Raw genomic sequence first — 451,775 nt, forward strand, 5'->3', positions numbered from 1 at the left:
CTCGGGCGCCGAGCGCCATTCCATCAGCGCCTGTTTCTGCAGCCGCGTCTCTATGGGCAGCAGGCGCAGGCAGGGGGGCACGTCCGCGTCGTAACCGAGCTCGGTCGGGCACATGGTGGTGCGGCCGGCGCTTGCCGGCATGATGCGGCGGCCGTAGCCGGCGAAAAAGATCGCATTGATCAGTTCGGACTTGCCGCGCGAGAATTCCGCCACAAAAGCCACCATCACCTTGTCGGAACGCACCTGCGACTCCAGCCGCTGCAGGCGCTCCTCGACGGCAGCGTCGAGCAGGTCATGGTCTTTCATCCACTCAGCAAGCAGCTTCAGGCGAAGCGCAAATTCGCGCCGCCACTGGCCATGCTGGTCAAATTGTTCGTTAAAAGACATCGGTCTTCCGTTAAGTGTGGTCGGTCAATATAGCATCGCAGCCCCGAAAGGCCTATTGGCGCGACTACGGACCCGCTTCAAGGTTTCTGGCAGGTCGCGCAATAAAAAGTGGAACGCTGGCCCTGGCGCATGCTTTTAATGGGCGCCGCGCAGACCCGGCAAGGCTGGCCGGCCCGGTCGTAAACCATGGCCTCCAGCTGGAAATAGCCCGATTCGCCCCAGGCATTCGAGAAGTCCCGCAAGGTGCTGCCGCCCTTTGTAACAGCCTGCGCCAGCACCTGGCGTATGGCCGCGTGGAGCAACGCCGCGCGCGGCTTGCTGATGCGGCTGGCCCGCGTGGTGGGGCGTATGCCCGCCAGGAACAAGGCCTCCGAAGCGTAAATATTGCCGACGCCCACCACCGCCTCCCCGCCCAGCAGCAGCTGTTTGATGGGCGTCTGCCGCAGCTTGAGCGCCTGGTGAAAGCCGGCCGCGTCGAAAGCCTCGCTGAGCGGCTCCACGCCCAGTCGGCCCAGCAGCTTTTGGGCGGCCGGGGAATTTTCATCGCTGGCATAGACCACTGCACCAAAACGGCGCGGATCGTTAAGCCTCAGGGTTCCCAGGCTGGTGACCATCTCGAAGTGGTCGTGCTTGCCCGGCGCGGGAAAGCCGGTGCCAAAACTCACGCTACCAGACATGCCCAGGTGAATCAGCAGCAGGCCGTCGCTCAGGTCCACCAGCAGGTATTTGCCGCGCCGGCGAACCGCCAGCACCTGCCGGCCCACAAGCTGGCGCGGCTGGCAGCCCAGCGGCCAGCGCAGGGGTTTACCCATTTCGATGCGCTCTATGCGCGCGCCCGCAATGCGGTCCGCAAAGCTCAGGCGGGTGACTTCGACTTCCGGCAGTTCAGGCATAGGTTTTGCAGCTGGGGGCGCCGGTCCGCGGGCGCAAGGTCATTGACAGCAACGCGGGGCCGGCACAAAAGCTTTCATGACAGCCGGGTAAAGCGGGAGCGCCGCGCGGGAGCATCAATTATCATGGTTCGATGAAGAAAAAAACTGGCCTTGCCGGCCTTGCCCTCAGCGGCCTGTGGTTTGTCGTCCCCCTGGCGCTGGCGCAGACCGACGAACCTGTGTCCGCGGCCCCCGCCACGCTGGGCGAGGCCAAGGCGGTGCAGGAGGCCGCGCCCTCTTCCCTGCTGGACAGCGCGCTGTTCTACCAGTTGCTGGTCGGCGAGATGACCCTGCAGGACGGCGAGCCCGCCGCGGGCTTTGCCCTCATGCTGGACGCCGCCCGGAAAACCGGCGACGCGCAGCTTTACCAGCGCGCCACCGACATCGCCCTGCAGTCGCGCTCGGGCGACGCGGCCCTGCAATCGGCCCGCGCCTGGAAGCAAGACCAGCCGACCTCGCGCGAGGCCAACCGCTACGTGCTGCAGATCCTGGTGGCGCTCAACCGGATCGCCGACACGGTGGAGCCACTGCAAACCGAAATCAAGCTGGCCCCGGACGTGGAACGGCCCGCCGTCCTGAGCGCGGTGCCGCGCGTCTATGCCCGCGTGGCGGACAAAAAACTGGCCAGCACCGTGGTGGAAGAAGCGCTTGCCGACTACCTCGGCACACCCGCCACCGCCGGCGCCGCATGGACGGCGGTCGGCCGCATGCGCCTGGCCGCCGGCGACACCAAAGGGGCTCTGACGGCCGCCAGGCGCGGCCAGGCAGCCGCGCCGCGTGCCGAAGGCCCGGCCCTGGTGGCGCTCGAGTTGATGGACCCCAAGATGCCCGAAGCCGAAGGCGTGGTGCGCGGCTACTTCGAAGGCAATCCCAAGGCCCTGCCCGAAATCAGGATGGGTTATGCCCGCGCCCTGCTGGATGCCCAGCGTTATGCCGAGGCCTCCGCCCAGTTGCAAATCGTGACGCGCGACAAACCCGACATGCCCGAAGGCTGGCTGGTGCTCGGCTCCCTGCAACTGCAGGACAACCAGCTGGCGCAGGCGCAAAGTTCGCTGGAGCGCTACGTCGGCCTGGCGCAGCAGCAGACGTCCGAGGGCGAACGCAACCGCGGCCTGGCCCAGGCCTATTTGTCGCTCTCGCAACTGGCGGAAAAACGCAAGGATTACGCTGCGGCGGAAAACTGGCTCGCCAAGATTGACAACCCGTCCGACCTGGCGCTGGCGCAGACCCGGCGCGCGTCCATCCTGGCCAGCCAGGGCAAACTCGAGGAAGGCCGCCAGCTGATCCGCAAGCTGCCCGAGCGCAATGCGGCCGAGGCCAGGGTCAAGCTCAATGCCGAAGTGTCCCTGCTGCGCGAATTCAAGCAGTACCAGCTGGCCCATGAGGTGTTGGCGCAGGCCTTGGTCAAGACGCCGGACGAAACCGAGCTGCTCTACGACCAGGCCATGATGGCCGAAAAACTGGGCAAGCTCGACGAAATGGAAAGCCTGCTGCGCAAGGTCATCCAGCTCAAGCCGGACTACCACCACGCCTACAACGCCCTGGGCTATTCGCTCGCCGATCGCAGCGTTCGGCTGCCCGAGGCGCGCGACTTGATCCGCAAGGCGCTGGAATTCGCCCCCTCCGACCCCTTTATCGGCGACAGCCTGGGCTGGGTGGAATTTCGCATGGGCAACAACGCCGAAGCCGTGAAAATCTTCGAGGCGGCCTACAAGGCCAAACCCGATGCCGAGATCGCGGCGCATTTCGGCGAAGTGCTGTGGGCCATGGGCCAGCGCGACCGCGCCATCTCTATCTGGAAGGAAGGCCGGCTGCTCAATCCCGAGAACGAAACACTGCTCGAGACGCTCAAGCGCCTGCGCGTGAAGCTGTAATCCGGAATATCGACTTTGCCGCTCATCTTTCCTACGCGCCTGCTCCGGCTGTTCCTTGTTTTTGCGGGCTTTTTCACCGCACTTTTTCTGACCGGCTGCGCGCAAACGCCCCGGGCCACGGCCCAGGACGGGCTCAAGAACGAATTCTGGACCGGCCGCATCAGCCTGCAGGTGCAGAGCGAGCCGGCGCAGTCTTTCTCAGCCAGTTTCGAGCTCAGGGGCGGGGTCGAACGCGGTGAGCTTTCGCTGGTCAGCCCCCTGGGCAATGTGCTGGGCGTGCTGCGCTGGGCACCCGGCGAGGCGTTGCTGGATTCGGGCAATGGCAAGGTCCAGCGCTTTGCCTCCGTTGACGAGCTGATGGCCAAGGCCACGGGCGCGGCCGTGCCGCTGGGCGCGCTGTTTGCCTGGCTACGGGGCGACAATGCCGCCGCCAGCGGCTGGTCGGCCGATCTCTCGCGTTACCAGGACGGCCGTATTTCGGCCAAACGATCCCAGCCGACGCCGCAGGCCGACCTGCGTGTCGTGCTCGACCAGTAGCCACCACGCCCTTGCACCGGCTTTTGTGTTTTTATGACTTCAAGCGCTTCCATGCCCCCGCTCAAGGCCCTCTATGACGTGCCGGCGCCCGCCAAGCTCAACCTTTTTTTGCACATCACCGGCCGCAGGCCCGACGGCTACCACCTGCTGCAGTCCGTTTTCATGCTGATCGACTGGTGCGACACCCTGCACCTTGAACTGCGCACCGACGGCCGGATCAGCCGCGAGGACTTGGCAACAGACGGCCATGCGGCAGGGGTCCTGCCCGCGGACGACCTGGCGGTGCGCGCCGCCAGGGCGCTGCAAGCCGCCTCGGGCACCTCGCTGGGCGTGCACATTGGCCTGCAAAAGCGGATTCCCTTGCAAGCCGGCATGGGCGGCGGCTCCTCGGACGCGGCCAGCTGCCTGCTGGCGCTGCAGCGGCTGTGGGGCGTGCGCCTGCCGCCCCGGGAACTGCAGGCCCTGGCCCTGTCGCTGGGCGCCGACGTGCCTTTTTTCCTCTCGGGCGGCCATGCCTGGGTGGAGGGCATAGGCGAAAAAATTACCCCGCTGGCCCTGCCGCCAGCCCATTTTCTGGTGCTCAAACCGGCCGCCGGACTGCCCACCCAAGGTATTTTCAGCGCTCCGGAGCTCAAACGCGACACAGAAACTGCTACAATCCAAGGCTTTGCTGCAAATGCTGAAGGCCAGTCGAAATCCTTTGATTTCGGATTCGGCCGCAACGACTTGCAGCCGGTAGCGCAGGAGATGTGCCCGCAGATAGGCCAATCGCTCGATTGGCTCAAAAGCAGACATCTTCAAGGGCGCATGACCGGCTCCGGAAGTGCTGTATTTGCGCAACTGCCGCACGAAGCAGATTTGCCGGATACCTCAGAATTGCCTGAGGGCTGGAAAGTACGCAAATGCGGTAATTTGGAAGCGCATCCCCTGGCCGGTTGGTAAAATAACCGCTCTCGAAATGTGTTTCCAAGCGACCATAAATGAATAAGTTATAGGTCTGTTGTTGGCAACAACAACTGTCCTGTGTAGGGGTGTCGCCAAGCTGGTTAAGGCACCGGATTTTGATTCCGGCATTCGCAGGTTCGAATCCTTCCACCCCTGCCAAATTTAAGACTGTGGGCCACAGCCCCGGTGTTGCGGACCCGCCCGGAGCGGGCCCGCGTGACTCCTGACAGACCCGCATGATGTGTATCGGCGGGTCTGTGTGTTTTTGGAAACACGCCAGGCAAGCGGCGCTCACTGCCAAGCCCCTCTTGCAACGTGTTGTCCCCGTGCGTATTTTGCTTCGATCAGAAATTTCAGCCACGTTCAAGTCCTTGTAGCAGCTGGGCCCCACATGCAAACGCACCACCCCGATTTCATGGTTTTTACCGGCAATGCCAATCCGAGCATGGCCTCCGAGATTGCCCAGAACCTGGGTATTTCGCTGGGCGCGGCCCACGTGGGGCGTTTTTCGGATGGCGAGGTCACCGTCGAGATCCAGCAGAACGTGCGGGCCCGCGATGTGTTCGTGGTGCAGTCGACCTGCGCGCCGACCAACGACAACCTGATGGAATTGCTGATCATGGTCGACGCGCTGAAACGGGCTTCGGCCGAGCGCATCGCCGCGGTGATCCCGTATTTCGGCTACGCGCGGCAAGACCGCCGCCCGCGTTCGGCGCGTGTGCCCATCACGGCCAAGGTGGTGGCCAACATGCTGCAGGCCGTGGGCGTGTCGCGTGTCCTGACGATGGACCTGCATGCCGACCAGATTCAGGGCTTTTTTGACATTCCGGTCGACAATATTTATGCGTCGCCGGTGCTGCTGGGCGATTTGCGGCAGAAAAACTACGCCGACCTGATGGTCGTCTCGCCCGACGTGGGCGGCGTGGTGCGCGCCCGGGCGCTGGCCAAGCAGCTGGGCTGCGACATGGCCATCATCGACAAACGCCGCCCCAAGGCGAACGTGTCGGAAGTGATGCACGTGATCGGCGACATCGAAGGCCGCAACTGCGTGATCATGGACGACATGATCGACACGGCCGGCACGCTGGTCAAGGCGGCCGAGGTGCTCAAGGAGCGCGGCGCCAAGAAGGTTTACGCCTATTGCACGCACCCGATTTTTTCGGGCCCTGCCATAGACCGCATCGCCAAGGGCGACGCGCTCGATGAAGTGGTGATCACCAACACCATTCCGCTGAGCCCGAACGCCGAAGGCTGCAAAAAGATTCGCCAGCTCTCCGTGGCGCCGCTGATCGCTGAAACCATACAGCGCATCGCCAAGGGAGAGTCGGTCATGAGTTTGTTTTCGGACCAGGACAACCTGTTCTGACCTGAAACAAAAAGCGGCTGCCTTACCCGCGAACCCCGAAGTCCAGGGACTTCACCGGTTCATCGGCTCGAGGCAGCTTTTTAAAGCAGAACGAGACTGGTCGCGGTCCGTTCTTTATTGGAGTTGATTATGAAATTCGTCGCTTTTGAGCGCGCAAAGCAGGGCACGGGTGCGAGCCGCCGTCTCCGCATCACGGGCCGCACGCCCGGTATCGTCTATGGTGGCACCGGTGAGCCCACGCTGATCGAAATCGATCACAACGCGCTGTTCCACGCCATCAAGAAAGAAGCATTCCATGCCTCCATCCTCGAGATGGAACTGGCCGGCAAAGAACACAAAGTTCTGCTGCGCGACCTGCAAATGCACCCCTACAAGCAGCAGATCCTGCACATCGATTTCCAGCGCGTGGAAGCCAAGACCAAGATGACCGTCAAAGTGCCCGTGCACTACAGCGGTGAAGAAGAGTCTCCAGCCGTCAAGACTGAGAACTGCCTGGTCAACCACGTGATCACCGAATTGACTGTGTCCTGCTTCCCGGCCGACATCCCCGAATTCATCGCCGTCGACCTGAAGGGCCTGAAGAAGGGTTCGCCGCTGCACATCAAGGACATCACGCTGCCAAAGGGCGTGAAGTTTGTCGCCAAGGGCCAGGACAACCCGGTTCTGGTGTCGGTGTCCGCAGTGTCCGAAGAAGCCGAGGCCGATGCCGCAGCAGCCGCTGCCGCCGCCGCACCGGTGGACCCGAAAGCCGCCAAGGCCGCTGCCGCCAAGGAAGCCAAAGCCGGCGCCAAGGCTGACGCCGCCAAGCCTGCCGCCAAGAAGTAATCCACTTCGCGCGCAGGCCTGAAAAGGCCCACGGCCCTTGTCCTCTTGCGGGACAAGGGCCGTTTTTCTTGGCCCGCCCTCCACAGGCGGCGAGGCACCGCAGGCACGCCCCCTAGAATTGGGCGATGGAAATTTCCGCATGATCAAATTATTTGTCGGCCTGGGCAACCCCGGCCCTGAATACGAGGCCACACGCCACAACGCCGGCTTCTGGTGGATAGACGCCCTCTCGCGCGAGCTCAAGGCGCCGCTCAGCCTGGACAAAAGCTATCACGGGCAGGTGGCCCGCACCACGGTGAACGGCCAGAACGTCTGGCTGCTCAAGCCGCTGACCTTTATGAATGTGTCGGGCAAGTCGGTGGCGGCGCTGGCGCGCTTCTTCAAGGTCGCGCCCGAGGAGGTGCTGGTGGCGCACGACGAGATGGACATCGTGCCCGGCCAGGTCAAGCTCAAGTTCGGCGGCAGCCACGCCGGCCACAACGGCCTGCGCGACATCCATGCGCAGCTGGGCACGCCCGACTACTGGCGCCTGCGCATAGGCGTGGGCCACCCGGGCGTCAAGGCCGAAGTGGTTAACTGGGTGCTGAAAAAGCCCTCGGCCGAACACCGCATCGCCATTGAAGACTGCATCGCGCGCTGCCTCAAGGCCGTGCCGGAGCTGCTCAAGGGCGAGATGGAAAAGGCCACGATGATGATTCACACCAGCACGCCGCCGCGGCCCAAGCCGCCACGCAAACCCGTCGAGCCCGCCGCCGAAGACTGAGGGTCAATCCCCTGCCCTTACCGGCCTAGCGGGCCGTGATGATGGGAATGACGGCCTGCAGGCGCTGGTATTTTTCCCACAGGGTTTCCCGCGTTTCGATGTGCTGCGGGTTGATGGGAATGCAGGCCACGGGGCAGACCTGCACGCACTGCGGCTCGTCGAAATGGCCCACGCATTCGGTGCATTTGTGCGGGTCGATCTCGTAGATTTCCTTGCCCAGGTAAATCGCCTGGTTGGGGCATTCGGGCTCGCAGACGTCACAGTTGATGCATTCGTCGGTGATCATCAAGGCCATGTCAGCCTCCTTTTGCCGATCGGTGCGCCGCCGCCAGGGCCGCCGCCACCGCCGGGCTCACCATCTGCGCGACGTCGCCGCCCAGCTTGCTGATCTCGCGCACCAGCGTGCTGCTGATGCATTGCAGCGGCGCGTCGGGCAGCAAAAACACGGTTTCCACTTCCGGCCGCAGCTTGCGGTTCATGGCCGCCATTTGCGCTTCATAGTCAAAGTCGGTGATGTTGCGTATGCCGCGCACCACGGCCGAGGCCTTTTGCGCCGCGCAAAAATCCATGATCAGGCCGTCAAAGGGCAGCACGCTCACGCCGGCAATGCCTTCAGTCGCGGCCTTCACCTGGGCCACGCGCTGCTCCAGCGAGAACAAGGTCTTTTTGTGGTGGGCCACGGCCACGGCGATGACGAGCTGGTCAAACAGCCCCGCCGCGCGGCGCACCACGTCGTCATGGCCCAACGTAAAGGGGTCAAACGTGCCGGAATAGACAGCGATGCGTGGGGTTGCCATAGGGGGAATTATGCCCGCCCCCGCCCTATCCCCCAGCGTGGACGCCTCTGTAACCACGCGGCAGGCAAGGCTGCGGGATTCAGGCCGCCCCGGCCAGCAAATGGAAATGCACAGCGCCGGCCTTGCCGCTGCGGTGCACCTGCAAGCCCAGGGGCAGCAGTTCCTCGTCGCTCCAGGGCTTGGGCGCCTCCAGGTACACCAGTCCGGTCGGGCCTATGGCCCGCGCGGCGGCCTGCAGCGCGGATTCGAAAAGCGTGGATTCAAAGGGTGGGTCCAGCAGCACCAGTTGCAGGCTGCCCGGCGCCGCGCGCTTGAGCGCGCTGAGCCCATCGCCGCGCTCGATGCGGCACATCCCGGCCTTGAGCCTGGCCTGCACCGCCTTGAGCTGCAGCGCCAGGGCCGGGTCCTGCTCGCACAGCAGCACGTCGGCGGCGCCGCGCGAGGCGGCCTCAAAGCCCAGCGCGCCGGTGCCGGCGAACACGTCCATGCAGCGCCAGCCCGTCAGGTCCTGGCCCAGCCAATTGAACAACGTTTCGCGCACACGATCGGGCGTGGGGCGCAGGCCGGGCTTGCTGGGCACCGGCAGCTTGCTGCGTTTGTACAAGCCGCCGATGATGCGGATTTCGCCGGGGGGCACGGTCTTGCGGCCCACCACCTTGCCGCCCTTTGGTTTTGCCCCGGCGGTTTTGGCGGGGGTGGATGCGGTGTATTTCATGGCGCGGCGCCCAGGACCAAGGTCACCATTTTCTCGGGCTGCAGCTTGCGCGCGAAGGCCGCCTTGATGTCGGACACCGTCACCTTGTCCACCTGCTGCGTCCAGGTGTCCAGGTAATCGAGCGGCAGGCCGTTCCAGGCGATGCTGGCGATGTTGTCCAGCAGCTTGCGGTTGCTGTCTATGCGCAGCGCAAAGCCGCCTACAAGGTTGTCCTTGGCGTCCTTCAGTTCGGCCTCGGTGGGGCCCTTGGCGACGAAGTCCTTGACCACCTCGCGCACCAGCGCCACCGCCTGGTCGGCCTGGTCGGGCCGCGTCTGCAAGCCCACGGTGAAGCTGCCGGCATGCAGGCCGGGCGAGAAATAGCTGTAGACGCCGTAAGTCAGCCCCCGCTTTTCACGCACTTCCCGCGTCAGGCGCGAGGCAAAACCACCGCCTCCCAGGATGTAGTTGCCCACGGTCAGCGCGAAATAATCGGGGTCGTCGCGCTTGAAGCCAGGCTGACCCATGAGCACGTGGGCCTGCGCCGAATCAAAGGGAATGCGTTTTTCCTCGGCCTGGGCCAGCGGTGCCACCTCGGGCACCTGCGGCATGGGCGGCAGGCTGGCGCACGGCACCTGCGGCAGGCGCGACAGCAGGCGCGCCGCGATCGCATCGGCCTGCGCGCGCGTCACCGCGCCCACCATGCTGATGCGCGCGCGGCAGGCCACCACGCCGGCGCTGTAGAAAGCGCGCATGTCGGCGATGCTGATGCGCCCCAGCGTGGCTTCGGTCACCTCATAGCCGTAGGGATGCGCGCCGTACACCGCCTTGGCGTAAGCACGGCCAATCACGCTGCCGGGCCGGGTGTAGGACTCCTTGAGCGATGCCACCATGCGCTCGCGTTCGCGCTGCCAGACGGCGCCGGGAAAGGACGGCTGCGCGATCTGGCGAGCCGCGAGCGCCACGGCTTTGTCGAGCAGATCGGGATCGGTCAGCGAGCGCAGCGAAAAACCCAGGCGCTCCCCGGTGGCGCTGACGCCGAACTGCGCGCCCAGGTCGGCCCAGGCCTCGCTGAGCGCATTCTCGTCCATGGCGGGTTCGCCATTCCTGGCCTCCAGGCCTTTGTCCAGCATGGTCGCGGTCATGCTCGCCAGGCCCGCCTGGACGGTCGGGTCGCGCCGGGTGCCGGCGTCGAAATCGATCTGCACATCCAGCATGGCGATGGCCGGGCTTTCAACCAGGTACACCTGCGCGCCGCCGGGCTGCGTCCATTGCTGGATGGGGATGGCCGCGCCGGCCGTTGCCTGCAGGCACAGGCCAATCAAGCCGGCAGCCCAGAGGGAGAGAGAGCGCTTGGCCCTGTATTTCGTGGCGATTGTCATGGGGATTCGGGTGTCGGGTTCAGGAGCCGTCATGGCGGATGGGAAGCGCCGGCTTGCGGGGTTTGCGCTTGGGGTCCGCGGGCTGCGGCAACAGGGTGACCAGCGTCATCTGGTCGTCGCCGAAGTACTTGGCGGCCACCGCCTGCACTTCGGCGGCCGTCACGCGGCGCAGGCCGGCGATCACACGTTCGCTGCCGTCCAGCGGCAGGCCCTGTATCCAGTTGGAGCCCAGCTCTCGCGCCTGGCTGAACACGGAGTCGAGCTTGTAAGTCTCGCTGGCCACCCACTGGGTCTTGACGCGCTTGAGTTCCGCCTCGCTCACGCCCTCGCGCGCGACCAGGGCGACTTCCCGGCGCAAGGCCTCGGCCACCTGCTGCGTGGTCTTGCCATCCGCGGGAACGCCGTCCAGCACAAACAGCTGCGGCCCGCGCCCCATCAGGCCGTTGGACGCCCCGGCGCCGTCGGACAGCCTGTTGTCGCCCTGCCCCAGGGCGCGCTCCAGGCGCGCGCCGCCATAGCCGTCAAGCACCGCGGCCAGCACGGTCAGGGCCAGCGCATCGCGGCTGCCGGCCGCCGTCGGCGAGGCCGGTGCGCCAGGGGCCGGGTCCATGAGATCGGCCGGCTCCAGCTTGGGCACCTTGAAGGACAGGCTCACATAGGCCTGGCTGGCCGGGGCCTTGTAATCCAGGCGGCGCGGGCCGTCCTGCTCAGGCTCGGTGCGGGGCTTGCGCTCGGGCACAGGCCGCGCGGGGATCCCGCCGTAGTATTTCTCGGCGAGTTTCCTGACCTGGGCGACTTCCACGTCACCCGCCACCACCACGGCCGCGTTCGCCGGCACATACCAGCGCCGGTAGAAATCACGCACGTCGGCCGGCGTCATGGCGTCCAGGTCGCTCATCCAGCCGACGACGGAGCGCCGGTAAGGCGAGGCCAGGAAGGTCACGGCCGTGCCCTGCTCGTGGAGCATGGCGCGCGGCGAATCCTCGGTGCGCAGGCGGCGCTCCTCCTTGACCACCTCGATCTCGCGTTTGAATTCCTCGTCAGGCCACTGCATGTGGGCAAAGCGGTCGGCCTCCAGCCGCATCACCTCCTCCAGCTTGCCGGCCGGAATCTGCTGGTGATAGCCGGTGTAGTCGCGGGTGGTGAAGGCATTGTCGCGTCCGCCCAGCGCGGCCACCCGTTTGGCAAAATCGCCGGGCTTGACCGTGGCTGTGCCCTTGAACATCATGTGCTCCAGCGCATGGGCCACGCCCGAGGTGCCGTCCACCTCGTCCATGGAGCCGACCCGCACCCACAGCATGTGGGCCGCCGTGGGCGCGCGGTGGTCGGGTTTGACAATCACCGTGAGGCCGTTGGCCAGCGTGAACTTCTCCGCCACCGGCGCCGGGGCGGGCGCCTGGGCGAAAGCGGCGGCTCCCAGGCACAAGGCCAGCAGGGCGGCCGGGGCGCGGGGAAGGCGGAAAACGGGGCGCAAAACGGGGCGGGGAAGGGGTACTGGCTGCGTCAAAAGGGCTTGTCTGGGGTGTTTCATAGAATAGATGGGTGGCGCCGCACGTTGCCCCGCAACGGTGCAACAGCCCACTAGGACTCCGCAAGCATACCCAATGTTCAGTTTTTTCAAGAAAAAATCCCCCCCTCCCGCCGCCGTGCCTTCCACGGCATCGCCCGCGCCGGCGGCAGACGCCGTTCCTGCGCCGGCGCCCGCCGGGGGTGGATTGATAGGCAGCGCGCTGGTCACCCCCATCGCCATGCCGGTCCCCGGCGCCGTCCCGCCGGAACGCGAGCGCTGGCTCAGCAAACTCCAGGCCGGCTTGCGCAAAACCGGCTCCAGCATTTCAACGGTGTTCACCGGCAGCCGCATCGACGATGCGCTTTACGAAGACCTTGAAACCGCGCTGCTGATGGCCGACGCCGGCACCAAGGCCACCGAACACCTGCTGGCTGACGTCAAGCGCCGCGTGCGCGAAGGCGGCATGACGCATCCCGTGGCCGTCAAGAACGCGCTGGTGGACGCCATAGCGCAACTGCTCAAGCCGCTGGAGCAGCCGCTGGTGATAGGCCAATACCAGCCCACCGTGATCATGGTCACCGGCGTGAACGGCGTCGGCAAGACCACCTCCATCGGCAAGCTCACGCGCCACCTGGCGAGCGAAGGCGCCTCGGTGCTGCTCGCGGCGGCCGACACCTTTCGCGCGGCGGCGCGCGAGCAGCTCAGCGTCTGGGCCGACCGCAACACCGTCGAAATCGTGAGCCAGGAAGGGGGCGACCCGGCCGCCGTGAGCTTTGACGCCGTGAGCGCCGGCAAGGCGCGCGGCAAGGATGTGGTGCTGGTCGACACCGCCGGCCGCCTGCCCACGCAGCTACACCTCATGGAAGAGCTGCGCAAGATCAAGCGCGTGGTGCAAAAAGCGGAGGCCACAGCCCCACATGAAATAGTGCTGGTGATCGACGGCAACACCGGCCAGAACGCCCTGGCCCAGGTCAAGGCCTTTGACGACACCTTGCAGCTGACCGGCCTCATCGTGACCAAGCTGGACGGCACGGCCAAGGGCGGCGTGCTGGCGGCCATCGCGCTGTGGGCCCGCGAACGCGCGCTGGCCTCACCGGCGCTGCGCCCCGTGTCGGTGTATTTCATCGGCGTGGGCGAGCAGCTCGAAGACCTGGAAACCTTCAACGCGCGCGAATTCGCGCAGGCCCTGCTGGGCTAGGCGCTTTCTTCAGGCCTCAGGCTTTCAGGCACCCAGGCGCAGCAGCAGCACCGCGGCCACCACAAAGGCCACGATAAACACGGTCTCGGTGACCAGCATCGCGACCGGCTTCCAGCCGAGCTTGAGCAGATCCTCAAAGCTGGTCTTGACACCCGCGGCGGCGATGGCGGTGACCAGCATCCAGCGGGAGGCATCGCCGGCCAGCTGAACCAGCGGCGGGCTGATGAGGCCGGCGCTGGCCAGCATCACCAGCACGACAAAGGCCAGCAGAAAGCCGGGCACCAGCGGCACCTCGGTTTCCGGCACCTTCACGGCCGGATGCTTGCGGTACATCACGGCCACCGCCAGCACCACCGGCATCAGCATCATGACGCGGAACAGCTTGACAACCGTCGCCGTGTCGCCGGCCTGCGGCCCCAGCATCATGCCGGCCGCCACCACCTGCGCCACATCATGGATGGAGCCGCCCAGCACGATGCCGGCCTGCCCCGGCAGCAGGCCTATGGCCTGCAGGCTGAAGGGATAGACCACCATGGCCAGCGTCGACAGCACCGTGACGCCCACGACGGCCAACAGCGTGAAGCGCTCGTTCTCTTTGGTTTGCGGCAGCACCGAAGACACCGCCAGCGCCGCCGACGCCCCGCAAATGGCCACGGCGCTGCCCGAGAGCAGGCCTTCATCACGCGAACACTTGAGCCAGCGCGCCAGCAGCACGCCCAGCCCTATCGTGAGCAGCACCGCCAGCACGATGACCGCCGCGGTCCCCAGGCCCAACTGGGCCACCTGCGAAAAAGTGATGCGCGCGCCCAGCAGGGCCACGCCGACACGCAGCACCACACGCCCGCAAAAACCTATGCCCTTGGCCGCCTGCGGATGGCTGCTCAGAAAGTGAAAGGCCAGGCCTATCAGCAGCGCGTACAGCAGCTGCGGCCCGCCGTAATGCTCGGACACAAAAGTGGCTGCCAGTGCGATCACCATGCACACCAGCACACCCGGGAAATACGTGCTCAAGGAAGCCAGCTGCAAGCGCCATGTGTGAATCATCGGAACCCAATAAAAATGTCAGAAAAAATGGTGGGGTGAGGCGTCCGCCTCATGAGCGCTTGTCTTGGGGCTTGAGCACGCCTTCGAGCAGGGCGGCGCCTGCCGGGCTGCCGGCCACCAGCATCCGGCTCTCCAGCAGCGGCAGGCCGTCCATCGCCTGCATCACGGCGCCGGCTTCGCGCAGCAGCACAGCGCCGGCCGCCGCATCCCAGGCGCCCATGCCGCGCTCCCAGAAGGCGTCTACCCTGCCGGCCGCCACATAGGCCAGCTCCAGCGCCATCGCGCCGCTGCGGCGCACCTGGCCGAAGGTCTTCAGCACGCGGCCGAATTCGGCAAGGTAGTCGTCCATGAAGGACGCGCCGGGTTTGGGAAACACCGTGGCGACCAGGCATTGGCCCGGCAGGCGCGGGCCGGCGCAAGCGATGGGCCGCCCGTTCAACCGGGCACCCAGGCCGGTCGCGGCGGTAAAGACTTCATTGCGCGAAGGATCGACGATCACGCCCAGCACCGGCTCGCGGCCCGCGCAGAGGGCGACAGACACCGCGTACTGCGGGTAGCCGCGCGCAAAATTCGCCGTGCCGTCTATCGGGTCCACCAGCCAGGTGGGTTCGTCCGTCAACTCGCCGCCGCCCTCCTCGCCGACAAAGCGGCCCTGCGGCAGCGCATGCTGCAGGGCTTCCTGCAGGTCCTCCTCCACTTCGCGGTCAAAGCGTGTGACCCAGTCGCCGGGTGCTTTCTGGCTCACGTCGGCCGGTTTCAGGCCGGCCTGGGCCTGCTGGATGCGGGCGGCCGCCTCCATGCCGGCCAGCCTGGCCTTCTCCAGTAAAAAAACAAGGTCCATGCTCAAGCTCTCTTGGACAGCACACTGACGTAGTCGTGCGCCTGGGTGTTGATGGTCGACACGCGGTACTCCACCGGTTTGTCGCCGAAGGTCAGCGCCAGCCGGTGCACCTCCATCACCGGCGCGCCGGGCGCCACGCCCAGCACGCGGGCCGTGGTTTTATCGGCCGCCGCCGCGCGCGCGCGCTCCTGCGCGCGAAGCACGGTGATGCCGAAGTCGGTCTGGTACAGCGCGTAAATCGTGCTGGGCCTTTCGACAAAACGCTTTTCGGTGAGGTTGCGAAACAGCGCCGCCGAAATCGCCAGCCTGTCATGCATCACCACGCGGCCGCGCAGCGCGAGCCGGTTCTCGGCCCTGAACACCGGCTCGCCGGCCTTGATGCGCAAGGCGGCGGCCTCGGCTTCCGTCGCCCGCTCGCGCGCGAAGGCGATGCAATCGATTTCGGGATAGTCGCGCTCGCGCGCCTCATCGTCGTCGCCGAAATTCCAGCGCGGCTCCACATGGAAAAACTGGAACAGGAAGCGGGCATCGGTGTGCGGCGCCACAAACGTGCCCTTGCCCTGGCGGCGCAGCAGCACGTGCTCGTGCACCAGTTCGTCCACCGCATGGCGCAAGGTGCCCACACTGACCTGCAGGCCTGTGGCGATTTCAGCCTCGCTGGGCAGGGGTTTACCCGGACCGTAGTGGCCGGCTTCAATGAGTTTTTGCAGCTCCCGCTTGACCTGGCGGTACAGCGGCAGGGTGTCCCCGCCCGCCAGCGGGCGCAGGGATGTGGGTCTGGTTTTCGCATTCACGGCGCCCATTGAAACACCGATGGGCGGGTCGTACAAGTCATATATATGAGTGAATTGACAAGGTGCGGGCCCTCCATAAAACTGGCGGCTCGATTCAACCCAGCCCCTTGATGGAGAACCCATGATTCATTTTGTATTGCATGACGCCAAAGACACCGTGGCCGTCGTGGTGGTGGAAGGTGTAAAGGCCGGAACCGCCATGACCGGCTGGATCATGGACGAGGACCGCATGATCAATGTGCAGGCCCAGCAGGACATCCCCATCGGCCACAAGGTGGCGCTCAAGGACATGGCCGTCGGCGATACGGTGCTCAAGTACGGCATCGACATGGGCAAGGTCGTCGCCAACATCAAGGCGGGCCAGCATGCACATGTCCATAACATCAAAACCAAACGCTGGTGATTGATGGCGCTCCCGGCTACTGCGCGGGCGGGATGCGTCGTTGCAAATCCTCGCCGGGCAGTAGCCCGTCTGTGGTTTGCGCCTAGCCTGCCGCCCGCTCGCTACGCCATCCAAACCATCAACCCAAAAAACTTTTAAAGGACTTCCCATGTCAGTCATTAACAAAGACACCACATTCCTGGGCTACCGCCGCGAGAACGGCCGCGTCGGCGTGCGCAACCACGTCATCATCCTGCCGCTGGACGACCTGTCGAACGCGGCGGCCGAGGCCGTGGCCCACAACATCAAGGGCTGCATGGCGATCCCGCACCCCTACGGCCGGCTGCAGTTCGGCGCCGACCTGGAGCTGCACTTCCGCACGCTGATAGGCGCGGGCTGCAACCCCAACGTCGCGGCCGTGGTGGTGATAGGCATTGAAGACGGCTGGACCAAAAAAGTCGTCGACGGCATCGCCACCACCGGCAAGCCTGTGGTCGGCTTCGGCATCGAGGGCCACGGCGACCACGAGACCATCATGAAGGCCTCCAGGGCGGCGCGCGAGTATGTGCAGTGGGCCAGCGAAAAACAGCGCGAGGTCTGCGGCATCTCCGAACTCTGGGTCTCCACCAAATGCGGCGAGTCCGACACCACCTCGGGTTGCGGCGCCAATCCCACGGTGGGCAATGCTTTCGACAAGCTGCACCCGCTGGGCAACTACCTGTGCTTCGGCGAAACCTCGGAAATCACCGGCGGCGAAAAAATCGTGGCAGACCGCTGCGCCAACGACGCGGTGCGCGACAAGTTCATGTTCATGTTCAACCGCTACCAGGACATGATCAACCGCCACAAAACCAGCGACCTGTCCGACTCGCAGCCGACCAAGGGCAATATCGCCGGGGGCCTGACGACCATCGAGGAAAAAGCCCTGGGCAACATCCAGAAGATAGGCAAGGCCTGCACGGTGGACGGCGTCATCGACAAGGCCGAGATGCCCACGCACCCGGGCCTGTGGTTCATGGATTCGTCCAGCGCCGCCGCCGAGATGGTGACCCTGTGCGCCGCCTCGGGTTATGCGGTGCACTTCTTCCCCACGGGCCAGGGCAATGTGATCGGCAACGCCATCGTCCCGGTGATCAAGATCTGCTCCAACCCGCGCACTGTGCGCCTGATGAGCGAACACATCGACGTGGACACCTCGGGCCTGCTGCAGCGCGAGATCACGCTGGACCAGGCCGGCGACAAGCTGCTGGAGAACATGCTGCGCACGGCCAACGGCCGCCTGACCGCGGCCGAAGCCCTGGGCCACCGCGAGTTTGTGCTGACGCGCCTCTTCGAATCAGCCTAGAGCGGAGGACGCATGGCGCGCATAGTCATCTGCGAGTTCATGGACGAGCGCGCCGTAGCGCGGCTTGCGGCTGTTCACGAGGTGCTCTACGACCCGCAGCTGGTGGGCGATGCGGCCCGCCTGCGGGTCGAGGCGGTAACGGCCGACGTGCTGGTTGTGCGCAACCTGACCCAGGTGCGCGGCGAATTGCTGGCCGCGCTCACGCGCTGCAAGGTGGTGGGCCGGCTGGGCGTGGGCCTGGACAACATCGACGTCCCGGCCTGCGAGGCCCGGGGCATCAAGGTCATCCCGGCCACCGGCGCCAATGCGCTCAGCGTGGCCGAATACGTGATCGCCAGCACCATGCTGCTGCTGCGCGGCGCCTTTGCCTCCAGCGCGGCGGTGGCCGCCGGCCAGTGGCCGCGCGCGGCGCTGGGCAATGGGCGCGAGACCGCCGGGCAAACGCTGGGCATCATAGGCTTCGGCTCCATAGGCCAGACCACGGCGCGCCTGGCGCGGGGCCTGGGCATGCAAGTGATCGCTTACGACGCCATGCTGGCGCCCGATGCGCCGGTCTTCACGCAGGCCGGCGTGCGCTACGCCGCGCTCGACGAACTCATCGCCGGCGCGGACGCCGTCACGCTGCATGTGCCGTTGGTGGACTCCACCCGCGGCCTGTTCAACGCCGAGCGCATCGCCCGGATGAAAAAGGGCGCCGTGCTGGTCAACACCTCGCGCGGCCATATCGTGGACCTGGCGGCCGTAGCCGCCGCCCTCAGGGCCGGCCGGCTGGGCGGCGCGGCCATCGACGTCTTCGACGTGGAGCCCCTGCCCGCGACGGCGTTGCTGCAGGACTGCCCCAACTTGGTGCTGACCCCGCATATTTCGGGCGTCAGCACACAATCGAATGAACGTGTATCGTTCATGGTCGCAGAAAAAGTTCTGGAGAGTCTGAGCTGATGGCCCATTTGACCCTTGAAGAAGCTACCCGCCTCGGCGCGCAGGCCTTGCGCTGCGCGGGCGCGTCCGAAGAAATGGCGCTGAGCACCGCAAAGGCGCTGGTGCGCGCGGACGCGCAAGGCCTGGCCTCGCACGGCCTGAGCCGCGTGCCGCAATACGCCACCCACCTGAGCAACGGCCGCGCCGACGGCCAGGCCGTGCCCGTGGTGGCGCGCAAAAAAGGCGCGACGGTGCTGGTCGATGCCGGCGAAGGCCTGGCATTTCCGGCCTGCGACCTGGCGATTGCCACGGCCATCACCACGGCGCGCGAGATGGGCGTGTGTTTTGTGGGCATCACCAACAGCCACCACTGCGGCGTGTTGATAGACCACCTGCGCGCCGCGGCCGATGCCGGCCTGGTGGGCCTGGGTTTTGCCAACGCGCCGGCGGCCATGCCGGCGGCCGGCGGCAAACACCCGGTGTTCGGAACCAATCCCCTGGCCGCGATTTTTCCGCGCCGCGATGCCGACCCGCTGATGATCGACCTCTCGCTCAGCGAAGTCGCGCGCGGCAAGGTCATGCTGGCCGCCAAGGAAGGCAAGCCGATTCCGCTGGGCTGGGCACTGGACACCGACGGCCGGCCGACCACCGACGCGCAGGCGGCGCTCGAAGGCTCCATGCTGCCGCTGGGCGCGGTGAGCAGCCCCAAGGGCTCCATGCTGGCGCTGGTCGTGGAGCTGCTTGTCACCGCCGTGATAGGCGCGCGCTTCTCTTTTGAGGCATCCTCCTTTTTTGTCGACGAAGGCAACCAGCCGCGCATAGGCCAGGCCTTCATCCTGATAGACCCGGGCGCCCTGGCCGGCGCCGATAGCTACTTTGAGCGCATGGAAACCCTGATCGCCGAAATGCTGCAAGACGACGGCGTGCGCCTGGCCGGCGCGCGGCGCATCGCACTCGAAGCCAAGGCACAGCAGGCGGGGATCACCATCCCCGACGCGCTCAAGTTTCAATTGGATCAGTTAGTCAGTGAGGGATCAGTTGTTTAGTTAAAACTCAAGGAGATTGGCATGAAGCGTCGTGACATCGTATTGGCATCAGCAGGTGCAGCCCTGACGGGCGTTCCGGGCCTGGGGCTGGCCCAGCAGACCTTTCCCAAACCGGGCAGCACCATCAAGTATGTGGTGCCATTTACGCCCGGTGGCCTGACCGACATCATGGCGCGCACGGTCGCCCAGAAGCTCTCCGAAGCGTGGAAGACTTCGGTGATTGTCGAAAACAAGGCCGGCGGAAACGCGCAAATTGGCGCCGAGTTCGTCGCCAAGTCACCACCCGACGGCAACACGCTGCTGGCCATCACCTTGACGCATGCGGCGAACGTATCCCTTTATCCCAACGCACCCTTCAGCTTCACCAAGGACTTGCGTCCGGTCGCCCTGCTGGCCAATTCGCCGATGCTTGTTGTGGTTCCCGCCGCCAGCCCGATCAAGGACTTCAAGGACCTGATAGCGGTATCCAAAACCAAGCAGTTGAGCGCGGGTTCGAGCGGCAACGGCACGCCGGCGCACCTGACCATGGCCTTGTTCTGTGAACTGAACAAGACCAAGATGATCCATGTCCCCTACCGCGGCGGCGCACCGTCGATGGTCGACCTGATCGGCGGCCAGCTGGACGTGATTTTTTCCAACTTTCCGGAATCGATCACCCATGTCAAGAGCGGCAAATTGCGCGCGATCGCTATCTGCAGCCTGGGCCGGCACCCGGGGGTGCCGGACGTGCCGACGGCCTTTGAAGCCGGCATGACCGGACTCTTTGTCGAGAACTGGACAGGGGCCATGCTCCCGGCCAAGACACCGGATGACATTGTGGACAAATTCTCGCGCGAGATGATCAAGATCATGTACAGCGCCGAAGTGGAAGAGCGCGCCAAGCAGCAAGGCTTTCGTGTCTCACAAAAGGGCTCAGACGAGTTCGGCCGCTTCCTGAAAAGCGAAATAGACCGCTGGAGCCGGATTATCAAGACCGCGAAAATCACCCCGACCTGATGTCGCCCGGGCGCCGTGCCCGGCTTTGTAAAACACCGCGGCTGTATTAAAGTGGAAGAAAAAAGGCGCTGACTGCGCCTTTTTTCCCAAAGGAGACAGACATGGACAACACGGCGGACACACACGACACCCCCGACACTGCCGGCGCAGCGGCCCAACCCCGCAAAGTCGACCAGTTGCTCGCGCATTACGGTGAAAGCCACCAGAACCCGCGCAACGAGCTGATCCACTTCATCGCCATTCCCCTCATCATGCTGAGCCTGGTCGGCATGCTGTTTGCACTGCATCCCTATGTGGCCTATGCCTTTGTCGCGGCCAGCATGGTGTACTACGCCCGCCTGTCGGCGGTGTTCTTTATGACCATGGCGGTTTGGTCGGTGCTGTTTCTGGGCCTGGTGTTCGCCATGGGACCGCTGGTATTGCCGCTCAGCATCGCCATTTTTGTGGGTGCCTGGATTCTGCAATTCATAGGCCACAAGATAGAAGGCAAAAAGCCCTCGTTTTTCGAAGACATCCAGTACCTCTGGGTCGGCCCGCTGTTTGTGCTGAGCAAGCTGTTCGGCAAGCTCGGCATACGCTGGTGATGCATCCAGCTTGAAAAAGCGCCTTTCGCCTCCATGTGGGAGGTTTAAACCTTTTCACAGGTGTTTCGCTTGATCAGCAAAATTCTGCGTTTTTTCCTCAAACTGGTGCTGGGCCTGTTTGCGGCGGTGTTTGCCCTCAGCCTGCTGGCGGCCGCGCTGATCGTCGTGGTGCTGAGCCTGCTGAAGTCCCTGGTCACCGGCCGCAAGCCGGCGCCGGCCATGGTGTTCGGCCGCTTCCAGCGCTACTCGCCCCAGGGCATGTGGCCGGGCGGCTCCGGCCGTGAGGCCGGCAATGCCGCGCGCGCCGGCGACGTGGTCGATGTCGAGGTCCGCGAAGTGCGCGACGACAAGCGTCTGCCTTAAATCCCCCTGCCATCAAAGGCGCGCAGGGCGCCAGTCGCGTAGCCGCCCTGCTTCCCCTTCTTTCTTAGTGCTCCACCAGCTCCACGCGGCGCCTCAGGCCGCGACGGGTGAACGGTTTTGCCGCAGCACAGCCAGCGTGTTGTTCGCGGCGGCGACGCCCATGTTGACGTAAGCATCGCTGGTGACGCCGCCTATGTGCGGGCTGAGGATGAAACCGGGCTGGTGGTGGAAGATGTGCGGCGCCGTCATGGGCTCCACCGCAAAACTGTCGAGCGCGGCCATGCCGACCTGGCCCGACTGCACGGCCGCCAGCAGCGCGGGCTCGTCAACCAGCCCGCCGCGCGCGGTGTTCACCACGATCACGCCTTTTTTGCACTGCGCCAAGGTGTTCGCGTTCAGCAACTGCTTGTTGTCGGCCGTCAGCGGGCAGTGCAGGGAAATGGCGTCGGACTCGCGCCAGAGCTTGTCCAGGTCGACGGCTTGAATGTAGGCGGGCAGATTTTTGGCAAAGGGATCAAACCCCAGGACGCGCATGCCCATGGCATCGCACATCTTCGCGAAGCGCAGGCCTATGGCGCCCAGGCCGATCAGGCCTATGCTGCGCCCGCCCAGCTCCATGCTCTTGTGCGTGGCCTTGTCCCAGTGGCCCGCGTGCATGCGGGTGTTGAGCTGGACCACTGACTTGGCGCAAGCCAGCAGCAGGGCCAACGCCTGCTCGGCCACCGCGGCCGCGTTGGCGCCCACGGCGGCGGTGACCGCTATGCCGCGCGCGGCGGCCGCTGCCTTGTCAATGGTGTCCGTGCCGCTGCCATGTTTGGAGATGACTTTCAGGGCCGGCGCGGCATCCATGACCTCGGGCGTGATGCTGCTGTAGCGCACGATGATGGCCACCGGGTTGTGGCGCTGGCACAGGGCCACCAGATCGTCCACCTGCGGCGCCCTGCCGGCGTAGACCACCTCAAAGTCCTCGAGCAAGGCCAGCGCCTGGGGGGCCAGGTCGGCGGCGGTGACCAGGATGGCGGGCTTGGCGCTCACAGGCTTTCCCCTGCTTGCAGCACGCCGGCGGCCACCAATGATTCGTTCAGCCAGGGGGCGCTGGTTTTGCCTTCCTTGATCTGGGCGATGCGTTTGGCCTCGGCCACCACCTTGTGCGCCGCCAGCGGCAGCAGCGATTCAATCTTTTCGCGCTCAACCACAACCACGCCGTCGCCGTCGCCGCCGATGAAGTCGCCGGGATTGACCGTCACGCCGCCCACCGATACCGGATGGCCGATGCGGCCGCCGGCCTGCTTGGTCGGGCCGTTGGGGTTGGTGCCGACCGAGAACACCGGGTAGTCCATCTCGTCGATTTCGAGGCTGTCGCGCACCGCGCCGTCGATCACCACAGCGGCCAGCCCCAGCTGCCGGCATGCCGTCATCATGATGGTGCCCATGAGCGCGCTGGTCTGGTCGCCTTTGCCGTCAACCACCAGCACGTCGCCCGGCCGGGCCAGCGCCATGGCGGCATGGATCATGAGGTTGTCGCCCGGGCGGACCTCGACGGTGAAGGCCGTGCCGGCGAACTTCATGCGCGGGCGCAGGGCCCTGATGCGGCCGTGCAGCGCGCCGCGGCGGCCCGCCACATCGGCCAGGATGGCGGGCTGGTATTGCGCGGCCTGCGCGACGATGTCGGCGGGTACGCGGTCGAAGGTTTTGTTGATGTCTTGCTGGTTCATGAAAATACTCAATAAGGAAGTGTTGAAAAGACAGTGCAGCATGCTCAGTCCAGCTTGGCGCCGGACTCTTTGACGACCGGTGCCCAGCGCGTGATTTCGGCCTTGATCAGCGCGCCCAACTGTTCGGGCGTTCCACCCAGCACGGCGGCGCCCTGGTCGCCGAGTTTTTTCTTGACGTCAGCGGTTTGCAGCGCCTTGTTGAGTTCGGTGTTCAGGCGCAGCACGATGTCCCTGGGCACGGCCGCGGGGGCCACCACGCCGAACCAGGTCACCGCCTCGAAGCCCTTGTAGCCCGACTCGGCCACCGTCGGCACCTGCGGCAGGTCGTCCACGCGCTTGAGAGACGTGACGGCGATGGCCCGCATCTTGCCGTTCTTGATATGGCCCAGCAGCGTAGGCACCGATGACATATACAGCTGCACCTGGCCGCCTATGACGTCGGTTGCCGCCTGGGCCATGCCCTTGTACGGCACGTGGATGAATTTGACCCCGGCCGTCTTCTGCAGCAACTCGCTGGCCAGGTGGGCCACGGTGCCGTTGCCGGGGGACGCGAAGTTGAGGGACCCCGGTTTGGCCTTGCTGGCATTGACCACGTCGGCCAGCGTCTTGTAGGGTGAATCGGCGGCCACCACCAGCACCAGCGGTGCGCTGGCGACCAGGCCGACCGGCGCCAGGTCCTTGACCGGGTCATAGGGCATCTTGCTGTAAAGCGCCGGGTTGATGGCCAGGTTGCTGGTTTGCCCCAGCGCCAGCGTGTAACCGTCGGGAGCCGCCTTGGCTGCGGTATCCACACCCAGGTTGCCGCCGCTGCCGGGCCTGTTGTCGATGACAAAAGTCCAGCCCAGCGTGGTGGACAGCTTTTGGGCCACCTCCCGCGCAATGATGTCCGTGCCCCCGCCCGCCGGGAAAGGCACGACCAGGCGTATCGGCTTGTTGGGGTAGGCCTGCTGGGCCAAAGCGGGAATCGCCAGCATGGCAAGCAAGGCGGCCAGCAGGCCGCGGCGCAGAAAACTCATGAAATGTCTCCGTTGTTATGAACTCGCCCGCAAATTGTCATTCAGCGTTCCGTTTGTTAAAATACAGTTTCACCTGTCGCAACGAACCCCATGGCATGAACCCATCCTCGCCCAGCACCCCCAGGCCGGCGGCCGATGAAGAATCCACGGGTGTCAGCGCGGTTACCCGCGCGCTGCGGCTGCTGGAGGCCTTCGGCACCAGCGATGCCCAGCTGACCCTGGCCGAATTGAGCCGCCGCACCGGCATGCACAAGACCACGGCGCTGCGCATCGCCCGCACGCTGGCGACGGACCATTACCTGGTGCAAAAGGAAGACGGCAGCTGGCGGCTGGGCCGGGCCGCCGGCTGGCTGGGCGCCTGCTACCAGGCCACTTTCAATGTGCATGAAGTGGTGGAACCCGTGCTGCGGGAACTGACCATAGAGACCGGCGAAAGCGCCTCTTTTTACGTGCGGGAAGGCAATCAGCGCACCTGCCTGGCCCGGGTTGACGGGCCGCGCACCATTCGCCACCACGTACGTGTCGGCATCGGGCTGCCGCTGGACCTGGGCGCACCGGGCCGGGTGATCCTGGCTTTTTCGGGCGAGCCTGGCGAGCCCTATGAAACGATCCGCCAGCGCGGCTACCACCTGTCGCTGGGCGAACGCGAGCCGGAGGTGTCCAGCGTGTCGGCGCCGGTGTTCAGCATGGGATGGCGGCTGCTGGGCTCGGTCTGTATTTCAGGACCCACCTCGCGCCTGACGGAGCCGCGCCTGAAAGAGCTGGCCCAAACCGTGATCCGGGCGGCCAACCAGCTGTCCTATGCGCTGGCGGGAAGCCGCAAACCCGGTCCCGGGCCGGCGGGTACACCAGCCGCCTGGCATCCCTAAGACCGGTTTTCCCCTCTGGTAATTGGAAGAATTACCCGCATTTACATCCCGGAAACCAACGGCGCCCGAACCAAACCCGGACGCCGCGCTCATACTGGGGACCAAGGGTTTTTACTTATTAGCCTTGCGCTATCCGAGTCATTGAACCTATTGCTTAGCACTCTCTCTAACAGAGTGCTAATATTTAGCACTAGAGAAAAGGAGTTCTGCAGTGTCATATGCTCTTTCCCCCCAATCGCTGACCGCTGCCGTGGCCGTGCCCCCATCGGGCGCCGTCGCAGCCGTCAACCCTTGGTCGCTGGTTCCCCCACTGGGCAACCTGGACGCCTACATTTCCGCCGTCAACCGCCTGCCCATGCTCACCCTGGAGCAGGAGCAGGAATACGCCAAAAACCTCAAGGAAAACAACGATCTGGACTCGGCCGGTAAGTTGGTGCTCTCTCACTTGCGCCTGGTGGTGTCGATTTCGCGCAAATACCTGGGCTACGGCCTGCCGCACGGCGACCTGATCCAGGAAGGCAATATCGGCCTGATGAAGGCCGTCAAGCGCTTCGACCCGGACCAGAATGTGCGCCTGGTGAGCTATGCCATGCACTGGATCAAAGCCGAGATCCATGAGTACATCCTGAAGAACTGGCGCATGGTCAAGGTCGCCACGACCAAGGCCCAGCGCAAGCTGTTTTTCAACCTGCGCTCCATGAAGCAGGGTTTCAAGGACGACGCCGACGTGGCGACGCACCGCGACACGCTGACCGAAGGCCAGATCGACTCCATGGCCAAGACGCTGAACGTCAAGCGCGAGGAAGTCATAGAGATGGAGCAACGCATGTCGGGCGGCGACGTGCTGCTGGACCCCAGCCCCGGTGATGACGGCGAGGACGCCTTCGGCCCCATCGCCTACCTGGCCGACGCGACGCAGGAACCGACCGCGCTGATGGAATCGCGCCAGCGCGACAACCTGGCTTCGGATGGCATCACGGCCGCGCTGGAGGAGCTGGATCCGCGCGCCCGCCGCATCGTGGAAGAGCGCTGGCTCAAGGTGAACGACGACGGTTCGGGCGGCATGACGCTGCACGACCTGGCCGCCGAGTACAAGGTGAGCGCCGAACGGATTCGCCAGATCGAAGTGGCGGCCATGAAGAAAATGAAGAAGGTGCTGGCCGCTTACGCCTGAAGCGCTTTCACCCACCGCGTTCTTCGCAAAGCCCGCAGCGTCAAAACTGCGGGCTTTTTTGTGGGCGTGTGTTGCCCGAAAACACTTTCGGCGCTCTTAATACGGCCTGTAGCGTGATTTGCTGCACTAAATTGCAGTTGCTCGCACACACCAACGCAAATTTAAAACGCAATTTGTTACGCATAGTCGCACAATGAATTGTGCTGATCCTTAACGCGCTTTCAGGCCTGCCAAGGCGTGTTCAGCGGTTCATGCGCGCCCTCTTCCCTGTTTTCTCCGTGGGTTGTTTCCGGGGGATGTTGGCGGCGTACCTGCTGGGTGCGGCCATGCCGGGATGGGCGCAGCCAGGCGCCGACGCGCGGCTGCCGGTGCTTCAGCTCAACGCGCCCGACGGCCAGATCGAACTGGCCGAACACAGCCAGTTCTGGATTGACGCGACCGGCAAGGCCCTGCTGGAACAGGTGGAAGCCTGGGAGTACGACCTGCCGTTTGCGATGCGCCCGGCCGGCCACACCGCCATGCTGGAGGGCCAGGTGATGTGGGTGCGTTTTAACGCCATGCAGCCCGACCTGTCGCAGCGCTGGGCGCTGGAGGTGAGTAGCGCGGGCGTGGACCGCGTGAGCCTGCATTACCGCGACGTCGCCGGGAACTGGGTCGAACAGAAGGCGGGCGACAAAATCCCGGTGAACCAGTGGCCGCGCCCCGACCGCTTTCCGGTCTTCGACCTGGACAGCGAGCAGACCCGGCCGGTCACTTATTTCATACGCATAGAGCAGGCGCGCAGGCCGTTTTCAGCGCCTCTTTATATCTACAAGCACCCTGCCCTGCTGGCGCAGCGCATGCAGGAGCAGTTCCTGCTGGGCGCCTACTTCGGCCTTGCGCTGCTGATGGCCCTGGTGGCCGCCGCCAATGCCGTGGCCTTCAGGGACAGGAGTTTCGCCGCCTATGCCGTTTACATCGGCGCGCTGGCGGCGGCGCAGGCCGCGTTGCTGGGCATAGGCGGGCAATACCTCTGGCCGGACTGGCCGACCTGGAACGACCTTTCGGCCTTTTTGCTGCCGGTGCTGGCCACCTGCAGCGGCCTCTGGTTTGCCCGTGTGGTGACGCGCCCGCGGCAATTCTCGGCGGTGCTGGACTGGCTGTCACTCAGGCTGATCCCCGTGCTGGCGCTGCTGACGCTGCTGGACACGGCGCTGCCGACACGCGCGGGCTTTATCGCCGTCACGGCCCTGATCGTCGCGGCCTTGCTGCTGATCTGCGTGATGGTGTTCATCGCCTGGCGAGGCGGCGAGCCCACCATGCGCTGGATCGCGCTGGGCTTTGTGCCGGTCGCGGTTGCGGTGCCCTTTCCCATCCTGCGCGACCTGGGCCTGGTGCCGATCAGCTTCTTCACCCAGTACGGCCTCACCCTGGGCGCGGCGCTGGAAACACCGCTGCTGTTTTACGGCCTGCTGCGGCGGGGCGCGCAGCGCCGCGAAGCCCGGGCGCGCGCCGCGGCGCTGGCGCAGACCGAGCCGCTCACGGGCCTGAGCAACCTGCACACCTTCGAGGCGCGGCTGCAGGAGGCCTTGCTGCGCTCCAGCCGCTACGGGCACCGCAGCGCGCTGCTGATGATAGAGCTCTCCAACCACGGCTGGTTCGCCAGGGAGCACGGGCGGCAGATTGCCGACTACGCGCTGGTGCTGGCGGGCTCCTGCCTGCGCAAGCTGGCGCGCGACATCGACATCGCCGCGCGCGTCGGCGACAGCGAGTTTGCCTTGTTGATCGAAGGACCGGTGACTGCCGCGCAGGCCGTGGCCGCGGCCACCCAGCTGGTGGCGCGCGCGCTGCAGCCATCCGATTTACTGCCGGTGGGCTCGCACCTGAAGCTGCACGTCGCGATCGCCATGGTGCCGGACGCGCAGTGCGGCGCGCAGCCGGACGCCGCGCTGCATGTGGCTTATATGCTCAAGTCCCTGCGCGAGATGCCGGCCGACACCCGCAAGTCCATCAAGACGGTGAACTTTTAACCGGGCCGCTCAGGAGTTCTTCAGAAGCAGGCGGATGTCGGACGCCAGCGCTTCCGCGCCGCCGCCGTAGCGGTTGTACAGGCGTACGTGGCCCTTGCCGTCGAAGACATAGCTGCCCGCGGAGTGGTCCATGGTGTAGCTGCCGGGGGTCTTGCCGTCGACCTTCTTGTAATAGACCTTGAAGTCCTTGGCGACTTCCGGCAACTGGGCCATGGTGGGGCGCAGCGCCAGAAAGCCCGGGTCGAAGTTGCCCATATAGGCCTTGAGCAGCTCGGGCGTGTCGCGCTCGGGGTCGACGGTGATGAAGATGGCCTGCAGCTTGTCGCCGTCAGTACCCAGCAGCTTCTTGACCTGGGCCAGCTCGGCCATGGAGGTCGGGCAGACATCGGGACATTGCGTGAAACCGAAGAAGACCACCACCACCTTGCCGGGGAAATCCTTCAGCGTGCGCACCTGGCCGTTGTGGTCGGCCAGCGTGAAGCCCTGCGCATAGTCGGCGCCGGTCAGGTCTATGCTTTTGAATTGCGGCTTGTCAGGCGCGCAGGCCGCCAGCAGGCCGGCCGTGGCCGCGAGCGCGGCAGCGCCGGCCAGGGTTTGAATCGCGCCGCGGCGCGTGGACGGCGAGGTGTTGGGGGTTTTCATGCGGGATTCAGACAAGGTAGTGGTCCAGCAGCAGGGCCGCGAACAGGACCGAAAGGTGGATCAGCGAAAAGCGGAAGGTCTTGCGCGCCAGCGCATCGGAATAGTTGCGCCACAGGCGCCAGCCGTACCAGCTGAAGCCCATGCTCAGCGCCACGGCGGCCACCAGGTAAAGCCAACCGCTCATCTTGAAGATAAAAGGCATCAGGCAGGCCGGAAACAGCACCAGCGTGTACAGAAACACCTGCAGGCGCGTGAAGGCGTTGCCGTGGGTGACGGGCAGCATGGGCAGGCCGGACTTGCGGTAGTCCTCGACGCGGTACAGCGCCAGCGCCCAAAAGTGCGGCGGCGTCCAGAGGAAGATGATCAGGAAGAGGATCAGCGCCTCGGGGCCGACCGAGCCCGTCATCGCGGCCCAGCCCAGCACCGGCGGCATGGCGCCCGAGGCGCCGCCGATCACGATGTTCTGCGGCGTCATGGGCTTGAGGATCACGGTGTAGACCACCGCGTAGCCGATGAAGGTGGCAAAGGTCAGCCACATGGTGAGCGGGTTCACCCACACATACAAAATCCAGGAGCCCAGCGCGCACAGCGCGGCCGAAAACGCCAGCGTGAGCGGGTTGCTGAGCTCGCCCTTGGCCGTGGGGCGCCAGGCGGTGCGGCGCATGCGCGCGTCGATCTGTTGCTCGACCAGGCAGTTAAAGGCCGCGGCGGCCCCGGCGACCAGCCAGATGCCGGCGCAGGCGATGAGCGCGAGCCTGATGTCGGGCCAGCTGGGAACACCGGGGACGGCCAGCACCATGCCGATCAGCGCGCAGAACACGATGAGCTGCACCACGCGTGGCTTGGTCAGCGCATAGAACTGCGCGAACTTCGACGGAACGTGGGATGCGGCGGAAGCCGGGGCGGCGGACGGGGTACTGGGGTTCATGGGGAGTCGCTAGGCATTCAATTTTGACGCATGTGGCGCGGAGGGCCCGCCGCGGCCGGAAAAGACCACGCCGCCGAGCACAATGACCAGGGCGGCGGCGCCGCCGGTGTGCATGACGGCGGCCAGCAAAGGCCAGCCCAGCACGGCGTTGCTGATGCCGGTCACGGCCTGCAGCACGATGAGCCCGGCCAGCCAGCGCGCAGGCGCGCGAAACGCCGGCAAGCGGTGCAAAAAGAAAGCCAGCGCGAGGAACACGGCAAACACCAGGTAGGCCGTAAGGCGGTGCACATAGTGGATGGCCGTGAGCGCCTGGAAGCTGATGTTGGCGCCGTCATGGCCCGCGCCCAGCTCGCGCCACAGCGTGAAACCCTGGCGAAAGTCCATGGCCGGCCACAGCGAGTTCTGGCAGCCCGGAAAGTCGGTGCAGGCCAGCACCGCGTAATTGGTGCTGACCCAGCCGCCCAGGGCGATCTGCAGCCACAGCAAGGCAAACGCGGCCAGCGCGGCCAGGCGCAGGCCCTTGCCCAAACCCTGGGCCGGCGGCGCCTGCAGCCCGGCATAACGCAGCGATTGCGCGCGCAGCAAAGCCAGCAGCACCAGACCGCCCAGCAAATGCAGGGTGACGATGGCGGGGAACAATTTCATGGTGACGGTGAGCGCGCCGAAAGCGCCTTGCAAACACACCCACACCAACGTGACAGTGGGCCACCAGGGCGAGACCGCTATCCGCTTGCGCTCCAGCCAGCTGGTCACCGTGAGCGTGAGGATCAGCACACCGACGCCCGTCGCGAGGTAGCGGTGGACCATCTCGATCCAGGCTTTCGAATGCGTGACCGGCCCGGTCGGCATCGCGGTCTGCGCGGCCTCGATATGCACCTGGGCGCCCACCGGACTCGCGCTGCCGTAGCAGCCGGGCCAGTCGGGGCAACCGAGGCCGGAATCGGTGAGCCGGGTGAAGGCGCCGAAGATCACCAGGTCAAAAGTGAGGAACAGCGTGACCAGCGTCAGCACGCGCAGGCGCTGCGCCACCGGCGCGTTCTTGTTGTGCGCCCAGACCCAGGCCAGCGGCCCGAGCGCAACCACCAGGCCCATGATCATCAGGCGCAGGGCGGGGCTCAGGTCGTAAAGGGCGGTACTGGACATGGTGTGATGTGAGATAGGCGTTAAACCGGTTTCGCCGGTTTAACGACCTTCCTTGTCCCAGCTGCTGGAGGCGCGCAATAGCCGCTCCAGGTCGCGCTTGGCCTTGGCCGCGGCGGCGGTATCCATGTCGGCCGGGAAACGCATCATCAAATTGCCGATCGGGTCGACCAGGTAGAGGTGGTCTTCCAGGCGCTTGCCGGCGGCGGGCTCCAGCCATTGCGCGAGTTCTGCCGGCGCCACGCGCAGCACGGCCGAGGAGGCCAGCGCCGGCAGCAGCGCATCGCGCACGGGTGCGTCGTCGGCGACCAGCCAGACGCGGTCCACGCGCTCCTTTTCCTTGCCCAGCGATTCGCGCAGCTGGCGCTGGAAATACAGGTTCTGCTCGCAGCGCGCATCACAGGCGCCGCCGGCCACGCTGATCAGCAGCCACTGGTTCTTGAGTGCCGTCAGCGTGCCGGTGCGGCCGTCGAGCGCGCGCGTGGCCAGCGGCGGCAGCGGGCGCTGCGGCTCTATCAGCTCGCCGAAGTTGCGGCGGCCTTCAGGCCGGATCACGTAGTAGGTGAAATAGGAGGCGACCACCGGGGCGGCGCAGACCAGCAGCACGGCCAGCATCTTCCAGCGGCCGGCGACGGTGTTCGGCTCACGCGTGCTGGACTGGTCCAGCACGGGCATGGTGTGCACGGTCAGGCCCAGGGGCTGGTCCTGCGAGGCGGGCGCGGCGGCGGGGTTGGGAGAGGTGTCAGGCGTAGGGGTCACGGCAGTTGATCGCGGCTTGTTGGGCGGCGTGAGTGGATACGGGCACGGAAAGGAAGAACCAGCTGAAACCAGCCATAAAGAATGACCACCAGGGCGCACAGGCCGAACCACTGGAAGGCATAACCGTAGTGCTTGTCGACGCCGAGATTGGGGGCGGCCCATTCGCGCAACAGGCCCTCGCTGGCGGCGCCGGTCTGCAGCAGTGAGACCTCCAGCAGCGGCAGGCCGGTTTGCGCCCGGTAGGCCGGCAAGTCGAGATTTTGCCGTATCCGGCCGCTCTCTATGCCCTGGAATTCATAAAGCCTGGAAGGCGAGGCGGCGATACGCCCCTCGACGGTAACCGTGCCGGTGGGCGTTGCCACCTGCGGCAGGCGCGTGCGGTCGGCGAAATCGCGCGGCACCCAGCCGCGCTGGACCACGATGGCCTGGGCGCCGCCTTCCAGCACCAGCGGCGTGAGCACCACAAAACCGGTCTTGCCGGCCATGGGCCGGTTGTCGAGATAGACCGTGTGTTCCGGCCGCCAGCTGCCTTTGAGCACGGCCGGCCTGTGGACCTCGCCCGCCATGTCCGGGTTCGCGAGCAGCGCGCGCGCATCGAGCGCGGGCAGGCGGCCCTTGGATTCGACGGCCGCCTGCAGGGCTTCCTTCTGCGCGGCGCGGCGCAGCTGCCACTGCCCCAGCGAGAAGGTGGTGCCGGCCACCAGCACGGCGGCCGCGGTCAGCAGCCAGAAGCGCGGGGAATGCAAAGCCGGTGTCATGCGCCGATAATCCTGTTCATGAACTACCTCGTTGCACTGGCATTTATCGCCATCCTGGCCAGCCTGGCTTCCGCGCTTTTTTTCATGCTCAGGGGCAGCAGCGGCGACAGCAAGGACGGCAAGCGCAAATCCAGCAATATGGCGCGCGCGCTGGCCTTCCGTATCGGGTTCTCGGTGCTGCTGTTCATCTGCATTCTGATTGCGTGGAAGCTCGGTTACATACAGCCCACCGGTATTCCCGCAGGCAAATAAACGTCACGCCAGGTGGCGAAATAAAGAACAAAGGCCGCATCAAGCGGCCTTTGGTTGAGCGGCCTGGGCCGCCATTGGTTCCTGAGAACAGGTTCTTAGAGCCAGTACACCAGGATGTACAGGCCCAGCCAAACGACGTCCACAAAGTGCCAGTACCAGGCGGCGCCTTCAAAACCGAAGTGCTTTTCAGGCGTGAAATGGCCTTTTTGCAGGCGCAGCGTGATGAACAGCAGCATCAGCATGCCGACGAACACGTGAAAGCCGTGGAAACCCGTGAGCATGAAGAAGGTCGAGCCGTACACGCCGGAGGACAGCTTCAGGTTCATCTCATGGTAGGCATGGAAGTACTCATAGCCCTGCACGAACAGGAAGACCACGCCGAGCAGAACCGTTGCCCACATGAAGGCAATGGTGCGGGCGCGTTTGCCTTCGATCAGCGCATGGTGGGCGATGGTGATGGTGACGCCGGAGCTCAGCAGCAGCGCGGTGTTGACCGTCGGCAGGGAACCCATGATGCTGGCCCAGATGCCGCCGCCAATGGCCAGCGGCTTCATGGCGGTGAAAGGCTCGATGATGTCAGCGGGGGAAGCGGTCACGCCGGCGGCCAGGCTGGGCCAGACGGCCTTGAAATCTGGCCAGAGCAGCGCGTTGTCCAGGCTGCCCAGCGCGGGCAGCGAGTGCGCGCGGGCCCACCACAGGGCGGTGAAGAAGGCGCCGAAGAACATCACTTCCGAGAAAATGAACCAGCTCATGCTCCAGCGGAAGGACATGTCGATCTTGCGGCCGTACATGCCGCCTTCGCTTTCGGCGATGGACTGGCTGAACCAGCGGTACAGCGTCGTCAGCCACCAGATCATGCCGAAGGCGACCGACCATTTGCCCCAGTCGTGGCCGTTGATCCATTGGCTGGCACCGAGAATGACAAAAAACAGGCCGATAGACGCCATCACCGGATGGCTCGATGGGCTGGGAACGAAATAGTGGGGGGTAGACCCGTGGGTTGCTGATGACATCGCTGGACTCCTGTTTTTCTCTCGAATTTCCAATAATCTTTTAATTCACGCCGTGATGTGCCGAAAGCTGCCGCAGCCTCAGCGCGCGACCATCCATTTCGCCAACAGCACCAGGACTGCGACAAATACCACCACGGCGATCAGCCCGACCACAATGATGTGGAGGGGGTTCAAATTTTTCACGTCTTCCTCGTAGTCGCCGCGCGCGCGCAGTCCCACGAAGGACCAGGCCACGGCCTTGACCGTGCGCCAGAAGGAAGGTTTTTTGGCGGGTGCGGCGGCCATGCTGCTCATGCGCCTGCCTGTTTTTCGGGCACCGCGGCGGCCGTCGTCGCCTTGGGCGTGGCCGGTGCGGCCGGCGTCTTGCCGCCGACTTCAAAAAAGGTATAGGACAGCGTGATGGTGCTCACGTCTTTCGACAGCTTCGGGTCGATGACAAAAGCCACCGGCCACTGCTTTTTCTCGCCGGGCGCCAGGGTGTACTGGCTGAAGCAGAAGCATTCCAGCTTGTTGAAATGCGCGCCGGCCTGCGCGGGCGCGTAGCTGGGGATGGCCTGGGCGGACATGGTCCGGTTCTGCACGTTCTGGAATTCGTACATCACCGTGGTCAGCTCGCCGGGATGCACCTGCAGCGTGTTTGTCGCGGGCTTGAATTGCCAGGGGCCGCGCGAATTCGCGTCGAACTCGACGGTGATGGTGCGGCTGAAGTCCACCTGGGTATTGGCCGGCAGGCTGGAAGTCGCGCCGGGAATCTGCCGGTCGGACAGGGCCAGCACGTTGATGCCGGTCATCTCGCAAATCGCCTTGTAAAGCGGCACCAGCGCATAACCGAAGGCGAACATGCCGAGCACGATCACGCCCAGCTTGCCCATCATCTTGAAGTTTTCGCGCTTGAGCCGCATCACAGTGGTATCGGTTTGAGCCTGGAGCCGGACGGACCGGTTCAGTGCGCCAGGAAAATCATCTTGGCCATGAAGCCCAGAAAAAAGACCAGCGCGACCGAGGCCAGTATCAGGGCCAGCCTCAGGTTGCTTTTCTTTTGCTCAGGTGTCGTCATGGCGGTTGACCGATTAGGAGTTTGAATCAGCCGATCACGCGGGTTGCCGAGGCATCCAGCTTGGGCGGGGTTTCATAGGTGTGGAAAGGCGCGGGGGACGGGACTTCCCACTCCAGGCCTTCGGCGCCCTTGCCGCCTTCGTCGACCCAGGGGTTCTGCTTGGCCGGTGCGCCCTTGCCGCGCATCGTGGGCACCACGATGAACAGGAAGAAATAAAGCTGCGCGAAACCGAAGAAGAAAGCGCCCACGCTGGCCACGGCATTGAAGTCGGCGAACTGCATGGGGTAGTCGGCATAGCGGCGCGGCATGCCGGCCAGGCCCAGGAAGTGCATCGGGAAGAAGGTCACGTTGAAGGAAATCAGCGACCACCAGAAGTGGATCTTGCCGCGGGTTTCGTTGTACATGACACCGGTCCATTTGGGCGACCAGTAGTAGTAGCCGGCAAACAGGGCGTAGAGCGAACCGGCCACCAGCACGTAGTGGAAGTGGGCCACCACGTAATAAGTGTCCTGCAGCTGGATGTCGATCGGCGCGACCGACAGAATCACCCCCGTCAGGCCGCCGATGGTGAACACGAAGATGAAGCCCACCGCGAACAGCATGGGGGTTTCAAAGGTCATGGAGCCGCGCCACATGGTGGCGATCCAGTTGAACACCTTCACGCCCGTGGGCACGGCGATCAGCATCGTGGAGTACATGAAGAACAGCTGGCCCGTGACCGGCATGCCGGTGGTGAACATGTGGTGCGCCCACACGACGAAGCTCAGGATGGCGATGGAGCCGGTCGCGTACACCATGGAGGCGTAGCCGAACAGGCGCTTGCGCGAGAAGGCCGGAATGATCTGGCTGATGATGCCGAAGGCCGGCAAGATCATGATGTAAACCTCGGGGTGGCCGAAGAACCAGAAAATGTGCTGGTACATCACCGGGTCGCCGCCGCCGGCGGGGTTGAAGAAGCTGGTGCCGAAGTGGCGGTCGGTCAGCGTCATGGTGATGGCGCCTGCCAGCACGGGCATCACGGCGATCAGCAGGTAGGCGGTGATCAGCCAGGTCCAGCAGAACATCGGCATCTTCATCAGCGTCATGCCGGGAGCGCGCATGTTCAGGATGGTCACGATGATGTTGATCGAGCCCATGATGGACGAGGCGCCCAGGATGTGCATCGCGAAAATACCGGCGTCCATGGACGGGCCCATCTGCAGCGTGAGCGGCGCGTAAAGCGTCCAGCCCGCGGCGGGCGCGCCGCCGGGCATGAAGAAGGAGCCGGCCAGCATGATGCCGGCGGGGATCATCAGCCAGAAGCTGAAGTTGTTCATGCGGGCGAAAGCCATGTCGGCCGCGCCGATCTGCAGCGGAATCATCCAGTTCGCGAAGCCCACGAAGGCCGGCATGATGGCGCCGAACACCATGATCAGGCCGTGCATGGTGGTGAGCTGGTTGAACAGTTCGGGGTTGACCAGTTGCAGGCCGGGCTGGAACAGCTCGGCGCGGATCAGCAAGGCCAGCACGCCGCCGAACATCAACATGAAGAAACTGAACAGCAGGTAGAGCGTTCCGATGTCTTTATGGTTGGTCGCGAAGACCCAACGGCGCCAGCCCGCCGGGGCATGGTCGTGGTGGTCGTCGTGCGCGTGGTCGTGATGGTCTAGAACTGCACTCATCTTGGCTTCCTTTGGTGGCTTTGGCCTGTAGCTTTATCTTGGCGGCCGGCGCACATATGAATATGGCGCCGGCGAATTCTGGTCGTGGGGGGCGGATCGGCTTACTTGCGGGCGGCCTGCACTTCGGCGGGCTGGACGATCTGGCCGGTCTGGTTGGACCAGTTGTTCTTGGTGTAGCTGATAACAGCCGCGAGATCGGTGTCGCTCAAAGCCTTCCACGACGGCATCGCGCCGCCGGCGGCGCCGTTGAGCACAGTGGTAATTTGTTTCTTGTGGTCGGCGTCGAGGACGATGGCCGAGCCGTCCAGCGGCTTGATCGGGCCGGCGCCCTTGCCGTTGGGCTGGTGGCAGGCGGCGCAGTTGGCGGCGTAAACCTTTTCGCCGCGGGCTTTCAGGTCGACCAGGGTCCAGACCTTGGAAGGATCATCGGCCTTGGCGGCGGCTTCCTTGGCCTTGACGGCAACCCAGGCGCTGTAGTCGGCGGCGGAGACGACCTTCACGTGGATGGGCATGTAGGCGTGTTCCTTGCCGCAGAGCTCCTGGCACTGACCGTAGAAGTCGCCGACCTGCTCGGCGCGGAACCAGGTGTCGCGCACAAAACCGGGAATCGCATCCTGCTTGATGCCGAAGGCCGGCACCGCGAAGGCGTGGATCACGTCGCTGGCGGTGGTGATGATGCGGATTTTCTTGTTGACGGGAACAACCAGCGGGTTGTCGACCTTGAGCAGGTAGTTGTCGGGCGCCTCGCCGGCCTTGGGGCCGCCGTTGTCGGACATTTCGCGGTGGGTGTTGTCGAGCGTGGAGACAAAGCCTATGCCTTCGCCTTCGCCCTTGATGTAGTCATAGCCCCATTTCCACTGGATGCCGGTGGCCTTGATGGTCAGGTCGGCGCCGGTGGTGTCCTTCTGGGCGACCAGCACCTTGGTGGCGGGCAACGCCATGCCGATCACGATGAGGAAGGGAACGACGGTCCAGGCGATTTCGACGGCGGTGGACTCGTGGAAGTTGGCCGATTTGTGGCCCACCGACTTGCGGTGCTTCAGGATGGAGTAAAACATCACGCCGAACACCGCCACGAAGATCACGAGGCAGATGGCCATCATGAACCAGTGCAGCCACTGCTGTTCTTCAGCGATCTTGGTCACGGCCGGGTGCAGGTTCAGCTGGTTGACGGCGGGGCCGCCCTTCAGGTCATTGACGGCGTAAGCGGCGGTGCTGACCCAGGCGGCCGCAGATACCAGAATTGCGCCTGCATGCTGCATGCCAAGCCGTGTCATTTTGCTCATGGTGTTGCTTACGTTCATCGTGATCACTTTTTCTGCTTCAATTACCGACCAAATTAACCGGCTGATTATAAAGTTAGCGGCGGGTCCCCCCGCCGCACCTGAACTGACGCGAGACTTTCAGCGCCTCTTCAACCGCCCCGCAACGCCATCCGTATCTCGCGGGCCAGCGCGGGACGCAGCTCGGGCCGCACATGCCGCCCCACTTGCACCGACCGCCCCTGCCCCGACACTTCAATCAGCGAACCATCCCCATCCTTGGGTTCGATACGCACCCATTCGCGGTTGAACTCCGCGCGCTCGGTGCGCCCCGCCGTTTCAAGCTCCACCACCAGCTGCCCACCTTCGAGGACGATTTTTTCACCGTCCCCCGCATGGCGGGCATACACCACAAAGGCCGCGCCCACCGCCAGCAGTTCAGCCCAGGCAAAAGGCATCACCATGGTGGCGCCCTGGGCCCAGAAGAATGCCGCAATCCCCAGCGAAACGCCGCACAGCGACACGTAAAGCCACCCGAGCTGGGCCGGGGTGAGTGAACAGTGACGCTTGAGAAGCCACAGCACAGCACCGTGGCTGTGGGTACCCTGCGCGGGCGAGGTGGCAAAACGAAACGCTGGCGTTGGCTGCAGCATGCGGCAACCCCCCAAAAAAACAGCGGTCCATGCCGGGCACGGGCCGCGCGAGGCTTGGGAACATCCCCAAAATCTGTACTGAATTGTAGCCGGTTTGCCCCGCCGCTCCCCTGAAAAAGCCCCCAAACCAGTGCTCGCGGCAGGCCGGATAGGCGCCCGCGCAACAGCCCCGGCACCCAAGGCCGGCACTCAGGCGCCGGGCCGCCCGCCTTGCAGCATGCTGCGCATGTCGGCCACCGACACCGCGCTGAGCGCGCTGACCTTGACCTTGGGCGGCGCCTTCAGCGCGTGCCCGTAAATGACTTCGAAGGTCAAGGACAAACGCCCATCCTCGCCTCTGACGAGGCGGCGGGCCAGTGCCTCCTCCAGCCTGGCCTTCCAGGCGCGCCCGCGCAAGGCGGGAAACCGCGCGGGATGAAAATTGCGGCCCAATTCGGCCAGGTCCTGCAGCAGGCGGGCGGGCGTCGCATAGGTCAGCGTGATGCGCTCCATGTCCATCACCGGCTCGGCAAAGCCGGTCTGCACCAGCATGTCGCCCCAGTCGTGCATGTCGGTCAGCTCGTGGCCCGCGGGCGGCCAGCCCAGTTGCGCGTAAACCTCGCGCAGTTCCTTCGCGGTGTCCGGGCCCAGGCATGAAAACATCAGGAAGCCGTTGACCTTGAGCGCCTCGCGCCATTGCGCCAGCAAGGCCAGCGGGTCGGCCGATTCATGCAGCGCCATATTGGCCCACAGCATGTCGGCGCTGCCGGGCGGCGGCGCTTCGAAGCGCACGGGGGCGGCCGTCCATCGCCGTGGGTTCCACCAGGGGTCAACGATGTGCTTCATCGCCTCATGCGTACGCTGCGGATTGTTTTCAAGCACAAAGGCCGTGGCGCCCGGGTAGGTCTTGGCCAGTTGCGCATGAGCCTGCAGCCCGCCGCGCAGCGCGCCCCAGTGCACCCAGCTTTGGGGCTGCAGCTTGATCCACTGCAGGCGGTCCATCATGCGGCGCGCCACTTCCTCATGCAGCCAAGGCGAGGCCAGGGGCGCGCTGCGCTCCCAGCGGCTGACGGCGATCGGGTCCAGCGTGGGCGGGCGCTCGGTGGGGGTCATGGAAGAAGGCAAGGCGTCTCGCTCAAAAGGTAGGCGAGTATATTGGCACGGTGTTCACACGCCTGCTTGCGCCCTCCGCATTCCTGCCCCGCTGGAGCGGCTTTGCTCGCGGCTTCAACGTGGGAATCGCCAGCCAGTGCGCGGTCTGCCGCGGCTGGCCCGCGCGCCAGGTGTGCGAGCCCTGCGTGGCCCGCTTCGCGCAAGCACAGGCGCGCTGCAACCGCTGCGCCCTGGCCTTGCCGGCCGACCTTTCCATGGGCTTGCGCGCAGGCCCGCCCTTGTGCGGCGCCTGCGCCGTCGAGCCGCCGCCGCTGGACCGCGCCTTCGCCGGCGTGGATTACGCCTACCCCTGGTCCACGCTGGTCGCCGGCTACAAATTCGGCGAGCGGCACGGCTGGGCCGGCTTTTTTGCGGGCCTGCTGCTGCAGTCGCCCGGCCTGGCACATGTGTTGGCCGAACTGGGGCCCGAGGACTGGCTGCTGCCGATACCGCTGTCGACCGAGCGCCTGCAGGCACGCGGCTTCAACCAGGCCTGGGAGCTGTGCGCGGCACTGGCCCGGCAGGCGCGGACCGCCGCCCGTACCGACGCCCAGCTGCTGCTGCGCGTGCGGCACACCCGCCCGCAAAGCCAGCTCAAGCGCCGGGAGCGGCTGGCCAACGTCAAGGGCGCCTTCCAGGTCGACCCGCTGCGCGCCGCGGAACTGCGGGGCCGGCGCGTGCTGCTGGTCGACGACGTGATGACCAGCGGTGCCTCGATGTACACCGCTGCCCAGGCTTTGCGCGATGCGGGCGCCGCGCACATCACTGCTGCCGTCCTCGCACGAACGGCCGCCTAGAATCCCGGGCTCCGCCTTACCGCTCTCCCGCATGTTCAATATCGTCCTGGTCGAACCCGAAATCCCGCCCAACACCGGCAATGTGATCAGGCTGGCGGCCAACACCGGCTGCCGGCTGCACCTGGTCGAGCCCCTGGGCTTTTCCATGGACGACAAGCACATGCGCCGCGCCGGCCTGGACTACCACGAGTACGCGCAGCTGCTGCGCCATGCGAGCTGGCAGGCCCTGCTCGAAAGTGAGCAACCACCCGCAGACCGCCTGTTCGCCATGACCACCCGGGGCTCGGCCAGCCTGTATGAGATGCGCTTCCTGCCCGGCGACTGGCTGGTGTTTGGCGCGGAAACCCGCGGCCTGGCGCCCGAACTGCGGGAATCCTTCCCGCCCGCCCAGCGCCTGAAACTGCCCATGCGGCCCGGCCAGCGCAGCCTGAACCTGTCCAACAGCGTGGCCGTCACGGTGTTTGAGGCCTGGCGGCAGAACGGTTTTGGCGGGGCGGCGCAAAGCTGACGATCGGCTGACGGTCCGGCGGCAGCCCGTCCGCTGCCGGCCCAAATTCCTTGCCAGAAGCTAGGTGAAAACCCTATTATTCGTCCTCCAAACTAAAGTGCGTGGACGCCGGCACCCGGCGATTCCGGCCTTACCCTTCCCCATCGCCCAGTTCACAAGACTGGCAGGAGTCTTCAGTGAACACGGTTATCCAGCGCATCCTGGGCCTTGCGGCGCCCGCCTTTTCCGACTCGGGGCGGCCGGTCAGCCGCGTGCCGGTGGAACAGATCCGCGAAAGCCTGCTGGCCTTGCTGCACGACTGCCGCGACATGCGCACCCAGCGGCTTATCTACAAAGTCAATGTTGCCAAGACGCCGGCCGATCTGTGGCTGCTGCGCAGCGACCTGCACCAGTGCATCGCCCAGACGCACAGCCAGAGCGAGGCCGCCGAACGCATCAACAGCCTGATCGAGGTATTTGAAGGCTGGCTGCCGGCCGGCCAGTTGCTGCGCATCTAGCCCCGCAGCGTTTCCCGTGCTTCCCGCGGCTCAGGGATAGCGCCGCACCAGCGACTCGGCCACGCACACCGGCTTGGCCAAGCCCTCGCGCTCCACCGTCACTTCCCAAGTCATCTGCATGCCGGCGTTGTCGATCGCCTCGGCCGCCAGCAGCTTCATGCGCGCCCGCAGGCGGCTGCCCACCGGCACCGGCGCCGTGAAGCGCACCTTGTTGAGGCCGTAGTTCACGCCCATGCGCGAGCCGGTGATATCAAAGGAGGACTCAAAAAAGCGCGGCAGCAGCGACAAGGTCAAAAAGCCGTGCGCGATAGGCCCGCCAAAGGGCCCGGCGGCGGCTTTTTCGACATCGACATGAATCCACTGGTGGTCGCCCGTGGCTTCGGCAAACAGGTTGACCTGCTGCTGGGTGATGGTGATCCAGTCGCTGACGGCGACTTCCTGGCCGGTGCAGGCGGCCAGCTCGGCCAGTGTTGCGAAGATTCTCATGCCGCCACTGTAGCGGCATGGCCGCCCGCCCCTTGTCGGCTCAGCGACAAGCGACAGCGGTTCTCAGCGTTCCAGCCACTCGCAGATGCCCTTCCACTGCTCCATGTCTTTTTCGACCCGGCTGGGCGCCACATCGAACAGGGTCAGGCCTCGGGCCGCCAGGTGGATGTAGTTCTGCGTGTCGCGCAAATAGCCCAGCACCGGCAGCCCCAGTCCTTCGACGAAGCCGCGCAGCTTGTCGGCGGCGATGGTGCGCGCATCCACGCGCATGCCGACAATGCCCACCTGCATCTTGCCGGCGTGCTTGTGTTCGGCGAGCTGGTCCAGGAAGGTGCGCGTGGCGAAGATGTCGAAGACGCTGGGCTGCAGCGGCACGATGACCTTGTCGGCCAGCTTGAGCACGTCGTTGAAGCGCCAGCCGTGCAGGCCGCCGGGGGTGTCCAGCACCACATGCGTCGTGCCCCTGGGCGGCTTGACGATCAGGTCGGCGTTGACGTCCCAGGTGGCGATCTGCCGGGCGGCCGGCGGGCGCAGGCCCAGCCACAGCCGTGAAGACTGCTGCCGGTCGGCATCCCCCAGCATGACCGTATGGCCCTGGCTGGCGAAAAATCCGGCAACGTTGGTGGCCAGCGTCGTCTTGCCGACGCCCCCCTTCGGATTGGCGATCACAACCACGGGCATGCGAATCTCCTCGTTATGGAAGCTTGCTTTTCCGCTATGGTAACGGCATGGACAGCCTTATCACAACCACTGACAAACCCACGGGCGGCGCGGCCAACACTGACATTTATGTCATTGCCGCCCATCCGGCCTGGCGCGAATCGCGGGTCAACCGCCCCTTGATGGAGGCCGCGCAGGCCCTGCCGCGGGTGCAGGTGCAAGACCTCTACTCAAGTTATCCCGACTACGCCATCGACGTTCCCAAGGAGCAGGCCGCCCTGGAACGCGCGCAACTGGTGGTGCTGCTGCACCCCATCCAGTGGTATTCCATGCCCCCGCTGCAAAAGCTCTGGCTCGACGAAGTGTTCAGCTACGGCTGGGCTTACGGCGAAGGCGAGGCCGGCGATGAAGGCGGCCGGGGCCGGGCGCTGCAGGGCAAGGACTTGTGGCTGGTCGCCACCACGGGCGGCCCCGAGGACTCCTACCACCCGCAAGGCTACAACCGCTATTTTTTCGATGCCTTCCTGCCGCCCTATGAACAAAGCGCGGCCCTGTGCGGCATGCGCTTTTTGCCGCCGCTGGTGCTGCACGGCGCCCATAGCGTCGGCCGCCAGGCCGTGGCCGAGCACATCGCCACCTTCAGCCAGCGCCTGCAAAGCTACCCCGACTGGCCCGAGCTCGAAGACCTGGAGCAATGCGCCGCCTGCGTCGTGCCCATGAGGGACCGGCTGGTCGAGCACGCAGCCGCGGCCAATGCGGCGGGAGCTGCCTGATGGAGCACGCACCCACCTGGCTGGTCAACAGCTTTATTTATTTAGCGGCTGCCGTCATCTCGGTGCCCCTGGCCAAAAAACTCGGCCTGGGCTCCATCATCGGCTACCTGGCCGCCGGCATCGCCATAGGCCCCTGGGGCCTGGGCCTGGTCACCAATGTGCAGGACATTCTGCATTTCGCCGAGTTCGGCGTGGTGCTGATGCTGTTCCTGATCGGCCTGGAACTGGAGCCCAAGCGCCTGTGGAATTTGCGCCGGCCCATCTTCGGCTGGGGCAGCGCGCAGGTGCTGGGCTGCGCCGCCCTGCTGACCGGCGTGGCCATGGCCTTCGGCGTGGGCTGGCAGACGGCGCTGGTCGCCGGCCTGGGCCTGGCGCTGTCGTCCACCGCGATCGCGCTGCAGGCCATGGGCGAGCGCCACCTGCTGCCGACGTCGAGCGGGCAGGCGGGCTTTTCCATCCTGCTGTTCCAGGACGTGGCGGCCATTCCCATCCTGGCGCTGCTGCCGCTGCTGGGCGCCATGGCCGGCGACAGCGAGGCCGCCAGCCACAGCGGCCGGGCATTTGAAGCGCTCAAGATCGTCGGCGCAATCGCCGCCATCATCCTGGGCGGCCGCCTGCTGCTGCGCCCGCTGCTGCGCTGGATCGCCAACAGCGGCACGCCCGAGATCTTCACCGCGGCCTCGCTGCTGCTGGTGGTCAGCATCGCGGCGCTGATGCAGTTCGTGGGCCTGTCCATGGCGCTGGGCGCCTTCCTCGCCGGCGTGCTGCTGGCGGAAAGCGAATACCGGCGCGAGCTGGAGACCGACATCGAGCCCTTCAAGGGCCTGCTGCTGGGCCTGTTTTTCATCGCCGTGGGCATGAGCATCGATTTCGGCGTGCTGTGGCGCTCGCCCGGCCTGATGGCCGTCATCCTGGTGGGTTTTCTGGGCCTGAAGCTGGGCGTGATCTACGGCCTGGCCAGGCTCATGAAGCTGCCCTTCCAGGAGCGCCCGGTGTTCGCGGTGCTGCTGGCGCAGGGCGGCGAATTCGCCTTTGTGGTGTTCCAGACGGCTGCCGGGGCCCAGGTGTTTTCCGCCGAAACCGCCTCGCTGCTGATAGGCGCGGTGGCGCTGTCCATGCTGCTGAGCCCGCTGCTGCTGGTGGCCGTGGACAAGCTCTGGGTGCCGCGCTACGCCAACTGCAACCTGCCGCAGCTCGAGGAAATCTCCGAGCAGCAGGAAGCGCCCATCATCATCGCCGGCTTCGGCCGCTACGGCCAGATCGTCGGCCGCATGCTGCTGGCCCAGGGCGTCCAGGCCACGGTGCTGGACCACGACGCCGAGATGATAGAAACCGTGCGCGCCTTCGGTTACCGCGTCTTCTACGGCGACGCGACGCGCCTGGACCTGCTGCGCACCGCCGGCGCGGCCACCGCCAAGATCCTGGTGCTGTCAGTGGACGACATGGAGCAGTCGCTCAAGATCGTCGACATCGCGCGCGAGAACTTCCCGCAGATGCAGATCGTGGCCCGCGCGCGCGACGTCACGCACTGGAACGCGCTGCGCGACCGCGGCGTGATGCTGGTCGAGCGCGAGGTTTTCGAGTCCAGCCTGCGCAGCGCGCGCAGCGTGCTGGAACTGCTGGGCCAGCCGCCGCACGAGGCGCGCCAGGCCGCCATGCGTTTTCGCCGGCACAACCTCGAGCTGTTCGAGCGCATGTACCCGCACCGCAAGGACCGCACCAAGGTCATCGCCGTGGCCACGCAGGGCCGGCTGCAGCTTGAGGAGCAACTGGCCCAGGAACGCCAGCAGCAGGCGCAGCGCCGTCCCGCCGGCTGGTACGGCCAGCAGCAATCACCGGACGAAGAATAAATCCGAGGGCGCCCGCCCTTTGCGGCTCAGCGCCTGAGCTGTTCGGCCTCGCGCCGGCGCTGCTCCATCGCGCGGCGCTCCACGCAGACCGGGTGGTTGGTGAAGGCCGGCTTGGCGCACTGCTCACTCATGCAAATCTGGAAACCGATCAGCAGGCGGTCCTCACAGGCCTGGCGCGGACCGCCGGCATTCGCGGACGGCGCCGGTGCCGGGGCATGCTCGGCGGCCGCGGGCGCGGCGGTGCTGCCGCCTGGTTTGGCCTGCGCCGCCTGCTGTTTGGCCAGCCGCTCTTTCTCGAGGGCAGCCTTTTTGGCCGCGATGGCCTGTGCCGCGGCGGCCTTGGAGGCCGGGGACAAGGGCGCGGCCACGGCCGCCGTCGACGCCGCCGCAGCCGGTGCGGGCGCCGTTGCCGCCGCGGGCTGGGCCTGCGCGGCCTGCACCGCCGGCTGGGGAGCGGCCGGTGCCTCGGGCTTCGCCTGGCCGGCATCGGCCGCCACGGCGGCCGGTTGGGCAGCCGCCAGCGCCGGCGCCTTCGGTTTCGACAATTGCCTGACGCCTACGCCCAGAATGACCAAAGCCACCAGGGCGACCCCGCCCCACACCAGGTAAGGAGGAGGAGAGGCTGCGGACGCCTTCGCGGGCGCGCCCGGCTCGGCGCTGCGGCGCTTGCGCGAGGACTCCGGCTTGGCCTCGGGCACGGCGGCGCTTGCGGCGGCGACGGGCGCGGCCTCGGCCTTGGCTTTTGCCTCGGCGGCCTCGAACTGGACCGTCACCGGACCGGCATCGCTGAACACCGTCTCCGGCCATTCAGAAGGCTCGCTCTGCGGCTGCGGCTGCGGCTGCGGCTGCGGCGCGGCCGGTGCCGGTGGCACGGCCATGACCGGTGCGCCCAGTCGCGTGGCATCCGGGTCGTCGGCTGCGGGAGCGGCCGGCAAGGGCGGGGGTACCACCGGCGCCTGCGCCGCGGCTTCCTCGAGCGCCTTCCAGGCCAGGTCGGTCGCCGTGCCGGGATTTGTCACCCCTGGATTTGTCACCCCTGGATTTGTCGCCCCGGGACTGCTCACCCCAGGATTGGTCACAGCGGGACGAGCGATCCCGGGGTTGGTGATTCCGGGGTTGGTCACACCGGAATTGGTCGCCCCCGGATGGGTCGCACCGGCGGCCGTGTCCTGGCCGGCCGGGCGCGGAACGATCAGGGTGCCGGTGCCCAGGCGCCTGCCGATGTCGGAATCCTCCCCACCCGGCACGCCCATTTTCTTGAGGCGGCGGCGGGCCAGGTCGGCATAGATGCCGGACGGGAACCTGGCGAGAAAGCCCTGGATGTCCTCGACGTCCATGGACTCCTTGATCTCTTTCCAGTAAACCAGCTCGAGCTCCTGCGTCACCATGGGGATGTCGGCGCTGGTGCCCGACTGCAGGCCGACCAGGGCTTCGCCGGCCAGCAGCGTGGAGGTCCAGGTCGAGTTGCTGCCCGGCCCCACCGGTATGGCCGGCGGCTGCACCGTGGTATCGGCCGCTTCGCGGGCCGCGGCCTGCAGCGCCGCGAGGAAGTCCTGCGCGCTGGCGTAACGCTGGTCGCGCGACTTGGCCAGGGCCTTGGCCACCACCGCGTCGATCGCGGCGGGCAGCATGGGGTTGAAGCTGCTGGGCGGCACGGGCGTGTGGCCCACGATCTGCTGGATGGTCGCGAAATCGGTGTCGCCGTCAAAAGGCCGCTTGCCCGTGAGCAGCTGGTACAGCACGATGCCGGCGGCGAACAGGTCGGCCCGGGCGTCTATCGGTCGGCCCTGCACCTGCTCGGGCGACATGTATTTGAGCGTGCCCACCATGGAGCCCTGGGTGCGCGTGGCCTCGCCCGAATCCTGGATGCGCGCCACGCCGAAGTCGGTCAGCTTGACCCGGCCGCTGGTCTCTATCAGCAGGTTGGCCGGCTTGATGTCGCGGTGCACGATGCTTTGCCGGTGCGCGTACTCCAGCGCCGACAGCAGGTCGCCCATGATGCCCAGGGTCTGCTCCAGCGTGTAGAGGTTGCCCTTGTCCAGGTGGTGCTTGAGGTCGTCGCCGTCGACGAACTCCATGACCAGGAAGGCGATGTCGCCGTCGCGATCGGAGTCGTAAACGCTCACGATGTGCGGGTGCTGCAGGCGCGCGGCGGAGCGGGCCTCGGTGCGAAAGCGCACCTCGTATTCGGCGGCAGCCTCCTCGGAGAGGTTTTCCACCTTGATGGTCTTGATGGCGACGCGGCGGTCCAGGTTGGGGTCGCGCCCCTCGTACACCAGCCCCATCGCACCCTTGCCGAGGACGTTGATCAGATCGTATCGGCCAAGCTTCTTGAGACTCATGAGGAGGTGGAATTGGGCGAGATGGGCTGAAGAGGCAAAAAAGGCGGGATGGCCTGCGGGCTACCCAGCGGCCCGGCTACGTCTTGAAACAAAAATCGATTCTAGCCTGCATCGCCGGGCGGGCAAGCCTCTGGAAAGCGTAACTTTTCCCGATGCGCCGCGCCTGTTGTGCGGCCCGCACACATCAGCTATCTCAGCTGCGGATGGCAAACGCGACCAGCGGCGCGTTCTCGTCCGTGCGGTCGCAGCCCGGCACGATGTGGCCGCTGCCTACCAGGTAGCACTCGGTGCGGCGCAGCACCACGGCTTCGCTCTGGTTGCCCAGGTAGACCCAGGTGCCGTAGCTGGAGGCGTCGGTCAGCACGAATTGCCCGCCGCGCCACTCCAGCGTGGCATGCATGCGCGAGACCCGCGGGTCATTCAGGTTCAGTGCGGCATCGGCACCCCGGCCCAGCGCCAGCTTGCTGCTTTTGGCGTCCAGCCTCAGGGTCTGCCCGGCAAAACTCAGCTCGAGGAAAGCCTGGCTGGGCGAGGCGAACATGGAGCGGCCCGCCATGGTGGCGTCCTCGTCGCGCCCGGCCATCCACTCGACACGGTAGACATGGCTGGCTTCGGCCCGGCCGCGCAGGTACATGGGCCCCATGCTGCGCAGGGCCGACCTTTGCACCGGCAACAGCGCGGTCCAGACGTTTTCGGTGGTGAGGATTTGCGCGGCGCCGGCCAGGTCGGCCAGGCGGGCGGCGGAATTCACGGTGTCGCCGAAGCAGTCGCCGTCGATCTCGACCACTTCGCCCGATTCGATGCCCATCTGCATCTGCACCGGCGCGCCGCTGCCGCCGGGCTTGATGGGTTTTTCCTGCAGGCGCTTCTGGATGCTGATGCAGGCCGAGAGCGCGTCGCCCTCGTTGGGAAAGACCACGAACAGGCCGTCGCCCAGCAGCTTGACGACCCGGCCCTGGTGCTGCTCGAAGACCTGGCTGAGCACGCCTATGAGCTGCGTCACGAAACGCGACGCGGTCTCATCGCCCAGCCGTTCAAACATGCTGGTGCTGCCCACAAGATCGGCGAAAACAACAGTCGTCATGAAGGGGAGGTCAAACGCAATGTAAGCATATTGTTCTCATCCCCGTGATTCTCACAGAAATTCGCGAAACGCAGGCCGGTAAAACTCCCGGTGCCCGCCCAAAACCCCACGCGGGCCAGGGGCCGTTCTGGACGCGAGTGGCGAATCGCGCTAGGGGCGAGTGCTTAGTGGAAGCCGTCCCAGAGCAACTTGCAGCCTGTCAGCAGCATGCCCAGATAGAGCAAACGGTAAAACAGCACCGGGCTGATGCTGCGCGCCATGCGCACGCCCATCCACACGCCCAGCGGCGCCAGCGGCAGCAGGGCCAGCGAGGTTGCCATGTTGCGCAGGTCCAGCAGGCCCAGCCAGGCGTAGGGAATCCACTTGGACAGGTTGATGACAAAAAAGAAGGCCGCCATGGTGGCGGTGAACTTCACCGGGGAGAGGCGCATGGGGATCACATAGGCGCTCAGTGGCGGCCCGCCGGCATGCGACACAAAGCTGGTAAAACCCGAAGTCACCGTCAGGATCGCGCCCAGCCAGCGCGGCGGCGGCGGGCTGTCGGGCCGGGGCGGGAACAGCAGGCGCTGCGCCAAAAACAACAAGGTGAATATTCCCACCAGGGCCGCGACGACCTTGGCGTCCAGCAGTTTGAACAGCAAGGCCCCCACCAGCGTTCCCAGCAGGCCGAAGGGAACCAGGAACTTCAGGAACCTGAAATCAAAGTCGCGGCGAAAGGCCGCCAGCCCCAGCAGGTCCATCAGCAGCAGCACCGGCATCAGGATCGCGGCGGCCTGCGGCACCGTGACGGCCAGCGCCATCACCGGCACCGCCAGCGAACCAAAACCCGCGCCGAAGCCGCTCTTGCTGACGCCCAGCATCAGCACGGCGGGAATCGCCACGGCGTAGAAAAAAGGGTCGGTGATCAGCGGGAAGCTCACGGCGTGTCTTTCGGTTTACCCAGGCCGTGGCATGCAGGCGCAAGGAAAGAAAGGCGCCATGTTAGCCGCCGGCCGTCAATCCGGCAGCAGCGCCTCACGATGCCGCTCAAACGCGCTCGAGGATGACCGCGATGCCCTGCCCCACGCCTATGCACATGGTGGCCAGCGCATACCGCCCGCCGCTCTTGTGCAGCTGGTTGACCGCCGTGGTGGCCAGCCGCGCGCCCGATGCGCCCAGTGGATGGCCCAGCGCGATGGCTCCGCCATTGGGGTTGACGCGCGGGTCGTCGTCCCGCACGCCCAGCAAACGCAGCACGGCCAGGCCTTGCGCGGCAAAGGCCTCGTTGAGCTCGATCACGTCCATCTGCGCCATCGTGAGGCCGGTGAGCGCCAGCACTTTCTGCGTGGCGGGCGCCGGGCCTATGCCCATGATGCGCGGCGCGACGCCGGCAGTTGCCATGCCGACCACACGCGCCTTCGGCGTGAGGCCATTCTTTGCGGCCGTGGCCTCATCGGCCAGCAGCAGCGCGCAGGCGCCGTCGTTCACGCCGCTGGCATTGCCGGCGGTCACCGTGCCGTCGGGCCGCACCACGCCCTTGAGCTTGGCCAGTGCCTCCAGCGAAGTCTCGCGCGGGTGTTCGTCCTTGCCCACCACGATGGGGTCGCCCTTTTTCTGGGCAATCGTCACCGGCGTGATTTCGGCGTCGAAATAACCGGCCTTTTGCGCGGCCACGGCTTTGAGCTGGCTGGCCAGCGCCATCTTGTCCTGGTCTTCGCGGCTGATCTTGTAGTCAGTCGCCACGTTTTCGGCGGTTTCGGGCATGGCGTCGACGCCGTATTTTTCCTTCATCAGCTTGTTGATGAAGCGCCAGCCAATCGTCGTGTCGTAGACCGCGTTGGCGCGGCTGAAGGCGCTTTCGGCCTTGGGCATCACAAAGGGCGCGCGGCTCATGCTTTCCACGCCGCCGGCGATCATCAAGGTGGCCTCGCCCGACTTGATGGCGCGCGCGGCCGTACCCAGCGCGTCCAGGCCGGAGCCGCACAGGCGGTTGATGGTGGCGCCCGGCACATCCATGGGCAGGCCGGCCAGCAGGGCCGCCATGCGCGCCACGTTGCGGTTGTCCTCGCCGGCCTGGTTGGCGCAGCCGTAGATCACGTCGGTGACGGCCTGCCAGTCGACCTTGGGATTGCGCGCCATCAGCGCCTTGAGCGGGATCGCGCCCAGGTCGTCGGTGCGCACGCTGCTGAGCGCGCCGCCGTAGCGGCCAAAGGGTGTGCGTATCGCATCGCAGATAAAAGCTTGGGTCATGGTGTGTGTTTTCGAAGAGGGTGGATATCAGGCGACGGCAATCGGCAGGCCGACCAGTTTTTCAAGCTCGGCATGCGTGAGGCCGTCGACGGTGTCTATGAGCTTCAGGCCCTGCGGTGTGCATTCGAGTGTCGCCAGGTCTGAATACACGCGCTTGACGCAGCCTATGCCGGTCAGCGGATACGTGCATTGGCTCACCAGCTTGCTGGCGCCCTGTTTGGTCAGCAAGTCCATCATGACCCAGGTCTGCCGCGCGCCTATGGCCAGGTCCATGGCGCCGCCCACGGCCGGAATCGCGCCGGGCTCGCCGGTGCTCCAGTTGGCCAGGTCGCCGGTGGCCGAGACCTGGAAGGCGCCCAGCACGCAGATGTCGAGGTGGCCGCCGCGCATCATCGCGAAGCTGTCGGCGTGATGAAAAAAGGCGCCGCCCTTGAGCAGCGTCACCGGCTGCTTGCCGGCGTTGATCAGGTCGTAGTCTTCCTGGCCCTCGGCGGGCGCCGGGCCCATGCCCAGGATGCCGTTCTCGCTTTGCAGGATGACCTCGCGGCCGGCCGGCAAATGGTTGGCCACCAGCGTGGGCTGGCCTATGCCGAGATTCACGACGGCCCCGTCAAAAATATCCTGCGCGACGCGGGCGGCGAGCTGGTCCTTGCTGCGGCGTTGGTAAGTCATGGTCATGCCGCCTTTTTAAAGCCGCCCGCTTGGGTGGCGGTGCGTTGAATCTTGACGATGTGATGGACAAAGATGCCCGGCGTCACGATGGTCTCGGGGTCGAGCTCGCCAAGCTCGGCGATCTCATGCACGGTGGCAACGGTTTTTTTCGCCGCCGTCGCCATCACCGGGCCGAAGTTGCGCGCCGCCATGCGGTAGGTCAGGTTGCCCCAGCGGTCGCCGCGCTCGGCCTTGATCAGGGCCACGTCGCCGTGTATGGGCATCTCGAGCACATACTGCCGGCCGTTGATTTCGCGGGTTTCCTTGGCGCTGCCGTCGGCATTGCGCGCCAGCTCGGTGCCGTAGCCCGTGGGGCAGAAAAATGCGCCTATGCCGGCGCCCGCCGCGCGAATGCGTTCGGCCAGGTTGCCCTGGGGCACCAGTTCCAGTTCCAGCTTGCCGCTGCGGTACAGGCCGTCAAACACCTGGCTGTCGGCTTGGCGCGGGAAGCTGCAGATGATCTTGCGCACGCGCCCGGCCTTGAGCAGCGCGGCCAGGCCCACTTCGGCATTGCCCGCATTGTTGTTCACCACCGTGAGGTCTTTGGCGCCCTGCGCGATCAGGCCGTCGATCAGCTCATTGGGAATGCCCGCGGTGCCGAAGCCGCCTATCAGCACCGTGGCGCCGTCTTTCACGTCCGCCAGCGCGTCGGCGACGGAAGCGGCAATCTTGTTGATCATTCAATCGTCTCCAGGAACGGCGGCCAGGCCAATGAAGCATCGGCCAGCGCCAAAATATTGTTCGACATTAGAACAAGAGTTCGTATAATGAATTTTAGGAGATTTCGTCCACCATGGCAAACGCCGCATCCACGCCCACCACCGCCCACAAGCCGGGCGACGGCTATGTGCAGTCCTTCGCGCGCGGGCTGGAGGTCATACGCTCCTTCAGCGCCGACGCGCCGCGCCAGACCCTGACCGAAGTCGCCGGGCGCAGCGGCCTGAGCCGCGCGGGCGCGCGCCGCATCTTGCTGACGCTGGAAACGCTGGGGTATGTCAGCAGCGACGGCAAGCTCTTCAGCCTCACGCCGCGCATCCTGGACCTGGGCTTTGCCTATCTGTCATCCATGCCGATCTGGAACCTGGCCGAACCGGTGATGGAAGCGCTGGTCGCCGAGGTCAAGGAATCCTGCTCGGCCGCGGTGCTGGACGGCACGGACATTGTTTATGTGCTGCGCGTGCCCACGCACAAGATCATGAGCATCAGCCTGGGTGTGGGCTCGCGCCTGCCGGCTTATTGCACCTCCATGGGCCGCATGCTGCTGTCGGCCCTGCCCGAGGCCGAACTCATGAAGTGCCTGCAGGCCTCCACCTTGACGGCCCGCACCAAATACACCGTGACCGACGTGAAGGAACTCGCGGCCAAGGTCGCGCAGGCGCGCAAGCAGGGCTGGTCGCTGGTCAACCAGGAACTCGAGGAAGGTTTGGTGTCCATGGCGGCGCCGATTACCAACCGCGCCGGCCAGACCGTGGCCGCCCTCAATATCAGCGGCCAGGCCAACCGTACCAGCGCCAAGGCCATGCAGGAGACCATGCTGCCGCAATTACTCAAGGCGGCCCAGGCGATCTCGCGCTTGCTTAGCGTTCAGCGCAGTTGAGGCGGGTCAGGACTTCTTGAAGCCAACGACCAGGACAACAGCACCCAGAACAATGGCACCCAGGCTCAGCCACTGCGGAATATTGACCGACTCTTTTTCCTTCACCGTCAGCTGGATGGGGCCTATCTTGGCGGCCGTGGTGTCCTTGGTGAAGCTGAAGCCGCCGGTGAAAAAGCCGGCCAGGCCCAAAACAATCAGGACTATGCCTGTGATGCGTGCTGCGTTCATGGTGTTGATCTCCTCGCCGGGCTGTGAATGGTGGGAGTGGCCCCGCCCCGGAACTGCGCCACTGTGTGAGTAGGACTGTAGGCAGGGGCTCCCAAACTGTCTGTAGGACGCAGCCCGCGGCCCCTGTGGCCCAAGCGCTGATAACAGGCACACGCCGGCAGTGGAAAACCCCTGCGTGATACGCTTTCGCCCATGTTCACGCCCTCGCAAGCCGACGTCCGGCGCTTCTTCTGTTCCGTCTATGCCAAGGCCCGCGCCGGCCAGCCCATGGAAGCGATTGAGACCATCGCCAGCCAGTGGATTGAAGAGCACCCCGAATACCACGCGGATTTCGCCGACGCCGACGCCGCACTCGAAAAAATGTACGACGTGGAAGCCGGCAAGACCAACCCGTTCCTGCACCTGTCCATGCACCTGTCCATCAGCGAGCAATGCTCCATAGACCAGCCGCGCGGCATACGCCAGGCCGTGGAACTGCTGACGGCCAGGCGCAACTCCCTGCATGACGCCCACCACGAAACCATGGACTGCCTGGGGCAGATGGTCTGGGAAAGCCAGCGCGCGGGGCGCCCGCCTGACGGTGCGGCCTATATCGACTGCGTCCAGCGAAGAGCCACTAAAGACTAGACAACAAAAAAGCCGCTTGATGAAGCGGCTTTTTTGTTTGAGCGGGAGACTCCGGCTTAGCGGAATTTCTTCTGCGGAATGGTCTTCAGGTCGCCGTCCACAGAGGCCAGGTAGTTGGCCAGCTGCTTGAGTTCGGCATTGGTGTACTGCTTGGCCATGCCGGCCATGATGGCGTTGCCGCGGCCGACCTTGGGGTTGTTCTCGGTCTTGTAGGCCTTGAGCGCCACAAACAGGTAGTCGGCATGCTGGCCGCCGATCTTGGGGTAGGCCGGGTCAATGGGCTTGCTGAAGTTGTCGCCGTGGCAGGAGGCGCAATTGGCCTTGGCCAGCAGGGCCTTGACTTCGGTGCTGGGCTCCTTGGCGGCCTTGGCCGGCTCGCCCGCGCCGTCGGCGCTGTAGTGGGCCGCGAGGTCGGCGATGTCCTGGTCGGTCAGGGAGTCGGCGATGGCGCGCATCGTCGGATGCTTGCGTTCGCCTTTTTTGTATTCATTGAGCGCGGCGGTGATGTATTTGGCGCCCTGGCCGGAAATCATCGGCACCTTGTAGACCTCGGGGAAAGAGGCCTGGTAGCCCTTGATGCCGTGGCAGCCAATGCACATGGCATTCTTGGTTTCGCCGGCCTTGGCGTCGCCCTTGATCTCCTGGGCCAGGCTGGCAGCCGTCGCACAAGAGACAGCAACGGCGAATATCGTGGTGAACAGCTTATTCATTTTGCGCGCACAATCAGGTGGGGATTCATCGTATAAAACAACCTTGGATTATATCTGGGCCCGCCGCGGCCAGGCACCCGTTGCCGGCCAGGCCCCGCAAAAGCCCGCTCCACCTTCACCTCCCTGACCCAAGAACATGAAATTTCAAGGCTCAAAAAACTACGTCGCCACCCAGGACCTGATGCTCGCGGTCAACGCCGCCGCCGCCCTGAAAAAGCCGCTGCTGGTCAAGGGCGAGCCCGGCACCGGCAAGACCATGCTGGCCGAGGAAGTGGCCCAGTCCCTGGGCCTGCCACTGTTGCAATGGCACATCAAGTCCACCACCAAGGCGCAGCAGGGCCTCTATGAATACGACGCGGTGTCGCGCCTGCGCGACTCGCAGCTGTCCACAGTCGACGGCGGGGAAAAGGTCAAGGACATCCACAACTACATCGTCAAGGGCGTGCTCTGGCAGGCCTTCACCTCGGAAACGCCGGTGGCGCTGCTGATCGACGAAATCGACAAGGCCGACATCGAATTCCCCAACGACCTGCTGCGCGAGATCGACCGCATGGAGTTCTATGTGTATGAAACACGCGAACTCATCAAGGCCAGGCACCGCCCGCTGGTGTTCATCACCTCCAACAACGAGAAAGAGCTGCCCGACGCGTTTTTGCGCCGCTGCTTCTTCCACTACATCAAGTTCCCCGACGCCGACACCATGAAGCAGATCGTGGACGTGCACTTCCCCGACCTCAAGAAGGAACTGCTGACGGCCGCGATGAAAACGTTTTACGACGTGCGCAACCTGCCCGGCCTCAAGAAGAAGCCCTCCACCAGCGAGCTGCTGGACTGGCTCAAGCTGCTGGTCGCCGAGGACATCCCCCTGGACGCACTGCAAAGCAAGGACGACAAGGTCGCCGTGCCGCCGCTGGTGGGCGCGCTGCTCAAGAACGAGCAGGACGTGACCCTGTTCGAGAAGCTGGTTTTCATGCAGCGCAACAATCGCTGAAGCACAGGGCCGATTCATGAACCAAAAATCCCTGCTGCTCGAGGGCCTGTCCGACGCTATCGGTTTTGTAGGCGGCGCCTTGCTGGGCTTCTGGGCCGGCCGCCTGCTGGGCCTGGATATTTTTGCGGACGGCTACGGCAATGCCGCCATAGGCGGCATCGTGCTGGTGGGCCTGGGCGGCGGCCTGGGCCTGCAGCTGGCCAGGCGCTGGAGGAAGAGGCAAAAACCCGAAGGAGAAAACTGAGCATGGCTTTTGTCGAACCCGTGACACTGCAGGCGCGCGGCGTGCGCCTGGTGCCCCTTGCGCTGGAACACGAAGCAGGCCTGAAGGCCGCGGCCGCCGACGGCGAGCTCTGGAAGCTGCGCATCACTTCCGTGCCCGAGCCGCATGAAACCCGCGGCTACATCGAAACCGCCCTGGCCACGGCCAACCGCTTCGCCTTCGCGGTGACCGACGCCGCCAGCGGCGAGGTGCTGGGCTCCACGAGTTACCACGACATCGTGCCCAACCTCAAGCGCGTCGAGATCGGCTACACCTGGTACGCCGCACGCTGCCAGCGCACCCATGTCAACACCACCTGCAAGCTCTTGATGCTCACGCATGCCTTCGAGACCCTGGGCTGCAACATCGTGGGCTGGCGCACCGACAACTTCAACCACGCCTCGCAGCGCGCCATCGAACGCCTGGGCGCGCGCAAGGACGGCGTGCTGCGCGGCCATGCGCTGCGCCGCGACGGCACCATACGCGACACCGTGATGTACAGCCTGGCCGCCGGCGAATGGCCAGAGGTCAAGGCACAACTGCTCTATTTACTGGACAAACCTCGAGCCTGAAGCGCACCAGGAGTTCTCCATGCTCATCGATTTTTTCTACACCCTGCGCTCGGCCAAGCTGCCGGTCTCCGTCAAGGAATACCTGATGCTGCTGGAAGCGCTGGAGGCCGGCGTGGTCGGGCCCAACAGCGACAAGCTCGAGGGGCAACAAGGTGAAGGCGCCTGGAAGATAGACGACTTCTATTACCTGAGCCGCACCGTGCTCGTGAAGGACGAAAAAAACTACGACAAGTTCGACCGCGCCTTCGCCGCCTACTTCAAGGGCGTCGAGATGCTGGCCGACTTCACGAAAGACATCCCGCTCGAATGGCTGCGCAAAAACCTCGAACTCGAACTGAGCCCCGAGGAAAAAGCCAAGATCGAAAAAATGGGCTGGGACGAGCTCATGGAAACGCTCAAAAAGCGTTTTGAAGAGCAGAAAGAGCGCCACGAAGGCGGCAGCAAATGGATAGGCACGGGCGGCACCTCGCCCTTCGGCGCCAACGGCTTCAACCCGCAAGGCATACGCATAGGCCAGGAAAAAAGCCGCAACAAGAGCGCGGTGAAAGTCTGGGACCAGCGCGCCTACAAGGACTACGACGACACACAAGAGCTGGGCACGCGCAACATCAAGGTCGCGCTGCGCCGGCTGCGCAAGTTCGCGCGCCAGGGCAATGCCGAGGAGCTGGACCTGGACGACACCATACGCTCCACCGCGGCCAATGCCGGTTGGCTGGACATCAAGATGGTGCCCGAGCGCCACAACAACGTGAAAGTGCTGCTGCTCATGGACGTGGGCGGCACCATGGACGAACACATACACCGCGTCGAGGAAATGTTCTCGGCCGTGAAGGCCGAGTTCAAGCACCTGGAGTTTTATTACTTCCACAACTGCGTCTACGACTTCATGTGGAAGAACAACCGCCGCCGCTTCAGCGAAAAATTCCCGACCTGGGACATCATCCGCAAGTACAACAAGGACTACAAACTCATCTTCGTCGGCGACGCGACCATGAGCCCTTATGAAATTTTGCAGCCCGGCGGCAGCGTGGAATACAACAACGAGGAAGCCGGCGCCGAATGGATGCAGCGCCTGACCAACGCCTTCCCCAAGTTCGCCTGGATCAACCCCGAACCGCAAGGCGTCTGGCAATACCGGCAAAGCATTGGCGTGATCCAGCAGCTGGTCAACCAGCGCATGTACCCGCTGACCATCAAAGGGCTTGAGGAAGCCATGCGCATGCTCTCCAAATAAGAGACCGCCTCCTACGCTTGAGCACGGGAGCGCTCAAGTAAACTGCCCCCGTGACCCCTCCCAGCATCCACAGTAAGCACTGCGCACGGAAGGCCACCCCGGGCGCTGCTTTCGCCCTCTTTGCGATCCTGCTGGCGCCCCTGGCCGGCGCGCAAACAGCTGCGCCCGCGGACAGCACAACACCGCCCTCCGGCGTCACGCAGACCGCGCCCGCCCCGCCGCCCCCGCCTGAAAAAGTCTCGCCCGGGCCCACGCCCGAGGGCGCAACGGGCCCCACCAGCGCCCAGCCCGAAGTCAGCGCCTTTGACATCGCGGTGCGCGCCCCCCAGCCTCTCAAGGACCTGCTCGACAAACACCTGGAGCTGCAGCGCTACCGCGCCGTGACCGACCTTGACGAGGCCGAACTCGCGCGCCTCATCGTGCTGGCCGAGCGCAATGTGCGCAACCTGGCCGGCACGCTGGGCTACTTCAGCCCCAGCATCCACATCACGCGCGAAGGCGCGGCCGGCCAGAAGCCGACCATTGTGGTGGCCGTGGAGCCCGGCCAGGCCACCACCGTGGGCGGGGTCGCCATCGATTTCGCCGGCGACATCGCCAACTCCCCCGACCCGGCCGCCAAAGCCCAGCGCGAGGGAATAGAGCGCGACTGGCGCCTGCCCGCGGGCCAGCGCTTCACCCAGGACGCCTGGGACGGCGCCAAGACGCAAGCCCTGCGCGAGCTGGTGGCACGCCGCTACCCGGCCGGCAAGCTGGCCGGCAGCCTGGCCGACGTGGATGCGCCCACCAACAGCGCGGCGCTCAGCCTCAAGCTGGACTCCGGCCCGCTGTACCGCCTGGGCCCGCTGCAGGTCAGCGGCGTGGAGCGCTACGACCCGGTGCTGGTGCCGCGCCTGGCGCGCCTGACCCCGGGCACGCCTTACGACCAGAACCAGCTCAACGAGGCGCAGCTGCGCCTGGCCTCCAGCGGCTACTTCGATTCGGCCTATATCTTTGTCGACCCCGAAAGCGACCCGAACGCCGCGCCCGTGCAGGTGCAGGTGCGCGAGGCCAGGCTGCAAAAAGTCATCCTGGGCGTGGGCGTGACCACCGACAGCGGCCCGCGCGCCTCGGTCGAGCACACCCACCAGCGCGTGCCGGGCACCAACTGGCGCGCCGTCACCAAGCTGCAGCTCGAAAAGAAGGCGCCTTATGCGCAGACCGAATGGACCTCCATTCCCGACGAATCCAACTGGCGCTGGGTGGCCTTGGCGCGCGCCGAGCGCGTCGATGACGACGACCTGGTCACACGCTCTGGCCGCCTGCGCTTTGGCCGCACCCAGGCCGGCGATCGCATAGACCGCAATATGTATGTGCAGTACGACAGGGCCAGCGTCAGCGGCAGCGGCCAGCTCAACAGCAGCGCCGCCGACATCGGCGACGGCTCGGCCCTGTCGGTCAACTACGTCTGGACCGGCCGCTATTTCGACAGCCTTCCCTTCCCCAACAAGGGCTACGGCCTGGGCTTTGAACTCGGCGGCGGCAGCACCATGGGCACGCAGCACCTGCCCTTCACACGCGCCGTGGGCCGCTGGCTGGGCATTGTGCCGCTGGAGCGCGGCCGCATCGCGATGCGCGCCGAAGGCGGCGCGGTGATCGCCAAGGACTCGGCCCGCATTCCCGGCACCCTGCTGTTTCGCACCGGCGGCGACACCACGGTGCGCGGCTACGGCTACCGCGACATCGGCATCAAGCTGGACAACGGCGTCATAGGACCGGGCCGCTACATGGCCGTGGGCAGCGTCGAATACCAGCGCCCCATATTGCGCGACGGCCGGCCCAGCGAGTGGGAGAACACCTTTTTCATCGACGCGGGCGCCGTGGCCGACAACCCCAAGGACATGAAACCCTCCGTCGGCATAGGCACGGGCGTGCGCTGGCGAAGCCCCATAGGCCCGCTGCAGATGGATGTGGCCTATGGCGTCAAACCCAAGCAGCTGCGCCTGCACGTCAGCGTGGGATTTGTTTTCTGATGGATACCTCCACCACACCCACCTCACCCGAATCGCCCGCTCGCCCGCCGAGGCGCTGGCTGCGCGCCACGGCCTGGGCCGCGGGCAGCGTCGTAGCGCTGGCCGTGGCCGCGACGGGCGGCGCCTGGTGGTGGGCCGGCACCGACGGCTCGCTGGCCACCGCGCTCAGCTGGATCGCGCGCTCGCAGCCGCTGAGCGCCGAAGGTGTCACAGGCTCGCTGCGCGCCGGCGGCCGTATCGAGCAACTGGTCTGGCAACAAAACGGCCTGCGTGTGGACCTGCGCGACCTCACCCTCGCCTGGCAGCCCTGGTCGCTGCTGCAGGGCACACTCAAGGTCAATCGCCTGGCCGCCGCCAGCGTGCGCGTCGACGACCAGCGCCCGCCCTCCACCGAGCCCTCGGTGCCGCCCTCGGCACTCGGCTTGCCGCTGCCGGTGCTGCTCGAAGGTTTTTCCGTCGGGCAATTTCAGTGGCATGGCGGCGCGGAATTTTCCGCATCGGGCCTACGCGGAAACTATTCTTTCAACGGCTTTTCGCACCAGCTTGAACTGCTGGGCGCGCAGGTCGCACAAGGCCGTTACAGCGGCAAGGCCACGCTCGCCGCGCACGGCAAGCTACAGCTTGATGCGAGCCTTAACGGCGCGCTTGACGCGCCTCTTCCCGGGTTTGCTGGCGGCAAGACCAGGGTGCCGCTGGCCTTCAAGGCCACAGCCAAGGGCCCACTCACCGAACTGCTGCTCAAGGCCGAGCTGCAAATGGAAAACGCCCCGGCGCAAAAAAACCAGCCGCGTCCCCAGGCCAGCGCCACGGCCCGCGTCATGCCCTGGGCCGCGCAGCCGCTGCCGCAGGCCGATGCGACCTTCCGCGACCTTGACGTCGCCGCCTTCTGGCCCGACGGCCCGCAAACCCAGCTGACAGGCAGCGCCGGCGTGCGGCCGGCGGACAGCGCTCCGGTGTCATCCGCTTCCGCATGGGGCCTGCAGCTGCAGCTCAGCAACAGCCAGCCCGGCCCCTGGGACCAGCACAAGCTGCCGCTGGAGCGCCTCGAGGCCCAGGGCGAATGGCGCGGCGGCGCGGCCCTGGTGCGCACGCTCAAGGCCAGGCTGGGCGGCGGCGAGCTGCTGGCCAGCGGCGAATGGGCCGATGCGCCTGCCTCGCCCGCCAGCGCCAAAACCCCCGCCTGGAAAATGCAGGCCAGTCTGCAACAGGTCAACCCGGCCCTCTTGCACAGCCAGCTCGCGCCACTGCCGCTGGACGGCAAGGCCCAGGCGCACAGCCAAGGCCCCGCCATTGCGTTTGAGGCCAACCTGCAGGCAGCACGCAACGATGCGGCAAGCGCGAAGAACAACCCCCTGGGCGCGCTGCGCCTGCGCGATGCCAGCGCCACCGGCAGCTGGAATGGCGAACAGGCCGGCGGCACCCTGCTGCTTTCGGCCCTGCGCGTGCGCAGCGACGATGCCGAACTGAACGGCAACCTTGAGGCCCAACCCGCAGCCCAAGGCGGCAAAGGCAAGCTGGTGCTCACCGCGCCCGGACTGGACGCCCAGGTGCAGGGCGAGCTGCGCCCCGCGAGTGGCAAGGGCAAATTGAGCCTGCGCGGCCGCGACATGGCGCAGGCCTTGCGCTGGCTGCAAAAGCTGCCCGGCATGCCAGACGCGCTGAAATCCGCCGCGGCCACCGGCAGCGCCGAGCTGCAGGCGAGCTGGCAAGGCGGCTGGCAGGACCCGGACTTGCAGGCGCGATTGGAGCTGCCATCCCTCGACTGGCGCATGGCCGCGGCGGATACCGAGGCTTTCAAGGTCCGCGCCTTGCAGGCCACACTCTCGGGCCGCCTGAGCCAGGCCCAGCTCAACACCCAGGGCCGCCTGGAAGCCGGCGCGCGCCGCTACACATTACAGCTCGCGGCCCAGGGGGGGCGCGGCGCTGCGGCGCGCAGCACGCCGCTGGCCGAATCGCCCTGGCAAGGCCTGTTGCAGCAACTGAGTCTCGGCGTGCAAGACCCCGCGCTCGGCATAGGCGCCTGGCAGCTCAAGACGCGCAGCGCCGTGCCGCTCAAATGGACACCGGCGCGCAGCGGCGGCGCGTTTGAAAGCGGCGCCGGCGAGGCGCTACTGATCGCGCCGGCCTCCGGCAACACGACACCCTCGCAAGCCACACTCGCCTGGCAGCCGCTGCGCTGGCGGCCGGGCCGCGAACTCGTCACCGCCGGCAAGCTCAGCGGCCTGCCCCTGGCCTGGATAGAACTCTTTGCCGGCCCGCAAATGGCCGGCGCCGGCCTGGGCGGCACCTTGCTGCTGGACGGCGACTGGGACGCCACGCTGGGCGATACCCTGCGCCTCAAAGCCAGCCTCGCGCGCAGCAGCGGCGACATCACGGTGCAGGCCGAAACCGCGCAAGGCACCTCGGCGCGCGTCGCGGCCGGCGTCAAGGAAGCGCGGCTCTCCTTGCAAAGCGAAGGCGAGGCCGTCACCGTGGCGCTGCGCTGGGACAGCGAACGTGCGGGCACGGCCGAGGGCCAGCTGCGCACACGCCTGGCGCGCGCGCCCGCCGCGGCCGGCGGCGGCTGGCTCTGGCCCGCCGATGCACCCCTGGCCGGCCAGCTGCGCGCGCAGCTGCCGCGCATAGGCGTGTGGTCGGTGCTGGCACCGCCGGGCTGGCGGCTGCGCGGCTCGCTGGGTGCCGACGTCGCCATCAGCGGCACACGCGCCGCGCCGCAACTGGCCGGCGATTTGCAGGCCGATGACCTGGCGCTGCGCTCGGTGGTCGATGGGATTGAGTTCGGCAACGGCCGGCTGCGCGCCAAACTCGACGGCACCCGCATGCGCATCAACGAGTTCACGCTGCAGGGCGCGGGCGACAAGGGCACGGGCGGCATTCTCACGGCGCAAGGCGAAGCCGGCTGGGTGGACGGCAAACCGCAGGTTCAGCTCAGCGCGAAGATAGAACGACTGCGCGCCAGCATTCGCACAGACCGGCAGATCACCGTCTCGGGCGAGATACAGGCCGGCCTCAAGGGAATCCAAAGCGAACTCACCGGCAAGCTGCTGGTCGACCAGGCCCGCATCATCCTGCCCGACGAAGGCACGCCCCAGCTCGGCGACGACGTGGTGGTGCGCAGCACACGCGGCGCGGCGGCCGGCCAGAAGGCACCCGCGCAAACCAGCGCCGACACCACAGACCGCGACGCAAGGCCCGTCAAGCTTGCCGTGGAACTGGACCTGGGCCGCGACTTCCGCATCCAGGGCAAGGGCATAGACACGCGCGTGCGCGGCACCCTGGCCTTGAGCGGCGACAACCTGCGCGAGCCGAAACTCAACGGCACCATCAACACCGCAGGCGGCCAGTACCGCGCCTACGGCCAGCGCCTGGACGTGGAGCAAGGCATGCTGCGCTTCACCGGCCCCATCGACAACCCGGCCCTCGACATCCTCGCAATACGCCCCAACCTCACCCAGCGCGTGGGCGTGCAGATCACCGGCACCGCCCTGCTGCCGCGCGTGCGCCTGTATGCCCAGCCCGAACTGCCCGACGCCGAAAAACTCTCCTGGCTGGTGGTGGGCCGCTCCTCCGCATCCGGCGGCGCCGAGGCCGCCATGCTGCAGCAGGCGGCCCTGGCCTTGCTGGGCAGCAAAGGCACAGGCGGCATGTCGGGCGGCCTGGCCGCCTCGCTGGGCCTCGATGAGCTGTCCTACCGCGGCGCCTCGAGCAACACCGACGGCAGCACCACCGAAAGCGCCCTGACCCTGGGCAAGCGCTTTTCGCGCAACTTCTACGCGGCCTACGAGCGCACCATCTCGGGCGCGCTGGGCACCCTGTACGTGTTCTACGACCTGTCGCAACGCTTCACCGTGCGCGCCCAGGCCGGGCAGCAAAGCGCGGTGGATTTGATCTTCACCGTGCCTTACGACTGAGGGCGAAGGTCGATCCCGGCCGCCCCCGCAAAAAGGGCGCCCGCCACCGAATACAATCACGGCTTCTCCCCGAGAAGTGCCGCCATAGTTCAATGGATAGAACGAGTGCCTCCTAAGCGCTAGATACAGGTTCGATTCCTGTTGGTGGTACCAAGCCTCAGCTCGGTCCTCCTCCCCTTGCTCGGGTCAGACTTCAGCGGAATTCAAAACCCGGACCACAACCCTCGCGGCGAAGCCGCTTCCTGTAGTTGTGGGTCCGTGTCGAGCAACCAGTTAAAGCGGTTCATGCGAAACACCCTGTGATGGAGCCAACGGCGCATACCAGCGCAAGAATGGCCCATAGCAAAACTGTCTGACTTAGATCTCCTAGGCCGTAGCGAGAATTCCAATTCTTTCGCCTTTCCTGCTCCTGCAGGGGCACGCCGTCGACACTTTGCCCCAAACCTTTTGCCGTGGCTGAATAGGGCACTTCTGCCGCCGGGACTGCTATTTTCCATGCATCGTAGGCAAGCCATGCGAAGACTAAGGCGGCCGATAGGAGGAGCCAATTCATATGAGCTTTTAACGTTCGACATAAGGGGCGGCCTGCGGTTTGCCGCAGGACGTCCCTTTGATGGAGGGGTTAGGCAACGATTTCTTTGTAGCGGCCGAAGAGGATTCGATCAAAGTGGCCCCCTGTGATTTTGCTTGACTCGCACACTCCTTCAATCAGCTCTGTTTCAAGTGCCTTGTACTTTGGCTTGTTTGCTGCAAGGTCACTCGGCAGCTGCGCACCGAGGTGCTTCAGAACTCCAATCAACCGTGTGTCGAATGCAATGGCGCGCTTGACAATGCCAAGCCCGATAAGAAGATCGCGAGCGCCTTTGTTTTTTACATACGAGAGATCGTCTGCTACCGCAGCGATGCGCCAGGCCTCATGCGGAATGGTTGCGACTTTTTGGAAGTATATTTTTGGCCCCTCATACGAGGCGAGTACCGAGAAGTTGTAGCTGGCAGCTGTGCTCTTCTTGCACTTTGTGATGTCTTCGGCAGCATAACGAACGCCTGCCTCTCGAAGTAATCGGTGTATCTCATGTAGACGCTGCTTTTCCTCCATTGCCACGAGACTTGCATACCAGCCATCTCTATCAGGTAGCGCTGCCTTAACTGCATCACCAGACGCTGCGCTGCCGACCACGGCAATCTGACCGAGTACAGATGCCCAGAGTTCTCCGTCTCCCATGGCTTTCCAATTGTCTGGTATTGGAGCCGGCACAACGTCTTTGTACTTTTCGACGATGGCATTCAGTTTCTTGATGACGGCGGAGGTGAGCATGGGTTTTCGGAGCTGTCTAACGTGAGAATTCACCGGACTGCGCGGCTTTTCGCGCAGGTCCGGTGGAATGAAAGGTGATGCGATTAGCCCGATGCAAACTGCGTTCCTTTTGGCCATTCGCCATTAGCATGAAATTCCTTGAGCACTTTCCATGCAGCCTTTTCAAACCTGTTGCCCGAATCATCGCCGGCCATTGGGAAAAGAAGCTCCGCACCGAGAGTTGACTTGTTGACGCGAAAGAGACCCCGGCATTCGCCAGCGAGCATGTAGCGGCTTTCGTAGCGAGGGTCTTTGCACCACAGATCCGCAACAAAAAAATAGTCGACAAATTGTTCAGTCTCTTTGTCTTTGAATATACCGATGGACTGTGCATCGACTCGTATATCTTCAGCTAGCTTCATATCTTGCGGCATAACGTTGGAGGTAAGCGGACCCGATGCAGGCGACAGCCTGCAGTAGAGGGTCCGCCTTGACTGACCTGTTAGGCAGCATTTTCCAAGGACCGCAGATAGTCAGCAATGGTGGTTTGTCCTCTCTCGATCGCAAACCCAAGGGCATCCATATTAGTCATACGCGAGCCGCTGTACTTGATGCCTTTGTCGATCCCGCGTTCAACAAGGAGTTTCACGATGTCAATGTTCCCGCCATAGATGGCGCTGAACAATGGATTGCGCTCCGGCTCCGACGTATCCAGTATCGCACCAGACTCAAGCAGCTTGACCACTATGTGAATGTGCCCCCCGCCTGCAGCTACGTTGATAGCAGAGCCTCCGAACGTTCCTCCTCTCACATTTGAGTCGAGACCGATCGATAGTAAGTACTCCGTGACTCTCCACGAGCCGGCTGACGCTGAGACGTGAAGCCAGGTGCCAAATGGAGTTTGCATATGGAGCGCCGAAGGCCGCTCTTGAAAAAGTCGCACAACCTGATCCACCGCGTCGACTCGACACGCTGAGAACACCGCATTGTTAAACCGCTGATCTTCGTCCATGCAGCCTAACGTAATGCATACCGCAAGGTCTGCGACATAACATCGCCCCTGCGGTATAACCTGGCCGCTGAAAACCCGGCCAAGTGCTTGTGATTAAAAGACCTATTGTCCATTTTGAGTTTCGCTGAGGTCGATAAAAAGGGGACCAAACCCCGCAAACAAATTCTAGGCGGACAGCGTGGTTGCTGCCTTCTCAATATGACACCAGTCCTGCCGCACACGCGCAAGGATTACCTAGACGCCCTGGGACGGCCTCAACGCAATTCCCCTCGGATCACCACTGCGACCTGGCCCCAAACCGGCCCCGGCCACAGCCCCGATTTCCCGCAATTCACCCGTCTTGCCCGCTGCCTCTCAGGGAAAACCAGGGGGTGAGCAGACACGACATCATGTCGGATTTGAGCAAGTGTGCGTCTGCCGGGCGCAAGTTCGCGCATCTGGGAAATCCAACAATGAGCGCAGATTCATTGGACCTCCCTACAAGCGACTATGCGCGGCCAAAACTACTCTCTCTGGAGCCTGCTCAAGCATGGCTTCAAAAACCACCAGACCTGGGAACCCGCCTGGGAGCGGGTGGCCTTGAAGCCGTCCTACGACGTGGTGATCGTCGGCGGCGGCGGGCATGGCCTGGCCACGGCCTACTACCTGGCCAAAAACCATCCCCAGGTCGGGCGCATCGCGGTGCTGGAAAAAGGCTACCTGGGCGGCGGCAACACCGCGCGCAATACCACCATCGTGCGCTCCAACTACCTGTGGGACGAGTCGGCGGCCATTTATGAGCATTCGCTCAAGCTCTGGGAAGGCCTGACCGAGGACCTGAACTTCAACGTGATGTTCAGCCAGCGCGGCGTGTTCAACCTGGGCCACACCCTGCAGGACATGCGCGACATCGAGCGCCGGGTCAACGCCAATGCGCTGCAAGGCATAGACGCCCATGTGCTGAACGCGCGGGAAGTCAAAGAAAAGATTCCCCAGCTGGACTGCAGCCGCAGCCGCCGCTACCCGGTGCTGGGCGCCAGCTGGCAGCCGCGCGCCGGCATTGCCCACCACGACGCCGTGGCGCGCGGTTTTGCCCGCGCCGCCAGCCGCCTGGGCGTGGACCTGATCGAAGGCTGCGAGGTCACCGGCATGGACATCTCCGGCGGCAGGATACGCGGCCTGCAAACCAACCTGGGCATGGTGAAAACCGAGCGCGTGGGCTGCGTGGCCGCCGGCCATTCATCGGTGCTGGCCAAAATGGCCGGCCTGCGCATGCCACTGGAAAGCCACCCGCTGCAGGCCTTTGTGTCCGAATCCATGCAGCGCGTGATAGACACCGTGATCATGTCCAACGCGGTCCACGGCTACCTCAGCCAGTCCGACAAGGGTGAACTGGTGATAGGCGCCGGCATCGACAGCTACCTGGGCTACGGCCAGCGCGGCAGCCCGCACGTGATCGAACACACGGCCGCCGCCATCATCGAGCTGTTCCCCCAGTTCTCCCGCGTGCGCATGAACCGCCAATGGGGCGGTATTGTGGACGTGACGCCCGACGCCTGCCCGATCATTTCCAAGACGGCAGTCCAAGGCCTGTTCTTCAACTGCGGCTGGGGCACCGGCGGCTTCAAGGCCACGCCGGGTTCGGGCCATGTCTTTGCCGACATGCTGGCCCAGGGCGAGCCCAACGCGCTCGCCAGATCCTTCTCCGTGGACCGCTTCCACACCGGCCACCTCATCGACGAACACGGCGCCGCAGGCGTCGCCCACTGATATGTTTTTATTGCACTGCCCCCACTGCGGCGAAACGCGGGACGAAGAAGAGTTCAGCAATGCCGGTGAAGCCTATATCCCCCGACCGCTGCAGCCCGAAGCTGTGGACGACGCCACCTGGGGCGACTATGTGTTCATGCGCAGGAACACCAAGGGCTGGTTCTGGGAGCAATGGCAGCACACCGCGGCCTGCCGCAAGGTATTTGCCGTGAAACGCAACACCGCCACCTATGAAATCGCCGGCACCTGGACCCTGGCCGAAGGCAAGGCGCTGTTTCTGGCCGACATGGCCAAGGAGCAAACGAAATGAGCGGCACCCGGGTTCCCCAGGCCGGCACGCGCATCGACAGCACGCGCACGGTCAACTTCACTTTTGACGGCCGCAACTACAGCGGCCACCCCGGCGACACGCTGGCCTCCGCCCTGCTGGCCCACGGCGTGCGCCGCATGGCGCGCAGCTTCAAGTACGGCCGTCCCCGCGGCATCATTGGCGCGGGCGCGGAAGAGCCGAACGCGCTGGTGCAGCTGGGCACGGGCGCGCTGACCACGCCCAACGTCAAGGCCACCCAGGCCGAGCTTTACGAGGGCCTGAGCGCCCGCTCCACCTCGGGCTGGCCCTCGCTGGACTTCGACCTGAAGTCGGTGCTGGGCCAGGGCTCGCGCTTTATGCCGGCCGGTTTTTACAGCAAGACCTTCAAGTGGCCGCAAAGGCTCTGGCCGCTGTATGAAACCGTGATCCGCAAGTTCGCCGGCTTCGGCGACGCGCCGGCCGAACCCGATCCCGAGGACTACGACCACCTGCACCACCATGTGGACGTGCTGGTCGTCGGCGGCGGCGCCTGCGGCTTGCTGGCCGCGCTGCAGGCCGGCCGCGCCGGGCTCAAGACCCTGCTGCTGGACGAGCAGAACGAACTCGGCGGCTGGCTGCTGTCCGACCCCAACGCGCAGATCGACGGCCGCAGCAGCGACGCCTACATCCGCTCGGTGCAGGCCGCCCTGGCCGAGATGCCGCATGTGACGGTCCTGGTGCGCACCACGGCCTTCGGCATGTATGAGCAGAACCTGGTGCAGGCCGTGGAGCTGGTGCAGGACCACATCGCGCCCGGGCAGCGCCAGGCCCACCTGCCGCGCCACCGCATGCACAAGATCCGCGCGCACCAGGTGGTATTGGCCACCGGCGCCATCGAGCGCCCGCTGGTATTCGGCAACAACGACCTGCCGGGCGTGATGACGGTTTCCGCCGGCCAGACCTTTTTGCACCGCTACGGCGTGCGTGTCGGCCAGCGCGTGGTGATCTGCGGCACCAGCGACCTGATCCACGACTGCGCCGAAAGCCTGGCCAAGGCCGGTGCCCAGGTCACCGTGGCCGACGTGCGCCACAGCGCGGTGGCGCGCAACAGCAGCTACACGGTGATGGCGGGCCACTGCATTGCCGAAGCCACCGGCGGCGGCGAAGTCAAGGGCGTCAAACTCGTGCCCCTGCACCCCACCCGCGACGAAGCCACCGGCGCCGGCAGCTTCCTGGCCTGCGACGTGGTGCTGAGCTCCGGCGGCCTGTCACCCACGGTGCACCTGTTTTGCCACGACGGCAGCCGCCCACAGTGGGACGAATCCCTCGCGGCCTTTGTGGCGCCGCACACGGGGCGCAAAGGTGTTGCCTGCGCCGGTTCGGTCACGGGCGCTTTCGAGCTGGCCGACGCACTGGCGCAAACCACCCAGGCGATGCAGCAGGTGCTGGCCGCCTGCGGCAAGACCGACACCTTGCCGGTTCCGTCCTGCCCCCAGCCTCGGCGCCTGCAGCCGCGCCCCATGTTCCGCCTGCCCGACGGCAAGGTTGAAGGCGCGGGCGCCAAGGCGTTTGTCGACTACCAGAATGACGTCAGCGCCGCCGACATCGAACTGGCGGTGCGCGAAAACTACCACTCCATCGAACACGTCAAGCGCTACACCGCGCTGGGCTTCGGCACCGACCAGGGCAAGCTGTCCAACGTCAACGGCTTTGTCATCACGGCCCGCGCGCTCAAGCGCCCGGTCAGCGAAGTCGGCACCACCACCTATCGCCCGGCCTACACGCCAGTCAGCCTGGGCGCCCTGGCCGGCACCATGTCCGGCGAGCTGTTCGACCCGAATCGCTACGGCGCCATCCATGCCTCGCATGTGGCGCGCGGCGCGGCGCTGGAGCCGGTCGGCCAATGGCAGCGCCCCTGGTACTTTGCCAAACCCGGCGAAGACCTGCACGCCGCGGTCGCCCGCGAATGCCTGGCCGCCCGCAATGGCGTGGCGGTGATGGACGCCTCCACCCTGGGCAAGATCCAGATCGACGGCCCGGATGCGCGCGAATTCCTGAACCGCATCTACGCCAATGCCTGGACCCAGCTGGCCGTCGGCAAATGCCGCTACGGCCTGATGCTGGACGAAAACGGCATGGTGATGGACGACGGCGTGACCGCCTGCATCGAACAAAACCAGTTCTACATGACCACCACCACCGGCGGCGCGGCCCGGGTGCTCAACTGGCTGGAGCGCTGGCACCAGACCGAATGGCCCGAGCTCAAGGTCTGGATGACCTCGGTGACCGACCATTGGTCCACCATCGCGCTGGTCGGGCCCAAATCACGCGCGGTGCTGGCCAAGCTCTGCGCCGACATCGACCTCTCGCCCGACAGCTTCAAGTTCATGGACTGGCGCGCGGGCACGGTGCACGGCCTGCCCGTGCGTGTGTTCCGCATCAGCTTCTCGGGCGAGCTGTCTTATGAACTCAATGTCGAGTCCGGCTACGGCCGCGCGCTGTGGGAGGCGGTGATGGCAGCCGGCGCCGAGTTCGACATCACGCCTTACGGCACCGAAACCATGCACGTGCTGCGCGCCGAAAAGGGTTTCATCATCGTCGGCCAGGATACCGACGGCTCCATGAGCCCTATGGACCTGGACATGGCCTGGGCCGTCGGCATGAAAAAGCCCTTCAGCTTCCTGGGCAAGCGCTCGCTGTCGCGCAGCGACACGGCCCGCGAAGGCCGCAAGCAGCTGGTGGGGCTGCTGCCCGAAGACCCGGACAGCGTGCTGGTCGAAGGCGCGCAAATCATGGAAAGCCCCACCGCCGGCGCAAGCAACCAGATGCTGGGCCATGTGACCTCCAGCTACCACAGCGCCTTCCTGGGCCGCTCCATCGCCATGGCCGTGGTCGCCGGCGGCCTGCAGCGCAAGGAGCAGACCCTGTATGTGCATGCCCACGGCAAGGTCACGCCCGCCAAGGTCGGCTCCAGCGTATTCGTGGACGTGAAAGGCGACCGCCAAAATGTTTAATCCCCCCAACGTCATGCTCGAATCCCCGCTGCACGCCTTCGGCCTGCCCGCCCGCGCGGCAACGCCCGCCCAAGAAAACCGCGTGGCCATGAGCGAGTTGCCCCACCTGGGCTATATCGTGCTGCGCGGCAAGGCCGACGACACGGCCTTCATGCAAGGCGTGGCCGGCGTGCTGGGCCAAGCCCTGCCGACCCGGCCTATGTCGGTTGTTAGCACCACCGCCGGTGCGGTGTTGTGGGTCTCGCCCGACGAATGGCTGCTGGCCTGCAAGCGCTCGGCCCGCGATGCCCTGCTGGCCGCGCTGACTGCCGCGCTGCAGGACGTGTTCGCCCAGGTGGTGGACAACAGCGGCGGCCTGACGGCGCTGCGCATCAGCGGACCCGACCACCTGCTGCTGCTGCGCCAGCTCGGCCCCTATGACTACGAAAGCCTGGCCGTGGGCCGCTGCGCCAGCACCGTGGCGTCCAAGACCGGCTTCACCGTGGTGCGCACCGACACCGAGGGCGTGGTGCTGGTGTTCCGCCGCAGCTTTGCCGACTACACCTGGCGCCTGCTGGAGCGCACCGCCAAACCTTACCGCCTGTGCATCACCAGCCCGGCGCACTGCGCCGACCCGATATTCACCCCCTTGTTAGAAATCGTTTGAAAGAGCGTCCCCATGCAAACTGAAGCTTTCTTTTCCACAGGCGTGGCCCAGGCCGACCCGGCCGTCAGCCTGGCCATGGACCACGAACTGCAGCGCCAGCGCGAGCAGATCGAGCTGATCGCCTCGGAAAACATCGTCTCCCAGGCCGTGCTGCAAGCCCAGGGCTCGGTGCTGACCAACAAATACGCCGAAGGCTATCCCGGCAAACGCTACTACGGCGGCTGCGAACACGTGGACGTGGTCGAGGCCCTGGCGATTGAACGCCTGTGCAAGCTGTTCGGCTGCGAATTCGCCAATGTGCAGCCCCACTCCGGCGCGCAGGCCAACACCGCGGTGATGCTGGCGCTGGTGCAGCCCGGCGACACGGTGCTGGGCATGTCGCTGTCGGCCGGCGGCCACCTGACGCACGGCGCCAAGCCGGCACTCTCGGGCAAGTGGTTCAAGGCCGTGCAGTACGGCGTGCGCCGCGCCGATTCGCTGATCGACTATGACGAAGTCGAAGCCCTGGCCCTGGAGCACAAGCCCAAACTCATCATCGCGGGCTTTTCCGCCTACCCCCGTACCATCGACTGGGCGCGCTTTCGCGCGATTGCCGACAAGGTCGGCGCCTTCCTGATGGTGGACATGGCCCACGTCGCCGGCCTGGTCGCCACCGGCGTCTACCCCAGCCCGGTGCCGCACGCCCACGTGACGACCTCCACCACCCACAAAACCCTGCGCGGCCCGCGCGGCGGCGTGGTACTGACCAACGACGCGGAGATCGCCAAGAAGATCAACTCCTCCGTCTTCCCCGGCTCGCAAGGCGGGCCGCTGATGCACGTGATCGCCGCCAAGGCCGTGGCTTTCGGCGAAGCGCTGCAACCCGGCTTCAAGGCCTACACACAACAGGTCGTGGCCAATGCCAAGGCCCTGGGCGCGGTGCTCAAGGCCGGCGGCCTGGACCTGGTGACCGGCGGCACCGACAACCACCTGCTGCTGGTCGACCTGCGCCCCCTGGGCCTCAAAGGCAATACCACCGAGGTGGCGCTGGAACGCGCCGGCATCACCTGCAACAAGAACGGCATCCCCTTCGACGACGAGAAACCGACCATCACCTCCGGCATACGTGTCGGCACGGCCGCCGGTACCACACGCGGCTTCGGCGTGGCCGAGTTTGAAGAAGTCGGCCGGCTGATGCTGGAAGTCTTCAACAGCCTGAAGACCCACCCCGCCGGCGACGCCTCCGTAGAAGCCTCGGTCTATGCCCGCGTCAAGGCATTGACCACCCGTTTCCCTCTGTACGCCTAAAGGACAAACGCCATGAGCACGCTGCACCAAGACTCCCTCATCATCGATGGCCTGATCATCTCCAAGTGGAGCCGTGAGGTGTTCGAGGACATGAAAAAAGGCGGCCTCAGCGCCGCCAACTGCACCGTCTCGGTGTGGGACGACTTCAAGAGCACGGTGCACAACATCGCCGAGATGAAGAAGTCCATCCGCGAAAACAGCGACCTGCTGTCGCTGGTGCGCACCACGGCCGACATCGAGCAGGCCAAAAAAGACGGCAAGACCGGCATCATCCTGGGCTTCCAGAACGCCCACGCCTTTGAAGACCAACTCGGCTATGTCGAAGCCTTTGCCGACATGGGTGTGCGCGTGGTCCAGCTTTGCTACAACACGCAGAACCTGATTGGCACCGGCTGCTACGAGCGCGACGGCGGCCTCTCCGGTTACGGCCGCGAAGTCATCGGCGAGATGAACCGCGTCGGCATCATGGTGGACTTGTCACACGTAGGCGCCAAGACGTCGGAAGAAGCCATCCTCGAATCCAAGAAGCCCGTGACCTACAGCCACTGCCTGCCGGCCGGCCTGAAGGAGCACCCGCGCAACAAGAGCGACGAGCAGCTCAAATTCATCGCCGACCGCGGCGGCTTTATCGGCGTGACCATGTTTCCTCCCTTTCTCAAGCGCGGCCCCGAAGCCACGGTGGAGGACTACGTCGAAGCCTTGGACTATGTGATCAACATCGTGGGCGAAGACTGCGTAGGCGTGGGAACCGACCACACCCAGGGTTATGGCAAGGAATTCTTCGACATGCTGACCCACGACAAGGGGCAGTTCCGCCGCCTCACCAATTTCGGCACCGTGCAAAACCCGCTGGGCATACGCACCATCGGCGAAATGCCAAACCTGACAGCCGCCATGGAACGCGCGGGCTGGCCGGTGGCCAAGATCACAAAGGTCATGGGGCGCAACTGGCTCCGTGTTTTTGGTGAGGTGTGGGGCGTGTAGTTCACACTCCCCTCCAGGGTTGTTCTTGCTTTCTTTGCCTTCTTCCCACTAATCAGGAGTGTTCGTACCATGATGAAACCGCAAAAAAATATTTCCCTCGGCCAGCGCCGCAAATTCCTGGCGCAGACACTGGGTGCCTCGGCCCTGGCCGCCACGGGCATGGGCGCCTTTGCCCAGGCCAAACCCACGATCAAGATCGGTTTTGTCGACGGCTGGTCCGACAGCGTGGCCACCACCAACCTCGCCGCGGCCATCATCCGCAGCAAGCTGGGCTACCCGGTTGAGCTGGTGCCGCTGGCGGCGGGCATCATGTGGCAAGGCGTGGCGCGCGGCGACCTGGACATGACGCTGTCGGCCTGGCTGCCGGTGACGCACGAAGCCTACCTGACCAGCTTCAAGGACAAGGTCCAGATCCTGGGCGCCAACTACCCGGGCGCCAAGATCGGCCTGATCGTGCCCGACTACGTCAAGGCCACCAGCCTGACCGACCTCAACAACTTCCGCGCCGATTTCGACAACCGCATTGTGGGCATAGACGCCGGCGCGGGTGTCATGCGCAAGACCGAGGAAGCCATCAAGGCCTACGGCCTGGACATGCGCCTGCTGCCCAGCTCCGGGCCGGCCATGGCCGCCGAACTCGACCGCTCCTACCGCGCGAACAAATCCATCGCCGTCACCGGCTGGATTCCGCACTGGATGTTCGCCAAGTACAAGCTGCGCTTCCTGGCCGACCCGAAAAACATCTACGGCGCTGAAGAGCACGTGGACAGCGTCATCAACCCGGCGCTGAACACCAAGGCGCCGGCTGTCGTGGCTTTCCTGAAGAAATTCTCGTGGAAGCCGGAAGAAATCGGCGCCGTGATGCTGGCCGTCGAAGGCGGCTCCAAGGCGGACGCGGCAGCCGAGAAGTGGATGAACGACAACGCCGCGCGTGTTTCAAGCTGGCTCGGCTAAAGCGCCGCAAACACCGGGCGCAGATAGCGGCCCGGTGGTCCCAGCCGGCCTGGGACCACCGGCCGCCATCGGATCGGGGGTGAAGCCTTCCCCTGCCCCGTGGTTTGACCTTTGCTTTCCGCCAGACACAAACAGGCCGTGTTCCAGGCCGTGTTCCGACATCCATAACGAGACTCCCAAGATGAACCCGCAACTCCCCATTGAAGTCGATGCACAGACCGGTATCTGGACCACCGACGGCCTGCCGATGATTTATGTGCCGCGGCACTTCTTTGTCAACAACCATGTCGAAACCGAGGCTGTGGTGGGGCGGGAGGTCTATGCCCCCGCGCTCTACAAGGCGGGGCATCGCTCGGCCTATTTCTGGTGCCAGAAAGAGGCGGCCACGCACGGGCTGTCCGGCATGGCGGTTTACGAGCACTACCTCAAGCGCCTGTCGCAGCGCGGCTGGGGCCTGTTTTCCTTCATCGAATCGGACGCCGCCACCGGCCGCGCATTGATCAAGCTCGAGCACTCGGTGTTCGTGCTCGCCCAAGGCATTGCCGGCGTGCCGGTCAACCACAGCAAGGTCTGCTACCTCTTCGCCGGCTGGTTCTCGGGCGCCATGGACTGGGTGCTGGAGACCAGCGGCTCGGCCGTGCGCACCACCAGCGTCGAAACCCAGTGCGCGGCCGAGGGCCACAGCCACTGCGTGTTCACCGTCAGCCCCCTCTAGAGATTCGCCATGCGCTACCCGCATTTGTTTGAGCCCATCCGCCTGAACCAGGTCCTGCTGCGCAACCGCATCGTCAGCACCGCGCATGCCGAGGTGTACGCCGAAGGCGGCAACCCGACCGAGCGCTACATCCGGTATTACGAGGAAAAAGCCAAGGGCGGCGTGGGCCTGGCAATTTGCGGCGGCTCCAGCCCGGTGTCGCGCGACAGCCCCTGGTCCTGGTGGAGCTCCGTCAACCTGGCGAAGAACTCGGTCATCGAGCCCCTGGCCAAGCTGGCCGAGACCATGCACAAGCACGGCGCCAAGCTGATGATCCAGGCCACCCACATGGGCAGGCGCAATGCCTGGCACGGCTTCGACTGGCCGCACCTGGTCAGCCCCTCGGGCATACGCGAGCCAGTGCACCGCGGCAACGCCAAGACCATAGAGATCGAAGAGATACGCCGCATCGTGGCCGACTACGGCCGGGCCGCCAAACGCGTGAAGGATGCCGGCCTGGACGGCATCGAAATTTCCGCCGCGCACCAGCAGCTGGTCGACCAGTTCTGGAGCCCGCGCGTGAACCACCGCACCGACGAGTACGGCGGCAGCCTGGAAAACCGCCTGCGCTTCGGCATGGAAGTGCTGCAGGCCGTGCGCGAGCAGGTCGGCGCCGATTTCTGTGTCGGCATGCGCATGTGCGGCGACGAATTCCATGAAGACGGCATCAGCCACGAGATGGCCAAGGAGATTGCCCAGGCCATGTCGGAAAGCGGCCTGATCGACTTCCTGAGCGTGGTCGGCTCCGGCGCGGACACCCACAACACCCTGGTCAACTGCATGCCGCCCATGGCGCTGCCGCCAGAACCCTTTGTGCACCTGGCCGCCGGCATCAAGTCGGTGTCCAAGGTGCCGGTCATGCACGCGCAAAGCATTCGCGACGCCTCGCAGGCCGAACGCATCCTGGCCACCGGCATGGTCGACATGGTGGGCATGACCCGCGCGCAGATCGCCGACCCGCACATGGTCATCAAGATCCGCGACGGCCGGGAAGACCAGATCAAACAATGCGTGGGCGCCAACTACTGCATAGACCGCCAGTACAACGGCCTGGACGTGCTGTGCATCCAGAACGCCGCCACCAGCCGCGAAGAAACCATGCCGCACGTGATCAGCAAGACCACGGGTGCGCGCCGCAAGGTGGTGGTGGTCGGCGCCGGCCCGGCCGGCCTGGAAGCCGCGCGCGTGGCCCGCGAGCGCGGCCACGAGGTCGTGCTGTTCGAGAAGAATACCGTCGTCGGCGGCCAGGTGAACCTCGCCGCCAAGCCGCCCAAACGCGAGCAGATGGCCGGCATCATCCGCTGGTTCGACATGGAAACCCAGCGCCTGGGCGTGCAGCGCCGCCTGGGCGTGGCGGCCACGCAGGAAATGATCCTGGCCGAGCAGCCCGACATCGTGGTGCTGGCCACCGGCGGCACACCGCACATGGGGCAAACGCCCGCCTGGGGCGCGGACCAGGGCTTGTGCGTGAGCAGCTGGGACATCCTGTCGGGCGCGGTCGCGCCCGGCGAAAACGTCCTGGTGTACGACAGCATCAGCACCCATGCGGGCACCGGCGCGGCCGACTTCATCGCCGCGCGCGGCAAGCTGGTGGAGATCGTGACGCCCGACGTCAAGGTCGCCGATGATGTGGGCGGCACCACCTTCCCGATCTTCTACCGCCAGCTGTACGCCAGCGGCGTGATCCAGACGCCCAACTTCTGGCTGGAACGCGTCTACCGCGAAGGCGACAAACTGATCGCCGTGCTGAAGAACGAATACACCGAAGCGCTGGAAGAGCGCGCGGTGGACCAGGTGGTCATCGAAAACGGCATACTGCCCAATGACGGCCTGTACTGGCAGCTCAAGCCGCTGTCGCTCAACAAGGGCCAGACCGACATCGAGGCCCTGTACGACGCGCAGCCGCAGCCCGGCTTGAGCCAGGCCACCGGCAAGGGGGACTTCCTGCTCTACCGCGTCGGCGACTGCGTCTCCATGCACAACATCCACGCGGCGATCTACGACTCGCTGCGCCTGTGCAAGGACTTTTGAGATGATGAGCTCCCCCCCGAAGCGCCTTCGGCGCCTCCCCCTCAAGGGGGCGGCACCTGTGGCCTGGCAAAGCCAGTTCCACGATGCCCCTGGAACAGAGTTGTGCAGTCTGGACCAACCGGCGGCGCCTGACGCCGTGGGAGGCTGAGATGGCCCTGCAACATCTGGTCAGCACCGTTTTCTGGCTTGCCGTCCTGGCCCTGGCCTGGGGCATGGGCAGGCGCGCGCTCATCTGGAAAACCGGCCGGCAGGCCAGTGTGGACCTGCGCGGGCTGTTGCAAATACCCAAGCGCTACTTTGTGGACTTGCACGACGTGGTGGCGCGTGAGCCCTTTGTGGCACGGGCCCATGTCGGCGTGGCTGGCGGCGCCATTCTGGCGCTGGCATTGGTGGCGCTGAACTACGGCCTGGGCCTGTACTTGCGGGTACTGGATGCGGCGCTGCTGCTGGCCGGGCTGATGATGCTGGCCGGCGCCATCGCCATGGCTTCGCGCCGCCGCAACGCACCGGCGCGCCTGTCCAAAGGCCCGTGGAGCCGCCTGCCCTATTCGCTGATGCTGTTCGCGGCCGCCGTGGCCCTGGTCGGTGCAGTGGCCTTTACCGGCACCGCCCTGGCGCCCTGGCTGGCCGGCTTGATCAGCCTGGCCTTTGCCGCCGGCGCGGCGGAACTGGCCTTGGGCGTGGGCTTGGCCGGACCGATGAAACACGCCGTCGCCGGCCTGCTGCATCTGGGCCTGCATCCGCGGCCCGAGCGTTTTGGCAACAAACGCTTCGCCACCGCCCTCAAGCCGTTACGCCTCACCGCGGACGACATGGGCGTGGGCAAGCCCGCCGACTTCGCCTGGAACAAGCTGCTGTCCTTTGATGCCTGCGTGCAGTGCGGTAAATGCGAAGCCGCCTGCCCGGCCTTCGCGGCGGGGCAGCCGCTGAACCCGAAGAAGCTGATCCAGGACCTGGTCGTCGGCATGAGCGCCAGGACCGACGCCGCTTATGCGGGCAGCCCTTACCCGGGCCAGCCCATAGGCCGGCACGCCGGCGCGCCCGGCCTGCCCATCGTCAACGGCCTGATCAACAGCGAGACACTCTGGTCCTGCACCACCTGCCGGGCCTGTGTGCAGGAATGCCCCATGCTGATCGAACATGTGGACGCCATCGTCGACATGCGCCGCCACATGACCCTGGTGGACGGCGTGGTGCCGAACAAGGGCATGGAAGTGCTGGAGCAGCTGCGCGACACCGACACCGCCGGTGGTTTCCCGCTCACGGCACGGCACCACTGGGCGGCCGACCTGAATGTGCCGGTGCTCGATGCCGGCGGCCGGACCGACTGGCTGGTGCTGGTGGGCGAAGGCGGCTTTGACATGCGCTACCAGCGCACCCTGCGCGCCTTCATCAAAACCCTGCAAAAAGCCGGCCTGCAGATCGCCCTGCTGGGCGCGGCGGAAACCGATTGCGGCGACCTGGCGCGCCGCCTGGGCGACGAGCATGGCTTCCAGCGCCTGTCGCGCCAGCTCATCGCCACGCTGAAGGCCCGCCGCTTCCAGCACATCGTGACACCCGACCCGCATATCTTCCATTCGCTGAAAAACGAATACCCGGCCATGGGTGGTGACTTCGACGTCTGGCACCACACCCAGTTGCTGGCCCAGCTGCTGGCCGAGGGCAAGCTCCAGCCCACGCGTGCCGGCAGCGTGGAGGCCGTGACCTACCACGACCCCTGCTACCTGGGCCGCTACGGCCGCGAAGTGGACGCGCCGCGCGCCGTGCTCAAGGGCATAGGCATCAAGGTCGTGGAGATGGAACGCAACCGCGAGCGCGGCCGCTGCTGCGGCGGCGGGGGCGGCGCGCCGTTTACCGACATTCCCGGCACCACCCGCATTCCCGATATCCGCATCGCCGATGCAAAACTTGCCGGCGCAGGCGTGGTGGCCGTGGCCTGCCCCAACTGCACCGCCATGCTCGAAGGCGTGGTGGGGCCGCGGCCCGAAGTACTCGATGTGGCCGAACTGCTGGCCCATGCATTGGAGGTCGCATGAGCACCGCATACGCCCCCCAAGGCCAGCTGCGCCGCGTAGACCCGCGCCGGCCCGCCATCATCACGCCCGCCGGACTGCACCGCATCGTGCTGGGCAGCAGCGAAGGCGAACGCATCAGCGCAAACCGCCTCGATGCGCCGTTGGCCAAGGCCGTGCGCAGCGCCGGCCCCTTCAGCCGCGCCACCATGGTGGTGGCCCGCGCGGAGCGCGGCGCCTTGAGCGATGCTGTGCGCCAGGCGGTCGCCGCGGCCGCGATTCTGGCCTCCGCCGATACCGAAGTCATCCTGGCGGTGCTGGGAGCCTGCCATGACGATGTGGCCGCGCTGGGCGCGGACCGCTTGCTGGTGGCCGAGGATTTTGAGGCGAACCGCTACCAGCCCGCGGCCTGCGTGCAATGGCTGCAAGGCCTGCAGGCCGCCTGGGCGCCCCAACACTGGCTGTTTGCCGACACCGGCTTTGACGGCCAGCTGGGCCGGCGCTTTGCCGTCCAGGGCGGGCTGGGCCTGGCCTGCGGCGTGGTCGAGCTGGGGGCGGACAGCCTGCGCGTGCCCGCCGGTGCCGGCCAGGACTGGCTGCGCCCGCATGCCCAGGTCATGTTGCTGGCCAAGGGCGTGGCCAGCACCAAACTGCCTTTTGTCGGGCTCGGCGTGCGCGAACCCGCGCTGCCTGTGCCGACTGTTTCCGAGCGCGGCATCGAGGACCTCGGTGTGCAGGCCGGGGACCCGAAAACGCTGGCGCTCGAGGAAGCCGATTTCATCCTGGCCGCGGGCAACGGCGTCACCGACCTGCCGCTGTTCCATTCGCTGGCGCTGGAAGTGGGCGCCGCCGTCGGCGCCTCGCGCGTCGCGGTGGACGACGGCCGCTTTGCGCGCGCCCAGCAAATCGGCGCCACGGGGAAAACCGTCTCCGCCTCGGCTTACCTAGCGCTGGGTATCTCGGGCGCGGTGCAGCACCTGCAAGGCATCAAGGATTGCCGCCACGTCATTGCGGTGAACCTCGACGCGTCGGCGCCCATCGCGCGCCGCGCCGACCTGACCGTGGTGGAAGACAGCGCGGCCCTGATGCGGGCGCTGCTGGAATTGGTGCGCCAGCAAAAGGAGGCCGCATGAGCGACATCACCGTACTCGTGGCAGCCCGCCACCATGCGGTCAGCGGCCGGCCCGTGCGCAGCCGCGCCGATGCGGCCGCTGCCGCCCTGGCCTTGGGCATGTCGGGCGCCGTGCGGCTGCTGACGGCAGGCCCGCTGCCGGATGCGGTCGCCCGCGATTACCTGGCCCTGGGCGCGCCGCTGCTGGAAGTCCTGGAATGCGGCGAAGACGCCGACATCGCGGCACGCCTGCTGCCGGCCTTGCGCGATGTGCCCTGGATATTGGCGGGAACCCGCTCCGAAGCCGAACACGGCACCGGCGTTTTGCCGTATACCCTGGCGGCCGCGCTGCAGCGCCCCGTGGTCGCCGATGTGCTGGGCATACAGGCCGAAGGTTCCGCCTGGATCGTGACCCAGGCCCTGCCCAAGGGCGCGCGGCGCCGCCTGCGCGTGCAGGCACCGGCCGTGCTGGTGGTCAGTGCCGCCGCATCACCCACATTGCGCCATTCGCTGGCGGACGCCATGGCGGGCCGCATCGTGCGCAAGCCACTGCAGGCGACCAAGCCCGCATCCACATCCACATCAGCCCCCGTGGGCCAGCGGGTTGCCGGCAGCAAGCGCCGCAAGCTGCTGGAGGCGCGCACCCAGCAAAGCGGCCACGCCCGCATGCTGGGCGCGATCGAATCACCTTCGACGGGCGGCGCCGTGCTGCAAGCAGGCGATCCGCACACCAAGGCGCAGGCGGTACTGGACTACCTGCGCACCCATTCTCTTGTTCATTTTTGACGAAACGCCCACTATGACAAAGACCCTTTCCGCGCAAACCCTGCTGACCCGCGAGTTGCTGGCCCGCCGCCGCCCAGGCTACAGCCTGGAGGCGCCGTTCTACCTCAGCGACACGGTGCTGCAGGCCGACATGGAACACATCTTCGGCAAGCACTGGATCTTCGTCGCCGTCGAGCCGCAGATCGCCGAAGCCGGCGACTACATCACCGTGGACTTCGACAAGAACTCCATCCTGATCGTGCGCGACGACGACATGCAGGTGCGGGCCTTCCACAATGTCTGCCGCCACCGCGGCTCGCGCCTGTGCGCCAGCCGGCAAGGCGTGGTCGGCAACATCGTCTGCCCCTACCACCAATGGACTTACGACCTGACCGGCAAGCTGATCCACGCCAAGCACATGGGCGATGACTTCGACGCCTCGGGCCTGGGCCTCAAGCCGGTGCATGTGCGCAGCCTGGCGGGTTTGATTTTTATCTGCCTGGCGGAAAACCCGCCCGAAGATTTCGAGCAGATGGTGGCGGAGATGACGCCTTACCTGGCGCCCCACCAGCTGAGCCAGTGCAAGGTGGCGGCCCAGGTCGACATCGTGGAAGACTGCAACTGGAAGCTCACCATGGAAAACAACCGGGAGTGCTACCACTGCATGAGCAACCACCCCGAGCTGACCATCTCCCTGTACGAGTACGGATTCGGCTACAAACCGGACGAGCACAACGCCGCCGGGCAGCAACAGTTCCAGGACATCATGGACGCCAGCCACAAACGCTGGGAAGCCATGGGCCTGCCCTCGGCGGAGATCGACACCCTGGACGACAGGGTGACGGGCTTTCGCACCCAGCGCCTGCCGATAGACCGCTCCGGCCAGTCGCAAACCATGAACGCCGAGGTCGCCTCCAAAAAACTGCTGGCCGACTTTGTCGACCCGGCGCTGGGCGGCCTGTCGTTCTGGACGCAGCCCAACTCCTGGCACCACTTCATGAGCGACCACATCGTCAGCTTCTCGGTGCTGCCGATCTCCGCCACCAAAACCCTGGTCCGCACCACCTGGTGCGTGCACAAGGATGCGGTGGAGGGTGTGGACTACACCGTGGAAAACCTGACCGCCGTGTGGAATGCCACCAATGCGCAGGACCGCCGCCTGGTGGAGGAGTCGCAAATCGGCATCGCCACCGGCGCCTACCAGCCCGGGCCGTATTCACCGTACACCGAAGGCCTGGTCGAAAAATTCTGCAACTGGTATGTGAACCGCCTCAGTGCCCTGACCCGGTAGATCCCGGTAGATCCCGGTAAACACCCGACTACATTCCCAGCGTTCTGGCCCATCCCCATGTCCACTTCTCTTCACGCTCCTGACTTCGCGGCGCCCGCCTCCCCGCCCTGGTCTTCCGACCGGGACGAAACCCTGCGCTGCGTCCAGGTGCGCCAGGAAACGCACGACGTCAAAACCTTTGTGCTGGCAGCGCAGGGGCCGCGCAGCTTTCGCTACCTGCCGGGCCAGTTCATCACGCTGGAGCTGGACATCGCGGGCAGCAAAATCAACCGCTGCTACACGCTGTCCAGCACGCCCACCCGCCCCGACCTGGTGAGCATCACCGTCAAGCGCGTGCCGGGCGGGACCGTGTCCAACTGGCTGCACGACAACTTGCGCGCCGGCATGACGCTGGGCGTGATCGGGCCCTCCGGGGAGTTCAGCTGCTTCAAGGCGCCGGCGCAGCGCTACCTGTTCCTGTCCGGCGGCAGCGGCATCACACCCCTGATGTCCATGACCCGCGCGCTGCACGACCTGGGCAGCGATGCCGACATCGTGTTCGCGCATTGCGCGCGCAGCCCCGCGGACGTGCTGTTCCCCGAAGAGCTGACCCTGATGGCGCGCAACATGGCGCAGCTGCGGCTGGCCACGGTGTGCGAGCAGCACACGCCGGGCAGCGCCTATGCCGGGCATATCGGTCGCATGGACGCGGCGCGGCTGGCCCACATCGCGCCCGACTTCCTGCAGCGCGACGTCTACACCTGCGGCCCGGCGCCTTTCATGGCGGCGGTGCGCCAGCTGCTGGCGGCGGCGGGCTACGACATGCGGCACTACCGCGAAGAGAGTTTTTCGTTTGCCGACCAGGCGCAGCCCGAGGCACAAGCGCAGGGCAATGGCAACGGCGACAGCGCCGCCGCCACGCACAGCATCCAGCTGCAGAAGATGGGCCAGTCCTTCCCGTGCCGCGCCGACCAGACCATTTTGCAGGCGGCCACGGCCGCGGGCCTGCGCCTGCCGTCCTCCTGCAGCAGCGGCATTTGCGGCACCTGCAAAACCAAAAAGATCTCCGGCCAGGTCGAGATGAAACACGCCGGCGGCATTCGCCCGCGCGAGATCGACCAGGGCTGGATCCTGCCTTGCTGCAGCAAACCCGTGAGTGATGTCGCACTGGATCGGTGAGCTCAAAAACGTGCATGCACCGAATCAAGAATCGCTTTGAACACGTATTGGAAGTTATGCAAATTTTTTTGGCGTTTAACGGCAGAAATCGAGGTCCTCCATGGACAAACCCTATAGCTTGAAACCCCTGCGCCCGACAAAATCGTGGCACGCTGCTTGCTCATAAAAAGAACCGAAACATGCAGTGAAATTCCCCCGGAGACATACGATGACAAAACCCAAGATCAGCGTCCGAAATCTTTACAAGATTTTCGGAAGCAATATTTCAGAAGCCGTGAAGTTGCTGGGGGAAGGCCTGAGCAAGGACGAAGTGTTTGCCAAGACCGGGCACGTCGTCGGCGTCAACAAAGTCAGCTTCGACGTCATGCCGGGCGAGATTTACGTGCTCATGGGTTTGTCGGGCTCGGGCAAGTCCACCCTGATCCGGCTCATCAACCGCCTGGTCGAGCCGTCTTCAGGCTCCATCAACATCGACGGCGAAGACATCACCGCCCTGCCGCAGTGCGACCTGGTCAAGTGGCGGCGCAAGCGGGTGGCCATGGTGTTCCAGTCCTTCGCGCTCATGCCGCACCGCAATGTGCTGGACAACGCCGCCTTCGGCCTCGAAATGGCGGGCACGCCGCGCAAGGCGCGCGAGGACCGGGCCATGCAAGTGCTGGCCCAGGTGGGCTTGCAGACCTACGCGGCGAAGTACCCTTCGCAGCTGTCGGGCGGCATGCAGCAGCGCGTGGGGCTGGCGCGCGCCCTGGCGGTGGACCCCGACATCCTGCTGATGGATGAAGCTTTCTCGGCGCTGGACCCGCTCAAGCGCGTCGAGATGCAGGGCCTGATGCTGGACTTGCAGCGCGAACAGCAGCGCACGGTGCTGTTCGTCTCGCACGACCTCGAAGAAGCCCTGCGCATAGGCACCCGCATCGCGATCATGGAAGGCGGCAACCTGGTGCAGGAAGGAACGCCCCACCAGATCATCACCCAGCCGGCCAACGACTATGTGCGGCGCTTTTTCGAAGGCGTGGACACCTCGCGCTACCTGACCGCGGCCGACCTGCTGGACCCGGGCCTGAACGGCCACTCCTACAACGGCGGGCCGCGCCTGCCGTCCCACACCACCTTGCCCGAAGCCATGAAGATTGTGCTGGGCATGGACCAACCGGTGGGCGTGTTCGACGCCACCGACCAATTACTGGGCTGCATCTCCGCGCGCAGCCTGCTCGTCCGAATGGCTCAAGAGGCCCGCCATGTCTAATCTGCTTTCTCAAATCACCCAGGCTTCGCACGACGTCCTGCCCCTGGGCAAGTGGGTCAACGCCGGGGTGAAACACCTGCTGGACCATGGCGCCGCCGTCTTCGACTCAGTAGGCGTGGTGGTCGAACAATTCGCCACGTGGGTCGAGATGGGCATGCTGGCCCTGCCCTTCTGGCTGGTCATCCTGGTGGCCACGGCAGTGGGCGTGCGCCGGCTGGGCTGGAAGTTCGGCGCCTTTGTGGCGCTGTCCCTGGCGCTGATCGTGGTCACCGGTTTCTGGCTGCAAACCATGGTCACCCTGGCGCTCACGCTCTCGGCCACCCTGATCAGCCTGTTTTTCGGGATACCGCTGGGCATCTGGTGCGCGCGCGCGCCACGTGTGAATGCCTCGATACGGCCCATGCTGGACTTCATGCAGACCATGCCCGCCTTTGTCTACCTGATCCCCGCGGCCATGCTGTTCGGCCTGGGCCGGGTGCCCGGCATCATCGCCACCGTGATCTTCGCCATGCCGCCCGTGGTGCGCCTGACCAGCCTGGGCATACGCCAGGTGAGCTCAGAACAAGTCGAAGCGGGCAATGCCTTCGGCTGCACCTCCACCCAGCTGCTGTTCAAGGTGCAGCTCCCGATTGCCCTGCCGACCATCATGGCCGGCGTCAACCAGACTATCATGATGGCGCTGTCCATGGTCATCATCGCCTCCATGGTGGGGGCGGGCGGCCTGGGCAACGACGTACTCGCCAGCATCCAGCGACTGGACATCGGCCTGGGGTTCGAGAGCGGGCTGGCGGTGGTTTTGCTGGCCATCATCCTCGACCGCCTCACCGAGAGTTTTGGCGTGGCCCGCGAGAGCAGTGACAGCTAGGAGTACCCATGCCACGCGTTCCGGTTGAACCGCCACCACCGCTGCCAACCGCCGTTGGCGCCGGCGGTGGCCAGCCCCGAAAAGACGGCACCCACGTCGGCTTCATCCTGCTGCACGACTATTCGATGATCGCCTTTGCCAACGCCGTGGAAACGCTGCGCATGGCCAACTACATCAGCCGCCGCCCGCTGTACCGGTGGACCGTGGTGAACCCCGAACAGGCCAGCGCGGTGGCCAGCAACGGCCTGGCGCTGGCGACGACCGGGGAACTGGCCGAGCTGGCCGGCTGCGACATGATTTTTGTCTGCGGCGGCGTCAACATCCGCAGCGTCACGAACGACGGCGTGCGCCAGCTGCTGCGCCGCTGCGCCGCCGGTGGCGCGGTCATGGGCGCGCTGTGCACGGGCTCCTTCGCCCTGGCCAGCGCCGGGCTGCTGGACGGCTACCGCTGCGCCATCCATTGGGAAAACCTGGCGGCCATCAGCGAGGAGTTTCCCAAGGTGCGCTTCGCGCCCGAGGTCTTCATCCTCGACCGCGACCGCATGACCTGCTCCGGCGGCACGGCCCCCCTGCACCTGATGCTGCACCTGATACGCGGCGCCCACGGCGCCAAGCTGGTGATGGACATCTCCGAACAGTTCATCGTGGAGCGGCTGCGCGCCAGCAACGACCGCCAGCGCATCCCGCAGCCCGAATGCATAGGCCCGGGTTACCAGCACCTGACGGAGGCCGCCGAAATCATGGCCGCCAACATTGAAGACCCCCTGCCCCTGGCCGAGCTGGCCGGCGCCGTCGGGCTTTCGCTGCGCCAGCTGGAGCGCCTGTTCCACCGCTACTTCAGCATCAACCCGGCGCAGTACTACATGAACCTGCGGCTGCGTCGCGCCCAGGAGCTGCTCACGCACAGCAGCCACCCCATCATGCAGGTCACCGTGGCCTGCGGCTTCCAGTCGTCCTCGCATTTCTGCAAGGCCTACCGCAGCCTGTTCGGGCATGCGCCCAGCGAGGAGCGCCGCGGCAAGGTGGGCGAGAGCGAAGCGCGCGCCAGGGCCTCGCGCAAGCGCGTGGTGCCCCTCAAACGCGCCGCCTGAAGCGCGCGCCAGCGGCCACGCGCCTGCCGCTGCGGGACAACTCCGCGTCGCTCCCAGCAAAGTTGCGCAGCCTCAACCTGTAAAAGTGCAGTGGTGCCGTAGCACCGCGCGATTTCACTTTGACAAGGAAAGGGGCATGAAGCTGCAAGCAAGGACGCCCTCCTGCCTTTGAGATGCGACGCGCCGGATGCGGCAGCCGGGCAAGCCATTCCATACCAACACAAGGAGACCCAGAATGTCAGCTAATCGCGGTGTCGTCTACCTGCGCCAGGGCCAGGTTGAAGTCCAGTCCATCCCGTTTCCCAAACTGCTCAACCCGCTGGGCGGCAAGGCCGAACACGGCGTGATCCTGAAGGTGCTCACCACCAACATCTGCGGCTCCGACCAGCACATGGTGCGCGGCCGCACCACGGCGCCGGCCGGCCTGGTGCTGGGCCATGAGATTACCGGAGAGGTGCTCGAAGTGGGCCGCGACGTCGAAACACTGCAGCGCGGCGACATCGTGTCCGTTCCCTTCAATGTGGCCTGCGGGCGCTGCCGTACCTGCAAGGAGCAGCACACCGGCGTGTGCCTCAGCGTGAACCCATCCCGCGCGGGCGGGGCCTATGGCTACGTCGACATGGGCGGCTGGATAGGCGGTCAAGCCGAGTACGTCATGGTGCCCTATGCGGACTTCAATTTGCTGAAGTTCCCCGACCGTGCGCAGGCCGTTGAAAAAATCCGCGACCTGACCTGCCTCTCCGACATCCTGCCCACCGGCTACCACGGTGCGGTGACGGCCGGGGTCGGCCCGGGCAGCACGGTGTATGTGGCGGGCGCAGGCCCGGTCGGCCTGGCCGCCGCCGCCTCGGCGCGATTGCTGGGGGCGGCCGTCGTCATCGTCGGCGACATCAACCCGTCTCGCCTCGAACATGCGCGCAAGGTCGGTTTCGAGACCGTCGACCTGTCCAAGGATGCCCCCCTGGGCGAGCAGATCGCGCAGATCCTGGGCACGCCGGAAGTCGACTGCGCCGTGGATGCGGTGGGCTTTGAGGCGCGCGGCCACGGCCACGCGGGCTCGCAGACGGAAGCGCCGGCCGCGGTGCTCAATTCGCTGATGGAAGTCACGCGCGCCGCGGGCAAGATCGGCATCCCGGGCCTGTATGTCACCGAGGATCCCGGTGGCGTCGACAAGGCCGCCAAGACCGGCTCGCTCAGCCTTCGCCTGGGCCTGGGCTGGGCCAAATCGCACAGCTTTTTCACCGGCCAGACGCCCGTCATGAAATACAACCGCGCGCTGATGCAGGCCATTTTGTGGGACCGCATCCAGATCGCCGATGTGGTGGGCGTGCAGGTGATATCGCTGGACGAAGCGCCCTCGGGCTACGCCGCCTTCGATGCCGGTGCGCCGAAAAAATTCGTCATCGACCCGCACCAGCAACTGAAGAAAGCGGCCTGATTTTCACGGCGCCGGGGCAAGGCCCCGGTGCCGTGAATCCCGCCCTTCAGCCATATAGCCAGCCACAAACATCCTCTTGCCAACTTTCCCGCGCCCATGACCCCGGATACCAACACCCATTTCTGCCTGAACCTGGCCTGCGGCAGCGCCCAGGGCCAGGTCGCGGCCATCTCCGCCTTGTTAAACGAGCATGGGGCGTATATCGAGCAGTTTTCGGTGTTTGACGACCACACGACCGAGCGCTTTTTTGTGCGCAGCGTTTTCAGCTTGCGCAGCCCGGTCGAAGTCCTGCGCGGCGCCTTCGCCGAACTGGCAAAGGGTTTCCCGCAAGCGCAGTGGCAGCTGCATGACCTGGCGCAACCCACCCGCGTGCTGGTCATGGTGTCCAAGTTCGACCATTGCCTGCGCGAGCTGATTGCGCAGTGGCGGCGCGGTGAACTGAAGATGGACATTGTGGCCATTGCCTCCAACCATGCCGACCTGGCGCCCCTGGCCGAGGCCGAGGGCCTGCCCTTTCACCACCTGCCGATCAGCGCCGAAACCAAACCCGCGCAGGAAGAAAAGCTGCGCCGGCTGATTGCGGACACCGGCGCCGAATTTGTGGTGCTGGCCCGCTACATGCAGGTCCTGTCGGAGGACTTGTGCCGGCAGCTGCACGGCCGGGTCATCAATATCCACCATTCCTTCCTGCCCGGCTTCAAGGGCGGCAAGCCCTACCAGCAGGCCCACGACCGGGGCGTCAAGCTGATAGGCGCGACCGCCCACTTCGCCACCACCGACCTGGACGAGGGCCCCATCATCGAGCAGTCGGTCGAGCGTGTGGACCACGCCGATACACCGCAACACCTGTCGCAGGCGGGCCGCCTGGTGGAAAGCCTGGTGCTGTCGCGGGCCCTGCGTTTTGTGCTGGAGCGGCGGGTGTTCATCAACGGCATGAAAACCGTGGTGCTGCGTTAGGGCACACTGGCCCCAGCGGACGGGCTGATTCATCCATTCCCTCATTTCTTCCATTTTTTATCCAGGCGCACCGCGCCAGAAGATCCCCCACCATGGCTGTCAGTGTTTTTGATATTTTCAAGATTGGCATAGGCCCGAGCAGCTCGCACACCGTGGGCCCCATGCGGGCTGCCCATCTGTTCACCGAGCGCCTGGCGCACCAGGGCCTGCTGGCCTCCTGCGCGCGCGTGGAGGTCAAGCTCTATGGCTCGCTGGGCTCGACCGGCAAAGGCCACGGCACCGACAAGGCCGTGCTGCTGGGGCTGCAAGGGCATGACCCGGAAAACGTCGACGTGGAAGCCATTCCGGCGATGCTGGAGGCGATACGCAGCACGGGCCAGCTGCAGCTGGGGGGCCGGCACGCGGTGGCCTTCCGCGAGAAAGAGCACCTGGCGTTTTACCGCCGCGAGACCCTGCCCTTTCACCCCAACGGCATGCGCTGCATCGCGTACGACGCCGCGGGGGAGGAGCTGCTCAACCGCTGCTATTACTCGGTGGGCGGCGGTTTTGTGGTCAGCGATGAAGTGGCGGCCGACGGCAGCAAGCAGAAAGTGCTGGCGCCCGACGTCACCGTGCTGCCCTACCCTTTCCACAGCGGCGACGAGCTGATGCAGCAATGCAAAAGCGCCGGCATCTCGATTGCCGAACTCATGCGCCGCAATGAACGCCATTGGCGCAGCGATGCCGAGATCGACGCCGGCCTGCACAGGATCTGGGACGTGATGCAAGCCTGCGTGGAGCGCGGCTGCCGCACCCAGGGCGTCTTGCCCGGCGGCTTCAAGATCAAGCGCCGCGCCGCCGAGCTGCACCAGCGGTTGCGCTCCAACCCGGAGGCTTCGCTGCGCGACCCGCTGCAGGTGCTGGACTGGGTCAACCTCTATGCCCTGGCGGTGAACGAAGAGAACGCCGCGGGCGGCCGCGTCGTCACGGCGCCCACCAACGGCGCGGCGGGCATTGTGCCGGCCGTGCTGCACTACTACACGCGCTTTGTCGCCACGGCCACGCCCGGCGGCGTGATCGACTTCCTGCTGACCGCCGCCGCCATCGGCATGCTGTACAAGGAAAACGCCTCCATCTCGGGCGCCGAAGTCGGTTGCCAAGGCGAGGTCGGCGTGGCCTGCTCCATGGCCGCGGCCGCCTTGTGCGCCGTCATGGGCGGCACACCCGAGCAGGTCGAAAACGCGGCCGAAATCGGCATGGAGCACCACCTGGGGCTGACCTGCGACCCGGTAGGCGGGCTGGTCCAGATCCCCTGCATTGAACGCAACGCCATTGCCTCGGTCAAGGCCATCAACGCGGCCCGCATGGCCTTGCACGGCGACGGCACCCACCATGTGAGCCTGGACAAGGTCATCAAGACCATGCGCGAAACCGGCGCCGACATGATGACCAAGTACAAGGAGACCGCGCGCGGCGGGCTGGCGGTCAATATTGTTGAATGCTAGTGTTTGAAAAAAGCATGGGTGAACCGTCCATGGCGCCGCGCTCCCGATGGACGGCCCGTGTCGAGTCGCTGGAGACCCGGCTGCGCGTCGGTGTGTACGCGCATGAGCATGAACTCCAGCCGATTCTGGTGAGCCTGCGCATCAGCGGGCTGGCGGAGGCACATCCCTCCAGCCTGGCGCAATGCTTTGACTACGAGCCGATCTGCCGCTGGATGCTCGACGAGTGGCCGCTGAGCGCGCACACGCCCTTACTCGAAACACGCCTCAACGAATTGGTGAGCCGCGTGTTTGCCGACAGCCGGATCACCGATGTCTGGGTGGGCCTGTACAAGACGCAAGCCATCCCCCAGGCCAGTCTGGTGGGGCTGGAGCGCGACATCACGCGGCTTCAGTTCGAGGAACAGCGGCAGCACCAGCAGGCTATGGCGACCCGGCCTTAGCGTCGCGCGCCTGGTCGAAGCGACAGGCCGTCACAGCGGCCGCCCTTCCCCCTTCACCTTCTTCGCCTTCCCCCTTCCCCTTCCTGCTTCGTGCCGCTGTCGGGTTTGGACAAATTCGCGTCCACCCCGCACCACTGCGCCTGCCAAGGCCGCCGAACAATGGGCTCGGGCTCACAAATTTGTAATCTTTTGTGTTCATTGAGGGTAGAGCCTGAGGAATTTTTATGAATCCTATTTCGTACTCTCTGTTGGCTCGCGCAACCTGGACAGCTTGCGCCCTGACCGCCTTGACCACGCTGAACTGCCACGCGCAGACAAGCTTTGCCACCCCTGGGGCGCCCACCGCCAAAGTGATGCGCCTGGCCACGCTGGAATGGCCGCCCTACAACGGCCAGCTGCTGCCGCAGGACGGGCTCTCGACCCGCGTTGCCACCGTGGTGGCAAAGAGCGCCGGCTACCGCTTGATGAGCGCCTCCTCGGATTGGGCCACCACCGTGGAAAGGGGCGAAAAAGATCCCAATTACGAGGGCTACTTTCCCGTCTACTTCAACACCAAGCGGGAGCAAGCTTGCCACCTGTCCCAATCCATAGGCACCAGCCTGCTGGGCGTGGCGACCTTGAAAGGCGCACCCATCACCTGGAACACCATCTCTGACCTTGAACCCTACAAGCTCGGTGTGGTGGAAGGCTATGTGAACGGCGAAGCCTTCGACAACGCCATCAAGGAAAAACGCCAGGCCGTCGAGGCCGGCACCAGCGACGCGCAAAACGTCAAAAAGCTCAGGGAAGGCAAGATACGCGGCATCGTCATCGACAAAAACGTGCTGAACTACACCCTGTCACGCTTGGGCGGCGCCGACCAGGTGGTGTTCAACCCCAGGCCCATCGCGCAGCTGACACTGCATGTCTGCTTCAAGCGCAGCCCCGCGGGGCTGGAGATACGCGATGCGTTTGACGCGGCGCTCAAGAAGCTGGATCCGGCGCAGCTGGAGGCGGAGTACTTTCGGACTTTTCCGTTGATACGGTAGGTGGGCAAGAAAACATAAGTGGGATGGTTCTTTGTAGCTTTTTCAGTTTGAGGGCTATCAGTGACACATCGATACGTCACACCACGATCACATCCCCTGTATTCAGGTAAATCGAATAAGACTCAAACTCCGCATCGCCGTCCGCTTCAATTGTGATGACGCCCACCTCACCAAATGCAAGCTCGAGGGAGGAACTGCCAACACGAGTCACCGCCGTCACGTCCTGCAGCAACAGGCCGATTAACGGTGCGCACGTGGCGGGATCCGAGAATTTTCGCATCCCAGAAGTCTCTGCGAGCCGGTAAGACAACCCAGCTTCGACACAAAACGAGACCTTGTATGGCGTCGCACCTGGAGCCCTTTGTGGACGGGAGAAATCAAGTTTTGTGATGCTTGGTCCAAAACCAATCATTTCCAGATAACAACCGGAAAGTAGTTGAAGGTCAAAGTCGTCTGGCAATGCATGCATAAAAACTCCTTGTGTCGACGCGGTGGGGGTGTTGAGTTCGGCGGAAGCGGCACACGCGTATCGCCTCGACCTTTTTCAGGCTTCCCTGTCGACCGTTTCATCGCTTGCTTGTTTCCGTGAACCCAACGCCAATACATATCCTCGTATCCTGGCACAGGTGACAGCCTCGGCGGCATAGGCCGGTTGCTGGCAGCTGAGATGGTGTTGGGGTAGCGGGTTCGCTAATGACGACACCGCAAGCCTTGTTGACGGAGTCCAAGAGGCTTGTCTACTCCAGCTATCCCCGTTGCTCTTGGACAAGCCTGGTCAACACTCCAGCGAGTTCTATTGCTTCATGTTCTGCAAGCTCAATGGGGTCTTTAAATTTACCAAAGGTTTTCAAACAGATGGGCCCACCAGGTTCAAGCCAAACGGCAATTTCGCCACTGGCAAGCTCGTACACACGAGGTTCATTTTTTGAATTCATATTGTGTTTCAAGGTTTGATTGGAAAATGTGGATCATTGCCGCTCGAAGGATTTCCTATCTTGTCACCCTAGGGCCGAAAACCATGTGCACTTCACGGCACATGTACCGACTGAACTTCGAACGCGTATTCCGGGCCTTCCTCATAAACACGCACAACCAAAGCCAGGTCACTGCATCCTTCTTCCACCGTGTACAAATCAACCAAGACATCCCAATAACCTCGCATCCACTGACATGCGGACGTCTGCCATGTGCCTTCCGACAATTTCGTCAAACGAGCACCATATGACTTTATATTGGCGGCAATTCTCGCGGCGTTCTCTGCAGATATAGGGCGAACCCCGTGAACTCGACGCACGAGGCCAAAATCTCCATCTTGAAATGCCTCGACGACCGCAGACAAGGTGCTTCTCCATGCCGATGGGATTGGTGTTTGATTTTGCCCATCCTTCAAAACTTTTACTGTGCTGCTCATCGGCTTCTCCCGGAATGAAGGTCGCTGTGACAATCAGTGCAGGACCTCCACGTGGTTTTTCGACCCTGGAAACTGAAAGGCATCAAAAGCAAAAAACACAATACCGGTAACAAGCCCACCGCGATCGGTATCCATGGATTCTCCGACGATCTGAATTTGAGGTTCCATCATTTTTACCTAGCCATTGGATATGCAGTTTCAATCATTCGCGTTTGCGTATTAGTCCACGTCTCTCAAACCTCTCAGCCATTGCAGCATCCATGGGTGTTTAGCTAATTCCGGTGCCATTTCAGCCAACGTGGACATAAACGCCTCCCTTGCTGTCAACAGCATTTCTTCAAGGTCTTCACCAAGAATCCGTTCGACTGCGGGACTAGGTTGCCAGGCCGCTCGACTCCTACATGTAACCCAATACGTCCCATCCGCTGGTTCCAGCGTAAGAGAGCGTTCGATACCTTGTTCGTAGAAATCGATCTCGACCATCGCTCCTTCATGAACCGCGCGAAGTGCTGACGGCAATTGCTCCAAGAAGACCGGCAGATCGGTCTCCACATCCACCGGCCAACTCTCCTGGCCAAAACCAGAAACCACAAATTCACCCTGCGATCCGATTGCTCGACAAACGTCCGTCAAGATGGAGCGCACATCGTCTTCGTAGGGATCGTACGTGCGGATCAGGAAATCCTGCACAGCCTTAATGCGTAGTTCAATCTGCATAGTTCGTATCTTATGATCCATGTCAGGGTAGGCAGTGCGAAGGCCATCCCCCCCTAGGCACACAACCGTCGCCCATTCAGATTTCGACGGAATTCAACAGTATCGAGCACGATGGTGAACTCGCCAACGGCATGCGAGGCCGAGTGGGTGTTTTCCCAAGACCTTGGCGGCGCACAGCCGAGGCACGCTAAGCGCCTTCAAAAAAAAAGGGAAATCCCGGTCCAGTACCGGGATTTCCAGACCAGGAATCACGGCTTCAGGTTTTAAATCGCGGAGGCAAAAGCCCGGCGTCCCCCAAGCTCATCGCCAGGCTAGCCAGCACTCGCGCAATATGGTCGGCTTGTTTTTGCTGCGGCAGCTGCTCCGGTCAGCACCTGTGCGTATGCCTCGCGCGGAAGTGGCTGGCCAGCGCCGTGCTCGCGGGTGGAATGGCGCAAGATCGCGGCAACTCAAGCAGCCGGCCTGCCGCTGAAATTCAGATTTCCCAGCCCCGGCTACTGGCTCTCAATCCGCGTGGAATTGAGCAGCGTGTCCAGCCGGGCGGCACGCTGGGTCAGTTGCTGCAGCGTTGCGCTGAAATCACCGCCATCCTGGGGGCTGCCCATTGCCTTGGTCAGTGCCTGGAACAATGACAGGTCCGCCACGGGCCGCAGCTGGTAGTTCGACGAAGCCTTGAACGCCGACAGGTCATACATATTCTTCAGCGTGGCTTTTTCGGCCTCGTCGCGGCCGTAGGCCAGGAAGAACTTCCGGATGCGTTGCTGCGTTGCCGCCGGGAGATCCTTGCGGTACAGGATGGGGTCGTTGGGAATCAGCGGGGACTCCCAGATCACTTTGACGCGTGCCATCTTGTCCGGGAACTCCACCTTGTAGCGCAGCATGTCCGCGGTGTTGTTGGTCGCCAGGTCCACCTGGCCATCGGCTACCGCGAGAAAATTGTCGCGGTGGCTGCTGCGGTTGATCTTCTTGAAGTGTTTTTCAGGATCGATCTTGTTCTTGGCGAACACATAGTAGTTCGGCGCCAGGAAACCCGAAATCGACTCCTTGTTGCCGGCCCCCAGCGTGTAACTGCCCGGACGGCCTATCACCTCCGCCAGGGTCTGGGGCGCGCTGTCCTTGCGGGCCAGCAACACCGAGCTGTAGCCGCGCGTTCCATCCAGCCCGACCATCTGCGCAAACACCAGCGCCTGGTCGGCCTCCACCAGTTCGATCGCCAGCTTGTTGTTGACCCAGGCTACCTGCACCTGCCCATTCTTCAGGGCACCGGAAATTTCGGCGAAGTCTTTCGACGCCAGAACCTGCACCGGCCGCTGCATCTCTTTGGCCAGCGCGTCGGTGAAAGGCTTCCAGTTCTCCACCATCTTCTCCACGGTATCGCCCGTGACGATGAGCCCCAGCGTCAAAGGCGCCGGGCTGTTGGCCGCGTGAACGGGGAACAGCCCCATACCGGCCACGAAGCTCATGCACAAGGCCGCGCACAGGGCGCGCCGGACCCGGGAGGGCATCCCGGGGCTAAGACGATCAGGGTTCATTGAACACCTCCTGGCGCATGGGCGGACGGGTGGATGGGCGAACGAGTGGATGGGGCCGGCTTACTTGTTGCCGGCAGGCAGCGGATGAATATCTTCCGGCTTGACCACAATCCAGTTCTTGTCGGCCGTGACCGGCAAGCCCAGCTCCTTCTGGCGCGCCGCGTTTTTGGTCCACATATCGGTGATCTGCGTCATGTATTTGGCTTTGCGATTGACCCAGATGCGCACGCCGCCACGATCAATGTCCGTTCCGTGGAACAGCATGTAGCCGTCGCTGGTCGGTGTGTCGCCCGCGACCAGGATGGGTTTTTTCCACTGGTCGATATAGGTCAGGATGGCCGCATACTTGCCCGCCATCCAGGTGTTGGGCGTCCACAGGTAAGGATGCATTTGCAGATCCATGTTTTTGGCGGGATCGTATTTGCCCTTCTGGATTTGCAGGCGGGACGAGGTCAGCTCCTGGGTCTTGCGGTCTTTCAGCATGGTCGCGACGCCGATCACGTTTTGCGGCTTGACGTTGTAGCCGTACCGGGGGTCGGAGGCCACCATGCGCACCAGTTCTTCATGCGCCGCGGTCATGATGTAGACCTCGATGCCGTTTTCCATCAAATGGTTCATCAGTTCGCGCTGGCCTTGGTAGATGCGCGGCGGCTCGATGGCTATGGTCTTGACCACGTCGCCTTCATAGTAGGTCGCCGGAATCGGTTTGCCGTAAGCCATCAACTCATCGACGAGCGCCTTCAACTCCTTGAGCGTGTAGCCTGAAAAGATTTGCGCCACCCAGGGGTAGCAAACCATGTCGTCGATTTCGCAGAGCCGGTAGTAGTAGCTGTTCAGGCTTTCCTTGTTGCCGTTGACATCCTTGAAGGGGATCAGCTTGAGCGAAGGGTCCATGTTCTCGCGCGTCAGCAGGCCTTTCATTTCCATGTAAGGCAGCAGGGACTCTTCCAGGTCGAAGTTGTAGCTCGTGTTGTCCATATCGAACACGGCGTACTCCCCCTTGTTCGCATGGGTTTTGACCAGGGCATTGAGCTTGGCCGCGGCATCGGCGGGCCAGTGTTTCAATTCGACGGCTGAACAACCGAAAGCGACACCGGCCAGCAGCAGGCCGGACAACAGCTTTTTAACCAAATTCATACAAACCTCCAGAGTTTTTTTGACGAGACTTCCAACAACTTCAGACAACTTTCCGATAACTTTCTCTTCGATGGTGATGCGCTCAAAGACCCAGGTGCTTGCTGACCGCCGCCAGCCCATCCTTGCCGTCAAAGGTGCTGACCTCGGCCAGCCACTTCTTGAGCACATCCGGGTTCTTCTTCAACCAATCGCGGGCCGCGTCGTTGGGCTTGACCTTGTTGGTGATGGGCACCATCACCTGGTTTTCCAGGTCGGTCGTGAATTGCAGGTTGCCGATCAGCCTGGCCGCGTTGGGGCAGCGCGCCTGGTAATCGGGGGTGGTCGCGGTGTACACCTTGGCCTCGCCGAAGTTCGGGCCGAACACGGTGTCGCCGCCTTCCAGGTATTTCATCTTCAGCTGCACGTTCATCGGATGCGGCTCCCAGCCCAGGAACACAATCCATTTTTTCAGGCGCGACGCGCGCTGTATTTCGGACAGCATGCCGGCTTCGCTCGACTCGACCAGCTTGAAATCCTTCAGGCCGAATTCGTTCTTGTCGATCATGCGCTGGATCAGCAGGTTGCCGTCATTGCCGGCTTCGATGCCGTAGAGCTTTCCATCGAGCTCTTTGCGAAATTTCGCGATGTCGGCAAAAGTCTTCAAGCCGCCTTCAAAAGCGGGGCCGTTGACGGCCAGCGTGTATTTGGCGCCGGCCAGGTTGGGCTGGTCCAGCACCTTGACCTGGCCCGCCTTGACGAAGGGCTCGATCATGGGCGTCATGCTCGGGTTCCAGTAGCCCAGAAAAACGTCGATCTGCCTGCTCTTGATGCCCGCGAAGGTAATCGGCACCGAAGCCAGCGTCGTCTTCGGCTGGTAACCCAGGCCTTCCAGCACCACCGACGCCAGCCCGGTGGTGGCGGCGATGTCGCTCCAGCCGACGTCGCCAAAACGCACCGTGCGGCAGCTTTCCGCCTCTTTGGTGCCAGCCGGCGATTTGTTTTGTGCGCTTGCGGGGCCGGCGCAAAGGGTGAAGGCAAGAACCGCAAGCGAGCCGAGTATGTGCAGAGACCTCATGTCACGTTTTCCTGGTTGGATAGCGCATTTACAGGGACTGAAACAGGCCTGCCCACCGCATGCTTTTCTTGCCGTTCCCGCCGCAAGGCGAGTGGTGCATGCCGGTAAGCAGTGCTCTTCCGTTGACGAACTATAGGTTTAGGAAAACGGCCGATATTGACGTAATACGACTAACATATGTCGTATTACGTCAACCGGCTAACAGCTGCCCCAAATACCTTATGGGCTGTTTGTCAACGCATGGCGGGTCTCTATGAAGGAAGAAAACCGGGAGCGCACGTCGCCCAAAGCCACACCCGCGGCGCGCCGGGTTGGCTTGCTGCTGATCCCGCAGTTTTCCAACCTGGGCCTGGCCCTGGTGATGGAACCGCTGGTACTGGCCAACTGGCTGATGCAGCGCAAGCTGTTCGAATGGACCACGCTGTCGGTCGACGGTGACCCGGTGATAGGGACGCACGGCATGCAGGTGCCGGTGGACGCGGAGTTGTCCGATGACATGGAGTTCTCCGCGGTTTTTGTGATTGCCAGCTTCGAGGCCAAGAAGTATGCGAAGAACCGCAAGATCAAAAACTGGCTGAGGCGGCAGGCGGCCTTCGGCGCGGAACTCGCGGGCATAGAGACCGGCGCCGAAATCATGGCAGCCGCCGGTTTGCTCGACGGCTATAGCGCGGCGATTCATTGGGACAACCTGGAAGGCTTCCAGGAGCTGTACCCGAGCGTCAATGCAAAGGACCAGTTTTACACCATAGAAAGGCGCCGCCTGACCTGTGCAGGCGCCACGTCAACGCTCGACATGATGCTGCAGTGGATAGGCGAGCGCGAAGGCGCCGACCTGGCGCACGAGGTTTCGCAGCACATGCAGTACACGCAGGTCCGCTACCCGACGGACTCTTTGCTCAGCAGCGCCAACAAGCGCCCCGGCGAAGGCAGCAGGCATGTTCAGGCCGCGATCAATCTGATGCAGGAAACCGTGGGAGAGCCCGTGCCCTGCGACGAGATCGCAACCCGGGTCGGGCTGTCGCGGCGCCAGCTGGAACGCCTGTTCCAGCACTACACCTCGCTGCCGCCCCTGAAGTACTACATCAACCTGCGGCTGGCGCGCGCGCACAAGCTGCTGCAGCAAACCGACATGAGTGTGGCGCAAGTGGCTGTCGGCGCCGGCTATTCGTCGCTGGAACATTTCTCGCGCGTCTACCGGGACAAGTTCGGCTGCCCGCCCAGGGCGGACCGGCTGCAGTCCGTGCAGGCGCCGGTGATGCGGCGGGCCGTTTCACCGGCGCGCAAATGAATGCCCAGCGCTGCACACCACTTGACGGGCTTGATGGAGCCCGGAAATTTGCGCCATCGCGTGGTCGTAATACATCAAGAGCGCAGGGTGCCCTGAACCTATAGTGAGCCGTCAAGGCAATCGGAGGCCATCGAAGGTCATCCACGATTGCACGGCGAAACATCGGAACAAGGTGAGCTCGTGACGACCCCCACACTACGCAACTACATAGGCGGCGCTTACCAAGCCAGCACCGCCTCGGAAACACTGGAAAACCTGAATCCGGCCACGGGCCAGGTCCTGTGCCGCGTCGAACTGGCACTTGCGCCGGAACTCGAGCGTGCGGTCGAGGCGGCGCAAGCCGGGCTGGCCACATGGTCGGCGATGACCGGCGCGGAGCGTGGCCGCATCCTGTACCGGGCGGCGCAATTGCTGCGCGCGCGCAACCGCGAACTGGCCGAGCTGGAGGTGGCCGATTGCGGCAAGCCGATCCAGGAAGCCGAAGTGGTCGATGTTGCCAGCGGCGCCGATTGCATTGAATATTTTGCCGGCCTGGCGCCGACGATTCACGGCCACCATTACGGGCTCAAGAACGCTTTTGCGTACACGCGGCGCGAACCCCTGGGCATTTGCGTGGGCATAGGCGCCTGGAACTATCCCTTGCAGATCGCCTGCTGGAAGTCGGCGCCGGCCCTGGCCTGCGGCAACGCCATGATTTTCAAGCCCTCCGAATTGACGCCGCGCAGCGCCGCCAGGCTCGCGGAAATCTACACCGAGGCCGGTGTGCCGGACGGCGTGTTCAATGTGCTGCAGGGCGACGGCCGCACCGGCAGGTTGCTGATAGCGCACCCGGCGGTGGCCAAGGTGTCGCTCACGGGTTCGGTGGGCACCGGAAAAGCCGTCATGGCGGAAGCCGCCAAAACCCTGAAGCGCGCGACCATGGAGCTGGGCGGAAAATCGGCGCTGCTGGTGTTCCCCGATGCCGACCTGAAGCAGGCGGTGTCCGCCGCGATGCTCGGCAATTTTTATACGCAGGGCGAAGTCTGCACCAACTGCACGCGGGTCTTTGTGCATGAGGACATCCACGATGCGTTTCTGGAACAGCTTGAGGCGCGCACCCGGAAACTGCGCATCGGCGACCCGATGGACCCGGCGACGCAGGTCGGCGCGCTGATTTCGCGCCCGCATATGCAGCGTGTGCTCGGCTACATCGACAAAGGCGTGGCTGAAGGCGCGCGGCTGGTGGCCGGTGGCAAGCAGCTCAAGACCGGCAAACTGGCCGAGGGAAATTTTGTCGAGCCGACCATTTTTGCCGATTGCCGGGACGACATGAGCATCGTGCGTGAAGAGATTTTCGGTCCCGTGATGTCGGTGCTGCGATTCAGTGATGAGGCGGAAGCGGTGGCGCGCGCCAACGATACGCGCTTCGGCCTGGCGGCCGGCGTGTTCACCGGCGACCTGGCGCGCGGGCACCGGGTAGCAGCGCAATTGCAGGCGGGCGTCTGCTGGATCAACAACTACAACATCACGCCCATCGAGATGCCGTTCGGCGGTATCCGTGAATCGGGCATAGGCCATGAAAACAGCATGGTGACGATTGACTACTACACGCAGTTGAAGAGCGTGTACGTCGAGCTGGGTGAAGTGGCTTGCCCTTACGAATAGGAATGCCCGGCGGCAAGCTGGCTCCCGATCAGGAATTCACATGAAACAAGAACAATACGACTACATCATCGTCGGCGCCGGTTCAGCCGGCTGCGTCCTGGCCAACCGCCTGGGCGAGGACGAAGGCGCACGCGTCCTGCTGCTGGAAGCCGGCCCGGCGGACCACAGCATCTTCATCCACATGCCGTCGGCCTTCGCTTATCCACTGGCCAACGACAAGTACAACTGGTTCTACGACACCGAGCCGGAACCCTTCATGAACAATCGCCGTATGCACTGCCCGCGCGGCCGCGTGCTCGGCGGCTCGTCGTCGATCAACGGCATGGTCTATATCCGCGGACATGCGTTCGACTATGACGCCTGGGCCGGCATGCCTGGACTGGCGCAATGGTCTTACGCGCACTGCCTGCCCTACTTCAAGAAATCCGAAACTCGCCTGAAAGGCGGCGACGACTACCGCGGCAAGGACGGCCCTTTGTATGTCTCCACCGCGGCCTGCAAGAACCCGCTCTACCGCGCTTTCATCGAGGCGGGGCAACAAGCCGGCTACCCCTACACCGAGGACATGAACGGCTACCAGCAGGAAGGCCTGGGGCCTATGGACATGACGGTCTACAAGGGCCGCCGCTGGAGCACGGCGCAGGCCTACCTGCGCCCGGCGGCCAGGCGCGGCAACCTGCGTGTGGTGACGCGCGCGCGCGTCACGCGGGTCCTGTTCGAGGGCACGCGCGCGACCGGTGTCGAATACGCGCAAGGTTCGCGCCTGCATCAGGCAGCTGCGGCGCGCGAGGTGATCCTGTCCGGCGGCGCGATCAATTCGCCACAGCTCCTGATGCTGTCCGGGATCGGCAAGGCGGAGGAACTGCGCGCCTTGGGCATCCAGCCGCGCGTCGACCTTCCGGGTGTCGGCCAAAACCTGCAAGACCATCTCGAGGTCTACGTGCAGTACGCCAGCAAGCAGCCGATTACCCTGTACAGCGCGATGAACCCCCTGGCCAAACTGAAAATCGGTGTGCAATGGCTGTTCGCCGGAAAAGGCCTGGGCGCGACCAATCATTTCGAATCCGGCGGCTTTATCCGCAGCGCGGCGGGGGTGGCGCATCCGGACCTGCAATACCATTTTTTGCCGATGGCGGTCAGCTACGACGGCAGCGCACCGGCCACGCAGCACGGCTTTCAGGCACATGTCGGGCCGATGCGCGCGACCAGCCGCGGCCATATCACGTTGCGCTCGGCAGATCCCAAAGCGCATCCGCGCATCCTGTTCAACTATATGCAGACCGAGCAGGACCGCAAGGAAATGCGCGCGGGTGTGCGCCTGACGCGCGAGATATTTTCCCAAGCGGCCTTCGAGCCTTTCCGCAATGGCGAAATCTCGCCCGGCGCCAAGGTCCAGACCGATGCCGAAATCGACGCCTTCATCCGCGACAAGGCGGAAAGCGCTTTTCATCCGTCCTGCAGTTGCCGCATGGGGACCGATCCGATGGCGGTGGTGGACGGCGCAGGCCGCGTGCACGGCATCCAGAACCTGCGCGTGGTGGACGCCTCCATCATGCCCAATGTCGTCAGCGGCAACCTGAATGCGCCGACCATCATGATCGCGGAAAAAATCGCGGACCTGATTCGGGGCCGGTCACCGTTGCCGGCGCAGGCGGCGCCGGTCTATGTGGCGGCAAACCACGCGACCCACCAGCGTTGATCACGCCATCCAACAGCGCGTCGGCTTTGGCGCCATGGGCTTGGGTGGCGCGCAGGATGAGCGGCTCAACCGTCCCGAGCACAGTCACGGCTTCAGGTCTTCAATCGCGGAGGCAAAAACTGGAGTGATCCCCATTGGATGAACTCCACGGCCATAGATTTAAGCCGTGCCTGCTGAGCAAGGCAAGCTCGAATCCTGCTTCGAGCGGCGGCCCGAGATGGCATTGAGGTAGCTGGTTCCGCTGATGACCTTGGCCGTTCGGTTGCCGGGGGCGGTCTCTTCGGGTAATCCGTGATCATCCCCACGCGCAAGAAGAAAAGCAACCCATTGACACCGCCAGCCCTTTGACGACATCCGGAAGGCTTGGCTTGCCTGCCCAGCTATCCCCGTTGCTCCTGGACAAGCTTGGTCAACACTTCAGCGAGTTCTATTGCTTCATGTTCAGCAAGCTCAATGGGGTCTTTAAATTTACTAAGGGTTTTCAAACAGATGGGTCCACCGGGTTCAAGCCAAACGGCAATTTCGCCACTGGCAAGCTCGTACACATGAGGTTCATTTTTTCCATTCATGTTGTGTTTCAAGTTTTGATTGGAAAGTGTGAGTCATTGCCGTTCGAAGGGTTGCCTCCCCTGGCGGCGCCTGGAGCATATGCACAAAGTCACCTCGATTGCACCAGCTCGTTTGCCCTCAGTGCTTACGCACGAAGTCCCCTTTTGCCTCTGACGTCGGAGCGCCAAGCTCCTTCAGGAAGCTATCTCTGATCTTCTGCAGAGACTCAGCCGCGTCGCTCGAATACTTCAACTCCAAGGCCCTGGAAACGTGTCTGGCCACGTCGGCGAGGATAGTTCCCCACGCCTTTTCTTCGGAAACGTTCGTCGTTTCACGATACATACCGACCTTCATCGAGCAGTGCAATCCTTTCTCTGCAATCCAGACGCGCAGCATCTCGACCGCATCTTCGTCACGCAACGCGGCTTCGGGTATCGGCCGCTGATTCAATTTGATCTGTTCATCGCTCATGATGGGGCAATTCGATCTTTCACCGGGAAGTGTTGGATTTCACGTTGATTTGTCCCGACTTTTCGCGGTTAGTTAGCCCTATCAGGCCCCTGAAATGTGAGCGCCAATTCTGCGAAAAGGGGTGTCATCAATGGCTCAGCGTTTGATGAAAAAATGGATCAATCACGCACGAAAATCCACACTTATCTCGTGCTGATGGACCCAGCCAGCCCAAGGGGTTCACTCCAATCGGATCAGACTTCAGTGGAAGTCAACACCTTCTTGCGACGTCACACTATTCGAACGGACTCGCGAAAATATCCAACTCATTCTCATCAACTTTGAAGCCAGCGGCAACAATCGGGAATCGCTTCCCAGATGAGGCAAGAATGATGACCGAGGATGCAGCCAGTTGCATTTCGAGCGTTTGCTCCAACCGACGTAACTCCTCAGATGTAGGCGACATGATCTCCACACCGGATAGGAGTGTCGGTACGGCAAGGTACTCCACTCCAGAGCAGATGAGGTCTACATTTGTTCTTGCATTGGGGCCTTGCGGGCTCCGAATCAACAACGAACCGTGGCTAACACGGTACTCCCACAGCTGGAACGTGCGGTTAGAAAAAAGTTGAGTTGTCATAGCTAAGTCTCACTTAAACGGATTGGGAACTGGTTTCCCATTCTTCCAGAACTGAAGACTGTCCCAGAATTGAGGATTTTGCTTAATCTGCAGAAGCTCCCAGTCCGTAGCTGTTGAGTTCCACGTCGCTTTGATCCACTTTTTCCACAGCAGGTTGACCCTATCCCAATCCTGAAATTTGGATACCCCCGCCTTGTACAAAGAGCGTCATCAATGGCTCAGCGCTCGATGGAAAGATGGATCAAATAAGCACGAAAATCCACACGCTAGGAGGTTTTCAGATCTTCTTGGTAGCCTGAAAGAATTTTCTCATCAAGATACTGCAATCGAGCACGCAAGCGCTCAGCGTTGCTTTTTGTCGGTTCAACATTGACCGGGATAAGCCCGCTCGTCAATTCTCCCTTACTGGCGGCGTCAACCCATTCCTCCATGGCTCCTATATATGAGTCCAGAGCAGTTGCAGGATTGGGGCTATCTTCACATGTGATGTATGCCGGAGGTAAATCCCCCGTGATAACCCATACCCACTCATCAATATTTTGTTTTGCGGGCTGGATCTTAAACAAGAAGACTCCAACTATTCCGGGGTAAACAAAGCCCACATACTCTTCGAGTACCTCACCACACCAGTTGAAATATTCAATATACGAACGCGCCTCCGCATGCATTTGCGCGATAGCCTTTGCATCCTCATCCTTCGACCCTGCTCGTTCGAAATATTTCGTCCAATCTAGGACTTTAGAAAACTCTAGCATCATCTTTATCTCCTTCTTCCCCACCTAGAATAATCACCGGCATCACGATGACGATCTTGATGCTCACTTCCAGGACGAGGTTTTACATTCGAAACGTGATCAGGACCACCATCGGCAAGGGGTATCTCGTGTGAAACATCATGATTTCGCCCATTCTCGTCCTTTGGCCATCCAATACCCGTTTGCCTCTCCCAGTCCTCTCGCAGTCCAGGATTCGATTGATGACGACCTCGATGCCACCAGCTAAAAGGACCGTCCGGCGCATCGGAAACGTCACCAGCCCCCCGCACCGATTTGACACATGCGTCTGCTATTGCTACAGACAGTAGAAGCATTGTCCTCGGTATTTGCATTGGCAGAAACGGTGACGTTTGCAGATCAGGGAGTCTCACGCTGGGAGGGACCCCCATGTTGGGAACCTCTCCCACGTTGGGCGGGGCTCCCGCTCCATTCGGCGCCACTGCTATTGGAAAAGGGACGCAGAATGGTCCAGCAATGGTCATCATCGGAGCACATCCCTGCAAACCCATCGAATCGATCGAACTCAGCGGGTCACCCTCCACATAAGCAAAGGTATTAACTCCGCCTCTGAGTCCAATCGGGTCGGACTGCATATAGCGGCCAACGCGCGGGTTGTACTCCCGGTTCCAGTTCTGGAACAGGCCGCTCTCTGCATCAAACACCTGGCCGGGGAATCGCTGGTTAAAGCTGAAGGTTCCAAGACTGCTCGGGTTCTGGTCCGGCGCCGTCGCGCCAAATACCTCAGTCGAATCCCAGCGCCAGACAATAGCTTCGTCACTCTGGCGGGTAATCATCCTGGGTGCGCCGAGCTGGTCGGTTGAAACGTTGTACAGGCTGATGGCGATATCGCTTGCGGCCGCCGTGCCCGTCTGCTTGATCACCCCGACCGGTATGCCCATGTAGATGGTTTCATGGACCGGAACTCCATTGGCGTCGTATTCGCCGAGGAGTTTGCCCTCCTCGTCATAGACATAGTAGGCGGCACCAGTCGGAACCAGTGCCACCGGGCCCGTCTTGCTCATGCGCAGCTCCAGGGCGCTGTAGCTGTAGTTCACCGTGCCGCCGGCGTTGGTCATGGTGGCCAGCCTGCCGCGGTCGCTGTAGCTATAGGTGTTGGTGCCGTCACTCGTGATGTTGCCGGCCGCATCGTGCTGTACCGCGGCTGTACCGATGGTGTCCTGGGTCTGGTCCAGCCGGTTGCTGGTGGCGGAGATGGTGTTGGGGTAGCTGGTTCCGCTGATGACCTTGGCCGTACGGTTGCCGGTGGCGTCGTAGCCGTACTGGACCGTACTGCCGACCGGGGCGGCACTGGTCAGGCGGTTCAGGTTGTCATAGCCAAAGTTTTGGTCCAAAGCAGGAACAGGTGTTCCGTTGCTGGTGTGCGTGTAACCGGTGATACGCCCTGCGCTGTCGCGAATGACGGTGCGGCGGACAAGGCTTGCCAACTTCGAATGGCATCAGTAATCCAAACCTCCTCATTTAGGACCAAGCCGATGTGCGAACAACCATACATATCCCCCCAAGGGGTTAATCAAGTGCATGCGCTGGGCTTGTGATTGGCGCCCCCTACAAACGGGGGAGACGCTGTCGTTTTGGCGCACCTCGTATGAAGCATGCGGCCAACGGAGAAGCTAATTCACCAGGGAATCTTTGAAAATCAATCACCCTTACCCGTCAAAGCGCACGTCGCGATCTGCGCAGCGTGACGCCGCGCGTTCTCAATACGCCGCCAGCACATTCAAAAACCACCTGCGCCCCGATAAGACAGATCTGTCAAGTCATCTGAATACTGGATGATTTACAGTCCACGCCCACTTTGACGCCCTTGCTGAGGTAACGGCAGATGCCCAGCAGTGCGCCGGCTTTGGCGTCCTGGGCTTCGGTGGCGCGCAGGATCAGCAGGCCAGCCAGCGCAACCAGCACTCGCGTAATATGGACAAGACACGCGTCCCTGGATCTCAAGAGATAGCCATGAACCCCCTTTCCCAACCCGGCGTACTGGCCACCCTCCTCGCCGCAACCCTGTTCGGCGCAGGCACGCCGCTGGCCAAGCTCTTGCTGGCGCAGGCCAGTCCCTGGCTGCTGGCGGCTTTGCTGTACCTGGGTTCGGGCATTGGGCTGTTTTTGCTGCGGCGGCTGCGCCGGTCGGCGCCTGTGCGCATGCCTCGCGGGGAATGGAAGTGGCTGGCCGGCGCCGTGATTGCGGGCGGCATGGTGGGCCCAGTCTTGCTGATGCTGGGTCTCTCGGGTATGCCGGCTTCGGGCGCTTCGCTGCTGTTGAATGCGGAGGGCGTGTTGACGGCCCTGATCGCCTGGTTTGTTTTCAAGGAGAACTTTGACCGCCGCATCGCGCTGGGCATGCTGGCGATTGTGGCGGGCGGTGTGATTCTTTCCTGGCCCGGTGAGGCGCGGTTCGGTGAATTCTGGCCGGCCCTGGCCGTGGTGGGTGCCTGCCTGGCCTGGGGTGTGGACAACAACCTGACCCGCAAGGTGTCCTTGTCCGATGCTTCGTTTATCGCCATGGTCAAGGGCCTGGCGGCCGGCGCCACCAACCTGGTGCTGGCGCTGTCTCTGGGCGCCGCGTGGCCCGCGCTACCTGTTGTGCTGGCGGCCGGGCTGCTGGGTTTTGCGAGCTATGGCGCGAGCCTCGCGCTGTTTGTGCTCGGCTTGCGGCACCTTGGGACGGCGCGCACGGGTGCGTATTTTTCGATCGCGCCGTTTGTGGGTGCGGCCCTGGCGATTGCCGTCCTCGGTGAGCCCGTCACGCTGCCCCTGCTTTTCGCGGCGGCGCTGATGGCCTGGGGCGTCTGGCTGCACCTGACCGAAAGCCACCAGCATTCACACACCCATGAGCCGCTTGAGCACAGCCATGAACATGCGCACGGCCTGGGTGACGAGCACCACGACCATGCGCACGAAGCGCACGGCACGACGGTGGCGCCCGGCACGCGCCACACGCATGCGCACAAACACCTGCCGATCTCCCACAGCCATGCGCATTTCCCCGATGCCCATCACCGGCATTCGCATTAAGCGGCCTTGCGGACGCCAACGGCCGTGTTGAAATTCCAGCTCACAAGCCTGGATCGCCTGATTGCCGCCAAAGCGATACGGGGATTCGGCGACGGTTTTGTGAGCCTGTTGCTGCCGGTCTATTTGCTCAGCCTTGGCTTGACGCCCTTCCAGGTCGGGCTGATCGCGACCACGACCTTGCTGGGCTCCGGCATCCTGACCCTGCTGGTCGGCACGCATGCGGCGCACTACGACCACCGGCCCTTGCTGCTGGCCGCTTCGGCCTTGATGGTTTTCACGGGCCTGGGCGTGGCGTCGCTCAGCAGCTTCTGGCCGCTGATGCTGGTGGCCCTGGTGGGCACGCTGAATCCCTCGGGCGGCGATGTCAGCGTGTTTATGCCGGTGGAGCATGCGATGCTCGCGAACCATGTGGACGGCCCGTCCCGCACGGCGGTCTTTGCGCGCTACAGCCTGACGGGGACTTTGTGCGCGGCCTTCGGCTCGCTGGCGGCGGCCCTGCCCGCGCTGCTGGCGCCCACGGCGGGCATCACCCCACAAACCGCCATCCAGGGCATGTTCATCCTTTATGCCTTGCTGGCGCTGCTGATGGCCGCGCTGTACCGCGGCCTGCCGGCGCGGCCCGCAGCAGAGGCCCCGGCGCCCAAGTCCGCCCTGGGCCCTTCGAAAAAGCGGGTCTACCTGCTGGCCACGCTGTTCAGCCTGGATGCCTTTGGCGGCGGCTTTGTGGTGCAGTCGCTGGTGGCGCTGTGGCTGTACCAGCGCTTCGGCCTGTCGGTTGAGGTGGCCGGGACCATCTTCTTCTGGGCCGGCCTGCTGACCGCGTTTTCTTACCTTGTGGCGGCGCATATCGCCAGCCGCATCGGGCTGGTGAAGACCATGGTCTACACCCACCTGCCGTCCAGCCTGTGCCTGATCGCCATTCCTTTTTGCACGGAGCTCAGCCATGCCGTCGTCCTGTTGCTGGTCAGGAGCGCGCTGTCGCAGATGGATGTGCCCACGCGCAGCTCTTATGTGATGGCCATCGTGACGCCGCAGGAGCGGGCCGCCGCGGCCAGCGTGACCTCTGTGCCGCGCAGCCTGGCCGCGGCTGCCAGCCCCGCGTTGGCCGGCTACCTGCTGGGGGTCTCCACCTTCGGCTGGCCGCTGATGGTGGGCGGCGCATTAAAGATCATTTACGACATCCTGCTCCTGGCCATGTTCAGCCGGGTGCGGCCGCCCGAGGAAGTTTCCGGCGAGGAGCGCCGCTGAGCGTTCGCGGCCAAGGAGCCCGGGCGAAGCGGCGGCTCAAGCCATCAAGGCGCCTGCCAGACCCACAGGCCCCAGGCGGCGCCCATCCAGACAAGGACTACCAATCCAGCGCCCCATAGGCTGCGCGGCCTGGCGCCTTCATTGGCCAGCCAGGCCTCGGCTTGCCGCCGGCAGTCGGCGATGACCCCGGCAGGCGTCAAGGAGATGGCCAGCCAGATCAGGCCCGGCAGCAGGAGCAGGTCGTCCAGGTAGCCCAGCACCGGAATGAAGTCCGGGATCAGGTCTATGGGGCTCAGGGCATACGCCACGACAAAAAGACCCAGCGCCTTGGCATACCAGGGTGTGCGGGGATGTTGGCAGGCAAACCACAGCGTGACCCCGTCGCGCTTGAGCTTTCCGGCCCAGGCTCGCAAGGATTCCGACCATCTCATACGGGTCCTTCAAAAAATGCCTGGCCTGAGGCCGGGACCCCAGTATGCGGGATGGGCTATGGCCAGGGCGTCGACGACCATCGGGTGCGGCCCCACCCTCGCTCCGGGCACCGCACAGCTCCATCAAGCCAATCACGCCGCATTTTGGAAAAAGATCGTTAAATCAACCATTAACTGAATAAAGCTTGATTTATCGAGCATAAGTTGACTGTGAATTTGTAGGCATATAAAATGTTCGTTAAATCGATCTTTATAGTGATATTGAATGATTTAACGAACATGAAAGTACAACAATCCGCGATCCTCAGCCCAAAGCTCGCGCAAGAGACGGCCCAGCTCGGGCATCTTCTCGCGCGCTTACGCCAGGCGCGCAAGGTCAAACAGGCCGATGCGGCGCTGCGCGCGGGCTTCTCGCGCAACACCGCCTACCGCCTGGAGAAAGGAGACCCTGGCCTGGCGATCGGGCAGGTGCTTCGCTACCTCGATGCCATCGCACCGGGCACCACGCTGGCAGGCTTATTGACGCAGGCCGACCCCGCACTGGCGGCCCTGCAAGCGCGCGAATCGACAAAGCGCGTTCGCGACCTGAGCGCGGCCGAGCTCGACGCCTTGAACTTCTGAACTCAAGCCCCCACCGGCAGCGCCTTTCACCTTTATATCTAGAGCGGAATTTTTATGGCGGCCAAAGACCTGAAGCTGATGACCTTCGCCTACCTGGGCGAAGCCTGGGCGCCTTGCGGGCAGCTCACGATGACCGAGCAGGGTTCCGATCTCCTGGCATCGCGCTTTGCCTACGGCCTGAAATATCTGGCCCGCGGCGATGCCCTGGAGGTAGACCCGGTCAGCCTGGCCATCCGCGGGCCGGAGCCCGTCGCAGGCAAGCTGCTGCTGCCGGTCAACACCCTGACGAGCTTCGGCGGCATACGTGACGCCGCGCCGGATTCCTGGGGGCGCCGGGTGATCGAGGCCAAGCTCAAGGTGCCCGCGAACAGCCTGGCCGAGTCGCAGTACCTGCTGCATGCGGGCAGCGAGCGGGTAGGCGCGCTGGACATCCGCTCCGGCATGGCTGATGGGCCCACGGGCGCCGCCGGTGGCGTTCACGCGCTCAGCTACTTGATGGAGGCCGCGGAGCGCATCGAGGCGGGAGAGGACGTTCCCGCCAGGCTTGAACACATTTTTGAAGCCGGGACGGCACTCGGCGGTGCCCGGCCCAAAGCGTCTGTGCGTGATGAGGGCGGCGCCCTTTGGCTCGCGAAGTTCCAAAGCAAACATGACGCCTTCGACATCCCCGCGGTCGAATGTGCTTCGCTGGTGCTCGCGCGGGAGGCCGGCTTGGACGTGCCGCCCGTGGCCACGCGCCTTCTGGGCGGCCGCCGCATCATGATGATCCGGCGTTTCGACCGCTACTGGCTGGCACACGGAACACTGCCCACCGCCGCAACGGACTTGCTGCTGCCACCCGCCGACGGCCTGACCGAGCGCCGCATGGGTTTTGTGAGCGGCCTGACCCTGGTCGGATGTGACGAGACCGAGTCGCGAACAAAGTCCTACGCCGACCTGGCCGCCGCCGTGCGCCGGTATTGCCATCCGGACGTGATCCGCGCGGACAACGAAGAACTCTTCAAGCGCATGGTGTTCAACATCCTCGCCAGCAACGACGACGACCACCTGCGCAACCACGGCTTCCTGTGGGATCCCCGCCTGCCCGGCTGGCGGCTCAGTCCCCTGTACGACGTGCTGCCCCGGCCGAGCCACGCGACCGAGCGCCTTCTTCACCTGGGAGTCGGGCCCCAGGGTCGCCTCGCGACACTCGACAACGCGCTGGGCGGGCATCCGGCGTTCTCCTTGAGCCAGGCCCGCGCTTGCGACTTGATCGATGAGGTCTGGCGCGTCGTGCGGGAGTGGAAGGTGTCGTTCGAACGCTCAGGCGTTCCGGCAGACGACATGGCCAGGATCGCACCCGCGTTCAGGCACCTGGACGACATCAGCACGGCGGACACACGCAAGCTATTGCCTTGAGGCGCCGCCCCACCCTCAATACGCCGCCAGCACATTCAAGAACCAGCCACGGCTGCGGTAAGACAAGTCAGTCAGGTCGTCCGAGTACTTGGTGAAGTTGTAGCCCACGCCCACTTTGACGCCCTTGCCGAGGTGGCGGTACACAGCCAGCAGCGCGCCGGCTTTGGCGTCTTGCGCCTCGGTGGCGCGCAGGTTTCGCAGCTCTATCATTGCGTCCCACTCCTTGACCAGGTGCAGGTCGGCGCGCAGGATCAGCAGGTCGGCGCGGCTGGAGAACCATTCGCCGCCGGCCACAGGTGATTTGAGTTCGCCGATGCGGAAGGCGTATTTGGCGCCTACCGACAGCCATGGCTTCACGTCGTAAATCGTGTCGACCGAGAAGACCTGGCTGCGCTGCGCGTAGTCGGCGGCCTGGCCCGAAGGCGTGAGCTGGCCGGCGGTGGGCACGTTGTTGAGGTTGGTGTACTTGAACAAGGTGTTCCAGCGGTCGTTGTCGACGGGGCGATACGCGCTGCCGAGCACAAACTCATGGTAGTTGCCGTCCACAAACGCGCCCTGGCTGTTGCTGGAGCGCGAGACGTTGAGCTTGCCGAGCAGGCGCCACGCCGGGTCCACCTGCAGGCCCACGGTGTTGCGCATCAGCCAGGTCGTGCGTTCGCCCGAGAGATTGCCTTTGTCGTGGCGCCACTCGATGTTGCCGCCGTATTTGAGGCCGTCTTTTTTGTAGCCGACCGAGCCGCCCAAAACGCGGCGCTTGAGGTCGCCGGCCAGCGGGTCGGACACGGTGCCGAACTCGACCTTGGCGCCAAAGTTCCAGCGGTCGTTGGGCGACCAGTCGGTGCCGAAGGCTTGCGTGAGGCTTTGCGGACCCGCGCCGTTGACGGAGCGGCCTTCGCCGAAGACGCGCAGCTGGTCGGAGACGCGGGTGCTGGCGCCGGAGACCAGCGTGCCCTGGCGGCCGCGCCAGGCAACGTCGGGGCTTTCGGTTTCGACGGTGTAGGCCAGGTAGGCATTGCTGCGGTCGGAGATGCGGTAGTCGGCGCCGAGCTTGCCGCCCGCGCCCATGCTGCCATTGGAGGCTTCGCCGCTGAGCTTGACGCGCTCGCTGACCTGCAGCGCGCCGCCCAGGCCGACGCGGTTGTTGGGGTCGCGCGTGTCGTCGCGCTCCAGCGTGCCCTGCACATAACCGTAGGCTTCCCAGTTTTCTTTTTCGCCGGGCTTGCCGCCTTCGCGGTCCGGCCGGTAGTCGGCGCGCAGCTGCGCATCGGTGCGCGAGCCGGTTTGCGAGAGCAAGGTGCTGGCATTGGGCGTGACCTTGGAGCGGTCGTCGGCGCGCACGCCGGCCGCGACTTCCCATTCGCTGCTGAGCGTCTGGCGCACGGCGAGCTCGGCGTTCTGGCTGTCCTGCAAATCGCCCTCGCGCCTGTCGGCCTTGAGCAGCACGCGTGTGCCGGCGGCGATTTCCACATCGGCCGAGGCACCGGCCTGCTTGACGGCCTCGCCGCTGATGCCGATCTGCCCGGGGGCGGAGTAGCCGCGGTCGCGGTTCTGCGCGTAGGCGGTGACCTTGCCCTTCATGCTGTCGGTCACCTCGGCCAGGTCCACCGAAGCTTCCAGGCGCTCAGCGCCGGCCGACTGGATGCCGCCGTTGTTCAGGGTGTTAAAGCCGAAGCCGCCGTCAATCGAGGTCTGCGCGCCGTTGCCCGGGCCCTTGGAACGGGCCGCTTCGAACTTGAGCCAGGTGCCGGGCTTGTAGCGCAGCGTGCCGTCCACGCCCTTGAGCGTCTGGCTGGAGCCGGTTTCGCCCTGGTGGTAGGTGCTGGCGCCCAGCTGGAAGTGGTCGTTCAACCACTGGCTCGCGCGCAGGCCAGTCGAGAGGTTGCTGATGGCGGTGACGCCGGGCGCAAATTCATACGTCGTGACCAGGTAGGCCGGCTGGCCGCCGACCGCCGAGGTCATGATCAGGCCCGCGCCACCGCCGGTGGCGGACAGCGGCGACTGCAGCAGGATGCGGCCCTGCAGGTAGTTGATCTCGTAGTCCTGCGTGGGCGCGAGCTCGCGGCGCTCTATCACCATGCCGGAGTCCTTGTCGCGCACTTCGATCCAGACGCGCTCCGAGCCCTGGGTGATGTCCAGGTGGCGCAGGTAATAAATCGAGCCGCCGGTGCCGCGGAACTCCTCGCGCGAAGCCAGGGTGCCGGGGTCGGCCGCGAAGGCGTCGATCTGGGTTTGTTTCTCGCCGTAGGCCGTGGCCTCTTCCGAGCGGTAGCGCAGCTGCGCGCCATAGAGGCCGCGCGAGTACTGCATGAGCTCGGTGCCGCTCCAGGAGGTCTGGAAGTTGCCCCACATGATGTGCGAATCGCCTTTTTGCAGCTTGACAAAAAACTTGCCCTGCGTGGGCGCGTCGTCCACCGTGGTGCTGTCGTCGCCGTAGACCGGGTAGTACAGGTTGGGGTCTATGCTGCGCAGCAAATACTTGGGGTCCTTGCTCGAGAAGTTGGAGAACAAGTCCTCGATGGGGCCTTCGCGCGTGTCGGCCGAGGCCGTGAGCAGCCACTCGCCCTTGATCTTGCCCTTGAGGTAAAACGCGGCGCGGCCGTCGACGTAGACCTTGTCTTCGTAATGGCTCAGGTCGCCGGTCACGAGCTTGGCGGGGCCCGAGACATTGTTCTTGCCGACCGTCAGGTCGCCGAGCGCCAGGTAAAACCAGTCATCGGCCGCGATATTGAGGTTGCGGCGGAAGGTGCTGGCGCGGCCGTCGGCCTCCTTGAGCGTCACTTCCACCGACTGCGGGCCGGCCGGCATGATCTGCTTCATCGCGAACTTGCCTTGCGCGTCTATGGGCAGCTCCAGGCCCAGGGCTTCTATGCGCTGGCCGGGTTTCAGGTTTGTGCCGTTGACCGTGACCGTGCCGCCGCTGACCGGGATGTTGCGCAGGGCCAGGCTGTTCTCGCCATAACCCGTGAGGCGTTCGCGCTCCAGCTTGTCCTGGTCTTCATTGGCCGGCATGGCGCGTGCCAGCAGGTTCAGCTGCTTGAGGCTGGTTTCGTCAAAGCGGCCCTGCGCGTCATAGACACGCAGCAGGTAAAACACCTGGTCGCCCGCGGTGTTGGCGGGCACCGTCCAGCGGCTGGCGCCCGACCAGCTTATGGGCAGGATCTCGAACGGCTGCTCCTGGGTTTTCTGGCCGGGGCGGAAGAGCCGCAGCTCGGCCTTCTTGATCCAGGGGATGTAGTTGGACCAGGCGCGGAACTCCACGGCCTCGCCCTTGACGGCCGTGGAGGGCGTGGCCCAGGCGTTCATCAGCGGCACGGCGGCCAGGCTGTCGTAGCGCACCTGGATGTCGGCCCGCTCCAGCGCGACGTCGGCGCAGCGCTGGCCGTCGGCCTCGTTGGGGATCTCGGCGGTGTTGATGGGCTCGCCGTCTATGGTGATGCGGAAAGGCACGGTCGACTGGCCGACCGATTGCGGCGTGCAGGGTGCCAGCGGAGCGGGCACGGCCACAGGCGCCGCTGCCGGCGCCGCGGGCTGGAACCACACACGCAGCTCCACGCGGCGGTTGCGGCTCATGCCTTCGGGGGTCGCGTTGGACGCCAGCGGTTTGTTCTCGCCCTCGCCCTGTATGGAATAGCTGATGGCGGGGTTGTTCAGCAGCTGCTTCAAGTAGGCGGCCACGGCCAGCGCGCGCGCTTCAGACAGGCCCTGGTTGTCCTTGAAGAGGCGTTTGGTGTCGGGCGCCAGGCGCTGGTTGTCGGTATGGCCGACCACGGCAATGCGCATGCCGGCGGAGGCCGCGCCCTTGCTGCGGATTTCGGCGGCCAGCGATTCAATCGCGGCTTTGGCCGAAGGCGTGAGCTCGGCCTTGCCCGAGACAAACAGGCTGAGGCCGCCGGCTTCCTGGAGTGCCTTGTCGACTGAGGCAACCGCCTTGGGCGTCTGCGCCGCGCGGGCCTTCATGCCGGCCGCTTCCTCGCGCGTCACGCCCGAGGGCATGGGGTAGGCGATGTCGGGCTGCACTTCCGCCGGTGGCGGCACGCTGAACAGGTCGATACGGCCGTTGTCGATTCGTTTGCCGCTGACTTCGGTCGCGGTCCAGGCCGGGGAGCCGGCGCAAAGCAGGCCGGCGGCGACGGCTATCGCATGTGTACGGAAGTTCATTTCGCCGTCTCCAGCTCGGTTTCAATCATCAAGGGGTGCAGGGGTTCGCTGTCGCCGGCTTCATTCCCGTCGCTCTTCTTGGGCCTGGCCTTCCACAAGGCCTGTATTCGCTCGCTGATGGCGGCCACGCGTTTTTCGGCGAGGCCGGCCGCCTCGGCGCCGCGGCGGTAGGCGATGCGCAGCACGGAAGGCCGCGCGGCGAGCTGCTCGGGAAGTTTTTCCAGGGTGGCGAGGTAGGCGGGCTGCAGCTCGGTGCCGTCGCCCTTGCCGGTGAAGGCCTCGCCCGAGAGCTCAAGCCGGACCACGCGGTGCACGGTGGCGCCGAAGTTGAGCTTGACCATCTTGCCGCGCGTCACGCGCACGTCGCGCGGGTTCTCGGTGGTCAGGCGGTAGCCGGAAGGCAGGGTGCGCTCGTCCACCTTCATCACGAAGTTGGAGCCGCGGTCGGCATTCGGGATGGCCGCGCAGGCGACGTGGAACCGCCCGTCGTGGTCGCTGGTGACCAGCAGGCCGCGCGCCGTGGCGATGCGCACGTTGGCGATGCCGGGCTCGTCCTGGTCCTGGTAGCCGTTGGCGTTCTTGTCGTCGAAGACCTTGCCGATGATGTCGGAGCAGTCAAAGGTCGGGTCGGGCACCACACGCACGGCGGCCGTGGCGATGTTGGAGACCTGCGCATTGACCAGGCTGTTGCGGGCCGCGACCTGGTTGATGTAAGTGCCTTCGGACACACCGGTGCCGACCACCAGCAGCATGCGCCAGGTCTTGCGTTCACCGGCGGCGAACACCTGGTTGGCCCAGGTCAGGTTGCGGCCGCTGATGGTGGGCTCCAGCGCCGCGCCGTTGAGCGAGGCCGAGCCGGTGCGGTAACGGAAGCCCGCGGGGATCAGGTCCACCACGCTGATGTTGGCGAGCACGGCGTTCAGCGTGTTGGTGGCCGTGATGGTGTAGGGCACCAGGTCGCCGCGCACCACGTTGACCAGCGGCGTGCTTTTGGTCATCACGATGGCGCCGCCCAGAATCGGGTCCAGCGGGATGTGGTTGTTCAGCACATTGGCCGAGCCGGGAATCGCGGCAAAGGTGAACGTGAAGAAGTACTGCGTGGTGGCCGCGCCGCCCGCCAGGGCCAGCGTGTTGTTGGGGCAGGCCGCGGGGTTGTGCAGCGGCACGCCGGTGCCGGGGGCGAAGTTGCTGTTCTGCACCAGGGCCGGGTCCGGGCTGGGCGGGGCCAGGCCCACACCCAGGGTAGACGTGCAGGCCGGGATCATGGCCGAGGGGCCCGGCAGGTAACCGGCCGGCGAGGTCACGGTCAGCGTGTACAGCGTGCCGCCCACCGGCGCGCCGCCCAGCAGCAGGAACTGGTAGGCGCCGTCCGCGCCGGTGGTCTGCGTGAGGCTGCCGCCGATCACGTCGGCCGCCGTGAGGCCGGGAGCGGACAGCGTCACCACGGCGCCCGGCACGGGTTGCCGCGTCACGGCGTCGTAGACCACACCGCTGGGGTCCAGCGGCAGGCTTTGCGCCAGCGTGGTGGTGCCGGCCACCAGGGTCAGGCCCTGCAGCGTGCCGTCGGTGTTGTTGGCGCCGGCGGGGTTCGAGTTCGCATTGACCGCGCCGTTGGTATAGGGCAAGCCCACTTCATTCGGGACCGGGCGGCCGTAGATGCGCCCGCTGGTCGGTTCGCGGAAACGGATCTGGTAGCCCGAGCCGGGCGCCACGCTCGGGAAGGCATAGGCGCCGCTCGCGTCGGAGGTGGTGGTGCCGACGACAACGCCGCCCAGCGTGAGTTCCACGATCCAGCCGGGCACCAGCGGCTCGCCGGGGTCCTTGATGCGGTCGTGGTTGAGGTCGCGCCACACCGTGCCGCGCACCGCGGCCACGTCGGAGATCACCGTGGGGTCGGTGGCGGTGTTGTTGCCGTTGAAGCCGGCGGGTTCATTGCCGCCGGAGACCACGGCCGTGTTCACCAGCACCTGGCCGGACAGGCCGGCGGCCACCGCCACGCGCACCGTGAAGACCGGCGCCGTGCCGCCCGCGGCGATCACGCTGTTGGTGGTGCAAGTCACCGTGGTGACGGCGCTGCTGCAGGACCAGGTGGCACCGCCGGCGACGGCGGCCACCGTCATGCCCGCGGGCAAGGTGTCGACCACCGTGATGGTGCCGGAGGTCGCGACCGTGCCGACGTTGGAGACGGTGATGGTGTAGAAGCCGGTGCTCGAGCCCTGCGCGAAGCTGACCGGCGAATGGCTCTTGGCAATCGCCAGGTCGGGCGCGGCGCCGGGGATCTCGGCGAAATTGTTGTCGGCCGACACGGCGTTGGCGCTGGCCAGCGGAATCGCCGAGATGGACGAGACCGGGTTGGCCGGCAGGGTCGCCACGCCGCCGGTGCTGCCGGGGATGGTCTGGCCGTTGGTCGTGCCCGTTGCCTGCGGCAGCGGCTGCGTGACGGTGTAGTTGCCCTGGGCCAGGCCGGTGAAGCTGTAGCGCCCGTCGGCCGCCGTGGTGGTGGTCTTGGAGACGGCCAGGCCGTTGATGTCGGTGCCGGTCAGGTTGATGGTCTGCCCGCCTATGCCGTGGTCGCTGCCGTTGACCGCGCCGTTGTTGTCGTAGTCCAGGAAGACCCGGCCGGAAATCGTTCCGCCGTTGGGCACTTCGGCGAAGTTGTTGCCGCTGGAGCTCGTGTTGGGCGGCAGCACGATGCTGCTGATGCGGCTCGGTGTGACGGCCGGCGTGGTGGCCGTGCCCGGCGTGCCGCCGTTGGGCACCGCGCCCGGGGTGGTGATGCCGTTGGAGGTGCCGGCAGGCTGGGTGGGTTCCACCACGGTGTAGCTGCCGGGCAGCAGACCGGCGAAGCTGTAGCCGCCCGCGGCGTCGGTGACCGTGGTTGCCATCAGCGCATTGGTGCCGGCATCGCGCAGCTCAACGGTCACGCCGGACAGCGGGTCGTCCGCGCCGTCCTGCACACCGTTGTTGTTGACGTCCTTGAAGACCTTGCCGCTGATGGACGAAGGCACGACTTCCGCGAAGTTGTTGCCGGCCGAGCCCGAGATCTCGCCGCCCGCACCGTTGCCGTTGAGCGTGATGTTGGTGATCTGGCTGCTGCTGATGGTCGGGTTGGAGGCGGTGCCGGCCGTGCCGGTGCTGCCGTTGATGCCGCTGATGGTGCCGGCCGTGGTGATGCCGTTGGTGGTGCCCGAGGGCTGCGTGGGCTGGCATACCGAGTAGTTGCCGGCCGCCAGGGACGAGAACAGGTAGTTGCCCAGCGCGTCGGTCGTGCCGGTCGTCACCAGGGCGCCGCTGCAGTTCGCGCCGCTGCGCAGTTCAATGTTCACGCCGGCAATCGGCGTGTCGGTGCCGTTCTGGAAGGTGCCGTTGGGCGTGGGGTTGTTGTCCTTGAAGACCTTGCCCGAGATATAGCCCAGGGTGCTGATGGTCAGCGGCGCGTTGGCGGGCGACTGGTTGCTGCCCAGGTTGGTCTGCAGCGCGCCGGCCGGAATGTTGTTGGTGTGCACGCCGGCGGTCAGGCCGGTCACATTGACGTCAATCGTGCAGCCGCCCGCGGGAACGGTGCCCCCGCTGTTCAGGCGCACGCTGGTGGCATTGGCCGCGGCCACCACGGTGCCGCCGCAGGTGGTCGCCATGGCGGGCGTGGCGGTCAGCTGGATCTGGCCGGGCGCGGTGGGCAGCACGTCGTCGAAGTTCGCGCTCAGCGTCATCGCGCTGCTGTTGCTGTTGCCCAGGACGATGCTCAGGCGCGACACGCCGCCCGGCGGGATCACGGCCGGCGTGAACTGCTTGCCGACGGTGGGCGGGGTGGAGACGATCAGCTGCGCGCTGGTGGGCTCCTCGTTGCTCACGCCTTCATTGGTGGTGATGCTGGCGGTGGGAACGGTGTTGGTGTAAACGCCCGAGATGTTGCTGAGCACGTTGACCGTGACCGTGCAGGAGCCCGCGGCCGCCAGCGTCGCGCCGGTCAGGCGCACGCTGGTCGCCGAGGCGGCCGCGACGACGGTGCCGCCCGCGCAGGTGGTGGCCGCCGCCGGCGTGGGCGCGACCACCAGGCCCGCGGGCAAGGTGTCGGTCAGCACCAGGCCGGTCAGGGCCGTGTTGTTGGGGTTGTCAAAACGCAGGGTCAGCACGGCCGGCGCGCCGGGTGCCTTGCTGTCGGAGCCGGTGGTGAAGCCGACCGGGTTGCCCGCGTCCAGCGTGCGGGCGCTGAAGGCCTTGTGCACGACGACCGGCGATTTGGCGCGCAGCGTGTCGCTGGTGGGCTGGGTGTTGGACAGCGGGTTGCCGCCGGCGCTGGCGGTCAGCGCGTTGGTGGGAATGGTGTTGACGTAGTCGCCCTGGGCCGCGGCCAGCACGTCGATCTCAGCCTGGCAGCTCGCCGGCACGTTGCCGGACGCGGCGGGGATGGTGCCGCCGGACACCTGCACGCTGTTGACGGTCGAGGACACGGTCGCGCCCTGGCAGGTCGTCGTCGGGTTGGCGCCGCTGGGCACGGTCACGCCGGCCGGCAGGGTGTCGGTCACGGCCAGCGCGCTCACGGGCTGCGACAGCGGGTTGTAAAAGGTGATGCGCAGGCGCGAACGCTGGCCGGGCTTGACCACATTGGGCGTGAACTGCTTGACCAGGCCGATGTTGGTGCTGATGGCCAGGCTGGTGGTGGCCGGGTTGTTGTTGCTGAGGTTCTGGTCGGTCGTGATGGCGCCGGCCGGAATGGTGTTGGTGTTGCCGCCGGTCACGGTGGAGGTCACGTTGACGCTGAGCTGGCAGCTGGCGTTGGCCGCGAGCGCGGCGCCGGCCAGGCTGACCTGGCGGGTGTTCGCCACCGCGGTCACCACGCCGCCTGGGCAGGTGGTGCTGGGCGCGGGGTTGGGTGTGAGCACCCAGCCGTTGTTGGTGCCGCCTGCCGTGCCGCCCACGGTGAAGTAGTCGGTGAAGCTCAGGTTGCTGACAGCCTGCGAGCCGTTGGCGATGTTGATGGTCAGGCGGCTGACTTCGCCCGGAAAGGTCAGCGAGCTGATGGAGGTGGCCTTGCTGATGGCGATGCCGGTGGGCGGCGTGAACAGCAGGGTGGCGCTGACCGGGGCGACGTTGCGCACACCGCCATCGGCCAGGATGGAGTCGGGCGGGATGGTGTTGACCCAGTTGGCCGCGCCGGTGGCGACCACGTCGAACAGCAAGGCGCAGTTGCCGCTGCCGGCAACGCTGGCGCCCGTCATGGAAATGCTGCTCGCGCCGGCAGCGCCCGTGATGGAGGTCGCGCCGGCGCAAGTGGTATGCGCATTGGTCGGGCTGGCCAGCACCATGCCGGCCGGCAGCGGGTCGGTCACGCTGACATTGGTCAGGGCCAGCGCGCTGGTGTTGAGCAGCTGCACCGTGACGGTGGAGCGGCCTCCCGTGGACACGCTGGCCGGGTTGAAGCTCTTGCTCGCGCTCAGGGCCGAGGTGTAGGTCAGCGTCGCCGTGTTGGTGGTCACGGGGGTGAGCGTTTGGGTCGTGCCGTTGCCGAAGGTCTGCGTGCCGCCCACGGTGGCCGTGTTGGGGTAGACGCCGGCCGGGCCGACCACGTCGACCTGCAGCACGCAGCTGCCGTCGGCGCCCAGGCCGTTGCCGGCGCGCGCGGGCACGGTGCCGCCGTTCAGGCCCACCGAGGTGGCGCCGGCGACTGCGGTGATGACCGGGCTGCCGCAGGTGCTGGCCGCGTTCGCCGGGTTGGCGATACGCAGCTGCCCGCCGCCGCTGTTGGCCAGCTGCAGCGTGTCGGAGATCGACACGTTGGTCAGCGGGTTCGCCGACTTGTTCGTCAGCGTGATGGTCATGCGAACGATGGTGCCTTCGGCGAAGGTGCTGACGCCGGGGGACGATTGTGCAAAGGCCTTGCTGGCCGCCATCACGGCGGCGTTGGTCGTCACGCTGGTCGAGTTGGAAGCGCCGCCGTTGCAGGTCGCGCCGGCGTTGTAGCAGACGCCGCCCGCTGCGATGGTGTTGGCAGAGGAACCCACCGCCGTGCTGGAGGCCATGGCCCACATCGTGATCACGCAGGCGCCGGGCACGCTGGGGCTGGCGCGGGCCGGCAGGGTGTCGACCGTGAGCACCGCCGCGCTGCTGCCGACGGCGCTCGCGGAATTGACGTTGCCGCAGGCCGCGGTGACGGTCGGCGTGTAGTTGATGCCGCCAATGGTGCCGGTCAGAAAGGTCTGGCCGTTGGTGAAGTTGTCGGTGACCGTGACGTTGTTGATCGCGGCCGCGCCGTAGTTCTGCACCGTGACCTGGTACTGGATGGGATTGCCGGGTGCGACCGGGCTGGCGGGCAGCGCCGACTTGAGCACGCGCAGGTCGTCGGCCACCAGGATGGTGGCCGAGGCGCTCTGGCTCTTGATGGCCGCGTTGCCGACATCGACCGCGCCTTGCGGGATGTTGTTGGTGTAGGTCACCGGAACGCCGGAGGCCTGCACAAAGCCGTCGTAGTTGACGGTGACCGTGCAGCTGCCGTTGGCGGGAATGGTGCCGCCGGTGAGTCGAACGCCCTTGTTGCTGTTGATGGCGGCGGCCGCGCCGCCGGCGCAGCTGGTGGAGGCCGAAGTCACGTTCAGGCCGGTCGCCGGGTTGACGCCGCCCAGGCCGTCGATGGGGCTGTCGTCAAAGGTTGTGACGGTGAGCGGCGTGTTGCCGCTGTTGGTCAGCGTGATGGTCAGGCTGCCCGAGGAGCCGCTGGACAGCGAGCTGCCGGAAAAGGCCTTGGCCACGCTGAGCGGCGACCTGACGGTGATGTTGGCCTGCGCATTGGCCTGCGCGGGAATGCCCAGCGAGTTGCTGAAGTCGCTGCTGCGGTTGATCAGGTTGCTCTGGGCGTTGGTGGTGTACTGGCCGTTGGTCTGCGACGCTTCCACCGCGACCACAAAGCTGCAACTGCCGTTGGCGGGAATGTCGCCGGTGCCGGTCACGCTGGTGGCGCCGGCCACCGGGGCCGGGTTGAAGGCGGGCGCGGGCCCGCTGGTGCAGCTGGCGCTGGCGCCCGGCACGGCCGCAACGCTGATGATGGCGCTGCCGCCCAGCTGCGGGAAGTTGTCGGTGATGCTGAAGCCTTCGATGGCCACCGGGTTCGGGTTGGTCAGCGTGATCGTGAGCGAGGTGGTCGCGCCGCCCAGCACCAGGGTGGAACTGCCGAAGGCCTTGGAGATTTGCGGCTGCTGCAGCGCGCGGATGTTGAAGGTCTGCGAAACGTCGCCGCTGTTGCTGCCGGCGCTGCTGGTCACCGCGCCGTTGAGGATCTGGTAGGCGTAGGAGGTCGCGTTGCCGGTCGAGCTGCCGGCGGTGACCGGGATGTCGATCACGCACTGGCCGTCGATGCCGCCGGCGGCGGCCGGAATGCTGCCGCCTGTCAGGTCCAGCGTCTGCGCTCCGAGCGCCGCTGTGAACGCGCCGCCGCAACCATTGGTGGCCGCGCCGGCCACTTTGAGGCCGTTGGGCAAAAGGCCCGGCAGGCTGTTGCTGAAGGCCACGTTGGTGGCGGGAACCGGGTCGCTGTTGGACAGCGCAATGCGCAAAGTGGCGATTTCACCCGGGTAAATACCCTGGGCCGGGATGATGGCCGTCACCGAGGCTGTCAGGGCAAAAGCGGCCACAGGTAACAAACTGAAACAAAGAGCGGACGCCGGACGGACCAGAGAGGCCGGCTTCGGCAGCTTGCATACAAGTTTCGCGCAGCGTCGGAAATGTTCGAGCATAGTTGTGACAGGAGGTAAAAGGTACTAGCGCGGCGGATCATATGGGGCCTCCCGGAAACAAAGGGTAAATCCTTGTTTACACTTACTAATTACCAACAGTCGAGGGGTGCAGGGGGTGGTCAGGCAGTTGTCAGACCACTAAACTCGGTTCGCCGCAGACGGCACAATATGTAACTACAGGTAACAAACCTGTCCGACCCGGTCCCCTGAACCCGTATGCCCCACACTTCCGCCCCCCGAATTGCCTACCTGGAGGACGAGCCCGAAACCGCTGAGGCCGTGTGCGGATGGATCCAGGAAGCCGGCCTGGAGGTGGACCTGTTCAACCGCGGCGCCGACTGCGCGCGGGCCGTGGAGAGGGGGCAGTACGCGGCCTGCCTGCTGGACTGGCTGGTGCCGGACATGTCGGGGCCCGAGGTGCTGGCGCGGCTGCGGCTGCAGCTCAAGGAAGCCTGCCCGCCGGTGATTTTTCTGACGGCGCGCGACAGCGAGGACGACGTGGTGCAGATGCTGTCGGCCGGCGCGGTCGACTACCTGGTCAAGCCGGTGTCCCGGCCCATCCTGCTGGCACGGCTCAATGTGGTGCTGCACCGCTCAGGCCTGAAACAGGAAACCCGGCGCAACGCCTGGGGAGGGCTGGAAGTGGATTTCGCCAACCGGCAGTTCTTTGTGGAAGGCCGGCGTGTGGAACTGACCGAGCTGGAAACCGATTTCGCGCTCTACCTGCTGCAAAACGTGGGACGGCTGCTGACGCGCGCCCATTTGCTGTCGACGGTCTGGGGGCACAACACCGATGTGGAGTCACGCAAGGTGGACGTGCAGGCCAGTGCCCTGCGCAGAAAACTCAAGCTGTCTCCCGAATCGGGCTGGCGCCTGGTCTCGGTCTACGGCCAGGGCTACCGGCTTGAGTGGCTGCATGAGTGACCACTCACCGTTTTCTTGTTCACCCGGGCTGGCGTGGCAAGCCGCCAGGCCTGCACGTTCTGGAAAATCCCCCATGTACAAACGCATAGCCGCCGCCGGCCTCCTGTCGCTGGGCCTCGCCGCGCTGGCCCAGACCCCGAGCGCCGCCGGCCTGCCCGACAAGGCCTCCGCCGTGCCGGCCTGGCTGTACAGCGTGCGCCCCGGGGACACGCTGATCAGCCTGGGCCAGCGCCACCTGATAGACCCGCAGCGCTGGGACGTGGTGCAAAAGCTCAACCGGATTGCCGACCCGCACCGCATCCCGCCTGGCACGGTGCTGCGCATTCCGGCCTCCATGCTGCGCAGCAGCCCCGGCCAGGCCCTGCTGAAAACCGTGCACGGCAGCGTGCGCTGGCGCGAAGCCGAGGGAAGCTGGAAAACCGCCGCCACGGGCCAGACCCTGCCCGTGGGCGCCGAACTCAGGACGGAGGCCCTGGCCAGCGCCACGCTGGAGCTGGCCAACGGCACGCAGCTGCGTGTGCACCCGGGCTCGACGCTGGTGCTGGACACCCTGAGCCTGTATGCCAACGGCCTGATGGCCGACACGCGGGTGCGCCTGCTGCAGGGCCAGACCGAAATCACCGACAACCCGGGACGGCGCACACAGCAAAACCTGCGCGTGCTCACACCCAGCGCCCAGGCGGTGGTGCGCGGCACAGTGTTCCGCGTCGGGGTGGAGGACGGCCAGACGCGCGAGGAAACCCTGGAAGGCTCGGTTGGCGTGGACGCCACCGGCAAAACCGTGCTTGTGGGGCCGGGCTTCGGCACCTTGGCGCGCGCCGGCGAGGCGCCCATGCCGCCGCGTGCCCTGCCCGCCGCGCCCAATGTGTCGGCCCTGCCGGCCCGCCTTGAACAATTGCCGCTGCGCTTTTCATTGCCACCCGCGCGCGCTGAACAAGGCGGCGTGCTTTGGGGCCAGGTGTCGCAGGACAGCAGCTTTGACGCCATCCTCGCGGAAAGGACCTCGCAGTCCGGCGTGCTGAGTTTTGCCGACCTGCCCAACGGCCGCTACATCCTGCGCGTGCGCTCCCTGGACGCGCTGGGCCTGCAGGGCCTGGAAGCGCGCCATAACTTCACCGTGGCGGCGCGCCCCTTCGCGCCGGCACTGCAGGCGCCGGGCCGCTCCGCCACGGTGCGCTCGCCGCGCCCCACCCTGCGCTGGACCCGCGCCGTCGATGCGGCGCGCTACCGGGTGCAAGCCTCCACGTCGGAGAACTTCGCGCAACTGCTGCTGGACCAGCCGGTGGCGCAGACCGAGTGGCTGCCCGCGGACGACCTGCCCGAGGGCAAGCTGCACTGGCGCGTGGCCAGCATCACGGCCCAGGGTGAGCAGGGGCCGTGGTCGGCCGCATCGCCCTTTAGCTACAAGCCCGCGCCTGGCCAGCCCGACCTGGGCCAGGCCGCGCTGCGCTACGAAGCCGACGCGCTGCTGCTGGAGCTGCCCGCGCCGCCGCAAGACCACCACTACCGCGTCTCGGTGTCGGCCACGGCCGGCATGGCGCCCGAGGACCAGCAGCAGGACTCTTCCGACGGCAAGGTCCGCCTGCCCCGCCCCTCGGGCGGCGCGCAGTACCTCGGCGTGCGCCTGGTCGACAACCAGGACGGCACCGCGGGCCCGCCCATGCTGCAGAAGATAGACGTGCCCTCGCGCCATCCCTATATGTGGATGCTGGGCCTGCCCTTGCTGCTGCTCTAGGCCGCCATGCAAGACCAGCGCCCGCCCCGCAGCGCGCACAGCCTGCGTGAATTCCTGGGCATGGGCTTGCTGCTGGCCGCGCTGGCCGTGGGCGCGAGCGCCAGCGGCTGGCTGGCGCGCCTGGACTATTTCCTGTTCGACCTGTCGCAGCGCCTGGGCACGCAGCCCGCGCCCACCGGCGTGGTGATCGCGGCCATAGACCAGGCCAGCTTGCAGGAGCTGGGCCGCTGGCCCTGGCCGCGCCGCGTGCACGCCGATTTGCTGCAGCAGATCTGCCGGGCCTCGCCCAAAGCCGTCGCGGTGGACATTGCCTTCAACGAGATCGGCGACGACCCGGCCGGCAACCAGGCCCTGGCCAAGGCCTTGCGCGCCTGCGGCAATGTGTCGCTGCCCGTGGTGATGGAAAGCGCCCGCCAGGGCGGCCAGTTGCTGGAGTCGCCGCCCATCCCGCTGCTGGCGCGCTCGGCGGCCGGCCTGGGGCGCGTGAGTGTGCGCCTGGACGAGGACGGCGTGGCGCGCGGCGTCGACCTCTGGGAGGGCGTGGGCAGCGCCGACTGGCCCTTGCTGGCGCAGACCGCGCTGCAGATCAGCGGCTGGCAGCCGCCGGAAGGCACGGCCCCGCCGCAGCCCGGCGATACGGCGCGGCTTGTCACCGACGAGGCGCCCACCCTGCTGCGGCGCGAGCCCCGGCTGCTGCGTTTTGCCGGGCCGCCCGGCAGCATCCCCAGCGTCTCGGCGGCCGAGCTCATGCGTAGCGGCGCGCCCGCCCAGGCGCTGCGCGGCAAGATTGTGTTTGTGGGCGCCACGGCGGCCGGCATGGGCGACATCCTGTCCACGCCGGTCACCACCCACGGCGCCGCCATGCCGGGCGTGGAAGTGCTGGCCAATGTGCTGCTGAACCTGCGTGACGATCGTTTTATCGTGCCGCTGGGCCGGGCCTGGACGCTGGCACTGAGCGCCCTGCTGGCGCTGGTGCCGCTGCTGTGGGGGACGCGCTTCATGCCGCTGCCGGGCCTGCTGGCCAACGCGGCCTGGCTGGCCGTGCTGGCCGGGCTGGCCCTGACCCTGCCCCTGGTGTCCGGCATCTGGTTCGCGCCCTCGGGTGCCCTGGTCGCCGCGATCGCGGCCTACCCCTTGTGGAGCTGGCGCCGCCTTGAAGTCGCCAGGCGCTACCTGGACTGGCAGCTCCAGCAACTGACGGGCGCGCCCGCGGACAGCCCGTTTTACCGGCTCAGGTTCGAGCAGCGCATCGACTACGTGAAACAGGCGCAGCAGCGCTTTCACGACCTGCACAAGGAACGCGAGGAGACTTTGGCCTTTCTGTCGCACGACATCCGCGTGCCCCTGGCCGCGGCCGTACAGCAGCTGGGCGGCGGCACGCTGGACGAGACCCACCAGCACCGGCTGTTCCAGCAGCTGCGCCGCGCGCACAAGCTCGCGCAATCGTTTTTGTCGCTGGCCCGCGTGCAAAGCCTGGAACAGAAAGACCTGCGCGAAATCGACCTGGGCAGCGTCGCGCACCAGGCCGTCGATGCGGTCTACGAATCGGCCCAGGGGAAATCAGTGCGCCTGCTGCGCCACATCCCCGACGAGCCGGTGTGGATACGCGGCGACTTCCACCTGCTGGAGCGCGCGCTCGACAACCTGCTGCACAACGCCCTGCGCTTCTCGCCTGCGGGCGGCACCATCACCCTGACACTGACCCTGCAAGGCGGAAAAGCCGAACTCTCGGTGGCCGACCAGGGGCCTGGCGTCAGCGCGGAAATGCTGCCCCACCTGTTTGAACGCTTCAGCACACAGAAAGCCACGCAGCGGCCCGCCCACGGCACCGGCCTGGGCCTGTACTTTGTGCACAACGTGGCGGAGCGCCATGGCGGCCAGGCGGGTTATGAAGCGCTGGCGCCCACGGGCGCGCGCTTGTGGATTCGCCTTCCGCTGCTGTAGCCGCGCGCTTTCGGCTCAGGCCCGCCGGCCCAGCCGCACCGTGGTGACACCCGGGCGCAATTGCCGCAGCGAGGGCATGACCAGCACACAATCGTCATAAGGTGTGAGGACCTTGCGGCCCGCATCGGTGGCAATCACCGTGCCGGCCTTGGCGATCACTTCGCCGCCGCTGTAGCTGCCGCTGAAACGGAAATCCATGGACGCGGCGACCACGCGGTCTGTCACCACCACGGGCGCGGGCGGTTCCCGGTCGGGCAATAACCAGCCCATGGGCGCCTCGCTGCGTGCCAGCGCGCCGGCTTGCAGCAGGAAACGCATCAGCGTGTCGCGCGCGGCGCTGACGGCGCGCGGGTCCCAATGCTGGCCGGCTTCCAGCAGCAGCGCGATGCGCCCGCCTTGCGCATCCGAAAACTCACCGTAGTCGCGCATGCGCACGCCGTCGGCATGGCCGCTGTCGACCACCACCTGCGACGCGGTGCGCAGGGCCTGGGCAAAGGCGATGTTGCGCGCCAGGGTGCCGGTGACCAGCAAGGGCGCGCAAGGCTCGTGCATGGAGTGCAAATCAAGCAAGTGCGAGGCGCGGTCCACAAAGGGCCGCAGCTGGCGCGCACGGTCCAGCTCAGCGCTGCGGCGCGGGCCGTCCAGCACGTCGGCGGCCCAGACGCGGTTGAAGTCCTCATCGACGAAGCGCGAGGCGTCTGGCTGAGCCGCGTCGAAGCGCTCGAAGGCGGCGACATTGCAAAACGCCAGCGTGACCCGGCCGCGCGCCGGCCGCCAGCCGGCGGCCAGCAGCTCGGCCAGCGCGATGGCGCCCGAATATTCATTGCCGTGCACCAGCGCCGTCACCAGGATCTCGGGGCCGGGCGCCGCGCCGCTTCGTTCATGCACATGGTCGACGCCGGTGTTCGAAGCCGACCAGCGCGCCAGATTCGGCGCCAGGGTATGGACCGGATGGTGCATCAGCTCGCCGCCCCGGTGCTGACGGCCTTGTTGACCACCGCGCGCACGCGCTGGGTTTCGGCGCGCACAAAGGCCGTGAGCGCCTGCGGCGTGCCGCCTTCGTTGGAAATGCCGGCCTTCTGCAGTTTTTGCCAGACGGCTTCGTCACGCAGGATCTCGTTGAGTTCGCGGTTGAGCCGCACGACCATGGGCGCGGGCAGCTTGGCCGGGCCGAAGAGGCCGAACCAGACGTTCATGTCATAGCCCTTGAGCCTGGGGTTCTCGGCCAGCGCGGGAATTTGCGGCGCGGCGCGCGAGCGTGTGGGCGTGGTGACGCCCAGCGGAACCATCTTGCCGGACTCGATGTGCGGCAGCGCCGAGGACAGCACCGAGACGCTGAACTCGATGTTGCCGCCCAGCAGGTCCTGCAGCTGCTGGCCCGCGCCGCGGTAGGGCACGTGGCGGAAGGTGGTGCCGGCCATCAGGTTGATGAGCTCGCCCGACACGTGCAGCGGCGTGCCTATGCCCGAGGACGCAAAACTCAGCTGGTTGCGTTCGCGTTTGGACTTGGCGATGGCTTCTTCCATGGTCTTGACGCCGGTCTGGGTGTTGGTCACAAACACCATGGGCGTGACGCCTATCAGCCCCACCGGCGCCAGGTCGGTTTCGCCGTTGTACTTGATGGCGGCGTTGTAAAGCCTGGCGATGGACACCTCGCTGCCCGAGCCCAGCAGCAGCGTGTAGCCGTCGGGATTGGCGCTCACGACTTTCTGCGCGCCTATGGTGCCGCCGGCGCCGCCCACGTTCTCGATGACGACGGGCGTGCCCAGGCGCTTGGCCAGCGGCTCGGCGATGATGCGCGCGACCAGGTCCACGCTGCCGCCGGCGGGGTAGCCCACCACCAGCGAGATCGGCCTGGCCGCGGGCCAGGCCTGGGCCTGCGCGGTGGAAACTGCCGAAAAGGCGAGCAGCGCCAGCAAAGCGGACGCGGCCCCGCGCAGGGCGCGGGCCAGGGGAAATGGAAGGACGGGGGATTGTGTGGGCATGACTGTCTCCTTGTAGGTGGAGGCAGTCTAGGAATCGGCGCCCGGCAAGCGCATGCGCATCACGCATGGGCGCATGCGTATGTATGTTCAGGCGCTGGAGGCCGTCCAGATTTTTTGCACCAGCTCATTGCGCGGGCTGCGGTTGCGGTAAAGGCGTATTTCAAAGCGCACGGCAATCCCCTGCGGGTCGGCGGCCACGAGCCGGCCGCTGCGCAGGTCCTCGCCCACCAGGCCGCGCGGCAGCCAGGCCAGGCCCACGCCCTGCAGGGCCTGCTCATGCAGGGACTCGGCGAAGTCGGACTCGGTCACCGTGTGCAGAAAGAGTTCGCGCGTATCGCGGCTCAGCCCGTCCTGCAGGATCTGGCTCAGCGCCAGCGTGGGCGCGTAGCCGAGCACGCGCGCCGGCTCGCGCGCGTTGCCGGGCAGGGCATGCAGCGCCCGGCCGTCGGGGCGCGGCGCGCTCACGGCCACGAGTTCGTCGGTGCCCAGGGTCAGCCCCTCGAAGGCCTGGCCGTCCAGCAGCATGGGCAGGCGCGGGTGCGTGAAGGACAGCAGGAAGTCGGCAGCGCCCTGCTCCAGCGCGGTCGCGCCTTCGTGGATGGAGCCCGTGAGTATGCGCAGGCGGAACTCGCCGGCGCCGCGCTTGACGCGCGCCAGCCAGCCGGGCACGGCAGTGCGCGACAGGGTGCGGCCGGTGGCCAGCGTGACCCAGTCCAGGCCGCCCTGCGCGTGTTGTATGCGGGCACGCACATCATTGAGACCCATCACGGCGCGGCGCGCCACGGGCAACAGCTCTTCCCCGGCGGCCGTGAGCGCCAGCGGCACGACGGCGCGGTTGACCAGGTCGGCGCCGGCCCAGAGCTCCAGCGCGCGCACGCGGCGCGAGAACTGCGGCTGGGTCACATGGCGCAGCTCGGCCGCGCGCGAAAAGCTGCGCTCGCGTGCCAGGGCAATGAAGTCTTCCAGCCATTTGTGGTCCATGGCAGCACCTTGTTGGGGAGATCAGGCGATGGTATCGCCTGCCGGGACAGCCCCTGCGGGGATTGGCCGTAGCTTTGTCGAATTCGCGTTTTATACGGCCAATAGATCGGCTCAGTCCGTCCACAGCTCGCGCATGGCACGGGCAAAGGCCTGCGCGCGCTCAGGCGAAGGCGCGGCGATGCGCTGGCCGGCCACAAACACCTCGCCAAACGCCGCGCCCGGGCTGGAGAACACCAGCGCGTCCAGCAGGTGGCCGGCCGGCACGCCCAGCAACGCAGGGGATTCGAGGTCCAGCGTGACGAAGTCGGCGCGATGGCCGGGTGCCAGGCCGGCTTGCATCTGGCCTGTGGCCGGCAGGCCCCCTGCAAGCGCGGCTTCAAACAAGCCGGCGGCACTGCTTTCGCTGCCCAGAACGCGCGCGGCGATATTGCGCTGGCGCAGCGTGAGGCGCTGGGAATATTCGAGCAGGCGCAGCTCTTCGGGCCAGCTGCGCGTGACGTGGCTGTCGGAGCCTATGGACCACTTGCCGCCCGCGGCCGCGTAGGCCGGCAGGTCGAACACGCCGTCGCCCAGGTTGGCCTCGGTCGCGGGGCAGATCACGATGGCCGCGCCTGCGCCCTGCACGCCTTGCAGTTCGGCCGCTGTGGCATGGGTGGCGTGCACCAGGTTCCAGCGGGCGTCGACCTCGGCGTTGCTGAGCAGCCATTCAATCGGGCGCTGGCCGGTGTGGGCGATGCAGTCCTCGACCTCCTGGGTCTGCTCGGCGATGTGGATGTGCACCGGCAGGCCGGCTTGCTTCGCGGCGGCCGTGAGCTCCTTCAAGGCGGCCGGCTCGGCGGCGCGCAGCGAGTGCACGGCCACGCCGAGCTTGATGCGCGCATCGCCTTGTGTTTGGCGCCGCACCTGCTCGACCACGCGCATCACGCTCTCGGGCGTGGACGAAAACCGGCGCTGGTCTTCGCGCAGGCCCGCGGCCTTGAAGCCGGAGCGCATGTAGAGCGTGGGCAGCAGGGTCAGGCCTATGCCGGTGCGCTGCGCCGCGCGCACCAGGGCCAGCGACATCTCGGCCGGGTCGGCATAGGCCGCGCCGCTCACATCGTTGTGCAGGTAGTGAAAGTCGCAAACCTCGGTGTAGCCGCCGGCCAGCAGCTCGGCATAGAGCTGGCCGGCAATCGCCTCGAGCTGGTCCGGCGTGATGCGGTTGGCCGCGCTGTACATGCGGTCGCGCCAGCTCCAGAAATCGTCGGACGCATGGGCGCCCGCGCTGCGGCGCTCGGTCAGGCCGGCCATGGCGCGCTGGAAAGCATGGCTGTGCGCATTGACCAGGCCGGGCAGCACCGGGCCGCTCAAGGCTGTGGCGCCTTCCCGCTGCTGCGCCGTGGCGCCGGGCTGCACGCTGTGCCAGCTGCCGTTGGCGCCCACCGTGAGCAAGACATCCTTGGCCCACGCCCCCTGCACCCAGGCCTGGGGCGCGAAAAATGTTTTGGTATCGCTGCGCATGGCGGTTCAGGTGTACAGGTGGAGGGCGGCGTGCAGCGCGCCGGTCACCATCATCTTCAACAAGGGCTGCACCTGCCACGCCAGGGCTTCGTCGTATGCATAGGGCGGCACCTCCTGCATGTACAGGCTCTGGCACATCTCCAGCTGCACGGCATGCACGTCCTCGGCGGGCCGGCCGTAGTGGCGCGTGATGTAGCCGCCCTTGAAGCGGCCGTTGACGGCGGTGCTGATGTGGGGCGCGGCATCGCAGGCTTGCACCACCGCGGCGGTGATGGCCTCATTGGCGCTGGCGCCGTCGGCCGTTCCGATGTTGAGGTCGGGCAGCTTGCCTTCGAACAGCCAGGGAATGTGCGAACGTATGCTGTGCGCGTCCCACAGCAGGGCAAAGCCGTGCTGCGCCTTCAGGCGCGCGAGTTCGGCGGCAAGCGCCGCATGGTAGGGCTGCCAATAAGTTTCGCGCCGCCGCGCGCGCTCTTCGGGCCCGGGCTCATGGCCTGGCTTGTAAAGCGGTGCGCCGCTGAAAAAACGCGTGGGGCACAGCTCGGTGTTGGACGCGCCCGGGTACATGGGCGCATCGTCGGGCGGACGGTTCAGGTCTATCACGTAGCGCGAGTAACGGGGCCGCAAAACGCTGGCGCCCGCAATGGGCAGGCACTTATAGAGCCGGTGCAGGTGCCAGTCGGTGTCTTCGACGCCCAGCGCCTCTTGCGTGTAACCGGCCTTCAGCTCGGCCGGGATCTCCGTGCCTACGTGCGGCATGCTGACCAGCAGCGGCAGCGTGCCGCGCTGGAGGCTGAAAACTTCGCTGTCGTCGCTGAAGTCACTCATGATATTCCCTGAAAAAAGTGGGGCGCGAAAGCCCGGAAGATGGCGGCCCGGTCAGTTGCGGGACAACACGGCCTGGAGGAAGTCACGCGTGCGGGCCTGTGTGGGCCTGGTAAAAATGATATCGGGCGGCCCGGCTTCGATCAAGGCGCCGCCGTCCATCACCACCACGACGTCGGCGACCTCGCGCGCGAAATCCATTTCATGGGTCACGACCATCATGGTCATGCCCTCGCTCGCCAGCAGCTTCATGACCTGCAGCACTTCGCCGACCAGCTCGGGATCCAGCGCGGAAGTGGGTTCGTCAAACAGCATCAGCTGGGGCTGCATGGCCAGCGCGCGGGCAATCGCCACCCGCTGCTTCTGGCCGCCCGAGAGGCTGGCCGGCATGGCATGGGCTTTTTGCCGCAGGCCCACCTTGTCGAGCAGGGCCAGGGCTTCAGCCTCCGTTTGCTGCCGGGACAGGCCGCGCACCTTGCGCGGGCCGACGGTGATGTTGTCGATGACCGACAGGTGCGGAAACAGGTTGAAGGACTGGAACACCATGCCGACGTCTTCGCGCAAGTGGTTCAGCGCCTGGTCGTCCAGCATGCGGCCGGCGTCGGCCAGCAGACGCCCGCAGATCTCGACCCGGCCGCTGTCGGGTTTCTCCAGCCCGTTGCAGCAGCGCAAAAACGTGCTCTTGCCGGAACCGCTGGGGCCTATGACCACCACCACCTGCGAAGGCTGGACGTCAAAGTCAATGCCGTGCAGCACCACGTGCTCGCCGAAGGACTTGCGCAATCCGCGGATGTTGACGATGGGTTTGCCGGCGGCGGGTGTGCCGATGACGGGTTGCGGCATGTTCATTGCACCATGCCTCCGGCGCGCAGCCGCTGCTCGATGCGGCGCAACGCCAGCGTCGTCAGGCCGGTCAACACAAAATACATGACGGCTATCACGAGATAGACCTCCAGTGAACGGTAGGAAACGCTGATGATTTTCTGTCCCTCATGCATCAGCTCATGGATGGTCAGCAGCGACACCAGCGCGGAGTTCTTGATCAGCGCGATGAACTCGTTGCCCAGTGGCGGGATCATGCGCACCAGGGCCTGCGGCAGGATGATGTTGCGCATGGCCGTGCCGTAAGACATGCCGATGGAGCGCGCGGCCTCCATCTGGCCCTTGTCGATGGACTGGATGGCGCCGCGCACGATCTCCGACACATAGGCGCCGGAATAAATGCCCAGGCCGATCACGCCGCAGACAAAGGCCGGCAGCATGATGCCGAACTGCGGCAAGCCGAAAAACAGGATGAAGAGCTGCACCAGCAGCGGCGTACCGCGTATGGCCGCCACGTAGCCGGTGCACAGCGCGTAGACCACGCGCCGGGCCGGGTTGAGGCGCCCTATCCCCACCAGCAAACCCATGATGCAGCCGAGCACCAGGGCCACCGCGGTGATTTCCACGGTCACCAGCGCGCCCGAAAGCAGGCTGCGCCATCCCGCGAAAGCCGGGGAGAAATCGAGTTCCATCCGATGCGCTCCCGGTCTTATTTAGCGGCGGTGGTGTTGCTGAACCACTTCTTCACGATCTGCGCATAGGTGCCGTCGGCCTTGAGCTTGGCCAGTGCGCCGTTGACGGCCTTGGTCAGCTCGGGCGTGTCCTTGCGCAGCGCCATGCCGTACTCTTCGGTGGTGAGCTGCTGCTCCAGCACGCGCTGGCCGCCGCGGGTGCGCACATACTGGAAGGCGGCCGGCTTGCCGGTCACGGCCGCGTCGGCGCGGCCTATGTCGACCAGGTTGAACATCTCCTGGTTTTTCTCGACTTCCACCAGCTGCACCTGCGGGTAGTTGGAGGCCAGGTAGCTCACGGACTTGGTGCCTACCTGCACGGTCACCTTCTTGCCGTTCAGGTCGGCCAGCGTCTTGATGGCGGTATTGCCCTCTTTGACCATGGCCACCAGGCCGCCCGCATAGTAGGAGTCGGTGAAGTCCACGACCTTTTTGCGCTCGTCGGTGATGTAGATGGCCGACACCGCCATGTCAAAGCGCTTGGAGACCAGGCCGGGAATCAGGCCCTTGAAGTCGATATCGACCCATTCGACGCGTTTGTTCAGGGTCTTGGCGACGGCTTCCACCAGTTCGATGTCAAAGCCGGTGCGTTTGCCGCCTTCGACGAATTCCATGGGCGGGAAGGTGGCGTCGGTCCCGACGCGAAGCACGTCCTGCGCGTGCGCGCTCAGGCTAGCCAGTCCGAGGACGGCAAAGCAGGAAGCAAGGAATTGGCGGCGAAAGTTCATGGGGTTTTCTCCAAGGGGTTAAATCAATTCGACGGTTCAAGGACTCGGCTGCCGGGCTGTCAGCGGCTCAAGCTTCGGGAAATGCGGGCGGCGGTCACCACCGCCATCTGGATCAGGGGCGGGTGTTTGCCCTCAATGCGCACGCTGGGCGCCATCAGGGTCAGGGCGCCTACGGCTTGCTGCCCCATGGCGAACAACGGGGCGCTCACGCCCCAGACGCCGGCATCCACCTCGCTGTCACTGACGGCGAAACCGGCTTTGCGGATTTCGGCCAGTTCAGCCAGCAATTCAGGGCTTTGGCGATCGGGGCCGAGCGCGGCGCTCAATGCCGCGGCCGGCATGTGAGCCATCAGGCATTTCGCCGAAGCGCCTTTTTCCAGGGGCACACTGCGGCCTTTTTCAAAAGAGCAGCGCAAGGCCTGCCGGCTCTCGACCATGTCGATACAAACGGCCTGGCCGTTGACCGCGACAACCAGGCCGACACTTTCCTGCGACTGCTGTGCCAGCATCAGCATCTCCTGGCGCGCCTGTTGGGCCAGATGGGAAGCCATGTCATAACCCAGGGCCAGCTGCAGGCTCAGGGGGCCGGGCGCATAACGGCCGTCGGTTTCAAGCACAAAGCCCCAGCGCTTGAGCGAATTGAGCTGGCGGTACAGCGTGCTCTGGCTCAAGCCCGTCCTGCCCAGCAGTTCCACCGCCGTCATGGGGCGGCCCTGCTGCGCCAGTGTGGCCAGCACCACCAGCGCGCGGTCCACGGCGGAAGGGGCGGAAACAGCGGGGGCATCGGGCGACATCGCGTCAGTATCCGGTTCTTGCCTGTACGCGCAAAGCACTATTTCTCATTGGCTGGGAATGCCTGTTTCTTTTTTGGTGTCCGGCAGGCGGGCGCCGCGCCATGGCCGCCCACCCCGGCGAGACAGCTCAGGCGCCGGTACTGTGCACCAGCGCGGCAACATTCATAGCAACCGGCCTTTGAAGACAGTCTGCAGGCGCGGGTTCGCGCCCAGGGCATAACTGAGTTCGGCCGGCCGCTGCACGCCCCACAACACGAAGTCGGCGCGTTTGCCGGCCGCAAGCTGGCCGCGGTCGTGCAGGCCCAGCGCCGCCGCCGCATGGCGCGTGACGCCGGCCAGCGCCTCTTCGGGCGTGAGGCGAAACAGCGTGCAAGCCATGTTGAGCATCAACAGCAAGGAAGTGCAGGGTGAGCTGCCCGGGTTGCAGTCGGTGGAAATCGCCATGGGCACACGCTGCTCGCGCAGCAGGGCCACGGGCGGCAATCTGGTTTCGCGCAAAAAATAGAACGCGCCGGGCAGCAGCACCGCCACCGTGCCGGCCGCTGCCATGGCCTGCGCGCCTTCGGGCGACAGCCACTCAAGGTGGTCGCAGCTGAGCGCGCCATAACGCGCTGCGAGCTTGGCGCCGCCGCTGTCGCTGAGCTGTTCGGCATGCAGTTTGACCGGGATGTTCAGGGCCTTGGCGGCGGCGAAGACACGTTCGGTCTGCGCGGGGCTGAAGGCGATGCGCTCGCAAAAGGCATCGACCGCATCGACCAGGCCTTCGGCGTGTAAAACCGGCAGCATTTCCAGCACGGCATCGACGTAGGCATCGGTGCGGCCGGCGAATTCGGCGGGAACCGCATGCGCACCCAGAAAGGTGGTGCGTATGTCCACCGCATGGGCCTGCCCCAGCGCGCGCGCGACCGAGAGCGTCTTGCGCTCATGCTCGAGCGCCAGGCCGTAGCCGGATTTGATCTCCAGCGTGGTCACGCCTTCGGCGATGAGCTGCTTGAGCCTGGGCGCGCTTTGTGCCTGCAGTTGCTGCGCGCTCGCGGCACGCGTGGCCTTGACGGTGGAGGCGATGCCGCCGCCGGCGCGGGCGATTTCTTCGTAACTGACCCCGTTCAGGCGCAATTCGAATTCATAGGCACGGTCGCCGCCATAGACCAGATGGGTGTGGCAATCGATCAGGCCGGGCGTGATCAGCGCCCCGCCCGCGTCATGCTGCACTGTGCAGCGCGCCAGCAAATCGGCCGGCAGGTCGGCGCGCGGGCCGACCCAGGCAATGTTCTCGCTGTCCACCACAAGGGCGGCATCCTCCACCAGGCCATAGGGCTGGGCGATACCGGCCTGCAGCGTGGCGGCATTGCAGTGTGTCCAGAGTTGCAGGCTCATGCGGGAATCTCCATCCAGAGGGCCTGCCCGGCAACACGCACGGCAGCGCTGGCCGCCACCCTGCGCCAGGCCAGGCTGGCGGGGGCCAGCTGCAGCGTTTCTTCATCAAACAGCACGGTTGCGGCGGACTGGTGCGCATAGACCGCGATGGTGGTGCCCGCATGCAGGGTTTCGGCAAAGCGCCCATCCACACGCCGCATGCGCGAGGGCTTTGGGCCCCTGCGCACCATGAGGTTGAAGTCGCGCGTCTTGCCGCCTATCAACTCACAGCCCGTCGCCGCGCCGCCGTCAAAGAACAAAGGCGCATCGGCGGTGGTCACACGGTGCGGCACACCCGCCACGTCGAGTTGCACACCTGCGCCTTCGAGTACCGCGAACCAGCGCTCTATGCCCTCGAACCTGGAAAAGGGGCCGCTTGCGTCCACGTCAGCCACCGACATGCGCCAGGCCCAGTCGCCGGCGTCGGGCCACATGGCGAGTTCGCGCGTGACGCCGCCGCCATTGCGCCAGGGCGTGGCGGGGATGTCGGCCAACTGCACGATATTCCAGCTCATGAACGAAACCTCCGCGCTGCCGCGCTGCGGTACGAGCCCTTGGGGCGGCCCGGCGGTCTCATGCTTGAAACTTCCCGGCAAAGCTGTAACGCGAACCCGGGTAGACCAGGCGCGCCACACTGGCGATGTTGGCGCCGCTCACGGTGCGCCGCATCATGGCCAGGCAGGCCTCGCCCTGCTTGATTTCCAGGTGTTTGGCTTCCAGCGCGGAGGGCAGGCAGGCTTCTATCGAATAGCTGGCCTCGGTCAGCGGGGCCTCGGCCAGCAGGTGATGCGTGGGCGAGGTTTCGCTGAAATCGGTTTCCAGGTAGCGCGGCGCCGCGGCCGGGTTGACGTAACGGTCCTCGTACTGGATGGGCACGCCGTTCTCCAGATGAATCAGGATGGTGTGGAACACCCGCGCGCCCGGCCTGAGGCCCAGGGTGCGCGCCAGGTCGGCGCTGGCTTTTTCGGATTCGGCCAGCAGCACGCGCGAGGTGTGCACATGGCCGCGCTCCACCACTTCCTCGTGGATGTCACGAATGGTAAGCGTGGAGGAAATACGGTGCAGCTCGGCGACAAAGGTGCCGGATCCCTGGATGCGCGTAACCAGGCCCTCGCCCATGAGTTCGCGCAGCGCGCGGTTCACCGTCATGCGGCTCACGCCGAACTGCTCCATCAGCACGGCTTCACTGGGCACCGGGTCGCCGGGCTTCCAGGTGCCGGCGCTGATGCGTTTTTTGATGAATGCCTTGACTTGGCCGTAGGCGGGCAGGGGTGTGGTGGCCATGGTTCAGTGCAATGTTCGCGGATGTAAGAAAAAAACATTGTCACGCAAAAAGCCGCCGGTCAGGCCTTGCGCGCACAAACCGTAGCTTACGCCAGTTGACACAAGTTGTATAGACAACTACGATTTATACCAGTCGCTTATCCCGCTATTTTTTTGAACACGCCCGAAGTTTTTTGTTTTATTTCCGGAGCCGCCCCATGTCCGACCTTTCCCAGACCCCGTTTCTCGACAGCAAGGCCCGCCCCGTGCGGGCGCCCCGCGGCAGCACGCTGAGCTGCGCCAACTGGCAGATCGAGGCGGCCTACCGCATGATCCAGAACAACCTGGACCCGGAAGTCGCCGAAAACCCCGACGAACTCGTGGTCTACGGCGGCATCGGCAAGGCCGCGCGCAGCTGGCCGGCCTTTGACGCCATCCTCGATTCCCTGCGCAAGCTCAAGGCCGACGAAACCCTGCTGGTGCAGTCGGGCAAGCCGGTGGGCGTGTTCCGCACCCACCCGGGCGCGCCGCGCGTGCTGATCGCCAACTCCAACCTGGTGCCCAAGTGGGCGACCTGGGAGCACTTCAACGAGCTGGACCGCGCCGGTCTCATGATGTACGGCCAGATGACGGCCGGCAGCTGGATCTACATAGGCACCCAGGGCATCGTGCAGGGCACCTATGAAACCTTTGTGGAAGCGGGCCGCCAGCATTACAACGGCGACCTCGCGGGCCGCTGGGTGCTGACCGCCGGCCTGGGCGGCATGGGCGGCGCGCAGCCGCTGGCCGCCACCTTTGCCGGCGCCTGCTCGCTCAACATCGAATGCCAGCAGTCCAGCATCGACTTCCGCCTGCGCACCCGCTACGTCGACAAGCAGGCCAAGGATCTTGACGAGGCGCTGGAGATGATCAAGCACCACACCGCGCGCAAGGAGGCCGTCTCCATCGCGCTGTGCGGCAATGCGGCCGAGATCGTGCCCGAGCTGGCCAAACGCGCCAAGGCCGGCGGCATACGCCCCGACATCGTGACCGACCAGACCTCGGCCCACGACATCATCAACGGCTACCTGCCGGCCGGCTGGACGGTGGCACAGTGGAAGGCCGCGCAAAAAGACCCGGCCCAGCATGCGGCGCTGACGCAGGCGGCGGGTGAGTCCTGCGCGGTGCACGTCAAGGCCATGCTGGCCTTCCATGAGATGGGCATCCCCACGGTGGACTACGGCAACAACCTGCGCCAGGTCGCCAAAGACTTCGGCGTGGCCCAGGCTTTTGACTACCCCGGTTTTGTGCCGGCCTATATCCGCCCGCTGTTCTGCCGCGGCGTCGGCCCCTTCCGCTGGGTCGCGCTTTCGGGTGACCCGGAAGACATCAAAAAGACCGACGCGAAGATGAAAGAGCTCTTCCCGGCCAACAAACACCTGCACCGCTGGCTGGACATGGCCGAAGAGCGCATCGCCTTCCAGGGCCTGCCGGCGCGCATCTGCTGGATAGGCCTGGGCGAGCGCCACCTTGCGGGCCTGGCCTTTAACGAGATGGTCAAGAACGGCGAGCTCAAGGGCCCCATCGTGATCGGCCGCGACCACCTGGACAGCGGCTCCGTCGCCTCGCCGAACCGCGAGACCGAAGCCATGAAGGACGGCAGCGATGCGGTGAGCGACTGGCCGCTGCTCAATGCCCTGCTCAACACCGCCAGCGGCGCGACCTGGGTCAGCCTGCACCATGGCGGCGGCGTGGGCATGGGCTACTCGCAGCATTCGGGCGTGGTCATCGTCTGCGACGGCACGACCGAAGCTTCTGAAAAACTGGGCCGCGTGCTGTTCAACGACCCGGCAACCGGCGTGATGCGCCATGCCGATGCGGGCTACGACATCGCCAAACAGAGCGCCAAAGACAACGGGCTCAACCTGCCCATGATGGGAAGCTGAACCGATATGTCCGACAGCACCGCCGAGATCCATCTCACCTATCTGAACCATCCCGACGTCCAGGCCCTGGCCCTGACCGATGCCGAGATCATCGCCGCCGTCGAGCAGGCCCTGCACGCGCAGGGCAACAAGCAGACGACCATAGAGCCGCGCATGCACCTGGTGCCGGAGAAAGACTACCCCGGCCACTTCAATGTGCTGCGCGGCTATATACGCCCGCTGGGCCTGGCCGGCGTGAAGGTGGTCGGCGACTTCTACAAGAACTACGAAATCGGCCTGCCCTCGGAGTTGGCCGTGCTCAACCTGTTCGACCCCAAGAACGGCTCGCCGATCGCCATCATCGACGCCTCGGACATCACCGACATGCGCACCGGCGCCATCACCGCGCTGGGCGCCAAACACCTGGCGCGCAAGAACTCCAAAATCCTGGGCCACATAGGCGCGCGCGGCACCTCCTACTGGAACGTGCGCCTGCTCGACTCGATTTACAACTTCGACGAGATCCGCGTGCATTCGCGCCGGCCGGAAAGCCGCAATGCCTTTGCCGCCAGACTCGAAAAAGACCTGGGGAAAAAAATCACCGTGACCGAGGACTGGGAGTCCTGCGTGCGCGGCGCCGACATCGTGGTCGAGGCCTCGCGCCTGGAAAAACCCACGCCCATGCTCAAGACCGAGTGGATCAAAAAAGGCGCTTGTGTGATTCCCTACGGCACCATGAGCGCGGTCGAACTTTCGCTGACCGACATCATGGACAAGATGGTGATGGACGACTGGGGCCAGGCCAAGGCCGGTCCGCTGGGCGCGCTGCGCGCCCATGTGGATGCCGGCAAGCTGTCGGAGGCCACGCTGCATGCCGAGCTCGGCCAGATCGTCGCGGGCCTCAAGCCCGGGCGCGAAAGCGATGACGAGACCAATCTGTTCTGGCACCGCGGCCTCTCGCTGTCGGACATCGCACTCGGCGCCTTCATGCTGGAAAAAGCCAAGCGCATGGGCCTGGGGCAAAAGCTGCGTTTCCGCTGAAGGGGCCGGCATGGTGCACGCCGTGAAATCCACGCAGGCGCTGGTCGCCAATGCCCGCATGTACTCGGCCACGCCGGCGGTCAAGGCCGACTGGAAGGCCTTGCTGGCCTGGGTGCTGGCGCGCTCCGGCCTGCCCTGGGACCTCATTGACTACGACGCGCCGGCGCCGCTGTCGGTGCTGTGGGCACGGGGCGACCTGGGCCTGGCCATGATGTGCGGCCTGCCCTTTGCGCAGCGCGGCGAGCGGCCCACGCTGGTGGCCGCGCCCATCCCCTCGCCGGCGCGCTACGGCGGCAGGCCGGTGTACTTCACCGACATCGTGGTGCGCGCCGATGCGCCCTATCGCCAGCTCGAAGACACTTTCGGCGGTGTGATCGGCTACACCCTGGCCGATTCCATGTCGGGCGGCGTGGCGCTGCGCCACCACCTCGCGCCCTATCGCCAGGCGAAGGGCTCGCGCCTCTATCGCAAAGCGGTGGGCGAACTCATCAATGCGCGCGGCGTGATCACCGCGCTGGCCGAGGGCCGCATAGACGCCGGCCCGCTGGACAGCTACTACCACGACCTGCTCAAGGCGCACGACCCGGATTTCGCCGCGCAGGTGCGCACGCTGGCCAGCACGGCGGCGCTGCCGATTCCACCGCTGGTCGCCACCGCCGATCTGCCGGCTGAAACGCTGCAGGCCTTGCGCGCCGCCTTGCAGGCCAGCGCCACGGCGGCCGAGCTCGCACCGCTGATGCAGCGCCTGCTGCTCGCGGGTTTCGCGTTTCCCGACCCTGACGACTACACGCCGCTGGCGGCCATGGACGGCGGGCCCGCGCCCGCATTGGACGATATCTGATGAAGCTGTTCACACGATCCGCATTTCTGGCCTTGCTGGTGGCTGCCGCCTCCTTTGGCGCCGCGGCACAGACTTACCCGTCCAAGCCGCTGCACGTCATCGCACCGTTTCCGCCCGGCGGCCCGGTCGACGCGCTGGGCCGCGTACTGGCGCAAGGCCTCTCGGATGCCATGGGCCAGCCGGCCGTGGTCGAGAACAAGGTGGGCGCGGCCGGCAACATAGGCATGGACCAAGCCGCCAAGGCCACGCCCGACGGCTACACCCTGGCCATCGTCCCTTTGGGCAATATCGCGGTCAACCCGGCGCTCTACCCCAACCTGCCCTACAAGGCCTCCGACCTCGCGCCCGTCACCATGCTGGCCACGGTGGAGAACGTGCTGGTGGTCAACAGCGCCGTGCCGGCACGCTCGCTCAAGGAACTGCTCGCGCTGGCCGCGCAAAAACCCGGCGGCATCAGTTTTGCCTCGCCGGGCGCCGGCAGCCAGGCCCACCTGGCCGGGGAACTGCTGGCATTGAACGGCGGCGTGCAGCTGCTGCATGTGCCCTACAAGGGCATAGGCCCGGCGCTCAATGATTTGCTGGGTGGCCAGGTCAGCATGATGTTCGCGCAGATGTCGTCGGTGCTGCCGCACATCAAGAGCGGCAAGCTGCGCGCGCTGGGCGTGGCCAGCCTCAAGCGATCACCCGTGATGCCCGAGACACCGACGATTGCCGAGCAAGGCCTGCCGCGCTTTGAGGCCGTGTCCTGGTATGCGCTCATGGTGCCGGCCGGCACACCGCGCGCCGTCATCGACAAACTCAATACGGAAACCGGCAAGCTCTTCGCAACGCCCGCACTCAAGGAAAAGCTGGCCGCGCTGGGCATGGATGCCGCGCCCGGCAAGCCCGCCGAGCTGGCCGCCACCATCCAGGCCGACACCCAGCGCTGGACCGAGGTGATACGGCAGAAAAACATCAAGCCCGAATAAGCGCGCCTCCCCCTCTCATTTTTTACCTTGGCAACACCATGACCCTCACCATCCAACCCGGCCGGCTGACCCTGGCCCAGCTGCGCGACATCCACACCCAGACACAGACGCTCGCGATCGACCCTTCCGCCACGGCCGGCATACGTGCCAGCGCGGCCCTGGTGCAAAAGGCCGCCCACGGTGGTGATGCGGTCTACGGCGTGAACACCGGCTTCGGCAAGCTGGCCAACCAGCGCATCGCGCAGGCCGACCTGGAAACCCTGCAGCTCAACCTGCTGCGCTCGCATGCCGTGGGTGTGGGCGAGCCCATGCCGGAGCGCGTGGTGCGCCTGGTGTTGCTGCTCAAGGCCGCGAGCCTGGCGCGCGGCTTCTCCGGTGTGCGTGAGGTCGTCATCGACACGCTGATGGCGCTGTACAACAAAGGCCTCACGCCGGTGATCCCTTGCCAGGGTTCGGTAGGCGCCTCGGGCGACCTCGCACCGCTGGCCCATTTGTGCCTGCCGCTGATCGGCGAAGGCGAAGTGTTCTACCAAGGCAAACGCATCGCCGCGGCTGATGCGCTCAAGCAGGCGGCCATCACGCCGGTGAAGCTCTCGGCCAAGGAAGGCTTGGCGCTGATCAACGGCACGCAGGTCTCGACCGCGCTGGCACTGGACGCGCTGCTCGCCACCGACCGATTGTTCGAAGCCGCCGTGATTTCAGGCGCCGTCACGCTGGATGCCGCGCGCGGCAGCGACGGTCCCTTTGACCCGCGCATCCACGCGGTGCGCGGCCAGCCGGGCCAGATCGATTGCGCCGCCGCTTACCGCGCCATCATGGTGGGCAGCGAAATCCGCCGCTCGCACCTTGAAGGCGACGACCGCGTGCAGGACCCGTATTGCCTGCGCTGCCAGCCGCAAGTCATGGGCGCCTGCCTGGACCAGATGCGTTACGCCACGCTGGTACTGATGCGCGAAGCCAATGCCGTGACCGACAACCCGCTGGTCTTCGCCGACGACGAGACGCTGCTCTCGGGTGGCAATTTCCATGCGGAACCTGTGGCGCTGGCCTGCGATGCACTGGCTGTCGCGATTGCCGAAATCGGTGCCATCACCGAGCGCCGCATCGCCATGCTGGTTGATACCGTGGCTTCGCGCCTGCCGGCTTTCCTGACGCCCGAGCCCGGCCTGAATTCCGGCTTCATGATCGTGCATGTGACCGCCGCCGCGCTGGCCTCTGAAAACAAATCGCTGGCGCATCCGGCCAGCGTGGACAGCCTGCCCACCTCGGCCAACCAGGAGGACCATGTGAGCATGGCCACCTTCGCGGCGCGCCGGCTGCAGCCCATGCTGCGCAACACCGAGTACATCGTGGCGATTGAACTGCTGGCCGCGGCGCAGGGCATTGAATTTTTGCGCCCGCTGAAAAGCTCCGCCGTTCTTGAAGGCGTGCTGCAGCTGGTGCGCCAGGTCTCGCCGGCCATGATGCATGACCGCAGCCTGGCGCCCGACATCGAAAGCGTGCACCAATTGGTGGCAGGCGGGCGCATAGGCCTGGCCGGCGAGGCGCAAATCACCGAGTTAACCGCCTTGCGGCTGGCATGAAGCCTGCATACATTAGCGATACCTATCCCGCTATCCACACAGGAGCACCTTCATGAAGAAACAACTCACCCTCTCCCTGCTGGCCGCAGCATCCGTCCTGGCCATGGGCGCCGCCCACGCGCAGGAGACCAAGGTCGCCGTCGGCATTTCGGGCTGGACGGGTTTTGCCCCGCTGACCCTGGCCAAGGAAGCCGGCATCTTCAAGAAAAACGGGCTCGACGTGTCCATCAAGAAGATTCCGCAAAAAGACCGCCACCTCGCAATTGCCTCGGGTGACGTGCAGTGCGCCGCCACCACGGTGGAAACCTGGGTGGTGTGGAACGCCAACGGCGTGGCCACCACGCAGATCTTCCAGCTCGACAAAAGTTACGGCGCCGACGGCATGGTGGTGAAACCCGGCATCACCAAAATCACCGACCTCAAAGGAAAGACCGTGGCCGCCAGCGCGCCCGGCACCTCACCCTACTTCGCCCTGGCCTGGATGCTCAAGAAAAACGGCATGAGCACCAAGGACGTGAAGGTTGTCAACCTCGAACCGCAGGCCGCCGCCAACGCGATGATCGCGGGCACCGACGGCGTTGATGCCGCGATGACCTACGAACCCTACCTGGGCGCGGTGCGCGCCAAACCGGAAGCCGGCAAGATCATCGCCACCACGCTGGACTACCCCATGGTGATGGACACCTTCGGCTGCACGCCCAAGTTCCTGTCCGAAAACCCCAAGGCCGCCAAGGCCCTGGCCGACAGCTACTTCGAGGCCGTCGAGATGATCCAGAAAGAGCCCAAGAAAAGCTTCGAGATCATGGGCGCCGACGTGAAGCAGAGCGGCGAAGCCTTTGAAGCCTCGTCCAAATACCTGCGCTGGCAAGACCGTGCCGCCAACCTGAAATTTTTCACCGGCGAACACGCCGCCTTCAGCAAGGAAGCCGCCGAGCTGCTGATGGAAGCGGGCATCATCAAGTCGCTGCCCGACATGAGCAAGCTGGCCGACACGCGATTCTTGAAGTAAGCCAGAAAACGCATGCGGCCCCTGCAACCCGTCTCGCCTGGCGCGCGCATCGCGCTGGGTGTGGGCTTCTTTGTTCTGTTCTTTGTCGTGTGGGCCATCTTCACGCTGGGCGGCTATGTCTCCAAGACCTTTCTGGCCGACCCCATCACCATGGTGAGGTCGGGCTACGACCTGCTGGCCCACCAGGGCTTTATCAAGGACATAGGCATGACGGTCTGGCGCGTGCTGGGCGGCTTTGCGATTGCCGCATTGCTGGCCGTTCCGCTGGGCGTGATGATGGGCGCCTACAAACCGGTCGAGGCTTTTTTTGAACCCTTTGTGAGCTTTGCGCGCTACCTGCCGGCGTCGGCTTTCATTCCGCTGCTGATCTTGTGGGCCGGCATTGGCGAGGCGCAAAAGCTGTCGGTGATTTTTATCGGCTCCTTCTTCCAGCTGGTGCTGATGATTGCCGTGAGTGTGGGCAACACGCGGCGCGACCTGGTGGAGGCGGCCTACACCCTGGGTGCGGCCGACCGCGGCATTGTGGTGCGCGTGCTGCTGCCCAGCGCCGCACCCGAAATCGCCGAGACCCTGCGCATGGTGCTGGGCTGGGCCTGGACTTATGTGATCGTCGCGGAGCTGATTGGCGCATCGAGCGGCATAGGCCACATGATCACCGACAGCCAGGCACTGCTGGCGACCGACCAGATCATCTTCGGCATCATCGTGATCGGCGTCTTCGGCCTGGTCACAGACCTGGCTTTCAAGGCGCTGAATCGCAAACTTTTCCCCTGGGCACAGCTAGGCCGATGACTTCTTCCACCCCCATCCTGAGCGTCACGCAGCTGTCCAAAACCTTCGCGGCCAACAAGGGCCCGGGCACCGTGGCGCTGCAGGCCACCGACTTGAGCGTGGCGGAAAACGACTTCATCACCATCCTGGGCCCCTCGGGTTGCGGCAAGTCCACCCTGCTGCGCATGGTGGCCGGGCTGGACACCCCGACCAGCGGCAGCATTGTGCTGGACGGCAAACCCATCACAGGCCCGGGCGCCGACCGCGGCATGGTGTTTCAGAGCTATACGCTGTTTCCGTGGCTCAGCATTTTGCAGAACGTCTGCTTCGGCCTGCGCGAAAAAGGCCTGGCGCTGGATGCGCAGCTGGACATCGCCCACCAGTTCATCAAAAAGGTGGGGCTTCAGGGTTTTGAAAACCACTTCCCCAAGCAGCTCTCAGGCGGCATGCAGCAGCGCACCGCGCTGGCGCGCGCCCTGGCCAACAACCCGCGCATCCTGCTGATGGACGAGCCCTTTGGCGCGCTGGACCACCAGACACGCGAGCTGATGCAGGAACTGCTGCAGGGCATCTGGGAGGCCGAGCAGAAAACCGTGCTGTTTGTGACGCACGATATCGACGAGGCCATCTTCATGGGCAGCCGCGTGGTGGTGATGAGCGCGCGGCCCGGCCGCATCAAGTGCGACGTCGCCGTGCCGCTGGCGCACCCGCGCCACTACTCGGTCAAGACCACGCCGGTATTTACCGAACTCAAGGCGCGGCTGACCGAAGAGATACGCGTGGAAGTGCACCGCGCGGCGGGGCTGCAGGCGCCGGCCGCCTGAGGCGCAGGCTTACAAGCCGAGCCGTAATGCCATCACCGCGCCCAGCACCAGCGCGGCGATAAAGATCGTCTCGCCCACCAACATGGCCACGGGCTGCCAGCCCAGCTTCATGAGGTCTTCAAAACTGGTCTTGATGCCGGCCGCCGAAATGGCGGTGACCAGCAGCCAGCGCGAGGTGTCGCTGGCGGCCTGGGTCATGGCCGGCGTGAAAGCGCCTATGGTGGCCAGCAGCACCAGCACGATGAAGGCCAGCAGGAAACCAGGGACCAGCGGCACTTCCTCGTCCACCGCCTTGGCGTCGGGGTGCTTGCGGTAGCTGATGGCGATCAGCAGCACGATGGGCATCAGCAGCATCACGCGGAACAGCTTGACCACGGTGGCCGTGTCACCGACCTCGGGGCCCAGCATCATGCCGGCCGCCACCACCTGCGCCACGTCGTGGATGGTGCCGCCCAGGAAGATACCGCCCTGCGCGGGCGCCAGGCCTATGAGCTTCAAGGCAAAGGGGTAAAGAATCATGCTCAGGGTGGAAAGCACCGTGACGCCGACCACGGCCAGCAGGGTAAAACGCTCGTTCTCCTTGGTCTGCGGCAGCACCGAAGAAATCGCCAGCGCGGCGGACGCGCCGCAGATGGCGACGGCGCCGCCCGAGAGCACGCCCTGCTCGCGCGGGCGTTTCAACCATTTCGCGAGCAGCAGGCCGAAGGCGATGGTCAGCGCCACCGCCGCCACGATGACCAGCGCCGTCTCCACGCCCAGCTTGGCCACCTGCGTCAGCGTGATGCGCGCGCCCAGCAGGGCCACGCCGACGCGCAGCAGAGTGCGGCCGCAAAAATCCACGCCGGTCTTGACCTTGGGATTGCTATTGAGGAAGTGGAAGGCCAGGCCTATCAGCAGCGCATACAGCAGCTGGGGCCCGCCGTAATGCTCGGACAGAAAGGTCGCCGCCAGCGCGATGACCACACACACCATGGCGCCAGGCACGCTGGCTTTCAGGAGGGAAACGGAAGGAAGAAAAGACACTGGAGGTAGGGCCGGGGCCTAGACCGGGAATGGGGCAAAAAAAATGCCGGCGGCAGGGCTTCCGGCTGTTGTCTGGCTTATTCGGGAAACGGTTATCACCGGGTGATTTTCCGTCTTGCACGCACTATTTCCATATGCTACTATTATTAGGTTGTATATACAAGTTGAGGTGCTAATGGCACCAAGATGGCGTGCTTTTCAGGCACGGGATGTGCATGCAACAGGCCAGAAGATTCCTTGTTTCAGTTCGCCGCAACCTATCCGGAGACCTCCATGAAGATCAGCAAACTTTTGGCCTTGTCCGCGTTCGCGATGGTCGCCTTCGCGCCGCTCGCCTCCCACGCCCAGCAGGCCGTGCGCGTCGGCTCCAAAAACTTCACCGAGCAGTTCGTGCTGGCCGAAATCTATGCGCAGGCGCTGGACGCCGCGGGCATCAAGACCGAGAAAAAGCTCAACCTGGGCGGCACGCTGATCGCCCAGAAGGCCATGGAAGAAAAGCAGATCGACTTCTACCCTGAATACACCGGCACCATGCTGCTGGCCGTGCTCAAGCAGGAGCCCATGACCGACGCCAAGGCGGTGTACGACAAGGTCAAGGAAGGCTACGCCAAGATGGGTTTTGTGCTGCTCAACCAGTCCAACCTGAACAACGGCTATGTGATGGTGGTGCGCCCGGACACCGCGCAAAAACTCAAGCTTGAAACCCTGTCCGACCTGGCCAAGGCCGCCAAGGACCTGAAGGTCGGCGCCGGCCCCGAGTTCCGCGACCGCAAGGACGGCCTGCCGGGCCTGAAGGCCAAGTACGACATGGTCTTCGGTGAAGACCTGCAAATGGCCATAGGCCTGCGCTACCAGGCCCTGAAGAACGACCAGATCCAGGTCGTCAATGGCTACTCCACCGACGGCATGATCAGCGCGATGAAGCTCAAGCGCCTGCGCGACGACAAGAGCCTGTGGCCGCCGTATTTTGTGGTGCCGGTGATCCGCAAGGAAGTGCTGGACGCCAACCCCAAGATCGGTGAAGTGCTGAACCGCGTGAGCGCCCTGCTCGACGAAGCATCCATGGCCCAGATGAACTACCAGGTTGACGGCGACAAGCTCGAGCCCAAGGACGTGGCCCGCGACTTCCTGAAGTCCAAGGGACTGGTCAAGTAAGCCCTCGTTCTTTGACGCTCCCCGCACCATCATCGTGAAAGTTCGTACGCCATGACAGTCGCGGTCGGGGAACAATGGCTGGGCATCGGCGACCTGGTGCGCGTGGCACGCAGCGGTGAACCCGTTTCGCTGGCACCCCAGGCACGTGAGCGTGTCGTCGCGGCGCGCGAGCTGGTGATGCGCCTGGCCACCTCGGGCCAGGCGATTTACGGCCTCAATTCCGCACTGGGCGCCAATACCGGTGCCGTGCTGGCCGAGGGCGACCTGGAGGACTACCAGCGCCGCGCCGTGCGCGCCCGGGCCGTGGCCGTGGGTCCGGCTTATGACAAAACCTCCGTGCGCGCGATGCAGTTCGCGCGCATCGCCGGCCTCTCACGCGGCGGCTCGGGTGTCTCGCCGGCGGTGCTGGACGCCTGCATCAACCTGCTGAATTTCCAGGTGCATCCGGTGGTGCCGCGCTTCGGCTCCATAGGCGTGGCCGACCTGCCCCAGCTTTCGCACCTGGCCTTGCCGCTGTTCGGCGAAGGCCAGGCCGAAGTGCGCGGTGAAATACTGGACGGCGCCACAGCGCTGGAACGCGCGGGCCTGCAGCCCGTGACCCTGGGCGCCAAGGACGGCCTGGCGCTGATCAGCGCCAACGCGGCGACCACGGCGCGCGCCGCATTGGTACTGCATGACGCCCAGGTGGCGCTGGACGCCTGGCTGGCCGCCGTGGCGCTCGGTTATGAAGGTTTCAGGGCCAACCTGTCGCCGCTGCACCCCGCTGCGGTGGCGGCCCGCCCCGCCGCCGGCCAGGTGGAAGTGGCGCGCCGGCTGCGCGAGCTGCTCAAGGGCAGCGCGCTGCTGGAGCCGGATGCCGCGCGCCGCGTGCAGGACCCGGTGTCCATGCGCGTGGTGCCGCAGGTGCATGGCGCTGCGCGCGACATGGTGGACGCGGCCTGCGCGCAGGTCGAGATCGAACTCAATAGCGCGGCCGACAGCCCGCTGGTGCTCACCGAGCAGGGTGTGATGCTTTCCAACGGCAACTTCCACGTGCCGGCGCTGGCACTGGCGCTGGACGCCTCGGCGATCGCGCTGGCGCAAGCCGCCAGCATGTCGGTCTCGCGCAGCCAGCGTTTTATGTCGCCGGCGCTGACCGGCCTGCCCTTGCAGCTCACGCGCCACGGCCCGGCCCATTCGGGCTTTGCGACGGTGCAAAAAACCCTGACCGCGCTCTGGGCCGAGGTACGCTTGCGCGCCAACCCCGGATCGCTTGATTACCTGCCGGTCTCTGAAGCACTCGAAGACCATGCCTGCATGGCACTGGGCGTGGCCGAAAAACTCGGTGAGCTGGTGGAGCGCCTGCGCTACCTGATCGCCATCGAGCTGCTGGTCGCCGCCCAGGCGGTGGACCTGCGCGAACTCAAGCCCGGCCAGATGGGTGAAGGCACGCGGCGCACCTTGGAGCAGGTGCGCAAGCTGGTTCCCATGCTGGACCAAGACCGCCCACTGGGCCCGGACATAGACCGCATCCAGAGCGCCGTCGCCGCGGGCGTGTTCGGCCCCGAAAGCGCCAGGGCGGCGGGCGCATGAACTGGTTTCTGCGCAACTGGCCCGATGTGCTGCACTCGCTGTGGGAGCACGTCGCGATCTCGCTGACGGCCCTGGCCATTGCTTTTGCCCTCTCGCTGGTGATCGGCATCGTGGCGGCGCGGCGTGAAAAGCTCTATGGCACGGTCATGACCATCTCGGGCTTTTTGTACACGATTCCGACGCTGGCTTTCCTGGCCTTCCTGATTCCCGTGGTGGGACTGGGCCGCGCCAACGCCATCATCACCATGGTGGCCTTTTCGCTGATGATCCTGATCCGCAGCGTGGCCACCGGCATACGCGAGGTGCCGGCCGACATCATCGACGCGGCGCGCGGCATGGGCATGAACAAGGCGCAGATCATGCGGCGCATAGAGCTGCCGCTGGCCCTGCCGCTGATCGTGGCCGGCCTGCGCGTCTCGGCTGTCACCGTGATCAGCGTGACGGTGGTGGCCGCGTATGTGAATGCGGGCGGGCTGGGCACGCTGATCTTCAACGGCATCGCAAGCGACCACCCGGCCAAGATCTGGACCGGCGCGCTGACCGTCTGCCTGCTCTCCGTCATCGTTGACCTGAGCCTGGCCCTGCTTGAGCGGCGGCTGAAAAACCGGCGCGCAGCCTGAACACCAAGAGGCCTCAATGCTTGCCGACGCCTGGAACTATGTCCTGTCCCACCCCGCGCAGTTTTACCGCGCGCTGGGGGTGCACGTCGCGCTGTCGGCCTCTGCGCTGCTGATCGCCGCGCTGATCTGCATTCCAGCCGGCATCGCCGTTGCGCGCAAGAACGGCCTGTCGCTGGCCGTGGTCAACGCCGCCAACGTGGGACGCACCCTGCCCTCGCTGGCCGTGTTGGCGCTGGTGATGCCGATACTGGGAACCGGCTTCGCGCCGGCGCTGTTCGCCCTCACGTTGATCGCCTTGCCGCCCATCGTGACGCACACCATCGTCGGCATGCGCGGCGTGGATGCCGACGCGGTGGACGCCGCCATCGGCATGGGCATGACGCGCGCCGCCCTGCTGTGGCGGGTGGAGCTGCCCATGGCCATGCCGGTGATCTTTGCCGGCCTGCGCACGGCGGCGGTACAAATCATTTCCGGCGCCGTGCTGGCGGCCTTTATTGGCGGCGGCGGGCTGGGCGACTTCATCACCGCCGGCATCGCCATGATGGCCGTTCCCCAGCTGCTGGTGGGCGCCATCCCGGTGGCGCTGCTGGCGCTGGGCACCGACTTTCTTTTTGGCGCGCTGCAGCGCCGCATGACTCCGCAAGGGCTTCGCGCATGATCACACTGGACCGCCTCACCAAGTCCTTCGGCGGCAGCGCCCAGTCGGCCGTCGACGGGCTGTCGCTGACCGTCAACACCGGCGAAATCTGCGTGCTGATTGGCCCCTCCGGTTGCGGCAAGACCACCACCATGCGCATGATCAACCGCATGGTCGAGCCCGACTCGGGCCGCATCGAAGTGGGCGGGCGCGACGTCACCAAGATAGATGCGGTGGAGCTGCGCCGCTCCATAGGCTATGTGATCCAGCAGGTGGGCCTGTTCCCGCACATGACTTTGGCCGAGAACGTTGCCACCGTGCCCAGGATGCTGGGCTGGGATTCCGCCCGCATCGCCAAACGGGTGGACGAGCTACTGGCGCTGGTCCACATGGACCCGGCCATTTACCGCAACCGTTTTCCACGCGAGCTCTCGGGTGGGCAGAAGCAGCGTGTGGGCGTGGCGCGGGCGCTGGCGGCGGACCCGCCGGTGATGCTGATGGACGAGCCCTTCGGCGCCATAGACCCGATCACGCGCGCGCGCCTGCAGGACGAGTTTTTGCGCATACTGCGCGAGCTCGGCAAGACCATTGTGTTTGTCACGCACGACATCGACGAGGCCATACGCATGGGCTCGCGCATCGCCATCCTGCGCAGTGGCAAGGTGGTGCAGTACGACACGCCGGAGCGCATCCTCTCGCACCCGGCCGATGCCTTTGTCGAAGCCTTTGTGGGCGGTGACCGCTCGCTCAAGCGGCTGGCCCTGCTGACGGCCGGGCCTTATGTGGAAAGCGGCACGCCCGCCGCCAATGCACCGCGCCTGCCGGCCGCAACGCCGCTGCGCGATGCCCTGTCGGCCATGCTGGATGCGGGCGCCAATGAGGCCGCGATTGTGGGCGAGCAGGGCCAGCCCCTGGGGCGCGTCACGCTGCAAAGCATCCAGCAGGCTGCCGCGGTCGCGCGCACTTAAACCTGGCGCATCCTGAGGCCGCTGCAAACGCCGGCCAGCACCGCGAAGCCGGCCGCCAGCCACAGCGCCACAAAGGAGCCATGGCCGCCCTGCGGGTCGAACATCGCAAAAATCATCGCCAGCAGGACCGCGCCCAGGGTCTGGCCGGTCAGGCGCGCCGTGCCCAGCATGCCGCTGGCGCCGCCGCTGCGGTGCGGTGGCGCCGAGGTGATGATGGTGTGGTTGTTCGGTGACTGGAACAGGGCGTAGCCCACGCCGCACAGCGCCATGCGCCAGACGATGTCGAGCTGCGACGGATGCGGCGGCAGCACGGCCAGCAGGGCCAAACCCAGCGCCAGCAAGGCCATGCCCAGGCTGCCCAGCAGGCCGCCCGAATAACGCTCTATCAGCCGCCCCACCACCGGCGACGCCACCACAATGGCCAGCGGCCAGGCCGTGAGCAGCAGGCCGGCCTGCAGGTGGCTGAAGCCGTAGTGGCCCAGCAGCAGGAAGGGCAGGCCCACATAGGCCAAGGTCTGCGCGCAGAAAGCGCCAATCGAGGTGCCCATGGACAGCGCGAACACGGGAATGCGCAGCAAATCCAGCGGGAACAGCGGCAGCGGCTGGGCCAGCTGGCGCCGCACATAGATCACGCCGACGACAATGCCGGCGGTCAGCTCGGCCAGCGGCAGCCATAGCGACGCAGCGGGCGCGCCGCCCGGCACGGCCTCGACGCGCACGCCCAGGCCGTCGACGCCGAGGAACACCAGGCCGAACATCAGCGCATTGAGCAGCACGTCGAGCGGGGAAAGGCGCAAGCCCTCGGCCCTGGACGGGTTGTCGGGCAGGGCTTTGCGGCCCAGCCACACCGACAGCAGGCCGAAAGGCACGTTGAGCGCGAACAGCCAGGGCCAGGAAGCCACCGAAAGAATGCCCGCCGCAACCGAGGGCCCGGCCACCGAGGCCGTGGCCACCACCAGCGAGTTGATCGCGATACCGCGGCCCAGCAGGTGCTTGGGATAGATGAGGCGCACCAGCGCCGTGTTCACGCTCATGAGGCCGGCCGCGCCCAGGCCCTGCAGCACGCGGGCCAGCGCCAGCGTGGTCAGCGAATCGGCCATGGCGCAGGCGGCCGAGGCCAGCGTGAACACCGCGAGGCCCACCAGGTAGACGCGGCGGTAGCCGACGATGTCGCCCAGGGTGGCCAGGGGCAGCAGCAAGGCCAGCGTGGCGACCTGGTAGGCGTTGATGACCCAGATGGACTGCGCGGGCGTGGCATTGAGCTCGCGCGTGATGTCGGGCAGCGCCAGGTTGACGATGGTGCCGTCAAGCACCGCCATGACGATGCCGAGAATGATGACCAGCAGCGCAGGCAGCCGCTGGCCCGCGGGCAAACCATCCTGAACAAGCATGAAGGCCTTTGGTAGGGGGCGGGCGGCAAAGGAGTCCCGGCCGCCGCGAAGGGCCTATTCTAGGAGCGCAGCCCAAAGCGGGCCGGGGACGGCGCCCTTGTCCCAGCGCCTTGCTTGGGAAAGCTGCAGGCCGGGGCAACAAGGCGGGCGCGCCATATGCGAAAAATCCCGGCCTGCGGAGCAGGGCCGGGATTTTCCTGTGGGGGCGTGCGCCCTCGAGTGCCGCTGGCGCGGCCCCGGATTACTTCATGCCGTACTTGGCCTTGGCGTCATTCTGGCAGCCGTCCTTGGCCGTGCCGGTCAGCGCGTCGCAGCGCTCCTTGGCGGCCTTGTACTCGGCATCGCGTTTTTCGGAGTTGGCCTCCTTGCGGGTGTCGGCCATTTTTTCGCTCTTGTCCTTGCTGGTGTCGGCCGCGGTCTTCACCACTTTGGCGTCTTCCTTGGCTTTCACATGGGCGGCCTTGGCGTCCTTGATGCAGACGTCCTTGGCGTTGCCCTTCTGGTCGTCACATTTTTCCTTGGCGGTGCCGTAAGCGGCATCGGCCTTGGCGAAGGCGACTTTTTCGGTGTTGCGCGGGCTGGGCTTGTACTGGGCCTCGAGTTCAGCCTTGGCGACCTTCTCAACGCCCTTGGCTTCCGAAATGCAGATGTCCTTGGCGTTGTCCTTCAGCGTGCCGCATTTGTCGCGGCTGGCCTTGTAGTCGGCCGAAATGCGGCCCTCCTGGGCCTTGTACTCTTGCTTGGTCAGCGCCATGGCGTTGCCGGCGAAAGCGCAGGACATCACGGCGGTCAGCATCAACAGTCTGGTCTTCATGGGTAGCTCCTTGGGATGGTGTGAATCGTTATGGTCTTTACGGCCGTCACAGGTGAAGAGAGGCGGCTCAGTAGCGCTCGAAAAAATCCGTCGGGTTGCGGTTTTTCCAGACGGCAACCTGTTTTTCGGCTTCTTCCTTGCTGATGCCGTGGCGCTCCTGGATCTTGCCGAGCAGCTGTTCGCGCTTGCCGGCGATCACCTCAAGGTCGTCATCGGTCAGCTTGCCCCACTGTTCCTTGACCTTGCCCTTGAACTGGCGCCAATTGCCTTGCATGCGTTCCTGGTTCATGGTTTTCTCCTCGAAAGGGTTGACGAATTCGCCCGGAATCCGCAAGCACGCTTGCAGGCAACGGGCGGCATGGATTCACCTTAGGAGTTATCCCGTCCGGCCGCCGTAGGCCCGCGTATTCGATGGGCGTAGGTTCATGCTTACAGCCCTGTTGCGGCCATGGGTTTGCATGTAGTTGCATAGCTAATTAATTTCTGCTACGATGACTCCCATGTTTGACCACTGCCTTTATTTCAATACCACCGCGCTGGCCCGCCTGGTCGACAAGGAGTGGACGCTGGCCTTCAAGCCTTTCGGCGTCACGCCCTCGCAGGGTTTCATGCTGCGCCTGGTGCTCAAGCAGCCCGGCATGCCGCAGCACGAGATCGCCGACGAACTGACGATCTCGCGCCCCACGGCCACGCGCCTGCTCGACGGCCTGCAGGCGCTGGGCCTGGTGGAGCGCAGGAGCCTGGAATCCGACGGCCGCCACTGGGCGGTGTTTCCCACGGCGCAGGCCGAAGCCATGCATGCCGGCATCAACAAGGCCAGCGGCGAGGTGACGCGCCGCATCCAGCAACAGATCGGAAAGGAGAACTTCGATGAAACCGTAGCCCGCGTCAGGAGCGTGTCTTCCGCGCTCAAATAAACCGTCCCCTCATGTTTCCTTTTTTTTACCCAAATAGTTGCATAGCTAACTAATTATCTTTAACCCACCGGAGAAATCACATGCCCATCCTCAACGTCAAAGTCAGCCAGCCCGCCAGCCCTCAACTGACGAACGCCATCGCCGAAACCCTGCTGGAGCTGACCACGCGCATCCTGCGCAAGAAACGCGAACTCACCGCCATCGCGATCGACTTCGTGCCGCCCGAGCACTGGATCGTGGGCGGCAGCACGCTGGCCAGCCAGGGCAAGAACAGTTTTTATTTCGACATCAAGGTGGTGGACGGCACCAACACCAAAGACGAGAAGGCGCAGTACGTGGCCGAGGCCTTTGCCGCCTTCAGCAAGCTGCTGGGCAATGTGCACGAGGAAAGCTACATCTATGTGCACGACGTGCGCGCGGAGGCCTACGGCTTTGGCGGCCTGACGCAGGAATACCGCTACATCAAGGCCAAGGCCTGAGTCTGCTCACTGTTTGGAGCGCAAGGTGCGGCTCAGCAGCGCGACGGGCAGCAGGCCCACCAGCACCAGGGCCAGCGCGGGCAAGGCGGCTTCGCCCAGGCGCTCGTCGCGCGCGAGCTGGTAGGTGACGACGGCCAGGGTGTCGCTGTTGAAGGGCCGCAGCACCAGCGTGGCGGGCAGCTCCTTCATGACGTCGACAAACACCAGCAGGCCGGCCGCCGCGACCGAGCGCTTGAGCAGCGGCCAGTGCACGCGCGCCAGGATGCCCAGGCCGGGCGTGCCCAGCATGCGCGCGCTGTCGTCAAAACTCGCGGGAATGCGCGAATAGCCGCTTTGCAGGCTTTGCAAGGCCACGGCGCTGAAACGCACCAGGTAGGCCCAGACAATGCCCAGCACGGTGGCCGTGACCCAATATCCCACGCCGGTTTGCGGCGCGGCCGCCTGCAGCCAGCCCACGGGCAGCAGCAGGCCTACCACGATGACCGCGCCGGGCACCGCATAACCGAGGCTGGCCAGTTGCAGCGCCGCGCGCGCCAGCACATGCGGCTTGCGGCGCACCGCAAAGGCCAGGCCGAAGGCCAGGGCCGTGGCCAGCAGTGCGCTCAGGCCCGCGAGCCAGACGCTGTTGAGGGCCCAGCCGAAGAATTTGTCCCACAGCAGGTTGTCCCAACCCAGGATGAGCGGGCGCAGCATGAAGAGCACGGGCAGCACAAAACCCAGCGCAATCGGCACGGCGCACACCAGCCAGGCCGACAGGGCGCGCCCGCCCTGCAGTTGCACTGGCGCCGCATCCTGCGCGCCGGCGCGCGCACCGCGGCCGGTGGCAAAACGCATGCGTTTTTGCGCGCCGTGCTCCACCCACAGCAGCAGCGCGACAAAAAACAGCAGCACCGTGGCCAGCTGGGCGGCGGCGATGCGGTTGTCCATGGACAGCCAGGCCTTGTAGATGCCGGCGGTAAAGGTCTGGATGCCGAAATAGCTGGAGACACCGAAGTCGGCCAGGGTTTCCATCAGCGCCAGCGCAACGCCGGCGGCCACGGCCGGCCGCGCCAGCGGCAAGGCCACACCGCGAATGCGGCGCGACAGCGGCGCGCCCAGCAGCCGGGCCGCTTCCATCAGGTGCACGGCGCGCTCGGACAAGGCGGTACGCGCCAGCAGATAGACATAGGGGTAAAGCGCCACGGTGAACACCAGCACCGCGCCACCCAGGCTGCGCACTTCGGGCAGCAGCCGGCCCTGCAGGCCGAAAGACGCGCGCAGCCAGGATTGCAGCGGGCCGGCGTATTGCAGGAAGTCGGTGTACGCGTAGGCCAGCACATAGGCCGGCATGGCGAGCGGCAACAGCAGCGCCCATTCAAACACCTTGCGCCCCGGAAACTCGAACAGCGTCACCGCGCTGGCCGTCGCCATGCCCACCAGCGCCACGCCCAGGGCCACGCTGAGGCACAGCAGCAGGGAGGTGGCGGTGTAGTCGGGCAGCACCGTCTGCAGCATCTGGACCAGGATGGACTGCGCCTGTGCATCGAACTGCAGCCAGGACAGCCCCACGGCCACCACCGGCAGCGTGAGCAGGGCCACCAGCAGGAAAAGCACGGCGGAAGGCACGACGGAAGGAATGGCGGAAAAAAAGCGGCGCAGCATGGGGACCCGGAAAAAGGCCTCTGCAGAAAGAGGCCTGGCCTCCGGCTGCTTGCGCCGTGGTATTGCAGCGGTCACTGCAAATGAGAATTGTAAGCATCCAGGGCCCTACAATCGAGCCCATGTTTCTGGATATCTCCCAGCTGGGCGTGCACTATGCCGGCCGTTCAAAACCCGCGGTCGACGGCGTGTCCTTCAGCCTCCAGGCGGGGGAGATCGGTGTCCTGATCGGCCCCTCGGGCTGCGGCAAAACCACCCTGCTGCGGGCCGTCGCGGGCCTGGAGCGTGCCAATGCCGGCAGCATCACGCTGGCCCGGCAGCTGGTCAGCAGCGCTGGCGTCCATGTGCCGGCCGAATCGCGCCGCATCGGCATGGTGTTCCAGGACTACGCCCTGTTTCCGCACCTTGACACGGCCCACAACGTGGCTTTCGGCCTCACCCACCTGCCGGCCGCCCAGCGCCAGCAGCGCGCCGGCGAGGTGCTGGAGCTCGTCGGCCTGGGCAATGTGCACAAGCGTTACCCGCATGAGCTCTCGGGCGGCCAGCAGCAGCGTGTGGCGCTGGCGCGGGCCCTGGCGCCGCAGCCGCGTTTGCTGCTGCTGGATGAGCCTTTTTCCAACCTGGACGTGGACCTGCGCGAGCGCCTGGCGCACGAGGTGCGCGGCATCCTCAAGGCCGCCGGGGCGACAGCGCTGTTTGTCACGCACGACCAGCTCGAGGCCTTCGCCATCGGCGACCGCATAGGCGTGATGCACCAGGGCAGCCTGCACCAGTGGGACGACGCTTATGCGCTGTACCACCGCCCCGCCACCCGCTTTGTGGCCGACTTCATAGGCCACGGCGTGTTCGCGCAGGCCCATATCGAGCAGCGCGGCGAGGACGTGGTCGTGCACACCGCGCTCGGCGACCTCACGGACATGCTGGAATGCCCCCTGCCGGGCGCTTATGCCGACGGACTGTGCGACGTGCTGCTGCGCGCCGACGACATCGTGCATGACGACAACGCACCGGTCAAAGCGCAGATCCTGCGCAAAGCCTTTCGCGGCTCGGAATTTTTGTACACCCTCAAGCTGCAGACGGGCGAGACGGTGATGGCGCATGTGCCTTCACACCACAACCACGCGATCGGCGAATGGATAGGCATACGCGCCGAGGTCGACCATGTGGTGACCTTTCCGCGGGAAGAAAACGTCTAAGCCTGCTGCCGCAGAAGCTCTATGTCTTCGCGCAAGCTCTGCGCCCAGGCACGCCGGGTCTGCCCCTGCGGCGGCTGCGGTTCGCCGAAAACCACCACCGCCTTGATCGGCGGCGCCGTGAGCGTGCGCCAGATCGAGCCCGCCAGGGTTTCGTCGTCCACATAGCTGGGCGCAAAACTGACGGCGCCGCTGGCCGCGTCGATGAATTTCAGCGCGAGCGGCTGCACCGGCACCGAGGCTTCAATGGCCGCCTGGATCAGGTTGGCATGAAAGTGCTTGAGTGTGATGCCGTCACCCGTCGTGCCTTCGGGAAACACCGCCAGGATGTCGCCTGCCTGCAGGCGCTCGGCCATCTGCGTGACCACCCGGTGCGCGTCCCGGCGCGACTCGCGCTCGATGTACAGGGAACCGGCGCCGTCGGACAGGGTGCGCACAAAGGGCCAGCTGCGCACGTCCGCCTTGGAGACAAACCGGCAGTGGCGCGAGGCATGCATCACCAGGATGTCCAGCCACGAAATATGGTTGGCCACCAGCAGCACCGGACCGCCGGCGGGCGGCTTGCCCTTGACCACCAGTTCGATGCCGACGATGCGCAGCATGGCCCCGGCCCACACCTGCACACGCGCTTCCCGGTCGGCCTGCTCCAGCTTGGGAAACACGGTCTTGATCGTCCAGAAGCCTTGCACCGCGTGCGCAGTGGCGCGCAGCAGCGTCCAGCAGAACCTAAGCCATCTCATGGGCTTGCGCGTGCTTCAGTGTGAGGCTTCATAGGCGAGCTGCCCGCCCACCACCGTCCAGCGCACGCGCACCGGCATCTGGTGGCCGCTAAAGGGCGTGTGTTTGCCCTGGCTGTGCAGCGCGGCCGGCTCGACGGTCCATTCGCCCTTGGGGTCGAACACACAGATGTCGGCCACACCACCCTTGACGAGACGGCCCGAGCTGCCCTGCAAGGTGCCCAGCGCGTCGCCCAGCACGCGCGCGGGCTCGCTGGTCAGTACCGCCAGCGCGCGGACCAGGCCGGCCTGGCTGTCGGTGCCCCATTTGCAGGCCAGGCCCAGCAGCAGCTCCAACCCGGTGGCGCCGGGCTCGGCCTCGGCGAAAGGCAAGGTCTTGGCGTCTTCATCGACCGGCGTGTGGTCGGACACCAGCGCGTCTATGGTGCCGTCGGCCAGGCCCTGGCGTATCGCATCGCGGTCGCGCTGCTGGCGCAGCGGCGGGTCCAGCCGCATGCGGCTGTCGAAGTAGCCGATGTCCACGTCGGTCAGGTGCAGGCTGTTGATGCTGACATCGCAGGTGACAGCCAGTCCTTCGGCCTTGGCCTTGGCGACCAGCGCCACGCCCGCCGCGCTGCTGATGCGGCACAGGTGCACGCGCGCGCCGGTGGCGCGCATCAGTTCAAAAATCGTGTGCAGCGCAATCGTCTCGGCCGCGACGGACACGCCGCTCAGGCCCAGGCGCGTGGCCAGCGCGCCGCTGGCGGCCACGCCCTGGCCCAGGTAGAGCTCTTGCGGGCGCAGCCACACGGTGTAGCCGAAGGTGGCGGCGTATTGCAGCGCGCGCATCATGACCTGGGTGTTGGCCAGCGGCACCTCGGCCTGGCTGAAGCCCACGCAGCCGGCCTCGGTCAGCTCGACCATCTCGGTCAGCGTCTCGCCCTTGAGCGCGCGGGTCAGCGCGCCCAGCGGGAACACGCGCGACTGGTGCAGCTTCTCGGCGCGGAACTTGAGCATCTCCACCAGGCCGGGCTCGTCGAGCACCGGGTCGGTGTCGGGCGGGCAGACGAGGCTGGTCACGCCACCGGCCACGGCCGCGGCCAGTTCGCTTTCGAGCATGCCTTCATGCTCATGGCCGGGCTCGCGCAAACGGGCCGAGAGATCAACCAGGCCGGGCGCCACGATGCACCCCGTGGCGTCAATCGTCTTGTTGGGCGCGAAATCGGCGGGCGTGCTTTTGAGCGAGACGATGCGGCCCGCGGCAATCGCCACGTCGCAGGTTTCGTCGAAGTTCGAGCCTGGGTCTATGACGCGGCCGTTCTTGATCAGTATCTTCATTCTTTTTTTCTCCGCTCAGGCTTCGTTTCCGGCGACTATGCTCATGACCGCCATGCGGACCGCGATGCCGAAGGTCACTTGCGGCAGGATCACGCTCTGCGTGCCGTCGACAACCGCCGAGTCGATCTCCACGCCGCGGTTGATGGGTCCGGGGTGCATCACGATGGCATCGGGCTTGGCCAGCAGCAGCTTCTCGGGGGTCAGGCCGAAGCTCTTGAAGAACTCCTGGCTGCTGGGCAGCAGCGCGCCCGACATGCGTTCGTTCTGCAGGCGCAGCATGATGATCACGTCGGCGCCCTTGATGCCTTCTTCGAGTGTGTTGCAGACGCGCACGCCCATCTGCGCCATGTCGGCCGGCACCAGGGTCTTGGGGCCGACCACACGCACCTCGGGGCAGCCCAGCGTGGTCAGCGCGTGGATGTCGGAGCGCGCCACGCGCGAGTGCAGCACGTCGCCGACGATGGCGACCGTGAGCTTGCTGAAGTCTTTTTTGTAGTGCCTGATGGTGTACATGTCCAGCAGGCCCTGCGTGGGATGCGCGTGGCGGCCGTCGCCGGCGTTGATCACGTGCACATGCGGGGCCACGTGCTGGGCGATCAGGTAGGGCGCGCCCGATTCGCTGTGGCGCACCACGAAGAGGTCGGCCGCCATGGCGCTCAGGTTGGCGATGGTGTCCAGCAGCGACTCGCCCTTGGAGGCCGAGGAGCGCGCGATGTCCAGGTTGATGACGTCGGCCGACAACCGCGTCGCGGCGATCTCGAAGGTGGTGCGGGTGCGCGTGGAGTTTTCAAAGAACAGGTTGAAGACGCTCTTGCCGCGCAGCAGCGGAACCTTTTTGACCTCGCGGTTGTTGACGCTGACGAAGTTGGCGGCGGTGTCGAGGATTTGCGTCAGCGTGGCCTTGGGCAGGCCTTCGATGGACAGCAGGTGGATCAGCTCGCCGTTTTTATTGAGTTGCGGGTTTCGTCGGTACAGCACGGTGTGGACTCCTCTTGTTCTCTTATGGGTCTCGTATTTTTGGATGGCTTTTTGATGGGGCTAGGCCTGGTGGTCCTGCACCTGGAAGCTGAATTTGCCGTCTTCGGCGCGCGCCAGTTCCAGCGACTGCGAGGCCGGCAGGGCCACCCGCGCCACCGCGAGGTCGGGCTGCACCGGCAGCTCGCGCCCGCCGCGATCCACCAGCACCACCAGCTTGACGCTGGCCGGCCGGCCGTAGTCGAACAGCTCGTTGAGCACCGCGCGTATGGTTCGGCCCGTGTAAAGCACGTCGTCGACCACCACCAGGTGGGCGCCGTTGACGTCGAAGGGCAGCAGGGTCTGGCCGCTGGAGGCCAGGCCGCGCTGCGAAAAATCATCGCGGTGCATGGAGGACGACAGGATGCCGGCCTCGCCGGCCAGGCCCAGGTCTTTTTGCAGGCGCTGCGCCAGCCAGGCGCCGCCCGAGGCCACGCCGACCAGCATGGGCGGCTGGGGATAGGATGCCAGCTGCTGGCGCATGCCGCGCAGCAGGTCGCTGTACAGCGCCTCGGCGTCCAATGTCAGGCTGCTCATGGAAGACTCCTTAAAAATTGCTCGAGGATGATGCAGGCCGAAGCCGCGTCGGCGTCATGCGCGCCGCCGGCCAGGGCCTCGGTGGTGCTGTAGCGTTCATCGACCTCAAAGACCTGAAGGCCGAAGCGGCCGCGAAGCTGGCGGGCGAATTTCTGCGCGCGCACGGTATTTTCGTGGCTGGCCCCGTCGGGATGAAAGGGAACGCCGACCACCAGCGCGTCGGGCTGCCATTCCTTGATGCGCGCCTCAACCGCCTTGAGGCGGGCGTCGCTGCCCTCGGCCGCGATGGTCGCCTGCGGCGAGGCGGTGCGCGTGAGCACATTGCCGGTCGCCACGCCGGTACGCTTGAGACCGAAGTCGAAAGCCAGAAAGGTTTGGAGGTCAGGGCCTGTTGCCATAGGAATCACCCCCGCGTGGCCCCCGGAAAAGGTTGCAATCTAGGCGCAAAACGAAGCCGGGGTAGCCCCCCCGGCGAGGCTTTGCAACGACGAGTGCAGCCTTTTCCGGGTGCCACCCGTAGGGCTGGGGCTGCAAGGGGCACCCCGCGTTGTTGCGGCCCTTGACCGGGGGAATACCCCGGCCGGCGGGCCGCGCCTAGCGCTGCACCCCTTGCAGCCCCAGCGCGGGGGTGATTCCTATGGCAACAGGCCCTAACGGCCGGAGGGGAAGGCATGGCCGCCAGGCTCATGCGTGGCCGGCCTCGGGAGAGAGCATCCAGCTCTGCAGGCCCAGCAGCATCAGCGCCTTGTCGTAGCGCTGCTCAACCGGCGTGTCGAAGATCACGCCGACGTCGGCGGCGACGGTGAGCCAGCTGTTGTCGGAGATCTCGGATTCGAGCTGTCCTTCGCCCCAGGCCGAATAACCGAGCGAGACAAACACCCGGCGCGGTCCGGCGCCCRTGGAGAGCGCCTCCAGCACGTCCTTGGAGGTGGTCATTTCAAGGCCGCCGGGAATCGTCATGGTCGAGGCATAGACCGACTCATTGCCGGGCATCATGGATTCGTGGAGCACAAAACCGCGCTCGGTCTGGACCGGGCCGCCCTGGAATACCGGGGCCTGCGTGAGGTCGTCGCGGCGCAGCGGCAGCTCGACCTTGTCGAACAGGTTTTTGAGGTTGATGTCGCTGGGCTTGTTGATGACCAGCCCCAGCGCGCCGCGGTCGCTGTGTTCGCACATGTAAACCACGCTCTTGGCAAACGCTTCGTCGTCCATCCCCGGCATGGCGATGAGGAAGTGGTGCGTGAGGTTGATCGATGCGGAATCCGTGGCCATACGCGGATTTTACGCGCATGGAAGGCCGCGGCGGGTACCTGGGGACGCTTTCGCTACCATCCCATCATGCAAAAGAAATACCGCGCCGGCCTGATGTGGTTCAGGCGCGACCTGCGAGCCCAGGACAACGCCGCGCTGCACCACGCGCTGAAAGCTTGTAAGCAGGTGTTTTGCGTTTTCGTGTTTGACCGGGACATCCTGGACGCCCTGCCCCGTGCCGACCGCCGCGTGGAGTTCATACACGGATCCGTGCTGAGCCTGGACGGCCAGCTGCAGCGGCTGGGGGCGGCACACGGCAAGCCGCGCACAGGCCTCATCGTGGTGCATGGACAGGCCGGCGAGGCCGTGCCGCGGCTGGCCGCCGAACTGGCGGTCGATGCGGTTTTTGCCAGCCATGACGATGAACCCCAGTCCCTGGCGCGCGACGCCGCGGTGCAGGCCGCGCTGGACAGCCGGGACGTGGCCTTTCACAGCTTCAAGGACCATGTCATCTTTGAACGCCAGGAAGTGTTGACGCTGGCGGGCAAGCCCTACACCGTGTTCACGCCCTACAAAAATGCCTGGCTCAGGAAGGTCGACGATTTTTACCTCAAGCCTTACCCGGTGGAGCGCTACGGCACGGCGCTGGCGGCTGTGCCCGATGACAAGCGCACCATCCCTTCGCTGGCCGAACTCGGTTTTGAAAAAACCAACCTGTCCGCACTCAAGATACCCACCGGCAGCGAAGGCGGAGAACGGCTTTTTGAGGCGTTCAAGGGCCGCATGGCGAACTACAAGGCGGCTCGCGACTTCCCGGCCGTCAAAGGCCCCAGCTACCTGGGTGTGCACCTGCGTTTTGGCACGCTGTCCATTCGGCAAATGGCCGCAGCGGCCCTGAGCCCCGAACACAGGGACAGCGAAGGCGCGGCGACCTGGCTCAGCGAATTGATCTGGCGGGATTTTTATGCGCAAATCCTCAGCAACTTCCCGCATGCGGTGCACAGCGCGTTCAAGCCCGAGTACGACGCGATCGAGTGGGAAAGCGGTGCCGCGGCCGACACGCTGTTCCTGGCCTGGTGCGAGGGCCGAACCGGCTACCCGCTGGTCGATGCCGCGATGGCGCAGATCAACCAGACCGGTTATATGCACAACCGCCTGCGCATGGTGACGGCGAGTTTCCTCGTGAAGGACCTGGGAATCGACTGGCGCCGGGGCGAGCGCTACTTCGCCGAAAAGCTCAATGATTTCGACCTCTCGGCCAACAACGGCGGCTGGCAATGGGCGGCCAGCACAGGCTGCGACGCGCAGCCCTATTTCCGGATCTTCAACCCGGTCAGCCAGAGCGAAAAGTTCGATGCCGACGGCAGCTTTATCCGCCGCTATGTGCCGGCGCTGGCCAGGCTGCCCGCCTCCGCCATCCACAGCCCCTGGCTGGCCACACCACTGGAACTGGCCGCCGCTGGCGTGGTGCTGGGCAAGGACTACCCCTGGCCCATCGTGCAACACGATGAGGCCCGGGCGCTGACGCTGCAGCGCTATGCGGTGGTGAAAAAAGCCTGAGGGCGGCTTGCGCGGGTTCCGCCCGGGAGGCCCCGGGCAGAAGCCTGCAGGATCAGGCGGAGATCGCGGTCTCGGCGGCGCAGTAGTGCCGCACCAGGCTCATCAGCTCTTCTTCGGAGAACGGCTTGCCCAGGTAGTGGTCGACGCCGAGTTCCTTGGCGTGTTCGCGGTGCTTTTCAGCGATACGCGAAGTGATCATGATGATGGGCAGGTTGTTCAGGCGCACGTCGCCGCGGATGTTGCGCGCCAGGTCGAAGCCGTCCATGCGCGGCATTTCGATGTCCGACAGCACCACCGCCGGCCGCTCTTCCTGCAGGCGTTCAAGCGCTTGCAGGCCGTCGGCCGCCAGGGTGACGCGGTAGCCTTCACGTTGCAGCAGGCGCTGCGTGACGCGGCGGACCGTGATGGAATCGTCGACCACCAGAATCAGCGGAATCTGCGGTGCGGCAGGCATGGCGGCCGGCGCTTTCGCGACGCTGCCGGTACCGGTGCCCGTGGCGGCGCTTGCCGCCGTGGCGCCCGATCCTTCGAGCATGTGCGGCTCGGCGCGGTCGGTACTCCAGGCGCGGGCCTGCTGGCCGTACACCGAAGCCAGCGCCACCGGGTTGTAGATCAGCACCACCGCGCCGGAGGCCAGCACGGACATGCCGGCCAGGCCGGGCAGGCGCGACAGCTGCGGCCCGAGGTTCTTCACCACAACTTCCTGGTTGCCCAGAACTTCATCGACGTGCAGCGCGATACGCTGCGCGGCGCTTCGGAAAACCACGACGGGCGTGGTCTTGCCCTGGACTTCGCCGCTGTGCTGCGAAGCCTGCAGCAGCGCGCCCGACCAGAAGAAAGGCATGGTCTCGCCGGCGATCTCCAGCGTGCCGGTGTTGTAGGCCTGCTGCAGCTCCTTGGCGGAGGCGCGGCGCACGGTTTCCACCACGTTGGCGGGCACGCCCACCGAGAGGTTGCCGGCGCGGATCATCACCACCTGCGTCACGGCCGTGGTCAGCGGCAGCACCAGCTTGAAGTGGGTGCCTTTGCCGGCCACGGTGGAGGTTTCAATCCGGCCGCCCAGCGCGTTGACTTCGGAGCGGACCACGTCCATGCCGATGCCTCGGCCGGCCAGTTCGGTCACCTGGGCCGCGGTGGAGAAACCGGGCATAAAAATCAGGTTGGCGGCGTCGCTGTCTTCAATGGCCTGGTCCGGCGCGATCATGCCGAGGCTGACGGCTTTTTCGCGGATGCGGTGCAGGTTCAGGCCGGCGCCGTCATCGCTGAAATCGACCGACACGTCATTGCCTTCCTGGCGCAGGTGGACGGTGATCACGCCGACCGGGTCCTTGCCGGCACTGGTGCGAACCTCGGTGCTTTCAATGCCGTGGGCCACGCAGTTGCGCAGCAGGTGTTCGAAGGCGGGCGTCATGCGGTCCAGCATGCCGCGGTCCATCTCGATGGTGCCGCCCAGCAGGTCCAGCTTCACCTGTTTGCCGGTTTCCTTGGAGGCCTGGCGCACCACGCGGTACAGGCGCTCGGAGATGCCTTCAAACTCCACCATGCGCGTGCGCAGCAGGTCGCGCTGCAGTTCGCGGGTCTGGCGAGCCTGGGCAATCAAGTCGTCCTCGGTGGCTTCCACCGTGCGCTGCAAGGTGCGCTGCACGGTTGCCACGTCGTTCACGGATTCAGCCATCATGCGCGTCAGTTCCTGCACGCGCGTGAAACGGTCGAACTCGAGCGGGTCGAACCCGGCCTGGGCCTCTTTGGCCTGCGCCAGGCGCGACTGCATCTGGGTTTCGGCCTGCAATTCGATGTCGCGCAGCTGCTGGCGCAAGCGGTTCAAGTTACCGCTCATGTCGTTCAGCGAACCGCGCAGCTGGCTGAGCTCGGCTTCCAGGCGCGAGCGCGTGATCATGACCTCACCGGCCTGGTTGACCATGCGGTCCAGCAGCTGGGAGCGCACGCGTATCGAGGCGTTGGCCGCTTGCCGCAAGGGCTGCATGGCCATGGCCTGCGGCGCCGGCACGGAGAGCTTGCGGGAACCGCCAGCGGCAGGAGCAGCAGCCGGCGCGGGACTCTCCGCAGCCGCTTCGGGGGCGGCGGGCGCGGCGGCGGCTTGCGCCGGCGCGGAGACGGGCTCGGGCTGCGCGGCGACGAGGGGGGCCAGCTGCACGGGCGCGGCGGCTGCCGCCGCGTCGGCGTTGCGCAGCGCTTCGAACGCGGCTTCCATCGCGTCAAAACGGTTGATCAGGGCGTCGAACTCCGCCGTGGCCGCGGCGTCGGAGCCGAGGAACTCGATTTCGGATTCAATCCGGTGCGCCATTTCACCGAGGCGCAGGGCGCCGGCAAGCCGGGCGCTGCCCTTGAGCGTGTGAAGCGCGCGCAGCACCTCCATGCGCGCACCCTGGTTGTCGGGCCGCGCGGACCACTGCCGCAGCGCGCCGCCCAGCTGGGGCATGAGCTCGGCGCCTTCTTCCTCAAAAATCGGGAACAGGTCGGGGTCGATGGCATCGACGGCGTCGATTTCCTCGTCCTCTTCGTCCTCGAAGTTCTGGGCCGCGGGCGCCGGCGTGGCCAAGCGCACCGGCGGTGCGACGGCCACGGGGGGAGCGGCAAACGCGACGGGCGGCGGCACAGGCGCGGCCTGCACGGGCGCTGGTGCCGGTGCGGGCGCTGGTGCTGGCACCTCGATAAGCGGCGCTTCCTCGACGGCCTGCATCACCACGGGTTCGGGCTCGGGTTCCGGCATCGGCTCGGGCTCCACGGCCGGTTCCTGGGGCAGGACGGATTCGGATTCGAAATCGTACTCAGAGAAGTCGGTGCCTGGCGGCAGGACCGAGTCGGAGAAATCAAGCTGCTTGAGGCGATCAAGAACGCCGGCGTCCGGCTCCTTGAGGAAGCCGGCGGCAAACTGGTGCAGCAGCCGGCGAATATCTTCCGCCGCATCCACAAACACCTGGCCGTACTTGGCGGCGCCGTTGCGGTGGTGCGCGCGGGACTGCTGCAAGGCCTGTTCCAGCGCGCGGGCCATTTCGGACAAGGCATCGAACCCGACCGTGGCGGAGCTGCCGGCCAGGGAATGCGCCAGGGCCACGGTGGAATCGCTGACCGGCTGGTTGCGCTCCAGCGACCATTCGGCCACTTCCGTGACCAGCCGGCGCGACCACTCGTCGGCCTCGTTGAGGTAGACGTTGTAAAGCGGGATGCTGATGCGCAAAGTGCCTATGACCTTGACCTGTTCATCGCCCTCGGCCGACATCGCGCTGTCGGTGGCCTCGACGCGGTCCAGGGCATCAAGCGCCTCGACCTGCGGCAGGCTGGGAGCGGGCTCGCTCACGGCGGCGGCTTGCGGCGGCGTAACCGGGAAATCAAAGTTCAGGTCGTCGGCCAGCTCGGCTTTGGCGGGCTCGGCCGCTTCGGCGTGGAAGTGTTTCTCAAAATCCGCGTCGGACAGCTCGATGTCTTCGACCCCGTTCAGTTCGAGCGCCGGTCCGGCGTCGGCTGCCGCAACGGGCTCCGCGGCGGCGGGGGCTGCCGGAACGCCGGCATCCACGGAAATCGCCGACAAGCTGTCGAAATCGATGCCCGCAATCTCAATCTCGGCCGCAGGCGCGTTTGCCGGTTCAGCGGGCTTGGCCGGCGCGGCGGCATCGCCGAACACCAGGTCAAAGTCCAGGTCACCGGCGGGTGCGGCTGCTTCGGCGGCCGCCGGGCTGGCGGCCTCGGGCGCGCCGGCATCCAGTTCGAAGTCGGGCAGGGAAAATGCTTCGGGGGCAGCCGGTTCAGCAGCGGGGGCAGCGACAGGCGCGGCAACGGCCGCTTTGGCGCCCAGCACCAGCGGCACGTAGCGGCCTTCGGTGCGCATGGCATCGGCGCTGGCGCGGAAGACCGATGCGGACCAGGCACCGTCCTTGTTGGCGGCGATGTCGGCAATCCAGTCGGCGAAGCCATTCATGGCCTCGCTGGACAGGGCCCTGAATTCGTCGGTGGTGGCCTTCTGGTCGGCCAGCCAGGTGTTGAGCATCTGCTCCAGCGACCAGGCGGCTTCACCGAACTCGTTGAGCCCCACCATGCGCGAGCTGCCCTTGAGGGTGTGGAAAGCGCGCCGCAGCACGGTGAGCTGCGAAACGTCGGCCGGATCGGAGGCCAGCGCGGCCAGCGCTTCCCGGCCGTTGCCTATCACTTCACGCGCTTCCTCCAGGAAGATGTCGCGCAGGTCGTCTTCTTCAAAGTCGTCGGACTCGGCCGCCGGTTCAGGCGCGGCCGGTGCCGGCGCCACGGTGAACGCCAGCGTCGTGAGTGCAGTGGCAGCGGCGTCGGCATCGCTGGCGGACACGGCCACGGCGGCTTCGCGGGCGGTTTGCGCCAAGGCCGGCTGTTCGGCCAGTGCCGCATGGGTCGCCAGCGTGTCGAGCTTGATGGTAAGGCTGGCATCAGCTTCGCCCTGGCCGGCGTCCTGCACCACGGCAATGACTTCCTGGGACAGCATGTCGCTGTTGACGGTGACGGCCGCAGCGGCGCTCGCCGCATTCTGCGCACGTCCCATGAGCGGCCGGAGTTCGCCTTTCTGGTCGTCGTAGACAAACAGCTTCTTCGCCAGCGCGGGCTGGTAGTTCAGCATGTCGATCAGAAAGCTCAGGGCGCCCAGGTTGTTGCCCAGGTGCTCAAACGTGCCGGCGGCACGCGCCTGCTGTTCGTCGATTTCGGTGACCAGCATCTGCTCGACGCTGTCGCGCATGCGCAGCACCGCGTGCGAGGCCTGGTCCAGGCCCAGCACGGACAGCACGCCGCGCATCTGCGACAGCTGCCCGGGAACCGCCTGCAGCGTCACCTTGTCCTGCGGATTGCGGAAAAACACGTCCAGCGATTTTTCGAGCTCGCCAAGGGAAACACGCAATTCGCCGACCACGCTGCCCATGGTCTGCTTGTCGCTGACGCGGCGGTACAGCTCTTCCATCCAGCCTTCCAGCGGCTGGGGTTGCCCGCCGGCCCGCACGCCCTCCAGGCGCTCCGCGAGGTTGGCCGTGCGCACCGCCAGTTGCGGGTCGTTGGGATCCAGGTCGTCGAACGCGGCCTCCAGGTACAGCACCGAGGTGGCCACTTCCATGGCCAGTTCGATGCCGGGGGCCTGGCCCGAACGGACCACGGTCTCGACGGCCTTGCTCAGGGCCTGCGCCAGCGGCTCGCTGGGCGGATGGAGCTTGAGCAGGGAATCGGTCACCAGACTGAACTGGTCGCTGACCAACTTGAACTTGTTGGCATCGCCGGCGGACAGCGCCGACCAGGTTTCCTTGGCCGAGGTGATGCGCTTGCGCGCCTGGGCCAGCAGGGCCGGATCGAAGCGCCCGAACTGCACGAGTTCGTAGTCGACAGGCTTGAAGCGGTTCAGGCCGTAGGCCGAGCGCACGGCCGACAGCACCGGCGTATCGCTGGCGCGCGCGGAGACCGCCTGCGAGCAGAAAAACAGCAGGTCCTGCGCCAGGCGATCGGACACGGAGGTGTCGCCTTTGGCCAGCGAGGCGTACTGCATCAGGATGCGCGAAGCGGCACGCTTGACGTACAGGTCCGAGCCGAGCAGGTCGTTGGCGACGGCTTCAAAGTAAGCCGCGGCTATCTTCCAGAAAATGCGGGGCTGGCGGTCGGCCTGCCGGGCCGCGAATCCCAGGCTGAGTTCCTTGAGGCTTTTGGCGGCTTGCGGCGCCTTGCCCTTCATGATCTGCAGCACCGACTGGTCCAGCACGGCGCGCGCGCTGTCGTCGTAGTTGCGCGGCTCGCTGGCGGTCGGCAGTTCGGGCTCCAGCCAGCGCCACTCGAAAGGCCAGAGGTCCGCGGGATGGATGCGGTCAGCGCGCAGCAATTCCTGCACGTCGCGGTATTGGGGGAAAAGGGACACGGCCGAGATCGGCTTGTCGGCCAGCACACCCTCGAGGTATTCGGTCAGGGCAAAGCTGGCCCGTTCGATCTTGCCAGCGGCTTCCTGGTTGCATTGTTCGGGCTGTTGCACGAACTTCTGCACCGCCGCTTCCATCGCACGCAGCACCAGCGCGGGGCCGGCCAGGCCCACCATCTCGAGCGCGCCCACCGCCTGGTGCAGCTGCTGGCGGGCAATCCGCAGCTGGCTGGCGTCCACCGCCGCGAGGTCGGAGCCGCGAGCGGCTTCGGCATCCCGCACGAAACGCTTGAGCGCCTTGGCAGCGCCATCGAGCGACTTGCGAAGTTCGTCAAGCACCCATGCGAGAGGGCCTAGGTCGTTGACGGCAAGATCGAGCTCGGCAGCGGTTGAGTTCGGGACGTTGGATTGCATAAATAGCGGGCCGGTTCTGGAATCGGTGTCAGAGGCTAAGGCGGCGGTCAGCGCATGACGGGCAAACAGGCATCAGCATCAGGCGATCTTGAATCGGGACACCGATTGGCGCAGCTCTTCAGCCATGCGGGAAAGATCGCGCACCTGCTGCGCCGTGGAACGGGTACCTTCTCCGGTTTGCTCCGTCACCGCGAAAATGTGCTGGATATTGCCGGCCACCACGTTGGCCGAAGCGGCTTCGCGGGAGGCGGAGTTGGAAATCTGCTCAATCAGGTCGGCGAGGCGGCGTGACACCTGGTCAATCTCGGTCAGCGCGGTACCCGCGTTATCGGACAGTTTGGCCCCTTCCACCACACCCTGCGTGGAGCGTTCCATAGCGGCCACGGCATCCTGGGTGTCGGTCTGAATGGCTTTCACCAGGGCCGAAATCTGGCGCGTGGCGTCCGCGGAGCGTTCAGCCAGTCGCTGCACTTCTTCCGCAACCACCGAGAAGCCTCGTCCGGCTTCACCGGCTGACGCCGCCTGGATGGCCGCGTTCAGCGCCAGCACGTTGGTCTGTTCGGTAATGTCCGAGATCAGTTCGGTAATTTCACCAATCTCCTGGGACGATTCGCCCAGCCGTTTGATCCGTTTGGAGGTTTCCTGGATCTGGTCACGGATGGAGTTCATACCGCCGATGGCGTTCTGCACGGCCTGCAGGCCGGACTCTGCGGCGGTCAGCGATTGGCGCGCCACCTGGGAAGATTCCTGCGCCTGCGTGGACACTTCATTGATTCGGGACGCCATGTCGAGCACCGACTGGCCGGTTTCGCGAATCTCGCGCAGCTGCTCGGTGGAGGCCGCCAGCAGTTCGGTGGAAGTGCTTTCCACCTGGGCCGTCGTTTGCGCCACGCGTGTTGCCGTGTTCTGCACGTTACCCACCAGCTGCCGCAACTCTTCCACCGTGTAGTTCACCGAGTCGGCGATAGCGCCGGTGATGTCCTCGGTCACGGTGGCTTCCTGCGTCAAATCGCCTTCAGCCACTGTCTGCAACTCATTCATCAAACGCAAAATGGCGGCCTGGTTGGCGTCGTTGACGCGCTTGGCGTCCTGCTCCTGCCCTTTCGCTTCCTGCCGCTGGGTTTCAGCAACGGCCTGGCGCTGCTTGCTGTCCTCCACCTGCAGTTTGGCCAGTCCCGCGGCGCACAGCAGTGCAAAGACGGCGGCGACCACCAGGGTCGTCAGGGCGGTGGCGCCCAGGCCGGTCTGGGAGGACAGTTTGCTCTGCAGGTCTTCCAGGCCCCGGCGCAGCGGCTCGCTGTCGGCAATGATGGAGGATTGCGCTTCACGGGCGGACACCAGGCCCTGCAAGTTGCCCAGAATGGCGCCGGCCTGCACACGCGTCTGCTCGTAGAGCGCCATCAGGGCCTCGAGGCGTTCGCGGGTTTGCGGATCCTTGGAGCCGGCCAGGCGCAGTTCGGGACTGCCTTCCTGCAGGCCCTGGGCGATTTCCTTGAAGGAGTTCAAGTCCTTACCCAACAGGAACACGGCTTCGGGGCTCACACCCTCCATGGTCAGGAACTCATTGGCGGATTTACCGATACGCTGGGTCAACATCACCAGCTGGCCGGAAGCGGAAATTTCGGCGGGCGCCGCATTTTGCTGGAGCTTGAGCGAGGACACGGTTTCGGCGATTTCCAGCAGGTCCGACGACTGGCGGTTAATCGTGCGCAGAGCGTTACCCACCTGGGTCAGGATGTTTTGCTGGCCCATCACGGTTTTGGCGTTCTTTTCGGCGCGCTCCATGAAGGGGGTGACTTTTTCCACGTCGGGCTGCAGGTCTTCGCTCACCGGCGCCAGGCGCAGGCTGTCTTCACCGGCCTTCAGGCCGCGCACGGTTTTAGCCAGCACGTCGGAGCTTTCGCGCACGTCGGGGAAGGCCTGGGCGCTACCCACCAGCGCCTGCGACACCGATTTCGCCAGACGCTGCGACTGCATCAGGGACTGGCCGGTTGCCGCCACCTGCTGAGCCACTTTGTCCGCCTGGTTCAGCGCCAGGAAGGTCACCGTACCCAGCACCGCCACCGACACCGCCAGGAAAAACACCAGAATCCGCTGGTGCTGGCCCATGGTCTTGCGGCCAAGCAGGGGCAGGCTCAGGAGCTCGGGATTGGCGACGGACGCCGATTCCTCGGCGCTCGCGATGCGGCTGGAGCCAAACGCATCATCATTGCCATCCGCCTGCCGCACCGCGGCGGTCTGCAGGGAGGCTTCATCCATAGCGCCGGTCGCCAGGGGGTCCGGCGTGCCGACGGAAGCCATGTCCATGCTGTCCTCGGGCTGGACGGACTTTGTTTTAAACAGCTTCTGGATATTTTCAATTACAGACATGGTGAGCCTTCCGGGGAGAAACAGTGTGCGCTATGCGCCTATCGTCAAAAAATGCGCTTGCTGTGCAAGCAACTGAAGGTTGATTTCCTGCCAGGTCGCGCCGTTAAGGTCGACATACTGGTTGCCAAAGAAATCGGGCGCGTCGGGCGCTTTTTCGGAGAAATCGCTGAAGGCGTCCTGGTTGCGCAGCCCGGAGAGCTTGTCGATCAGCAGCGCGCAGTTGACTTCCAGCGCGCTGTTGAGCGCCACAAGGCGGGAATCGGTGCGCGCGAGTTCATTTTTGGGGGGAGGTGCCTGGCCGCTCACGTAGCTGGCGAGGTCCACCACGCCGAACAGGCCGCCCCGCAGGTTGGCAACGCCGGCGAACCAGTTTTGCGTGTACGGAACAGGCTGCGTGTTGACCCAGGGGAAAATTTCACCGGACTGGCTCAGGGGAAACAGGTATTTTTTTCCGCCCGCTTCCACGGCCAGCCAGGACGCGGCAACGCCTTGCGTACGCGCAATCTGCAACCTGTCGGCCAGCCGGGTTTGTAGTTCTCTAAGGGCTTGTCTGTTCGCCATGCTTTGGTTTTACGCCGTAAATCAGCCGAGGGCCTTGATCTTGGCCATCAGCTCATCCGCATCCACCGGTTTGGTGATGTAGTCGCGGGCGCCCTGGCGCATGCCCCAGACCCGGTCGGTTTCCTGGTTCTTGCTGGTGCACATCATGATGGGGATATCGGAGTACAGCGGATCGCGCGTGATGGCACGCGTGAGCTGGAAGCCGTTCTGGCCCGGCATCACCACATCCATGAGGATCAGCTCGGGTTTGTCTTCTGCGAGGCGCCGGAACGCATCTTCCGCATTTTCAGCAGTTTTGACCGTGAAACCGTTCTTGACCAGCAGATCGGTCAGAAACATCAATTCGGTTTTGGAGTCGTCAACTACCAGTATTTTCTTGATTGCCATCACACTACTCCTTGTTTGGCGCTGCCCAGTTCCTGAACGGTCTGCAGCAGCTGATCTTTGGTAAAAGGCTTGGTCAGGTAGTCTTGAGAGCCCACCATGCGACCGCGCGCCTTGTCGAAAACGCCGTCCTTGGAGGACAGCATCACAATGGGAACGTTGGAAAACTTCACATTGCGCTTGATAATCGCACAGGTTTGATAGCCGTCGAGGCGGGGCATCAAGATGTCGCAGAAAATCAGGTGGGGCTCGTAGTCGTTGACCTTGGAAAGGGCATCAAACCCATCTTCGGCCAACAGCACTTCATGCCCGCCCTGCTTCAGGAATATCTCGGCGCTACGCCGGATGGTGTTGCTGTCATCGATGACCAAAACCTTCAGTCCGGAACTGGGAATGCTCACTGCCTATGCTCCTCATGTTGCAGGCACCGGCGGCTGGCGCCGGTCCGCGATTGTCCAGGCTGGTATCCGGACATTTTTAGATCTGAACCATTTCAAAGTCTTCCTTGCGCGCACCGCATTCGGGGCAGGTCCAGTTCATGGGCACTTGGGCCCATGGCGTCCCGGGAGCAATGCCATGTTCGGGCGCGCCGGCAGCTTCGTCGTAAATCCAGCCACAAATTAAACACATCCACGTCGTTGATTGAGTCACAGCTTAAGTTGCCTTCGAATAGAATGCAACAATTGTATCGAGGCGGCGTTGCTTATTCGCGTACAAGGCAAAATCGCAGCCTATGGCAAACCCCAAAACACCTCAACTGGACAGCCGACAGCTCCAAATCGAGGACACCGACGCATCACCGGCCTGCGTCATGACATTCAATGCCAACGACCCCAGCGGAGCCGGCGGGCTGACGGCGGATATCGCCTCCATCACCTCGGCCGGCGCGCATGCGCTGGCGGTTGTAACAGGCGCTTATGTGCGCGACACGGCCGAAATTTTCGACCACTTCGCCTTCGACGAAGAGGCTGTAACAGACCAGGCCCGCTCGGCGCTGGAAGACATGCCGGTGTCGGCCATCAAGGTCGGCTTTGTCGGCAGCCCCGAAAACATCTCCACCATCGCCGAAATCGCCTCGGATTATGCCGATGTGCCGCTGATCGCCTACATGCCCAACCTTTCCTGGTGGGAAGAAAGCGAGATTGACAGCTATTTGGACGCCTTTCGCGAGCTGATGCTGCCGCAAACCACGGTGTTGGTCGGCAACCACAGCAGCCTGTGGCGCTGGCTGCTGCCCGACTGGCCGGGCGAGCGCAATCCCACGGCCCGCGACATCGCCAAAGCCGCCGCCGACCTCGGCGTGCCCTACACCCTGGTCACCGGCGTTCCCATGCCCGACCAGTTCATCGACAACGTGCTGGCCACGCCGCAGGCGGTGCTTTACAGCGAAAAATTCGAGCGCTTCGAGGCCGTGTTCGCCGGCGCCGGCGACACCCTGTCCGCCGCGCTCTCGGCCCTGCTGGCCAACGGCCACGACCTGCAGGCGGCCACCGCCGAAGCCCTGACCTTCCTGGACCACAGCCTGGACGCCGGTTTTCACCCCGGCATGGGCAATATCGTGCCGGACCGCCTGTTCTGGGCGCAGGCCGATGTTGACCCCGAAGACGACGAATCCGGGGAGGAAGCGGGCGACGCCAATGACGACGTCGAGCTGACGTCCAAACCCTCTCTTGACCTGCCCCCCAATGGAACCACCAAACACTAAGCCCGCAACGCCCCAGGCAGCCTCCCGCAACGACGCCCTCTTTGAACGCGCCAAAAAGCTGATCCCCGGCGGGGTCAATTCCCCGGTCCGGGCCTTCAAGGCCGTAGGCGGCACGCCGCGCTTCGTGCAGCGCGCGCAGGGCGCCTACTTCTGGGATGCCGACGGCAAACGCTATATCGACTACATCGGTTCCTGGGGTCCCATGATCCTGGGCCACGGCCATCCGGCGGTGCTCGAGGCCGTGCAAAAGGCCGCGCTGGAGGGCTTTTCCTACGGTGCGCCCACCGAACGCGAGGTCGAGCTGGCCGAAGAAATCGTGCGGCTGGTACCTTCGCTCGAAATGGTGCGGTTGGTCAGTTCGGGCACGGAAGCGGCCATGAGCGCCATCCGCCTGGCGCGCGGCGCCACCGGGCGCAGCAAGATCATCAAGTTCGAGGGTTGCTACCACGGCCATGCCGACGCCCTGCTGGTCAAGGCCGGTTCGGGCCTGGCCACCTTCGGCAACCCGACCAGCGCCGGCGTGCCGCCCGAAGTGGTGCAGCACACCCTGGTGCTCGAATACAACCACCTGGCCCAGCTCGAAGAAGCCTTTGCCCTGCACGGCAAGGACATCGCCTGCCTGATGATTGAACCCATCGCCGGCAACATGAACTTCGTGCGCGCCAGCCTGCCTTTCATGAAACGCTGCCGCGAACTGTGCACACAGCATGGCGCGCTGCTGGTGTTCGACGAAGTCATGACCGGTTTTCGCGTGGCCCTGGGCGGCGCGCAAAGCGTCTATGCCCGCGGCATTCCCGGCTTCAAGCCCGACATGACGGTCATGGGCAAGGTCATAGGCGGCGGCATGCCGCTGGCGGCCTTTGGCGGCACCCGCGCCGTGATGGAGCAGCTCGCCCCCCTGGGCCCGGTCTACCAGGCCGGCACGCTCTCAGGCAACCCCGTCGCCACCGCCTGCGGCCTGGCGACGCTGCACGAAATCGCCAAACCCGGTTTTTACGAGGCCCTAGGCGAGCGCACCCGCAGCCTGGTCGCCGGCCTCACCCAGGCGGCCGCCAAGGCCGGCGTGCCGTTTTGCGGCGACAGCGAAGGCGGCATGTTCGGCTTTTTCCTGCTGGGGCAGTTGCCGCAGAACTACGCCACGGTGATGACCACCGACGGGCCGTCGTTCAATCGCTTTTTCCATGCGATGCTCGACAGCGGGGTGTATTACGCGCCTGCGCTGTACGAGGCTGGGTTTGTCAGCTCGGCACATACCGCCGCGGATATCGCCGCCACGGTGGATGCGGCGGCGAAGTTTTTCGCCGCGGGTTGAACCGGTTGCGCCGCTCTGGCGGCGAAGCCGAGACCCGGATTGAAAGCCGGGCCTCCTCCAACTCAGTGCCGGAAGTGCCGCACGCCGGTCAACACCATCACCACCTCCCGCTCATTGGCGGCGGCAATGACCTCATCATCCCGCATGCTGCCGCCGGGCTGGATCACGCAGGTCGCGCCGGCGTCCACCACCACGTCCAGGCCGTCGCGGAAGGGGAAAAAGGCGTCGCTTGCGACGGCCGAGCCCTGCAGGGTCAGGCCGCCGTTGGCGGCTTTGATGGAGGCGATGCGGGCCGAATCGATGCGGCTCATCTGCCCAGCACCCACGCCCAGGGTCATGCCGTCGGCGCAGAACACGATGGCGTTGGACTTGACGTATTTCGCGACCTTCCAGGCAAACAGCATGTCGTGCAACTGTTCCTGCGTGGGTTGCAGCTTGCTGACGACCTTGAGGTCGCCTATGGCCAGTTCGTGGTTGTCGGCGGTCTGCATCAGCAGGCCCGAGCCCACGCGTTTGACGTCCATCAGGTTGCGGCCCTGTTTCCAGGCGGTGTCGCCGCCGGGCGGCAGGTCGATCTGCAGGATGCGCACATTGACCTTGCTCTTGAAGACTTCCAGCGCCTCGGGCGTAAAGGCGGGCGCCATCAGCACTTCGACGAACTGCTTTGAAATCTGCTGCGCGGCGCGCTCGTCGAGCGGGCAATTGAGGGCGATGATGCCGCCGAAGGCCGAGGTCGGATCCGTCTTGAAGGCCTTGCTGTAGGCCTCCAGGCCGTCCTTGCCCACGGCCACGCCGCAGGGGTTGGCGTGCTTGACGATCACGCAGGCGGCGCCGTCCTTGATGAGGTCGAAGCTCTTGACGCATTCCCAGGCGGCATCGGCGTCGGCGATGTTGTTGTACGAGAGCTCCTTGCCCTGCAGCTGTTTGGCCGTGACCAGCGAGCCGGGCGCGGGATACAGGTCGCGGTACAGCGCCGCCTGCTGGTGCGAGTTTTCACCGTAGCGCAGGTCCTGCACCTTGATGAAGCGGCCGTTGGCCTGGCCGGGGAACATGCCGTGGCTGCCGTCGGCCTGGATGCCGGAGAGGTAGTCGCTGATGGCGCCGTCGTACTGGCTGATGCGGTTGAAGGCGGCCACCGAGAGGGCGAACTTGGTCTTGTCGCTGAGTTTGCCGCCGGCTTTCAGTTCAGCGAGCACGCCCGCGTACTGCGAGGCGTCGGTCAGCACGCCGACGTCCTTCCAGTTCTTGGCGGCGGAGCGCACCATGGCCGGGCCGCCGATGTCGATGTTCTCGATCGCGTCTTCCAGCGTGCAGCCGGGCTTGACCACGGTGGACTCAAAGGGGTAGAGGTTGACCACCAGCAGGTCTATGGTGTCTATGCCGTGGGTTGCCAGCGCCGCCATGTGTTCGGGCACATCGCGCCGCGCCAGCAGGCCGCCGTGGATCTTGGGGTGCAGGGTCTTGACGCGGCCGTCCAGCATTTCCGGAAAGCCCGTGTGGTCGGCAACTTCTGTCACCGGCAGGCCGGCGTCGGCCAGCAGCTTGGCCGTGCCGCCTGTGGACAGCAGCTTGATGCCCAGGGCGTGCAGCGCCTGCGCGAATTCGAGGATGCCGGTTTTGTCGGAAACGGAAATCAGTGCGTTCATGGTGGTGTTCTCAAAAGGGAGCCGGTTCGAAAGCCCGGAAAGGTCCGGGCGGCGGGGATTGTTATTTGATGAGCTTGTGCTCGACCAGCTTCTTGCGCAGGGTGTTGCGGTTCAGGCCCAGCCATTCGGCGGCGCGCGACTGGTTTTGTTCGGCATGCTGCATGACGACCTCCAGCAGGGGCTTTTCCACCACCTTGACCATCATGTCGTACATGCCGTCGGGCTCGGTGCCGCGCAGGTCCTTGAAATAGCCTTCCAGACTGGTGCGTACGCACTCTTCGATGTGTTTCTTGCTCATGCAGCAGCTTCTTCCTGATTTTTATCTTTGTTCGCCCGTGCCTGCCCTGGCACGCCCTCTTCAACATCTTCGCCGGCCCCGGCAGTAGCGGCCGGGATCCGGTCCATCTGCGTGCCCAGGCCCTCAAAAAAACCACTGACCGCGCGCAGCTGGGCCTCGCAGTCTTCCAGCAAATTCATGCGCGCGCGAAAGGCCTCGCCGCCGGGCAAGGACTTCACGTACCAGCCGATGTGCTTGCGCGCGGTGCGCACGCCGGTGAACTCACCGTACAAATCGTAGTGGTCGCGCAAATGGTCGACCAGCAGGCGCTCCACTTCGGCCACCAAAGGCGGCGCAAGATGCGTGCCTGTGGCCAGGAAATGCGCCACCTCGCGGAAAATCCAGGGCCGGCCCTGGGCCGCGCGGCCAATCATCACGGCGTCGGCGCCGGTGCGGGCCAGCACGTCGCGGGCTTTCTCGGGGCTGTTGATGTCGCCGTTGGCCACCACTGGAATGCGCAGCGCGGCCTTCACGGCGGCGATGGTGTCGTATTCGGCCGCGCCCTTGTAGCCCTGCTCGCGCGTGCGGCCGTGCACGGTGACCATTTGCACACCGGCGTTCTCGGCGGCGCGGGCAATCGCCAGCGCGTTTTTTTCGGCCTGGCACCAACCGGTGCGCATCTTGAGCGTGACCGGCACCCCTTGCGGCGCGCATGCGGCGACCACGGCCTCCACGATCTGCAGCGCCAGGGTTTCGTCCTGCATCAGGGCCGAGCCGGCCCACTTGTTGCAGACCTTTTTGGCCGGGCAACCCATGTTGATGTCGATGATCTGCGCTCCGCGGTCTATGTTGTAGGCGGCGGCTTCGGCCATCATCTGCGCGTCGGTGCCGGCGATCTGCACGGCGATGGGAGCGGCCTCGCCTTCATGGTTGGCGCGGCGCGAGGTCTTCAGGCTGTCCCACAGGTCCTTGCGCGAGGTCACCATCTCGCTGACGGCGTAGCCCGCGCCCAGCTTCTTGCTGAGCTGGCGGAACGGCCGGTCCGTCACGCCGGCCATGGGCGCAACAAACAGGTTGTTTGTCAAAGCGTAGGGGCCGATGTTCATGGGATGAGGGACTGGGGCTTGCTGAAAAAGGAGGCACGATTGTACCTGCCCAAAATTTCAGCAATTGAAATTTCCGCGCGGACTTGTAAGTGTCTTCCCGACAAGCCGGGGCGTTCAGCTCTGCCTATACTCGAATGCATATATGGAAGCCTGGATTCACCGCCTGATAGAAATTTTGGCCTTGCCCGAGTACGGCCTGAGCACGGTCTTCGTGGTGTCTTTCATTTCAGCCACGCTGCTGCCGCTCGGTTCGGAGCCCGTGGTCTTCGGGCTCGTCAAACTCAATCCCGCCATGTTCTGGCCGGCGGTGCTGGTCGCCACCGCGGGCAACACGCTGGGCGGCGCGCTCGACTGGTGGATGGGCTACGGCGCCCACAAGGTGGTGGACAAGTACCAACACTCCTCGCACCACAGCCGCGCGATACGCTGGCTGGAAAAGCTGGGGCCCAAGGCCTGCCTGCTGGCCTGGCTGCCCGTGGTGGGCGACCCGCTGTGCGCGGTCGCGGGCTGGCTCAAATTTCCGTTCTGGCCTTGCCTGGCTTACATGGCGGTTGGAAAATTCGCGCGCTACTTGCTGATGACAGGCAGCCTGATCTGGGCGTTTCCGGGCGTGGTGACCGGATAAATCAGAAGCGCTCGTGCGCCAGCAAATAGCGCCACTGGCCGGGCTGCAGCTGGCTCATCGCCACACGGCCTATGCGCAGCCGCTTCATGCCTTGCACCGTGAGGCCCACGCTTTCGCACATATAGGCGATCTGCCCCGGCACTTCGCCCTTGAGGGCAAAACGCAAACGGGTTTCGCTTTGCCAGCTGACCTTGGCCGGCGGCAGCAGCGCGCCCTTGTAGGTGAAGCCATGGTCCACGCGGTTAAGCCGCTCCAGCCCGCCGGGCTTGATGTCGCCGGCGACATCGACGACGACTTCATGCTCCATCACACGGGCGTCTTCGCGCAGCTTGCGCGTCACGCGCCAGTCCTGCGTCAGCACCACCAGCCCGCTGGCCGGCGTGGCCAGTGGCGTCACCAGCTCCACCGACGAGAAATGTTTTTTGAGCGGGCGAATGCCGGAACTGTCGCCGGGTGATTGCGTGGCGGGCGATAGCAAGGCAGCCAGGGAGGCCGCGCTGCCGTCCTGCCCGGCCTCATAGCCCGCGGGTTTGTGCAGCAGCAAGGTCACGGGTGCCAGCGCCAGCAGGCTGGCATCCTTGGCCAGCACAATCTGCTGGTCGAGCACGCGGAACTGCGGCTCCTCGACGATGACGCCATCGACGCTGACCCAGCCGCCCTCGATGTACTGCTCGGCCTCGCGGCGCGAGCAGGACAGCATTTCGGCCAGGCGCTTGGCGAGGCGAACGGGTTCTGTCATCGCGGCGGGGCCTTTATGGCGTGTGGATGGAGATCAGGCTTGCGCCGCCACCACGCCGATTTCCACGTGGTACTTGGCCGCCGCCAGGCGCGGGCTCATGACCGTGGCGCGCGCCGGCGTGGCGCCCGGCACCACCCAGGCTTCCCAGGCGCGGTTCATGTCGCCGAAGCTGTCCATGTCGGTCAGCCAGATGGTGGCGCTCAGCAGGCGCGACTTGTCGCTGCCGGCGGCCGCCAGCAGGCGATCGATATTGGCCAGGATGCTGCGGGTCTGTTCATAGACGCCGGGGCCGGCGTCGTCGCCGGCCACCTGGCCCGCGAGGTAAACGGTTTTGTTGTGGACGACGGCCTGGGACATGCGGGGGCCGGTTTCGATGCGCTGGATGGACATGGTGTTCTCTTTCAAAGCGAGTGTTTAACGGGGATGGCTTGTTCGGCAAGCCGGTGGCGGCGCCGCCGGGCGCCAGATTTCAAACAGCCCTGGCGCGGGCCGTCTTGTGCATTGTGGCGCGACTTGCATCGCGCCGCCGGCCCTGGGGCCTTGTGCGCTGCCGGTGCACGCCGGCAGCCTCGCCGCTCAGCTACTGAACGGGAAGTGAGCCCGTATGTTGTTGATTAATATAGGACTTGGGAGCATAGAGGAAGGAGTATGCCCCCTTGCATGCCCCCAAGTGAATTTACGGCCTTAGAGCGGGGAGTCGAATATCAGTTTTTCAACGCGCTCGATATCAAGGTAACGAGCGTGGAATTCATCTGCAAACGCCGAGTCGCCTTCCGCGCGGCGCGCTTCAAGCAGTCGCTCAATGGTAACGGAACCAAAGCCCGATTTCAACGGCGACTCAAAGGCAAGTTGCTCTTTGTATTTGGTAACGGCCTCACAAACTTGCAAATTTCGCTCGGGGTGCACCACAACGAACAATCCGACATCGTAGAGGCTATCGGTCAACATCGCTCGACTCAACAGGTGCTCGCGCCAGAACTGCTGCAACGGCATTGATCGAAGACAAGGGCTCCCCCCGTCCTTGAACACACCGCTGCTATCGCTCAATTCTTCGTACCTTTGGCGAAGCGATGCTGGAGGTTCAGTCATGCTTTCTGTGTACTTGACTTCCACTGCGACAAAATAACGACGCCCCTCCGGAGTCATCCCCAAAAATACGACGTCAAACGCGGTGTAGTCTGCCGTGAACCGCACACTGCCGCGCCCCGGCGAGTGCTCGAACAACACGGCGTCAACCGTGCCGACTAAGTCCGGCCAGATGGTTCGCAAGACACGGCTCGCTTTTTCACGGTCAAGTTTCAAGTCGCCAAACAGGCTAAAGGTAAGAGCCTGACTAGAAAGCATATTCGTCCAAAGGCGCTCCTGCTCAATGAGCGCTCCCTGCTCGCAGTAGACGGACTCGTACCGGGCCAGTCGCGCGAGTTCGGTGGACAGGAAGTTCGCACCCCGCTTGGCGTCTACTCGCGTAAGACGACTACCTAAATCCCGAACCGTGCCATCCTCCAATATATGAGGTCCGATCGGAAGCTTATGGTCGGCCCTCCAGAGTGACTGCAACAGACGTGCCGCTGCCCTGAAACGAGTATCGCCCGGTTCGTTGACGGTGTGTTCATTGAGGAGGTCGGCCGGGATGAGCGGCAGTCGTTGTTGATCCATGTAAGTTTTCCTAGTCGCGGGCGGAATTTGCCCATAAGGGCTTCTGCCGAGGTTGACTCGAATAAACCGAACGGATACGGGAAAAGGCAGACTGCCGTTGTGGAAGCTAGCATCGGCGCGGGTTGCGCACAATGTTGGATGTCTAGTGGCGCGGCCAAATCCACAGGCTGCCCCAGCGCTTAGTCCACACAAGGCCCGTCAGCCCGCTAAGATTCAGGGATGAAATACAGCTGAAGCGGGAAAGTCGTGTTAGCAAGGAATGATCTACATTGCCAGCTCGTTAAAGACCGTTGCTCGTACCCTGATCAGCGAGATGGCTGGCCACTGGACGGCCCTGGCAACGCTGAGGCTTGATTGCTTCCTCGTTACTATTGAGATTTGACCCTCTTGCTACTTGGCTTGGTCCGCACGATCACCTGGTGTTTTTCTGAACGATCGGATACAGTCCATTGGGGAGAGCCAATCTGCTTGGCATCAGAAAATATGCTGGAAACAGTGAAAAACGACCCGCTGGTCGAAAGTATCAAGCTTATTCAAGAGGGCCAGAGCGAAGACTTTTGGTCATTTAAGAATGCCGCACGACGGACAGGCGCCCACGCATTAATACATTATCCTGCGATGATGGTTCCCACGTTGCAGGGCAAGCTGCTAGACGCGATAAAAAGTGCAAATCCACATGCCAAGGAAGTATTGGATCCATTTGTTGGCTCCGGAACTATTCTTGTTGAGGCTATGAGCCGCGGGATGAATTTCACCGGCATCGACATCAACCCACTCGCTACGCTTGCCTGTGTAGCAAAGTCGGGCCCTTATTTCATTGATGCCTTCGATGACAAGCGTGCCGAGTTACTTAGTCGCGTTCGTGCTGATAAGGGAATAAAGTTTTATACGACCTTCGAAGGTCAGTCGAAATGGTTCAACGAACCGATTTCTGTTGCTCTTTCCAAGATCGCCCGCAGCATTGACCTTGAGTCGTCACTTTGGGCCAGACGCCTATTCTGGCTAGCGTTGGCAAAGGTCGTTCGGACGAGTTGCAACTCCAGGATGTCGACGTATAAGTTGCACGTTAAGAAGGCTGATGCTCCGGCTCCAGTAGATCCTGTTGATCTGCTAAAGAAGGTCCTTGACGCGTTTGCGGGTCACATACGCAAGCAGCACACGACGTGGAGCGAGGCCGGTCTACTTCATGCGGGCCGCTACACGCGGTCAGTCGAAATACACCTTGGAGATAGTTCTAAGCTCTTGGACGACGAAGCGCTCAAAGGTAAGTTTGACGTCGTAATGACGTCACCGCCGTATGGCGACAACACCACAACTATTCCCTACGGTCAGTACTCCTATCTGCCAATGAAATGGATTGCTACAGAGGACATTTGTCCGCACGTCGATCCTCGCCTGCTGATTAATACACACTCCATTGACACGGCTAGTTTGGGTGGAAGCCGAAAGAATGCAACAGAGCGAGGAGCAGGACTCGCAGAGAAATACGACTCAGCGAAAGCGTTCTCAAAGGGTATGGCCCCCGGGTCCAGCGAGTTTAAGCGGTTCGCTGTTTTCTTTGCCGATCTTGAGGACTGCCTCGACAAGATCTGCGAGGTGACAAAGCAAAGTGGCTACCAGACTTGGACGATTGGGAATCGTCATTTGGGTGGCCGCAAAGTGCCTATGGAAGAAATTCTCGACGAGATGCTGACCACCAGGAGCCATGCGACAGTCGGACGCATTCGACGCTCCATTCACGCGAAAAAGATGGCTACGCGCAACAATGTCTCGGCTACGATGAGCACCGAAACCGTGTTGCTTGCCCGAAAAAACTCAGACAAAAATATCGCATCAGCGCGCCAATCCTGATGCTTTCGACGCCGTCGCTACGCTGAGCGCACGCACCATTCGTAAATTTCAGAAAATTGGACGAGGACGGTTATGGCAACAAACGAGGAGCACGGCACAATTAAGGTGTCGGCGCACGTACTGGTGCAGCTTGGCGAAGAACTGGTAACAGACGTCGAGCAAGCGATTTTAGAGTGCGTGAAAAATGCATACGACGCAGACTCGAACGGATGCGTCATCACCGTGGATACTCAAGCAGAGGGAAGGCTTACATCCACCGATGTAGCAAGCCGACTCGCGCGCTTTGACGTCAACTCCGAGAGCGTCACAGCGTCGATCCTCTCCGCAGATGCAAAACCATACAGGCCTAGAGCTCAGCCTGGGGACCCCATCGTCACGCGGCATCTGGACTGGAAGGGACGTGTCACAGTTGAAGACCGAGGTGTCGGCCTTGACGAGGGGCAGCTCAGAAATTCCTGGCTAGTCATCAGCGGCTCTGGCAAACGATCAACTGTTGGGCAAAAGCAAAAGACCGATGGTGGTCGGACTCCGCTCGGCGACAAGGGCGTTGGGCGGCTCGGGTCGATGAAGCTGGGCGATATCTTACTTATCGAGAGTTCAAAAAGTACGAAGTCGCCCATCAGCACAGCCGCCTTTCGGTGGGCGGACTGCGATGTAGCCGATACTGTCGATGAAATTCCCGTGCGCCTCGCTAGCGAACCAAACATCGCACAGTTCAAGGGCACCAAGGTTTCGGTTCTCGGCCTAAAAGATGTAGAGAAGTGGCAAGGTCACAAACGCGCACTGGCGATCACAAAGAGCCTGGCCAAGCTAATTTCTCCATTCGAGGCCCAATCCCAATTTCCCGTTATCGTCAATGTTGATGGCTACCGTCAGAGCCTTGTTGCAATGACCGAGACCGTGCTATCGCGTGCTGTGGCTCAATTTGAATACGCGTGGCAACGCAACCCAGCCACTAAGCTGATGGAGCTTACTTGTCGGGCTTTGTTCCGTGAACGGCTCTTTAGGCCTACTGGCGGCTCGGCCCGGCAACGAAATAAATCCAGCGTAACGTTTGAGGATGGGGGAGGCGGTTTTCTCAATTGGTTGCTTCAATCCAATAAGTTACGTCGTTTTGAGATAAAAGCTCGGGAGCGGGACGGTTGGTTTCTCGAGGTCTCACAGACCTTCAAGTGGAACGATATTGCTTCGGCAGACGCAACTGCCACTGAGGACCCCGGTGAGTTCAAGGGGGCCTGGTATTACTTCAATCTGCTGGACGTCGGAAGGCAGGACGAGGATAGTGAGGCCGATCTAGACAATGAAGCAGCAGCTGGTTTGGGAATCGACAAGCAGCTCGTCAAAGACATGGCCGGAGTGTCGATCTTGCGCGATGGCTTTCGTGTGCGTTCTCCCGGGGACTGGTTGAATGTCTCTTCTGGGATGACTTCCGGAAGCACGTACGGACTGCGCTTTGACAATACTGTCGGCTACTTCGCGCTGACTGGAGAGCACAATTTCCCACTCGTGGAGAAATCAGACCGAGAAGGGTTTGTAGAAAACTCAGCATTTAGAGGTTTTTTCGAAATCGCTCAAACATGCCGGAAATTTGCAGATGACGCTATGGAAGCGGTTCGCCGGAGTCAAGACGACTTCGTGGCCTCTAGAGAGCGAGAGACAGTAAACGAGGCACCAAAGTCGACTGACCGATCTATCGATTTGGTGCAAAAAACTGTAGATGCAGCATCTCGCATCCAGGCCGAAACTGACTCCTTGCGCGAGGCTTTAGAGTCTGGTCTGGCATCCGTAGCCAAGCAGCTCAAGGCAGAAGGGTTCTCTGAGGACAGGGCAGCGAAGTCGCTGGCCGTATTTAAGACAGCGATTGACCGAACCAAACAAGTCCGGAAGAATCTTGACACACCAGCGCATGCGGCTACCGCAGTTCAGGTTATTCGCAATGAGATTGCTGACAGCAAAGAACGCATGCTGTCGCTGTATGAGAGCGCTGCTGTTGGCTTGAGCGCGCGCGGTATGACACATGACTTACGTACACATATTGTCGAGATTCGAAAAAGGGCCAGTGCTGTCGAAGCTTTGACGAAGAGTGGCAAAGCAACCAGCGATGCCACACTGCCTCACCTGAGAGCGATCCGTGCGTCATGTTCTAGTATCGCTGCGTCAGCTGCGCTGATTGATCCTTTATTACCTCGCACACGCGCCGTCAAGGAGTCAATTGATCTTGCTGCATTCATTACGGAGTACTTTGAGCATCGTTCTAGCAGCCTCGAATTGGAAAATATCGAGTTCAAGCTCAGAAAACATCCCGACTCACCCTCCGTCCGCATGAACCGTGGCCGCTTGCTCGCAGTCCTTGACAACATGGTGCGGAACAGCGTCTATTGGCTTAAGCGCGGAACAACAGTGTTGAAAATCAAGCGGCCAAAGGAGATTCGAATCGCGATCACTTCCGAGGGATTCACGCTTGCTGACACAGGTCCTGGGATTAACCCAGCGTACGAAGATTCGATTTTCGAGATATTCACGACTGCGAAGCCGGCAACGGAACGAGGGCAAGGCTTGGGACTTTTCATTGTGTCTCAGCTGCTGGCCGCTGACGGTAGTAGTGTGTCACTCGGCCCCGAGAGAAATGAAGATGGAAACCGGTTCAGGTTTGTTGTGAATTTGGGATCCGTAGTTGAGGGAGGTCGGAAATGAAACCAATCGAGGCTTTGGCTCTACTTGGTGCTACACGAGTAATTTGGATTGATGATCAGTTCGGCAACGACTCCGTGGAAGCGCTTGCTAAGCTGCTTGCGGAGCACTTGGAAATTAGCCGCCAGCTTGATCTACAGGACCTAGAGCCCATTTTTGAGCGCATTGATTCGGATGATCAGGACGCGCGGACCGATCTAATTGAGATGCTCAAAGAGACCGATTCCGAGAAACGTACTGAGATTTCTCGGCGCTTCCATGCAAAGTCTGTTGAGGCAAATCAAGGGACCGCTGACCTCGACGATGGGCAGATCAAATGCGTGCAGGAGCAGCTAAATATCTTGCCTGCGGACTCTTGGCCGTTCGACCATGCTGAAAAGTTGATGTACGAGCAAGCCATCGGCAATGAGGGTGATAGTCATATCACTTACATCGTTGACCTCCAGGATCAATATGGTGCTCCCAATAACGAACGTGGCTTGGACTTGTTGAGAGTTCTCGGTAAATCGAATTCGAAAGCGACGGCTTTCCTACTGACTCGCAATGCCACAAAGACGTCTGAAGCCACCCTTGAGGACCATTTGCGCTCCAAACTCATGGAGGGCGATGATTCCACGAGTAAGTCTCCTATTTGTGTGATCGCGAAAGAACGCTTGGAGGGAGGCAAACCTATCATCATCGAAGGCCTGATGATCGCCATAAAGCGCGCAGGGTTGCGCCGTGGCGTGCATGAAGTGTTGCTTCGTGCAAGCTCCGAGCTGAACGATGCATTCAATGATGCTCGCACGCGGCTCCTACGAATTCCTCCCGAGCAGCTCGATCACTACGTTGTTGACCGCGCCTACAAGGAAGGCGTCTCGGAGCTTCACGTCGTGGAACGAGCACTGTCGGCCTCTATGTCGGAGAAGTTCCGGACGCTCTTTGCGACGGATGTACAAGCAATAGATGGGGCTGCACGCTTCAGAAAATTGCGGCCTATTTTGCTCGACACTCCAAATGCCCCGTCCGTTGATTTGGAGACCTTTCGACGTATGGAGCTCTGGGAGGACACTCATCTTGTCAACGCCAGTTACTCGTTGCTAGCATGTGGTGACGTATTTGTGCGTTCGACTGGCGCAGAAAACGAGGTAACGCCAGATGAGCGGTTTATCTTGCTTGTCCAGCCTTGTGACGTAATGTTGCGGCCTTCTGGGAAGCGTGACTTTGATACCGGCATCCTTGTTCAAATTGCGCCCCGTGATCCCACGGACAACAACGCTGGTTCTTTGAAAAAGCCGCTTCTGCCTTTCATTCTCGATGGAAAAGAGTGGGTCTGCGAATTCCGCAAGGCTGCAGCGGTGAGCCTTGCAATTCTCGATACGGCGACATGGAGGGCAGATGGCCGAGTTCAATACTCAAACGCTGATGATGCGGCGTTCTCCCCAACGATGCTTCCTGGGCAGCTTAAGAACGCTCAAAAGGCCGCGAAGACATTCGAAAAGGCGCTAACCCAGCAAGCGACTTTCGATTCGAATGATTCGGCGTGGTTTATACCGAGCTGTCAACTCACACTATCCAGCAGCAATGTGTTTTTGGGCTTCGCCTCTCCGACGTTTATTCCAAAGACGATTCCAGGCCTGGGCAAGAAGGATGCGCCAAAAAAGACCGGTAGTTTTTCATGGAACCTGCGGCGTGTTGGACGTGTGAGGATGCCATACGCCGCTGCGTTGCTGAGCACTTACCTCTCAGTGCAAGGGCGGGAGGCGTTTGATCTCGACTACCTCAAAACGGTTGGAGAGACACCTACGTTGGGAGATGAGCAGTGTGCACCAGCTATCCAAGACAGCGAAAGCGGTCAGATTATTTTGCCGCTGGTTTCGGTTCCAGAACCAATGTCGACCCCGAACATCCCGGCGGCGAGGCGGTCGGGGGTATGGGATTGGATTCGAAACGTCTGCGCGCCGAAGTAGAACCTTTTAGGCCGTCAGTTTGTGCTGTGCATGCGCTGGAACGTTATTTTCCTGAGGAGTTCGGTTACTTAGCCGAATAGGTGCTCCTGAATCGCCCCGGGTTTCATGGAGGCCCGCTGGTTTAAGTCAGACCGACATGACGGCCTGACTGGCTAATTGGAAATGGCTTACGCCGCTCCATAATTCCTCCTTCTCTGCAAGCGCTAGGGCACCACTGGACGGCGCATGGATTTGATGATTGCTGGGAAAGTGCAACCGAACCCAGCGTGACGCGTTCGATGTCGACGAGCTTATAAGGGCGGTCTAGTTCTAGAGTGTTACTTCGCTTCGGGATTGACGGAGAGCATCAACCATCGACGCTGAAATTCCGCAAGACCCGCAGCCCCAATTTTTGATCGCTCCTCGAATACCCTTGAGCTGTGCGCGGCTCGCATCCAATCCTCCCAAGCCGACGTGAGTCTTGCAGTTTCACTAGCAAAAACTCTCAGCTTCACAGCCTGTAGCGCGTAGGTGAAGAAAGTGACGTAGGGGTGTTCCCACACTAGGCCTTCTGCCGCAGAAATCTGTCGAGCCCGCTCCAGGGAAGCAATTCCCTCCCAAAATCTGTCGACTGCGACTTGATCCTCGAGCTTCATCGCGAGCTTTAGGCAGACTTTCCCCAATGTGGTGTGGACGAAAGAGTCTCTCCCGTGAATATTCACGGCCTTCTTAGCATACGAGTAGGCCATCAGATCGCGGTCTTCTTCGCTCGCTAGCAGAGCACGCTGCTCCCAGAATCTAGCATTCCATCCGAACGAATTCTCAAGCCTCGCGTACCAGGGTTCCGCTACGTTACCTAAATCGCGGCGGACGTTGTCAGAGTCCATCAAATTCTTGACGATGAGATATGGGATCGTGCGATTGGTAACGCTGAGCGGCACAACCAGGGGGGCAACTCGAAGCGCAATGTTCGTTGACCATTCGAATTTTTCCTCCAGACTGAGGCCACTCCAGGCGAACTTCGCGAACGCACTATTTCTAAGGCGAATTCCCGTGCTGTCTAGATAGGCTATATCCGCTAGCGGGCCATTCTCTTCAACCATCGCATCAATCGACGATCGGCTCGACAGGGCCGATGCAATGAAAAAGGGAAGCGAGTAACCGAAGCGTTGAACGCATGCAGTTGCGGCGAGAAGATTTCGGGCGCCATCGCCGGCCGACCCAGATGAACGCAGAATTTTCAGCAAAGCATCTCTGTAGTCCTTAGCGTTCTCTAGGCTCTCAAGCCACTCAAGAAGACGGGAGCTATAGGTCTGCTTGAAAATCTTCCATCCCTCTTCCTTGGGTTGGCCAGTCGCACTCCCGAGCCGGGCTTTCGCGGAGCGCTTTTCATAGATACGAAAGAAGTCGTTCTTCTCCAATGGCTCCTGAGGGTAGGACCGGACGGCGGCTTTTGCAATGTCGCCGAGAACTGCACGTTTCCTGTTGTTCTCTGAAGCTAACACCACTCGAATGTGTGCATTTTTGTCAATTGCTTGCTGAATCAGGTCATGGATGGAGGAAGAAAAATCTGCCGCATCATCCATGAGAAGCACAGCCGAACTCTTGATTTTGAGGTAATCCAGCACGACGGACGTGTCGAACAACTGTTCTCCCCTGAAAAGCCAAACCTCTTGTCCTCGTGACGCTAGGTTGTGAGCGACCCGTAGCAATGTTGTGGACTTCCCCGATATTGGCCCCCCAGTGATTAAGGCAATTTTTGCTGGTTCCTTTTCTACGCGAGAAATCCAATCGGTAAGGTCCTCAGCCAAAGACAAAGGAGCGTCGAGTTCGCCGCATATATGCCCCCAATTTGCCTCCGCCGAGGCATAAAAATCCAATGCCTTGCGAGTGCTGATCGGCTCCGGTCTCGTTGCTTCAAGTTGTCTGAAGGCACTACGCAGTTCGTTCCGCCCCGCGAGAACCGCTGCGCCCATATACTGAGACGCTCGCAGGTAGTCCTGAACGTCATTTGCAAGTGCCGCGAAAAACTCATCACCCGTAGCCTTCACCGGAGTAAGCCCATAACGCGTCTCCATCCGAGCTTCTTGTCCGGCAGCAAAAGAAGGCAGGACTACTAGCGAAGGTGCACCTCCCCGCTGCTTGGACCGATTCCCAAACTCTAGGACGGAGATCAAGTCAAACTCGTCCTGAAGGCGTGCGCCGCATACGATGAACGGCTTCTGCGAAAATTCAGACCGAAACTCTGCGTGCCAACCCGGCAGGGCCTCGCTCCTTGTTGCGTACTCCTTTAAAGAGAAAATCAGTGACCCTCCACCAGCGGCTAGACGTGAAGCCATGCCGTGAAGATGGACTAGTTGAAGTTCGGATTCGCCCCGATCTCGCGGTTTAAATTCGTCTGTCCAGTTGAAGGGAACTAATCGCTTGGAGGAGCCAAGTGGTCGGGCTCGCTGAATGACATCGTCAATATTCAGACTCCATATTCGCTTCCAGTTCAGCGAATGAAGCACTGATTGCCAGGTCGGTTTGGTGTTGGTAAAGCGTTGCTCCAGGAACTTGTTTAGCCGTGCCGCGCTCGGCGATTGGACTGCATCGCCATACACCAAGCTCAAGTTTTCGCTGTCCGGTGGTTCAAGTCCCAGCGAAAGAACATCGTTAATCTCCTTTGCCAGATGAACGGCGCCCTTCAGCTTGCCWTTGTCCCCACCTTCGACGTCGTAACTCGCGCCCGCTCCTAGCAAAAGGCTATAGGCTCGCCCCGCCACCCCTTCGATGACCGCTTTTGCCACGTCCTCGCTCATCTTGAACTTGTCTACCAACTGCGGCATATCAACTCCTCGTTTGATTCGACTTTATATCAAGTCGAACCAGAATGATTTCCGATAGTCGCATCGTATTCAAGCTGTTGGAATATCGCTGACGAAGCTCGCATATTCGGGCGTCCCGATCTCCTATTTGGCCGTCTCTATTTTTTGGTCTTCTTGCGTGCCCTGCTGTCGACATGGGCAGCGCCCTCGCCTTACCCCCACTAACGGCGTCCAGAGCCACCACAAGGCGCGAGCGTTCACGGCCCGCTTCTGGCTCTAAATTAACTCGTCTTGCCGCACCCAGGTAGGCACTGGATCCAGGAGCATGATCAGATTTTCAAGGCTTCGGGGCCACGGTGGCGGCTGTGGCAACAAGAGCGCTACTCTCGGCGAAGGCAATCATCTTCAAATGGCAGATTGCCACTTGCAGATCCTTTGCCCATGCGGGTTGGCGCGGGACTGAACCGTCTAGAGGAAGCATTCTTTCAACCGCAATCTAGATTGCCCAGAACGCATTACAGACGGGGCATTCGCGTGACTAATTCCACAACTTCAAGGTTTGTTTCGTCCAAACGTGCAGTAAAAGGCCACTCCTTCCTATATCCCATTGTGGTCGCCATTTTCACCCCTGCGTGACCCGCCTGCGGAGCCATTGCCCGAAGTTCGGTGCATAGGCTTGCGTATGAAACCCTCTCCGCATAGTGTGGGAGTTCGGAACAGGGATGTCAGTTTCACAGAGATGCACGAATGAGAGATAGAGATGATCAAGGCTATATTGAGTGCCTTGGCGAGCCTGACCTTGATACAGACGACGACTACGCGCGCCGCTTGTTCGAAACAGGCGACATGGGCGTAGTTCCAGCTCGGCGCTACCCTTGCGTTCTCGGGCCTAGTTTGCGAGCAAAAAGATGGCGCGCCGTCATGGGGTCGGGGGAAGAGGAGCAAGTGCGTGGTCTTGAACGTCAGACACAACTTGAGTATCCCGAGCGGTATATCCAGAAATTCCGGCGGCGACCGCGTACTGCCATGCCTACCCTTAATGAACGACTCATCGGTACGACTCAGTTCCGAGAAGCATACAGTGCGGTGGCATATGCGAACAGTCAGGGGGCGATCCTGAACACGCACATCACTTTGACTTGGTCGCTTCTCGGCTATGAAAGTGATGCAGACGCGAGTGCAGCCTTGCAAAGCGGTTACATAAAGCATATGCGCGAGTGGTTCCGGCACAAGCAAGACCCTTTGTCGCGTCCCTTCGTTTGGATTTACGCGCACGAGCGGAGTGTGTCTGCGGGGCTTCATACCCACCTTCTAGTCTCCATCCCCCTTGAATGGCAAGCGGACTTTAGAGCATGGAACGACGCGAGAATAGTTCGTCTGACAAAGCGGCTCCCTCTGCCAAAAGAGGCGGTATTTATCTCTGCCGTTGGCTCAGACCAATTGACGGTGCACCAGTGGCGGCAATTTGGGTACTTGATGAAGAGCATAGATCCGCGAGCGACACTGCCCGTCTACCCTGGGGGTGTGGCAACTATGCCTTTGTCCGACCTAGTGCCATGGGCGCATGAAGGTCCCGGCTACGTGAATTGCAAACTCCGCATCGGAATTGCACAGGAAATTCGGTCATCGGCACGCAATCAGGCGCAGTACCGATCCCTTCTAGACTGGGGCATTACGGATGTCCGGCTGCTCTTTGGCGATTTTGATTTGAAAGGGTGGCAATGGGCTCAGAAGGAAGCAGAGTACGCCTCAAACCTCGATATCAAGGACGCAGAACTAGCGCTTCTGGCGGTGGCGAATGAGAGGGATCGCGCGGATGAAGAATTCCAGCGGCAGTACACCAGCTGGCTCAGCACCGTGAAAGCGCGCGATGAACGGTTTGTTGAATTGGACAGGCTTAGAGCTTCTCAACTAAAGGCCGTAACAAAGCTCTTCAACCTCTAGGGCAGCGGGCGGAATGAGTCTGGGTGCGCCCAAAGGGCAGCGGGACATCCGTAATGCCCCAGTCTAGAAGGGATCGGTACTGCGCCTGATTGCGTGCCGATGACCGAATAGGCGGGGTGCGGCTCATCCTGTATGAACTCGACTTGAGTTGATGGCCTCCTAGGTATTGCGAGAACCAAAAGTGCAAGTCTCACAAAGCGGCGGCGGTAGGCGGTAGGCGGTAGGCGGTAGGCGGTGGTGGGTGGGTGGGTGGTGGGTGGTGGGTGGTGGGTGGTGGTGGTCAGGGGATGGTCATAGTTATTTAGAGTCTGGAAACTCGCCATCCCAGAAGTTGCCACTTCATTTTGCTGGCACAGCTGAGCATTGAATCAGCGCAAACCCACGCTTAACGTCCAAGGCTCGGTAACGCCTCAAACCAGCGGCGAGCCTCTGTGATGGGAACTATTGTGCGTTTTCCGAATTTGCGGACCGTCAATCTGCCATGTTTTATTTCTGAGTACACCGCAGTACGCCCAATACCCGCCCACGCACAAAAAGCGTCTACGGAAAAGCCGCCAAGGTCTGAAAGGGGAATTTGATTCATGTTTGCTCCGGTTGGTGGAGCGCCCATGTAGAAAGGTCAAGGCACTCTCGGCAGAGGGCACAGCAAATTCCAACTCGAATTGCTCACCCCCACCGCGAGCTGTGGCAGCCAAAGAAATTAATTCTTTGAGGCGACGCGTAGCTCCTTGCGATACCGAACCATGACGGCAGCAATAAGTTCAGAGGGTTGGGTTTCTAGCGCTTCGGAAAGCAGCACAAACGCCGAAAGCGAAGGTTGGTTTCTGGCTGTCTCAAGTCGAGCGATGAAAAGTGGACCAAGCTCGGCGCGATGAGCCAATTCCTCTTGACTAATTTCTAATTTCGCTCGGCGAGCCTTCAATTCAGCCGCCAAAGACTTGAGAAGAGCAGGGTTACGGACGCCGGGCATGCGTGACTGTCTACGCCCGATGCCAATAGAGCACTTACATATATGATAGTAAACGGCGACATTGCCGATTTAATCTTAGTTGGAGGAGAGGTTGATGCACCGGAGTTTCCTTTGCAGCGCTTTGGCAGCTGCATTTTTAGCTGGTTGTTCCTCATCGCCGTCCGATAGCGACGTCAAAAAAGTCGTTGAAGACATGCTCGGTAGATGCCCATACCTGTCGCTGGCAAGCTTCAAAAAAGTAAACGGCATGGCTGTTGGCGATAACCTCCATTCCGTGGACGTCTTGTTCGCGGTGCAGGTAGCACCCGTGCCTGGGGCAAAGGAAATCGTCGAAAAGAGTAAGGCCGATGCAACGGCTCTAGATGAGAAACTGGTTGCAGCGACGGAGGTCAAAGTTCAAGCGTACGCAAAAGACCAAGAGTACGAAACCCAAAAAGCCCAAGCCTTGCAAGCAAAAGATACCGCCCTGAGTGAGTCACTGCTCAGGGAGCAAATCAAACTGGGCGAGGAGATCAAGGAGTACGAGCGTAAAGTTGACTCACTTGAGCGGCAGAAGCGTGCCCTTTACTCGGCAACGGTAGACCCAATAACAGCCAGAGTGAATAGTGAATGTGCAAACGTTCACAACACGATCGGGGTGTACGAGAACGGCAAGCTTGACCAGTACGTCACGTCCTTCACTAGGGATTTTTCGAGGACGCTTCGACTTATAAAAACCGACAACGGTTGGCGCACCGCCCTTTAAGGGACGGGCTGAACACTCTTTCCCGCCTGCTGTGCTTGCGCGATTGCGGAGGCGGTCCAAGAGTCCAGAAGATCAGCCCAAGCTTGCATCATCTTTGCCCGTTCCGGAAGGTGATCGGCGTGGTTGTACGTGCGCCGGACAGAATTGGGGTCTTCGTGGGCGAGTTGACGCTCAATCCAGTCGGATGAATACCCCAATTCGTTGAGGCAAGTACTTCCGGTGGTTCGGGTTGCGTGCGGGCTGAAGCGCCCTGCCCATCCAAGGACTTTGAGCATTTGCCGAAAGGAGGCCGTCACCATGGGCAGCATCTTGTTGTCCCGATGAACAAAGACGTGCTTCCTCCCTCCCGTTAGCGTGTGCATTCCCTTGAGTAATTCTCCAGCTTGGATTGGCAGAGGAAGGAGGTGCGCTTTGCGCTTTTTCATGCGCTCAGCAGGAATCCGCCATAGATTTTTTTCCAGGTCGAACTCCGACCATTCAGCCTCCATCACCTCCGAGGGCCGCGCCAAGGTAAGCCACATCAAACGGAATGCTGCTTGAATTTGGTAGTGGCCGCCATATTGGTCCACATCCCTGAGCAGTTTACCCACTTCATCCGCACCCAGGGCCCGCTTGTGCTGCGTCTTGTTCGCTGCGATGGCCTTTCGGACAGGATAAACAGGATCAACTTGAGCGCGCAGCGTAGCAATCGCGAATTCGAAAGTCGACGACATAGTGCGCCGGGCTTCAGCGGCTACCGTGGGCCCATTTTCTTTCTCAATCCGCTTCAGTACAGCAAGTATTTGCACGGGCACGATCCGACTAGCGGCGAATTGTCCAATGTGGGGGAACACAAGCCTTTCCAGCATCTTCAAGCGGCGGTCTTTGGTAACGCGTTCCCAATCTTTTGTCGCTAGCCATTCTTCCGCGATAAGTTGAAATGTATTGGCACGTTCGTGACCAGCTTGGATTTTGTCCAATCGCTTCTGGTGTGACGGATGCACCCCTTGCGCGACGAGCTTTCTGGCCGACTCACTTTGCTCGCGCGCGTCACGCAAGAGTATTTGAGGGTAGGTGCCAAGCGCATACCTGTTTTCCCTCCCGGCCAAGCGGTACTTCCATCGCCATAGCTTGGATCCTGAGGGCATGACTTCGAGATACAGCCCCCCGCCACAGGAGATTTTGTAGGACTTGTCCGCTGGCTTTGCAGACCTCAACCGAGAGTCGCTCACGCCACGGCTAAGCGCCCTACTGCGCAAGGAGGATATGGGGACTGCCGCAGGGGATTGTTCGTTCATTTGGGGGCATCGATTCGCATAAGCAAACGCCCTTGATCATATGCCCCCTGCAATGCCCCCGGCGCTACAGAATGCCGGCGAACAGTTACGAACATCTGCGAACAAATAATCCTTTAAAAATCAAGGGACTATTGGAGATGAGGGACGCCCATGAACATTCGCGAACAGGGATTTCTGCTTAGCTGCTGAACAGGAAGTTCATCACGTCGCCGTCCTTGACGACGTATTCCTTGCCTTCGCTGCGCATCTTGCCGGCGTCCTTGGCGCCTTGCTCGCCCTTGTAGGCGATGTAGTCGGCAAACGCGATGGTCTGGGCGCGGATATAGCCTTTTTCAAAATCGGTGTGGATCACGCCGGCCGCCTGCGGGCCGGTGTCGCCGACATGGATGGTCCAGGCACGCACTTCCTTGACGCCCGCGGTGAAGTAGGTCTGCAGGCCCAGCAGCTTGTAGGCCGCCAGGATCAGGCGGTTCAGGCCCGGCTCGTCCTGGCCGATTTCCGCGAGGAACATTTTTTTGTCTTCCTCTTCCATGTCGGCCATTTCGGCTTCCATCTTGGCGCAGATCGCCACCACGGGCGCCTTCTGCGCTTCGGCGTAGGCTTTCAGGCGGTCCAGCAGCGGGTTGTTGTCAAAACCGTCTTCGGCCACATTGGCCACAAACATGGCGGGCTTGGCGGTGATCAGGAAGAACTGCTTGAGCAGCGGCAGCTCTTCCTTGCTGAAGTCCAGGGTGCGCACCGGCTTGCCCTCGTTGAGAGCGGCCTGGCATTTCTCGAGGATGACAACCAGCTTGGCGGACTCCTTGTCGCCCGAGCGCGCGACCTTGGTCACGCGCTGCAGGGCTTTTTCGACGGCGGCCAGGTCGGCCAGGCAGAGTTCCGTCTGGATGACTTCGATGTCGGAGATCGGGTCCACCTTGCCCGCCACATGGATGACGTTGTCGTCTTCAAAGCAGCGCACCACATTGATAGTGGCATCGGTTTCCCGGATGTGGGCCAGGAATTTGTTGCCCAGGCCTTCGCCCGTGCTGGCGCCCGCCACCAGGCCGGCGATGTCCACAAATTCGACGATGGCCGGAACAATGCGTTCGGGCTTGACGATCTCCGCCAATTGGGCCAACCTCGGATCGGGCACTTCCACAATGCCGACATTCGGCTCTATGGTGCAAAAAGGGTAGTTCTCGGCCGCGATCCCCGCTTTGGTCAACGCGTTGAAAAGGGTGGATTTTCCGACGTTAGGCAAGCCTACAATGCCGCACTTCAAACTCATGAGAAACCTTCAAAAACAGGCTGAGAAGTGTATTCGATGCGCGCTCGGCCGGGGTTGGGGTGCTTTGCGGCAGGCCTTCGCCACCCTTTTGCTGGGCGGGTCTTTGCTGCTGCAGGCCGCGCCTGCGCAGGCCCAGCCGGTCATGGCCCTGAACGACGCGAACCCGGTCATGGACGCGCGCACCAGCGGCCTCATGTGGATAGATGCCAGCGGCCAGGCCAGCATTGAGCAAGTCGCCGGCGGCAGCAAGGCGGGTGCGGCCTTCGTCCCGCCGGCCGCGGACACCATTCATTCGCTGGGCCCCCAGGCGGCGCTGTGGCTGCATTACCGCTTTGCCCGGTCTTCCGGCTCGCATCAGGACTGGCTGCTGGCCTTTCCCCTGCCCTTGCTGGACCTGGCGACCGTGTACCAGCGCACCAGCGCAACGGGCGGCTGGACTTCCCAGACCGCCGGGGACACCGTGGCGGTCTCCAGCTGGCCAGAGCCCGGCCGCTACGGGCAGTTCGAGCTCAACCTGCCGAACGACGGCGTGTACGACGTCTATGTGCGCATACAGCACCAGACGGAAGTCAGTATTCCGGTCCAGGTCAGCACGCGCAGCAGCCTGGCGCAGCGGCTTCAGCTGGAATACCTGGCCATAGGCGTGGTGTTCGGCGCGCTGGTACTGCTGATCGTCGCCTGCGTGGTCCAAAGCTGGGTCTACCGCGACAAAGCCTACGGCTGGTATGCCGTTTACGCATCCATCATGGCGCTGGTGGTGGCGGCCTGGACCGGCGTGGCCGGCCATTTGCTGTGGAGCAACTTCAGCGCCTGGAACAACATGGCACAGGGCTGCCTGGCGATCCTGGGCGGCGGCTCGGCGCTGCTGGTGGTGCATCACCTGTGCGGCGCGGGTTCGCGCCACAGGTGGTTTGAGCGCCTGGCCTACTGGACCGGCGCGGCCGGCGTGCCGCTGGCCCTGGTCTATCTTGTTCTGGAGCGCGGGCTGGGCGTACGCCTCATCAGCGCCTACCTGGTGGCGGTGGTGGTCATGGGGATCAGCCGGGCCTTCATGACGTGGCGGCGCCAGGACGTCGTCGGCTTCTGGGTGCTGGCGGCCTTTGTCCCGCTGGGGCTGGTGACGCTCATGACCGTCACCAGCATCCTCGGGCTGTTTTCGGTGTCGTGGCTGTCCCAATACGGCTTGATGGCGGCGCTGGCGATTGAAGTGCCCCTGCTGCTGGTGGCGCTGAACATGCGCTCGCGCGAACGCCACGCGGTGGAGGCGCGCGAGCAGGCCATGTCCAGCCAGGACGCGCTCACCGGCCTGCTGGCCGCCCACCTTTTCCACGACCGCTTCAAGCAGGTGGTGGGCCGGGCCCAGCGCCACAAGGAACCGGCCGCGGTGGTCTACATCGAGCTGGTCAACTACCGCTACATCAAGAAGACCTGGGGCACGGCCGTGGCCGAGCAGAGCCTGCTGCGCAGCGTCATCAAGCTGCGCCGCATCCTGCGCGACGTCAACACGGTGGGGCGCATCGACGAAGCCCGCTTCGGCCTGATCCTCGAAGGCGTTTCATCGCGCGCGCCCGTCACCGACCTGGCGGCTCGCCTGATCGCCGCCGGCCTGATGCCGCTCAAGGGCCTGAAACCGGAGGTGGTGCTGCAGTTCCATGTCGCGGGCGTGCTCTTTAGCGAGCGCCTGGGCAGCCATGAAGAAATTTCCGCGGCCCTGGCCGACCTGCTGCACAGCATGGCCGCGCGTACCCGCCGGCCCATCCGGTTTCTGGAGCCGGAATCGACACATCCCATGCCGCTGGCGACCGACTCAGGCTTTGACGGTGCCGATTCCGGGCCGCAAGCGCCCGCAGCGGCCGACACGCCCCACGCAGCCCATGCGCCGCTGCGGGCGGTCAAAAGTCACTCAAACCGGTAGCTGGCGCCCACCGCCTGGCCCACCTTGAGCTGGTGGTCAATGCCGGCCAGCACAATGGCGTTCATGCCGAAGGTCAGCGCGCCGTTGACGCGCGGGTCCTGCCGGTAGGTCTGCAGCATGTCGCCCACCTCGGGGCTGCTGGTCGCCGTGGCCGGATCGATATTGGGAATCGGGCAGCGCGGGCAAGGCTTGACCGGCTTGAGCTGCGCCGGGCCCTGCTCCGTCGCGATCTGCAGCAGGTCGACGCGGTCCTCGTCATGCGGCGCCAGGCCTTGGTCGCCGGCCGCGTCGCCCAGCACGATGTTGGGACGAAAGCGCTCCATGCCCACGGCGGCCGCACCCGCGGCAACAAGCTTTTCATTGAACTGCGCGAGCGAGGCCTCGCTGAGCACCAGCAGCGAATAGCCGTCGCTGAACTGGTTGAGCGCCTCCAGGCCGCCGGTCCACTCGGTGTTGCAGACCCGCTTGTGTTCGGGATCGAAACGCACCAGGCGCGCCGTGCGGCCCAGGAAGTCGCTGAACCACTGGGCGGCGATGGGGCCCATGTCGTAGGCCTGGACCTCGTCCTTCCAGACCTTCACGCGCACCGGCTCCTCGACCTGGTCCAGGGCAATATGCAAGGCCAGCATGCCGGGCGCGCGCAGCACCATGTCGTGGTACCTGAGCTGTGGCTTGATCAGCGCCATGCGCGGCAATTCGCGCTGCGTGAGGAAATGCCCTTTGTCGTCCACCACCATCCAGGCGCGGTCGAATTCCAGTCCGGTCTCGGTCAGCAAGGCCTCCTGCACCTGCACACCGGCGCAGGATTTGACCGGGTACACATAGAGGCGCGAGATCACCGCGTTCAGGTCAAATGCGGCATCGGCCATGGCGGGGCTTGCCGGTGTGTCGTTCAGTGCGTGGCTCACGTCGTCAAATCCTTGTGAATGCGGGAAAGGAGGGAAAAGGGGCTGGGCCGAAACGCCGATTTTGCCCTGCCTTCTAAAATGGGGCATGTCCAAGACTTTTGATGTCTGTATCCGCGGCGACGGCGTGGTAGGCCGCACGCTGGCCCTATTGCTGGCGCGTGAGCGTTTGCGCGTGGCCCTGGTCGCCCGCCCTGAAAAAGCCGCGGGAGCGCAGCCCGCCGATGTACGCGCCTACGCCCTGAACAGCGCCTCGCGCGGTGTGCTTGAGGCCTTGCGCGCCTGGCCCGAAGCGGCCTTTGCCACGCCGGTGCTGGAAATGCAGGTCTGGGGCGACGACGGCGGCAAACTCGATTTCACCGCGCGCAGCGTGGGCCAGGACGCGCTGGCCTGGATTGTGGACGTCCCGGCGCTGGAGCAGCAACTGGTGCAGGCGGTGCGCTATCAGCCGCAGATTGAAACCGTGGCCGAACCGGCCAAAGCCGCGCTGCAGGTGATCTGCGAAGGCCAGAAAAGCGCCAGCCGCGACGAATTCGGCCAGTTGCGTCCGGTCAACTGGACGGTCAAGCCCTACCCGCAAAAAGCCATCGCCGCCCGGCTGGAGCTGGGCATCCCCCACGGCGGTGTGGCGCGCCAGTGGTTCACCGGCGGCGATATCCTGGCTTTGCTGCCCTTATCCGGCGGCCAGGGGAACTTGGCGGCGCTGGTGTGGTCAGTCTCTGTGGAACGCGCCGGCGCGCTGGAAAAACTGTCGCCTGAAGAATTCTGCAAGGCCCTGGAGGCCGTGTGCGGCCAGGAAGCCGGCAGCTTGCGGCTGACCAGCGAGCGGGCCAGCTGGCCGCTGTCGCTGTCAAGTGCCGGGCATTGGGTCGGTCCGGGCTGGGCGCTGGCCGGCGATGCGGCGCACACGGTGCACCCGCTGGCGGGCCAGGGCCTGAACCTGGGCCTGGCCGACGCGGCCTGCCTGGCCGGTGTGCTGGCGCAGCGTGAATACTGGCGCGGGCTGGGTGACGAAAAACTGCTGCGCCGCTACGAAAGGGCCCGCAAGGCCGACGTCGCGGCCATGGGTGCGGTGACCGATGGTTTGCACGGGCTTTTTGCGCAGACCGATGGGCGCTGGCAGGCTTTGCGCAATTGGGGTATGAAGGGCTTTGAACGCAGCGGTTTCCTGAAAAATTGGCTGACGCGGCAGGCCGCGGGTTTGTGAGTTATTGAATTTTGTGAAACAGGCCGGCCGAAAAATGCCGAAACACCGGGAATGACCATGAGAATTCTGAAAACCATCACCGTCCTGGGCCTGCTGGCCTGCGGCCTGAGCTCCGCCTTCGCGCAGGAAGCCGCGATCCGCAAAAACCTGGCGGAAAGAATGCCCGCTTTCGCCAAGATCGATGAAATCAGCAAGACACCCATCAACGGCCTTTACGAAGTCCGGATCAACGAAAGCGATATTTTTTACACCGACGCCGAAGGCAACTTCCTGATCCAGGGCAACCTCATCGACGTGCGGGCCAAACGCAACCTGACCGAAGAGCGCGTGGAAAAACTCAGCGCCATCGACTTTGCCGCCCTGCCCATCAAGGATGCCTTCACCATCGTGCGCGGCAACGGCAAGCGCAAGCTGGCGGTGTTTGAAGACCCCAACTGCGGTTATTGCAAACGTTTCGAGCGCGACCTGCAAAAGGTCAACGACGTCACCGTTTACATGTTTCTTTTTCCCATCCTGAGCCCGGACTCCACCGACAAGGCCAAAAACGTCTGGTGCGCCAAGGACCAGGGCAAGGCCTGGCTGGACCTGATGGTGCGCGACCAGCCTGTGGCCAAGGGCAGCTGCGACACCTCCGTGCTGGAGCGCAACCTGGCCCTGGGCAGGAAACACAAGATCACCGGCACGCCCACGCTGTTTTTTGAGGACGGCTCGCGCGTCCCCGGCGCCATCAACGCGCAGCAGGTCGAGCAGCAACTGGTCGCTGCCAAAACACGCTAAAACCTGTTCACGGCCTGAGCAGGCTCCAGGACCGCCGGGCCAACCTGGGGTATTCTGTGCGCAAGATGCCAGGCCCCACACGAAATACCCGCCCCCCTGTCCACTACCGCGTCGAAATCGGCGACCTTCACGCCCATCTCTTTCGCGTCACCCTCACCATCGCCCAGCCCGATGCGCTGCAGCGGGTTTCCTTGCCCGTCTGGATTCCCGGCAGCTACCTGGTGCGGGAATTCTCCAAAAACCTGCAAAAGCTCGAGGCCCGGCAGGCCGGCAACACGCCGCTACCGGTGGAGCAGCTCGACAAATGCAGCTGGCAGGTTCAATGCTCGCCCGCCAGGCCGCTGGTGCTGCGCTACGAGGTGTATGCCAACGACAACTCGGTTCGCACCGCCTGGCTGGATGCGAACCGCGGTTTTTTCAACGGCACCAGCCTGTGCCTGAGGGTGCAGGGCCGGGAAAAGGCCGAACACCTGCTGGAGGTCCCGGCGCCCAAGTCGCTCAAAGGCTGGTCGCTGGCCACGGGCCTGGCGCCGCGCGATACCAACAAGCAGGGCTTTGGCAGTTATGCGGCGGCCGACTACGACGAACTGGTCGATTGCCCGGTGGAAATGGGCGCCTTCTGGAGCGGCAGCTTCACGGCGCGCGGCGTGCCGCACCGCGTGGTGGTGGCGGGCGCCACGGCAAGTTTCGACGGCGCCAGGCTGCTGGCCGACACGCAGAAAATCTGCGAAACCGAAATCCGCTTCTGGCATGGCGCCAAAAAAGCGCCCTTCCGCCATTACCTGTTCATGCTCAATGCTGTCGACGACGGCTACGGCGGGCTGGAACACCGCAACTCCACCGCGCTGATCTGCAAGCGCCAGGACCTGCCGCGTGTGGGTGAAGCCCGCAGCACCGAGGGCTACACCACGCTGCGCGGCCTGATCAGCCACGAGTACTTCCACACCTGGAACGTCAAGCGCCTGCGCCCCGCGGAATTTGAAAACTACGACTACACCGGGGAAAACTACACCCGGATGCTGTGGTTTTTCGAGGGCTTCACCAGCTACTACGACGACCTCTTCCTGCGCCGCGCCGGCCTGCTGGACAACGCCGGCTACCTCAAGCTGCTCAACAAGACCATCAACCAGGTCATGCAAACCCCGGGCCGGCTGGTGCAGTCGGTGGCCGAGGCCAGCTTCGATGCCTGGGTGAAGTACTACCGGCAGGATGAAAACACACCCAACGCCACGGTGAGCTACTACACCAAGGGCTCATTGGTGGCGCTGTGCTTTGACCTCACGCTGCGCGGCGAGGCCAGGGAGCACAAGCGTGCCAAAGCCGGCACGCTGGACGACGTGATGCGCGCCCTCTGGCTGCGCTGCAGGGCCGGCCCCATGCGCGAGGCCGATTTCGCGGAAGAACTCACGGCGGCCGGGCACAGGCCGTACGCGGCGGAACTCGCCCGCTGGGTCCACGGGCGGGACGAGCTGCCGCTCAAGGCGCTGCTGCAGCAGCACGGCGTGGCAGTGCTGGAAGAGCCCGCGCAGCTGGCCCACCGGCTGGGCCTGCGCGTGGGCGAAAGCCAGGGCGTGGTGCAAGTCAAGACGGTGCTGCGCGGCGGAGCCGCCGAGCGGGCCGGCTTTGCGGCCGGCGATGAATGGCTGGGGCTGGAGCCCGCCACCAAGGCTGCGGCGCGGGGCATGGACGGCGGCTGGCGCATGAGCCGGCTCGACGACCTCACGCACTACGCCGGCGACGCCAAAAAAGTCATCGCCCTGGTGTCGCGCGACAAGCGCCTGATGCGGCTGGCGCTGGCCATGCCGCCGGCGCTGACCACCTGGCGCCTGGCGGTGCAGGACGCGGCGCTGATGGACCAGTGGCTGGGGCCCAAGGCCTGAGCTATTCGCCTTTGAAAGCCGCGGGCCGCTTTTCCAGGAAAGCGGCTACGCCCTCAAAATAATCGTGTGTGCGGCCCAGGGCCGACTGCATGTCGCGCTCCGCATCCAGCTGCTGGTGCAGGGTGCGCGTGAGGCCCTCGCGCATCAGCTGCCGGGTTGCCACCAGGGCCCGCGTCGGCAGCGCGGCCAGCCGCTGCGCCAGGGCCACGGCGGCGGCCAGCGCGTCGTCCGCCACTTCCCAGACCAGCCCCCATTCCTTGGCCTGCGCCGCCGGCAGCTTGTCGCCCGTGAGCGCCAGGCCCATGGCGCGGGCCAGCCCCAGCTTTTGCACCAGCAGCCAGCTGCTGCCCGCATCGGGCACCAGGCCTATCTTGCTGAAAGCCTGGATAAAGCTGGCGCCGGGCGCGGCCACCGCCATGTCGCACGTCATGGCCAGCGAAGCGCCCGCCCCCGCGGCCACGCCGTTGACGGCCGCCACCGTGGGCATGCGCAGCCCCAGCAACCGGCGCGCCGTGGGGTTGAAGGCCTGGTCGATCAGCGGGCCCGGGTCGGCGCGTTCGACCAGGCCGGGGCCGGGCGCGAAATCAAATTCCGCGAGGTCGGCGCCCGCGCAAAAGCCGCGGCCGGCGCCGGTGACCACCAGCGCGCGCACTTGCGTGTCGGCCTCGGCCCGGTCCAGCGCGGCCCAGAGCTCGCGGTGCATTTGCCGCGTAAAACTGTTGAGCGCCTGGGGGCGATTCAGCGTGACGACGGCCACGGCGCCTTGTGTGGCATACAAAACAACGGGGTCGGCGGTGGAAGCGGTATCGGTCATGGCGGGGCTCTCCTGCCTCGAATCTAGCACCCACGGCGGGACGGGGCAGGGTCCCGGCTCATGGCATCATTGCCCAGCATTTCCCCGTATTCCCGGCAAAGGACTTCTTTCATGACCTACGAAACCATTGAAACCCGCACCGAAGGCCCGGACGGCCGCAAGGTCGCCATCGTCACGCTGAACCGGCCCAAACAGCTCAACGCCCTGAACGACCAGTTGATGGACGAACTGGGCCAGGCGCTCAAGGGCTTTGACGCCGACGAGGGTATAGGCTGCATCATCCTGACCGGCAGCGAAAAGGCTTTTGCGGCCGGTGCCGACATAGGCGCCATGGCCACTTACACCTTTGCCGACGTCTACAACAAGGACTACATCAGCCGCAACTGGGAGCAGATCCGCAGCGTGCGCAAGCCGGTGATCGCCGCCGTCAGCGGCTTCGCCCTGGGCGGCGGCTGCGAACTGGCCATGATGTGCGACTTCATCATCGCCGCCGACAACGCGCGCTTCGGCCAGCCCGAGATCAAACTGGGCATCATCCCGGGCGCCGGCGGCACGCAGCGCCTGCCGCGCGCGGTGGGCAAGTCCAAGGCCATGGACCTGGCCCTGACCGGCCGCATGATGGACGCCCAGGAGGCCGAGCGTTCGGGCCTGGTGAGCCGCGTGGTGCCGCTGGACAAGCTGATGGACGAGGCCCTGGGCGCCGCCCTCATGATCTGCGGCTTTGGCCAGACCAGCCTCATGGCCGCCAAGGAGGCGGTCAACCGCGCCTTTGAAAGCGGCCTCAGCGATGGCGTGATGTTCGAGCGCCGCCTGTTCCACGCGCTGTTTTCCACCGACGACCAAAAGGAAGGCATGGACGCCTTTGTGAACAAACGCAAGCCGGTTTTTAAACACAAGTGAGCCCCAACCCCAGCAGGGGCCGCGGGACTGGCTCTGCCAGACCGCAGGCGCCGCCCCCTCGAGGGGGGGACAAGCTACACGAAGTGAGCTTGGACGGGGGTGGATTTATACCTTCAGTTTTGGCTATAATATGAGGCTGTCGGTCGTATAGCTCAGTTGGTTAGAGCGCAGCATTCATAATGCTGATGTCGGTGGTTCAAGTCCACCTACGACCACCAAGAATGCTTTCAAAGCCCCAGAGGGTCCCCTCCCCTGGGGCTTTGTTCTTTGTGTTCTTGGCCTTTGCGGGTCTTTTGTGGCGCGCTTCGGCCGTTCTTTGCTATCCTTTTGATATTCACAGCCTCTGGACACATACCATGAACCGCTGCAACTTCCGTCCGACTCCCTTGCTCCTGGCACTGGCCGCCTCTGCTGCTGCCCTGCTGGGCCTGCCCGCCCTGGCCCAGACCGACCAGAGCAGCCAGGCCGTCCAGGCCACGTCTTCCACCGAAGCCGTCAAACCCAATGTCAGGCAGTTCCCGGCCAAGGCCGTGCGCGGCGAAATGGTGGTGCTGGCGCCGCCGGTGATTTCCATTGACGGCAAGCGGGAACGGCTCTCGGTGGGCGCGCGTATACGCGACACCAACAACCACTTCACGCTGTCCGCGCCCTTGCTGAACAAGCCCCTGCTGGTGAACTACGTGCGCGACAACACCGGCCTGGTGCATGAAGTCTGGATCCTCAATGCGGAAGAGGCCAAGGAAAAACGGCCGGGCGGCACCGCCACGCTGTTCAACTTCACGACCGACAGCGCCAGCAAGGCGCCGGCGGACAACGGCAAGACGCCGTACGACCAGCTGCCCGCCTACAAGCGCTGAGTTCCCCCGCCCGGGCACGCCGTCTTCACGGCATTTCCCCTTTCTTCACGGGGCCTGGGCTGCTCCCCCCGTTTAACAGCGAATCCCAAGGCCGAGCGCCAGCAGATCATGAGTAAAAAAGTCTTTATCAAAACCTTTGGTTGCCAGATGAACGAGTACGACTCGGACAAGATGTCCGACGTGCTGCACGCGGCCGAGGGCTACGAGCCCACGCAGGACATGGAGCAGGCCGACCTGATTTTGTTCAACACCTGTTCGGTGCGCGAAAAGGCGCAGGAAAAGGTCTTCAGCGACCTGGGCCGCGTCAAGCACCTGAAGGAAAAAGGCGTGCTGATCGGTGTGGGCGGCTGCGTGGCCAGCCAGGAAGGCGCGGCCATTATCCAGCGCGCGCCCTACGTCGACGTGGTCTTCGGCCCGCAAACCCTGCACCGCCTGCCGCAAATGCTGGCCAGCCGGGCCCGCCTGGGCAAGCCGCAGGTCGACATCAGCTTCCCCGAGATCGAGAAATTCGACCACCTGCCGCCGGCGCGCGTCGAGGGCGCCAGCGCCTTCGTGAGCATCATGGAAGGCTGCTCCAAATACTGCAGTTACTGCGTGGTGCCCTATACCCGCGGCGAAGAGGTGTCGCGGCCTTTTGAGGACGTGCTGGTCGAGGTCGCGGGCCTCGCCGACCAGGGCGTCAAGGAAGTCACCCTGCTCGGGCAGAACGTCAACGCCTACCGCGGCCCCATGAGCACGCGTATCGGCGGCACGGCCGAGATCGCCGACTTTGCGACCCTGCTTGAATACGTGTCCGACATCCCGGGGATCGAACGCATCCGCTACGTGACCAGCCATCCCAACGAGTTCACGCAAAGCCTGATCGACGCCTACGCCAGGCTGCCCAAGCTGGTGAACCACCTGCACCTGCCGGTGCAGCACGGCTCCGACCGCATCCTGATGGCGATGAAGCGCGGCTACACCGCCATGGAATACAAGAGCACGGTGCGCAAGCTGCGCGCCATCCGCCCCGACCTGGCCATGAGCAGCGATTTCATCGTCGGCTTTCCCGGCGAAACCGAGGACGACTTCAACAAGCTCATGAAGCTGATCGACGAAATCGGCTACGACACCTCCTTCAGCTTCATCTACAGCCCGCGCCCCGGCACGCCCGCCGCCGCGCTGCACGACGACACGCCGCACGAGGTCAAGCTGCGGCGGCTGCAGCACCTGCAGGCCACCCTCGACGACAGCGTACGCGCCATCAGCGCCAGCCGCCAGGGCACGGTGCAGCGCATCCTGGTCGAAGGCACCTCGCGCAAGGACCCGACCGAGCTGATGGGCCGCACGGAATGCAACCGCGTGGTCAACTTCAAGGGCCAGCCACGGCTGATCGGCCAGATGGTCGACATCACCATCACCCAGGCCACGCAGCGTTCGCTGCGCGGCGAAGTCCTGACGCGGGACGTCCCCGTGGCGGCCTGAAGCCGCCCTTGCTCCACCACCCGACGCGCATGCTGCAGCGATTTTCGTTCCGGCAACTGCTGGTCATCGCTTTCCTGCTGATTGCCGCGCTGCTGGGCGCCGCCTCGCTGCGGGCGCTGTTCACCCTGGAAGAGCTCTCGCTGCAAAGCCGCGACAATGCCGCCCGGGCGCTGGACCTCAGCCGCGCGGCGCAGTCGCTCAGCGAGCGCAGCGTCTCCATGGAGCGCACTTCGCGGCAGTCGGTGGTGCTCGACGACCGGGTGCTCAGGGAGCGTTTTGCCGAAGAACTGAAGGAAGCCGGCGACATTCTGGCAACGCTGGCGCGCGAGGACATTCCCGCCGTCAGGGCCCGGCAATGGCGCGCCCACCTGCAGACGATTGCCGGCCTGCTGACCGGCCCGTCCGACACCGCGCTGGACCGCGAGCGCCAGCTGGCGCAGGAGTTCCGCGAACTGGAAGGCATCAACGCCGCCATCGCGGTGCAGGTGCAGCAAGCCATCCAGCAGCGCAACAAATCGCTGGAAGGCAAGCTGGAGGCCAGCCGGCAGCGCCTGACGCAGCAGGTGACCTGGGCCATCGTGCTGGCGGTCGCCATGGCCCTGGCCTTCGGTGTGTGGTTCACGCTGCCGCTGCGCCGCCTGGAAAACGCCATCGTGGGCCTGGGCGAAAACCGGCTCGGCCAGGTGATCGCCATCCAGGGGCCGGCCGACCTGGCGCTGGTCGGGCAGCGGCTGAACTGGCTGCGCCTGCGGCTGGTCGAGCTGGACGCCGACAAGTCGCGCTTTCTGCGCCACATCTCGCACGAGCTCAAGACGCCGCTGGCCTCGCTGCGCGAAGGCGTATCGCTGCTGGAAGACGGTGTGGCCGGCGCGCTGAGCAACGACCAGCGCGAGATCGCGCAAATCCTGAAGCACAACACCGGCGTCCTGCAAAGCCAGATCGAGGACCTGCTGCGCTTTAACACCGCGGCCTTCGAGGCGCGCCAGCTGCACCGGCAAAGCGTGGACCTGCTGCAGCTCATGGAAGAGCAGGTCTACGCGCAGCGCCTGCAGTGGCGCGCGCGCGAGCTGACGGTCACCGTCGTGGGCGAGCCGCTGGTGATGGAAATAGACGGCGAAAAAATCGGCACTGCGCTGGCCAACCTGCTGTCCAACGCCATCCGCTACTCGCCGGCCAAAGGCATGATCCGGCTGGAGCTGAGCGCCATGCGGGGTTTTGTGCGCATCGACGTGCACGACCAGGGCGTGGGCGTGGCGATGGCCGACCGGGAACGGATTTTCGAGCCCTTTTACCGCGGCGAACGCCAGCCGGCCGACGTGGTCCGCGGCAGCGGTATCGGCCTCTCAATCGTGCATGAATACATTGCCGCACACGGCGGAAGCATCACCCTGATGCCGGACCAGCCTGGTGCACACTTCAGAATAGAGCTTCCCCATCATGTTTCCAAGTAGTAATTTTTCCTCTTCCGTGCTTGCCGCCCGCCTCCCCGGCTGGCTGCCGGCCCTGATGGCATCCGCCTTGCTCGCCGCGTGCGGCAGCGGCGGCCGCGCCCCTGAGCGCGGCGCCGACACCGCGGCCGTCCAGCCCACCCGGGCCGCAGCCTCCGCCGCCGAGACCGCGCGCGCCGGTGCCGGCCAAACCACGCAGCTTCCCGAAGCGGTGGTATTTGCCAGCGGCATGACGCTGCGCATGCTGGCCTACGCCGAACGCGTGCGCGTCATGCCGCCGGCCGAACTCAGCCAGGAAGCCGGCCGGCTTGGCGACGCCGCCAGCCCCGAAGCCCAATTGCAGCTGTCGCTGGTGCTGAGCCAGTTGCGCCAGCTGCCCGAGCTGATACGCGCCCAGGAACTGCTTGCGCGCGTGCTCGGCAATGCCGACGCCCAGGCGCTGCACCCGCTGGCCCGCCTGCTGGCGTCGCGCTACAGCGAGCAGCGCCGGCTGGAGGAACAGCTGGAAAAGCAGAACCAGCAACTGCGCGACGTGCAGCGCCGGCTGGACCAGACCAACGAACGGCTCGAAGCGCTCAAGGCGATCGAGCGCAGCCTCACCAGCCGCCCGCCCGCGGCGCCGGCCTCGGCACCCGCCGCCGGCAGGCCTCGCCCCGCCGCGCCATGAACGACATCGGCAGCGCCATTTCGCCCCACCTGCTCGTCGTGGACGACGATGCGGACATGCTGCGCCTGCTCACCATGCGGCTCACCGCGGCGGGCTACCGCGTCACAACCGCCACCTCGGCCGAAGCGGCACTGACCCAGCTCCACATCGAGCGACCGCAGCTGGTGCTCAGCGACGTGCGCCTGCCCGGCAAGGACGGCCTGGCGCTGTTCGACGAAATCCGCCGGCAACATCCTTCGCTGCCGGTGATCCTGCTGACCGCGCACGGCACCATTCCCGACGCGGTGGAGGCCACCGAGCGCGGCGTGTTCACCTACCTCACCAAGCCCTTTGACGGCAAGGGCCTGCTCGACAAGATCGCCCAGGCGCTGGCCTTGAGCGCGCCCGCCAGCCCGGCCAAACGCGGCAGCCCCGAAGCCTGGCAGAGCCAGATCATCAGCCGCTCCAGCCGCATGGCCGAGGCCCTGGCCGAAGCGCGCATGGTGGCGCAGTCCGATGCCAGCGTGCTGCTGCGCGGCGAGAGCGGCACCGGCAAGGAACTGCTGGCCCAGGCCATCCACCAGGCCGGCCCGCGCGCCAGCAAGCCCTTTGTCGCGGTGAACTGCGGCGCCATCCCCGAAGCCCTGCTCGAATCCGAGCTCTTCGGCCACGTCAAGGGCGCCTTCACCGACGCGGTGGCCAACCACAAGGGCCTGTTCCAGGCGGCAGACGGCGGCACCTTGCTGCTCGACGAAATCGGTGACATGCCGCCCGCCCTGCAGATCAAGCTGCTGCGCGTGCTGCAGGAACGCGTGGTGCGGCCGCTGGGCTCCAGCCAGTCGATTCCGGTGGACGTGCGCATCATCTCGGCCACCCACCGCGACCTGGACGCCGCGATGGCCGAGGGCCAGTTCCGCGCCGACCTCTATTACCGGCTCAACGTTGTCACGCTGACCCTGCCGCCGCTGTCGGAGCGCCGCGAGGACATTCCCCTGCTGGCCAACCACTTCCTGCTGAAGCTGGCCGCCAAGTACGACAAGCGCCTGAGCGGCTTCGCGCCCGAGGCGCTCAAGGCACTGAGCACGGCCGCCTGGCCGGGCAATGTGCGGCAGCTCTACAACGTGGTGGAGCAGGTCTGCGCGCTGTCGACCACGCCGCTGGTGCCGCTGGCGCTGGTGCAGCGGGCCCTGCGCTCACCGAGTGTGCAGGTGCTCACGTTTGCCGAGGCCAGGCAGCGTTTTGAGCGCGACTACCTGGTGGGCCTGCTCAAGCTGACCGACGGCAACGTGGCGGACGCGGCCCGATTGGCGGACCGCAACCGCACCGAGTTTTACCGGCTGATGCAAAAACACGGCCTCACGCCAGGCCACTTCAAGGCCGAGAATTCCGGGCCGGCCAGCTGAGCCTGTCGCCGCTCGCCGCACCCCGTCGCTGAGCAGCGACACCTCTAAACCCTTGATTTAAAACAAGTTAATCCAAGCAGCCCTGGAAGTTGTCGCTCACTGGCGACAAAAACAGCGGTTCTGGGCGCTTTTGGGTCGGATTACATTTTGTTAAGTGAGGTATCAGATTCAAGCTGTTGATTTAAAACAGCTTTTCCAAACTGGCACAGGGTTTGCCCTAGTCATGGCATGCCAGCCTTTTTTCAGTCTCTCCAAAGCGGTTTCCCGGCCCCGCGCCCGGCCCGCTTGGCGGCCGGCGCCGGCCTTGCGGTGCTGCTGCTGGCGGCGGCGCAAGCACAGGCTTTTGGCCTGGACGATGTGGCCGCCCTGGCGCGCCAGCGCTCGTTGACACCCTGGCGCGAGGCCCCTCACGCCGTGCCCGTCGAGCTCGCCAAGATGGCCTACGACAACTACCGGGACATCCGCTTCAACGCCGCGAGCACGCTGTGGCGTGCTGACAAGCTGCCTTATGAGGCGAACTTTTTCCACGTCGGCCGGCACGGCGATTCGGTGCGCATTCACGAAATCACGACAGCGGGCGTCAAGCCCCTTCCCTACGACCCGGCGAGCTTCAATTTCGGAAAAAACAAATTGTCACCCGAGACCTGGGGCGACCTGGGCCACGGCGGCGTGCGTTTTTTCAGCAACCTCAATTCACCCACCTACAAGGACGAGCTGGTGGTTTTCACCGGCGCCACCTATTTCCGCGCCCTGGGCACGGGCCAGCGCTATGGGCTTTCGGCACGCGGCCTGGCCGTGGACACGGCGGGCGGCGGCAAGGAAGAGTTTCCGCGTTTCACCGATTTCTGGCTTGAAAAACCGGCCGGCGACGCGAAACAGCTGACGGTCTACGCACTGATGGATTCGGAGCGCGTGACGGGCGCCTACCGCTTCGACATCACGCCCGGCGAGCAGACCACCACCCAGGTGCAGGCGCGCATTTTCATGCGCCCGGCCGCCACCAGCGGCAACAGCGCGCCGATTGCCACCCTGGGCATCGCGCCGCTGACCAGCATGTTTTTCTCCGGTGAAAACCAGCCGCGGCCCGGCGACTTCCGCCCGGAAGTGCACGACTCCGACGGCCTGATGATGGCCAGCGGCGACGGTGAATGGCTGTGGCGGCCGCTGCAAAACCCCTCGGCCACGGTGACGACCTCCTTCAGCATGAAGTCGCTCAAGGGCTTTGGCCTGATGCAGCGCGACCGCGCCTTTGCCAGCTACGAGGACACCGAAGCGCGCTATGAGCTGCGGCCCGGCGCCTGGGTCACGCCGGTCGGCGACTGGGGCGCCGGCCGCGTCGAGTTGCTGCAATTCAACACACCCGACGAGACGCACGACAACGTGGCGGCCTACTGGGTGCCCGAAAAAATGCCGGCGCCCGGCCAGTCGCTGGACATCGCCTGGCAAATCAGCTGGCAGGGCAAGAACCAGCAGCTGCCGCCCAATGGCTGGGCCACGCAGTCGCGCCGCGGTTTCGGCTTTTCCAAACCGGGTACCGACCTCACAGGCCAGGTCCAGTACCTCATCGACTTTGCCGGACCGGCGCTGGACACCCTGCCCGAGGACGCCAAGGTCGAAGCGATCTCCAGCGCCAACGCCAACGGCCGCGTGCTCGAAAGCCTGGCCTACAAAAACCCCGCCACCGGCGCATGGCGCATGGCGCTGCGCGTGCAGCGGCTGAACCCGGCCCAGCCTGTCGAGCTGCGCGCCTTCCTCAAACACGACAACCACACCGTAAGCGAAACATGGACCAACCTGATCACACCCTGATACCGTCCGGCGCGCGCAGCCTGCTGCGCGAGGAACGTCATCCGAATTCGGTCACGGCGCCGCCGCTAAACCGCGGCTCCATGGTGCCGCGCCCCTGGCGCGGCTTCTGGAACAGCATGGCGACCGCGCTGTTGCTGCCCTTGATGTCCATGTTCAAGGCCGGCGACCCGGCGGCTTTGCGCCCCTTGCCCGCCGCCCGGCCCGAGCCCTGGCAGCGCGCGGCCAGGCGCCGCCGCGCGGTGTTCCTGCTGCTGACGCTGGTCAGCACGGTGCTGGCGACCAGTATCTTTGCCGACATGCAGCCCGACTACGACAACGCCTGGCTGCAGTACGGCCAGATCAGCCTGTTTGCGCTGCTCTCGGCCTGGGTGGTGACCGGTTTCATGACCGCGATGATGGGTTTTTACGTCACCCTCTTCGGCGACAGGCACGCGCTGTCGGCGAAAAAAGTCCAGCACTATCCGCTGGACGCGTCCACGCGCACCGCCATCATCATGCCCATCTGCAATGAGGACGTGCGCACTGTGTTCGCCGGCCTGCGCGCCACCTGCGAGTCGGTCGCGATGACAGGCCATGTGCGGAGCTTCGACGTGTTCGTGCTGTCCGACAGCAACAACCCGGACATCATCCAGGCCGAGCGCGCCGCCTGGGAAGACCTGCGCGCCCAGCTGGCCGGCCACCCCGACCAGCCGCAGATCGAGGTCTATTACCGACTGCGCAAACGCCGCACCGACCGCAAGGCCGGTAACGTGGCCGACTTCTGCCGCCGCTGGGGCAAGGACTACCGCTACACGGTGGTACTGGATGCCGACAGCGTGATGAGCGGCGACTGCCTGGTCTCCATGGTCAAACTGATGGAAGCCAACCCCAGGGCCGGCATCATCCAGACCGCCACCCAGGCCATAGGCCATGTGACCCTGCATGCGCGCGCGCAGCAGTTCGCCTCGCGCGTGACGGGGCGCCTGTTCACCTTGGGCATGCAGTTCTGGCAGATGGGCGAGTCGCACTACTGGGGCCACAACGCCATCATCCGCATCGAACCCTTCATGAAACACTGCGCGCTGGCCCACATCCCAGGCACGGGCGGCATGGCTGGCAGCATCATGTCGCACGATTTTGTCGAGGCAGCGCTGATGCGCCGCGCCGGCTATCACGTCTGGCTGGTGGGCGACCTGGTCGGCAGCTATGAACAGCAGCCGCCCGACCTGCTGGCCGAACTGCAGCGCGACCGCCGCTGGTGCCAGGGCAACCTGCAGAACTCGCGCCTGATCGCCGAGCCCGGCATACACCCGGTGCACCGCTCCATGTTCGGCACCGGCGCCATGGCCTACCTGTCGGCGCCACTGTGGCTGTGCTTCCTGACCCTGGGCACCGCACTGTGGCTGTCGGGCTCGCCCATGATCGCCGACTGGACGCTGCTGCCGGGCGAGCTGATGTCGCTGTGGGCCTGGACGCTGTGCATGCTGTTCCTGCCGCGCATCCTGGGCATCGCCGCCGTGCTGATCAACCGCCAGCAGCAGTCCTACGGCGGCACCGCCAGCCTGCTGCGCAGCGCGCTGCTGGAAACCCTGATCGCGCTGCTGCAGGCCCCCATCCGCATGCTGGCGCACTCGCTGTTCGTGGTGGTGGCGCTGACGGGCTTGAAGCTCGAATGGAAGTCGCCCCCGCGCGAAGCGGCCGCCGTGCCCTGGCGCCATGCGCTGGCGCAGCTGGCACCCATGTCGGGCGTGATCGCGCTGCTGGCCGTCGGCATCGCCGTGATCGACGCACGCGCGCTGGTCTGGCTGATCCCGGTGGGCCTGCCCCTGCTGCTGTCCATCCCGATGACGGTGCTCACCAGCAAGGTCGGCGTGGGCACGGCCCTGCGCGCGCAAAACTACCTGCTGATCCCGGAAGAGACCCGCTCCCCCGCGGTGCTGCGCCGCGCCTGGCTGCATGCGAGCCGGCTGGCCCAGCCGCGGCTGAAGGCGGCCTGACGCTTCAAAACCCAAAAGAAAAGCCGCTTGAAGCGGCTTTTTTTGTGGGGCTGGAGCGCCGTCAGAACTTGGGCATGCCTTTCATGCCACCCATGCGCTTCATCATCTTCATCATGCCGCTGCCCTTCATCTTCTTCATCATGCCCTGCATCTGCTCGAACTCGTTGAGCAGCCGGTTGACTTCCTGAACGTGCACGCCGGAGCCGGCCGCGATACGGCGCTTGCGCGTGGCCTTGATGAGCTCGGGCTTGCGGCGCTCCAGCGGCGTCATGCTCTGGATGATGCCTTCCTTGCGCTTGATGTCCCTCTCGGCCTTGTCCATGTCGACCTGGCCGGCCTTGGCGGTCATTTGCGCCGGCAGCTTGTCCAGCAGGCTGGACAGGCCGCCCATGTTCTTCATCTGCTGCAACTGGCCCAGGAAGTCGTTGAGGTCAAAGCCGTCGCCCGACTTGATCTTGGCGGCCAGCTTTTGCGCCGCCGCCACGTCCACGCCGGCGGCGACCTGCTCGACCAGCGCCACGATGTCGCCCATGCCCAGGATGCGCCCCGCATGGCGCTCGGCGTCGAACACCTCCAGGCCGTCGATCTTCTCGCTGGTGCCTGAAAACTTGATCGGCGCGCCGGTGATCTGCCGCACGCTGAGCGCCGCGCCGCCGCGCGAATCGCCGTCGGTCTTGGTCAGGATGATGCCGGTCAGCGGCAGCGCCTCCTTGAAGGCCTTGGCGGTGTTGACCGCATCCTGGCCCTGCATGGCATCGACGACGAACAGGGTTTCGACCGGGTTCAGGATGGCGTGCAGTTCCTTGATCTCGGCCATCAGGGCTTCGTCAATGGCCAGCCGGCCGGCCGTATCGACCAGCAGCACGTCAAAAAAGTGCTTGCGGGCGTAGTCGATGGCGGCGCGGGCGATGTCGGCCGGCTTCTGCTCGGGTGTGCTGGGAAACCATTCGGCGCCGGCCTGTTTGGTGACCGTCTTGAGCTGCTCGATGGCCGCTGGCCGGTAGACGTCGCCCGAGACCGTCAGGACTTTTTTCTTGCGCTTTTCGATCAGGTGCTTGGCCAGCTTGGCGGTGGTGGTGGTTTTACCCGCGCCCTGCAGGCCGGCCATCAGGATGACCGCCGGCGGCTGCGCCGCCAGGTTGATGTCGCTCACGCCCTCGCCCATGGTGGCGGCGAGCTCCTTGTTGACGATGCCGACCAGCGCCTGGCCCGGCGAGAGCGAACCCATCACCTCCTGGCCCAGCGCCTTCTCCTTGACCCGGGCGATGAAGTCGCGCACCACCGGCAGGGCCACGTCGGCCTCCAGCAGCGCCATGCGCACTTCGCGCAGCATGTCCTGCACATTGGATTCGGTGATGCGGGCCTGGCCTCGCATTTCCTTGACGAGGCGGGATAACTTGTCGGTGAGGGCAGAGGCCATGGGAAGGCGCCACGGGCGTGGGGCGGTTAGGTGGGAAAGGAAAGGCTGCCAAAAGCTGCCAAGAGGCCGGCGGGGAAAGCCGCCGGGAAAGCAGTAAAGGCTAAACTCTAGCCATGATTTTAGCTTTGAGCGACTGGTGGGGTCTTGCGGCGGCGGCAGGCGCCGCTGTCGCCTATGCCGTCCTGGCGCTGGCCGCGCCGCGCCTGGGCGCCGCCGCCGTACGCGGCCTGCTGCTTGCCGCCTGGCTGCTGCACGCGCTGGCGCTGGCCGACGGCCTGCTGGGCGAGCCGCCCCGTTTCGGCTTTGCGCCCGCGCTGTCCATGACCGTCTGGCTGGTGCTCACGGTGTACGCGATTGAAAGCCGCCTGTTTCCACAGCTTCATGCGCACTGGGCGCTGGCGGGCCTGGGCAGTGTGGCGGTCATCCTGGCAGCCGTTTTCCCCGGCACCACCTACCATGCCATCGCATCGCCCTGGCTGCCGCTGCACTGGGCCCTGGGCATTGCGTCCTACGGGCTGTTTGCCGCGGCGGTCGTGCACGGCTGGCTCATGACGCGCTCGGAGCGCTCCATCCGGCTGGCCGCCCAAACCGACGCCGGCGTGCCGCTGATGACGCTGGAGCGCCTGACCTTTCGCTTCGTCGAAGCCGGCTTTGTGCTGCTGTCGGCCACGCTGTTCGTGGGCTGGCTGTTCGCCGAAACGCTTTACGGGCCGGGCCTGGCCTGGAAGTGGAACCACAAGACCGTGTTCTCGGTGCTGGCCTGGCTGACCTTTGCCGGCCTGCTGATCGGCCGGGCGCGCCTGGGCTGGCGCGGCCGCAAGGCGGTGCACGTGCTGTACCTGGGCTCCGGCCTGCTGCTGCTGGGCTATGCCGGTTCGCGCTTTGTGCTTGAAGTCATCCTGAGGCGGACATGAAGTACCTGCTGGTCATGGCCCTGGTGCTGGTGGTGTTCTGGATCTGGCGGCACAACCGTGAAACGGAACGAGACGAGGCCGCGTCGGCCCGCCAGCCGGCCCCGCAAAAACCAGGGCCCGCCATCACTGAAATCGTCGCCTGCGAGGTCTGCGGCGTGCATTTACCGAAAACTGAAGCGCTGATCGGCAGCAAAGGCATTTACTGCAGTGATGCGCACCGGCGCCAGGCCGGAGGCTAGATGAGCACGCCCTCCCATTGGTTTGAAACCGGCGGCGACAAGGGCTCAGGCAGCTGGGAAATCACGTCCGGGCCCGGCTCATTCGGCCGCCTCTGGCATGTTTTCATGACGGCGCGCGTCGCCATCGCCGCCGTGCTGGTCATCCTGCAGGCTTTTATCTACGCGCTGGGCAACATCACCAACCACTGGTCCATCGCGACCTGTATCGCCTACCTGTGCGCGACCCTGGCCGTGCGGCTCTGGTCGCGGCCGCGGCCGCCCGGCAGCACCTTTGACGCGCAATGGGTGCTGACCATAGGCGTGGACGTCGTCGCCTTCTCGGCGCTGAACTTCCTGCAGTCAGGCGGCATCAATTACACCCCGCTGTTCGCGCTGCCCGTGCTGCTGTCCTCCATCCTCGGCCCCATCCTGCTGGCCTTCGGAACCGCCTCGAGCGTGACGCTGCTGCTGCTGGCCGACGCCTGGTGGAACTCGCTACAGGGGCTGGGCGACTCCAACGCGCGTTTCCTGCAGGCGGGCTTGAGCAGCTCCGGCTTCTTCCTCGTCGCACTGCTCGCCAACCACCTGGCCCTGCGGCTGGCCAGGGAAGAACAGCTGGCCAAACGCAGCCAGTCGGCCGCGCGCATGCAAACCCAGGTGAATGAACTGGTCATTGAAGCCCTGGCCGACGGCGTGCTGGTGGTCGACGTCAACGGCATCGTGCGCTCGGCCAACCCGGCTTCGCGCCGCCTGCTGGCGGCCGGGGACGCGGTGCGCAGCGCCCCCTTCATCCTGGCCACGGAAGCCGCCTGGCAACCTCTTGCCGAGCTGACGCACCGCACCTTCGCGGCGCAATCACCGCAGGAAGAGGACGTGAGCCTTGACAATGCGGGCGGCAACACCCGGCGGCTGCATGTGCGCACGCGGCTGGCCGCATCGCCGAACGGCACGCATGAGAGCCTGTGCGTGATGTTCCTGGAAGACCTGCGCGAAATGGAAGCGCGGGTGCGGACCGAAAAAATGGCGGCCATGGGCCGCATGTCGGCCGCGGTGGCCCATGAGATCCGCAACCCGCTGGCCGCCATTTCGCAAGCCAATGCGCTGCTCGAAGAGGACCTGCAGGACCCGGGGCAGCGCCAGCTCACCGCCATGGTCAGGCAAAACGCGCAGCGGCTGGCGCGCATCGTCGACGAGGTGCTGAATATCTCGCGCGCCCAGGCGCAGCTGCCTTCACCGCAAACCACCACGCTGCCGCTCGACGACACCGTCCAGAAAATCACCTCCGACTGGGCGGGGCAGACCGCGGCCGCCGCGCGCACGCGCGTCACGACGGCCTCGGACAACGCCGTCGTGGCTTTTGAGCCCGAGCATTTGCGGCGCCTGATGATCAACCTGCTGGACAACGCCTTGCGCTACGCCAGCGATTCCGCCGGCGCGATCGAAGTCGCGACCCAGAACGTGGCGCCGGGGCAGGCGCGCCTGTCCGTCTGGAGCGACGGCCAGCCGATGGAGCAGACCGTGCAGACCCACCTGTTCGAGCCTTTTTTCTCGTCGGAAAGCCGCTCCAGCGGGCTGGGCCTGTATATCTGCCGCGAGCTGTGTGAACGCTACGGCGCCATGATCGGCTACCAGCGCGTGCGTCACGAGGGCACCGAGGGCAACGAGTTCTTCGTCATGTTCAGGCCCTCCGCACAATCCCCGAACACGCCCTCGCCTTCTTTTGCCACAATGCCCAGCTGACACCATGAGCATGCAAGCCCCCGTTCCCCAGCAAGCCCGCATCCTCGTCATCGACGACGAGCCGGACCTGCGCACCCTTTACGAGCTGACCCTGCTCAGGGAAGGTTACCGGGTGGAAGCCGCCGGCGATTTGCTGCAGGCCCGCCAGCAGCTCAGCGAAAACCGGTTTGATGCGGTCATCACCGACATGCGCCTGCCGGACGGCCTGGGCCTGGAGCTGCTGCGCGACATGGTGAGCCAGCAACGCAGCGAGCGCTGCGTGGTCATCACCGCGCACGGCTCGGCCGAAAACGCGGTCGAGGCCCTGAAGGCCGGCGCCTTCGACTACCTCACCAAGCCGGTCGACCTCAAACAGTTCCGCAGCGTGGTGGCGTCGGCCGTGCAGGGTGCCAAACATCCGGCGCCGGCCGCCGAAAAAACCCAGCGCGGCATGCCCGATTCGGGCATCGCGCCTTTGTCGCTGCCCCTGCCGATGGCCGCCGAAACCCCGCTGATCCTGCAGAAACTGGTCGGCGAATCGGCCGTCATGCGCGCCGTCAAGTCGCGCATCGTCAAGGTGGCCGGCAGCATGGCGCCCGTGCTGATCCAGGGCGAGTCGGGCACCGGCAAGGAACTGGTCGCACGCGCCGTGCACGGCTGCAGCCACCGCGCGGCGGGCCCGTTTGTGGCCGTCAACTGCAGCGCCATCCCGGAAAACCTCCTGGAAGCGGAGTTCTTCGGCGCGCGCAAGGGTGCTTACACCGGCTCGGCGCAGGACCGGCAGGGCTACTTCCAGGCGGCCAAAGGCGGGACCCTGTTCCTCGACGAAATCGGCGACCTGCCGCTGGCCATGCAGTCCAAGCTGTTGCGGGCGATCCAGGAGCGCACCGTGCGCCCGCTGGGCTCGGCGCAGGAGGACCCGGTGGACGTGCGCATCGTCAGCGCCACCCACAAGGACCTGGTGGCCGAAGTCCAGGCGGGGACTTTCCGCCAGGATCTGTATTACCGGCTCAATGTGATCGAGATCCACGTGCCGGCCCTGCGCGAGCGCCGCGAAGACCTGCCCGACCTGTGCAAAGCCCTGCTCGCCAGGATCTGCCACGAGTCGGGCTTCCCCGTACCCGAGCTGACCGAGTCCGTGCTGGCCCAGTTGCGCGCCCTGCCCTTCAACGGCAACGTCCGCGAGCTTGAAAACACCCTGCACCGGGCGGTGGCGCTCGGCGACGGCAGCGAGCTGCATTTCGACGCGCCGGCCGAAGAGCAAGTCGCCATCCCAGAAAACCTGCAGGATTACCTGGACAGGCAGGAGCGCAGCATCCTCACGAAGGTGTTGCTGGAAAACGGTTTCAACCGCACCGCGGCCGCCGCCAGGCTGGGCCTGAGCCTGCGCCAGATCCGCTACCGCATTGCCCGCCTCAATATCGTGACGCCGGGCAGCGAAGACCCCGCCGATGGACTCGACGCCGCCGATGACCCCGCCTGAAAACCGGGACGACGCTCCGCAACCCTTGTGGCGGGACGGCTGGTACCGCTATGCACGCGCGCTGGCATCGCCCAATTTCGGCCCGCGGCCCGAGGGCGCGCAGATCGACCTCATCGTGATTCACTCCATCAGCCTGCCGCCCGGTGAATTCGGCAACGGCAATGTGCAGCGGCTCTTCACCAACCAGCTCGACTGGGAAGCCCACGCTTACTTCCAGGGCATACGCGGCCTGCAGGTGTCGTCGCATTTCTTCATCGCCCGATCCGGTGCCCTGTGGCAGTTCGTCGGCTGCGGCGACCGCGCCTGGCATGCCGGGGAATCGAAGTACCGTGGACGCGGCAACTGCAACGACGACTCTATCGGCATTGAACTCGAAGGCCTGGAGGGCGGCGTTTTCGAAGCGCCGCAGTACGAGACACTGGCCGGGCTGTGCGCTGCGCTGCTCGAGGCCTACCCCATCGCCCACATCGCGGGGCATGAACACATCGCGCCGGGCCGCAAGCAGGACCCCGGTGCGGGTTTCGACTGGCCCCTGCTGCAGGACTCGCTGGCCTTGCCGGCTAGGTACTTTCCCGAAACTCTTTGAACGGCGCGCGGCACAAGACCACACCAGTGTGGTGCGCTTTGCCGCGGAAAATTTTTCGTTATTTTTACCGCGCTAACATGGGCTTGTGTTGGCGGGCCAAAGCCCGCGACAAGGCGCGCCGCAGCGATGCGCAGCGCCCGCAGGCCTGATGAAATCAGGCTTTGCGCGAGATGAGCGGCACGAATACAAAGGCCTTAGGCGAGGGGTCCGAAGTGGAATGAAAAAGCCACAAAACGTAACGGTCCATAAAGTCGGCGGTACACTACCTGTAGTGGCTTGTATTCCCCCAATACCCTAGGTATAGTGCCTAAGCCCTAATTCAAGATTGATGTAATTCGGGCCCCGGCGGTGAGAAATTGGTTCATGTTTTTGAACCGCTCCCGCCAAACGGATTGCCCGCAACAGCACATCAGCCAGTCATAAAACAAAGCAAAGAGGAAGTCATGCAAACAGCACAACACGCAGTGCCCGCAACACCCGGCCTTGCCGCCGGCAACCCGGCAGCCAGCGAACCCAACACCCAGTCCAATCCGCTTGCCCACTACCAGATCATCCGCCGCAACGGCGGCGTGGTGCCGTTTGAGCCCAACAAGATCGCCGTGGCCATGATGAAGGCCTTCCTGGCCGTTCACGGAACGCAGGGCGCGGCCTCGGCCAGCGTGCGCGAAACGGTCGACGGCCTGACCCAGGCGGTGATCCGCGCGCTGATGCGCTCGCGTCCGGGCGGCGGCACCTTTCATATAGAAGACGTGCAGGACCAGGTCGAGCTCGGCCTGATGCGCGGCGGCCACCACGAGATCGCCCGTGCCTACGTGCTGTACCGCGAAAAACGCACGCAAGAGCGCGCGCGCCAGCCCCAGACCCAAGCACCCGCAGCCCCCCTGATCCACGTGACCGACCGCGGCAACCGCGTTGCCCTGGACATCCGCAACCTGCAGGCCTTGATCGAAGCTTCCTGCGCCAACCTGGGCGCCGACGTCAAGCCCGACCCCATCGTCGCGGAAACCATGCGCAACCTCTACGATGGCGTTCCCATCGACGAGGTCTACAAGGCCTCCATCCTGGCGGCGCGCACCCTGATTGAAAAAGACCCCGACTACACCTACGCCACGGCGCGCCTGCTGATGCACACCATCCGCCGCGAAGTGCTGGGCGAGGAAGTCACCCAGGCGGACATGGCGATCCGCTATGCCGAATATTTCCCGCAGTTCATCGCCAAGGGCGTGCAGAACGAGCTGCTCGACGAAAAGCTGCAGCAGTTCGACCTGGCCCGACTGGGCGCCGCGCTCAAGCCCGAACGCGACCTGAAGTTCGACTACCTCGGCCTGCAGACCCTGTTTGACCGCTATTTCCTGCACGTGCGCAAGCAGCGCATCGAGCTGCCCCAGGCTTTCTTCATGCGCGTGGCCATGGGCCTGTCGCTCAACGAAATCGACCGCGAAGAGCGCGCCATCGAGTTCTACGAAATCCTGTCGTCCTTCGACTTCATGTCGAGCACGCCCACCCTGTTCAACGCCGGCACCCTGCGCTCGCAGCTGTCGTCCTGCTACCTGACCACGGTCGCCGACGACCTGGGCGGCATCTACGACGCCATCAAGGAAAACGCCCTGCTCTCCAAATTCGCCGGCGGCCTGGGCAACGACTGGACGCCCGTGCGCGCCCTGGGCGCCCATATCAAGGGCACCAACGGCGAATCGCAAGGCGTGGTGCCTTTCCTGAAAGTCGTCAACGACACGGCGGTCGCCGTCAACCAGGGCGGCAAGCGCAAGGGCGCCGTCTGCGCCTACCTGGAAACCTGGCACCTGGACATCGAAGAGTTCCTGGAACTGCGCAAGAACACCGGCGACGACCGCCGCCGCACGCACGACATGAACACCGCCAACTGGATTCCCGACCTGTTCATGCGCCGCGTGATGGAAAAAGGCAGCTGGACCCTGTTCTCGCCGTCCGACACGCCCGACCTGCACGACAAGTTCGGCAAGGATTTCGAGAAGATCTACACGGCCTATGAAGCCAAGGCCGAGCGCGGCGAGATCAAGCCGTCCCGCAAGGTGCAGGCCACCGACATGTGGCGCAAGATGCTGTCCATGCTGTTTGAGACCGGCCATCCCTGGATCACCTTCAAGGACGCCTGCAACGTGCGCTCGCCGCAGCAGCACGCCGGCGTCGTGCACTCCTCCAACCTGTGCACCGAGATCACGCTCAACACCAGCGACACCGAAACCGCCGTCTGCAACCTCGGCTCCGTCAACCTGGTCCAGCACCTGAAGGACGGCGCGGTCGACCACGAGAAGCTCAAAAAGACCATCACCACGGCCATGCGCATGCTGGACAACGTGATCGACATCAATTACTACGCCGTCAAGAAGGCCCGCGACTCCAACATGCGCCACCGCCCCGTGGGCCTGGGCATCATGGGCTTCCAGGACTGCCTGTATGAGCTGCGCGTGCCTTACGCCTCCCAGGAAGCCGTCGAGTTCGCCGACAAGTCCATGGAAGCCGTCTGCTACCACGCCTACTGGGCCTCCACCGAACTGGCCAAAGAGCGCGGCAAGTACGCCAGCTACAAGGGCTCGCTCTGGGACAAGGGCGTGCTGCCGCTGGACACGCTGGACATGCTGGCCGAGCAGCGCGGCGGCTATGTCGAGATCGACCGTTCCGCCACGCTGGACTGGGAAGCCCTGCGCAAGAAGATCGCCAAGGACGGCATGCGCAACTCCAACTGCGTCGCCATCGCCCCGACCGCCACCATCTCCAACATCATCGGCGTGGATGCCTGCATCGAGCCCTGCTTCGGCAACCTCTCGGTCAAGTCCAACCTGTCCGGCGAATTCACGGTCATCAACCACTACTTGGTGCGCGACCTCAAGCGCCTGAACCTGTGGGACGACGTGATGGTGGTGGACCTCAAGCACTTTGACGGCTCCCTGCGCCCCATCGACCGCGTGCCCCAGGACGTCAAGGCGCTGTACGCCACGGCGTTTGAAATCGAGACCTCCTGGATCGTCGAAGCGGCGGCGCGCCGCCAGAAATGGATAGACCAGGCGCAGTCGCTCAATATCTATATGGCGGGCGCTTCGGGCAAGAAGCTGGACGACACCTACAAGCTGGCCTGGTTGCGCGGCCTCAAGACCACTTACTACCTGCGCACCCAGAGCGCGACGCACGCCGAAAAATCGACCGTGACCGCGGGCAAGATGAACTCGGTGTCATCCGGCTCCGCGCCCGCGAGCAGCGGCATGAGCGCGCTCGAAGCGGCGGCCGCCGCGGCGCAGGCGCAGATGAATGCAACGCCCGCCACCGACATCAAGTTCTGCGCGATCGATGACCCGGGATGCGAGGCCTGCCAATAAAAAAACACCGGATCGCGCGGCCACCCGACCGCACGATTCGATGTATATGAGCAACACAATTTTGTAGCGATGTGAATGAACACTTTTCATTTTGTATCGCTGCTTTCATAATCCCACAGTATTGGAAACCTCTATGTTGACCTGGGACGAAGAAGTCAAACCATCGTTGCAAACACCTCAGAACAGCGGCTCGCCCGAAGGCCGCTCGATGGAACTTCCGCCTCTTTCTTTTAACGCCGCCGAGCAACCCCAGGCGCAAGTGCGCATGCTCAACGACGGTGCCTTCGCACCTGCCCAAGCTGCGGCCCCTTCGGCTCCTGTCTCCGCCGAGCCCGCCAAGGCGCAGCGCGTCAAAGCCTCCGACAAGCGCATCATCAACGGCCAGACCGACGTCAACCAGCTGGTGCCCTTCAAATACAAATGGGCCTGGGAAAAATACCTCGCCACCTGCGCCAACCACTGGATGCCGCAGGAAGTGAACATGACGCGCGACATCGCGCTCTGGAAAGACCCGAACGGCCTGACCGAGGACGAACGCCGCCTGGTCAAGCGCAACCTGGGCTTCTTCGTGACCGCCGACTCGCTGGCCGCCAACAACATCGTGCTGGGCACCTACCGCCACATCACGGCGCCCGAGTGCCGCCAGTTCCTGCTGCGCCAGGCTTTCGAGGAAGCCATCCACACCCATGCCTACCAGTACATCACCGAGTCGCTGGGCCTGGACGAAAGCGAGATCTTCAACGCCTACAACGAAGTCCAGTCCATCAAGGACAAGGACCAGTTCCTGATCCCTTTTATTGAAGTCATCTCCAACCCGCACTTCAAGACCGGCACGCCCGAAGCCGACCAGACCCTGCTCAAGTCGCTGATCGTCTTCGCCTGCCTGATGGAGGGCCTCTTCTTCTACGTCGGCTTCACGCAGATCCTCGCCCTGGGCCGCCAGAACAAGATGACCGGCGCCGCCGAGCAGTACCAGTACATCCTGCGCGACGAGTCCATGCACTGCAATTTCGGCATCGACCTGATCAACCAGCTCAAGCTGGAAAACCCGCACCTCTGGACGGCGGAGTTCAAGGCCGAGATCAAGGCCCTGTTCATGAAGGCCGTCGAACTGGAATACCGCTACGCCGAGGACACCATGCCGCGCGGCGTGCTCGGCCTGAACGCCTCCATGTTCAAGGGCTACCTGCGCTACATCGCCAATCGCCGCGCCACGCAGATCGGACTTGAAACTCTCTTCCCCAACGAGGAGAATCCATTCCCGTGGATGAGCGAAATGATCGACCTGAAAAAAGAACGCAACTTCTTTGAAACCCGCGTGATCGAGTACCAGTCCGGTGGTGCCCTTTCCTGGGATTGATTGAACAAGACGCGCAACACAAGCCGACAATGATTTCTAGAATTGCAACGACCAATGACGACACCGCAGAGTGCGCGCTGGGCTTTGCTCCTGTGTTCGCGGCGCTGGGACCGGTTTATCCGGGGCCCAACGCCGTGAATCGCTTTACGTACTCCAACCGTGAAGTGCTCTTTGCAACGTGATCAAGGAGAAAACTATGGCAACTGCGAAAAAAACTGCGGCTAAAAAAGCTGCTCCGAAGAAGGCTCCTGCTAAAAAGGCAGCAGCTAAGAAGGCTCCTGCTAAAAAAGTAGCAGCGAAAAAAGCTCCGGCTAAAAAAGCTCCAGCGAAAAAAGTAGCGGCCAAGAAGCCAGCTGCGAAAAAATCGCCAGCGAAAAAGCCAGCAGCCAAGAAGGTAGCGGCCAAGAAGCCAGCGGCGAAGAAAGCCGCAGCGAAAAAGCCAGCAGCCAAGAAGGCCGCGAAAAAGGTAGCGAAGAAACCAGCGGCCAAGAAAGCCGCTGCGAAGAAGCCTGCCGCCAAGAAAGCAGCGAAAAAGCCCGCTGCGAAGAAAGCCGCGAAAAAACCTGCTGCCAAAGCTGCGAAAGCACCCGCTGCAGCGGCTGCCCCTGCGGCTCAGACTACTCTGAACCCGCAAGCTGCCTGGCCGTTTCCGACCGCCAGCAAGCCGTAAGCAGTAAGGTAATTCTGCTTAGAGCCCGATATCGAAAGATGTCGGGCTTTTTTCATGCCCGCCCCACTCCTCCACGCCCGCCATCATCCCGCCCATGCCACTGCCTGAGCTTGCCTTTCTGCGAATCGAAAAGAACGGCGACGTGCTGGTCGACGTGCACGTGGTGCCGAATGCCGCCAAAACCCAGGTCGTGGGCCTGCACGGCGAAGCCGACCAGCTGGCGCTGCGCCTGCGGCTGCAGGCGCCGCCGGTGGACGGCAAGGCCAACCAGGCGCTCGTGAAATGGCTGGCCGGCTGCCTCGGTGTGCCGCAGCAGGCGGTCACGCTGGCGCGCGGGGAGACCTCCAGGCGCAAGCAGCTGCGCGTAAATGCCGCGGCGGCCGGCCGCGCCGCCTGGGATGAGCTGGTGAAAGCGTTGGGCCAGGACGGCCCACCCGCCTGAGGGGCGCCCTTTAAGCCGAGATTTGTTCGGCCGACAGTGTGTAGTTCTGGCCGCCGCGCGTCGCGATCTTGAGCGCGCCGACCCGGTTGCCCAGCGCGGCGCAGCGTGCCAGCGGCCAGCCCTGTTCCAGGCCGAACAGCAGCGCCCCGCGAAAGGCGTCGCCGCAGCCGGTCGGGTCCACCACAGCCTCGGCCTTCACGGGCGGCACCAGGGTTTTTTCGCCGTCTATCCAGACTTCGCAGCCTTCGGCGCCCAAGGTCACCACCAGGCCCTGCACGCGCCGCGACAATTCGGCGCAGGACAAGCCGGTGCGGTCGCAGAGCATCTTGGCCTCGTAGTCGTTGACCGTCACCCAGGTGGCCAGCTCGACGAAATGCGCGAGTTCCTTGCCGTCGAACATGGGCAGGCCCTGGCCCGGGTCGAACACAAAGGGGATGCCGGCGGCCTTGAACTGCTCGGCATGCTGCAGCATGGCATCGCGGCCATCGGGCGAAATGATGCCCAGCTTGATGTCGCCGCGCGCCGCGATGCGGGTCACATGGGCCTGCATCATCGCGCCGGGATGGAAAGCCGTGATCTGGTTGTTGTCGCGGTCGGTCATGATCATGGCCTGCGCGGTGTAGGTGCCCTCGACCTGGCGCACGAACTCGGTGCTGATGCCCAGCGTCTTCATGCGCTCCACATACTCGGCGCCGTCGCTGCCGACCGTCGCCATGGGCAGGGCCGTGCCGCCCAGCTGCCGCAGGCTGTAGGCGATGTTGCCGGCGCAGCCACCGAATTCGCGGCGCAGCGCCGGCACCAGGAAGGACACATTGAGGATGTGCAGCTGGTCGGGCAGGATCTGCTCGGAAAAGCGCCCCTCAAAGGTCATGATGGTGTCAAACGCCAGGGAGCCACAGATAACAGCGGACATTGATTTTTTCTCGTTTCAATCAGGGATAAAAAGCCAGGACACGGTAGCCCGCCACCCGCAGGGGCGCAGCCGTGGAAGCGGAAGAAGAAGAGGAAGGGGATGACGCGCCGGCCGCGTCCCCCGAGACCTTCATGATGACCAGCCCCGCCAGCTCGGACTGGGCCGGCAGCGTTGCAGCCTTGGCGCCGAACTGGGCCGGCGCCAGGACGCGGCGCACCACGGCCTGGTCCTGGGTGTCGGTCAGGGTCACCTCCAGCGAGGGCATTTCCAATGCCGCCACGCCGGTGTTCTTGAGGGTGAAGCTCAGGCGGTAGGCGTCGGGGGCGACGCGGTTGAAGGTGGAGCTGTCGATCACCAGCGCCTCGATATGGCGAGGCGGCCGGATTTCACAGCGCAGCGGGCCGCACAAGGCCTGCAGCGCCGGAAGCAGCCGCGGCTCCAGCGCGGCCAACATGTCCCTCTGCTGGACGGCCCACTGGGCCACCAGCGCGGCCAGCAGCAGCAGGGACAGCAGGGACAGCGACAGGCGCGTCAGCGGTTTTCGCCAGAAGGCCTTGCGCCGCGCATCGCGCACAAAGGACACGTCGTGCTCCATCGGCCGCCCCGGCATGCCGGAATCCACGTCCGAATAGGCGAAGCTGGAATCGTCCTCGATGGCCTGGCGAACCATGGCCGGCTGGCGCGGCAAGGGTAGCTCGGCAGGCAGCGATTCGGCGGGCAGCTCCAGCGGATCGAGCTGGCGTTCCTGCTGCGCCTGCTTCCAGCGCACGGGGTCGAAGTCGGCGGCGCTGTCCTGGGCGTCGTCCCAGCCGGGGCTGGACGGCCGCAGCGGCATCCTGTCGGCAAACGAGCGGGCCGGCGCCCATTCCTGCCGGGACGGCTCCACCGGCGGGTCCGCCGCGGGCAGGCTTTGGGGTTCGGTGGGGCGGTCGAATTCCGGCGGGGGCTCGGAAGCGGCGGCCAGCGTGGCCGTTGCCAGGGGTGCGGGCGCGGTCAGCGCGGACATATCGCGCGGCAGCAAATGGGCCGAGGCATCGAACACTTCAGCGCAATGGCCGCATCGCACCCAGCCTTGTGAGACTTTGAGTTGGTCGGTCACGACTTTGAACATCGTGCCGCATGCGGGACAGCGCGTAATCAGGCTCATTTAGCGCTGTATTGTAGGGGCCGCGCCCCGCGGGACGGCCTAGAAGCCGGCGGTCATCAGGATCCATCCCTCTTGCGCATCGTGCACCTTGAGCTGGCAATAGGGGGCGTAGGCTTGCTTGAGCTCATCGGCCTGGCGCTCCAGGATGCCGGCGAGCACCAGGTGCCCGCCTTTCTCGACATGGGAACACAGCAAGGGCGCCAGCACCTTGAGCGGCGTGGCCAGGATGTTGGCCAGCACGGTGCGGTACTGGCCGGACGCGGTCTCGGGCAGGCCGGCCTTGAGCGCCACATGGTTGGCCTCGGCATTGGCCAGCGTTGATTCGACCGCGGCCGGATCGATGTCCACGGCGTCGATGTCGGTTGAGCCAAACTTGGCCGCACCAATGGCCAGGATGCCGGAGCCGCAGCCATAGTCGAGCACACGGCCCAGGTCTTGCCCGCTACGGCCTGCGATCCAGCGCAGGCACATGCGCGTGGTCGGGTGCGTGCCCGTGCCGAAAGCCAGGCCCGGGTCCAGGCGAATCACCTGTTTGGCCTCGGCCGGAGGCTCGTGCCAGGTCGGCACGATCCAGAATTCGGGTGTGATGTCCACGGGCGCGAACTGCGACTGGGTCAGGCGCACCCAGTCCTGCTCGGGCACGGGCTGGACAGCGACGACGCGGCAGCCCGTGAAAAAGTCCTGCGCCACCAGCACAATGGCCGCGTCACGCGCCAGGGCTTCGGTGGCAAACAGCGACACGATGCGGGAGCGTTCCCAGCCCGCCTTGGGCGGCGGCATGTCGGGCTCGCCGAACAAGGCCTGCTCCGCCGGCGTCTGCGCGTCGGCGTCTTCCACCGACACGCTGAGCGCGTCGAGCGCGTCCAGCGCCTCGCTGAGCGTCTCAACCTCGTCAACGGGCGCCAGCAGGATCAGTTCAAACATGCTCATCGCACGCCCAGGCAGCGTTCAGCGCTCACGTTTAGACAGCCACTCTTCCAGGTAGTGGATGTTGGTGCCGCCGTCCATGAACTTGGCGTCCACCATCAGTTCGCGGTGCAGCGGGATGTTGGTGTTGATGCCTTCGACCACGGTCTCGGCCAGCGCCGTGCTCATGCGGGCCAGGGCCTGCTCGCGCGTGTCGCCGTGGACGATGATCTTGCCGATCATGGAATCGTAGTTGGGCGGCACGAAGTAATTGGCGTAAATGTGGGAGTCCACCCGCACGCCCGGCCCGCCCGGCGTGTGCCAGGTCGTGATGCGGCCCGGCGAGGGAATGAACTTGTAGGGGTCTTCCGCGTTGATGCGGCATTCGATGGAATGGCCCTTGAGTTCGATGTCGCGCTGGGCGAAGGGCAGTTTTTCGCCGGCCGCCACCATGATCTGGGTGCGCACGATGTCCACGCCGGTGATCCACTCCGTGACGGGGTGCTCCACCTGCACGCGGGTGTTCATCTCGATGAAATAGAACTCGCCGTTTTCGTAGAGAAACTCGAAAGTGCCCGCGCCGCGGTAGCCTATCTTCTTGACGGCCGCGACGCAGCGCTCGCCGATGCGCTCGATCAGCTTGCGCGGAATGCCGGGCGCCGGCGCCTCTTCCATGACTTTCTGGTGGCGCCGCTGCATGGAGCAGTCGCGCTCGCCCAGCCAGACCGCGTTCTTGTGCTGGTCGGCCAGGATCTGGATTTCGATATGCCGCGGGTTCTGCAGGAATTTCTCCATGTAGACCTCGGGATTGCCGAAAGCCGCGCCGGCCTCGGCCTTGGTGGTCTGCACCGCGTGCAGCAGGGCCGCCTCGGTGTGCACCACGCGCATGCCGCGCCCGCCGCCGCCGCCGGCCGCCTTGATGATGACGGGGTAGCCGATCTGCTTGGCGGTGCGCTTGATGAGGACCGGGTCGTCAGGCAGGGCGCCTTCCGAGCCGGGCACGCAGGGCACGCCGGCCTTGATCATGGTCTGCTTGGCCGACACCTTGTCGCCCATGATGCGGATGGATTCGGGCGAAGGGCCTATGAACTTGAAGCCGCTTTTCTCAACCCGCTCGGCAAAATCGGCGTTTTCGCTCAGGAAGCCGTAGCCGGGGTGTATGGCTTCGGCATCCGTCACCTCGGCCGCCGAGATGATGGCCGGCATGTTGAGGTAGCTGTCCTTGGAGGGCGCCGGGCCTATGCAGACCGACTCGTCCGCCAGCTTGATGTATTTCGCTTCGCGGTCGGCCTCGGAATAGACCATCACGGCCTTCACGCCGAGTTCGCGGCAGGCGCGCTGGATGCGCAAAGCGATCTCCCCGCGGTTGGCGATCAGAATTTTTTTGAACATGCGTCGGTAAGCCTGGTTTGAAAAGGAGGCGCTGCGCCCCGCTTATTCAATGATGAAGAGGGGTTGGCCGTATTCGACAGCCTGGCCGTTTTCCGAAAGAATCTTGGTGACCGTGCCCGACTTGTCGGCTTCGATCTCGTTGAGGATCTTCATGGCCTCGATGATGCAGATGGTCTCACCTTCCTTGACCACGCTGCCGATTTCGACAAAAGGCTTGGCGCCGGGGCTGGCCGAGCGGTAGAAAGTGCCCACCATGGGCGACTTGACGGCATGGCCGGCCGGGGCGGCGGGCGCCGCCTCGGGGGCCGGAGCAGCCGGGGCGCCGGCAGCCGGGGCCGCCGCGGGAGCTGCTACCATGGCAACCGGCTGCTGCATCACGACGGGAGCGCCGCTGGATTTGACGATGCGTACCTTGCCCTCGGCTTCGGTGATTTCCAGCTCGGAGACGTTGGACTCCGAGACGAGGTCGATCAGGGTTTTGAGTTTTCTTAAATCCATGGGTTCTCTCCAACGACGGTAGATGCTGGCGCGGGATCTCGGCGCAGCTTTTGACTGAAAGGCCGGAAACAGGGCACGAGGAGCGCCACCACCGATCTTCCTTCTTTTTTCACTTACTTTCTGCTTTTACGCCTTAAAGCGCTTATCAGTTAACTACTGCGGGGACGAGCCAGGCGGCTTTCCCCGGGAAAGCGCAGAGTGTACATCAAGCCGGAGGCCATTCCAAACCGTCTGGCGGTTGGCCTCGATTTCCCTAAATCCCCTTCAGACAATGCTGTTAGAAGCGTATTGCTGCAGATTGACCGGGTTTTCGTGCAAAACCCCGTATGGGCCTGTTAGACCAGCTTGGCCCACTGCGCGAGGTCTTCAGGCAGGACCTTGCCGATCTTGCGGTGCAGCAGCTCTCCCGAGGCGCTGAACACCGCCGTGAAGGGCAGGCTGCCGGCGAGGTTGCCCAGGGATTTGCTGAGCTCAGTCCCGCCAAGGCCGGCCATGCCCACCGGAAAATGCAGGGGTTTGGTTTGCAGCCAGGTCCGTACCGCAGTAGGCTGATCGACGGCCAAACCGACTATTTGCAGGTTTTTATCGCGGTTTTCCTGGTAGAAATAATCCAATAAAGGCAGTTCCTCGACACAAGGCGGGCACCAGGTGGCCCAGAAATTGACCAGCAGGAGCTTGCCGCGAAAGCTGCTCATGGACAGGTTCTTGCCGTCCGGGGTGTCAAAACTGAGGCGCCAGAAGGCGTCGGAGGCGCTGCCAGCCGCGCCCACCACCGCCGTTTCAGCCGGTCCGGGCGCCACCTGGTGTGGCTGGAATTTCCACCAGGCGACGCTGGCGCCGGCCAGGCCGGCCACCGCGGCGGTCGCGCCATAAAGTATGTTTCTGCGATTCACGTGTCTGAAGCTCCAGCTTGGGGGATCAATAATTTTTGCACGGCAGCGATATCGCCCCGGGGCGTGCGGCCCTTGCTATCGGCCCTCAAGGCGCCGCGCAGGTCGTCGTGGTCATAGACCATCAGGTGCACACCCACCGTTTCGTTCAAAGGTTTGCACACACTTCGCAAGCTGAGCGCTTCCACGCTGTCGCCGGTAAAACCGGTCACGGTGCGCGGCTCGTAGTCCACATTGTGCTCAATCAGCGCGATTTCAGCCGATTTGGGGTCATCGCAGAAAAGCTGGATATAGATATCGGACAGCCGCGTGGCCGTGCCATGCCAGACGGCGCCGCCCAGATGGGGCCGGAACTGCGCCAGGCGCTCCATCCAGACCAGGGCCAGCTCGCGCAAGGCGGCCAGCTCGGCCGGCTGGGTGTCGGCGCAGAACAGCGCGATGTATTCGCGTACCGCGTCTTCGAGCTCGTCGTTGCCGGGCAGCTCGGTGCGGGCCGGCAGCGCCAGCTGTTTGACGGCGCGGCGCTTGGCGGGGCCGTATTCCAGCCCTTCCTCGACCACCAGCGCGGCGGCGGTGGCGGCAATTTCGGATTTGAGGGTGTGTGGGGTCAAGGTCGGCAGGCCCGGGAGCCAGAAGGGAGAAGAGAAGAAAAGAGCGGCGAAGCGATTGTGCCCCGGTTAGGTTCCCGATCCGGCCCAAAGTTCAGCGCCTGGCGCGGCCGGCCACCCTGGCGGGGCCGGGCCCGCGAAACCCGGCCTCCTAGAATACAGCCCCATGCACATACATATTCTGGGAATCTGCGGCACTTTTATGGGTGGCCTGGCCGCCCTGGCGCGGGAGGCGGGGCACAAGGTCACGGGCTGCGACACGGGCGTCTACCCGCCCATGAGCGACCAGCTGCGCGGCCTGGGCATAGAACTGATCGAGGGCTACGGCGCCGACCAGATGGCTTTCGAGCCCGATGTGTTCGTGGTCGGCAACGTGATCTCGCGCGCCCGGCTGGCCGACGGGACGCCCAAATACCCGCTCATGGAAGCCATCCTGAACAGCGGCAAGCCCTATACCAGCGGCCCGCAGTGGTTGTCGGGCCATGTGCTGCACCATCCCACCCACCATGCAACCGGCCCGCGCCACGTGCTGGCCGTGGCCGGCACGCACGGCAAGACCACCACCACGGCCATGCTGGCCTGGATCCTGGAGCATGCCGGGCTGAAACCGGGCTTTCTGGTCGGCGGCGTGCCGCTCAACTTCGGCGTCTCGGCCCGCCTGGGCGAGGGCAACACCTTTGTGATCGAAGCCGACGAATACGACACGGCGTTTTTCGACAAGCGCAGCAAATTTGTGCACTACCGGCCGCGCACCGCCGTGCTGAACAACCTCGAGTTCGACCATGCTGACATCTTTGACGACCTGGCGGCCATAGAGCGGCAGTTCCACCACCTGGTGCGCACCGTGCCCTCGCAAGGCCGGGTGGTCGTGAACGCGGCCGAGGCCAGCCTGCAGCGCGTGCTGGCCCAGGGCTGCTGGAGTGAGCAGCTACTCTTTGGCAACGGCCTGCTGAACAAAGCCGGCTTTACCGCCCATGGCGAGCCGCATGACTTTCATGTGCTCAAGGCCGGCGAGGCCGTGGCCCATGTGAAGTGGGGCATCAGCGGCGTGCACAACCAGCTCAATGCCCTGGCGGCCATCGCGGCAGCCGAGCACGTGGGCGTGGCGCCCGAGGCCGCGGCGCGGGCGCTGGCGGAGTTCCAGAACGTCAAGCGGCGCATGGAAGTGCGCGGTGTGATCCCGCGCAAGGGCGGCGACATCACGGTGTATGACGACTTCGCCCACCACCCCACGGCCATCCACACCACGGTGGACGGCCTGCGCCGCCAGCTGCAAAGCGCCGGCCGGGGCGGCGAACGCATACTCGCCATCTTCGAGCCGCGCAGCAACACCATGAAGCTGGGCGCCATGACGGCCCAGCTGCCCTGGAGCCTGGAGCAGGCCGACCTGGCCTTCTGCCATGCCGGTGGGCTGGACTGGGACGCGCGCGCCGCCTTGGCGCCCATGGGCGAGCGCGCCCAGGTCGCCGGCACCATTGACCAATTGCTGGACCAGGTCAAGGCCGCGGCCCGGCCCGGCGACCACCTGCTGTGCATGAGCAACGGGGGTTTTGGCGGGATTCACGCCAAATTGCTGGAGGCGCTCAAGGCCTGACTTTGCCCAGAACGCCTGGGGCTCTCTGGGGCTCTACTAATTAGTAGCTGATGCTGAGCGCGGCCACATCAATGTGAACCACCGGCTTGGCCAGCGCCGCGCTGGCCGCGCGGGCGAACTCCTGCGCCCATTTGGCCTCGGCGAATTTCGCCGGCCCGGCGGCCTGGGCCACCACCACGACCTTGTCGGCGGTCAGCAGCTTGCCCGTGGGCCGCAGCGGCTCGCAGCCCATTTGCGTGAACTGGTCGTCCAGCCACCAACGCGCCACGTCGTGCGGCATGGGCTGCACTTCGTTGAGGTCCAGCCGCACGGGCGGGCCGTCCTTGAAGCTCACGGTGACTTCGCTGCGCATGATGTGCTCCTGGTCAGGCGCCCATGGTCGGCGACTTGCGGGTAGCGCGGCTATTCGCACAAACCCGCAAGCGGCCCTTAGCGCTTATTTGCTGGCGCGGCGCTTGAGCACGGCGGCCGACAGGATTTCCAGCACGTCCGTCGAATCGTTCCAGCCCAGGCAGGCGTCGGTGATGCTCTTGCCGTAGTCCAGCGCTTTTGCGTCGTCCTTGCCGGGGGTGAATTTCTGCGCGCCGGCGTTGAGGTGGCTTTCCACCATCAGGCCGAACACATGGCGCGAACCGCCGGCCACCTGGCCCGCGATGTCGCGCGCCACCTCGACCTGCTTTTCGTGCTGCTTGGAGCTGTTGGCGTGGCTGCAGTCCACCATCAGCGTGGCCGGCAGCTTGGAGGCTTCCAGTTCCTTGCAGGCCGCCGCGACGCTGGCCGCGTCGTAATTGGGCGTCTTGCCGCCGCGCAGGATCACATGGCAGTCCTTGTTTCCGTTGGTCTGCACGATCGCGACCTGGCCGTTTTTGTGCACCGACAGGAAATGGTGGCCGCGCGCCGCCGCCTGGATGGCGTCGGTGGCGATGCGGATGTTGCCGTCGGTGCCGTTCTTGAAGCCTATGGGTGCCGACAGGCCCGAGGCCAGTTCGCGGTGCACCTGGCTTTCGGTGGTGCGCGCGCCGATGGCGCCCCAGGAGATCAGGTCGCCGATGTACTGGGGCGAGATCACGTCCAGGAATTCGCTGCCGGCCGGCAGGCCCAGGCGGTTGATGTCGATCAGCAGCTGGCGCGCGATGCGCAGGCCTTCGTCGATGCGGAAGGTTTCATCGAGGTAAGGGTCGTTGATCAGGCCCTTCCAGCCCACCGTGGTGCGCGGTTTTTCGAAGTAGACGCGCATCACGATTTCCAGCGTGCCTTCGTACTTCTTGCGCTGCTCGACCAGCTTGCGGGCGTAGTCCAGCGCCGCCGCGGGATCGTGGATGGAACAGGGGCCGATGACCACCAGCAAGCGGTCGTCCTTGCCCTGGATGATGTTGTGGATGCCCTTGCGGGTCTTGCTGATCAGCGTCTCGACGGCGGTGCCGCGGATGGGGAAGAAGCGGATGAGATGCTCGGGAGGGGGTAGCACGGTGATGTCCTTGATGCGTTCGTCGTCGGTCTGGCTGGTCTTTTCGACGGTCGCATACCAGTTGTCGCTGGCGGAGGTGGCTTTGGCATTCATCGCAATCTTCCTTTTCTAGGGTGTCGGGTGTCGGTCGGGCAATTCAGGTTTCAGTACAAACATTCAGCAAACAAATCGGGCAAAAAAAAACCGCCGGGAGCCGGCGGTTTTTGGAGATTCGGTGCGTTTTATCGGGTCACGCCTTGATCTCTCTACCGCCGAAAGCGCTGGAGAACCAAAAGTAAGCAAAATAAAACTTGCCGAAATTCATAAGCTGGAATGTAGCACAGGTCCGCGAAAGCCCCGAAAACGGCCGGTTCAGGCCGTTCCGCCCACCGTCAGGCCGTCGATGCGCAGGGTCGGCTGGCCGACGCCGACCGGCACGCTCTGGCCTTCCTTGCCGCAGGTGCCCACGCCGCTGTCGAGAGCCATGTCGTTGCCCATCATGGTGACGCGGGTCAGCGCGTCGGGGCCGTTGCCGACAATCGTCGCGCCCTTGACGGGATACAGGATCTTGCCGTTTTCGACCCAGAAGGCCTCGCTGGCCGAAAACACAAACTTGCCCGAGGTGATGTCGACCTGGCCGCCGCCGAAGTTGGTGGCGTACAGGCCCTTTTTGATGCTGGCCACGATTTCCTCGGGCTGCTTGTCACCGCCCAGCATGTAGGTGTTGGTCATGCGCGGCATGGGCACGTGGGCGTAGCTCTCGCGCCGGCCGTTGCCGGTGGGTTTGACCTTCATCAGGCGGGCGTTCAGCGAATCCTGGATATAGCCCTTCAAAATGCCGTCCTCGATCAGCACGTTGCGCTGGCTGGCGTTGCCTTCGTCGTCGACGTTGAGCGAGCCGCGGCGGTCGGCGATCGTGCCGTCGTCCAGCACCGTGACGCCCTTGGCCGCCACGCGCTGGCCTATGCGCCCGGAAAAGGCGCTGGAACCCTTGCGGTTGAAGTCGCCCTCCAGGCCGTGGCCTATGGCTTCGTGCAGCAGGATGCCGGGCCAGCCCGAACCCAGCACCACCGTCATCTCGCCGGCCGGCGCGGGGCGCGCGTCGAGGTTGGTCAGGGCGGCTTTCACCGCGTCATTGACGTATTCGGCGACCTGCGCGTCGTCAAAGTAAGCCAGGCCGAAACGGCCGCCGCCACCGCCCGAGCCGACTTCGCGCCGGCCTTTCTGTTCGGCGATCACCGTCACGCTCAGGCGCACCAGCGGGCGTACGTCGGCGGCCAGCGTGCCGTCGGCGCGCGCCACCATGACCACGTCGTATTCGCTGGCCAGGCCGGCCATGACCTGCACGATGCGCGGATCCTTGGCCTTGGCGAGTTTTTCGACCTTTTCCAGCAGCTGGACCTTGGCGGTGCTGTCCAGCGTGGCGATGGGGTCCAGCCCCTGGTAGAGCGAGCGGCTGCCGGCGATGCGGCCGGCCGGCGTCTTGACGCGGGCGCTTTTGCCGCCGGCGGCAATGCTGCGCACCGTGCGCGCCGCGTCCAGCAGCGAAGCTTCGGAAATATCGTCGGAATAGGCAAAAGCGGTTTTCTCGCCGCTGACGGCACGCACGCCCACGCCCTGGTCAATGCTGAAGGAGCCGGTTTTCACGATGCCCTCTTCCAGGCTCCAGCCTTCGCTGCGGGTGTACTGGAAATACAGGTCGGCGTCGTCCGCGCCATGGGAGGTGATTTCACCGAGGGCGCGGCTCAGGTGCGCCTGCGTGAGGCCGAAGGGCGCCAGCAGCAGCTTCTGCGCGATCTCCAGCCGCCCCGAGGTTGACTCCACCGTAGGCCGGGCGGCCGAAGAGGCCGTGGACTTGTTGGGGGCGGAGGCGGTGGTGGAGCGAAGTGAGGTCATGCGGCCATTGTAGGCAGTCTGCCTGTGGGCCGGGGGCGGCGGGGTTTTGCCCGCAGGCAAGGGAAAACCGGGCGAAAACCCGCTCAGCCGCCCTTGCCGCCCAGGTGCTTGAACAGCGCGGCATCGTCCTCGGCCGCCAGCCCGGCCCGGTGGGCCTCGGCAAAGACCCGGCTGGCGCTCTCGCCCAGCGGGCCTTCAAAGCCGGCCGCGCGGGCCGCCGCCACGGCCAGCCGCGTGTCTTTTTCAAGCAGCGTCACATGCGCGCGCGGCGCGTAGTCGCCGGCAATCGCGCGGCGCATGCGGTCCGAGCCTATCCAGCTCTGCCCGCTGGACTGCTCGATCACGTCCAGGGTTTTCGCCAGGTCCAGCCCCAGGCGCGCGGCCAGCGCCAGCGCCTCGGCCGCGCCCACCAGGTTGATGCCGGCCAGCAGGTTGTTGACCAGCTTGGTGCGGGCGCCGTCACCAGGTTTCTCGCTGATGTGGAACACCTTGGCCGACAGGTCCCGCAGCAAGCCGGCCTGCTGTTCATATAGGGCCTGCGAGCAAGCCAGCATCAGGCTCATGGAGCCGTCACGCGCCCGGGCCGGGCCGCCCGACATGGGCGCGTCCAGCGTGTGCACGCCGAGCTGGGCCAGCCGGGCGGCGAAGGACTCGACGTCCTGCGGCGCGATGGTCGGGCACAGCATCACGGCATGGCCGGGCTGCAGCATGCGGGCCAGGCCTTGCTTGCCAAACAGCACCTCTTCAGTTTGCGCCGCATCGACCACGCAGACGATAAAAGCCTGTGACTCCGCCGCGGCATCCGCGGGGCTGGCAATGGCCGTGGCGCCCAGTTCCACCATGGCCGCCACCTTGGCCGCATCGATGTCGCAAACCTGGACCTCCCAGCCCCTGGCCAGCAGGTTGGCCGCCATGCCGCCGCCCATATTGCCCACGCCGATCACGGTCACCCTACGGGCGTTCACGCGGGCGGCCTCAGGTCTGCACCAGGCGCTTGGCCTTGGCGATGGACATCAGCATGCCTATGGCCAGGCCCAAAGTGACCATGGCGGTGCCGCCGTAGCTGATAAAGGGCAAAGGCACGCCCACCACCGGCAGGATGCCGCTGACCATGCCCATGTTGACGAAGGCATAGGTGAAAAAGATCATGGTCAGCGCCCCCGCCAGCAGGCGCGCGAACAGGGTCGAGGCCTCCAGCGCGATGGCCAGCCCGCGCAGGATCAGGAAGATGAAACCGGCGATCAGCAGCAGGTTGCCCAGCAGGCCGAACTCCTCGGAATAGGCGGCGAAGATGAAGTCGGTGGTGCGCTCGGGAATGAACTCCAGGTGAGTTTGCGTGCCGGCCATGAAACCCTTGCCGGTGATGCCGCCCGAGCCGATGGCGATCATGCCCTGGATGATGTGAAAGCCCTTGCCCAGCGGGTCGCGCGACGGGTCCAGCAGGGTGCAGATGCGCTGCTGCTGGTAGTCGTGCAGTATGGGCCAGCGCACGCCGTCGGCGCAGATCTGCGGCTCGAACCAGACCACCAGGAACACGCAGACCAGGCCCAGCAGCACCGGCGGCAGGATCAGCTTCCAGCTCAGGCCCGCGAAAAAAATCACCGCCAGGCCGGCCGCCAGCACCAGCAGCGAGGTGCCCAGGTCGGGCTGCTTCATGATCAGGCCCACCGGCATGGCCAGCAGCAGCACGGCGGCCACGAAGTCCAGCGGGCGCAGCTGGCCCTCGCGCTTCTGGAACCACCAGGCCAGCATCAGCGGCATGGCGATCTTGAGGATTTCGCTGGGCTGTATCACCACGCCCACATTGAGCCAGCGTTTGGCACCTTTTTTGGTCACGCCAAACACCGCGACGGCCACCAGCAGGGTCACGCCCACAATGTAGAGCGGCACGGCAAAGGCCATCAGGCGCTGCGGCGGCACCTGCGCCACCACGAACATGATGGCCCCGGCGATCAGCATGTTGCGGCCATGGTCGACAAAGCGGGTGCCGTGGTCATAACCCGACGAATACATGATCAAGAGGCCCGCGCAGGCCAGCAGGAAGACGGCAAATGCCAGCAGGCCGTCAAAGCCCTGCAGCAGGGGCAAAGTTCGCTGGTAAAGAGAGGGTTTGTCGAAAACGGCAGCCATGCCGGGGATTATCCGCCAGGGCCCGCGGCCGGGGCCCAAAGACCGTGGGCGCCCGTCTACCATGGCGGCATGCGCACCACCCATCTGCTTTACCTGCACGGCTTTCGCTCTTCGCCGCAGTCCATGAAGGCCCAGAAAATGGCGGCCATCGTGCGACAGCGCCATCCCGCCGTCCACTGGTGGTGTCCGCAGCTGCCGCCTTCGCCCGAGGCCGCGCTGCGCGGGGTCATGGACGAAATCGCCGGCTGGCCGCGGCAAGCCGGCTTCCAAAACCTGGCCGTGGTCGGCTCCTCGCTGGGCGGTTTTTACGCCACCGCCGTGGCCGAGCGCACCGGCTGCAAAGCCGTGCTGCTCAACCCGGCCGTGGAGCCGGCGCGGGACCTAGCCCGCTACATCGGCGAGCAAAGCGCCTGGCACGACCCGGACCAGCACTTTTTCTTCGAGCCGCGTTTTGTCGACGAACTGAAAGCCCAGCACGCCGGGCCACTGAAGGCGCCTGAAAACTACCTGGCCATCATCGCCAAGGGCGACGAGGTGCTGGACTGGCGTGAAATGGCGGCCCGCTATGCGGGCGCCCACTTGCGCATCCTCGAAGGCGGCGACCATGCGCTGAGCGACTTCGACACGCATGTGCCCGAAATCCTGGATTTCCTCGCCCTGGCCTGAAAGCCGGCCCTGAACGGGGGCTGATTACACTAGGCGCAAGTCATCAAAGACACCAAAGGGATTCCGTTTTGTTTGTATTGTTTGAAGAAGCCGGCAAGTTTCTGGCCGGCCGCATTTTGTCCGAGAGCGACGCCTCGCTGCAGGTGGAGCTCGACTCGGGCAAGCGCGTGAAGGTCAAGGGCGTCAATGCCCTGCTGAAATTCGAGAAGCCCTCGCCCGCCGAGCTCATGGCCGCCGGGCAGAAACTGAGCACCGACATCGAGCTGGACCTGGCCTGGGAATTCGCCGGCGAAGGCGAATTCGGCTTTGCCGACCTGGCCCGCGACTACTTCAGCGCCGACGGCAAACCCGCCACGCTGGAGCAGCAGGCTGCCGCGCTGTTCCGCCTTTACGATGCGCCGCACTACTTCCGCCGTGCCGGCAAGGGCCGCTTCAAGAAAGCGCCCGCCGACATCCTGCAGCAGGCGCTGGCCGCCATCGAGAAGAAAAAACAGGTGGCGGCGCAAATCACCGCCTGGGCCGAGGAACTGGGCCGCGGCGAATGCCCGGCGCCGGTGCGCGAGCAGCTCTACAAAATCCTGTTCAAGCCCGACAAGAACAGCGCCGAGTACAAGGCCGTGGTCGAGGCCTCCCGCGCCACGCATACCGCGCCGCTGGATCTGTTGCAGAAGGCCGGCGCCATCGCCTCGCCCTACCAGTTCCACTGGAAGCGTTTCCTGTTCGAGAACTTTCCCAAGGGCACGGGCTTTCCGGCGCTGCAGGCGCCCGAAGTCAAGGACGAGCTGCCGCTGGCCGACGTGAAAGCCTTTTCCATCGACGACTCGGCCACCACCGAGATCGACGACGCGCTGTCGGTGCAGGGCCTGGGCAGCGGCACTGTCACGCTGGGCATACACATCGCCGCGCCCGGCCTGGCCGTGCTGCCCGGCAGCCCCATCGACGCGGTGGGCCGCGCGCGGCTGTCCACCGTCTACATGCCGGGCTACAAGCTGACCATGCTGCCCGACGAAATCGTCAAAAGCTACACGCTGCAGGAAGGCCGCAACTGCCCGGCCCTGTCGCTCTACCTCACGCTCGACGAAGCCACGCTGGAGATCAAGGAAAGCGCCACGCGGCTGGAGCAGGTGCCCATCGTCAGCAACCTGCGCCACGACATGCTGGACAGCACTTTCACCGAAGCCTTTTTTGAAGCCGCGCAAAGCAGCCCGCCCACCGGCGTGCCCTGGGGCGTGGAGCTCACCTTCCTGCACCGGCTGGCAAAACACCTGAAGGCGCAGCGCGAAATCGTGCGCGGCAAGCCCGAGAACTTCAACCGGCCTGATTACAACTTCCGCCTGGACAACCCCACGGGCGGCGAGCCCCAAGGCAACGAAACCGTCAGCATCAGCACGCGCCAGCGCGGCGCGCCGCTGGACCTGATCGTGGCCGAGGCCATGATCCTGGCCAACAGCACCTGGGGCCAGTGGCTGGCCGAGCACGGCGTGCCCGGCATCTACCGCAGCCAGGCCAGCCTGGCGCCCGGCGTGAAGGTGCGCATGGGCACCAAGGCCTTGCCGCATGCGGGCATAGGCGTCAAGAGTTATGCCTGGAGCACCTCGCCGCTGCGCCGCTACACCGACCTGGTCAACCAGTGGCAGATCATCGCCTGCGCGCGCCACGGCCGCACGGCCGCGCTGGCCGCGCCCTTCAAGCCCAAGGATGCCGAGCTGTTTTCCATCATCTCGGGTTTTGACGCCGCCTACAGCGCCTACAACGGCTTCCAGGCCGGCATAGAGCGCTACTGGACGCTCAAATACCTGCAGCAAAACGGCGTCACCGAGCTGGTGGCCACCGCCTTCAAGGACAACCTGGTGCGCGCCGACGAGTTGCCGCTGGTGCTCGCGGCCGTGGGCGCGCAGGGCTTGCCGCGCGGCGCGAAAGTGCGCGTGCGGCTGGGCGAGATCGACGAGATCACGCTGGACGTGTCGGGCACGGTCACCGAGCGGCTGGACGTGGAACTTGAGGAATCGCCCGACCCGCTCGGTGAGGACGACGGCGAGACCGAGATGGCCGCCGGCCCGATCTCCATCGCGGTCGATGTCAATGAGCCACAAACCGACGCCGCCGCCGCGGCTCCGGTGGCGGGTTGACACCGGATTTCGCGCATAAACCCCGATAATCTCTTTCTGTGAAGAACCCAAGCACACTGCAAATTGCCCTGGGCGTGTCCATCGCCGTGCACGCGGTGCTGCTGACGGTGCGTTTTGTCGACCCCGAGCGCTTTAACCGCGTGTTCCAGGACACCCCGCTGGAAGTGATCCTGGTCAACGCCAAGTCCAATGAAAAGCCCGACTTCGCCAAGGCGATCGCGCAGGCCTCGCTGGCCGGCGGCGGCGAGGCCGAAAAAGGCCGGGCCACCTCGCCCCTGCCGCCTTCGGCCCTGATGGAGCTTGGCGACGCCACTGAAGACGCGCAGCGCAAGGTCGAGTCACTGCAGGAGCAGCAAACCCAGCTGCTGGCGCAGATCAAAAAGCAGCTGGCCTCCATGCCGCCGCCCGACCTGACCCAGCCCGCCAACAGTCCGGCCCAGGCCGAGCGCGAGGAAAAACGCAAGGCCCTGGTCAAGATCCTGGCTGAGATCGAACGCCGCATCAACGAAGAAAACGCGCGGCCCAAAAAGCGCTACATCAGCCCGGCCACGCGTGAAGAGGTCTACGCCGTCTATTACGACGAGCTGCGCCGCAAGATCGAGGACAAGGGCACCGTCAACTTCCCCGAGCAGGCCGGCAAAAAACTGTACGGCGAGCTCACCATGATCGTCACCGTGAACTTCGACGGCACCGTGCTGGACACGGAAGTGGTGCAGACCTCGGGCAACCTGACATTGGACCGGCGCGCCCAAAGCATTGTGCGCGGTACCGGGCCCTTCGGCCGCTTCAACGACGCCATGCGCCGCAAGGCCGACCAGATCGTCGTGGTGTCGCGCTTCAAGTTCACGCGCGACGACACGCTGGAAACCAAACTCACGAGCCGCTAGGGTCCCCATGGATCAGTACTACGTCCTGGGCAACCCGATCGCTCACAGCAAGTCGCCGCTGATCCACGCGCGCTTTGCCGAGCTGACCGGGCAGTCCCTGCGCTACGAGCGCCTGCTGGTGCCGCTGGAATCCTTCGCTGCCACCCTGGCGCAGTTGCAGCGGGACGGCGTCAAAGGCTGCAACGTCACCGTACCCTTCAAGCTTGACGCTTTTGAGGCCGCCACCACGCGCAGCGACAGGGCGCAGCTTGCGCAGGCGGCCAACACCTTGCTGCTGCAGGGCGGCGCCGTCCATGCCGACAACACCGACGGCGTGGGCCTGGTCAAGGACATCCAGAACAATGCCGGCGTTTCGCTGGCCGGGCGCGACGTGCTGCTGATAGGCGCGGGCGGCGCGGGCGCCGGTGCGCTGGCGCCGCTGCTGGCGGCCGGGCCGCGCCGGCTGGTGCTGGTCAACCGCACACGGGCCAAGGCCGATGCGCTGGTCCAGCGCCACCAGGCGCATGCGTCCCTGCAGCCCCTGCTGCAGACCACCGAGCTGCTGGCCCAAGACCTGGAAGGCCTTCAAGGCGCGTTCGACGTGGTCATCAACGCCAGCGCGAGCAGCCTGGCCGGCGCCGGCGTGCCGGTCGCCGCCGGCGTGCTCAAACCCGGCGCGCTGGCCTGCGACATGATGTATGGCCCCGCGGCCGCCGGCTTCATGGCCTGGGCCCGCGACAACGGCGCCGTGCCACGCGACGGCCTGGGCATGCTGGTCGAGCAGGCCGCCGAAGCCTTCGAGCTGTGGCGCAAGGTGCGCCCGCCTTCGGCGCAGGTGCTGCGGGAAATGCGGGCATCGCTGGCATGAAGGCGCTCTTCAGGCTGATCGGGCTGGGCCTGCTGGCCGGCCTGGCCTTGCAGCTTTTTTTTGTGGCACGCATCGCCGTGATGGCCGTGGTGGACCCGGAGTCCACCGCCTTCCAGCGCTCTGAAGCCTACCTGGTCGCGCGCAACACCGGCAGCCTGAAATGGCGCCAGCAATGGGTGCCCTATAGCGAGCTGCCCGACAGCCTCAAGCGCGCGGTCATCGCCTCCGAAGACGCCAGCTTTGCCGAGCATGACGGTGTCGACATGGAGGCGCTGGAAAAAGCCTGGGACAAAAACGCCAAGGCCGAACAGCGCGCCGCGCAGTCGGCCAGCCGGCTGGCACCCGCCAGGGCGGCGGCCGCGCCGGCCAAACCCGTGAAGATCGTGGGCGGCTCCACCATCACGCAGCAACTGGCCAAAAACCTGTTTTTGTCGGGCGAGCGCACGCTGCTGCGCAAGGGCCAGGAGCTGGTGCTGACCTTGCTGCTGGAAGCGCTGCTGGGCAAGGAGCGCATCCTGGAGATCTACCTCAACAGCGTGGAATGGGGCGAAGGCGTTTTCGGCGCCGAGGCGGCCGCCCAGCACTATTACCGCAAGCCCGCGGCCAGGCTGAGCGCCTACGAGGCCGCGCGCCTGGCCGTGATGCTGCCGCGGCCCAAGTACTTTGAGACCCGGCCCAACTCAGGCTACCTGGCCTCGCGCGCCGGCACCATCGTCGCCCGCATGGGCGGCGTGGAACTGCCTTGAGGCACCCAAAGGCCAGCAGCCCATGAACGACAAGCTTTCTCCCCTGCTGGCCAAGCTCATGGGCCTGTTCCTGCTGGGCCTGATCCGCACGCTGACCGGCGCGCAGGCACGCTGGCAAGGCTGCCCGCCCAAGGCCGAGCAGCGCATCTATTTCGCCAACCACCAGAGCCACGCCGACCTGGTGCTGATGTGGGCGGCCCTGCCCGAAGAACTGCGCAGCATCACGCGGCCCATCGCGGCCAAGGACTACTGGACCAAAACCCCGTTCAAGAAGTGGATCACCACGGCGGTGTTCAACGCAATTTATGTGGACCGCGCCAAGACCGGCGACCAGGACCCGCTGGAGCCGCTGATCGAGGCGCTGACCCACGGCGACTCCATCATCCTGTTCCCGGAAGGCACGCGCGGCAACCATGAGGAGCCGCAAAAATTCAAGGCCGGCCTCTACAACCTGGCACTCAAATTCCCGGGCGTTGTGCTGGTGCCGGCCTGGATCAACAACGTGCAGCGCGTCATGCCCAAGGGCGAGGTCGTGCCGGTTCCCATCCTGTGCTCGGTCACCTTCGGCGCGCCGATTGCCCTGGGCGCCGGTGAAGACCGCGGCGAATTCCTGGCCCGCGCGCGCCAGGCGGTGATGGACCTGCGGGATTCCTGATGAATACCTTTCTGCGCAACCTCTCGCCCTCGCAGCAGGTCGGCCTGCTGTTCGTGCTGGTCTTCGGCATCCTGACCGCCATCAGCGTGGCCGCCTTCGTGATGTCGCTCAAGGACACGCACGAGGACGACCTGCACACCCAGAAGCTCAAGGAGTTCAACGGCGTCCTGCGCACTTCCTGGCTGATGTCCACGGTGTTCTGGATAGGCTGGACGCTGGGCGAAACCGTGGCCACCGTGCTGTTCGGGCTGGTCGCGTTTTTTGCGCTGCGCGAGTTCATCACGCTCTCGCCCACGCGACAGGGCGACCACCGCAGCCTGGTGCTGGCCTTCTTCGTGGTGCTGCCGATGCAATTCGCGCTGGTCATCACGCGGCGCTTCGACCTGGTCACCGTGTTCATCCCCGTCTACGTCTTCCTGGCGATTCCGGTGGTCAGCGCGCTGGCCGACGACCCGCAGCGCTTCCTGGAGCGCAACGCCAAGCTGCAATGGGGCATCATGGTCTGCGTCTACGGCATCAGCCACGTGCCGGCCCTGATGCTGCTGAAGTTTCCCAACTATGAAGGCAAGAACGCCTTCCTGGTGTTCTTCCTGGTGTTTGTGGTGCAAAGCTGCATGATCGTGGAGTACCTGGTCGGCCGCAGGCTGCAGCGCCCGCCCAGCGCGCCCAATGTGAGCAAGAGCTTCAACTGGACCAGCTGGCTGATCGCCGTGGTGGCGGCCAGCCTGTTGGGCGGCCTGCTCGCGGGCCTCACGCCCTTCAAGCCGGCCCAGGCCGTGGCCATGGCTTTTATCGCCTGCGTCTCGGGCTCGCTGGGCCACCTCGTGATGAAGGCCCTCAAGCGCGACCGCGGCATTCCCAACTGGGGCAAACGCGGCGTGGGCGTGACCGGCGCCAGCGGCCTGCTGGACCGGGTCGATGCGCTGTGCTTCGGCGCGCCCATCTTCTTCCATTCGGTCCGCTGGTATTTCGGCCTCTAGGCCCGGCTAATTGCCATGCGCATCCTAGGCATAGACCCCGGCCTTCAGACCTCCGGCTTCGGTGTGGTCGACGTGGACGGCCCGCATCTTCGCTATGTGGCCAGCGGCACCATCAAGACCACGCACCTGGAGCGCGCCGACCTGCCCGGCCGGCTCAAGGTGCTGTTCGAAGGCGTGTGCGAGGTGGTGGAGCGCTACCAGCCCGACGCGGCCTCGGTTGAAATCATCTTTGTCAACGTCAACCCGCAAGCCACCCTGCTGCTGGGCCAGGCGCGCGGCGCCTGCATCACCGCGCTGGTTTCGCGCGAATTGTCCGTGGCCGAATACACCGCCTTGCAGCTCAAGAAGGCCGTGGCCGGCTACGGCAAGGCCGGCAAGGCCGAGGTGCAGGAAATGGTGATGCGACTGCTCAAGCTGCCTTCGCTGCCCGGCAAGGACGCGGCCGATGCGCTGGGCCTGGCCATCACCCATGCCCACGTGGGCAGCGCCATGGCGCGGCTGGCCCAGGCCGGCGGCACGGGCGCAAAAATGACGGGAAATTACCGCGGTGGGCGTAGCCGCTGAAGGGCTACGCTACGCGATCCGCTCAAGCACCAGCACCGCGAAAAAGCCGAACGCGGCAATCAGTGTCCACTTGAGGATGATGAGCCCGAAGCGTTTGTAACGCAGCTGCCCGGTGCCCGCGTAAAACATGAAGGCCACCACGGCGGCCAGCAAAAACAGCAGGATGAGCCAGCGGAACAGCAGCATGGGCGGCCCTTGGCAATGCCGCGCCTACCAGGCGCGCGCCAGTGTGGCAAAACCCCGGGGCGCTTTTTTCTCGTCTTCAAAGGTGACGACTTCGTAGGCATCCTTGTGCGCCAGCAGCTCGCGCAGCAGCTTGTTGTTCATCGCATGGCCGGAGCGAAACGCGCTGTAGGCGGCCAGCAGTGGCTTGCCCAGCAGGTACAGGTCGCCCATGGCGTCGAGGATCTTGTGCTTGACGAACTCGTCGTTGTAGCGCAGGCCGTCGCTGTTGAGCACCTTGTAGTCGTCCATCACGATGGCGTTGTCCAGCCCGCCGCCCAGGGCCAGGCCGTTGGCGCGCATCATCTCCACGTCCTTGGTGAAACCGAAGGTGCGGGCCCGCGCGATGTCGCGCGAGTAGGCGCCTGAGCCCATGTCGAACTCCACGCGCTGGCCGGTGGAGTCCACCGCCGGGTGGTCAAAATCAATTTCAAAGCTGAGCTTGTAGCCTTCATAAGGCGACAGGCGCGCCCACTTGGTGCTGGCGCCCTCGCCTTCGCGCACTTCCACCGGCTTGATCACGCGGATAAAACGCTTGGGCGCGGCCTGCAACTCGATGCCGGCCGACTGCAGCAAAAACACAAAGGACGAGGCCGAGCCGTCCAGGATGGGCACTTCCTCGGCCGTGATGTCGACGTAGAGGTTGTCAATGCCCAGGCCCGCGCAGGCCGACATCAAATGCTCCACCGTGTGTACCTTGGCGCTGCCGCTGGAGATGGTGGACGCCAGCCGCGTATCCGTCACCGATTGCGCCGAGATCGCGATGTCCACCGGCTGCGGCAGATCCACACGGCGAAACACAATGCCCGTATCCGGCGCCGCGGGGCGCAAGGTCAATTCCACCCGCTGCCCGCTGTGCAGCCCCACGCCCACGGCTTTGGTCAGTGATTTAAGGGTTCTTTGGGCAAGCATGCGATCTATTTTAGGCGGCGCAAGGCCATTTCAAGGGTAGGGGATAGCAATGCCGGGCATAGCGAGGGTGCATTGGCCGCAGCCGCAGCTGCAGACACTCTGCCCACGACCCAACGACGATTAATGGGATGGAAAGCGTAGCGAGCGCCCCGAGGTTGCGTCGAGGAGCGGAACCGTACACCAGTACGGCGAGCACCGCAGACGCAAGATCGGGGCGCGCAGTAGCTTTACACCCATTAATCGGCTTGTTTGCGGAGGAAGGCTGGAATCTCGAAGTCGTCCATGCCTCCCGAAGCAAGCGCATCCACCTTGGCCGCCGCCTGCGTCCGATTGGTACGCCACACGCTGGGCACCGCCATATTGCCGTAGTCCGGCTGGGCCACACCCGTGGCCATCTGCGGCGCGCCCGTACCACCAGCCGCCGTGTTCAGCGTGGGCACGTTGAAAGGCACGTTGTCGGTGCCGGTGCGCAGCACCTGCAGCGGCGGCGCATGGCGGCGCATGCCCTGGCGCGACAGGCCCGTCGCGACCACGGTCACGCGGATCTCGTCGCCCAGCTCGTCGTCATAAGCCGTGCCGTAGATCACGTGCGCATCGGGCGAGGCGTAAGCGCGGATGGTGTTCATCGCGAGCTTGGATTCGCTCAGCTTGAGCGAACCCTTGGCCGCCGAGATCAGCACCAGCACACCCTTGGCGCCGGACAGGTCGATGCCTTCGAGCAGCGGGCAGGCCACAGCCTGCTCGGCGGCGATGCGCGCGCGGTCAGGGCCGTTGGCCTTGGCCGTGCCCATCATGGCCTTGCCGGGCTCGCCCATCACGGTGCGCACGTCCTCGAAGTCGACATTCACATGGCCGGGCACGTTGATGATTTCGGCAATACCGCCCACGGCGTTTTTGAGCACGTCGTTGGCATGCGCGAAAGCCTCGTCCTGCGTCACGTCGTCGCCCAGCACTTCGAGCAGCTTCTCGTTGAGCACCACGATCAGTGAGTCGACGTTGGCTTCGAGCTCGGCCAGGCCCAGGTCGGCATTGGTCATGCGGCGGCCGCCTTCGAACTCGAAGGGCTTGGTCACCACACCCACCGTCAGGATGCCCATCTCCTTGGCGATGCGCGCGATCACCGGCGCGGCGCCGGTGCCCGTGCCGCCGCCCATGCCGGCGGTGATGAACAGCATGTGCGCGCCGTCGATCGCGCTGCGGATGTCGTCCGCCGCCACTTCGGCCGCGTCGCGGCCCTTGTCGGGCTTGCTGCCCGCGCCCAGGCCGCTGCTGCCCAGCTGGATGGTCTTGTGCGCGCTGCCGCGGCTGAGTGCCTGCGCGTCCGTGTTGGCGCAGATGAATTCGACGCCTTGCACGCCGCATTCGATCATGTGCCCGACGGCATTGCCGCCGCCGCCGCCCACACCGATCACCTTGATCTGTGTGCCCTGGTTGAATTCTTCGATTTCAATCATTTCGATGCTCATTGGGAGCCTCCTAATCAATAAACTGCAGTTGCCAATAATTGGAAATTTGTATTTATGGTTGACACGGCTGTCTCACGCAGGGGGATCCGCCCCGCCCGAATGCATGCAACGCGAGGGCCTGCCGATAAAAGTGGAATAGGTTTTCATGGTCAGAAGTTCCCCACAAACCAGTCTTTGACGCGGCCGAAGGCGTTGTGCACACTGCCGGCCTTCTGCGACACCTTGTAGCCCCGCATGCGGGCCAGCCGGGCCTCTTCGAGCAGGCCCATGACGGTGGAGGCCCGCGCCTGCGCCACCATGTCGGACAGCGCGCTGGAGTAGCGCGGTATGCCGCGACGCACCGGCTTGAGGAAAATGTCCTCGCCGAGCTCCACCATGCCGGGCATGACGGCGCTGCCGCCGGTGATGACGATGCCGGAAGACAGCACCTCTTCATAGCCCGATTCGCGTATCACTTGCTGCACCAGCGAGAAAATCTCCTCGATGCGCGGCTCGATGACGCCGGCCAGCGCCTGCTTGCTCAGCATGCGCGGGCCGCGGTCGCCCAGGCCCGGGACTTCCACCTGGGTGTCGGGGTCGGCCAGCAGCTGCTTGGCGTAGCCGCTTTCCACCTTGATGTCCTCGGCGTCCTTGGTGGGCGTGCGCAGCGCCATGGCGATGTCGCTGGTGATCAGGTCGCCGGCGATCGGGATCACCGCGGTGTGCCGGATGGCGCCGCCGGTAAAAATCGCGACGTCGGTGGTGCCCGCGCCTATGTCGACCAGCGCCACGCCGAGCTCCTGCTCGTCCTGCGTGAGCACCGCCAGGCTGGAGGCCAGCGGGTTGAGCATCAGCTGGTCCACCTCCAGGCCGCAGCGCCGCACGCACTTGATGATGTTCTCGGCCGCGCTCTGCGCGCCGGTCACGATGTGCACCTTGGCCTCCAGGCGTATGCCGCTCATGCCTATGGGTTCGCGCACGTCCTGGCCGTCGATGACGAACTCCTGCGGCTCAACCAGCAGCAGGCGCTGGTCGGTCGAGATGTTGATGGCCTTGGCCGTCTCGATCACCCGCGCCACGTCGGCCTGGGTGACCTCCTTGTCCTTGACCGCCACCATGCCGCTGGAGTTGATGCCGCGTATGTGGCTGCCGGTGATGCCGGTGTAGACACGGGCGATCTTGCAGTCGGCCATCAGCTCGGCCTCCTTCAAGGCCTGCTGGATGCTCTGCACCGTGGCGTCGATGTTGACCACCACGCCGCGCTTCAAGCCGTTGCTGGAGGCGATGCCCAGGCCCGCGAGCTTGAGCTCGCCGCCCGGCATGACCTCGGCCACCACGGCCATGACCTTGCTGGTGCCGATGTCCAGCCCAACCACCAGATCCTTGTATTCCTTGGCCATATGTTTACCTTTTTTTCTTTCCGTCTTCTTTGTCGGCGGGGCTGCCCGTGGTCACCCCCCTGAGCCTGATCGCATAACCGTTGGCGTAACGCAGGTCGGCGGACTCCAGGTCCCTTCCGTAGCGCGACGACACCTGCGTCACCGTGGCAATAAAGCGGCGCGTGCGCGCCTCGATTTCCGGCAGCGAGCCGTGGCCGAGTTCGATCACGGCGCCGCTGTCGAGCTGCGCACGCCAGCCGCCCTGGCCGCTGAGCTGCAACTGCTCCAGCGTGGCGTCCGTTTCGTCGAACAAGGGCCCCAGCGTCTGGTAGGCCTGCAGCACCAAGGGCGCCTGTCCCGGCGGGCCGCTCAGCAGCGGCAGGTCTTCCGACTCCACGTCGCCCTGGTTGGCGTCGAACACCTCGCCAAAATTGTTGACCAGCCGCGCGTCGCCCTCGGCGCCCCAGAAGGCCACGGGCTTGTGCTCCTGCAGCACCACCTTGAGGCGGTTCGGGAATTCGCGCTGCACCAGCGCCCGACGTACCCAGGGCACGGACTCGAACACCGCGCGCGTGGCGGCCAGGTCCACCGTGAAGAAATTGCCGGCCAGCCGCGGTGCCACGTTGGCGCGCAGCGTGACCGCGTTGTTGTGCATCAAATCGCCCTGCACACGGATCGCGCTCAGGCTGAACAGCGACTGGCGCAGCACCCAGGCGACGCCCAGCGCCACGACCATGGCGGCAAACGCCAGGCCCAGGACCACCGAGAAGGTGTTCATGAGCTTGACGTCCAGCGGCATGGCGGTGGGCATAGGCGTTCTGCGCTTCAAGTGGCGCCTCCCCCCTGTTTCTGGTGGTCCAGCGTGGCGGTCTTGAGCACCTCGACGCACAGGTCTTCATACGAGATGCCGGCCGCGCGCGCGGACATGGGCACCAGCGAGTGGCCCGTCATGCCTGGCGAGGTGTTGATCTCCAGCAGGTAGGGTTTGCGCGTGGCCTTGTCTATCATCACGTCGGCGCGCGCCCAGCCGCGGCAATTGAGGATGCGGAAAGCGTCCAGCACCAGCTGCTGGATGACGGTCTCTTCGCCTTCGGGAAGCCCGCAGGGCACCAGGTACTGCGTGGTGTCGGTGAAATACTTGTTCTGGTAGTCGTAGTTGCCGTCCGGCGCGACGATGCGTATCACCGGCAGCGCATGCGCGCCGGCGCCGGTGCCCAGCACCGGGCAGGTCACTTCGTCGCCGCTGATGAACTGCTCGCACAGCACGTCGGCATCGAGTTTTTCGGCCTGCGCCACGGCCTCGGCCATGCCTTCGCGGCGGGTGACCTTGGTCAGGCCTATGGAAGAACCCTCGCGCGCGGGTTTGACGATGAGCGGCAGCCCGAGCGCATCGGGCACGGCGGCGATGTCGGCCGCACTGTAGGCGCCGCGGCGCAGCAAACGGTACTGGGGCGTCGGCAAGCCTTCGGAAATCATCACGCGCTTGGTCATGACCTTGTCGATGGCCATACTGGAGGCCATGACGCCCGAGCCGGTGTAGGGAATGCCCAGAAGTTCCAGCGCGCCCTGTACCGTGCCGTCTTCGCCGAAGCGGCCGTGCAGGGCGATGAAGCAGCGCGCAAAGCCTTCTTTTTTGAGCTCGGCGAGGTCGCGCTCCGCCGGGTCAAAGCCATGGGCGTCCACGCCACGCGAACGCAGCGCCTTGAGCACGCCGCTGCCCGACATCAGCGAGACTTCGCGTTCAGCCGAAGCGCCGCCCATGAGGACGGCGACCTTGCCGAAATTGGGAGAGTTCTGTTTCATGCCCGCGTTCCTTCCAGCATCTCGGCCACCCTGGCGGGCACCTGGCCTATGGAGCCGGCGCCCATGCACATCACCACGTCGCCGCCCAGGGCGTTGTCCACAATCGCCTGCGGCATGGCCTCGATCTCGTCCACAAAGACAGGCTCGACCTTGCCGGCCACGCGCAGCGCGCGCGCCAGCGAACGGCCGTCGGCCGCGACGATGGGCGGCTCGCCGGCGGCATACACCTCGGACAGCAGCACGGCGTCGGCCTGGCCTATGACCTTGACGAAATCCTCAAAGCAGTCGCGCGTGCGCGTGTAGCGGTGCGGCTGGAAGGCCAGCACCAGGCGGCGACCCGGAAAGGCGCCGCGCGCGGCGGCCAGCGTCGCGGCCATCTCGACCGGGTGGTGGCCGTAGTCCTCGATCACGGTGAACTGCCCGCCGTCCTTGGCCGGCATGTCGCCATAGCTCTGGAAGCGCCGGCCCACGCCGCGGAAATCCGCCAGCGCTTTTTGCACCGCCGCGTCGGGCACATTGAGCTCGACCGCGACGGCGATCGCCGACAGCGCGTTGAGCACGTTGTGCTCGCCCGCCAGGTTAAGCACCACTTCCAGGTCGGGCAGGGTGACGCCGTTGCGCCGCTGCGCCGTGAAATGCATTTGCGCGCCCACTGGCCGCACGTTGACGGCGCGCACCTGCGCGTCCTCGCCGAAGCCGTAGCTGGTGATCGGGCAGGATACCTGGGGCACGATATCGCGCACGGCGGGGTCGTCGGTGCACAGGATGGCCGTGCCGTAAAACGGCATGCGGTGCAGGAAGTCGACAAAAGCCTTTTTGAGGTTGCCGAAGTCGTGGCCGTAGGTCTCCATGTGGTCGGCGTCGATGTTGGTGACAACGGCCATTACCGGCAGCAGGTTCAGGAAGGAGGCGTCCGACTCGTCGGCCTCGACCACGATGTAGTCGCCCGAGCCGAGCTTGGCATTGGCGCCCGCGCTGTTCAGGCGCCCGCCGATCACAAAGGTCGGGTCCAGGCCGCCTTCGGCCAGCACGCTGGCCACCAGGCTGGTGGTGGTGGTCTTGCCGTGCGTGCCCGCAATGGCGATGCCTTGCTTCAGGCGCATCAGCTCGGCCAGCATCAGCGCGCGCGGCACCACGGGAATGCGTTTTTCACGCGCCGCCAGCACCTCGGGGTTGTCGGGCTGCACCGCGGTGGATGTCACCACCGCGTCGACCATGGCGAGGTTGCCCGCGGCATGGCCGACAAAGGTCTTGATGCCGAGTTTTGCCAGGCGCTGCAAAGTGGCGCTGTCCGACAGGTCGGAACCGGAGATGGCGTAACCCAGGTTGTGCAGCACCTCGGCAATACCGGACATGCCGGCGCCGCCCAGGCCTATGAAGTGGATGTTTTTTATAGCGTGTTTCATTTCGCCAGTTCCTCGCAGGCAGCCACCACTCGGGCGGTGGCATCGGTTTTTTGCATGGTCTTGGCCTGAAGGGCGCGTTCCAGAAGGGTGTAGCGACTGGTGGTTTTAAGGATGTTCGCCAGCTTCTCCGGCGTGAGTTCGCGCTGCTGGATCAGCCAGCCGCCGCCCTGGTCCACCAGGAACTTCGCGTTGGCGGTCTGGTGGTCGTCAACGGCGGCGGGGAAAGGCACAAAGATCGCGGCCGCGCCCACGGCCGCGATCTCGGTCACCGTGCTGGCGCCGGCGCGGCAGATGATGAGGTCGGCATCGGCAAAAGCCTGCGCGGTGTCTTCAATAAAGGGCGTGAGTTCGGCCTGCACGCCGGCGGCCGTGTAATTGGCGCGCAGCTCGTCGATCTGCTGGGCGCCGCTCTGGTGCGTGACCTGCGGGCGCTCGCCGGCGGGAATCAGCGCCAGTGCCTTGGGCACGAGTTCATTGAGGCCGCGCGCGCCCAGGCTACCGCCCACCACCAGCAGCTTGAGCGGGCCGCCCCGGTCGGTGAAACGCTGGACCGGGCCAGGCTGGCGCGTGAAGGCCGGCCGCAGCGGGTTGCCTATCCATTCACCCTTGCGGAACACATTCGGGAAAGCCGTGAAAACGCGGTCGGCCACGCCGGCCAGCACCTTGTTGACCATGCCGGCGACCGAGTTCTGCTCATGCAGCACCAGCGGCTTGCCCAGCAGCACGCTCATCATGCCGGCCGGGAAGCTGATGTAGCCGCCCAAGCCCACCACCACGTCGGGCTTGACCCGGCGCACCACCTGTATGCTTTGCCAGAAGGCCTTGAGCAGGCGCAGCGGCAGCAACACCAGCGTCGCCGGCCCTCTGCCGCGCACGCCGGAAAAATCGATGTACTCGAACGCGAAGCCGCGCGGCGGCACCAGCTGGCTCTCCATGCTGGGCCGGCTTGCGCTGCCCAGGCCACCCAGCCAGTGCACGCGCCAGCCGCGCTCGCGCAGGGCCTCGGCCACGGCCAGGCCCGGGAAGATGTGGCCGCCGGTTCCGCCGGCCATCACAAGAGCGCAGTGTTGCTTGCTCATGCGCGGCCTCCCCTCATGAGGGTGCGATTCTCGTAGTCAATCCTCAGCACCACCGCCAGCGCCACCAGGTTCATCAAGATGGCCGAGCCGCCGTAACTCATCAAGGGCAGCGTCAAGCCCTTGGTCGGCAAGGCGCCCAGGTTCACGCCGATGTTGATGAAGGTCTGGAAACCCATCCAGATGCCCACGCCCTGCGCGACCAGGCCGGCGAAGAGGCGGTCCAGCGCGATCGACTGGCGGCCTATGTGCATGATGCGGCGCGTCATCCACATGAAAAGGCCTATCACCGCCAGCACGCCGAGCAGGCCGAACTCCTCGCCGATCACGGCCATCAGGAAGTCGGTGTGCGCCTCGGGCAGCCAGTGCAGCTTTTCAATGCTGCCGCCCAGGCCCACGCCGAAGATCTCGCCGCGGCCGAAGGCGATCAGCGAATGGGAGAGCTGGTAGCCCTTGCCCATGGAATATTTGTCGCTCCAGGGATCGAGGTAGGCAAAAATCCGCTCGCGCCGCCATTCGCTGAGCATCACCATCAGGCTGAAGGCCACCACCACCACGGCCGCGATGACAAAAAACATGCGCGCATTGACGCCGCCCAGGAACAGGATACCCATGGCGATGACGGAGATCACCATGAAGGCGCCCATGTCGGGCTCGGCCAGCAGCAGCAGGCCGACGATGGCGATGGCAATCGCCATGGGCATGACGGCGCGGAAGAAGCGCTCCTTGACTTCCATCTTGCGCACCATGTAGTCGGCCGCATAAAGCAGCACCGCGAACTTCGCGAGTTCCGAGGGCTGAAAATTCATGATGCCCAGCGAGATCCAGCGGCGGGCGCCGTTGACGCCCTTGCCGATGAAGGGCACCAGCACCAGGATCAGCAGCAGCAGGGAGACCACGAACAGCCAGGGCGCGAGCTTCTCCCAGGTCGCGAGCGGCACCTGGAAGGCCAGCACGGCGGCGATGAAGGCAACGACCAGCGACAGCATATGGCGCACCACAAAATGGGTGTGGGCATAACGCGCGAACTTGGGGTTGTCGGGCATGGCCACGGAGGCCGAATACACCATGACCAGGCCCCACATCAACAAAGCCACCGTGACCCAGAGCAGCGCCTGGTCAAAGCCAGCCATGCGCACGGGCGGCGCCGCCAGCGTGCGCGACAGGCTCTGCCCGCCCAGGCGCACCGGCAGCACGTCGGCCGCGGCTTTGCCGAAGCCGGAGAACCAGCCCGAGAACCGGCCGGAAAGGCGCGCGGCAGCCGTCACAGCACCTCCCCCTGGTCGCGGGCCAACGCCTGCACCGCATCGCAAAAGACGCGCGCGCGGTGCTCGTAGTTGTCGAACATGTCAAAGCTGGCGCAGGCCGGCGACATCAACACGGCGTCGCCGGTCTGCGCCTGCTGCGCCGCCAGGGTGACGGCCTCTTCCATGGAAGCGGCATCGAACGTCGGAATATTGCGCGGCAGGACGTCCTTGATCAGGGGCGCGTCGCGCCCTATCAGCACCACGGCCCGCACATGGCGCTGCACGGGGTCGGCCAGCGGCGAGAAATCCTGCCCTTTACCTTCGCCGCCCAGGATGAGCACCAGCTTGCGCTCCAGGCCCAGCCCCGTGAGCGCCGCCACGGTGGCGCCCACATTGGTGCCCTTGCTGTCGTCGAAGTACTCGACGTCCTTGACCACGGCCACCGATTCCACGCGGTGCGGCTCGCCGCGGTATTCGCGCAGGCCGTGCAGCATGGGCGCCAGGGTACAGCCCGCGGCCACGGCCAGGCCCAGCGCCGCCAGGGCGTTGGTGGCGTTGTGCCGCCCGCGTATGCGCAAGGCCTCGATGGGCATCAGGCGCTGCACGTGCAGTTCCACCTCTTCGTCCTTGCGGCGCTTGATGGTTTCGTCGGCCTCGGCCGCGCGCACCAGCCAGGTCATGCCGTTGACGGTCTCAATGCCGTAGTCGCCGGGCCGCTGCGGCTCGCCGGCGCCGAAGGTGGCATGGGGGCGCAGCTGCGGCGCTTTCAGGCGCACCTTGACGGGCGGCGGCAGCATGGCCATCACGCGCGGGTCGTCGCGGTTGAGCAGCATGAAGGTGCTGTTGCCGAACACCTTGGCCTTGGCCGCGACGTAAGCGTCCATGTCGCCGTGCCAGTCGAGGTGGTCCTGCGTGATATTGAGCACCACGGCGGCCGTCGGCTCAAAGCCCTGCACGTCGGCCAGCTGGAAGCTGGACAGCTCCAGCACCCAGACCTGCGGCAGGGTTTGCGCATCCATGTGGCCCGACAGCGTGTCCAGCAGCGTCGGGCCTATATTGCCCGCCACGGCCACGGTCTTGCCGGCGCGCTGCACCAGCTGGCCCAGCAGCGAAGTCACGGTGGTCTTGCCGTTGGTGCCGGTGATGGCCAGCACCGCCGGCCGGTAACCCGGCTCGGGCTCGGCCTGGGCCAACGCCAGCAGGGCGGGCAGCGCTGATTCTTCGCCGGCTTCATCCGGGGCCGGCACGGCGTCCGCGCCAAGCGCTACGCTGGCTTCATGCGTGTCGCCCAAAGCCTCGGCTGCCAGGGCGGCCTCGCCTTCAGGCACATCCGCTACCTCGGCAGCCTCAACAGGCGGTGCGCTTTCATCAAACGCCTCGGCCGCTTCGGGCATGGCAGGCACATCGGCGGCATCAGGCGAGGGGGCCTCGGCTGGCACCTCGGGGGATGCAGGCGATTCGGCGGGTGCTTCGGCCGCTTCGGCAACTTCAGCGGCCGGCGGCTCGCGCAGATCCGCCAAGGCCCGCGCGAACAAATCCAGCTCGCCGCCCACGGGCAGACCCATGGCGCGCGCGGCATCAGCCACCGGGGCGATGGTCGCGGGCGCCAGGCCGGGCGAGCGGTAGACGGCGCGCACGGCCGTGCCCTGCACCAGCTCGGGCGTGAAAGCGCCGCCGACAAAAGCGACGCCCGGCAGCTCCTCGCGCAGCGTGGCCAGCAAGGGGGGCGCTTCGCGCGTGTCGGCGACCGTTACATGCGCCCCATGGCGGGCGCACCAGCGCGCCATGGCCAGGCCGGACGCGCCCAGCCCCAGGATCAATACGGTTTGGTCTTGTAAATGCCGCATGCCTGTTTACCTGAGCTTCAAGGTGGAAAGGCCGATGAGGCACAGCAGCATGGTGATGATCCAGAAACGGACCACCACCTGGGTTTCTTTCCAGCCGCTTTTCTCGAAGTGATGGTGCAGCGGCGCCATCTTGAGGATGCGCCGGCCTTCGCCGTAGCGCTTCTTGGTGTACTTGAACCAGGTCACCTGCATCATCACGGAGAGCGCCTCCACGACGAAGATGCCGCCCATGATGGCCAGCACGATTTCCTGGCGCACGATGACGGCGATGGTGCCCAGCGCGGCGCCCAGGGCCAGCGCGCCCACGTCGCCCATGAAAACCTGGGCCGGGTGCGTGTTGAACCACAGGAAGGCCAGGCCGGCACCCGCCATGGCCGAGCAGAAGATCAGCAGTTCGCCGGAGCCGGGGATGTGCGGGAAAAACAGGTATTTGGAATAGACCGAGCTGCCGGTGACATAGGCGAACACGCCCAGCGCCGAGCCCACCATGACCACCGGCATGATGGCCAGGCCGTCCAGGCCGTCGGTCAGGTTGACGGCATTGCTGGAGCCCACGATCACGAGATAGGTCAGGATCACAAAACCGAAAACGCCCAGCGGGTAGCTGATTTCTTTCACAAAGGGCACCAGCAGGCCGGCCTTGGGCGGCAGGTTCACGTCAAAGCCCGACTGCACCCAGCTGAAGAACAGTTCGAGCACGCGCAGGTTGGAGCTCTCGGAAATGCTGAACACCAGGTACAGCGCAGCGACCAGGCCGATCAGGGACTGCCAGAGGTATTTCTCGCGCGAGCGCATGCCTTCCGGGTCCTTGAGCACCACTTTGCGCCAGTCGTCCGCCCAGCCGATGGCGCCGAAGCCCAAGGTGACGATGAGAACGATCCAGACAAAGCGGTTGGACAGGTCGAACCACAGCAGTGTGGAAATGCCTATGGCCAGCAGGATCAGCACGCCGCCCATGGTGGGTGTGCCGCTCTTGCTCAAATGCGTTTGCATGGCGTACTGGCGTATGGGCTGGCCGATCTTGAGCGACACCAGGCGCCGGATCACAAAAGGCCCGGCGAGCAGGCCGATGAGCAGCGCCGTGAGCGCGGCCATGACGGCGCGGAAAGTCAGGTACTGGAACACCCGGAAGAACCCGAACTCGGGCGAAATCGACTGGAGCCATTGGGCCAGGCTAAGCAGCATGGGGCCCTCCCTTGTTTTGGTAATGTGTTTGATCTGCGTGGGCCGTGATGGCCTGGACCACACGTTCCATCTTCATGAAGCGCGAGCCCTTGACCAGCACGCTGCCGGTGTGGGGCAGCTCAGCCAGCACGGCGGTGGCGAGTTCGTCCATGCCGGCAAAAACCTGCGCGCCGCCGAAAGCGGCCGCCGCCTGTCTGGATTGCTCGCCCAGGGTGAAAAGCTTTTCAATGCCCAGCGCGCGCGCATGGCGTCCAGCCTCATCATGGAACTGCGGCCCCTGGTCGCCGACCTCGCCCATGTCGCCCATCACCATCAGGCGCGGGCCGGGCAGTTCGGCCAGGACCTCCAGCGCGGCGCGCATGGAATCGGGATTGGCGTTGTAGCTGTCGTCAACCAGCGTCAGCACCCGGCCCGGCAGGGCCACGGCAATGGCGCGCGAGCGGCCCTTGACCGGCACAAAGGCCGAAAGGCCCGCGCAGATGGCGGCCAGCGGCACACCGGCCGCCAGCGCGCACGCTGTGGCGGCCAGCGCGTTCTTGACGTTGTGCCGGCCGGCGATGTGCAGCGAAAATTCCGCCGCACCGGCCGGCGTGGCGGCGGCCACTTTCCAGCAGCCGTTCTCCCATTGCGCGCTGCCGGTGACATCGGCGGCCCCCGAGAGCGCGAAAGTCAGCACCTTGCGCTGGCCCACAAGTTCGCGCCACAGCGGGGTGTAATCGTCGTCCGCCGGGAAGACCGCCGTACCGGCCGTATCCAGCGACTCGAACACCGAGCCGTTTTCACGCGCCACCGCTTCCACCGTGGCCATGAATTCCAGGTGTTCGCGCTGCGCGTTGTTGACCAGCGCGACGGTGGGCCTGCTCAGTTCGGCCAGGTAGGCGATCTCGCCGGGATGGTTCATGCCGAGCTCGACCACACCCGCCTCGTGCGCGGCCGACAGGCGCAGCAGCGTGAGCGGCACGCCGATGTCGTTGTTGAGGTTGCCTTCGGTGGCGAAGGCCTTGTCGGCTTTCCAGGCGCGCAGTATCGAGGCGATCATCTGCGTGACGGTGGTTTTGCCGTTGCTGCCTGTGACCGCCACCAGCGGCAGGCGGAACTGCGAGCGCCAGCCCGCGGCCAGCCGCCCCAGTGCCAGGCGCGTGTCGGCCACTTCCAGCCCCGGCAGGCCGGCCTCTGCCAGCCCATGGTGGGCAATCGCCGCGACAGCGCCTTGCGCCTTGGCCTGGGCGAGGAAATCATGCGCGTCGAAACGTTCGCCCTTGAGCGCCACAAACAGGTCGCCGGCCTGCAGGCTGCGCGTGTCGGTGTTGACGCGCAAGGCCTGCACGCCGGCATCGCCCACCAACCGGGCACCGGGCAGCCAGTCAAGGGCTTGCTGCAGGCGCATCATGGCCGGCCTCCTTGCGGCGCGGCGGCCAGGGCATCGAGCGCCGCCTGCGCATGTTCGCGGTCGGAGAAAGGCAGCTTGGCGCCGCCGATTTCCTGAAAACTTTCGTGGCCCTTGCCCGCCAGCAGCACCACGTCGTCGGGACCGGCCAGGCTCAAGGCGTGCGTGATGGCTGCCGCCCGGTCGGCCTGCACATGCACGGCGTCGCGGTGGCTCAGGCCCAGCAGCACCTGGCAGATGATGGCCAGCGGGTTCTCGCTGCGCGGGTTGTCGCTGGTGACCACCACCTGGTCGGCATTTTTTTCGGCCACGGCCGCCATCAGCGGGCGCTTGGTGGCATCGCGGTCGCCGCCGCAGCCGAACACGCACCAGAGCTGGCCGCCACGGCGCGCCGCCGCCGGCCGCAGCGCCAGCAGCACTTTCTCGAGCGCGTCGGGCGTGTGGGCGTAATCGATGACCACCAGCGGCCGGCCCGGTACGGCCAGGGTCTCGGTGCGGCCGGGCACCGGCAGCAGGTCGGTGCAGGCCTTCACCGCGTCGGCCAGCGGCACCCCCATGGCGCGCAGGGCTCCCAGCACGCCCAGCAGGTTGGACACGTTGTACTGGCCCACCAGCCGCGTGGCCAGCATATAACTTTCGGCGCCCTCGGCCACTTCAAAGCTCAGGCCGTCGCTGCCGTGCGTTATCTTGCGCGCCTGCAGGCGGGCCGGGCCCGTGCAGGAGACGGTCCAGAGATCCAGGTCGCTGCCGGCCAGGGAGTCCTTGAGTTCATCGCCCTTGGCGTCGTCGATATTGATGACCGCCGCCTTCAGGCCGGGCCAGCCGAACAGCGCGGCCTTGGCCTCCCAGTAGGCCTCCATGGAGGCGTGGTAGTCGAGGTGGTCCTGCGTGAAATTGGTGAAGATGGCGACCTCGATGGCGGTCGCGTCCAGGCGGTGCTCGACCACGCCTATGGAGGAAGCCTCCAGCGCGCAGGCGACAAAACCCTGGTCGGCGAAACGCCGCAATTCCTGCTGCAGCAACACCGGGTCGGGCGTGGTCAGGCCGTTGGAGACCATGGCACCGGGCTCGCCCGTGCCCAGCGTGCCGATGAGGCCGCATTTGCGCCCCAGGCGGCCCTGGGCCTGCGCCAGCCACCAGGCGGTGGAGGTCTTGCCGTTGGTGCCGGTGACGGCGCAAATGCGCAGCTGCCGGCTGGGCTCATTGAAATAAGCCGCGGCGATAGGGCCGGTGGCGGCCTTGAGGCCGGCATATTCCGCGACCTTGGCATCCTGGAAACCGTAGGCCGCCGCGCCCTCCCGCTCGACCAGGCAGGCAAGGGCGCCCGCTTCCAGCGCGGCCCCCACGAATCTGCGCCCATCGGTGGCGGCGCCGGGCCAGGCGATAAAACCGTCGCCCCGGGCGAGCTTGCGGCTGTCCGTGCGCAGGCTGCCGCTCACGCGCTCGCGCAGCCAGCCGGCGGCCTGCTCAGGGGTGTGCAGCTGCGTGCTCAAAACGACTCCTCCACAGCCTGGGTGGTGATTTGCGGCTTGACGCTCATGTCGGGCTGCACGCCCATCATGCGCAGGGTCTGCTGCACGACCTCGCTGAAAACGGGCGCGGCGGCCACGCCGCCGAAGTAGTTGCCGTCGCTGGGCTCGTCGATCATCACGCCGACGATGATGCGCGGGGCCTCTATGGGCGCCATGCCGGTGAACCAGGCGCGGTATTTGTTGGTGGCATAACCTTTGCCGACCTGCTTGTGCGCGGTTCCCGACTTGCCGCCCACCGAATAGCCGACTGTTTGCGCCAGCGGGCCGGTGCCGCCGGGGGCGGCGGCCATCTGCAGCATGCGGCGAACGGCATGCGCATTGGCTGCGGAAAAAACCTGCACGCCCACCGCGGGCTCGCTGCTCTTGAGCATGGTGACGGGAATGATCTGGCCGTCGTGCGCGAACGCGGTGTAGGAGTGCGCCATCTGGAACAGCGAGGCCGACAGGCCGTAGCCGTAGGCCATGGTCGCCTGCTCGACGGGACGCCAGGTCTTCCAGGGCCGCACACGCCCCGTGACCGCGCCGGGGAACTGGATCTGCGGTTTTTGCCCGTAACCCAGCGCCATGTAGGTTTCCCACATTTCCTGCGGGCTCATCTTCTGGGCGATCTTTAGCGCCCCGACGTTGCTGGATTTCTGGATGACGCCCTCTACCGTCAGCGTCCCGTAGTTGTGGGTGTCGCTGATGGTGAAGCCGCCCAGGCTGTAGCGGCCGGGACCGGTTTCGATGATGGTTTGCGGCTTGATGCGCCCGGCTTCCAGCGCCATGGCCACCGTGATCGGCTTCATCGTGGAGCCGGGTTCGAAGGTGTCGGTGAGGGCCCGGTTGCGCAATTGCTCGCCGGTCAGGTTTTTCCGCCTGTCGGGCACGTAACTGGGATAGTTCACCAGCGCCAGCACCTCGCCGGTGGTGGAGTCGAGCACCACAACGCTGCCGGCCTTGGCCTTGCGCGCGATGACCGCGTCGCGCAGCTTCTGGTAGGCGAAGAACTGCACCTTGCTGTCTATGCTCAGCTGGATGTCCTTGCCTTCGACGGGAGGCATCTGCTCGCCGACGTCCTCCACGACACGGCCCAGGCGGTCCTTGATCACGCGGCGCGAACCGGCCTTGCCCGCCAGGTCCTTGTTGAAGGCCAGCTCAATGCCTTCCTGGCCGCGGTCCTCGACGTTGGTAAAGCCCACCACGTGGGCCGTGGTTTCACCTTCGGGATACTGGCGCTTGTATTCCTTGCGCTGGTAAATGCCCTTGATGCCGATGGCGTGGATTTTTTGCGCCACCGGTTCGTCGACCTGGCGCTTGAGCCAGACAAAGGTCTTGTCCTCGTCGCCCAGCTTCTTGTTGACGTCCGCCAGCGGCATTTCCAGCAGCGTGGCCAGCTCGGCAAGCTGCGCCTTGCTGGCCTGGACGTCCTCGGGAATGGCCCAGATGCTAGAGGCCGGCACGCTGGACGCGAGGATCAGCCCGTTGCGGTCCAGGATGCGGCCGCGGTTGGCGGGCAGCTCCAGCGTGCGGGCAAAACGCACCTCGCCCTGCTTCTGGAAGAACTCATTGCCGAAAATCTGGATGTAGGCCGCCCGGCCGGCCAGCCCGGCAAAGGCCAGCGCGATGCCAGCCACGATGAACTTGCTGCGCCAGACCGGTGTCTTGCTGGCCAGCAGGGGGCTGGATGAATAAAGCACGCTGCGGCTCATGGCTTGTTGCCTTCCGGTGCCGAGGCCGCAATGGCAGCAGTCGCCGCAGCGGCCGGGGCGTCCTTGTAGGTCACGTACTGGGTGATGGCGGGCGTCACCGTGCGCATCTGCAAGCGCTCCTTGGCCAGCTTCTCGACCTTCAGGGGCGTGGCCTGGGCGCGCTTTTCCACCTGCAGGCGCTCGTTGTCCATTTCGATTTTCCGCGCCTCGGCCGTTGCCTTCTCAAGCTCGACATAAAGGCGGCGCGACTCGTACTGGGTGCGCACGAGGTACAGCGCGCTGGCCAATACCGCCAGAAGAAGAATGAGGTTCAGCCTGGCCATGACTGTGCTCCGGCTTTCATACGGCCACCTCGGTGCGTTCGGCAACGCGCATCACGGCGCTGCGCGAGCGCGGGTTGCCTTCGACCTCTTGCTCGCTGGGCTTGGTGCGTCCCAGGGCCTTGAGCTGCATGGCCTTGGGTTCGGCGAAAGGCGCGCGGCGGTCGAACACCTCGCGCGAATGCGCGGCGATGAACTGTTTGACGATGCGGTCTTCGAGCGAATGAAAACTGATCACCACCAGACGGCCTCCCGGTCGGAGAACTTTCAGCGACGCGGCTAGCGCCTGTTGCAGCTCTTCAAGCTCGGCGTTGATGAAAATCCGAAGAGCCTGAAATGTGCGCGTTGCAGGGTCCTTGCCCGGCTCGCGGGTTTTGACCGCGCCAGCCACGACTTCGGCCAGCTCAGCGGTGGTTCGAAGAGGGCCCCGTTCCTGTCGGCGACGATCAATCGCCTTTGCAATCTGTTGAGCAAACCGTTCTTCGCCATATTCACGAATCACCTCCGCCATGGTTTCTATGGATGCATCCACCAGCCACTCGGCCACGCTCTGGCCACGCGTGGTGTCCATGCGCATGTCCAGCGGCCCCTCCTGCCGAAACGAAAATCCGCGCACCGGATTGTCGATCTGCGGCGAGCTCACGCCCAGGTCCATCAGTACGCCGGCCGCGCTGGCGGCGGGCAACTGGCCCAGTTGCATGAAACCCTCGTGGCGGATGGAAAAGCGCGGGTCGGTGATGGTCTGCGCCTCGGCGATGGCGTCGAGGTCTTTGTCGAAGGCGGTGAGCCGCCCTTGGGGCGAGAGTTGCGACAGCAACAGCCGTGAATGGCCGCCGCGCCCGAAGGTCGCGTCGACGTAGTGGCCGTCCGGGTTGACAAGAAGCGCCGCTATGGCTTCGTTCAACAGGACGGTACGGTGTATCCATGTGCCGTTCACCGTCTTCTTTCAGAACGAAAAGTCTCTGAAGACATCGGGCATCTCGCCCTTCATCTGTTCGGCTTCCTGGGCCGCGTAGGTGGCGGCATCCCAGAGCTCGAAGTAGCTACCCATGCCCAGCAGCACCGTGTCCTTGCTGATGCCCGCCGCCGCGCGCAGTTCAGGCGACACCAGCACGCGGCCGGTGGCGTCCATGTCCACGTCCATGGCGTTGCCGAGAAAGATGCGCTTCCACCACTGTGCCTGCATCGGCAGCGAGGCGATGCGCTCGCGGAATTTTTCCCACTCGTTGCGAGGGAAAATCATGAGGCAGCCGTGCGGGTGCTTGGTGATGGTGAGCTGGCCGGAAGCAGTGGCGCTCAGCACGTCACGATGCCGGGTCGGCACGGAGAGCCGACCCTTGGTATCGAGAGCTAACGATGAGGCGCCTTGAAACACTGCTACAAACCTTTGGAAAACACTTTTCACCACTAAATTGCACTTCTTCCCACTTTAGCAGGAAACCATTTGCAAACAAGGGATTTGAAACAAATTTTTTCAATGAAATCAAGGACTTAGAAGCTTCTTTGGATGCGAAGCCAAAATCAAAAAGTGTTCTAAATTAAGCACTTAGCCGATGCAATGAAAGTATTGCTTTAAGGCAAGAGTTCCCAGGCGAAGACAGCAGCGCGCAAAGCGGGACTATTTCCCTTTTTCGCAGCCGCATAGCGCGCGCGAGCTGCGGGCAAGCGCGAAAAAACACGGCGCGAGGCGCGCCATCAGGAGTGAAAGAGGGAAAGCCCGGGCAGCGCCAGGCTCACTGCGGGTGACTCGGGCCGTCAAGCCGGTTGAACAAGCCCCTGCGCAGGGGCTCCAGACACCGTGGACTGCGTCAGTCGACGCGGACCATGACCCTGGCGTGCTCGGTGATGCCGATCACATTGAAGAAAGCGGCCACCAGGCGGTTGACATCGGAAAACTGCACGGCGCGGTTCTCGGCTTCGCGGGCCGACACCCAGTTCAGCAGCGTCCCCGCAGCGGAAAAATCCACGCGGATCAGCTTGGAGCAGGAGATCAGCATCATGTCCGCGCCCATCAGCTTGGCCTCGAGCTTGTCGAGCACCGCGATCGCATCGCCCTGCACCTGGCCGGACAACTCCACCGACAGCAGGTTGCTCATCTGCGAACTCGGCGCATCCATCTGGGTGTCGCCCTCGATAGCGCTGAGGCTGGAGGACACCGAATCGCGGTAGACGTCACCGATGATGGCCTGGCCGCTCAAAACGCCGCCCTGGGCGTCTATGGGCTTGTACTCGCAGCGCGCGCTGTCCCAGGCCGGCGGGGAGACTTCATAGGTGACGCAGAAGTCGAGCGCCGCGAGTTCGAAGTCGTCGGGCCGGTGCGTGACACGCAGCGCCTCCATGCGCAAAAGCCACCAGGTCTGGACCGTGTCGCGGCTGCCCGAGGGCGTGGCGTCCTGCAGCACCTTCTGAAGCTGCGCATCGCCCATGAAGCGCAGTTGGACGGGCTGGGCCGCCCAGCTGCTGAAAACCTTGTACAGCGGCTCCACGGCGGCAGCCTCGATGGTCTTGAGGTTTTTCCAGTCCAGCCGCCACGGCATGGGCGCCTTGGCCATGGCCGCCTTGAGCGTGGCCACCGTCTGTATGCCCAGTGTGGAAGGGCATACCCAGTCGGCGGCGGGACCGTTGCTGGCCTTGCCGCCCGCCGGTTCGGTGAGTTTTTTCACCATGTCGGGCATGGAGAACCACTGCGGCGCCGACCGGTCAAAACGCTCGACGAACTGGATGGCGGCGGTTTCGAACTTGTCTTGCTGAGCCGTCGCGCGGTACAGGTCGAACAGCGTCAGCCAGGTGTCGGCATGGCCGGCGCGCGAACCGTTCGGGGCCAGGATTTCGAGCAGTCCGGCTTCGGCCCCGGCGTCGTCGCCGTTGGCAAAGCGGATGGCCGCCTCTTCGAGTTCGGCGTCATGCTCGACCCCTTCATCGACATCGACAGCGCTGAATTTGGAATGCGAAAAACCGGAGCTGCCATCGTCGCTGCGGGCGCTGATACCCGCCAGCCCACCGGGCAAACCAACGGGCGCGGGAGGAGCGGCGGAGGCAGGAGCGGGGCTTGGGGCGGGTGGCCTGGCTGCCGGCGTACCGCCGGCACGCGCTTCCGCGAGGGCGATGGACAAAGAGTCGGGCGCGGTGGGCGAAGCGTCCAGCGGCGCGGCCTCCGTCGGCTCGGGTCTTTTAAAGCCCGGGGTTTGCAGGCCCGCCGGGGCCGTGGCCCGGTAAGCGGTCGGCAGGGCGTTGTCCAGCAGCGGTGCCTGCACCGAGGGGTTCCTGGCGCCCGTGGGCGAGGCATGCGGAGGGGTGCTGTCGGGAATCCCACCATTCTTGGTTTTCCACCACTGCATGGACATCTGCGCTTCGATCTCGTCGATCTTCTTGAGCGTGGTGGCCCTGTCGTCCGGCTTGGACGGCATGCTGCTCTGGAAGAAGGAAGGCCGCCCGGTCGGATCTTGGCCCACGCCCACCATGGCCTCGCGCTTGCGCATCTTGCGCAGCATGTCGAATTCGCGCTTACGCACGAAATCGTTCTGCCGCTTGCGCTCTATCATTTCCTTGAGCAGCTGCTTGCTCATGGCTTCGTCCCGGTCCGTGGCCGCCGCGTCCAGGTCGGCCCAGTTCGTGGCCGGATTCCGGACGAACTTCACCATCTTGGACAGCAGGCCTGAAGCGGTATCTTCTTTGGACATGGTCGGACGACTAAAAATACTTCTATCGGTAGCCTGGCGTCAATCGCCAAACATCTTTTGCTTGAGTTCCCGGCGCTGCTGGGCTTCCAGGGACAGATTCGCCGTGGGACGGGCGATCAGCCGGCCCACACCGATGGGTTCGCCGGTCTCGTCGCAGTAGCCGTAGTCGCCGGAGTCGATGCGGGCGATGGATTGCTCGATTTTCTTGAGCAGCTTGCGCTCGCGGTCGCGGGTGCGCAATTCAAGGGCATGCTCTTCCTCGATGGTGGCGCGGTCGGCCGGGTCGGGCACCACGACGGTGTCTTCACGCAGGTGCTCGGTGGTTTCGCCGGCGCTGTTGTGGATGTCCTGCTTGAGCACCGACAGCTTGTGGCGAAAGAAGGCCAGCTGCTTTTCGTTCATGTACTCGGAGTCGGGCATGGCCTTGACTTCGTCGTCCGTCAGCTGCTCGGCGGATTTGGTCTTCCAGTTGTTGGCAAGCTTGGGGTCTTTTTTGGCCGCCGCCTGGGGTGGCGGCGCGATCACGCGTTCGGTCATTGTGGAGTAACTGGCTTTGGCTGCGTCGGGCGCATGGGTTGGCACCATGGGTGCGGGAGGGGGTGATTGGGTGGCAACCCGGGCCGAGCTGCGCCGCCCGGGTTTCAGGGGAGGCGGAGCCATCAGCCCGGACACCGCGGGAGCGGGAGCCGGCGCCGGCACGGGGGCAACCACGGCTGGCTTGGCCGCGGGTTTGGCGGCGGCTTTCACCACAGGAGGTTTGGCAACCGGTTTTGCGGCGGGTTTCGGTGTGGTTTTGGGCACTGGCTTTGCGGGTTTGGCGACGGCCTTGGCCTTGGAAGGCACAGGCTTGGCAGCGGTTTTCTTGACGGCTGCGGCAGGTTTTTTGGGGGCTGCAGCCTTGGGCACCGGCTTGACGGCCTTTTTCGCGGCGGGTTTGGGCGCCGGCTTGGCTTTGGCGACAGGCTTGGCAACTTTTTTCACGGCTTTGGCGGCGGCTTTGGCCGCCGGCTTGGCTTTCACGGCTGTCTTGGCGGCCGGTTTGGCTGCAGCCTTGGCGGGTGTCTTGGTCTTCTTCGCTGGGGCTTTCACAATGTGTCTCCTCTGGAAAGCAGCCCTGGAACGGCCCTGAGGCCTCTAGGGCGGCTTCCTGGCCAAACTGCCGCAGTGCGGCAATCCAACCCTAGCTGTAGCCAGATTTCCTGGTTTGTCTGCCTTATCCGTTGTTTGCCAGTCATGAAAACCGCTAAATCGCGGCCCTCAACCCGCTTTTTAACCGGTTTTATACCTGACTGGCCTCCCAATTCGATTTTTTGGGTATTTTGGTCGGCGCGCGATTGTAGCGGCTCGCCAGCGCCCTGTGACACCCAAAAAACAAATCGTTGGAGAATCGAGACAAACATGAAGCCCTCCGCCTTTTATTAGGCTACAGGCGGACAGCCTACCTCAAACCAGGCACTGCTCCAGGCCCTGCACAAAAATATCTTTGGGCAGGTCGATGCCGATGAACACCATCTTGCTGTTTTTCTTCTCGCCCTCGGCCCAGGCGGGCCCCAGGTCGCTGCCCATGAGCTGGTGCACGCCCTGGAAGATCACCTTGCGGTCGGTGCCTTCCATGTTCAGCACGCCCTTGTAGCGCAGCATGCGCGGGCCGTAGATATTGACCACCGCGCCCAGAAAATCCTCGAGCTTGGCCGGGCTGAAGGCCTTGTCGGAGCGGAAGACAAAACTCTTGACGTCGTCGTCATGGTGGTGATGGTGGCCGTGGCCCTCATGCCCGTCATGGGCATGGGAGGGGTGGTCGCAATGCTCGCCGTGTTCATGGTCGTGGTCGTGGCCGGCGTGCTCGTCTTCCTTGAGGAAATCGGGGTCTATGTCCAGCTTGGCATTGAGGTTGAAGCCGCGCAGGTCGAACACGTCCTTGATCGCCACTTCGCCGAAATGCACGGCGGTCTGCGGGGCGCGCGGGTTCATGTGCTTGAGTCGGTGCATCAGCGCGTCGACTTCCTTCTTGGCGACCAGGTCCGATTTGCTGATGAAGATCTGGTCGGCGAAACCAACCTGGCGGCGCGCCTCCTGGCGGTCGTTGAGCTGGCCGGTGGCGTGCTTGGCGTCCACCAGGGTCAGGATGGAATCCAGCAGGTACTGCTCGGCGACTTCCTCGTCCATGAAAAAGGTCTGCGCCACCGGGCCGGGGTCGGCCAGGCCCGTGGTTTCTATCACCACGCGGTCGAAGTCGAGCAGCCCCTTGCGTTTCTTGGCGGCCAGCAATTGCAGCGTCTCCCGCAGGTCTTCGCGGATGGAGCAGCAGATGCAGCCGTTGTTCATCTGGATGATGTTTTCCGTGGTGTCGTTGACCAGGATGTCGTTGTCGATGTTTTCCTCGCCGAATTCATTCTCGATGACGGCGATCTTCTGGCCGTGCGCCTCGGTCAGCACGCGCTTGAGCAGCGTGGTCTTGCCGGAGCCCAGAAAGCCGGTGAGTATGGTGACGGGGATCAAGCTCATGGTGTCTACCTAAAAACGGAAGGTTGCGGGAAGGCGGGCGGGCCGCGAAAACCCAAGCTGGGGAGTTTAGCGGTGGCTTCAAGCCCTTCACAGGGGCGCGGCGAATACCACCTCGGCCAACAGTTACTTTACAGAGGCTGTCAAGCCCTAGCCGGCCGCCCGTTTCACCAACACCAGCCCCTTGAGGTATTCGCCTTCCGGGAAGGCCACCGTCATGGGGTGGTCAGGCGCGCCGCCCATACGCTCCGAAATAAAGGCGTCCACACCGGCGTCCGTGCCGGCCGATGCCACGATCTTGTGGAACAGGTCGGCGCTGATGCCACCCGAGCACGAATAGGTGAACAGCACGCCGCCCGGCGACAGGATGGACAGCGCCAGGCGGTTGATGTCCTTGTAGGCGCGGGCGGCACGTTCGGCGTGCGTCACGGTGGGCGCGAACTTGGGCGGGTCCAGCACGATGGCGTCGAAGGTCCGGCCCTCCTTCTGGTACTGGCGCAGCGAGGCGTTCACGTCGGCGTCGAGCAAGGTGGTGCGGCCGGCGTCAAAGCCGTTGAGCGCCACATTGGCCCGGGCCCGCTCAATCGCCGGGGCTGACGAATCAATGGAAGTGACGTGCCCGGCGCCGCCGGCCAGCGCGGCCACGGTAAAGCCGCCGGTGTAGCAGTAGCAGTTGAGGACCTGGCCGAACTGCAACCGCCGCGTGTAGGCGGCGAACTTCTGCCGGCTGTCGCGCTGGTCCAGGTAAAAGCCGGTCTTGTGGCCTTCGGCGATATCCAGGCTGAGTTTCCAGCCGTGTTCGCTGATGGTGATGCCGGTCTCGCCCGAGCCTTTGAGCCATCCGGTGACTTCCGGCAGGCCCTCCAGCGCGCGGGAACTCGCGTCGGAACGCTCATAGAGGCGGGTCAGCCCGGTCTGGGCCAGCAAGGCGTCGACGATCACGCTTTTCCACTTTTCCGCGCCGCAACTGGAAAACTGGGCCACCAGGGTGTCGCCGTAGCGGTCCACCACCAGGCCCGGCAAGCCGTCGGATTCGCCGTGGACCAGGCGCCGGCCATCGCTCTGGATATCGAAGCGCTCCCTGGCCTTCAGGGCCTGGGCGATGCGGGCCGCGAAAAAAGCCGCGTCTATGCGCTGGGCCTCGTCAAAACTCCAGACCCGCGCGCGGATCTTGGAGGCCGGGCTGAAGGCCGCCCAGCCCAGGAACTGGCCGTCATGGCTTTCCACCCGCACCGTTTCGCCGGCATCGCCGCCGCCCTTGGCAATGGCACCGTCAAAAATCCAGGGGTGGCGCCGCAGCAGGGAGCGCTCCTTGCCATCGCGCAATCGAAGTGTTTTCATGGTGCTATTGTCGTGGCAGGCTGTACAAGCCCTGTGCGACCGCGCCATCCCTCGCACAACAGCCACCGAAACAGCTCCCTAAACTCGTGGCGGTCGTTCACCAGAAAGTTTGAGACAATCGTAAATTAATGATTTTTGATTACTTTTTCCTGCAACTAAAGAAAACCGGGCCATTTGCGGGCGCTGTGGTTCGCAGGCCTGCGGCCATACGCACCCTGTTGCTGGGCCTGGCGATGAGCCTGCTGATGGGCTCGCTGCTGGCGCTCACCAGCCTGGACGCCCGCTCGCGCACGGTGCTGGACCTGGACGCCCAGATACAGCCGGTGGCACTGCAGGACTGGGGCGACTACTGGATAGACAGCACGGGCAAGTTCACGCCCGAGCAGGTCGCCGCCACGCCCGACATTCCGTGGAAGCCGACGCGCGCCGACGCGATCTACCCGGTCACCAGCGGTTCCTCGATGTGGGTGCGCTTCAACGTGCCGCCCGCGCCCGACAGCGAGCGCTGGTACCTCGAGGTGCCCTACCCGTCCATAGACCGGGCGTCGCTGTACACGCTGGACGGTGCTGGCCAGTGGAACGAGCAGCGCGCCGGCGACCTGGTGGCGGTCAACAAATGGCCGGTGCCGCACCGCCACCCGCTGCTGCCCATCGCGCTGTCGGCCGAAACCCCCTCCAATTACCTGCTGCGCCTGGAAAACGGCCACGCCTTCAGCGCCCCGCTGCAGTTCATCAGCGAAGGCCGGCTCAGCTACTCCGAGCAGCGCGTCTCGCTGATCCTGGGCATTTTCTTCGGCCTGGCCGGCCTGGCCGCGCTGATCTCGGCACTGGGCGCCGTGTCGCTGCGCGACACCGCCTATGGTTTTTATGCACTGTGCGTGACCTTGCTGGCGCTGACCCAGGCCACCGTCACCGGCATCGCCGGCCTGCACCTGTGGCCGGCCTGGCCCGGCTGGAGCGACGTCGCGACCTCGGTGCTGCCCATGCTGACGGTCTCGGCCACGCTGCTCTTCATTTCCGCGGCCGTGGCCCTGCCCGAGCGCTCGCCGCGCCTGCACTGGCTGATGGTGGGCCAGGCCGTGCTGGGCACGCTGGTCGCGGTGCTGCTGGCGCTGCTGCCGGCAGCCGCCCGCATGGACGTGTTCATCCCCATCATGCTGATCCTGCAGTTCAGCGGCATGCTGGTCATGGGCTGGGCCTGGCGGCGCGGCGACCGCTTCGCGCCCTGGCTGATGCTGGCCTATGTGCCCGTGCTGGTCGCCGCCGGCTGGACCATGGCGCGCAACGCCGAATTGGTGCCCATAGGCTTTCTGACCCAGCACGGCATGCAGCTGGGCGTGGCGCTGCACTTGCCCATCGTCATGCTGGTGCTGATGCTGCGCAGCCAGCAGCGCCGCGAAAACATACGCCGCATCCAGGGCCTGGACCGGGTCGACCCGGCCACCGGCCTGATCAACGGCCATGTGTTCGCCGAACGCCTGATCCGCATGATCGCGCGCTCCGAGCGGCTGCGCCACCAGAGCGCGGTGATGATCATCGACCTGGTCAACACCGAGCAGATCCAGCGCGACTTCGGGCGCAAGGCGGCCGAGGAGCTGCCGCTGCGCGTGGCCGAACGCCTGTTGTCCACCGCGCGCGAAATCGACAGCGCCGCACGGCTGTCGGAGCGGCGCTTCGGCATGCTGGTGGAAGGCCCGTTCAACGCCGAAGACGCCGGCACGCTGGGCCCGCGCATCGTGGCGCGCTGCCTGATGCCCTACAAGGGCCTGCATGTGGACTGCGTGGCGCAGGTGCACGTGGCCTATGCGCTGGTGCCCTACCAGGGCACCAATGCGCAGGGCCTGCTGACGCAGCTCGAAGAACGCCTGGCCGCCGCGCCCGCCGAGGGCAAGCGCGCGGTGTTCATGCTCGGGGAGCCGCAGCCCTTGCGGCCGGTGCGGCGCGACCGGCCCAAGGCGGCCTGAGCGGCCCGCTCAGGTTTTGCCCTTGGCCGGGCCCGCGGTTTTTTGAGCCGCTTTCAGGTCATGGCCGGCTTCAACAGGCAGCGCCGGCATGCCCGTGCCGGCCTTGGACACCGCCCGCGGATGCGCCGCGTCATACACCTTGGCCAGGTGCTGGAAATCCAGCCGTGTGTAGACCTGCGTGGTCGTGATGTTGGCGTGGCCCAGCAATTCCTGCACCGCGCGCAGGTCGCCGCTGGATTGCAGCACGTGGCTGGCGAAGGAATGGCGCAGCATGTGCGGGTGCACCGGCGTGGCCAGCCCGGCCTTCAGCGAGCGCTGCTTCAGGCGCACGCGTATGTGCTGCGGCGTCAGGCGCGTGCCGCGCTGGTTGATGAACAGGGCATGGTCCTCGCGCGCCCAGCCGCTGCGTGCCGCCAGCCACTGCCGCAGCACCTGCAAGGCCGCATGGCCCACCGGCACGCTGCGCCGCTTGGAACCCTTGCCGAGCACATGGGCCTCGGCCGCATCCAGGTCTATCCAGCCGCGCGCCTGGGCACTGGCCCGCACGTCCAGCCCCACAAGCTCGGCGATGCGCAGCCCGCAGCCGTAGAGCAGCTCGGTGATGCACTGGTCACGCAGCGCCAGCATCGGGTCACCTTGGGCGGCGTCGGCGTTATAGGCGGCCAGCTGCACGGCCTCGTCCACGCTCAGCGCCTTGGGCAGGGGCTTGGCGGCCTTGGGGGCGCGCACGTCCTGCACCGGGTTGCCCTTGATCAGGCCCTCACGGCCCAGCCAGGTGTAAAAACCGCGCCAGCCCGAGAGGATCAGCGCGATGCCGCGGCCGCTGCGCCCGGCGCCGTGCATCTGCGCGACCCAGCGCCGCATGTGGATGTTTTGCACCTCGGTCAGCGCCACGCCGGCCTGGCCGGCGTTGGCCTCGAGCTTTTGCAGGTCCAGCGCATACAGCTCCACGGTGCGCGAGGCCAGGCGTTTTTCCACGCGCACATGCTCGAGGTAGCGCTCGACCAGCGGGTGCGAGGGCGGCACCGGGCCGCCGGCTTCGGGCGCAATGTCCGGCGCGGGAGAGGGTGCCTGCGCCATGGCCGTGGTGTTTATTCGGCGGCCGCCAGCTGGGGCCGCAGCCGTGTCAGCGCCGCGCTGGCGAGTTCGCCCAGGCGCTCGAGGAAGTCGGTGCCCATGCCGCTGTGAAAGCGCTCGGGGTCGGGCGAGGCCAGCACCAGCAGGCCGGACGCATCCGCACCCGGCGCGGCGCGCAGCGGAATCATCGCCATCGACAGTGCCACCGCGGGCTCAGGCAGCCAGCCCGCGGCCTCAAAGCCCGAATTGACGCCGCAATAAGGCGCGCCCAGCGAGGAAGCAAAGGCCTTGGCGTCCTCGCTCACGCCGGTGGCGAAACTTTCGTCCGAAAAAATACCGTTCACGTCCCAGACCTTGATCGCGGCCTGCGGGATCAGGAACTCGGTGGTGATGCCTTCGACCACCGCGCCCGGCAGGTCGCGCGCCTGCGCAGCCTGCAGCAGCTTGCGCGTCCAGCGCTGCATCTTGTCGGCGATGCCGACGTTGTCCTGGCCGTGGCGGATCATCTCGACCATGCGTGTTTCCAGGCCCTTGATTTTTTCACGCAGCATCAGCGCCTGGCGCTCCTGCAGGCTGACGGCGCGGTTGCCGTGGCCGCTGGACAGCTGCACCGAAGCCAGCAACTCGGCATGGCGCTCGAAGAAATCGGGCGTGTTGGCCAGGAAATTGGCGATGTCGTCTTCGGTGATGGGATGTTCGGTTGGATTCATGTCGGGGATTGTCCTCAGTTTTGTGGCGAACGCAAAGGCGCAGGGTGCCCGCGTTACATCCGCTTTCGTGGAAAGACCGTTTTCAGACTCCGTCGGGAATGTCGATCTCGGACTCGAACACCGTGGTCGCCGGCCCCGTCATCATGACAGGCGCATCGAGCTTGCCCGGCCATTCGATGGTCAGCTGGCCGCCCCGCGTCATGACATCCACTTTCGCGTCCAGCAGACCCCAGCGTATGCCCGCCACCACGGCGGCGCAGGCGCCCGTGCCGCAGGCCAGCGTCTCACCCACGCCGCGCTCGTAGACGCGCAGGCGAATCTGCCCGCGCGAGACCACCTGCATAAAGCCGGCGTTCACGCGGCGCGGAAAGCGCGCATGGTTCTCGATCAGCGGGCCGGTTTGCAGCACCGGCGCGGTATCGACGTCGCCCACCAGCTGCACCGCATGCGGATTGCCCATGGACAGCGCGCCTATCAAAAGCGGCGCCGCCTGCGCCTGCCCCGGCAATGCCAACGGCCATTTCTCCCATGAACCCTGCGCCACGGGCGCCAGGCCGGCCGCGTCAAACGGGACGCGCACCGGCTCAAACACCGGCGCCCCCATGTCGACCGTGACGCGCCCATCGGCCTGCATGCGCGGCTCGATGATGCCGCTCAGGGTCTTGACTCGCACGACGTCCTTGCTCGTGAGCCCCTGCTCGCGCACAAAACGCACAAAGCAGCGCGCCCCATTGCCGCACTGTTCCACCTCGCCGCCGTCGGCGTTGTGGATCACGTACTCGAAATCAATGCCTTCCGCGGGCGAAGGCCGCACCGTGAGGATCTGGTCGGCGCCGACGCCAAAATGGCGGTCGGCGAGGAAACGGTACTGCGCGGTACTCAGGCCCAGCGGGCGCCGGGTTTCGTCGAGCATGACGAAATCGTTGCCCGCGCCTTGCATTTTGGTGAATCGGATTCGCATCAGGGGATTATCTGTGGTTCTTTCTATCCGGCCGGTCCCAGAAGCCATAATCCAAAAATGCCCCGCCCTTCCCAACAACTGCATCCTCACCGCGACCCCGCCCCATTGCGCCCTGCAGCCACCGTCCTGCTGCTGCGCGACACGCCCCAGGGCATCGAGGTGCTGATGACGCGCCGCTCCATGACGGCCAGCTTCGCGCCGGGTGCGTATGTCTTCCCCGGTGGCGGCATCGATGCGGCGGATGCGGCGGCGCACGCCCAGTCCACGCGGCGGGCCACGCAAAGCGATCTGCACCTGACCCAGGCCATCGCGGCGATCCGCGAAAGTTTTGAGGAGCTGGGCGTGCTACTCGCGCGCCATGCGGATGGCAGCCATGCCAGCACGGCGGACATCGCGGCCCTGGACCGCAAGGCACCCTTTGCCGCGCAATGCCGCGAGCGCGGCCTCACGCTGGCGGGCGACGAGGTGTTTGTGCTGGCGCACTGGATCACCGACCGCGACCTGCCGCGGCGCTTCGACGTGCCCTTTCTGGTTGCGCGCATGCCCGAGGGCCAGAACCCGGTGGCCGACGAGGCCGAGCAGTTCGAGCCGGTCTGGGTACGGCCGGCTGATGCGCTGGCGCGGCATGCGGCGGGCGATTTTTTCATCATCTTTCCCACCATACGCACGCTGGAAAAGCTGCGGCACCATACCGATGTCGACGCGGTGCTGGCCGCCTGCGCGTCCGAAATCCCGCTGTGGACCTCCTGCCCACGCGCCGGCCTGCTGGGCGGCAAGGAAGCGCGCTATATGGAGCATGAAGCGCCCTACGGCGAACTCGCGCTGACCTGCCCCGACGGGCAGATCGTGCACACGCTGGACTGGCAAAGCGCGCGGCCGGTGGCGCTGCTGCGCAATGTGAGCCGCCTGACCGCCCCCAACCCGGGTGTGATGACCGGGCCGGGCACCAACAGCTACCTTGTCGGCGACGCGAGCACCGGCTACATCGTGATCGACCCGGGGCCGGCCGACCACGAACACCTGCAGCGCCTCTGGCAGGCGGCCGGCGGCGATATCCGCATGATTGTCTGCACGCACTCGCACCCCGACCATTCCCCCGGGGCCAAACCGCTGCAGGCCTTGTGCCGCACGGCCCCGCCCATCCTGGGCCTGCCTTCGGCGCCCACCGCGCGCAGCGCCAGCGCCTTCACGCCGGACCGGGCGCTGCAACACCGGGAACGCCTCACGCTTTCAGGACAAGGACCGGACGGTGAAACCACCATCCACACGCTGAAGGCGCTTCACACCCCCGGCCATGCGGCCAACCATGTCTGCCTGGTGCTGGAGGAAGACGGCCTGCTGTTCAGCGGCGACCACATCCTCAACGGCAGCACCACGGTCATAGACCCGCCGGACGGCGACATGAACGCCTACCTTGAGTCGCTGGATGCGCTCAGCGCGGCCTGCGACGAACACCGGATTGAATTCATCGCCCCGGCGCACGGTTATGTGATCGGCGCGGCCAAAACCGCGATTGCCCAGCTCAAGGCGCACCGCCTCAAGCGCGAGGCCAAGATCATCGGCGTGATGCGGGCCCGGCCGGACGGCACGATGGACGACTGGGTCGCGGCCGCCTACGACGACGTGGACCCGCGCATCTGGCCGGTGGCCAAGCGCTCGCTGCTCGCGCACGTGGAACGCATCGAGTCGCAGGGCTTTGCCAATCTGTAGGGCTGCGCTCCCGCAAGCCTGCCAGTCGCCTCAGGCACACCAATTGCTTGGCTTTTGGCGGTCACGGTTTATACTTTTTTTCTCATACCTGCCGGCAACCGGGCCACCAGCCCGACTTTCCGCGGGATTTTGAACTCACATATTTCAACACTCAGCGAGGTTTTCATGTCTTCCATCTCGACCCGACATTTCCTTCAAAGCGCCGGCATTTTGCTGGCCGGCCTGGTTCTGGCAGCCTGCGGCAAGCAGGAACCCCCAGCGCCCGCCGCCGGCGCATCGGCGCCCGCAGCCTCCGCGCCCGCGCCGGCCGCCAAGGTCTACCTGGTGGGTACCGACGCCGCCTACGCACCCTTTGAATCGCAGAATGAAAAAGGCGAGATCGTCGGTTTCGACATCGAGGTCGTCAAGGCCGTGGCGCAAAAAGCCGGTATCGAAGTGAAATTCGTGAACACGCCGTGGGAAGGCATCTTCAACACCCTCGCCCAGGGCGACCGTGACCTGCTGGTGTCGTCCATCACCATCACGGCCGAGCGCAAGCAGACCATGGATTTTTCGACGCCCTACTTCGACGCGCAGCAGCTGATCGCCGTGAAGAAGGACTCGAAGATCGCCAAGTTCAACGACCTGAAAAAACTCAAGGTCGGCGTGCAGAACGGCACCACGGGCGATGAAGTGGTGTCCAAGCTGCAAGGCAAGGACAGCGCCAACATCAAGCGTTTTGAATCGACGCCGCTGGCGCTGAAAGAACTCGAAGCCGGCGGCGTGGACGCCGTGGTGGCCGACAACGGCGTGGTGGTGCACTACGTCAACAACAACAGCGGCGCGAACTTCAAGACCATCAGCGACGCCAGCTTCGCCGCCGAGCAGTACGGCCTGGCCGTCAAGAAGGGCAACACCGAACTGCTGGAAAAACTCAACAAGGGCCTGGCCGACATCAAGACCGACGGCACCTACGACAAGATCTACACCCAGTACTTCGGCGCGCCTGCCGCAGGCGCCAAGGCCCCCGCGGCCGCCGCCTCGAAGTAAGGCCATTCGCCTCGGGCGCCGCCGGTTTTACCCCTGCGCGGCGCCTGCATGACTCCCGGCAATACGATCCCGCCGGCAGGCCGCAGGCGCGCCCTGCGCGCCATTGCCGTTTTTGAGGCCGCCAAGGGCCTGGCCGCGCTGGCGGCCGGCATAGGCCTGCTGGAGCTGCTGCACCACGACATCCACCGGCTGGCCGTGGCGCTGCTATGGCGCTTTCACCTCGACCCGGCGCTGCCCTATCCCACGCTGCTGCTGCACTACGCCGACCTGCTGAGTGCGATCAACCTGCGCACGCTTGCGCCGGTGGCGCTGGCGTATATCGCCGTGCGCTTCCTGGAGGCCTGGGGACTGTGGAAGGAAAAAACCTGGGCCGAATGGCTGGGCGCGCTGTCGGGCGCGCTTTACATCCCGCTCGAAGTGGCCCACCTGGCGCACCGGCCCGGCGCCATCAATGCCGGCGTGCTGCTGCTCAATGTGGGCGTGGTCGGGTTCCTGGCGTTCCAGCTCTGGATGCGCCGAGGCCGTGAAAATAAAGTGTGAAGCCCGCCGATAAGCCGGATTCTGTGCACCGGGCCCCCTTGGAGAAAGCCCGGCGTGACCGCCATTAATCTGGGCCGGGGGTCGCCCCCGCGGCTCAATGCTACCTACCCGCCAGCTCTGCGGAACCACATCAACGCTGGCCTACTTGGTATTGCTGCGCGTAGAGATTGCCCGTTTCACCCGGTCCGGGGTTACCCCAAGGCCGACTCGTCTCTGTTGCTCTGATCCTCACCTCACGGTGGAGAGGTGTTACCTCCTACGCTGTCCTGTGCAGTCCGGACGTTCCTCCAGTGCCTGGTTTCCCAGATTGCACCAGCGGCGGCCTGGCGTGCTTCACGAAAGCGATTATCGGCCAGTTCGATGGACAGCTTCGATTTTCATTCCGATATGATGTCTTCGGGCGGCTATGTGGGTCCTTCCTTCCAAACATCTGAATCTAGGGTCCGCGCTCTCCGCCCACCTAATTACCTGGCGCCTTTGCTGGAAAAATGCAGACTCAAATCTATTTAAGGCGCGCTCGTGGGGTGCTTGTCCGTTCCGGAGATGCCCGCCTGCCGCTGCCCTTCCTTGCGACCTTGCACAAAGAGCTGGAAGCCATCGGATACACCACGTCTGCCATGCTTGACGAGCGCCTGCAGACGCTTGAAAAAGACGCTTTTGCGTCCTTCTTCCGAAATCTTCTCAAAAGCCTGCGGGAAATCAAAGGGGCAAACGTCGATTGGCGGCCGCTCTATCCCAACTTCCCCGATCAGGTCGTCAATGCGAGCGAGGCGGAGCTTTTCTGGAACGCACTGAGTCACTATCGCAGTTCAGGCCGCTGGAGGCCGGCGGCAGGCATATCAGCCCGTGCGAATCTGGCATATGAAGAGCGGCGTGCGCATTTGCAGGAAATTACCCTGGGCTCTCAGGAGCACTTCGACAAAATTCTTTCACAACTGGTTGGCGCCCGATCATCGTTATCCAAGCAGGACAAAGAAGATGTTGCTTGGTTTGTACGTCAATATGGTCTACGTACTTACGAGCTTCTTCCGGCAACGATTCACTCCCGCGAAAACCTGGCAATACTTGGCGCAGCCCTGCTGAAAAACGATCAGGCACCTGCCTTGGAGTTCCTGGGGCGCCACATTCAATCCGCAACCGACCTGCTTCGCCTCGGAATTGCCTTGAGTAGCGGTGATGTTTCGCTGGCAACGCCTTCAAAATTTTGTCGAATGAACAGATCGCTACGCAAGTGGATTCTGGCGACATTGGAGTCGAGGCCCAATCTCACGGAAGACCTTTTCCGGCATTCCGAGCCTTTCAAGCGGTTCGCCGAAGTTCTGCATCCGGGCGACTACAAGAACCGGTTTCCCATGGCCTTTGAGGCGTTTGCCGCGATCCGTAACGACCTCAAACCGGAAACATTCAACAGCCGTGTGGAACATCTTCTTGAAGCCAATCAAACCAGCGAAGCCTGCACCTTGCTTGCAACTCGTCCCGGCGAGCTGACCCGCCGTCTGGACCAGCTATTGCGCAAATCCGGTGGCAGGTCTGAAGCATTGGAACGCTTCGAATCAGTAAAAGATCACGTGGCCACCCCGGTATTGCTGCAAACTCTGGCCCATTTTCGCCATCGAAACGAACCCCGATTACGCACTTTTTTTCCTAAAGGCGAAACGGCAAAGGTGTTTGCCACGGTCGATGCACGTCCTGGAATAGAGCCCGCAACCTCCCTGGAAGCCGCCAGACTTTGCGAACAGGCACTCGTGAAGAGGTTTTCGACCTTGGCACCCCTGGGCCGATGCTACGTAGACCCGGCCCTGGCGAATTTCATAGTTCCGTCTTCCCAGCGATCCGCCGCCAAGGCGCTCCGAACCATCGCACGGGGAAGCCGCCTGCCCTTGCCCCGCAGCAAAATCATTCGCCTTTTTTTGTGGTGGAAAAATGGCAAGCAACGAACCGATATCGATTTGTCGGCAGCCCTGTACGACGCAAACTTCAAATATCTGGACGTCCTGTCCTATTACAACTTAAAAAACTATGGTGGCTGCCATAGCGGCGACGTCGTTGATGCGCCGCTCGGAGCTTCCGAATTCATTGATTTGGACGTTGAGCGGCTCGGCAAACTGAATGCGCGCTTCATCGTTGCCTCCATTAACAGCTACACCAACCAGAGCTTTTGCGACCTGCCGGAGTGCTTTGCCGGCTGGATGGCCCGGAACGAGGCAGGCTCAGGCGAAGTCTTCGAACCTGCCACCGTCATCGACAAGATCGACATCGCGAGCGAATCAACCATCTGCCTGCCGGTTATTTTCGACCTTCAGGAATTGCAGATCATCTGGTCCGACATTGCACTCGAGCAATATCCTGCATGGAACAATGTTCAGAACAATTTATCCGGCGTCTCACTGATGCTGAGGGCCCTGGTGCAACAGAAAAAGCCCGATCTCCATACCCTTTTCGGACTTCACGCAAAAGCTCGGGGTGTACTTGTCGAATCAGCGGAAGATGCCGAAACGGTGTTCGCGGTGAAAGACGGCATTACGCCTTTTGACTTGGATCGAATTCGCGCCGACTTCATGTAAGCCTGCCTCACAGGCCTGCGGAACAATCCGCACCTAAAATACAGGCTGCTTGATCAACACGAGCCCCTTGCCATGATTCGCCTGACCGAACTCAAACTTCCGCTGGACCACGCGGAAGATGCCCTGCCCGCCCTGGTGGCCCAGACCCTGGGCGTCGCCGCGGCCGCCCTGCAGAACATCCACATCCACAAACGCAGCTTCGACGCCCGCAAGGCGGACCTGCTCAAGGTCTACATCGTCGACGTCACACTGGCCGACGCCGCCCAGGAAAGCGCGCTGCTGGCGAAGTTTGCCGGCAACCCGCACATCCTGCCCACGCCCGACATGGCCTACCGCACGGTGGGCCAGGCGCCCGCCGGCCTGCCGCTGCGACCCGTCGTCGTCGGCTTCGGGCCCTGCGGCATGTTCGCGGCACTGCTGCTGGCGCAAATGGGTTTCAAGCCCATCGTGCTGGAGCGCGGCAAGACGGTGCGCCAGCGCACCCGCGACACCTGGGGCCTGTGGCGCAAGAACGTGCTCAACCCGGAGTCCAACGTGCAGTTCGGCGAGGGCGGCGCCGGCACCTTTTCCGACGGCAAGCTCTACAGCCAGATCAAGGACCCGCGCCACCTGGGCCGCAAGGTGATGAACGAATTCGTGAAAGCCGGCGCGCCGGCCGACATCCTGTTCGAGGCACATCCGCACATAGGCACTTTCAAGCTGGTGAAGGTGGTCGAGAACATGCGCGCGCAGATCGTCGCGCTGGGCGGCGAGATCCGTTTCGAGCAGCGCGTGACCGACGTGCTGATCGAGGACGGCCCTGAGGGCAAACAGCTGCGCGGCCTCACGGTGCTGGACCAGGCCACGGGCCAGAGCCACGAGATGCGCGCCGACCAGGTAGTGATGGCCCTGGGCCACAGCTCACGCGACACCTTCGCCATGCTGTATGCGCGCGGCGTGTACATCGAGGCCAAGCCCTTTTCCATCGGCTTTCGGGTGGAACACCCGCAGGGCATCATTGACCGCGCGCGCTGGGGCCGCCACGCCGGCCATCCCTCGCTGGGCGCGGCCGAATACAAGCTGGTGCACCACGCGAGCAACGGCCGCTCGGTCTACAGCTTCTGCATGTGCCCGGGCGGCACGGTGGTGGCGGCGACCTCGGAGCCCGGCCGCGTGGTGACCAACGGCATGAGCCAGTACTCGCGCAACGAGCGCAACGCCAATGCCGGCATCGTGGTCGGCATAGACCCGCGCGACTACCCCGGCTTTGAGGCCGGGGACGCGCTGGCCGGCATCGCGCTGCAGCGCCGGCTCGAATCGCACGCCTTTGTGCTGGGCGGCGGCGACTACCGCGCCCCGGGGCAACTGGTCGGCGACTTCCTGGCCGGCCGCCCCTCGACCGCATTGGGCAGCATCACGCCGTCGTACAAGCCGGGCGTGACCCTGGGCGACCTGTCGTCGGCACTGCCCGCCTATGCAATTGCCGCCATGCGCGAGGCTTTTCCGGTGTTTGGCAAAAAGATCAAGGGCTTTGACACCCATGACGCGGTGCTGACTGGCGTGGAAACACGCACCTCCTCACCGATCCGCATCAGCCGCGGCGAGGACCTGCAAAGCGTCAACGTGCGCGGCCTCTACCCGGCCGGCGAAGGCGCGAGCTACGCGGGCGGCATCCTGTCGGCCGGTGTGGACGGCATCAAGGTCGCTGAAGCGCTGGCGCGCAGCGTGCTGCAGGATGCCGAACGGCAGCGGATGGCCGCATGATGGCTGACGACGGCTTTCACTATTACGAGCCCGCCAAAGGCCACGGCCTGCCGCACGACCCCTTTAACGCCATGGTGGGGCCGCGGCCCATAGGCTGGATTTCCTCGCGCGATGCCAAGGGCCGGTTCAACCTGGCACCCTACAGTTTTTTCAACGCCTTCAACTACACGCCGCCCATCATCGGTTTTGCCAGCATTGGCGCCAAGGACAGCCTGCGCAACATCCGCGAAACCGGCGAATTCGGCTGGAACCTGGCGACCCGGCCGCTGGCCGAGGCCATGAACCAGTCCTGCGCGATGGTGCCGCCCGAAGTCAATGAATTTGAACTGGCCGGCCTCACGCCCACAGCCTCTCAGCGCATCGCCGCGCCGCGCGTGCTGGAAAGCCCGGTGTCCTTCGAGTGCAAGCTGACGCAAATCCTGCAGCTGCAGGGCGCCGACGGCGTGCCGGTGCCGACCTGGCTGGTGCTGGGCGAAGTCGTGGGCGTGTACATTGCAAGGCAGCTGCTCAAGGACGGCATTTACGACACGGCGGCCGCCCAGCCCATTCTTCGCGGCGGCGGGCCGGCCGATTATTTCGCCGTCACCCCCGACAACCTCTTTCGCATGTTCAGGCCGCGCTAGCGGCCGGACACCCGGCATTCCACCTTTTCACCCCACCCCCATGACCGACACCACCACACCTACCCCTCGCGCCAAGCGCCCCCGCAGCCAGCAGCAGCGCTCCCGGCCCGCCGCCGCGCCGCAGCAACGCACGCGCGAAGTCCACCCGGTGCTGGAAAAGCTGTTCGAGCTCTATCCGAAAATGTTCGGCGCGCAGTTCCTGCCGCTCAAGCTGGGCGCCTTCCAGGACCTGCTGGCCGAGAACCCGGACACCTTCAAGCGCGACGAACTCAAGGTCGCGCTGGGCCTGCACGCGCGCTCCACCCGCTACCTCGAATGCGTGGCGGCCGGCCTTCCGCGCCACAACCTGCAGGGCGAGCCCGTGGAGCCGGTGGCGCCCGAGCACGTGCACCACGCCATCATGGAAGTGTTCCGGCGCCGCCAGGCGCGCTCCAAGGAGGATTTGCGCCCCAAGGTCCGCGCCCGCCTGGTCGCCGCCATCGAGGCCTCGGGCCTGGGCCGCGAAGAGTACGCCGAGCGCACCCGCACCCAGGACGAAGCCGCCAATGCGCTGCTCGATGAGGCTTTTGCCGAATTGGCGGTGCAGACCGCCAAACGTGAAGCGCTGATGCGCGCCTTCGAGGCCAGCGGCAAGACCGTGGAACAGTTTGCCGAGATGTACGGCATGAACCCGGCCGACGTCGCCCAGGCGGTGGAGCGCACGCGGCGGGCCGGCGCGGCCCAGCCTCAATAAGGCCCGGTCGACCCAGTCAATACAGCGAGCGGCCGAAACGCTCGAAGCGGGGCTGCCACTTTTCAAGAATGTCGGCCGACACCAGGATGCGTTCGGCCCGGCCTATCAGCAGCTGGCGCGGCACCAGGCCTATGTAGCGCGAATCGGCGCTGTTGTCGCGGTTGTCGCCCAGCATCAGGAACTGGTCGGGAGGGATGGTGATCGGGCCCCAGTCGTCCTTGGCTTTCACGCCGGCCAGCCACTGGATTTCATGCTGGCCCTGGGCCGTGGTTTCCTTGAGGTGCGTGGCCACCAGCACACCCACCGGGCCGGCCGGCTCCGGCGCAGTGTCCAGCGCCTCATAGCGCGCCGCCTGGCCGTTGATGATGAGCACCTTGGCGCGCATTTCCACGACGTCGCCCGGCACGGCGACCAGGCGCTTGATCAGGCGCACGCCGTCCAGCGGCGAGGAAAAGGTGACGACGTCGCCGCGCTTCGGGTCGGCGGTGCGCGCCAGTACCGTGTCGGTCAGCGGGATTTTGACGTTGTAGGCCAGCCGGTTGACGAAGACCACGTCGCCTTCAAGCAAGTTGGGCCGCATCGAGCCCGAGGGAATGGGGTTCCAGTCCGCGATCGCGGTGCGGAACAGCCCGAACAACAACAGCAACACCAGAAAACTGCGGTTCTGCCTGAGCCAGCTTTTCATGCTTTCACTCCTGTGAAGAAAAAAAGGGCGCCCTGTGCGGGGCGCCCTTTGATTTGATATTCAAGCCTGGCTGTTTTGCAAGGCCGCGATGCGCTCTTCGATCGGCGGGTGCGTGGCAAACAGCTTGCCTATGCTGCCGGTGATGCCCATGGCCGCCACGGCCTTGGGCAGCTCGCCGGGCTGCATGCCGCCCAGGCGGGCCAGGGCGTTCATCATGGGCTGGCGCCGGCCCATCAGCTGCGCGGCGCCGGCATCGGCGCGGAACTCGCGCTGGCGCGAAAACCAGGCCACGACGATGGCCGCGGCAAAGCCCAGCACGATGTCCAGCACGATGGTGCTGACGTAGTAGCCGATACCGGGGCCGGAGTTGTTGTCGCTGCCGCGGCGCAAAAAGCTGTCGACGGCGTAGCCGATCACGCGCGAGAGGAAAACCACAAAGGTGTTCATCACACCCTGGATCAGGGTCATGGTGACCATATCGCCGTTGGCGACGTGGGCGATCTCGTGGCCCAGCACGGCTTCGATTTCTTCCTTGGTCATGCCTTGCAGCAGGCCGGTGGAGACAGCCACCAGCGAGGAGTTCTTGAAGGCACCGGTGGCAAAGGCGTTGGGCTCGCCTTCAAAAATCCCGACTTCGGGCATGCCGATCTGGGCCTTCTCGGCCAGCTTGCGCACGGTCTCGACGATCCAGGCTTCGTCGGCGTTCTGCGGCTCGTTGATGAGGCGCACGCCGGCGCTCCATTTGGCGACCGGCTTGCTGATCAGCAGCGAGATGATGGCGCCGCCAAAGCCCATGACCAGCGCGAAGCCGAGCAGCGCCGTCAGGTTCAGGCCGTTGGCCGTGAGGTAGCGGTTCACGCCCAGCAGGCTGGCGACGATGCCCAGCACCGCCACGACGGCGATATTGGTCAGGACAAACAGGAAAATACGTTTCATGGGTTCTCCGTGGGGTCGGTAAAAAAGCCCGCCTTGCGCAGGATATGAGGGCCTGCGGGCCCGGTTCAAGCGGTGCCCGCGCCTAAGTCGCTGATTTTTATCTGTTATTTATGACAGCCTATGACGGCCGCGGGGGGCGGAATACAAGGGAGTCATCATAAAAGGAAAAGTTCTCGTTCTCGGGCCACCAGCCGGGCACGCCCAGCACCGGCAAGGGCGTAAAAGGCTTGGCGGCCAGCCTGGCCGCGCTGAGGTCGGCCGCCACCCAGGCGTCCAGCTCGGCGAGGGTGCCCAGGGGCGGCTGCGCCAGGTAGACGTGGGCGGTGATGGCTTTGCGGGGAGTGAGCAGCTTTTCAAGCAGGGCGTGGCCGAACAGCACCAGCCTGGCCTGCTGCCACAGCGCCCTGTGGGTGATGAAAAGGCTGTGCCAGTCGCGGGCGAGCAGCGCGTCCCACAGCGGCTGCGGCGCCGACAGGAAGGCGGCGTTTTCGTCAAACACCGTGAGGGCGTCGCGCACCGGGCCGCGCACGGCCGCAATGCCCGCGGCGTCGATCTCGGCGGCCTGCAGCTGGTTGAGTTTGCGTTTGGTGTCCGGAAAGCGCATCCAGCACAGGCCGTTGAAAAAATCGTGCGCGCCCTCGCGCGTCGGGCACAGCCGGGTCCTGGCGATAAAACTCTCGTAGGCCTCGCCGGAAGGCAGGCTGCACTGGGGCGCGAAACACACCGGCGCCGGCTGCACCGCATTAAGCGCCTGGTGCAGCGCAACGCCCGCCGTGACCGCGCAGGCCGCGCGCTGGCCGGGTTCGCGCCAGGCCTGCAGCCAGGGGCGCTCCCAGTCGATGGGGGGCAGCGGCGGCGGGTTTGCCATGGTGCTCAGGCCTTCGCCGGTTTGGCTTGCTTTCTGTCGCGCACCATGACCGTGGACTTGCCTTCGTCGGCGATATCGAAGAGCTGGGTGGCCACCAGCAGCTTGGTCAGCGTGGCATAACCGTAGTTGCGGTGGTCGAAGGAGGCCTGGTTGGCGATCTGCGTGCCGACCGCCCCCACGCGCGCCCAGCCCTCGTCGTCGGCCGCGGCCTGCACCGCGTTGCGCAGCAGCATGACCAGCTTGGCGTCCTGGCGCAGCTGCGCGGACGTGGCCCGCAGGGGCGCGGCGGAGACGGCCTCCCCGTCGTCCTTGTGGTCGCCATGGGCGCTGCCGGCAGCGGCGTCGGCCGCAATGGGGCGCAGCTTGTCGAGGAACAGGAAGCGGGAGCAGGCGTTGACAAAGGGCTCGGGCGTTTTTTGCGCGCCGAAACCGTAGACGGCCGCCCCTTTGGCGCGCAGGTGCATGACCAGCGGGGTGAAATCGGCATCCGAAGAGACGATGCCGAAAGCGTCGGGCCGGTCGGTGTAAAGCAGCTCCAACGCATCTATCACCATGGCCATGTCGCTGGCATTCTTGCCCTTGGTGTAGTCGAACTGCTGCATGGGCCGTATGGCGTGCTCGTGCAGCACCTCTTCCCAGCCCTTGAGTTCGTTCTTTTTCCAGTTGCCGTAGGCGCGCCGGATGTTGGTTTCGCCGAAGGTCGACAGCTCATTGAGGATCAGGTCGATTTTGGACGCCGGCGAGTTGTCGGCGTCTATGAGCAGGGCAACGCGCGGCTTGTGGTCCATGGTTCAGCTCCCGGTATCCAGCTTCCAGGGCAGGCTTTCGCCCGAGCGCAGGGGCTTGAGTTCGGCCTCGCCGAAGGCATAACTTTCGGGCGGGTGCCAGCTTTCCTTCCTGAGAGTGATGCTGCCGGTATTGCGCGGCAGGCCGTAGAAGTCGGCGCCGTTGAAGCTGGCGAAGGCCTCGAGCTTGTCCAGCGCACCGGCCGCGTCGAAGGCCTCGGCGTACAGCTCCATCGCGGCATGGGCGGTGTAGCAGCCCGCGCAGCCGGTGGCGTGCTCCTTCAGGTGGGCGGGGTGCGGCGCGCTGTCGGTGCCCAGGAAGAAGCGCGCGTTGCCGCTGGTGGCGGCCTCGACCAGCGCCAGGCGATGGGTTTCGCGCTTGAGCACCGGCAGGCAGTAGTAGTGCGGGCGTATGCCGCCGGTGAAGATCGCGTTGCGGTTGTAGAGCAGGTGGTGGGCCGTGACGGTCGCCCCCGTGAACTTGCCCGCATCGCGCACGTAATGCGCCGCTTCCCGGGTGGTGATGTGCTCGAACACGATCTTGAGCTCGGGGAAATCGCGGCGCAGCGGGATCAGCTGGGTGTCTATGAATACGGCCTCGCGGTCGAACAGGTCGATGTCGGACGAGGTCACCTCGCCGTGCACCAGCAGCAGCATGCCGGCTTTTTGCATGGCTTCCAGCGTTTTATAGGTCTTGCGCAGGTCGGTCACGCCGGCGTCGCTGTTGGTGGTGGCACCGGCCGGGTAGAGCTTGGCCGCAACCACACCAGCGTCCCTGGCGCGGGCGATCTCCTCGGGCGGCAGGTTGTCGGTGAGGTACAGCGTCATCAGCGGCTCGAACTTCACACCGGCCGGCACGGCGGCCTGGATGCGCTCGCGGTAGGCCACGGCCTGGGCGGCGGTGGTCACCGGCGGGCGCAGGTTGGGCATGATGATGGCGCGGCCGAATTGCGCGGCGGTGTGCGGCACCACGGTGTGCAGGGCCTCGCCGTCGCGCACATGCAGGTGCCAGTCGTCGGGGCGGGTCAGGGTCAGGCTTGAAACGGGGGTACGGGTGGCGGAGGTCATGGCCTGAATTGTCGCACCGCCCGGGGCCGCCAAAGCCGGTACGACTCGCCATGAAAAAAGCCCCGCATGCGGGGCTTTTTTGTTTTTTCTTCTTTTTTGGCAGTTGCGGTGATCTTTCAGGGCGCCCAGCGCTTTTTCAGTGGGACAGGATCTTGTTAAGGAAGTCCTTGGTGCGCGCCTTGCGGTTTTCGGGATGGTTGAAGAACTCGTCCTTGGAGCAGTCTTCCAGAATCTTGCCGCCCACGTCCATGAAGATCACGCGACTGCCGACCTTGCGGGCAAAACCCATTTCATGGGTCACCACCATCATGGTCATGCCTTCGACGGCCAGGCCCATCATGCAATCCAGCACCTCGCCGACCATTTCGGGGTCCAGCGCGGACGTGGGTTCGTCAAACAGCATGGCGATAGGGTCCATGCTGAGCGCGCGGGCGATTGCCACGCGCTGCTGCTGGCCGCCCGAGAGCTGGCCGGGGAATTTGTCCTTGTGCGCCATCAGGCCCACGCGGTCCAGGTACTTGAGGCCGTGTTTTTTGGCCTCGTCGACCTTGCGGCCCAGCACCTTGACCTGCGCCAGCGTCAGGTTTTCCGTGACGCTCAGGTGCGGGAACAGCTCGAAGTTCTGGAACACCATGCCGACGCGGCTGCGCAGCTTGGGCAGGTCGGTCTTGGGGTCGTGCACGGCCTTGCCGTCGACGAAGATCTGGCCCTTCTGGAAGGGTTCCAGCGCGTTGATGGTTTTGATCAGGGTGGACTTGCCCGAACCCGAAGGCCCGCAGACCACAACCACTTCACCCTTTTTGATGCTGGTGGTGCAGCTGTTGAGAACCTGCACGTCGCCGTACCATTTGGAAACTTCTTTCAACTCAATCATGTTCTTCTCCGGTGTGCTCTTTGAGATTTGCGCGTCTTGACGAAGCGCGGTCTCAGCGAATGATGGCGATTCTGCTGTTCAGGCGCTTGACCATATAGGACAGCCCGAAGCAGATCACGAAATAAATCACGGCGGCCAGCAGGTAGGCCTCTTCAGGACGGCCGTAAATCTTGCCGGCGGTGCTGAAACCCTTGAGCAGGTCGTAAGCGCCGATCGCGTAAACCAGCGAGGTGTCCTGGAACAGGATGATGGTCTGCGTCAGCAGGATGGGCACCATGTTGCGGAAAGCCTGCGGCAGGATGATCAGCTTCATGTTCTGCGCGTAGGTCATGCCCAGGGCGCGCCCGGCATTGACCTGGCCGCGCGAGATGGACTGTATGCCCGCGCGCATGATTTCGCTGAAATAAGCGGCCTCGAAAGCGACGAAGGTGATGATGGCCGAGATTTCTGCGCGGTAGTTGCTGCCGCCGGGAATCAGGCTGTAAAACGACGCCGGCACCAGCAGGAAGAACCACAGAATCACCATGACCAGCGGAATCGAGCGCATGCCGTTGACGTAAAAAGTCGCGGGGATAGTCAGGATTTTTTTGCCGGAAAGGCGCATCAAGGCCAGCACGGTACCGAAGATGATGCCGCCTATGGTGGCGATCACGGTCAATTCAATGCTGAAAATAAAGCCCTTGACGACGAACTGGGAGATCATGTCCCAGTTCAGGAAGCTCATGTCGAGTCCAAGCATGTCAGTGACCTCCGCCCGTTGAGCCGGCGACGACGAAGCCCGGAATTTGCACCCGCTTCTCGACAAAGGCCATGACCCGGTTGACCGCGAAGGCCGAGACGGCGTACAGCGCCGTCACCGCCAGGTAGATTTCAATGCCGCGCGAGGTCTCTTCCTGCGCCTGCATGGCGAACATGGTCAGCTCCGCGATGGACACCGCGAACGCCACGGAGGAATTCTTCAAAAGGTTCATCGACTCGCTGGTGAGCGGCGGAATGATGATGCGAAAAGCCATGGGCAGGATCACGTAGCGGTAGGTCTGCAGGGTCGTGAAACCCATGGCCATGCCGGCGTAACGCTGGCCGCGCGGCAGCGCCTGCACGCCGGCCCTGACCTGCTCGGCAATACGCGCCGACGTGAAAAAGCCCAGGGCGAACACCACCAGGATGAAGCTGGGCAGCTCCTTCATGGCGGGGAAAATCTTGGGAACCACGAAGTACCAGATGAAAATCTGGACCAGCAGGGGAACGTTGCGGAACAGCTCGACCCAGGCATTGGCGAAACGCACAAGCCAGGGGCTGCTCGGCAAGGTGCGCAGCGTGCCGATGATCGCGCCAAACAGCATGGCGATCACCCAGGATGCGCCGGCGACGGACAGCGTCCAGCCCCAGGCATCAAACATCCACTGCAGGTAGGTTCGACCGCTACCGTCATCATTCAAAAATACCTGCCAATCCCAAGTCATCACGGCTCCAGCAAATGGTTGTTGTGTTGTTTTCCCTGCGACGGTAAACGGGAAACCCCGCCAGTGCAAGGCGACCGGCGGGGTTGTTTCAATTTACCTGGCCAGAATTACTTCTGTGCGTATTCTTCCATGGGCTTGTCGTTCGGGTTGTCCCAAGCCGCCTTGGTGCTGGCGCTCAGGGCCAGGCCGACCTTGGTGTTCTTCGGAGGAATCGGCGACAGGAACCACTTGGTCCACAGCTTGTTCATTTCACCCGACTTGATCATGCCCTTGACGGTGTCGTCGGCCAGGCGCTTGAGCAGCGGGTCGTCCTTGCGGATCATGATGGCGATGGGCTCGACGCTCAGCACTTCACCGACGATCTTGAAGTCCGAAGGCTTCTTGGCGGTGGCGATGTTGCCGGCCAGGATGGATCCGTCCATCACGAAGGCATCGGCGCGGCCCGACTCGAGCAGCAGGAAGCTGTCGGAGTGGTCCTTGCCGAAGATTTCCTTGAACTCGACGCCGGTGGCGCGCTTGTTCTTGCGCAGCGTCTGCACGGAGGTGGTGCCGGTGGTGGTCGCCACGGTCTTGCCGCTCAGCTGGGCCACCGAGGTGATGCCGGAATTGGCCTTCACGGCGATGCGGACTTCCTCGACGAAGGTGGTCACGACGAAAGCCACGTCTTTCTGGCGGGTCGCGTTGTTGGTGGTGGAGCCGCACTCGATGTCGACCGTGCCGTTCTGCACGAGGGGGATGCGGTTCTGCGAGGTCACGGGCTGGTATTTGACTTCCAGCTTGCGTTCGGCGGCCTTCTCAAGGTTGGCCAGGATGCGCTGGCAGATCTCGACGTGGTAGCCGGTGTATTTGCCGTCACCCAGGGTATAGGACAGCGCGCCCGAAGAATCGCGAACGCCCATGGTGACAACGCCGGAAGCCTTGACTTTGGCAAGGGTGTCGGCAAATGCGGCGCCGGTGGCGAGCAAGGCGACGGACAGAGCGACAAGCTTGAGTTTCATGGAATCTCCTGTAATGAATGAAACGGTTAGCGAACTATTCTAGAGAGATGGTACCCGGGACTGGCCTAGGTTTACCCGGCCTCTCACACGGGGGAAAGCGGACTGCGCGGGCGATGCTTGGCGGCAAACCCGCGCGAAGCGGCGATTCCCGGGTTTTTCCAAAGTGGTGCGCGCATAAGAAGTCCGGAACTATACGGCAGATACAAGCAGTCTTTGTGCCAGCCCCTCAGGCGACCAGCGGAAGGGGTTGCGTGAGCTTGTCGGGCACCAGCAGGGCTTCGACCTCGGCCTGCGTCATGATGCCCAGCGACTCCGCGATCTCGGCAATCGGCGCGCCGGTGGCGATGGCCGTCTTGGCGATGAGCGCGGCCTTTTCGTAGCCAATGATGGGGTTGAGCGCCGTGACCAGGGTCACCGATTCGCGCACGCGTTTGGCCAGCAGTTCGCGGTTGGCCTCTATGCCGGCCACGCAATGGGTCTGCAGCGTGAGGCAGGCCTGGCTCAGGTGTTCGATGCTCTTGAAAAGGCTCCATCCCATGATGGGCTCAAAGGCGTTGAGCTGCAGCTGGCCGGCCTCTGAGGCCATGGTCACGGTCATGTCGTTGCCTATCACTTCAAAGGCAACCTGGTTCATGACCTCGGGGATCACCGGGTTGACCTTGCCGGGCATGATGGACGAGCCCGCCTGGCGCGGCGGCAGCCGGATGTCGCCGAAGCCGGCCTGCGGGCCGCTGGAGAGCAGGCGCAGGTCGTTGCAGATCTTGCTGAGCTTGGTGGCCACGCGCTTGAGCACGCCGGAGAGCTGCACGAAGGCACCGGTGTCCTGCGTGGCCTCGATCAGGTTGGCGGCTTTTTCGACCGGCACACCACACTCTTCGGCGAGATGGCGGCAGACGATGTCGGCGTAGCCGGCCGGTGCGTTGATGCCGGTACCTATGGCCGTGGCGCCCAGGTTGATTTCCTGGATCAGCGCGCGCGCTTCGCGCAGGCGGGCCTCGTCCTCGCCGATCATCACCGCGTAGGTGAGGAATTCCTGGCCCAGCGTCATGGGCACGGCATCCTGCAACTGGGTGCGGCCGATTTTGAGCACGTCCCGGAATTCATGCGCCTTGGCCTCGAAGCCGCCGCGCAGGACGGCCATGGAGGCCAGCAGGCGCTCGATGGCAAACCACAGGGCGATGCGCACCGCCGTGGGGTAGACGTCATTGGTGCTTTGCGAGGCGTTGACGTGGTCGTTGGGGTGCAGCACGTCGTAGCGGCCCTTTTCCACACCCAGCTTTTCGAGCGCGAGGTTGGCGATGACCTCGTTGGCGTTCATGTTGGTGGACGTGCCGGCGCCGCCCTGGATCACGTCGACCACGAACTGGTCGTGGTACTGGCCGGCAATGAGCTTTTCACAAGCGCTCATGATGGCGGCCGCCCGCCTGGCGTCCAGCGTGCCCAGTTGCTGGTTGGTGCGCGCCGCGGCCTTCTTGACAAAGCCCAGCGCGCGTATCAGGTCGGGCATGGCCGAGATGCGGGTGCCGGAGATCGGGAAGTTTTCGACCGCGCGGGCCGTGTGCACGCCCCAGTACGCGCTTACGGGGATCTGCTTTTCACCGAGGAAGTCGTGCTCGGTGCGCGTGGCCGCCGCGGGGGTGGGAGCGGGCTCGGCAAGCGGGGTGAGGGAGGAGTCTGGGGGCACGGGCAACCATCAAATTTTGAACGTCACGAACTGTAAATTTGCAGGTCTCAAAACACCAATGCTGTTTCAACGATCTTCCATGCATTTTTCTTATAACCACCTAGGGTTACTACTAGTGTATGTATCCCATTGCTATCGCGCGGCCGGGCCGGCACCCGCGCGCGACGCGGCTTTTTCCCGGCTGCCGGTCTGCGCCTGCAGGTAGCTCCACAAGGCCTGGGCGTGGCTTTTGGCGGATTCCCGGGAGGTCGGCCGCTCGCGGTAAACGCGCACGTCCATGGTCATTTCGAGGTTGCCGCCGGCGCTCACGAGTTTTTTGGCCCGCAACTCCTTTTTGACGGCGCTGAGCGGCAAAAACGCGATGCCGTGGCCTTCCAGGGCCATGGCCTTGAGGCCCTCGGCCATGTCGGTTTCATAGACACGGTCCAGGTGGATGGCCGTGCTGGACTGCTTGAGCAGCATGTCCACCATGCGGCCCAGGTAGGCGCCGGGCGCATAACCCAGGTAAGGCAGGGGCTGGCCGGCGCGCCCCGGCAGGCTGTACTCGGGGTCGCCCGAGGCGGTGGCCCGCACAAAGGGCGCCAGCACTTCCTGGCCCAGCGACACCATCTCGTAGCGGTCCGGGTCCAGCTGGAAGGGCTGGGAATCATGGTGGTAGGCGATCAGCAGGTCGCAGCTGCCCTCGACCAGGCGCAGCACCGCGTCGTGCACATTGAGCGCGATCAGCCGGCTCTTGATGGGGCCGAATTTCTCGCGCAGGCTGCTGACCCAAGCCGGAAAAAAGGTGAAAGCCAGCGTGTGCGGCACGGCGAACTCGATGACGTCCTGCCCGGCCGAGGTGTGGCCGCGCAGCATGGCGCGGGTGGACTGCAGGCCCTGCAGCATTTCCAGCGACTGGCTGTACAGGGTTTCGCCGGCCGGCGTCAGGCGCGTGGGATAAGAGCTTCGGTCCACCAGGTCGGTGCCGGCCCAGGCTTCCAGCGCCTGGATGCGCCGTGAAAACGCCGGCTGGGTGACGTGGCGCAGTTGGGCAGAGCGGCTGAAACTGCGGGTTTCAGCCAGACTGACGAAATCTTCCAGCCATTTGGTTTCCATAGACCTAGCGACCGCGGTTGGACGCGCCCGGTCGGGTCGTCATGGCGCGCGCCGGCAAAACGGGGCGCGGGCGTTCAAAGTCACTGGCGTGAAGGCTCATGCAGGCTCCAAAAGGCAAACCAAGCGGTCAACATCGGCCGCCGGGTCCTCCGATTATGCGAGCCCGTGAGGCATTTAGGCCTACGGGGAATCCCATGGCCGGGCGATGGAGCCGGATTCGCCGCAAATACCCGGCGCGAAATGTCCTCAAAAATACAAACCCGCTTGCGGCGCGCCGCTCAGGCCTCGGAAGAGCTCTGCTGCAGCGCCCACATGCGCGCATAAGCGCCTTCGGTTTCGAGCAGCTGCGCGTGCGTGCCGCGCTCGACGATGCGCCCGCCGTCCATCACCAGGATTTCATGCGCGTCGACCACGGTGGAAAGCCGGTGCGCGATCACCAGCGTGGTCTTGTTCTGCGCGGCGGCGCGCAGCTCGGTCTGGATAGCGCGCTCGTTGGCCGAGTCCAGCGCCGAGGTGGCCTCGTCAAAAATCACCACCGGCGGGTTTTTCAGCAGGGTGCGGGCGATCGCCACGCGCTGCTTTTCGCCGCCCGAAAGCTTGAGCCCGCGCTCGCCCACCATGGTCCGGTAGCCCAGCGGCGTGGAGGCGATGAAGCCGTGGATGCGCGCCGAGCGCGCGGCCTCCTCAACTTCTTCATGGGTGGCACCCGGCTTGCCGTAGGCGATGTTGTATTCGATGGTGTCGTTGAACAGCACCGTGTCCTGCGGGACGATGCCAATTGCCTGGCGCACGCTGGACTGCGTCACCTGCTTGATGTCCTGGCCGGCGATGGTGATGCGGCCCTGCTGCACGTCGTAAAAGCGGTAAAGCAGCCGCGCCAGCGTGGACTTGCCGGCGCCCGAGGAGCCCACCACCGCCACGGTCTTGCCAGGCGGGATCTCAAAACTCACGTTGTGCAGGATGGCGCGCGCCGGGTCGTAGGCGAAGTTCACGTTCTCAAAGCGCACCGCCGGCGAACCCTCGATGGCGATGGGCCGGGCGTTCGGCAGGTCGGCGATTTCGCGCTCTTTTTCCATCAGCACGAACATCTTGTCGAGGTCGGTCAGGCTTTGCTTGATCTCGCGGTAGATCACGCCCAGGAAGCCCAGCGGTATGTAGAGCTGGATCATGAAGGCATTGACCATGACCAGGTCGCCCAGCGTCATACGGCCGTCGACCACGCCTTGCGTGGCGCGCCACAGCATGGCGACCAGCCCGATGGCGATGATCAGCTGCTGCCCCGCGTTGAGCAGGCTCAGGGTGTTCTGGCTCTTGATCGCGGCGCGCCGGTAGCGCAGCAGGTTTTCGTCGTAGCGGGCGGCCTCGAACTCCTCGTTGTTGAAATACTTGACGGTTTCGTAATTAAGCAGCGAGTCGATGGCGCGGCTGTGGGCCGACGAGTCGAGCTCGTTCATGGTCTTGCGGAACTGCGTGCGCCATTCGGTCACCGTGACGGTGAAGAAGATATAGAACACCAGCGCGATGCCGGTAATGGCGGCGAACCAGACGTCGAACTTGACGGCCAGCAGGCTCAGCACCAGCGTCACCTCGATCAGCGTCGGGATGATGCTGTAAAGCGAGTACGAAATCAGCGAATGCACGCCGCGCGTGCCGCGCTCGACGTCGCGCGTCATGCCGCCGGTCTGCCGCTCCAGGTGAAAGCGCAGGCTGAGCGCGTGCAGGTGGCGAAACACCTCCAGCGAGATCCGCCGCGCCGCGCCTTCGGTGGCCTTGGCGAACACCAGCTCGCGCAGCTCGGTGAACAGCGTGGTCGACAGGCGCAGCAGGCCGTAGGCCATCAGCAGCGCCACCGGCACCACCAGCACGGCCTGCACGTCGCCGGGCTTGAAGCTCATGGCGTCGACCAGGTTTTTCAGCAGCAGCGGCACACCCACGTTGGCCAGCTTGGCGCCCACCATGAAGCTCAGCGCCGCCAGCACCCGCCATTTGTAGTCCCAGAGATAGGGGAAAAGGCGTTTAAGCGTGTCCAGGTCGGAGCGCTGGGGCGCCGGCGCCCTGGCGGCACCCGGCACGGGCGTGGCGGGCACGGCAAGGGAAGAATCGGCAGCGGAAGCTCGGGAGCGCATGAGGGACAATCGTGAGGGTTGTTGTAATAACTTTTGACTTTTTAGATTGTGCCTATGTCTACCGAATCAAGCACCCATACGGACATTCATGCCGAGGACGCCCTGAACGTCCAGTTGCCCACCGACAAGGAGCTGGTGCTCAAGGTCATCCCCATGCCGGCCGACTGCAACGCCAACGGCGACATCTTCGGCGGCTGGGTCATGGCCCAGGTCGACCTGGCCGGCTCCGTCGTGCCGGCCCGCCACGTCGACGGCCGTCTCGCCACGGTGGCGGTCAACCAATTCATCTTCAAGCAGCCGGTGCGTGTGGGCGACATCCTGTCGTTTTTCTCCAGCCTCACCCGCATAGGCACCACTTCCATCACGGTGCAGGTCGAGGTCTATGCCGAGCGCTTCCGGGCCCAGGGCCGCTACATCAAGGTCACCGAGGCCAGCCTGACCTATGTGGCAATTGACGACTTCGGCAAACCCCGCAAGATCGCCAAGGACTGAGGCTTATTCAAACCCCCCGTGCCGCCCCTGCCCCGCGGCAAAACGGGCGGCGCCGGCAAAAGCATCCGGCAGGCGCTGCTTGCCGCGCTCCCACTCCTGGTGCAAGGCCTCCTCTAATGGCAGGTCCCACTGCCGGTAAGCACTCAGGCGGTCGGCCCGCAGCGTGGCCTGCGGGAAGCCGCTGAGCTGCCGCGCCAGCGCCAGCGCGGCATCGCGCGCGCTACCCGTGGGCACCACGCGGTTGGCCAACCCCATCCGTAAAGCCTCGGCCGCCTCCACCTTGCGGCCAGTCAAGATCAAATCCATCGCATGGCCCATGCCGACAAGGCGCGGCAGGCGCACCGTGCCGCCGTCTATCAGCGGCACGCCGAAGCGGCGGCAATAGACGCCGAAGTAGGCGTCCTCCTCCATCACACGCATGTCGCACCACAGCGCCAGCTCCATGCCGCCGGCCACGGCCGCGCCGCTGACGGCGGCGATCACCGGCTTGGACAGCAGTAGCCGCGACGGGCCCATGGGCGCCGGCGGCTTGTTGTCGCCTGGCGAAAAGTCGAGTTGTCCCAGCAGCTGGTCGCCACCGGCTTGCCCGGCCAGGCGCGCGCCGGCCTGCAGGTCCCAGCCCGCGCAGAAATGGCCGTGGGCGCCGTGGAACACCGCCACACGCGCTTGCTCATCCTCGTCAAAGGCGATGAAGGCTTCGTGCAGCGCGCGCGCCGTTTCGGCGTCCACCGCGTTGCGCACCTCGGGCCGGTCCAGTGTGACCACGGTGACGGGCCCTTCCCTTGCTATGTGAATGCTCATGGCGCCTCCGGCCACCAGCCCACACGCGGCGCGGCGCAGGCTTCGGCGAATTCGGCGGCGCTGACCTCGACCTCCATGCGCAGCAAGGCCGCCGCCATGGCCTTGCCGAGGTTGTCCATGCGCAGGTTGCGCGCCCCGCCGCCCTGCAGCGCACCCTGCAGCACCAGCTTGAGCGCCAGGATGTTGGGCAGAGCCCAGCACTGCACCGTGCCGGGCAGCCAGGGCGCGAAATGCGCCTGCACGCGTTCGGCCGTGACTTCGCGCGCGATCAGGCGGTAGCCCGCCTCATTCCAGGCAAAGAGCCCAAAATCCACCCAGTCGGCCTTGTCGCCGCTGCGTGCATGCGCAAGTTTCACGAGTTGCACTTTCATGCGGACAGCAGCTCCACACACACCGCCGCCTCGACCGCCTCGCGGTCCAGCAGCGCGGGCCAGATGCCCAACAGCTCGCTGCTGTTGCTCAGCCCGTGAAAGCCGCAGGTATAGGCCGGCCCGCTCAGTGCCATCCACGGAAACAGCCGGCCGAATCCGTCGGCCACCGCCTTGTCCGGCGTGCGCACCACCAGGCGCACCCAGACCTCGTTGAGCTCCGCCAGCGCCTCGGGCGCGGGCAGCGGCGCCAGCGGCCCATGGGCGGAGTTGAGCCCCGGATATTCGACGAAAAGCTCGTCATGCGCCATGCGCCTGTCGGCCAACTGGGCCTTCACCATGGCGACGGCCGCCTGTGCCTTGTCCCAGGCATCGGGCCAGCTGAAACCCCAGGTGACCTCGGCCTTGTAGCCCTCGCGAAAGCCGCCCACCAGCTTGAGCTGGGCCGGCCGCGGATGGCCGCGCGCGCCCGTCACGCGCACCCTGTCCTCACCCAGGTCTTGCAGCTTCAGCGCCGACAGGTCCAGCACCACGTCGGGCGACACATAGCGTGTCGGGTCGTGCACTTCATAAAGCAGCTGCTGGCGCACGGTGTCGAAGTTGATGCGCCCGCCCGTGCCCGGCGCCTTGGTGATCAGCGCCGAGCCGTCCTCGCCGACCTCGGCGATGGGGTAGCCGATGTGGGCCAGGTCGGGAATCGACTTCCATGCGCCCTGGCTGCCGAAGTTGCCGCCGCTGCCCTGGCCCGAACATTCGAGCAAATGCCCAACCGCCAGCCCCTGGGCCAGGCGGTCCAGCTCGGGCTGCGTGGCGGCGTCCTCAAGCTTCCAGCCGAACTCATGCACCAGCGGCGCGAGAAACAGCGCCGCGTCGGCCACGCGGCCGGTGACCACGATGTCGGCGCCCTGCTGCAGCGCCGACACGATGGGCCGCGCGCCCAGGTAGGCGTTGGCAAACACCATGCGCTCGCGCACCGTCTCAAAAGGCTGCGCATTGAACATATGCGGCGGCGCCAGCGCCGCCAGCCGCGGCAGGACTTCATCGCCGGTGACCACCGCGATGCGCGCCTTCCAGCCTTTGGCCGCAAACGCCGCGCGCAGGGCCGCCGCCGCACCGGCCGGGTTCAGGCCGCCGGCATTGCAGATGAATTTGACGCCGCGCGCCTGCATCAAGGGCCACAGCCTCACCAGCATGGGGACCACGTCGCGCGCATAACCCAGCGCCGCGTCGCGCTGCCGGTCTTTCTGCAGAATGGCCAGCGTCAGTTCCGCGAGATGGTCGCTCGCGATGTAATGCACGCCGCCGCGCTCTATGCTCGCGGCCACGGGTTCCCACGCATCGCCGTAAAAACCCAGGCCCGCGCCGATTCGGACATTTGCTGGCATGCCTTGATTACGCTTGATCGCCAATGCGACACGTATTCGGAACAACCCCTAGCGACAGAGCTTTAGGTGACAGCTATAACCAAAGCTCATTACGGGGGACGCGATTTGCAACTTCTGCAGCTGATCATCAGCGGCATCGCCCAAGGCTGTATCTACGGGCTGATCGCGCTGGGCTTTGTATTGATCTACAAGGCCACCGAGACGGTCAGTTTTGCGCAGGGCGAGCTGATGATGCTGGGCGCTTTCGCGGGCCTGGCCTGCATGAGCCTGCTGGGGTTTCCCTTCTGGCTCGCGGTGCTCAGCGCGATCGCCGGCATGGCGCTGTTCGGCATGCTGCTGGAGCGCCTCGTGATACGCCCCATCCTCGGCCAGCCGGCTTTTTCCATCGTCATGCTGACCATAGGCGTGGGCTACACGGCGCGCGGCCTGATCACCATGATTCCCGGCATAGGCACCGAAACCTATGTGCTGCCCGTGCCCTACAAGGACCAGATCTGGAACGCCGGCGCGCTGGTCATCAACGTCGAACAGGTCGCCATCATCGCCAGCACCGCGGTGCTGTGCCTGGCGCTGTTCGCGCTCTTCAAGTACAGCAAGCTGGGCATCGCCATGCAGGCCTCTTCGCAAAACCAGCTGGCCGCCTACTACATGGGCATTCCCGTCAAGCGGCTCAACGGCCTGGTCTGGGGCCTGGCCTCGGCCGTGGCGGCGATTGCCGGCCTGCTGCTGGCGCCCATCACCTTTGTGCACGCCAACATGGGGTTTATCGGGCTCAAGGCCTTCCCGGCCGCGGTGGTCGGCGGTTTCGGCAGCCTGCCGGGCGCCATCGTCGGCGGCCTGGTCATAGGCCTGGTGGAATCGCTCTCGGGCTTTTACCTGCCGGACGGCTTCAAGGACGTCGCCGCCTATGTGGTGGTGCTCATCATGCTGATGGTCAAGCCCAGCGGCCTGTTCGGCGAGAAGCTGCGCAAGAAAGTCTGACCCGTCATGCGCTTCATTTTTAAAACCGACTATGCGCAGGACATCAAGCTTGCCAAGCACCCGGGCCATGTGTTCTGGTACGGCGCGCTCATGCTGGCGCTGCTGGCCGCGCCCTGGCTGGTTGCCGAGTACTGGCTCGCGCAGCTGACCTTTGTGATGATTTACGCCATCGCCGGCCTGGGCCTGATGCTGCTGGCGGGTTTCACCGGCCTGTTCTCGCTGGGCCATGCCGCCTTCCTGGGCGTGGGCGCCTATACCCAGGCCGTGCTGACAAACGCGGGCCTGCCCTTTCCAATTGCACTGGCCTGCGCCGCCGGCCTCTCGGCCGCCGTGGGCCTGGTCGTGGGCCTGCCGGCGCTGCGCGTCAAGGGCATCTACCTGGGCATGGCCACGCTGTCCTTCGGTTTTATCGTCGAAGAGGTGTTCGCGCGCTGGGAAAGCGTGACCGGCGGCAATGCCGGCATCCACATCAAGGTGCCCGACATGTTCGGCTGGAGGCTCGCCAGCGGCGAGTCCTTTTATTTCCTCTGCCTGCTGATCACCGTGGCCGCCACGCTGGCCATCCTCAACCTGCTGCGCTCGCCCACCGGCCGGGCCTTTGTGGCAATTCGCGATTCCGAAATCTCCGCGCAGAGCATGGGCATACACCTGGCGCGCTACAAGACCCTGTCCTTCGCGCTGTCGGCGGCGCTGGCCGGCATTGCCGGCGCGCTGTATGCGCACAAGCTGCAGTTCATCTCGCCCGACCAGTTCAACATCCTGCAGTCCATAGACCTGCTGCTGATGATCGTCATAGGCGGCGTGGGCTCGGTGCACGGCGCCTTCCTGGGCGCCATCTTCCTGATTTCCATGCCGCAGGTGATCGCCCTCAGCAAGGACCACCTGCCCGCCGCCATAGGCCAGGCCCCCGGCCTGCAGGCGGCCGTTTACGGCGTGGTGCTGATCGCCTTTGTGCTGTTCGAGCCGCTGGGGCTTTACGGCCGCTGGCTCAAGGTGCGCACCTACTTCCAGCTGTTTCCTTTCTACCGCAAGGGCTTGTTCAAGCGGCAGAAATCCTTCCAGAAGTCGGATCGCCTGAAATGACCGACATTCTTCTTTCCGCCAAAGACCTCAGCGTGCGCTTCGGCGGCGTGCTGGCCGTCAACAAGGTGAGCTTTGACGTCAGGCAGGGCGAGGTCTTCACGCTGATAGGCCCCAACGGCGCGGGAAAGACCACGGTGTTCAACCTGATCAGCCGCATCTACACGCCGACCAGCGGCGAGATCGAATACCGCGGCGAAAAGCTCACGGCCCAGCCGCCGCACAAGATCGCCGCGCTGGGTATTGCGCGCACCTTCCAGAACATCGAGCTGTTCGAACACGCCACCGTGCTGCACAACCTGCTGATAGGCCGGCACACGCATCGCCAGACCGGCCTGCTGCATGACCTCTTTTTCACCGCCAAGGCGCGCGAGGCCGAGCTGCAGGCGCGCGAAAAAGCCGAGCAGGTGATCGACTTCCTCGATTTGCAGCACCACCGCGATGCCATGGTGGCGGGCCTGCCTTATGGCGTGCGCAAGGTGGTGGAGCTGGCGCGCGCGCTGTGCACCGAACCGCGCCTGCTGCTGCTCGACGAGCCCTCATCGGGCCTCAACGTGGAGGAAACCGGCGACATGGCCTTCTGGATACAGGATATCCAGCACGAGCTGGGCATCACGGTGCTGATGGTCGAGCACGACATGTCGCTGGTCTCGCGCGTCTCCGACCGTGTGCTGGCCATGAACCAGGGCGAGGTGCTGGCCGTGGGCACGCCGCGCGAGGTGCAGACCGACCCCGGCGTGATCGAGGCCTACCTGGGCTCGGTCGATGAAGTGTCTTCCCTCAGGAGAACAGCATGAGCGCGGTTCCGCCGCCCGTCAGCGACCAGCCGGTCCTCAGGCTGCTCAACGTCGAGAGCGCCTACGGCCCGATCAAGGCCATACGCGGCGTGAGCCTGCAGGTGCGGCGCAGCGAGATCGCCACCGTGCTGGGCTCCAACGGTGCGGGCAAGTCCACCATCCTCAAGACCATCTCGGGCATCCTGGACCCGCGCAAGGGCTCCATCGATTTCAAGGGCCAGGACATCACGGCGCAGGACCCGGCTTTCATCGTGCAGCAGGGCCTGAGCCATGTGCCCGAGGGCCGCGAGGTGTTTCCGCTGCTCAGCGTGCGCGACAACCTGCTGATGGGCGCCTACACCCGCAAGGACCGTGACGGCGTGGCGCTGGACATGGAAGCGGTCTACGGCTACTTTCCCATTCTCAGGGAGCGCGCGCTGCAGGACGCCGGCCTGCTCTCGGGCGGCCAGCAGCAGATGCTGGCGATCTCGCGCGCGCTGATGGCCTCGCCCGATTTGATCCTGCTCGACGAACCCAGCCTGGGCCTGTCGCCCAAGCTCACCAAGGAGATCTTCGAGATCGTGGTGCGCATCAACCGCGAGCGCGGCACCACGATTTTGCTGGTCGAGCAGAACGCCAACATGGCGCTCAACGCCTCCGACTACGGCTATGTGCTCGAGAACGGCCGCATCGTGATGGAAGACACATGCGCCCGGCTGCGCGAGAAGGACGACATCAAGGAGTTCTACCTCGGCATGAAGGAAGACGGGGTACGCGGGGAACGACGCTGGAAAAAGAAGAAAACCTGGCGATGATTACGACGCCCCCCCTAGCGGCCTTCGGCCGCCTCCCCCCACTGGGGGACGATGCTGGCGGCCCGGCAAAGCCGGTTCCGCGGCATCCTTGCACGCACTCAGTTGGGTCGCGTCAATGGAGGTTTGAATGAGCAACCTTTGGGATTTGAGCCATATCCAGCCCGAATATGACATCGTCATGCCGGGCGAGACGATTCCCGCGATTTTCTGGAACGCAGTGGAGCAGCGCGGCCCCAAGACCTGGATGCGGCAGAAAAAGCTGGGCATCTGGCGCAGCTGGAGCTGGGCACAAACCGGCGACGCGGTGCGCGAGATCGCGGCCGGCCTGCTGAGCCTGGGCTTTGCGCGCGGCGAGTGCGCCTCCATCCTCTCCAACACCGTGGTCGACTGGGTGCTGGCCGACCTCGCCGTGCTGAGCTGCGGCGGCGTCTGCAGCGGCATCTACCCAACCGACGCGGCTTCCCAGGTGCATTACCTGTGCGAGGACTCGCGCAGCACGCTGCTGTTTGTCGAGGACGACGAACAGCTCGACAAGGCGCTCGAAGTGCGGCCGCAGCTGCCGCTGCTGCGCCAGGTGATCGTGTTCGACATGGAAGGCCTGCGCGAGCTGAACGACCCGGGCGTGATGAGCCTGGACGCGCTGCGCGCGCTGGGCCGCGCCCACCTGGCCGGACACCCCGATGCGGTGGAAGAACGCGCCGCCGAGTGCCGGCCCGAAGACCTCGCCATCCTGGTCTACACCTCGGGCACCACCGGCAAACCCAAGGGCGCCATGCACAGCCAGCGCGGCCTGGTGTTTACCGCGCGCGGCTACAACACGCTGGTGGCGCAGGACGAGAACGACGAACGCATGTGCTTTTTGCCGCTGTGCCACATCGCCGAGCGCATGGGCGGCGAGTATTTTTCGCTGTATGCGGGCGCCAAGCTCAACTTCGTTGAGAACCCCGAGACCATTCCCGAGAACGTGCGCGAGATCGCGCCCACGGTGTTCACCGCCGTCCCCCGGGTGTGGGAAAAGTTTTATTCCGGCGTGATGATCGCGCTCAAGGAAGCCAGCTGGCTGCAGCAGGCCGCTTACGCCTGGAGCATAGGCGTGGGCATGCGCATCACCGACACCGTGCTGGCGGGCAAGACCGTCGGTGCCGGGCTCAAGCTCCAGTTCACGCTGGCGCGCTGGCTGGCGCTCAACAACACGCGCAAGCTGATCGGCATACACCGCGCGCGCTTTTGCGTGACGGGCGCGGCGCCGATTTCACCCGACCTGGTCAAGTGGTACATGGCGCTGGGCGTGCCCATGCTGGAGGTCTGGGGCATGACGGAAACCTGCGGCGCCGCCAGCGGTGTGCCGGCCAGCCGCATGAAGCCCGGCTCCATAGGCCCGGCGGCCGGCTACAACGAGATGCGCCTGGACCCGGCTACCGGCGAGATCCTGGTGCGCGGCGCCAACATCTTCATGGGCTACCTGAACCAGCCCGGAAAAACCGCCGAAACCCTGGATGCGGAGGGCTGGCTGCACACCGGCGACGTCGGCGTGGTGGACGAGGACGGCTATTTCAGGATCACCGACCGCATGAAGGACATCATCATCACGGCCGGCGGCAAGAACGTGACGCCCAGCGAGCTTGAGAACGAGCTCAAGTTTTCGCCCTATGTCACCGACGCGGTGGTCATAGGCGACAAGCGGCCCTACCTCACCTGCATCATCATGATCGACCAGGAAAACGTCGAGAAATTCGCCCAGGATGCGGACATACCCTTCAGTAATTACGCCAGCTTGACGCGGGCGGTCGAAGTGCAAGAATTGATCCAGTCGGAGATCGACCGGGTCAACAAGAAGTTTGCGCGGGTCGAGCAGATCAAGAAATTTTTCCTGCTCGACACGCAGCTCACGGCGGAGGACGAAGAACTCACGCCGACCATGAAGCTCAAGCGCAAGCTCGTAGAACAAAAATACGCCCCGCACATCGAGGCCATGTATTGAGCACCGAGTGGATAAAAAACCTTTAAGGAGACAACCATGAAGCTGAAGTCAACCGCCGCCCTGTCCGCGCTGGCCTGCGCCGCCGCCCTGTCCGCGTCGCCGGCGCTGGCGCAAAGCCAGGGCGTGAGCAAAACCGAAATCACGCTGGGCTCCATCCAGGACCTGTCGGGGCCGCTGGCGGGCTTCGGCAAGCAGATACGCAACGGCATGACCTTGCGCGTGGACGAGCTCAACGAACAGGGCGGCATCAACGGCCGCAAGATCAAGCTCATCGTCGAAGACTCGGGCTACGACCCCAAGAAGGCGGTGCTGGCCGCGCAGAAGCTGGTGAACCAGGACAAGATTTTCGCCATGGTGGGCCACCTGGGCACGGCGCAGAACCTGGCGGCCATGCCGGTGCAGTTCGAGAAAAACGTCATCAACTTCTTCCCGGTGACGGCCGCCCGCGAGATGTACGAGCCCTTCCACAAGCTCAAGTATTCGTTTGCCGCCACCTATTACGACCAGATGAAGGCCGCCGTGCCCAAGCTGGTCAAGGAAAAGAACGCCAAGAAGGTCTGCTCCATGTACCAGGACGACGAGTTCGGCCTGGAAGTGCAGCGCGGTGCCGACGACGGCCTCAAGACCCTGGGCATGACCATGGTCGAGAAAACCTCCTTCAAGCGCGGCGCCACCGATTTTTCGTCGCAGGTCGCCAAGCTCAAGGCCTCCGAATGCGACCTGGTGGTGCTGGGCACCATCATCCGCGAAACCATAGGCGGCATAGGCACGGCGCGCAAACTGGGCTACAACCCGGTCTTCCTGGGCTCCAGCGCCGCCTACACCGACCTGATCCACAAGCTGGGCGGCAAGGCCATGGACGGGCTCTACGCCACCATGACGGTGCAAAACCCTTACCTGGACGAGGCCTCGCAGCCGATACGCTTCTGGGCCAACAAGTACAAGACCGCCTTTAATGAAGACCCCACGGTGTTCTCGGTCTACGGCTACACGGTGGTCGACAGCTTTATCCGCGCCTCGCAAAAAGCCGGTGCCAACCTGAGCACCGACAGCTTCATCAAGGCCATGGACACCATGGTGATCCCGGCCGACATCTTCGGCAGCGCCGAAGGCAAGTTCGGCCCGCAAAAACGCCTGGGCAACAACCAGTCGCGCCTGTCCCTGCTGCAGGATGGGCGCTGGAAAGTGGTGTCGGACTACATCACGCACTAAGCGCCGTGACCGGCCTTCACGGCCCCACGCAAAACCGCCTTCGGGCGGTTTTTTCATGGGCCCCGGGCTTGCCGCCGTGCGCACGCGTCACGCACAATGCGGCATGCCCGCCTCACCCGACACCCTCGCCACCCTCCACTGCAAAACCACCAAAAGCTGGGAAACCTGGCTGGCCAAATACCATGCCAGCAGTCCCGGCGTCTGGTTGCAGATCGCCAAAAAGGATTCGGGCATCGCTTCCACCACGCATGCCGAAGCGCTGGAGGCCGCGCTCTGCCAGGGCTGGATAGACGGCCAGCGCAACGCGCTGGACGCCCAGTTCTTCCTGCAGAAATTCACGCCCCGCCGCGCGCGCAGCACCTGGTCCAAGATCAATTGCGACAAGGCCATGGCGCTGATCGCGTCGGGCCGCATGCAGCCCGCGGGCCTGGCCGAGGTCGAACGCGCCAAGGCGGACGGCCGCTGGGACGCGGCCTATGACGCGCAGAGCAAGATCACCGTGCCCGAGGACCTGGCCGCCCTGCTGGCCAGAAAGCCCAAGGCCAGGGCCTTTTTTGAATCCCTGGACTCGCGCAACCGCTTCGCCATCCTGTTCAGGCTGCAGACCGCCAAAAAAGCCGAGACGCGCGAACGCCGGCTCGCGCTGTTTTTCGCCATGCTGCAGCGTGGCGAAAAAATCCATCCCTGAAAGCGGCCGGAGTGGCGCCGCAAGGGATGCGAGATGCGGCGTATCGCTTCAGCCCTTGGTGCGCTGCGAGACAAATTCGCCTTCGTAGCCCTTGGCCAGCGACAGCTTTTCGGCCTCGCTGAGCACCTTGCCCGCGAGCTGGAAGATGCCCTGCTCCTCATCCTCGAGATGATGGTGGATCTTGTGGTGCAGTTCCCTGGCCGTGGCCAGCCAGGCCGGCGAGCTGAAGTCGGTGCTCTCCAGCGTTTCCACCAGCTTGTCCATCTGGTGGTGTTCCGCGATGCCGTGCCGTGAAGGTTCCTGGGTCATGTCGTGCGCGATCAGGGGAACATAAAAAAACCGCTCCTCGGCCGCCGCATGCGCCGCCAGTTCGCGCTTGAGTTCCTTGAACAGGGATTTCCGGTCCTGGCTGTCGCCTTGTGTCTTCACCAGGTGGTCGGCCAGGGTGCGCTGGGTGTCATGGCTGGTTCGCAGTGCTTCAAAGATATTCATCGGCAAAGTATGCGGAGCCGGCCGTCCCGGGCGTGTAGGCCAAGACCGGATTTCAGCGCAAGGCAAGGCAAAAGCGCTAAATTAGGGGCCTATGAACAAAATCCTTCTTCTGGGCGGCACCGGCTTTGTCGGACGCCATGTGTGCGAAAAGCTCGCGCGGCTGCAATGCCGCGTCACCGTGGTCACGCGCCGGCAGGACAGGGCCCGCCACCTGCAGATGCTGCCGCTGGTCGACGTGGTCGAAGCTGACCCCCACGATAGCAGTTCGCTGGCGCCGCTGCTGGCCGGCCACGATGCCGTCGTCAACCTGGTCGCCATCCTGCATGGCTCGCAGGCCGCCTTCGACAAGGCGCATGTGCAGTTGCCGCTGGAACTGGCCCGTGCCTGCGAGGCCAGCGGCCTCAGGCGCATCGTCCACATCAGCGCGCTGGGCGCTTCACCCGGTTCGCCGTCCATGTACCAGCGCAGCAAGGCGCGCGGCGAGGCCGTGATGCTGAGTACCGGGCTGGACGTGACCGTGCTGCGGCCCAGCGTGATTTTCGGCGCCGAAGACAAATTCCTCAACACCTTCGCGCGGCTGCAGCGAGTATTCCCCGTGATCCCGCTGGCCGCCGCCGATGCGCGCTTTCAGCCCGTCTGGGTAGAGGACGTGGCGGACGCCATCGTGCACTGCCTGCGGGATGCCGACACCGTGGGGCAGATTTATGAAGTCTGCGGGCCCGAGGTGTTCACGCTGCGGCAGCTCGTGAAGCAGGCCGGCCGCTACGCCGGCGTCAACGGCGGCAAGGGCCGGCCCGTGATCGCGCTGCCCGCGCCGCTGGCCCGCCTGCAGGCCGGCCTCATGGAACTGGCCCCCGGCGAACCCATGCTGAGCCGGGACAACCTCGATGCCATGGCCAGCGACAACGTGGCCACCGGCAAGCTGCCCGGCCTGCAGGCGCTGGGCATACACCCGGCGTCGCTGGATGCCATCGGTCCCTCCTACCTCGGCGAGCAGGGCCTGCGCAGCGGGCTGACGGCCAAGCGCAAGACAGCAGGCAGATTCTGAGCCTCATGTTGGAACAGGCCCCACACGGTTGATGGGCTCTGCGACGCCAACCAGCGGGGGCCCCCTTGAGGGGGAACAGGCTACACGCAGTGAGCCTGGACGGGGGTGGGGTTGTACAGCATCAATTTTTGGTTTTTTTTGCATCAATCGCCATTTCACACGGCGGTAGCATCGCAAGTCATTTCATTTTGGCCTTCATCACCAGCAGACGGGGATTCCATGCTCAAGCTCTACATCGGCAATAAAAACTACTCCTCCTGGTCCATGCGCCCCTGGGTGCTGCTCAAGCAGGCCGGCATTCCCTTTGAAGAAATCAAGCTGCGCTTTGACTCCTTCGATGCCAATTCGAGCTTCAAGGAAAAAATCGGCGGCGTGAACCCGGCCGGCCGCGTGCCGGCGCTGGATGACGACGGTTTTGTGGTCTGGGACACGCTGGCCATCGCCGAATACCTGGCCGAGCGCTTTCCCGAGAAAAAACTCTGGCCGCAGGAGGCCAAGGCCCGGGCCCGGGCGCGCAGCATCTGCGCCGAGATGCACAGCGGCTTCAGCGCGCTGCGTTCGGCCTGTCCCATGAACATCGAGGCCGACCTGTCCGACATGGGCCAGCTGATCTGGCGCGACAAATCGGCCGTGCGCGCCGACGTTCAGCGCATCGTCGAGATGTGGACCGAGCTGCTGGAGCAGCACAAGGGGCCGATGCTGTTTGGCGAGTTCAGCATTGCCGATGCTTTTTTCGCGCCCGTCTGCATGCGCTTGAGCCGCTACGCCCTCCCCGTTCCGCCGGCCATCGGCGCCTACATCCAGCGTGTCAGCGCGCTGCCCGGCGTCAAGGCCTGGATAGACGACGCGCTCGCCGAGAACGATTTCCGCGAATTTGAAGAGCCTTACCGCGTCAAACGCTGAAGCTGGAGCTCCCATGGTCACGATTTACCTGCGCTACGTGCTCAACACCGCAAAACTTAAGGAGTTCGAGCACTACGGCAAGCTGTGGATCCCGCTGGTCGAAAAATTCGGCGGCAAGCACCACGGCTACTTCATGCCCAGCGAAGGCGCCAACAACATCGCGCTGGCCTTGTTCACCTTCGACAGCCTGGCGGCGTATGAGAGCTACCGCCAGCGTTCGTTCGCGGACCAGGAATGCCTGGCGGCCTTCAAGTACGCCGAAACCACCGGCTGCATCATCAGCTACGAGCGCAGCTTCTTCCGGCCGGTTTTCTCCTAAGAACCTGTTCACGGTCTAAAGCCGGCCCTGCCGGTAGCCGCTAAACTGGCTTGATGGAAATCTACATGGTCGGTGGCGCGGTGCGCGATGCCTTGCTGGGCCTGCCGGTGCAGGACCACGACTGGGTGGTCGTGGGCGCCACGCCCGAGGAACTGGCGGCCCAGGGCTACCTGCCCGTCGGCAAGGACTTTCCGGTCTTCCTGCACCCCGAGACCCGCGAGGAATACGCGCTGGCCCGCACCGAGCGCAAGACGGCGCGCGGCTACCGCGGCTTTGCGGTGCATGCCGAACCCGACGTGACGCTGGAGCAGGACCTGGCGCGGCGCGACCTGACCATCAATGCCATCGCAGCCCCAGCCCGCGGCGACGCGCCCGACCGCTTCGAGCCCGACTTTGCCGCGCTGATAGACCCCTTCGGCGGGCAAAAAGACCTGCAGGCCAAAGTCCTGCGCCATGTCACCGGCGCCTTCCGCGAAGACCCGGTGCGCATTTTGCGGCTGGCCCGCTTTGCCGCCCGCTTCTCCGATTTTTCGGTAGCGCCTGAAACCCTGGCGTTGATGCGGGACATGGTGGCCGAGGGCGAGGTCGACGCGCTAGTGCCCGAACGCGTGTGGCAGGAGCTCGCGCGCGGGCTGATGGAGGACAAGCCTTCGCGCATGTTCGAGGTGCTGCGGGGCAGCGGCGCGCTCGAAAAACTGCTGCCCGAGGTGGCACGCCTCTGGGGCGTACCCCAGCCCGCCGCCCACCATCCCGAGGTCGACACCGGCGTCCACCTGATGATGGTGCTGGACATGTCGGCGCAGCTCCAGGCGCCCCTGGCCGCGCGTTTTGCCTGCCTGTGCCACGACCTGGGCAAGGGCACGACGCCGGCCGACGTGCTGCCGCGCCACATCGGCCACGAAGAACGCAGCGCACGCCTGTTGAAAGGCGTGTGTGAACGCCTGCGCGTTCCGGTGGACTGCCGCGAGATCGCCGACGTGGTGGCGCGCGAGCACGGCAATGTGCACCGCAGCGAAAGCCTGGGCGCCGCGGCCCTGGTGCGGCTGCTGGAGCGCTGCGATGCGTTTCGCAAGCCCCAGCGCTTCGCCGACATCCTGCTGGCCTGCGAATGCGATGCGCGCGGCCGCCTGGGCCTGCACGATTCGCCCTACCCGCAGCGCCCGCGCCTGCTGGCGGCCCTGGCCGCGGCCCAGGCGGTGCCAACACAGCCGCTGGCGCAAGCGGCGCAGGCGGCGGGGCACGGCGGCAAGCAGATTGGCGACGTGATCCACCAGGCGCGCGTCAAAGCGGTGCAGGACGGGCTGCGCGGGACCGCGACGCAGCAGCCACCACCCCCCGAAAGCTGAAAAAGCGAAACCGGCCTACAGCGATTTGACAGGGGCCCTGCTAAGGTGAATGGCGATGCAGTTATCACCTTCCCCATCGCCGGCCCCGCCTTCATCGTGTTCGGCGCCTCCCGGGCAGCTGCCGGCCATAGGCGCGCGGACCGCCCTCTTCCTGGACTTTGACGGAACACTGGCCGACCTGGCACCCGAACCCGACGCGGTCCAGCTGGTGTCAGGCGTGATCCCGGCCCTGCTCAGGCTGTCGGGCCAGCTGGGCGGCGCCCTGGCGATTGTGTCGGGCCGCAGGCTGGCCGACCTGGATGGCTTTCTTGCGCCCTTGCAGCTGCCGCTGGCCAGCGAGCATGGCGCGCAGCGCCGCGACATACAAGGCCGGATCGTCAGCCTCGCGGAGCCCGACCTGAGCGAACTCGCGCGCAGCGCCGCCGAGTTCGCCGCCCGGCATGACGGCTTGCGCATTGAAATCAAGCAGGCCGCCGTCGCACTGCACTACCGCCACGCGCCCGAGCTGGAATCGCTGTGCCTGCGGGTCATGCAGGAAGCCGCCGACCGCACGCCCGGCGTCGAGTTGCTGTGCGGCAAGTATGTGTTTGAAGTCAAACCGGCCAATGTCAGCAAGGGATTGGCGATCAAGGCCTTCATGCGCGAGTCCCCGTTCTCCGGCCGCCTGCCGCTGTTCGCCGGCGACGACACCACCGACGAAGCCGGCTTTGCCGCCGTGCAGTCGCTGGGCGGTGAAGGCATCAAGGTCGGCGAAGGCGCGACCGTGGCGCGCCACCGCTGCGCATCGCCCGACGCGCTGCGCGAATGGCTGCACGCGGCCTTTGGCGGCAGGTCCTTGGAAACTGATGATGCGCCGGCCGCCATGCCGGGAGGCCGCCCATGAACGTCGCCGCCGATTCCCTGCACTTCACCTCGCCCGCCAAGCCCTCCCTGGCCATGGGCGTGATCGGCAACTGCGGCTTCAGCGCCCTGATTGACGCGCGCGGGCGCATCGTCTGGTGCTGCCTGCCGCGCTTTGACAGCGACCCGGTCTTCAACGCGCTGCTCGAACCCCAGCCGGAGCAAGGCGAAACCACCATGCCCGGCATCCAGGACTCGCAGTCCAGCGCCTTCGCCATCGAGATCGAGGACTTCGCCGAAGCCAGGCAGTGGTATGAACCCAATACCGCCGTGCTGCGCACCCAGCTCTTCGACAAGCGCGGCCAGGGCATAGAGATCACCGACTTTGCGCCGCGGTTTTTCAGCCGCTCGCGCTTTTTCAGGCCCATGACGCTGGTGCGCCGGGTCAAGCCCATCAACGGCGCACCGCGCATACGCGTGGCGCTGGACATCCGCTTCGACTGGGGCCGGCGCAAGCCGCTGGTCACCCAGGGCAGCAACCACCTGCGCTACGTGGGCGATGAACTCACGCTGCGCCTGAACACCGATGCCTCGCTTTCGCACCTGTTGTCAAAACAGCCTTTTGTGCTGACGCGCGAGCACAATTTCCTGCTGGGCGCCGACGAATCGCTGACCGACGGCATTGCCGACACCGCGCGCCTGTTTGAGCAGGAGACCATTTCCTACTGGAAGAAATGGAGCCAGCGCCTGCACATTCCGCTGGAGTGGCAGGAGGCCGTGATACGCGCGGCCATCACACTCAAGCTCTCGCTGTTTGAAGACACCGGCGCCATCGTCGCCGCCATGACCACCAGCATTCCCGAGGCGCCCGGCAGTCAGCGCAACTGGGACTACCGCTACTGCTGGCTGCGCGATGCTTTTTTTGTGGTGCGCGCGCTCAACAGCCTTTCGGAAGTCGGCACCATGGAGGACTACCTGCGCTGGCTCAGCAATGTGGTGGTGCAGTCCAAGGGCGGGCATATCCAGCCGCTCTACGGCATAGGCCTGGAGCGCGAGCTGCCCGAATCCATCATGGTGCACCTGGGCGGCTACCGCGGCATGGGCCCGGTGCGCGTCGGCAACCAGGCCCAGGAGCACTTCCAGCACGACGTCTACGGCAATGTGGTGCTGGGCGCGGCCCAGTCCTTCCACGACCACCGCCTGCTGCACCGCGCGGGCCTTGCCGAGTTCAAGCGGCTGGAGGACGTCGGCGAGCAGGCCGTGCGCAACTACGACAAGCCCGATGCCGGCATGTGGGAGCTGCGCACGCGCGCGCGTATCCATACCTCGTCGGCCCTGATGTGCTGGGCCGCCTGCGACCGGCTGGCCAAGATCGCGCTGGTGCTCAAGCAGCCGGAGCGCGCCGCCTACTGGCAGGGCCATGCCTCGGTCATGCAGGAACGCATACTGCGCGAGGCCTGGAGCGAGGAACGCCAGTCTTTTGCCGAAAGCTTCGGCGGGCGCGACCTGGACGCCAGCGTGCTGCTGATGATCGAGGTCGGTTTTATCGATCCGAAAGACCCGCGCTTCATCGCCACGGTGGACGCGCTGGAAACCCATTTGTGCGACGGCCCCTACATGCGTCGCTACGAGGCACCCGACGACTTCGGCAAGCCCGAGACCGCCTTCAACATCTGCACCTTCTGGCGCATAGACGCGCTGGCCCGCATAGGCCGCAAGGAGCAGGCCCGTGAAATCTTCAATACCATGCTGGCCGCGCGCAACCACGTGGGCCTGCTGTCGGAAGACACCCATCCCCTGACCGGCGAGATGTGGGGTAATTTTCCGCAGACTTATTCCATGGTCGGCATCATTAACGCGGCGGTAAGACTCTCCACGCCCTGGGAATCCCAGGTATGAAGATGAACACCCTCGCCGGAGTACTGGTTCACCCCCGTCGGCGGCTCACTTCGTGTAGCCCCTTCCCCCCTTCCAGGGGGCGGCGCCTGCGGCCCGGCAAAGCCGGTTCCGCGGCCCCTGCTGATCTGGAGGCTTGGGTGCCATGAGCCGGCTTGTGGTTGTTTCGAATCGCGTGGCGGATCCGCGCAAGGCCGCCGCCGGCGGCCTGGCCGTTGCGCTGGGCGATGCGCTGAGCGCCACGGGGGGGCTCTGGTTCGGCTGGAGCGGCAACGTCGTCGAAGGCGGCGCGCCGGGCGAAGGCGAGCTGCATCTGCAGCAGGCCGGCAACGTCAAGCTGGCCACGGTGGACCTGTCGGCCGAAGACCATGCCGGTTATTACCTGGGCTACAGCAACGGTGTGCTCTGGCCGGTGTTTCATTACCGGCTGGACCTGGCGCGTTTCGACACGGGCTTTATCGAGGCCTACCGCCGCGTGAACCGGCTGTTCGCGCACAAGCTGATGCCCCTGCTCAAGCCCGACGACATCATCTGGATCCACGACTACCACCTGATCCCCATGGCCGCCGAGCTGCGCGCCATGGGCTGCAACAACCGCATCGGTTTTTTCCTGCACATCCCGCTGCCGCCGCAGCAGATCCTGGCGGCCATTCCCCAGCACGAGTGGCTGATGCGCGCGCTGTTCGCCTACGACCTGGTGGGCTTCCAGAGCGAGAACGATTTGCTGCACTTCTCGCGCTATGTGCAGGCCGAAGCCGGCGCCGTGGCGCTGGGCGGCAACCGCTTCAGGGCCTTTCACCGCACCGTGCGCGCGGGTGCCTTTCCCATAGGCATAGACGTGGACGAATTCGCCGCGCTCACCCATGCGCAGGACGCGCGCGACATGTACGAGCGCATGAAAGAGGAGTATTCACGCCGCAAGCTGCTGCTGGGCGTGGAGCGGCTCGATTACTCCAAGGGCTTGCCGCAGCGCCTGAAGGCCTTTGAAGCCCTGCTGACGAAGTACCCCGAAAACATCCGCAGCGCCACCCTGATCCAGATCGCCGCGCCCAGCCGCGAAGACATGGGCACCTACACCGATCTGCTGCAGGAACTCGAAAGCCTGTGCGGCGCCACCAACGGCAATTTCGGCGAGCTCGACTGGATGCCGATACGCTACATCCACCGCAACGTGGCGCGCAAACGCCTGCCGGGCCTGTACCGCGTGGCCAGGGTCGCGCTGGTCACGCCGCTGCGCGACGGCATGAACCTGGTAGCCAAGGAATTCATCGCCGCCCAGGACCCGGCCGACCCCGGCGTGCTGGTGCTCTCGCGCTTCGCAGGCTCGGCCGAACAGCTAGAGGACGCACTGCTGGTGAATCCCTATGACATCGACGGCACGGCCGACACCATACAGCGCGCGCTGCAGATGCCGCTGGAGGAACGCCAGGCGCGGCACCAGAAGCTGCTCAAGAACATCCGTGAGCATGATGTGCATTGGTGGCGGAGGGAGTTTTTGAATGCGTTAGGTTTTGAAGGGCCAGCCTAGGAAACGATGTAGGCACCGGCACCTGTCGAAAACAGCTTGCCGTCGGCCCCCAGAAACTCCATGCGCGTGCTCGCCACGCGCGATCCCAGCCGCATCACCTCCGCCCGCAATTCAAAGTACTCACTGATCCCCGGCCGCAAATAGTCGATGCGCAAATCTATGGTGCCCAGCTTGGTGAAACGGTGCAGGCGCTGCAGCGGCGCCTCGTCCATGTGGCGTGCGCCTATGGCCGCCATCACCGCCAGCCCGCCCATGGCGTCCAGCCCGGCGCTGATCACGCCGCCGTGTATGCGGTTGTGGGCATAGTGGCCTATCAGTTCGTTGCGCATGTCTATGCGGGCCGTGACCCGTTCAGCCGTCACCGAGGTAATCTTGAGCCCCAGCAGCTTGTTAAAAACGATTTTTTCCTCGAACAGGTCTTTCAGGCCGGCGACGAACTCCGGCTCGAACTCAATCGTGCCTGCGGGGGTGGGCTGTGTTTTGCTCATAGTCCCCATTGTCGTGCAGCGAGGTCCTTCATGATGTCCTCGGCGCCGCCGCCTATCATCATGACCTTGACCTCGCGGTAAATGCGTTCGCTTTTGGTGCCGCGCATATAACCCATGCCGCCCAGGATCTGCACCGCCTGGTCGGCGCAGAACTGCATGGTTTGTGTGGCGTGGTTCTTCAAGAGGCAGACCTGGGCCACCCAGTCAGGGTTGCCTGAGACCTCATCGCCCGCATCGGCGCGCAGCGCCAGCGCATCGGCCCAGGCGCGGGTGGAAGCGATGCCCATCTGCATGTCCACCAGCTTGTGGCGCACCGCCTGGCGCTCGACCAGGGCCGCGCCAAAAGTCTTGCGCTGGCGCGCCCAGTCCAGGGCCTCGTCATAACAGGCTTGGGCAAAACCCAGCGCGGCCACGGCCAGCGCCAGGCGTTCGCCGTTGAAGTTGCCCATGACCATGCGAAAGCCCGCGCCTTCCTCGCCGATCCGATAGCGGGCCGGCACACGCACATTGTCAAAGCGCAGCTGCGCCGTGTCCGAACACCACCAGCCCATTTTTTGCAAAGGGCTGCGCGACAGGCCCGCCGTATCACCCGGCACCACCAGCAGGGTAATACCGGCGGGGCCTTTGGCCTCACCAGTGCGCACGGCTACGGTCAGGAAGTCGGCGCGCATGCCCGAGGTGATAAAAACTTTTTCGCCGTCGATCACATAGTCGCCGCCGTCGCGCCGCGCGGTGGTGCGCAGCGCGGCCACATCCGAGCCGCCGCCGGGTTCGGTAATCGCCAGGGCGGCGATTTTTTTTCCGCGCAGCACAGGTGTGATGACTTCCCGCTGCAGCGCCGGGCTGCCATGGCGCAGCACGGGCGGCAAGGCAATGTTGTGGGAGAACAGGCTGGCCATGACACCGCCGCTGCCGCCATAACGGCACAGCGCCAGCGTGACCGCATTGCGCAGCCGCCAGGAGGCCGGTGTGCCGCCCAGCGCCTCGGGATAGCCCAGGCCCAGCAATCCGAGGTCGGCCACCTGCGTGTAAAGCCCGCGCGGAAACTCGCCGGCTTCGTCCCATGCCGTGGCATGCGGTGCGATTTCGCGCTCGGCAAAGCGCCGTACAGCGTCGGCCATGGCGGTGATCGCTTCCTCGTCTTCGCCGTGGACGGCGTAAGGCGCGCTCATGCTTCAAACCTCAGCAAGACCTGGCCAGTCGCGGCCTGCTGGCCGGCCTCCACCATCACGGCCGCCAGCACCGCGTCATGCGGGGCGTTGATCGCGTGTTCAAGTTTCATGGACTCGATCACCAGCAGGGTGTCGCCGCGCCGCACGGCCTGGCCGGGCGCGGCATGCACCGTGATGACCTTGCCGTTAAAGGGCGCGCGCAACTCCTGCAAGGCTGCCGCGCCGCCCGGGGCTGCGGTGTCAAAGCTCGCGTCCTCCAGGAACAGGTCGACACCGTCCGCCTGCACGTGCCAGCGCCTGGCAGCCTGTCCCACGGCGCCCTGAAGGCGCACGGCCGCCGCGCGTTGCTGCGTTTCACCCATGCGCAGCAGGGTTGTATCGCCAGGCTCCATGGCCAGCGCCAGCTGCAGCATCCGGCCGCCGGCCTCGACCTCGAAACGCCCCCGGCCCTGCTCGCGCACGCGCAGGTCCAGCAACTCGCCGCGATGCCGCAGCCTGAGCGGTTTGGGGAAGGGGCAGGGCAAATCGGAAACGGCCCCGTGGAAAAGCGCCGCCAGCCCCAGCGGCACCATCGCCTTCGTTTGTTCCTTTTGCAGCGCCTCCCGCAAACCGGCACCCTGCTCGGCCAGAAAAGGAATCAGCGCATCGCCGGCACCAAACACCGGATGCGCCAGGCAGCGGGCCAAAAGGGCCCGGTTGGTCGGCAGGCCCAGCACTTCGGTGCGGCCCAGCGCCGCGACAAGCTTGTCCACGGCCTCACCCCGCGTCGCGGCATGCGCCACCAGCTTGCCCAGCATGGAGTCATAGTGCGGCGTTACCACCAGGCCTTCAAACAGCGCATGGTCAAAGCGTATGCCGCCGGGTTCGCGAAAACGCTGGACCGTGCCCGCATGCGGCCTGAAGTCTTCATCCTCGGCGCACAGCCGCACCTCAATGGCATGGCCGGTAAACACCACCTCGTCCTGCGCCAGCGGCAAGGCCTCGCCCCGCGCAACGCGCAGCTGCCATTCGACCAGGTCCAGCCCGGTCACCGCCTCGGTCACCGGATGCTCCACCTGCAGGCGCGTGTTCATTTCCATCAGGAAGAACTCCGAGCCCTCAACCAGAAACTCCACCGTCCCGGCGCCCACATAAGCCGCCGCCTGGGCCAGCGCCACAGCAGCGCCGCACATGCGCGCGCGCAGGGCCGCGTCGACGGCGGGGCTTGGTGTTTCCTCAATGAGCTTCTGGTGGCGCCGCTGCACCGAGCAATCGCGCTCACCCAGGTGGATGCAGCGGCCGTGTGCGTCGGCAAACACCTGCACCTCGACATGGCGCGGGTTGCGCAAGGCTTTTTCGATCAACAGCTCTTCGCTGCCGAAGGCCGAGGCGGCCTCCGAGCGCGCGCTGTGCAAAGCCGCCCGCAAGTCCCCGGCGGCCTCCACCAGCCGCATGCCGCGCCCGCCGCCGCCCGCTGCGGCCTTGACCATGACGGGATAGCCGATGCGGCCGGCCTCGGCCTCAAAGCGCGCATCCGACTGGTCCGCTCCCTGGTAGCCGGGCAGGCAGGGCACGCCTTGCGCCTGCGCCAGCTGCTTGGCGGCCGACTTGCTGCCCAGTTGCCGTATCGCGGCCGGCGGCGGCCCGACCCAGGTGAGTCCCGCCGCGATCACCACTTCGGCAAAGGCCGCGTTCTCGCTGAGAAAACCGTAGCCGGGATGCACCGCGTCGGCACCGCAGGCCCGCGCCGCGGCGATGAGTTTGTCGATGCGCAAATAGCTATCGGCCGAGCTGTCCCCACCCAGCGCACAGGCCGTACCGGCCTCGCGCACATGCAGGGCGCCGGCATCGGCGTCCGAATACACGGCCACCGTGTTGATGCCCATGGCATGGGCCGTGCGAATGACGCGGCGGGCAATCTCGCCGCGGTTGGCCACCAGCAGGCGTGTGATGCTTGTCATAGGCTCCAGCCGGGTGTGGCCTTGCTTGAAAAAGCCCGCAGGCCTTCGGCGGCTTCGGCGCCGCGCAGGCTGCCGGCAAACAGCACGGCCGCCTGGTCCAGCACGCCGGGCAAGCCCTGGCCCTGCGATGCCGCCAGCAGTTCCTTGGTCGCTGCCAGCGCGCGCGGCCCGGCCTGGCCCAGGCGGGCCAGCACCGCCTGCAAGGCCGCGGGCAGCTCGTCGGCCGCATGCACCTCGTCCACCAGGCCCAGTTGCAGCGCTTCCCACGCCGTCCACTTGCGGCCGGTGAGCAGGCACTGGCGCGCCGCCCGGTCGCCCAGGCGCCTGAGCACAAAGGGTGCGATCTGCGCGGGCACCACGCCCAGCGTGACCTCGGGCGCGGCCAGCACCGCGCGGTAGCTGGCCAGCACAAAGTCGGCGCAGCACACCAGGCCCAGGCCGCCGCCCATGGCGGACCCGTTGACGACAGCCACCAGCACCTGCGGCAGGTCGCACAGGGATTGCAGCAGCGCGCCAAAACGCCGGTTCATCGCCGCCAGCGGGTCGGGCGCGCCCGGCGGCAACGCCTGGCCTAGGGCCTCGGCAAAACCGCCCAGGCTGCCGCCCGCGCAAAATGCCCCGCCGGCGCCGGCCAGCACGACAAAACGCAGCGAGCTGTCTTGCGCCGCGCGTTCGCAGGCGGCCTGCAGGTCCCGCACCAGCGCATCGCTCAAGGCATTGCGCGTGGCGGGATCGTTCAGGGTCCAGGTCTCGGTAGCGCCCTGGCGCACCACATCCAGCAGGGCCATAAGCTCAGGCCGCTTTCTTGGCGGACTTGGCCAGGCCCATGATCCTGGCGATGATGCCCATCATGACTTCGTCGGCGCCGCCGCCTATGGAAGCCAGCCGGCCGTCGCGGAACATGCGCGCCACCTTGTTCTCCCAGGTGTAGCCCATGCCGCCCCAGAACTGTAAACAGGTGTCGGGCACCAGGCGGTTGAGCCGCCCGGCCTTGAGCTTGGCCATGGACGCGAGTTCGGTCACGTCCTGGCCCTGCACATAGAGTTCGCAGGCACGGTAGGTCATGGCGCGCAGGCTTTCAACCTCGGTCTTCATCTCGGCCAGCTTGAACTGCACCCATTGCTGGTCGGCCAGCGCTGCGCCGAAGAGCTGGCGCTCATGCGCCCACTCCACCGTCCATTCAATGCAGTTGGAAAGCGACTGTATGCAGCTGGCCGCGCACCAGAGGCGCTCCTCCTGGAACTGCATCATCTGGTAGACAAAACCCGAGCCTTCGCTGCCTATCAGGTAACGCTGCGGCACGCGCACCTCGTCAAAGTAGATCAGGCCGGTGTCGGACGAATTCATGCCGATCTTCTTGATCTTCTTGGCCGCTTCAATGCCCTTGCGCAGTTGGCCGTTCTCGCGCATGGGCACCATCACCAGGCTTTTGTTCTTGTGCGCGGGGCCCTCGCCGGTATTGACCAGCATGCACATCCAGTCGGCCTGCAGGCTGTTGGTGATCCACATCTTCTGGCCGCTGATCACATAGTCGCCGCCGTCCTTGCGCGCCCGGCTTTTGATGGAGGCCACGTCGCTGCCCGCGCCGGGCTCGCTCACACCTATGCAGCCCACGGTGTCGCCGGCAATCGCGGGCGCCAGGAACTCGCGCTTGAGCTCGTCACTGCCGAAGCGCGCCAGCGCCGGCGTGCACATGTCGGTCTGCACGCCTATGGCCATGGGAACGCCGCCGCAGTCTATATGGCCCAGCGCCTCGGCCATGGCCATGCCGTAGGAGTAATCCAGGCCGGCACCGCCAAACGCCTCGGGTTTGGTCAGGCCCAGCAGGCCCAGGTTTCCGAGTTTCTTGAAAACCTCGTGCGCGGGAAATATCTCGGCCGCCTCCCAGTCATCGACATGCGGATTGATCTCGGCATCTATAAAACGTTTGAGGGTTTTCTGGATTTCCAGGTGTTCGTGGCTGTATTGCATGCTTGTCTCCGTTTCTTTTTTTGTTTCGCGCGGCCTACATGCGCGCAACGCCGAACTGCATGGACCTGGGTTGCCGCGCCTCGGCCTGGGCACAGATGTCCAGGCATTGCGCCAGCACGGCGCGCGTGTCGCGCGGGTCTATCACGCCGTCGTCCAGCACCAGGCCCGAGGTGTAAAACACATCGGCCTGGGCTTCGAACATGGCGACGATCTTGTCGTACTGGGCCTGCGACTGGGCCGGGTCGGGCGCGATGCCCTTGCGCGCCAGCGCCGCCTCGCCCACGATCTGCATGGTGCGCGCGGCCTGCTCGCCGCCCATCACCGCCGTTTTGGCGCTGGGCCAGCTGAAGAGAAAGCGCGGCGCGTAGCCACGGCCGCACATGCCGTAGTTGCCCGCGCCGAAGGACGCGCCGCACTGGAGGGTGATCTGCGGCACCGTGGCGTTGGTGACCGCCTGGATCATCTTGGAGCCGTGCTTGATCATGCCGGCCTGCTCGCTTTCCTTGCCCACCATATAGCCCGTGGTGTTCTGCAGGTAGAGGATGGGGTGGCCCAGCTGGCACATCAGCTGGATGAAGTGCGTGGCCTTGTTGGCGCCGGCCACGTCGATGGGGCCGTTGTTGCTGAGGATGCCCACGGCATGACCGCCCAGGGACGCCTGCACGCAGACCGTGGCCGCGCCGTAAAGCGCCTTGAAGGGCAAAAAATCCGAACCGTCGACCAGCCGCGCGATCACTTCGTGCATGTCCAGCGGCTGGCGCAGGTCGTCGGGCACCAGGCCCAGCAACTCTTCAGCCGGGTACAGCGGGTCCGGTGCCTTGTCCCTGGCGGCGGCCTGCGCCCACCCGGTGCGCGCCACGACTTCGCGCGCCAGGCCCAGCGCCTCGCGATCGTCTTCAGCCAGTTGCTCGCCCAGGCCAGACACCGCGCTGTGCATCAGCGCGCCGCCCAGCTCCTCTTCCGTTGCTACTTCGCCGGTTGCCGCCATCAGCAGCGGCGGCCCGGCCAGGAAGGCGCGCGAACGGTTGCGCACCATGATGACCACGTCGCTCAGGCCCGGCATGTAGGCACCGCCGGCCGTGCCCGAGCCGTGCTGCACGGTGATGACGGGAATGCCGGCCGCCGACAGGCGCGCCAGGTTGCGGAACAGCGCGCCGCCCTGCACAAAACCCTCGACCCGGTAGCGCATGAGGTTGGCACCCGCGCTTTCCACCAGGTGCACAAAAGGCAGCTTGCCCTGCAGGGCGATCTCCTGCACGCGCAGGATTTTTTCCAGGCCCATGGCTTGCACGGCGCCGGCTTCTATGCCCGAATCGCTGGCCACCACCATGCAGCGCACGCCACTGACAAAACCGATGCCGGCCACCACGCCGCCGCCTGGCACGGACTGGGTGGCGTCCTTGTTGTCCTGCAGATAGCCCGCCAGAGAACACAGCGGCAGCCAGGGCGCGCCGGCGTCCAGCAGCAGCGCCACGCGTTCGCGCGGCAAGAGCTGGCCGCGCTTGTCGAAGGCGGGCCGCGACTTCGCCGAAGCGGCGGCGCTGCGTTCTTCAAGCGCGCGCAGCGTGTCTATCCGCGCCAGCATGGCGTCCCGCCGCTGCAAGGCCTGCGGCGACTGCGCATTCCACGCGGACTGGAACAGCGTCATGGCTGAAAGACTTTCGGTGTTTCGGCCAGGTGAAAGCCGTCAAAGGGCTTGATGGCATCGCGCTGAAGCGCCTGGGCATCGGGCCGCTGCATGGGCCAGCCCATGCGCACCTGCGGTCTGGCGCCGTCAACGCGCAGCGTGCTCCCGCTGATGAAATTGGCGGCCTCGCTGAGCAAAAACACCACGGCGGCCGAGGTTTCGCTTTCGGTGCCAAAGCGGCCCAGCGGCACGGTGTTTCGCATCTCGCGCAGCATGGGGCCGGCCTCAGGCGGGTAGTGGTCCATGCCGCTGGAGGCGATATAACCCGGCGCCACCGCGTTCACGCGCACGCCGCTTTTGGCCCACTCGGCCGCGGCGGTTTCGGTGAAGCTCACCATGCCGGCGCGCGCCGCGCCGCTATGGCCCATGCTGGGCATGGAGCCCCACATGTCGGCCACGATGTTGACGATGCTGCCGCCCTTATCCTGCATGGCCTGCAGGTAACACTCGCGCGCCATCAGGAAGCCGCCCGTGAGGTTGGTGTTGATGACGGCCTCCCAGCCCTTGGCGCTGATGGCTTCCAGCGGCGTGATGTACTGGCCGCCGGCATTGTTGACCAGGCCGTCGATACGGCCCTGGGCCACCACGATGGCGGTGATGGTGGTCTTGACGGCTTCTTCCTGGCGTATGTCGCAGGGGTGAAAGCTGACCCGCCCGCCCTGCGCCACGATTTCGCCGGCGACGGCGTGCAGCTTGTCGATCTTGCGGCCTATCAGCACCACATGCGCGCCCAGCGCGGCGAGCTCGTGCGCGATGCAGCGCCCTATGCCCGAACCGCCGCCGGTGACAACGATGACCTGGCCGGCAAACAGGCCAGGCCGGAAAACGGATTGGTAGCCCATGCCTAAGCCTTTGAGAGTTTGCCCTGCGCGGGAGTGTGGATAAAAAGCGCCATGGCCGCGTCGGTGAGGTCGTCCAGCGTGGCGGACTGCCTGGGGTCAAACCACTGCACCGACCAGTTCAGCGCGCCGAACATCAGGAGGCGCGCCAGCTTCACCGGGCCCTTGAGCTGCCCCGCCCGGGCCAGCGCCTGCAGCACGGGCTCCCAGACGGCTTCATAGTCGCCTTGCAGCTTGGTCAGCACGGCGCGCTGGCGGGCCGTGATGGAACGCGATTCATAGAGCATCACCGGGATGAAGTCGCTGCCGGGGCCCAGCAGCACACCGAAGTGGTTGCGCACCAGCAGCCGCAGCAGCGCCGGGGCGTCGCCGTCGGGCAGCCCGGCCGATTGCAGCGCCTGGGCCTGGCGCTGCAGCGCCGAGCGCATGCCCTCCTCCATCACCGCATGGAGCAGCGCGCCCTTGCTTTTGAAATGGTAGAAGGGCGAACCGCTGTGCATGCCGACGGCGGCCGCGATGTCGCGCGTGCTGGTGGCGTCAAAGCCTTTTTTGCGGAACAGCCGGGCGGCGGCCGTGATGAGCTCGAGCCGGCGGTTGCCGTCGTCACGCTCGTCCAGGGTTTTGCGCGGGCGGCCGCGCGGGCGCTTTTCAGCGGCGGCAGGCGTTTTTGAAGGGAGAGGGGCGCGTGCGACGGTACGCGAACGCGCGGCGGGTTTGTCCATGAGGACGGACCATAGCAAAATCCGCTATTTTTAGCAAGCAAGCGCTTTGTAAAAATACCGCAGGCCGGCTTTCCTCACCAGGTCACTTGTGTGAACCACCCGCCTTGCCGCCGGCCGGCACGCCCACCTGCGGGTGCGCGCCGTGGATGTGCGCCGCGTGGCCGCGTTCGGCCGGCGCGCGGTTCCGGCTTTGCTGCAGCGCGGCTTTTTCCAGGCCGCTGAGGATGCCGCAGTCACCGGCGGCCTGGCCGCTGGCGCATTGCTCGCGCAGCAGCTTGAGGTCTTTTTCCAGCGCCTTGAGCTCGCGTATGCGCGTGGCGACGTGGTGGATGTGTTCATCAAGCAAGGTGTTGACGTCGCTGCAGCTGCCGGCGGGCGCGTCCTTGAAGTTCAGCAGCGTGCGGATCTCGGCCAGCGTCATGTCCAGCGAGCGGCAGTGGCGTATGAAGGCCAGGCGCTGCACATGGCTTTCGTCGTAGATGCGGTAGTTCGAGCCGGTGCGCGCCGCTTCGGGCAGCAAGCCCTCACGCTCGTAATAGCGTATGGTTTCCGTCTGGGTTTGCGCGGTTTTGGCCAGTTCCCCGATTTTCATGGCGACCTCCTTCAATACCGTCCCACACGGCGTCAGGGTCACTTGACTCTAAGGCCGCTACAGGGTTTCCAATTAAGCCATGAAATCTGAAAAACACCTTGTTTCCACCCTGGATGCCCCTACCGGCAACTGCTGCGGCGGCACCCATGCCGCACATGCCCCGGCCCCCATGGCGGCCGGTGCCGCGGGCCGGCTATTTCGCATCGCCACCATGGACTGCAGCGCCGAGGAATCGGACATACGCCGCGCGCTGGAGCCCATCGCCGGCATACGCTCGCTGGGCTTCCAGCTGGGTGCGCGCACGCTGCGCATAGACGCCGGCGAGGAAGCTTACGCGCCTGCCCTGGACGCGATCCGCAAAGCGGGCTTTGACCCGCAGCCGGCCCAGTCCACCGCCTCGCAAGCGGGCAGCCATGAAGGCCATGACCACGGCCATGCGCACAGCCATGGCAGCCCCTTTGGCGGCGCGACCCGCCTGGTCGCGGCCCTGGTGCTGGCCGCGGGCGCCGAGGCCCAGTCGTTTTTTGCCCCTGATTTGCTGGCCTGGAAAATCGCCGGCATGGCGGTAGCCGCCCTGGCCATTGCCCTGGCCGGCCTGGACACCTACAAAAAAGGCATGGCCGCCCTGCTGCGCGGCAAGCTCAACATCAACGCGCTGATGTCAGTGGCCGTCACCGGCGCCTTCCTGATAGGGCAATGGCCGGAAGCCGCGATGGTGATGGCGCTCTATGCCATTGCCGAGCTGATCGAAGCGCGCGCGGTGGACCGCGCCCGCAACGCCATCAAGGGCCTGCTGGACATGGCGCCCGAAGAGGCGCTGATGCAAGGGGAGGACGGCACGTGGACTGTCACGCCGGTGGCCGCCGTGCCGCTGCAGGCTGTGCTGCGCATACGCCCTGGCGAGCGTGTGCCGCTGGACGGCGTGGTCACCCAGGGCAGCAGCGCCATCAACCAGGCGCCCATCACCGGCGAAAGCATTCCCGTCGACAAGGAAATCGGCGACGCGGTGTTTGCCGGCACCATCAATGAAACCGGCGAAATCAGCATCCGCGTCACCGCGGCGGCCGGCAACACCACGCTGGCGCGCATCATCCATGCCGTCGAGCAGGCCCAGGGCAGCCGCGCGCCCACGCAACGTTTTGTCGATCGCTTTGCAGCCGTTTACACACCCGCGGTGTTTGCCATCGCCGTCGCGGTCGCCGTGCTGATGCCGCTGCTCGCGGCCTCAAGCTGGCAGGAGTCGCTCTACAAGGCGCTCGTGCTGCTGGTGATTGCCTGTCCCTGCGCGCTGGTGATTTCCACGCCGGTCACCGTCGTGAGCGGCCTGTCGGCCGCCGCGCGGCGCGGCATCCTGGTCAAGGGCGGCACCTATCTTGAGCAGGCGCGCCTGCTCAAGGCCGTCGCGCTCGACAAGACCGGCACCATCACCGAAGGCAAACCGCAACTCGTGGACTGGCGCGCCTGGGGCAGCGCCGGCCCCGCGAACCTCACGCAGCTGGCCGCCGGCATGGCCGCGCGCTCCGACCACCCGGTGTCCAAAGCCATCGCGGCCGGCTTGAAGAGCGAAGCCGCCGATGTGCAGGACTTCAAGGCCCTGCCGGGGCGCGGCACCTCGGGTGCGGCCGGCGGCCGGCGCCTGGTGCTGGGCAACCACCGCCTGGTCCATGAAATGGGTTTGTGCGGTGTGGAACTCGAAGCTGAACTGGCCCACCACGAACAGCAGGGCCGCAGCGTGACCCTGCTGGCCGACGAAAGCCGCGTGCTGGCGCTGTTCGCGGTGGCCGACACCCTCAAACAAAGCTCGCGCCAGGCGATTGCCGAGCTCAAGGCCCTGGGCGTCACGCCCGTGATGCTGACCGGCGACAACAGCGCCACGGCGCGCGCGATTGCGGCCCAGGCCGGCATCGAAGACGCCCGCGGCGACGTGCTGCCCGAAGCCAAGCTGGAGGCGATTCGCGAGATGCAGCAGCGCTACGGCGCCACCGGCATGGCGGGCGATGGCATCAACGATGCGCCCGCGCTGGCCCAGGCCGACATCGGCTTTGCCATGGGCGGCGCCGGCGCCGACACCGCCATGGAAGCGGCCGACGTGGTCATCATGAACGACAAGCTGGAGCGCGTGGCCGAAACCGTGCGCCTGTCACAACGCACGCACGCCATCCTGTGGCAGAACATCAGCCTGGCGCTGGGCATCAAAAGCATCTTCCTGGTCCTGGCCGTCTTCGGCACGGCCACCATGTGGATGGCGGTATTTGCCGACATGGGCGCCAGCCTGCTGGTGGTGGGCAACGGCTTGCGGCTGCTACGCCAGCGGGTTTAAAAAAGAGGCGCCCAAAGAAAAACCCGAAGCGGCAAGTCGCTTCGGGTTTTTTTCACCTGCGAAGCAGGCGGGTGCGGGCTGAAATCTCAGCGCTCGACCGTCTTGTTCCAGCGCGCGTTCCAGGCCGGGCGGTTTTCATTGATCGCGTCCCAGTCGACCGTGGTCGCGGTCTTCATGTACTCGTTCATCTGCGCCACCAGCGCGCCGGCCTTGCCACTCGATTTGGTCTTGGGGTTGGACGGGATCTGGTCGCCGAACTCCAGCGCTGCCGCCTGTGCTTCAGGCGAGAGCAGGTACTGGGCCAGCTTGTGGGCCAGCGCGGGTTCGCTGTTCTTGGCGATCACACATTCACCGACGGTCAGCACGGCCGAGCCTTCCTTGGGCTGCACGTATTCCACGGGAACGCCCTTGTCCTTGAGCACGCCGACGGCCGTGGGCGTGAGCGGGAACATCGCGGCCTCGCCGGTCTGCACCATTTCAGCGAGCTTGGCCGAGCTCGGGATGTACTCCAGCACGTTGGGGCCGATGGTGGTGGGCCAGGCCTTGAAGCCGGGCTCCACGTTCTTGTCGTTGCCGCCCTGGATGCGGTTGAACAGCAGGAAGCCGTGCAGGCCGAAGGTCGACGAAGACAGCGACTGGAACACCACCTTGCCCTTGTACTTGGGGTTGGCCATGTCCATCCACGAGGTGGGCGGCGCCCAGCCTTTTTCAGTGAACATCTTCTTGTTGTAGGCGATGCCGGTCATGCCGATGTTGACGCCGGCGGCCATGTCGCCCTTGAAGCGCGCGGTGGGGAACAAATCGTTCAGCACGGGGCTGGCCTGCATTTTTTCGCACAGGCCCATGCCGATGGCGCGGTACATGAGGCCGTCGTCCAGGAACATCACATGCATCTGCGGGTTGTCCTTGTTGGCCTGGGCCTTGGCCAGGATGTCCGAGGAGGTGCCGGGCACGACCACGACCTTGACGTTGTTGGCTTTCTCGAAGGCGCCGAACACATGCTCGGTATAGGTTTTTTCCATGGTGCCGCCGTTCATGCCTATGTACAGCGTCTTGGTCTGGGCCATGGCGTTGCCGCCGGCCAGGCCGGCAAGAACGGCAAGCGACACGGCGGTGGCGCGGGCGGTCGGGAATCGCGGGAAGATGTTCATGGAAAGCTCCTGGTGGCGTGGGTGAAGAAAAAACTAGACAACAGTGAAAGAGGCAGGCCCGGTGGTTGCCGCACGCGGGCTGGCGGAAAAACGTTGAATCGAAAAAGCGTCTATCGGCGTGGCGCTGCGGCCTTCGCAGACCAGGTCGGCCAGCACCGCGCCAACCCCCGGCCCCAGCTGGAAGCCGCCGCCGGCAAAACCGAATGCATGAATCAGGCCTGGTGTGGTGGCGCTGGGGCCCAGCACCGGCAGGCGGTCCGGCAGGTAGCCTTCTGTGCCGCTCCAGGTGCGGATGATGTGGGCGTTCTTCAGCGCCGGCAGCAGCTCGACGGTCTGCTGCATCAGGCCGGCCAGGCCGCTGCGCTGCACGCGGGCGCGCTGGTCGTCCAGCGCATAACCGCGGCCGCCGCCTATGACGCAGTTGCCGCGCGCCACCTGGCGGGCGTAGACGCCGCCGCCTTCCACGCCCAGGCTCAGGTCCATGAAGACGGGCAGCGGCTCGGTCACCGCCATCTCGGGATGGCCGGATTCCATGGGCACGGTCTCGCCGAATTGCGCGGCGATGCGGTCCGCCCAGGCGCCGGCGCAGTTCAGCAGATGTTTGGCGCGCACTTCCAGCGCATCGCCCGAGCGCAGCACAAAAACCTCCCCGTCGCGCGCGACCTCGTCCACACGGGTCTGCTCGCGGATGTGGGCGCCCAGCCTGTGCGCGGCCAGCGCGAAGGCCGGCGACACCAGGCGCGGGTTGGCCTGGCCGTCGCCTGGGCACAGCGAGGCGCCGACGGCGGCCCGGCCCAGCCAGGGGCAGCGCTCACGCAGGGCGCGCGTGGACAGCATGCGCAAATCCATGCCGAATTCCTGGGTGCGCTCGCGGTAGCTTTCCAGCGAAGCCAGGTCGGCCTCGCTGCGCGCGATCTTCAGGTGGCCGGACTGGATGTATTCGCCGTCCGTGCCTATCAGCTCGGGCAGGCGCGCCCACAGGCCTTGCGCGCGCTGCGACAGCGGCAGCTGGCTGGCCGGCCGGCCCTGGCGGCGCACGCCGCCGTAGTTCACGCCGCTGGAGCGCGAGCCGCAAAGGTCGCGCTCGAGCAGGACCACCGTAAAACCCATGCGGCGCAAAAACAGCGCGGCCGACGCGCCCATGATGCCGCCGCCCACAATCGCCACGTCAGCCGTGATGCGCTCCATCATGCGGCCTCCTGCCTGGGCGCCGGCGCGGCCATGGCCGAAAACGGCAAGGGCTTGATCGGTGACTGGCCGCGCAGGCGGCCCACGGCACCGGGCTGTACGGCGCAAGCCTGCGCAAGAATCTCGGCGGCCGCGACGCCGCAGCTGCGGCCCTGGCAGCGGCCCATGCCGACGCGCGTCAGCGCCTTGAGGCGATTCATCTCGCGCGCGCCGGTGTCGGCCACGCAGCGGCGCAATTGCCCCGCCGTGATTTCCTCGCAGCGGCACACCACCAGCTCGTTGGGCGCGGCCGCGGCCCAGCCATCCGGAAAAGGAAAGGCGCGCTCCAGCCCCCGGCGAAACGCGGCGACGCGCGCCAGGCGCTGCTCCAGCCACAAGGCGCGCGAGTTGTCCATCAGCTGCCCGGTGTCGGCCAGCAAGGCCAGTGCCGCGCGCTCGCCGGCCCACTCCGCCGCATCGGCGCCCATGATGCCGGCGCCGTCGCCGGCGAGGTAAACGCCGGCCACGCTGGAACGCCCGGCCGCGTCGCGCTCGGGCAGCGCGCCGCGCTGCAGGTCGTCATAGGCAAAGCGGCAGCCCAGCAGGTCGGCCAGCTGCGTCTCGGAGCGCAGCGCGTAGCCGAAGCCCACGGCGTCGCAGGCGATGCGGTATTCGCGGCCGGCCTTGCGCCAGTGCATGGCCTGCACACGTTCGCCGCCCTCGGCAGCGGCCAGCTCCACCCCCTGGTGCACCGCGACACCATGCGCGCGCAGCCAGCCCAGGTAGTACATGCCCTTGGCCAGCAGCGCCGGCTGGCGCAGCATGGCCGGCATGGCGGCGACCTTACCCGCGAAGCTGGCAGTGTCGAGCACCGCCGCGACCTTGGCGCCGGCCTTGGCATATTGGTAGGCGATCAGGTACAGCAGCGGCCCGGTGCCGGCAAAGACCACACGCGAGCCGATGGCGCAGCCCTGGAACTTGAGCGCCACCTGAGCGGCGCCCAGCGTGTAGACGCCGGGCAGTGTCCAGCCCGGAAAGGGCAGCACGCGGTCCGTCGCGCCGGTGGCGACGATGAGGTGGCTGTAGGGCAAGGTGCTCATGGCGCCCTGGTGCAACAGGTCCAGCTTGCCGCCTTCGGCGCTCCAGACCAGGGTGTCGGGCCGGTAGTCGACCTTGTCCAGGATGGCCGCCATCGCGCCGTGCAGCGCATGGGCGCGCCCGGCCTCAAAACCATACAGCGCCTCTTTGGGCCGCGTGAAACCCTCGGGCGGCTGGCGGTAGATCTGCCCGCCCCAGCGCGGTGCTTCGTCCACCACCACCGGCCGCAGGCCGTACGCCACCAGGGCCTGGGCCGCACGCACACCGGCCGGGCCGGCGCCCACAATGACGGGCCGCACGCTCATGCCAGGCCCTCCGCGCCGGTCACCAGCCGCATGCCTTCTTCGATGAAGGTGCCGCAGGCGCGCAGGCGCTTGCCCGACTCGGTGGCGACCCAGCAGTCCTGGCAGGCGCCCATCAGGCAAAAGCCGGCGCGCGGCTCGCCGCTGAATTCACTGAAACGCAGCCGCGCGCTGTGTGTGAGCACTGCCGTCAGCACCGTGTCGCCGGCCAGCGCCGTCAAGGGCTGGCCGTTGAGCACAAAGCCCACGGGCTTGCGCCCGCCTTCGGCCACGCGCTGCAGCAAGGCCCTGGGTTTCCCGGCGGCGCCGGGGGTTTCGTCGGATGGCGTCATTTGTGTCCCACCAGAATCTTGTCAAGGCCGTAGATGCGGTCCAGCACCAGCATGGCCACCGCGGTCAGCGCCACCATGAGCGCGGAGACCGCCGCCATCAGCGGGTCTATGGACTCGGTCGCGTACATATACATGCGCACCGGCAGCGTCACGGTGGAAGGCGCGGTGACGAAGATGGACATGGTCACCTCGTCAAAGCTGTTGATAAAGGCCAGCAGCCAGCCGCCGGTGACGCCGGGCAAAATCATGGGCAGCGTGACGCGGGTGAACACCGTGGCCTGGCTGGCACCCAGCGAGAGGGCCGCCTGCTCGGCGCTGCGGTCGCTGCCCTCCACCGAGGCCAGCACCAGGCGCAGCACATAGGGCGTGATGATGACCACGTGCGCCAGCGCCAGCCAGAAGAAGCTGCCGGTCGCGCCTATCAACGAGAAGGTGCGCAGCAGCGCCACACCCAGCACCAGGTGCGGAATGATGAGCGGCGAGAGGAACAGGCCGTTGAGGAAATCACGGCCGGGGAAAGTATGGCGCGCGATCGCCAGGCCGGCCGGCACGGCCAGCACCGTCGCCAGCGTGGCCGAAATCGAAGCCAGCCAGAGGCTGTTCTTGAAGGACTGCACAAAATCCGAATGCGCGAACACCGCGCGGAACCAGCGCAGGGAAAACTCCGTGGTCGGGATGGCCAGCGTGTTGCCGGGCGTGAAGGCCACCACGCAGACAATGACCAGCGGCGCCAGCATGAAAGTGATGACCAGCGCGTTGAAAAGCAGCGCAAGGGGACCGTTTTTGGACATGCTGTGCTCCTTATCCCAATGACTTTTTATAGGAGCGTTCCAAAACGCGGTTGTAGCTCAGCATGATGGCCAGGTTGGCCAGCAGCAGGGTCAGCGCAATCGCCGCGCCCAGCGGCCAGTTGAGCTCGTGCAGGTACTCGTCATAGACCACGGTGGCCACCATCTTCAGGCGCCGCCCGCCCAGCAGGCCCGGAATCGCGAAAGCGCTGGCGCTCAGGCCGAAAACGATCAGGCTGCCCGAGAGCACACCCGGCAGCACCTGCGGAAAAATGATGCGGCGCAAGGTGGTGAAGTGCGAGGCCTGCAGCGACAGCGCCGCGTCTTCCACGCCCGGGTCCAGCTTTTGCAGCGAGGTCCAGACCGGGATCACCATAAAGGGCAGCATCACGTGCACCAGCGCGATGACCACGGCCGCTTCGGTGTAGAGGATGCGCATGGACGGCAGGCCGACGGCACGCATGAGCTGGTTGACCACGCCCTCGGGGCCCAGCAGCATGCTCCAGCCGAAGGCACGCACCACCACCGAGACCAGCAGCGGCGCCAGCACCACCAGCAGCAAAATCGAGCGCCAGGGGCTGCGCATGCGGCTCAGCACATAGGCCTCGGGCGCGCCCACCAGCACGCAGATCAGCGTGGTCAGCGCCGAAATCCACAGCGTGCGCCAGAAGATGCCGTGGTAATAGTCGTCCGTCAGCACGGCGGCGTAATGCGCCAGCGTGAAGCTGTTCTTGACGCCGGTGGCGTGGTCGAAGACCTGGAAGGACAGCACGGCGGTGAGCGCCAGCGGCACCAGCAGCAGGCAAGCGAACAGCGTGAAGGCCGGCGCCGACAGCAGCCAGGGCGCGCGCGAGGCGCTTGCCCGGGGCGCAGCAGCCGCGGCGGCGCCGCTCATGCCGGCACCCCTTGCGCGCCGGGTAGCAGGCGCACCTGTTGCGCGGCCCAGTCCAGGCCCACGTTGGCGCCCTCTTCGGCCGGCGCCGTGCCGTCGTTGGGGCAGACCACGGCGAGCTGTCCGGCGGCCGTGGACACCTGGTAAAGCCACTGGCTGCCCAGGAAGAAGCGCTCCTTGACCGTGCCGCCTATGCGGCCCTGGGCCTCGTGCACCAGGCGGATTTTTTCGGGGCGCAGGCTCAGCACCACCGCATCGCCCTGCGACACGCCGGCGGCCTCGACTTCGACCGGCACATTGCCGCCCACATTGACCGTGGCCCAGGGGCCGGCTGCGGCGACGCGGCCTTCGAGCAAATTGGCCTTGCCGACAAAGTTCGAAATAAAGCGGGTCTGCGGGTGTTCATAGAGCCGGTGCGGCTGGTCGATCTGCGTGACGCGGCCGGCTTCCATGACGACCACACGGTCGCTGATGGACATGGCCTCGGTCTGGTCGTGCGTGACCATGATGGTGGTAGTGCCGACCTTGCGCTGGATCTGCCGCAGCTCGAACTGCATTTCCTCGCGCAGCTTGGCGTCCAGGTTGGACAGCGGCTCGTCGAGCAGCAACACGGGCGGCTGAATCACCAGGGCGCGCGCCAAGGCCACACGCTGGCGCTGCCCGCCCGAGAGCTCGCGCGGGTAGCGGCCGGCGTGCCCCTCCAGGTGCACCAGGGCCAGCGCGGCCTTCACGCGTTCGGCGCGCTCTTCCTTGGCCACGCGGCGCATCTCCAGACCGAAGCTCACGTTGTCGTAGACGCTCATGTGCGGGAACAGCGCGTAACTCTGGAAAACAATGCCCAGGCCGCGCGAATTGGGTTTGGCATGGGTGATGTCGCGGCCGTCCAGCGTGACCCGGCCGGACGTGACCTCGCAAAAGCCCGCGATCATCTGCAAGGTGGTGGTCTTGCCGCAGCCCGAGGGGCCCAGCAGCGAGACAAATTCGCCCTTGTCCACCGACAGGTTCATGTCGGCCACGGCACGCGTCGCGCCATAGGACTTGTTCACATTTGCCAGAGTCAAAAAGGACATGGGGAGCACCTCTGCAACAAGGGGGTGGCCAGCGCCGCACGTACCAAACGACGTACAAAACGGTGACACCTTGATGACTTCATGCTAGGGCATGTACGAAAAAATCGTCAATAGGTTATTCCGTATAGAGATATCTTTATTTGATTTATTCCGTTTAATGGAATTTCTATACACTTATGCCAATACTGATTCCGCCAAAGGAGAGACTGTGAAAGACGAAGACAATAGCTCCAGCAGCGTGCAGCGCGCCTTTTCCATTATTCGGGCCTTGGCCGCGACCCAGGCCAAGGGCGGGCGCATCACCCACATCGCCAAGGCCACGGGCCTGACCCAGGCCACCACCCACCGCATCCTGCAAAGCCTGGTGGCCGAGCGTGTGGTGGAACAGGAGGCCAGCTCCAAGCTCTACCGTTTGAGCATCGAGTTTTTTGCGCTGGCCGCCCAGGCCGGCAATGCCATGGACCTGCGCGGCCTGTGCCGGCCGTCCATGCTGCGCCTATGCGCCAGCCTGGGCGACACCATCTTTTTGCTGGTGCGCAGCGGCTTTGACGCGGTCTGCCTGGACCGCAGCGAGGGGCCTTTCCCGATACGCTCCTTCACCGGCGACATAGGCGGGCGCGTGGCCCTGGGCATGGGCCAGGGCAGCCTGGCCATCCTGGCCTTTCTGCCCGAAACCGAACGCGAGGAAGTGATCCGCTACAACCTGCCGCGCGTGCGCGAGTTCGGCGTGTATGACGAGGTCTACCTGCGCACCGAGATCGAGCGCGTGCGCGAGCTCGGCTACGCCGGGCGCAACACCAACCTGCTGGACGGCATGGCCGGCGTCGGCGTGCCGGTGCTGGACCGCGACGGCCGCGCCGTCGCCGCGCTCAGCGTGGGCACGATTTCCTCGCGCCTGAGCCCGGACCGCCTGCCCACGGTGGTGGAACTGCTCAAGCGCGAGGCCACGGCCATAGGCGCGCAGATCAATCCGTTTGACAGCACCTTGCGCCGGCCCGCGCAAAGCCTGGCGCCTGCTGACAAGATATGAATTTATCCGCAGATTTCGCAGATTTACACAGATTAAAAACCGGATCTTTTGTCATCAAGACTTGACCCTTGCCTTCTATATGCCGATCACATGAGTTTCTTCATGATTGTCTTTATCTGCGTAAATCTGCGTAATCTGCGGATAAAAATTTCATTCGCAAATTGAAAACAAGGCGTCTGCAACAAAACCAGATGGATTTTTGAGCGGCTGCCGGTTCAGGGCGCTGCGGCCTGGTCGCGCAACCATGCGCGCAACTGCACCAGCGGCCGCCAGCGGGTTTTCTGCGAAGGCCAGACCAGGTAGTAGGCGAAGTCCGAACTCAGCGAGAGTTCAAAAGGCACGGCCAGCGTGCCGTCGGCGATGTCGTCGGCCACCAGGAAGCGCGGCAGCACGGCCAGGCCCAGCCCGGCCTTGACGGCCTGCGCGATCATGGAGAACAGCTCGTACTTGGGGCCGGCACCGGCGCCCTGCGCGTCGTCAATGCCGGCCAGCTGGAACCAGTCGCGCCAGGCGTGCGGGCGCGTGCTCTGGTGGATCAGGGTGAAATTGAGCACGTCGGCCGGCTCGCGCAGCCGGCGCTCCTGGATCAATGCCGGGCTGCAGACCACCACGCTGTCCTCGCCCATCAGGTATTCCGATTCCGTGCCCGGCCAGTCGGGCCGGCCGTAGTGGATGGCGGCGTCCAGCCCCGTCAATGAAAAATCAAACGGCTGCAGGCGGGTCGCCAGGTTCAAGGTCACATGCGGGTGCGCCTTCAGGAAGGACGGCATGCGCGGGATCAGCCACTTGGTGGCAAAGGTCGGCACCACGCCCAGCTCCAGCGTGCCGCCCTCGCCTTTGGACGAGACCAGATCCAGCATCGCGGCCTCCAGCGCATCCAGCGCCGGGCTGACCCGCGCCAGCAGCGAGCGGCCGGCGTCGGTCAGCTCCAGCTGGCGCGGCAGGCGGCGAAACAGGCTCACGTCCAGTTCCTGCTCCAGCCCCAGGATCTGGTGGCTGACCGCGCTCTGGCTGACCGAAAGGTCTTGCGCCGCCAGGGTAAAGCTGCCGCGGTGGGCGGCCGCCTCAAAAGCCAGCAGGGCCTGGGTGGAGGGGATTTTTCGGCGCATGACATGAATATATCTCATGCATCCATCGAAATTGATCCTTTGTCGCCATGGGCCAAATTGCCGAGAATCCGGCTTTCACCCGCCATAAATACGCCTGAAATGACCCACCTCCAGAAATTGCTTGCCGCCTGCCTTCCGCCCGAAGCCGTCCAAACCATTCATGAACAGATGTACGTTCATCCGGGCCTGCAGCAGGCCGCGACGGGCAGCGTGAGCCGCGCGGAATTGGCCCAGGCACTGAATATGGCGCTGTTCCACGGCCTGGTGCTGCGGGTGCCGGCGGGGCAGGACTACATCGCCAGCGACGTGCTGGGCCAGCAGCGCAAGGTGGTGTTCGACCACGGCGCGCTGCGCACCGTGCGCTGGCCCAGCGGCGCCCTGCCGGCCGGCGAGGCGGCCTTCACGCGCGTGCTGCGCCCGCTGGGTTTTGAGCTGCAGGGCACCTACCCGCTGCCGCGCCTGAAGATGACGGGCCGTGCCTACAGCCACCGCGATTTCCCCGAAGAGATTGCGCAGTTTTTTGTCTCCGAGCTGCACCCCGAGCAGTTCTCCGCGCCCTTCCAGTCCGCCGTCACGCGCGTGCTGTCGACCTCGCGCGACCCGCTGGGCCCGCAGGACATCGCCGACCTGGAGCAGCTCACGCGCGACGGCGTGCTGCCGCTGGCGCAGGCGCTGCGCCTGCTGCCGCAGCTGCTGCAGTGTTTTGGCCGCCAGCACGGCGTGTTCGCGATGGACGACTACGAACTGCTACTGGCCGAATCCGCCGAGATGGCCTGGATTTCCACCGAGGGCAATGCCTTTAACCACGCGACCGACCGCGTGGACGACGTGGATGCGGTGGCGGCACGCCAGCGCGCGCTGGGCCGGCCCATCAAGGACAAGGTCGAGGTCTCGGCCAGCGGCCGGGTGCGCCAGACGGCCTTTCGCGCCGCCAGCGTGCAGCGCGACTTCATCACGCCCGAAGGCCGCGTCTGGCGCGAAGTGCCCGGCTCGTTTTATGAATTCATCACGCGCGATACCTTGCACACGGCCGGCGCGGCCAACGACCCGGTGCAGCCGCGCCTGGACCTGGCTTTTGACGCCGGCAATGCCACCGGCATTTTTGGCATGACGGCCGCCCGCGCATGACCGCCGCGCGCGGGCCGCTGCGCCCGCTCTACGCGCAGGCCAGCGGCTCGCCGATACGCGCCATGCTGGCGCTGGCCGGCCGCGAAGGCATGGTGTCACTGGCCGGCGGCCACCCCGACCCGGCGCTGCTGCCGGCCGGATGGCTGCGCGAATCGCTGCTCGAGGTGGCAGGCACGCTGCAAGGCCGCAGCCTGCAATACGGTGCGACCGAGGGCCTGCCCGCGCTGCGCGAAGCCAGCGCGGCGCTGCTGCGGCAACGCGGCCTCAAGGCGCAGGCAGAGGATGTGCTCATCACCACCGGCTCGCAGCAGGCCATAGACCTGCTCGCGCGGGTGCTGGTCGAGCCCGGCGAAGGCGTGGCCGTGGAATCCTTTAACTATCCCGCCGCACTGCAGGCTTTTCGCTTCGCGGGCGCGCGCCTCGTGGAAGTGCCGACCGATGCGCAAGGCATGGACGTCGAAAAGCTCGAAGCCCTGCTGCGGGCCGAAAGCCCGCGCGTGCTGTATGTGGTTCCCAACTTCGCCAATCCGACCGGCGCCGTGATGCCGCTGGCGCGCCGCCTGCGCCTGCTGGAACTCGCCGCGCAATACGGCGTGACGCTGCTCGAGGACGATCCCTACGGCGAACTCTGGTTTGGCGCGGCGCCGCCGCCCTCACTCGCGCAACTGAACCAGCAGGCCGGCTCGCCCGCGCAGGTCGCCTACATGACCAGCTACTCCAAGGTGGTCGCCCCGGCCCTGCGCCTGGGTGTGCTGCTTGCGCCGACCGACATCGCGCGCGGCGTGGTGCTGGCCAAGCAGGCGGCCGATGTGCACAGCGGCTCGCTGGAGCAATTGACGCTGGCGGCCATGCTGGCTTCCGGACGCCTGGATTCACACATGGACATGCTGCGCCCGGCCTATGCCGCGAAAGGCGATACGCTGGACCAGGCCTTGCGCACGCATTGCGGCGGCCTGCTCGAGTTTGACAAGCCGCAGGGCGGCATGTTCATATGGGCAAAGCTCTCCAGCGCACTGCCGCTGCTGCCCACCCAGGCCTGGGTGGACTTTGGCCTGGCCAACCAGGTGCTGGTGGTGCCTGGCGCCGCCTTCAGCATCAGCGGCGCCGCACAGCCCTGGCTGCGCCTGAGTTTTGCCAACCCCGCGCACCAGGCGCTGCGGCAGGGCGCCGAACGCCTGGGCCGCGGCCTGCGCGAGCTCGCCGCCAAAGCCGCGAACAACTGATTTCAAGACACACCAAGAAAGGACTTCATCATGAGTCACGCCAACGACGTTTCATCCCTCTTCAAAGCCCTGGGCCTGGGCGCTGAACTGAACAGCAAGGCAGCCTCGGCCATCACCGTGGCCACGCCCATAGACGGCAGCCAGTTGGCCCGCGTGGCTGTGCACAGCGCCGCCGAGGTGGATGGCGCGCTTAACGCTGCCCACCAGCGTTTCACCGAATGGCGCAATGTGCCCGCACCCAAACGCGGCGAGCTGGTGCGCGCCTTCGGCGAGACCGTACGCCGACACAAGGCCGAACTGGGCCAGCTGATCTCGCTGGAAACCGGCAAGATCCTGCAGGAAGGCCTGGGCGAGGTGCAGGAGGTCATAGACATCTGCGAATTCGCGGTCGGCCTCTCGCGCCAGCTTTACGGCCTGACGATTGCCAGCGAGCGCCCCGACCACAAGCTGCTGGAAACCTGGCATCCCGTGGGCGTGGTGGGCATCATCTCGGCCTTTAACTTCCCGATGGCGGTGTTCGCCTGGAATGCCGCGCTGGCCCTGGTCTGCGGCAACACCCTGGCCTGGAAACCTTCGGAAAAAACCCCGCTGTCGGCCATCGCGCTCAACGGCCTGCTGCTGCAGACGGCCAAAGACCTGGGCCTGGCCACCGAAGGCCTGAGCGAGTTGCTGATAGGCGAACGCGCCACCGGCGAGGCCCTGGTGAATCACCCGCATGTGAAACTGGTCAGCGCCACCGGCTCCACCGCCATGGGCAAAAACGTGGCCATCGCCTGCGCGGGCCTGTTCAAGCGCTCGCTGCTGGAACTGGGCGGCAACAACGCGGCCATCGTCGCCCCTTCGGCCAACCTGGAACTCGTGGTGCGCGGCGCGGCCTTCGCGGCTGCCGGCACCGCCGGCCAGCGCTGCACCAGCTTGCGCCGCCTCATCGTGCACCGCTCCATCTACCCGGAACTGGTCAAACGCCTGGTCGCCGTGTTTGAACGCCTGCCGATTGGCAACCCGCTCAAAGACGGCACGCTGGTCGGCCCGCTGATAGACGGCCGCGCGTTTGAGGCCATGCAGTCGGCGCTGGCCGAGGCCAAAAAGCTGGGCGCCCAGGTGCACTTCGGCGACAAGCAGCCCGGCGAGGGCACGGCCCACTATGTGCGCCCCGCGATTGTGGAACTGAAAGAGCAGGCCGGCCCCATGCTGCACGAGACCTTCGCGCCCATCCTTTACGTCGTGCCTTACGACAGCTTTGAAGACGCGATCGCGATGAACAACACGGTGGCGCACGGCCTGTCATCGGCCGTCTTCACGCAGGACCTGCGCGAGGCCGAACTCTTCACCTCGGCACGCGGCTCGGACTGCGGCATCGCCAACGTCAACATAGGCACCAGCGGCGCCGAGATAGGCGGCGCCTTCGGCGGCGAGAAAGAAACCGGGGGCGGCCGCGAGTCGGGATCGGATTCGTGGAAGGCCTATATGCGCCGCGCGACGAATACCGTCAACTACGGCTCAAGCCTGCCGCTGGCCCAGGGCATACGCTTTGATATTTGATATCTAGTCAGTAGGCCGCGCCGGGCGCGGCCGGCTGCACGGCGCCGGATGGCACAAGGTCCGAAGCCAGGCGCCTGGCGGCGTTGGCATAGACCAGGACGTCGACGCCGACGGCCACAAACGTGCAGCCCAGCGCCAGGTAACGCCTGGCCAGCGCCGGGTCCGAGGTCAGTGTGCCCGCCGCTTTGCCCGAAGCGATGATGGTTTTCATGGCACCCTCGATCGCGGCCTGCACCTCGGGGTGGCCGGGCTTGCCGCGGTGGCCCATGGAGGCGGCCAGGTCGGCCGGGCCTATAAAAACGCCGTCCACGCCCTCCACCGCACAAATGGCCTCGAGGTTGCCCAGGGCCGTCACGGTTTCCGCCTGCACCAGCAGGCAGACTTCGTCATCCGCTGCGTCGAGGTAGTCGGTGCGCGCGCTCCAGCGCGAAGCACGCCCCACGGCGCTGCCGACGCCGCGGATGCCCAACGGCGGATAGCGTGTGGCGCTGACCATGGCGCGCGCCTGCTCGGCCGTGTCGACCATGGGGATCAGCAGGTTGTGTGCGCCTATGTCCAGCAATTGCTTGACCAGTGGCACCTCGCCGGCCACCGCGCGCACCACGGGCTGTGCGCGGTAAGGCGCCACGGCCTGGAGCGCGGCCAGCGTGCTACGCACATCGTTGGGTGCATGTTCGCCGTCGATCAACAGCCAGTCGAAGCCGGCCGTGGCGCTGACCTCGGCAAGGTAGGGATCGGCCATGGAAAGCCACAGACCCACCTGGGGCCGGCTGGCAGCGAGAGCAGTTTTGAAGGGATTGTTGGCGGGCATGGAAGTGTCGGGTCCGGAAATAAAAGGAGCGGCCGGGCCGGCTCAAGCCGCCACGAGATGACGGGCGGGCAAGGTGCCGGTGGCCAGGTAATCCACGATGTTACGCGCGGTGATGTTCGCCACCTGCAGGGCCGCGTCGCGGGTGACGCCCGCGACATGCGGCGTGAGCAGCACATTGGGCAGCGCCAGCAGCGGGTGGCCGGCAGGCAGCGGCTCGGTGTCAAAGGTATCCAGCCCGGCACCCTCCAGCTGGCCGGACTGCAAGGCCTCCAGCAGCGCGGCTTCGTCCACGACGGGGCCGCGCGCCGTATTGATGAGCAGGCTGCCGCGCCGCATGAGCGACAGTTCGCGCCGCCCGATCAGGCCGCGTGTGCGTTCGGTCAGCGGGCAGTGCAGGCTCAGGATGTCGACCTGCGCCAGAAGGCGGTCCAGGTCGGGCTCCGTGGCATGGCTGTCCGCTTGCCCATGGGGGCGCAGCACCAGCACCCGGGCGCCGAGCGCGGCGGCAAGCCGCGCCGTGCTGCGGCCTATGCTGCCGTAGCCCACGATGCCGACCACGGCACCGCGGAAATCGCGCCCTTGCCAGCTGCTGTCGGCCCAGCGGCCGCCGCGCACCATGTTGTCCAGCAAAGGCAATTGCCGTGTCAGCGAAAGCATGAGCGCCAGCGCGTGCTCGGCCACGGCATCGGCATTGGCGGCGGGCGCTACGGCGACGGCAACGCCGCGCTGGCGGGCGGCGGCCAGGTCCACGCTGTCCACGCCCGCGCCGTTCTTGGCGACGATCTTCAGCGCCGGGGCGGCGGCCAGCACGCGCGCCGAAATGGGCTTGGAGCCCCGTAGCACCACAGCCTGCGCACCGGTGGCCGCCAGGCGCGCCGCCAGCAGGTCTTCGGTCACGGGATCGGGCAAAAAGGTGATCTGCCCGCCCGCGCCGCGCACGATGTCTTGCGCGGACGGGGCCCAGTGGGCAGCGGTGACGAGAACCTGGAAAGTGGCGTCCATGGGCTCAGTCTATGCGGATGCCGCTGGCGGTAATGAGCTTGCCATAGCGGTCCCATTCGTCCTGGGTAAAGCGGGCCAGGTCTTGCGGCGGGCCGGGCTGGGTCCGCACGCCCAGGTTGCCGAATTTTTCCAGGACGTCGGGCTGCTTGAGCACGGCGACAAGCGTCGCGTTAAGGCGGCTGATGACTTCCTTGCTGGTCTTGGCGGGTGCGTACAGCGCATACCAGGCATTGACTTCAAAGCCGGGGTAGCCCGCCTCCGAGAAAGTGGGGACGCCCGCCAGTTCGGGCAGGCGGGACGGCGCCGCGACGGCCAGGGCCCGGACCTTGCCGCCCTTGATCAGCGGCGCGGCGCTGGTCAAGGTATCCAGGATCATGTCGAGCCGGCCGCCCAACAGGTCCATGGTGTGCGCGTTGCCGCCCTTGTAGGGCACATGGCTGATCTGGATGTGCGCGCTTTGCTTGAACAGCTCGGCCGCCAGGTGCAGCGGGGAGCCGTTGCCGGCGGAACCATAGTTCAGCGTATTCGGCTGACGCCGCGCGGCTTCGACCAGCGAGCGCAGGTCGGTGTAAGGCGATTCCTTGGCGACGATCAGCACCATGGGCACCACGCCTATGGTGCCCACGGGGGTGAAGTCGGCGATGGCGTCATAACCGGGCTTGGCATAGAGGTGCGGGCTGACGGCGTGGCTCGCCAGCGAGCCCAGCACCAGGGTGTAGCCGTCGGGAGCGGCCTTGGCCGCCGCGGCGGTGCCGATGGTGGTGCCGGCGCCGGGGCGGTTGTCGATGATGACCGGCTGCTTGAGGCTCTCGCCCATCTTTTGCCCCACCAGGCGTGCCACGGCATCGTTGGCACCGCCGGCGGGGTATGGCACCAGCAGGGTCAGCGGCTTGCTGGGATAGTCGCTTTGCGCGTGGGCCGCCGGGCTCAGCGCGCAGGCGGCCAGGGCCGCCAGCAACAGCATGCGGCGGGCGATGCGCCGCACGGCGGGAGTAAGGCTTGGCATGGTCATTGTCTCCTTGTGTATTTTTCAAACGGTCTGGCGCTTCGAGGGCCTTTCAGGCGGATCGCCTCGGCCGGCCCTCCGGCCGCTTGCCATGTGCCGCCCGTCGGGCAGCCCCTGGCGGGATGCTTGATGCGCAGTCGACAGCTGTTGCGCCGCTCAGCTGACGATGCCCAGGTGCCAGGGCACAAATTCGTGGTCGCCCAGGCCCAGCGCCTCGCTCTTGGTCGGCTCGCCCGAGGCGTGGCGCAGGATCTCCTCAAAAATCCGCCGGCCCATCTGCGCGACGTCGAGCTCGCCGTCCAGGATGGCGCCGCAGTTGATGTCCATGTCCTCCTCGAGGCGCTTGAACATGGCCGTGTTGCTGGCCAGCTTGATCGTGGGCGCCGGCTTGGAGCCGAACATGGAGCCCCGGCCGGTGGTAAAGCAGATCAGGTTGGCGCCGCTGGCAATCTGGCCGGTCGAGGCCACCGGGTCGTAGCCGGGCGAGTCCATGAAGACAAAGCCGTTCTGGGTGATAGGCTCGGCATATTCATAGACCGCCTGCAGCGGCGTGGTGCCGCCCTTCATGGCCGAGCCCAGCGATTTCTCGAAAATATTGGCCAGCCCGCCGGCCTGGTTGCCGTGCCCCACCACGCCGTTGAACTGCGCGTTGTGGCCCGCCGTGTATTTTTCCCACCAGGCCAGCCGGTCCAGCAGCTTCTGCCCCACTTCGGGCGTGACGGCGCGGCGGGTGAGCATGTATTCGACGCCGTGGATTTCAGGGGTCTCCGACAGGATGGCGGTGCCGCCGTGGCGCACCAGGATGTCCATGGCCGCGCCCAGCGCCGGGTTGGCCGTGATGCCGGAAAAACCGTCCGAGCCGCCGCACTCCAGGCCTATCTTCAGGTGGCTCGCCGGCACAGGCTGGCGCCTGGCCGCATTCGCTTCAGGCAGCATCTCCAGAACGGCGGCGATACCGGCCTCTATCGTGGCGCGGGTGCCGCCGACCTCCTGCATCACCATCGTGCGCATCAGCTTGCTGGTCTCCAGGCCCTGCGACTCCACCAGCGACGACACCTGGTTGCGCTCGCAGCCCAGGCCGACGATCAGCACACCGGCCAGGTTGGGGTGACGCGCATAGCCGGCCAGGGTGCGGCGCAGCACGTCGAAATGCTCGCTGGGAGACGACATGCCGCAGCCGCTGGTCTGGGCGAAGGCCGCCACGCCGTCCACATGGGGGAAGGCCGCCAGCCGCTCGGGCGTGAAGTGGGCCGCGATATTCTTGATGACGGTGGCCGAGCAATTGACCGAGGACAGGATGCCGATGAAATTACGGGTGCCCACGCGGCCATCGGGGCGCACAAAACCCATGAAGCTGGCACGCTCGGCCTGCGGTACATAGTCCACCGGCCGCACGTCCTGCCCGAAAGCCGGGTCGCGCTCAAAGTCCACCAGCGCCATGTTGTGCGAATGGACGTAGTCGCCCGCCTCGATGTCGCGAGCGGCCACACCGATCACCGTGTCGTACTTCAGGATGCGCTCGCCCCGCGCGATGCGGCGGGCCGCGATCTTGTGCCCCGCGGGCACCTGCGCGCGCACGCGCGCGCCGATTTCCGGCAACTCCTGGCCCAGCGACAGCGCGGTTTTGGCGACCAGCACGTTGTCGTTGGCGTGCAGGCGGATCAGCGGGCTGACGGTGGATGAAGTAGCGGAAGTGGTGGTGGCGGTCATGGTTGCGTTCGGCGTTTGACGCGGAGCTCCTAGCTCTTCATCAATTCCTTGAGCTTGAGTTTGTCGATCAGGGTGGTTTCTTTCTGGTACATGGCGGCCACGTATTTTTCGTAGTCGGGGCCGTCCAGGTAAAGCACGGGCGCATCTATCCTGTCGGCCACCTGCTTGAACTCGGGGCTGGCCACGGCCACACGGAAGGCCTCGCGCAGCTTCATCGCGACGGCCGGGTCCAGGCCCTTGGGCGCGCCTATGCCGTTGGGCGCGTCGACCACGACGTTGTAGCCCAGTTCCTTGAGCGTGGGCGCGTCCTTGAAGCGCGAAGCGCGGCGTTCGCCCCAGGTGGCCAGCAGCCTGAGCTTGCCCGCCTCAACGTGCGGCGCCCAGGAACTGGAATCGGCCAGCAGGTCCACATGCCCGCCGAGCACGGCCTGCAGGGCCTCGGCACCGCCCTTGTAGGGGACATGGTTGAACTGGATGCCCGCGGCCAGCGCGAACTCTTCCATGCCCACGTGCGTGGCGCCGCCGACGCCCGCGTGGGCATAAGTCAGCTTGCCGGGGTTGGCCTTGGCAAAGGCGACGAGCTCCTGCAAGGACTTGAAGCGCGATTCCGCGGGGACGGCCATGCCGAAAGTCTGGCCCGAGGTGCGGGCCAGGTAGGTCAAATCCTTGAGCGGGTCCAGCTGCAAGGTGCCCAGCTGCGAAAAGCGCGTGACGGAAATCGGAACCTGGCCGATGGTGTAGCCGTCGGGCTTGGCGGAGGCCATGGCCCGGGTGCCGATCATGCCGGAAGCGCCCGCCTTGTTTTCCACCGCGATGGCCTGGCCCAGCACGCGCGAAGCGACCTGGCACAGGGCGCGCATGGACTGGTCGGCGGTGCCGCCCGCGGGCCAGGGGCAGATGAAGGTGAGGGGCCGCTCGGGATAGCCCTGGGCCGCGGCGCCCAGGGGTTTGGCCAGCGCCGCAGCGCCGAGCGCGGCGCCACCGACCAGCAGGCTGCGGCGCCTGGCGCTGAAGGGAAAAAGGGAATCCTGGGGAGAAATTGTCATGGGTTTGTCTGCCTCTGGGTGGATGCTGCGCGCGGTATGTGCGACGGCGGTGGCGGCTGCTTTGCGCATTTCTTGTTCCCCGATTCTTGTCGGCTTCCTCATAACAATCCAATCGAATTTCAGAATCGCTTCATAGCCTTTCGGTTAACATGATTCATGACCCAGATAGACCGCGCCCTGCGTTCCAACATCAAGCTGCGCCATCTGCAGCTGCTGGTGGCGCTGGACCAGTTCCGCCACCTGGGCCGGACCGCCGAGTTCCTGTCGGTCAGCCAGCCCGCCGTCTCGAAAATGCTCTCCGAGGTCGAGAGCATGCTCGAGCTCACCCTGTTCGACCGCTCCACCCGAGGGACAGAACCGACCTCCAGCGGCCAGGCGCTGATCCGGTTTGCCCGCTCGGTGCTGGCCGAATACGAGCGCACGCGCGACGAGATTTCCGCGGTGGCCAGCGGCGCGGCCGGACGCACGCGTGTGGGCGCCATGGTGGTGGCCATGCCCGTACTGCTGGCGGGCGCCGTCAAGCTGCTCAAGCAGCGTTCAACCCTGGCGACCGTGCTGGTCGAGGAAGGTGACCTGACGCGGCTGTTGCCCCGGCTGCGCATGGGCGAGCTGGACCTGTTCGTCGGCCGCCTGGAGCCAGGCTACGCCGCCCCCGACCTGGTGACGGAGGCGCTGTTCGACGAGCCCATGGTGGCCGTGGTCAAACACGGCCATGCGCTCATGCGCCAGAAAAAACCGGGCTGGAACGACCTGGCCGGCATGCCCTGCGTGCTGCCCCCGCCCTGGGCATCGCTGCGCGTGAAGCTCGAACAGACTTTTTTCCGCCACGGCCTGAACCCGCCCAGCGACATCATCGAGACATCGTCCTTCCTGGCACTGAGCACCTTTGTGCAGCAGCGTGACGCGGCCGGATTCCTGGCGCGCTCGGTCGCTCTGCACTTCCAGCGGGAAGGTTTGTTCGACGTCCTGGCTATCGAGGTTCCGATTGAGCTGCCGCCCATAGGGCTCATCACCGTGCGGGGCCGGCGCTTGACGCCCAGCAGCGAGCAGTTGATGGCCTGCCTGCGCCTGACCGCGGAATCCATCCGGCAATCCGATCCGCAGCCCAAGGCTCGCAAGCCGGCGGCCAGGCGGCGCAGCTTGGTGTGAATCCTTCCCCCGCTGGGGGAAGGAATGAGAAACGCAGACTTCAGACGGCGCTGAAGTCCGGTTTGCGCTTGTCCAGGAAAGCCGAAAACGCTTCGCGCGCAGCCGGCTCACCCAGCATGCAGCCGAAACTCGCGCCCTCTTCGGCCATGCGCTCGGCCACCAGGGTGGCGTTGCCTTTTTTCATGAGGCGCTTGGTTTCCATCAGCGCGCTCAGCGGCTTGGCGACCAGTTTTTGCGCCTGCCGCTGCGCCAGTGCATTGGCTTCGGTGGGGGGCACGATGCGGTTGATCAGGCCGATTTCGAGCGCGGTCTCGGCCATAAAGGGCTCGCCCAGCAGCAGCGCCTCGGCCGCGCGCGGGTAACCCATGAGCTGGGGCACCAGCAGGCTGGACGCCGCCTCGGGGCACAGGCCCAGGTTCACAAAAGGCATGGAGAAGGCGGCGTTGTCGCCCGCATACACCAGGTCGCAGTGCAGCAGCAGCGTGGTGCCTATGCCGACGGCCGGGCCGCAGACCGAGGCCACCAGCGGCTTGGGAAAGCTGCTGATGCCGCGCAGGAAGCGGAACACCGGCGAGTCCTGCGTTGCGGGCGGCTTGTTCAAAAAGTCGGCAATGTCGTTGCCGGCCGAAAAAATCGTCTCATGGCCCTGGATCACCACCGCGCGCACCGCCGCGTCGTGGTTGGCAGCCTCCAGCGCATCGGCCATAGCGCCGTACATGGCGGAGGTGATGGAGTTTTTCTTGTCCAGGCGGTTCAGCGTGATGGTCATCACGCCGGCGTCGACATGGCTCAGGATTTCGGGGATAGGGGTGGAAGTGGTCATGGTGTTTTCCGTTGAGACGCCAAGTGTAGGGGCCTGAGAAGTCGCAGTTATTCTTTGTAGTAGACAACCTGCGTGCTGGTGGCCAGCAGCACGCCGGCTTCGCTCCACAGCTGCGCCGTCTGGTCGAAAAAGCCGTTGCGAAAGACCTGGGCCTTGGCCTGGCCCAGCAAAAAGCCGTCGCCGCATTCGGCAAGCTGCCGGCTGTCCGCATGGAAGTAGGTGGTGATGGAGACCGTGCCGGCCGGCACACGCGTGGCGCGGCGCAGCCAGACGCGCGGGTAGAACACGTCGGACATGGCAGCCAGCGCCGGAAAGTCCAGCGGGCGCGGCGGGTCGTCGCGTACCCACAACTGCGTGAGGCTGTCCACGCCGCTGCCGTCCCAGACCTGCGGGATCACGCCGCGCACCGGCCGCATGTCGTAGCGATTGGTCCAGGCCGATGTGGCAAAACGCAAGCGGCCCGTCGCATCGGCCAGCGTCACCGCGGGCATGGGCGTGTCGTTAAGGCTCCAGGTTTCGCGGCGTACCGCCGTGACGGCCGTGGCCGTCATCACGGCGCCGGCGGCATCGCCATCCTGCGACAACTCCACCGTCCAGTGCTGGGTGGAGCGGTTGGTGCGCGCCGGCCTGGCCGTCACGCTGAAGGGCCCTTCGGCCATGGCCGCCGCGTAGTTCACCGTCAGCGCCACCGGCTCGCCCAGCAAGGCCGGGTGCAGCAGGATGGCGCGCAAGGCCGTGGCCGCCGTGGTGCCGCCGAAGGGCCCCACCATGTTCCAGTAATCGGGGCTGCTGTGGCCCAGCCAGGTGTCCGGCCTGTCGGCGCCGGCGGCTGTTAGCCGCAGCGCCTGGTCAAAAGAATGCATGCTTGTCATACCGGCAAGTTTGCACGAACTTCGCGACTCAGGCCGTCGTCCTGGCGACGCCGGCCATGCCTTCGATGATTTGCTGGGCGCGCGGCCACAGGGTGTTGTTGAACTGCTCGCGAAAGAAGCCGAAATGGCCTATGCGCTTGACCTTCAGGTCCGCCGGCGCGATGCGCTCAAAGGTGCGCGGCGCATTGGCATAGAGGTTGATCAGGTTTTGCGTGCCGCGCCAGGTCATCAGTTCATCGTCGGCGATGGACAGCGCCGTGACCGGGAAGCTGACTTTGCCGTAACTCAGGCGTGCGCTTTCGCCCTCGGCGCCCACGCTGTACTGCGGGTTCAAGCACCACTTGCGCCACTGCATCATCACGCCGGCCGGCAGGTCGCCGACCTTGCGCAGCGAGCGCCCCGGGAAATAACCGAAAAGCCGCGTCGCCAGCGGCACCAGCACGTACCAGAAGTACAGAATCATGCGCCTGAGCTGGGGGGCGTTGTCGCGCCAGTAGCCGCTGCCCGCCGCGATGCTGACCATGCCGTCAATCTTGTGCTGGTTCTTGAGGAAGCCCGGCAGTTGCGCGCCCAGGCTGTGGCCCAAGAGGTAAAGCGGCGCATCGGGCAAGGCCGCCTTGGCGGCATCGACCACGGCCTCGTAGTCGCCGGCCCAGTCCAGCAGGTCGGCCTTGAAGCCGCGCAGGCTGCCACTGGCCGTGGCCGGCAGCGAGTCGCCCGAGCCGCGGTAGTCAAAAGTCGTGACGCGAAAACCCTGGCTGGACAGCCACTGCGCAAACGGCGCGTAGTAATGCTGCCGCACGCCCATGGCCCCGCCTATGACCACGCTGGTGTGGGCGGCGAGCGTTGCGTCATAGACCCGCAGAGAGAGTTGCGAGCTGCCTGCGGCCAGAGTCTGGATTTGCATAAAACCTCCAAAAAGATCAGCAATCACCGTTCACACAACAACGGTCCCAACCACTACGGCCTCAAGAGCGCAGTGGCCTCACACCCGCTCGAAAATACCTGCCGCTCCTTGGCCCATGCCCACACACATCGTGACCATGCCGTATTTGAGCTGGTGGCGATGCAACGCATGAATCACGGTCGCAGCCCGGATCGCGCCCGTCGCACCCAGCGGATGCCCCAGCGCAATCGCGCCGCCCATGCGGTTGACCTTGGCCGGGTCCAGCTTGAGCGTGTTGATCACGGCCAGCGACTGTGCGGCAAAGGCTTCGTTCAACTCTATCCAGTCCATGTCGTCCTGCGTGAGGCCGGCATAACGCAGGGCGGCGGGAATCGCCTCGATGGGGCCTATGCCCATGATTTCAGGCGGCACGCCCTTGGCGGCGTAGCTCACAAAGCGCGCGAGCGGCTTGAGGCCGAACTGCTTGACCGCTTTTTCGCTGGCCAGCACCAGCGCACCTGCGCCGTCGGAAGTCTGCGAGCTGTTGCCGGCAGTCACCGAGCCGCGCGCGGCAAACACTGTCTTGAGTTTGGCCAGGCCTTCGAGCGAGGTGTCGGGGCGCGGGCCTTCGTCCAGGCTCACGGTGCGGGTCTTGGCGACCACCTCACCGGTTTCCAGGTTGGCCGTGCGGTCGGTCACTTCGACGGGCGTGATCTCATTGCTGAACTCGCCGGCCTGCTGGGCCTTGATGGCCTTGAGGTGCGATTCGAGCGCGAACTGGTCCTGCGCCTCGCGCGAGACCTTCCACTGCTGGGCCACCTTCTCGGCCGTCAGGCCCATGCCGTAGGCAATGCCGACGTTTTCGTCGTTCATGAACATATTGGGCGACAGCGAAGGCGAGTTGCCCGACATGGGCACCATGCTCATGCTTTCGGTGCCGGCGGCAATCATCACGTCGGCTTCGCCCACGCGGATGCGGTCGGCCGCCATCTGGATGGCCGACAGGCCCGAGGCGCAGAAACGGTTGACGGTGATGCCGCCCACACTGGTCGGCAGGCCGGCCAGCACCGCGCCTATGCGCGCCACGTTCAAGCCCTGCGGGCCTTCGGGAATCGCGCAGCCGCAAATAATGTCTTCAATCGCTTTCGGGTCCAGCGAGGGCACTTGCGCGAGCGCGGCCTGCAGCGCCTTGACCAGCAGGTCGTCGGGCCGCGCGTTGCGGAAATAGCCCCTGTGCGAGCGCCCTATGGGCGTGCGCGTGGCGGCGACGATGTAGGCTTCCTGGACTTGTTTGGCCATGATGGTTTCCTTCAATTTCTCGGTTAACTTTTCCGCGGGCCGGAGGGAATCCAGGCCCAGACAAATTCGCATTCCACCGGGTTCACACCGGCCTCATCGGTCACCACGACCGGCACCTTGACTTCACCCTTGTCGCTGGCCTGCATGGCCGCGCGCTGTTCGTCGCTCAGCGTGGCCACGGCGCGCAGGGCACCGGTGGCGCGCTTTTTGAACGCCATCTTGAGTTCCTTGGCCAGCGGGATGCAGTCGTCGCGCACATTCATGCCCACCACCATGCCGGTGGCGGTTTCCGCCAGCAGGTTCATGGCCGAGGCGTGCACGCCGCCTATGTGGTTTTGCACCTTCTTCTCGTTTTTGATGCCGATCTCGACCCGGCCCGTGCCCATTTCGAGGAAGTCCAGGCCGGCGGTGCCGGTGAAGGGCACGGCGCGGCGCAGCACCACGCTGCGAAACCAGGGGCGGGCAAAAGCCGGCACTTCATCGAGCCGCTGCAGTTGCCGCGCCAGGCGGTTGGGTGATTGATCGTTCATCAGTTACGGACCGGTTTTCCGGTGCTCATCATTCCCATGATCCGCTCTTGCGTTTTCGGGTGTTCGAGCAAAGAGCAGAAAGCCTTGCGCTCCAAGGTCATCAAATACTCTTCCGTTACCAGGGTGCCGGCATCGACGTCGCCGCCGCAGACCACACCCGCGATCAGGCTGGCGATGTGGAAGTCGTGGGCGCTGATAAAACCGCCGTCGCGCATATTGACCAGCTGGCCCTTGATGGTGGCCAGGCCGTTGCGGCCCACCACCGGGAACTGGCGTTTGAGCGGCGCGCGGTAGCCCGAGTTGAACAGCGCGCGCGCCTCGTTGAGCGCGACAAACAGCAATTCATCCTTGTTCGGCACGATCACGTCGCTGTCGAGCAGGTAGCCGATCTTGCGGCTTTCAATCGCGCTGGTGCCGACCTTGGCCATGGCCGCGGCCGTGAAACCCTCGGTCAGGAAGGGCAGGATGTCTTTGTTGGTCGAAGTGCTGGCGTTTTCCGCGGCGCGGCGCGCGATGTAGGCCAGGCCGCCCGCGCCGGGCACCAGGCCCACGCCGACTTCCACCAGGCCGACGTAGCTTTCCATCGCGGCCACACGTTTGGCCGAGTGCACCGCCATTTCGCAGCCGCCGCCCAGCGCGATGCCGCGAATCGCCGACACCACGGGCACAGCCGCGTAGCGCAGCTTGAGCATCACGTTCTGCAGTTCGGCCTCGGCCCCTTCGATGGCCTTGGCCCCGCCCATCATGAAGGCCGGCAGCATGGCCTGCAGGTCGGCGCCGGCCGAGAACATCTCGTCGTTGGACCAGATGACCATGCCCTTGTAGCTTTTCTCGGCCAGGTCCACGCCCATGGCCAGGCCCTCGGCCACGTCGGGGCTGATGGCGTGCATCTTGGTCTTGATGCTGGCGATCAGCACATCATCGTTCGCACCGCCCAGCGTCCAGAGGCGTATCGCGTCGTCCTCATGCAAGGTGGTGCCGGCCGTCTCGAACGCGGGCGCATTCGAGCCCAGCACGTCTTCGGGGAAAAACTGGCGCTCGTACACCGGCAGCTTGCGGCGCGGGATGAATTTTTTGGCCGAGGGGCTCCACGAGCCTTCGGCCGTGTGCACACCGCCGGCCTCGGCCACCGGGCCCTTGAACACCCACTCGGGCAGCGGCGCCTTGGACAGCGCCTTGCCGGCGTCAATGTCTTCCTGTATCCAGGTGGCGACCTGTTTCCAGCCGGCCTGTTGCCAGAGCTCGAAGGGCCCCTGCTTGGAGCCAAAGCCCCAGCGCATCGCGAAGTCGATGTCGCGCGCGGTTTCGGCAATGCTTTCCAGGTGCACGGCGGCATAGTGGAACTGGTCGCGCAGAATGGCCCAGAGGAAGCGCGCTTCGGCGCCCTCGGCTTCGCGCAAGAGCTTCAGGCGCTCGCCCGCGGGCTTTTTGAGCATGCGGCCGACAACTTCATTGGCCTTGGCGCCGGCCGGCACGTATTCCATGCTCTCCGGGTCCAGGCGCAGGATGTCGCGACCCTGTTTTTTGTAAAAGCCGGCGCCGGTCTTCTGGCCCAGGCTTTTGGATTCCAGCAGCTTGGCCAGCACCGGCGGCGTGCCGTAGATATCGGAGAACGGGTCTTCCACCTTGCCGGGGCCCAGGTTGTCCTGCAGCGTCTTGATGACGTGGGCCATGGTGTCCAGGCCCACCACGTCGGCGGTGCGGAAGGTGCCCGAGCTCGCACGGCCCAGCTTCTTGCCGGTCAGGTCGTCGACCACGTCGTAGGTGAGCTTGAAGGCTTCGGCTTCCTTGATGGTGGCCAGCATGCTGGCGATGCCCACGCGGTTGGCGATGAAGTTGGGCGTGTCGTGGGCGCGTATCACGCCCTTGCCCAGCGCGCTGATGACAAAGGCTTCCAGGTCGTCCAGCACCTTGGGTTCGGTGGTCGGTGTATTGATCAGTTCCACCAGCGTCATGTAGCGCGGCGGGTTGAAGAAGTGGATGCCGCAAAAACGCGGCTTGATGGATTCGGGCAGCGCCTCGCTGAGCTTGGTGATCGACAGGCCCGAGGTGTTGCTGGCGACGATGGCGCCATCGGCAATGAAAGGCGCGATCTTGTGGTACAGGTCCGTCTTCCAGTCCATGCGCTCGGCAATCGCCTCGATGATGAGGTCGCATTCGTGCAGCAGCTCCATGTTCTCTTCGTAGTTGGCCTGCTGGATCAGCGCCGCGTCTTCCGGCACGCCCAGCGGGGCCGGCTTGAGCTTCTTGAGGCCTTCGACCGCCTTGATGACGATGCCGTTCTTGGGACCTTCCTTGGCGGGCAGGTCGAACAGCACCACCGGCACCTTGACGTTGACCAGGTGGGCGGCGATCTGCGCGCCCATGACGCCGGCGCCGAGCACGGCGACTTTTTTGACTTGGAATCGTGACATGGTTAAGACCTTGTTGGGGATGACTGGTTGAAAAATTCGAGCACCGCGTTCCAGTAGCGCTGCGGCTCGTCGCGCATGCCGTGGGTGTGCTCAGCCTTGTCGAGGATCACGCGCTGGATGCGCTCGGGCCTGGAGGCGGCCTGTTGCAGGGCATCGCCGAAATGCACCGGGGTCCAGCGGTCGGCCCGGCTGTGGATCAGCAACACGTCCACGTCGCGCATATTGGCCAGGTGGTGCACGGGCCGCAGGTGCAGCTCGCCTTGCGGACTGATGCGCCGGCTGATGTTGAGCACCGCATGGGCAAAGGGGTAAGCTTTCCAGAAATCGGGCAGCGTGGGCGGACAGCCTTCAGCCACCACTTTGTCGTAAGGGAAATCCGCCTCGGCAATCGCGCTCAGCGTGTTGATCGCGCCGAAGGATGCCGTCAACGCATGCACCGGCAGGCTGGCAAAAGCGCCGCGCGTCCAGCGACCCACCGATAACGCGTCGCCGGGAAAGTCGAAATTGGTCGACGGGCTTTCACCGAAGCCGTTGAAGTCGAAAGCCACCACGTGAAAGCCGGCATCGAGCAGCGCCTGGGCATGGCCGTGGCGCAGCCAGAATCCCTTGCAGGCAAAACCCATGGGATGGGCGCAGACCACGACGCCGCGCGGAGGCAGCGTCGTGCGCGCCACGATGGCCTCGAGCCGGCTGGTGCTGCGGCTGGTGATGCGCACCCGCTCCCAGCCTTCCTGCGGCACGTCGGCGGGCCAGCGCCAGGGTTTCATGAAACGGCCGAAAAACGGCTTCTTGAGCAGGTAATGCCCATACCAGCGGCGCGCGGCCGGCGGGGTGCTTGCAGCGTCGCCAAAAGTCATGGACCGCAAGCGGGAAATTGCTTCACCCATGGCAGCCCTTCAGTTCCGTGGAGTTCATTGCAGGCGTGTCCAGGTCTGGGTGCGGCCGAAGGGCCCGATGGATCCGCGGACTTCCATCTTCTTGCCGCCTTCAATCGGGGTCATCTTGAGGGAGTAGCTTTTGCCGCTGTCCGGGTCCAGGATCTTGCCGCCTTCCCAGACATCGCCGTCGGACGACTTCCTGGCGCCGCGAATGATTTCCAGGCCCAGGCGTGGCTTGTCCTTGCGGTCATCGGTGCATTCGGTGCAAATGTCGTCGGGCTTGACACCGGGGGACATGCGCTTTTCGACTTTGCCATTGAGCACACCGCCGGCTTCAGTGATGCGGACTTCGAATTTGGGATCGCCGGTCTTTTCGTCGAAGCCGCGCCACAAACCCACTGGCGTGTTCTGGGCCAAGGCCGGGATGGCCATCAGACCCAGAACGATCATCAACAATTTTCTTTTCATGGACTCTCCCGTCGATCTGTTCAAGAGGCTCAGGCCAGCGCTTCGTCGGTTTCCATCAGGGACTTGCTGCCGGCGCGCGCCGTGCGCATCAGCGTCGCGGTCTCGGGGAACAGCTTGGCGAAGTAAAAACGCGCGGTCTGCAGCTTGGCCACATAAAACTTGTCGGTGTTGCCGGCGGCGATTTCGCGCAGCGCGGTCTGCGCCATCAGCGCCCAGAAGTAACCGAACACCAGGTGGCCGGCCACGCGCAGGTAGTCGACCGCGGCTGCCCCCACTTCGTCGGGGTTCTGGAAACCCTTGAAGCCCAGTTCGGTGGTGAACTTGGTCATCTGGTCGGCCAGGTAGGCCAGCGGGTTGATGAACTCGGCCATCTTCTCGTTGACACCTTCTTCGGCAATGAGCGCGGCGATCAGCTTGCCGAACTTCTTCAGCGTGGCGCCGTTGTTGCCCAGGATCTTGCGACCCAGCAGGTCCAGCGACTGGATGGTGTTGGTGCCTTCGTAAATCATGTTGATGCGGTTGTCGCGCACAAACTGCTCCATGCCCCATTCCTTGATGAAGCCGTGGCCGCCGAAGACCTGCATGCAGGCGTTGGTGGAGATATGGCCGTTGTCGGTCAGGAAGGCTTTGACGATGGGCGTAAGCAGGGCAACGATTTCGCCGGAGTCCTTGCGCACCTTCTCGTCGGGGTGGTTTAGTTCCTTGTCGAGCAGCAGCGTGCAGTAAATCGCCAGGGCACGGCCGCCTTCGGCATAGGCCTTGGCCGTCAGCAGCATCTTGCGCACATCGGGGTGCACGATGATGGGGTCGGCGGGCTTGTCCTTGGCCTTGACGCCGGACAGCGAGCGCATCTGGATGCGGTCCTTGGCGTAGGCCAGCGCATTCTGGTAAGCCACTTCGGTCAGGCCCAGCGACTGGTTGCCCACGCCCAGGCGGGCGGCGTTCATCATGACAAACATCGCGGCTAGGCCCTTGTTGGGCGCGCCCACCATGGTGCCGACGGCGCCGTCCAGCACCATCTGCGCGGTGGCGTTGCCGTGTATGCCCATCTTGTGCTCCAGGCCGCCGCAGTAGATGCCGTTGCGCGAGCCGATGGCCCCGTCCTTGCCGACGTTGAACTTGGGTACGGCGAACAGGCTGATGCCCTTGCTGCCCTGAGGCGCGTCCGGCAGGCGGGCCAGCACCAGGTGCACGATGTTGGCGGCCATGTCGTGTTCACCGGCGCTGATGAAGATCTTGTTACCGGTCAGGCGGTAGGTGCCGTCGGGCTGCGGCTCGGCCTTGGTGCGCAGCAGGCCCAAGTCGGTGCCACAGTGCGGCTCGGTCAGGCACATGGTGCCGGTCCATTCGCCGCTGGTCAGCTTTGGCAGGTAGAGTTTTTTCTGCTCGTCGGTGCCGTGGGCATGCAGGGCCTCGTAGGCGCCATGCGACAGGCCCGGGTACATGGTCCAGGCCTGGTTGGCCGAGTTGAGCATTTCGTACAAGCACTGGTTCACCACAAAAGGCAGGCCCTGGCCGCCGTATTCCGGGTCGCAGCTCAGCGCGGCCCAGCCGCCTTCAACATACTTGGCATAGGCCTCCTTGAAGCCCTTGGGTGGCGTGACTTCGTGCGTGGTTTTGTCGAGCTTGCAGCCCTCTTCGTCGCCGCTGATGTTCAGCGGGAAGGTCACTTCGGCGGCGAACTTGCCGGCTTCTTCAAGCACCGCGTTAATGGTGTCCGCATCGACCTCCGCATGCTTGGGGATGGCCTTGAATTCATCGGTGACCTTGAGCACTTCGTGCATGACGAATTGCATGTCGCGCAGGGGCGGGCTGTACTGGGGCATTGTGGAGGTCCTTTAGCGTTAAATTGGTTTGGAAGGGGATGCCTTGCCCGAAGATTTCTTCGGGGCGGCGGAAGTAGAAGGAGAAGGCGCGGCGGCATCGCTGCCGTAGCGCAAGAGGATGTTGGCGAAACCCGTGTGGGCGCGGTCCATGGAGCCCGGCGTCTTCAGGAAGCGGGCCTCGTAATGCAGCGCCAGGATCAGGCCGTGGATTTCAAAAGCCATCTGGTGCTCGTCGGCATCGGGCCGCAAATGGCCGGCCTCCTTGGCCTGCACCACGGCGCGGTACATGGCCGCCAGCCAGGTGCGCACCGAGCCGGCGAGCGCATCGCGCACGGGGCCCGGCCTGTCGTCGAATTCGACGGCGCCGCTGATGTACAGGCAGCCCGAGTCAATTTCGAGCGAGGTGCGTTTCATCCAGTTGTGGAACAGCGCCGCCAGGCGCGGCAGGCCGCGCGGCTGCTGCAGGGCCGGGAAGAAGACCTCTTCCTCGAAACGCACGTGGTATTCGCGGATCACCGAGATCTGCAATTCCTCGCGCGAGCCGAAATGGGCGAACACGCCGGACTTGCTCATGCGCATGACCTCGGCCAGCGCGCCTATGCTCAGGCCCTCCAGCCCGATCTGCGTGGCCAGGCCCAGGGCCGCATCCACAATGGCCGCCTTGGTCTGCTGGCCTTTTTGCTGGCTTTTGGCCACGGCGCTACCCGCGACGGGGGCGCGGGAGGCTTTGGCGGGAAGTTCTGTGACGGGCATGAGGTGCTACAAAATAAAACGAACGGTCGTTCTATTTTGCAACACTTTGATGACCATGGGCAAGCCGGGGTTGTTGGGGCCCTGCTTATAGGGGCCCCGTACTAACCACGGCGCGGGTAAACCCTTGACTTGAAGTACCTTTCCCCAGGCCGGCCCGGAAGAGCCGCTGGGGTCAGGGGACTACTTATTTCGTGAGTTTGAATGGGATCACGGTCTGGTGTTGCTCGCCCAGGCCTTCAATGCCCAGCGACATCGTGTCGCCCTTTTTCAGGAAGACCGGCGGCTTCATGCCCAGGCCCACGCCGGGCGGGGTGCCGGTGGTGATCACGTCGCCGGGCTCCAGGGTCATGAACTGGCTCACGTAGCTGATGATCTTGGCGACGCTGAAGATCATGGTTTTGGTGCTGCCGTTCTGCACGCGCTTGCCGTTGACTTCCAGCCACATCGACAGTTTTTGCGGATTGGGCACTTCGTCGCGCGTGACCAGCCAAGGGCCCAGGGGGCCGAAGGTGTCGCAGCCCTTGCCCTTGTCCCAGGTGCCGCCGCGCTCGATCTGGAATTCGCGTTCGCTGACGTCGTTGATGGTGCAATAGCCGGCCACGTGGTTGAGCGCCTCTTTTTGCGAGACGTAACGCGCCTGCTTGCCGATGATCACGCCGAGCTCGACTTCCCAGTCGGTCTTGACCGAGTTCTTGGGCAGCATGATGGGGTCGTTGGGGCCCTGGATGCAGCTGGTGGCCTTCATGAAGACAACGGGCTCGGCCGGAATCGGCAAGCCGGACTCCGCGGCATGGTCGGCGTAGTTCAGGCCTATGGCGATGAATTTGCGCGTGCCGGTGATGGGGCTGCCGTAGCGCGGCGAGCCCTTGACCAGCGGCAGCTTGTCGGTCTTGAGTTTGGCCAGTTTGGCCAGCGCGGCGTCGCCGAGCTGGTCGGGGCCTATGTCCTTGATGACGCTGCTGAGGTCGCGCAGCTTGCCGTTGGCATCGATGAGGCCGGGTTTTTCCTTGCCGGGGTTGCCATAACGAACGAGTTTCATGGTTTTCCTTTTTGAGTGAATCGGTGAAGTCAGTAAGTGGAGCGGCCGCCCGAAAGGTCGAACACCGCGCCTGTCGAAAAAGAACAATCCTCGGTGCACAGCCAGCCGACCATGGCAGCCACCTCGTCGGGCGTGCCGAAGCGGCCCATGGGGATTTTCGAGAGCATGAACTGGATGAACTCGGGCGTCATCTGCTCAAAAATCGGGGTTTTCACCGCGGCCGGCGTCACGCAGTTGACGCGCACGCCGGTATCGGCGAGCTCCTTGCCCAGCGATTTTGTCAGCGCGATCACCGCCGCCTTGCTGGCGCTGTAGGCGCTGGCGTTGGGGTTGCCCTCCTTGCCGGCGACCGAGGCGATGTTGACGATGCGCCCGTAGTTGCGCGCGCGCATGTGCGGCACGACTTCGCGGCAGCAGAAGAACAGGCCGTTGAGGTTGACCTGCTGCACCTGCATCCACTGCTCGGGCGGGTAGTCCCAGAGCTTGACGTTGGGGCCGGTGATGCCGGCCGAGTTGACCAGCGCGTCTATCACCGGGTTGTGGGCAACCGTCTGTTTGACCGCCTCCACCACGCTCGCATGGCTGCCGACGTCAACCGCCACGGTGTGCACACCGGCGCCCAGGCCGGACTTCGCTTTTTCCAGCGCCTCGGGCTTGATATCCCACAAGGTGACGCTTGCGCCCGAGGCCAGCATGCGCTCTGCGATCGCAAAACCCAGGCCGACCGCGCCGCCCGTGATCACCGCGTGCCGACCTTTCAGGTCGAGCTGGTTCATATGGTGATGCCGCCGTCGATGTTGTAGGCCTGGCCGGTCACAAAGGCGGATTCGTCGCTGGCCAGGAAGGTCACCAGCGGCGCGATTTCATGCGCCTGGGCCAGGCGGCCCAGCGGCTGGCGCGCGATAAAGGCCTTGCGCGCCTCCACCGGGTCGGCATTGGCGTTGATGCGGTCCTGCAGCGAGGGGGTGTCGACGGTGCCGGGGCAGATCGCGTTGCAGCGCACGCCGTCGGCCACAAAATCGGCCGCCACGCTTTTGGTAAGGCCTATCACCGCGGCCTTGGTCGTGCCGTAGATAAAACGGTTGGGCAGGCCCTTGATGCTGCCGCAGACGCTGGCCATGTTGATGATGCTGCCGCGTTTTTGGGCCTGCATTTTCGGCAGCACGGCCTGGATCATCCAGAACTGCGCGCGCACATTGAGCTGGAAGGCGAACTCCAGCTCTTCGTCGGTGGCCTGCAGCGCCGTGCCGCCGTGCACAAAGCCCGCGCAGTTGAACAGCACGTCCATCGCCGGCAGGCCGCCCACCAGCTTGTGGATGGCAGCCTTGTCGAGCACGTCCAGCGGCAGCGCGGTGATGTTGGCCACGCCTTGGTAGCTTTCCAGCAGCTTGGGGTTCAGGTCGGTGGCCCAGACCTGTGCGCCTTCAGCCGCCAGCGCCAGCGCGCTGGCGCGCCCAATGCCCTGGCCGGCTGCGGTAATCAGTGCCTTCTTTCCTTCAAGTCTCATCAGTGCTCCTACAGGGTTTTGCCGGATGTTGTCCCGGGGGTTTCATGGGATTATCAATTGGTCTGACCACTTGTCCAATTCTGGCTTACCCTTAAGCCGCCCATTCTTCCCTTTACCCCCTTTTCGCATCGCCTTCCATGCCCCTGCAGACCGTCGAACCGCAACGCCTGTACCGCCAGATCGCCGAGCAGCTGCGCACGCTGATCTCCGCCGGCGAATGGGCCGTGGGCGCGCGCCTGCCGGCCGAGCGCGACCTGGCGCGCCAGCTGGGCGTGAGCCGGCCCTCGGTGCGCGAGGCGCTGATCGCGATGGAAGTCGAGGGCTGGGTCGAGGTGCGCACCGGCTCAGGCGTCTATGTACTGGACCGCAGCGGCGCGCCCAGTACCGGCAACGGCCGGGCCGGGGAGATACCCCCCGACGAATGGGGCCCGCTGGAATTGATACGCGCGCGCCGCGTGGTGGAGGGCGAAGTCGCCGCCATGGCCGCCACCCAGGCCAAGCGCAAGCACATAGAGGCGATGGCCAAGGCCATCGCCAGCATGCAGGCCGACGCCGACCGCGGCGTGCTGCCGCTGGAAGGCGACCGGGCTTTCCACAGCGCCATCGTCGAGTCCTGCGGCAACGTGGTGCTGATCGAAACCGTACAGCGCTTCTGGGACTCGCGGCGCGGCCCGCTGTTCGAGCGCCTGGGCGGCCATTTTGAAACCGTGGAGTCCTGGCGCTCGGCCATTGCGGAGCACCAGGCAATTTTTGAAGCCGTGCGCGACCGCAACCCCGATGCCGCGCGCGCGGCCATGCATGAACACATGGACCATTCGCACAAACGCTTCAGCGTGAGCTGGCGCCGGACCAAGCACCAGAAGACTCCCAAAAAATAAGAAGAAGCATTCCCGCACCCGGAGATTTCCCTCAACCGCAACTTGGCACTACAACAAAAGAAAGCGAGACAAACATGAATTTCCTGACCCACACCAAGCGACTGGCCGCGGCGCTGCTGCTGTCCACGGGCCTGTGTGCCATCGCCACGGCCCAGCCCTACCCCAACAAGCCGATTGAAGTGATGGTGGCCTTCCAGCCCGGCGGCGGCACCGACTCGCTGGCGCGCGCCTATGCCGAAGCGGCCAAAAAATACACCACCCAGCCGCTGGTGGTCTACAACAAGGCGGGTGCCAGCGGCGCGATCGGCCTGGCTGACGTGGCGAACGCCAAGCCCGACGGCTACAAGATCGCCATGCTGTTCGTGGAAGTGACCATCCTCCCGCACCTGGGCATCACCAAGATCACGCAGGACGATTTCATTCCGATCGCCCGCCTCAATGCCGACCCTGCCGCCATCACGGTGCGCGCGGATTCGCCCTACAACACGATCGAGGATTTCCTCGCCGCCGCCAAAAAAACCGGCAGCGACGTGAAGGTCGGCAACGCCGGCAACGGCTCCATCTGGCACCTGGCCGCCGCTTCACTCGAAGAAAAAACCGGCGCCAAGTTCAGCCACATTCCCTTCCAGGGCGCGGGCCCCGCCGTGCTGGCGCTGCTGGGCGGCCATGTGGACGCCGTGGGCGTGAGCCCGGCCGAAGTCGCCGTGCACGTGGCCGCCGGCAAGCTCAAGATCCTGGGCGTGATGGCCGACCAGCGTGTCAAGGGTTTTGAGAATGTGCCCACGCTCAAGGAACGCAAAATCGACTTGTCCATAGGCACCTGGCGCGGCCTGGGCGTGGCCAAGGGCACGCCGCCGGAAGTGGTGGACTACATACGCGCCATGACCAAAAAGGCCGCCGAAGAACCCATCATGAAAGAGGTCATGGACAAGCTCAACCTGGGTTATGCCTATGCCGACGGCCCCGCCTTCAAGGCGCAGATGGTGCGCGACAACGACACCTTCAAGCAACTGGTGACCAAGCTCAACCTGAAGAACTGAGGCAGCAGGCTTCACGGCCTGCGCGCTGGCGCGCACGGCCGCTTTTTCCTTTCATGCCAGCACACCCTTTGAGGAGACAACCATGAATACCTTCCACACCAAACGATTTGCCGTCAAAACCCTGGTCGCCTGCGCGCTGATGGCAGGCGCCCTGGGCTTTTCCGGCATGGCCTCGGCGCAAACGAAGCTGAAATGGGCGCACGTCTATGAAACTTCGGAGCCCTTCCACAAATGGTCGGTCTGGGCCGGCGACGAAATCAAGAAGCGCACCAACGGCAAGTACGAGATCCAGGTGTTCCCGGCTTCCACGCTGGGCAAGGAGGCCGACATCAACCAGGGCCTGACCCTGGGCACGGTGGACATCATCCTCACCGGCGCGAGTTTTGCCGGCCGCACCTACCAGCCGCTGGCCATCGGTTACTTCCCCTTCATCTTCCGCGACGCCGAGCACCAGCTCAAGTTCGCCAAGAGCGACGTCTTCAAGGAGCTGGCCGCCGGCTACGACCAGAAAAGCGGCAACCACATCACCGCGCTCAATTATTACGGCGCGCGCCATGTGACCTCCAGCGCGGCCCGCCCCATCACCAAGCCTGAAGACATGAAAGGCCTGAAGATCCGCGTGCCCGACGCACCGGCCTATATGGCTTTTCCCAAGGCGCTGGGCGCCAACCCGACGCCGATTGCCTTTGCCGAGGTCTACCTGGCGCTGCAAAACGGCACGGTGGACGCGCAGGAGAATCCGCTGCCGACCATAGAAGCCAAGAAGTTCTATGAGGTGCAAAAAAACATCTCGCTGACCGGCCATATCGTCGATTCGCTGCTGACCGTGGTCTCGGGCCAGCTCTGGGGCAAGCTCACCGCCGACGAGAAAAAGATCTTCAGCGACGTGATGCTGGAAGCCGCCGAAAAAACCGGCCGCGAGATCATCGCCTCCGAGGCCCGGCTGGTCGATGAGTTCAAAAAGAAGGGCAACAACGTGATCACGGTCGACAAGGACGCCTTCCGCGCCGCGGTGCTCAAGAGCACCACGCCTGCCGATCAGGGTTACCGCCAGGCAGACTACGACCGCATCATCAACCTGCGGTAGCCACCCGCAAAGCTACTGCGCGATCCGATCTCGCACCGGTGATGCTCGCCGTACTGGAGTACGGCTGCGCTTCTCGGAGCGACCTCGGACCGCTCGCTACGCTTTTCGGATGACTACCGGCGCTCTGCTGGTAAAGATCTAAAAGAAAGGAGACACGATGACCGAAAAAATCATCGGCGACGACGGGTCATTCCACACCGAGGACGAGGTGGTGGACCTGGCCACCACCACGACCGAGGGCTGGGTGGCCCTGGCATTTTTCTGGCTGCTGGGGGCCACGGTGCTGTACCAGTTCGTCACGCGTTATGTTTTCAACGACTCGGCCGCCTGGACCGAGGAGATCGCGCGTTACGAGCTGATCGCCGTGGTCTTCATAGGCGCGGCCATAGGCGTGGCCAAGAACAACCACATCCAGGTGGATTTTTTCTACCGCCACATGCCGGCGAAGATGGGCCGGGCCATGTCCACGCTGACGGACGCGCTGCGCATCGCCTTTTACGGCGCTGCCGTGTTCATGACCGGGCAGATGATGGCCAAGATCGGCAACCAGACCCGCATGACCATCGTGGACCTGCCCATGAACATCGTCTACGGCGTGTGCCTGCTGGGCTTTGCGGCCATGCTGGTCCGGTCACTGCAAGTGGCGCTGATCCATTACCGCCGCGGCTACAGCGTGCTGGAGCGCCCCGAATCCACCATGCAAGACCGCTGAACGCGACAGACCCCTCACCATCATGCTCAAAATATTCTTCCTGATCTTCATGGGCGCCGGCATCCCGGTCGCCGTCGCCATGGCGGGCGCCTCGCTGGTCTACATCCTGGTCACCGGCAACCTGCCGCCTTTTGTGGTGATACACCGCATGGTGTCGGGCATAGACAGCTTCCCCTTGCTGGCCGTGCCCTTCTTCATCCTGGCCGGCAACCTCATGAACAACGCCGGTATCACCACCCGCATCTACAACTTCGCGCTGGCGCTGGTGGGCTGGCTCAAGGGCGGCCTGGGCCACGTCAACGTGCTGGGCTCGGTGATCTTTGCCGGCATGAGCGGCACGGCGATCGCCGATGCGGCCGGCCTGGGCACCATCGAGATCAAGGCCATGAAGGAGCACGGCTACTCCTCGGAATTCGCCGTCGGCGTGACGGCCGCCTCGGCCACGCTGGGCCCCATCATCCCGCCCAGCCTGCCTTTTGTGATCTACGGCATGATGGCCAATGTGTCGATTGGCGCGCTGTTCCTGGCCGGGCTGCTGCCGGGCCTGTTGATGGCGGTGCTGATGATGCTGACCGTGGCCTACTTTGCCCACAAGAACAAATGGGGCGCCGACATCAAGTTCTCGGCCAGCCGCCTGGGCAAGGCCCTGGTCGAGCTGGCGGTGGTGACGGCCTGGCCGCTGGTGCTGTGGGCACTGATCACCATGGCGGGCGCGCCCGCGCAGGCGACGGTGATTGCCGGGCTGGTGGCGCTGTTTGTGCTCGACAAGATTTTTAAATTCGAGGCCGTGTTGCCCATCATGACGCCGGTGCTGCTGATAGGCGGCATGACGACGGGCCTGTTCACGCCTACCGAGGGCGCGATCGCGGCCTGCGTCTGGGCCATGGTGCTGGGCTTTTGGTGGTACAAGGCGCTGAAGTTCAAGATGTTCGTCAAGGTCTGCCTGGACACCGTCGAGACCACCTCCACCGTGCTGTTCATCGTGGCGGCCGCGTCCATCTTCGGCTGGATGCTGACGGCCACCGGCGTGACCACCGCGATCGCCGCCTGGGTGCTGGGCTTTACCCAAAGCCCCTGGGTGTTTTTGCTGCTGGCCAACCTGCTGATGCTGTTTGTCGGCTGCTTCCTGGAGCCCACTGCCGCCATCACCATCCTGGTGCCCATCCTGCTGCCCATCACCGCGCAGCTGGGCATAGACCCTGTGCATTTCGGCCTGGTCATGGTGCTCAACCTCATGATCGGCCTCTTGCACCCGCCCATGGGCATGGTGCTGTTTGTGCTGGCGCGCGTGGCCAATCTTTCGGTGGAGCGCACCACCGTGGCCATATTGCCCTGGCTGGTGCCGCTGCTATTGAGCCTGGGCATCATCACCTACTTCCCCCGCTTGGTACTCTGGTTGCCGAAGATGTTTTATTGAAAATGAAACAATCACCCCCGAAGCGCCTTCGGCGCCTCCCCCTTAAGGGGGCGCCACCCGCGGCCCGGCAAAGCCGGTTCCGCGATGGCACTTGACTGAAAACACTGAAACCCACGCCATGACACCCTTTATCCGACTGCACCCCGCCGACGACGTCCTGATTGCCCGAGCCCAGCTGGTGGGCGGCACCCAGGTCGAAAACATCACCGTGCGCGGCCTGATCCCCTCCGGCCACAAGATCGCCACGCGCGCGCTGGCCGCGGGCGAGCCGGTGCGGCGCTACAACCAGATCATCGGCTTTGCGAGCAAGCCGATTGCGCCCGGCGAGCATGTGCACACGCACAACCTCGACATGGGGCCCGACAAAGGCGACTTCGCGCGCGACTACGCCTTCGGCGCCGACGTGAAACCGGCGCCCGCCAGGCGCGAGGCGACCTTCATGGGCATCAAGCGGCCCGACGGCCGCGTGGCCACGCGAAACTACATCGGCATACTCTCCAGCGTCAACTGCTCGGCCACGGCGGCGCGCGCGATCGCCGACCATTTTTCGCGGCAGAACAACCCCTCGGCGCTGAAAGACTTTCCCAACGTCGACGGCGTGGTCGCGCTCACGCACGGCACGGGCTGCGGCATGGACTCCGACGGCCTGGGCCTGCAGATCCTGCAGCGCACGCTGACCGGTTATGCCACGCACCCCAACTTCGCGGGCGTGCTGGTGGTGGGCCTGGGCTGCGAGTCCAACCAGATCAATGCCTGGTTGGCCCACGGCAGCCTGCGCGAGGGTGAAACCCTGCGCGTCTTCAGCATCCAGGACACGGGCGGCACGGCCAAGACCGTGGCCAAGGGCATCGCCATGATCAAGGAGATGCTGCCGCAGGCCAACGCGGTCAAACGCGAACCCTGCAGCGCTGCCCACATCACCATAGGCCTGCAGTGCGGCGGCTCCGACGGCTATTCGGGCATCAGCGCCAACCCGGCGCTGGGCGCGGCGGTGGACTTGCTGGTGGCCCACGGCGGCACCGCCATCCTCAGCGAGACGCCCGAGATCTACGGCGCCGAGCATCTGCTCACGCGCCGCGCGGTGCGGCCCGAGATCGCCGAGAAGCTGATCTCGCGCATCAAGTGGTGGGAGCACTACACCGAAATCAACGATGGCGAGATGAACAACAACCCTTCGCCCGGCAACAAGGCCGGCGGCCTGACCACCATCCTCGAAAAATCGCTGGGCGCGGTCGCCAAGGGCGGCACCTCCAACCTCGAGGCGGTTTATGAATACGCCGAACCCGTGGGCGCGCACGGTTTTGTCTATATGGACACGCCGGGCTACGACCCGGTCAGCGCCACGGGCCAGGTGGCCGGCGGCGCCAACATCATCTGCTTTACCACCGGCCGCGGCTCGGCCTATGGCTGCGCGCCCTCGCCTTCGCTCAAGCTCGCCACCAACTCGGCGCTGTGGCAGCGGCAGGAAGAAGACATGGACATCAACTGCGGCGAAATCATCGACGGCGGCGTGTCGGTGCAGGAGATGGGGCAGCGCATCTTCGAGATGGTGCTGGCCACGGCCTCGGGCGAACCCAGCAAGAGCGAAAAACACGGCTACGGCCAGAACGAGTTCGTGCCCTGGCAAGTCGGCGCCGTGATGTAAACCTCACCCTCATCTTCCAAGGTCCATGCAAAAAAACATCCAAGCCCCAGCCCTGCGCGCCCACTGCGCCCGCATCCTCGTCGCCGCCGGCAGCTCGGCCGAAGAAGCCGACAAAGTCGCCTCCAACCTGGTCATGGCCAACCTCAGCGGCCACGACTCGCACGGCGTGGGCATGCTCCCGCGTTATGTGGATGCGGTGCTCGAAGGCGGGCTCACGCCCAATGCGCAGGTCAAGACCGTGCTGGACGCCGGCGCGCTGCTGAGCCTCAATGGCCAGCGCGGCTACGGCCAGGTGGTCGGCGAGCAGGCCATGCTGCTGGGCATGGCCCGCGCCAAAGAGCAGGGCAGCTGCATCCTGGCGCTGGCCGAATCGCACCACCTGGGGCGCATAGGCCATTTCGCCGAGATGGCGGTGGCCCAGGGCCTGGTGTCGCTGCATTTCGTCAACGTCATGACGCGGCCCGTGGTGGCGCCCTGGGGCGGCGCCGACGGCCGCTACGGCACGAATCCCTGCTGCATAGGGGTGCCGCTCAAGGATGCCCCGCCCTTTGTATTGGACTTCGCGACCAGCCGCGTGGCCCAGGGCAAGATGCGCGTGGCGCACAACCAGGGCAAGGCTGTGCCCCCCGGCCTGCTGATCGACGAGCATGGCCAGCCGACCACCGACCCCGGGGTAGTGGTGGTGCCGCAGGCCAACGGTTTTTTCGGCGCCCTCATGCCTTTTGGCGAACACAAGGGTTACGGCCTGGCCGTGGCCTGCGAACTGCTGGGCGGCGCGCTGACCGGCGGCGGCACCTGGCACCACCCGGCGGTGAACACGCGCGCGGTCTACAACAGCATGCTGACCATACTGATAGACCCGGGCAAGCTGGGCACACAATCGGCCATGGAAACCGAGGCCCTGGCTTTTGTGGAGTGGCTGCGCAAAAGCCCGCCGGCCGACGGCGAGCACGGCGTGCAGATTGCCGGCGAGCCCGAACGCCGCGCGCGCGTGGAGCGCGAGCGTGACGGCATAGACATTGATGCCAGCACCTGGGAAGAAATTGCGGGTGCTGCCGGCAAGGTGGGGCTCAGCCTCTAGCGGTCAGGAAAAACGCCAAGCAGGGGCCGCGGAACGGGCTTTGCCCGGCCGCAGGCGCCGTCCCCTGGAAGGGGAAAAGGCACGACACGAAGTGCGTGTCCGATAGGGGTGATTCTTTTTCCAGCGGGGTCCGGCTTTGCCGGCCCCAAGGCGCCCGTCCCCTGCAAGGGAAAAAGGCGCGACACGAAGTGCCACAACGATAGGGGTCAGCCCAATATCGTTGCCAGGCTGGCTTCGAGGTGCTCTGACGGGAGGCGCTTGAAGCCCGAGCGGGCAAAACGCTGCAAACGCCCGACCATAAAGGCCACAATGACCGAGGCGCGCACCTGGGCGTCCACCGTAGGGGTGGCGGCGCCGCTGGCGGCTGCCGCGTCGCGCAGGCTTTGTTTGAGGCTGGATTCCAGTTTGTCGAAGAACTGGTTCATGCGCTCCTGCAGGCGCTCGTTTTCAAACACCAGGGCATCGCCGACCATGACGCGGGTCATGCCGGGGTTTTTCTCGGCGAACTGCAGCACCATGACCACCAGCTTGCGGGTGCGAATCGAGTGGTCGGGCTCGCGTTCGCCGATCTGGTTGATCAGGGTGAAGACGCTTTGCTCTATGAATTCGATCAGGCCCTCGAACATCTGGGCCTTGCTGGCGAAATGGCGGTAAAGCGCCGCTTCGCTGACTTCCAGCCTGGCCGCCAGGGCCGAGGTGGTGATGCGTTCGGCGCCCGGCTGCTCCAGCATGGTCGCCAGCGCCTGCAGGATCTGGACCCGGCGCTCCCCCGGTTTGGGGCGCTTGCGCACCGCAGGCTCGGCGGAGGCTGGCGTGCCCTGGGGGCTCAGTTCGGATTCAGGCGCAAGGTCGGACATAGGCGATCGAGTGGAGAATGTTTCAAAAAACCGGATATCGTTGCAATTCATTCTCGCACAGGGAAGTGACGGTTCAGGCCTTGAGCAGCCCGGGTTTTAACGCGTGAGGCGTAGCTACAACGTTCTGTTTCGTAACAGCGAGCGCTCACTGTGGCGGGCGGACTACAAACTCAGGCGCACCCGCAATCCGCGCGGTCCCGAGGCCTCGGTGCCGCCGTCGCCCAGCTCCAGCTGCGAATGGTGGACGCGGGCAATTTCGCTGGCAATGGCCAGGCCCAGGCCGTTGCCCTCGCCCTCCGTGCCCTGGACCCGGTAAAAACGCTGCAAGGCCTTGGCGCGCTCATCGGGCGCAATGCCGGGGCCGTCGTCCTCGACTTCCAGGAACACGCCCCAGCGCGGATGCTCGGGGTCGCCGCCGGCGTCCGGCGGCGGCAGACCAGCGCTGAGGCCGCAGCGCAGGGTGACGGTGCCGCCGGCCGGCGTGTACTTGACGGCGTTGTCGACCAGGTTGCCCAGCAGTTCGCGCAGCAGCCATTCATAACCCGTGGTCTGGGCGGGCTCGGCCTCCAGCCCCAGGTCTATGCCTTTGCGGGCGGCGGCGTCCAGGTGCAGCGGCAGTATGGACTCGCAAAGGTCCTTGAGGTCCACCCGCTGCATGGGCTGGGCGGCGGCGGCCGTGGCGTCGGCGCGCGACAGCGCCAGCAGCTGGTTGGCCAGCTGCGAGGTGCGGCGGGTCGCGTTGCGCAGCTTGGTGATTTTCTCGGCCGACAGCGTGACGGCGCCGTCCGAACCCGCGGCCTGCGCGACCCGCGCCGCCTGGGCCCAGGCCTCGACCTGCGCCTGCAGCCCGGCCAGCGGCGTGCGCAGCTGGTGCGCGGCGTCGGCCACAAAGCGGCGCTGGCCCTCGGCCTGGTCGTTGACCAGGCCGAACAGCCGGTTCAGCGCGCTGACCAGCGGCTGGACCTCGGCGGGCGTGGTCTGCGGGTCTATGGCGCTCAGGTCGCGCGGGCTGCGGCGCTCCACCGCATCCTTGAGTTCGATCAGCGGCTTGAGCGCGCGCGTGACGGCCCAGTTGAGCGCAAAACCCGCGGCCATCACCAGGATGAGGTTGGGCAGTATGACCTTGAGCAGCACGGAGCGCACCCACTGCTGGCGCGGGTCCGAGCCGTCGGCCAGCTGCACGATCAGCTCGCCGGCGGCCGTGTTGGCGCGCTGGGCCGCGATGCGGTAGGTCACGCCCTTGTGTTCGATGCTGTGGAACTCGGTCTCATGCGTGGCCGGCAGGAGTTCGGGGATCCAGTCTTCCCCCGCCATGAATTCGCCCTGGATATCGGAAATCCGGAACCCGGCGAAGCCGATGCGGCCCTTGAGGAAGTCATCCACCGGGGGTGCCAGCAGCAGCAAGGGCTCACGCCCGCCGGGCGTGATGCCGGGCCCCACCACGGAATCGGCCAGCAGGGGGATCAGCCGCGCCAGCTGCTGGTCCTTTTGCAGCGCGACGTTGCCGGCGGTCTGGTAGTCGAAGTAAACGCTGACCAGCGCAAAAATCCCGAGCGGCACCAGCAGCAGCAAGAGCAGGCGGCGCTGCAGGCCGGACTTCATGGCCGGCGGCACCAGGCGACTGTCGCCGGCTCGCGCGGCCAGGGCGGCCAGTCGGGCCTTGAGGCGGTCGGCCCAGGAACGGCCGGGAGCGTCCATGCGCGCGGCGCTTACTCGGCGCCCGCGCCGGGCAAGCCGGGCGCGGCCTCCGTCAATTCCAGGCGGTAGCCAAAACCGCGGATGGAGCGCACGGCGATGCCGTGCGGCTCCAGCTTGCCGCGCAGGCGCGAGATATAGACCTCGATGGCGTTGGGCGTGATCTCCTTGTCCCAGCCGGTCATGGCCTGCAGGAGCTTGTCCTTGCTGGCGGGCTTGGGGGCGTTGATCAAGAGGTATTCCATCACCGTCCATTCGCGCGGGCCCAGCTCTATCAGTTGGCCGTTGGCGCGCGCCTCGCGGTTGGCGGTGTCGAGTTCCAGCACGCCGAAGCTCAGGGTGGCGCTGGTGGCGGCCTGCGAGCGGCGCAGCAGCGCGCGCAGGCGCGCCAGCAATTCGGGCAGCTCAAAGGGCTTGACCATGTAGTCGTCGGCGCCCAGGTCCAGGCCCTGGACGCGGTCCTGCAGGGCGTCGCGCGCGGTCAGGATCAGCACCGGCATGGCCAGGCCGCCGCGGCGCAGGCGCCGGGTCAGCTCCAGCCCGTCGATGCGCGGCAGGCCGATGTCGATGATGGCGGCGTCAAAGGTTTCGCCCTGCAGGACCTCCTCGGCCCGCTCGGCGCTGCCGACCCAGTCGACCGCATAACCGGCGTCGCTAAGCCCCAGCTTGATGCCGCTGGCCACCATCACGTCGTCTTCCACTAAAAGTAAACGCATTTCAAGGCCCTCAGCAATACGATGGGGTCTCCTACGAGTGCCAGCGCGGAACCGGCTTTGCCGGGCCGCAGGTGGCGCCCCCTCTGGGGGAGGCGCCGAAGGCGCTTCGGGGGGTCATCAATGACTTCGGATCATGGTGCCGTAGGCCTGGTCGGTCAGGATCTCCAGCAGCATGGCGTGCGGCACCCGGCCGTCGATGATGTGGACCGAGTTCACGCCGCTCTTGGCCGCGTCCAGCGCGCCCTCGATCTTGGGCAGCATGCCGCCCGAGATCGTGCCGTCGGCGAACAGTTCGTCGATCTCGCGGGCGCTCAGGTCGGTGAGCAGTTCGCCGGCCTTGTTGAGCACGCCGGGCGTGTTGGTCAGCAGCACCAGCTTCTCGGCTTTGAGCACTGTGGCCAGCTTGCCGGCGACCACGTCGGCGTTGATGTTGTAGCTCTCGTTTTCCTCGCCGAAGCCTATGGGGCTGATCACCGGGATGAAAGCGTCGTCCTGCAGGGCCTTGACCACGCTGGGGTCTATGCTGACGATGTCGCCGACAAAGCCGATGTCGTGCTCCTTGGAGGCGTCATCCTTGTCCAGCATCTTGAGCTTTTGCGCGCGGATCATGCCGCCGTCGCGCCCGGTCAGGCCCACGGCCTTGCCGCCGGCCTGGTTGATCAGTCCCACGATGTCCTGCTGCACCTGGCCGGCCAGCACCCATTCGACGACTTCCATGGTTTCCTCGTCGGTGACGCGCATGCCCTGGATGAAATGGCCCTTTTTGCCCAGGCGGTTCAGCGCGGCCTCGATCTGCGGGCCGCCGCCGTGCACCACCACCGGGTTCATGCCCACCAGCTTGAGCAGCACCACGTCCTCGGCGAAGTCGGCCTGCAGGGCCGGGTCCGTCATGGCGTTGCCGCCGTATTTGATGACCAGGGTCTTGCCGTGGAATTTGCGGATGTAGGGCAGGGCCTGGGCCAGGATTTCGGCCTTGTCGCGCGGGCCGACGTGGGAGAGGTCAGGATCAGTCATGGGGGTGTCGCTCATGGCCAAAGGTCTAAAAAGGGAGGATGGCGCCATTGTGCAACATAGCCGGCGCTTCCACGGTACCGGGTTGCCGGGTCAGCGCAGCGTGGTCAGGTAGGCCGGATCGAAGCGGCCAGGGCGGTAGCCGAAGTCGCGCGCGGCGTCCTGGTGGTCGAACACCAGGTCGGCCTGCATGCGCAGGGCCATGTCGGCCGTCAGGTGCGAAAAGCGCGGATGCAGCCGCGCCAGCCGCACCGCGACACGGAAGGCCCAGATCGGGACGGGGATGAACATCGGCTTGCGGCCCAGGGTTTCAAAGATGCGCCGCACCATGTCGACATAGGCCAGGGTTTCACCGCCGCTGAGGTTGTAGGCCTTGTTGAAGCTGGCGGGCACGTCCAGGCTTTGCACACAGGCCAGGGCCAGGTCGCGCGCATTCACCGGCTGGCGCCGGCCCAGGGCCTGGCCGAAGCGCGGGAAAAACCCGAAGCGGCGCACCAGCCGCGCGATGTCGGCCACGTTGCGGTCCCCGCCGGCGCCGCCGTAAATCAGCGTGGGCCGGAAAATCGTCCAGGCCATGCCCAGCCGCTCGCAATCGGCGGCCAGGTGCTCCTCGGCGGCGATCAGCTTGTTGACCACCTCCAGCTCATAAGGGCTGGCCGAGGCCAGCTTGGTGAAGCGGCTGGTCGAGCTGAAGGCAATGACGCGCCGCACGCCGCGCGCGTGGAATTTTTCGAGCCAGCCCGGCAGCAGCCAGAGGCTTGCGGTGTGGATCAGGGCGCCGGCCTGGACCGGGGGCAACTGCGCATGATGGTCGGTCAGGTCGAGGGGATGCCAGGCGCCACCGGCCGGGCCCGCGGGCCGTTTCCGCCCGAGCGCGGCGGCAGGAACACCGCGCTCCTCCAGCATGGGCATCAACAAGGAACCTATGGTGCTGGTCGCCCCGGTGACAAAAACAGTCTCTAGGCCTTCGCGCATGGCTTATTCATCCCGCAGTTGCTGGGCGGTTTTCCTGAGGGCCGCGTCCACGGAAAGAGGTGGGTTCCAGCCCAGCAGCCGCTGCGTTTTGCTGATGTCGACCTGCAGCGTGTCGCAAAGCCGCTGGATGATGTGCTCGGTGCCCGAGATGCGCCCCGCTATCCTCAGCATGAAAAGCGGCGCCGGCAGCAGCCTGGCCGGCTGTCCAAAGGTCGCCGCGGTGCGCTGCAACAGCTCCGTCACACTCAGGTCTTCGCCATCGCTCACCAAAAAGGTCTGATTGGCCGCCGCCGGATGAACCAAGCAGGTTATGAGCAAGTCCACAAGATTATCGATCGCGACCAGACTACGCCGATTGTCCAGCGCCCCAAAAGGCATGGGAATACCCTTGCGCAGCCAACGCATCATTGCGTGAAAATTGGCCTTGACGCCGGGCCCATAGACCAGCACCGGTCGGACAATGACCACCTCCATGCCGGTCTGCCTGGCCAGTTCAATCAGCGCTTTTTCTGCCTCAAGCTTCGAGACGCCATAGGGGTCCGTTGGCCGCACCATGTCGTCGGCGGTAAACGGCTGCCCTACTACCGTTTTCTCCCCGTTGACCTTGACCGAACTGACAAAAACAAAACGCCGCACGCCAGCTTCGGCCGCCTGGCGCGCCAGATTCAAAGTAAGGGCTACATTGACCCGCCGGAATTCCGCCAGTGGATCTGCAACAGTGTCGTTCATCACATGGACGCGAGCGGCAAGATGCACCACGCTGTCGACACCCGAAAGAGAGGGGCCCCACTGGGTGTGCTCATCAATGTTGCCCATCGCGAGGTGCTTCATGGCGGCCGGCGTGTCGGGCTCCGGATTTTTGCGAACCACACCCAACACGGTGCAGCCACTGGCCGGCAGGGCGTCGCACAAGGCCTTGCCGATAAAACCATTAGCGCCCGTGACAAGCACTCGCCGTCCCGTCAAGGCAAGTCCGACGCCCGCACCAGCGGGGGCAACGGTGGCGGCCGCCGCGCGAGGGGCGGCCACAGCATTGCTGGTGAAAACACCGCCCCATTTCCGCCAGTAAAGCCAGCCCGACTTGGCCGTGACAAACTTCGATCGCAGCGAGCGGTGCGTATCACGTGCCCACTGATGGACGACGCGGACACTGGGTACATAAACCACATCGGCCACGGCAAGCATCCTTCGCCCGATGTCCGCATCTTCGTAATGAAGAAAAAAATCCGGGTCGAATCCACGGATCGCCTGAAGAGGCGTGGTGCGAAAGAACATAAAACATCCCGTCGGATACTCGACAGGATGGATGGGTTTGTCATAGTCGCAATCGCGCATCTCGAATTCGTTGATTACGGAGCGCAGCTTTGATTGAAGCCATGGCGGCGAAAAGCTGCGCAGAAACATGACCATCAAAGTCGGATTGCGTTTGCAAAGATAATGCCGCGAGCCGTCCTCGCCGTATACCGATGGGCTTAGCATCCCCACTCCGCCGTGCGTCTGCATGAAGCGCAGCGCCTCCAGCAATGCGTCGGCATTCACGAAAAGGTCCGGATTGATGACGAGATGATAGTCGGACCGGGCATTTTCGATGACGAGGTTATTGCCGCGTCCGTATCCCAGGTTGCCCGGTGAACGCAGCAATTCCAGCGTCCAGTTGGGCACCCTCGCTTGAAAACCTTCAAGCCAACGAGCCACCCGAAGATACTCGGCGGCATCAGCAGAATTGTCGACCAGCGTCAGGCTGAGCTCCAGCGCGTAGTGCTGCCTCGCCGTCCGCGCAGCCTCTTCGAGGGCCAGCAGCGTGCGTTCAACGGTGGGCAGATCTGGCTTGTAAAGAACCAGCGAAGCGCTTATGAGCAGCGGATCCATATCATTCGCTTTCTGAACTGACCGGCATGCTCCGGCTGACTACAGTAGCGGGAACACCCACGGCCACCGCGTGGGCCGGTACGTCGCGCAGCACCACCGCATTGGCGCCTATCTTGGCGTGATCGCCGATATGGATACGGCCGATCACCTTGGCGCCCGCGCCGATGAACACATCGTTTCCAATCACCGGCCGCATGGAAGCCGTAAATCCCATGTCGGGTTCGCTCGCACCCAGCGTCACGCCCTGCATGATGGTGCAATTGTCTCCGACACGCTCCGCGCCTATAACCGTGCCAACCGTGTGCGGAAGGAAAAGCCCCCCGCCTATCTTGACCTGCGGTGAGGTCTCAATGCCAAATATCATGACATTCAGCATAGAGAAAATTTTGGCAAACACACCCAAATGATGCGCGTGGGAAAACTCGGAAAGACGCAACAGCACCACAGGCGCCATCCGCGGATTGAGACAAGCACCCAGCAACGCCAGCGTGGACAGTGGCAAATGTCGGCCTCGCATTCGATGGTAACGCTCGATGTCAAGTCTCAGTAATTTCACAAAGCAACTTTCCTGTAAGCAAAGAAGGACGCGACGCTTGCGCTCAGCCCCACCGCCAAGCATGCCCATTTTGCAAGCTCGGAGTATGCCAACTGCGCGCTTTCCGGGTTCAGAGCCAAATAAAACAGGGGGGCGGTCCCCACCATCAAGAAGGGCCAGATCTGGCGCCGCCGCATAAGCTTGTTCGTCATACACGCATATTCGACCACGAATACGAGATAGAGAAAATTCGGCAGCACAAACGCCCAGCTCAAAGTTTGCAGCGAAGCGTGCTGATCGAGTGCATAGCGCGTCGTGCAAAGCAGCATCAAGTTAAGGGTGAGATCAGAAATCACCAGCACGCGCGAATTGCGCGTGGCCAGAATCATAGTTCCATAGACCCAGGAAGTGCCGCGAAATATCACAGCAATCACCAGCACGACCAGGACTTTGCCGGACTCCTGGAACCGCGGGCTATAAAGCAAGTTGATTAATGGCTCTTTCAAAAAAACCATCGCATAACAACCCAGTATGCTGGCGCCGAGCACCAGATATGCCGTCTTGAGCATGCAGGCCTTCTGGTCGACAGGCTTGACTGCAGCCGTCAGCAAGGGCAGATAGATCGCACTGCAGGCCGTCAGGAAAAGAGTGGCGTAATTGAACGTCAACGTCCAACCCGCGTCAAAGAGGCCCGCGAAAGCCAAACCCTCCGTTTCAATCACCCATGACCTAACCAACAGCAAGGTGATGGTAGTGGCCAGGGCCGCGACAAGATTCGACAAGGCGAACCGAAGGAAGGCACGACTCCGAACCGCCGACAAGCGGCCTGCTGTATTGGTTGCGGGTTTCGGCAAACGCGACAGACCGACAACGCCAAGCAGATAAGTCAAGCCGAAACAGAGCACAAAAGAGCCGGCGATTAACCGGGGGTCCGGCGCCAGGCGCAACAACCAAGCCGCGGCCAATAGCAACGCCATGGCCGCGGGCCCCGCAATCTGCGCTATTGCCAGAAAAGCATATGAACGATAGCCGTTTAACACCGCGATCGCATAAGTCCCTCCGACATTAAGCAACACGGCCAGTCCAATCCAGCGAACGGTCGCCACCAGATCCGGGGCGCTGGACGACAGGAAAAACCAGGTCAGCTGTGGTGCCGCCACAAACATCAACAGTACGACGCCAGCACCAGCCAAGCCGATGAACCGCGCCACCGAGGCCCGAAAACGCAGCCGCTCGTCATCCTCCGCGCGTTCAGCAAGTCCTTGGACCACGGAATTGGTCCCCCCGAACGTTGCGCCTATCGTGGCGGCCTGAGCCATCTGCCTGAGCTGGGAGAACAACCCGACGCCTTCCGGCCCCATCCAGTAAGCCATGGCCTTGAAACTGAGCAGCCACAAAAAGGCCGATCCGAAGACACCTGCCGTACTGATCAGAATGCCGCCTTTCAAACTCGCCCGATGCATGCTCATAGGAGCCGTGATGCTAGACGCCCTGCCGAGACGCTGCTGGAGAGCGCAGACGCGACAACAGCAAACCCCACAGGAAGTAGGCAAAAAACCCCGGATATGGCTGACGTAGCGTGACCTTAAAGTTGCTGTCGACGATCACCAAGTAAAAAACCAGCGTCATCAACCACCAGGTTTCGGTCGGCAATGTGCGCCTATGCTTCCAGCAAAGTCTGGCCGTGTATGCAACCAGTATCAGTACCGGAAGTATCCCAACCAGACCAAAGGTGTAGCCCATGTCGATGTACCAGTTATGCGGGCTCGACTTGATTTCACGTGGCATGGGCTGCGGATGGCCGACCAGCACAGTCTTTACGCTTTCAAAGATCGCTCCCCCAAAGAACTTCCAGTCCCCAAGCCGCTCCTGCACGTTGGTGGGTATCTTTCCTTCCGCGAGACTTTGAAACTTTCCGTGAAACGTCCTCTGGTGTTTCTCCAATGAAAAAACGCTCATTTCCTTGAAATAGGCCACCGCGCCTGCACCCGCCACGACAGCAAGGATCAAGAAAATGGCAGCCGACTTTACAGTTACCTTGGCTCTGTATTTGTAGAGCTTCAAGCCCAGGAAGACCAGCATGAGGCTGAGGTAAGCAAAGATAGTCAGAAAGGAAAGACTCGCCGTGACGTAGGCAAGCATCGGGAGCATCATGACGCAAAGCCATTTGCGGTGCTCTTCCMAGAGGGAAGTCAGCGAAAAGGCATATGCACACACGAAAATCAAGGTCACGTACTGAAAATGTGAATAAATACTGAACACATACAGATAGTGCGTCAGAATCAGCCCGCCTTGCAGCCAGGAGGCCAGCAACTGCAGCGGCACTACGATGGAGACGACAACCAAAAATGCGCGAGCGATGATTTTGTCGCGGTCTTCGATCAACTGGCCCAACAACAAGCCGGCGATGGGCAGCATGACCTGCGCGATCATGAGCAGCTTGCGATCCGGCGGCACCACCCCGTCACTGCCGAGCCATAACGACACCAGGCTAACCAAAGCAACGCCGCCGATCATTACCAGCGCCGGAAGAATCCGCGGCACACTGCCGAGCTTGAAAAAAACAAACAGTGCCGCGAAGGCCAGCAGGGACACCGGAAGTGGCAACGTCGCCAACACGCCCTGCGAATCAATGACGGGGTTGACATCCCGGTAGATCCCGCCGCCGAGTTGAAAAAACAAAGGAAACACAAGCACAAAGCCAACGGCCCACAACCAGGGGGTTTTATTTTTGAAAATCATCTCTGATCTTTTTTAATGAAGCGGTAATTCGGAGGGTGGCTGTCGCACACACAGCAGGGGTTAAAGAATGCAGGACACGGGCGAATCCGCAGGAACACGATTTTCCCACCCCGCGAACATCCTCCCGCCCTAGGCCTGAAATATCGGCAGTTGCAGAGGAACAACAGAATTCATGCCCCACTTGGTAGGTGGCGGAGCACTGTGGTCCCAGTATCCACCTCGGCCGCCTCAAATTGGACGAATGGCAGTGTACGCCAACCCAGTTGGTGCATGCACCCGCCGCATGGGGCATGCTTTTGCCGAATCTGGCAACAGCAAATACGGGCGTAATGTTCTCAAACCCCCAATATCGATCGGTAAAAATCAATAAAAGCGGCGACTACGCGCTCCTCTGAATATTTTTCGGCAACTCTGTCGTGTGCAGCTTTGCCCATCGCCTCGCGAACTTCCTTGCGGGAGGCCAGCAAAGCCATGGCGTCGGCGATTTCGGCAATCGCGGCGGGCTTATGAAGAATACCGGTCACGCCCTCCTCGACCGCATCGGTCACGCCGTAGATGCGCGAAGCAACGGTTGGCAACCCGACTGCAGCGGCCTCTATGATGACCGCGCCGAAACCCTCCCGATAGCTTGGCAGGCAAAGCACGTCGGCAGCCCTCATGTATCGCTCGGGTTCATCGGTAAACCCGGCTATATGGACTCGCCCGGAAATGGCTTGTGCCAGACCGGCAATTTCCCGGCTCAATCCCTCCTCATCGGGACCAACGACCATTAAATGAACGCTTTCATTGCCGGCCGCAACACGAGCGAAAGCTTGCGCCAGGTCCAGCAAGCCCTTGTCGCGTGTCAAGCGGCCCACAAAGAGGAACAGGATGTCATTCTCCGGAATCTGCAACCGCCTGCGCAGGTCGAGGCGCGCCCCATGGTCGGCGCTGAAGCGTTTCATATCGACGCCCGCCGCAGAACCGTCGGCCAAAACACCTATCCGTCCAGGCGACACGACTTTTTGCTCAATCAGGAACTTGCGCTGGGAATAGCTGTCGGCGAAGACCCGGGTTGCACAATGAGCCATCACGCCATCGAGTGCCTTCAACAGCGCCTTCCTGAATCCCTGCTGGGTGGCCCACACCTGGCCCGTAAAGGTATGGAGGCGAAAGGGTATGCCTGCGGCTTTGGCCGCCAGCATGGCCAACAGACCGGCCTTGGGCATGATGGAGTGCACGGCGTCAAACCGCTGCGCACGGAAAAAGCGCCAAAGGCGAAAAACTGTCGCAACGTCGCGCCCGAGCGCAATTTTTCGCTCAATGTCCAAAGGTACGAAACGAATATCCGTCAAGGCGGGGATCAGGTCGCCGACGACTCCGTTGGCCAAAATCGTCACGTCGTAATCTCGGCTGAGCCTCTTAACCTGCGGGCCCAAGAACACGTTGATGGCGAATGGCACGGTCGCCACGATGCATACCTTGCGGCGGCCAACAGGGTTTTCAGGCAGCTGCGTTGCCGAGGCCATGGGATTAAAACAAATCTCGCTCAAAACTGCTTGCCAGATAGTCCTCGATTTGAATGAACTTGTGGTCAAACAGTGCTTTCAATCGTGAGATATCAGCCCTGGAATACTCGGCCTCACGAACGCTGTTGGGCCGGATGGCCAGCTCCGGATGCCGCTCCCTTATCAGATCCACCAGCGTGGAAACTTTTGTCGCGATTCCCGTTCCGACGTTCAGCGTGGTGTGCGGAATATCGAGCTTCAGCAGTTGCAGGACAATCGCCGCGACGTCCGTCACATGAATGAAATCCCGCTGCGCGATTCCCGCATTGTTCAAGGTAAACGGGGTACCGTTCTGCAAGGCCTTGCGGATATGGCTCAGGATGGAGAAGTGATCCGTTCCCCCGTACATATTGAAGACCCGCAATATTTCATGCTTGATGCGGTTCGCCTCACAAAACTCGGAGATGATCTTTTCATTGAGCAACTTGCTGATCCCGTTGATACTGGCAGGCTGGCAATCGTTAGACTCACCGGAACGAATACTGTCTCCGTAAACAGCGCAACTGCTCATGAAGATCAGGCGGGGAATTTCATGGGCCCTCATCACTTCGAGTAACCGGGCCGTCGTAACGAGATTGGAATCGAGCAACCTGACGGGCGACTGCGCCATCGAACTTTGGAGGTCACTCGCGGCATGTATTACGACCTCAACCCCACGAGACAGCACCTGGTCAATATCATCCCAGTCGCCGCGATTGACGGCAATGACATCGTGATCAGATTGCGCCAGAAATTCTCGGCCAAAATTTCCGCTGGCGCCTGTGAGTGCGATTCTCATTTTTTTTCCAATGCAGCGTTCTCGGCCGAGGAATGGCACGCACGAATGCCACGCCATATGACCGCCCAGGTTGACAGGGTCTGCGCATCGACGGAGCCCAGCGTGTTGCGTGCCGACCTGACACCAAGCCCGATATTAAGGAAGTCACCCGCAATTCTCAAGGGCTGCAGAATGCTGAGCAGCACGGCGTCCATGAACTTGCGCCGGGCCAGCGCGTCTTTGCCGATCGCACGCCAGAATACAAGTCGCCTCCGATACATTTTCCCGAATACGCGACTGTCTTCCCGGTACGCAAGCAACACCTCTCGCAAGCCCGCAAAACGGCTTGTGTCGAACGCGCTGTACAACAGCAGCTGGTCCTCGGCGCCGTCTGCGGCGGGCACATAGCGGTGCGCCGAGAACCAGCTCTTTTTCCCCATCCAGGCCGGATGTGGAAAATAGAACCCCTTCCACGGACGGCGGCCTATGGCCTCGTGGCTTTGCGCGACTTCGATCACACCCGTCAAGCTTCCGTCATTGCGAAACACCACCACCGACGCTGCGATCAGATCAACGTCGGGGTGCGCCTCCAGAAATTCGACCTGGGTTGCCAGCCTCTGGGGAAACGCAATATCGTCCTGGTCCATGCGGCAGAAATACTTGCCTCGGGCCATCGCCACCGCCTCGTTCAGCCGCGCGGGAAGCCCTTTGTTCATTCCGTCCGACAGCGCAAGAATCCGGTGGTCCGGAAAGCTCCTGGCGATGTGCGCGCTCTCATCGCGCGAACCGTCATCGATCAGGATCAATTCCCAGTTTTCATAAGTCTGGGCTCGTATGGAGTTAACGGCATCGACTAGCGTCGTGCCGCCGTTGTAAATCGACAAACCGATGGTAACCAGGGGCGAATCGGGCTTCAACGAACCTCCTCCGGGCCTATGCGGATCCACGCCGGTGGATTCAACGAGGACACGTTATGTAGCTTCGACGAAAACCAGTTGGCCGGATAGAAAACCTTTTTGCCAGGCACCCAACCCAACCACGCAGCCCACCAGCTGAACGAACTATTGGCCATAACATGGTGCTTGCACAGGCTCATCAGCCGCATATCTTCATAAGCGGCGGGGCCGGAATTATGGTCTACAAAGGTGGTATCCCCGAGGAACTCAAGATGCTCTCTTGCCCAGGGCAGGTCGTCGGAAAAGACGAAAAAGTGGGGAGAGTCGATCTCACGGGAAATCCGGTCCAGCGCCAGCTTGTAGTAAGCAAGGCCGACAAAGCCGTGAACGCTGCTGGCCACAGGGTTCGACACGTAGTCGCCCCGCCGGACATGGACCGACACCGAGTTTTTCTGCGAAATGCTTGTCGCAAGCTGCAGATTCTTTCCCTGCAGAGGTCGATTCGGCGTCAGCTCCGCGCGGATTGGATCCGCAAATTTTTCAAAGTATTTATGGGACTGCCAGTAACCTTCTATATACACGGGGGCGCGTAGTTCCAACAGAGCGGGATCGAAGTCAAAGCCTTTTTCACGGAAATAGCTTTTCCCCTGGATGCCGAGCTTGTGCCGAATCATTCGAGGGATTTTGTGAGTCGACCCCGCCAACTTACCGATCTCGGTGAAAGAGGCGATGTCGGCAGCGATGTTAAATGTCCCCAGCGCATATCCGCTGTGGATCACGTGGCGGTCAAACGCCGAAGTATCGAGCTTGAGCTCGCACCCATTGGCCAGCGCCAGTGATCGGCCGGTCGCGTACTGAAACATCTGGTTTCCGAGCCCCCCGAGGAGCTTTGTGATGATCATATTCGCCTGATACCTGCTCGGAGAAAGTTCATGTTGAAGGCCCGGCAACGGCAGCGCGCTCCGGCCGTTCGGTGACTGAGCCCAGGAGCACCTGCTCGTATAGCCCGGCTATTTTCTCCCAATTGAATTTCTCGCTCCAGCTCTTCCGTCCGGCACGACCCAGTGCCTCAAGGCGTTCCGGAGCCCGCATCAGCTCCGCCATCGCGGCGGCTAAATCCTCTTCGCGCACCTGCGTGTAGCCTTTTGCGTCGACCGTGGAGGGACACATGACGCCCCCCCCCGTCCATCGCGCAATCTCGGAGGCATTCCCCACTCCCACGGACAGGAAGGGCGTCCCGGCCGCCACGGTTTCGAACAAGACCAGGGGCGAATATTCAATCTTCGACGCAAAGACAAACAGGTCCGCCGCCATGAACAGTTGCGTCAAATCCTTGCGCGGAAAATCAGTCAACAAGACGGTTTTTTGAGCCTGGGACCGATTGATCTTTTCGATCGTTTTGAGCAAGTCACTGCCACCCGGCCAGACGATCCTGAAAGCCTTCTTGAGCAAATAAGGCAATCCCTGTACCTTGATCAGGTGGACAATTTTTTTGTAGGTATCGGAAACCCCATGCGCGGGTGCCTTGACCTGATTGCCGTTCAGCACGAGAGTGGCGTGTTCATTTTTCTCGAGTTTGAGCAGCGAGAACGCCCGCGCAAGCTCAAGATGTCCCTTCAAGCCGGTGAAGGTGCCCACGGTAAAAAAGACAAAGGATTGCGCCGGTATGCCATGCGTGGAACGAAACGTGTCGTCAGGTTCAACATCGAACGCGCTCCGGCTCGCACCGACCGGGATCACCGAGAAATTCTTCAATCCGCAGCTGCGGGCAAAATTGATGTCACGGTAGTCGGTGGAATGAAAAACCAGATGATCGAGCTGTTTGAGAACGGTCGGAAGCTGCTCAAAGTACCCCGCATACGAAGGTTCGTAAAAGCCCGAATAACCGCACGGAATGAAAATTTTCCGGGATTTAATTTGGTCAAAAACGGGCCAGAGCGCGTCAAAGGTCCATTGCTGCGCTGCCATGATCATGACCGCATCAAACCCTCCGTCGATGACATACTGCCGGTACCTTGAAACCTCGCCGGTCATGCCAGATACCCCATTGCCGGAGACGCTGAAACCCTCTATTGCCACACCATTGAGCGACCGGAAACCCCGGTCCTGCAGCTGCGATGTAGCGACCGTGACCTGGTGCCCCCTGAGCGTCAGTTGCTCGGCCAGCTCACGCATGACTTCCTGCACGCCCCCGACGCTGGGTGCATAAAACTGACAACAGAAAAGTAATCGCATGGGCTGAAGCGTCAGTGAGTGCCGGGGTTTTTGCAATACCAGTCCCAGGTTCTTGCAATTCCCTCGGCAAAAACCGTCGTTGGTTGCCAGCCTGACRGAGTCCGCAGTTTTTCCACGTCCAGAATATTGGCGCTTACGTCAAATGATCGCGGCTCAACATGGGTGATCCGCGGCTGCACGCCCGAGGCGAGGGCGACTCGGGATATTTCACTCAGCACCTCACTATTGGATAGCCCCACCGAACTGCCAATGTTGTAGGACTCTCCCGGCAACCCTTTGTCGAGTGCGCAAATCAAAGCCTCTGCGACATCCTGGACGTAGATATAGTCCCTGATGGTGCCGTGCTGCCCAAAAACCCGGATCTCCCGACCCGAAAGCATCGAGGCCATCGCGGTTGCGATGAAGCCTTGTCCGATATACGGCCTTTGCCGCTCGCCATACGGATTTGAAGGCCGCACGCAGAGGACAGGCAACTGCCGCATCCGATGATAAACCTGCGCATACTTTTCCAATGCCAGCTTGGTGATGCCGTATGGAGAAATCGGATTGGTGGGGTGGGTTTCCGTGATAGGCAGTTGCAGCGGCTCCCCATAGACCGTGCCGCCCGAAGACACGAAAACCATTTTTCGCAAGTTCAGGCCACTTGCCACATCAAACAGCGCCACCGAACCGGGGAGATTATCTGCAATGTCCTGGATTGGATTTTCGAAACTCGTTTTCGGCACGCTGGAATAAGCAAGATCCACCAGTTCCCCCACGCCCGCCAAAGCATTCGAAATAAAAGCCCGGTTCTGGATGTCGCCCTGAAGGTAGGCCACGCCGGGCGGCAATCTGACGGTACCCCGGTCGCTCCGGCCGACCACCAGGACATCACGGCCCGTCTCGCGCAAGGCGGATACCAGATGGGAGCCGAGAAACCCCGCTCCGCCAATGACGCAGCACCTCATGCGAGGCCACGCCGAAAGCGTTGAACAAGGTTTATGTGCGGACGAGCCATGATGAAAGGAGCTTCCGGATTGATATTGATGCCAACGAACTCAGCGCTTTCGCGAAGGGCTTTGAGACGAATTACCACCCAGATGCCGCCCTCTGCGCAGCATTGAATTAAGAATTTCATTGCCGGCTTCAAGTACGCGGGTCAATGCGTACACGGCCCAGCCAAGATTCTCCCTCCGTATCTGGCGGCATTCCTGGATCGTCATCGGAACGTTGCCCGAAAAACCACCGCGGTAGTGGGTGGCGGTGACCAATTCAGAGGTGCTGAAGCGATGCCGCCGGAGAAACAGACGGAGAAACAGGTCGTAGTCCGCTGCGATTTTAAACTGCTCCCTGAATCTGTACTTTTTCTGCAGGTCGGTACGGATAAAGGTAGTCAAGTGCGGAACGGTATTGAAGAAAAACAGCCGCCAGGCCGAAAGTTTCAACAGGCCAAGCGACTCACCGGTCTCCGATACCGCCTCGCTCCGGCAGCTAAGAACCTCGGGCCGATCCCGGCTTAGCAGAGCCACGGCCTGATTGAACCCCCACGGCAGGAGGTGGTCGTCGCCGTTAAGAAACAGGGTGTATTCGCCGGATGCGAGTGCTGCGCCTTTATTCATCGCATTGTAGATACCGCTGTCCCCCTCCGAAACCAGAACATCCACGATATCACCATACCGCGAGATGATCGCAAGCGTCGAATCTGTCGAGGCGCCGTCAATCACGATGTACTGTATGGCTGGCGTCTTGATGCTCCGCACGGATGCAAGAGTCCGCTCAAGGGTAGCTTCGCAATTCCTCGTGACAGTGACAATGGATAAAAGAGGCGAAGCGCCTTCGGCCCGGCCGCGCTCTGGCGGTAATTCCCCCAAGCAGGTAGCGCTTGTCTCAGGCGGCATTGCGGACTCCGGCCTTCCTTGGCTCAAGCACAGCGACCTCGGGCGACACTCTGGAGATAAAAAATGGAATAAAAAATATCCACAGGTACTCGACGGACAGGATATAGGCGTTGGACGCTGAGCAGATCAGGAAAAAAACACTTCCGCAGACGAGAGGAACGGTCAGCCGCTGGGGTAGCGGTGGCGACAGTGCTTTTATCAGCCAGCGAAGGTAGGCAAGCACGAAGATGGCCATGCCTACGAGGCCTATATTCAAAGCCATGCCCAAGTAGGTCATCTCGAATCTCCACGGCTGCTGCTCGGACCGAATACAGTTCGTCGTGACATATCCCAGCCCCGAGCCGAACCATGGCTTGGCCGAGATTTCCTGCACCAGCGTGCTTATCTGCGCCCGCCGGATTACCGCTCCCAGCTTGTCCGATTCAAGCCCGGTGCTCAGGTAGTTTTCCATGGCACAAGCATTGCTTGGCAATGCGTACAAACTTGCGAACTCGCCCTCTAGCTTCATCATGGGATCAAATCGCGCCTGGACATCCCTGTGCTTGACCGAGCCACGCAACTCAGGAAAGGAATCGAACATGGCTCGGGCATAGAGGGTCGTTTCAAAAACCGCGATATGCGGAAGAATCGCCACAGCCAGCAGGCAGGGCGCCATCAATTTCGCCACCATCTTCAGATTGCGATAGCGAAACCCATGGTAGAGCAAGGTGCAAACGGCCAGGGCGGTGAAAAGAACAAGGATGGCTTTACGCCCTGACAGTAGGGCCATGAGCAAAGCGGCCGTGATCAGCAGAAAATTTACCAACGACGGCTTGAAATAATAATAAGCCGCCATCACGGGAAGCAGAAAAATCAAGGGCGTAATCTGCAGGGAGTAAACTTTGGTATAGCCATCCGGGAATTGAATACGGAAAAGCGTTGCGGTCTCAAGCAGGGAACGCAAGTCGCCGCTTTCGGTGAAAAACAGGAAGTAAAACACCAACAGGTTCGCAGCGCATATTGCCTTGAGCGCGGGCTCAATGTATTTCAGTGAAGACACCCCAAATACAGGCCTGCTGAATATCAGCAGGTAAACAACCGGCGCCATCACAAAGACTGCCAGCTCGGCTCTCGCTCCAATGTTACCGTTGGAAAAGCCGTAAATCACCGCCCATACGCCCGGCAACACAACCAGCCAGTCGAGAGGCCAATATGGGTTTTTGCCAACCCGTTCAAGGACAATCCTGAGCACACTGAAGGCTAGCAAGGCTTTCAGGCAATAGAAAAACAATCCAGTATTGGTATAAAGCAGCGAAAGGACCAACAGCGCCAGCTGCAATACCACAACCGCATGAAGAAAGTATTGGTAATTTTTACCTGCAACTAATCCGGCAGTCAGCCTGCTGCTTTTATCAAAAATCTCTTGTATCGAAGCGTGCATATTGAAATTAGGTTTTTATCGTCTTCGCCGCATCGAACAGCAAGAGCAGTCAGAAATAAAGCGGTTTGCCTCCACCAAAAACCGGATCGACCATGTTACTCCACTAGGCCCTGATAACTTAACTCAGCACACGTGTTTAAACACATCACCCAAACCCTTGCGGCACCGGCGGGAGCCGGGCCAGCGTCATGCGCACCCGGCGATAAAATTATGGCACTGAACTATCAAGGGCCCCCATGGTGAAGGACGCGACAAGAACATCTTCAGCGGATGGGCATTCCAATAACTTCGATGGCGTGAGGTTGCTCGGCGCCCTTTTTGTGCTGCTGAGCCATCAGTTCGCGCTTTCAGGGCGCGCTGAGCCCTTGATCATAGGTCAGCACAGTTTGGGCAATCTCGGGGTGTTGATGTTTTTTTCCATCAGCGGATTCCTCGTCATGCAAAGCTGGCAGCGCGACCCTCACCTCCCGAGATTCATGGCTCGCCGATTTCTGAGGATATGGCCAGCCTTGGCGGTGGTGACTCTGCTCACGGCATTCCTGCTCGGGCCTCTGGTTTCGCAGTCAGGTCCGCGCCAGTACTTCCTGTCTGCAGAGTACCGGCAATACCTGCATGAGCTGTATTTCGGTCTTTCTCGGGGGGTTCTTTTTCCCGCCAACCCATTTGTCAGCTCGAACGGATCCTTGTGGACCATCCCCATTGAAGCGTGGTGCTATCTGGCCCTAGGCATTTCGGGACTTCTAGGGGTATTGCGCCATCGCGTGGTCCTGCCCATCCTGCTTGCCTCCAGTGTCATTTATTTCCTGTTCGTTTTTGGCGGGCAGAAGGCCAGCACCGCCTACGCTTCTGGGCAGCATCAATTCCCCAGTCTGGCCGCGTGGCTGTACTTCGCAGCGATATTCTTCTTTGGCGCAGTCATCAACACCTATCATTCGGTTCTCGTCGTCGCCCATAACCGCTTGGCTATCGCCTTCGCGGTGGTATTGGGGCTGGTCGCGGCTCTCTTCGTTGAATACAGCACGACACTATTTTTCATAGTTCCGATTGTGACGATCAGCATCGCCGTACGCGCGTGGCCCTTGCTGAAAAATGCCGGCCGCCATGGCGATCTTTCGTACGGCGTTTACCTCTATGCTTGGCCGGTACAACAAGTCGTCGTACTCGCTTTGGGCAAGACAGCGCCGTACTGGCTTCTTGCCATCTGCTCTCTGGTCGCAGCGACGATGCTGGCCTACCTCTCGTGGCACCTGGTTGAAAAAAGAGCTTTGTTGATGAAGCCGCGGGGCAGCGGCAAACACGGACACCAGACGCCGCCCAACCATCAGGAGCGCCAGTTGGCAAACGGCGAAAAAGCCACCGTGCAATAGCGCGCCGCAGATTGCAAGGTTGGGAGTGGCCGAATCAACCGCCACGCACGGCAGCTAAATAATCGACCGACGGCCGAGCGTCAAACCAACAACGCGCTTGGTGGGTCCATCCACTAGGCACATGGCGGCCATCGCCTCTATTTCGCCGCGCCCGTTTCGCACATGAACCATCTGCGTCGTGGCATCCCAAACGAAACGGTACTCCATCTCGGTACCCACACTCTTCACCAATGGAATGTCCGCGCTTTTTGGGTCACCGGAGGCCTTCTTCAGTGCGGCCTGGCACATCGTGATGGCTTGGATCTGCTGGAAGCCTCCAACGCGGCTCGAGTGCAGCATCATCGCAATTGCCAACAGCACCACGATCGCGAATACTGCGGCACCCAGATTGAACGATTTCTTATTCATACTCACTAATATTTCTCCGCGGGATCTGCGGTCAATTATCGACGAATGCCAAATTCTTCATCAGCACATCGAATCTGAATTTCCGATAGGTCAGCGGCTTTTCCGGGTAAGACTGCATCTCAATGGAAATCTGTGCAAAAGGGAATCCGTAGAAGCTATCAGGGTCGACCCAATAACCGTTGAAAATTGGCAATGCCAGCTCGACTCCATTGATATTCGTCAGTCCCGCATGGACCGGAGCGGCGTCCGCGGCTAGCTCCTCATCGTTTCTTTTTCTCTTTTCAGGTTTCAGTATTCGCATCAGCAGGGAAGTTCAACCCGGCAGCTGATTGACCTTGCAACAATGCTGCCATGGCGGCATCTACAAGACGCGGCTCCACTTGCTCCATCTGCGCCAAGAGCGGGAGCATCAGTGCTGCATAGAACTTCTGGCTGTATTTTGGCAAGCCATGGCAGCCCAACGGCAAGGTGTTTCCGTTTAATGCATACAAAGCTTCTGGATGAGCCTCAAATGCGAACCTGGCGGCGACCTCCATCGGGCAGCTCTTGAACTTGCGGCTCCTCCTTCCCCAGTAGGCAAAAAAGCCATCCTCATTCGCTTCCCAGCGATGGGGCTTGGCCTCGGGCGCGGTGAGCAATTCAAGGGTGGGGCGCAAGCGGCGCAGCGAAAGGCCGCCATTCCCCACGCTAACCCGCGTCCCGAGCAGCTTGAGAAGATAGCCTTTGTGGATCAACGGATGCACCAGTTGCCCAGGCAACCACGGCGCCCCGAAGTAATCGAACGGCATCTCGCAGAAGGATTCGAGGTCGCCGTGGAACAGGAAAGCATCCAGCTGGTGTATGAGCATCCAGTCATACGCCCCCGCAAAGGATTCGTAGAACCGGGGGTCAAGCATCAGTTTGTTGTAGGTCTTGACGCTGGCAAAGTATGCTGGGTCAAAGACTTTGATTTGGAGCTCGGGCCACAGGTTCAAATACTCGCCTAGGAATAAACCTTTCGGGGCTGCCAGATAAACGTTGACGGGAAAGAGATGACGCAATCGCATCAGACACAGCCGTTCAAGGGATGAAAGCTCCGTGCGGTACACGGGCACAACAATTGCGCAGTTCACGCAATAATGTCTTTCACATCGAGCCGCCAGTCACCCTTCACCTGTTTGGGAATGGTCCAATCATCCCCATAGTGCTCCCGGAGCCACTGCTTTATGTTCGCATGAGTGGGGTAGCTCTTTCCGCGGAAAGTAACGTAGTCGTGCGAGTCGCAATAATGGTCGTGCTGCCTACGGCCTTTTTTGAGTTCGGGCACAAATTGGTAACCAAATCCATCTCCCTTTTTATGCCAGAAGCAGATGTCGAAAATCACATGCTCCGCGGAGTAAAAAATCAACTGCTGCATGACGCCGCGGTAGTACAGCTCGCGCCCCACAGTGAATCCGCAGGCGGCAAAAGCGGCCTTGACACGCGCCACATCAATGGCACCGACAACACAAACATCAATGTCGTTGTCGTGTGGAATCAGGCGATCGTCCCTCACGATCCCGAGTATGGTTCCGTCGCAAAGAAAATAATCAACCCCCAGGGACTCAAGCAGGCCGCAACCCTTTTCGAGCGTAGCCTCCGCATGCTCGTTCAGCGGATCGGACACCTCAAACGGAAACGAATAGAAATCATCAAAACCGCGATATCGCAGCACCCATCGAGCCCAGACTGCATGCACGAAACGCTTGAACCGGCGAAGTAGAGAGATCATGCGAGTGTTTCAGTATTCTTGAGGTGAGGAGCGCAAGGCGTGAAATTCGGGGGCGGCGACCACGGCGATGTACTTCTGAAGTTCGCGCGCAATCAGTTCTTGATTTTCCGTCGCATGCGCATCAATCCTGGCGAAATAGGCGTCTCCATGCTGGAGCTCGCGGCTTTCCGCATGTGAGAGATTGAGGAATGCATGCATCGGTACTCGGGAAAATCTGTGGATGAACATGAACGTGCCTTTGGCCTTCTTCAACGCCTCATCATCCAGCTTGGGCAGGTTGTGAAGGTTTTTCAGCACCTCAAAGTATTCGGCCAGGGTCTTCGGGTAAATCGCGAAGCCAGCTTCCACATACGGATTGTCGCCCGCTGTGATCGTCGGGATTCTCGCCAAGGCGCCGAACTCAAAGCCGGCCGACCCTAGACAAGTAATAGTCGCATCGCCGACATGGCAAATACTTCTTGAATCGAAATCCACTCCTTGCGGCATAAAAATCACGTTACCGGAGCTGTACTTGCGAACCAAGGCGTCCCAATCCACATCCACAACCGGATAAAAATGGGCGGATGGATGCTGTTTGAAAATCCAGTTGACGTGCTTGTTGTCGGAGGCGAATTCAAGGGTTTTGAGAAACCAGTCGAGAAAGTCCGCAAACAGCATTCCATTGAAATGCGAATGAGGATAATCGGTAAAAGCATGCAGCATGACGAAGATATTTTTCTTCGTTGCATCAAGGCCAAAGGCGGAGGCGAACTCCTGGCGATCGGAAAACAGTTTGTTGGCGAAGGCCAATTTGGCATCGGCGTTGTAGGAGCCCTTGAACAGCTCGTCCCGAATTGACTCGAACAACTTGTCGAACTCCTGAGGGGGGAGGCTCAAGAGCGGCTCGAGATCCTCGACGGTCGTCCGGTACTCGTACGACTTCCTTGTCCGCGACACGATCATGGTCCCGTACTCGCCGCCCCCGAAGGAATAAATAGGCAGGGATTGTTGCTGGCATAGAACCGCTAACGGCGCGGAGTTAAGCCCCACCCGGTGCGACAAAAGCACGGCCATCGGCTTGATCTGGTCGAGCAACCTGCGATCGCGCTCCACCGCTCTCAGAGTGATATAGATGTATTTGACGAGTCGGCCGTCGAAATAATCGACAGTTCCTTTTTGGGTACCCGCAAGATACTGGTCGTAGACAATGTCGCCCACCAGTTCCCCGCGCCAATGGAGGTCAACAAGATTCCTGCGAAAGAACTGGTAAAGCCAAAGCGCGGCTGAAATCGCGAACAGCCACAGGCGCGAACCTCCCGACAGTTTCACGTCTTCGACAATTTGAAATTTTTCAAAATAACGCGGTAAAACATCTTTCAAGGTCGACGCCTGCCCGATCCGATTGATAAAAACGGGGAGCAGCTGCTTTGCACAGGAGATGATGTGCGTATACACGCATAACTCATGGAGCGACACATTGCTTTGGGTCGATTCAATAAGCAGAACGCCGTTGCCGCCTTCCGAATGGGAAGTCATGATCGATTTGCGCCAGATACTGTTCATTGGGCAGCCACCTCCAAGAGGTTCACACATGCCGCGCAAGAATGCTTTTCTTCGTAAATCACACAGTACCTTCAGCCAAATATTCTCGGATCGCGTCCGTCACGCGCAGATTCTGCTCCCGCATGCGGACGGCGATACGATAGTAAGTGCCCCTCAACCCCGCCCTGCCCACAATTTTTTTCACGAGCAAGCCTTTTTTATAGCAGTACTCCTCGAAGCCGCAATCCGGCCGTTCCGCCAACTGGAAGAACACGAAGTTCCCCTGCGATGCGAAATACCTAACCTTCATTTCCTCCAGTTGCAACTCAAAGTGCTCGCGCTCCCGCCTGAGGCTTGTCAACGCACGCTGGTATTCTTTTTTGTACCGGGGCAGCAAATCGAGAAACACCTCCGCACTGGAAGAAATATTCCATATGGGCAGCCTGCCGCGAACACGTTCGATCAACTGCAGGTCGGCAGAGACAAGCACACCGAGGCGCACACCGGGGACTCCGAAGCTTTTTCCGAAACTCTTGATGATCAGAAGATTCTTGTGCGCATTGACGACGGCCTCGGTAAGCAGCGTCGCATTGACACCGGAAAAGTCGACGAAGGACTCATCAACGATCAACCGTCGCCCCTGCTTGGCGAGCTTCGGAAGCGATTCCAGAAGCGCCTCCAACTGGCAGAGTTCCCCGGTTGGGTTGTTGGGATTGACCAGGATAATGTCGGCGGCGGAGTCGTTGACCATGCCATCGAGCGCACTTTCGAGGCTGACGGCCGGAAACTCACGCTCATAGACAGACAACCGCCCTCCGATAAGGCGTTGGTACTCGAGGAAAAAAGGCGGCGCAATAACGAATTGGCGGTCCTTCAACTCATCGAAAAGGGCGAGCATGATCTCGGACGCGCCGTTGCCGACAACAATCTGCTCCGACTCACAGGGCAAGGACTTCGCGACAATCCGCGAAATGACCGAAAGCTTGGACGGGTATTCGCGCAGGGCGCCGCCAAGCTCATTGCACAACTCGTTCATCATGCCCTGCGGGGGGAAAAACGGGTTCACCAATAAAGTCAGGTCGTCGATAAATTTGTACTTCCAGAACCCACCGAAACGCTGGACCAGGTTGTGGGCGCCGTCGCCGGGCGGCGACGCAATAAGTTCGGCTCTGGACAGATCTTCCTCGTCATCAATTTCCGCCCAGTGCCTTTCATCGATAATGCAAGACACGAACAAGCCCGGCGTGACCGGAGCGATGACCTTGAGCACGTCCTCGTAGTAAGCATTTTTTCCGAATGCGTCGACATACGCGTTGATGAAATGCGAGTAGATGTCGCGCAGGAATTTTCCCGAAAACTTGTACCAGTTGACAGTTTTGAACAACTGCTCAATGGGGTAAAGATGTACGTCTGCCTTGGCCACAAACCCGCTTATCTCCTGCTTGTCCACGCCTACTGTTACACAGGTGCCATCCATCCAGTAACGAAAAGGGCTCACCAGCACAACGTTTTCACGTGTGTCCCGCAGGAAATCAACGGCAACCGAACGCTCGATCCACAGGTCGCTCTCAACTAGCACAACTTCCTCGTACTCCCCTAGGACAGGCAGCGCGAGCTTCAAAGAGTAGATGTTGTTGGTCGACGCAAAGATGGGGTTTTCAATGAAACGAATATCAAGGTCCGGGAAAACCTGCTTCACATGCAGCAACAGATCCTCGCCGCGGTATCCGACGACCATGAAAATAGTCCCAATGCCGCCGGCCTGCAGAGATCGGATGGTGTAGTCGATCAGTTTGTCGCCGTTGACCTCGACCATGCATTTGGTCCGATCCTGGGTGTATTTCTTCAGCCGGGATCCTGTCCCCGCTGCGAGTATGCATGCGCATTTCATAAATTATCCTAGGCAGCCGATATCTTCACGTAGCGGAAAACGCGAGTGCCAGGAAAAGCTCGCCGCGCGTGGAATCCATTTGAATGCCCGGATGAGGCCACTTATTTCTTTCCAAGCAACAGGAAAGAGGGTCGGTACTTGCGATAAAGCACCGGTTTGCTTTTAAACAATTGGTACTCAAAGCGGAAATCTTCGAACTGACTTTCCGCAAACTCCTGGATCATTTCGGGGCTGGCCCAGTATCCGGGAAATATGGGAACCTCAATTTGCTTTCCTCCCAACAATTCGCTGGCGGTCACAGGAAGGGGCTGAACCTTGGGCTGATAGCGAATAAGTTTCTTGACGAAGTTTTTTACCGGTGTCAAAGCCGTCTGCCGGGGCGTTCCCTGCATTTGATCGTAGTACCAATCGATTGGCGTATCAATCAAGTATAGCGCTCCACCCCGCCTGAGCAATCCGCCGCACATGGCCAGGAATTTCTCAAAATACCCGGCGGACGGGAAATATTGAATAACGCTGTGTAAAAAAATCAGGTCGTAAGTGCCTGCCTCTTGAGGATTGGCGACCGACGCAGCAACGAATTCCTCCAGATCACCTTTGAAGAGTTTTGCGCCAGGTACGGTACTGTGCGCGTGGCGGAGCTGCTCCTGCGAAAAATCAATGCCGGACAGATCGAGCCCGGGGCGCAGCGCTTTAAGCGCCCTCAGAATTTTCCCCGTGCCGCAGCCTATCTCCAGCACACGGCGCGGGCCAGCGCTGCTTTCGCGCATGCCGTCCAGCCCTTTCAGCACGTAGGCGCCGACCTCCTGGTAGAGCGTGTCCGGCAGGGGGTTTCCGCTGCCATCCACCCAATGATCTTTGCAATTTTCGGGGGCATTTTTACCGACCACGTCCCAGTAATCTCTAGCCTTGTTAACCTCGTCAACACCAATGCCCATTAAAAACTCCTAATTGCGAAATGTCCGCCATTTAGCACTCCGCCTTTCAAGATGGCCCAGCGCCGTGTCGACAGCAGGCTGACATCAGTGCAGAGGAGAACCAGACTCTCGATCCCATCTTAGCGCTCAGGGATATAAGCCAAGCTATAGATTTAGATTTAGATTTAGATTTAGATTTAGATTTAGATCAAATCAGAGCACGCGAGCGGTATGCATGGGGACGTAGATCATCGCGATTTTCAGGAAAAATAGGATATAGCTGTTGTTCACTAGAAACGCATATATGTCACTCGGCCAATCTCCACCAATCTTCATCCCAGCGTGATCCACCAAAGAATCGGACAGCGACATCATGTATAAATTTAAACAGGATAAAAACGCCCCGACCTCGCTACCGTAGGGTATTTTAAATAGATAAAAAATGCCAACTGCGGATACATACACAAGAATAGTGTCGGACCAAGTATCCAACGCGCCTCCTATCTTTGATTTTTTGTTGTATTTTCTTGCAACCCCTCCGTCAAGGCAGTCCGCCAAATACCTGACAACAAGCATAAACACAGTCGCCAAAAACATTCCATGCGTTATCGCATACAGAATGCAAAAATTTAATATGAGCCCAGTCAGAGTAATTAAATTTGGATGCACATACTTGAAGATGCCAAACAAATTCAATATGACATCCGTTAACCAATCATCCCCCCTTGCTCTTAGAATTTTTTGGGCTTTATTTTTAAAAGAATAATTCATGGTTTATGTGTGGTGTAGGGAGACCCCGTCGTATATCTCTTTCAACCTGTGATTTTCGACAGAAACTTCGCAAGTTAAATAGTCCTTGTCAAACGCGTCCAATCAATCTTACGAACGACAGAAGTGACGCTTTTTCGATTATCAATTTTTTGGCCCCCCGATGAGCTTCTGTATTTTCGGTTCCTTGGGATTTGGAAAGCATTCACGCACATACCCAGTGCCGAAAATACATTCGCAGCAAAACGCATTTAAAAAAATATAACGTCGTTTTACGTCTCGATTACCCTATTAAGTCCCAAGACATGGGAGCCCCCCTTTTGACGTCCTTATTTACCTTTCGCCCCAGCAGCATTTCGTAGTACTTTGGGGGCAGCCCCAGGCCGGGACGAATGCAGCGAAGGTTTTCGCGCGTCAACGCGTCTCCGGATTTCAGGTCTTGCGCAATATAGATGGAACGCCTGAAAAGCAGCGACGGCTTTTCGGCTTCGGTAACGCCGTAGCTCACCTGCCCCAACGCCTGCCACGCGCGTTCAGTTTCCACGACCAGTTGCGCCATCTCGCCAGGCTCCATGGAAAAGCTGCTGTCCACGCCACCATCGGCGCGATTGAGTGTGAAGTGCTTTTCAATTACGGTCGCGCCCAGCGCCACACTGGCCACGGATACGCCCACGCCCATGGTGTGGTCCGACAGGCCGACTTCGCAATCAAACAATTCGCGCAGATGCGGAATGGTCAGAATGTTGGTGTTTGCCGCCGTGGCGGGGTAAGTGCTGGTGCATTTGAGCAGCACCATGTCCTTGCAGCCAGCCGCACGAGCTGCCCGGACGGTTTCATCGAGCTCCGCCACCGTAGCCATGCCGGTGGAAATAATCAGCGGCTTGCCGGTGGCCGCCACCCGGCGGATCAACGGGAGGTCCGTGTTTTCAAAAGACGCGATTTTGTAGCACTGGACATCCAGGCTTTCGAGAAAGTCCACGGCCGTGTCATCAAAAGGCGTGCTGAACGCGATGATCCCCAGTTCGCGTGCCCTGTCAAAAATCGGCTTGTGCCATTCCCAAGGCGTGTAGGCCTGGCCGTAAAGCTTGTGGAGCGAGGTGCCGGCCCACAAGCTTTTGGGGTCATTGATGTGGAATTCGCGTTCATCCAGATCCAGCGTCATGGTGTCCGGCGTGTAAGTCTGGATTTTCAGCGCGTGCGCACCGGTCTTCGCCGCAACCTCGACAATTTCGAGTGCCCGTTCGAGTGATTGGTTGTGATTGCCGGACATTTCAGCGATCACAAACGGGGGCGCCTCTCTGCCGATTTTTCGATGGCCTATTTGCATCATGATCCTTCGCGTATGGGTTGGGCGCGCCTGGCCCGCGCCCGCCTTTTCATCGTTACAACCTGGAATTGCCCGTCAAATGCGGCGTCAAATCCGAGTGATTCAAATATCCGCAGCGAGGCACGATTGTCGCTTTTCACGCGGCCGATGACCAAAACGTCCCCAACTCCGCCGGCAAAAGTGGCCAGCGCCTGTTCCAGCATCAGGCGCCCGAGTCCCAGCCCCCGAAAATCAGGCGCCAAGGCGTAATGCACCTCCCAGCCGCCGTCAGCCTGCTCGAAGCGAATTTGCCCCGCGGGTACCGCGTCGGCGGTTTCGGCAATATAAATCCGGCAGCCCTCGGGATTGTTCAGACGCCTCTCAAACCACTGCTTATGGGTCGCAGCTTCGATTTTTCCCGGCACCAGTGCGTTACGCCGCGTTTCGGGGTCATTCGCCCATTCAAGCAGCAAGCCTTCGTCGGCGGCAGTGGCAAGGCGGTTACGCAGCGCGGCGACTCCTGCCGAGCACAAAACTGCGCAAACGCGCTGCACGCCACGGCCGTCCACTATGGAAAGGCATTTTTGCGACCACTGCCCATTCAATCCTTCGCCGACGATTTCGGCAAGTTTGGCGGCGATCAGGGCCTCATCGACATCCCGATGGAATCCGAGCGAACAAGCCAGGCCCCGCCTGCCCAATTCCGCCGCAATGGGCACCTGGTTGTCAGCGAGCGCAATCACGATGGAAGGCAGGCCCAGGCAAAGCCGTTCCCAGCTTGTCGACCCGCCGGCGCCTATCCCCAGGCTGGCGGCTTCGATCAGCGGAGCAAGCGTCGGCAGCCGGCCATGCATGTGAATATTGGGCCGGTCCGCTGCTTGCCTGCGAATCGCCTCGCCATACATGCCGTTGCCCACCACAAGGTCAACGTCGATGTCATCCCGCCCCAGGCGCAGGAATGCGTCCAGGCTGCGGCCGGTCAGGTTGTCCACGTCGGCGCCGCCGAAATAGATCAGGATGCGCCGCACGGCCCCCTTTCTCGGGATGGCACGTTCATGCCGCCCGGCATAGTCCGGTTGCAACAGCGCGTAGGACGGGCCCAATAGCTGTTTGCAGGCGGCGGGCACCCTGGCGCGGTAACGGATGTCCATTTCCGCCACGAGATTCTGGTCGAGCAATACGTCACAGTCGTGCTGCCGGTCGGCAAGATCATCAATCACCATGATGCGGCCGACAGCCGGCCTCAGGCTTTTTTCCCAGTACTGGTCAATCCCATAATGGTCGACGATGAGCCAGTCCGGCTTTACGCCCGTCGCCTGGATGGCCGCGAGTGTCTGGGCGGCATCCCGGGCCTGTGTGGCGCCGAGCCAGCCGGCATGTGCGAGGGCGTCTTCGCCGGTAGCACCCGGAGCGTCGCAGCCCGTCAGCCGGTGTACCGCGAAGCCCATTTCAAGAATCAACGCGCAAAGATGACCGGCGTGCTCACGGCACACAAACGAAACCGCCGCTCCGCGCTCGCGCAACGCCCTTGCCAGCGTCAGGCAACGCATGACGTGCCCTGTGCCGGCTGTCGACGACGCGTCTGTGCGAAAGACAATGTTCATGTGCGGTGCGGCCGTGTCAGTTCAGGCGTTTGAAGCCGGCGTGGCAGACGGGCCCCTTGAGCAGCGTGTGAATGTCACGGCCATCCTCGCATTCGCGTATCACGCCAAAAATCGGCGCCAATGCGTTGAAGTAGCCGTCTATGACCTCGGGCGTGTGTTCTGTGCACGCGTAAACACTGTTGCTGGCCAGGTAGCCCTTGGCCAGCATCTCCTGCGTGATGAAGGTCTTGTAAGCCAGCGAATTGGGCCCGGCGAGCGTGAATCCGGCCAGGGCCGGCATGCCCCACTGTTCCAGTTGCAAGCCGTGTTCAACGGCCAGCCGGGCCCAACGTTCTTTAATGGAATTGCCCACGGCGGTAATGACGTCCCAGGATTTTTCCCGCTCCATCACTTCCAGGGTCTTGAGCGCTGCGGCCGGGCCGATCCGCTCCGTCCAGAAAGTGCTGCTGATGAACGTCGTCTGCGCGGCCTCCATCACCTCGCGGCGCCCGATGGTTCCAGTGATGGCATAGCCGTTCCCGAGCGCCTTGCCGAACATCGCCATGTCGGGCTCAACGCCGTACAGCGAATGCAGGCCGCCAAAAGTCTGCCGAAAACCGGAAGTGCATTCGTCAAAGATCAGCACAATGCCGTTGTCCGTCGCGAGCTTGCGCACCTTCTCCAGAAACCCGTCTTCGGGGCCCATGTTGCGCGAAACTTCCATTTTGATCACGCCGATCTCGTGGTTTTCGACAAGCGCCTGCAACTCAGGGAAGTTGTTGTACCGAAAGGGCAGCACGCTGCCGCGGAGATTCTGCGGCACGCCTTTGGGTTCGAGGCCCGGCAGAAGGTGTCCGGCCAGATTCTGCTCGTCTCCCAGGTTGGCGGCCAGGTACCAGTCATGCCACCCGTGATAACCGCAAATGGCGACCTTGTCGCGGCCGGAAGCGGCACGGGCGATGCGGATCGCCACGGCATTGGCCTCTCCCCCGCTACGCGCCAGGCGGACCATGTCGGCCCAGGGATGCAGTTCGACCAGGCGTTCAGCCAGGTAGACCTCCTCCGGGCAATTGAAAGTGGACATGTTGCCCGCCGTGACGGTCTGGTGCACCGCCTCGTCCACTTCCGGATGCCCGTAGCCGAGCGTATTGGTGCCTATGCCCATGATGGACATGTCGATGTACTCTTTGCCGTCCAGGTCCCACACCTTGCAGCCCTTGGCCTTGCTGAAGTAGGCCGGCCATTGGTCCGGGAGGAACATCTCCGCCCGCTTGGAGAGCAGCATGTTGCCGCCGGGTATGACTTGTTTGGCACGTTTCCAGAGTTTTTGACCGGTACCCATAATCGATCCTTCGTTGCGAAGCAGGTTCTTGTTGATATCAAAAATTTCAGGCTGGCTGCGTTGCAACTGCAAAACCTGCTGCCAGCCGAAGTGAATGTCGGGCGAGAAATGGGTGAACACTTTGGACATCACCTCATAGTCCGCCGACTCGTCCACGGTCCAACGCAGACCTGACAGGTCCTCATCGTGCTGCAGGCCCACCCGTCTGAACTGGTCGTTTGTCCGCAGATAAGGCGTTACATGCTCGCGATCAAAGGGCCGTGACGCTTCACGCGCCGCTTTTTCGAGCGCTTGCACGGTGAAGACCTCAATGTCGAGCCCATCCGGAAAGGTCGGCGGGGACACATTGCTCAAATAATCGACGTTGGAAGCCCGGAACAAGCGAATTGCCTCGTCGACCAATACAGGATCAACCAGTGGACAATCACCTGTAATCCTGATTACCACATCCGCTTTCGCGAGCCGGGCGGCCTGAGCGTAACGATCAAGCACATCGTTTTCACTGCCTCGGTAGCATTTGAATCCCAGCGCGGTCACATGGTCAAACAGGGGCTGGTTGCACGCATCCACCGAGGTCGCGACCATCACCTCATCGACTTCCCGGGCACATGCCAGGCGAGCCAGCAGCACCTCAACCATGGGAACACCCCCCACCGGTTTCATGACCTTATTGGGTAGGCGGGTGGATCCCATGCGCGCCTGCACAATGGCAACGGTGTTCATGCGTGCCCCCGACGTTTGCGCCGAATCAGTACTTTTTCCATGAGAGCCCTGTCATTTCAAAATACGCCCCATCAACACCAGATCTTCCGCTTTACCATCCAGCAGGAACTGCGCGGGGCGCACACCTTCAACCAGAAAGCCCGCTTTTTCGAAAGCCTTCCGACTTCCCGCATTGGAGGCATAGCAGCCGGCGGTCAGCTTACGCAGCTTGAGATGGGTTGTGGCTATTGCGCAGACCGCTTTGATTGCCGCGGTGGCAAGGCCCTTGCCCCAGGCCGCCTTGTCCCCGATGAGAATGCCGATGTCGCCGGTTTCATGGTGCGGGTCTATGGGGCCAAGTTTGATGTTGCCCACATGCCGCGCCAGCTGTTGGCTCCAGATACCCAGAAAAAGGTTGTTGGGCGACGCCAGCACCGAGGCGACGAAGGCTCGCGTCGACTCCGCAGTGTGAGTCACAAAGCGGCTTTCAAGATACCGGTTGATTTCAGGGTCATTGAGCCAGCAGACATAGCTGTCCGTGACGTGTTCCGGCGCCAGCACGAACAGGCTGCCGGCATCCCCCATCGAAATATGCGGTAAATCAAGGTGCATGTCAGGTTCCGATCCGGATGGGAATGCCAGCGCTTCTGACGTGAGCGCGCGCCTGCATGGGGTTTTGGTCCCTGAAGCAAAAGAAGGTGCCGGCCGCAATCGCCTCCGCACCTGCCGCCTGGAAGCCTTCAATAAAATGCTGCGCCACGCCGCAACCGCCCGAAAGAATCACGGGCACATCGACGGCGTCGACGACCTCTCGCCCAAGCGAGACATTCAGCCCACCACCCTGCCCATCCCGATCGGCATCGGTCAGCAATATCTCTCCAGCACCCGCCTCAGCCGCCTGCCGCGCCCAGGTCACCACATCCAGGCCGGTGTTGACGGATGCCTTGTGCGTGAACACGATATGCCGCTGCCGAACGGGGTCATACCGGAAATCAATGGACACGACAACGCATTGAGCCCCGAAGCGTTCGGCGGCCCGCGTGATCAATTCGGGATCCAGTACCGCGGCTGCGTTGATTGAAACTTTGTCGGCGCCCCGCTCCAACAGCAAAGAGAAATCATCCGGGGTCCGCACCCCCCCGCCCACCACAATGGGCATAAATGTTTCGGAAGCCAATTTCTCGATCACGCCCAGAAGCGCGAAATCCTCGGCTATAGGCAAACTGTCGATATTGAGCACGATCAATTCGTCCGCCAGCTGTGCCTCATACACCTTGGCCTGCGAAACCGGGTCCCCCACTTCGAAAACCTGGTCAAAGTTTCGGGTCGTCACCAAGATGGGCCGAACCAATCGACCATAGGCCTTGTTCTTGATCAGCAGTTTGGGAACTATTCTTTTTTTGAGCATGGCCTACATCGCCAGAAATGATTTGAGCAAGCGCATTCCCGCCGCCTGGCTTTTTTCCGGATGAAACTGTGTGGCAACCAGATTGCCCCGTTTGATCAGTGCGCTGAAATGCTGGCCGTGATGGGACGAGCCGATTTCGCGCCCTAACCTGGGTGCGTGATAGGCGAACGAGTGGTCAAAATAAAAATCCACCGACTCGCCCTCCTTGAAAAGGCCGAAGGACTCCTTGAAGAGGACCTCGTTCCACCCCACATGCGGCACATGGATCGCGGCATCTCCGGCGGGTTTCTCCAGCTTTCGGACGGCCCCTCCAATCCACCCCAAACCGGGGTGGGAGCCGAGTTCCTCGCTATGGTCGGCCATCAATTGCATCCCTACACAAATGCCCAGAAGCGGTTTTTCGTCGCGCAGAACCCACTGCTCAATGTTCTCCAGCAGGCCGCTCGCCCGCAGCCGATCCGCGCAGAACCCGAAAGCGCCGACTCCGGGCAGGACCAAATGCGAGCAGCCGTCCAGGTCTCGAGGGCTGCTTACCAGAATGGACCGCACGTCGACGGCCTCCACCGCGTTCACCACCGAACGGATGTTCCCCGACTGATAGTCGACGATGCCAACGACCTGCGCGTTCATCAAACAACCATCCCTTCGTAACTCAAACAGTCAGACATGACGGGATTTCCAGCGGATCACCTGTGCCTCGGCATCCGCGCGATCCATGGCCCCATCCTTGTTCCAGCGTTCGTAGTCAGCCATTCTCTGGCCGGGCAGCGTTTTCCGGGGATCGTGGGCGTATGGCGACACCTGGTGCGCCATGGCGATTTCCATGAACTCCTGCTCCGTCAAGCCGACAAACTCGAGAAACAGGTCGAGGCTCGGTGGCCGGCGGCCTTCGTACTCCGCAATCAACTTCTCGCCATCCTCCTTCTTGAGCCGTCCATGCCGGATGTCCAGGGCCACGAGGTGCGACGGCCGGGAGTAGCCGCGCTTGATGTATTTGATGTAATCGCGGACACCCTGCATATAGCACTCGATCTTTTCGTAGCTATATTCGGGTGGGACGTTTTCGACTTGGTCCCCTTTCCAGCCCAGATCACGCTGGATGATTTCAGACTGCTTTTTAACGTCCCACTGGATGTAGGAGCCCAGGCACACCGATCGATAGCCCAGGCCGCGCAGGTCCTTGATCGGAGGGTATTTGTACGGCTTCAGATCCCGGGGATCCAGCGCGCCCTCCAGCCGGATGAACATGTCGTCCGAGGTGATGCCAAGGTTGACATACCGGTTAAAGCGCTTCTCATCGACCTCTTCAGGCTGGCTATAGTCGTAGTACGCGGTGTATTCAGCGGAAGGCTCTCCCCAGAAAATCAGAGGGACTTTCTTCTCCAGGGCGACCCACATCGGGTATGAAAAAATCCCGGTATGGCAATGCCAGCAGAAATCGCCTTTTTCCAGAAAACTCTGCAACATGAGCTTTTGGACAACCTTCCAGTTGGGGGTGAAGGTATGGATGTCCACACCCAGCTTTCGCATGGTGCGCTTGACATTGTCGTCAAGGTTGGGTCGCATGAAACCGTGATCAAAGCGGACCACCAGTGGTTTGAGACCATATTCCTTGACGAGGTAATTCAGCGTCCAAGTGCTGTCTTTTCCACCGCTGAAGGGAACGATGCAGTCGTAGTCATATTTTCCGCGGTACTCTTCAACCAGCGCATCCAGGTCCTTCTTGCGTTGGCCCCAGTCAATGCTGTCTTTCTTGAAGTCCTGCTGGTTGCAGATATTGCAGACACCCCGGGCGTCAAAAATGATCGTCTCGTGGGTTTCGGGAAGATTGCATTTGGTACAACGTTTCATTGCAGTTTCCATTGAGTGGGATTGATGAGGCGCAAGTCCGAAGACTCGAGGAATTGGGGGAAGTCAATCAGGTCGACTGTGGGAGCGGCAAGAATTTCATCCAGATGGCTGACACCATCCACGCCGACAACAGCCCGTCCTATGTCAGGATGCGATAACGCGAACATAAGGCATGCCCGCAGCGGGCTGAGTTGCTGCGCCGCCAGCCAGTTGTCCCACTTCGACCACAAGTCCTGCCAGGCGGAAAATTCCGGACGCCGCTTCTCAGCCGGCTGCAGCAGCAAACCCTGCAGAAACACCGAGCGCACATGTATTTCCGTGCCGGCCTGACGCATACGCTCCAGCCAACCAGAACTGGCCAAACGCCGGTCAAACACATTAAAAGGCGACTGGACCAGGTCGAGCCGGAATTTCGGCCACAACGCGTCCAGCTCCTCCGGCCCATAGATGGACACACCGATCTTGTCCACCAGGCCCAGTTGCTGCGCATCGCGCAGGGCGGCATAGAGCTCCGCTCCCTGCGGCCCAAGGAGCTGCTGCGAGCGATGCAGCAAGAGGCCGTGCAGCTTGGGCACCCCGAGCCGCATAAGCGAGCCCCTCAACTCCGAACGCACCCAGGCCGCAGCATCGATGCCGGCTTCAGGCAATGCCGGTAATTTGGATACCAATTTCCATTGCCGCACACCCAACGATCCCAATGTTTTCTCGCTGTCGCCGTAGGCAATGGCGGTATCCAGTGTGTCCATGCCGGCCGCCTGCGCCCGTCGCAGGATTTCACCGGCCTCGCCTGGGTTGATTTGCCCGAGCTGGTTGGCGACGCCATAAGCCATGCCAAACTGGGCCGTACCGAGAGCAATGCGGCTACGCATGACCAAGCACCTCCCTCATCACGCGCACCACCTCGTCCTGCTGCTCGAAGGTTAAAGTCGGAAAAAGAGGTAATGAAATAGCCTGATCTCCGTAGGCTTCCGCTTCGGGGAACTGCCCGGCGACAAACCCGAGGTCACGATAATAGGGTTGCAGATGAACCGGCATGTAGTGCAGATTGACGCCAATGCCTTTTGACCTGAGTTCATCAAAAATCTGGCGATGGGTCTTGGCCGTACGCGCCGGCTGGACTCGCACCACATAAAGGTGAAAGGCCGAAATATTGGATTTCAAAATAGTGGGCAATGCGAGCGGCAGATTACCCAATGCGGCATCGTAGCGGCGGGCCAGCAGGTTGCGGCGCTCCACATAACTTTGCAGGCGGTCGAGCTGGCTGATACCAAGAACGGCCTGGATGTCCGTCATGCGGTAGTTGTAACCCAGCTCATGCTGCTCGTAATACCAGGCCGCGGGTGTCACTGGCGCTGACGGTGACATATTTCGGACGGCTGTTGTTGCCCGGAATCGCTGTACATCCCTGGTAATGCCATGGCTGCGGAACAGCGCCATGCGTTCGGCCAGCATGGCGTCGTTGGTGAGCGCCAAGCCGCCTTCTCCCGTCGTGACGATCTTGACGGGATGGAAACTGAACACCGTAATATCCGACCAGCGGCAACTACCGACCGGCTCGCCATGATGTGACGCCCCGATAGCATGCGAAGCATCTTCCAGCACCTTAAAACCGAACTCCTGGGCCAGCGCCCAGATCGCCTGTTGGTCGGTCGGTTGGCCGCTGAAGTGCACAGGTACCACAACCTTAGGTAGCTGGCCACGCTCCTTGGCGACGACGAGCTTTTCGCGCAGGCCGGTGATGCTGATATTCCAGGTCTGCGGATCAATGTCGACAAAATCAACCTCAGCGCCGCAATAACGGCCGCAATTGGCGGAAGCGACAAACGTATTGGGCACCGTCCAAAGGCGGTCGCCCGGACCCACTCCGAGTGCCAGGCAAGCGATATGCAAGGCCGATGTGGCGCTGTTCACAGCGACCGCATGGCGGGCGCCGACATGCACCGCGACGGCCTGCTCGAAGCGAGGAATTGCGGGACCTTGTGTGAGGAAATCCGAACGCAGGACCTCAACCACGGCATCGATATCCGCCTGAGAGATGTCTTGTCGGCCGTAAGGAATCATCATTTGGCCGCGAGTTGGTTGAAGGACAGAATCTCTTCAATGGTCAAGAAATGCGGATTTTTCCCCGAATGGTATTCAGCGCCCTGCTCGACCGCTTCGCCCTTTTCAYCGATCCCGTTCACGGAGAAATCCGCAGACCTGGAGAACTGAATGGTGGGCTTGATGACAAAGTGATCGGAAAACTCCAGCGTCAGATGCGAATCATCCGCGGGACACATGATTTCGTGCAACTTCTCGCCGGGGCGAATCCCGATGATCTTATGGGGAAGTTGCGGCGCCATGGCGGTCGCCAGGTCGGACACCTTCACCGACGGGATTTTCGGTACGAAGATTTCTCCTCCGTGCATCCGTTCGAAATTCTTCAGAACGAAATCCACGCCTTGCTGCAAGGTGATCCAGAAACGCGTCATCCTCGGGTCGGTGATGGGAAGGTGGTCGGCGCCGCTGTCGATCTGCTTCTGGAAGAAGGGAACGACTGACCCCCGTGAGCCCACGACATTGCCATATCGCACCGCGGAAAACCGCGTCTTGTGTCCACCGGCGACGTTGTTGGCGGCAACAAACAGCTTGTCAGAAACCAGCTTGGTCGCGCCATAGAGATTGATGGGGCTGGCAGCTTTGTCGGTTGACAGCGCGATGACCTTCTCCACATCGTTTGCCAAGGCTGCATAAATCACATTCTCCGCGCCATGGATATTGGTCTTGATGCACTCCATGGGGTTGTATTCAGCAGCCGGCACTTGCTTGAGTGCCGCCGCGTGAATCACATAGTCAACGCCCTTCATAGCCTGTATCAGACGCTCACGGTCACGGACATCACCGATGAAATACCGCATGCAATCCTGGTTAAAGTCCTGCTCCATTTCAAATTGCTTGAGTTCGTCGCGGGAGTAAATAATCAGCTTGTTCGGCTTGTAGCGCTCAAGGATAGTTTTGACATACTGCCTTCCGAAAGAACCGGTGCCGCCCGTGATCAGGATATTTTTATTGGTAAACATGGTTTTCCATACGTAAAAAATGGATGAAATTTATTGGATTGGCAAAGGCTCTTGGCTTGCAGCGAGTGCCATACGCTGAAAGCTCGGGCTGCCGGCGATAAGCTCGTCATAAGTCCCCTGAGCCACGACCTTTCCACCCTCAAGCTGAACGATGGTGTCGCAGTTGCGCACCGTGGTGAAGCGGTGCGCGATCATCAGGATCGTCAACTCCCGATCGAGCCCATCAATGGCGCCCATGACGGACCGCTCGGTTGCGCTATCAAGTGCACTGGTAGCTTCATCAAAAACAAGCACGCTGGCTCGTTTGTATAGCGCGCGCGCAATACCAATCCGCTGCCGCTGTCCACCAGAGAGGCGAACGCCACGCTCACCGACAAGCACGTTGTATCCCTCGCGTCGGCTCTCGATGAACTCAGCGATCTGGGCTTGGGCCGCGGCCTTTCGCACCCTGTCCATGTTTATGGCAGCCTTGGGCACGCCAAACGCGATGTTCTCGGCGAGTGTCGTGTCGGCCAGGTAGATCGCCTGCGGCACGTGGGCAATCGAACGCTGCCACGCACCGACGGCGGCTCCGGCGATGACTTGACCATCCACTGAAAGCACGCCCTCCGAGGGCGCAAGCAGACCCATCAGCAAGTCAAGCGCGGTACTTTTCCCGCTGCCGGTGCTACCAACAAAACCAACACGGGAGCCTTTGCGAATTGTCAGGTTCACCCCATCGAGCACAAGCGGACCGCCGGCGGAATAACGAAAACTGACCTCGCTGAGCCGGATGTTGTCGTGCAATTGCAAAGGTTCCGGCGGCTTCACCCTCGGAAAATCCGCTGGATACGGTTGGTCCAGCATTTCCAACAGCCCGGCCAGCGATGCCTGGGTTCCCGTAATACCAGCCCATGCGCTGTAGCTGAGCTGCAACGCGGGTAACAACCTCTGCGCGCCGAGGGCCAGCGCGCCCAGCACCGGCAGGGCCACAGCCACGCCGCCGGGCTGCCGACTCAAGCCATAGGCGAGCGCGGCGATCAGGCCCATGCCCACAGCCTCCACCACAAATCGCGGGCTGGCCGCGATAAATACATTGTTGCCCTGCGCCCTGCGCAGCGGATAGTCCGCCTGCCGGTACACCTGGCTGTAGACCTCCTGCGCACCGTCGAGCAGCACATCACGTATGCCTCCCAGCCCCTCCTGAAGCGCCTTGATGACCTGCGAATACTCATGGCCTATGCGGTCACTGTTTCGGCGCAGTCGGCGCCTGGCTATCCAGCTGATCGCAAAATAACTGCTCCCGAAACCCGCGATCGCCACCATGGCGACCATCGGATTGATAACCAGCAACGTTATGGTGATGGCCACAAGCAGAATCGACGAACTCACCAGCGTCAATAATTGATAAAGCACGTTTACCGCATCCCCAATCTTGTTGGTGATGCTGCTGATGACCTCACTGCTATTGCGCGACACGTGAATCGGGTAGGGCTGGTAGAGGGTTCTGCGGTACACCTCGATACTCAGATCTGCGCTGCTGGCAAACGCCAGCCTGGTCGTTACCCATAGCACCAGCATGCGAACCGCGCCGGCAATGATGGCCGCAGCAACGAACGCGACAGTCAAAGGCAAAACCAGCTGATCGGCCGACGTTATGCCCCAGCCCTCGGCAAGGCTCGCGATGAACGGGCGCTTGAAAAGTGTCTCGGGCGCAACCAGCACACCAATGAAGGGGAGCACGATCCCGAGGCTGACGACTTCCGCGGCCGCGCTGATCACCGTGAGCCCCGTCAGCACCACGAATTGCCGCCGCCGCCGCTTGCTCAGATGCCCAAGCAGGCGCGCCAGCAATGCCAACAGCGAATGACGAACAACCGGGGAGTTCACCATTCGGCTCCCGGTAAGGCGCATGCGCATGAGAAGTTGGAGCTCCGCATCTATGCTCCTGCGGCCAACGGTTTCGCCTGCCAGCCGGCAAGAAAGGCCTGGTAGGTCTCCTGCAAGCCTGCTTTCAGGGAAATTCCGGGAGCCCAGCCCAGTGACGCAAGCCTGGAGACGTCGAGCAGCTTTCGCGGCGTGCCATCAGGCTTGGTGGTGTCGAACTCGAGCCGGCCCTGGAAACCAACCACCTGCATGACGGTTTTGGCCAGGTCACCGATGCTCAACTCCTCACCGCTGCCTACGTTCAGGTGGGACTGCATGGGCCGCGTGGCGGCGTCATAACGCGGGCGATCGAGCCCCATCACATGCACGCTGGCCAACGCCATGTCGTCAACATGCAGGAACTCGCGTTTCGGCGTGCCGCTTCCCCAAACGACCACTTTTTCAGCGTTTGCGACCTTGGCTTCGTGAAAACGCCTGATCAATCCGGGAATGACGTGGCTGTTTTCCGGATGATAGTTATCGCCCGGACCATACAAGTTTGTCGGCATGACGCTTCTGTAGTCAGTGCCGTGCTGCCGGTTATAGCTTTCACAAAGCTTGATACCCGATATTTTGGCAATCGCATAAGCCTCGTTGGTTGGCTCGAGCTGTCCCGTCAGCAGACTGTCCTCCCTGATCGGCTGGGCCGCCAGGCGTGGGTATATGCACGAGGAGCCGAGAAAGAGCAGTTTGCGTACGTCGTGCCGCCAAGCCTCATGAATGATGTTGGCCTGCATCATCATGTTTTCATAGATGAAATTCGCTGGATAACTGTTGTTGGCGTGGATGCCGCCAACCCGCGCCGCGGCAAGGTAAATCTGCTCGATTTTTTCACTTGAGAAAAAGGACCTGACTTGCACCTGGTCGGTCAAATCGAGTTCCGCATGAGTGCGCGTAACGATATTGCGATACCCACGCGACTCCAGCAGGCGAACAATGGCTGACCCAACCATCCCGCGATGACCAGCTACAAAGATGCGGGCATTCAAATGTTCCATGCTTCTTATTTCTCCAGGGATATCGCCACGCTGTAGCCGTGACGCTTCAAAAGCGCATGCCGTCGAGCCTCTTCAAGGTCTTTCGCAACCATTTCCTGAACCATCTCGGCGAACGTCGTTGTCGGCGTCCAACCAAGCTTGACACGCGCATTAGTGGGATCTCCCAACAGTGTCTCCACTTCGGTGGGGCGGAAGTACTTGGGGTCAATCGCCACGATGGTCTGACCCACGCTCACGCCACTTGCCTTGTCCGAAGTTATTGCCGCAACCACCCCTTTCTCCTCAACGCCGCCGCCCTGCCATTCGATTTCAATGCCCAGTTCACGCGCCGCCACCTCAACGAACTGGCGAACCGAGTACTGCACGCCGGTCGCGATGACGAAATCTTCGGCCTTTTCCTGCTGCAGCATGAGCCACTGCATCTCAACGTAGTCGCGCGCATGCCCCCAGTCACGCAGCGCATCCATGTTTCCGAGATAGAACGATTGCTCCAGCCCCTGCGATATGTTTGCCAGCGCGCGAGTGATCTTTCGGGTGACGAAGGTTTCCCCGCGACGCGGGGACTCATGATTGAACAAGATTCCGTTGCATGCGTAAATGCCGTAGGCTTCACGATAGTTGACCGTGATCCAGTAAGCGTACAGCTTGGCCACCGCGTAGGGACTGCGAGGGTAGAACGGCGTGGTTTCACGCTGCGGTATTTCCTGCACCAAGCCGTAAAGTTCCGAAGTTGAGGCTTGGTAGAAGCGCGTTTTCTTCTCAAGCCCCAGTATCCGGATAGCTTCTAGCAGCCGCAGCGTGCCCATGCCGTCGACGTCGGCCGTGTATTCAGGCGACTCAAACGATACCGCCACATGGCTCATTGCACCCAGGTTGTAGACTTCGTCGGGCTGCACCTGCTGCATGATTCGCATCAGGTTCGAGGTATCCGTGAGGTCACCGTAGTGCAGAAACAGGTGTGGGTTGTCTATGTGGGGATCTTGATAGATGTGATCAATACGCTCCGTATTGAAAAGCGAGGCGCGCCGCTTGATGCCGTGCACATCGTATCCCTTGGCCAGCAAAAACTCCGCCAGATAGGAGCCATCCTGGCCAGTGATTCCGGTAATCAACGCTACTTTTTTCATTTTTATACCCTGCCATATACGTCGTTAAATCGCTCAATGTCGTCTTCACCCAGATAGCTACCCGACTGCACTTCGATCATTTCGAGGTCCGTCTCTCCGGGGTTCTCAAGCCTATGTATTTCGCCAATGGGGATATATGTCGACTGGTTCTCGGCCAAGGTGAAAGTTTCAGAACCCTTGGTCACCAACGCGTTTCCCTTGACGACAATCCAGTGCTCGGCGCGATGCTGGTGGCGTTGCAGGCTCAGGCTGCCGCCTGGCTTGACGTTGATTCGCTTAACCTGGAACCGCTCGCCGAAATCGATGCTGTCATACCAGCCCCAGGGCCGCGACACCTTGCGATGCAGTGTGGCTTGCGGACTGTCCAGCGCCGCCAGTTCGGCCACCACGAGCTTGACTTGCTCGGCGTGGGTGGCCGCGGCGACCAGCAGCGCATCGGGCGTGTCGATGATCAAAAGACCCTCGGTGCCCAGCGCCACAACAGGACGTGTGGGCGCATGAATATAGGTGTGTGAGGCTTGCACGGCCAGACCCTGGCCACCGACGCGATTGCCCCGGGCATCCGGCGGCGTCAATTCGGCAACCGCGTTCCAGCTACCGACATCGCTCCAAGCGCCAGAGAAGGGAATGACCACCACGTTTTTATGCTTCTCGAGCACGGCATAGTCAATACTCTCCGGGCGACAGGACCGAAAAGCACCCGGCTCAGGCCGAAGAAAATCCCCGTCCCGGCGCGCCCCAGCCATTGCCGACGCACATGCTTGCAATATGTCGGGCGCATGTGCTTCCATGGCCGCAAGAAGGACTGAAGCCTTCACCAGGAAGATGCCGGCATTCCACAGGACATTGCCCTGCATGATCAGCGCGCCCGCCTTTTGGAAATCCGGCTTTTCGATGAATCGCGTCACCGCAAAACTCTTGTCCCGATTCCCAGCGCCACGCTCGATATAGCCATACGCTGTACTGGGGAACGTAGGAATTACGCCGAATGTCACAAAAGCGCCGTTGGCCGCGGCCTCGCGGCCCGTTTCCACCATGGCGGCAAAGCCGTCGATATCTGGAATATGGTGGTCCGCAGGGCAGAACAACATCAAGTCGTCGGTGTGAGCAAGAAGCGCCGCCAGCACCATTGCCGCTGCAGTATTCCGGGCCGCAGGCTCGAGGATGACCTGGGCGGACACACCGGCGGTTTGCATCGCAGCGCCCACCAAAAACCTGTGCTCCTCAGCCGCAACGCACATCACTGGCGCACCGCCCTGCGGTGCACCGAGCCGCGCCACGCGCTCCAAAGTGAGCTCAAGTAGACACTTACCCCCAATCAAGGGGACGAATTGCTTCGGAAAACTGCTGCGCGAAAGTGGCCACAATCGGGTGCCTGAGCCGCCACAAAGGATCACGGAAGTAATGGCTGAGTTGGTGCTCATGGGTCAGAATTTAAAGAATGTGGGGCCAGTCGCTGCGGCACGAATGAGGCGCAAATCGCGGGTCATAGCCCGCTGCTCAGTGGAGCATCGACCCGGCTCTCGCCGACTTCCCGCTTCAGAAGCTCGATTTCGCGATTCAGGCTCTCGTATTCGGCCAGTTTTCGGCGGAGAAAGCATGCGGTCAAATTCGCCTTTTCCGCAATACCGAGCGGGGTCAGCAGATAGGCGTACGCAAGCTTGTTTTGGCTATTGCGAAAGTTTTGCACCTTGATCAGGCCCTTTTCAACCAAAGCTTTGATGCAATAATTGGTTTTGCCCAAGCTCACACCCAACGCGTCGGCGAGATCGCGTTGGTTCATATGGGAGTTTTCCATTAACAGCCGCAAGACTTTCAGGTGGTTTTCTTCTTGGGAATCGGACATCATGTGAGTTGCGACGGATGTGGGAGCTTCCTGCGGCCTATCGATATGCGCGGAAACAGTGCGTCAGCCTGTTCAACCATTGAACGTAGTATAACCTGACGAGACGGGAGCCACCAGACCGAAAGCTCACCGCAGGATTCCGCCGTCCTGCGGCTATCGTTGTGGCGATAAACGATGGTTAGAATTGCCAGCGCGCGAGGCGCAAGGGCACCTGTTCCAGGTGGAAGAGGCGTTTTATCCGTAGAAAACGCGGGTACACAGCATCTGCCCGGCACCAAAATGGCCACCGCAAGCATTCAGGCATCATCCAATGCTGTTGGCGGGACGCTTCTGTCCAGGCCAACCCATGCTTTGCGGATTATTTTCTATGTCATTGCCCATGAGGTCTTGGTTTGAAACGCTTGTTTGATATTGCGCTGGCCGTCGGAGTGTTGTGCTTTCTCGCGCTGCCTCTTGTCATACTGGCGCTCGGAGTTCGCGCAACCTCGACAGGTCCCGCCTTGTATTGGTCTGATCGCGTTGGCCGACGCAACCGAATATTTCGCATGCCCAAGTTCCGCAGTATGCGCGTTGGAACCCCGGTAATCGCGACGCATCTGCTTGCCGACCCCTCCGCGCACCTCACGCCAATCGGCGCTTTTCTCCGCAAAAGCAGCTTGGACGAACTTCCACAACTTTGGAGCATATTGGTCGGCGACATGAGCTTTGTAGGGCCGCGCCCGGCCCTGTTCAATCAAAACGACCTGATCGAGTTGCGTACATTGCATGGCATCGATGCTCTGCTGCCCGGGCTCACCGGATGGGCCCAGATCAATGGACGTGATGAACTGCCAATACCGGACAAGGTTGCTCTGGATCTGGAATACATGAAACGCCAATCCCTATGGTTTGACGTTCGCATACTGTGGGCCACGGGTGTGAAGGTATTGCGACGCGACGGCATATCCCATTAATTCGAAACGCCCGCCGGATTTACCTTGCAATACAAATGATAAAAACCAAACTATTGAGCCAGCCGCGGCGCGTCAAACAGATCGTCGTGCTATTCGCCGACGCGGTGATGGGTGTCGTGGCCGTATGGTGCGCCTACTCCCTGCGACTGGACACCTGGCACTGGCCCTACAGCGTGCACCAGTGGTGGCCGTATGCGCTGGCACCGGTTCTGGCGGCGCCGATTTTTTGGCGCAACGGCCTGTATCGGGCCGTTTTTCGCCACAGCGGTATGGCCGCCATGCGTGCCCTGGCCGTCGCCGTGCTGCTGTATGCCATCCTGTTCTTCGGCGTGCTGATCGTTGCGGGGTGGCCGGATGTCCCGCGCTCCATCGGACTCCTGCAGCCACTGATCCTGGTTCTCATGGTGGGTGGAAGCCGCGCCGCCGCCCGACAGTGGCTGAGCAGCCTTTCCGCCGGCCAGCGCCGCAGCATACCGGTGAGCCATCTGCTGATCTATGGCGCGGGATCCGCCGGCGTTCAAATCGCCAATGCCATCGCCACTTCGCACGAATTCAAGCTGCTCGGGTTTGTGGATGACAGCCCTTCCTTGCAGGGACTGACCATCAACCGCGTTCCAGTTTATGCGCCGGCAAATCTGAACGCCATAGTGAGCGCCCACGGCATCACCGACATATTGCTGGCCCTGCCATCCATCACCCGCACACGCCGTAACGAGATACTCAACGAGCTGCAGCCCTTGCCGGTCCACGTTCGCTCCCTTCCAGGCCTGACCGATCTGGCCCACGGCCGCGTGGCGCTGGCGGACATCAAGGATCTGGACGTTGAAGATTTGCTGGGACGGGATGCGGTGCCGCCGGATCGCGCCTTGCTGGCCCGCAACCTGCTCGGCAAAGTGGTGCTTGTCACGGGCGCCGCGGGCAGCATCGGCAGCGAGCTGTGCCGCCAGATCCTGCAGGAAAAGCCCGCCCGGCTGATTCTTGTCGAACACAGCGAGTTCGGGCTCTACAGCATCCACCAGGAGCTCCAGCACCTGTGCCAGCGCATCGCGGACCGCGAGGGCGCCACCATAGAGCTGGCGCCCTTGCTGGCCAACGTCCGCGACTACGGCCGCATGCTCGAAATCTGCCGGGCCTACCAGCCGCATACCGTCTACCACGCGGCCGCCTACAAGCATGTGCCGCTCGTCGAGCACAACCCCGCCGAAGGAGTCGCCAACAACGTACTGGGCACACTCAATGCGGCGCGCGCCGCGATAGAGACCGGCGTCAGCCACTTCGTCCTCGTATCCACCGACAAAGCCGTGCGGCCCACCAACGTCATGGGCGCAAGCAAACGCCTCGCTGAAATGGTGCTGCAAGCGCTCTCGGCAACGCCGGCTCCGGGTTTCGGCCCCGGAGCCCCCGCCATCAGCAACCGCACGCGTTTTGCCATGGTCCGCTTCGGCAATGTGCTGGGCAGCAGCGGCAGTGTCGTGCCGCTGTTCCGGCGGCAAATTGAAGCCGGCGGCCCGATCACCCTGACGCACGCCGAGGTGACGCGCTATTTCATGACCATCCCGGAGGCCGCCCAGTTGGTGCTGCAGGCGGGCGCCATGGCCGAGGGCGGCGAGGTCTACGTGCTGGACATGGGCCAGCCGGTGCGCATCATCGACCTGGCCCGCCGCATGGTGAAGCTCTCTGGCTTCACGGTGCGCGACGAAAACCGCCCTGACGGCGATATCGCCATTGAGGTCACCGGCCTGCGTCCCGGCGAAAAACTGTATGAAGAGCTGCTGATCGGCGACAACCCCGTCGCGACGCTCCATCCCCGCATCCTGAAGGCGCATGAAGAGTTCGTGCCCTGGGCGGATTTCCGGGGAGACCTGGAATTGCTCAAGCAGGCCGTGAAAGCCAACGATACCGCCACCTTGCGGACGCTGTTGCTCAAACACGTGAGCGGATTCACGCCCGACACCCAGGACAGCGACCTCGTCAGCCTGGCCAGCGTTTAAGAAACTGTTCTGTCCGCGCTAGGGCGCGGACACCGCCGCCTTAAAAGCCAGGCCCGCGGCATCCTTGCCCGAGAGCAGGGGCGAGTCGCCCTCCAGAGGCCAGGCGATCCCCAGCGTGGGGTCATTCCACACGATGCAGCGCTCCTGCTCGGGTGCGTAGTAGTCGGTTGTCTTGTATAAAAATTCCGCACTGTCGCTCAATACCAGGAAGCCGTGCGCAAGGCCGGGCGGCACCCAGAGCTGCCGGTGATTCTCCTCGCTGAGCTCCAGGCCGAACCATTGGCCAAAAGTCGGCGATGCCGGGCGGATATCGACAGCCACATCAAAAACCGCACCCCGCACCACACGAACCAGCTTGCCTTGCGGCTGCCCCAGCTGATAGTGCAGGCCGCGCAGCACGTTTTTGGCGGACCGGCTGTGATTGTCCTGGACAAAATTGAAATCGGTACCGGTCGCGGCATTGAAGGCGCGCTGGTTGAAACTTTCCAGGAAAAAGCCCCGCGAGTCACCAAAAACCCTGGGTTCGATGATCAGCACATCGGCAATGGGCGTGGGTGTGACTTTCATGAGCGGCCGCTCTCTTCCAGGAGGTGCTGCAGGTACTGTCCGTAGCCGCTTTTGGCGAGCGGCTCCGCGAGTTTGCGCAGCTGGGCGTCATCAATAAATCCGTTGCGCCAGGAAATCTCCTCGGGGCAGGCGATCTTGAGCCCCTGGCGATGCTCCAGGGTCGCGATGAACTGGCTGGCGTCCAGCAGGCTGTCGTGGGTGCCGGTGTCGAGCCAGGCATAGCCGCGCTGCATGATTTGCACCTTCAACTGGCCCTGTTCGAGGTAGCGCTGGTTGACCGTGGTGATCTCCAGTTCACCGCGGGCACTGGGCTTGATGGCCTTGGCGATCTCGACGACTTGGGCGTCATAAAAATAAAGGCCCGTGACGGCGTAATTGCTTTTTGGCGCGACCGGTTTTTCTTCAATGCTGCGAGCCCGTCCGGTGCCGTCAAACGCCACCACGCCATAGCGCTCGGGATCCTTCACGTGATAGGCAAAGACCGTAGCACCAGACGTTTCGGCATCCGCCTCGCTGAGCAGCCTGTGCAGGTCATGGCCGTAAAAAATGTTGTCCCCCAGCACCAGGGCGCTGGGCGCGCCGTTCAGGAATTTTTCCCCGATGATGAAGGCCTGGGCCAGTCCGTCGGGGCTGGGCTGCACGGCGTACTGAAGATTCATGCCCCATTGCGACCCGTCCCCCAGAAGCTGCTCGAAGCGCGGCGTGTCCTGCGGCGTGCTGATGATCAGCACCTCGCGAATGCCGGCGATCATCAGCGTGCTGAGAGGGTAATACACCATGGGCTTGTCATACACCGGCAGCAGCTGTTTGCTGATGGCCAGTGTGGCCGGATGCAGGCGGGTGCCGGAGCCGCCGGCCAGGATGATGCCTTTGCGTTGAGTCATGTGGGTGTAATCAGGTAATTTCCGCCAGCATGCGGGCCACGCCTTGCTGCCATGCCGGAAGCCGCAGGCCAAAGGCACCGCGGAGTTTACTGGTGTTCAAACGCGAATTATGCGGGCGTACGGCCGGCGTCGGGAAGGCCGATGTGGAGACAGGGTCCACGGTATCCGCTGACGCCCTGAGCGCCTTGCCGCCTTTCGCGGCGCATTCGAGGACAAAGCGCGCATAACCGTGCCATGAGGTCTCGCCCGCGGCCGCCACGTGGTAGGTGCCCGCAAAAGCAGCCGCGGGTCCGGCCAGCGCGCTGCGCAGCATGTGGGCCGTGACGTCGGCCAGCAGGTCGGCCCCCGTGGGCGCGCCGAACTGGTCGCTCACGACCGTCAGGCGATCGCGCTCCGCAGCCAGGCGCAGCATGGTTTTGGCGAAGTTGCCACCCCGCGCCGCATAGACCCAGCTGGTGCGCAGAATCAGGTGCTGGGCACACCGGGCCGCGATGCGCTGCTCGCCTTCGAGCTTGGTACGGCCGTAGACGCTGAGCGGGCCGGTCGGGTCGCTCTCTTCCCAAGGTTTGCTGCCGCTGCCGTCAAACACATAGTCGGTTGAATACTGCAGCAGCCACGCACCGGCGGTGCCGGCGGCCTCGGCCAGCACGCCCGGGGCTTCGGCATTGATCACATGCGCGGTGGCGGTATCGCTTTCGGCCTTGTCGACGGCGGTGTAGGCTGCGGCATTGACGATGGCATCAGGCCGGACCCTGCGCACCGTCTCGCGGATGCCGTCCAGCTTGGCGAGGTCGCCGCAAAAGTCGGTGCTGTGGCGGTCCAGCGCGACCAGTTCACCGAGCGGCGCAAGGCTGCGCTGCAATTCCCAGCCGACCTGGCCGTTCTTGCCGAAAAGCAGTATCTTCATGCGCGTGCTCAAGCCGCGGCCGTGGCGTACTGGGCCTCGACCCAGTCGCGGTAAGCGCCGCTTTGCACATGCGTGACCCACTCGGGGTTGTCCAGGTACCACTGCACGGTCTTGCGGATACCGGTTTCAAAGGTGTCGGCGGGCTTCCAGCCAAGCTCCCGCATCATCTTGCTGGCATCAATCGCGTAGCGGCGGTCATGGCCGGGCCGGTCCTTGATGAAGGCCACCTGTTCGCGGTAGCTGCCGCCGGCGCGCGGGCGCAACTCGTCGAGCAGGGCGCACACCGCATGGACGATGTCAATATTCGGCTTCTCGTTGTTGCCACCTATGTTGTAGGTCTCGCCGGGTTTGCCGGCTTCGAGCACGCGGCGTATGCCGCTGCAGTGGTCCTTGACGTATAGCCAGTCGCGCACCTGCTGGCCGTCGCCGTAAATCGGCAGGGGCTTGCCGGCCAGGGCGTTGACGATCATCAGCGGGATCAGTTTTTCAGGGAAATGGTAGGGGCCGTAATTGTTGGAACAGTTGGTGGTGAGCACCGGCAGGCCGTAGGTGTGGTGGTACGCCCGGGTCAGGTGGTCGCTCGCCGCCTTGCTGGCCGAATAGGGGCTGTTCGGCTCGTAGCGGTTGGCCTCGCTGAAAGCGGGGTCGGCCGGCTGCAGCGAACCGTACACCTCGTCCGTGGACACCTGCAGAAAGCGGAAGGCGGCTTTCTCGCCAGCCGGCAGCTCTGACCAGTAGCGGCGCACGGCCTCCAGCAGGCGAAAAGTGCCAACGATGTTGGTCTGTATGAAGGCTTCCGGGTCCGAGATGGACCGGTCCACGTGCGACTCGGCCGCGAAATGCACGACGGCGCGCGGCTTGTGCCTGGCCAGCAGGTCCGAAACCAGGGCACTGTCCCCGATGTCGCCCCGGACAAAAATATGCCGCGGGTTGCCCTTCAGGGGCGCCAGGGTTTCCATATTGCCGGCGTAAGTGAGCTTGTCCAGGTTGACGACCGGCTCGTCGCTGCCCGCCAGCCAGTCAAGAACAAAATTGGCGCCGATAAAACCGGCTCCCCCCGTAACCAAAATCATGAACTCGCCCTTCCTTGTGCCGCTACAGCGCGGCATCGGCTCATATTATGCCCCTGGCCAGCGGGTGGCACAGCCGGAAAAGGCGGCCGGCGGCCGCCGAGGCACGGGCTAGAAGTGGATGCCGCGCATCATCTGCTGCATGGCCACGGCCTCGGCGGACAGCTGCGGTTTGGCACCCTTCTCGCCTTTGGCGGCCGAAGAGTCGGGGAACATGCGGAAGCTGGTGTTCATGGCGATCTGCGCGATGCGCGGCACCAACGCATGCAGCAGCTGGCCGGTGATGCCCAGGCGCGTGGCGACACGCACCGGCTTGAAGATGCAGGCCTGGGCGATCATGTCGGCGGCTTCTTCGGGAGACAGCGTCGGCACGTTGTTGTACAGGTTGGTCGGCGCGATCATGGGCGTGCGCACCAGCGGCATATTGATGGTGGTGAAGCTGATGCCGACGTCGGCGAACTCGCTCGAGGCGCAGCGCGTCCAGGCGTCCAGCGCGRCCTTGGAGGCCACATAGGCCGAAAAGCGCGGCGCGTTGGTCAGCACGCCGATGGAGCTGATGTTGACCACATGGCCCTTGCGTTTGGCCGCCATGCCGGGCAGCAGCCCCATGGTCACGCGCAGGCAGCCGAAGTAATTGAGCTGCATGGTGCGTTCGTAGTCATGAAAGCGGTCGTAGCTGGCCTCGATCGCGCGGCGTATGGAGCGGCCGGCGTTGTTGATCAGGAAGTCAACGCCGCCGTGGTTGGCGACCAGCAGCTTGAGGAAGCGGTCGCAGTCGGCCATGTCGGCGATGTCGGCCGGGTAGGCCACGAACTGGTAGCCCTTGGCCTTGGCTTCCTTGCAGGCTTCGTCGAGCTTGTCCTGGTCGCGCCCGCAGATGATGGTGGTCGCGCCGGCTTCGGCGAACTTGTGCGCCGCGGCCAGGCCGATGCCGGACGAGCCGCCGGTGACCAGCACCACCTTGCCGCCCACCGTGCCGCGCAGCGAGCGGTCAATGTGCAGGTCGGGGTCCAGGTGGCGCTCCCAGTAGTCCCACAGGCGCCAGGCGTAGTCCTTGAGGTTGGGGCATTCAATGCCGGCGCCCTTGAGCGCGGCCATGGTTTCGCGGCAGTCAAAGCGCGTCGGGTAGTTGACGAAAGTCAGCATGTCCTCGGGCAGGCCCAGGTCGGCCATCACCGCGTTGCGCACGCGCCGCACCGGCGCCAGCGCCATCAGGCTCTTCTTGACGCCGCGCGGAATAAAGCCCAGCAAGGCGGCGTTGATGAACAGGTTCATCTTGGGCGCGTGGGCCGCGCGGCTGAAGATGTCCAGCACGTCGCCGACGCGGTAGCCCACCGGATCCACCAGGTGGAAGCACTTCTTGGCGATGCCGGTCTTGTGGCTGATGTGGTCCAGCGCGTCGACGACAAAGTCGACAGGCACGATGTTGATGCGCCCGCCTTCCAGCCCCACGGCCGGCATCCAGGGCGGCAGCAGCTGGCGCATGCGCTGGATCAGCTTGAAGAAATAGTAGGGGCCGTCGATCTTGTCCATCTCGCCGGTGGTGCTGTCGCCGACCACCATGGCGGGACGAAACACCGTCCAGGGCACCTTGCATTCCTTGCGCACGATTTTTTCGCTCTCGTGCTTGGTCATGAAGTAGGGATGGTCGTAGTTCTCGGCCTCCTCGAACATGTCCTCGCGGAACACGCCTTCATAGAGGCCCGCCGCGGCGATGGAACTCACATGGTGGAAGTGCCCGGCGTCTATGGCCTTGGCGAACTCCACCGCGCTGCGCGTGCCCTCGATGTTGACGGCGATCTGGCTTTGCTCGTCGGCACCCAGGTCGTAAACGGCGGCCAGGTGGTAAAAATGCCCGACCTGGCCCTTGAGCTTTTTGATGTCCTCGCTGCTCACGCCCAGCTTCTTGCTTGTCAGGTCACCGTGGATAGCGACAGCCCGCGCGGCGCCCACGCCCCAGTACTCCCGCAGCGCCGCGACCTTGCCGGCGCTTTCCTGGCGGATCAGGAAGTGGACGGTCGTGCCTTTTCGTTCCAGAAGTTTTTTGACCAGGCGTTTGCCGATGAAGCCTGTGGCCCCCGTGACGAAATAATGCATGTTGTGTTTTCTCCGCTGTACTGTCGATCAAAAAACTGATTCTTGCTTAAACCGCATGACTCCCTATTCAGCAGAAACCCGCGCTCAGCGGCGCGGGGCCTGCTTTTCCATAGAGCGGGGCACCTAAACACCGCCGCGGGGAAGGCTTATATTTTGCGGTCTATGCGGCATACTGTCCGCGCAAATCCACAACCCTCACCGTCTGGAGTCCATCATGGTCAAGAAACTGCAAAAAATGAGCGCCGACAAAAAATCCGGCCCCCAGCTCTCGGGCGCCGTCAAAGAGTCCGCGCAGCAAATCTGGCTGGCCGGCCTGGGCGCATTCTCCAAGGCGCAGGAAGAAGGCGGCAAGGTTTTTGAGACCCTCGTCAAGGAAGGCCTGTCCATCCAGCGCAAGACCCAGGCCGTCGCCGAGGAGAAGATCTCCGAAGCCACCAACAAGATGGCCACCATGGCCACCGACATCCAGTCCAAGGCCGGCCACCAGTGGGACAAACTCGAAAACATCTTCGAAGACCGCGTCGCCAAGGCCCTGAACAAGCTCGGCGTGCCTTCGGCCAAGGATGTGGACGCGCTGATCGCGCGCATTGACGAACTCAACCGCAATGTGCAAAAACTCAGCGGCAAGGCCCCCGCCGCCAAGAGCGCCGCAAAACCTGCCGCGAAAAAGGCCCCGGCCGCCAAGCGCCCGGCCGCGCGCAAGTCGGCGTAAGCACGGCGAGCTTCACCAAAAAGGGACACACCGTCCCTTTTTTTTCGCCTGTGCGCTTTGCTGCAAAGCAGCAAATATCCCCGGGGCCGCCGTCTACACTTTCTTCTCATGACTTCAGCCAAGCGTTCAAAAAGCAAGCCCTCCAGCAGCCGGCCGCGCATTGCACTGGCACTGGCGGGTGGCGGCCCGTTGGGGGCCATCTACGAGATAGGCGCGCTCTGCGCCCTCGACGAATCCCTGCAAGGCATCTCCTTCACCGAATTGCACCATTACGTCGGCGTCTCGGCCGGCGGTTTTATCGCGGCGGGCCTGGCCAACGGCATGACGCCGCGCGAACTCTGCGCGGCCTTTATCGAAAACGACGACAAGGCCTCGGAGGTCTTCGACCCGGCCTGGCTGATGGTGCCGGCCTACGGCGAATTCCTGCGGCGCGGCATCACGCTGCCCGGCCTGGCCGCATCGGCCGCATGGCGCGCCACCTTCGGTCGCAAGTCTTTTGTCCATGCGCTGGAGGCGCTGGGGCCGGCCTTGCCCACGGGCATTTTTGCCAACGACGAAGTCGATACCCAGCTCGAAAAACTGTTTTCCAAGCCCGGGCGCACCAATGACTTTCGCGAGCTTCGCACCCGCCTGACCCTGGTGGCGACCAACCTGGACAGCGGCGACGCCGCGCCCTTTGGCCGCCCCGGCTGGGACCATGTGCCGATTTCCAGGGCCGTGCAGGCCAGCTCGGCCCTGCCCGGCCTGTTCCCTCCGGTGGAGATCGACAACCATTACTACGTGGACGGCGCCCTCAAGAAGACCATGCATGCCGGCGTGGCCATGGACGAGGGCGTGGACCTGATGTTCTGCCTGAACCCGCTGGTGCCCTTCAACTCCACGCGCGCGCCCAGGCTGGCCATGGACCAGCGCGTCATGCGCCGCGGCCTGCCGCCCGAAAAACAGGCCATACCGCGCATCGTCAGCGGCGGCCTGCCCGCGGTCATGAGCCAGACTTTCCGCTCCATGATCCATTCGCGGCTGGAGCTGGGCATGAAGCACTACGAGCACGCTTACCCCGACACCGACATCGTGCTGCTGGAGCCCGACCACCGCGACGCCGAGATGTTCCTGGCCAATACCTTCAGCTACCGGCAGCGCCGCGAGCTCGCCGAGCACGCCTACCAGAAGACCCGGCAGATGCTGCGCTCGCGCAAGACCACGCTGTCGGCCAAGCTCGCGCGGCACGGCGTGAGCCTGAACCTGGACGTCCTGGAGGACCCCAAACGCCACCTGGTGGCCCCCAGGCCGGCCGCCACCCGCGTGGGCCGGGCCATCGCCTCGCTGGAGGAGGTGATGGAGGATTTAAGCCATGCGCTGCGATCGCCTTCCCGCGCGGCGCTGGCGGCGTAACCCAAAGGTTCTCTATGGGCGGACCCGGGTTTTGTGGACTTCCCTAGTTTCGCGCCGGCAGGCGCTGGGTTAGAGTTAAAGAACAATACGAGGTAGACAACTTATGGCGAAAAAAGCGCCGCGCCGTACAGCAGAGCGGATCCTGGAGGTCACCCTGGACCTCTTCAACCGCTTTGGCGAGCCCAATGTGTCGACCACGCTGATCTCCGCCGAGCTCAACATCAGCCCCGGCAACCTCTACTACCACTATCCCGCCAAAGACGAGCTCATCAACTCGCTGTTCGACCGTTACGAAAAATCCCTGAGCGAGCTGCTCAATGCCAGCGACGGCGTGCGCGACGTGGAGGACGCCTGGTTCTTCATGCACACCCTGTTCGAGCTGATCTGGCAGTACCGCTTCCTGTACCGCGACCTCAACGACCTGCTCAGCAAGAACCGCCGGCTGGAAACCCACTTCCAGTGGGTGCTCAAGAACAAGACGCGCGCCGTCAAGGGCCTGCTCGACGGCATGAGCCGCGCCGGCGCCATGACCATCGATTCGCGCGAGGTCGAGGCCACGGCCACCAGCATGGTGGTGGTGCTCACCTACTGGCTCAGCTTCGAGTACGTGCGCGACCCGCGCAACGCGCTGGAGCCCGGCAACGCCCAGGCGGCGCTGCTGCGCGGCGCGCACCACGTGCTCAATCTGCTGATTCCCTACCTGGAGCAAAGCCAGCGCGCGCACCTGCAGGCCCTGGTCGGCGCTTACAGCAACCCGGCTTGAGTTCCTTCAAGCCGCCCTCATCCATAACACAACAACACAACAATTTTTACCAAGGAGACAAGACACATGGCCAAATGGACTGCCTTTCCCCATGCCGGCGACTACGCATTCGATGCCGCCAGCCTGAAAAAGAGCTGGGCCCGCCTGCACCTGGGCGACTGCGAACCCCTGCCCAAGGAAGCCGATGTGCTGCAGGCCTGGGTGCTGTTCCACAACGGTGAGTTCCAGAAGGCGTCTGACGCCGGCCTCAAGGCCGGCGGCGACGGCATCACGGTGGCCAACAAGGCTGCCAGCATGTACGCCACCTACCTGGAAACCAAGGAAAAGGCCAAGTTGGACCTCTTCATGGAAGTCGCCGCCCGCGCCGAGGCCCAGCAAAAGGACGACCCGAAAAACGCCAACGCCTGGTACTGGCAGGCTTATGCGCTGGGCCGCTACAGCCAGGGCATCAGCGTGGCCAAGGCCCTGGCGCAAGGCCTGGGTACCAAGGTGAAAAACGCGCTGGAGCAGGCCATCAAGCTCTCGCCCAAACACGCCGACGCCCACATCGCGCTGGCCGCCTTCCACGCCGAGGTCATCGACAAGGTCGGCTCATTGATAGGCGGCATGACCTACGGCGCCAAAAAGGACGTGGGCCTGTCGCTCTACAAGGACGCCCTGAAACTGCACCCCGGCTCGGCCATCGGCATGATCGAATATGCCAACGGCATGGTCATGCTCGAAGGCGACAAGAAGATGAAGGAAGCCACCAGGCTGTATGAGCAGGCGGCGGCCAGCAAGCCGCTGGATGCGACGGAAAGGCTGGATGTGGAGATGGCGAAGGCGGAGTTGGAAGATTAGGCCGGGTTTTGCTCCGGCCGAGCGCGCTCTCTACTTGGTCCTGCTGGCCGGGGCAAGACCCGGCAAAAATCAAACCGGCCAGACCACACCCTTGTCATTGAGGATGGCGTCCAGTGGAATGTCGTGCGGCTCCGGCTCCATGTCCGGCAGCCAGCCCTGCGCATAGCCCAGCCCCACAGTAAAGGGGCGCGGCTGCAGGGTGGCCAGGGTGCGGTCGTAAAAACCGCCGCCATAACCCAGCCGGTAGCCGCCCGGCCCGTAGCCCACGCAGGGCACGAACAGCAGGGTGGGAATAATCACCTCTGTATCTTTTGGTTTCGGGATGCCGTAGGCGTCTTCTTCCATCGGGCAGCCGGGGTACCAGGCGTGGAAAGTCAGGGTTTTGTGCAGCTTGTTGACCACCGGCAGGCCGATCTTGCGGGGCGACCGTGCCGCTATGCTTTCGGTAGCAAGTTGCGCAGTCTCCACCTCGGCCAGCGCCGGATTTGACGAAGAATCCTGACTCAGGATTGCGTCTTCCTGCCACCGGTACAGCGCGGGCAGCGGGTCGAACTCTCCCTTGATGGGCCAATAGGCCCCAATCACCTGATGGGTGGAACCGACCAGCCAGATGCGCATCACACGTTGCAGCAGGTCGGCCCGCTGCAGGCGGTCAGGCATGTTCAAACGGGCTTCAACCAGCGCTTTGCGAGTGCTTAATTTGTCCATAATGTCCCAGATGCTATACAAATTTCTTACCAGCCCCCTGCGGGCAGCGGCCCTTGCGCCGGTTTTAGGCGCGATGGCCTGCTTCGCGCTGCTTGCCCCGGCCGCGGCCCAGGCGCCCGCCAGCGCGGCCGACAACGTGATCATCGAGATGAACAAGGCCTTCAAGCGCGGCGACAGGGCCCGGCTGGCGCAGCTGCTGCCGCAGGCCAGGGGCCACGCGCTGGAGCCCTGGGCCGCCTACTGGGATCTCAAGCTGCGCCTGGGCGAAGCCAGCGCGCAGGAGGTGCAGGACTTTTTGAGCCGCTACGCCGGCACCTACCAGGAAGACCGGCTGCGCAACGACTGGCTGCTGCTGCTGGGCCAGCGCCGCGACTGGGCCGGCTTTGCCGCCGAGTATCCCAACTACCGCATGAACGACGACAAGGAAGTGCGCTGCTATGCGCTGCTGGTCGAGCACCTGAAGAACCCTGCGCCCGATGCGCGCCTGGCCGAGGAGGTCAAAAAGAACTGGTACGCGCAGCGCGAGGCCGACGACGGCTGCAACTCGGCCGCCGAGCGTCTGGTGGGCACCAAAAACCTCACGCCGCAGGACGCCTGGGTCAAGGCCCGGCTGGCCACCGAGGCGAACCGCCCGCGCTCGGCGCTGGCCGCCGTGCAAATCGTCGCCCCCGACGCCGCGGGCATGGTCAACGACCTCAACGCCAGCCCCATCAAGTTCCTGGCCGGCAAACACATCGCGCTGAGCAAGTCGCGACGCGAAATCATCACGCTGGCGCTGATCAAGATGGCGATCGGCGACATCGAGGGCGCGGCCTTCCAGCTGGAAAATAAATGGGGCATGCAGCTCAACACCGAAGAGCGCAACTGGGTCTGGGGCGTGATAGGCCGGCAGACCGCCACGCGACTGGGCGCGGCCCCGGCCGGCGACGCGCTGGAGTATTTCGCGAAAGTCACCAAGGACAGCGACCTCAGCGACGACATGCTGGGCTGGAAAGTGCGGGCCGCACTGCGCGCCGGCAACCAGCCCAACTGGCCGCTGGTGCTGGCGGCCGTCAACGCCATGAGCGAGGACGCGCGCAAGGACGCTACCTGGAGTTACTGGAAGGCGCGCGCACTGCTGGCCACCGCGCCGCCCGATGCGCCGCCCAAGCCCGCCGTCGTGGCCACCACGCCCGGCGTGGTCCAGACGATTCCCACCGGCATCACGATTTCGCCGCAGCGCGCCGAGGCTCTGGCCTTGCTGCAGTCCTTCGCGTCGGTGCGCGGTTTTTACGAGCAGCTCGCGCTCGAGGAGCTCGGCCAGAAAATCACCGTGCCGGCCAAACCCGCGCCGCTGACACCCGAAGAAAAGGAAACCGCGCGGGCCAACCCGGGCCTGAACCGCGCCGCCTATGCCATCGCCATAGGCCTGCGCCCCGAAGGCGCGCGCGAGTGGAACTACAGCACCAACCTGCACCAGCGCGGCGGCATGGCCGACCGCGATCTGCTGGCGGCCGCGCAGTTTGCCTGCGACCGCCAGATCTGGGACCGCTGCATCAACACCAGCGACCGCACCAAGGGCGAGATCGATTTTGAGCAGCGTTATCCCATGCCTTTCCGCGAAACCGTGACCAAGCGCGCCCAGTCCATCAACCTCGACCCGGCCTATGTCTACGGCCTGATACGCCAGGAAAGCCGTTTCATCATGGACGCGCGCTCCGGCGTGGGCGCCTCGGGCCTGATGCAGGTCATGCCCGCCACGGCGCGCTGGACCGCCAAAAAGATAGGCCTGGAAGGCTTCACGCAGGACCAGCTCAACGACCGCGACACCAACATCGCGATCGGCACGGCCTACCTCAAGTTCGCGCTGGACGACTTCAACGGCTCCATGCCCATGGCTGCGGCCGCCTACAACGCCGGCCCCGGCCGGCCGCGCACCTGGCGCAACGGCCCGGTGCTGGACGCCGCGATCTGGGCCGAGAGCATTCCCTTCAGCGAGACGCGCGATTATGTGAAAAAAGTGCTGTCCAACACCACCAACTACGCGGCCCTCCTGACCGGGCGGCCGCAATCGCTGAAAGCCAGGCTGAGCACCGTGGGGCCGCGCGATGCGGCGCAGCCCGAGCCCTACAAGGACCTGCCTTAAAACAAGTTCCGGCTAGGCCGGGTAGACCGCGCCCAGCACCCTCAGGCCGCGCGCACCCGTCACGCTGGGCAGGTTGCCCGGCTTGCCCAGCACCAGTTGCCGCGCCAGCCAGGCGAAAGCCGCGGCTTCCACCTGCAACGGCGGCAGGCCGTGCTGGTCGGAGGTGCTGACGCGCAGCGCCGGCAAACCGGCCTGCAGGCGCGCCAGCAGGTGGGTGTTGAAGGCGCCGCCGCCGCACACGATTAACGATTCGCTGCCCTGCCCATAGGCGCTCACGCCCAGGATGCAGGCCCTGGCGGTGAACTCGGTCAAAGTGTTCTGGATGTCCTGGGGCCGCTCGCCGGCAAAAGGCTGGAGTTTGCCGGCCAGCCAGGCCTGGCTGAACAGGTCGCGGCCCGTGCTTTTGGGAATCGGCTGCGAGAAATAAGGTTCATCGAGCAGGCGGTCCAGCAGCGCGGGCAGCAGCGTGCCGCCGGCCGCCCAGGCGCCGCCGGCGTCGTAAGCCTGGCCGGTGTGCTGCCGGCACCAGGCATCCATGAGCGCGTTGCCGGGCCCGCAGTCAAAGCCCAGCACCGGCGAGGCGCCTGCCTGGGGCAGCACGCTGAGGTTGGAAATGCCGCCCAGGTTGAGCACGCAGACCGTGGCGTCCTCGCGGCCGAAAACACCCTGGTGAAAAGCCGGCACCAGCGGCGCGCCCTGCCCGCCCGCGGCCACGTCGCGGCTGCGGAAATCGGCCGCCACACGGATGCCTGTGAGCTCGGCCAGCAGGGCCGGGTTGTTCAACTGCAGTGTGTAGCCCGCACCCGCGGGTTCGCTTGATGTTCTTTGCGGCTGGTGCCGCACGGTCTGGCCATGCGCGCCTATGGCCTGGATGTCCAGCGGCGAGATGTCTTGCGCCGCGGCCTGGGCCAGCAGCGCGGCCACAACCTTGGCATACACCGCGGCAATCTGGTTGCCGGCCAGGGCGGCGCGGTGCAGTTCGTTGGGAGACGGCGCGTTCAGCGCCAGCAGTTCGGCGTGGAAGGCCGCGCTGAAAGCTTCGGTCGCGGCGGCAAGGACCTTCGGCTTATCGCCCTCAAACGCCACCAGAACGCCGTCGGCACCGTCGAGCGAGGTGCCTGACATCAGGCCTATGTAGTAATCCAGCATGCGGCTATTCTGCCGCAAGCCGGTTATTCAGCGCGCGTTTGGGTGATGCTGGCTGCCGCGAGGAGCTGAGTCCTCACGCCCACCGCAAGCTGCTTGAACAGCGGCATGGAAGCCGCAGCGACCGGAATGGCCTCGCTTTGTTTGGCGATCATCATCGGGTCCTGGTGCACGCCGTTGACGCGGAATTCGAAATGCAGGTGCGGGCCGGTGGCCCAGCCGGTGCTGCCGACCAGGCCTATGGTCTGGCCCTGGCTCACGTTCTGGCCTTTTTGCACCATGAGCTTGCTCAGGTGGGCATAGACGGTTTCATGGCCGTTGCGGTGGCGGACGAAGACCACGTTGCCGTAGCCGTTCTGCACGCCGGAGAACTCGACCACACCGTCGCCCACGGTGCGCGCGGGCGTGCCGGTGGGTGACGCGAAATCGGTGCCCAGGTGGGCGCGCCACTTTTGCAGAATGGGGTGAAAGCGCATCGAAAAGCCGCTGCTGATGCGCGAGAACTCGACCGGCGAGCTCAGGTAGGCGCGGCGCAAGCTCTGGCCGTCGAGTGTGTAATAGCCGCCTTTCTGGGCGGCGCCGTTGGCGTCCAGGCCCGGGGGCTGGAACCACATGGCCTGGTAGGGCTTGCCGGCGTTGACGAATTCTGCCGAGAGCACGCGGCCGGTGCGCAGCGGCTCGCCGTCGGCTTCCAGGGATTCATAGACCACGTTGAAGCGGTCGCCCTTGCGCAGCGCGCGGCGGAAATCGATGTCGCTGGAGAAAATTTCTGCGATCTGCACGGCCACGCCGTCGGGAATACGCGCATCGTCGGTCGCGGCGAACAGCGAAGTTTGGATGCTGCCGCTGGACAGGCGCGCGGTGGCGACATAGGGCGCGGTTTCAACGCGGGAGGTGAAGCCGGTGGCGCCGCGCTCGACGACCAGGCGCTTGAAGGTCGTTTCGTCGTCGGTGGGCCAGCGCATGCTGAGCTTGAGCAGTTGCTGGCTGTCGCTGGCTTCAGCCGTCACGTTCTTGCCGGCGCGGCCCGACAGCAGCAGGCGCGCGTTGGCGTCGCTGCGCAGGAAGGCGGCGGCCGCGCTGTCATCGATGTTCAGGCGCTTGAGCAGGGAGTCGGCGGTGTCGCTGCTGCGCGTGCTTTCAGTGCGGAAGAGCTTGAAGCGGAAATCGGTCAGGGAATCGGTCTGGGCCTGCGTGGGCAGGGACTCCACCGCTTCGAGCACCTGGCGCACCGGCAGGTCGGCGGCATCGGGCGCCATGGGCGCGACACCGAAGGCCGTGACACCGGTGCCCAGCAGCAGGACTGCGAGGCTGGCGGCAACACGTTTGGGGTGGCGGCGAAGGCTGTGGGCGACGGGAAGCAGTATCTGGGAAGGGATTGGCAGTTTCAAGACAAAATTCCCAACAAAAATGCATCGGACGCTGCGAAGCGCCGGACTGCTGTATAAAACATGGAGAGCTTTGATGGCCAGCCCTGGATAAAGGGGTGGGGCCTGAGCCATCCAGACGATGTGGTTCCTGATTAGCAATTTGCAGGCCAACTAAAATGGCGCGCTGGATGCAGGAGAGCCGCCAGTATATCTGTCGGACAACCCCCCGACATGTGAAAAACCCTTATGAATCAAGCGCTTGTTACAAAATACCCCATCACCGACCGTGTAAAGATGGGCCTCGCGACCACCCTGAGAGGCTGCGAAGAACTGATTCCGGAAAACGATTGGATACAAAAACTGGCCAAATCCGAGGCCACCGGGGTTCCGCTGCGCATCAAGCTGGGCCTGGATCCGACCGCGCCTGACATTCATGTCGGCCACACCGTGGTGCTGAACAAAATGCGTCAGCTCCAGGATTTGGGCCATACAGTCATTTTTCTTATAGGCGACTTCACCAGCCTGATCGGCGACCCTTCGGGCCGCAACAGCACGCGCCCACCGCTCACGCCCGAGCAGATCAAGGTCAATGCCGAGACCTACCGCGCGCAGGCCGACAAGATCCTGGACCCCACCAAGACCGAGCTGCGCTACAACAGCGAATGGAGCGAGCCACTGGGCGCCACCGGCATGATCCAGCTGGCCTCGCGCTACACCGTGGCCCGCATGATGGAGCGCAACGACTTCCACGACCGCTTCAAGGCCGGCACGCCCATCAGCGTGCACGAGTTTTTGTACCCGCTGATGCAGGGCTACGACTCGGTGGCGCTCAAGAGCGACCTTGAGCTCGGCGGCACCGACCAGAAGTTCAACCTCCTGATGGGCCGCCACCTGCAGCAGGAATATGGACAGGAGCCGCAGTGCATCCTGACCATGCCGCTGCTCGAGGGCCTGGACGGCATTGAAAAAATGTCCAAGAGCAAGAACAACTACATCGGCATCAGCGAGGACGCCAACACCATGTTCGCCAAGGTGCTGTCGATCTCCGACGTGCTGATGTGGAAGTGGTACACGCTGCTGTCCTTCAAGAGCGAAGCCGATATCGCGGCCCTCAAAGCCGAGGTCGACGGCGGGCGCAATCCCAAGGATGCCAAGGTGGCGCTGGCCAAGGAAATCACCGCGCGCTTTCACTCGGCCGCCGCGGCCGATGCCGCGGAGCAGGACTTCATCAACCGCAGCAAGGGCGGCGTGCCCGACGAGATTCCCGAGGTGTCGCTGACCGGCGCGCCCATGGGCATAGGCGCGCTGCTCAAGGCTGCCGGCCTGGCGCCTTCGGGCAGCGAAGCCACGCGCCTGATCGACGGCGGCGGCGTACGCGTGGACTCCAGCGTGGTCAGCGACAAGGCGCTCAAGCTGGCGGCCGGCACCTATGTGCTGCAGGTCGGCAAGCGCAAGTTCGCCCGCGTGACGCTGGGCTGAACGCCCGCCGGCAGCCTCCCCCGCTTTAACGAACCTCGATGGTGACGCGCCGGTTGCGCGGCTCGTCGACCTCATCGGCCGTCGGCACGGCAAGCTCGCGCTCGCCCCGCCCGGCCGCCTCGATGCGGGCTGGCGGGAACTGGCGTTCGGCCAGCATCTGGCGCACCTGCTGCGCGCGCTGCGCCGAGAGGGCGTCGTTGCTGGCGCCCGAGCCCACGGTGTCGGTATGGCCGGTGATCACCATGTCGCCGCCGCTGCGGGCCAGCGCCGCGGCCAGCACCTGTTCCAGCACTTCTTGCGATTCGGCCGTGAGCACCGTGCCGCCGGCATCGAAATACAGCGTGTAGCGCTGCGGCTTGGGCGGCGCCATCTCGAACAGCGAGCGGTGTTCGGCCTGCACCTTGGCCGGGTCGGCCTGGTCCAGCCGCGGCGCGCCGCCGGCACCCGAGGCCGCGGTGGCGCGCTGGTAGGGCTGGGACACGGTGGTCTCGGCGCCGGCACCGGCCTTGGCGCGCACCACCACGGCGGACGGCGCACCGCCTTCCTGCGGCAACAGCACCACGCGGGTACTGGGGGCCGAACAGGCCGCCAGCAGCAAGGCCAGCGCGACGGGGAAAAGAAGGGAAGGACGGCCGCTCATGGCTGCTCATCCGCCTGCACGATGAAGTCCGTCCCGCGCACGCCGACAAAAGCAAATTGCGTTTCGATGCGCACCGCTTCAGGGTGCGACTTGCCGAGCAGGCCGGTGATCATGCGCAGCGAGCCCTTGAGCAGCGAGGCCAGCAAATTGCCGTCATGGGTGGTGGCGTCAAAGCTGAAGGCCTTGAGTTCCATCTGCGAAGACGGCCCGAGCACCAGCGTGCTGCCGTCGCGCAGCACCAGGCTGGCGGCGGAGTCGGGGCCGGTCGTGATGCGCCCACCGGGCAGCAGCGCGTCGCCGGCCTGCGCCGCTCGCGCCGCCTCGCCTGGCGCTTGCAGCAGCTGCACGCCGCCTTTGAGGGTCTTGAGGAAGCCGGCTTGCCGAACCGCCGCTTCAACAGGGGCGGCCGGCGCGGCCGCAAGGCCTGGGGCTTCGGGGACGGGGGATGAGGTGTTTGGCGACGGGGCCTGCGCGTGCGCGCCGGCCGCAGCCAGCGCCAGCGCGGTGGCTGCGATCAGATGCGGATAGGACATTGTTGTTTTTACTCCGGCGGCCATTGTCGCATCGGCGACCGGAGCTTGCAGCGCCCAGGCGGCGGCGCCTGCCGCGCGGCTTCAAGGTGCGGGCGAGGCCAGCGGCTTGCCTTTTTCGACAACGTAAACGCCGACCAGCTTGATGGGCGCATTGGTGGTGTTGTGGGCGTCGTGCACCACGCCGGCCGGAATGACGAAGGACTCGCCCGCCTTGACCTGGCGCGGCGGCTGGCCGTCGATCAGCAGGGTGGCCTCGCCTTCGAGCACATAGCTGATTTCATCGCCGGGATGGGTGTGGCGGCCGGCCTTGGCGCCGGGCGCCACGTCGACGCGGGCCACCACGGCCTCGCGCCCGGGCACGGACACGTCGGCCTTGCCGACAAGCGTGCGCGTCAGGCCCGAGGCCTGCGCGAACAGGGCGCCGGCCGACACGGCCAGCACGGTGCCCAGCACCAGGGCGAAGCTGCGTTTCTGGATTTTCATGGCTGTTTCCTCAGGAGTGGTTCGTTGTGTTTGATCAGGCGCAGCGATTGCGGCGCGCACCCATGCTAGCGGCCGTGCCGGGCACCGGCCTTGGGAACAACCCTTGGCGCCATCACCGTCGTACACAATAGCGCCATGAACTCGACCACCTTCCAGGCCCTGACGCCGCAGCGCATGCTGCTGGCCTCTGTGGCTGTCGCGGTCCTTACCATCGCGCTGAAGACCACGGCCTGGTACATCACCGGCTCGGTGGGGCTGCTGTCGGATGCGATGGAGTCTTTCGTCAACCTGGCCAGCGCGCTGTTCGGCCTGGCCATGGTCACCATCGCGCAGCGGCCCGCCGACGACGACCACCCCTACGGCCACCACAAGGCCGAGTATTTCTCCTCCGGTTTTGAGGGCGCGCTGATCATAGGCGCGGCGGCCGCCATCATCTGGGCCGCGGCCCATCGCATCCAGAACCCGCAGCCGCTCGAAAAAATGGGCTGGGGCCTGGCGCTGGCGGTAGGCAGCTCGGCCCTCAACGGCCTGCTGGCCTGGGTGATGTTCCGCGTGGCCAGGACGCACCGCTCGATCGCGCTGGAGGCGGATGCCAGGCACCTGGTGACCGACGTCTGGACCTCGGCGGGCGTGGTGGTCGGCATAGGCGCCGTGATCGCGACAGGCTGGCTCTGGCTGGACGCCGTGGTGGCCATAGGCGTGGCCATCAATATCCTCTGGGAAGGCTGCCGGCTGGTGTGGCGCTCTTCGCAAGGCCTGATGGACGAAGCCGTGGAGCCCGAGGTGATGGCCGAGATCCAGAAAGTGCTGCAAGGCTTCGCCCACCCCACCATCCGCTTTGACCACCTCAGCACGCGCCGCGCCGGCCAGCGGCGCTTTGTCGACCTGCACATGCACATGCCGGCCAGCTGGTCGCTGGGGAGGGCCGCGGCGGTGCGCGCCAGCGTCGAGCAGGCCCTGATGAGCGCCGTGCCCGGCCTGCGCGCCACCATCCAGCTACTGCCCAGCGATGTGGAAGCGCATTTTGACGACGAGGCCGATCTCATCTGAAGGCCGGCCTCTTTTTTCGATACTCCCCCGATAATTTCCCAGCCCCTTCTCGCCCTTTTTCTCGCCCAGGAGCTTCCATGAAACGCATCTTGCTTCCCGTCCAGGCCCTTGCCTGCGCGCTGTTGGCCTTTACGGCGCATGCGGCGGACATCGCGGTCCTCAGCGCCGGCGCCATAGAGCCGGGCCTGAAGGCCGCGGCCGCCGCGTTTGAAAAGCAGACGGGCCACGGCGTGAAAATCACGTTCAATACCGCGCCCGAACTCAAAAAACGCATGGAATCCAACCCGGCCTTCGACGTCGTGATCGCGCCGCCCGCCGTGATCGGCGAATTCGCCTCGGCCAGCAAGCTGGCCGAAACACGCGCCAACGTCGGCCGTGTCGGCATGGGCGTGGCCGTGCGTGAAGGCGCGGCCGCGCCTGACATCAGCAGCGCCGAGGCGCTCAAGCGCTCGGTGCTGGCCGCCGACTCGCTGGTGTTCAACCGCGCCTCCACCGGCTTGTACCTCGAAGGCCTGCTCAAGAAGATGGACGTCTATGCGCAGGTCGAGGGCAAAACCACGCGCTACCCCGACGGCGCCGCCGTGATGGAACACGTCATCAAGGGCAAGGGCCAGGAAATCGGCTTCGGCGCGATCACCGAAATCCTGCTCTACCGGGGCAAGGGCCTGAAGTTCGTCGGCCCGGTGCCGGCCGAGGTGCAGAACTACACCGCTTACACCGCCGCGCCGCTGGCCTCCGGCAAGCAACAGGAACTGGCCCAGCAGTTCGTGAGTTTTCTCGCAGGGCCGGTGGGCAAACCGTTGTTTGTCGCCGCCGGCGTGGGCGACTGATGAAGGCGCTGCTGCAGCGTGTGGCTGAGGCCCGCGTGGTGATCGAGGGCGAGACCGCCGGGCAGATCGGGCCCGGGCTGCTGGTGCTGGTGTGCGCCGAGCGCGGCGATAGCGAAGCACAGGCCGACAAGCTGCTGGCCAAGATACTCAAGCTGCGCATCTTTTCCGACGAGGCGGGCAAGATGAACCAGTCGGTGCAGGACGTCCGGGGCGGCCTGCTCGTTGTCAGCCAGTTCACGCTGGCCGCCGACGCCTCGGGCGGCAACCGGCCCAGCTTCACCGGCGCGGCGGCGCCCGACGAAGGCCGCCGGCTCTACGACTACTTTGTCGCCCAGGCACGGGCACTGCATCCGGAAGTGCAAACCGGGCGGTTTGCCGCCGACATGAAGGTGCACCTGGTCAATGACGGGCCGGTGACCATCCCGCTGCGGATTGACCCGGCAGCCTGAAAAGCGGGGCTGAGGTATAAACCGGCAGGAGAGTTGACCGGCCAGCGAGTCCCCGCGGCCGGCGCCGCACCGTAAATTTTTCAGGTTGACCATGATCCGTTTTGTCGTCGCCACACGCACCAGTTTTGATAATTTTTTCACCGGCACCGCGCTGGGCCGCTCCCTGGCCCTCTACTACCCTCTGGGCGGGGTGCAGGTGCGGATATTTGAGAACAACACGGCCGGCTTGCCCTCGGTCTATAACCAGGCCATTGAGGAAGCGCGGGAAAAACCCGCGCTGCTGGTCTTCTGCCATGACGACCTGCACCTTTGCGACTTTTTCTGGGGCGACCGCATTCGCGAAGGGCTCGCGAAATACGACATCATCGGCCTTGCCGGCAACCTGCGCCGCGTACCGCGCCAGCCGGGATGGGCTTTTGTGGATGAAAATTTCACCTGGGACGCCAAGGAAAACCTGAGCGGCGTGGTGGCCCACGGCAACAGCTTCCCGCCGCCCAACCTGAGCGTCTTTGGCCCGTCTGGCCTGCCGGTCAAGCTGCTGGACGGCCTGCTGCTGGCCTGCGACAGCCAGCTGATGATCGAGAAAAACCTGCGCTTTGACGAGCGCTTTGATTTCCATTTTTACGATCTCGATTTTTGCCGCGAGGCGGAGCGGCTGGGGCTCAGCATGGGCACCTGGCCGATTTCCGTGGTGCATGAAAGCGGCGGCGGCTTCGGCGGCCCGAGCTGGAGCGCCGGCTACGCGGCTTACCTGGACAAGTGGAAGTCCTGAGCGAAAGCTCAGCGATACGGGTTTTTAAAACCCAGCCCCGCCAGGATGCGGATTTCCTCCGCCTCCATGGCCTGGGCGTCTTGCTCGCCGGTTTCATGGTCCCAGCCCTGGGCATGCAAGGTTCCGTGCACCAGCATATGGGCGTAGTGGGCCTGCAGCGTCTTCTTGTTGTCTTTTGCTTCCTGGGCCACCACGGGCGCGYACAGCACCAGGTCGGCCGTCACCACCGGCTCCTGCGTGTAATCGAAAGTCAGCACATTGGTGGCGTAGTCGCGCCGGCGGTAGTCGCGGTTCAGCGCCCGGCCTTCCTCGGCATCGACGATGCGCACGGTGATCTCGCCGTCCTGCGCGAGCGCGTGGCGTATCCAGCGGGCCACGCTGTGGCGCGGCAGGGCCGCGCGGTGGCGTGCAGCGTTCTTCAGTTCGCCAAACTGCAGCGACAGGCTGAGCTGCTTAAGAGCCATTGCGGCTCCTTGCGCTGGCGCGGCGGGCCGGTGCGGCGACGGGTTCGGCGGCTTCCTCAACCGGTGCAACCAGGCTGGGGGATTTGTCGTACGCGTCAACGATGCGCGCCACCAGCGGGTGGCGTACCACGTCGGCGCTGGTCAGGCGGGTGATGGCAATGCCCTTGACGCGCTTGAGCACGCGCTCGGCGTCCACCAGGCCGCTGAGCTGCGTGCGCGGCAAGTCCACCTGGCTCACGTCGCCCGTCACCACCGCCTTGCTGCCGAAGCCTATGCGCGTGAGAAACATCTTCATCTGCTCGGGCGTGGTGTTTTGCGCCTCATCGAGGATGACAAAGGCATGGTTCAGCGTGCGGCCGCGCATGAAGGCCAGCGGTGCGATCTCGATCTGCTGGCGCTCAAAAGCCTTTTGCACGCGCTCAAAACCCATCAGCTCGTGCAGCGCGTCGTACAGCGGGCGCAGGTAAGGGTCCACCTTCTGGCTCAGGTCGCCCGGCAAAAAGCCCAGGCGCTCGCCGGCCTCAACCGCGGGGCGCGTCAGCACGATGCGCTGCACGGTGCTGCGCTCCAGCGCATCGACCGCGCAGGCCACGGCCAGGTAGGTTTTTCCGGTGCCGGCCGGCCCTATGCCGAAGGTGATGTCGTGCGTGGCGATGTTTTCCAGGTAGGTGCCCTGGTTGTTGGTGCGAGCGCGCAGGTCGGCGCGCCGGGTCGACAGCGCGATGCCGCCGTCGGGCGCGGTGCTCAGGGCCGTGTCGCCGGCCAGCATCAGCTGCACGGTTTCGGGTTCTATGGGCCGCTGGGCGATCTCGTACAGGGCCTGCAGCACTTCCAGCGCCAAAGTCGCCTTGACCTTGGTGCCGTCGATCTTGAACTGCTCAAAGCGGTGCGCGATCGTGACGTCCAGCGCCGCCTCTATGGTGCGGATATGGCTGTCCATGGGCCCGCACAAATGGCCCATGCGGGTGTTGTTGGGCGGCGTGAAGGTGTGGCGAAGGATCAAGGTCGGGCTTTCCGGGGGGTTGCACCTGGCCTGGCCGGCTGGATACAGGCAGATGGGTGATTGTCTCTCCAATATCAAGGCCGCGGGGCGCGCCGGGTTTGCGCCCGGGCGGGCGGCGCGGGGCGGCCCTTACGGCACCCACCAATAGCGCAGCGCGTGGAAGTAGATGGGCGCCGCGAACACCACCGAATCCAGCCTGTCCAGCATGCCGCCATGGCCTTCGATCATGGTGCCCCAGTCTTTCACGCCGCGGTCGCGTTTGATGGCCGACATCACCAGGCCGCCGAAAAATCCCATCATGCAGATGGTGAGCGCCATCAGCGCCGCCTGCCCGGGGTTAAAAGGCGTCGTCCAGTAAAGCGCAGCCCCCAGGGCGGTGGCGCTGGCAACACCGCCGACCAGGCCCTCCCAGGTTTTCGACGGTGACAGCTCGGGCGCCACCTTGCGCTTGCCGAAAAGCTTGCCCCAGACGTACTGCAGCACGTCGCTGCCCTGCACCACGATCACCAGAAAGGCGATCAGGAGCAGGTTGCGCCCTTCAAACCCCGGGATTTGCAGCGTGAGCAGCGCCGGTACATGGCTGATGCAGAACACGCAGATCATCAGGCCCCACTGCACTTTCGAGGTGCGTTCCAGAAAGCGCTTGGTGTCGCCACCCACCGCCGCGAGTATGGGCAGCACCAGGAAGGCATAGACCGGGATGAAGATGGAGTACAGCCCGTACCAGTCGATCCAGATCAGGAAATACTGCACCGGCAGCGCGATGAAGAACGCGACCGCGATCGCCAGGTGGTCGCCGCGCCGCGTGTAGGCCAGGCTCATGAATTCGCGCAGCGCGTAGAAAGAGATCAGGTAGAACAGCACGATCACGCCGTTCTTGCCGCAGGCAAAGGACAGGCCGATGACACCTATCATCACCCACCAGGCATTGACGCGGGAATTGAGGTTGTCGATCACCGAATGCGGCTCGCCGCGCGCGACGCGCCACTTGAGCAGCGCGCCTATGCTGGAGGCCAGCAGCAGCACGCCGAAGACACCGCCGAAAAGCATCAGTGTGGTTTGGGTGGAAGCGGAAAGGTTCATGGCGTTGTGTCCTCCGCCCGGTCGTATTCCGGCCGCAAGTCCAGCATGGCCTTGCGCGCACGCGCGATAAAGGTATTTTTATCCTCGCCCTCGGCGAGCGCTATGGGCGCGCCGTAGCGCACGGTGCAGGCCAGCGGAATGGGCACCAGCGTGCCCTTGGGCAGAACGCGCTTCAAGTTTTCTATCCAGACCGGCACCAGCCGCACCTGCGGGCAGGCGCGCGTCAGGTGGTAGAGCCCGCTTTTGAGCGGCAGCAGCACTTCGTCGCCGGTGTTGCGCGTGCCTTCGGGAAACATGATCAGCGAGTCCCCGGCGAGCAGCGCTTCGGTCATCTGCCCGACCGGGTCGGAGCCGGGCTGGCCGGCGGCGCCATCGCGCCGGATCATCAGCGCGTTGAACACGTCATTGCCGATAAAGCGCCGCAGTGCCGACGCTTCCCAGTAATCCTGGCCCGCCACCGGCCGCGTGATGGCGCGCAGGTCCGCCGGCAGCGTGGCCCACAGCAGCACGAAGTCGCCATGGCTGGTGTGATTGGCGAAATAAAGCGTCTGCTCCGCCTTGGGCGTCGTGCCGCTCCAGATGGCGCGCACGCCGGTCAGCAGCCGGGCGGCCAGCACGATCAGCCACGCGGATGCGGACGCCGCCAGGCCCAGGCCGCTTTGAGGGGATCTACTCATGAAAACAAGTCCTTTCAAAGGGGATGCGCGTTCAGCGCAGGTCCTGGGTGAGCAGCGCCAGCAGGAACAGGCTGCTCTGGCAGGCCACGGCGATGCCGTGGCGCTGCAACAGTTGCCTGGCCCCCGCCACCCGGTCTTCCAGCGCGCGCGGCTGGCCGTCTGCCGGGCGCAAGCCCAGCCGCTGCAGCGCGCTGTCCAGATCGCTCAGTGACGCGATGGCGCCGCCGGCCAGGTCTTTGAACAGGCCGGCGTCGAAATACAGCCGGAAGGCGAGGTAGCGTTCCAGTACACCGACCAACGCCACCGCGCCAAAACCCAGCGCGGACAGCAGGGGCAACGAACGCCCGGTGAGCGCCAGAACGGCGATGGCCACCACGCTCAGGGCCAGCCCCCATGCGGCCGGCACGCGGGCGGCCTGCAGCAGCCTGGCCGTGGCGGTGCACAGGGCGCGGTCCGTGTCGCTCATAGTGCCGTCCGGCGGGTGGCCTGGTCCAGCGCCTGCTGCCACGCCGCGCCCAGCACAATTTGCGGCCGCGCCTGGCGTACCAGCCCTTCGGCCTGGACCAGGCTTGCGGCCGCGCCGTGCAGGCGCAGCCAGGTGATGATGGCGGCGGCGCTGCGCGAGAACCCGAGCGCGCAGCACACCCACACCGCCTTGCCGGTGCGGCGCTGGCCGTCTATCACGCCGGCCACGCGTCGCAGGGCCGGCGGCGCCGGCACAGCCAGGTCCAGCAAGGGCACGCAGTGCGCGCCCTCCACGGTCGGCAGCTGCAATTCGGCACTGAGGCTGACCAGCCGGGGCCGCCCCGCGGCCTCCCATTCGGCGAGGGTCGGAATGCGCCCCAAGCGCAAGCCCGGCGCGACCTCGACCGATGCCGGCAGCCGGCGCGTCCACAGCCGCGCATTGACCGCGGCGCCCAGCCGGTAGGGCGCCAGCAGCCAGCGCGCGGCCCAGCGCATGCGCCCGCGCCTGTCCATCTGGAAGCCGCGTGCGCCCAGGCCCGCATAGTTCAATGCCACCAGCGCCAGCGACGCGGCCGGCCAGGTGAGCCAAAGGCCCATGCCGCCAAGGGCAAGCGCCGCGGCCAGGAACGCCAGCGCCCCCGCGGCGTAAAGCCCCGCCAGCTTCCAGCGCCGCCCCTCGCGCGCCAGGCGCCAGCCCTGCGGCAGCGACGCCACCCGTTCAAGCGGCCACAGCCACACGCAGACCAGCCCGAGCAGCGCGCCGGTCGGAATATCGATGAAATGGTGCTGCCAGGTCGTGAGCACCGACGCGCAGATCGCAAAGGCCCACAGGTGCAGCACGGCGCGCGCCCAGGCAGCGCTTATCAGGCGGCGGTACCAGTCCCACAGGATGACGGCCAGCGCAATATGCAGCGAAGGGGCCTGGTTAAAAGGCTGGTCGAAACTGCGCAGCGCATTGAACAGAAAGGCCGGCGCGCCGCTGACCTCCGGCTGGCCGAAACTGAAACGCAGCGGCCACAACACAAAACAGGCCACCGCCAGGCAAGTCGCGGTCAGCAGCCGCGCGCCGTGCCGGTCCAGGGTGTGGCGGTCGCGCGCCAGGAAGGGCGACAGCGCGTAAAAGACGTTGATCGTCCAGTAGGGAAAAATGGTCCACGGCCAGAACGGCAGCGAGCGCTCCCAGTCGAAGGCCAGCGTCGGCACCACCGCGCGGGAGGCGGCCCACCAGTTGGCAAAACCGTAGGCGGCGTAAAACAGCGGCCCCAGCAGCGCCAGCCACGCGGCCGCGCGCTTCCAGGGCCGTCGCGCGAACCAGCTTGTCATGCGCCGCGACGTACCGCGAGGGAAACCGTGAAGATGCCCCATTCGTCGATGCGCTGGGCGATCTTGCGAAAACCCGCCTCCTCCACCAGCTGGTCCATCTCGGCCTGGGTGCGGCGGCGCATGACCCAGGCTTCGCCCTGGCGGTGGCTGGTGAGCGCGCGCGCGATCATTTCCAGCTGCGGATGCCAGGGCTGGCCCGTGTAGACCAGGTAGCCCCCCTCTTGCACCGCATCGCCGACACCGGCGAGCGAGCGGCGCACCATGGCGTTGTCGGGAAAGAGCTCGTAAAGCCCGGAAACCACCGCCAGCGTCGGCCGCGGCACGACGCCCGCCAGGCTGTCGCGGTCGAAGGCGTCGGCCTGCACGAACTGCGCGACGCCGGCAAGTCCTTTTTCCGCGATCAAGGCGCGGCCGTCGCGCACGTTGATGTCGCTGTAATCGCGCAGCAGGATGGAAGCCGGCTTTACAGGGCTGGACAGCACGGCGTCCATCACATAACGGCCGTGGCCGGCGGCGATGTCCATCAGCCGCACCTCGCGGTGCTGCGCGGCCAGGCGCTCCATGGCCTCGCGCAGCAACTCCTCGACATGAATCTTGCGCTGGCGGATGCCGCGCCAGCCTATCGAATTGAGGTAGGTCTTGTCGATGTTGCGGCCCAGCGGGCCCGCGCCTTCGGGCTGGTTGCGGTAGACATAGTCCAGCGTGCTGCCGGAATCAAAACCCGTGTCATGGCCCAGCTTGACGCCGCGCGAAAGCAGGCCGCCCAGACGCAGGCCGGCGCGGGTCAGTGCCCAGTAAGCGCCGCGCGGCGACAAGGGTGAGAGCGGCTCTGCCAGCGCGTGCGATTCGTCGGCCGTTTCACCGCGCAGGTGGGCTTCGCGCAGGTCGACAGCCGGTGTGGGGGCGTCAAAGCGCTCCAGGATGAAGTTGCGTATGCCCAGCACCACCGGTGCGCGGTCCTTTTCGCCGAGCGTGTCGTGAAAAAACCCGGGCAGCTCGGTCCTGGTCTTCACGGCGCTGCCCAGGCGCTCGAAGAAGCGGTGCTGCGGCTTGTGGTGCACGACCCAGTCGGCGCCGGAGATCAGCAGCTGCACCGGCTGCGTGATGGCGTTGGCGTCCGCCACGATGCGGTCCGAGGTGGCGTACAGGTCCAGCAGGATGTTGACCGCGATGGGGCGCGAAATCAGGGGGTCGCTTTCGTAGCTCGCGATGCGCGCGGGATCGTGCGTGAGGAACTTCGCCTTGACGTAGCTGTTGACAAAAAACAGGCCGCGCAGCTTGTGCATCAATGCCAGCCCGGCGCGCGCGAAAGGCACGTAGAGCTTGACCTTGAAAGCCGGCGAAGCCAGCGTGAGGCCGCGAACCTTGGGCGCGTAATCGTGCGCCCAGGTCGCGATCAGCACCGCCCCCACGCTTTGGGCGATGACGTGGATATCGCGCTCCGGCACGCCGTGCGCCTCGCCGATGTGGTCGATAAAGGTCTGCACGTCGCGCACCGAGGTCGCGAAGCTGGGGCTGTAGCCGCGCTGGCCCGGTGAGCGGCCGTGGCCGCGCGCGTCCCAGGCGAAAAAGTCGAAATCGGGAAGCTGGAGTTCATCCACCAGGTGCGCCATGCGCGCGCCGTGCTCGTGGCCGCGGTGGAACAGCACAACGGCGCCACGCCTCGGGCCCTGCGTGGCGGGCCAGTGCCGGTAAAACAGGGATTGCCCGTCGTGCGTGCTGAAGTGGCGTTCGTCGGGGGTGCGGGAAGTGCTCATTCAGTCCTTGGAAGTGTTGTGGGTGTGAATTGCAGGCGCCTTGGCCTCGGCCACGGCCAGGCGCGTCCGGTTGACGATGGTCCATGCGATGAGCGCGGCAAGCAGCGGCATCAGCCAGGCGGCCCATGCGGGCAAGGGCCAGCCCGCCGCGACATACAGCGCCAGCGCACCGAAGACAAAAGCCCGGTCGCTTTTGCCAAGGGGACCGTCATAGCGGCGCGATGCGCCTATGGTGGGCCCGAGCGCACCCGCAAATTCGCTGAGGCCGGCCAGCATGATCACCGCGCCAAGCCAGAAAGGACTGAAGGGCGCCACCAGGGCAAAAGGCAGGTACAGCGCGGCATCCGACACCACGTCCGTCAATTCGTTGAGAAAAGCGCCCAGGGGGCTTTGCTGGCCGTGCTCGCGCGCCAGCATGCCGTCAATGGCGTTGAAGCCCATGCGCACAAGCATCCACACGGCAATCAGGGCGAAAGCGGCTGCTGAAGGCTGCGCGAAGAACAGCCACAGGCCCAGGGCCGTTGAGATCACGCAAGCGGCCAGCGTGACCTGGTTCGCTGTCACGCCCAAGGCGTGCAGCCAGCCCACCAGCGGCCTGAGCAGGGCCTGGAAACGCGGCTTCAATCGATAGATCGACATTTCTTTTGACTCCCCCTCTTTCGTCGGATTCTATAGAGGGCCGCGTTCTCACGGGAATCCTGAAATTCCGGCCCGATCCTGGGCCCTCTGCCTTCGCCTGCTCGCTGGTGAAGCGCCGCCTGGTACGGCGCCGGGCACGACTGATAAGATTTGCCCATGATTGGAAGACTCTCAGGCCAGCTGGCCGAAAAAAATCCCCCGGAAATCCTGGTGGACTGCAACGGCGTCGGCTATGAGGTGCTGGTGCCCATGAGCACCTTCTACAACCTGCCCGGCCTGGGCGAAAAAGTCAGCCTGCTGACGCATTTCGTGGTGCGCGAAGACGCGCAAATCCTCTACGGTTTCGGCAGTGCCACTGAGCGCGCGGCCTTTCGCCAGCTCATCAAGATTTCCGGCGTGGGCCCGCGCACCGCACTCAGCGTGCTCAGCGGCATGAGCGTCG

General features: G+C 64.2%; 411 protein-coding genes, 3 tRNA genes, 1 other RNA gene and 1 pseudogene (2 of these 416 cut by a window edge). 171 read left to right on the plus strand and 245 right to left on the minus strand.

What is annotated here, in order from left to right:
• A protein-coding gene (locus tag AC1DUN_RS00575) for a dynamin family protein (protein ID WP_477712262.1) crosses the window boundary here: on the minus strand, positions 1–387 show its 5' portion. Its footprint begins 1,593 nt before the window's first position; the window shows 387 of its 1,980 coding nt (coding positions 1–387); its start codon is at positions 385–387; the stop codon falls past the left edge of the window.
• Between the two features lie 77 nt (positions 388–464).
• Positions 465–1,280, minus strand: a complete 816-nt coding sequence (gene mutM, locus AC1DUN_RS00580; RefSeq protein WP_477712263.1) for a bifunctional DNA-formamidopyrimidine glycosylase/DNA-(apurinic or apyrimidinic site) lyase — start codon at positions 1,278–1,280, stop codon at positions 465–467.
• 131 nt (positions 1,281–1,411) lie between these two features.
• Here mutM and AC1DUN_RS00585 point away from each other — a divergent pair, with 131 nt between their 5' ends.
• The 7 genes from AC1DUN_RS00585 to pth all read left to right on the plus strand — a co-directional run bounded on the left by AC1DUN_RS00585 (position 1,412) and on the right by pth (position 7,629).
• On the plus strand, positions 1,412–3,193 hold the full coding sequence (locus AC1DUN_RS00585) for a tetratricopeptide repeat protein (protein WP_477712264.1): 1,782 nt from the start codon (positions 1,412–1,414) through the stop codon (positions 3,191–3,193).
• Positions 3,194–3,208: 15 nt separating this feature from the next.
• Positions 3,209–3,730, plus strand: a complete 522-nt coding sequence (locus tag AC1DUN_RS00590) for a lipoprotein insertase outer membrane protein LolB (protein ID WP_477712265.1) — start codon at positions 3,209–3,211, stop codon at positions 3,728–3,730.
• Positions 3,731–3,763: 33 nt separating this feature from the next.
• Positions 3,764–4,672, plus strand: coding sequence for a 4-(cytidine 5'-diphospho)-2-C-methyl-D-erythritol kinase (ispE, locus tag AC1DUN_RS00595; protein ID WP_477712266.1), 909 nt, complete (start codon positions 3,764–3,766; stop codon positions 4,670–4,672).
• Positions 4,673–4,757: 85 nt separating this feature from the next.
• Positions 4,758–4,834: transfer RNA gene (locus AC1DUN_RS00600), tRNA-Gln, on the plus strand.
• A 232-nt stretch (positions 4,835–5,066) separates the two neighbouring features.
• The gene (locus tag AC1DUN_RS00605; RefSeq protein WP_007862847.1) at positions 5,067–6,041 is read left to right on the plus strand and encodes a ribose-phosphate pyrophosphokinase; all 975 of its coding nucleotides are present in this window, start codon (positions 5,067–5,069) and stop codon (positions 6,039–6,041) included.
• A 129-nt stretch (positions 6,042–6,170) separates the two neighbouring features.
• On the plus strand, positions 6,171–6,866 hold the full coding sequence (locus tag AC1DUN_RS00610; RefSeq protein ID WP_092132828.1) for a 50S ribosomal protein L25/general stress protein Ctc: 696 nt from the start codon (positions 6,171–6,173) through the stop codon (positions 6,864–6,866).
• 139 nt (positions 6,867–7,005) lie between these two features.
• Positions 7,006–7,629 carry an aminoacyl-tRNA hydrolase gene (pth, locus tag AC1DUN_RS00615; RefSeq protein WP_477712267.1) on the plus strand — a complete coding sequence of 208 codons (624 nt, stop codon included), beginning with the start codon at positions 7,006–7,008 and terminating at the stop codon, positions 7,627–7,629.
• 25 nt (positions 7,630–7,654) lie between these two features.
• On the opposite strand, the gene AC1DUN_RS00620 is transcribed toward pth, so the two are convergent.
• From AC1DUN_RS00620 to AC1DUN_RS00640, 5 genes are all read right to left on the minus strand, one after another.
• Positions 7,655–7,924: a YfhL family 4Fe-4S dicluster ferredoxin gene (locus AC1DUN_RS00620; protein WP_074576597.1), complete on the minus strand. Its 270-nt coding sequence runs from the start codon at positions 7,922–7,924 to the stop codon at positions 7,655–7,657.
• Between the two features lies 1 nt (position 7,925).
• Positions 7,926–8,426 carry a pantetheine-phosphate adenylyltransferase gene (coaD, locus tag AC1DUN_RS00625; RefSeq protein WP_477712268.1) on the minus strand — a complete coding sequence of 167 codons (501 nt, stop codon included), beginning with the start codon at positions 8,424–8,426 and terminating at the stop codon, positions 7,926–7,928.
• A gap of 79 nt (positions 8,427–8,505) precedes the next feature.
• Entirely contained in the window at positions 8,506–9,141 is a 636-nt protein-coding gene (gene rsmD, locus AC1DUN_RS00630) for a 16S rRNA (guanine(966)-N(2))-methyltransferase RsmD (protein WP_477712269.1), read from the minus strand.
• Entirely contained in the window at positions 9,138–10,502 is a 1,365-nt protein-coding gene (locus AC1DUN_RS00635) for a M16 family metallopeptidase (RefSeq protein WP_477712270.1), read from the minus strand. The genes rsmD and AC1DUN_RS00635 overlap by 4 nt, the downstream gene beginning before the upstream one ends.
• A 19-nt stretch (positions 10,503–10,521) precedes the next feature.
• Positions 10,522–12,033, minus strand: a complete 1,512-nt coding sequence (locus AC1DUN_RS00640; RefSeq protein WP_477712271.1) for a M16 family metallopeptidase — start codon at positions 12,031–12,033, stop codon at positions 10,522–10,524.
• Positions 12,034–12,106: 73 nt separating this feature from the next.
• On the opposite strand from AC1DUN_RS00640, the gene ftsY reads away from it, so the two are divergent.
• Complete coding sequence (gene ftsY / locus AC1DUN_RS00645; protein ID WP_477712272.1) at positions 12,107–13,210, plus strand: signal recognition particle-docking protein FtsY; 1,104 nt, start codon at positions 12,107–12,109, stop codon at positions 13,208–13,210.
• A 24-nt stretch (positions 13,211–13,234) separates the two neighbouring features.
• Here ftsY and AC1DUN_RS00650 read toward each other — a convergent pair whose 3' ends face one another.
• The 3 genes from AC1DUN_RS00650 to AC1DUN_RS00660 are packed head-to-tail and all read right to left on the minus strand — an operon-like array spanning position 13,235 to position 15,898.
• Positions 13,235–14,254, minus strand: a complete 1,020-nt coding sequence (locus AC1DUN_RS00650; protein WP_477712273.1) for a YeiH family protein — start codon at positions 14,252–14,254, stop codon at positions 13,235–13,237.
• Between the two features lie 49 nt (positions 14,255–14,303).
• A complete protein-coding gene (locus AC1DUN_RS00655) occupies positions 14,304–15,095 on the minus strand; it encodes an inositol monophosphatase family protein (protein ID WP_477712274.1) in 792 nt (263 codons plus the stop codon).
• A 2-nt stretch (positions 15,096–15,097) separates the two neighbouring features.
• Positions 15,098–15,898, minus strand: coding sequence for a GntR family transcriptional regulator (locus AC1DUN_RS00660; protein ID WP_477712275.1), 801 nt, complete (start codon positions 15,896–15,898; stop codon positions 15,098–15,100).
• A 112-nt stretch (positions 15,899–16,010) separates the two neighbouring features.
• Between AC1DUN_RS00660 and AC1DUN_RS00665 the strand changes: the two genes are divergently transcribed.
• From AC1DUN_RS00665 to AC1DUN_RS00695, 7 genes are all read left to right on the plus strand, one after another.
• Entirely contained in the window at positions 16,011–16,292 is a 282-nt protein-coding gene (locus tag AC1DUN_RS00665) for a UxaA family hydrolase (protein WP_007862870.1), read from the plus strand.
• 148 nt (positions 16,293–16,440) lie between these two features.
• On the plus strand, positions 16,441–17,616 hold the full coding sequence (locus AC1DUN_RS00670; RefSeq protein WP_477712276.1) for a UxaA family hydrolase: 1,176 nt from the start codon (positions 16,441–16,443) through the stop codon (positions 17,614–17,616).
• Between the two features lie 12 nt (positions 17,617–17,628).
• A complete protein-coding gene (locus AC1DUN_RS00675; protein WP_477712277.1) occupies positions 17,629–18,555 on the plus strand; it encodes a hydroxyacid dehydrogenase in 927 nt (308 codons plus the stop codon).
• Complete coding sequence (locus tag AC1DUN_RS00680) at positions 18,555–19,580, plus strand: Ldh family oxidoreductase (protein ID WP_477712278.1); 1,026 nt, start codon at positions 18,555–18,557, stop codon at positions 19,578–19,580. Before AC1DUN_RS00675 ends, AC1DUN_RS00680 begins: the two co-directional genes overlap by 1 nt.
• A gap of 21 nt (positions 19,581–19,601) precedes the next feature.
• Positions 19,602–20,576, plus strand: coding sequence for a Bug family tripartite tricarboxylate transporter substrate binding protein (locus AC1DUN_RS00685; protein ID WP_477712279.1), 975 nt, complete (start codon positions 19,602–19,604; stop codon positions 20,574–20,576).
• 101 nt (positions 20,577–20,677) lie between these two features.
• Positions 20,678–21,160, plus strand: a complete 483-nt coding sequence (locus AC1DUN_RS00690; protein ID WP_477712280.1) for an Mpo1 family 2-hydroxy fatty acid dioxygenase — start codon at positions 20,678–20,680, stop codon at positions 21,158–21,160.
• 60 nt (positions 21,161–21,220) lie between these two features.
• On the plus strand, positions 21,221–21,523 hold the full coding sequence (locus AC1DUN_RS00695) for a hypothetical protein (protein WP_477712281.1): 303 nt from the start codon (positions 21,221–21,223) through the stop codon (positions 21,521–21,523).
• Between the two features lie 93 nt (positions 21,524–21,616).
• Here AC1DUN_RS00695 and AC1DUN_RS00700 read toward each other — a convergent pair whose 3' ends face one another.
• Genes AC1DUN_RS00700 through AC1DUN_RS00710 form a run of 3 tightly spaced genes read right to left on the minus strand, consistent with a single transcriptional unit; the run spans position 21,617 to position 24,254 of the window.
• A complete protein-coding gene (locus AC1DUN_RS00700; protein WP_477712282.1) occupies positions 21,617–22,558 on the minus strand; it encodes an NAD(P)-dependent oxidoreductase in 942 nt (313 codons plus the stop codon).
• On the minus strand, positions 22,555–23,238 hold the full coding sequence (locus AC1DUN_RS00705; RefSeq protein WP_477712283.1) for an RraA family protein: 684 nt from the start codon (positions 23,236–23,238) through the stop codon (positions 22,555–22,557). The genes AC1DUN_RS00700 and AC1DUN_RS00705 overlap by 4 nt, the downstream gene beginning before the upstream one ends.
• A 44-nt stretch (positions 23,239–23,282) precedes the next feature.
• Positions 23,283–24,254, minus strand: coding sequence for a Bug family tripartite tricarboxylate transporter substrate binding protein (locus tag AC1DUN_RS00710; RefSeq protein ID WP_477712284.1), 972 nt, complete (start codon positions 24,252–24,254; stop codon positions 23,283–23,285).
• A gap of 95 nt (positions 24,255–24,349) precedes the next feature.
• Between AC1DUN_RS00710 and AC1DUN_RS00715 the strand changes: the two genes are divergently transcribed.
• The 3 genes from AC1DUN_RS00715 (at position 24,350) to AC1DUN_RS00725 (ending at position 28,306) form a co-directional block, all read left to right on the plus strand.
• On the plus strand, positions 24,350–25,123 hold the full coding sequence (locus tag AC1DUN_RS00715) for an IclR family transcriptional regulator (RefSeq protein WP_477712285.1): 774 nt from the start codon (positions 24,350–24,352) through the stop codon (positions 25,121–25,123).
• 211 nt (positions 25,124–25,334) lie between these two features.
• Positions 25,335–26,297, plus strand: a complete 963-nt coding sequence (gene rpoH / locus AC1DUN_RS00720; protein WP_074576556.1) for an RNA polymerase sigma factor RpoH — start codon at positions 25,335–25,337, stop codon at positions 26,295–26,297.
• 296 nt (positions 26,298–26,593) lie between these two features.
• The gene (locus AC1DUN_RS00725; RefSeq protein WP_477712286.1) at positions 26,594–28,306 is read left to right on the plus strand and encodes a 7TM diverse intracellular signaling domain-containing protein; all 1,713 of its coding nucleotides are present in this window, start codon (positions 26,594–26,596) and stop codon (positions 28,304–28,306) included.
• Between the two features lie 9 nt (positions 28,307–28,315).
• Here the strand turns inward: AC1DUN_RS00725 and AC1DUN_RS00730 are convergent, their stop codons facing one another.
• The 5 genes from AC1DUN_RS00730 to AC1DUN_RS00750 form a co-directional block, all read right to left on the minus strand.
• Positions 28,316–28,948, minus strand: coding sequence for an SCO family protein (locus tag AC1DUN_RS00730; protein ID WP_477712287.1), 633 nt, complete (start codon positions 28,946–28,948; stop codon positions 28,316–28,318).
• 7 nt (positions 28,949–28,955) lie between these two features.
• On the minus strand, positions 28,956–29,876 hold the full coding sequence (cyoE, locus tag AC1DUN_RS00735; protein WP_477712288.1) for a heme o synthase: 921 nt from the start codon (positions 29,874–29,876) through the stop codon (positions 28,956–28,958).
• A gap of 9 nt (positions 29,877–29,885) precedes the next feature.
• Complete coding sequence (locus tag AC1DUN_RS00740) at positions 29,886–31,019, minus strand: COX15/CtaA family protein (RefSeq protein WP_477712289.1); 1,134 nt, start codon at positions 31,017–31,019, stop codon at positions 29,886–29,888.
• A gap of 39 nt (positions 31,020–31,058) precedes the next feature.
• The gene (locus AC1DUN_RS00745) at positions 31,059–31,691 is read right to left on the minus strand and encodes a hypothetical protein (RefSeq protein ID WP_477713108.1); all 633 of its coding nucleotides are present in this window, start codon (positions 31,689–31,691) and stop codon (positions 31,059–31,061) included.
• A gap of 80 nt (positions 31,692–31,771) precedes the next feature.
• Positions 31,772–32,533: an SURF1 family protein gene (locus AC1DUN_RS00750; protein ID WP_477712290.1), complete on the minus strand. Its 762-nt coding sequence runs from the start codon at positions 32,531–32,533 to the stop codon at positions 31,772–31,774.
• A gap of 18 nt (positions 32,534–32,551) precedes the next feature.
• Here AC1DUN_RS00750 and AC1DUN_RS00755 point away from each other — a divergent pair, with 18 nt between their 5' ends.
• Positions 32,552–32,785 (plus strand): twin transmembrane helix small protein, encoded by a 234-nt coding sequence (locus AC1DUN_RS00755; protein ID WP_477712291.1) that lies wholly within the window; start codon positions 32,552–32,554, stop codon positions 32,783–32,785.
• 95 nt (positions 32,786–32,880) lie between these two features.
• Here the strand turns inward: AC1DUN_RS00755 and AC1DUN_RS00760 are convergent, their stop codons facing one another.
• The 8 genes from AC1DUN_RS00760 to AC1DUN_RS00795 form a co-directional block, all read right to left on the minus strand.
• Entirely contained in the window at positions 32,881–33,798 is a 918-nt protein-coding gene (locus AC1DUN_RS00760; protein ID WP_413325275.1) for a cytochrome c oxidase subunit 3, read from the minus strand.
• Positions 33,799–33,876: 78 nt separating this feature from the next.
• Entirely contained in the window at positions 33,877–34,092 is a 216-nt protein-coding gene (locus AC1DUN_RS00765) for a DUF2970 domain-containing protein (protein ID WP_074576540.1), read from the minus strand.
• Positions 34,089–34,700 carry a cytochrome c oxidase assembly protein gene (locus AC1DUN_RS00770; RefSeq protein WP_477662357.1) on the minus strand — a complete coding sequence of 204 codons (612 nt, stop codon included), beginning with the start codon at positions 34,698–34,700 and terminating at the stop codon, positions 34,089–34,091. Before AC1DUN_RS00770 ends, AC1DUN_RS00765 begins: the two co-directional genes overlap by 4 nt.
• Positions 34,701–34,741: 41 nt before the next feature.
• On the minus strand, positions 34,742–34,855 hold the full coding sequence (locus AC1DUN_RS00775; protein ID WP_217631815.1) for a cytochrome oxidase small assembly protein: 114 nt from the start codon (positions 34,853–34,855) through the stop codon (positions 34,742–34,744).
• Positions 34,856–34,881: 26 nt separating this feature from the next.
• Positions 34,882–36,516: a cytochrome c oxidase subunit I gene (gene ctaD, locus AC1DUN_RS00780; RefSeq protein WP_074576535.1), complete on the minus strand. Its 1,635-nt coding sequence runs from the start codon at positions 36,514–36,516 to the stop codon at positions 34,882–34,884.
• A gap of 101 nt (positions 36,517–36,617) precedes the next feature.
• Positions 36,618–37,793, minus strand: coding sequence for a cytochrome c oxidase subunit II (gene coxB / locus AC1DUN_RS00785; protein WP_477713109.1), 1,176 nt, complete (start codon positions 37,791–37,793; stop codon positions 36,618–36,620).
• Positions 37,794–37,930: 137 nt separating this feature from the next.
• Positions 37,931–38,431, minus strand: a complete 501-nt coding sequence (locus AC1DUN_RS00790) for a DUF2244 domain-containing protein (RefSeq protein ID WP_036836849.1) — start codon at positions 38,429–38,431, stop codon at positions 37,931–37,933.
• Between the two features lie 189 nt (positions 38,432–38,620).
• Positions 38,621–39,523 (minus strand): methyltransferase domain-containing protein, encoded by a 903-nt coding sequence (locus AC1DUN_RS00795; protein WP_477713110.1) that lies wholly within the window; start codon positions 39,521–39,523, stop codon positions 38,621–38,623.
• A gap of 50 nt (positions 39,524–39,573) precedes the next feature.
• Here AC1DUN_RS00795 and AC1DUN_RS00800 point away from each other — a divergent pair, with 50 nt between their 5' ends.
• From AC1DUN_RS00800 to AC1DUN_RS00810, 3 genes are all read left to right on the plus strand, one after another.
• The gene (locus AC1DUN_RS00800) at positions 39,574–40,359 is read left to right on the plus strand and encodes a ComF family protein (RefSeq protein ID WP_477712292.1); all 786 of its coding nucleotides are present in this window, start codon (positions 39,574–39,576) and stop codon (positions 40,357–40,359) included.
• Between the two features lie 31 nt (positions 40,360–40,390).
• A complete protein-coding gene (locus AC1DUN_RS00805; RefSeq protein ID WP_477712293.1) occupies positions 40,391–40,867 on the plus strand; it encodes a tRNA (cytidine(34)-2'-O)-methyltransferase in 477 nt (158 codons plus the stop codon).
• Between the two features lie 176 nt (positions 40,868–41,043).
• A complete protein-coding gene (locus AC1DUN_RS00810) occupies positions 41,044–41,364 on the plus strand; it encodes a hypothetical protein (RefSeq protein ID WP_477712294.1) in 321 nt (106 codons plus the stop codon).
• Between the two features lie 30 nt (positions 41,365–41,394).
• On the opposite strand, the gene AC1DUN_RS00815 is transcribed toward AC1DUN_RS00810, so the two are convergent.
• Both AC1DUN_RS00815 and AC1DUN_RS00820 read right to left on the minus strand, forming a co-directional pair.
• Complete coding sequence (locus AC1DUN_RS00815) at positions 41,395–41,850, minus strand: MaoC family dehydratase (protein ID WP_477712295.1); 456 nt, start codon at positions 41,848–41,850, stop codon at positions 41,395–41,397.
• Between the two features lie 63 nt (positions 41,851–41,913).
• Complete coding sequence (locus tag AC1DUN_RS00820; RefSeq protein ID WP_477700930.1) at positions 41,914–42,531, minus strand: nucleotide-binding protein; 618 nt, start codon at positions 42,529–42,531, stop codon at positions 41,914–41,916.
• Positions 42,532–42,578: 47 nt separating this feature from the next.
• Here AC1DUN_RS00820 and kefF point away from each other — a divergent pair, with 47 nt between their 5' ends.
• Together kefF and kefC are read left to right on the plus strand one after the other, a co-directional pair.
• Positions 42,579–43,283 (plus strand): glutathione-regulated potassium-efflux system oxidoreductase KefF, encoded by a 705-nt coding sequence (kefF, locus tag AC1DUN_RS00825; RefSeq protein WP_477712296.1) that lies wholly within the window; start codon positions 42,579–42,581, stop codon positions 43,281–43,283.
• On the plus strand, positions 43,283–45,133 hold the full coding sequence (gene kefC / locus AC1DUN_RS00830) for a glutathione-regulated potassium-efflux system protein KefC (RefSeq protein WP_477712297.1): 1,851 nt from the start codon (positions 43,283–43,285) through the stop codon (positions 45,131–45,133). Before kefF ends, kefC begins: the two co-directional genes overlap by 1 nt.
• A gap of 26 nt (positions 45,134–45,159) precedes the next feature.
• On the opposite strand, the gene AC1DUN_RS00835 is transcribed toward kefC, so the two are convergent.
• The 6 genes from AC1DUN_RS00835 to AC1DUN_RS00860 form a co-directional block, all read right to left on the minus strand.
• Positions 45,160–47,475: a serine/threonine-protein kinase gene (locus AC1DUN_RS00835; RefSeq protein WP_477712298.1), complete on the minus strand. Its 2,316-nt coding sequence runs from the start codon at positions 47,473–47,475 to the stop codon at positions 45,160–45,162.
• 193 nt (positions 47,476–47,668) lie between these two features.
• Positions 47,669–48,559 (minus strand): adenylate/guanylate cyclase domain-containing protein, encoded by an 891-nt coding sequence (locus AC1DUN_RS00840; protein ID WP_477662367.1) that lies wholly within the window; start codon positions 48,557–48,559, stop codon positions 47,669–47,671.
• 164 nt (positions 48,560–48,723) lie between these two features.
• Positions 48,724–49,479, minus strand: coding sequence for a sulfite exporter TauE/SafE family protein (locus AC1DUN_RS00845; RefSeq protein WP_477712299.1), 756 nt, complete (start codon positions 49,477–49,479; stop codon positions 48,724–48,726).
• Positions 49,480–49,585: 106 nt separating this feature from the next.
• Positions 49,586–50,788, minus strand: coding sequence for a 3-oxoadipyl-CoA thiolase (pcaF, locus tag AC1DUN_RS00850; protein WP_477712300.1), 1,203 nt, complete (start codon positions 50,786–50,788; stop codon positions 49,586–49,588).
• A 27-nt stretch (positions 50,789–50,815) separates the two neighbouring features.
• Entirely contained in the window at positions 50,816–51,466 is a 651-nt protein-coding gene (locus AC1DUN_RS00855; RefSeq protein ID WP_477712301.1) for a 3-oxoacid CoA-transferase subunit B, read from the minus strand.
• Entirely contained in the window at positions 51,463–52,179 is a 717-nt protein-coding gene (locus tag AC1DUN_RS00860) for a 3-oxoacid CoA-transferase subunit A (RefSeq protein ID WP_074576507.1), read from the minus strand. Before AC1DUN_RS00860 ends, AC1DUN_RS00855 begins: the two co-directional genes overlap by 4 nt.
• Positions 52,180–52,292: 113 nt before the next feature.
• Between AC1DUN_RS00860 and AC1DUN_RS00865 the strand changes: the two genes are divergently transcribed.
• A complete protein-coding gene (locus tag AC1DUN_RS00865; protein ID WP_477712302.1) occupies positions 52,293–53,096 on the plus strand; it encodes an IclR family transcriptional regulator in 804 nt (267 codons plus the stop codon).
• 6 nt (positions 53,097–53,102) lie between these two features.
• On the opposite strand, the gene AC1DUN_RS00870 is transcribed toward AC1DUN_RS00865, so the two are convergent.
• Complete coding sequence (locus tag AC1DUN_RS00870) at positions 53,103–53,324, minus strand: hypothetical protein (RefSeq protein ID WP_074576503.1); 222 nt, start codon at positions 53,322–53,324, stop codon at positions 53,103–53,105.
• Between the two features lie 192 nt (positions 53,325–53,516).
• Between AC1DUN_RS00870 and AC1DUN_RS00875 the strand changes: the two genes are divergently transcribed.
• On the plus strand, positions 53,517–53,951 hold the full coding sequence (locus tag AC1DUN_RS00875) for a DUF1841 family protein (RefSeq protein ID WP_092131785.1): 435 nt from the start codon (positions 53,517–53,519) through the stop codon (positions 53,949–53,951).
• A 56-nt stretch (positions 53,952–54,007) separates the two neighbouring features.
• Here the strand turns inward: AC1DUN_RS00875 and AC1DUN_RS00880 are convergent, their stop codons facing one another.
• Positions 54,008–54,661 carry a c-type cytochrome gene (locus tag AC1DUN_RS00880; RefSeq protein WP_074576499.1) on the minus strand — a complete coding sequence of 218 codons (654 nt, stop codon included), beginning with the start codon at positions 54,659–54,661 and terminating at the stop codon, positions 54,008–54,010.
• A gap of 136 nt (positions 54,662–54,797) precedes the next feature.
• Here AC1DUN_RS00880 and AC1DUN_RS00885 point away from each other — a divergent pair, with 136 nt between their 5' ends.
• The 7 genes from AC1DUN_RS00885 to AC1DUN_RS00915 all read left to right on the plus strand — a co-directional run bounded on the left by AC1DUN_RS00885 (position 54,798) and on the right by AC1DUN_RS00915 (position 63,793).
• Entirely contained in the window at positions 54,798–55,652 is an 855-nt protein-coding gene (locus tag AC1DUN_RS00885; protein ID WP_007863108.1) for an AAA family ATPase, read from the plus strand.
• 16 nt (positions 55,653–55,668) lie between these two features.
• Positions 55,669–55,896, plus strand: coding sequence for a hypothetical protein (locus tag AC1DUN_RS00890; RefSeq protein WP_477712303.1), 228 nt, complete (start codon positions 55,669–55,671; stop codon positions 55,894–55,896).
• Between the two features lie 2 nt (positions 55,897–55,898).
• The gene (locus AC1DUN_RS00895) at positions 55,899–56,486 is read left to right on the plus strand and encodes a GNAT family N-acetyltransferase (RefSeq protein WP_477712304.1); all 588 of its coding nucleotides are present in this window, start codon (positions 55,899–55,901) and stop codon (positions 56,484–56,486) included.
• A gap of 19 nt (positions 56,487–56,505) precedes the next feature.
• Entirely contained in the window at positions 56,506–57,720 is a 1,215-nt protein-coding gene (locus AC1DUN_RS00900; protein ID WP_074576492.1) for a vWA domain-containing protein, read from the plus strand.
• Between the two features lie 50 nt (positions 57,721–57,770).
• Positions 57,771–59,729, plus strand: coding sequence for an autotransporter assembly complex protein TamA (locus tag AC1DUN_RS00905; protein WP_477712305.1), 1,959 nt, complete (start codon positions 57,771–57,773; stop codon positions 59,727–59,729).
• Positions 59,729–63,640, plus strand: coding sequence for a translocation/assembly module TamB domain-containing protein (locus AC1DUN_RS00910; protein WP_477712306.1), 3,912 nt, complete (start codon positions 59,729–59,731; stop codon positions 63,638–63,640). The genes AC1DUN_RS00905 and AC1DUN_RS00910 overlap by 1 nt, the downstream gene beginning before the upstream one ends.
• Before the next feature lie 78 nt (positions 63,641–63,718).
• Positions 63,719–63,793, plus strand: a tRNA-Arg gene (locus AC1DUN_RS00915).
• A gap of 469 nt (positions 63,794–64,262) precedes the next feature.
• Here AC1DUN_RS00915 and AC1DUN_RS00920 read toward each other — a convergent pair.
• The 3 genes from AC1DUN_RS00920 to AC1DUN_RS00930 all read right to left on the minus strand — a co-directional run bounded on the left by AC1DUN_RS00920 (position 64,263) and on the right by AC1DUN_RS00930 (position 65,946).
• Positions 64,263–64,955 carry a hypothetical protein gene (locus AC1DUN_RS00920; protein ID WP_477712307.1) on the minus strand — a complete coding sequence of 231 codons (693 nt, stop codon included), beginning with the start codon at positions 64,953–64,955 and terminating at the stop codon, positions 64,263–64,265.
• A gap of 83 nt (positions 64,956–65,038) precedes the next feature.
• The gene (locus AC1DUN_RS00925) at positions 65,039–65,356 is read right to left on the minus strand and encodes a hypothetical protein (RefSeq protein WP_477664418.1); all 318 of its coding nucleotides are present in this window, start codon (positions 65,354–65,356) and stop codon (positions 65,039–65,041) included.
• A gap of 80 nt (positions 65,357–65,436) precedes the next feature.
• Positions 65,437–65,946 (minus strand): ankyrin repeat domain-containing protein, encoded by a 510-nt coding sequence (locus tag AC1DUN_RS00930; protein WP_477712308.1) that lies wholly within the window; start codon positions 65,944–65,946, stop codon positions 65,437–65,439.
• 489 nt (positions 65,947–66,435) lie between these two features.
• Here AC1DUN_RS00930 and AC1DUN_RS00935 point away from each other — a divergent pair, with 489 nt between their 5' ends.
• The 22 genes from AC1DUN_RS00935 (at position 66,436) to AC1DUN_RS01040 (ending at position 92,540) form a co-directional block, all read left to right on the plus strand.
• Positions 66,436–67,695: a sarcosine oxidase subunit beta family protein gene (locus tag AC1DUN_RS00935; protein WP_477712309.1), complete on the plus strand. Its 1,260-nt coding sequence runs from the start codon at positions 66,436–66,438 to the stop codon at positions 67,693–67,695.
• A 1-nt stretch (position 67,696) separates the two neighbouring features.
• On the plus strand, positions 67,697–68,005 hold the full coding sequence (locus AC1DUN_RS00940; RefSeq protein WP_477712310.1) for a sarcosine oxidase subunit delta: 309 nt from the start codon (positions 67,697–67,699) through the stop codon (positions 68,003–68,005).
• Positions 68,002–70,998, plus strand: coding sequence for a sarcosine oxidase subunit alpha family protein (locus AC1DUN_RS00945; RefSeq protein ID WP_477712311.1), 2,997 nt, complete (start codon positions 68,002–68,004; stop codon positions 70,996–70,998). The genes AC1DUN_RS00940 and AC1DUN_RS00945 overlap by 4 nt, the downstream gene beginning before the upstream one ends.
• On the plus strand, positions 70,991–71,644 hold the full coding sequence (locus AC1DUN_RS00950) for a sarcosine oxidase subunit gamma (RefSeq protein WP_477712312.1): 654 nt from the start codon (positions 70,991–70,993) through the stop codon (positions 71,642–71,644). The genes AC1DUN_RS00945 and AC1DUN_RS00950 overlap by 8 nt, the downstream gene beginning before the upstream one ends.
• Before the next feature lie 12 nt (positions 71,645–71,656).
• Entirely contained in the window at positions 71,657–72,931 is a 1,275-nt protein-coding gene (glyA, locus tag AC1DUN_RS00955; RefSeq protein WP_477664413.1) for a serine hydroxymethyltransferase, read from the plus strand.
• A 12-nt stretch (positions 72,932–72,943) separates the two neighbouring features.
• Complete coding sequence (locus tag AC1DUN_RS00960; protein WP_477712313.1) at positions 72,944–73,915, plus strand: dipeptidase; 972 nt, start codon at positions 72,944–72,946, stop codon at positions 73,913–73,915.
• A 72-nt stretch (positions 73,916–73,987) separates the two neighbouring features.
• The gene (locus AC1DUN_RS00965; protein ID WP_083336825.1) at positions 73,988–74,869 is read left to right on the plus strand and encodes a glycine betaine ABC transporter substrate-binding protein; all 882 of its coding nucleotides are present in this window, start codon (positions 73,988–73,990) and stop codon (positions 74,867–74,869) included.
• Between the two features lie 181 nt (positions 74,870–75,050).
• Positions 75,051–75,584 carry a DUF5943 domain-containing protein gene (locus AC1DUN_RS00970; protein WP_477712314.1) on the plus strand — a complete coding sequence of 178 codons (534 nt, stop codon included), beginning with the start codon at positions 75,051–75,053 and terminating at the stop codon, positions 75,582–75,584.
• Positions 75,585–75,593: 9 nt separating this feature from the next.
• The gene (locus AC1DUN_RS00975; RefSeq protein WP_477712315.1) at positions 75,594–77,654 is read left to right on the plus strand and encodes an oxidoreductase; all 2,061 of its coding nucleotides are present in this window, start codon (positions 75,594–75,596) and stop codon (positions 77,652–77,654) included.
• Positions 77,655–77,803: 149 nt separating this feature from the next.
• A complete protein-coding gene (locus tag AC1DUN_RS00980) occupies positions 77,804–79,690 on the plus strand; it encodes a (Fe-S)-binding protein (RefSeq protein ID WP_477712316.1) in 1,887 nt (628 codons plus the stop codon).
• Positions 79,687–80,799: an electron transfer flavoprotein subunit alpha/FixB family protein gene (locus AC1DUN_RS00985; protein ID WP_477712317.1), complete on the plus strand. Its 1,113-nt coding sequence runs from the start codon at positions 79,687–79,689 to the stop codon at positions 80,797–80,799. The genes AC1DUN_RS00980 and AC1DUN_RS00985 overlap by 4 nt, the downstream gene beginning before the upstream one ends.
• Positions 80,796–81,563, plus strand: a complete 768-nt coding sequence (locus AC1DUN_RS00990) for an electron transfer flavoprotein subunit beta/FixA family protein (RefSeq protein ID WP_477712318.1) — start codon at positions 80,796–80,798, stop codon at positions 81,561–81,563. Before AC1DUN_RS00985 ends, AC1DUN_RS00990 begins: the two co-directional genes overlap by 4 nt.
• A gap of 13 nt (positions 81,564–81,576) precedes the next feature.
• Positions 81,577–82,833, plus strand: a complete 1,257-nt coding sequence (locus tag AC1DUN_RS00995; protein WP_413325350.1) for an aromatic ring-hydroxylating oxygenase subunit alpha — start codon at positions 81,577–81,579, stop codon at positions 82,831–82,833.
• 57 nt (positions 82,834–82,890) lie between these two features.
• Positions 82,891–83,991 (plus strand): FAD-binding oxidoreductase, encoded by a 1,101-nt coding sequence (locus AC1DUN_RS01000; RefSeq protein WP_477712319.1) that lies wholly within the window; start codon positions 82,891–82,893, stop codon positions 83,989–83,991.
• 208 nt (positions 83,992–84,199) lie between these two features.
• Positions 84,200–85,237 (plus strand): quaternary amine ABC transporter ATP-binding protein, encoded by a 1,038-nt coding sequence (locus AC1DUN_RS01005; RefSeq protein ID WP_413325355.1) that lies wholly within the window; start codon positions 84,200–84,202, stop codon positions 85,235–85,237.
• Complete coding sequence (locus tag AC1DUN_RS01010; protein WP_477712320.1) at positions 85,230–86,102, plus strand: ABC transporter permease; 873 nt, start codon at positions 85,230–85,232, stop codon at positions 86,100–86,102. The genes AC1DUN_RS01005 and AC1DUN_RS01010 overlap by 8 nt, the downstream gene beginning before the upstream one ends.
• Positions 86,103–86,110: 8 nt before the next feature.
• Positions 86,111–87,193, plus strand: coding sequence for a GlxA family transcriptional regulator (locus AC1DUN_RS01015; protein ID WP_477712321.1), 1,083 nt, complete (start codon positions 86,111–86,113; stop codon positions 87,191–87,193).
• A gap of 235 nt (positions 87,194–87,428) precedes the next feature.
• A complete protein-coding gene (gene fdhA, locus AC1DUN_RS01020) occupies positions 87,429–88,631 on the plus strand; it encodes a formaldehyde dehydrogenase, glutathione-independent (RefSeq protein WP_477712322.1) in 1,203 nt (400 codons plus the stop codon).
• A 96-nt stretch (positions 88,632–88,727) separates the two neighbouring features.
• A complete protein-coding gene (gene purU / locus AC1DUN_RS01025; RefSeq protein WP_477712323.1) occupies positions 88,728–89,588 on the plus strand; it encodes a formyltetrahydrofolate deformylase in 861 nt (286 codons plus the stop codon).
• A gap of 92 nt (positions 89,589–89,680) precedes the next feature.
• Positions 89,681–91,072: an L-serine ammonia-lyase gene (locus AC1DUN_RS01030; protein ID WP_477712324.1), complete on the plus strand. Its 1,392-nt coding sequence runs from the start codon at positions 89,681–89,683 to the stop codon at positions 91,070–91,072.
• A 14-nt stretch (positions 91,073–91,086) separates the two neighbouring features.
• Complete coding sequence (locus AC1DUN_RS01035; RefSeq protein WP_477712325.1) at positions 91,087–91,512, plus strand: dihydroneopterin aldolase; 426 nt, start codon at positions 91,087–91,089, stop codon at positions 91,510–91,512.
• A 287-nt stretch (positions 91,513–91,799) separates the two neighbouring features.
• A complete protein-coding gene (locus AC1DUN_RS01040) occupies positions 91,800–92,540 on the plus strand; it encodes a substrate-binding periplasmic protein (protein ID WP_477712326.1) in 741 nt (246 codons plus the stop codon).
• A gap of 76 nt (positions 92,541–92,616) precedes the next feature.
• Here the strand turns inward: AC1DUN_RS01040 and AC1DUN_RS01045 are convergent, their stop codons facing one another.
• The 7 genes from AC1DUN_RS01045 to AC1DUN_RS01075 all read right to left on the minus strand — a co-directional run bounded on the left by AC1DUN_RS01045 (position 92,617) and on the right by AC1DUN_RS01075 (position 98,391).
• Positions 92,617–93,009: a hypothetical protein gene (locus AC1DUN_RS01045; RefSeq protein WP_477712327.1), complete on the minus strand. Its 393-nt coding sequence runs from the start codon at positions 93,007–93,009 to the stop codon at positions 92,617–92,619.
• 277 nt (positions 93,010–93,286) lie between these two features.
• Positions 93,287–93,487, minus strand: a complete 201-nt coding sequence (locus tag AC1DUN_RS01050; RefSeq protein WP_477712328.1) for a hypothetical protein — start codon at positions 93,485–93,487, stop codon at positions 93,287–93,289.
• A gap of 80 nt (positions 93,488–93,567) precedes the next feature.
• Entirely contained in the window at positions 93,568–93,951 is a 384-nt protein-coding gene (locus tag AC1DUN_RS01055; protein WP_477712329.1) for a DUF7668 domain-containing protein, read from the minus strand.
• Between the two features lie 219 nt (positions 93,952–94,170).
• Positions 94,171–94,668 (minus strand): hypothetical protein, encoded by a 498-nt coding sequence (locus tag AC1DUN_RS01060; protein ID WP_477712330.1) that lies wholly within the window; start codon positions 94,666–94,668, stop codon positions 94,171–94,173.
• Between the two features lie 494 nt (positions 94,669–95,162).
• Positions 95,163–96,173, minus strand: coding sequence for a phosphate/phosphite/phosphonate ABC transporter substrate-binding protein (gene phnD / locus AC1DUN_RS01065; protein WP_477712331.1), 1,011 nt, complete (start codon positions 96,171–96,173; stop codon positions 95,163–95,165).
• Between the two features lie 87 nt (positions 96,174–96,260).
• The gene (locus AC1DUN_RS01070) at positions 96,261–97,337 is read right to left on the minus strand and encodes an HAD family hydrolase (RefSeq protein WP_477712332.1); all 1,077 of its coding nucleotides are present in this window, start codon (positions 97,335–97,337) and stop codon (positions 96,261–96,263) included.
• A gap of 82 nt (positions 97,338–97,419) precedes the next feature.
• Positions 97,420–98,391: a choline ABC transporter substrate-binding protein gene (locus tag AC1DUN_RS01075; protein WP_477712333.1), complete on the minus strand. Its 972-nt coding sequence runs from the start codon at positions 98,389–98,391 to the stop codon at positions 97,420–97,422.
• A gap of 253 nt (positions 98,392–98,644) precedes the next feature.
• Here AC1DUN_RS01075 and AC1DUN_RS01080 point away from each other — a divergent pair, with 253 nt between their 5' ends.
• From AC1DUN_RS01080 to betA, 3 genes are all read left to right on the plus strand, one after another.
• The gene (locus AC1DUN_RS01080) at positions 98,645–99,679 is read left to right on the plus strand and encodes a GlxA family transcriptional regulator (protein ID WP_477712334.1); all 1,035 of its coding nucleotides are present in this window, start codon (positions 98,645–98,647) and stop codon (positions 99,677–99,679) included.
• A gap of 180 nt (positions 99,680–99,859) precedes the next feature.
• A complete protein-coding gene (gene betB / locus AC1DUN_RS01085) occupies positions 99,860–101,323 on the plus strand; it encodes a betaine-aldehyde dehydrogenase (RefSeq protein ID WP_477712335.1) in 1,464 nt (487 codons plus the stop codon).
• 40 nt (positions 101,324–101,363) lie between these two features.
• Positions 101,364–103,022, plus strand: a complete 1,659-nt coding sequence (gene betA / locus AC1DUN_RS01090; protein WP_477712336.1) for a choline dehydrogenase — start codon at positions 101,364–101,366, stop codon at positions 103,020–103,022.
• A gap of 380 nt (positions 103,023–103,402) precedes the next feature.
• Here the strand turns inward: betA and AC1DUN_RS01095 are convergent, their stop codons facing one another.
• The 6 genes from AC1DUN_RS01095 to AC1DUN_RS01120 all read right to left on the minus strand — a co-directional run bounded on the left by AC1DUN_RS01095 (position 103,403) and on the right by AC1DUN_RS01120 (position 107,360).
• On the minus strand, positions 103,403–103,603 hold the full coding sequence (locus AC1DUN_RS01095) for a hypothetical protein (RefSeq protein ID WP_477712337.1): 201 nt from the start codon (positions 103,601–103,603) through the stop codon (positions 103,403–103,405).
• A gap of 106 nt (positions 103,604–103,709) precedes the next feature.
• Complete coding sequence (locus AC1DUN_RS01100) at positions 103,710–104,042, minus strand: DUF5076 domain-containing protein (protein WP_477712338.1); 333 nt, start codon at positions 104,040–104,042, stop codon at positions 103,710–103,712.
• A gap of 274 nt (positions 104,043–104,316) precedes the next feature.
• Complete coding sequence (locus AC1DUN_RS01105) at positions 104,317–104,661, minus strand: hypothetical protein (RefSeq protein WP_477712339.1); 345 nt, start codon at positions 104,659–104,661, stop codon at positions 104,317–104,319.
• 266 nt (positions 104,662–104,927) lie between these two features.
• Positions 104,928–105,419: a hypothetical protein gene (locus tag AC1DUN_RS01110; protein ID WP_477712340.1), complete on the minus strand. Its 492-nt coding sequence runs from the start codon at positions 105,417–105,419 to the stop codon at positions 104,928–104,930.
• A 2-nt stretch (positions 105,420–105,421) separates the two neighbouring features.
• Positions 105,422–106,882 carry an RHS repeat domain-containing protein gene (locus AC1DUN_RS01115; protein ID WP_477712341.1) on the minus strand — a complete coding sequence of 487 codons (1,461 nt, stop codon included), beginning with the start codon at positions 106,880–106,882 and terminating at the stop codon, positions 105,422–105,424.
• Positions 106,883–107,210: 328 nt separating this feature from the next.
• Positions 107,211–107,360 (minus strand): hypothetical protein, encoded by a 150-nt coding sequence (locus tag AC1DUN_RS01120; protein WP_477712342.1) that lies wholly within the window; start codon positions 107,358–107,360, stop codon positions 107,211–107,213.
• A gap of 48 nt (positions 107,361–107,408) precedes the next feature.
• Here AC1DUN_RS01120 and AC1DUN_RS01125 point away from each other — a divergent pair, with 48 nt between their 5' ends.
• Together AC1DUN_RS01125 and AC1DUN_RS01130 are read left to right on the plus strand one after the other, a co-directional pair.
• Complete coding sequence (locus AC1DUN_RS01125) at positions 107,409–108,470, plus strand: DMT family transporter (RefSeq protein WP_477712343.1); 1,062 nt, start codon at positions 107,409–107,411, stop codon at positions 108,468–108,470.
• 24 nt (positions 108,471–108,494) lie between these two features.
• On the plus strand, positions 108,495–109,718 hold the full coding sequence (locus tag AC1DUN_RS01130; protein WP_477700922.1) for an MFS transporter: 1,224 nt from the start codon (positions 108,495–108,497) through the stop codon (positions 109,716–109,718).
• Positions 109,719–109,762: 44 nt separating this feature from the next.
• Here AC1DUN_RS01130 and AC1DUN_RS01135 read toward each other — a convergent pair whose 3' ends face one another.
• On the minus strand, positions 109,763–110,149 hold the full coding sequence (locus tag AC1DUN_RS01135) for a YkvA family protein (protein WP_477712344.1): 387 nt from the start codon (positions 110,147–110,149) through the stop codon (positions 109,763–109,765).
• A gap of 279 nt (positions 110,150–110,428) precedes the next feature.
• Here AC1DUN_RS01135 and AC1DUN_RS01140 point away from each other — a divergent pair, with 279 nt between their 5' ends.
• Both AC1DUN_RS01140 and AC1DUN_RS01145 read left to right on the plus strand, forming a co-directional pair.
• Complete coding sequence (locus AC1DUN_RS01140) at positions 110,429–110,770, plus strand: helix-turn-helix domain-containing protein (RefSeq protein WP_477712345.1); 342 nt, start codon at positions 110,429–110,431, stop codon at positions 110,768–110,770.
• Positions 110,771–110,824: 54 nt separating this feature from the next.
• Positions 110,825–112,168 carry a type II toxin-antitoxin system HipA family toxin gene (locus AC1DUN_RS01145; RefSeq protein WP_477712346.1) on the plus strand — a complete coding sequence of 448 codons (1,344 nt, stop codon included), beginning with the start codon at positions 110,825–110,827 and terminating at the stop codon, positions 112,166–112,168.
• Positions 112,169–112,183: 15 nt separating this feature from the next.
• On the opposite strand, the gene AC1DUN_RS01150 is transcribed toward AC1DUN_RS01145, so the two are convergent.
• On the minus strand, positions 112,184–116,326 hold the full coding sequence (locus tag AC1DUN_RS01150) for an OmpA family protein (RefSeq protein WP_477712347.1): 4,143 nt from the start codon (positions 116,324–116,326) through the stop codon (positions 112,184–112,186).
• The gene (locus tag AC1DUN_RS01155) at positions 116,323–123,951 is read right to left on the minus strand and encodes a DUF7933 domain-containing protein (protein ID WP_477712348.1); all 7,629 of its coding nucleotides are present in this window, start codon (positions 123,949–123,951) and stop codon (positions 116,323–116,325) included. Before AC1DUN_RS01155 ends, AC1DUN_RS01150 begins: the two co-directional genes overlap by 4 nt.
• 318 nt (positions 123,952–124,269) lie before the next feature.
• Here AC1DUN_RS01155 and AC1DUN_RS01160 point away from each other — a divergent pair, with 318 nt between their 5' ends.
• The 3 genes from AC1DUN_RS01160 (at position 124,270) to AC1DUN_RS01170 (ending at position 128,656) form a co-directional block, all read left to right on the plus strand.
• Positions 124,270–124,977 carry a response regulator transcription factor gene (locus AC1DUN_RS01160; RefSeq protein ID WP_477712349.1) on the plus strand — a complete coding sequence of 236 codons (708 nt, stop codon included), beginning with the start codon at positions 124,270–124,272 and terminating at the stop codon, positions 124,975–124,977.
• 73 nt (positions 124,978–125,050) lie between these two features.
• Entirely contained in the window at positions 125,051–126,712 is a 1,662-nt protein-coding gene (locus AC1DUN_RS01165; RefSeq protein WP_477712350.1) for a FecR family protein, read from the plus strand.
• A gap of 6 nt (positions 126,713–126,718) precedes the next feature.
• Positions 126,719–128,656, plus strand: a complete 1,938-nt coding sequence (locus AC1DUN_RS01170) for a CHASE2 domain-containing protein (RefSeq protein WP_477712351.1) — start codon at positions 126,719–126,721, stop codon at positions 128,654–128,656.
• A gap of 15 nt (positions 128,657–128,671) precedes the next feature.
• On the opposite strand, the gene AC1DUN_RS01175 is transcribed toward AC1DUN_RS01170, so the two are convergent.
• From AC1DUN_RS01175 to hutC, 12 genes are all read right to left on the minus strand, one after another.
• Positions 128,672–129,616: a M14 family metallopeptidase gene (locus AC1DUN_RS01175; RefSeq protein WP_477712352.1), complete on the minus strand. Its 945-nt coding sequence runs from the start codon at positions 129,614–129,616 to the stop codon at positions 128,672–128,674.
• The gene (locus tag AC1DUN_RS01180) at positions 129,616–130,641 is read right to left on the minus strand and encodes a Bug family tripartite tricarboxylate transporter substrate binding protein (RefSeq protein WP_477712353.1); all 1,026 of its coding nucleotides are present in this window, start codon (positions 130,639–130,641) and stop codon (positions 129,616–129,618) included. The genes AC1DUN_RS01175 and AC1DUN_RS01180 overlap by 1 nt, the downstream gene beginning before the upstream one ends.
• A gap of 87 nt (positions 130,642–130,728) precedes the next feature.
• The gene (locus AC1DUN_RS01185; protein ID WP_477712354.1) at positions 130,729–131,622 is read right to left on the minus strand and encodes a LysR family transcriptional regulator; all 894 of its coding nucleotides are present in this window, start codon (positions 131,620–131,622) and stop codon (positions 130,729–130,731) included.
• Between the two features lie 111 nt (positions 131,623–131,733).
• Entirely contained in the window at positions 131,734–133,122 is a 1,389-nt protein-coding gene (locus AC1DUN_RS01190) for a formimidoylglutamate deiminase (RefSeq protein ID WP_477712355.1), read from the minus strand.
• Positions 133,123–133,128: 6 nt separating this feature from the next.
• Entirely contained in the window at positions 133,129–133,950 is an 822-nt protein-coding gene (gene hutG / locus AC1DUN_RS01195; protein WP_477712356.1) for an N-formylglutamate deformylase, read from the minus strand.
• Between the two features lie 51 nt (positions 133,951–134,001).
• The gene (locus tag AC1DUN_RS01200; RefSeq protein WP_477712357.1) at positions 134,002–134,796 is read right to left on the minus strand and encodes an amino acid ABC transporter ATP-binding protein; all 795 of its coding nucleotides are present in this window, start codon (positions 134,794–134,796) and stop codon (positions 134,002–134,004) included.
• Positions 134,793–135,461 carry an amino acid ABC transporter permease gene (locus AC1DUN_RS01205; protein ID WP_074576377.1) on the minus strand — a complete coding sequence of 223 codons (669 nt, stop codon included), beginning with the start codon at positions 135,459–135,461 and terminating at the stop codon, positions 134,793–134,795. The genes AC1DUN_RS01200 and AC1DUN_RS01205 overlap by 4 nt, the downstream gene beginning before the upstream one ends.
• Positions 135,462–135,478: 17 nt before the next feature.
• Positions 135,479–136,228: a transporter substrate-binding domain-containing protein gene (locus tag AC1DUN_RS01210; RefSeq protein WP_477712358.1), complete on the minus strand. Its 750-nt coding sequence runs from the start codon at positions 136,226–136,228 to the stop codon at positions 135,479–135,481.
• Between the two features lie 59 nt (positions 136,229–136,287).
• Positions 136,288–137,022 (minus strand): IclR family transcriptional regulator, encoded by a 735-nt coding sequence (locus tag AC1DUN_RS01215; protein WP_477712359.1) that lies wholly within the window; start codon positions 137,020–137,022, stop codon positions 136,288–136,290.
• A 162-nt stretch (positions 137,023–137,184) separates the two neighbouring features.
• On the minus strand, positions 137,185–138,399 hold the full coding sequence (gene hutI / locus AC1DUN_RS01220; protein WP_477712360.1) for an imidazolonepropionase: 1,215 nt from the start codon (positions 138,397–138,399) through the stop codon (positions 137,185–137,187).
• Positions 138,396–138,953, minus strand: a complete 558-nt coding sequence (locus AC1DUN_RS01225; protein ID WP_477712361.1) for a HutD/Ves family protein — start codon at positions 138,951–138,953, stop codon at positions 138,396–138,398. Before AC1DUN_RS01225 ends, hutI begins: the two co-directional genes overlap by 4 nt.
• Positions 138,954–139,011: 58 nt before the next feature.
• Positions 139,012–139,722, minus strand: a complete 711-nt coding sequence (gene hutC / locus AC1DUN_RS01230; RefSeq protein ID WP_477712362.1) for a histidine utilization repressor — start codon at positions 139,720–139,722, stop codon at positions 139,012–139,014.
• 197 nt (positions 139,723–139,919) lie between these two features.
• Between hutC and hutU the strand changes: the two genes are divergently transcribed.
• Genes hutU through AC1DUN_RS01270 form a run of 8 tightly spaced genes read left to right on the plus strand, consistent with a single transcriptional unit; the run spans position 139,920 to position 148,642 of the window.
• Entirely contained in the window at positions 139,920–141,626 is a 1,707-nt protein-coding gene (gene hutU, locus AC1DUN_RS01235) for a urocanate hydratase (protein ID WP_477712363.1), read from the plus strand.
• A gap of 6 nt (positions 141,627–141,632) precedes the next feature.
• Positions 141,633–142,646 carry an ornithine cyclodeaminase family protein gene (locus tag AC1DUN_RS01240; protein ID WP_477661365.1) on the plus strand — a complete coding sequence of 338 codons (1,014 nt, stop codon included), beginning with the start codon at positions 141,633–141,635 and terminating at the stop codon, positions 142,644–142,646.
• Between the two features lie 10 nt (positions 142,647–142,656).
• On the plus strand, positions 142,657–143,487 hold the full coding sequence (locus AC1DUN_RS01245; RefSeq protein ID WP_477712364.1) for a phosphate/phosphite/phosphonate ABC transporter substrate-binding protein: 831 nt from the start codon (positions 142,657–142,659) through the stop codon (positions 143,485–143,487).
• A complete protein-coding gene (locus AC1DUN_RS01250; protein ID WP_477712365.1) occupies positions 143,487–144,455 on the plus strand; it encodes a Bug family tripartite tricarboxylate transporter substrate binding protein in 969 nt (322 codons plus the stop codon). The genes AC1DUN_RS01245 and AC1DUN_RS01250 overlap by 1 nt, the downstream gene beginning before the upstream one ends.
• A gap of 38 nt (positions 144,456–144,493) precedes the next feature.
• Entirely contained in the window at positions 144,494–146,038 is a 1,545-nt protein-coding gene (hutH, locus tag AC1DUN_RS01255) for a histidine ammonia-lyase (RefSeq protein ID WP_477712366.1), read from the plus strand.
• 52 nt (positions 146,039–146,090) lie between these two features.
• Positions 146,091–147,047 (plus strand): ABC transporter substrate-binding protein, encoded by a 957-nt coding sequence (locus AC1DUN_RS01260; RefSeq protein WP_477712367.1) that lies wholly within the window; start codon positions 146,091–146,093, stop codon positions 147,045–147,047.
• A 12-nt stretch (positions 147,048–147,059) separates the two neighbouring features.
• Complete coding sequence (locus AC1DUN_RS01265; protein WP_477712368.1) at positions 147,060–147,839, plus strand: ABC transporter permease; 780 nt, start codon at positions 147,060–147,062, stop codon at positions 147,837–147,839.
• Positions 147,836–148,642: an ABC transporter ATP-binding protein gene (locus AC1DUN_RS01270; protein ID WP_477712369.1), complete on the plus strand. Its 807-nt coding sequence runs from the start codon at positions 147,836–147,838 to the stop codon at positions 148,640–148,642. The genes AC1DUN_RS01265 and AC1DUN_RS01270 overlap by 4 nt, the downstream gene beginning before the upstream one ends.
• 9 nt (positions 148,643–148,651) lie before the next feature.
• Here AC1DUN_RS01270 and AC1DUN_RS01275 read toward each other — a convergent pair whose 3' ends face one another.
• Positions 148,652–149,614 (minus strand): YeiH family protein, encoded by a 963-nt coding sequence (locus tag AC1DUN_RS01275; RefSeq protein ID WP_477713111.1) that lies wholly within the window; start codon positions 149,612–149,614, stop codon positions 148,652–148,654.
• 324 nt (positions 149,615–149,938) lie between these two features.
• Between AC1DUN_RS01275 and AC1DUN_RS01280 the strand changes: the two genes are divergently transcribed.
• From AC1DUN_RS01280 to AC1DUN_RS01300, 5 genes are read left to right on the plus strand one after another with little or no spacing between them, the layout of a single operon-like run.
• Positions 149,939–150,820, plus strand: a complete 882-nt coding sequence (locus AC1DUN_RS01280) for a glycine betaine ABC transporter substrate-binding protein (protein ID WP_477712370.1) — start codon at positions 149,939–149,941, stop codon at positions 150,818–150,820.
• 51 nt (positions 150,821–150,871) lie between these two features.
• On the plus strand, positions 150,872–152,392 hold the full coding sequence (locus tag AC1DUN_RS01285; protein WP_477712371.1) for an HAL/PAL/TAL family ammonia-lyase: 1,521 nt from the start codon (positions 150,872–150,874) through the stop codon (positions 152,390–152,392).
• Positions 152,389–153,012 (plus strand): ABC transporter permease, encoded by a 624-nt coding sequence (locus tag AC1DUN_RS01290; RefSeq protein ID WP_477712372.1) that lies wholly within the window; start codon positions 152,389–152,391, stop codon positions 153,010–153,012. Before AC1DUN_RS01285 ends, AC1DUN_RS01290 begins: the two co-directional genes overlap by 4 nt.
• A gap of 16 nt (positions 153,013–153,028) precedes the next feature.
• Positions 153,029–153,670, plus strand: a complete 642-nt coding sequence (locus tag AC1DUN_RS01295) for an ABC transporter permease (RefSeq protein ID WP_477712373.1) — start codon at positions 153,029–153,031, stop codon at positions 153,668–153,670.
• Positions 153,667–154,617: an ABC transporter ATP-binding protein gene (locus tag AC1DUN_RS01300; protein WP_477712374.1), complete on the plus strand. Its 951-nt coding sequence runs from the start codon at positions 153,667–153,669 to the stop codon at positions 154,615–154,617. Before AC1DUN_RS01295 ends, AC1DUN_RS01300 begins: the two co-directional genes overlap by 4 nt.
• Here the strand turns inward: AC1DUN_RS01300 and AC1DUN_RS01305 are convergent.
• The 3 genes from AC1DUN_RS01305 to AC1DUN_RS01315 form a co-directional block, all read right to left on the minus strand.
• On the minus strand, positions 154,614–156,008 hold the full coding sequence (locus tag AC1DUN_RS01305) for an MFS transporter (RefSeq protein WP_477712375.1): 1,395 nt from the start codon (positions 156,006–156,008) through the stop codon (positions 154,614–154,616). The two genes, AC1DUN_RS01300 and AC1DUN_RS01305, sit on opposite strands and share 4 nt — an antisense overlap.
• A gap of 241 nt (positions 156,009–156,249) precedes the next feature.
• On the minus strand, positions 156,250–156,822 hold the full coding sequence (locus tag AC1DUN_RS01310) for a hypothetical protein (protein WP_477712376.1): 573 nt from the start codon (positions 156,820–156,822) through the stop codon (positions 156,250–156,252).
• 67 nt (positions 156,823–156,889) lie between these two features.
• Positions 156,890–157,111 carry a CsbD family protein gene (locus AC1DUN_RS01315; RefSeq protein WP_477712377.1) on the minus strand — a complete coding sequence of 74 codons (222 nt, stop codon included), beginning with the start codon at positions 157,109–157,111 and terminating at the stop codon, positions 156,890–156,892.
• Positions 157,112–157,322: 211 nt separating this feature from the next.
• On the opposite strand from AC1DUN_RS01315, the gene AC1DUN_RS01320 reads away from it, so the two are divergent.
• Positions 157,323–157,739 (plus strand): MarR family winged helix-turn-helix transcriptional regulator, encoded by a 417-nt coding sequence (locus AC1DUN_RS01320; RefSeq protein WP_074576328.1) that lies wholly within the window; start codon positions 157,323–157,325, stop codon positions 157,737–157,739.
• Positions 157,740–157,819: 80 nt separating this feature from the next.
• Positions 157,820–158,218 carry a tautomerase family protein gene (locus AC1DUN_RS01325; RefSeq protein WP_413325471.1) on the plus strand — a complete coding sequence of 133 codons (399 nt, stop codon included), beginning with the start codon at positions 157,820–157,822 and terminating at the stop codon, positions 158,216–158,218.
• 6 nt (positions 158,219–158,224) lie between these two features.
• On the opposite strand, the gene AC1DUN_RS01330 is transcribed toward AC1DUN_RS01325, so the two are convergent.
• The gene (locus AC1DUN_RS01330; protein ID WP_477712378.1) at positions 158,225–159,859 is read right to left on the minus strand and encodes an ABC transporter permease; all 1,635 of its coding nucleotides are present in this window, start codon (positions 159,857–159,859) and stop codon (positions 158,225–158,227) included.
• Between the two features lie 119 nt (positions 159,860–159,978).
• On the opposite strand from AC1DUN_RS01330, the gene AC1DUN_RS01335 reads away from it, so the two are divergent.
• On the plus strand, positions 159,979–161,052 hold the full coding sequence (locus AC1DUN_RS01335) for an ABC transporter ATP-binding protein (RefSeq protein WP_477712379.1): 1,074 nt from the start codon (positions 159,979–159,981) through the stop codon (positions 161,050–161,052).
• On the opposite strand, the gene AC1DUN_RS01340 is transcribed toward AC1DUN_RS01335, so the two are convergent.
• From AC1DUN_RS01340 to AC1DUN_RS01365, 6 genes are all read right to left on the minus strand, one after another.
• Entirely contained in the window at positions 161,049–161,789 is a 741-nt protein-coding gene (locus AC1DUN_RS01340; protein ID WP_477712380.1) for a lysophospholipid acyltransferase family protein, read from the minus strand. The two genes, AC1DUN_RS01335 and AC1DUN_RS01340, sit on opposite strands and share 4 nt — an antisense overlap.
• A 15-nt stretch (positions 161,790–161,804) precedes the next feature.
• Positions 161,805–163,103: a dihydroorotase gene (locus tag AC1DUN_RS01345; RefSeq protein WP_477712381.1), complete on the minus strand. Its 1,299-nt coding sequence runs from the start codon at positions 163,101–163,103 to the stop codon at positions 161,805–161,807.
• Positions 163,104–163,118: 15 nt separating this feature from the next.
• Entirely contained in the window at positions 163,119–164,081 is a 963-nt protein-coding gene (locus AC1DUN_RS01350) for an aspartate carbamoyltransferase catalytic subunit (protein WP_477661382.1), read from the minus strand.
• A 60-nt stretch (positions 164,082–164,141) separates the two neighbouring features.
• A complete protein-coding gene (pyrR, locus tag AC1DUN_RS01355) occupies positions 164,142–164,654 on the minus strand; it encodes a bifunctional pyr operon transcriptional regulator/uracil phosphoribosyltransferase PyrR (RefSeq protein WP_477661383.1) in 513 nt (170 codons plus the stop codon).
• Positions 164,651–165,052: a Holliday junction resolvase RuvX gene (gene ruvX, locus AC1DUN_RS01360; RefSeq protein WP_477712382.1), complete on the minus strand. Its 402-nt coding sequence runs from the start codon at positions 165,050–165,052 to the stop codon at positions 164,651–164,653. Before ruvX ends, pyrR begins: the two co-directional genes overlap by 4 nt.
• Positions 165,053–165,338: 286 nt before the next feature.
• Positions 165,339–165,926: a YqgE/AlgH family protein gene (locus AC1DUN_RS01365; protein WP_477712383.1), complete on the minus strand. Its 588-nt coding sequence runs from the start codon at positions 165,924–165,926 to the stop codon at positions 165,339–165,341.
• 66 nt (positions 165,927–165,992) lie between these two features.
• Here AC1DUN_RS01365 and AC1DUN_RS01370 point away from each other — a divergent pair, with 66 nt between their 5' ends.
• On the plus strand, positions 165,993–167,465 hold the full coding sequence (locus AC1DUN_RS01370; RefSeq protein ID WP_477712384.1) for a cryptochrome/photolyase family protein: 1,473 nt from the start codon (positions 165,993–165,995) through the stop codon (positions 167,463–167,465).
• Between the two features lie 52 nt (positions 167,466–167,517).
• Here AC1DUN_RS01370 and AC1DUN_RS01375 read toward each other — a convergent pair whose 3' ends face one another.
• The 6 genes from AC1DUN_RS01375 to AC1DUN_RS01400 form a co-directional block, all read right to left on the minus strand.
• Positions 167,518–173,751, minus strand: coding sequence for a hybrid sensor histidine kinase/response regulator (locus AC1DUN_RS01375; protein WP_477712385.1), 6,234 nt, complete (start codon positions 173,749–173,751; stop codon positions 167,518–167,520).
• A 78-nt stretch (positions 173,752–173,829) separates the two neighbouring features.
• Positions 173,830–176,121 carry a methyl-accepting chemotaxis protein gene (locus AC1DUN_RS01380; RefSeq protein WP_074576310.1) on the minus strand — a complete coding sequence of 764 codons (2,292 nt, stop codon included), beginning with the start codon at positions 176,119–176,121 and terminating at the stop codon, positions 173,830–173,832.
• A 30-nt stretch (positions 176,122–176,151) separates the two neighbouring features.
• Positions 176,152–176,682: a chemotaxis protein CheW gene (locus tag AC1DUN_RS01385; protein ID WP_007864988.1), complete on the minus strand. Its 531-nt coding sequence runs from the start codon at positions 176,680–176,682 to the stop codon at positions 176,152–176,154.
• 21 nt (positions 176,683–176,703) lie between these two features.
• Positions 176,704–177,069, minus strand: coding sequence for a response regulator transcription factor (locus AC1DUN_RS01390; protein ID WP_007864987.1), 366 nt, complete (start codon positions 177,067–177,069; stop codon positions 176,704–176,706).
• Complete coding sequence (locus AC1DUN_RS01395) at positions 177,069–177,467, minus strand: response regulator (RefSeq protein ID WP_007864980.1); 399 nt, start codon at positions 177,465–177,467, stop codon at positions 177,069–177,071. The genes AC1DUN_RS01390 and AC1DUN_RS01395 overlap by 1 nt, the downstream gene beginning before the upstream one ends.
• Positions 177,468–177,543: 76 nt before the next feature.
• Complete coding sequence (locus AC1DUN_RS01400; protein ID WP_074576308.1) at positions 177,544–177,717, minus strand: rubredoxin; 174 nt, start codon at positions 177,715–177,717, stop codon at positions 177,544–177,546.
• Between the two features lie 82 nt (positions 177,718–177,799).
• On the opposite strand from AC1DUN_RS01400, the gene thiD reads away from it, so the two are divergent.
• Both thiD and hemL read left to right on the plus strand, forming a co-directional pair.
• Complete coding sequence (thiD, locus tag AC1DUN_RS01405) at positions 177,800–178,771, plus strand: bifunctional hydroxymethylpyrimidine kinase/phosphomethylpyrimidine kinase (RefSeq protein WP_074576306.1); 972 nt, start codon at positions 177,800–177,802, stop codon at positions 178,769–178,771.
• Entirely contained in the window at positions 178,752–180,083 is a 1,332-nt protein-coding gene (hemL, locus tag AC1DUN_RS01410) for a glutamate-1-semialdehyde 2,1-aminomutase (RefSeq protein ID WP_477712386.1), read from the plus strand. The genes thiD and hemL overlap by 20 nt, the downstream gene beginning before the upstream one ends.
• A gap of 62 nt (positions 180,084–180,145) precedes the next feature.
• Here hemL and purH read toward each other — a convergent pair whose 3' ends face one another.
• From purH to dusB, 3 genes are all read right to left on the minus strand, one after another.
• Positions 180,146–181,729: a bifunctional phosphoribosylaminoimidazolecarboxamide formyltransferase/IMP cyclohydrolase gene (gene purH / locus AC1DUN_RS01415; protein WP_477712387.1), complete on the minus strand. Its 1,584-nt coding sequence runs from the start codon at positions 181,727–181,729 to the stop codon at positions 180,146–180,148.
• 61 nt (positions 181,730–181,790) lie between these two features.
• On the minus strand, positions 181,791–182,027 hold the full coding sequence (locus tag AC1DUN_RS01420; RefSeq protein WP_007864972.1) for a Fis family transcriptional regulator: 237 nt from the start codon (positions 182,025–182,027) through the stop codon (positions 181,791–181,793).
• Positions 182,024–183,112 carry a tRNA dihydrouridine synthase DusB gene (dusB, locus tag AC1DUN_RS01425; protein WP_477712388.1) on the minus strand — a complete coding sequence of 363 codons (1,089 nt, stop codon included), beginning with the start codon at positions 183,110–183,112 and terminating at the stop codon, positions 182,024–182,026. The genes AC1DUN_RS01420 and dusB overlap by 4 nt, the downstream gene beginning before the upstream one ends.
• A gap of 142 nt (positions 183,113–183,254) precedes the next feature.
• Here dusB and AC1DUN_RS01430 point away from each other — a divergent pair, with 142 nt between their 5' ends.
• Complete coding sequence (locus AC1DUN_RS01430; protein ID WP_477712389.1) at positions 183,255–183,737, plus strand: YqaA family protein; 483 nt, start codon at positions 183,255–183,257, stop codon at positions 183,735–183,737.
• 1 nt (position 183,738) lies between these two features.
• On the opposite strand, the gene AC1DUN_RS01435 is transcribed toward AC1DUN_RS01430, so the two are convergent.
• The 3 genes from AC1DUN_RS01435 to AC1DUN_RS01445 all read right to left on the minus strand — a co-directional run bounded on the left by AC1DUN_RS01435 (position 183,739) and on the right by AC1DUN_RS01445 (position 186,132).
• Positions 183,739–184,476, minus strand: a complete 738-nt coding sequence (locus tag AC1DUN_RS01435; protein WP_477661394.1) for an rRNA pseudouridine synthase — start codon at positions 184,474–184,476, stop codon at positions 183,739–183,741.
• Positions 184,477–184,509: 33 nt separating this feature from the next.
• Complete coding sequence (locus AC1DUN_RS01440) at positions 184,510–184,866, minus strand: RidA family protein (protein WP_477712390.1); 357 nt, start codon at positions 184,864–184,866, stop codon at positions 184,510–184,512.
• A gap of 294 nt (positions 184,867–185,160) precedes the next feature.
• The gene (locus AC1DUN_RS01445; RefSeq protein WP_477712391.1) at positions 185,161–186,132 is read right to left on the minus strand and encodes a PGN_0703 family putative restriction endonuclease; all 972 of its coding nucleotides are present in this window, start codon (positions 186,130–186,132) and stop codon (positions 185,161–185,163) included.
• Positions 186,133–186,615: 483 nt separating this feature from the next.
• Here AC1DUN_RS01445 and AC1DUN_RS01450 point away from each other — a divergent pair, with 483 nt between their 5' ends.
• The 3 genes from AC1DUN_RS01450 to AC1DUN_RS01460 all read left to right on the plus strand — a co-directional run bounded on the left by AC1DUN_RS01450 (position 186,616) and on the right by AC1DUN_RS01460 (position 192,623).
• Positions 186,616–187,983 (plus strand): DNA methyltransferase, encoded by a 1,368-nt coding sequence (locus AC1DUN_RS01450; protein WP_477712392.1) that lies wholly within the window; start codon positions 186,616–186,618, stop codon positions 187,981–187,983.
• Between the two features lie 72 nt (positions 187,984–188,055).
• Positions 188,056–190,677, plus strand: coding sequence for a sensor histidine kinase (locus AC1DUN_RS01455; RefSeq protein ID WP_477712393.1), 2,622 nt, complete (start codon positions 188,056–188,058; stop codon positions 190,675–190,677).
• The gene (locus tag AC1DUN_RS01460) at positions 190,674–192,623 is read left to right on the plus strand and encodes a hypothetical protein (protein WP_477712394.1); all 1,950 of its coding nucleotides are present in this window, start codon (positions 190,674–190,676) and stop codon (positions 192,621–192,623) included. The genes AC1DUN_RS01455 and AC1DUN_RS01460 overlap by 4 nt, the downstream gene beginning before the upstream one ends.
• Positions 192,624–192,940: 317 nt before the next feature.
• Here the strand turns inward: AC1DUN_RS01460 and AC1DUN_RS01465 are convergent, their stop codons facing one another.
• Positions 192,941–195,430 carry a P-loop NTPase gene (locus AC1DUN_RS01465; protein ID WP_477712395.1) on the minus strand — a complete coding sequence of 830 codons (2,490 nt, stop codon included), beginning with the start codon at positions 195,428–195,430 and terminating at the stop codon, positions 192,941–192,943.
• Positions 195,431–196,435: 1,005 nt separating this feature from the next.
• On the opposite strand from AC1DUN_RS01465, the gene AC1DUN_RS01470 reads away from it, so the two are divergent.
• Positions 196,436–197,353 carry a hypothetical protein gene (locus tag AC1DUN_RS01470; protein ID WP_477712396.1) on the plus strand — a complete coding sequence of 306 codons (918 nt, stop codon included), beginning with the start codon at positions 196,436–196,438 and terminating at the stop codon, positions 197,351–197,353.
• A 700-nt stretch (positions 197,354–198,053) separates the two neighbouring features.
• Here AC1DUN_RS01470 and AC1DUN_RS01475 read toward each other — a convergent pair.
• Positions 198,054–198,323 carry a helix-turn-helix domain-containing protein gene (locus tag AC1DUN_RS01475; protein WP_477712397.1) on the minus strand — a complete coding sequence of 90 codons (270 nt, stop codon included), beginning with the start codon at positions 198,321–198,323 and terminating at the stop codon, positions 198,054–198,056.
• Between the two features lie 94 nt (positions 198,324–198,417).
• On the opposite strand from AC1DUN_RS01475, the gene AC1DUN_RS01480 reads away from it, so the two are divergent.
• Positions 198,418–199,068: a hypothetical protein gene (locus AC1DUN_RS01480; protein WP_477712398.1), complete on the plus strand. Its 651-nt coding sequence runs from the start codon at positions 198,418–198,420 to the stop codon at positions 199,066–199,068.
• Here the strand turns inward: AC1DUN_RS01480 and AC1DUN_RS01485 are convergent.
• From AC1DUN_RS01485 to ychF, 3 genes and pseudogenes are all read right to left on the minus strand, one after another.
• The gene (locus AC1DUN_RS01485) at positions 199,065–200,027 is read right to left on the minus strand and encodes a tyrosine-type recombinase/integrase (protein WP_477713112.1); all 963 of its coding nucleotides are present in this window, start codon (positions 200,025–200,027) and stop codon (positions 199,065–199,067) included. The genes AC1DUN_RS01480 and AC1DUN_RS01485 overlap by 4 nt on opposite strands.
• A gap of 60 nt (positions 200,028–200,087) precedes the next feature.
• Positions 200,088–200,345, minus strand: a pseudogene (locus AC1DUN_RS01490) (Arm DNA-binding domain-containing protein); the annotation flags it as partial.
• Positions 200,346–200,523: 178 nt separating this feature from the next.
• Positions 200,524–201,615, minus strand: coding sequence for a redox-regulated ATPase YchF (gene ychF, locus AC1DUN_RS01495; protein ID WP_074576293.1), 1,092 nt, complete (start codon positions 201,613–201,615; stop codon positions 200,524–200,526).
• A 64-nt stretch (positions 201,616–201,679) separates the two neighbouring features.
• Between ychF and AC1DUN_RS01500 the strand changes: the two genes are divergently transcribed.
• Positions 201,680–203,530: a sensor domain-containing diguanylate cyclase gene (locus tag AC1DUN_RS01500; protein WP_477712399.1), complete on the plus strand. Its 1,851-nt coding sequence runs from the start codon at positions 201,680–201,682 to the stop codon at positions 203,528–203,530.
• On the opposite strand, the gene AC1DUN_RS01505 is transcribed toward AC1DUN_RS01500, so the two are convergent.
• On the minus strand, positions 203,515–204,399 hold the full coding sequence (locus AC1DUN_RS01505; protein WP_477713113.1) for an MOSC domain-containing protein: 885 nt from the start codon (positions 204,397–204,399) through the stop codon (positions 203,515–203,517). The two genes, AC1DUN_RS01500 and AC1DUN_RS01505, sit on opposite strands and share 16 nt — an antisense overlap.
• Positions 204,400–204,523: 124 nt before the next feature.
• Between AC1DUN_RS01505 and AC1DUN_RS01510 the strand changes: the two genes are divergently transcribed.
• From AC1DUN_RS01510 to AC1DUN_RS01520, 3 genes are all read left to right on the plus strand, one after another.
• Complete coding sequence (locus AC1DUN_RS01510) at positions 204,524–205,642, plus strand: FAD-dependent monooxygenase (protein WP_477712400.1); 1,119 nt, start codon at positions 204,524–204,526, stop codon at positions 205,640–205,642.
• A gap of 57 nt (positions 205,643–205,699) precedes the next feature.
• On the plus strand, positions 205,700–206,419 hold the full coding sequence (locus AC1DUN_RS01515; RefSeq protein WP_477712401.1) for a DsbC family protein: 720 nt from the start codon (positions 205,700–205,702) through the stop codon (positions 206,417–206,419).
• A 65-nt stretch (positions 206,420–206,484) separates the two neighbouring features.
• Positions 206,485–208,299: a M61 family metallopeptidase gene (locus AC1DUN_RS01520; protein ID WP_477713114.1), complete on the plus strand. Its 1,815-nt coding sequence runs from the start codon at positions 206,485–206,487 to the stop codon at positions 208,297–208,299.
• Between the two features lies 1 nt (position 208,300).
• On the opposite strand, the gene AC1DUN_RS01525 is transcribed toward AC1DUN_RS01520, so the two are convergent.
• Complete coding sequence (locus AC1DUN_RS01525) at positions 208,301–209,113, minus strand: enoyl-CoA hydratase-related protein (RefSeq protein WP_477712402.1); 813 nt, start codon at positions 209,111–209,113, stop codon at positions 208,301–208,303.
• Between the two features lie 111 nt (positions 209,114–209,224).
• On the opposite strand from AC1DUN_RS01525, the gene AC1DUN_RS01530 reads away from it, so the two are divergent.
• The 9 genes from AC1DUN_RS01530 to mdoH all read left to right on the plus strand — a co-directional run bounded on the left by AC1DUN_RS01530 (position 209,225) and on the right by mdoH (position 219,616).
• Entirely contained in the window at positions 209,225–210,013 is a 789-nt protein-coding gene (locus AC1DUN_RS01530; protein WP_477712403.1) for an enoyl-CoA hydratase, read from the plus strand.
• Between the two features lie 141 nt (positions 210,014–210,154).
• A tRNA-Met gene (locus AC1DUN_RS01535) sits at positions 210,155–210,231 on the plus strand.
• Positions 210,232–210,369: 138 nt separating this feature from the next.
• Positions 210,370–210,870 carry a hypothetical protein gene (locus tag AC1DUN_RS01540; RefSeq protein WP_477712404.1) on the plus strand — a complete coding sequence of 167 codons (501 nt, stop codon included), beginning with the start codon at positions 210,370–210,372 and terminating at the stop codon, positions 210,868–210,870.
• Positions 210,871–210,978: 108 nt separating this feature from the next.
• The gene (gene miaB / locus AC1DUN_RS01545; protein ID WP_477712405.1) at positions 210,979–212,334 is read left to right on the plus strand and encodes a tRNA (N6-isopentenyl adenosine(37)-C2)-methylthiotransferase MiaB; all 1,356 of its coding nucleotides are present in this window, start codon (positions 210,979–210,981) and stop codon (positions 212,332–212,334) included.
• 29 nt (positions 212,335–212,363) lie between these two features.
• A complete protein-coding gene (locus tag AC1DUN_RS01550; RefSeq protein ID WP_477713115.1) occupies positions 212,364–213,785 on the plus strand; it encodes a sensor histidine kinase in 1,422 nt (473 codons plus the stop codon).
• Positions 213,772–214,449, plus strand: a complete 678-nt coding sequence (locus AC1DUN_RS01555) for a hypothetical protein (protein ID WP_477712406.1) — start codon at positions 213,772–213,774, stop codon at positions 214,447–214,449. The genes AC1DUN_RS01550 and AC1DUN_RS01555 overlap by 14 nt, the downstream gene beginning before the upstream one ends.
• Positions 214,446–215,831, plus strand: coding sequence for a sigma 54-interacting transcriptional regulator (locus AC1DUN_RS01560; RefSeq protein ID WP_477712407.1), 1,386 nt, complete (start codon positions 214,446–214,448; stop codon positions 215,829–215,831). The genes AC1DUN_RS01555 and AC1DUN_RS01560 overlap by 4 nt, the downstream gene beginning before the upstream one ends.
• A 228-nt stretch (positions 215,832–216,059) precedes the next feature.
• Entirely contained in the window at positions 216,060–217,640 is a 1,581-nt protein-coding gene (locus AC1DUN_RS01565) for a glucan biosynthesis protein G (RefSeq protein WP_477712408.1), read from the plus strand.
• A complete protein-coding gene (mdoH, locus tag AC1DUN_RS01570) occupies positions 217,616–219,616 on the plus strand; it encodes a glucans biosynthesis glucosyltransferase MdoH (RefSeq protein WP_477712409.1) in 2,001 nt (666 codons plus the stop codon). Before AC1DUN_RS01565 ends, mdoH begins: the two co-directional genes overlap by 25 nt.
• Before the next feature lie 61 nt (positions 219,617–219,677).
• Here mdoH and ffh read toward each other — a convergent pair whose 3' ends face one another.
• Positions 219,678–221,036, minus strand: coding sequence for a signal recognition particle protein (ffh, locus tag AC1DUN_RS01575; protein ID WP_413325546.1), 1,359 nt, complete (start codon positions 221,034–221,036; stop codon positions 219,678–219,680).
• 113 nt (positions 221,037–221,149) lie between these two features.
• Between ffh and AC1DUN_RS01580 the strand changes: the two genes are divergently transcribed.
• The 9 genes from AC1DUN_RS01580 (at position 221,150) to AC1DUN_RS01620 (ending at position 231,781) form a co-directional block, all read left to right on the plus strand.
• The gene (locus AC1DUN_RS01580) at positions 221,150–221,950 is read left to right on the plus strand and encodes a cytochrome C assembly family protein (protein WP_477712410.1); all 801 of its coding nucleotides are present in this window, start codon (positions 221,150–221,152) and stop codon (positions 221,948–221,950) included.
• Entirely contained in the window at positions 221,947–222,189 is a 243-nt protein-coding gene (locus AC1DUN_RS01585; protein ID WP_477712411.1) for a PP0621 family protein, read from the plus strand. The genes AC1DUN_RS01580 and AC1DUN_RS01585 overlap by 4 nt, the downstream gene beginning before the upstream one ends.
• The gene (locus AC1DUN_RS01590; RefSeq protein WP_477712412.1) at positions 222,190–223,908 is read left to right on the plus strand and encodes a sensor histidine kinase; all 1,719 of its coding nucleotides are present in this window, start codon (positions 222,190–222,192) and stop codon (positions 223,906–223,908) included.
• Between the two features lie 4 nt (positions 223,909–223,912).
• Entirely contained in the window at positions 223,913–225,370 is a 1,458-nt protein-coding gene (locus tag AC1DUN_RS01595) for a sigma-54-dependent transcriptional regulator (RefSeq protein ID WP_477712413.1), read from the plus strand.
• On the plus strand, positions 225,357–225,956 hold the full coding sequence (gene ampD, locus AC1DUN_RS01600) for a 1,6-anhydro-N-acetylmuramyl-L-alanine amidase AmpD (protein WP_477712414.1): 600 nt from the start codon (positions 225,357–225,359) through the stop codon (positions 225,954–225,956). Before AC1DUN_RS01595 ends, ampD begins: the two co-directional genes overlap by 14 nt.
• 443 nt (positions 225,957–226,399) lie before the next feature.
• Positions 226,400–229,309: a ribonucleoside-diphosphate reductase subunit alpha gene (locus tag AC1DUN_RS01605; protein WP_477661411.1), complete on the plus strand. Its 2,910-nt coding sequence runs from the start codon at positions 226,400–226,402 to the stop codon at positions 229,307–229,309.
• 133 nt (positions 229,310–229,442) lie between these two features.
• The gene (locus AC1DUN_RS01610) at positions 229,443–230,669 is read left to right on the plus strand and encodes a ribonucleotide-diphosphate reductase subunit beta (RefSeq protein WP_477661412.1); all 1,227 of its coding nucleotides are present in this window, start codon (positions 229,443–229,445) and stop codon (positions 230,667–230,669) included.
• Positions 230,670–230,865: 196 nt separating this feature from the next.
• Positions 230,866–231,339: a histone H1-like DNA-binding protein gene (locus AC1DUN_RS01615; protein WP_036837576.1), complete on the plus strand. Its 474-nt coding sequence runs from the start codon at positions 230,866–230,868 to the stop codon at positions 231,337–231,339.
• A gap of 94 nt (positions 231,340–231,433) precedes the next feature.
• On the plus strand, positions 231,434–231,781 hold the full coding sequence (locus tag AC1DUN_RS01620; RefSeq protein WP_477712415.1) for a DUF167 domain-containing protein: 348 nt from the start codon (positions 231,434–231,436) through the stop codon (positions 231,779–231,781).
• 10 nt (positions 231,782–231,791) lie between these two features.
• On the opposite strand, the gene AC1DUN_RS01625 is transcribed toward AC1DUN_RS01620, so the two are convergent.
• The 7 genes from AC1DUN_RS01625 to AC1DUN_RS01655 all read right to left on the minus strand — a co-directional run bounded on the left by AC1DUN_RS01625 (position 231,792) and on the right by AC1DUN_RS01655 (position 238,138).
• On the minus strand, positions 231,792–232,694 hold the full coding sequence (locus AC1DUN_RS01625) for a carbohydrate kinase family protein (protein ID WP_477712416.1): 903 nt from the start codon (positions 232,692–232,694) through the stop codon (positions 231,792–231,794).
• Positions 232,695–232,713: 19 nt separating this feature from the next.
• Positions 232,714–233,841, minus strand: coding sequence for a DUF3426 domain-containing protein (locus tag AC1DUN_RS01630; protein WP_477712417.1), 1,128 nt, complete (start codon positions 233,839–233,841; stop codon positions 232,714–232,716).
• A 39-nt stretch (positions 233,842–233,880) separates the two neighbouring features.
• On the minus strand, positions 233,881–234,765 hold the full coding sequence (prmA, locus tag AC1DUN_RS01635; protein WP_477712418.1) for a 50S ribosomal protein L11 methyltransferase: 885 nt from the start codon (positions 234,763–234,765) through the stop codon (positions 233,881–233,883).
• 24 nt (positions 234,766–234,789) lie between these two features.
• Entirely contained in the window at positions 234,790–236,139 is a 1,350-nt protein-coding gene (gene accC, locus AC1DUN_RS01640; protein ID WP_074576243.1) for an acetyl-CoA carboxylase biotin carboxylase subunit, read from the minus strand.
• 42 nt (positions 236,140–236,181) lie between these two features.
• Positions 236,182–236,637, minus strand: a complete 456-nt coding sequence (accB, locus tag AC1DUN_RS01645) for an acetyl-CoA carboxylase biotin carboxyl carrier protein (RefSeq protein WP_074576241.1) — start codon at positions 236,635–236,637, stop codon at positions 236,182–236,184.
• Between the two features lie 335 nt (positions 236,638–236,972).
• On the minus strand, positions 236,973–237,530 hold the full coding sequence (locus AC1DUN_RS01650; protein WP_477712419.1) for a TlpA disulfide reductase family protein: 558 nt from the start codon (positions 237,528–237,530) through the stop codon (positions 236,973–236,975).
• Entirely contained in the window at positions 237,527–238,138 is a 612-nt protein-coding gene (locus AC1DUN_RS01655; RefSeq protein ID WP_477712420.1) for a hypothetical protein, read from the minus strand. The genes AC1DUN_RS01650 and AC1DUN_RS01655 overlap by 4 nt, the downstream gene beginning before the upstream one ends.
• 163 nt (positions 238,139–238,301) lie before the next feature.
• Between AC1DUN_RS01655 and mpl the strand changes: the two genes are divergently transcribed.
• Positions 238,302–239,729 carry a UDP-N-acetylmuramate:L-alanyl-gamma-D-glutamyl-meso-diaminopimelate ligase gene (gene mpl, locus AC1DUN_RS01660; RefSeq protein WP_477712421.1) on the plus strand — a complete coding sequence of 476 codons (1,428 nt, stop codon included), beginning with the start codon at positions 238,302–238,304 and terminating at the stop codon, positions 239,727–239,729.
• 40 nt (positions 239,730–239,769) lie between these two features.
• Here mpl and AC1DUN_RS01665 read toward each other — a convergent pair whose 3' ends face one another.
• From AC1DUN_RS01665 to rodA, 5 genes are all read right to left on the minus strand, one after another.
• Positions 239,770–240,081, minus strand: coding sequence for a hypothetical protein (locus AC1DUN_RS01665; protein ID WP_477712422.1), 312 nt, complete (start codon positions 240,079–240,081; stop codon positions 239,770–239,772).
• 84 nt (positions 240,082–240,165) lie between these two features.
• A complete protein-coding gene (locus AC1DUN_RS01670) occupies positions 240,166–241,290 on the minus strand; it encodes a 3-deoxy-7-phosphoheptulonate synthase (RefSeq protein ID WP_477712423.1) in 1,125 nt (374 codons plus the stop codon).
• A 258-nt stretch (positions 241,291–241,548) separates the two neighbouring features.
• On the minus strand, positions 241,549–243,072 hold the full coding sequence (gene tldD, locus AC1DUN_RS01675) for a metalloprotease TldD (RefSeq protein WP_477712424.1): 1,524 nt from the start codon (positions 243,070–243,072) through the stop codon (positions 241,549–241,551).
• An 83-nt stretch (positions 243,073–243,155) separates the two neighbouring features.
• Positions 243,156–244,037: an NAD(P)-dependent oxidoreductase gene (locus tag AC1DUN_RS01680; protein ID WP_477712425.1), complete on the minus strand. Its 882-nt coding sequence runs from the start codon at positions 244,035–244,037 to the stop codon at positions 243,156–243,158.
• Positions 244,038–244,047: 10 nt separating this feature from the next.
• Positions 244,048–245,202 carry a rod shape-determining protein RodA gene (gene rodA / locus AC1DUN_RS01685; RefSeq protein WP_477712426.1) on the minus strand — a complete coding sequence of 385 codons (1,155 nt, stop codon included), beginning with the start codon at positions 245,200–245,202 and terminating at the stop codon, positions 244,048–244,050.
• Positions 245,203–245,271: 69 nt separating this feature from the next.
• On the opposite strand from rodA, the gene AC1DUN_RS01690 reads away from it, so the two are divergent.
• The 8 genes from AC1DUN_RS01690 (at position 245,272) to ruvC (ending at position 252,676) form a co-directional block, all read left to right on the plus strand.
• A complete protein-coding gene (locus AC1DUN_RS01690) occupies positions 245,272–245,868 on the plus strand; it encodes a YqiA/YcfP family alpha/beta fold hydrolase (protein WP_477712427.1) in 597 nt (198 codons plus the stop codon).
• Positions 245,869–245,936: 68 nt separating this feature from the next.
• Complete coding sequence (locus AC1DUN_RS01695) at positions 245,937–247,997, plus strand: ribonuclease catalytic domain-containing protein (protein ID WP_477712428.1); 2,061 nt, start codon at positions 245,937–245,939, stop codon at positions 247,995–247,997.
• Between the two features lie 38 nt (positions 247,998–248,035).
• The gene (locus AC1DUN_RS01700; protein WP_477700916.1) at positions 248,036–248,884 is read left to right on the plus strand and encodes a TonB family protein; all 849 of its coding nucleotides are present in this window, start codon (positions 248,036–248,038) and stop codon (positions 248,882–248,884) included.
• Between the two features lie 7 nt (positions 248,885–248,891).
• Complete coding sequence (gene aroE, locus AC1DUN_RS01705; RefSeq protein WP_477712429.1) at positions 248,892–249,731, plus strand: shikimate dehydrogenase; 840 nt, start codon at positions 248,892–248,894, stop codon at positions 249,729–249,731.
• Positions 249,728–250,477, plus strand: coding sequence for a transglycosylase domain-containing protein (locus AC1DUN_RS01710; RefSeq protein WP_477712430.1), 750 nt, complete (start codon positions 249,728–249,730; stop codon positions 250,475–250,477). The genes aroE and AC1DUN_RS01710 overlap by 4 nt, the downstream gene beginning before the upstream one ends.
• A 22-nt stretch (positions 250,478–250,499) precedes the next feature.
• Positions 250,500–251,132: a lysophospholipid acyltransferase family protein gene (locus tag AC1DUN_RS01715; RefSeq protein WP_477712431.1), complete on the plus strand. Its 633-nt coding sequence runs from the start codon at positions 250,500–250,502 to the stop codon at positions 251,130–251,132.
• Positions 251,132–252,112 carry a phosphatidate cytidylyltransferase gene (locus AC1DUN_RS01720; RefSeq protein ID WP_477712432.1) on the plus strand — a complete coding sequence of 327 codons (981 nt, stop codon included), beginning with the start codon at positions 251,132–251,134 and terminating at the stop codon, positions 252,110–252,112. The genes AC1DUN_RS01715 and AC1DUN_RS01720 overlap by 1 nt, the downstream gene beginning before the upstream one ends.
• 15 nt (positions 252,113–252,127) lie before the next feature.
• Positions 252,128–252,676: a crossover junction endodeoxyribonuclease RuvC gene (ruvC, locus tag AC1DUN_RS01725; RefSeq protein ID WP_477712433.1), complete on the plus strand. Its 549-nt coding sequence runs from the start codon at positions 252,128–252,130 to the stop codon at positions 252,674–252,676.
• Positions 252,677–252,685: 9 nt separating this feature from the next.
• On the opposite strand, the gene AC1DUN_RS01730 is transcribed toward ruvC, so the two are convergent.
• The 21 genes from AC1DUN_RS01730 to AC1DUN_RS01830 all read right to left on the minus strand — a co-directional run bounded on the left by AC1DUN_RS01730 (position 252,686) and on the right by AC1DUN_RS01830 (position 277,651).
• Entirely contained in the window at positions 252,686–252,862 is a 177-nt protein-coding gene (locus AC1DUN_RS01730) for a hypothetical protein (RefSeq protein ID WP_477712434.1), read from the minus strand.
• Positions 252,863–252,886: 24 nt separating this feature from the next.
• Positions 252,887–253,810: a UDP-3-O-acyl-N-acetylglucosamine deacetylase gene (gene lpxC, locus AC1DUN_RS01735; protein WP_007864807.1), complete on the minus strand. Its 924-nt coding sequence runs from the start codon at positions 253,808–253,810 to the stop codon at positions 252,887–252,889.
• Between the two features lie 236 nt (positions 253,811–254,046).
• On the minus strand, positions 254,047–255,276 hold the full coding sequence (ftsZ, locus tag AC1DUN_RS01740; RefSeq protein ID WP_477712435.1) for a cell division protein FtsZ: 1,230 nt from the start codon (positions 255,274–255,276) through the stop codon (positions 254,047–254,049).
• A 149-nt stretch (positions 255,277–255,425) separates the two neighbouring features.
• Complete coding sequence (gene ftsA / locus AC1DUN_RS01745; protein ID WP_007864797.1) at positions 255,426–256,655, minus strand: cell division protein FtsA; 1,230 nt, start codon at positions 256,653–256,655, stop codon at positions 255,426–255,428.
• Positions 256,656–256,659: 4 nt separating this feature from the next.
• Positions 256,660–257,445 carry a cell division protein FtsQ/DivIB gene (locus AC1DUN_RS01750; RefSeq protein ID WP_477712436.1) on the minus strand — a complete coding sequence of 262 codons (786 nt, stop codon included), beginning with the start codon at positions 257,443–257,445 and terminating at the stop codon, positions 256,660–256,662.
• A gap of 14 nt (positions 257,446–257,459) precedes the next feature.
• A complete protein-coding gene (locus AC1DUN_RS01755) occupies positions 257,460–258,437 on the minus strand; it encodes a D-alanine--D-alanine ligase (RefSeq protein WP_477712437.1) in 978 nt (325 codons plus the stop codon).
• Positions 258,434–259,843, minus strand: a complete 1,410-nt coding sequence (gene murC, locus AC1DUN_RS01760) for a UDP-N-acetylmuramate--L-alanine ligase (RefSeq protein ID WP_477712438.1) — start codon at positions 259,841–259,843, stop codon at positions 258,434–258,436. Before murC ends, AC1DUN_RS01755 begins: the two co-directional genes overlap by 4 nt.
• Positions 259,840–260,922, minus strand: coding sequence for an undecaprenyldiphospho-muramoylpentapeptide beta-N-acetylglucosaminyltransferase (gene murG, locus AC1DUN_RS01765; protein ID WP_477712439.1), 1,083 nt, complete (start codon positions 260,920–260,922; stop codon positions 259,840–259,842). The genes murC and murG overlap by 4 nt, the downstream gene beginning before the upstream one ends.
• On the minus strand, positions 260,919–262,187 hold the full coding sequence (gene ftsW, locus AC1DUN_RS01770; RefSeq protein WP_074576195.1) for a putative lipid II flippase FtsW: 1,269 nt from the start codon (positions 262,185–262,187) through the stop codon (positions 260,919–260,921). The genes murG and ftsW overlap by 4 nt, the downstream gene beginning before the upstream one ends.
• The gene (gene murD, locus AC1DUN_RS01775; protein WP_477712440.1) at positions 262,184–264,013 is read right to left on the minus strand and encodes a UDP-N-acetylmuramoyl-L-alanine--D-glutamate ligase; all 1,830 of its coding nucleotides are present in this window, start codon (positions 264,011–264,013) and stop codon (positions 262,184–262,186) included. The genes ftsW and murD overlap by 4 nt, the downstream gene beginning before the upstream one ends.
• Before the next feature lie 6 nt (positions 264,014–264,019).
• Positions 264,020–265,198, minus strand: a complete 1,179-nt coding sequence (gene mraY, locus AC1DUN_RS01780; protein ID WP_477712441.1) for a phospho-N-acetylmuramoyl-pentapeptide-transferase — start codon at positions 265,196–265,198, stop codon at positions 264,020–264,022.
• The gene (locus AC1DUN_RS01785) at positions 265,188–266,588 is read right to left on the minus strand and encodes a UDP-N-acetylmuramoyl-tripeptide--D-alanyl-D-alanine ligase (protein WP_477712442.1); all 1,401 of its coding nucleotides are present in this window, start codon (positions 266,586–266,588) and stop codon (positions 265,188–265,190) included. Before AC1DUN_RS01785 ends, mraY begins: the two co-directional genes overlap by 11 nt.
• Complete coding sequence (locus AC1DUN_RS01790; protein WP_477712443.1) at positions 266,585–268,078, minus strand: UDP-N-acetylmuramoyl-L-alanyl-D-glutamate--2,6-diaminopimelate ligase; 1,494 nt, start codon at positions 268,076–268,078, stop codon at positions 266,585–266,587. Before AC1DUN_RS01790 ends, AC1DUN_RS01785 begins: the two co-directional genes overlap by 4 nt.
• Positions 268,075–269,808, minus strand: a complete 1,734-nt coding sequence (locus AC1DUN_RS01795; RefSeq protein WP_477712444.1) for a peptidoglycan D,D-transpeptidase FtsI family protein — start codon at positions 269,806–269,808, stop codon at positions 268,075–268,077. Before AC1DUN_RS01795 ends, AC1DUN_RS01790 begins: the two co-directional genes overlap by 4 nt.
• A complete protein-coding gene (gene ftsL / locus AC1DUN_RS01800) occupies positions 269,805–270,131 on the minus strand; it encodes a cell division protein FtsL (protein WP_477712445.1) in 327 nt (108 codons plus the stop codon). Before ftsL ends, AC1DUN_RS01795 begins: the two co-directional genes overlap by 4 nt.
• A gap of 16 nt (positions 270,132–270,147) precedes the next feature.
• A complete protein-coding gene (gene rsmH, locus AC1DUN_RS01805) occupies positions 270,148–271,065 on the minus strand; it encodes a 16S rRNA (cytosine(1402)-N(4))-methyltransferase RsmH (RefSeq protein WP_477712446.1) in 918 nt (305 codons plus the stop codon).
• Positions 271,066–271,074: 9 nt separating this feature from the next.
• On the minus strand, positions 271,075–271,503 hold the full coding sequence (mraZ, locus tag AC1DUN_RS01810; RefSeq protein WP_074576178.1) for a division/cell wall cluster transcriptional repressor MraZ: 429 nt from the start codon (positions 271,501–271,503) through the stop codon (positions 271,075–271,077).
• A gap of 433 nt (positions 271,504–271,936) precedes the next feature.
• Positions 271,937–273,808 carry an STAS domain-containing protein gene (locus tag AC1DUN_RS01815; protein ID WP_477712447.1) on the minus strand — a complete coding sequence of 624 codons (1,872 nt, stop codon included), beginning with the start codon at positions 273,806–273,808 and terminating at the stop codon, positions 271,937–271,939.
• Between the two features lie 39 nt (positions 273,809–273,847).
• Positions 273,848–274,897 (minus strand): RNA polymerase-binding protein DksA, encoded by a 1,050-nt coding sequence (dksA, locus tag AC1DUN_RS01820; protein WP_477712448.1) that lies wholly within the window; start codon positions 274,895–274,897, stop codon positions 273,848–273,850.
• Positions 274,898–275,251: 354 nt separating this feature from the next.
• Entirely contained in the window at positions 275,252–276,313 is a 1,062-nt protein-coding gene (locus AC1DUN_RS01825; protein ID WP_477712449.1) for a CobW family GTP-binding protein, read from the minus strand.
• 147 nt (positions 276,314–276,460) lie between these two features.
• Positions 276,461–277,651, minus strand: a complete 1,191-nt coding sequence (locus tag AC1DUN_RS01830) for a class I SAM-dependent rRNA methyltransferase (RefSeq protein WP_477712450.1) — start codon at positions 277,649–277,651, stop codon at positions 276,461–276,463.
• Positions 277,652–277,779: 128 nt separating this feature from the next.
• On the opposite strand from AC1DUN_RS01830, the gene AC1DUN_RS01835 reads away from it, so the two are divergent.
• Entirely contained in the window at positions 277,780–279,615 is a 1,836-nt protein-coding gene (locus tag AC1DUN_RS01835; RefSeq protein ID WP_477712451.1) for a sensor domain-containing diguanylate cyclase, read from the plus strand.
• A 9-nt stretch (positions 279,616–279,624) separates the two neighbouring features.
• On the opposite strand, the gene AC1DUN_RS01840 is transcribed toward AC1DUN_RS01835, so the two are convergent.
• From AC1DUN_RS01840 to dapF, 3 genes are all read right to left on the minus strand, one after another.
• The gene (locus AC1DUN_RS01840) at positions 279,625–280,695 is read right to left on the minus strand and encodes a tyrosine recombinase XerC (protein ID WP_477712452.1); all 1,071 of its coding nucleotides are present in this window, start codon (positions 280,693–280,695) and stop codon (positions 279,625–279,627) included.
• An 11-nt stretch (positions 280,696–280,706) separates the two neighbouring features.
• Positions 280,707–281,402, minus strand: a complete 696-nt coding sequence (locus AC1DUN_RS01845) for a DUF484 family protein (protein ID WP_477712453.1) — start codon at positions 281,400–281,402, stop codon at positions 280,707–280,709.
• Between the two features lie 82 nt (positions 281,403–281,484).
• Entirely contained in the window at positions 281,485–282,363 is an 879-nt protein-coding gene (gene dapF / locus AC1DUN_RS01850; protein ID WP_477712454.1) for a diaminopimelate epimerase, read from the minus strand.
• 57 nt (positions 282,364–282,420) lie between these two features.
• On the opposite strand from dapF, the gene AC1DUN_RS01855 reads away from it, so the two are divergent.
• From AC1DUN_RS01855 to AC1DUN_RS01865, 3 genes are all read left to right on the plus strand, one after another.
• Positions 282,421–284,073, plus strand: coding sequence for an MBL fold metallo-hydrolase (locus tag AC1DUN_RS01855; protein ID WP_477712455.1), 1,653 nt, complete (start codon positions 282,421–282,423; stop codon positions 284,071–284,073).
• Positions 284,074–284,238: 165 nt separating this feature from the next.
• Complete coding sequence (locus AC1DUN_RS01860; protein WP_477712456.1) at positions 284,239–285,102, plus strand: basic amino acid ABC transporter substrate-binding protein; 864 nt, start codon at positions 284,239–284,241, stop codon at positions 285,100–285,102.
• Positions 285,103–285,150: 48 nt separating this feature from the next.
• Positions 285,151–285,642 carry a DUF2127 domain-containing protein gene (locus AC1DUN_RS01865; RefSeq protein ID WP_477712457.1) on the plus strand — a complete coding sequence of 164 codons (492 nt, stop codon included), beginning with the start codon at positions 285,151–285,153 and terminating at the stop codon, positions 285,640–285,642.
• Here AC1DUN_RS01865 and rnpB read toward each other — a convergent pair.
• Positions 285,637–285,977: RNase P RNA component class A (gene rnpB, locus AC1DUN_RS01870), an RNA gene on the minus strand. The two genes, AC1DUN_RS01865 and rnpB, sit on opposite strands and share 6 nt — an antisense overlap.
• 153 nt (positions 285,978–286,130) lie before the next feature.
• Between rnpB and AC1DUN_RS01875 the strand changes: the two genes are divergently transcribed.
• The 4 genes from AC1DUN_RS01875 (at position 286,131) to AC1DUN_RS01890 (ending at position 291,305) form a co-directional block, all read left to right on the plus strand.
• On the plus strand, positions 286,131–288,206 hold the full coding sequence (locus AC1DUN_RS01875) for a TerD family protein (RefSeq protein WP_477712458.1): 2,076 nt from the start codon (positions 286,131–286,133) through the stop codon (positions 288,204–288,206).
• Between the two features lie 72 nt (positions 288,207–288,278).
• Positions 288,279–289,949 carry an NAD(P)/FAD-dependent oxidoreductase gene (locus AC1DUN_RS01880; RefSeq protein ID WP_477712459.1) on the plus strand — a complete coding sequence of 557 codons (1,671 nt, stop codon included), beginning with the start codon at positions 288,279–288,281 and terminating at the stop codon, positions 289,947–289,949.
• A complete protein-coding gene (locus tag AC1DUN_RS01885) occupies positions 289,946–290,572 on the plus strand; it encodes a flavin reductase family protein (protein ID WP_477712460.1) in 627 nt (208 codons plus the stop codon). Before AC1DUN_RS01880 ends, AC1DUN_RS01885 begins: the two co-directional genes overlap by 4 nt.
• 40 nt (positions 290,573–290,612) lie before the next feature.
• Entirely contained in the window at positions 290,613–291,305 is a 693-nt protein-coding gene (locus tag AC1DUN_RS01890) for a ProQ/FINO family protein (RefSeq protein WP_477712461.1), read from the plus strand.
• 16 nt (positions 291,306–291,321) lie between these two features.
• On the opposite strand, the gene lepB is transcribed toward AC1DUN_RS01890, so the two are convergent.
• The 12 genes from lepB to AC1DUN_RS01950 all read right to left on the minus strand — a co-directional run bounded on the left by lepB (position 291,322) and on the right by AC1DUN_RS01950 (position 303,887).
• The gene (gene lepB, locus AC1DUN_RS01895) at positions 291,322–291,990 is read right to left on the minus strand and encodes a signal peptidase I (RefSeq protein ID WP_477712462.1); all 669 of its coding nucleotides are present in this window, start codon (positions 291,988–291,990) and stop codon (positions 291,322–291,324) included.
• 60 nt (positions 291,991–292,050) lie between these two features.
• Entirely contained in the window at positions 292,051–292,926 is an 876-nt protein-coding gene (gene htpX, locus AC1DUN_RS01900; protein WP_074576146.1) for a protease HtpX, read from the minus strand.
• Between the two features lie 118 nt (positions 292,927–293,044).
• Positions 293,045–293,794: a DUF3025 domain-containing protein gene (locus tag AC1DUN_RS01905; RefSeq protein ID WP_477712463.1), complete on the minus strand. Its 750-nt coding sequence runs from the start codon at positions 293,792–293,794 to the stop codon at positions 293,045–293,047.
• A 5-nt stretch (positions 293,795–293,799) separates the two neighbouring features.
• Positions 293,800–294,582: an NYN domain-containing protein gene (locus AC1DUN_RS01910; RefSeq protein WP_477712464.1), complete on the minus strand. Its 783-nt coding sequence runs from the start codon at positions 294,580–294,582 to the stop codon at positions 293,800–293,802.
• A gap of 3 nt (positions 294,583–294,585) precedes the next feature.
• Positions 294,586–295,647: a dihydroorotase gene (pyrC, locus tag AC1DUN_RS01915; RefSeq protein WP_477712465.1), complete on the minus strand. Its 1,062-nt coding sequence runs from the start codon at positions 295,645–295,647 to the stop codon at positions 294,586–294,588.
• Positions 295,648–295,783: 136 nt separating this feature from the next.
• Positions 295,784–296,521, minus strand: coding sequence for an amino acid ABC transporter ATP-binding protein (locus AC1DUN_RS01920; protein ID WP_074576141.1), 738 nt, complete (start codon positions 296,519–296,521; stop codon positions 295,784–295,786).
• Between the two features lie 52 nt (positions 296,522–296,573).
• On the minus strand, positions 296,574–297,260 hold the full coding sequence (locus tag AC1DUN_RS01925; RefSeq protein WP_477712466.1) for an amino acid ABC transporter permease: 687 nt from the start codon (positions 297,258–297,260) through the stop codon (positions 296,574–296,576).
• 1 nt (position 297,261) lies between these two features.
• Positions 297,262–297,984: an amino acid ABC transporter permease gene (locus AC1DUN_RS01930; protein WP_477661460.1), complete on the minus strand. Its 723-nt coding sequence runs from the start codon at positions 297,982–297,984 to the stop codon at positions 297,262–297,264.
• A gap of 107 nt (positions 297,985–298,091) precedes the next feature.
• The gene (locus AC1DUN_RS01935; protein ID WP_413330902.1) at positions 298,092–298,982 is read right to left on the minus strand and encodes a transporter substrate-binding domain-containing protein; all 891 of its coding nucleotides are present in this window, start codon (positions 298,980–298,982) and stop codon (positions 298,092–298,094) included.
• A 226-nt stretch (positions 298,983–299,208) separates the two neighbouring features.
• The gene (locus AC1DUN_RS01940; RefSeq protein WP_477661461.1) at positions 299,209–300,666 is read right to left on the minus strand and encodes an aspartate ammonia-lyase; all 1,458 of its coding nucleotides are present in this window, start codon (positions 300,664–300,666) and stop codon (positions 299,209–299,211) included.
• Between the two features lie 132 nt (positions 300,667–300,798).
• Positions 300,799–301,761 (minus strand): LysR substrate-binding domain-containing protein, encoded by a 963-nt coding sequence (locus AC1DUN_RS01945; protein WP_477712467.1) that lies wholly within the window; start codon positions 301,759–301,761, stop codon positions 300,799–300,801.
• A 278-nt stretch (positions 301,762–302,039) separates the two neighbouring features.
• Positions 302,040–303,887 (minus strand): ABCB family ABC transporter ATP-binding protein/permease, encoded by a 1,848-nt coding sequence (locus AC1DUN_RS01950; protein WP_477712468.1) that lies wholly within the window; start codon positions 303,885–303,887, stop codon positions 302,040–302,042.
• Positions 303,888–303,941: 54 nt separating this feature from the next.
• Between AC1DUN_RS01950 and AC1DUN_RS01955 the strand changes: the two genes are divergently transcribed.
• Positions 303,942–304,379 (plus strand): acyl-CoA thioesterase, encoded by a 438-nt coding sequence (locus AC1DUN_RS01955; RefSeq protein WP_007864700.1) that lies wholly within the window; start codon positions 303,942–303,944, stop codon positions 304,377–304,379.
• Positions 304,380–304,382: 3 nt separating this feature from the next.
• Here AC1DUN_RS01955 and AC1DUN_RS01960 read toward each other — a convergent pair whose 3' ends face one another.
• Genes AC1DUN_RS01960 through AC1DUN_RS01970 form a run of 3 tightly spaced genes read right to left on the minus strand, consistent with a single transcriptional unit; the run spans position 304,383 to position 306,933 of the window.
• Entirely contained in the window at positions 304,383–305,180 is a 798-nt protein-coding gene (locus AC1DUN_RS01960; protein ID WP_477712469.1) for a crotonase/enoyl-CoA hydratase family protein, read from the minus strand.
• Positions 305,177–305,551 carry an AtuA-related protein gene (locus tag AC1DUN_RS01965; protein ID WP_477712470.1) on the minus strand — a complete coding sequence of 125 codons (375 nt, stop codon included), beginning with the start codon at positions 305,549–305,551 and terminating at the stop codon, positions 305,177–305,179. Before AC1DUN_RS01965 ends, AC1DUN_RS01960 begins: the two co-directional genes overlap by 4 nt.
• On the minus strand, positions 305,548–306,933 hold the full coding sequence (locus AC1DUN_RS01970) for an acyclic terpene utilization AtuA family protein (protein WP_477712471.1): 1,386 nt from the start codon (positions 306,931–306,933) through the stop codon (positions 305,548–305,550). The genes AC1DUN_RS01965 and AC1DUN_RS01970 overlap by 4 nt, the downstream gene beginning before the upstream one ends.
• Positions 306,934–307,038: 105 nt before the next feature.
• Between AC1DUN_RS01970 and AC1DUN_RS01975 the strand changes: the two genes are divergently transcribed.
• The 7 genes from AC1DUN_RS01975 (at position 307,039) to AC1DUN_RS02005 (ending at position 314,466) form a co-directional block, all read left to right on the plus strand.
• Positions 307,039–307,914 (plus strand): branched-chain amino acid ABC transporter permease, encoded by an 876-nt coding sequence (locus AC1DUN_RS01975; protein WP_477712472.1) that lies wholly within the window; start codon positions 307,039–307,041, stop codon positions 307,912–307,914.
• A gap of 6 nt (positions 307,915–307,920) precedes the next feature.
• On the plus strand, positions 307,921–308,997 hold the full coding sequence (locus AC1DUN_RS01980) for a branched-chain amino acid ABC transporter permease (RefSeq protein ID WP_477712473.1): 1,077 nt from the start codon (positions 307,921–307,923) through the stop codon (positions 308,995–308,997).
• Positions 308,994–309,791, plus strand: coding sequence for an ABC transporter ATP-binding protein (locus AC1DUN_RS01985; RefSeq protein ID WP_477712474.1), 798 nt, complete (start codon positions 308,994–308,996; stop codon positions 309,789–309,791). The genes AC1DUN_RS01980 and AC1DUN_RS01985 overlap by 4 nt, the downstream gene beginning before the upstream one ends.
• A complete protein-coding gene (locus AC1DUN_RS01990; RefSeq protein WP_477712475.1) occupies positions 309,788–310,585 on the plus strand; it encodes an ABC transporter ATP-binding protein in 798 nt (265 codons plus the stop codon). The genes AC1DUN_RS01985 and AC1DUN_RS01990 overlap by 4 nt, the downstream gene beginning before the upstream one ends.
• A gap of 127 nt (positions 310,586–310,712) precedes the next feature.
• A complete protein-coding gene (locus AC1DUN_RS01995; RefSeq protein ID WP_477712476.1) occupies positions 310,713–312,566 on the plus strand; it encodes an AMP-dependent synthetase/ligase in 1,854 nt (617 codons plus the stop codon).
• A gap of 36 nt (positions 312,567–312,602) precedes the next feature.
• A complete protein-coding gene (locus AC1DUN_RS02000; RefSeq protein WP_477712477.1) occupies positions 312,603–313,778 on the plus strand; it encodes an ABC transporter substrate-binding protein in 1,176 nt (391 codons plus the stop codon).
• A 103-nt stretch (positions 313,779–313,881) separates the two neighbouring features.
• Positions 313,882–314,466, plus strand: coding sequence for a YdeI/OmpD-associated family protein (locus AC1DUN_RS02005; RefSeq protein WP_477712478.1), 585 nt, complete (start codon positions 313,882–313,884; stop codon positions 314,464–314,466).
• Positions 314,467–314,514: 48 nt separating this feature from the next.
• Here AC1DUN_RS02005 and AC1DUN_RS02010 read toward each other — a convergent pair whose 3' ends face one another.
• The gene (locus AC1DUN_RS02010; protein ID WP_477664741.1) at positions 314,515–314,958 is read right to left on the minus strand and encodes a hemerythrin domain-containing protein; all 444 of its coding nucleotides are present in this window, start codon (positions 314,956–314,958) and stop codon (positions 314,515–314,517) included.
• Positions 314,959–315,049: 91 nt separating this feature from the next.
• Between AC1DUN_RS02010 and AC1DUN_RS02015 the strand changes: the two genes are divergently transcribed.
• The 7 genes from AC1DUN_RS02015 to otsA all read left to right on the plus strand — a co-directional run bounded on the left by AC1DUN_RS02015 (position 315,050) and on the right by otsA (position 322,838).
• On the plus strand, positions 315,050–316,006 hold the full coding sequence (locus AC1DUN_RS02015; protein ID WP_477712479.1) for a complex I NDUFA9 subunit family protein: 957 nt from the start codon (positions 315,050–315,052) through the stop codon (positions 316,004–316,006).
• 219 nt (positions 316,007–316,225) lie between these two features.
• The gene (locus AC1DUN_RS02020) at positions 316,226–316,909 is read left to right on the plus strand and encodes a glutathione S-transferase family protein (protein WP_477700911.1); all 684 of its coding nucleotides are present in this window, start codon (positions 316,226–316,228) and stop codon (positions 316,907–316,909) included.
• Positions 316,910–316,922: 13 nt separating this feature from the next.
• Entirely contained in the window at positions 316,923–317,228 is a 306-nt protein-coding gene (locus tag AC1DUN_RS02025; protein WP_007864673.1) for an NIPSNAP family protein, read from the plus strand.
• A 53-nt stretch (positions 317,229–317,281) separates the two neighbouring features.
• On the plus strand, positions 317,282–318,574 hold the full coding sequence (locus tag AC1DUN_RS02030) for a multifunctional CCA addition/repair protein (RefSeq protein WP_477712480.1): 1,293 nt from the start codon (positions 317,282–317,284) through the stop codon (positions 318,572–318,574).
• Positions 318,575–318,629: 55 nt separating this feature from the next.
• Positions 318,630–319,457 (plus strand): trehalose-phosphatase, encoded by an 828-nt coding sequence (gene otsB, locus AC1DUN_RS02035; RefSeq protein ID WP_477712481.1) that lies wholly within the window; start codon positions 318,630–318,632, stop codon positions 319,455–319,457.
• Entirely contained in the window at positions 319,454–321,313 is a 1,860-nt protein-coding gene (locus AC1DUN_RS02040; protein WP_477664734.1) for a glycoside hydrolase family 15 protein, read from the plus strand. The genes otsB and AC1DUN_RS02040 overlap by 4 nt, the downstream gene beginning before the upstream one ends.
• Before the next feature lie 142 nt (positions 321,314–321,455).
• Entirely contained in the window at positions 321,456–322,838 is a 1,383-nt protein-coding gene (otsA, locus tag AC1DUN_RS02045) for an alpha,alpha-trehalose-phosphate synthase (UDP-forming) (protein ID WP_477712482.1), read from the plus strand.
• Here the strand turns inward: otsA and AC1DUN_RS02050 are convergent.
• The 9 genes from AC1DUN_RS02050 to cadR all read right to left on the minus strand — a co-directional run bounded on the left by AC1DUN_RS02050 (position 322,835) and on the right by cadR (position 332,249).
• Positions 322,835–323,326 carry a thioesterase family protein gene (locus AC1DUN_RS02050; protein ID WP_477712483.1) on the minus strand — a complete coding sequence of 164 codons (492 nt, stop codon included), beginning with the start codon at positions 323,324–323,326 and terminating at the stop codon, positions 322,835–322,837. The two genes, otsA and AC1DUN_RS02050, sit on opposite strands and share 4 nt — an antisense overlap.
• On the minus strand, positions 323,323–324,498 hold the full coding sequence (locus tag AC1DUN_RS02055; RefSeq protein ID WP_477712484.1) for an acyl-CoA dehydrogenase family protein: 1,176 nt from the start codon (positions 324,496–324,498) through the stop codon (positions 323,323–323,325). Before AC1DUN_RS02055 ends, AC1DUN_RS02050 begins: the two co-directional genes overlap by 4 nt.
• Positions 324,495–326,429, minus strand: a complete 1,935-nt coding sequence (locus AC1DUN_RS02060) for an acetyl/propionyl/methylcrotonyl-CoA carboxylase subunit alpha (protein WP_477713116.1) — start codon at positions 326,427–326,429, stop codon at positions 324,495–324,497. The genes AC1DUN_RS02055 and AC1DUN_RS02060 overlap by 4 nt, the downstream gene beginning before the upstream one ends.
• A 5-nt stretch (positions 326,430–326,434) precedes the next feature.
• The gene (locus AC1DUN_RS02065; protein ID WP_477712485.1) at positions 326,435–327,226 is read right to left on the minus strand and encodes an enoyl-CoA hydratase/isomerase family protein; all 792 of its coding nucleotides are present in this window, start codon (positions 327,224–327,226) and stop codon (positions 326,435–326,437) included.
• A 4-nt stretch (positions 327,227–327,230) separates the two neighbouring features.
• Complete coding sequence (locus tag AC1DUN_RS02070; RefSeq protein WP_477712486.1) at positions 327,231–328,409, minus strand: acyl-CoA dehydrogenase family protein; 1,179 nt, start codon at positions 328,407–328,409, stop codon at positions 327,231–327,233.
• Positions 328,410–328,443: 34 nt separating this feature from the next.
• On the minus strand, positions 328,444–330,057 hold the full coding sequence (locus tag AC1DUN_RS02075) for an acyl-CoA carboxylase subunit beta (RefSeq protein ID WP_477712487.1): 1,614 nt from the start codon (positions 330,055–330,057) through the stop codon (positions 328,444–328,446).
• Positions 330,054–330,938, minus strand: coding sequence for an SDR family oxidoreductase (locus tag AC1DUN_RS02080; protein ID WP_477712488.1), 885 nt, complete (start codon positions 330,936–330,938; stop codon positions 330,054–330,056). Before AC1DUN_RS02080 ends, AC1DUN_RS02075 begins: the two co-directional genes overlap by 4 nt.
• 2 nt (positions 330,939–330,940) lie before the next feature.
• Positions 330,941–331,657 (minus strand): TetR/AcrR family transcriptional regulator, encoded by a 717-nt coding sequence (locus AC1DUN_RS02085; protein ID WP_477712489.1) that lies wholly within the window; start codon positions 331,655–331,657, stop codon positions 330,941–330,943.
• An 82-nt stretch (positions 331,658–331,739) separates the two neighbouring features.
• The gene (gene cadR / locus AC1DUN_RS02090; protein WP_477712490.1) at positions 331,740–332,249 is read right to left on the minus strand and encodes a Cd(II)/Pb(II)-responsive transcriptional regulator; all 510 of its coding nucleotides are present in this window, start codon (positions 332,247–332,249) and stop codon (positions 331,740–331,742) included.
• 79 nt (positions 332,250–332,328) lie between these two features.
• Between cadR and AC1DUN_RS02095 the strand changes: the two genes are divergently transcribed.
• Positions 332,329–334,569 (plus strand): heavy metal translocating P-type ATPase, encoded by a 2,241-nt coding sequence (locus AC1DUN_RS02095; RefSeq protein WP_477712491.1) that lies wholly within the window; start codon positions 332,329–332,331, stop codon positions 334,567–334,569.
• An 86-nt stretch (positions 334,570–334,655) separates the two neighbouring features.
• On the opposite strand, the gene AC1DUN_RS02100 is transcribed toward AC1DUN_RS02095, so the two are convergent.
• Genes AC1DUN_RS02100 through AC1DUN_RS02130 form a run of 7 tightly spaced genes read right to left on the minus strand, consistent with a single transcriptional unit; the run spans position 334,656 to position 341,369 of the window.
• The gene (locus AC1DUN_RS02100) at positions 334,656–335,720 is read right to left on the minus strand and encodes an ABC transporter substrate-binding protein (protein ID WP_477712492.1); all 1,065 of its coding nucleotides are present in this window, start codon (positions 335,718–335,720) and stop codon (positions 334,656–334,658) included.
• Positions 335,721–335,753: 33 nt separating this feature from the next.
• Positions 335,754–336,911 (minus strand): NAD(P)/FAD-dependent oxidoreductase, encoded by a 1,158-nt coding sequence (locus tag AC1DUN_RS02105; RefSeq protein ID WP_477712493.1) that lies wholly within the window; start codon positions 336,909–336,911, stop codon positions 335,754–335,756.
• Positions 336,908–338,290, minus strand: coding sequence for an FAD/NAD(P)-dependent oxidoreductase (locus tag AC1DUN_RS02110; protein ID WP_477712494.1), 1,383 nt, complete (start codon positions 338,288–338,290; stop codon positions 336,908–336,910). The genes AC1DUN_RS02105 and AC1DUN_RS02110 overlap by 4 nt, the downstream gene beginning before the upstream one ends.
• Positions 338,287–338,619, minus strand: a complete 333-nt coding sequence (locus tag AC1DUN_RS02115; protein ID WP_477712495.1) for a (2Fe-2S)-binding protein — start codon at positions 338,617–338,619, stop codon at positions 338,287–338,289. Before AC1DUN_RS02115 ends, AC1DUN_RS02110 begins: the two co-directional genes overlap by 4 nt.
• Positions 338,616–339,410, minus strand: a complete 795-nt coding sequence (locus AC1DUN_RS02120; RefSeq protein ID WP_477712496.1) for an ABC transporter permease — start codon at positions 339,408–339,410, stop codon at positions 338,616–338,618. Before AC1DUN_RS02120 ends, AC1DUN_RS02115 begins: the two co-directional genes overlap by 4 nt.
• Positions 339,411–339,420: 10 nt before the next feature.
• Entirely contained in the window at positions 339,421–340,302 is an 882-nt protein-coding gene (locus tag AC1DUN_RS02125; protein WP_477712497.1) for an ABC transporter permease, read from the minus strand.
• A complete protein-coding gene (locus AC1DUN_RS02130; RefSeq protein WP_477712498.1) occupies positions 340,299–341,369 on the minus strand; it encodes an ABC transporter ATP-binding protein in 1,071 nt (356 codons plus the stop codon). Before AC1DUN_RS02130 ends, AC1DUN_RS02125 begins: the two co-directional genes overlap by 4 nt.
• Positions 341,370–341,577: 208 nt before the next feature.
• On the opposite strand from AC1DUN_RS02130, the gene AC1DUN_RS02135 reads away from it, so the two are divergent.
• The gene (locus AC1DUN_RS02135; RefSeq protein WP_477712499.1) at positions 341,578–342,399 is read left to right on the plus strand and encodes an IclR family transcriptional regulator; all 822 of its coding nucleotides are present in this window, start codon (positions 341,578–341,580) and stop codon (positions 342,397–342,399) included.
• 215 nt (positions 342,400–342,614) lie between these two features.
• Here AC1DUN_RS02135 and AC1DUN_RS02140 read toward each other — a convergent pair whose 3' ends face one another.
• Entirely contained in the window at positions 342,615–343,508 is an 894-nt protein-coding gene (locus AC1DUN_RS02140) for a LysR family transcriptional regulator (protein WP_477712500.1), read from the minus strand.
• A 99-nt stretch (positions 343,509–343,607) separates the two neighbouring features.
• Between AC1DUN_RS02140 and AC1DUN_RS02145 the strand changes: the two genes are divergently transcribed.
• Genes AC1DUN_RS02145 through amaB form a run of 3 tightly spaced genes read left to right on the plus strand, consistent with a single transcriptional unit; the run spans position 343,608 to position 347,401 of the window.
• Positions 343,608–344,636, plus strand: coding sequence for a 2-oxoadipate dioxygenase/decarboxylase family protein (locus AC1DUN_RS02145; protein ID WP_477712501.1), 1,029 nt, complete (start codon positions 343,608–343,610; stop codon positions 344,634–344,636).
• Positions 344,633–345,859 carry an aminotransferase-like domain-containing protein gene (locus AC1DUN_RS02150; RefSeq protein ID WP_477712502.1) on the plus strand — a complete coding sequence of 409 codons (1,227 nt, stop codon included), beginning with the start codon at positions 344,633–344,635 and terminating at the stop codon, positions 345,857–345,859. Before AC1DUN_RS02145 ends, AC1DUN_RS02150 begins: the two co-directional genes overlap by 4 nt.
• Positions 345,860–345,889: 30 nt before the next feature.
• Positions 345,890–347,401, plus strand: a complete 1,512-nt coding sequence (amaB, locus tag AC1DUN_RS02155) for an L-piperidine-6-carboxylate dehydrogenase (protein WP_477712503.1) — start codon at positions 345,890–345,892, stop codon at positions 347,399–347,401.
• Between the two features lie 7 nt (positions 347,402–347,408).
• Here amaB and hpaI read toward each other — a convergent pair whose 3' ends face one another.
• From hpaI to AC1DUN_RS02180, 5 genes are all read right to left on the minus strand, one after another.
• Positions 347,409–348,212 carry a 4-hydroxy-2-oxoheptanedioate aldolase gene (gene hpaI / locus AC1DUN_RS02160; protein ID WP_477712504.1) on the minus strand — a complete coding sequence of 268 codons (804 nt, stop codon included), beginning with the start codon at positions 348,210–348,212 and terminating at the stop codon, positions 347,409–347,411.
• A 42-nt stretch (positions 348,213–348,254) separates the two neighbouring features.
• Positions 348,255–349,214: an NAD(P)-dependent oxidoreductase gene (locus tag AC1DUN_RS02165; protein WP_477712505.1), complete on the minus strand. Its 960-nt coding sequence runs from the start codon at positions 349,212–349,214 to the stop codon at positions 348,255–348,257.
• A gap of 4 nt (positions 349,215–349,218) precedes the next feature.
• Positions 349,219–350,220, minus strand: a complete 1,002-nt coding sequence (locus tag AC1DUN_RS02170) for a Bug family tripartite tricarboxylate transporter substrate binding protein (RefSeq protein ID WP_477712506.1) — start codon at positions 350,218–350,220, stop codon at positions 349,219–349,221.
• A gap of 156 nt (positions 350,221–350,376) precedes the next feature.
• The gene (locus AC1DUN_RS02175; protein WP_477712507.1) at positions 350,377–351,930 is read right to left on the minus strand and encodes a UxaA family hydrolase; all 1,554 of its coding nucleotides are present in this window, start codon (positions 351,928–351,930) and stop codon (positions 350,377–350,379) included.
• A 29-nt stretch (positions 351,931–351,959) separates the two neighbouring features.
• Positions 351,960–352,976, minus strand: coding sequence for a tripartite tricarboxylate transporter substrate binding protein (locus tag AC1DUN_RS02180; protein WP_477712508.1), 1,017 nt, complete (start codon positions 352,974–352,976; stop codon positions 351,960–351,962).
• Positions 352,977–353,132: 156 nt separating this feature from the next.
• Here AC1DUN_RS02180 and AC1DUN_RS02185 point away from each other — a divergent pair, with 156 nt between their 5' ends.
• Complete coding sequence (locus AC1DUN_RS02185; RefSeq protein WP_477712509.1) at positions 353,133–354,125, plus strand: LysR substrate-binding domain-containing protein; 993 nt, start codon at positions 353,133–353,135, stop codon at positions 354,123–354,125.
• Positions 354,126–354,165: 40 nt separating this feature from the next.
• Here AC1DUN_RS02185 and AC1DUN_RS02190 read toward each other — a convergent pair whose 3' ends face one another.
• The 13 genes from AC1DUN_RS02190 to AC1DUN_RS02250 all read right to left on the minus strand — a co-directional run bounded on the left by AC1DUN_RS02190 (position 354,166) and on the right by AC1DUN_RS02250 (position 367,420).
• Entirely contained in the window at positions 354,166–354,948 is a 783-nt protein-coding gene (locus AC1DUN_RS02190) for an enoyl-CoA hydratase (RefSeq protein ID WP_477712510.1), read from the minus strand.
• Between the two features lie 47 nt (positions 354,949–354,995).
• Complete coding sequence (locus AC1DUN_RS02195; protein ID WP_477712511.1) at positions 354,996–355,820, minus strand: acyl-CoA thioesterase; 825 nt, start codon at positions 355,818–355,820, stop codon at positions 354,996–354,998.
• A 28-nt stretch (positions 355,821–355,848) separates the two neighbouring features.
• Entirely contained in the window at positions 355,849–356,727 is an 879-nt protein-coding gene (locus AC1DUN_RS02200; protein ID WP_477712512.1) for an alpha/beta hydrolase family protein, read from the minus strand.
• A 78-nt stretch (positions 356,728–356,805) separates the two neighbouring features.
• Positions 356,806–358,005, minus strand: coding sequence for an acetyl-CoA C-acyltransferase (locus AC1DUN_RS02205; protein WP_477712513.1), 1,200 nt, complete (start codon positions 358,003–358,005; stop codon positions 356,806–356,808).
• 23 nt (positions 358,006–358,028) lie between these two features.
• Positions 358,029–358,535: a DUF4442 domain-containing protein gene (locus AC1DUN_RS02210; protein WP_477712514.1), complete on the minus strand. Its 507-nt coding sequence runs from the start codon at positions 358,533–358,535 to the stop codon at positions 358,029–358,031.
• Entirely contained in the window at positions 358,535–360,949 is a 2,415-nt protein-coding gene (locus AC1DUN_RS02215; RefSeq protein ID WP_477712515.1) for a 3-hydroxyacyl-CoA dehydrogenase/enoyl-CoA hydratase family protein, read from the minus strand. Before AC1DUN_RS02215 ends, AC1DUN_RS02210 begins: the two co-directional genes overlap by 1 nt.
• 2 nt (positions 360,950–360,951) lie before the next feature.
• On the minus strand, positions 360,952–361,806 hold the full coding sequence (locus tag AC1DUN_RS02220; RefSeq protein WP_477712516.1) for an alpha/beta hydrolase: 855 nt from the start codon (positions 361,804–361,806) through the stop codon (positions 360,952–360,954).
• 54 nt (positions 361,807–361,860) lie between these two features.
• Positions 361,861–362,295, minus strand: a complete 435-nt coding sequence (locus AC1DUN_RS02225) for a DUF2147 domain-containing protein (protein WP_477712517.1) — start codon at positions 362,293–362,295, stop codon at positions 361,861–361,863.
• A 29-nt stretch (positions 362,296–362,324) separates the two neighbouring features.
• On the minus strand, positions 362,325–364,121 hold the full coding sequence (locus tag AC1DUN_RS02230) for an acyl-CoA dehydrogenase C-terminal domain-containing protein (RefSeq protein WP_477712518.1): 1,797 nt from the start codon (positions 364,119–364,121) through the stop codon (positions 362,325–362,327).
• An 18-nt stretch (positions 364,122–364,139) separates the two neighbouring features.
• The gene (locus AC1DUN_RS02235) at positions 364,140–364,874 is read right to left on the minus strand and encodes a TetR/AcrR family transcriptional regulator (RefSeq protein ID WP_477712519.1); all 735 of its coding nucleotides are present in this window, start codon (positions 364,872–364,874) and stop codon (positions 364,140–364,142) included.
• A gap of 184 nt (positions 364,875–365,058) precedes the next feature.
• Positions 365,059–365,913, minus strand: coding sequence for a fumarylacetoacetate hydrolase family protein (locus AC1DUN_RS02240; RefSeq protein WP_477663237.1), 855 nt, complete (start codon positions 365,911–365,913; stop codon positions 365,059–365,061).
• A 29-nt stretch (positions 365,914–365,942) separates the two neighbouring features.
• Entirely contained in the window at positions 365,943–366,689 is a 747-nt protein-coding gene (locus AC1DUN_RS02245) for an SDR family NAD(P)-dependent oxidoreductase (RefSeq protein WP_477712520.1), read from the minus strand.
• Positions 366,686–367,420, minus strand: a complete 735-nt coding sequence (locus tag AC1DUN_RS02250; protein ID WP_477712521.1) for an SDR family oxidoreductase — start codon at positions 367,418–367,420, stop codon at positions 366,686–366,688. The genes AC1DUN_RS02245 and AC1DUN_RS02250 overlap by 4 nt, the downstream gene beginning before the upstream one ends.
• Positions 367,421–367,557: 137 nt before the next feature.
• Between AC1DUN_RS02250 and AC1DUN_RS02255 the strand changes: the two genes are divergently transcribed.
• The 7 genes from AC1DUN_RS02255 to AC1DUN_RS02285 all read left to right on the plus strand — a co-directional run bounded on the left by AC1DUN_RS02255 (position 367,558) and on the right by AC1DUN_RS02285 (position 375,280).
• On the plus strand, positions 367,558–368,298 hold the full coding sequence (locus AC1DUN_RS02255; RefSeq protein WP_477663234.1) for a FadR/GntR family transcriptional regulator: 741 nt from the start codon (positions 367,558–367,560) through the stop codon (positions 368,296–368,298).
• A gap of 74 nt (positions 368,299–368,372) precedes the next feature.
• Positions 368,373–369,338 (plus strand): tripartite tricarboxylate transporter substrate binding protein, encoded by a 966-nt coding sequence (locus AC1DUN_RS02260; RefSeq protein ID WP_477712522.1) that lies wholly within the window; start codon positions 368,373–368,375, stop codon positions 369,336–369,338.
• An 82-nt stretch (positions 369,339–369,420) separates the two neighbouring features.
• Complete coding sequence (locus AC1DUN_RS02265) at positions 369,421–370,425, plus strand: sialic acid TRAP transporter substrate-binding protein SiaP (protein ID WP_477712523.1); 1,005 nt, start codon at positions 369,421–369,423, stop codon at positions 370,423–370,425.
• Between the two features lie 157 nt (positions 370,426–370,582).
• Positions 370,583–371,137 carry a TRAP transporter small permease gene (locus tag AC1DUN_RS02270; protein ID WP_477712524.1) on the plus strand — a complete coding sequence of 185 codons (555 nt, stop codon included), beginning with the start codon at positions 370,583–370,585 and terminating at the stop codon, positions 371,135–371,137.
• A 22-nt stretch (positions 371,138–371,159) separates the two neighbouring features.
• Complete coding sequence (locus AC1DUN_RS02275) at positions 371,160–372,554, plus strand: TRAP transporter large permease (protein WP_477712525.1); 1,395 nt, start codon at positions 371,160–371,162, stop codon at positions 372,552–372,554.
• 118 nt (positions 372,555–372,672) lie between these two features.
• On the plus strand, positions 372,673–374,199 hold the full coding sequence (locus tag AC1DUN_RS02280) for a UxaA family hydrolase (RefSeq protein ID WP_477712526.1): 1,527 nt from the start codon (positions 372,673–372,675) through the stop codon (positions 374,197–374,199).
• A gap of 25 nt (positions 374,200–374,224) precedes the next feature.
• Positions 374,225–375,280, plus strand: a complete 1,056-nt coding sequence (locus AC1DUN_RS02285; RefSeq protein WP_477712527.1) for a malate/lactate/ureidoglycolate dehydrogenase — start codon at positions 374,225–374,227, stop codon at positions 375,278–375,280.
• 206 nt (positions 375,281–375,486) lie between these two features.
• Here AC1DUN_RS02285 and slmA read toward each other — a convergent pair whose 3' ends face one another.
• The 17 genes from slmA to AC1DUN_RS02370 all read right to left on the minus strand — a co-directional run bounded on the left by slmA (position 375,487) and on the right by AC1DUN_RS02370 (position 394,412).
• Positions 375,487–376,137 (minus strand): nucleoid occlusion factor SlmA, encoded by a 651-nt coding sequence (gene slmA / locus AC1DUN_RS02290; RefSeq protein ID WP_413329049.1) that lies wholly within the window; start codon positions 376,135–376,137, stop codon positions 375,487–375,489.
• A 162-nt stretch (positions 376,138–376,299) separates the two neighbouring features.
• Positions 376,300–377,739 carry an ATP-binding protein gene (locus AC1DUN_RS02295; protein WP_477713117.1) on the minus strand — a complete coding sequence of 480 codons (1,440 nt, stop codon included), beginning with the start codon at positions 377,737–377,739 and terminating at the stop codon, positions 376,300–376,302.
• 107 nt (positions 377,740–377,846) lie between these two features.
• Positions 377,847–378,548 carry a response regulator gene (locus tag AC1DUN_RS02300; RefSeq protein WP_477712528.1) on the minus strand — a complete coding sequence of 234 codons (702 nt, stop codon included), beginning with the start codon at positions 378,546–378,548 and terminating at the stop codon, positions 377,847–377,849.
• A gap of 117 nt (positions 378,549–378,665) precedes the next feature.
• Complete coding sequence (gene argB / locus AC1DUN_RS02305) at positions 378,666–379,562, minus strand: acetylglutamate kinase (protein WP_477712529.1); 897 nt, start codon at positions 379,560–379,562, stop codon at positions 378,666–378,668.
• A gap of 90 nt (positions 379,563–379,652) precedes the next feature.
• Positions 379,653–380,534, minus strand: a complete 882-nt coding sequence (locus AC1DUN_RS02310) for an NAD-dependent epimerase/dehydratase family protein (protein WP_477712530.1) — start codon at positions 380,532–380,534, stop codon at positions 379,653–379,655.
• Positions 380,535–380,537: 3 nt separating this feature from the next.
• Positions 380,538–382,403: an NAD-dependent epimerase/dehydratase family protein gene (locus AC1DUN_RS02315; RefSeq protein ID WP_477712531.1), complete on the minus strand. Its 1,866-nt coding sequence runs from the start codon at positions 382,401–382,403 to the stop codon at positions 380,538–380,540.
• 1 nt (position 382,404) lies between these two features.
• On the minus strand, positions 382,405–382,959 hold the full coding sequence (locus tag AC1DUN_RS02320; RefSeq protein WP_477712532.1) for a serine O-acetyltransferase: 555 nt from the start codon (positions 382,957–382,959) through the stop codon (positions 382,405–382,407).
• Positions 382,956–384,407: an MATE family efflux transporter gene (locus tag AC1DUN_RS02325; RefSeq protein WP_477712533.1), complete on the minus strand. Its 1,452-nt coding sequence runs from the start codon at positions 384,405–384,407 to the stop codon at positions 382,956–382,958. The genes AC1DUN_RS02320 and AC1DUN_RS02325 overlap by 4 nt, the downstream gene beginning before the upstream one ends.
• 13 nt (positions 384,408–384,420) lie before the next feature.
• A complete protein-coding gene (locus AC1DUN_RS02330) occupies positions 384,421–385,680 on the minus strand; it encodes a hypothetical protein (RefSeq protein ID WP_477712534.1) in 1,260 nt (419 codons plus the stop codon).
• Positions 385,681–386,015: 335 nt separating this feature from the next.
• On the minus strand, positions 386,016–387,257 hold the full coding sequence (locus tag AC1DUN_RS02335; RefSeq protein WP_477712535.1) for a glycosyltransferase: 1,242 nt from the start codon (positions 387,255–387,257) through the stop codon (positions 386,016–386,018).
• Positions 387,193–388,005 carry an NAD-dependent epimerase/dehydratase family protein gene (locus AC1DUN_RS02340; RefSeq protein WP_477712536.1) on the minus strand — a complete coding sequence of 271 codons (813 nt, stop codon included), beginning with the start codon at positions 388,003–388,005 and terminating at the stop codon, positions 387,193–387,195. Before AC1DUN_RS02340 ends, AC1DUN_RS02335 begins: the two co-directional genes overlap by 65 nt.
• Positions 388,002–388,901: a glycosyltransferase family A protein gene (locus AC1DUN_RS02345; RefSeq protein WP_477712537.1), complete on the minus strand. Its 900-nt coding sequence runs from the start codon at positions 388,899–388,901 to the stop codon at positions 388,002–388,004. Before AC1DUN_RS02345 ends, AC1DUN_RS02340 begins: the two co-directional genes overlap by 4 nt.
• Positions 388,898–389,782 carry an alpha-1,2-fucosyltransferase gene (locus AC1DUN_RS02350; protein ID WP_477712538.1) on the minus strand — a complete coding sequence of 295 codons (885 nt, stop codon included), beginning with the start codon at positions 389,780–389,782 and terminating at the stop codon, positions 388,898–388,900. Before AC1DUN_RS02350 ends, AC1DUN_RS02345 begins: the two co-directional genes overlap by 4 nt.
• 28 nt (positions 389,783–389,810) lie before the next feature.
• Entirely contained in the window at positions 389,811–391,115 is a 1,305-nt protein-coding gene (locus tag AC1DUN_RS02355) for a glycosyltransferase family 4 protein (RefSeq protein ID WP_477712539.1), read from the minus strand.
• An 11-nt stretch (positions 391,116–391,126) separates the two neighbouring features.
• The gene (locus AC1DUN_RS02360; RefSeq protein ID WP_477712540.1) at positions 391,127–392,062 is read right to left on the minus strand and encodes an NAD-dependent epimerase/dehydratase family protein; all 936 of its coding nucleotides are present in this window, start codon (positions 392,060–392,062) and stop codon (positions 391,127–391,129) included.
• A gap of 90 nt (positions 392,063–392,152) precedes the next feature.
• Positions 392,153–392,992, minus strand: a complete 840-nt coding sequence (locus tag AC1DUN_RS02365; protein WP_477712541.1) for a glycosyltransferase family 2 protein — start codon at positions 392,990–392,992, stop codon at positions 392,153–392,155.
• Positions 392,982–394,412, minus strand: a complete 1,431-nt coding sequence (locus AC1DUN_RS02370; RefSeq protein ID WP_477712542.1) for a hypothetical protein — start codon at positions 394,410–394,412, stop codon at positions 392,982–392,984. The genes AC1DUN_RS02365 and AC1DUN_RS02370 overlap by 11 nt, the downstream gene beginning before the upstream one ends.
• Before the next feature lie 236 nt (positions 394,413–394,648).
• Between AC1DUN_RS02370 and AC1DUN_RS02375 the strand changes: the two genes are divergently transcribed.
• Positions 394,649–395,779 carry an acyltransferase family protein gene (locus AC1DUN_RS02375; protein WP_477712543.1) on the plus strand — a complete coding sequence of 377 codons (1,131 nt, stop codon included), beginning with the start codon at positions 394,649–394,651 and terminating at the stop codon, positions 395,777–395,779.
• A gap of 54 nt (positions 395,780–395,833) precedes the next feature.
• Here AC1DUN_RS02375 and AC1DUN_RS02380 read toward each other — a convergent pair whose 3' ends face one another.
• The 23 genes from AC1DUN_RS02380 to AC1DUN_RS02490 form a co-directional block, all read right to left on the minus strand.
• Positions 395,834–396,187, minus strand: coding sequence for a hypothetical protein (locus AC1DUN_RS02380; RefSeq protein ID WP_477712544.1), 354 nt, complete (start codon positions 396,185–396,187; stop codon positions 395,834–395,836).
• 31 nt (positions 396,188–396,218) lie between these two features.
• Positions 396,219–396,488 carry a hypothetical protein gene (locus AC1DUN_RS02385; protein ID WP_477712545.1) on the minus strand — a complete coding sequence of 90 codons (270 nt, stop codon included), beginning with the start codon at positions 396,486–396,488 and terminating at the stop codon, positions 396,219–396,221.
• Positions 396,469–397,299, minus strand: coding sequence for a DUF5672 family protein (locus AC1DUN_RS02390; RefSeq protein ID WP_477712546.1), 831 nt, complete (start codon positions 397,297–397,299; stop codon positions 396,469–396,471). Before AC1DUN_RS02390 ends, AC1DUN_RS02385 begins: the two co-directional genes overlap by 20 nt.
• On the minus strand, positions 397,296–397,937 hold the full coding sequence (locus AC1DUN_RS02395) for a LicD family protein (protein ID WP_477712547.1): 642 nt from the start codon (positions 397,935–397,937) through the stop codon (positions 397,296–397,298). Before AC1DUN_RS02395 ends, AC1DUN_RS02390 begins: the two co-directional genes overlap by 4 nt.
• Before the next feature lie 9 nt (positions 397,938–397,946).
• Entirely contained in the window at positions 397,947–399,452 is a 1,506-nt protein-coding gene (locus AC1DUN_RS02400) for a hypothetical protein (protein WP_477712548.1), read from the minus strand.
• A gap of 85 nt (positions 399,453–399,537) precedes the next feature.
• Positions 399,538–401,349 (minus strand): aminotransferase class I/II-fold pyridoxal phosphate-dependent enzyme, encoded by a 1,812-nt coding sequence (locus AC1DUN_RS02405; RefSeq protein ID WP_477712549.1) that lies wholly within the window; start codon positions 401,347–401,349, stop codon positions 399,538–399,540.
• A 101-nt stretch (positions 401,350–401,450) separates the two neighbouring features.
• On the minus strand, positions 401,451–402,287 hold the full coding sequence (locus AC1DUN_RS02410; RefSeq protein ID WP_477712550.1) for a class I SAM-dependent methyltransferase: 837 nt from the start codon (positions 402,285–402,287) through the stop codon (positions 401,451–401,453).
• Between the two features lie 192 nt (positions 402,288–402,479).
• On the minus strand, positions 402,480–403,037 hold the full coding sequence (locus tag AC1DUN_RS02415) for a CDP-alcohol phosphatidyltransferase family protein (RefSeq protein WP_477712551.1): 558 nt from the start codon (positions 403,035–403,037) through the stop codon (positions 402,480–402,482).
• 280 nt (positions 403,038–403,317) lie between these two features.
• Entirely contained in the window at positions 403,318–404,361 is a 1,044-nt protein-coding gene (pseI, locus tag AC1DUN_RS02420) for a pseudaminic acid synthase (RefSeq protein ID WP_477713118.1), read from the minus strand.
• Positions 404,361–405,944 carry a UDP-2,4-diacetamido-2,4,6-trideoxy-beta-L-altropyranose hydrolase gene (gene pseG / locus AC1DUN_RS02425; RefSeq protein WP_477712552.1) on the minus strand — a complete coding sequence of 528 codons (1,584 nt, stop codon included), beginning with the start codon at positions 405,942–405,944 and terminating at the stop codon, positions 404,361–404,363. Before pseG ends, pseI begins: the two co-directional genes overlap by 1 nt.
• A 16-nt stretch (positions 405,945–405,960) precedes the next feature.
• Positions 405,961–407,988: an aminotransferase class III-fold pyridoxal phosphate-dependent enzyme gene (locus AC1DUN_RS02430; protein WP_477712553.1), complete on the minus strand. Its 2,028-nt coding sequence runs from the start codon at positions 407,986–407,988 to the stop codon at positions 405,961–405,963.
• A gap of 51 nt (positions 407,989–408,039) precedes the next feature.
• Entirely contained in the window at positions 408,040–408,579 is a 540-nt protein-coding gene (locus AC1DUN_RS02435; protein ID WP_477712554.1) for a GNAT family N-acetyltransferase, read from the minus strand.
• 1 nt (position 408,580) lies between these two features.
• Positions 408,581–409,375 (minus strand): imidazole glycerol phosphate synthase subunit HisF, encoded by a 795-nt coding sequence (gene hisF, locus AC1DUN_RS02440; protein WP_477712555.1) that lies wholly within the window; start codon positions 409,373–409,375, stop codon positions 408,581–408,583.
• 3 nt (positions 409,376–409,378) lie between these two features.
• A complete protein-coding gene (hisH, locus tag AC1DUN_RS02445) occupies positions 409,379–410,005 on the minus strand; it encodes an imidazole glycerol phosphate synthase subunit HisH (RefSeq protein ID WP_477712556.1) in 627 nt (208 codons plus the stop codon).
• Positions 410,006–410,035: 30 nt separating this feature from the next.
• Positions 410,036–411,226, minus strand: a complete 1,191-nt coding sequence (locus tag AC1DUN_RS02450; protein WP_477712557.1) for an N-acetyl sugar amidotransferase — start codon at positions 411,224–411,226, stop codon at positions 410,036–410,038.
• Complete coding sequence (locus AC1DUN_RS02455; RefSeq protein WP_477712558.1) at positions 411,223–412,095, minus strand: aldo/keto reductase; 873 nt, start codon at positions 412,093–412,095, stop codon at positions 411,223–411,225. Before AC1DUN_RS02455 ends, AC1DUN_RS02450 begins: the two co-directional genes overlap by 4 nt.
• The gene (gene pseC / locus AC1DUN_RS02460) at positions 412,088–413,287 is read right to left on the minus strand and encodes a UDP-4-amino-4,6-dideoxy-N-acetyl-beta-L-altrosamine transaminase (RefSeq protein WP_477713119.1); all 1,200 of its coding nucleotides are present in this window, start codon (positions 413,285–413,287) and stop codon (positions 412,088–412,090) included. The genes AC1DUN_RS02455 and pseC overlap by 8 nt, the downstream gene beginning before the upstream one ends.
• Entirely contained in the window at positions 413,287–414,285 is a 999-nt protein-coding gene (gene pseB / locus AC1DUN_RS02465; protein ID WP_477712559.1) for a UDP-N-acetylglucosamine 4,6-dehydratase (inverting), read from the minus strand. Before pseB ends, pseC begins: the two co-directional genes overlap by 1 nt.
• 30 nt (positions 414,286–414,315) lie before the next feature.
• A complete protein-coding gene (locus tag AC1DUN_RS02470; RefSeq protein WP_477712560.1) occupies positions 414,316–416,157 on the minus strand; it encodes an ABC transporter ATP-binding protein in 1,842 nt (613 codons plus the stop codon).
• A gap of 47 nt (positions 416,158–416,204) precedes the next feature.
• Positions 416,205–417,188, minus strand: a complete 984-nt coding sequence (fcl, locus tag AC1DUN_RS02475) for a GDP-L-fucose synthase (RefSeq protein ID WP_477712561.1) — start codon at positions 417,186–417,188, stop codon at positions 416,205–416,207.
• Positions 417,189–417,193: 5 nt separating this feature from the next.
• Positions 417,194–418,315 carry a GDP-mannose 4,6-dehydratase gene (gmd, locus tag AC1DUN_RS02480; RefSeq protein ID WP_477712562.1) on the minus strand — a complete coding sequence of 374 codons (1,122 nt, stop codon included), beginning with the start codon at positions 418,313–418,315 and terminating at the stop codon, positions 417,194–417,196.
• A gap of 2 nt (positions 418,316–418,317) precedes the next feature.
• Positions 418,318–419,739, minus strand: a complete 1,422-nt coding sequence (locus tag AC1DUN_RS02485) for a mannose-1-phosphate guanylyltransferase/mannose-6-phosphate isomerase (protein ID WP_477712563.1) — start codon at positions 419,737–419,739, stop codon at positions 418,318–418,320.
• Positions 419,740–419,801: 62 nt separating this feature from the next.
• Entirely contained in the window at positions 419,802–420,164 is a 363-nt protein-coding gene (locus AC1DUN_RS02490; protein ID WP_477712564.1) for a MarR family EPS-associated transcriptional regulator, read from the minus strand.
• A gap of 389 nt (positions 420,165–420,553) precedes the next feature.
• Here AC1DUN_RS02490 and AC1DUN_RS02495 point away from each other — a divergent pair, with 389 nt between their 5' ends.
• Both AC1DUN_RS02495 and AC1DUN_RS02500 read left to right on the plus strand, forming a co-directional pair.
• Positions 420,554–421,114 (plus strand): sugar transferase, encoded by a 561-nt coding sequence (locus AC1DUN_RS02495; RefSeq protein WP_477712565.1) that lies wholly within the window; start codon positions 420,554–420,556, stop codon positions 421,112–421,114.
• 35 nt (positions 421,115–421,149) lie between these two features.
• Entirely contained in the window at positions 421,150–423,105 is a 1,956-nt protein-coding gene (locus AC1DUN_RS02500) for a polysaccharide biosynthesis protein (RefSeq protein WP_477712566.1), read from the plus strand.
• An 18-nt stretch (positions 423,106–423,123) separates the two neighbouring features.
• On the opposite strand, the gene rfbC is transcribed toward AC1DUN_RS02500, so the two are convergent.
• The 5 genes from rfbC to AC1DUN_RS02525 all read right to left on the minus strand — a co-directional run bounded on the left by rfbC (position 423,124) and on the right by AC1DUN_RS02525 (position 428,630).
• Positions 423,124–423,672 carry a dTDP-4-dehydrorhamnose 3,5-epimerase gene (rfbC, locus tag AC1DUN_RS02505; RefSeq protein ID WP_477712567.1) on the minus strand — a complete coding sequence of 183 codons (549 nt, stop codon included), beginning with the start codon at positions 423,670–423,672 and terminating at the stop codon, positions 423,124–423,126.
• Entirely contained in the window at positions 423,669–424,556 is an 888-nt protein-coding gene (rfbA, locus tag AC1DUN_RS02510) for a glucose-1-phosphate thymidylyltransferase RfbA (RefSeq protein WP_477712568.1), read from the minus strand. The genes rfbC and rfbA overlap by 4 nt, the downstream gene beginning before the upstream one ends.
• 10 nt (positions 424,557–424,566) lie before the next feature.
• On the minus strand, positions 424,567–425,463 hold the full coding sequence (gene rfbD, locus AC1DUN_RS02515; RefSeq protein ID WP_477712569.1) for a dTDP-4-dehydrorhamnose reductase: 897 nt from the start codon (positions 425,461–425,463) through the stop codon (positions 424,567–424,569).
• A gap of 8 nt (positions 425,464–425,471) precedes the next feature.
• Complete coding sequence (gene rfbB / locus AC1DUN_RS02520; RefSeq protein WP_477712570.1) at positions 425,472–426,536, minus strand: dTDP-glucose 4,6-dehydratase; 1,065 nt, start codon at positions 426,534–426,536, stop codon at positions 425,472–425,474.
• 108 nt (positions 426,537–426,644) lie between these two features.
• Positions 426,645–428,630, minus strand: coding sequence for an SDR family oxidoreductase (locus AC1DUN_RS02525; protein WP_477712571.1), 1,986 nt, complete (start codon positions 428,628–428,630; stop codon positions 426,645–426,647).
• Between the two features lie 214 nt (positions 428,631–428,844).
• Between AC1DUN_RS02525 and AC1DUN_RS02530 the strand changes: the two genes are divergently transcribed.
• From AC1DUN_RS02530 to AC1DUN_RS02545, 4 genes are all read left to right on the plus strand, one after another.
• A complete protein-coding gene (locus AC1DUN_RS02530) occupies positions 428,845–429,342 on the plus strand; it encodes a phasin family protein (RefSeq protein ID WP_074575938.1) in 498 nt (165 codons plus the stop codon).
• Between the two features lie 108 nt (positions 429,343–429,450).
• A complete protein-coding gene (locus tag AC1DUN_RS02535) occupies positions 429,451–430,734 on the plus strand; it encodes a patatin-like phospholipase family protein (RefSeq protein WP_477712572.1) in 1,284 nt (427 codons plus the stop codon).
• Between the two features lie 103 nt (positions 430,735–430,837).
• The gene (locus tag AC1DUN_RS02540; RefSeq protein ID WP_007873932.1) at positions 430,838–431,497 is read left to right on the plus strand and encodes a TetR/AcrR family transcriptional regulator; all 660 of its coding nucleotides are present in this window, start codon (positions 430,838–430,840) and stop codon (positions 431,495–431,497) included.
• Positions 431,498–431,563: 66 nt separating this feature from the next.
• Positions 431,564–432,337, plus strand: coding sequence for a tetratricopeptide repeat protein (locus AC1DUN_RS02545; RefSeq protein WP_477712573.1), 774 nt, complete (start codon positions 431,564–431,566; stop codon positions 432,335–432,337).
• A gap of 69 nt (positions 432,338–432,406) precedes the next feature.
• Here the strand turns inward: AC1DUN_RS02545 and AC1DUN_RS02550 are convergent, their stop codons facing one another.
• Positions 432,407–433,045 (minus strand): 5-formyltetrahydrofolate cyclo-ligase, encoded by a 639-nt coding sequence (locus tag AC1DUN_RS02550; protein ID WP_477712574.1) that lies wholly within the window; start codon positions 433,043–433,045, stop codon positions 432,407–432,409.
• A gap of 10 nt (positions 433,046–433,055) precedes the next feature.
• On the opposite strand from AC1DUN_RS02550, the gene AC1DUN_RS02555 reads away from it, so the two are divergent.
• Positions 433,056–435,170: a lytic transglycosylase domain-containing protein gene (locus AC1DUN_RS02555; RefSeq protein WP_477712575.1), complete on the plus strand. Its 2,115-nt coding sequence runs from the start codon at positions 433,056–433,058 to the stop codon at positions 435,168–435,170.
• Positions 435,171–435,182: 12 nt separating this feature from the next.
• On the opposite strand, the gene AC1DUN_RS02560 is transcribed toward AC1DUN_RS02555, so the two are convergent.
• Positions 435,183–436,319 carry an anhydro-N-acetylmuramic acid kinase gene (locus AC1DUN_RS02560; protein ID WP_477712576.1) on the minus strand — a complete coding sequence of 379 codons (1,137 nt, stop codon included), beginning with the start codon at positions 436,317–436,319 and terminating at the stop codon, positions 435,183–435,185.
• Positions 436,320–436,342: 23 nt separating this feature from the next.
• Positions 436,343–437,707 (minus strand): peptidoglycan DD-metalloendopeptidase family protein, encoded by a 1,365-nt coding sequence (locus AC1DUN_RS02565; RefSeq protein ID WP_477712577.1) that lies wholly within the window; start codon positions 437,705–437,707, stop codon positions 436,343–436,345.
• 225 nt (positions 437,708–437,932) lie between these two features.
• On the opposite strand from AC1DUN_RS02565, the gene tyrS reads away from it, so the two are divergent.
• Positions 437,933–439,165 (plus strand): tyrosine--tRNA ligase, encoded by a 1,233-nt coding sequence (tyrS, locus tag AC1DUN_RS02570; RefSeq protein ID WP_477712578.1) that lies wholly within the window; start codon positions 437,933–437,935, stop codon positions 439,163–439,165.
• A gap of 25 nt (positions 439,166–439,190) precedes the next feature.
• On the opposite strand, the gene AC1DUN_RS02575 is transcribed toward tyrS, so the two are convergent.
• The 3 genes from AC1DUN_RS02575 to AC1DUN_RS02585 form a co-directional block, all read right to left on the minus strand.
• Positions 439,191–439,805 carry an OmpA family protein gene (locus tag AC1DUN_RS02575; RefSeq protein WP_477712579.1) on the minus strand — a complete coding sequence of 205 codons (615 nt, stop codon included), beginning with the start codon at positions 439,803–439,805 and terminating at the stop codon, positions 439,191–439,193.
• Complete coding sequence (locus AC1DUN_RS02580) at positions 439,802–440,338, minus strand: FecR family protein (protein ID WP_477712580.1); 537 nt, start codon at positions 440,336–440,338, stop codon at positions 439,802–439,804. The genes AC1DUN_RS02575 and AC1DUN_RS02580 overlap by 4 nt, the downstream gene beginning before the upstream one ends.
• Before the next feature lie 81 nt (positions 440,339–440,419).
• A complete protein-coding gene (locus AC1DUN_RS02585) occupies positions 440,420–440,821 on the minus strand; it encodes a cupin domain-containing protein (RefSeq protein WP_477712581.1) in 402 nt (133 codons plus the stop codon).
• 135 nt (positions 440,822–440,956) lie between these two features.
• Between AC1DUN_RS02585 and AC1DUN_RS02590 the strand changes: the two genes are divergently transcribed.
• From AC1DUN_RS02590 to AC1DUN_RS02605, 4 genes are all read left to right on the plus strand, one after another.
• Positions 440,957–441,871, plus strand: coding sequence for a cation diffusion facilitator family transporter (locus tag AC1DUN_RS02590; RefSeq protein WP_477712582.1), 915 nt, complete (start codon positions 440,957–440,959; stop codon positions 441,869–441,871).
• A gap of 77 nt (positions 441,872–441,948) precedes the next feature.
• On the plus strand, positions 441,949–442,701 hold the full coding sequence (locus AC1DUN_RS02595) for a molybdate ABC transporter substrate-binding protein (RefSeq protein WP_477712583.1): 753 nt from the start codon (positions 441,949–441,951) through the stop codon (positions 442,699–442,701).
• A complete protein-coding gene (dtd, locus tag AC1DUN_RS02600; RefSeq protein ID WP_477712584.1) occupies positions 442,701–443,150 on the plus strand; it encodes a D-aminoacyl-tRNA deacylase in 450 nt (149 codons plus the stop codon). Before AC1DUN_RS02595 ends, dtd begins: the two co-directional genes overlap by 1 nt.
• A gap of 91 nt (positions 443,151–443,241) precedes the next feature.
• Positions 443,242–443,922 carry a hypothetical protein gene (locus AC1DUN_RS02605; RefSeq protein ID WP_477712585.1) on the plus strand — a complete coding sequence of 227 codons (681 nt, stop codon included), beginning with the start codon at positions 443,242–443,244 and terminating at the stop codon, positions 443,920–443,922.
• Between the two features lie 8 nt (positions 443,923–443,930).
• Here AC1DUN_RS02605 and ybeY read toward each other — a convergent pair whose 3' ends face one another.
• The 8 genes from ybeY to AC1DUN_RS02645 all read right to left on the minus strand — a co-directional run bounded on the left by ybeY (position 443,931) and on the right by AC1DUN_RS02645 (position 451,333).
• Entirely contained in the window at positions 443,931–444,386 is a 456-nt protein-coding gene (gene ybeY, locus AC1DUN_RS02610) for an rRNA maturation RNase YbeY (protein WP_477712586.1), read from the minus strand.
• Complete coding sequence (locus AC1DUN_RS02615; RefSeq protein WP_477712587.1) at positions 444,376–445,389, minus strand: PhoH family protein; 1,014 nt, start codon at positions 445,387–445,389, stop codon at positions 444,376–444,378. Before AC1DUN_RS02615 ends, ybeY begins: the two co-directional genes overlap by 11 nt.
• A gap of 129 nt (positions 445,390–445,518) precedes the next feature.
• On the minus strand, positions 445,519–446,472 hold the full coding sequence (locus AC1DUN_RS02620; protein WP_477712588.1) for a phosphatidate cytidylyltransferase: 954 nt from the start codon (positions 446,470–446,472) through the stop codon (positions 445,519–445,521).
• Positions 446,469–447,149, minus strand: a complete 681-nt coding sequence (locus tag AC1DUN_RS02625; protein ID WP_477712589.1) for a lysophospholipid acyltransferase family protein — start codon at positions 447,147–447,149, stop codon at positions 446,469–446,471. Before AC1DUN_RS02625 ends, AC1DUN_RS02620 begins: the two co-directional genes overlap by 4 nt.
• A gap of 31 nt (positions 447,150–447,180) precedes the next feature.
• Entirely contained in the window at positions 447,181–447,615 is a 435-nt protein-coding gene (locus AC1DUN_RS02630; protein ID WP_477712590.1) for a hypothetical protein, read from the minus strand.
• A complete protein-coding gene (locus tag AC1DUN_RS02635) occupies positions 447,612–448,937 on the minus strand; it encodes a phosphatase PAP2/dual specificity phosphatase family protein (RefSeq protein ID WP_477712591.1) in 1,326 nt (441 codons plus the stop codon). The genes AC1DUN_RS02630 and AC1DUN_RS02635 overlap by 4 nt, the downstream gene beginning before the upstream one ends.
• On the minus strand, positions 448,934–450,694 hold the full coding sequence (locus tag AC1DUN_RS02640; RefSeq protein ID WP_477712592.1) for a bifunctional alpha/beta hydrolase/class I SAM-dependent methyltransferase: 1,761 nt from the start codon (positions 450,692–450,694) through the stop codon (positions 448,934–448,936). The genes AC1DUN_RS02635 and AC1DUN_RS02640 overlap by 4 nt, the downstream gene beginning before the upstream one ends.
• Positions 450,695–451,333, minus strand: coding sequence for a CDP-alcohol phosphatidyltransferase family protein (locus AC1DUN_RS02645; protein WP_477712593.1), 639 nt, complete (start codon positions 451,331–451,333; stop codon positions 450,695–450,697).
• 156 nt (positions 451,334–451,489) lie between these two features.
• On the opposite strand from AC1DUN_RS02645, the gene ruvA reads away from it, so the two are divergent.
• Positions 451,490–451,775, plus strand: partial view of a Holliday junction branch migration protein RuvA gene (gene ruvA / locus AC1DUN_RS02650; protein WP_007867616.1) — the beginning only. 287 nt of this gene lie beyond the right edge of the window; 286 of the gene's 573 nt are visible here — the first part of the coding sequence; it begins with the start codon at positions 451,490–451,492; the stop codon falls past the right edge of the window.

The organism is Polaromonas sp. P4_F6 (assembly GCF_056401275.1).

What these genes read in the sequence shown, in the direction of transcription:
- ftsL (WP_477712445.1), bottom strand. Translation starts at nt 270,131, where the DNA reads ATGGCCAGGCTGAACCTCATTCTTCTTCTGGCGGTATTGGCCAGCGCG.
- hutG (WP_477712356.1), bottom strand. Translation starts at nt 133,950, where the DNA reads ATGAGTGACTTCAGCGACGACAGCGAAGTTTTCAGCCTCCAGCGCGGC.
- AC1DUN_RS00775 (WP_217631815.1), bottom strand. Translation starts at nt 34,855, where the DNA reads ATGACGACACCTGAGCAAAAGAAAAGCAACCTGAGGCTGGCCCTGATA.
- AC1DUN_RS00855 (WP_477712301.1), bottom strand. Translation starts at nt 51,466, where the DNA reads ATGACCATGACTTACCAACGCCGCAGCAAGGACCAGCTCGCCGCCCGC.
- AC1DUN_RS01970 (WP_477712471.1), bottom strand. Translation starts at nt 306,933, where the DNA reads ATGCCAGCAAATGTCCGAATCGGCGCGGGCCTGGGTTTTTACGGCGAT.
- AC1DUN_RS01815 (WP_477712447.1), bottom strand. Translation starts at nt 273,808, where the DNA reads ATGTCCAAAGAAGATACCGCTTCAGGCCTGCTGTCCAAGATGGTGAAG.
- AC1DUN_RS00620 (WP_074576597.1), bottom strand. Translation starts at nt 7,924, where the DNA reads ATGGCCTTGATGATCACCGACGAATGCATCAACTGTGACGTCTGCGAG.
- AC1DUN_RS02065 (WP_477712485.1), bottom strand. Translation starts at nt 327,226, where the DNA reads ATGGCCCTGCTGGATGTGGTGCGCCAGGGCGCTACCGAGACCTGGACC.
- AC1DUN_RS02300 (WP_477712528.1), bottom strand. Translation starts at nt 378,548, where the DNA reads ATGCGTTTACTTTTAGTGGAAGACGACGTGATGGTGGCCAGCGGCATC.
- coaD (WP_477712268.1), bottom strand. Translation starts at nt 8,426, where the DNA reads ATGGCAACCCCACGCATCGCTGTCTATTCCGGCACGTTTGACCCCTTT.
- AC1DUN_RS01290 (WP_477712372.1), top strand. Translation starts at nt 152,389, where the DNA reads ATGAACTGGTTTCTGCGCAACTGGCCCGATGTGCTGCACTCGCTGTGG.
- AC1DUN_RS01380 (WP_074576310.1), bottom strand. Translation starts at nt 176,121, where the DNA reads ATGTCTGTAATTGAAAATATCCAGAAGCTGTTTAAAACAAAGTCCGTC.
- AC1DUN_RS01585 (WP_477712411.1), top strand. Translation starts at nt 221,947, where the DNA reads ATGAAGTACCTGCTGGTCATGGCCCTGGTGCTGGTGGTGTTCTGGATC.
- AC1DUN_RS00880 (WP_074576499.1), bottom strand. Translation starts at nt 54,661, where the DNA reads ATGAATAAGCTGTTCACCACGATATTCGCCGTTGCTGTCTCTTGTGCG.
- tyrS (WP_477712578.1), top strand. Translation starts at nt 437,933, where the DNA reads ATGAATCAAGCGCTTGTTACAAAATACCCCATCACCGACCGTGTAAAG.
- AC1DUN_RS00925 (WP_477664418.1), bottom strand. Translation starts at nt 65,356, where the DNA reads ATGAAGCTAGCTGAAGATATACGAGTCGATGCACAGTCCATCGGTATA.
- AC1DUN_RS01670 (WP_477712423.1), bottom strand. Translation starts at nt 241,290, where the DNA reads ATGAATGCCAAAGCCACCTCCGCCAGCGACAACTGGTATGCGACCGTC.
- AC1DUN_RS01455 (WP_477712393.1), top strand. Translation starts at nt 188,056, where the DNA reads ATGGCAACAAACGAGGAGCACGGCACAATTAAGGTGTCGGCGCACGTA.
- AC1DUN_RS02085 (WP_477712489.1), bottom strand. Translation starts at nt 331,657, where the DNA reads ATGGACAAACCCGCCGCGCGTTCGCGTACCGTCGCACGCGCCCCTCTC.
- AC1DUN_RS01030 (WP_477712324.1), top strand. Translation starts at nt 89,681, where the DNA reads ATGGCTGTCAGTGTTTTTGATATTTTCAAGATTGGCATAGGCCCGAGC.
- AC1DUN_RS00640 (WP_477712271.1), bottom strand. Translation starts at nt 12,033, where the DNA reads ATGAAACACCCCAGACAAGCCCTTTTGACGCAGCCAGTACCCCTTCCC.
- accB (WP_074576241.1), bottom strand. Translation starts at nt 236,637, where the DNA reads ATGGATTTAAGAAAACTCAAAACCCTGATCGACCTCGTCTCGGAGTCC.
- AC1DUN_RS01905 (WP_477712463.1), bottom strand. Translation starts at nt 293,794, where the DNA reads ATGGCAAACCCGCCGCCGCTGCCCCCCATCGACTGGGAGCGCCCCTGG.
- AC1DUN_RS01005 (WP_413325355.1), top strand. Translation starts at nt 84,200, where the DNA reads ATGACAAAACCCAAGATCAGCGTCCGAAATCTTTACAAGATTTTCGGA.
- AC1DUN_RS01515 (WP_477712401.1), top strand. Translation starts at nt 205,700, where the DNA reads ATGAGAATTCTGAAAACCATCACCGTCCTGGGCCTGCTGGCCTGCGGC.
- AC1DUN_RS01035 (WP_477712325.1), top strand. Translation starts at nt 91,087, where the DNA reads ATGGGTGAACCGTCCATGGCGCCGCGCTCCCGATGGACGGCCCGTGTC.
- AC1DUN_RS02430 (WP_477712553.1), bottom strand. Translation starts at nt 407,988, where the DNA reads ATGAACACCGTTGCCATTGTGCAGGCGCGCATGGGATCCACCCGCCTA.
- AC1DUN_RS00860 (WP_074576507.1), bottom strand. Translation starts at nt 52,179, where the DNA reads ATGATCAACAAGATTGCCGCTTCCGTCGCCGACGCGCTGGCGGACGTG.
- AC1DUN_RS00930 (WP_477712308.1), bottom strand. Translation starts at nt 65,946, where the DNA reads ATGGACGAAGATCAGCGGTTTAACAATGCGGTGTTCTCAGCGTGTCGA.
- AC1DUN_RS02530 (WP_074575938.1), top strand. Translation starts at nt 428,845, where the DNA reads ATGGTCAAGAAACTGCAAAAAATGAGCGCCGACAAAAAATCCGGCCCC.
- hutI (WP_477712360.1), bottom strand. Translation starts at nt 138,399, where the DNA reads ATGAGCCTGCAACTCTGGACACACTGCAATGCCGCCACGCTGCAGGCC.
- mpl (WP_477712421.1), top strand. Translation starts at nt 238,302, where the DNA reads ATGCACATACATATTCTGGGAATCTGCGGCACTTTTATGGGTGGCCTG.
- AC1DUN_RS01710 (WP_477712430.1), top strand. Translation starts at nt 249,728, where the DNA reads ATGAAGGCGCTCTTCAGGCTGATCGGGCTGGGCCTGCTGGCCGGCCTG.
- AC1DUN_RS02115 (WP_477712495.1), bottom strand. Translation starts at nt 338,619, where the DNA reads ATGACGCCATCCGACGAAACCCCCGGCGCCGCCGGGAAACCCAGGGCC.
- AC1DUN_RS00765 (WP_074576540.1), bottom strand. Translation starts at nt 34,092, where the DNA reads ATGAGCAGCATGGCCGCCGCACCCGCCAAAAAACCTTCCTTCTGGCGC.
- AC1DUN_RS01510 (WP_477712400.1), top strand. Translation starts at nt 204,524, where the DNA reads ATGTCCAAGACTTTTGATGTCTGTATCCGCGGCGACGGCGTGGTAGGC.
- AC1DUN_RS01980 (WP_477712473.1), top strand. Translation starts at nt 307,921, where the DNA reads ATGCGCTTCATTTTTAAAACCGACTATGCGCAGGACATCAAGCTTGCC.
- AC1DUN_RS02310 (WP_477712530.1), bottom strand. Translation starts at nt 380,534, where the DNA reads ATGCGCGAAGGCCTAGAGACTGTTTTTGTCACCGGGGCGACCAGCACC.
- mraY (WP_477712441.1), bottom strand. Translation starts at nt 265,198, where the DNA reads ATGCTGCTTAGCCTGGCCCAATGGCTCCAGTCGATTTCGCCCGAGTTC.
- AC1DUN_RS01990 (WP_477712475.1), top strand. Translation starts at nt 309,788, where the DNA reads ATGAGCGCGGTTCCGCCGCCCGTCAGCGACCAGCCGGTCCTCAGGCTG.
- AC1DUN_RS00985 (WP_477712317.1), top strand. Translation starts at nt 79,687, where the DNA reads ATGAGCACCGCATACGCCCCCCAAGGCCAGCTGCGCCGCGTAGACCCG.
- pseC (WP_477713119.1), bottom strand. Translation starts at nt 413,287, where the DNA reads ATGATTCCTTACGGCCGACAAGACATCTCTCAGGCGGATATCGATGCC.
- AC1DUN_RS00715 (WP_477712285.1), top strand. Translation starts at nt 24,350, where the DNA reads ATGAACCCATCCTCGCCCAGCACCCCCAGGCCGGCGGCCGATGAAGAA.
- AC1DUN_RS01215 (WP_477712359.1), bottom strand. Translation starts at nt 137,022, where the DNA reads ATGTCGCCCGATGCCCCCGCTGTTTCCGCCCCTTCCGCCGTGGACCGC.
- AC1DUN_RS02070 (WP_477712486.1), bottom strand. Translation starts at nt 328,409, where the DNA reads ATGCAATACAGCCACGAACACCTGGAAATCCAGAAAACCCTCAAACGT.
- AC1DUN_RS00610 (WP_092132828.1), top strand. Translation starts at nt 6,171, where the DNA reads ATGAAATTCGTCGCTTTTGAGCGCGCAAAGCAGGGCACGGGTGCGAGC.
- AC1DUN_RS02215 (WP_477712515.1), bottom strand. Translation starts at nt 360,949, where the DNA reads ATGTCACGATTCCAAGTCAAAAAAGTCGCCGTGCTCGGCGCCGGCGTC.
- rfbB (WP_477712570.1), bottom strand. Translation starts at nt 426,536, where the DNA reads ATGATTTTGGTTACGGGGGGAGCCGGTTTTATCGGCGCCAATTTTGTT.
- AC1DUN_RS00690 (WP_477712280.1), top strand. Translation starts at nt 20,678, where the DNA reads ATGGACAACACGGCGGACACACACGACACCCCCGACACTGCCGGCGCA.
- AC1DUN_RS01960 (WP_477712469.1), bottom strand. Translation starts at nt 305,180, where the DNA reads ATGAGCATTCACATAGCAAGGGAAGGGCCCGTCACCGTGGTCACACTG.
- prmA (WP_477712418.1), bottom strand. Translation starts at nt 234,765, where the DNA reads ATGTTTGAACTGATCCTGCTGGCGCCCGTTGACGAGGTTGAGACGCTC.
- AC1DUN_RS01045 (WP_477712327.1), bottom strand. Translation starts at nt 93,009, where the DNA reads ATGCATGCATTGCCAGACGACTTTGACCTTCAACTACTTTCCGGTTGT.
- AC1DUN_RS02125 (WP_477712497.1), bottom strand. Translation starts at nt 340,302, where the DNA reads ATGAGCGGCGCCGCCGCGGCTGCTGCGCCCCGGGCAAGCGCCTCGCGC.
- AC1DUN_RS00940 (WP_477712310.1), top strand. Translation starts at nt 67,697, where the DNA reads ATGTTTTTATTGCACTGCCCCCACTGCGGCGAAACGCGGGACGAAGAA.
- AC1DUN_RS02190 (WP_477712510.1), bottom strand. Translation starts at nt 354,948, where the DNA reads ATGACCACTTCCACCCCTATCCCCGAAATCCTGAGCCATGTCGACGCC.
- AC1DUN_RS02175 (WP_477712507.1), bottom strand. Translation starts at nt 351,930, where the DNA reads ATGACCGCCACCACCACTTCCGCTACTTCATCCACCGTCAGCCCGCTG.
- AC1DUN_RS01325 (WP_413325471.1), top strand. Translation starts at nt 157,820, where the DNA reads ATGCCCATCCTCAACGTCAAAGTCAGCCAGCCCGCCAGCCCTCAACTG.
- mdoH (WP_477712409.1), top strand. Translation starts at nt 217,616, where the DNA reads ATGGACCAACCTGATCACACCCTGATACCGTCCGGCGCGCGCAGCCTG.
- AC1DUN_RS02535 (WP_477712572.1), top strand. Translation starts at nt 429,451, where the DNA reads ATGACTTCAGCCAAGCGTTCAAAAAGCAAGCCCTCCAGCAGCCGGCCG.
- AC1DUN_RS02490 (WP_477712564.1), bottom strand. Translation starts at nt 420,164, where the DNA reads ATGATGTCCGATTCCCAAGAAGAAAACCACCTGAAAGTCTTGCGGCTG.
- pyrC (WP_477712465.1), bottom strand. Translation starts at nt 295,647, where the DNA reads ATGACCTCCGCCACCCGTACCCCCGTTTCAAGCCTGACCCTGACCCGC.
- AC1DUN_RS02625 (WP_477712589.1), bottom strand. Translation starts at nt 447,149, where the DNA reads ATGAGTAGATCCCCTCAAAGCGGCCTGGGCCTGGCGGCGTCCGCATCC.
- AC1DUN_RS02105 (WP_477712493.1), bottom strand. Translation starts at nt 336,911, where the DNA reads ATGATGGAGCGCATCACGGCTGACGTGGCGATTGTGGGCGGCGGCATC.
- AC1DUN_RS00750 (WP_477712290.1), bottom strand. Translation starts at nt 32,533, where the DNA reads ATGACACCGGCTTTGCATTCCCCGCGCTTCTGGCTGCTGACCGCGGCC.
- AC1DUN_RS01865 (WP_477712457.1), top strand. Translation starts at nt 285,151, where the DNA reads ATGACTCCCGGCAATACGATCCCGCCGGCAGGCCGCAGGCGCGCCCTG.
- AC1DUN_RS00995 (WP_413325350.1), top strand. Translation starts at nt 81,577, where the DNA reads ATGACAAAGACCCTTTCCGCGCAAACCCTGCTGACCCGCGAGTTGCTG.
- AC1DUN_RS01880 (WP_477712459.1), top strand. Translation starts at nt 288,279, where the DNA reads ATGATTCGCCTGACCGAACTCAAACTTCCGCTGGACCACGCGGAAGAT.
- AC1DUN_RS01995 (WP_477712476.1), top strand. Translation starts at nt 310,713, where the DNA reads ATGAGCAACCTTTGGGATTTGAGCCATATCCAGCCCGAATATGACATC.
- purH (WP_477712387.1), bottom strand. Translation starts at nt 181,729, where the DNA reads ATGAACGCACTGATTTCCGTTTCCGACAAAACCGGCATCCTCGAATTC.
- pyrR (WP_477661383.1), bottom strand. Translation starts at nt 164,654, where the DNA reads ATGAGCAGCCTGACATTGGACGCCGAGGCGCTGTACAGCGACCTGCTG.
- AC1DUN_RS02120 (WP_477712496.1), bottom strand. Translation starts at nt 339,410, where the DNA reads ATGTCCAAAAACGGTCCCCTTGCGCTGCTTTTCAACGCGCTGGTCATC.
- AC1DUN_RS01605 (WP_477661411.1), top strand. Translation starts at nt 226,400, where the DNA reads ATGCAAACAGCACAACACGCAGTGCCCGCAACACCCGGCCTTGCCGCC.
- AC1DUN_RS00900 (WP_074576492.1), top strand. Translation starts at nt 56,506, where the DNA reads ATGCTCATCGATTTTTTCTACACCCTGCGCTCGGCCAAGCTGCCGGTC.
- AC1DUN_RS00805 (WP_477712293.1), top strand. Translation starts at nt 40,391, where the DNA reads ATGTTCAATATCGTCCTGGTCGAACCCGAAATCCCGCCCAACACCGGC.
- murG (WP_477712439.1), bottom strand. Translation starts at nt 260,922, where the DNA reads ATGAGCAAGCAACACTGCGCTCTTGTGATGGCCGGCGGAACCGGCGGC.
- AC1DUN_RS00680 (WP_477712278.1), top strand. Translation starts at nt 18,555, where the DNA reads ATGGCCCATTTGACCCTTGAAGAAGCTACCCGCCTCGGCGCGCAGGCC.
- AC1DUN_RS01955 (WP_007864700.1), top strand. Translation starts at nt 303,942, where the DNA reads ATGTCTACCGAATCAAGCACCCATACGGACATTCATGCCGAGGACGCC.
- AC1DUN_RS02055 (WP_477712484.1), bottom strand. Translation starts at nt 324,498, where the DNA reads ATGAGCGCGCCTTACGCCGTCCACGGCGAAGACGAGGAAGCGATCACC.
- AC1DUN_RS01345 (WP_477712381.1), bottom strand. Translation starts at nt 163,103, where the DNA reads ATGAAGATACTGATCAAGAACGGCCGCGTCATAGACCCAGGCTCGAAC.
- AC1DUN_RS01340 (WP_477712380.1), bottom strand. Translation starts at nt 161,789, where the DNA reads ATGAGATGGCTTAGGTTCTGCTGGACGCTGCTGCGCGCCACTGCGCAC.
- AC1DUN_RS00635 (WP_477712270.1), bottom strand. Translation starts at nt 10,502, where the DNA reads ATGACAATCGCCACGAAATACAGGGCCAAGCGCTCTCTCTCCCTCTGG.
- AC1DUN_RS01110 (WP_477712340.1), bottom strand. Translation starts at nt 105,419, where the DNA reads ATGATGCTAGAGTTTTCTAAAGTCCTAGATTGGACGAAATATTTCGAA.
- AC1DUN_RS01840 (WP_477712452.1), bottom strand. Translation starts at nt 280,695, where the DNA reads ATGGCGCAGGCACCCTCTCCCGCGCCGGACATTGCGCCCGAAGCCGGC.
- AC1DUN_RS00975 (WP_477712315.1), top strand. Translation starts at nt 75,594, where the DNA reads ATGCGCTACCCGCATTTGTTTGAGCCCATCCGCCTGAACCAGGTCCTG.
- AC1DUN_RS02590 (WP_477712582.1), top strand. Translation starts at nt 440,957, where the DNA reads ATGAACTCGACCACCTTCCAGGCCCTGACGCCGCAGCGCATGCTGCTG.
- AC1DUN_RS01275 (WP_477713111.1), bottom strand. Translation starts at nt 149,614, where the DNA reads ATGGTGTGTGTGGTCATCGCGCTGGCGGCGACCTTTCTGTCCGAGCAT.
- AC1DUN_RS01270 (WP_477712369.1), top strand. Translation starts at nt 147,836, where the DNA reads ATGACTTCTTCCACCCCCATCCTGAGCGTCACGCAGCTGTCCAAAACC.
- AC1DUN_RS02630 (WP_477712590.1), bottom strand. Translation starts at nt 447,615, where the DNA reads ATGAGCGACACGGACCGCGCCCTGTGCACCGCCACGGCCAGGCTGCTG.
- AC1DUN_RS00655 (WP_477712274.1), bottom strand. Translation starts at nt 15,095, where the DNA reads ATGGACCTTGTTTTTTTACTGGAGAAGGCCAGGCTGGCCGGCATGGAG.
- AC1DUN_RS02270 (WP_477712524.1), top strand. Translation starts at nt 370,583, where the DNA reads ATGACCGAAAAAATCATCGGCGACGACGGGTCATTCCACACCGAGGAC.
- AC1DUN_RS02005 (WP_477712478.1), top strand. Translation starts at nt 313,882, where the DNA reads ATGCCCGCCTCACCCGACACCCTCGCCACCCTCCACTGCAAAACCACC.
- otsB (WP_477712481.1), top strand. Translation starts at nt 318,630, where the DNA reads ATGCAGTTATCACCTTCCCCATCGCCGGCCCCGCCTTCATCGTGTTCG.
- AC1DUN_RS00885 (WP_007863108.1), top strand. Translation starts at nt 54,798, where the DNA reads ATGAAATTTCAAGGCTCAAAAAACTACGTCGCCACCCAGGACCTGATG.
- AC1DUN_RS01910 (WP_477712464.1), bottom strand. Translation starts at nt 294,582, where the DNA reads ATGGACCACAAGCCGCGCGTTGCCCTGCTCATAGACGCCGACAACTCG.
- AC1DUN_RS01240 (WP_477661365.1), top strand. Translation starts at nt 141,633, where the DNA reads ATGTCCGACAGCACCGCCGAGATCCATCTCACCTATCTGAACCATCCC.
- AC1DUN_RS02240 (WP_477663237.1), bottom strand. Translation starts at nt 365,913, where the DNA reads ATGAAACTCGTTCGTTATGGCAACCCCGGCAAGGAAAAACCCGGCCTC.
- AC1DUN_RS01010 (WP_477712320.1), top strand. Translation starts at nt 85,230, where the DNA reads ATGTCTAATCTGCTTTCTCAAATCACCCAGGCTTCGCACGACGTCCTG.
- AC1DUN_RS02255 (WP_477663234.1), top strand. Translation starts at nt 367,558, where the DNA reads ATGCCCCTGCAGACCGTCGAACCGCAACGCCTGTACCGCCAGATCGCC.
- AC1DUN_RS01540 (WP_477712404.1), top strand. Translation starts at nt 210,370, where the DNA reads ATGAACCGCTGCAACTTCCGTCCGACTCCCTTGCTCCTGGCACTGGCC.
- AC1DUN_RS01250 (WP_477712365.1), top strand. Translation starts at nt 143,487, where the DNA reads ATGAAGCTGTTCACACGATCCGCATTTCTGGCCTTGCTGGTGGCTGCC.
- AC1DUN_RS01125 (WP_477712343.1), top strand. Translation starts at nt 107,409, where the DNA reads ATGAACCCCCTTTCCCAACCCGGCGTACTGGCCACCCTCCTCGCCGCA.
- AC1DUN_RS00870 (WP_074576503.1), bottom strand. Translation starts at nt 53,324, where the DNA reads ATGAACGCAGCACGCATCACAGGCATAGTCCTGATTGTTTTGGGCCTG.
- AC1DUN_RS01555 (WP_477712406.1), top strand. Translation starts at nt 213,772, where the DNA reads ATGTTTCCAAGTAGTAATTTTTCCTCTTCCGTGCTTGCCGCCCGCCTC.
- AC1DUN_RS01565 (WP_477712408.1), top strand. Translation starts at nt 216,060, where the DNA reads ATGCCAGCCTTTTTTCAGTCTCTCCAAAGCGGTTTCCCGGCCCCGCGC.
- AC1DUN_RS02075 (WP_477712487.1), bottom strand. Translation starts at nt 330,057, where the DNA reads ATGACGCTGTTCCAGTCCGCGTGGAATGCGCAGTCGCCGCAGGCCTTG.
- AC1DUN_RS01755 (WP_477712437.1), bottom strand. Translation starts at nt 258,437, where the DNA reads ATGAAACAGAACTCTCCCAATTTCGGCAAGGTCGCCGTCCTCATGGGC.
- AC1DUN_RS00660 (WP_477712275.1), bottom strand. Translation starts at nt 15,898, where the DNA reads ATGGGCGCCGTGAATGCGAAAACCAGACCCACATCCCTGCGCCCGCTG.
- AC1DUN_RS01430 (WP_477712389.1), top strand. Translation starts at nt 183,255, where the DNA reads ATGGAAGCCTGGATTCACCGCCTGATAGAAATTTTGGCCTTGCCCGAG.
- AC1DUN_RS01315 (WP_477712377.1), bottom strand. Translation starts at nt 157,111, where the DNA reads ATGAACCAGGAACGCATGCAAGGCAATTGGCGCCAGTTCAAGGGCAAG.
- ctaD (WP_074576535.1), bottom strand. Translation starts at nt 36,516, where the DNA reads ATGAGTGCAGTTCTAGACCATCACGACCACGCGCACGACGACCACCAC.
- AC1DUN_RS01985 (WP_477712474.1), top strand. Translation starts at nt 308,994, where the DNA reads ATGACCGACATTCTTCTTTCCGCCAAAGACCTCAGCGTGCGCTTCGGC.
- AC1DUN_RS01265 (WP_477712368.1), top strand. Translation starts at nt 147,060, where the DNA reads ATGCGGCCCCTGCAACCCGTCTCGCCTGGCGCGCGCATCGCGCTGGGT.
- rsmD (WP_477712269.1), bottom strand. Translation starts at nt 9,141, where the DNA reads ATGAAATACACCGCATCCACCCCCGCCAAAACCGCCGGGGCAAAACCA.
- AC1DUN_RS01310 (WP_477712376.1), bottom strand. Translation starts at nt 156,822, where the DNA reads ATGAAGACCAGACTGTTGATGCTGACCGCCGTGATGTCCTGCGCTTTC.
- AC1DUN_RS01205 (WP_074576377.1), bottom strand. Translation starts at nt 135,461, where the DNA reads ATGGAACTCGATTTCTCCCCGGCTTTCGCGGGATGGCGCAGCCTGCTT.
- AC1DUN_RS01860 (WP_477712456.1), top strand. Translation starts at nt 284,239, where the DNA reads ATGTCTTCCATCTCGACCCGACATTTCCTTCAAAGCGCCGGCATTTTG.
- AC1DUN_RS02230 (WP_477712518.1), bottom strand. Translation starts at nt 364,121, where the DNA reads ATGCCCCAGTACAGCCCGCCCCTGCGCGACATGCAATTCGTCATGCAC.
- ftsY (WP_477712272.1), top strand. Translation starts at nt 12,107, where the DNA reads ATGTTCAGTTTTTTCAAGAAAAAATCCCCCCCTCCCGCCGCCGTGCCT.
- AC1DUN_RS01075 (WP_477712333.1), bottom strand. Translation starts at nt 98,391, where the DNA reads ATGAGGTCTCTGCACATACTCGGCTCGCTTGCGGTTCTTGCCTTCACC.
- AC1DUN_RS02605 (WP_477712585.1), top strand. Translation starts at nt 443,242, where the DNA reads ATGATCCGTTTTGTCGTCGCCACACGCACCAGTTTTGATAATTTTTTC.
- AC1DUN_RS01920 (WP_074576141.1), bottom strand. Translation starts at nt 296,521, where the DNA reads ATGATTGAGTTGAAAGAAGTTTCCAAATGGTACGGCGACGTGCAGGTT.
- AC1DUN_RS01630 (WP_477712417.1), bottom strand. Translation starts at nt 233,841, where the DNA reads ATGAGCCTGATTACGCGCTGTCCCGCATGCGGCACGATGTTCAAAGTC.
- AC1DUN_RS02280 (WP_477712526.1), top strand. Translation starts at nt 372,673, where the DNA reads ATGACACCCTTTATCCGACTGCACCCCGCCGACGACGTCCTGATTGCC.
- AC1DUN_RS02260 (WP_477712522.1), top strand. Translation starts at nt 368,373, where the DNA reads ATGAATTTCCTGACCCACACCAAGCGACTGGCCGCGGCGCTGCTGCTG.
- AC1DUN_RS02315 (WP_477712531.1), bottom strand. Translation starts at nt 382,403, where the DNA reads ATGGATCCGCTGCTCATAAGCGCTTCGCTGGTTCTTTACAAGCCAGAT.
- rfbC (WP_477712567.1), bottom strand. Translation starts at nt 423,672, where the DNA reads ATGAAAGTCACACCCACGCCCATTGCCGATGTGCTGATCATCGAACCC.
- AC1DUN_RS01950 (WP_477712468.1), bottom strand. Translation starts at nt 303,887, where the DNA reads ATGCGCTCCCGAGCTTCCGCTGCCGATTCTTCCCTTGCCGTGCCCGCC.
- AC1DUN_RS01480 (WP_477712398.1), top strand. Translation starts at nt 198,418, where the DNA reads ATGCACCGGAGTTTCCTTTGCAGCGCTTTGGCAGCTGCATTTTTAGCT.
- AC1DUN_RS01330 (WP_477712378.1), bottom strand. Translation starts at nt 159,859, where the DNA reads ATGCTGCGCCGCTTTTTTTCCGCCATTCCTTCCGTCGTGCCTTCCGCC.
- miaB (WP_477712405.1), top strand. Translation starts at nt 210,979, where the DNA reads ATGAGTAAAAAAGTCTTTATCAAAACCTTTGGTTGCCAGATGAACGAG.
- kefF (WP_477712296.1), top strand. Translation starts at nt 42,579, where the DNA reads ATGGACAGCCTTATCACAACCACTGACAAACCCACGGGCGGCGCGGCC.
- AC1DUN_RS01390 (WP_007864987.1), bottom strand. Translation starts at nt 177,069, where the DNA reads ATGGCAATCAAGAAAATACTGGTAGTTGACGACTCCAAAACCGAATTG.
- AC1DUN_RS02455 (WP_477712558.1), bottom strand. Translation starts at nt 412,095, where the DNA reads ATGCGTAGCCGCATTGCTCTCGGTACGGCCCAGTTTGGCATGGCTTAT.
- AC1DUN_RS01280 (WP_477712370.1), top strand. Translation starts at nt 149,939, where the DNA reads ATGAAGATCAGCAAACTTTTGGCCTTGTCCGCGTTCGCGATGGTCGCC.
- AC1DUN_RS01665 (WP_477712422.1), bottom strand. Translation starts at nt 240,081, where the DNA reads ATGCGCAGCGAAGTCACCGTGAGCTTCAAGGACGGCCCGCCCGTGCGG.
- AC1DUN_RS00895 (WP_477712304.1), top strand. Translation starts at nt 55,899, where the DNA reads ATGGCTTTTGTCGAACCCGTGACACTGCAGGCGCGCGGCGTGCGCCTG.
- AC1DUN_RS01420 (WP_007864972.1), bottom strand. Translation starts at nt 182,027, where the DNA reads ATGAGCAAGAAACACATCGAAGAGTGCGTACGCACCAGTCTGGAAGGC.
- AC1DUN_RS00745 (WP_477713108.1), bottom strand. Translation starts at nt 31,691, where the DNA reads ATGCCCGTGCTGGACCAGTCCAGCACGCGTGAGCCGAACACCGTCGCC.
- AC1DUN_RS01885 (WP_477712460.1), top strand. Translation starts at nt 289,946, where the DNA reads ATGATGGCTGACGACGGCTTTCACTATTACGAGCCCGCCAAAGGCCAC.
- AC1DUN_RS00795 (WP_477713110.1), bottom strand. Translation starts at nt 39,523, where the DNA reads ATGACCCCCACCGAGCGCCCGCCCACGCTGGACCCGATCGCCGTCAGC.
- coxB (WP_477713109.1), bottom strand. Translation starts at nt 37,793, where the DNA reads ATGACACGGCTTGGCATGCAGCATGCAGGCGCAATTCTGGTATCTGCG.
- AC1DUN_RS00960 (WP_477712313.1), top strand. Translation starts at nt 72,944, where the DNA reads ATGAGCACGCTGCACCAAGACTCCCTCATCATCGATGGCCTGATCATC.
- AC1DUN_RS01385 (WP_007864988.1), bottom strand. Translation starts at nt 176,682, where the DNA reads ATGGCGAACAGACAAGCCCTTAGAGAACTACAAACCCGGCTGGCCGAC.
- AC1DUN_RS00585 (WP_477712264.1), top strand. Translation starts at nt 1,412, where the DNA reads ATGAAGAAAAAAACTGGCCTTGCCGGCCTTGCCCTCAGCGGCCTGTGG.
- AC1DUN_RS01225 (WP_477712361.1), bottom strand. Translation starts at nt 138,953, where the DNA reads ATGAGCTGGAATATCGTGCAGTTGGCCGACATCCCCGCCACGCCCTGG.
- hemL (WP_477712386.1), top strand. Translation starts at nt 178,752, where the DNA reads ATGGAACCACCAAACACTAAGCCCGCAACGCCCCAGGCAGCCTCCCGC.
- mutM (WP_477712263.1), bottom strand. Translation starts at nt 1,280, where the DNA reads ATGCCTGAACTGCCGGAAGTCGAAGTCACCCGCCTGAGCTTTGCGGAC.
- AC1DUN_RS02415 (WP_477712551.1), bottom strand. Translation starts at nt 403,037, where the DNA reads ATGAATTATTCTTTTAAAAATAAAGCCCAAAAAATTCTAAGAGCAAGG.
- AC1DUN_RS01165 (WP_477712350.1), top strand. Translation starts at nt 125,051, where the DNA reads ATGTACAAACGCATAGCCGCCGCCGGCCTCCTGTCGCTGGGCCTCGCC.
- AC1DUN_RS02355 (WP_477712539.1), bottom strand. Translation starts at nt 391,115, where the DNA reads ATGCGATTACTTTTCTGTTGTCAGTTTTATGCACCCAGCGTCGGGGGC.
- AC1DUN_RS01855 (WP_477712455.1), top strand. Translation starts at nt 282,421, where the DNA reads ATGCCCCGCCCTTCCCAACAACTGCATCCTCACCGCGACCCCGCCCCA.
- AC1DUN_RS02550 (WP_477712574.1), bottom strand. Translation starts at nt 433,045, where the DNA reads ATGGACAAATTAAGCACTCGCAAAGCGCTGGTTGAAGCCCGTTTGAAC.
- AC1DUN_RS02050 (WP_477712483.1), bottom strand. Translation starts at nt 323,326, where the DNA reads ATGAGCAAAACACAGCCCACCCCCGCAGGCACGATTGAGTTCGAGCCG.
- AC1DUN_RS01080 (WP_477712334.1), top strand. Translation starts at nt 98,645, where the DNA reads ATGAAGGAAGAAAACCGGGAGCGCACGTCGCCCAAAGCCACACCCGCG.
- AC1DUN_RS00730 (WP_477712287.1), bottom strand. Translation starts at nt 28,948, where the DNA reads ATGAAAACCCCCAACACCTCGCCGTCCACGCGCCGCGGCGCGATTCAA.
- lpxC (WP_007864807.1), bottom strand. Translation starts at nt 253,810, where the DNA reads ATGCTTGCCCAAAGAACCCTTAAATCACTGACCAAAGCCGTGGGCGTG.
- AC1DUN_RS01835 (WP_477712451.1), top strand. Translation starts at nt 277,780, where the DNA reads ATGATTTTTGATTACTTTTTCCTGCAACTAAAGAAAACCGGGCCATTT.
- AC1DUN_RS01190 (WP_477712355.1), bottom strand. Translation starts at nt 133,122, where the DNA reads ATGCGCAGCGATACCAAAACATTTTTCGCGCCCCAGGCCTGGGTGCAG.
- glyA (WP_477664413.1), top strand. Translation starts at nt 71,657, where the DNA reads ATGCAAACTGAAGCTTTCTTTTCCACAGGCGTGGCCCAGGCCGACCCG.
- AC1DUN_RS01715 (WP_477712431.1), top strand. Translation starts at nt 250,500, where the DNA reads ATGAACGACAAGCTTTCTCCCCTGCTGGCCAAGCTCATGGGCCTGTTC.
- fdhA (WP_477712322.1), top strand. Translation starts at nt 87,429, where the DNA reads ATGTCAGCTAATCGCGGTGTCGTCTACCTGCGCCAGGGCCAGGTTGAA.
- pth (WP_477712267.1), top strand. Translation starts at nt 7,006, where the DNA reads ATGATCAAATTATTTGTCGGCCTGGGCAACCCCGGCCCTGAATACGAG.
- AC1DUN_RS02150 (WP_477712502.1), top strand. Translation starts at nt 344,633, where the DNA reads ATGACCGCCGCGCGCGGGCCGCTGCGCCCGCTCTACGCGCAGGCCAGC.
- AC1DUN_RS01140 (WP_477712345.1), top strand. Translation starts at nt 110,429, where the DNA reads ATGAAAGTACAACAATCCGCGATCCTCAGCCCAAAGCTCGCGCAAGAG.
- AC1DUN_RS02000 (WP_477712477.1), top strand. Translation starts at nt 312,603, where the DNA reads ATGAAGCTGAAGTCAACCGCCGCCCTGTCCGCGCTGGCCTGCGCCGCC.
- AC1DUN_RS01460 (WP_477712394.1), top strand. Translation starts at nt 190,674, where the DNA reads ATGAAACCAATCGAGGCTTTGGCTCTACTTGGTGCTACACGAGTAATT.
- AC1DUN_RS00755 (WP_477712291.1), top strand. Translation starts at nt 32,552, where the DNA reads ATGAACTACCTCGTTGCACTGGCATTTATCGCCATCCTGGCCAGCCTG.
- AC1DUN_RS01505 (WP_477713113.1), bottom strand. Translation starts at nt 204,399, where the DNA reads ATGGCCGATGCCGCATTTGACCTGAACGCGGTGATCTCGCGCCTCTAT.
- AC1DUN_RS02040 (WP_477664734.1), top strand. Translation starts at nt 319,454, where the DNA reads ATGAACGTCGCCGCCGATTCCCTGCACTTCACCTCGCCCGCCAAGCCC.
- AC1DUN_RS01185 (WP_477712354.1), bottom strand. Translation starts at nt 131,622, where the DNA reads ATGGACCACAAATGGCTGGAAGACTTCATTGCCCTGGCACGCGAGCGC.
- AC1DUN_RS02370 (WP_477712542.1), bottom strand. Translation starts at nt 394,412, where the DNA reads ATGCACGCTTCGATACAAGAGATTTTTGATAAAAGCAGCAGGCTGACT.
- AC1DUN_RS00815 (WP_477712295.1), bottom strand. Translation starts at nt 41,850, where the DNA reads ATGAGAATCTTCGCAACACTGGCCGAGCTGGCCGCCTGCACCGGCCAG.
- AC1DUN_RS00725 (WP_477712286.1), top strand. Translation starts at nt 26,594, where the DNA reads ATGTTGGCGGCGTACCTGCTGGGTGCGGCCATGCCGGGATGGGCGCAG.
- AC1DUN_RS01175 (WP_477712352.1), bottom strand. Translation starts at nt 129,616, where the DNA reads ATGCACCATCCGGTCCATACCCTGGCGCCGAATCTGGCGCGCTGGTCG.
- AC1DUN_RS01320 (WP_074576328.1), top strand. Translation starts at nt 157,323, where the DNA reads ATGTTTGACCACTGCCTTTATTTCAATACCACCGCGCTGGCCCGCCTG.
- AC1DUN_RS02025 (WP_007864673.1), top strand. Translation starts at nt 316,923, where the DNA reads ATGGTCACGATTTACCTGCGCTACGTGCTCAACACCGCAAAACTTAAG.
- AC1DUN_RS02375 (WP_477712543.1), top strand. Translation starts at nt 394,649, where the DNA reads ATGGTGAAGGACGCGACAAGAACATCTTCAGCGGATGGGCATTCCAAT.
- AC1DUN_RS02245 (WP_477712520.1), bottom strand. Translation starts at nt 366,689, where the DNA reads ATGAACCAGCTCGACCTGAAAGGTCGGCACGCGGTGATCACGGGCGGC.
- AC1DUN_RS00945 (WP_477712311.1), top strand. Translation starts at nt 68,002, where the DNA reads ATGAGCGGCACCCGGGTTCCCCAGGCCGGCACGCGCATCGACAGCACG.
- ffh (WP_413325546.1), bottom strand. Translation starts at nt 221,036, where the DNA reads ATGGCCTCTGCCCTCACCGACAAGTTATCCCGCCTCGTCAAGGAAATG.
- ruvX (WP_477712382.1), bottom strand. Translation starts at nt 165,052, where the DNA reads ATGGCAACAGGCCCTGACCTCCAAACCTTTCTGGCTTTCGACTTCGGT.
- AC1DUN_RS01180 (WP_477712353.1), bottom strand. Translation starts at nt 130,641, where the DNA reads ATGCCCACACAATCCCCCGTCCTTCCATTTCCCCTGGCCCGCGCCCTG.
- AC1DUN_RS00990 (WP_477712318.1), top strand. Translation starts at nt 80,796, where the DNA reads ATGAGCGACATCACCGTACTCGTGGCAGCCCGCCACCATGCGGTCAGC.
- gmd (WP_477712562.1), bottom strand. Translation starts at nt 418,315, where the DNA reads ATGAAAAAAGTAGCGTTGATTACCGGAATCACTGGCCAGGATGGCTCC.
- AC1DUN_RS02110 (WP_477712494.1), bottom strand. Translation starts at nt 338,290, where the DNA reads ATGAGCGTGCGGCCCGTCATTGTGGGCGCCGGCCCGGCCGGTGTGCGT.
- aroE (WP_477712429.1), top strand. Translation starts at nt 248,892, where the DNA reads ATGGATCAGTACTACGTCCTGGGCAACCCGATCGCTCACAGCAAGTCG.
- pcaF (WP_477712300.1), bottom strand. Translation starts at nt 50,788, where the DNA reads ATGACCCAAGCTTTTATCTGCGATGCGATACGCACACCCTTTGGCCGC.
- AC1DUN_RS02365 (WP_477712541.1), bottom strand. Translation starts at nt 392,992, where the DNA reads ATGCCGCCTGAGACAAGCGCTACCTGCTTGGGGGAATTACCGCCAGAG.
- AC1DUN_RS02500 (WP_477712566.1), top strand. Translation starts at nt 421,150, where the DNA reads ATGATAAAAACCAAACTATTGAGCCAGCCGCGGCGCGTCAAACAGATC.
- cadR (WP_477712490.1), bottom strand. Translation starts at nt 332,249, where the DNA reads ATGAAAATCGGGGAACTGGCCAAAACCGCGCAAACCCAGACGGAAACC.
- ampD (WP_477712414.1), top strand. Translation starts at nt 225,357, where the DNA reads ATGACCCCGCCTGAAAACCGGGACGACGCTCCGCAACCCTTGTGGCGG.
- AC1DUN_RS02080 (WP_477712488.1), bottom strand. Translation starts at nt 330,938, where the DNA reads ATGGGCTACCAATCCGTTTTCCGGCCTGGCCTGTTTGCCGGCCAGGTC.
- AC1DUN_RS01135 (WP_477712344.1), bottom strand. Translation starts at nt 110,149, where the DNA reads ATGAGATGGTCGGAATCCTTGCGAGCCTGGGCCGGAAAGCTCAAGCGC.
- AC1DUN_RS02225 (WP_477712517.1), bottom strand. Translation starts at nt 362,295, where the DNA reads ATGAAAAGAAAATTGTTGATGATCGTTCTGGGTCTGATGGCCATCCCG.
- AC1DUN_RS01470 (WP_477712396.1), top strand. Translation starts at nt 196,436, where the DNA reads ATGCCTACCCTTAATGAACGACTCATCGGTACGACTCAGTTCCGAGAA.
- AC1DUN_RS01890 (WP_477712461.1), top strand. Translation starts at nt 290,613, where the DNA reads ATGACCGACACCACCACACCTACCCCTCGCGCCAAGCGCCCCCGCAGC.
- AC1DUN_RS01200 (WP_477712357.1), bottom strand. Translation starts at nt 134,796, where the DNA reads ATGAACATGCCGCAACCCGTCATCGGCACACCCGCCGCCGGCAAACCC.
- AC1DUN_RS02145 (WP_477712501.1), top strand. Translation starts at nt 343,608, where the DNA reads ATGACCCACCTCCAGAAATTGCTTGCCGCCTGCCTTCCGCCCGAAGCC.
- AC1DUN_RS01160 (WP_477712349.1), top strand. Translation starts at nt 124,270, where the DNA reads ATGCCCCACACTTCCGCCCCCCGAATTGCCTACCTGGAGGACGAGCCC.
- dusB (WP_477712388.1), bottom strand. Translation starts at nt 183,112, where the DNA reads ATGAACATCGGCCCCTACGCTTTGACAAACAACCTGTTTGTTGCGCCC.
- AC1DUN_RS02560 (WP_477712576.1), bottom strand. Translation starts at nt 436,319, where the DNA reads ATGCTGGATTACTACATAGGCCTGATGTCAGGCACCTCGCTCGACGGT.
- AC1DUN_RS02130 (WP_477712498.1), bottom strand. Translation starts at nt 341,369, where the DNA reads ATGTCCTTTTTGACTCTGGCAAATGTGAACAAGTCCTATGGCGCGACG.
- AC1DUN_RS01100 (WP_477712338.1), bottom strand. Translation starts at nt 104,042, where the DNA reads ATGAGCGATGAACAGATCAAATTGAATCAGCGGCCGATACCCGAAGCC.
- AC1DUN_RS02015 (WP_477712479.1), top strand. Translation starts at nt 315,050, where the DNA reads ATGAACAAAATCCTTCTTCTGGGCGGCACCGGCTTTGTCGGACGCCAT.
- AC1DUN_RS01475 (WP_477712397.1), bottom strand. Translation starts at nt 198,323, where the DNA reads ATGCCCGGCGTCCGTAACCCTGCTCTTCTCAAGTCTTTGGCGGCTGAA.
- AC1DUN_RS01440 (WP_477712390.1), bottom strand. Translation starts at nt 184,866, where the DNA reads ATGTCCATCCAGCGCATCGAAACCGGCCCCCGCATGTCCCAGGCCGTC.
- ispE (WP_477712266.1), top strand. Translation starts at nt 3,764, where the DNA reads ATGACTTCAAGCGCTTCCATGCCCCCGCTCAAGGCCCTCTATGACGTG.
- AC1DUN_RS01720 (WP_477712432.1), top strand. Translation starts at nt 251,132, where the DNA reads ATGAATACCTTTCTGCGCAACCTCTCGCCCTCGCAGCAGGTCGGCCTG.
- AC1DUN_RS02200 (WP_477712512.1), bottom strand. Translation starts at nt 356,727, where the DNA reads ATGCAAATCCAGACTCTGGCCGCAGGCAGCTCGCAACTCTCTCTGCGG.
- AC1DUN_RS01925 (WP_477712466.1), bottom strand. Translation starts at nt 297,260, where the DNA reads ATGCTTGGACTCGACATGAGCTTCCTGAACTGGGACATGATCTCCCAG.
- AC1DUN_RS02380 (WP_477712544.1), bottom strand. Translation starts at nt 396,187, where the DNA reads ATGAATAAGAAATCGTTCAATCTGGGTGCCGCAGTATTCGCGATCGTG.
- AC1DUN_RS02385 (WP_477712545.1), bottom strand. Translation starts at nt 396,488, where the DNA reads ATGCGAATACTGAAACCTGAAAAGAGAAAAAGAAACGATGAGGAGCTA.
- AC1DUN_RS01245 (WP_477712364.1), top strand. Translation starts at nt 142,657, where the DNA reads ATGGTGCACGCCGTGAAATCCACGCAGGCGCTGGTCGCCAATGCCCGC.
- AC1DUN_RS01550 (WP_477713115.1), top strand. Translation starts at nt 212,364, where the DNA reads ATGCTGCAGCGATTTTCGTTCCGGCAACTGCTGGTCATCGCTTTCCTG.
- AC1DUN_RS01335 (WP_477712379.1), top strand. Translation starts at nt 159,979, where the DNA reads ATGTTTCTGGATATCTCCCAGCTGGGCGTGCACTATGCCGGCCGTTCA.
- AC1DUN_RS02195 (WP_477712511.1), bottom strand. Translation starts at nt 355,820, where the DNA reads ATGACAAGCATGCATTCTTTTGACCAGGCGCTGCGGCTAACAGCCGCC.
- AC1DUN_RS01935 (WP_413330902.1), bottom strand. Translation starts at nt 298,982, where the DNA reads ATGAAACTCAAGCTTGTCGCTCTGTCCGTCGCCTTGCTCGCCACCGGC.
- AC1DUN_RS01530 (WP_477712403.1), top strand. Translation starts at nt 209,225, where the DNA reads ATGACCTACGAAACCATTGAAACCCGCACCGAAGGCCCGGACGGCCGC.
- ychF (WP_074576293.1), bottom strand. Translation starts at nt 201,615, where the DNA reads ATGAGTTTGAAGTGCGGCATTGTAGGCTTGCCTAACGTCGGAAAATCC.
- AC1DUN_RS00670 (WP_477712276.1), top strand. Translation starts at nt 16,441, where the DNA reads ATGTCAGTCATTAACAAAGACACCACATTCCTGGGCTACCGCCGCGAG.
- AC1DUN_RS02220 (WP_477712516.1), bottom strand. Translation starts at nt 361,806, where the DNA reads ATGACTTTTGGCGACGCTGCAAGCACCCCGCCGGCCGCGCGCCGCTGG.
- AC1DUN_RS01450 (WP_477712392.1), top strand. Translation starts at nt 186,616, where the DNA reads ATGCTGGAAACAGTGAAAAACGACCCGCTGGTCGAAAGTATCAAGCTT.
- AC1DUN_RS00935 (WP_477712309.1), top strand. Translation starts at nt 66,436, where the DNA reads ATGCGCGGCCAAAACTACTCTCTCTGGAGCCTGCTCAAGCATGGCTTC.
- AC1DUN_RS02325 (WP_477712533.1), bottom strand. Translation starts at nt 384,407, where the DNA reads ATGAGCATGCATCGGGCGAGTTTGAAAGGCGGCATTCTGATCAGTACG.
- AC1DUN_RS00790 (WP_036836849.1), bottom strand. Translation starts at nt 38,431, where the DNA reads ATGCTGCAGCCAACGCCAGCGTTTCGTTTTGCCACCTCGCCCGCGCAG.
- AC1DUN_RS00820 (WP_477700930.1), bottom strand. Translation starts at nt 42,531, where the DNA reads ATGCCCGTGGTTGTGATCGCCAATCCGAAGGGGGGCGTCGGCAAGACG.
- AC1DUN_RS00920 (WP_477712307.1), bottom strand. Translation starts at nt 64,955, where the DNA reads ATGCTCACCTCCGCCGTCATCAAGAAACTGAATGCCATCGTCGAAAAG.
- rfbA (WP_477712568.1), bottom strand. Translation starts at nt 424,556, where the DNA reads ATGACTCAACGCAAAGGCATCATCCTGGCCGGCGGCTCCGGCACCCGC.
- AC1DUN_RS01520 (WP_477713114.1), top strand. Translation starts at nt 206,485, where the DNA reads ATGCCAGGCCCCACACGAAATACCCGCCCCCCTGTCCACTACCGCGTC.
- AC1DUN_RS00865 (WP_477712302.1), top strand. Translation starts at nt 52,293, where the DNA reads ATGGCAAACGCCGCATCCACGCCCACCACCGCCCACAAGCCGGGCGAC.
- AC1DUN_RS00665 (WP_007862870.1), top strand. Translation starts at nt 16,011, where the DNA reads ATGATTCATTTTGTATTGCATGACGCCAAAGACACCGTGGCCGTCGTG.
- AC1DUN_RS00650 (WP_477712273.1), bottom strand. Translation starts at nt 14,254, where the DNA reads ATGATTCACACATGGCGCTTGCAGCTGGCTTCCTTGAGCACGTATTTC.
- AC1DUN_RS02555 (WP_477712575.1), top strand. Translation starts at nt 433,056, where the DNA reads ATGCTATACAAATTTCTTACCAGCCCCCTGCGGGCAGCGGCCCTTGCG.
- AC1DUN_RS00835 (WP_477712298.1), bottom strand. Translation starts at nt 47,475, where the DNA reads ATGAGTCTCAAGAAGCTTGGCCGATACGATCTGATCAACGTCCTCGGC.
- AC1DUN_RS02285 (WP_477712527.1), top strand. Translation starts at nt 374,225, where the DNA reads ATGCAAAAAAACATCCAAGCCCCAGCCCTGCGCGCCCACTGCGCCCGC.
- tldD (WP_477712424.1), bottom strand. Translation starts at nt 243,072, where the DNA reads ATGACCTCACTTCGCTCCACCACCGCCTCCGCCCCCAACAAGTCCACG.
- AC1DUN_RS00770 (WP_477662357.1), bottom strand. Translation starts at nt 34,700, where the DNA reads ATGCGGCTCAAGCGCGAAAACTTCAAGATGATGGGCAAGCTGGGCGTG.
- AC1DUN_RS01965 (WP_477712470.1), bottom strand. Translation starts at nt 305,551, where the DNA reads ATGAAAGTGCAACTCGTGAAACTTGCGCATGCACGCAGCGGCGACAAG.
- AC1DUN_RS02100 (WP_477712492.1), bottom strand. Translation starts at nt 335,720, where the DNA reads ATGAACATCTTCCCGCGATTCCCGACCGCCCGCGCCACCGCCGTGTCG.
- AC1DUN_RS00840 (WP_477662367.1), bottom strand. Translation starts at nt 48,559, where the DNA reads ATGACGACTGTTGTTTTCGCCGATCTTGTGGGCAGCACCAGCATGTTT.
- hutH (WP_477712366.1), top strand. Translation starts at nt 144,494, where the DNA reads ATGACCCTCACCATCCAACCCGGCCGGCTGACCCTGGCCCAGCTGCGC.
- betA (WP_477712336.1), top strand. Translation starts at nt 101,364, where the DNA reads ATGAAACAAGAACAATACGACTACATCATCGTCGGCGCCGGTTCAGCC.
- AC1DUN_RS01620 (WP_477712415.1), top strand. Translation starts at nt 231,434, where the DNA reads ATGCCACTGCCTGAGCTTGCCTTTCTGCGAATCGAAAAGAACGGCGAC.
- ruvC (WP_477712433.1), top strand. Translation starts at nt 252,128, where the DNA reads ATGCGCATCCTAGGCATAGACCCCGGCCTTCAGACCTCCGGCTTCGGT.
- AC1DUN_RS01260 (WP_477712367.1), top strand. Translation starts at nt 146,091, where the DNA reads ATGAAGAAACAACTCACCCTCTCCCTGCTGGCCGCAGCATCCGTCCTG.
- hpaI (WP_477712504.1), bottom strand. Translation starts at nt 348,212, where the DNA reads ATGCCCGCCAACAATCCCTTCAAAACTGCTCTCGCTGCCAGCCGGCCC.
- AC1DUN_RS00890 (WP_477712303.1), top strand. Translation starts at nt 55,669, where the DNA reads ATGAACCAAAAATCCCTGCTGCTCGAGGGCCTGTCCGACGCTATCGGT.
- AC1DUN_RS00740 (WP_477712289.1), bottom strand. Translation starts at nt 31,019, where the DNA reads ATGTCCAGTACCGCCCTTTACGACCTGAGCCCCGCCCTGCGCCTGATG.
- AC1DUN_RS01210 (WP_477712358.1), bottom strand. Translation starts at nt 136,228, where the DNA reads ATGAACTTTCGCCGCCAATTCCTTGCTTCCTGCTTTGCCGTCCTCGGA.
- pseG (WP_477712552.1), bottom strand. Translation starts at nt 405,944, where the DNA reads ATGAACATTGTCTTTCGCACAGACGCGTCGTCGACAGCCGGCACAGGG.
- AC1DUN_RS02585 (WP_477712581.1), bottom strand. Translation starts at nt 440,821, where the DNA reads ATGAAAATCCAGAAACGCAGCTTCGCCCTGGTGCTGGGCACCGTGCTG.
- ftsZ (WP_477712435.1), bottom strand. Translation starts at nt 255,276, where the DNA reads ATGAGCATCGAAATGATTGAAATCGAAGAATTCAACCAGGGCACACAG.
- AC1DUN_RS00675 (WP_477712277.1), top strand. Translation starts at nt 17,629, where the DNA reads ATGGCGCGCATAGTCATCTGCGAGTTCATGGACGAGCGCGCCGTAGCG.
- AC1DUN_RS01785 (WP_477712442.1), bottom strand. Translation starts at nt 266,588, where the DNA reads ATGATGCGCCTGCAGCAAGCCCTTGACTGGCTGCCCGGTGCCCGGTTG.
- thiD (WP_074576306.1), top strand. Translation starts at nt 177,800, where the DNA reads ATGGCAAACCCCAAAACACCTCAACTGGACAGCCGACAGCTCCAAATC.
- AC1DUN_RS02095 (WP_477712491.1), top strand. Translation starts at nt 332,329, where the DNA reads ATGAAATCTGAAAAACACCTTGTTTCCACCCTGGATGCCCCTACCGGC.
- AC1DUN_RS02470 (WP_477712560.1), bottom strand. Translation starts at nt 416,157, where the DNA reads ATGGTGAACTCCCCGGTTGTTCGTCATTCGCTGTTGGCATTGCTGGCG.
- ftsA (WP_007864797.1), bottom strand. Translation starts at nt 256,655, where the DNA reads ATGGCCAAGGAATACAAGGATCTGGTGGTTGGGCTGGACATCGGCACC.
- hutU (WP_477712363.1), top strand. Translation starts at nt 139,920, where the DNA reads ATGTCCGACCTTTCCCAGACCCCGTTTCTCGACAGCAAGGCCCGCCCC.
- hisH (WP_477712556.1), bottom strand. Translation starts at nt 410,005, where the DNA reads ATGAACGCGCAGGTCGTTGGCATCGTCGACTATCAGTCGGGGAACATC.
- AC1DUN_RS02540 (WP_007873932.1), top strand. Translation starts at nt 430,838, where the DNA reads ATGGCGAAAAAAGCGCCGCGCCGTACAGCAGAGCGGATCCTGGAGGTC.
- AC1DUN_RS02450 (WP_477712557.1), bottom strand. Translation starts at nt 411,226, where the DNA reads ATGAAACGTTGTACCAAATGCAATCTTCCCGAAACCCACGAGACGATC.
- fcl (WP_477712561.1), bottom strand. Translation starts at nt 417,188, where the DNA reads ATGGAACATTTGAATGCCCGCATCTTTGTAGCTGGTCATCGCGGGATG.
- pseI (WP_477713118.1), bottom strand. Translation starts at nt 404,361, where the DNA reads ATGCAAATAGGCCATCGAAAAATCGGCAGAGAGGCGCCCCCGTTTGTG.
- AC1DUN_RS01945 (WP_477712467.1), bottom strand. Translation starts at nt 301,761, where the DNA reads ATGGAAACCAAATGGCTGGAAGATTTCGTCAGTCTGGCTGAAACCCGC.
- AC1DUN_RS01830 (WP_477712450.1), bottom strand. Translation starts at nt 277,651, where the DNA reads ATGAAAACACTTCGATTGCGCGATGGCAAGGAGCGCTCCCTGCTGCGG.
- otsA (WP_477712482.1), top strand. Translation starts at nt 321,456, where the DNA reads ATGAGCCGGCTTGTGGTTGTTTCGAATCGCGTGGCGGATCCGCGCAAG.
- AC1DUN_RS01055 (WP_477712329.1), bottom strand. Translation starts at nt 93,951, where the DNA reads ATGAGCAGCACAGTAAAAGTTTTGAAGGATGGGCAAAATCAAACACCA.
- AC1DUN_RS01170 (WP_477712351.1), top strand. Translation starts at nt 126,719, where the DNA reads ATGCAAGACCAGCGCCCGCCCCGCAGCGCGCACAGCCTGCGTGAATTC.
- AC1DUN_RS01610 (WP_477661412.1), top strand. Translation starts at nt 229,443, where the DNA reads ATGTTGACCTGGGACGAAGAAGTCAAACCATCGTTGCAAACACCTCAG.
- AC1DUN_RS02395 (WP_477712547.1), bottom strand. Translation starts at nt 397,937, where the DNA reads ATGATCTCTCTACTTCGCCGGTTCAAGCGTTTCGTGCATGCAGTCTGG.
- AC1DUN_RS00705 (WP_477712283.1), bottom strand. Translation starts at nt 23,238, where the DNA reads ATGAACCAGCAAGACATCAACAAAACCTTCGACCGCGTACCCGCCGAC.
- AC1DUN_RS02350 (WP_477712538.1), bottom strand. Translation starts at nt 389,782, where the DNA reads ATGATCATCACAAAGCTCCTCGGGGGGCTCGGAAACCAGATGTTTCAG.
- accC (WP_074576243.1), bottom strand. Translation starts at nt 236,139, where the DNA reads ATGTTCAAAAAAATTCTGATCGCCAACCGCGGGGAGATCGCTTTGCGC.
- AC1DUN_RS02575 (WP_477712579.1), bottom strand. Translation starts at nt 439,805, where the DNA reads ATGAGCGGCCGTCCTTCCCTTCTTTTCCCCGTCGCGCTGGCCTTGCTG.
- AC1DUN_RS01445 (WP_477712391.1), bottom strand. Translation starts at nt 186,132, where the DNA reads ATGGATCAACAACGACTGCCGCTCATCCCGGCCGACCTCCTCAATGAA.
- AC1DUN_RS01300 (WP_477712374.1), top strand. Translation starts at nt 153,667, where the DNA reads ATGATCACACTGGACCGCCTCACCAAGTCCTTCGGCGGCAGCGCCCAG.
- AC1DUN_RS02400 (WP_477712548.1), bottom strand. Translation starts at nt 399,452, where the DNA reads ATGACTTCCCATTCGGAAGGCGGCAACGGCGTTCTGCTTATTGAATCG.
- AC1DUN_RS00685 (WP_477712279.1), top strand. Translation starts at nt 19,602, where the DNA reads ATGAAGCGTCGTGACATCGTATTGGCATCAGCAGGTGCAGCCCTGACG.
- AC1DUN_RS02580 (WP_477712580.1), bottom strand. Translation starts at nt 440,338, where the DNA reads ATGTCCTATCCGCATCTGATCGCAGCCACCGCGCTGGCGCTGGCTGCG.
- AC1DUN_RS00875 (WP_092131785.1), top strand. Translation starts at nt 53,517, where the DNA reads ATGTTCACGCCCTCGCAAGCCGACGTCCGGCGCTTCTTCTGTTCCGTC.
- amaB (WP_477712503.1), top strand. Translation starts at nt 345,890, where the DNA reads ATGAGTCACGCCAACGACGTTTCATCCCTCTTCAAAGCCCTGGGCCTG.
- AC1DUN_RS02640 (WP_477712592.1), bottom strand. Translation starts at nt 450,694, where the DNA reads ATGAGCACTTCCCGCACCCCCGACGAACGCCACTTCAGCACGCACGAC.
- cyoE (WP_477712288.1), bottom strand. Translation starts at nt 29,876, where the DNA reads ATGAACCCCAGTACCCCGTCCGCCGCCCCGGCTTCCGCCGCATCCCAC.
- AC1DUN_RS01295 (WP_477712373.1), top strand. Translation starts at nt 153,029, where the DNA reads ATGCTTGCCGACGCCTGGAACTATGTCCTGTCCCACCCCGCGCAGTTT.
- AC1DUN_RS02645 (WP_477712593.1), bottom strand. Translation starts at nt 451,333, where the DNA reads ATGTCGATCTATCGATTGAAGCCGCGTTTCCAGGCCCTGCTCAGGCCG.
- AC1DUN_RS00605 (WP_007862847.1), top strand. Translation starts at nt 5,067, where the DNA reads ATGCAAACGCACCACCCCGATTTCATGGTTTTTACCGGCAATGCCAAT.
- rfbD (WP_477712569.1), bottom strand. Translation starts at nt 425,463, where the DNA reads ATGAAGATACTGCTTTTCGGCAAGAACGGCCAGGTCGGCTGGGAATTG.
- AC1DUN_RS02250 (WP_477712521.1), bottom strand. Translation starts at nt 367,420, where the DNA reads ATGAGACTTGAAGGAAAGAAGGCACTGATTACCGCAGCCGGCCAGGGC.
- AC1DUN_RS01730 (WP_477712434.1), bottom strand. Translation starts at nt 252,862, where the DNA reads ATGCTGCTGTTCCGCTGGCTCATCCTGCTGTTTTTGCTGGCCGCCGTG.
- argB (WP_477712529.1), bottom strand. Translation starts at nt 379,562, where the DNA reads ATGACTGATCCTGACCTCTCCCACGTCGGCCCGCGCGACAAGGCCGAA.
- AC1DUN_RS01795 (WP_477712444.1), bottom strand. Translation starts at nt 269,808, where the DNA reads ATGAGCCGCAGCGTGCTTTATTCATCCAGCCCCCTGCTGGCCAGCAAG.
- AC1DUN_RS02170 (WP_477712506.1), bottom strand. Translation starts at nt 350,220, where the DNA reads ATGCCAAGCCTTACTCCCGCCGTGCGGCGCATCGCCCGCCGCATGCTG.
- AC1DUN_RS01145 (WP_477712346.1), top strand. Translation starts at nt 110,825, where the DNA reads ATGGCGGCCAAAGACCTGAAGCTGATGACCTTCGCCTACCTGGGCGAA.
- AC1DUN_RS01845 (WP_477712453.1), bottom strand. Translation starts at nt 281,402, where the DNA reads ATGAATCCAACCGAACATCCCATCACCGAAGACGACATCGCCAATTTC.
- AC1DUN_RS01560 (WP_477712407.1), top strand. Translation starts at nt 214,446, where the DNA reads ATGAACGACATCGGCAGCGCCATTTCGCCCCACCTGCTCGTCGTGGAC.
- AC1DUN_RS01930 (WP_477661460.1), bottom strand. Translation starts at nt 297,984, where the DNA reads ATGACTTGGGATTGGCAGGTATTTTTGAATGATGACGGTAGCGGTCGA.
- AC1DUN_RS01015 (WP_477712321.1), top strand. Translation starts at nt 86,111, where the DNA reads ATGCCACGCGTTCCGGTTGAACCGCCACCACCGCTGCCAACCGCCGTT.
- AC1DUN_RS01060 (WP_477712330.1), bottom strand. Translation starts at nt 94,668, where the DNA reads ATGCAGATTGAACTACGCATTAAGGCTGTGCAGGATTTCCTGATCCGC.
- AC1DUN_RS02340 (WP_477712536.1), bottom strand. Translation starts at nt 388,005, where the DNA reads ATGAGAATCGCACTCACAGGCGCCAGCGGAAATTTTGGCCGAGAATTT.
- AC1DUN_RS01000 (WP_477712319.1), top strand. Translation starts at nt 82,891, where the DNA reads ATGTCCACTTCTCTTCACGCTCCTGACTTCGCGGCGCCCGCCTCCCCG.
- AC1DUN_RS01370 (WP_477712384.1), top strand. Translation starts at nt 165,993, where the DNA reads ATGCAAAAGAAATACCGCGCCGGCCTGATGTGGTTCAGGCGCGACCTG.
- AC1DUN_RS02275 (WP_477712525.1), top strand. Translation starts at nt 371,160, where the DNA reads ATGCTCAAAATATTCTTCCTGATCTTCATGGGCGCCGGCATCCCGGTC.
- AC1DUN_RS02030 (WP_477712480.1), top strand. Translation starts at nt 317,282, where the DNA reads ATGGAAATCTACATGGTCGGTGGCGCGGTGCGCGATGCCTTGCTGGGC.
- AC1DUN_RS01435 (WP_477661394.1), bottom strand. Translation starts at nt 184,476, where the DNA reads ATGACAGAACCCGTTCGCCTCGCCAAGCGCCTGGCCGAAATGCTGTCC.
- AC1DUN_RS02635 (WP_477712591.1), bottom strand. Translation starts at nt 448,937, where the DNA reads ATGACAAGCTGGTTCGCGCGACGGCCCTGGAAGCGCGCGGCCGCGTGG.
- hisF (WP_477712555.1), bottom strand. Translation starts at nt 409,375, where the DNA reads ATGCTCAAAAAAAGAATAGTTCCCAAACTGCTGATCAAGAACAAGGCC.
- AC1DUN_RS02485 (WP_477712563.1), bottom strand. Translation starts at nt 419,739, where the DNA reads ATGAGCACCAACTCAGCCATTACTTCCGTGATCCTTTGTGGCGGCTCA.
- AC1DUN_RS00980 (WP_477712316.1), top strand. Translation starts at nt 77,804, where the DNA reads ATGGCCCTGCAACATCTGGTCAGCACCGTTTTCTGGCTTGCCGTCCTG.
- AC1DUN_RS02435 (WP_477712554.1), bottom strand. Translation starts at nt 408,579, where the DNA reads ATGCACCTTGATTTACCGCATATTTCGATGGGGGATGCCGGCAGCCTG.
- AC1DUN_RS01615 (WP_036837576.1), top strand. Translation starts at nt 230,866, where the DNA reads ATGGCAACTGCGAAAAAAACTGCGGCTAAAAAAGCTGCTCCGAAGAAG.
- AC1DUN_RS02210 (WP_477712514.1), bottom strand. Translation starts at nt 358,535, where the DNA reads ATGAACGATCAATCACCCAACCGCCTGGCGCGGCAACTGCAGCGGCTC.
- lepB (WP_477712462.1), bottom strand. Translation starts at nt 291,990, where the DNA reads ATGAAAAGCTGGCTCAGGCAGAACCGCAGTTTTCTGGTGTTGCTGTTG.
- AC1DUN_RS02620 (WP_477712588.1), bottom strand. Translation starts at nt 446,472, where the DNA reads ATGAACCTTTCCGCTTCCACCCAAACCACACTGATGCTTTTCGGCGGT.
- AC1DUN_RS01875 (WP_477712458.1), top strand. Translation starts at nt 286,131, where the DNA reads ATGCAGACTCAAATCTATTTAAGGCGCGCTCGTGGGGTGCTTGTCCGT.
- AC1DUN_RS01825 (WP_477712449.1), bottom strand. Translation starts at nt 276,313, where the DNA reads ATGAGCTTGATCCCCGTCACCATACTCACCGGCTTTCTGGGCTCCGGC.
- AC1DUN_RS02545 (WP_477712573.1), top strand. Translation starts at nt 431,564, where the DNA reads ATGGCCAAATGGACTGCCTTTCCCCATGCCGGCGACTACGCATTCGAT.
- dapF (WP_477712454.1), bottom strand. Translation starts at nt 282,363, where the DNA reads ATGCGAATCCGATTCACCAAAATGCAAGGCGCGGGCAACGATTTCGTC.
- rodA (WP_477712426.1), bottom strand. Translation starts at nt 245,202, where the DNA reads ATGGCTGCCGTTTTCGACAAACCCTCTCTTTACCAGCGAACTTTGCCC.
- AC1DUN_RS01590 (WP_477712412.1), top strand. Translation starts at nt 222,190, where the DNA reads ATGAGCACGCCCTCCCATTGGTTTGAAACCGGCGGCGACAAGGGCTCA.
- purU (WP_477712323.1), top strand. Translation starts at nt 88,728, where the DNA reads ATGACCCCGGATACCAACACCCATTTCTGCCTGAACCTGGCCTGCGGC.
- AC1DUN_RS01305 (WP_477712375.1), bottom strand. Translation starts at nt 156,008, where the DNA reads ATGCTTGTTCAGGATGGTTTGCCCGCGGGCCAGCGGCTGCCTGCGCTG.
- AC1DUN_RS02180 (WP_477712508.1), bottom strand. Translation starts at nt 352,976, where the DNA reads ATGACAATTTCTCCCCAGGATTCCCTTTTTCCCTTCAGCGCCAGGCGC.
- AC1DUN_RS00965 (WP_083336825.1), top strand. Translation starts at nt 73,988, where the DNA reads ATGAAACCGCAAAAAAATATTTCCCTCGGCCAGCGCCGCAAATTCCTG.
- AC1DUN_RS02020 (WP_477700911.1), top strand. Translation starts at nt 316,226, where the DNA reads ATGCTCAAGCTCTACATCGGCAATAAAAACTACTCCTCCTGGTCCATG.
- AC1DUN_RS00950 (WP_477712312.1), top strand. Translation starts at nt 70,991, where the DNA reads ATGTTTAATCCCCCCAACGTCATGCTCGAATCCCCGCTGCACGCCTTC.
- AC1DUN_RS01070 (WP_477712332.1), bottom strand. Translation starts at nt 97,337, where the DNA reads ATGAATTTGGTTAAAAAGCTGTTGTCCGGCCTGCTGCTGGCCGGTGTC.
- AC1DUN_RS02595 (WP_477712583.1), top strand. Translation starts at nt 441,949, where the DNA reads ATGAAACGCATCTTGCTTCCCGTCCAGGCCCTTGCCTGCGCGCTGTTG.
- AC1DUN_RS02205 (WP_477712513.1), bottom strand. Translation starts at nt 358,005, where the DNA reads ATGGCCAAACAAGTCCAGGAAGCCTACATCGTCGCCGCCACGCGCACG.
- AC1DUN_RS00710 (WP_477712284.1), bottom strand. Translation starts at nt 24,254, where the DNA reads ATGAGTTTTCTGCGCCGCGGCCTGCTGGCCGCCTTGCTTGCCATGCTG.
- AC1DUN_RS02185 (WP_477712509.1), top strand. Translation starts at nt 353,133, where the DNA reads ATGACCCAGATAGACCGCGCCCTGCGTTCCAACATCAAGCTGCGCCAT.
- AC1DUN_RS01150 (WP_477712347.1), bottom strand. Translation starts at nt 116,326, where the DNA reads ATGAACTTCCGTACACATGCGATAGCCGTCGCCGCCGGCCTGCTTTGC.
- murC (WP_477712438.1), bottom strand. Translation starts at nt 259,843, where the DNA reads ATGAAACACGCTATAAAAAACATCCACTTCATAGGCCTGGGCGGCGCC.
- AC1DUN_RS00760 (WP_413325275.1), bottom strand. Translation starts at nt 33,798, where the DNA reads ATGTCATCAGCAACCCACGGGTCTACCCCCCACTATTTCGTTCCCAGC.
- AC1DUN_RS01375 (WP_477712385.1), bottom strand. Translation starts at nt 173,751, where the DNA reads ATGCAATCCAACGTCCCGAACTCAACCGCTGCCGAGCTCGATCTTGCC.
- AC1DUN_RS00970 (WP_477712314.1), top strand. Translation starts at nt 75,051, where the DNA reads ATGAACCCGCAACTCCCCATTGAAGTCGATGCACAGACCGGTATCTGG.
- AC1DUN_RS01750 (WP_477712436.1), bottom strand. Translation starts at nt 257,445, where the DNA reads ATGCCCACCGCCATGCCGCTGGACGTCAAGCTCATGAACACCTTCTCG.
- AC1DUN_RS01525 (WP_477712402.1), bottom strand. Translation starts at nt 209,113, where the DNA reads ATGACCGATACCGCTTCCACCGCCGACCCCGTTGTTTTGTATGCCACA.
- murD (WP_477712440.1), bottom strand. Translation starts at nt 264,013, where the DNA reads ATGCGGCATTTACAAGACCAAACCGTATTGATCCTGGGGCTGGGCGCG.
- AC1DUN_RS02295 (WP_477713117.1), bottom strand. Translation starts at nt 377,739, where the DNA reads ATGAAGTCCGGCCTGCAGCGCCGCCTGCTCTTGCTGCTGCTGGTGCCG.
- htpX (WP_074576146.1), bottom strand. Translation starts at nt 292,926, where the DNA reads ATGAAACGTATTTTCCTGTTTGTCCTGACCAATATCGCCGTCGTGGCG.
- AC1DUN_RS02165 (WP_477712505.1), bottom strand. Translation starts at nt 349,214, where the DNA reads ATGGACGCCACTTTCCAGGTTCTCGTCACCGCTGCCCACTGGGCCCCG.
- AC1DUN_RS02410 (WP_477712550.1), bottom strand. Translation starts at nt 402,287, where the DNA reads ATGGGCATTGGTGTTGACGAGGTTAACAAGGCTAGAGATTACTGGGAC.
- AC1DUN_RS02140 (WP_477712500.1), bottom strand. Translation starts at nt 343,508, where the DNA reads ATGCGCCGAAAAATCCCCTCCACCCAGGCCCTGCTGGCTTTTGAGGCG.
- AC1DUN_RS02010 (WP_477664741.1), bottom strand. Translation starts at nt 314,958, where the DNA reads ATGAATATCTTTGAAGCACTGCGAACCAGCCATGACACCCAGCGCACC.
- AC1DUN_RS01625 (WP_477712416.1), bottom strand. Translation starts at nt 232,694, where the DNA reads ATGTCCGCTGTTATCTGTGGCTCCCTGGCGTTTGACACCATCATGACC.
- AC1DUN_RS02265 (WP_477712523.1), top strand. Translation starts at nt 369,421, where the DNA reads ATGAATACCTTCCACACCAAACGATTTGCCGTCAAAACCCTGGTCGCC.
- AC1DUN_RS01285 (WP_477712371.1), top strand. Translation starts at nt 150,872, where the DNA reads ATGACAGTCGCGGTCGGGGAACAATGGCTGGGCATCGGCGACCTGGTG.
- kefC (WP_477712297.1), top strand. Translation starts at nt 43,283, where the DNA reads ATGGAGCACGCACCCACCTGGCTGGTCAACAGCTTTATTTATTTAGCG.
- hutC (WP_477712362.1), bottom strand. Translation starts at nt 139,722, where the DNA reads ATGGCCACCACACCCCTGCCCGCCTACGGCCAAGTCAAGGCATTCATC.
- phnD (WP_477712331.1), bottom strand. Translation starts at nt 96,173, where the DNA reads ATGCCCTCCCGGGTCCGGCGCGCCCTGTGCGCGGCCTTGTGCATGAGC.
- AC1DUN_RS02235 (WP_477712519.1), bottom strand. Translation starts at nt 364,874, where the DNA reads ATGCCCGTCACAGAACTTCCCGCCAAAGCCTCCCGCGCCCCCGTCGCG.
- AC1DUN_RS01595 (WP_477712413.1), top strand. Translation starts at nt 223,913, where the DNA reads ATGAGCATGCAAGCCCCCGTTCCCCAGCAAGCCCGCATCCTCGTCATC.
- AC1DUN_RS02405 (WP_477712549.1), bottom strand. Translation starts at nt 401,349, where the DNA reads ATGAAATGCGCATGCATACTCGCAGCGGGGACAGGATCCCGGCTGAAG.
- AC1DUN_RS01690 (WP_477712427.1), top strand. Translation starts at nt 245,272, where the DNA reads ATGCGCACCACCCATCTGCTTTACCTGCACGGCTTTCGCTCTTCGCCG.
- dtd (WP_477712584.1), top strand. Translation starts at nt 442,701, where the DNA reads ATGAAGGCGCTGCTGCAGCGTGTGGCTGAGGCCCGCGTGGTGATCGAG.
- AC1DUN_RS00910 (WP_477712306.1), top strand. Translation starts at nt 59,729, where the DNA reads ATGGATACCTCCACCACACCCACCTCACCCGAATCGCCCGCTCGCCCG.
- slmA (WP_413329049.1), bottom strand. Translation starts at nt 376,137, where the DNA reads ATGTCCGACCTTGCGCCTGAATCCGAACTGAGCCCCCAGGGCACGCCA.
- AC1DUN_RS01105 (WP_477712339.1), bottom strand. Translation starts at nt 104,661, where the DNA reads ATGACAACTCAACTTTTTTCTAACCGCACGTTCCAGCTGTGGGAGTAC.
- AC1DUN_RS01580 (WP_477712410.1), top strand. Translation starts at nt 221,150, where the DNA reads ATGATTTTAGCTTTGAGCGACTGGTGGGGTCTTGCGGCGGCGGCAGGC.